General features: G+C 63.3%; 412 protein-coding genes, 2 tRNA genes, 2 other RNA genes, 4 pseudogenes and 2 riboswitches (2 of these 422 cut by a window edge). Of the genes and pseudogenes, 237 read left to right on the forward strand and 183 right to left on the reverse strand.

Annotated features, from left to right (window positions below; genetic code table 11):
- A protein-coding gene (locus tag CO664_RS03850; protein WP_176536532.1) for an alpha/beta hydrolase crosses the window boundary here: on the reverse strand, window positions 1-440 show its 5' portion. Its footprint begins 784 nt before the window's first position; only the first 440 of its 1,224 coding nucleotides appear in the window; it begins with the start codon at window positions 438-440; the stop codon falls past the left edge of the window.
- Between the two features lie 85 nt (window positions 441-525).
- A complete protein-coding gene (locus CO664_RS30100; protein ID WP_132073654.1) occupies window positions 526-765 on the reverse strand; it encodes a hypothetical protein in 240 nt (79 codons plus the stop codon).
- Window positions 766-799: 34 nt separating this feature from the next.
- Here CO664_RS30100 and CO664_RS03855 point away from each other — a divergent pair, with 34 nt between their 5' ends.
- From CO664_RS03855 to CO664_RS03880, 6 genes are read left to right on the forward strand one after another with little or no spacing between them, the layout of a single operon-like run.
- A complete protein-coding gene (locus CO664_RS03855) occupies window positions 800-1,855 on the forward strand; it encodes a dipeptidase (protein WP_097537962.1) in 1,056 nt (351 codons plus the stop codon).
- A 47-nt stretch (window positions 1,856-1,902) separates the two neighbouring features.
- Window positions 1,903-3,543: an ABC transporter substrate-binding protein gene (locus CO664_RS03860; protein ID WP_097537963.1), complete on the forward strand. Its 1,641-nt coding sequence runs from the start codon at window positions 1,903-1,905 to the stop codon at window positions 3,541-3,543.
- A 41-nt stretch (window positions 3,544-3,584) separates the two neighbouring features.
- A complete protein-coding gene (locus CO664_RS03865; RefSeq protein ID WP_097537964.1) occupies window positions 3,585-4,628 on the forward strand; it encodes an ABC transporter permease in 1,044 nt (347 codons plus the stop codon).
- Complete coding sequence (locus CO664_RS03870) at window positions 4,625-5,557, forward strand: ABC transporter permease (RefSeq protein ID WP_097537965.1); 933 nt, start codon at window positions 4,625-4,627, stop codon at window positions 5,555-5,557. The genes CO664_RS03865 and CO664_RS03870 overlap by 4 nt, the downstream gene beginning before the upstream one ends.
- Window positions 5,554-6,387 carry an ABC transporter ATP-binding protein gene (locus CO664_RS03875; protein WP_097537966.1) on the forward strand — a complete coding sequence of 278 codons (834 nt, stop codon included), beginning with the start codon at window positions 5,554-5,556 and terminating at the stop codon, window positions 6,385-6,387. The genes CO664_RS03870 and CO664_RS03875 overlap by 4 nt, the downstream gene beginning before the upstream one ends.
- Window positions 6,384-7,139: an ABC transporter ATP-binding protein gene (locus CO664_RS03880; protein ID WP_097537967.1), complete on the forward strand. Its 756-nt coding sequence runs from the start codon at window positions 6,384-6,386 to the stop codon at window positions 7,137-7,139. Before CO664_RS03875 ends, CO664_RS03880 begins: the two co-directional genes overlap by 4 nt.
- Window positions 7,140-7,432: 293 nt before the next feature.
- Here the strand turns inward: CO664_RS03880 and rfbC are convergent, their stop codons facing one another.
- The gene (rfbC, locus tag CO664_RS03890; RefSeq protein ID WP_037414716.1) at window positions 7,433-7,966 is read right to left on the reverse strand and encodes a dTDP-4-dehydrorhamnose 3,5-epimerase; all 534 of its coding nucleotides are present in this window, start codon (window positions 7,964-7,966) and stop codon (window positions 7,433-7,435) included.
- 105 nt (window positions 7,967-8,071) lie between these two features.
- Between rfbC and CO664_RS03895 the strand changes: the two genes are divergently transcribed.
- The 3 genes from CO664_RS03895 to CO664_RS03905 are packed head-to-tail and all read left to right on the forward strand — an operon-like array spanning window position 8,072 to window position 10,181.
- Window positions 8,072-8,560, forward strand: coding sequence for a DapH/DapD/GlmU-related protein (locus tag CO664_RS03895; protein ID WP_037414717.1), 489 nt, complete (start codon window positions 8,072-8,074; stop codon window positions 8,558-8,560).
- Window positions 8,560-9,390: an SDR family oxidoreductase gene (locus tag CO664_RS03900; RefSeq protein ID WP_097525179.1), complete on the forward strand. Its 831-nt coding sequence runs from the start codon at window positions 8,560-8,562 to the stop codon at window positions 9,388-9,390. The genes CO664_RS03895 and CO664_RS03900 overlap by 1 nt, the downstream gene beginning before the upstream one ends.
- A gap of 14 nt (window positions 9,391-9,404) precedes the next feature.
- Window positions 9,405-10,181, forward strand: coding sequence for a cephalosporin hydroxylase family protein (locus tag CO664_RS03905; RefSeq protein ID WP_097525180.1), 777 nt, complete (start codon window positions 9,405-9,407; stop codon window positions 10,179-10,181).
- Window positions 10,182-10,279: 98 nt separating this feature from the next.
- Here the strand turns inward: CO664_RS03905 and CO664_RS03910 are convergent, their stop codons facing one another.
- Genes CO664_RS03910 through rfbF form a run of 3 tightly spaced genes read right to left on the reverse strand, consistent with a single transcriptional unit; the run spans window position 10,280 to window position 13,346 of the window.
- Complete coding sequence (locus CO664_RS03910) at window positions 10,280-11,512, reverse strand: class I SAM-dependent methyltransferase (RefSeq protein ID WP_097537968.1); 1,233 nt, start codon at window positions 11,510-11,512, stop codon at window positions 10,280-10,282.
- Window positions 11,512-12,582: a CDP-glucose 4,6-dehydratase gene (gene rfbG, locus CO664_RS03915; RefSeq protein ID WP_097537969.1), complete on the reverse strand. Its 1,071-nt coding sequence runs from the start codon at window positions 12,580-12,582 to the stop codon at window positions 11,512-11,514. The genes CO664_RS03910 and rfbG overlap by 1 nt, the downstream gene beginning before the upstream one ends.
- Window positions 12,579-13,346, reverse strand: a complete 768-nt coding sequence (gene rfbF, locus CO664_RS03920; protein ID WP_037414727.1) for a glucose-1-phosphate cytidylyltransferase — start codon at window positions 13,344-13,346, stop codon at window positions 12,579-12,581. Before rfbF ends, rfbG begins: the two co-directional genes overlap by 4 nt.
- Window positions 13,347-13,578: 232 nt before the next feature.
- Between rfbF and CO664_RS03925 the strand changes: the two genes are divergently transcribed.
- The 4 genes from CO664_RS03925 (at window position 13,579) to CO664_RS03940 (ending at window position 17,550) form a co-directional block, all read left to right on the forward strand.
- Entirely contained in the window at window positions 13,579-15,018 is a 1,440-nt protein-coding gene (locus CO664_RS03925) for an FAD-binding oxidoreductase (protein ID WP_097537970.1), read from the forward strand.
- A 32-nt stretch (window positions 15,019-15,050) separates the two neighbouring features.
- Window positions 15,051-16,481: an aspartate aminotransferase family protein gene (locus CO664_RS03930; protein WP_037414731.1), complete on the forward strand. Its 1,431-nt coding sequence runs from the start codon at window positions 15,051-15,053 to the stop codon at window positions 16,479-16,481.
- Window positions 16,482-16,695: 214 nt separating this feature from the next.
- Entirely contained in the window at window positions 16,696-17,124 is a 429-nt protein-coding gene (locus tag CO664_RS03935; RefSeq protein WP_097537971.1) for an EF-hand domain-containing protein, read from the forward strand.
- Window positions 17,125-17,190: 66 nt separating this feature from the next.
- The gene (locus CO664_RS03940) at window positions 17,191-17,550 is read left to right on the forward strand and encodes a DUF488 domain-containing protein (RefSeq protein WP_097525186.1); all 360 of its coding nucleotides are present in this window, start codon (window positions 17,191-17,193) and stop codon (window positions 17,548-17,550) included.
- Here CO664_RS03940 and CO664_RS03945 read toward each other — a convergent pair.
- Window positions 17,544-18,470: a DMT family transporter gene (locus CO664_RS03945; protein WP_176536533.1), complete on the reverse strand. Its 927-nt coding sequence runs from the start codon at window positions 18,468-18,470 to the stop codon at window positions 17,544-17,546. The two genes, CO664_RS03940 and CO664_RS03945, sit on opposite strands and share 7 nt — an antisense overlap.
- A gap of 200 nt (window positions 18,471-18,670) precedes the next feature.
- On the opposite strand from CO664_RS03945, the gene CO664_RS03950 reads away from it, so the two are divergent.
- Window positions 18,671-19,561 (forward strand): LysR family transcriptional regulator, encoded by an 891-nt coding sequence (locus CO664_RS03950; protein WP_097538577.1) that lies wholly within the window; start codon window positions 18,671-18,673, stop codon window positions 19,559-19,561.
- A gap of 164 nt (window positions 19,562-19,725) precedes the next feature.
- Here CO664_RS03950 and CO664_RS03955 read toward each other — a convergent pair whose 3' ends face one another.
- The 5 genes from CO664_RS03955 to xylF form a co-directional block, all read right to left on the reverse strand.
- Window positions 19,726-20,022, reverse strand: a complete 297-nt coding sequence (locus CO664_RS03955; protein WP_097537973.1) for an antibiotic biosynthesis monooxygenase — start codon at window positions 20,020-20,022, stop codon at window positions 19,726-19,728.
- A gap of 507 nt (window positions 20,023-20,529) precedes the next feature.
- A tRNA-Arg gene (locus CO664_RS03960) sits at window positions 20,530-20,606 on the reverse strand.
- Window positions 20,607-20,917: 311 nt separating this feature from the next.
- Window positions 20,918-21,703 carry an ATP-binding cassette domain-containing protein gene (locus CO664_RS03965; protein ID WP_097537974.1) on the reverse strand — a complete coding sequence of 262 codons (786 nt, stop codon included), beginning with the start codon at window positions 21,701-21,703 and terminating at the stop codon, window positions 20,918-20,920.
- 15 nt (window positions 21,704-21,718) lie between these two features.
- Window positions 21,719-23,032: a sugar ABC transporter permease gene (locus CO664_RS03970; protein WP_097538578.1), complete on the reverse strand. Its 1,314-nt coding sequence runs from the start codon at window positions 23,030-23,032 to the stop codon at window positions 21,719-21,721.
- A 153-nt stretch (window positions 23,033-23,185) separates the two neighbouring features.
- Window positions 23,186-24,226: a D-xylose ABC transporter substrate-binding protein gene (xylF, locus tag CO664_RS03975; protein WP_037414744.1), complete on the reverse strand. Its 1,041-nt coding sequence runs from the start codon at window positions 24,224-24,226 to the stop codon at window positions 23,186-23,188.
- A gap of 241 nt (window positions 24,227-24,467) precedes the next feature.
- Between xylF and CO664_RS03980 the strand changes: the two genes are divergently transcribed.
- Both CO664_RS03980 and CO664_RS03985 read left to right on the forward strand, forming a co-directional pair.
- Window positions 24,468-25,679, forward strand: coding sequence for an ROK family transcriptional regulator (locus CO664_RS03980; RefSeq protein WP_097537975.1), 1,212 nt, complete (start codon window positions 24,468-24,470; stop codon window positions 25,677-25,679).
- Between the two features lie 102 nt (window positions 25,680-25,781).
- On the forward strand, window positions 25,782-28,145 hold the full coding sequence (locus tag CO664_RS03985; protein ID WP_097537976.1) for an EAL domain-containing protein: 2,364 nt from the start codon (window positions 25,782-25,784) through the stop codon (window positions 28,143-28,145).
- A gap of 297 nt (window positions 28,146-28,442) precedes the next feature.
- Here CO664_RS03985 and iolG read toward each other — a convergent pair whose 3' ends face one another.
- A complete protein-coding gene (iolG, locus tag CO664_RS03990; RefSeq protein ID WP_097537977.1) occupies window positions 28,443-29,435 on the reverse strand; it encodes an inositol 2-dehydrogenase in 993 nt (330 codons plus the stop codon).
- A 404-nt stretch (window positions 29,436-29,839) separates the two neighbouring features.
- Between iolG and CO664_RS03995 the strand changes: the two genes are divergently transcribed.
- Entirely contained in the window at window positions 29,840-30,070 is a 231-nt protein-coding gene (locus CO664_RS03995; protein ID WP_097525194.1) for a hypothetical protein, read from the forward strand.
- An 8-nt stretch (window positions 30,071-30,078) separates the two neighbouring features.
- Here the strand turns inward: CO664_RS03995 and CO664_RS04000 are convergent, their stop codons facing one another.
- Together CO664_RS04000 and CO664_RS04005 are read right to left on the reverse strand one after the other, a co-directional pair.
- Window positions 30,079-30,534 carry a hypothetical protein gene (locus tag CO664_RS04000; RefSeq protein WP_097537978.1) on the reverse strand — a complete coding sequence of 152 codons (456 nt, stop codon included), beginning with the start codon at window positions 30,532-30,534 and terminating at the stop codon, window positions 30,079-30,081.
- A 78-nt stretch (window positions 30,535-30,612) separates the two neighbouring features.
- Window positions 30,613-31,596, reverse strand: coding sequence for a LysR family transcriptional regulator (locus tag CO664_RS04005; protein WP_097537979.1), 984 nt, complete (start codon window positions 31,594-31,596; stop codon window positions 30,613-30,615).
- Window positions 31,597-31,871: 275 nt separating this feature from the next.
- Between CO664_RS04005 and chvE the strand changes: the two genes are divergently transcribed.
- The 6 genes from chvE (at window position 31,872) to araD (ending at window position 40,375) form a co-directional block, all read left to right on the forward strand.
- Complete coding sequence (gene chvE / locus CO664_RS04010) at window positions 31,872-32,939, forward strand: multiple monosaccharide ABC transporter substrate-binding protein (protein WP_095677981.1); 1,068 nt, start codon at window positions 31,872-31,874, stop codon at window positions 32,937-32,939.
- A 189-nt stretch (window positions 32,940-33,128) separates the two neighbouring features.
- Complete coding sequence (gene mmsA, locus CO664_RS04015) at window positions 33,129-34,664, forward strand: multiple monosaccharide ABC transporter ATP-binding protein (protein WP_037414762.1); 1,536 nt, start codon at window positions 33,129-33,131, stop codon at window positions 34,662-34,664.
- Window positions 34,664-35,878, forward strand: a complete 1,215-nt coding sequence (mmsB, locus tag CO664_RS04020) for a multiple monosaccharide ABC transporter permease (protein WP_037414764.1) — start codon at window positions 34,664-34,666, stop codon at window positions 35,876-35,878. Before mmsA ends, mmsB begins: the two co-directional genes overlap by 1 nt.
- A gap of 154 nt (window positions 35,879-36,032) precedes the next feature.
- Window positions 36,033-37,028 (forward strand): AraD1 family protein, encoded by a 996-nt coding sequence (gene araD1, locus CO664_RS04025; protein ID WP_097538579.1) that lies wholly within the window; start codon window positions 36,033-36,035, stop codon window positions 37,026-37,028.
- Between the two features lie 72 nt (window positions 37,029-37,100).
- Window positions 37,101-38,534, forward strand: coding sequence for an aldehyde dehydrogenase family protein (locus CO664_RS04030; protein ID WP_097525197.1), 1,434 nt, complete (start codon window positions 37,101-37,103; stop codon window positions 38,532-38,534).
- A 95-nt stretch (window positions 38,535-38,629) separates the two neighbouring features.
- Window positions 38,630-40,375 (forward strand): L-arabinonate dehydratase, encoded by a 1,746-nt coding sequence (araD, locus tag CO664_RS04035; RefSeq protein ID WP_097537980.1) that lies wholly within the window; start codon window positions 38,630-38,632, stop codon window positions 40,373-40,375.
- A gap of 226 nt (window positions 40,376-40,601) precedes the next feature.
- Here araD and CO664_RS04040 read toward each other — a convergent pair whose 3' ends face one another.
- The 3 genes from CO664_RS04040 to CO664_RS04050 are packed head-to-tail and all read right to left on the reverse strand — an operon-like array spanning window position 40,602 to window position 43,801.
- Complete coding sequence (locus CO664_RS04040) at window positions 40,602-41,444, reverse strand: transglutaminase family protein (RefSeq protein ID WP_037414772.1); 843 nt, start codon at window positions 41,442-41,444, stop codon at window positions 40,602-40,604.
- A gap of 16 nt (window positions 41,445-41,460) precedes the next feature.
- A complete protein-coding gene (locus CO664_RS04045; RefSeq protein WP_037414773.1) occupies window positions 41,461-42,402 on the reverse strand; it encodes an alpha-E domain-containing protein in 942 nt (313 codons plus the stop codon).
- Between the two features lie 4 nt (window positions 42,403-42,406).
- A complete protein-coding gene (locus CO664_RS04050; RefSeq protein WP_083853892.1) occupies window positions 42,407-43,801 on the reverse strand; it encodes a circularly permuted type 2 ATP-grasp protein in 1,395 nt (464 codons plus the stop codon).
- A 327-nt stretch (window positions 43,802-44,128) separates the two neighbouring features.
- Between CO664_RS04050 and CO664_RS04055 the strand changes: the two genes are divergently transcribed.
- The 3 genes and pseudogenes from CO664_RS04055 to CO664_RS31100 all read left to right on the forward strand — a co-directional run.
- A complete protein-coding gene (locus tag CO664_RS04055; RefSeq protein WP_097537981.1) occupies window positions 44,129-44,590 on the forward strand; it encodes a GyrI-like domain-containing protein in 462 nt (153 codons plus the stop codon).
- Between the two features lie 106 nt (window positions 44,591-44,696).
- Window positions 44,697-45,626 carry a DMT family transporter gene (locus tag CO664_RS04060; RefSeq protein ID WP_234819733.1) on the forward strand — a complete coding sequence of 310 codons (930 nt, stop codon included), beginning with the start codon at window positions 44,697-44,699 and terminating at the stop codon, window positions 45,624-45,626.
- Window positions 45,627-45,673: 47 nt separating this feature from the next.
- A pseudogene (locus CO664_RS31100) lies at window positions 45,674-45,778 on the forward strand (cysteine hydrolase); the annotation flags it as partial.
- 65 nt (window positions 45,779-45,843) lie between these two features.
- Here the strand turns inward: CO664_RS31100 and CO664_RS04065 are convergent.
- Window positions 45,844-47,379: a DEAD/DEAH box helicase gene (locus CO664_RS04065; protein WP_037414776.1), complete on the reverse strand. Its 1,536-nt coding sequence runs from the start codon at window positions 47,377-47,379 to the stop codon at window positions 45,844-45,846.
- 658 nt (window positions 47,380-48,037) lie between these two features.
- Between CO664_RS04065 and CO664_RS04070 the strand changes: the two genes are divergently transcribed.
- A complete protein-coding gene (locus CO664_RS04070; RefSeq protein ID WP_037387508.1) occupies window positions 48,038-48,490 on the forward strand; it encodes a host attachment protein in 453 nt (150 codons plus the stop codon).
- 6 nt (window positions 48,491-48,496) lie between these two features.
- On the opposite strand, the gene mnmD is transcribed toward CO664_RS04070, so the two are convergent.
- Window positions 48,497-49,213: a tRNA (5-methylaminomethyl-2-thiouridine)(34)-methyltransferase MnmD gene (gene mnmD, locus CO664_RS04075; RefSeq protein ID WP_097537982.1), complete on the reverse strand. Its 717-nt coding sequence runs from the start codon at window positions 49,211-49,213 to the stop codon at window positions 48,497-48,499.
- A gap of 39 nt (window positions 49,214-49,252) precedes the next feature.
- Between mnmD and CO664_RS04080 the strand changes: the two genes are divergently transcribed.
- From CO664_RS04080 to uraH, 6 genes are all read left to right on the forward strand, one after another.
- Window positions 49,253-50,383, forward strand: a complete 1,131-nt coding sequence (locus CO664_RS04080) for an FAD-binding oxidoreductase (RefSeq protein WP_097537983.1) — start codon at window positions 49,253-49,255, stop codon at window positions 50,381-50,383.
- 76 nt (window positions 50,384-50,459) lie between these two features.
- Window positions 50,460-51,272 (forward strand): DUF1045 domain-containing protein, encoded by an 813-nt coding sequence (locus CO664_RS04085; protein WP_176536489.1) that lies wholly within the window; start codon window positions 50,460-50,462, stop codon window positions 51,270-51,272.
- Window positions 51,273-51,349: 77 nt separating this feature from the next.
- Entirely contained in the window at window positions 51,350-52,279 is a 930-nt protein-coding gene (puuE, locus tag CO664_RS04090; RefSeq protein ID WP_037414786.1) for an allantoinase PuuE, read from the forward strand.
- Window positions 52,279-52,782 carry a 2-oxo-4-hydroxy-4-carboxy-5-ureidoimidazoline decarboxylase gene (gene uraD / locus CO664_RS04095; RefSeq protein ID WP_037414789.1) on the forward strand — a complete coding sequence of 168 codons (504 nt, stop codon included), beginning with the start codon at window positions 52,279-52,281 and terminating at the stop codon, window positions 52,780-52,782. The genes puuE and uraD overlap by 1 nt, the downstream gene beginning before the upstream one ends.
- A gap of 72 nt (window positions 52,783-52,854) precedes the next feature.
- On the forward strand, window positions 52,855-53,370 hold the full coding sequence (locus CO664_RS04100) for an ureidoglycolate lyase (RefSeq protein WP_097537985.1): 516 nt from the start codon (window positions 52,855-52,857) through the stop codon (window positions 53,368-53,370).
- Complete coding sequence (uraH, locus tag CO664_RS04105; protein ID WP_097537986.1) at window positions 53,367-53,729, forward strand: hydroxyisourate hydrolase; 363 nt, start codon at window positions 53,367-53,369, stop codon at window positions 53,727-53,729. Before CO664_RS04100 ends, uraH begins: the two co-directional genes overlap by 4 nt.
- Before the next feature lie 45 nt (window positions 53,730-53,774).
- On the opposite strand, the gene CO664_RS04110 is transcribed toward uraH, so the two are convergent.
- The 7 genes from CO664_RS04110 to CO664_RS04145 form a co-directional block, all read right to left on the reverse strand.
- Window positions 53,775-54,920, reverse strand: coding sequence for an alpha-hydroxy acid oxidase (locus CO664_RS04110; protein ID WP_037414797.1), 1,146 nt, complete (start codon window positions 54,918-54,920; stop codon window positions 53,775-53,777).
- Window positions 54,921-55,022: 102 nt separating this feature from the next.
- Window positions 55,023-56,339 carry a guanine deaminase gene (gene guaD, locus CO664_RS04115; RefSeq protein ID WP_097537987.1) on the reverse strand — a complete coding sequence of 439 codons (1,317 nt, stop codon included), beginning with the start codon at window positions 56,337-56,339 and terminating at the stop codon, window positions 55,023-55,025.
- Window positions 56,336-57,568 (reverse strand): urate hydroxylase PuuD, encoded by a 1,233-nt coding sequence (puuD, locus tag CO664_RS04120; RefSeq protein ID WP_097537988.1) that lies wholly within the window; start codon window positions 57,566-57,568, stop codon window positions 56,336-56,338. The genes guaD and puuD overlap by 4 nt, the downstream gene beginning before the upstream one ends.
- A gap of 155 nt (window positions 57,569-57,723) precedes the next feature.
- Window positions 57,724-58,632 (reverse strand): LysR substrate-binding domain-containing protein, encoded by a 909-nt coding sequence (locus CO664_RS04125; protein WP_176536490.1) that lies wholly within the window; start codon window positions 58,630-58,632, stop codon window positions 57,724-57,726.
- A gap of 460 nt (window positions 58,633-59,092) precedes the next feature.
- On the reverse strand, window positions 59,093-61,429 hold the full coding sequence (xdhB, locus tag CO664_RS04135; protein ID WP_097537990.1) for a xanthine dehydrogenase molybdopterin binding subunit: 2,337 nt from the start codon (window positions 61,427-61,429) through the stop codon (window positions 59,093-59,095).
- A gap of 212 nt (window positions 61,430-61,641) precedes the next feature.
- Window positions 61,642-63,129 (reverse strand): xanthine dehydrogenase small subunit, encoded by a 1,488-nt coding sequence (gene xdhA, locus CO664_RS04140; RefSeq protein WP_097537991.1) that lies wholly within the window; start codon window positions 63,127-63,129, stop codon window positions 61,642-61,644.
- A gap of 18 nt (window positions 63,130-63,147) precedes the next feature.
- Window positions 63,148-63,924, reverse strand: a complete 777-nt coding sequence (locus CO664_RS04145) for a 3-hydroxybutyrate dehydrogenase (protein ID WP_097537992.1) — start codon at window positions 63,922-63,924, stop codon at window positions 63,148-63,150.
- Between the two features lie 294 nt (window positions 63,925-64,218).
- Between CO664_RS04145 and glpK the strand changes: the two genes are divergently transcribed.
- The 5 genes from glpK to sbmA all read left to right on the forward strand — a co-directional run bounded on the left by glpK (window position 64,219) and on the right by sbmA (window position 70,685).
- A complete protein-coding gene (glpK, locus tag CO664_RS04150; RefSeq protein WP_097525213.1) occupies window positions 64,219-65,712 on the forward strand; it encodes a glycerol kinase GlpK in 1,494 nt (497 codons plus the stop codon).
- A 281-nt stretch (window positions 65,713-65,993) separates the two neighbouring features.
- Entirely contained in the window at window positions 65,994-67,034 is a 1,041-nt protein-coding gene (locus tag CO664_RS04155) for an LLM class flavin-dependent oxidoreductase (RefSeq protein WP_037414822.1), read from the forward strand.
- A gap of 65 nt (window positions 67,035-67,099) precedes the next feature.
- Complete coding sequence (map, locus tag CO664_RS04160) at window positions 67,100-67,849, forward strand: type I methionyl aminopeptidase (protein WP_037414825.1); 750 nt, start codon at window positions 67,100-67,102, stop codon at window positions 67,847-67,849.
- 113 nt (window positions 67,850-67,962) lie between these two features.
- Window positions 67,963-69,261 carry an MFS transporter gene (locus CO664_RS04165; RefSeq protein WP_176536491.1) on the forward strand — a complete coding sequence of 433 codons (1,299 nt, stop codon included), beginning with the start codon at window positions 67,963-67,965 and terminating at the stop codon, window positions 69,259-69,261.
- Between the two features lie 161 nt (window positions 69,262-69,422).
- Entirely contained in the window at window positions 69,423-70,685 is a 1,263-nt protein-coding gene (sbmA, locus tag CO664_RS04170; protein ID WP_097537993.1) for a peptide antibiotic transporter SbmA, read from the forward strand.
- Between the two features lie 10 nt (window positions 70,686-70,695).
- Here the strand turns inward: sbmA and CO664_RS04175 are convergent, their stop codons facing one another.
- Window positions 70,696-71,700, reverse strand: a complete 1,005-nt coding sequence (locus CO664_RS04175) for a polysaccharide deacetylase (protein ID WP_097537994.1) — start codon at window positions 71,698-71,700, stop codon at window positions 70,696-70,698.
- A 250-nt stretch (window positions 71,701-71,950) separates the two neighbouring features.
- Between CO664_RS04175 and CO664_RS04180 the strand changes: the two genes are divergently transcribed.
- The 3 genes from CO664_RS04180 (at window position 71,951) to der (ending at window position 74,844) form a co-directional block, all read left to right on the forward strand.
- Window positions 71,951-72,538, forward strand: a complete 588-nt coding sequence (locus CO664_RS04180; protein WP_097537995.1) for an NnrU family protein — start codon at window positions 71,951-71,953, stop codon at window positions 72,536-72,538.
- A 202-nt stretch (window positions 72,539-72,740) separates the two neighbouring features.
- The gene (locus tag CO664_RS04185) at window positions 72,741-73,409 is read left to right on the forward strand and encodes a tetratricopeptide repeat protein (RefSeq protein WP_097537996.1); all 669 of its coding nucleotides are present in this window, start codon (window positions 72,741-72,743) and stop codon (window positions 73,407-73,409) included.
- A 10-nt stretch (window positions 73,410-73,419) separates the two neighbouring features.
- Entirely contained in the window at window positions 73,420-74,844 is a 1,425-nt protein-coding gene (gene der / locus CO664_RS04190; protein WP_097537997.1) for a ribosome biogenesis GTPase Der, read from the forward strand.
- A 158-nt stretch (window positions 74,845-75,002) separates the two neighbouring features.
- Here der and CO664_RS04195 read toward each other — a convergent pair whose 3' ends face one another.
- Complete coding sequence (locus CO664_RS04195) at window positions 75,003-75,923, reverse strand: sugar kinase (protein WP_097537998.1); 921 nt, start codon at window positions 75,921-75,923, stop codon at window positions 75,003-75,005.
- Between the two features lie 146 nt (window positions 75,924-76,069).
- Here CO664_RS04195 and CO664_RS04200 point away from each other — a divergent pair, with 146 nt between their 5' ends.
- A complete protein-coding gene (locus tag CO664_RS04200) occupies window positions 76,070-77,716 on the forward strand; it encodes an alpha-glucosidase family protein (RefSeq protein WP_097537999.1) in 1,647 nt (548 codons plus the stop codon).
- Between the two features lie 227 nt (window positions 77,717-77,943).
- Here the strand turns inward: CO664_RS04200 and ade are convergent, their stop codons facing one another.
- The 7 genes from ade to CO664_RS04235 form a co-directional block, all read right to left on the reverse strand.
- Window positions 77,944-79,641 (reverse strand): adenine deaminase, encoded by a 1,698-nt coding sequence (gene ade / locus CO664_RS04205; protein WP_097538000.1) that lies wholly within the window; start codon window positions 79,639-79,641, stop codon window positions 77,944-77,946.
- Window positions 79,642-79,732: 91 nt separating this feature from the next.
- The gene (locus CO664_RS04210; RefSeq protein WP_097538001.1) at window positions 79,733-81,061 is read right to left on the reverse strand and encodes an aspartate aminotransferase family protein; all 1,329 of its coding nucleotides are present in this window, start codon (window positions 81,059-81,061) and stop codon (window positions 79,733-79,735) included.
- Between the two features lie 176 nt (window positions 81,062-81,237).
- Window positions 81,238-81,582 (reverse strand): metalloregulator ArsR/SmtB family transcription factor, encoded by a 345-nt coding sequence (locus CO664_RS04215; RefSeq protein ID WP_097538002.1) that lies wholly within the window; start codon window positions 81,580-81,582, stop codon window positions 81,238-81,240.
- A gap of 119 nt (window positions 81,583-81,701) precedes the next feature.
- A complete protein-coding gene (locus CO664_RS04220; protein ID WP_097538003.1) occupies window positions 81,702-82,445 on the reverse strand; it encodes a HugZ family protein in 744 nt (247 codons plus the stop codon).
- 82 nt (window positions 82,446-82,527) lie between these two features.
- A complete protein-coding gene (gene choV, locus CO664_RS04225) occupies window positions 82,528-83,577 on the reverse strand; it encodes a choline ABC transporter ATP-binding protein (protein ID WP_037414858.1) in 1,050 nt (349 codons plus the stop codon).
- Complete coding sequence (choW, locus tag CO664_RS04230; RefSeq protein ID WP_037414860.1) at window positions 83,574-84,419, reverse strand: choline ABC transporter permease subunit; 846 nt, start codon at window positions 84,417-84,419, stop codon at window positions 83,574-83,576. Before choW ends, choV begins: the two co-directional genes overlap by 4 nt.
- A 183-nt stretch (window positions 84,420-84,602) precedes the next feature.
- Window positions 84,603-85,559, reverse strand: coding sequence for a choline ABC transporter substrate-binding protein (locus CO664_RS04235; RefSeq protein ID WP_037414862.1), 957 nt, complete (start codon window positions 85,557-85,559; stop codon window positions 84,603-84,605).
- A 294-nt stretch (window positions 85,560-85,853) separates the two neighbouring features.
- Between CO664_RS04235 and CO664_RS04240 the strand changes: the two genes are divergently transcribed.
- The 7 genes from CO664_RS04240 (at window position 85,854) to CO664_RS04275 (ending at window position 95,525) form a co-directional block, all read left to right on the forward strand.
- Window positions 85,854-86,441 (forward strand): thymidine kinase, encoded by a 588-nt coding sequence (locus CO664_RS04240; protein WP_037414865.1) that lies wholly within the window; start codon window positions 85,854-85,856, stop codon window positions 86,439-86,441.
- 566 nt (window positions 86,442-87,007) lie between these two features.
- Complete coding sequence (locus tag CO664_RS04250) at window positions 87,008-88,096, forward strand: hypothetical protein (RefSeq protein WP_037414871.1); 1,089 nt, start codon at window positions 87,008-87,010, stop codon at window positions 88,094-88,096.
- Between the two features lie 61 nt (window positions 88,097-88,157).
- The gene (locus CO664_RS04255) at window positions 88,158-89,306 is read left to right on the forward strand and encodes a hypothetical protein (RefSeq protein ID WP_037414874.1); all 1,149 of its coding nucleotides are present in this window, start codon (window positions 88,158-88,160) and stop codon (window positions 89,304-89,306) included.
- Between the two features lie 3 nt (window positions 89,307-89,309).
- Window positions 89,310-91,226 carry an AAA family ATPase gene (locus tag CO664_RS04260; protein ID WP_097538004.1) on the forward strand — a complete coding sequence of 639 codons (1,917 nt, stop codon included), beginning with the start codon at window positions 89,310-89,312 and terminating at the stop codon, window positions 91,224-91,226.
- A gap of 19 nt (window positions 91,227-91,245) precedes the next feature.
- Window positions 91,246-92,535: a DUF6638 family protein gene (locus CO664_RS04265; protein WP_037414880.1), complete on the forward strand. Its 1,290-nt coding sequence runs from the start codon at window positions 91,246-91,248 to the stop codon at window positions 92,533-92,535.
- A gap of 3 nt (window positions 92,536-92,538) precedes the next feature.
- Window positions 92,539-93,759, forward strand: a complete 1,221-nt coding sequence (locus tag CO664_RS04270; protein ID WP_097538005.1) for a DUF2333 family protein — start codon at window positions 92,539-92,541, stop codon at window positions 93,757-93,759.
- 86 nt (window positions 93,760-93,845) lie between these two features.
- Complete coding sequence (locus CO664_RS04275; protein ID WP_097538006.1) at window positions 93,846-95,525, forward strand: formate--tetrahydrofolate ligase; 1,680 nt, start codon at window positions 93,846-93,848, stop codon at window positions 95,523-95,525.
- A gap of 21 nt (window positions 95,526-95,546) precedes the next feature.
- Here the strand turns inward: CO664_RS04275 and CO664_RS04280 are convergent, their stop codons facing one another.
- Complete coding sequence (locus tag CO664_RS04280) at window positions 95,547-96,056, reverse strand: DUF1993 domain-containing protein (RefSeq protein ID WP_097538007.1); 510 nt, start codon at window positions 96,054-96,056, stop codon at window positions 95,547-95,549.
- Between the two features lie 267 nt (window positions 96,057-96,323).
- On the opposite strand from CO664_RS04280, the gene CO664_RS04285 reads away from it, so the two are divergent.
- Complete coding sequence (locus CO664_RS04285) at window positions 96,324-96,794, forward strand: YiiD C-terminal domain-containing protein (protein ID WP_097538008.1); 471 nt, start codon at window positions 96,324-96,326, stop codon at window positions 96,792-96,794.
- On the opposite strand, the gene CO664_RS04290 is transcribed toward CO664_RS04285, so the two are convergent.
- A complete protein-coding gene (locus tag CO664_RS04290; RefSeq protein WP_097538009.1) occupies window positions 96,791-97,612 on the reverse strand; it encodes an extensin family protein in 822 nt (273 codons plus the stop codon). The two genes, CO664_RS04285 and CO664_RS04290, sit on opposite strands and share 4 nt — an antisense overlap.
- Window positions 97,613-97,860: 248 nt before the next feature.
- Here CO664_RS04290 and CO664_RS04295 point away from each other — a divergent pair, with 248 nt between their 5' ends.
- The 5 genes from CO664_RS04295 to queF all read left to right on the forward strand — a co-directional run bounded on the left by CO664_RS04295 (window position 97,861) and on the right by queF (window position 104,057).
- Complete coding sequence (locus CO664_RS04295) at window positions 97,861-99,972, forward strand: TonB-dependent receptor (RefSeq protein ID WP_097538010.1); 2,112 nt, start codon at window positions 97,861-97,863, stop codon at window positions 99,970-99,972.
- Between the two features lie 123 nt (window positions 99,973-100,095).
- Window positions 100,096-100,140 (forward strand): trpE operon leader peptide TrpLE, encoded by a 45-nt coding sequence (trpLE, locus tag CO664_RS30935; RefSeq protein ID WP_178385068.1) that lies wholly within the window; start codon window positions 100,096-100,098, stop codon window positions 100,138-100,140.
- 114 nt (window positions 100,141-100,254) lie between these two features.
- Window positions 100,255-102,444 (forward strand): anthranilate synthase, encoded by a 2,190-nt coding sequence (locus CO664_RS04300; protein WP_097538011.1) that lies wholly within the window; start codon window positions 100,255-100,257, stop codon window positions 102,442-102,444.
- A gap of 178 nt (window positions 102,445-102,622) precedes the next feature.
- Entirely contained in the window at window positions 102,623-103,534 is a 912-nt protein-coding gene (locus tag CO664_RS04305) for a cation diffusion facilitator family transporter (protein ID WP_097538582.1), read from the forward strand.
- 58 nt (window positions 103,535-103,592) lie between these two features.
- On the forward strand, window positions 103,593-104,057 hold the full coding sequence (gene queF / locus CO664_RS04310) for a preQ(1) synthase (protein WP_037414901.1): 465 nt from the start codon (window positions 103,593-103,595) through the stop codon (window positions 104,055-104,057).
- 36 nt (window positions 104,058-104,093) lie between these two features.
- On the opposite strand, the gene CO664_RS04315 is transcribed toward queF, so the two are convergent.
- Window positions 104,094-104,672 (reverse strand): HupE/UreJ family protein, encoded by a 579-nt coding sequence (locus CO664_RS04315; protein ID WP_097538012.1) that lies wholly within the window; start codon window positions 104,670-104,672, stop codon window positions 104,094-104,096.
- A 230-nt stretch (window positions 104,673-104,902) separates the two neighbouring features.
- Here CO664_RS04315 and CO664_RS04320 point away from each other — a divergent pair, with 230 nt between their 5' ends.
- Both CO664_RS04320 and leuA read left to right on the forward strand, forming a co-directional pair.
- Window positions 104,903-105,487, forward strand: coding sequence for an ATP-dependent Clp protease proteolytic subunit (locus CO664_RS04320; protein ID WP_037414905.1), 585 nt, complete (start codon window positions 104,903-104,905; stop codon window positions 105,485-105,487).
- 482 nt (window positions 105,488-105,969) lie between these two features.
- Window positions 105,970-107,679 carry a 2-isopropylmalate synthase gene (gene leuA / locus CO664_RS04330; RefSeq protein ID WP_097538013.1) on the forward strand — a complete coding sequence of 570 codons (1,710 nt, stop codon included), beginning with the start codon at window positions 105,970-105,972 and terminating at the stop codon, window positions 107,677-107,679.
- Window positions 107,680-107,871: 192 nt separating this feature from the next.
- On the opposite strand, the gene CO664_RS04335 is transcribed toward leuA, so the two are convergent.
- From CO664_RS04335 to CO664_RS04350, 4 genes are all read right to left on the reverse strand, one after another.
- Window positions 107,872-108,699 (reverse strand): anti-sigma factor, encoded by an 828-nt coding sequence (locus CO664_RS04335; protein WP_097538014.1) that lies wholly within the window; start codon window positions 108,697-108,699, stop codon window positions 107,872-107,874.
- A gap of 3 nt (window positions 108,700-108,702) precedes the next feature.
- Window positions 108,703-109,221 (reverse strand): RNA polymerase sigma factor, encoded by a 519-nt coding sequence (locus CO664_RS04340; protein ID WP_097525235.1) that lies wholly within the window; start codon window positions 109,219-109,221, stop codon window positions 108,703-108,705.
- 185 nt (window positions 109,222-109,406) lie between these two features.
- Complete coding sequence (locus CO664_RS04345) at window positions 109,407-109,952, reverse strand: hypothetical protein (protein ID WP_037414917.1); 546 nt, start codon at window positions 109,950-109,952, stop codon at window positions 109,407-109,409.
- A gap of 164 nt (window positions 109,953-110,116) precedes the next feature.
- Window positions 110,117-111,025 carry a metallophosphoesterase gene (locus CO664_RS04350; RefSeq protein ID WP_037414920.1) on the reverse strand — a complete coding sequence of 303 codons (909 nt, stop codon included), beginning with the start codon at window positions 111,023-111,025 and terminating at the stop codon, window positions 110,117-110,119.
- 130 nt (window positions 111,026-111,155) lie between these two features.
- On the opposite strand from CO664_RS04350, the gene CO664_RS04355 reads away from it, so the two are divergent.
- The gene (locus tag CO664_RS04355; protein WP_037414923.1) at window positions 111,156-111,644 is read left to right on the forward strand and encodes an NUDIX domain-containing protein; all 489 of its coding nucleotides are present in this window, start codon (window positions 111,156-111,158) and stop codon (window positions 111,642-111,644) included.
- 109 nt (window positions 111,645-111,753) lie between these two features.
- On the opposite strand, the gene CO664_RS04360 is transcribed toward CO664_RS04355, so the two are convergent.
- The gene (locus CO664_RS04360; protein WP_097538015.1) at window positions 111,754-112,731 is read right to left on the reverse strand and encodes a glutathione S-transferase family protein; all 978 of its coding nucleotides are present in this window, start codon (window positions 112,729-112,731) and stop codon (window positions 111,754-111,756) included.
- A 258-nt stretch (window positions 112,732-112,989) separates the two neighbouring features.
- Here CO664_RS04360 and CO664_RS04365 point away from each other — a divergent pair, with 258 nt between their 5' ends.
- Window positions 112,990-113,550 carry an N-acetyltransferase gene (locus tag CO664_RS04365; protein WP_037414930.1) on the forward strand — a complete coding sequence of 187 codons (561 nt, stop codon included), beginning with the start codon at window positions 112,990-112,992 and terminating at the stop codon, window positions 113,548-113,550.
- A gap of 268 nt (window positions 113,551-113,818) precedes the next feature.
- Here CO664_RS04365 and CO664_RS04370 read toward each other — a convergent pair whose 3' ends face one another.
- Genes CO664_RS04370 through CO664_RS04385 form a run of 4 tightly spaced genes read right to left on the reverse strand, consistent with a single transcriptional unit; the run spans window position 113,819 to window position 120,643 of the window.
- Window positions 113,819-115,888: a hypothetical protein gene (locus tag CO664_RS04370; RefSeq protein WP_097538016.1), complete on the reverse strand. Its 2,070-nt coding sequence runs from the start codon at window positions 115,886-115,888 to the stop codon at window positions 113,819-113,821.
- A 7-nt stretch (window positions 115,889-115,895) separates the two neighbouring features.
- Entirely contained in the window at window positions 115,896-118,709 is a 2,814-nt protein-coding gene (locus CO664_RS04375; RefSeq protein ID WP_097538017.1) for a DUF4159 domain-containing protein, read from the reverse strand.
- Complete coding sequence (locus tag CO664_RS04380; RefSeq protein WP_097525240.1) at window positions 118,706-119,626, reverse strand: DUF58 domain-containing protein; 921 nt, start codon at window positions 119,624-119,626, stop codon at window positions 118,706-118,708. Before CO664_RS04380 ends, CO664_RS04375 begins: the two co-directional genes overlap by 4 nt.
- Window positions 119,627-119,629: 3 nt before the next feature.
- The gene (locus CO664_RS04385; protein ID WP_097525241.1) at window positions 119,630-120,643 is read right to left on the reverse strand and encodes a MoxR family ATPase; all 1,014 of its coding nucleotides are present in this window, start codon (window positions 120,641-120,643) and stop codon (window positions 119,630-119,632) included.
- Window positions 120,644-120,909: 266 nt separating this feature from the next.
- Here CO664_RS04385 and CO664_RS04390 point away from each other — a divergent pair, with 266 nt between their 5' ends.
- Genes CO664_RS04390 through CO664_RS04400 form a run of 3 tightly spaced genes read left to right on the forward strand, consistent with a single transcriptional unit; the run spans window position 120,910 to window position 123,418 of the window.
- Window positions 120,910-121,533, forward strand: coding sequence for a DUF1285 domain-containing protein (locus tag CO664_RS04390; protein WP_097538018.1), 624 nt, complete (start codon window positions 120,910-120,912; stop codon window positions 121,531-121,533).
- Window positions 121,530-122,162: a CoA pyrophosphatase gene (locus CO664_RS04395; RefSeq protein WP_097525243.1), complete on the forward strand. Its 633-nt coding sequence runs from the start codon at window positions 121,530-121,532 to the stop codon at window positions 122,160-122,162. The genes CO664_RS04390 and CO664_RS04395 overlap by 4 nt, the downstream gene beginning before the upstream one ends.
- Window positions 122,159-123,418, forward strand: a complete 1,260-nt coding sequence (locus CO664_RS04400; RefSeq protein WP_097538019.1) for a CCA tRNA nucleotidyltransferase — start codon at window positions 122,159-122,161, stop codon at window positions 123,416-123,418. Before CO664_RS04395 ends, CO664_RS04400 begins: the two co-directional genes overlap by 4 nt.
- A 17-nt stretch (window positions 123,419-123,435) precedes the next feature.
- On the opposite strand, the gene CO664_RS04405 is transcribed toward CO664_RS04400, so the two are convergent.
- Entirely contained in the window at window positions 123,436-123,621 is a 186-nt protein-coding gene (locus tag CO664_RS04405; protein WP_037414981.1) for a DUF1059 domain-containing protein, read from the reverse strand.
- A gap of 301 nt (window positions 123,622-123,922) precedes the next feature.
- Here CO664_RS04405 and CO664_RS04410 point away from each other — a divergent pair, with 301 nt between their 5' ends.
- Window positions 123,923-124,465 (forward strand): adenine phosphoribosyltransferase, encoded by a 543-nt coding sequence (locus tag CO664_RS04410; RefSeq protein WP_037414984.1) that lies wholly within the window; start codon window positions 123,923-123,925, stop codon window positions 124,463-124,465.
- A 33-nt stretch (window positions 124,466-124,498) separates the two neighbouring features.
- Here the strand turns inward: CO664_RS04410 and CO664_RS04415 are convergent, their stop codons facing one another.
- Genes CO664_RS04415 through ychF form a run of 3 tightly spaced genes read right to left on the reverse strand, consistent with a single transcriptional unit; the run spans window position 124,499 to window position 126,551 of the window.
- The gene (locus CO664_RS04415; protein ID WP_083853895.1) at window positions 124,499-124,969 is read right to left on the reverse strand and encodes a MaoC family dehydratase; all 471 of its coding nucleotides are present in this window, start codon (window positions 124,967-124,969) and stop codon (window positions 124,499-124,501) included.
- Window positions 124,969-125,418, reverse strand: coding sequence for a MaoC family dehydratase (locus CO664_RS04420; RefSeq protein ID WP_037414987.1), 450 nt, complete (start codon window positions 125,416-125,418; stop codon window positions 124,969-124,971). The genes CO664_RS04415 and CO664_RS04420 overlap by 1 nt, the downstream gene beginning before the upstream one ends.
- A 29-nt stretch (window positions 125,419-125,447) precedes the next feature.
- Entirely contained in the window at window positions 125,448-126,551 is a 1,104-nt protein-coding gene (ychF, locus tag CO664_RS04425) for a redox-regulated ATPase YchF (RefSeq protein ID WP_097538020.1), read from the reverse strand.
- A gap of 174 nt (window positions 126,552-126,725) precedes the next feature.
- Here ychF and clpS point away from each other — a divergent pair, with 174 nt between their 5' ends.
- Complete coding sequence (clpS, locus tag CO664_RS04430) at window positions 126,726-127,037, forward strand: ATP-dependent Clp protease adapter ClpS (protein WP_037414992.1); 312 nt, start codon at window positions 126,726-126,728, stop codon at window positions 127,035-127,037.
- 15 nt (window positions 127,038-127,052) lie between these two features.
- On the opposite strand, the gene pth is transcribed toward clpS, so the two are convergent.
- From pth to CO664_RS04455, 5 genes are all read right to left on the reverse strand, one after another.
- The gene (gene pth / locus CO664_RS04435) at window positions 127,053-127,772 is read right to left on the reverse strand and encodes an aminoacyl-tRNA hydrolase (RefSeq protein WP_037414994.1); all 720 of its coding nucleotides are present in this window, start codon (window positions 127,770-127,772) and stop codon (window positions 127,053-127,055) included.
- A gap of 235 nt (window positions 127,773-128,007) precedes the next feature.
- On the reverse strand, window positions 128,008-128,742 hold the full coding sequence (locus tag CO664_RS04440; protein WP_097538021.1) for a transporter substrate-binding domain-containing protein: 735 nt from the start codon (window positions 128,740-128,742) through the stop codon (window positions 128,008-128,010).
- A 24-nt stretch (window positions 128,743-128,766) separates the two neighbouring features.
- Window positions 128,767-131,133 carry an EAL domain-containing protein gene (locus CO664_RS04445; protein WP_097538583.1) on the reverse strand — a complete coding sequence of 789 codons (2,367 nt, stop codon included), beginning with the start codon at window positions 131,131-131,133 and terminating at the stop codon, window positions 128,767-128,769.
- A gap of 258 nt (window positions 131,134-131,391) precedes the next feature.
- Complete coding sequence (locus tag CO664_RS04450; RefSeq protein ID WP_037414999.1) at window positions 131,392-132,006, reverse strand: 50S ribosomal protein L25/general stress protein Ctc; 615 nt, start codon at window positions 132,004-132,006, stop codon at window positions 131,392-131,394.
- A 154-nt stretch (window positions 132,007-132,160) separates the two neighbouring features.
- Entirely contained in the window at window positions 132,161-133,342 is a 1,182-nt protein-coding gene (locus tag CO664_RS04455; protein ID WP_097538022.1) for a benzoate/H(+) symporter BenE family transporter, read from the reverse strand.
- 230 nt (window positions 133,343-133,572) lie between these two features.
- On the opposite strand from CO664_RS04455, the gene CO664_RS04460 reads away from it, so the two are divergent.
- The 3 genes from CO664_RS04460 (at window position 133,573) to CO664_RS04470 (ending at window position 136,789) form a co-directional block, all read left to right on the forward strand.
- Window positions 133,573-134,529 (forward strand): helix-turn-helix domain-containing protein, encoded by a 957-nt coding sequence (locus CO664_RS04460; RefSeq protein WP_097538023.1) that lies wholly within the window; start codon window positions 133,573-133,575, stop codon window positions 134,527-134,529.
- 237 nt (window positions 134,530-134,766) lie between these two features.
- Entirely contained in the window at window positions 134,767-136,275 is a 1,509-nt protein-coding gene (gene adh / locus CO664_RS04465; protein WP_097538024.1) for an aldehyde dehydrogenase, read from the forward strand.
- A gap of 121 nt (window positions 136,276-136,396) precedes the next feature.
- Window positions 136,397-136,789, forward strand: a complete 393-nt coding sequence (locus tag CO664_RS04470) for a DUF779 domain-containing protein (RefSeq protein ID WP_097538584.1) — start codon at window positions 136,397-136,399, stop codon at window positions 136,787-136,789.
- A 39-nt stretch (window positions 136,790-136,828) separates the two neighbouring features.
- Here CO664_RS04470 and CO664_RS04475 read toward each other — a convergent pair whose 3' ends face one another.
- The 6 genes from CO664_RS04475 to lgt form a co-directional block, all read right to left on the reverse strand.
- Window positions 136,829-137,761: a ribose-phosphate pyrophosphokinase gene (locus CO664_RS04475; protein ID WP_037415037.1), complete on the reverse strand. Its 933-nt coding sequence runs from the start codon at window positions 137,759-137,761 to the stop codon at window positions 136,829-136,831.
- A 203-nt stretch (window positions 137,762-137,964) separates the two neighbouring features.
- The gene (locus CO664_RS04480) at window positions 137,965-138,873 is read right to left on the reverse strand and encodes a hypothetical protein (RefSeq protein ID WP_097538585.1); all 909 of its coding nucleotides are present in this window, start codon (window positions 138,871-138,873) and stop codon (window positions 137,965-137,967) included.
- Between the two features lie 99 nt (window positions 138,874-138,972).
- A complete protein-coding gene (locus CO664_RS04485; protein WP_037415040.1) occupies window positions 138,973-140,124 on the reverse strand; it encodes a Xaa-Pro peptidase family protein in 1,152 nt (383 codons plus the stop codon).
- Between the two features lies 1 nt (window position 140,125).
- Window positions 140,126-140,920, reverse strand: a complete 795-nt coding sequence (gene pgeF / locus CO664_RS04490; protein WP_037415042.1) for a peptidoglycan editing factor PgeF — start codon at window positions 140,918-140,920, stop codon at window positions 140,126-140,128.
- A 219-nt stretch (window positions 140,921-141,139) separates the two neighbouring features.
- Window positions 141,140-142,243, reverse strand: a complete 1,104-nt coding sequence (locus CO664_RS04495) for a class I SAM-dependent methyltransferase (RefSeq protein ID WP_097538025.1) — start codon at window positions 142,241-142,243, stop codon at window positions 141,140-141,142.
- A gap of 12 nt (window positions 142,244-142,255) precedes the next feature.
- A complete protein-coding gene (gene lgt, locus CO664_RS04500) occupies window positions 142,256-143,101 on the reverse strand; it encodes a prolipoprotein diacylglyceryl transferase (protein ID WP_097538026.1) in 846 nt (281 codons plus the stop codon).
- A 183-nt stretch (window positions 143,102-143,284) separates the two neighbouring features.
- On the opposite strand from lgt, the gene CO664_RS04505 reads away from it, so the two are divergent.
- From CO664_RS04505 to CO664_RS04520, 4 genes are all read left to right on the forward strand, one after another.
- Window positions 143,285-143,569: an accessory factor UbiK family protein gene (locus CO664_RS04505; RefSeq protein ID WP_037415293.1), complete on the forward strand. Its 285-nt coding sequence runs from the start codon at window positions 143,285-143,287 to the stop codon at window positions 143,567-143,569.
- A gap of 428 nt (window positions 143,570-143,997) precedes the next feature.
- The gene (locus CO664_RS04510) at window positions 143,998-144,498 is read left to right on the forward strand and encodes a YbjN domain-containing protein (protein ID WP_037415051.1); all 501 of its coding nucleotides are present in this window, start codon (window positions 143,998-144,000) and stop codon (window positions 144,496-144,498) included.
- Between the two features lies 1 nt (window position 144,499).
- Entirely contained in the window at window positions 144,500-145,318 is an 819-nt protein-coding gene (gene proC, locus CO664_RS04515; protein ID WP_037415054.1) for a pyrroline-5-carboxylate reductase, read from the forward strand.
- A gap of 30 nt (window positions 145,319-145,348) precedes the next feature.
- Window positions 145,349-145,690 (forward strand): tRNA-binding protein, encoded by a 342-nt coding sequence (locus CO664_RS04520; RefSeq protein WP_097538027.1) that lies wholly within the window; start codon window positions 145,349-145,351, stop codon window positions 145,688-145,690.
- Between the two features lie 155 nt (window positions 145,691-145,845).
- On the opposite strand, the gene CO664_RS04525 is transcribed toward CO664_RS04520, so the two are convergent.
- From CO664_RS04525 to CO664_RS04540, 4 genes are all read right to left on the reverse strand, one after another.
- Entirely contained in the window at window positions 145,846-147,225 is a 1,380-nt protein-coding gene (locus CO664_RS04525; RefSeq protein WP_037415061.1) for an ATP-binding protein, read from the reverse strand.
- 71 nt (window positions 147,226-147,296) lie between these two features.
- Entirely contained in the window at window positions 147,297-147,998 is a 702-nt protein-coding gene (locus CO664_RS04530) for a response regulator transcription factor (protein ID WP_097538028.1), read from the reverse strand.
- A gap of 200 nt (window positions 147,999-148,198) precedes the next feature.
- The gene (locus tag CO664_RS04535; protein WP_037415064.1) at window positions 148,199-148,681 is read right to left on the reverse strand and encodes a MarR family transcriptional regulator; all 483 of its coding nucleotides are present in this window, start codon (window positions 148,679-148,681) and stop codon (window positions 148,199-148,201) included.
- Window positions 148,682-149,011: 330 nt separating this feature from the next.
- On the reverse strand, window positions 149,012-149,635 hold the full coding sequence (locus CO664_RS04540) for a DUF1236 domain-containing protein (protein ID WP_037415067.1): 624 nt from the start codon (window positions 149,633-149,635) through the stop codon (window positions 149,012-149,014).
- Window positions 149,636-149,851: 216 nt separating this feature from the next.
- Here CO664_RS04540 and CO664_RS30550 point away from each other — a divergent pair, with 216 nt between their 5' ends.
- Complete coding sequence (locus CO664_RS30550; RefSeq protein ID WP_097525254.1) at window positions 149,852-150,013, forward strand: hypothetical protein; 162 nt, start codon at window positions 149,852-149,854, stop codon at window positions 150,011-150,013.
- Window positions 150,014-150,100: 87 nt separating this feature from the next.
- Window positions 150,101-150,742 (forward strand): MBL fold metallo-hydrolase, encoded by a 642-nt coding sequence (locus CO664_RS04550; RefSeq protein WP_037415069.1) that lies wholly within the window; start codon window positions 150,101-150,103, stop codon window positions 150,740-150,742.
- A 179-nt stretch (window positions 150,743-150,921) separates the two neighbouring features.
- Here CO664_RS04550 and CO664_RS04555 read toward each other — a convergent pair whose 3' ends face one another.
- The 3 genes from CO664_RS04555 to CO664_RS04565 form a co-directional block, all read right to left on the reverse strand.
- Complete coding sequence (locus CO664_RS04555) at window positions 150,922-151,335, reverse strand: BA14K family protein (protein ID WP_037415071.1); 414 nt, start codon at window positions 151,333-151,335, stop codon at window positions 150,922-150,924.
- Between the two features lie 150 nt (window positions 151,336-151,485).
- A complete protein-coding gene (locus CO664_RS04560) occupies window positions 151,486-151,701 on the reverse strand; it encodes a cold-shock protein (RefSeq protein WP_037415073.1) in 216 nt (71 codons plus the stop codon).
- Window positions 151,702-152,353: 652 nt separating this feature from the next.
- Window positions 152,354-153,256 (reverse strand): DMT family transporter, encoded by a 903-nt coding sequence (locus tag CO664_RS04565; protein WP_097538029.1) that lies wholly within the window; start codon window positions 153,254-153,256, stop codon window positions 152,354-152,356.
- Window positions 153,257-153,386: 130 nt separating this feature from the next.
- On the opposite strand from CO664_RS04565, the gene CO664_RS04570 reads away from it, so the two are divergent.
- Entirely contained in the window at window positions 153,387-153,851 is a 465-nt protein-coding gene (locus tag CO664_RS04570) for a hypothetical protein (protein ID WP_037415077.1), read from the forward strand.
- 8 nt (window positions 153,852-153,859) lie between these two features.
- On the opposite strand, the gene CO664_RS04575 is transcribed toward CO664_RS04570, so the two are convergent.
- The 3 genes from CO664_RS04575 to CO664_RS04585 form a co-directional block, all read right to left on the reverse strand.
- Complete coding sequence (locus CO664_RS04575) at window positions 153,860-155,044, reverse strand: PQQ-dependent sugar dehydrogenase (RefSeq protein WP_097538030.1); 1,185 nt, start codon at window positions 155,042-155,044, stop codon at window positions 153,860-153,862.
- Window positions 155,045-155,177: 133 nt separating this feature from the next.
- Window positions 155,178-155,417: a hypothetical protein gene (locus CO664_RS04580; protein ID WP_097525257.1), complete on the reverse strand. Its 240-nt coding sequence runs from the start codon at window positions 155,415-155,417 to the stop codon at window positions 155,178-155,180.
- Entirely contained in the window at window positions 155,407-155,742 is a 336-nt protein-coding gene (locus CO664_RS04585) for a hypothetical protein (protein ID WP_097538031.1), read from the reverse strand. The genes CO664_RS04580 and CO664_RS04585 overlap by 11 nt, the downstream gene beginning before the upstream one ends.
- 395 nt (window positions 155,743-156,137) lie before the next feature.
- On the opposite strand from CO664_RS04585, the gene CO664_RS04590 reads away from it, so the two are divergent.
- Entirely contained in the window at window positions 156,138-157,340 is a 1,203-nt protein-coding gene (locus CO664_RS04590; RefSeq protein WP_097538032.1) for a pyridoxal phosphate-dependent aminotransferase, read from the forward strand.
- Between the two features lie 369 nt (window positions 157,341-157,709).
- On the opposite strand, the gene CO664_RS04600 is transcribed toward CO664_RS04590, so the two are convergent.
- A complete protein-coding gene (locus CO664_RS04600; protein WP_037415091.1) occupies window positions 157,710-158,471 on the reverse strand; it encodes an SDR family oxidoreductase in 762 nt (253 codons plus the stop codon).
- A gap of 114 nt (window positions 158,472-158,585) precedes the next feature.
- Here CO664_RS04600 and CO664_RS04605 point away from each other — a divergent pair, with 114 nt between their 5' ends.
- Window positions 158,586-159,476, forward strand: a complete 891-nt coding sequence (locus CO664_RS04605; RefSeq protein WP_097538586.1) for a LysR substrate-binding domain-containing protein — start codon at window positions 158,586-158,588, stop codon at window positions 159,474-159,476.
- A gap of 47 nt (window positions 159,477-159,523) precedes the next feature.
- On the opposite strand, the gene carA is transcribed toward CO664_RS04605, so the two are convergent.
- Window positions 159,524-160,729, reverse strand: a complete 1,206-nt coding sequence (gene carA / locus CO664_RS04610) for a glutamine-hydrolyzing carbamoyl-phosphate synthase small subunit (RefSeq protein ID WP_097538033.1) — start codon at window positions 160,727-160,729, stop codon at window positions 159,524-159,526.
- A gap of 328 nt (window positions 160,730-161,057) precedes the next feature.
- Between carA and CO664_RS04615 the strand changes: the two genes are divergently transcribed.
- The 13 genes from CO664_RS04615 to CO664_RS04675 all read left to right on the forward strand — a co-directional run bounded on the left by CO664_RS04615 (window position 161,058) and on the right by CO664_RS04675 (window position 174,883).
- On the forward strand, window positions 161,058-161,507 hold the full coding sequence (locus CO664_RS04615) for a GatB/YqeY domain-containing protein (protein ID WP_097525261.1): 450 nt from the start codon (window positions 161,058-161,060) through the stop codon (window positions 161,505-161,507).
- A gap of 143 nt (window positions 161,508-161,650) precedes the next feature.
- A complete protein-coding gene (dnaG, locus tag CO664_RS04620; RefSeq protein WP_097538034.1) occupies window positions 161,651-163,615 on the forward strand; it encodes a DNA primase in 1,965 nt (654 codons plus the stop codon).
- Between the two features lie 237 nt (window positions 163,616-163,852).
- Window positions 163,853-165,721 carry a DNA helicase RecQ gene (gene recQ / locus CO664_RS04625; RefSeq protein WP_097538035.1) on the forward strand — a complete coding sequence of 623 codons (1,869 nt, stop codon included), beginning with the start codon at window positions 163,853-163,855 and terminating at the stop codon, window positions 165,719-165,721.
- A 283-nt stretch (window positions 165,722-166,004) separates the two neighbouring features.
- Window positions 166,005-166,310 carry a GIY-YIG nuclease family protein gene (locus CO664_RS04630; protein WP_103451133.1) on the forward strand — a complete coding sequence of 102 codons (306 nt, stop codon included), beginning with the start codon at window positions 166,005-166,007 and terminating at the stop codon, window positions 166,308-166,310.
- Window positions 166,311-166,633: 323 nt separating this feature from the next.
- Window positions 166,634-167,821 (forward strand): glycine C-acetyltransferase, encoded by a 1,188-nt coding sequence (locus tag CO664_RS04635; RefSeq protein WP_097525263.1) that lies wholly within the window; start codon window positions 166,634-166,636, stop codon window positions 167,819-167,821.
- A 43-nt stretch (window positions 167,822-167,864) separates the two neighbouring features.
- Window positions 167,865-168,902, forward strand: a complete 1,038-nt coding sequence (gene tdh / locus CO664_RS04640) for an L-threonine 3-dehydrogenase (RefSeq protein WP_037415106.1) — start codon at window positions 167,865-167,867, stop codon at window positions 168,900-168,902.
- Window positions 168,903-169,346: 444 nt separating this feature from the next.
- Window positions 169,347-171,401 carry an RNA polymerase sigma factor RpoD gene (gene rpoD, locus CO664_RS04645; protein ID WP_037415109.1) on the forward strand — a complete coding sequence of 685 codons (2,055 nt, stop codon included), beginning with the start codon at window positions 169,347-169,349 and terminating at the stop codon, window positions 171,399-171,401.
- 313 nt (window positions 171,402-171,714) lie between these two features.
- Window positions 171,715-172,008 carry a GYD domain-containing protein gene (locus tag CO664_RS04650; protein WP_097538036.1) on the forward strand — a complete coding sequence of 98 codons (294 nt, stop codon included), beginning with the start codon at window positions 171,715-171,717 and terminating at the stop codon, window positions 172,006-172,008.
- Between the two features lie 176 nt (window positions 172,009-172,184).
- Complete coding sequence (locus CO664_RS04655) at window positions 172,185-172,754, forward strand: transglycosylase SLT domain-containing protein (RefSeq protein WP_037415112.1); 570 nt, start codon at window positions 172,185-172,187, stop codon at window positions 172,752-172,754.
- A gap of 116 nt (window positions 172,755-172,870) precedes the next feature.
- Complete coding sequence (locus CO664_RS04660; RefSeq protein ID WP_097538037.1) at window positions 172,871-173,224, forward strand: DUF1428 family protein; 354 nt, start codon at window positions 172,871-172,873, stop codon at window positions 173,222-173,224.
- A gap of 137 nt (window positions 173,225-173,361) precedes the next feature.
- Window positions 173,362-173,784 (forward strand): secondary thiamine-phosphate synthase enzyme YjbQ, encoded by a 423-nt coding sequence (locus tag CO664_RS04665; RefSeq protein ID WP_037415118.1) that lies wholly within the window; start codon window positions 173,362-173,364, stop codon window positions 173,782-173,784.
- A gap of 15 nt (window positions 173,785-173,799) precedes the next feature.
- Complete coding sequence (locus CO664_RS04670; RefSeq protein ID WP_037415121.1) at window positions 173,800-174,204, forward strand: ketosteroid isomerase-related protein; 405 nt, start codon at window positions 173,800-173,802, stop codon at window positions 174,202-174,204.
- Between the two features lie 310 nt (window positions 174,205-174,514).
- Window positions 174,515-174,883: a hypothetical protein gene (locus CO664_RS04675; RefSeq protein ID WP_037387227.1), complete on the forward strand. Its 369-nt coding sequence runs from the start codon at window positions 174,515-174,517 to the stop codon at window positions 174,881-174,883.
- A 119-nt stretch (window positions 174,884-175,002) separates the two neighbouring features.
- Here CO664_RS04675 and CO664_RS04680 read toward each other — a convergent pair whose 3' ends face one another.
- Window positions 175,003-175,788: an SIMPL domain-containing protein gene (locus tag CO664_RS04680; protein WP_097538038.1), complete on the reverse strand. Its 786-nt coding sequence runs from the start codon at window positions 175,786-175,788 to the stop codon at window positions 175,003-175,005.
- A 149-nt stretch (window positions 175,789-175,937) separates the two neighbouring features.
- Here CO664_RS04680 and CO664_RS04685 point away from each other — a divergent pair.
- A tRNA-Ile gene (locus CO664_RS04685) sits at window positions 175,938-176,013 on the forward strand.
- Between the two features lie 7 nt (window positions 176,014-176,020).
- On the opposite strand, the gene CO664_RS04690 is transcribed toward CO664_RS04685, so the two are convergent.
- A complete protein-coding gene (locus CO664_RS04690) occupies window positions 176,021-176,914 on the reverse strand; it encodes a helix-turn-helix domain-containing protein (RefSeq protein WP_097538039.1) in 894 nt (297 codons plus the stop codon).
- Window positions 176,915-177,200: 286 nt separating this feature from the next.
- On the opposite strand from CO664_RS04690, the gene CO664_RS04700 reads away from it, so the two are divergent.
- The 16 genes from CO664_RS04700 to nuoG all read left to right on the forward strand — a co-directional run bounded on the left by CO664_RS04700 (window position 177,201) and on the right by nuoG (window position 194,803).
- Window positions 177,201-179,204 carry an aldo/keto reductase gene (locus tag CO664_RS04700; RefSeq protein ID WP_097538041.1) on the forward strand — a complete coding sequence of 668 codons (2,004 nt, stop codon included), beginning with the start codon at window positions 177,201-177,203 and terminating at the stop codon, window positions 179,202-179,204.
- A 138-nt stretch (window positions 179,205-179,342) separates the two neighbouring features.
- Window positions 179,343-180,227: a hypothetical protein gene (locus CO664_RS04705; RefSeq protein WP_037415138.1), complete on the forward strand. Its 885-nt coding sequence runs from the start codon at window positions 179,343-179,345 to the stop codon at window positions 180,225-180,227.
- Between the two features lie 217 nt (window positions 180,228-180,444).
- Window positions 180,445-180,945: an NADH-quinone oxidoreductase subunit J gene (locus CO664_RS04710; protein ID WP_097525268.1), complete on the forward strand. Its 501-nt coding sequence runs from the start codon at window positions 180,445-180,447 to the stop codon at window positions 180,943-180,945.
- Window positions 180,945-181,247: an NADH-quinone oxidoreductase subunit NuoK gene (gene nuoK / locus CO664_RS04715; RefSeq protein ID WP_037415142.1), complete on the forward strand. Its 303-nt coding sequence runs from the start codon at window positions 180,945-180,947 to the stop codon at window positions 181,245-181,247. The genes CO664_RS04710 and nuoK overlap by 1 nt, the downstream gene beginning before the upstream one ends.
- A 4-nt stretch (window positions 181,248-181,251) precedes the next feature.
- Window positions 181,252-182,715: a monovalent cation/H+ antiporter subunit D family protein gene (locus tag CO664_RS04720; RefSeq protein WP_037415144.1), complete on the forward strand. Its 1,464-nt coding sequence runs from the start codon at window positions 181,252-181,254 to the stop codon at window positions 182,713-182,715.
- Window positions 182,712-182,966: a hypothetical protein gene (locus CO664_RS04725; RefSeq protein WP_037415146.1), complete on the forward strand. Its 255-nt coding sequence runs from the start codon at window positions 182,712-182,714 to the stop codon at window positions 182,964-182,966. Before CO664_RS04720 ends, CO664_RS04725 begins: the two co-directional genes overlap by 4 nt.
- Window positions 182,959-184,719 carry a Na(+)/H(+) antiporter subunit D gene (locus CO664_RS04730; RefSeq protein WP_097538042.1) on the forward strand — a complete coding sequence of 587 codons (1,761 nt, stop codon included), beginning with the start codon at window positions 182,959-182,961 and terminating at the stop codon, window positions 184,717-184,719. Before CO664_RS04725 ends, CO664_RS04730 begins: the two co-directional genes overlap by 8 nt.
- A gap of 8 nt (window positions 184,720-184,727) precedes the next feature.
- Entirely contained in the window at window positions 184,728-186,203 is a 1,476-nt protein-coding gene (locus tag CO664_RS04735; protein ID WP_097525272.1) for an NADH-quinone oxidoreductase subunit M, read from the forward strand.
- Window positions 186,200-187,633 carry an NADH-quinone oxidoreductase subunit N gene (locus CO664_RS04740; RefSeq protein WP_097538043.1) on the forward strand — a complete coding sequence of 478 codons (1,434 nt, stop codon included), beginning with the start codon at window positions 186,200-186,202 and terminating at the stop codon, window positions 187,631-187,633. Before CO664_RS04735 ends, CO664_RS04740 begins: the two co-directional genes overlap by 4 nt.
- A 145-nt stretch (window positions 187,634-187,778) precedes the next feature.
- Complete coding sequence (locus CO664_RS04745; protein WP_037415296.1) at window positions 187,779-188,144, forward strand: NADH-quinone oxidoreductase subunit A; 366 nt, start codon at window positions 187,779-187,781, stop codon at window positions 188,142-188,144.
- Window positions 188,132-188,635, forward strand: coding sequence for an NADH-quinone oxidoreductase subunit NuoB (gene nuoB / locus CO664_RS04750; protein WP_037415152.1), 504 nt, complete (start codon window positions 188,132-188,134; stop codon window positions 188,633-188,635). The genes CO664_RS04745 and nuoB overlap by 13 nt, the downstream gene beginning before the upstream one ends.
- Window positions 188,632-189,195, forward strand: coding sequence for an NADH-quinone oxidoreductase subunit C (locus CO664_RS04755; RefSeq protein WP_097525274.1), 564 nt, complete (start codon window positions 188,632-188,634; stop codon window positions 189,193-189,195). Before nuoB ends, CO664_RS04755 begins: the two co-directional genes overlap by 4 nt.
- 1 nt (window position 189,196) lies before the next feature.
- Window positions 189,197-190,411: an NADH dehydrogenase (quinone) subunit D gene (nuoD, locus tag CO664_RS04760; protein ID WP_097538044.1), complete on the forward strand. Its 1,215-nt coding sequence runs from the start codon at window positions 189,197-189,199 to the stop codon at window positions 190,409-190,411.
- A 16-nt stretch (window positions 190,412-190,427) separates the two neighbouring features.
- Window positions 190,428-190,943, forward strand: a complete 516-nt coding sequence (gene nuoE, locus CO664_RS04765) for an NADH-quinone oxidoreductase subunit NuoE (protein ID WP_097525276.1) — start codon at window positions 190,428-190,430, stop codon at window positions 190,941-190,943.
- Window positions 190,944-190,947: 4 nt separating this feature from the next.
- Window positions 190,948-192,213, forward strand: a complete 1,266-nt coding sequence (gene nuoF / locus CO664_RS04770) for an NADH-quinone oxidoreductase subunit NuoF (RefSeq protein WP_097525277.1) — start codon at window positions 190,948-190,950, stop codon at window positions 192,211-192,213.
- 19 nt (window positions 192,214-192,232) lie between these two features.
- Entirely contained in the window at window positions 192,233-194,803 is a 2,571-nt protein-coding gene (nuoG, locus tag CO664_RS04775) for an NADH-quinone oxidoreductase subunit NuoG (RefSeq protein ID WP_097525278.1), read from the forward strand.
- Between the two features lie 31 nt (window positions 194,804-194,834).
- Here nuoG and CO664_RS04780 read toward each other — a convergent pair whose 3' ends face one another.
- Genes CO664_RS04780 through nuoH form a run of 3 tightly spaced genes read right to left on the reverse strand, consistent with a single transcriptional unit; the run spans window position 194,835 to window position 196,906 of the window.
- Complete coding sequence (locus CO664_RS04780; RefSeq protein WP_037415170.1) at window positions 194,835-195,275, reverse strand: CBS domain-containing protein; 441 nt, start codon at window positions 195,273-195,275, stop codon at window positions 194,835-194,837.
- Window positions 195,276-195,320: 45 nt separating this feature from the next.
- A complete protein-coding gene (locus CO664_RS04785) occupies window positions 195,321-195,887 on the reverse strand; it encodes an NADH-quinone oxidoreductase subunit I (RefSeq protein ID WP_097525279.1) in 567 nt (188 codons plus the stop codon).
- A gap of 32 nt (window positions 195,888-195,919) precedes the next feature.
- On the reverse strand, window positions 195,920-196,906 hold the full coding sequence (gene nuoH / locus CO664_RS04790; protein WP_037415175.1) for an NADH-quinone oxidoreductase subunit NuoH: 987 nt from the start codon (window positions 196,904-196,906) through the stop codon (window positions 195,920-195,922).
- A 338-nt stretch (window positions 196,907-197,244) separates the two neighbouring features.
- Between nuoH and CO664_RS04795 the strand changes: the two genes are divergently transcribed.
- The 6 genes from CO664_RS04795 (at window position 197,245) to CO664_RS04820 (ending at window position 201,703) form a co-directional block, all read left to right on the forward strand.
- The gene (locus CO664_RS04795) at window positions 197,245-197,451 is read left to right on the forward strand and encodes a CsbD family protein (protein ID WP_037387172.1); all 207 of its coding nucleotides are present in this window, start codon (window positions 197,245-197,247) and stop codon (window positions 197,449-197,451) included.
- Between the two features lie 205 nt (window positions 197,452-197,656).
- The gene (locus CO664_RS04800) at window positions 197,657-198,007 is read left to right on the forward strand and encodes a helix-turn-helix domain-containing protein (RefSeq protein ID WP_097538587.1); all 351 of its coding nucleotides are present in this window, start codon (window positions 197,657-197,659) and stop codon (window positions 198,005-198,007) included.
- A gap of 7 nt (window positions 198,008-198,014) precedes the next feature.
- Window positions 198,015-199,835 (forward strand): adenylate cyclase, encoded by a 1,821-nt coding sequence (locus CO664_RS04805; protein WP_176536492.1) that lies wholly within the window; start codon window positions 198,015-198,017, stop codon window positions 199,833-199,835.
- A gap of 20 nt (window positions 199,836-199,855) precedes the next feature.
- On the forward strand, window positions 199,856-200,080 hold the full coding sequence (locus tag CO664_RS04810) for a hypothetical protein (RefSeq protein ID WP_037415181.1): 225 nt from the start codon (window positions 199,856-199,858) through the stop codon (window positions 200,078-200,080).
- Window positions 200,043-201,281, forward strand: a complete 1,239-nt coding sequence (locus CO664_RS04815; RefSeq protein WP_097538045.1) for a YcaO-like family protein — start codon at window positions 200,043-200,045, stop codon at window positions 201,279-201,281. Before CO664_RS04810 ends, CO664_RS04815 begins: the two co-directional genes overlap by 38 nt.
- A 188-nt stretch (window positions 201,282-201,469) precedes the next feature.
- Window positions 201,470-201,703, forward strand: a complete 234-nt coding sequence (locus CO664_RS04820; protein WP_037415184.1) for a hypothetical protein — start codon at window positions 201,470-201,472, stop codon at window positions 201,701-201,703.
- Between the two features lie 116 nt (window positions 201,704-201,819).
- Here CO664_RS04820 and CO664_RS04825 read toward each other — a convergent pair whose 3' ends face one another.
- Window positions 201,820-202,614, reverse strand: coding sequence for a DUF1194 domain-containing protein (locus CO664_RS04825; RefSeq protein ID WP_037415187.1), 795 nt, complete (start codon window positions 202,612-202,614; stop codon window positions 201,820-201,822).
- A gap of 241 nt (window positions 202,615-202,855) precedes the next feature.
- Here CO664_RS04825 and CO664_RS04830 point away from each other — a divergent pair, with 241 nt between their 5' ends.
- Both CO664_RS04830 and CO664_RS04835 read left to right on the forward strand, forming a co-directional pair.
- Complete coding sequence (locus tag CO664_RS04830; protein ID WP_097538588.1) at window positions 202,856-204,184, forward strand: glucoamylase family protein; 1,329 nt, start codon at window positions 202,856-202,858, stop codon at window positions 204,182-204,184.
- Between the two features lie 50 nt (window positions 204,185-204,234).
- The gene (locus tag CO664_RS04835; protein ID WP_234820092.1) at window positions 204,235-205,032 is read left to right on the forward strand and encodes a ferric iron reductase; all 798 of its coding nucleotides are present in this window, start codon (window positions 204,235-204,237) and stop codon (window positions 205,030-205,032) included.
- A gap of 70 nt (window positions 205,033-205,102) precedes the next feature.
- Here CO664_RS04835 and CO664_RS04840 read toward each other — a convergent pair whose 3' ends face one another.
- Window positions 205,103-205,888, reverse strand: a complete 786-nt coding sequence (locus tag CO664_RS04840; protein WP_037415192.1) for a CbtA family protein — start codon at window positions 205,886-205,888, stop codon at window positions 205,103-205,105.
- A 177-nt stretch (window positions 205,889-206,065) separates the two neighbouring features.
- Entirely contained in the window at window positions 206,066-206,242 is a 177-nt protein-coding gene (locus CO664_RS04845) for a CbtB-domain containing protein (protein ID WP_097538046.1), read from the reverse strand.
- A 39-nt stretch (window positions 206,243-206,281) separates the two neighbouring features.
- Window positions 206,282-206,559, reverse strand: a riboswitch (cobalamin riboswitch).
- A 178-nt stretch (window positions 206,560-206,737) separates the two neighbouring features.
- On the opposite strand from CO664_RS04845, the gene CO664_RS04850 reads away from it, so the two are divergent.
- Window positions 206,738-207,217 carry an anthrone oxygenase family protein gene (locus CO664_RS04850; RefSeq protein ID WP_097525282.1) on the forward strand — a complete coding sequence of 160 codons (480 nt, stop codon included), beginning with the start codon at window positions 206,738-206,740 and terminating at the stop codon, window positions 207,215-207,217.
- Window positions 207,218-207,255: 38 nt separating this feature from the next.
- A complete protein-coding gene (locus CO664_RS04855) occupies window positions 207,256-207,606 on the forward strand; it encodes a VOC family protein (RefSeq protein ID WP_097538047.1) in 351 nt (116 codons plus the stop codon).
- 26 nt (window positions 207,607-207,632) lie between these two features.
- Here CO664_RS04855 and CO664_RS04860 read toward each other — a convergent pair whose 3' ends face one another.
- Window positions 207,633-208,916, reverse strand: coding sequence for a cystathionine gamma-synthase family protein (locus tag CO664_RS04860; RefSeq protein ID WP_037415202.1), 1,284 nt, complete (start codon window positions 208,914-208,916; stop codon window positions 207,633-207,635).
- Between the two features lie 127 nt (window positions 208,917-209,043).
- Between CO664_RS04860 and CO664_RS04865 the strand changes: the two genes are divergently transcribed.
- On the forward strand, window positions 209,044-209,502 hold the full coding sequence (locus CO664_RS04865; RefSeq protein WP_097525283.1) for an Lrp/AsnC family transcriptional regulator: 459 nt from the start codon (window positions 209,044-209,046) through the stop codon (window positions 209,500-209,502).
- 126 nt (window positions 209,503-209,628) lie between these two features.
- On the forward strand, window positions 209,629-211,320 hold the full coding sequence (locus tag CO664_RS04870) for an alpha/beta-hydrolase family protein (RefSeq protein WP_097538048.1): 1,692 nt from the start codon (window positions 209,629-209,631) through the stop codon (window positions 211,318-211,320).
- A 6-nt stretch (window positions 211,321-211,326) separates the two neighbouring features.
- On the opposite strand, the gene CO664_RS04875 is transcribed toward CO664_RS04870, so the two are convergent.
- Window positions 211,327-212,187 carry a LysR family transcriptional regulator gene (locus CO664_RS04875; RefSeq protein WP_037415210.1) on the reverse strand — a complete coding sequence of 287 codons (861 nt, stop codon included), beginning with the start codon at window positions 212,185-212,187 and terminating at the stop codon, window positions 211,327-211,329.
- A gap of 126 nt (window positions 212,188-212,313) precedes the next feature.
- Here CO664_RS04875 and CO664_RS04880 point away from each other — a divergent pair, with 126 nt between their 5' ends.
- From CO664_RS04880 to CO664_RS04890, 3 genes are all read left to right on the forward strand, one after another.
- On the forward strand, window positions 212,314-214,761 hold the full coding sequence (locus tag CO664_RS04880; RefSeq protein ID WP_097538049.1) for an FAD-dependent oxidoreductase: 2,448 nt from the start codon (window positions 212,314-212,316) through the stop codon (window positions 214,759-214,761).
- A complete protein-coding gene (locus CO664_RS04885) occupies window positions 214,758-217,205 on the forward strand; it encodes an FAD-dependent oxidoreductase (RefSeq protein ID WP_097538050.1) in 2,448 nt (815 codons plus the stop codon). The genes CO664_RS04880 and CO664_RS04885 overlap by 4 nt, the downstream gene beginning before the upstream one ends.
- A gap of 184 nt (window positions 217,206-217,389) precedes the next feature.
- Window positions 217,390-218,934 carry a trimethylamine methyltransferase family protein gene (locus CO664_RS04890; protein WP_176536493.1) on the forward strand — a complete coding sequence of 515 codons (1,545 nt, stop codon included), beginning with the start codon at window positions 217,390-217,392 and terminating at the stop codon, window positions 218,932-218,934.
- 7 nt (window positions 218,935-218,941) lie between these two features.
- Here CO664_RS04890 and CO664_RS04895 read toward each other — a convergent pair whose 3' ends face one another.
- Entirely contained in the window at window positions 218,942-219,385 is a 444-nt protein-coding gene (locus tag CO664_RS04895) for an Lrp/AsnC family transcriptional regulator (protein WP_234819730.1), read from the reverse strand.
- Between the two features lie 113 nt (window positions 219,386-219,498).
- On the opposite strand from CO664_RS04895, the gene CO664_RS04900 reads away from it, so the two are divergent.
- A complete protein-coding gene (locus CO664_RS04900; protein ID WP_097525288.1) occupies window positions 219,499-220,083 on the forward strand; it encodes a cysteine hydrolase family protein in 585 nt (194 codons plus the stop codon).
- On the opposite strand, the gene CO664_RS04905 is transcribed toward CO664_RS04900, so the two are convergent.
- The 8 genes from CO664_RS04905 to CO664_RS04935 all read right to left on the reverse strand — a co-directional run bounded on the left by CO664_RS04905 (window position 220,084) and on the right by CO664_RS04935 (window position 227,883).
- Complete coding sequence (locus tag CO664_RS04905) at window positions 220,084-220,602, reverse strand: hypothetical protein (protein WP_097525289.1); 519 nt, start codon at window positions 220,600-220,602, stop codon at window positions 220,084-220,086. It abuts the gene before it with no gap.
- 175 nt (window positions 220,603-220,777) lie between these two features.
- The gene (locus CO664_RS30555; RefSeq protein WP_157213155.1) at window positions 220,778-220,930 is read right to left on the reverse strand and encodes a hypothetical protein; all 153 of its coding nucleotides are present in this window, start codon (window positions 220,928-220,930) and stop codon (window positions 220,778-220,780) included.
- Between the two features lie 356 nt (window positions 220,931-221,286).
- Window positions 221,287-222,714 (reverse strand): gamma-aminobutyraldehyde dehydrogenase, encoded by a 1,428-nt coding sequence (locus CO664_RS04910; RefSeq protein WP_097525290.1) that lies wholly within the window; start codon window positions 222,712-222,714, stop codon window positions 221,287-221,289.
- 25 nt (window positions 222,715-222,739) lie between these two features.
- Window positions 222,740-223,555, reverse strand: a complete 816-nt coding sequence (locus CO664_RS04915) for an ABC transporter permease (RefSeq protein ID WP_097538051.1) — start codon at window positions 223,553-223,555, stop codon at window positions 222,740-222,742.
- Window positions 223,545-224,495 carry an ABC transporter permease gene (locus tag CO664_RS04920; RefSeq protein ID WP_037415239.1) on the reverse strand — a complete coding sequence of 317 codons (951 nt, stop codon included), beginning with the start codon at window positions 224,493-224,495 and terminating at the stop codon, window positions 223,545-223,547. The genes CO664_RS04915 and CO664_RS04920 overlap by 11 nt, the downstream gene beginning before the upstream one ends.
- Window positions 224,492-225,490: an ABC transporter ATP-binding protein gene (locus tag CO664_RS04925; RefSeq protein WP_037415242.1), complete on the reverse strand. Its 999-nt coding sequence runs from the start codon at window positions 225,488-225,490 to the stop codon at window positions 224,492-224,494. The genes CO664_RS04920 and CO664_RS04925 overlap by 4 nt, the downstream gene beginning before the upstream one ends.
- Window positions 225,491-225,692: 202 nt before the next feature.
- A complete protein-coding gene (locus CO664_RS04930) occupies window positions 225,693-226,853 on the reverse strand; it encodes an ABC transporter substrate-binding protein (protein ID WP_097525292.1) in 1,161 nt (386 codons plus the stop codon).
- A gap of 121 nt (window positions 226,854-226,974) precedes the next feature.
- Complete coding sequence (locus CO664_RS04935; RefSeq protein ID WP_037415247.1) at window positions 226,975-227,883, reverse strand: LysR family transcriptional regulator; 909 nt, start codon at window positions 227,881-227,883, stop codon at window positions 226,975-226,977.
- Window positions 227,884-228,003: 120 nt separating this feature from the next.
- Between CO664_RS04935 and CO664_RS04940 the strand changes: the two genes are divergently transcribed.
- Window positions 228,004-228,939, forward strand: a complete 936-nt coding sequence (locus CO664_RS04940) for an alpha/beta hydrolase (RefSeq protein WP_097538052.1) — start codon at window positions 228,004-228,006, stop codon at window positions 228,937-228,939.
- The gene (locus tag CO664_RS04945) at window positions 228,936-229,349 is read left to right on the forward strand and encodes an ACT domain-containing protein (protein ID WP_097525294.1); all 414 of its coding nucleotides are present in this window, start codon (window positions 228,936-228,938) and stop codon (window positions 229,347-229,349) included. The genes CO664_RS04940 and CO664_RS04945 overlap by 4 nt, the downstream gene beginning before the upstream one ends.
- 175 nt (window positions 229,350-229,524) lie before the next feature.
- Here the strand turns inward: CO664_RS04945 and CO664_RS04950 are convergent, their stop codons facing one another.
- The 10 genes from CO664_RS04950 to CO664_RS05000 all read right to left on the reverse strand — a co-directional run bounded on the left by CO664_RS04950 (window position 229,525) and on the right by CO664_RS05000 (window position 244,133).
- A complete protein-coding gene (locus CO664_RS04950; RefSeq protein WP_097538053.1) occupies window positions 229,525-231,522 on the reverse strand; it encodes a CocE/NonD family hydrolase in 1,998 nt (665 codons plus the stop codon).
- Between the two features lie 86 nt (window positions 231,523-231,608).
- On the reverse strand, window positions 231,609-233,240 hold the full coding sequence (locus tag CO664_RS04955; RefSeq protein WP_097538054.1) for an ABC transporter ATP-binding protein: 1,632 nt from the start codon (window positions 233,238-233,240) through the stop codon (window positions 231,609-231,611).
- Complete coding sequence (locus CO664_RS04960) at window positions 233,233-234,060, reverse strand: ABC transporter permease (protein WP_097538055.1); 828 nt, start codon at window positions 234,058-234,060, stop codon at window positions 233,233-233,235. Before CO664_RS04960 ends, CO664_RS04955 begins: the two co-directional genes overlap by 8 nt.
- A complete protein-coding gene (locus CO664_RS04965) occupies window positions 234,057-235,169 on the reverse strand; it encodes an ABC transporter permease (protein ID WP_037415259.1) in 1,113 nt (370 codons plus the stop codon). The genes CO664_RS04960 and CO664_RS04965 overlap by 4 nt, the downstream gene beginning before the upstream one ends.
- Before the next feature lie 2 nt (window positions 235,170-235,171).
- Window positions 235,172-236,761, reverse strand: coding sequence for an ABC transporter substrate-binding protein (locus tag CO664_RS04970; RefSeq protein ID WP_037415261.1), 1,590 nt, complete (start codon window positions 236,759-236,761; stop codon window positions 235,172-235,174).
- 211 nt (window positions 236,762-236,972) lie between these two features.
- A complete protein-coding gene (locus CO664_RS04975) occupies window positions 236,973-237,755 on the reverse strand; it encodes a carnitinyl-CoA dehydratase (protein ID WP_037415264.1) in 783 nt (260 codons plus the stop codon).
- A 5-nt stretch (window positions 237,756-237,760) separates the two neighbouring features.
- Window positions 237,761-239,824, reverse strand: coding sequence for an acetate--CoA ligase family protein (locus CO664_RS04980; RefSeq protein WP_097538056.1), 2,064 nt, complete (start codon window positions 239,822-239,824; stop codon window positions 237,761-237,763).
- Between the two features lie 279 nt (window positions 239,825-240,103).
- Window positions 240,104-241,264 (reverse strand): acyl-CoA dehydrogenase family protein, encoded by a 1,161-nt coding sequence (locus tag CO664_RS04990; RefSeq protein ID WP_097538057.1) that lies wholly within the window; start codon window positions 241,262-241,264, stop codon window positions 240,104-240,106.
- A gap of 244 nt (window positions 241,265-241,508) precedes the next feature.
- Window positions 241,509-242,999: a carnitine 3-dehydrogenase gene (locus CO664_RS04995; protein WP_097525301.1), complete on the reverse strand. Its 1,491-nt coding sequence runs from the start codon at window positions 242,997-242,999 to the stop codon at window positions 241,509-241,511.
- A gap of 231 nt (window positions 243,000-243,230) precedes the next feature.
- A complete protein-coding gene (locus CO664_RS05000; RefSeq protein WP_097538058.1) occupies window positions 243,231-244,133 on the reverse strand; it encodes a 3-keto-5-aminohexanoate cleavage protein in 903 nt (300 codons plus the stop codon).
- 109 nt (window positions 244,134-244,242) lie between these two features.
- Between CO664_RS05000 and CO664_RS05005 the strand changes: the two genes are divergently transcribed.
- Both CO664_RS05005 and CO664_RS05010 read left to right on the forward strand, forming a co-directional pair.
- Window positions 244,243-245,214: a GlxA family transcriptional regulator gene (locus CO664_RS05005; protein ID WP_097538059.1), complete on the forward strand. Its 972-nt coding sequence runs from the start codon at window positions 244,243-244,245 to the stop codon at window positions 245,212-245,214.
- A gap of 124 nt (window positions 245,215-245,338) precedes the next feature.
- Complete coding sequence (locus tag CO664_RS05010) at window positions 245,339-245,665, forward strand: TfoX/Sxy family protein (protein ID WP_097525303.1); 327 nt, start codon at window positions 245,339-245,341, stop codon at window positions 245,663-245,665.
- A gap of 50 nt (window positions 245,666-245,715) precedes the next feature.
- Here the strand turns inward: CO664_RS05010 and CO664_RS05015 are convergent, their stop codons facing one another.
- The 5 genes from CO664_RS05015 to CO664_RS05035 all read right to left on the reverse strand — a co-directional run bounded on the left by CO664_RS05015 (window position 245,716) and on the right by CO664_RS05035 (window position 250,603).
- Entirely contained in the window at window positions 245,716-246,477 is a 762-nt protein-coding gene (locus tag CO664_RS05015) for an SDR family oxidoreductase (protein ID WP_097538060.1), read from the reverse strand.
- A gap of 4 nt (window positions 246,478-246,481) precedes the next feature.
- Complete coding sequence (locus CO664_RS05020) at window positions 246,482-247,300, reverse strand: ABC transporter permease (protein WP_037415291.1); 819 nt, start codon at window positions 247,298-247,300, stop codon at window positions 246,482-246,484.
- Complete coding sequence (locus CO664_RS05025) at window positions 247,300-248,166, reverse strand: ABC transporter permease (protein ID WP_095678045.1); 867 nt, start codon at window positions 248,164-248,166, stop codon at window positions 247,300-247,302. Before CO664_RS05025 ends, CO664_RS05020 begins: the two co-directional genes overlap by 1 nt.
- 147 nt (window positions 248,167-248,313) lie before the next feature.
- Window positions 248,314-249,474, reverse strand: coding sequence for a spermidine/putrescine ABC transporter substrate-binding protein (locus CO664_RS05030; RefSeq protein WP_097538061.1), 1,161 nt, complete (start codon window positions 249,472-249,474; stop codon window positions 248,314-248,316).
- 52 nt (window positions 249,475-249,526) lie between these two features.
- Window positions 249,527-250,603, reverse strand: coding sequence for an ABC transporter ATP-binding protein (locus CO664_RS05035; protein WP_097538062.1), 1,077 nt, complete (start codon window positions 250,601-250,603; stop codon window positions 249,527-249,529).
- A gap of 202 nt (window positions 250,604-250,805) precedes the next feature.
- Between CO664_RS05035 and CO664_RS05040 the strand changes: the two genes are divergently transcribed.
- Window positions 250,806-251,609, forward strand: coding sequence for a LuxR C-terminal-related transcriptional regulator (locus CO664_RS05040; protein ID WP_037415312.1), 804 nt, complete (start codon window positions 250,806-250,808; stop codon window positions 251,607-251,609).
- An 86-nt stretch (window positions 251,610-251,695) separates the two neighbouring features.
- Here the strand turns inward: CO664_RS05040 and CO664_RS05045 are convergent, their stop codons facing one another.
- The 6 genes from CO664_RS05045 to CO664_RS05070 form a co-directional block, all read right to left on the reverse strand.
- Window positions 251,696-252,169, reverse strand: coding sequence for a 6,7-dimethyl-8-ribityllumazine synthase (locus CO664_RS05045; protein WP_097538063.1), 474 nt, complete (start codon window positions 252,167-252,169; stop codon window positions 251,696-251,698).
- A gap of 88 nt (window positions 252,170-252,257) precedes the next feature.
- Window positions 252,258-252,521: riboswitch (FMN riboswitch) on the reverse strand.
- Between the two features lie 116 nt (window positions 252,522-252,637).
- A complete protein-coding gene (locus CO664_RS05050) occupies window positions 252,638-253,699 on the reverse strand; it encodes an ABC transporter ATP-binding protein (RefSeq protein ID WP_097538064.1) in 1,062 nt (353 codons plus the stop codon).
- A gap of 4 nt (window positions 253,700-253,703) precedes the next feature.
- Window positions 253,704-254,492 (reverse strand): ABC transporter permease, encoded by a 789-nt coding sequence (locus CO664_RS05055; RefSeq protein ID WP_037415320.1) that lies wholly within the window; start codon window positions 254,490-254,492, stop codon window positions 253,704-253,706.
- On the reverse strand, window positions 254,489-255,370 hold the full coding sequence (locus CO664_RS05060; protein WP_037415323.1) for an ABC transporter permease subunit: 882 nt from the start codon (window positions 255,368-255,370) through the stop codon (window positions 254,489-254,491). The genes CO664_RS05055 and CO664_RS05060 overlap by 4 nt, the downstream gene beginning before the upstream one ends.
- A 70-nt stretch (window positions 255,371-255,440) precedes the next feature.
- Window positions 255,441-256,544, reverse strand: coding sequence for an ABC transporter substrate-binding protein (locus CO664_RS05065; RefSeq protein ID WP_097538065.1), 1,104 nt, complete (start codon window positions 256,542-256,544; stop codon window positions 255,441-255,443).
- A 192-nt stretch (window positions 256,545-256,736) separates the two neighbouring features.
- Window positions 256,737-257,615, reverse strand: a complete 879-nt coding sequence (locus CO664_RS05070; protein ID WP_037415327.1) for a MurR/RpiR family transcriptional regulator — start codon at window positions 257,613-257,615, stop codon at window positions 256,737-256,739.
- 170 nt (window positions 257,616-257,785) lie between these two features.
- Between CO664_RS05070 and CO664_RS05075 the strand changes: the two genes are divergently transcribed.
- The 6 genes from CO664_RS05075 to CO664_RS05100 all read left to right on the forward strand — a co-directional run bounded on the left by CO664_RS05075 (window position 257,786) and on the right by CO664_RS05100 (window position 265,332).
- Window positions 257,786-258,559, forward strand: a complete 774-nt coding sequence (locus tag CO664_RS05075; RefSeq protein WP_037415330.1) for an N-formylglutamate amidohydrolase — start codon at window positions 257,786-257,788, stop codon at window positions 258,557-258,559.
- Between the two features lie 106 nt (window positions 258,560-258,665).
- Window positions 258,666-260,213: an amino acid permease gene (locus tag CO664_RS05080; RefSeq protein ID WP_097538066.1), complete on the forward strand. Its 1,548-nt coding sequence runs from the start codon at window positions 258,666-258,668 to the stop codon at window positions 260,211-260,213.
- A 94-nt stretch (window positions 260,214-260,307) separates the two neighbouring features.
- Window positions 260,308-261,672, forward strand: a complete 1,365-nt coding sequence (locus CO664_RS05085) for a glutamine synthetase family protein (protein ID WP_037415336.1) — start codon at window positions 260,308-260,310, stop codon at window positions 261,670-261,672.
- Window positions 261,673-261,885: 213 nt separating this feature from the next.
- Entirely contained in the window at window positions 261,886-263,271 is a 1,386-nt protein-coding gene (locus CO664_RS05090; protein ID WP_097538067.1) for an aldehyde dehydrogenase family protein, read from the forward strand.
- Complete coding sequence (locus tag CO664_RS05095) at window positions 263,268-264,413, forward strand: iron-containing alcohol dehydrogenase (protein WP_097538068.1); 1,146 nt, start codon at window positions 263,268-263,270, stop codon at window positions 264,411-264,413. The genes CO664_RS05090 and CO664_RS05095 overlap by 4 nt, the downstream gene beginning before the upstream one ends.
- A 202-nt stretch (window positions 264,414-264,615) precedes the next feature.
- On the forward strand, window positions 264,616-265,332 hold the full coding sequence (locus tag CO664_RS05100) for a ParA family protein (protein WP_037415343.1): 717 nt from the start codon (window positions 264,616-264,618) through the stop codon (window positions 265,330-265,332).
- A gap of 174 nt (window positions 265,333-265,506) precedes the next feature.
- Here CO664_RS05100 and CO664_RS05105 read toward each other — a convergent pair whose 3' ends face one another.
- Entirely contained in the window at window positions 265,507-266,796 is a 1,290-nt protein-coding gene (locus CO664_RS05105) for an FAD-binding oxidoreductase (protein WP_097538069.1), read from the reverse strand.
- Between the two features lie 179 nt (window positions 266,797-266,975).
- A complete protein-coding gene (locus CO664_RS05110) occupies window positions 266,976-268,412 on the reverse strand; it encodes a L,D-transpeptidase family protein (protein WP_097538070.1) in 1,437 nt (478 codons plus the stop codon).
- Between the two features lie 249 nt (window positions 268,413-268,661).
- Here CO664_RS05110 and CO664_RS05115 point away from each other — a divergent pair, with 249 nt between their 5' ends.
- From CO664_RS05115 to CO664_RS05125, 3 genes are all read left to right on the forward strand, one after another.
- The gene (locus CO664_RS05115) at window positions 268,662-269,504 is read left to right on the forward strand and encodes a DUF4432 family protein (protein ID WP_037415356.1); all 843 of its coding nucleotides are present in this window, start codon (window positions 268,662-268,664) and stop codon (window positions 269,502-269,504) included.
- Between the two features lie 72 nt (window positions 269,505-269,576).
- Window positions 269,577-269,915 carry a TIGR01244 family sulfur transferase gene (locus tag CO664_RS05120; RefSeq protein WP_037415359.1) on the forward strand — a complete coding sequence of 113 codons (339 nt, stop codon included), beginning with the start codon at window positions 269,577-269,579 and terminating at the stop codon, window positions 269,913-269,915.
- 267 nt (window positions 269,916-270,182) lie between these two features.
- Window positions 270,183-270,389: a hypothetical protein gene (locus tag CO664_RS05125; protein WP_097538071.1), complete on the forward strand. Its 207-nt coding sequence runs from the start codon at window positions 270,183-270,185 to the stop codon at window positions 270,387-270,389.
- A 63-nt stretch (window positions 270,390-270,452) separates the two neighbouring features.
- Here the strand turns inward: CO664_RS05125 and CO664_RS05130 are convergent, their stop codons facing one another.
- Entirely contained in the window at window positions 270,453-272,099 is a 1,647-nt protein-coding gene (locus tag CO664_RS05130) for a thiamine pyrophosphate-binding protein (protein WP_097538072.1), read from the reverse strand.
- Window positions 272,100-272,157: 58 nt separating this feature from the next.
- Window positions 272,158-273,111, reverse strand: a complete 954-nt coding sequence (locus CO664_RS05135) for an alpha/beta hydrolase (RefSeq protein ID WP_097538073.1) — start codon at window positions 273,109-273,111, stop codon at window positions 272,158-272,160.
- 232 nt (window positions 273,112-273,343) lie between these two features.
- Here CO664_RS05135 and CO664_RS05140 point away from each other — a divergent pair, with 232 nt between their 5' ends.
- The 4 genes from CO664_RS05140 to metF all read left to right on the forward strand — a co-directional run bounded on the left by CO664_RS05140 (window position 273,344) and on the right by metF (window position 278,135).
- Window positions 273,344-274,117 (forward strand): ribonuclease, encoded by a 774-nt coding sequence (locus CO664_RS05140; RefSeq protein WP_037415372.1) that lies wholly within the window; start codon window positions 273,344-273,346, stop codon window positions 274,115-274,117.
- 119 nt (window positions 274,118-274,236) lie between these two features.
- Window positions 274,237-275,886: an energy-dependent translational throttle protein EttA gene (gene ettA / locus CO664_RS05145; RefSeq protein ID WP_037415379.1), complete on the forward strand. Its 1,650-nt coding sequence runs from the start codon at window positions 274,237-274,239 to the stop codon at window positions 275,884-275,886.
- Between the two features lie 294 nt (window positions 275,887-276,180).
- Window positions 276,181-277,200, forward strand: coding sequence for a metalloregulator ArsR/SmtB family transcription factor (locus CO664_RS05150; protein ID WP_097538074.1), 1,020 nt, complete (start codon window positions 276,181-276,183; stop codon window positions 277,198-277,200).
- A gap of 2 nt (window positions 277,201-277,202) precedes the next feature.
- Complete coding sequence (metF, locus tag CO664_RS05155; protein ID WP_097538075.1) at window positions 277,203-278,135, forward strand: methylenetetrahydrofolate reductase [NAD(P)H]; 933 nt, start codon at window positions 277,203-277,205, stop codon at window positions 278,133-278,135.
- Window positions 278,136-278,735: 600 nt separating this feature from the next.
- Here the strand turns inward: metF and CO664_RS05160 are convergent.
- The 5 genes from CO664_RS05160 to CO664_RS05180 form a co-directional block, all read right to left on the reverse strand.
- A complete protein-coding gene (locus CO664_RS05160; RefSeq protein WP_097538076.1) occupies window positions 278,736-279,674 on the reverse strand; it encodes a DMT family transporter in 939 nt (312 codons plus the stop codon).
- A 143-nt stretch (window positions 279,675-279,817) separates the two neighbouring features.
- Window positions 279,818-281,032 carry a lytic murein transglycosylase gene (locus CO664_RS05165; RefSeq protein ID WP_097538589.1) on the reverse strand — a complete coding sequence of 405 codons (1,215 nt, stop codon included), beginning with the start codon at window positions 281,030-281,032 and terminating at the stop codon, window positions 279,818-279,820.
- Between the two features lie 146 nt (window positions 281,033-281,178).
- Window positions 281,179-281,958 carry a glycoside hydrolase family 25 protein gene (locus tag CO664_RS05170; protein ID WP_097538077.1) on the reverse strand — a complete coding sequence of 260 codons (780 nt, stop codon included), beginning with the start codon at window positions 281,956-281,958 and terminating at the stop codon, window positions 281,179-281,181.
- 154 nt (window positions 281,959-282,112) lie between these two features.
- Window positions 282,113-282,790, reverse strand: a complete 678-nt coding sequence (locus tag CO664_RS05175) for a class I SAM-dependent methyltransferase (protein WP_097538078.1) — start codon at window positions 282,788-282,790, stop codon at window positions 282,113-282,115.
- Window positions 282,787-284,037 (reverse strand): DUF3419 family protein, encoded by a 1,251-nt coding sequence (locus tag CO664_RS05180; protein WP_097538079.1) that lies wholly within the window; start codon window positions 284,035-284,037, stop codon window positions 282,787-282,789. The genes CO664_RS05175 and CO664_RS05180 overlap by 4 nt, the downstream gene beginning before the upstream one ends.
- A gap of 209 nt (window positions 284,038-284,246) precedes the next feature.
- Between CO664_RS05180 and CO664_RS05185 the strand changes: the two genes are divergently transcribed.
- Window positions 284,247-285,611: a serine hydrolase gene (locus CO664_RS05185; protein WP_097538080.1), complete on the forward strand. Its 1,365-nt coding sequence runs from the start codon at window positions 284,247-284,249 to the stop codon at window positions 285,609-285,611.
- A gap of 51 nt (window positions 285,612-285,662) precedes the next feature.
- Here the strand turns inward: CO664_RS05185 and CO664_RS05190 are convergent, their stop codons facing one another.
- From CO664_RS05190 to CO664_RS05200, 3 genes are all read right to left on the reverse strand, one after another.
- Window positions 285,663-286,682 (reverse strand): lytic transglycosylase domain-containing protein, encoded by a 1,020-nt coding sequence (locus CO664_RS05190; protein ID WP_097538081.1) that lies wholly within the window; start codon window positions 286,680-286,682, stop codon window positions 285,663-285,665.
- Between the two features lie 115 nt (window positions 286,683-286,797).
- The gene (locus tag CO664_RS05195) at window positions 286,798-287,433 is read right to left on the reverse strand and encodes a LysE family translocator (RefSeq protein WP_097538082.1); all 636 of its coding nucleotides are present in this window, start codon (window positions 287,431-287,433) and stop codon (window positions 286,798-286,800) included.
- A 101-nt stretch (window positions 287,434-287,534) separates the two neighbouring features.
- Window positions 287,535-288,749: a pyrophosphate--fructose-6-phosphate 1-phosphotransferase gene (locus CO664_RS05200; protein ID WP_037415425.1), complete on the reverse strand. Its 1,215-nt coding sequence runs from the start codon at window positions 288,747-288,749 to the stop codon at window positions 287,535-287,537.
- Window positions 288,750-289,066: 317 nt separating this feature from the next.
- Between CO664_RS05200 and CO664_RS05205 the strand changes: the two genes are divergently transcribed.
- The 25 genes from CO664_RS05205 (at window position 289,067) to ligA (ending at window position 319,458) form a co-directional block, all read left to right on the forward strand.
- Entirely contained in the window at window positions 289,067-289,774 is a 708-nt protein-coding gene (locus CO664_RS05205) for a DnaJ family molecular chaperone (RefSeq protein WP_037415427.1), read from the forward strand.
- On the forward strand, window positions 289,771-290,535 hold the full coding sequence (locus tag CO664_RS05210; RefSeq protein WP_097538083.1) for an N-acetylmuramoyl-L-alanine amidase: 765 nt from the start codon (window positions 289,771-289,773) through the stop codon (window positions 290,533-290,535). The genes CO664_RS05205 and CO664_RS05210 overlap by 4 nt, the downstream gene beginning before the upstream one ends.
- Before the next feature lie 226 nt (window positions 290,536-290,761).
- Window positions 290,762-291,295: a lytic transglycosylase domain-containing protein gene (locus CO664_RS05215; protein WP_037415434.1), complete on the forward strand. Its 534-nt coding sequence runs from the start codon at window positions 290,762-290,764 to the stop codon at window positions 291,293-291,295.
- A gap of 177 nt (window positions 291,296-291,472) precedes the next feature.
- Complete coding sequence (locus CO664_RS05220; RefSeq protein WP_097538084.1) at window positions 291,473-292,660, forward strand: FAD-binding oxidoreductase; 1,188 nt, start codon at window positions 291,473-291,475, stop codon at window positions 292,658-292,660.
- A gap of 74 nt (window positions 292,661-292,734) precedes the next feature.
- An RNA gene (rnpB, locus tag CO664_RS05225) (RNase P RNA component class A) lies at window positions 292,735-293,132 on the forward strand.
- Window positions 293,133-293,516: 384 nt separating this feature from the next.
- On the forward strand, window positions 293,517-293,957 hold the full coding sequence (gene mraZ, locus CO664_RS05230; RefSeq protein ID WP_037415440.1) for a division/cell wall cluster transcriptional repressor MraZ: 441 nt from the start codon (window positions 293,517-293,519) through the stop codon (window positions 293,955-293,957).
- Window positions 293,958-293,971: 14 nt separating this feature from the next.
- A complete protein-coding gene (rsmH, locus tag CO664_RS05235) occupies window positions 293,972-294,997 on the forward strand; it encodes a 16S rRNA (cytosine(1402)-N(4))-methyltransferase RsmH (RefSeq protein ID WP_097538085.1) in 1,026 nt (341 codons plus the stop codon).
- 6 nt (window positions 294,998-295,003) lie between these two features.
- Window positions 295,004-295,405, forward strand: a complete 402-nt coding sequence (locus CO664_RS05240) for a hypothetical protein (RefSeq protein ID WP_037415446.1) — start codon at window positions 295,004-295,006, stop codon at window positions 295,403-295,405.
- The gene (locus tag CO664_RS05245; protein WP_097525329.1) at window positions 295,405-297,153 is read left to right on the forward strand and encodes a penicillin-binding protein 2; all 1,749 of its coding nucleotides are present in this window, start codon (window positions 295,405-295,407) and stop codon (window positions 297,151-297,153) included. The genes CO664_RS05240 and CO664_RS05245 overlap by 1 nt, the downstream gene beginning before the upstream one ends.
- A gap of 64 nt (window positions 297,154-297,217) precedes the next feature.
- Entirely contained in the window at window positions 297,218-298,675 is a 1,458-nt protein-coding gene (locus CO664_RS05250) for a UDP-N-acetylmuramoyl-L-alanyl-D-glutamate--2,6-diaminopimelate ligase (RefSeq protein WP_097538590.1), read from the forward strand.
- 1 nt (window position 298,676) lies between these two features.
- Window positions 298,677-300,110 (forward strand): UDP-N-acetylmuramoylalanyl-D-glutamyl-2,6-diaminopimelate--D-alanyl-D-alanine ligase, encoded by a 1,434-nt coding sequence (locus CO664_RS05255; protein WP_097538086.1) that lies wholly within the window; start codon window positions 298,677-298,679, stop codon window positions 300,108-300,110.
- Between the two features lie 139 nt (window positions 300,111-300,249).
- Window positions 300,250-301,350 (forward strand): phospho-N-acetylmuramoyl-pentapeptide-transferase, encoded by a 1,101-nt coding sequence (mraY, locus tag CO664_RS05260; protein ID WP_037415455.1) that lies wholly within the window; start codon window positions 300,250-300,252, stop codon window positions 301,348-301,350.
- 5 nt (window positions 301,351-301,355) lie between these two features.
- Entirely contained in the window at window positions 301,356-302,747 is a 1,392-nt protein-coding gene (gene murD, locus CO664_RS05265; protein WP_097538087.1) for a UDP-N-acetylmuramoyl-L-alanine--D-glutamate ligase, read from the forward strand.
- 75 nt (window positions 302,748-302,822) lie between these two features.
- Window positions 302,823-303,977, forward strand: coding sequence for a putative lipid II flippase FtsW (gene ftsW / locus CO664_RS05270; RefSeq protein ID WP_037415461.1), 1,155 nt, complete (start codon window positions 302,823-302,825; stop codon window positions 303,975-303,977).
- Window positions 303,978-303,980: 3 nt separating this feature from the next.
- Window positions 303,981-305,102, forward strand: coding sequence for an undecaprenyldiphospho-muramoylpentapeptide beta-N-acetylglucosaminyltransferase (gene murG, locus CO664_RS05275; RefSeq protein ID WP_097538088.1), 1,122 nt, complete (start codon window positions 303,981-303,983; stop codon window positions 305,100-305,102).
- The gene (gene murC, locus CO664_RS05280) at window positions 305,099-306,508 is read left to right on the forward strand and encodes a UDP-N-acetylmuramate--L-alanine ligase (RefSeq protein WP_097538089.1); all 1,410 of its coding nucleotides are present in this window, start codon (window positions 305,099-305,101) and stop codon (window positions 306,506-306,508) included. The genes murG and murC overlap by 4 nt, the downstream gene beginning before the upstream one ends.
- 3 nt (window positions 306,509-306,511) lie before the next feature.
- Window positions 306,512-307,486: a UDP-N-acetylmuramate dehydrogenase gene (gene murB / locus CO664_RS05285; RefSeq protein ID WP_097538090.1), complete on the forward strand. Its 975-nt coding sequence runs from the start codon at window positions 306,512-306,514 to the stop codon at window positions 307,484-307,486.
- Between the two features lie 332 nt (window positions 307,487-307,818).
- A complete protein-coding gene (locus CO664_RS05295) occupies window positions 307,819-308,745 on the forward strand; it encodes a D-alanine--D-alanine ligase (protein WP_037415485.1) in 927 nt (308 codons plus the stop codon).
- Window positions 308,733-309,662: a cell division protein FtsQ gene (gene ftsQ, locus CO664_RS05300; RefSeq protein ID WP_037415489.1), complete on the forward strand. Its 930-nt coding sequence runs from the start codon at window positions 308,733-308,735 to the stop codon at window positions 309,660-309,662. The genes CO664_RS05295 and ftsQ overlap by 13 nt, the downstream gene beginning before the upstream one ends.
- Window positions 309,659-310,987 carry a cell division protein FtsA gene (ftsA, locus tag CO664_RS05305; protein ID WP_095677976.1) on the forward strand — a complete coding sequence of 443 codons (1,329 nt, stop codon included), beginning with the start codon at window positions 309,659-309,661 and terminating at the stop codon, window positions 310,985-310,987. The genes ftsQ and ftsA overlap by 4 nt, the downstream gene beginning before the upstream one ends.
- A 101-nt stretch (window positions 310,988-311,088) precedes the next feature.
- Window positions 311,089-312,867 carry a cell division protein FtsZ gene (ftsZ, locus tag CO664_RS05310; RefSeq protein WP_097538091.1) on the forward strand — a complete coding sequence of 593 codons (1,779 nt, stop codon included), beginning with the start codon at window positions 311,089-311,091 and terminating at the stop codon, window positions 312,865-312,867.
- 336 nt (window positions 312,868-313,203) lie between these two features.
- Window positions 313,204-314,157 (forward strand): UDP-3-O-acyl-N-acetylglucosamine deacetylase, encoded by a 954-nt coding sequence (gene lpxC, locus CO664_RS05315; RefSeq protein WP_097525337.1) that lies wholly within the window; start codon window positions 313,204-313,206, stop codon window positions 314,155-314,157.
- Between the two features lie 338 nt (window positions 314,158-314,495).
- Window positions 314,496-315,362 carry an outer membrane protein assembly factor BamD gene (locus CO664_RS05320; RefSeq protein ID WP_037415497.1) on the forward strand — a complete coding sequence of 289 codons (867 nt, stop codon included), beginning with the start codon at window positions 314,496-314,498 and terminating at the stop codon, window positions 315,360-315,362.
- 34 nt (window positions 315,363-315,396) lie between these two features.
- Window positions 315,397-317,070, forward strand: a complete 1,674-nt coding sequence (gene recN, locus CO664_RS05325; protein ID WP_037415499.1) for a DNA repair protein RecN — start codon at window positions 315,397-315,399, stop codon at window positions 317,068-317,070.
- Between the two features lie 234 nt (window positions 317,071-317,304).
- The gene (gene ligA / locus CO664_RS05330; RefSeq protein ID WP_097538092.1) at window positions 317,305-319,458 is read left to right on the forward strand and encodes an NAD-dependent DNA ligase LigA; all 2,154 of its coding nucleotides are present in this window, start codon (window positions 317,305-317,307) and stop codon (window positions 319,456-319,458) included.
- A 104-nt stretch (window positions 319,459-319,562) separates the two neighbouring features.
- On the opposite strand, the gene CO664_RS05335 is transcribed toward ligA, so the two are convergent.
- Window positions 319,563-319,967, reverse strand: a complete 405-nt coding sequence (locus CO664_RS05335; protein WP_037386935.1) for a VOC family protein — start codon at window positions 319,965-319,967, stop codon at window positions 319,563-319,565.
- Between the two features lie 286 nt (window positions 319,968-320,253).
- Between CO664_RS05335 and panC the strand changes: the two genes are divergently transcribed.
- From panC to CO664_RS05360, 5 genes are all read left to right on the forward strand, one after another.
- Complete coding sequence (gene panC, locus CO664_RS05340) at window positions 320,254-321,129, forward strand: pantoate--beta-alanine ligase (RefSeq protein WP_037415506.1); 876 nt, start codon at window positions 320,254-320,256, stop codon at window positions 321,127-321,129.
- 1 nt (window position 321,130) lies between these two features.
- On the forward strand, window positions 321,131-321,952 hold the full coding sequence (gene panB, locus CO664_RS05345; protein WP_037415510.1) for a 3-methyl-2-oxobutanoate hydroxymethyltransferase: 822 nt from the start codon (window positions 321,131-321,133) through the stop codon (window positions 321,950-321,952).
- A 329-nt stretch (window positions 321,953-322,281) separates the two neighbouring features.
- Window positions 322,282-322,998: an AzlC family ABC transporter permease gene (locus CO664_RS05350; RefSeq protein ID WP_097525340.1), complete on the forward strand. Its 717-nt coding sequence runs from the start codon at window positions 322,282-322,284 to the stop codon at window positions 322,996-322,998.
- Window positions 322,999-323,001: 3 nt separating this feature from the next.
- Entirely contained in the window at window positions 323,002-323,310 is a 309-nt protein-coding gene (locus CO664_RS05355) for an AzlD family protein (RefSeq protein ID WP_037415515.1), read from the forward strand.
- 118 nt (window positions 323,311-323,428) lie between these two features.
- On the forward strand, window positions 323,429-323,668 hold the full coding sequence (locus tag CO664_RS05360; RefSeq protein ID WP_037415517.1) for a hypothetical protein: 240 nt from the start codon (window positions 323,429-323,431) through the stop codon (window positions 323,666-323,668).
- 236 nt (window positions 323,669-323,904) lie between these two features.
- On the opposite strand, the gene CO664_RS05365 is transcribed toward CO664_RS05360, so the two are convergent.
- The 4 genes from CO664_RS05365 to CO664_RS30560 form a co-directional block, all read right to left on the reverse strand.
- A complete protein-coding gene (locus CO664_RS05365; RefSeq protein WP_097538093.1) occupies window positions 323,905-325,740 on the reverse strand; it encodes an aminopeptidase P family protein in 1,836 nt (611 codons plus the stop codon).
- Window positions 325,741-326,246: 506 nt separating this feature from the next.
- Window positions 326,247-327,122: a 50S ribosomal protein L11 methyltransferase gene (locus CO664_RS05370; RefSeq protein ID WP_037415522.1), complete on the reverse strand. Its 876-nt coding sequence runs from the start codon at window positions 327,120-327,122 to the stop codon at window positions 326,247-326,249.
- Between the two features lie 129 nt (window positions 327,123-327,251).
- On the reverse strand, window positions 327,252-327,851 hold the full coding sequence (locus CO664_RS05375) for an SCO family protein (RefSeq protein ID WP_097525407.1): 600 nt from the start codon (window positions 327,849-327,851) through the stop codon (window positions 327,252-327,254).
- 147 nt (window positions 327,852-327,998) lie between these two features.
- Window positions 327,999-328,157, reverse strand: coding sequence for a hypothetical protein (locus tag CO664_RS30560; RefSeq protein WP_097538094.1), 159 nt, complete (start codon window positions 328,155-328,157; stop codon window positions 327,999-328,001).
- A gap of 246 nt (window positions 328,158-328,403) precedes the next feature.
- On the opposite strand from CO664_RS30560, the gene CO664_RS05385 reads away from it, so the two are divergent.
- The 4 genes from CO664_RS05385 (at window position 328,404) to CO664_RS05400 (ending at window position 332,167) form a co-directional block, all read left to right on the forward strand.
- On the forward strand, window positions 328,404-330,482 hold the full coding sequence (locus CO664_RS05385; RefSeq protein WP_097538095.1) for a methyl-accepting chemotaxis protein: 2,079 nt from the start codon (window positions 328,404-328,406) through the stop codon (window positions 330,480-330,482).
- 2 nt (window positions 330,483-330,484) lie between these two features.
- The gene (locus CO664_RS05390) at window positions 330,485-330,949 is read left to right on the forward strand and encodes a chemotaxis protein CheW (RefSeq protein WP_037415530.1); all 465 of its coding nucleotides are present in this window, start codon (window positions 330,485-330,487) and stop codon (window positions 330,947-330,949) included.
- A gap of 247 nt (window positions 330,950-331,196) precedes the next feature.
- The gene (locus CO664_RS05395) at window positions 331,197-331,571 is read left to right on the forward strand and encodes a hypothetical protein (RefSeq protein ID WP_037415532.1); all 375 of its coding nucleotides are present in this window, start codon (window positions 331,197-331,199) and stop codon (window positions 331,569-331,571) included.
- Window positions 331,572-331,864: 293 nt separating this feature from the next.
- A complete protein-coding gene (locus CO664_RS05400; RefSeq protein WP_037415569.1) occupies window positions 331,865-332,167 on the forward strand; it encodes a hypothetical protein in 303 nt (100 codons plus the stop codon).
- 67 nt (window positions 332,168-332,234) lie between these two features.
- Here CO664_RS05400 and CO664_RS05405 read toward each other — a convergent pair whose 3' ends face one another.
- Together CO664_RS05405 and CO664_RS05410 are read right to left on the reverse strand one after the other, a co-directional pair.
- Complete coding sequence (locus CO664_RS05405) at window positions 332,235-332,732, reverse strand: CreA family protein (RefSeq protein ID WP_097525345.1); 498 nt, start codon at window positions 332,730-332,732, stop codon at window positions 332,235-332,237.
- 78 nt (window positions 332,733-332,810) lie between these two features.
- Window positions 332,811-334,049, reverse strand: coding sequence for a GGDEF domain-containing protein (locus CO664_RS05410; protein ID WP_176536494.1), 1,239 nt, complete (start codon window positions 334,047-334,049; stop codon window positions 332,811-332,813).
- Between the two features lie 282 nt (window positions 334,050-334,331).
- On the opposite strand from CO664_RS05410, the gene CO664_RS05415 reads away from it, so the two are divergent.
- Window positions 334,332-335,024 (forward strand): phosphoribosyltransferase family protein, encoded by a 693-nt coding sequence (locus CO664_RS05415; protein WP_097525347.1) that lies wholly within the window; start codon window positions 334,332-334,334, stop codon window positions 335,022-335,024.
- Between the two features lie 87 nt (window positions 335,025-335,111).
- Window positions 335,112-335,573: a GNAT family N-acetyltransferase gene (locus CO664_RS05420; protein WP_037415551.1), complete on the forward strand. Its 462-nt coding sequence runs from the start codon at window positions 335,112-335,114 to the stop codon at window positions 335,571-335,573.
- Window positions 335,574-335,582: 9 nt separating this feature from the next.
- Here the strand turns inward: CO664_RS05420 and CO664_RS05425 are convergent, their stop codons facing one another.
- The 3 genes from CO664_RS05425 to CO664_RS05435 form a co-directional block, all read right to left on the reverse strand.
- Window positions 335,583-338,156, reverse strand: a complete 2,574-nt coding sequence (locus tag CO664_RS05425; protein ID WP_097538097.1) for a UvrD-helicase domain-containing protein — start codon at window positions 338,154-338,156, stop codon at window positions 335,583-335,585.
- A gap of 127 nt (window positions 338,157-338,283) precedes the next feature.
- Window positions 338,284-338,694, reverse strand: a complete 411-nt coding sequence (locus tag CO664_RS05430) for a carboxymuconolactone decarboxylase family protein (protein ID WP_037415560.1) — start codon at window positions 338,692-338,694, stop codon at window positions 338,284-338,286.
- A 19-nt stretch (window positions 338,695-338,713) separates the two neighbouring features.
- Complete coding sequence (locus tag CO664_RS05435; RefSeq protein WP_097538098.1) at window positions 338,714-339,535, reverse strand: cyclase family protein; 822 nt, start codon at window positions 339,533-339,535, stop codon at window positions 338,714-338,716.
- Between the two features lie 257 nt (window positions 339,536-339,792).
- Here CO664_RS05435 and CO664_RS05440 point away from each other — a divergent pair, with 257 nt between their 5' ends.
- Both CO664_RS05440 and CO664_RS05445 read left to right on the forward strand, forming a co-directional pair.
- Window positions 339,793-340,983, forward strand: a complete 1,191-nt coding sequence (locus CO664_RS05440) for an efflux RND transporter periplasmic adaptor subunit (RefSeq protein WP_097525350.1) — start codon at window positions 339,793-339,795, stop codon at window positions 340,981-340,983.
- Window positions 340,980-344,108 (forward strand): efflux RND transporter permease subunit, encoded by a 3,129-nt coding sequence (locus CO664_RS05445; protein ID WP_097538099.1) that lies wholly within the window; start codon window positions 340,980-340,982, stop codon window positions 344,106-344,108. The genes CO664_RS05440 and CO664_RS05445 overlap by 4 nt, the downstream gene beginning before the upstream one ends.
- A 122-nt stretch (window positions 344,109-344,230) precedes the next feature.
- Here the strand turns inward: CO664_RS05445 and CO664_RS05450 are convergent, their stop codons facing one another.
- The 8 genes from CO664_RS05450 to CO664_RS05485 form a co-directional block, all read right to left on the reverse strand.
- Window positions 344,231-344,935, reverse strand: a complete 705-nt coding sequence (locus tag CO664_RS05450; protein ID WP_037415590.1) for a GntR family transcriptional regulator — start codon at window positions 344,933-344,935, stop codon at window positions 344,231-344,233.
- A gap of 247 nt (window positions 344,936-345,182) precedes the next feature.
- Entirely contained in the window at window positions 345,183-345,932 is a 750-nt protein-coding gene (locus CO664_RS05455; protein WP_037415594.1) for an aspartate/glutamate racemase family protein, read from the reverse strand.
- An 11-nt stretch (window positions 345,933-345,943) separates the two neighbouring features.
- Window positions 345,944-346,666 carry an ABC transporter ATP-binding protein gene (locus tag CO664_RS05460; protein ID WP_037415597.1) on the reverse strand — a complete coding sequence of 241 codons (723 nt, stop codon included), beginning with the start codon at window positions 346,664-346,666 and terminating at the stop codon, window positions 345,944-345,946.
- A gap of 3 nt (window positions 346,667-346,669) precedes the next feature.
- Window positions 346,670-347,449 carry an ABC transporter ATP-binding protein gene (locus CO664_RS05465; RefSeq protein ID WP_097538100.1) on the reverse strand — a complete coding sequence of 260 codons (780 nt, stop codon included), beginning with the start codon at window positions 347,447-347,449 and terminating at the stop codon, window positions 346,670-346,672.
- Window positions 347,450-347,451: 2 nt separating this feature from the next.
- Window positions 347,452-348,438: a branched-chain amino acid ABC transporter permease gene (locus tag CO664_RS05470; RefSeq protein ID WP_097525353.1), complete on the reverse strand. Its 987-nt coding sequence runs from the start codon at window positions 348,436-348,438 to the stop codon at window positions 347,452-347,454.
- Window positions 348,439-348,442: 4 nt separating this feature from the next.
- Entirely contained in the window at window positions 348,443-349,309 is an 867-nt protein-coding gene (locus CO664_RS05475; RefSeq protein WP_037415602.1) for a branched-chain amino acid ABC transporter permease, read from the reverse strand.
- A 95-nt stretch (window positions 349,310-349,404) separates the two neighbouring features.
- A complete protein-coding gene (locus CO664_RS05480; protein WP_097538101.1) occupies window positions 349,405-350,604 on the reverse strand; it encodes an ABC transporter substrate-binding protein in 1,200 nt (399 codons plus the stop codon).
- 231 nt (window positions 350,605-350,835) lie between these two features.
- Window positions 350,836-351,270: a DUF1772 domain-containing protein gene (locus CO664_RS05485; RefSeq protein WP_037415608.1), complete on the reverse strand. Its 435-nt coding sequence runs from the start codon at window positions 351,268-351,270 to the stop codon at window positions 350,836-350,838.
- A gap of 476 nt (window positions 351,271-351,746) precedes the next feature.
- On the opposite strand from CO664_RS05485, the gene CO664_RS05490 reads away from it, so the two are divergent.
- Window positions 351,747-353,153 (forward strand): FAD-linked oxidase C-terminal domain-containing protein, encoded by a 1,407-nt coding sequence (locus tag CO664_RS05490; protein ID WP_037415611.1) that lies wholly within the window; start codon window positions 351,747-351,749, stop codon window positions 353,151-353,153.
- Between the two features lie 64 nt (window positions 353,154-353,217).
- Window positions 353,218-356,961, forward strand: a complete 3,744-nt coding sequence (locus CO664_RS05495) for an AsmA-like C-terminal region-containing protein (RefSeq protein WP_097538591.1) — start codon at window positions 353,218-353,220, stop codon at window positions 356,959-356,961.
- A 32-nt stretch (window positions 356,962-356,993) separates the two neighbouring features.
- On the opposite strand, the gene CO664_RS05500 is transcribed toward CO664_RS05495, so the two are convergent.
- The 4 genes from CO664_RS05500 to ssrA form a co-directional block, all read right to left on the reverse strand.
- On the reverse strand, window positions 356,994-357,224 hold the full coding sequence (locus CO664_RS05500) for a ribbon-helix-helix domain-containing protein (RefSeq protein ID WP_097538102.1): 231 nt from the start codon (window positions 357,222-357,224) through the stop codon (window positions 356,994-356,996).
- A gap of 93 nt (window positions 357,225-357,317) precedes the next feature.
- Window positions 357,318-357,539 carry a DUF4169 family protein gene (locus CO664_RS05505; RefSeq protein WP_097538103.1) on the reverse strand — a complete coding sequence of 74 codons (222 nt, stop codon included), beginning with the start codon at window positions 357,537-357,539 and terminating at the stop codon, window positions 357,318-357,320.
- Window positions 357,540-357,554: 15 nt separating this feature from the next.
- Window positions 357,555-358,064, reverse strand: coding sequence for an SspB family protein (locus CO664_RS05510; RefSeq protein ID WP_037415622.1), 510 nt, complete (start codon window positions 358,062-358,064; stop codon window positions 357,555-357,557).
- A 200-nt stretch (window positions 358,065-358,264) separates the two neighbouring features.
- Window positions 358,265-358,621, reverse strand: a transfer-messenger RNA (tmRNA) gene (ssrA, locus tag CO664_RS05515).
- Window positions 358,622-358,768: 147 nt separating this feature from the next.
- Here ssrA and CO664_RS05520 point away from each other — a divergent pair.
- From CO664_RS05520 to CO664_RS05535, 4 genes are all read left to right on the forward strand, one after another.
- On the forward strand, window positions 358,769-359,077 hold the full coding sequence (locus tag CO664_RS05520; protein WP_097538104.1) for a DUF2853 family protein: 309 nt from the start codon (window positions 358,769-358,771) through the stop codon (window positions 359,075-359,077).
- A gap of 244 nt (window positions 359,078-359,321) precedes the next feature.
- The gene (locus CO664_RS05525; protein WP_097538105.1) at window positions 359,322-359,528 is read left to right on the forward strand and encodes a hypothetical protein; all 207 of its coding nucleotides are present in this window, start codon (window positions 359,322-359,324) and stop codon (window positions 359,526-359,528) included.
- 19 nt (window positions 359,529-359,547) lie between these two features.
- On the forward strand, window positions 359,548-359,790 hold the full coding sequence (locus CO664_RS05530; RefSeq protein WP_097538106.1) for a hypothetical protein: 243 nt from the start codon (window positions 359,548-359,550) through the stop codon (window positions 359,788-359,790).
- A gap of 60 nt (window positions 359,791-359,850) precedes the next feature.
- Complete coding sequence (locus CO664_RS05535) at window positions 359,851-360,069, forward strand: hypothetical protein (protein ID WP_097538107.1); 219 nt, start codon at window positions 359,851-359,853, stop codon at window positions 360,067-360,069.
- A 15-nt stretch (window positions 360,070-360,084) separates the two neighbouring features.
- Here the strand turns inward: CO664_RS05535 and CO664_RS05540 are convergent, their stop codons facing one another.
- A complete protein-coding gene (locus CO664_RS05540; protein WP_176536495.1) occupies window positions 360,085-360,501 on the reverse strand; it encodes a gamma-glutamylcyclotransferase family protein in 417 nt (138 codons plus the stop codon).
- Between the two features lie 191 nt (window positions 360,502-360,692).
- On the opposite strand from CO664_RS05540, the gene CO664_RS05545 reads away from it, so the two are divergent.
- The 8 genes from CO664_RS05545 to CO664_RS05580 all read left to right on the forward strand — a co-directional run bounded on the left by CO664_RS05545 (window position 360,693) and on the right by CO664_RS05580 (window position 367,219).
- A complete protein-coding gene (locus CO664_RS05545; protein WP_097538592.1) occupies window positions 360,693-361,487 on the forward strand; it encodes a thymidylate synthase in 795 nt (264 codons plus the stop codon).
- Window positions 361,488-361,563: 76 nt separating this feature from the next.
- The gene (locus CO664_RS05550) at window positions 361,564-362,169 is read left to right on the forward strand and encodes a glutathione S-transferase (protein WP_097538109.1); all 606 of its coding nucleotides are present in this window, start codon (window positions 361,564-361,566) and stop codon (window positions 362,167-362,169) included.
- On the forward strand, window positions 362,162-362,701 hold the full coding sequence (locus tag CO664_RS05555) for a dihydrofolate reductase (protein WP_037415645.1): 540 nt from the start codon (window positions 362,162-362,164) through the stop codon (window positions 362,699-362,701). The genes CO664_RS05550 and CO664_RS05555 overlap by 8 nt, the downstream gene beginning before the upstream one ends.
- A gap of 203 nt (window positions 362,702-362,904) precedes the next feature.
- A complete protein-coding gene (gene hflK / locus CO664_RS05560) occupies window positions 362,905-363,987 on the forward strand; it encodes an FtsH protease activity modulator HflK (RefSeq protein ID WP_037415648.1) in 1,083 nt (360 codons plus the stop codon).
- Window positions 363,984-364,916, forward strand: a complete 933-nt coding sequence (locus tag CO664_RS05565) for a protease modulator HflC (RefSeq protein WP_037415651.1) — start codon at window positions 363,984-363,986, stop codon at window positions 364,914-364,916. Before hflK ends, CO664_RS05565 begins: the two co-directional genes overlap by 4 nt.
- A gap of 7 nt (window positions 364,917-364,923) precedes the next feature.
- The gene (locus CO664_RS05570; RefSeq protein WP_012708553.1) at window positions 364,924-365,109 is read left to right on the forward strand and encodes a DUF2065 domain-containing protein; all 186 of its coding nucleotides are present in this window, start codon (window positions 364,924-364,926) and stop codon (window positions 365,107-365,109) included.
- A 6-nt stretch (window positions 365,110-365,115) separates the two neighbouring features.
- Window positions 365,116-365,502: an ACT domain-containing protein gene (locus CO664_RS05575; protein ID WP_037415654.1), complete on the forward strand. Its 387-nt coding sequence runs from the start codon at window positions 365,116-365,118 to the stop codon at window positions 365,500-365,502.
- Window positions 365,503-365,710: 208 nt separating this feature from the next.
- Window positions 365,711-367,219, forward strand: coding sequence for a Do family serine endopeptidase (locus CO664_RS05580; RefSeq protein ID WP_097538593.1), 1,509 nt, complete (start codon window positions 365,711-365,713; stop codon window positions 367,217-367,219).
- Between the two features lie 41 nt (window positions 367,220-367,260).
- Here CO664_RS05580 and CO664_RS05585 read toward each other — a convergent pair whose 3' ends face one another.
- Window positions 367,261-367,833: a GNAT family N-acetyltransferase gene (locus CO664_RS05585; protein WP_097538110.1), complete on the reverse strand. Its 573-nt coding sequence runs from the start codon at window positions 367,831-367,833 to the stop codon at window positions 367,261-367,263.
- Window positions 367,830-368,717, reverse strand: a complete 888-nt coding sequence (gene serB / locus CO664_RS05590; RefSeq protein WP_097538111.1) for a phosphoserine phosphatase SerB — start codon at window positions 368,715-368,717, stop codon at window positions 367,830-367,832. Before serB ends, CO664_RS05585 begins: the two co-directional genes overlap by 4 nt.
- On the opposite strand from serB, the gene miaA reads away from it, so the two are divergent.
- Entirely contained in the window at window positions 368,716-369,627 is a 912-nt protein-coding gene (gene miaA, locus CO664_RS05595) for a tRNA (adenosine(37)-N6)-dimethylallyltransferase MiaA (protein ID WP_097538112.1), read from the forward strand. The genes serB and miaA overlap by 2 nt on opposite strands.
- 11 nt (window positions 369,628-369,638) lie before the next feature.
- On the opposite strand, the gene CO664_RS31650 is transcribed toward miaA, so the two are convergent.
- Together CO664_RS31650 and CO664_RS05605 are read right to left on the reverse strand one after the other, a co-directional pair.
- Window positions 369,639-370,070: a nuclear transport factor 2 family protein gene (locus tag CO664_RS31650; RefSeq protein ID WP_176536534.1), complete on the reverse strand. Its 432-nt coding sequence runs from the start codon at window positions 370,068-370,070 to the stop codon at window positions 369,639-369,641.
- 454 nt (window positions 370,071-370,524) lie between these two features.
- Complete coding sequence (locus CO664_RS05605) at window positions 370,525-372,495, reverse strand: ATP-binding protein (RefSeq protein WP_172900186.1); 1,971 nt, start codon at window positions 372,493-372,495, stop codon at window positions 370,525-370,527.
- Window positions 372,496-372,762: 267 nt separating this feature from the next.
- On the opposite strand from CO664_RS05605, the gene CO664_RS05610 reads away from it, so the two are divergent.
- The 3 genes from CO664_RS05610 (at window position 372,763) to ilvN (ending at window position 376,720) form a co-directional block, all read left to right on the forward strand.
- Complete coding sequence (locus CO664_RS05610; RefSeq protein WP_097538114.1) at window positions 372,763-374,103, forward strand: Ig-like domain-containing protein; 1,341 nt, start codon at window positions 372,763-372,765, stop codon at window positions 374,101-374,103.
- A 242-nt stretch (window positions 374,104-374,345) separates the two neighbouring features.
- Window positions 374,346-376,124, forward strand: a complete 1,779-nt coding sequence (locus CO664_RS05615; protein ID WP_037415689.1) for an acetolactate synthase 3 large subunit — start codon at window positions 374,346-374,348, stop codon at window positions 376,122-376,124.
- A gap of 23 nt (window positions 376,125-376,147) precedes the next feature.
- On the forward strand, window positions 376,148-376,720 hold the full coding sequence (gene ilvN / locus CO664_RS05620; protein WP_012708543.1) for an acetolactate synthase small subunit: 573 nt from the start codon (window positions 376,148-376,150) through the stop codon (window positions 376,718-376,720).
- A gap of 212 nt (window positions 376,721-376,932) precedes the next feature.
- Here ilvN and CO664_RS05625 read toward each other — a convergent pair whose 3' ends face one another.
- Window positions 376,933-377,778, reverse strand: coding sequence for an aldo/keto reductase (locus CO664_RS05625; RefSeq protein WP_097538115.1), 846 nt, complete (start codon window positions 377,776-377,778; stop codon window positions 376,933-376,935).
- Between the two features lie 516 nt (window positions 377,779-378,294).
- On the opposite strand from CO664_RS05625, the gene CO664_RS05630 reads away from it, so the two are divergent.
- The 4 genes from CO664_RS05630 (at window position 378,295) to CO664_RS05645 (ending at window position 380,632) form a co-directional block, all read left to right on the forward strand.
- Window positions 378,295-378,888 carry a LysE family translocator gene (locus tag CO664_RS05630; RefSeq protein WP_097538116.1) on the forward strand — a complete coding sequence of 198 codons (594 nt, stop codon included), beginning with the start codon at window positions 378,295-378,297 and terminating at the stop codon, window positions 378,886-378,888.
- A gap of 79 nt (window positions 378,889-378,967) precedes the next feature.
- On the forward strand, window positions 378,968-379,612 hold the full coding sequence (gene nthA, locus CO664_RS05635; protein ID WP_097525369.1) for a nitrile hydratase subunit alpha: 645 nt from the start codon (window positions 378,968-378,970) through the stop codon (window positions 379,610-379,612).
- Window positions 379,609-380,268 (forward strand): nitrile hydratase subunit beta, encoded by a 660-nt coding sequence (gene nthB, locus CO664_RS05640; RefSeq protein WP_097538117.1) that lies wholly within the window; start codon window positions 379,609-379,611, stop codon window positions 380,266-380,268. The genes nthA and nthB overlap by 4 nt, the downstream gene beginning before the upstream one ends.
- The gene (locus CO664_RS05645; protein WP_097538118.1) at window positions 380,255-380,632 is read left to right on the forward strand and encodes a nitrile hydratase accessory protein; all 378 of its coding nucleotides are present in this window, start codon (window positions 380,255-380,257) and stop codon (window positions 380,630-380,632) included. Before nthB ends, CO664_RS05645 begins: the two co-directional genes overlap by 14 nt.
- Before the next feature lie 9 nt (window positions 380,633-380,641).
- Here the strand turns inward: CO664_RS05645 and CO664_RS05650 are convergent, their stop codons facing one another.
- The 4 genes from CO664_RS05650 to CO664_RS05665 form a co-directional block, all read right to left on the reverse strand.
- On the reverse strand, window positions 380,642-381,454 hold the full coding sequence (locus tag CO664_RS05650) for an anti-sigma factor (RefSeq protein ID WP_037415713.1): 813 nt from the start codon (window positions 381,452-381,454) through the stop codon (window positions 380,642-380,644).
- A complete protein-coding gene (locus CO664_RS05655; protein ID WP_097538119.1) occupies window positions 381,451-381,999 on the reverse strand; it encodes an RNA polymerase sigma factor in 549 nt (182 codons plus the stop codon). Before CO664_RS05655 ends, CO664_RS05650 begins: the two co-directional genes overlap by 4 nt.
- Entirely contained in the window at window positions 381,983-382,357 is a 375-nt protein-coding gene (locus CO664_RS05660) for a lipoprotein (protein WP_037415719.1), read from the reverse strand. The genes CO664_RS05655 and CO664_RS05660 overlap by 17 nt, the downstream gene beginning before the upstream one ends.
- Before the next feature lie 140 nt (window positions 382,358-382,497).
- Complete coding sequence (locus CO664_RS05665; RefSeq protein ID WP_097525373.1) at window positions 382,498-383,586, reverse strand: AbrB family transcriptional regulator; 1,089 nt, start codon at window positions 383,584-383,586, stop codon at window positions 382,498-382,500.
- 145 nt (window positions 383,587-383,731) lie between these two features.
- Here CO664_RS05665 and CO664_RS31550 point away from each other — a divergent pair, with 145 nt between their 5' ends.
- From CO664_RS31550 to CO664_RS05695, 7 genes are all read left to right on the forward strand, one after another.
- Window positions 383,732-383,863, forward strand: a complete 132-nt coding sequence (locus tag CO664_RS31550) for a hypothetical protein (RefSeq protein WP_272939087.1) — start codon at window positions 383,732-383,734, stop codon at window positions 383,861-383,863.
- A gap of 11 nt (window positions 383,864-383,874) precedes the next feature.
- Window positions 383,875-385,002 (forward strand): ATP-dependent RecD-like DNA helicase, encoded by a 1,128-nt coding sequence (locus tag CO664_RS05670; protein WP_097538120.1) that lies wholly within the window; start codon window positions 383,875-383,877, stop codon window positions 385,000-385,002.
- 296 nt (window positions 385,003-385,298) lie between these two features.
- Window positions 385,299-388,373, forward strand: a complete 3,075-nt coding sequence (locus CO664_RS05675; RefSeq protein ID WP_141471679.1) for an AAA family ATPase — start codon at window positions 385,299-385,301, stop codon at window positions 388,371-388,373.
- The gene (locus CO664_RS05680) at window positions 388,357-389,595 is read left to right on the forward strand and encodes a YcaO-like family protein (RefSeq protein ID WP_234820094.1); all 1,239 of its coding nucleotides are present in this window, start codon (window positions 388,357-388,359) and stop codon (window positions 389,593-389,595) included. The genes CO664_RS05675 and CO664_RS05680 overlap by 17 nt, the downstream gene beginning before the upstream one ends.
- A gap of 4 nt (window positions 389,596-389,599) precedes the next feature.
- Entirely contained in the window at window positions 389,600-390,367 is a 768-nt protein-coding gene (locus tag CO664_RS05685) for a TfuA-like protein (protein ID WP_097538122.1), read from the forward strand.
- Window positions 390,368-390,404: 37 nt separating this feature from the next.
- Window positions 390,405-391,610, forward strand: a complete 1,206-nt coding sequence (locus tag CO664_RS05690) for a hypothetical protein (protein ID WP_097538123.1) — start codon at window positions 390,405-390,407, stop codon at window positions 391,608-391,610.
- Window positions 391,607-392,260 carry a hypothetical protein gene (locus tag CO664_RS05695; protein WP_097538594.1) on the forward strand — a complete coding sequence of 218 codons (654 nt, stop codon included), beginning with the start codon at window positions 391,607-391,609 and terminating at the stop codon, window positions 392,258-392,260. Before CO664_RS05690 ends, CO664_RS05695 begins: the two co-directional genes overlap by 4 nt.
- A gap of 120 nt (window positions 392,261-392,380) precedes the next feature.
- Here CO664_RS05695 and CO664_RS05700 read toward each other — a convergent pair whose 3' ends face one another.
- The 5 genes from CO664_RS05700 to CO664_RS05720 form a co-directional block, all read right to left on the reverse strand.
- Window positions 392,381-392,734: an EF-hand domain-containing protein gene (locus tag CO664_RS05700; RefSeq protein ID WP_097538595.1), complete on the reverse strand. Its 354-nt coding sequence runs from the start codon at window positions 392,732-392,734 to the stop codon at window positions 392,381-392,383.
- A gap of 114 nt (window positions 392,735-392,848) precedes the next feature.
- Window positions 392,849-393,094: a glycine zipper 2TM domain-containing protein gene (locus tag CO664_RS05705; protein WP_037415739.1), complete on the reverse strand. Its 246-nt coding sequence runs from the start codon at window positions 393,092-393,094 to the stop codon at window positions 392,849-392,851.
- 275 nt (window positions 393,095-393,369) lie between these two features.
- Window positions 393,370-394,044, reverse strand: coding sequence for a MerR family transcriptional regulator (locus CO664_RS05710; protein WP_097538124.1), 675 nt, complete (start codon window positions 394,042-394,044; stop codon window positions 393,370-393,372).
- 339 nt (window positions 394,045-394,383) lie between these two features.
- Window positions 394,384-395,487, reverse strand: coding sequence for a hypothetical protein (locus tag CO664_RS05715; RefSeq protein WP_097538125.1), 1,104 nt, complete (start codon window positions 395,485-395,487; stop codon window positions 394,384-394,386).
- Window positions 395,488-395,800: 313 nt separating this feature from the next.
- The gene (locus CO664_RS05720; protein ID WP_037415748.1) at window positions 395,801-396,517 is read right to left on the reverse strand and encodes a DUF899 family protein; all 717 of its coding nucleotides are present in this window, start codon (window positions 396,515-396,517) and stop codon (window positions 395,801-395,803) included.
- A 183-nt stretch (window positions 396,518-396,700) separates the two neighbouring features.
- Between CO664_RS05720 and CO664_RS05725 the strand changes: the two genes are divergently transcribed.
- From CO664_RS05725 to CO664_RS05735, 3 genes are all read left to right on the forward strand, one after another.
- Window positions 396,701-397,453, forward strand: coding sequence for a pyridoxine 5'-phosphate synthase (locus CO664_RS05725; protein ID WP_097538126.1), 753 nt, complete (start codon window positions 396,701-396,703; stop codon window positions 397,451-397,453).
- 121 nt (window positions 397,454-397,574) lie between these two features.
- The gene (locus CO664_RS05730; RefSeq protein ID WP_176536497.1) at window positions 397,575-398,972 is read left to right on the forward strand and encodes a PLP-dependent aminotransferase family protein; all 1,398 of its coding nucleotides are present in this window, start codon (window positions 397,575-397,577) and stop codon (window positions 398,970-398,972) included.
- Between the two features lie 193 nt (window positions 398,973-399,165).
- Window positions 399,166-399,591 (forward strand): DUF983 domain-containing protein, encoded by a 426-nt coding sequence (locus CO664_RS05735; RefSeq protein WP_037415801.1) that lies wholly within the window; start codon window positions 399,166-399,168, stop codon window positions 399,589-399,591.
- Window positions 399,592-399,595: 4 nt separating this feature from the next.
- Here the strand turns inward: CO664_RS05735 and CO664_RS05740 are convergent, their stop codons facing one another.
- Entirely contained in the window at window positions 399,596-400,207 is a 612-nt protein-coding gene (locus CO664_RS05740) for a 2-hydroxychromene-2-carboxylate isomerase (RefSeq protein ID WP_097538128.1), read from the reverse strand.
- 150 nt (window positions 400,208-400,357) lie between these two features.
- The gene (locus tag CO664_RS05745) at window positions 400,358-401,245 is read right to left on the reverse strand and encodes an SDR family oxidoreductase (RefSeq protein WP_097538129.1); all 888 of its coding nucleotides are present in this window, start codon (window positions 401,243-401,245) and stop codon (window positions 400,358-400,360) included.
- 154 nt (window positions 401,246-401,399) lie between these two features.
- On the opposite strand from CO664_RS05745, the gene CO664_RS05750 reads away from it, so the two are divergent.
- Window positions 401,400-401,804: a helix-turn-helix domain-containing protein gene (locus CO664_RS05750; RefSeq protein ID WP_037415781.1), complete on the forward strand. Its 405-nt coding sequence runs from the start codon at window positions 401,400-401,402 to the stop codon at window positions 401,802-401,804.
- A gap of 13 nt (window positions 401,805-401,817) precedes the next feature.
- Here the strand turns inward: CO664_RS05750 and CO664_RS05755 are convergent, their stop codons facing one another.
- Entirely contained in the window at window positions 401,818-402,537 is a 720-nt protein-coding gene (locus CO664_RS05755) for an aspartate/glutamate racemase family protein (RefSeq protein ID WP_097538130.1), read from the reverse strand.
- A 221-nt stretch (window positions 402,538-402,758) separates the two neighbouring features.
- Here CO664_RS05755 and CO664_RS05760 point away from each other — a divergent pair, with 221 nt between their 5' ends.
- The 3 genes from CO664_RS05760 (at window position 402,759) to CO664_RS05770 (ending at window position 405,534) form a co-directional block, all read left to right on the forward strand.
- A complete protein-coding gene (locus CO664_RS05760; protein ID WP_014765064.1) occupies window positions 402,759-403,223 on the forward strand; it encodes an Lrp/AsnC family transcriptional regulator in 465 nt (154 codons plus the stop codon).
- A gap of 76 nt (window positions 403,224-403,299) precedes the next feature.
- Window positions 403,300-404,568 (forward strand): NAD(P)/FAD-dependent oxidoreductase, encoded by a 1,269-nt coding sequence (locus CO664_RS05765; RefSeq protein WP_097538131.1) that lies wholly within the window; start codon window positions 403,300-403,302, stop codon window positions 404,566-404,568.
- Window positions 404,569-404,631: 63 nt separating this feature from the next.
- Window positions 404,632-405,534, forward strand: a complete 903-nt coding sequence (locus CO664_RS05770) for an aminoglycoside phosphotransferase family protein (RefSeq protein ID WP_037415795.1) — start codon at window positions 404,632-404,634, stop codon at window positions 405,532-405,534.
- A 5-nt stretch (window positions 405,535-405,539) separates the two neighbouring features.
- Here the strand turns inward: CO664_RS05770 and CO664_RS05775 are convergent, their stop codons facing one another.
- Window positions 405,540-406,250, reverse strand: a complete 711-nt coding sequence (locus tag CO664_RS05775; protein WP_037415798.1) for a thermonuclease family protein — start codon at window positions 406,248-406,250, stop codon at window positions 405,540-405,542.
- A 216-nt stretch (window positions 406,251-406,466) separates the two neighbouring features.
- Window positions 406,467-407,747: a hypothetical protein gene (locus CO664_RS31655; protein WP_097538132.1), complete on the reverse strand. Its 1,281-nt coding sequence runs from the start codon at window positions 407,745-407,747 to the stop codon at window positions 406,467-406,469.
- A gap of 405 nt (window positions 407,748-408,152) precedes the next feature.
- On the opposite strand from CO664_RS31655, the gene CO664_RS05785 reads away from it, so the two are divergent.
- Window positions 408,153-408,719 (forward strand): transglutaminase-like cysteine peptidase, encoded by a 567-nt coding sequence (locus CO664_RS05785; RefSeq protein WP_037423292.1) that lies wholly within the window; start codon window positions 408,153-408,155, stop codon window positions 408,717-408,719.
- A gap of 30 nt (window positions 408,720-408,749) precedes the next feature.
- On the opposite strand, the gene CO664_RS05790 is transcribed toward CO664_RS05785, so the two are convergent.
- Together CO664_RS05790 and macA are read right to left on the reverse strand one after the other, a co-directional pair.
- Window positions 408,750-410,693: a MacB family efflux pump subunit gene (locus CO664_RS05790; RefSeq protein WP_097538133.1), complete on the reverse strand. Its 1,944-nt coding sequence runs from the start codon at window positions 410,691-410,693 to the stop codon at window positions 408,750-408,752.
- A 9-nt stretch (window positions 410,694-410,702) separates the two neighbouring features.
- Entirely contained in the window at window positions 410,703-411,971 is a 1,269-nt protein-coding gene (macA, locus tag CO664_RS05795; RefSeq protein ID WP_097525036.1) for a macrolide transporter subunit MacA, read from the reverse strand.
- Between the two features lie 252 nt (window positions 411,972-412,223).
- On the opposite strand from macA, the gene CO664_RS05800 reads away from it, so the two are divergent.
- Window positions 412,224-412,871: a TetR/AcrR family transcriptional regulator gene (locus CO664_RS05800; RefSeq protein WP_176536498.1), complete on the forward strand. Its 648-nt coding sequence runs from the start codon at window positions 412,224-412,226 to the stop codon at window positions 412,869-412,871.
- A gap of 59 nt (window positions 412,872-412,930) precedes the next feature.
- Entirely contained in the window at window positions 412,931-413,950 is a 1,020-nt protein-coding gene (gene ilvC / locus CO664_RS05805) for a ketol-acid reductoisomerase (RefSeq protein ID WP_037386668.1), read from the forward strand.
- A gap of 200 nt (window positions 413,951-414,150) precedes the next feature.
- Here ilvC and CO664_RS30580 read toward each other — a convergent pair whose 3' ends face one another.
- The 3 genes and pseudogenes from CO664_RS30580 to CO664_RS05820 all read right to left on the reverse strand — a co-directional run bounded on the left by CO664_RS30580 (window position 414,151) and on the right by CO664_RS05820 (window position 416,127).
- On the reverse strand, window positions 414,151-414,405 hold the full coding sequence (locus tag CO664_RS30580; protein WP_037423304.1) for a hypothetical protein: 255 nt from the start codon (window positions 414,403-414,405) through the stop codon (window positions 414,151-414,153).
- Between the two features lie 216 nt (window positions 414,406-414,621).
- Window positions 414,622-415,455 (reverse strand): annotated as a pseudogene (locus CO664_RS30585) (aldo/keto reductase); the annotation flags it as partial.
- A 69-nt stretch (window positions 415,456-415,524) separates the two neighbouring features.
- A complete protein-coding gene (locus tag CO664_RS05820; protein ID WP_097538136.1) occupies window positions 415,525-416,127 on the reverse strand; it encodes a class I SAM-dependent methyltransferase in 603 nt (200 codons plus the stop codon).
- Between the two features lie 219 nt (window positions 416,128-416,346).
- On the opposite strand from CO664_RS05820, the gene CO664_RS05825 reads away from it, so the two are divergent.
- From CO664_RS05825 to CO664_RS05845, 5 genes are all read left to right on the forward strand, one after another.
- On the forward strand, window positions 416,347-417,270 hold the full coding sequence (locus CO664_RS05825) for an adenylate/guanylate cyclase domain-containing protein (protein ID WP_097538137.1): 924 nt from the start codon (window positions 416,347-416,349) through the stop codon (window positions 417,268-417,270).
- 168 nt (window positions 417,271-417,438) lie between these two features.
- A complete protein-coding gene (locus CO664_RS05830) occupies window positions 417,439-419,178 on the forward strand; it encodes an adenylate/guanylate cyclase domain-containing protein (RefSeq protein ID WP_272939090.1) in 1,740 nt (579 codons plus the stop codon).
- Window positions 419,179-419,266: 88 nt separating this feature from the next.
- On the forward strand, window positions 419,267-420,457 hold the full coding sequence (locus CO664_RS05835) for an ABC transporter substrate-binding protein (protein WP_097538138.1): 1,191 nt from the start codon (window positions 419,267-419,269) through the stop codon (window positions 420,455-420,457).
- Window positions 420,458-420,582: 125 nt separating this feature from the next.
- On the forward strand, window positions 420,583-421,809 hold the full coding sequence (locus CO664_RS05840; protein WP_097538139.1) for a PLP-dependent aminotransferase family protein: 1,227 nt from the start codon (window positions 420,583-420,585) through the stop codon (window positions 421,807-421,809).
- Between the two features lie 437 nt (window positions 421,810-422,246).
- A complete protein-coding gene (locus tag CO664_RS05845) occupies window positions 422,247-424,214 on the forward strand; it encodes an acyltransferase family protein (protein ID WP_097538140.1) in 1,968 nt (655 codons plus the stop codon).
- Between the two features lie 259 nt (window positions 424,215-424,473).
- On the opposite strand, the gene CO664_RS05855 is transcribed toward CO664_RS05845, so the two are convergent.
- From CO664_RS05855 to CO664_RS05865, 3 genes are all read right to left on the reverse strand, one after another.
- Window positions 424,474-425,523: an aldo/keto reductase gene (locus CO664_RS05855; RefSeq protein WP_097538141.1), complete on the reverse strand. Its 1,050-nt coding sequence runs from the start codon at window positions 425,521-425,523 to the stop codon at window positions 424,474-424,476.
- A gap of 80 nt (window positions 425,524-425,603) precedes the next feature.
- Window positions 425,604-426,278 (reverse strand): glutathione S-transferase family protein, encoded by a 675-nt coding sequence (locus CO664_RS05860; RefSeq protein WP_037423343.1) that lies wholly within the window; start codon window positions 426,276-426,278, stop codon window positions 425,604-425,606.
- Between the two features lie 107 nt (window positions 426,279-426,385).
- Window positions 426,386-426,961: a TetR family transcriptional regulator gene (locus CO664_RS05865; RefSeq protein WP_037423322.1), complete on the reverse strand. Its 576-nt coding sequence runs from the start codon at window positions 426,959-426,961 to the stop codon at window positions 426,386-426,388.
- A gap of 87 nt (window positions 426,962-427,048) precedes the next feature.
- On the opposite strand from CO664_RS05865, the pseudogene CO664_RS05870 reads away from it, so the two are divergent.
- Both CO664_RS05870 and CO664_RS05875 read left to right on the forward strand, forming a co-directional pair.
- Window positions 427,049-427,949, forward strand: a pseudogene (locus CO664_RS05870) (SDR family oxidoreductase).
- Between the two features lie 187 nt (window positions 427,950-428,136).
- Window positions 428,137-428,949 carry a methyltransferase domain-containing protein gene (locus CO664_RS05875; protein ID WP_097538142.1) on the forward strand — a complete coding sequence of 271 codons (813 nt, stop codon included), beginning with the start codon at window positions 428,137-428,139 and terminating at the stop codon, window positions 428,947-428,949.
- Window positions 428,950-429,028: 79 nt separating this feature from the next.
- On the opposite strand, the pseudogene CO664_RS05880 reads toward CO664_RS05875, so the two are convergent.
- Together CO664_RS05880 and CO664_RS05885 are read right to left on the reverse strand one after the other, a co-directional pair.
- Window positions 429,029-429,327, reverse strand: a pseudogene (locus CO664_RS05880) (efflux RND transporter periplasmic adaptor subunit); the annotation flags it as partial.
- 158 nt (window positions 429,328-429,485) lie between these two features.
- Window positions 429,486-430,895 carry a DUF1254 domain-containing protein gene (locus tag CO664_RS05885; protein WP_097538143.1) on the reverse strand — a complete coding sequence of 470 codons (1,410 nt, stop codon included), beginning with the start codon at window positions 430,893-430,895 and terminating at the stop codon, window positions 429,486-429,488.
- A 1,498-nt stretch (window positions 430,896-432,393) separates the two neighbouring features.
- On the opposite strand from CO664_RS05885, the gene CO664_RS05895 reads away from it, so the two are divergent.
- The 6 genes from CO664_RS05895 to CO664_RS05925 all read left to right on the forward strand — a co-directional run bounded on the left by CO664_RS05895 (window position 432,394) and on the right by CO664_RS05925 (window position 443,211).
- A complete protein-coding gene (locus CO664_RS05895; RefSeq protein WP_176536499.1) occupies window positions 432,394-435,798 on the forward strand; it encodes an adenylate/guanylate cyclase domain-containing protein in 3,405 nt (1,134 codons plus the stop codon).
- Between the two features lie 293 nt (window positions 435,799-436,091).
- Window positions 436,092-437,072 (forward strand): ABC transporter substrate-binding protein, encoded by a 981-nt coding sequence (locus CO664_RS05900; RefSeq protein ID WP_097538146.1) that lies wholly within the window; start codon window positions 436,092-436,094, stop codon window positions 437,070-437,072.
- A gap of 7 nt (window positions 437,073-437,079) precedes the next feature.
- The gene (locus tag CO664_RS05905) at window positions 437,080-439,092 is read left to right on the forward strand and encodes an iron ABC transporter permease (RefSeq protein ID WP_097538147.1); all 2,013 of its coding nucleotides are present in this window, start codon (window positions 437,080-437,082) and stop codon (window positions 439,090-439,092) included.
- Window positions 439,080-440,132: an ABC transporter ATP-binding protein gene (locus CO664_RS05910; RefSeq protein ID WP_097538148.1), complete on the forward strand. Its 1,053-nt coding sequence runs from the start codon at window positions 439,080-439,082 to the stop codon at window positions 440,130-440,132. The genes CO664_RS05905 and CO664_RS05910 overlap by 13 nt, the downstream gene beginning before the upstream one ends.
- A 627-nt stretch (window positions 440,133-440,759) precedes the next feature.
- Window positions 440,760-441,368 carry a glutathione S-transferase family protein gene (locus tag CO664_RS05920; RefSeq protein WP_097538150.1) on the forward strand — a complete coding sequence of 203 codons (609 nt, stop codon included), beginning with the start codon at window positions 440,760-440,762 and terminating at the stop codon, window positions 441,366-441,368.
- Window positions 441,369-441,498: 130 nt separating this feature from the next.
- Window positions 441,499-443,211, forward strand: a complete 1,713-nt coding sequence (locus tag CO664_RS05925; protein WP_097538151.1) for an HAD-IIB family hydrolase — start codon at window positions 441,499-441,501, stop codon at window positions 443,209-443,211.
- 15 nt (window positions 443,212-443,226) lie between these two features.
- On the opposite strand, the gene CO664_RS05930 is transcribed toward CO664_RS05925, so the two are convergent.
- Window positions 443,227-443,421, reverse strand: coding sequence for a hypothetical protein (locus CO664_RS05930; RefSeq protein ID WP_037386619.1), 195 nt, complete (start codon window positions 443,419-443,421; stop codon window positions 443,227-443,229).
- Between the two features lie 313 nt (window positions 443,422-443,734).
- On the opposite strand from CO664_RS05930, the gene ftsZ (CO664_RS05940) reads away from it, so the two are divergent.
- Entirely contained in the window at window positions 443,735-444,775 is a 1,041-nt protein-coding gene (ftsZ, locus tag CO664_RS05940) for a cell division protein FtsZ (protein ID WP_037423384.1), read from the forward strand.
- A gap of 157 nt (window positions 444,776-444,932) precedes the next feature.
- Here ftsZ (CO664_RS05940) and CO664_RS05945 read toward each other — a convergent pair whose 3' ends face one another.
- Together CO664_RS05945 and CO664_RS05950 are read right to left on the reverse strand one after the other, a co-directional pair.
- Window positions 444,933-446,705 carry a tetratricopeptide repeat protein gene (locus CO664_RS05945; protein WP_097538152.1) on the reverse strand — a complete coding sequence of 591 codons (1,773 nt, stop codon included), beginning with the start codon at window positions 446,703-446,705 and terminating at the stop codon, window positions 444,933-444,935.
- A 174-nt stretch (window positions 446,706-446,879) separates the two neighbouring features.
- Window positions 446,880-448,220 (reverse strand): sorbosone dehydrogenase family protein, encoded by a 1,341-nt coding sequence (locus CO664_RS05950; protein WP_097525081.1) that lies wholly within the window; start codon window positions 448,218-448,220, stop codon window positions 446,880-446,882.
- Between the two features lie 258 nt (window positions 448,221-448,478).
- On the opposite strand from CO664_RS05950, the gene CO664_RS05955 reads away from it, so the two are divergent.
- The 3 genes from CO664_RS05955 (at window position 448,479) to CO664_RS05965 (ending at window position 452,101) form a co-directional block, all read left to right on the forward strand.
- Window positions 448,479-449,621 carry a TRAP transporter substrate-binding protein gene (locus tag CO664_RS05955; protein ID WP_097538153.1) on the forward strand — a complete coding sequence of 381 codons (1,143 nt, stop codon included), beginning with the start codon at window positions 448,479-448,481 and terminating at the stop codon, window positions 449,619-449,621.
- A gap of 75 nt (window positions 449,622-449,696) precedes the next feature.
- Window positions 449,697-450,365, forward strand: coding sequence for a TRAP transporter small permease subunit (locus CO664_RS05960; RefSeq protein ID WP_050988330.1), 669 nt, complete (start codon window positions 449,697-449,699; stop codon window positions 450,363-450,365).
- Window positions 450,362-452,101 carry a TRAP transporter large permease subunit gene (locus CO664_RS05965; RefSeq protein ID WP_097538154.1) on the forward strand — a complete coding sequence of 580 codons (1,740 nt, stop codon included), beginning with the start codon at window positions 450,362-450,364 and terminating at the stop codon, window positions 452,099-452,101. The genes CO664_RS05960 and CO664_RS05965 overlap by 4 nt, the downstream gene beginning before the upstream one ends.
- 469 nt (window positions 452,102-452,570) lie before the next feature.
- Here the strand turns inward: CO664_RS05965 and CO664_RS05970 are convergent, their stop codons facing one another.
- Complete coding sequence (locus tag CO664_RS05970; protein WP_234820099.1) at window positions 452,571-453,923, reverse strand: hypothetical protein; 1,353 nt, start codon at window positions 453,921-453,923, stop codon at window positions 452,571-452,573.
- Between the two features lie 408 nt (window positions 453,924-454,331).
- Here CO664_RS05970 and CO664_RS05975 point away from each other — a divergent pair, with 408 nt between their 5' ends.
- Window positions 454,332-454,691 (forward strand): hypothetical protein, encoded by a 360-nt coding sequence (locus tag CO664_RS05975; RefSeq protein WP_037423405.1) that lies wholly within the window; start codon window positions 454,332-454,334, stop codon window positions 454,689-454,691.
- A gap of 176 nt (window positions 454,692-454,867) precedes the next feature.
- Window positions 454,868-454,968 carry the 5' end (the start) of a curli-like amyloid fiber formation chaperone CsgH gene (csgH, locus tag CO664_RS05985; protein WP_097538155.1) on the forward strand. It continues 202 nt past the right edge of the window, so 101 of the gene's 303 nt are visible here — the first part of the coding sequence; it begins with the start codon at window positions 454,868-454,870; the stop codon falls past the right edge of the window.

A 454,968-nucleotide genomic window follows, 5' to 3' on the forward strand; every position in this document is an offset into this window, starting at 1 on the left:
ACGATCTGGGCGTAGCGGTAGACGGCGTCCTCGAAGCGGTTGTTGAAGCCGTGGACGAAGATCAGCACGCGTCGGCTCTTCGGCAGATGGCCGTGAAGCCAGGCCTGCGTCTCCGCCCCGGGCTCCAGCGGTTTGACGCTGACGGTGGAGAAATCGCGGCTCGGATCGGCTGGCAATCTCTTCGGCCATTGGACCTGGCCGACCTTGCGGTTCTTCTCCGGGGGAATCGAGACGACGATTTCGGTCAGCGAGAGCTCCGGGGCGCGTTCGCCGGTGAAGAGGATGCCAGGATCATTCGACTGGGCGCGGGTGGTCGCCACGAGCAGGTCCACCTGCGAGGCCCCGGCGGCGGTGCCGGAGGGAGCAAGGACGCCGACCGGGCGCCCGCCACAGCCGGCAAGGCAGAATATCAGCCCCAGGAAGAGCAGGACGCGGTTCATCCGCGCAGCCAGGTTTGCATCAGCGATCGACGGCACCCTGAGCCCCCTCATGAGCACAACTCGCACCGGCCGTCATGACCGGCGACTATCGGACAGCGTCCCCTTCTTCATCGAACCAATGGCAGATTTTTGTTTGTCGCGACACCCCGCCCGACATTTTTCTGATCGCCCCGACTTGCCACCGCTCGGTTCCATTGCGGCGTTCATGCAAGTTTTCGCTACAAAGCGCGGGCAGGAAATCCCCCGGATATTCATTGAAATGGCGGATGTCTTTCAATAGCATCGAGCCTATCCTGACCGGGTGCGGCGATAGCGGATGATCCATCCGATCTCCCTGAAATACCAAAGGAATAGAGGGAATGCAGGCGGTTTTCGACGGCCATAACGATGTGCTTTTGCGCCTCTGGCAGCACGCGCGCGGCGGGAGCGACCCGGTAGCCGAATTCATCGAAGGAACCGACAAGGGCCACATCGACGTGCCGCGTGCCCGGGCCGGGGGCCTCGCCGGCGGCCTATGCGCCATCTACATTCCATCGGGCGATCTGGTGCTCAGAACCCCCGACAGGAACGGCCACTATGTGACGCCGATGTCCGTGCCGCTCGACCGAATGCCGTCGCTCGCAACGGCGATCGAGCTTGCCGACGTCGCCATGAGACTCGACCGCGCGGGCGCCTGGCGGCTCTGCCGCTCGACCGCCGAGATCCGCAAGGCAATGGCAGACGGCATCTTTGCGGCCGTCCTGCATATGGAAGGCTGCGAGGCGATCGGGCCGGATCTCGCCGCACTCGAGACCTTCCATGCGGCCGGCTTGCGGTCGCTCGGACCGGTCTGGAGCCGCCACAATGTCTTCGGCCATGGCGTGCCCTTCGCCTATCCCTCGTCGCCGGACACGGGGCCGGGTCTCACGGAGGCTGGGTTTGAGCTCATACGGTCCTGCAACCGGCTCGGCATCCTGGTCGATCTCGCCCATATCACCGAGAAAGGTTTCTGGGACGTGGCGGAGACCACCGATCAGCCGCTCGTCGCCAGCCATTCCAATGCCCACGCGCTGACGCCGGTCGCCCGCAACCTGACCGATAGGCAGTTCGATGCCATCCGCGAGAGCCGCGGCCTAGTCGGCCTCAACTATGCGACGACCATGCTGCGCGCCGACGGGCAGGAAAATGCGGCCACGCCGCTTTCCGACATGGTGCGCCACATCGACTATATGGTGGAGCGTGTCGGTATCGATTGCGTCGCGCTCGGATCGGACTTCGACGGCGCGACGATACCCGAGGAAATCGCCGATGCTGCAGGCAATCAGAAGCTCGTTGCCGCGCTCAAGAGCGCCGGATATGGTGACCGCGAGCTCGAAAAAATATGCCGCGGCAACTGGCTTAGAGTTCTGGGACAGGCTTGGCACGAGGCTGCCTGAACCCATGAAGAAGAGCCCGGAAAGGGCTAGATAGAGGGAAGCGCAAAATGATGCATAAGCTCAATGGACGTCTTCGACTTCTGACTGCTTCCGCGGGGCTTGCGCTCGCGCTGGGTGCCGCCCTGCCGGCATTTGCCGAAACGCCGAAGGACACGCTGGTCGAGGGGTTCGCCTTCGATGACATCATCACCATGGATCCGGGCGAAGCCTTCGAGCTTTCGACCGCGGAAGTGACCAGCAACACCTACAGCCTGCTCGTCCGTCTCGACCTCAACGATACGTCCAAGGTGGTCGGCGACCTTGCGGAAAGCTGGACCGTTTCCGATGACGGCCTCACCTATACGTTCAAGCTGAAGCAGGGCATGAAGTTTGCGTCGGGAAATCCGATCACCGCCGAGGATGTCGCCTATTCCTTCGAGCGAGCCGTCAAGCTCGACAAGAGCCCGGCCTTCATCCTCACCCAGTTCGGCCTCAGCGGAGACAACGTCACGGAGAAGGCCAAGGCGGCGGATGAGCATACCTTCGTCTTCACCGTCGACCAGCCCTACGCACCGAGCTTCGTCTTGAACTGCCTGACCGCGACCGTCGCCTCGGTCGTCGACAAGAAGCTGGTGCTCGAACACGTCAAGTCCGTCGAACCGACCAAGGACTACAAGTACGACAACGATTTCGGCAATGAATGGCTGAAAACCGGCTACGCGGGCTCGGGCCCCTTCAAACTGCGCGAATGGCGGGCCAACGAAGTGGTCGTGCTGGAGCGTAACGACAATTACTACGGCGAGCCGGCCAAGCTCGCCCGGGTCATCTACCGGCACATGAAGGAAAGCTCCGGCCAGCGGCTGGCGCTCGAGGCCGGCGATATCGACGTTGCCCGCAATCTGGAGCCGGGCGACTACGAGGCGGTCGGGAAGAACGCCGATCTGGCGACGACCAGCGCGCCTAAGGGCACGGTCTATTACATCAGCCTCAACGAGAAGAACGAGACGCTCGCAAAGCCCGAGGTGCAGAAGGCCTTCAAATATCTGGTCGACTACGACGCGATCGGCGCCACGCTGATCAAGGGAATCGGCGAGATCCACCAGAGCTTCCTGCCGAAAGACGTGCTCGGTGCTCTGAACGAGAACCCCTATACATTCGACGTCGCCAAGGCGAAGGAACTGCTGGCCAAAGCCGGCTATCCGGACGGCTTCACCGTCACCATGGACGTGCGCAATACCCAGCCGGTCACCGGCATTGCCGAATCCTTCCAGCAGACGCTGGGGCAGGCCGGCGTCAAGCTCGAGATCATTCCGGGTGACGGTAAGCAGACGTTGACGAAGTACCGCGCCCGCAATCACGACATGTATATCGGCCAGTGGGGCATGGATTATTTCGATCCGCATTCAAATGCCGATACGTTCACCAACAATCCGGACAATTCCGATGCGGGTACGAACAAGACGCTCGCCTGGCGCAATGCCTGGGACGTTCCGGAACTGAGCAAGAAGACCAAGGAAGCACTCCTTGAGCGCGACAGCGCCAAGCGTGCGGAGATCTACAAGGAACTGCAGAAGAGCGTTCTCGACGACAGCCCCTTCGTAATCATCTTCCAGCAGACGGAGGTCGCCGGTCTTCGGGGTAACTTGAAGGGCTTCAAGCTCGGTCCGAGCTTCGACACCAACTACGTCTGGAACGTCTCCAAGGAATAGTCGAGAGGACCATTCCCTTGAGCATGAGCGATACAGTGCGAATGAGCGGGCGCCGGCGCGCCCGTTCCCGCAAGGCCGTTGCCACGGTGCTGCAGTTTGTCGTCGTCGTGGCGACCACCTATCTCGGTCTTCTTGCCGTCACCTTCTTCATCGGCCGCGTCATCCCGATCGACCCGGCGCTGGCTGTTCTCGGCGACCGGGCGCCGCAGCACCTGGTCGAACGGACCCGCGAGGCGATGGGCCTCAACCTGCCCCTCTACCAGCAGTTCCTTCTTTACTGCCGGCAGGCGCTCTCGGGCGATTTCGGCGTGTCGGTGCTGACAACCAATCCGGTGATGACCGACATCCGCCGCGTCTTCCCGGCGACGATCGAGCTTGCGACGCTTGGAACGCTGATCGGCGCCGCGATCGGCGTTCCTCTTGGTGTCCTTGCCGCCGTCAAACGCGGCAGCATTGCCGACCAGATCGTCCGCGTCATCGGGCTTGTTGGCTATTCCGTGCCAATCTTCTGGCTGGCGCTGCTCGCACTCCTGGTCTTCTACGCGCGGCTGAAATGGGTCGCCTATCCCGGCCGTGTCGACGTGGTCTACGAATATACGTTCTCGCCGATCACCGGCCTCTATCTCGTCGATGCGCTCTGGCAGCGGCAATGGGATGTGCTGCGCGACGTCTTCCGGCACATCATCCTGCCGGCCTCGCTGCTCGGCTATTTTTCGCTCGCTTATATCAGCCGGATGACCCGCAGCTTCATGCTGAACGAGCTGCAGCAGGAGTATATTGTCGCGGCTCGGGCCAAGGGGCTTTCCGAGGCACGGATCATCTGGGGCCATGCGCTGCGCAATGCCGCCGTGCCCCTCGTCACGGTGATCGCGCTTTCCTATGCCAGCCTGCTCGAGGGGTCGGTGCTGACCGAGACCGTCTTCGCCTGGCCGGGGCTCGGCCTCTACATCACCAATTCGCTGCAGAATGCCGACATGAACGCCGTTCTCGGCGGCACGATCATCATCGGTTCGGTCTTCATCGGCATCAATCTCCTGTCCGATCTGCTTTACCGGACGCTTGACCCGAGGACGCGCGCCCGATGAGCCTTGCCACGCAAACTCGCCCGTTGATGCGCCGCGAATGGCTGCTTTCCGACCGGCCGCAGTCGCGGCTGCAGGCGCGCCTCGGCCGCGCCTACATGACCTGGCGCCGCTTCTCGGCGAACCGCCTCGCGGTGGTCGGCCTGCTCATTCTCCTGGGCCTCTGCATCGTCGCCGCATTCGCCGATCTCCTCGCGCCGCATTCCCCGGTCATCGGCAATCTCGCCGGCGCGCGGCTGCTGCCGCCGGGCAGCGAGGGTTATCTGCTTGGCACCGACGACCAGGGCCGGGACATCCTGTCGCGGCTGATCTACGGTTCGCGGCTGACGCTCGCCGTCGTGGTGCTCGTCGCGATCATCGCCGCACCGGTCGGCCTGGTCGTCGGCGCCGCCGCTGGCTATGCCGGCGGCTGGATCGATGCGATCCTGATGCGCATCACCGACATTTTCCTCGCCTTTCCGAAGCTCGTACTGGCGCTCGCATTCGTCGCGGCGCTTGGCCCCGGCATCGAAAACGCCGTCATCGCCATCGCGATCACCTCCTGGCCCCCCTATGCGCGCATTGCCCGTGCCGAGACGCTGACGCTGCGCAATTCCGACTATATCGCCGCCGTCCGGCTGATGGGCGCCTCGCCGACGCGCATCGTCTTGCGTCACGTGATGCCTATGTGCATGTCGTCGCTGATCGTCCGCGTAACCCTCGACATGGCCGGCATCATCCTGACGGCGGCGGGCCTCGGCTTCCTTGGCCTCGGCGCCCAGCCGCCGCTTCCCGAATGGGGTGCGATGATCGCTTCCGGCCGCCGCTTCATCCTCGACCAGTGGTGGGTCGCCACCATGCCGGGCATCGCCATCCTCGTCGTCAGCCTCGGCTTCAACCTTCTCGGCGACGGCCTGCGCGACGCGCTCGATCCGCGGGAGAGCGGGCAATGAGCGCCTTGCTGACTGTCGAAGACCTTCGCGTCCGGTTCCCGACCCGCACCGGTGTCGTCGAGGCGGTGCGCGGGGTCTCCTTCACGCTCGCACGCGAGCGCCTCGGCATCGTCGGCGAGAGCGGCTCCGGCAAATCGCAGACGGGCAGGGCGATCATGGGCCTTACGCCGCCGCATGCGGAAGTCACGGCGAAGCGGCTCGCCTTCGACGGTATCGACCTCCTCTCGGCGCCGCCGAAGCTTCGGCGCGATCTTCGCGGCAAGCGCATCGCCATGATCCTGCAGGATCCGAAATACTCGCTGAACCCGGTGATGAGCATCGGCCGGCAGATCGTCGAGACACTGCAACGCCACGAGAAGGTCGGCCGTGCGGAGGCGCGCAAGCGGGCACTCGACATGCTGGCGGCGGTGCAGATCCGCGATCCCGCCCGCGTCTTCGACCTTTATCCGCACGAGGTCTCTGGCGGCATGGGCCAGCGGGCGATGATCGCCATGATGCTCGTCGCCGGCCCGGAATTGCTGATTGCCGACGAGCCGACCTCGGCGCTCGACGTCACCGTGCAGCTTGAAGTGCTGTCGATTCTCGACCGGCTTGTGGCCGAGCGCGGCATGGGGCTGATCTTCGTCTCGCACGATTTGAGGCTGGTTTCGTCCTTCTGCGACCGGGTGCTCGTCATGTATGCCGGCAAAATCGTCGAGGAGATCGCCGCGTCCGACCTAGGCAACGCCAAGCATCCCTATACTCAGGGCCTTTTGAACTGCATGCCGGCGATCGGTACCGACCGCCATCCCTTGCCGGTTCTCGACCGCAAGCCGGAGTGGGCGCTATGACCGCGGCCGTCTCCGTCGAAGGCCTCAGCGTCGTCTATGACGATTTCCGAGCGCTCGACACCGCCAGCGTCGACGTGGAGGCCGGCGAATCCTTCGGGCTTGTCGGCGAGTCCGGCTCGGGAAAGTCGACGCTGCTGAGGGCAATCGCCGGGCTCGCGCCGGTCAGCGCAGGCACGATCCGCGTCGAGGGGCGCGAGCTTCGCGGCGCGCGCCGCGACAAGGCGTTCTACCGCGCCGTCCAGATGGTCTTTCAGGACCCCTACGGTTCGCTGCATCCGCGCCAGACCATCGACCGGCAGCTGGTGGAGCCGTTGGCGATCCACGGCATCGGTGACGGCGAACGCCGCATCCTGAAGGCGCTCGACGAAGTGGGCCTCGGCTCCGGCTTCCGCTTCCGCTACCCGCATCAGCTCTCCGGCGGCCAGCGCCAGCGCGTCGCCATCGCCCGGGCGCTGATCCTCGAGCCCTCGATCCTGCTGCTCGACGAGCCGACGTCGGCGCTCGATGCGTCGGTCCAGGCCGAGGTGCTGAACCTGCTCGAACAGGTGCGCCGCGACCGCAAGCTGACCTTCATCATGGTCAGCCACGACCTCGGCGTCGTCACCCATATGTGCGAGCGGCTGGCGGTGATGCAGGGCGGCCGTGTGGTCGAGCGGCTGACGTCAGCGGACCTCGTCGCCGGCCGCATTGCCGAGGACTATACGCGCAACCTGATGGTGGCGAGCAAGGGGTTTCGACGGAAGACGGCGTAAACTTCCGGTTGGCGATCCTCAGATACAGTAAAGCGGCGTCTCTGAGCTGCCGAGGCTAGAACCCCCCTCTGCCCTGCCGGGCATCTCCCCCACAAGGGTGGAGATCGGCAAGGGTCGACGCTTTCGCCGGTCGGCAACGCCGCAGATTGGGCTACGGGCTTATCGTGCCGCCTCTACTTCGCTATTAATGCTGTCGGAAAGTTGAAGCAGGGGCTTGGCGTCTTGCCAATCTCCACCCTTGTGGGGGAGATGCCCGGCAGGGCAGAGGGGGTTATCCACACCCGCTTTCCCGCTCAGAGCAAGCCAAAACCCCGATCGCGCTCCGACATTTGCGTCACCTCGAGCGGCCAGGCGATGGCGAGGCGTGGATCGAGCGGATTGAGGCCGCCTTCGGCCTCCGGCGCATAGAATTTGTCGTGCAGGTAGAGAAGCTCGCAGTCTTCGGTCAGCGTCTGGAAGCCATGCGCGAAGCCGCCGGGGATCATCATCGAGCGGGCGTTTTCGGCACTCAGGATTTCGCCGTGCCATTGGAGATAGGTCGGTGAATCCGGCCTGATGTCGACGGCCACATCGAAGACGGCGCCGGAAAGACAGGAGACGAATTTCGTCTCGTCGTGCGGCGCCCGCTGGAAATGCATGCCGCGGATCGCCCCCTTGATGCGCGTCAAAGTGTGGTTGATCTGGGCGACGCAGCCGTCTGCGCCGAAATCGCGCAGCTCGTCACGGCAGAAGAAGCGCGAGAAGAAACCACGTTCGTCACCGGCCTTCTTTCGCTCGATCACGATCAGGTCCGGCAGAGGGGTCTGGATACGGTTGAAGCGCGACATAAGGGTCCTCGCGAGGTGGTGCTATTTCGAACCGCTTCTTGCACGATCAAGCGTTGACGCGGCAAGCGGTAACTGGAAAAGAGGGCGAACGACATTGGAGCCACCATGATCGACGTGCATCCGACGGCGAGGATCAGCCCGCTCAGCGACATCGAAGATTCCGTTCGCGGGACGCGGATCGTCGTCGGCGAGGCGTCGGTCATCGACAGCTTCGTCAAGATCAAGCCGGCCGGCGGCTCGGGCGACCTCACGATCGGCCGCTTCTGCTACGTCAATAGCGGCTGCGTCTTCTATACCGGCAACGGCATTCGGATCGCCGACAACGTGCTGATCGCCGCCAATTGCACCTTCGCCCCGGTCAATCACGGCTTCAAGGACAGGGATCGCCTGATCCGCGAACAGGGGTTCCAGCCGAGCCGCGGCGGCATTGTCGTCGAGGAGGATGTCTGGATCGGCGCGAATTCGGTGATCCTCGACGGCGCCATTCTCAGGAAAGGCTGCGTCATTGCCGCCGGCTCGATCGTCCGCCGCGAGGTCGACGCTTACACGATCTGCGGCGGCAATCCGCTGCGCCGGCTCGGCGAGAGGTCGTGATGTTCACGGTTCTCGGCGGTTCCGGCTTCATCGGGCGCAACCTGGTCCGCCGGTTGCGCGCGCTCGGACATGTCGTCGATGTCCCCGCCCGGGCCGACCTGCCGCTCGCCGGCAGGGATCTCGGCCATGTCATCTATGCCATCGGCCTGACCGCCGACTTTCGTACCCGGCCGTTCGACACGATCGAGGCGCATGTGTCGCTCGCGGCCGACGTCTTGCGCCACAACGCGTTTTCCTCCTTTCTCTATCTTTCCTCGACGCGGGTTTACGCGAACGGCCAGGATACGCGCGAGACTGCCCATCTGTCGGCGTCGCCGCTCAATCCCTCGGACCTCTACAATCTGTCGAAACTGACGGGGGAGGCGATCTGCCTTGCCTCCGGACGCGAGAATGTGCGGGTGGCTCGGCTGTCGAACGTCGTCGGCCCCGAGGAGGCACAGGCGGATACGTTCCTGGGGGCGCTCTGCCGAGAGGCGAAGGCGGGCCATATCCAGCTCCAGACGGCGCTCGATTCCGCAAAGGACTATATCTGGATTGACGATGCCGTCGATCTGTTGCTCCGCATCGCTGAGCAGGGGCGTCACACGGTCTACAACGCGGCAAGCGGCGGGCAGACCAGCCACGCGGACTGGTGCGCGGCAATTCAATCCCGCACGGGATGCACCGTTGCTGTAAACGACGAGGCGCCGACCGTTTCTCTTGCGCCGATCTCCAATGAACGGGTGAAAGAGGAATTCGCTTTTGCCGCCACACCTGTGCTAGAGCGCATCTCTGAAATCCTGGGCATGAGCGGATCGGGGCCCGATACCGATCCGCGGCCTTCCACATGAAGACAGGACCTGACATGGACCCTATCGAACAATTCCGCTCCGAACGGGTGGCGACGATCGAAAGCTATCGCCGCGACGGCGATTTCCAGGCGCTCTCCGATCAGTGGCGCGAAGCCACCATGGCCAAGCGCTATGTCTATAATTTCGACTGGCTCGGCCGTCCGATCATCCAGTATCCGCAGGATATCGTGGCGATGCAGGAACTGATCTGGGCGACGCGTCCCGATCTGGTCATCGAAACCGGCATCGCCCATGGCGGCTCGCTAATCCTCAGCGCCTCGCTGCTTGCCATGCTCGACATGTGCGATGCCATCGAAGCGGGCGTTTCGTTGGATCCCAGCCAATCCAAGCGCAAGGTGATCGGCATCGACATCGACATACGCGCCCACAATCGCGAGGCGATCGAAAGCCACCCGATGGCGAGCCGCATTCAGATGTTCCAGGGTTCGGCCATCGACCCCGAGATCGTCGCACAGGTGCGCGAGGCCTCGGCTGGCTACAAGCGCGTCATGGTCTGCCTCGATTCCATGCATACCCACGCGCATGTGCTTGCTGAGCTCGAGGCCTATGCGCCCTTGGTGACGCCCGGCTGCTACTGCGTCGTGTTCGACACTTTGGTCGAGGACCTGCCGGCCGGCTTCTTCAGCGACCGTCCCTGGGACGTTGGCGACAACCCGAAGACTGCGGTGCATGAGTATCTGCAAACCCATCCGGAGTTCGAGATCGACAGGTCCGTTCAGAACAAGTTGATGGTCACGGTTGCCCCGGACGGGTTCCTGAAGCGGCTATAACCGTGCAGCGACGGGATCACCACAGCAATTGAAGAGGGGGCCGTTCGCGACAGCGACGGCCCCTTTTGCTTTCGGCCCCGCTGCGCCGAGCCGCCGGGTCAAATTACCCGCACTTCCGGGATGGCGACGACGAAGCGGCCGCCCCAGCTGCGAATATAGGCATGCGCATCGACGATCTCGTCGGTCAGGTTCCAGGGCAGGATGACCACGTAGTCGGGCTTCGCCGCCTCGAGCCTGGCCGGTTCGTAGATCGGAATATGGCTGCCCGGCGAGAGCTTGCCCTGTTTCAGGTCGTTGCGGTCGACGATGAAGTCGATATCGGCCGCGGTCACGCCGCAAACATTGAGGAAGGTATTGCCCTTGGCGGCCGCGCCATAGGCTGCCACCCGCTTGCCCTCGCTCTTCGCCTTTTCCAGAAACGTCCGAAAACCCTCGCAGACGGCGGCGATCCGTTTGCCGAAGGCGATGTAGGCCTCCATATCCGCAAGGCCGGCCTTCGCCTCGTCCGCCCGCACCTTCGCAAGCCCGTCGGTCGCGGCCCGTGTGCCGGTTGCCGGCTGGGCAAAGATGCGCAGCGAGCCTCCGTGGGTCGGCAATTCCTCGACGTCGAAGACCTTCAGGCCGCTGGCCTCGAATATGCGTTCGACGGCCACGAGCGAGAGATAGGAATAGTGCTCGTGATAGATCGTGTCGAACTGGATGCCCTCGATCAGGCGCAAGAGATGCGGGAACTCGAAGGTCGCGACGCCGTTCGGCTTCAGGAGGATCGCGAAGCCGCCGACGAAATCGGCGATATCCGGCACATGGGCGAGGACATTGTTGGCGGCCGTCAGGTCGGCGCGGATGCCGCGGCCGACGAGCTCGTTGGCGGTGTCGCGGCCGAAAAAGGCGACATGGGTCGGCACGTTGCGGCCTTCGGCGATCTTGGCGGCATTGCCGGCCGGCTCGACGCCGAGCACGGGTATCCCTTTGGCGGCGAAATATTGCAGCAGGTAGCCGTCATTCGAGGCAACCTCGACGACCTGCGACGTGCCTTCAAGGCCGAAGCGTTCGGTCATCTTTTCGGCATAGCGCCGCGCGTGGTCCAGCCAACTCGTCGAGAAGGACGAAAGATAGTGATAATCGGCGTTGAAGATCTCGTCCGCCGGCACCGTTTCGGTGGTCTGGACGAGCAGACATTCCGAACAGACCATCACCTTCAAGGGGAAGGCTTTTTCCCGCGCGATCGCTTCCTTGCTCGGCTCCAGAAACGAGTTCGACCAGGGTGTGACGCCGAGGTCGGCGACAACGGTTTCAAGCGGGCTCGAGCAGAAGCGGCAGGAGTGAGACATCAGCGGCCTTTCGTGAATGCGTCGATCTGATCAAGCGTCAGCGGCAGTGCGGCTTTGCCCTGGCGCCAGCCGTCGTACCAGCGGGCGGTCCATTCGATCGCCTGCCGCTGGGTAAACCGGGCGCGCCAGCCGAGGCTTTCGCCGGCAAGCGCCGGGTCGAGGCCGAGCGTCTGCATCTCGCGGGGTTGCTTTTGCGACGAGACGTCGTCCCATTCGGGTTCAAGCCCCATGGCCGCCTGGATGGCGTTCGCCACATCGCGCACGGGGATCTGCGGTTCGGCGGGCGAGGGGCCGAAGTTCAGGGCATCGACCGCGCTCGCGCCATTATAGATCGCTTCGGCGAAGAGGAAGTAACCGTTTAGGCAATCGAGTACGTGCTGCCAGGGGCGCGTCGCGAGCGGGCTGCGGATATTGAGCCTGGTGCCGGAAAGGGCGGCGCGGACGATATCCGGCACCAGCCGATCGGCCGAAAAATCGCCGCCGCCGATCACGTTGCCGCCCCGCGCCGTGGCGATGCGGATGCCGCGCTCTTGGAGAAAGGCGCTGCGCCAGGTCGCGACCGCCACCTCGCAGGCTGCCTTGGAGCCGGAATAGGGGTCGTGTCCGCCGAGCGTATCGCTCTCCCGGAAGTGCCTGCCGCTCTCGTCGTTGCGATAGACCTTGTCGGTGGTCACGACGAGGATCGCCTTCACCGAGGGAACGTCACGCGCCGCCTCAAGCAGCCGGATCGTGCCCATGACATTGACGGCGAAGGTCTCGGCGGGCGTCGCATAGCTCTCGCGCACCAGCGGCTGGGCCGCCATGTGCAGGATGATCTCCGGCTCGCTCTTGCGCAGGACGGCGGCAAGCGCCTCGCCGTCGCGGATGTCGCCGAACTGCCCGTTCGGCAGCCCGGCCGCATGGAGAAGCGCATGCAGCGACGGGTCGGAAGTTGGCGGCAGGGCGTAGCCGGTGACTTCGGCGCCCATCTTCTTGAGCCACAGGCCGGCCCAGCTGCCTTTGAAGCCGGTATGACCGGTCAGCAGGACGCGCTTTCCCTTCCAGAAACCCGGATCGGGCAGGCGGCTCATGACCAGAGCTTCCAGGGGGCGCGGTTCTGCTGCCAGAGCTCCTCGAGCTGGTTCTTGTCGCGCAGCGTATCCATCGGACGCCAGAAGCCGTCATGCGGGAAGGCCATCAGCTGGCCGTCGCGCGCCAGCGCCTCGAGCGGCGCGCTCTCGAACGCCACGTGATCGCCATCGATGCGGTCGAGCACGGCGCGGTTGAGCACGAAGAAGCCGCCATTGATCCGGCCGTTGTCGCCCGCCGGCTTCTCGATGAAGCTCTGCACCTTGCCGGAGTCGATCGCCAGCGCGCCGTAGCGTCCCGGCGGCACGACGCTGGTGACGGTCGCCTCGCGGCCATGCCGAAGGTGGAAATCGGTGAGCGCCCGGATGTCGATGTCGGCGACCCCGTCACCATAGGTGAGGCAGAACGTGTCGCCGAGATATTCGCCGACGCGCTTCAGGCGCCCGCCGGTCATGGATTCCGCCCCGGTATCGACGAGCGTCACCCGCCAGGGCTCGGCCTTGCTCGAATGGTAGATCGTCTCGCCCGTCGCCATGTCGAAGGTGACGTCGGACAAGTGCAGGATGTAATTGGAGAAATACTCCTTGATCATGTAGCCGCGGTAGCCGAGGCAGATCACGAAATCGGTAAAGCCGTAATGGCTATAGATCTTCATGATGTGCCAGAGGATCGGCCGACCGCCGATCTCGATCATCGGCTTGGGCCTCAGGTGACTTTCCTCGGAGATGCGGGTGCCGTATCCGCCGGCGAGAATGACGACCTTCATGCCCTAACCTGCCTCTACCCAATCTGCCGCCCTTATGGCCGGCGTTCCGGCGGTTCATTGGAGCATTTTCAGCCCGATTGCAACAATTGCGGTGCCGGAACCGGGTTGGCCGGCTCTGCCGGCTAACCCGAAATGAGTATGCCGCCCGGCGGGCGGCGTCGCTTGCCGGGTGCCCGGCAAAGGCGCAGAATGCCGCGCGCTGGGGCATGGTTCACCGAGGGAGGATCGAATCATGAATGATATGAGCCTCACCAATCTGCAGGCAGGAAAGACAAGCATCAGCGCCGCGGCCGTCGAGGTCCTTGCGGGGCGGCTGCGCGGCCGCGTGCTGGACGGGCGCAACCCGGCCTATGACGAGGCGCGCACCGTCTGGAACGCGATGATCGACCGCAGGCCCGGCCTGATCGTGCAGGCGGCCGGCGCCTCCGACGTCATCAATGCGGTTCGCTTCGCGGCGGAGAACCAGCTGCTCCTCTCCGTCCGCGGCGGCGGTCACAATATCGCCGGCAATGCGGTTTGCGACGGTGGACTGATGATCGACCTCTCGCCGATGAAATCGGTGCGCGTCGACCAGACGACGAAGCGCGCCTGGGTCGAGCCAGGCGCGACGCTTGCCGACGTCGACAAGGAAACCCAGGCCTTCCGCCTGGTGCTGCCGACCGGCATCAACTCGACCACCGGCATCGCCGGCCTGACGCTCGGGGGAGGCTTCGGCTGGACCACGCGCCAATTCGGATTGACGATCGACAATCTCGTTTCGGTCGATGTGGTGACCGCCAATGGCGAGCTGCTGCGCGCCAGCCAGACGGAACACCGCGATCTCTTCTGGGCATTGCGGGGAGGTGGCGGCAATTTCGGCGTCGTCACGGCCTTCGAATTCGCGCTCAACGAACTCGGCCCGGACGTTGTCGCGGGGCTGGTCGTGCATCCCTTCGCCGATGCCGAAAACGTCCTCAGGCAGTATCGGCAGGCCCTGGAAAACGCTCCGGACGAGCTCACCTGCTGGGTGGTGATGCGGCAGGCGCCGCCGCTGCCCTTCCTGCCCGAGGAATGGCATGGGAAGGAGATCCTCGCGCTCGCGATGTGCTATTGCGGCGATCCCGAAGCAGGCGAGAAGCCAACCGCGGAGTTACGTTCCATCGGCGAGCCGATCGCCGATGTCGTCGGTCCCGTTCCCTTCGTCGCCTGGCAGCAGGCCTTCGATCCGCTGCTTTCGCCCGGCGCCCGCAACTACTGGAAGAGCCATGACTTCATGGAGCTTTCCGACCAGACGATCGGCATCCTCACCGATGCGATCCGCCAATTGCCGGGGCCGGAATGCGAGATCTTCATCGCCCATATCGGCGGCGCCGCCGGCCGGGTTGCGGTGGAGGAGACCGCCTTTCCGCAGCGCAATTCACATTTCATCATGAACGTCCATGCCCGCTGGCGCGAACCCTCAATGGATCAGGCCTGCATCGCGTGGGCACGCCGGCTCTTCGAGGCGGCCAAGCCCCATGCAGCCGGCACGGCCTATATCAACTTCATGCCGGAGGACGAGGGCGACCGCGTCGAGGCGGCCTATGGCGGCAACTACCGTCGCCTCGTCGAGGTCAAGCGCCGCTACGATCCCCAAAACCTGTTCCGGATGAACCAGAACGTGCGGCCGAGCGAACTGGCCGGAGCGGCATGACCAAGGGTTACGCAAGCTGAAGGAGAGGCCGCATGGATGACCGATCGGTCCGTGACCTTTTTCGCCGCGCGGCCGATCACGCCGCGCGGTTTCGCGAGACGATCTCCGATCGCCGGCAAGGCCCTGAGGTCTCCTATCTCGGATCGCTTGATGCGTTCCGCGAAGCGGTTCCGGAGGAGGGGACAGCCGGCGCCGAGGTGATTGATACGCTTGCCGCCAAGGCGGAGCCCGGGCTTCACGTCATGACCGGCCCGCGCTTCTTCGGCTGGGTCATCGGCGGTTCGCATCCGGTCGGGGTCGCGGCCGACTGGTTGACCAGCGCCTGGGGCCAGAATGCCGGTAACCACCATGCCGCTCCAGCGGCCGCGGCAGCGGAAGCGGTCGCCGCGGGCTGGCTGCTCGACCTCCTCGCCCTGCCGCGGACATGTTCCGTCGGCTTCGTCACCGGGGCGACGGTGGCGAATTTCGTCTGCCTTGCCGCGGCGCGCGGCGAAGTCTTGCGGCGCGTCGGCTGGGACGCCGAGGCGCAGGGTCTCTTCGGCGCGCCGCCGATCACCGTGCTGATCGGCGACGACGCCCATGCGACGGTTTTCTCCGCACTCCAGTTTCTGGGCCTCGGAAACGACCGCGTCATTCGCCTGAAGACCGACGAATTCGGCCGGATCAGCGTATCGGATTTCGAGGACCAGTCGGCCAAGGTCACCGGCCCCGCAATCGTCATCCTCCAGGCCGGGCAGATCAACACCGGCGCCTTTGACGATTCCGCCGCTCTCATCCCCGTCGCCAGGCGAATCGGCGCCTGGGTCCATGTCGACGGCGCCTTCGGGCTCTGGGCCCGCGCCTGTCCGCCGAAGCGCGCGCTCGCTGACGGAGCCGATGAAGCCGACTCCTGGGCGACGGACGGCCATAAATGGCTGCAGACGCCCTATGATTGCGGCTACGCCATCATCCGCGACGAGGAGGCGCATCGCCGGGCGATGACGATCGCGGCGAGCTATCTGCCGCCGAGCCACGAAGGCGAACGCGACCCGAGCCATTTCGTGCCGGAATTGTCGCGCCGCGCCCGCGGCTTTGCTACCTGGGCGATGATCAGGCATCTCGGCCGAAGAGGCATCGCCGCCATGGTCGAGCGCCATTGCCGGGTCGCCCGCGCCATGGCCGAGCGGCTGAGCGGCGAAGAGGGCATCACCGTCCTGAATGAGATCGTGCTCAACCAGTTCATGCTCCGCTTCGGTGCGGGACGACCGGACGAGGAGGCCGACCGGCTGACGCAACAGACAATTGAAAGGCTGCAGGCCGACGGCGTCTGCTTTGCCGGCGGCGCCAGCTGGCGCGGACGAAAGGTGATGCGTGTCTCGGTCATCACATGGCTGACCTACGACAGCGCTGGAGACACGGCCGCGGACGCGATCATCGCCGCCTGGAGGGCTGTCAGAACGACCGGCGAACGCGCCGGCTCGTGACCGCGGCATCTAGGCATCCACATTCCCGCGCCAGCGGAAGGATCCAGCGGCGTCGAACGGATCGCGACCATAGCGGGGAACCTCTCTGCCGCGGCTGTGGTTATCAGCTTTTGGAACGGGCGCAGGACGACCGCGACGGCTTGGCCGTGCCAAGGCCGTCCAGGCCGCTTCACCCGGCCAGTTTGACTTTGATCGAACGGGAGGAGGAATTCCCATGTCACCGATGAGACCGCCAATCGCGGCCGCGCTTGCCGCGCTGATGATCGTCAGCCCTTTGAGCTTCGCCGCCGCGCAGACGCCCGCACCCCCTCCGCCGGCGGCGCAAGCGCCCGATCAGGAACCGCCCGACCAGGATCAGGACACCCAGGCGGATCAGCCGGACATGCAGCGCGACGACGGTTGGCGCGACGGCAGGCGCGGCGAGCGCATGCGCGACCGGATGCGGCACGGCAACCGGATGCGGGCCGGAATGATGCACCGGCAGATGATGAAGATCATGTTCGCCATCACCGATGCGGACAATGACGGCGCGCTCTCCTTCGAGGAGATCAGCACCATCCACAAACGGATCTTCGACAAGGTGGACGTCAACCGCGACGGCAAGGCGACGCCTGAGGAAATCCAGGCCTACTTCCACAACTAGCGACCGTCCGCTACGTTCCTTGCTGCAGGGCCGGCCGTCACCGGCCCCAGGATGTTGCGAGGGCGGATGACGTCATTCAAGTTGAAGCGCGTCTACGAGGCGCCGGAAGCGTCGGACGGCACGCGCATCCTCGTCGACCGCCTCTGGCCGCGCGGCGTCGCCAAGGACAAGGCGCGGATCGACCTCTGGCTGAAGGACATCGCGCCCAGCGACGCGCTGCGCAAGCGCTTCCACGGAAAGCCGGAGGACTGGGAGGCGTTTTGCGAAGCCTATGCCAAGGAGCTCGAAGGCGAGGCGGCGCAGGCGGCGGTGAAAGAGCTGCGCGATCAGCTCAAGAAAGGGCCGGTGACGCTGCTCTATGCGGCGCGCGACGAGAGCCATAACAATGCGGTGGCGCTGAAGGCGTGGCTGGAGAGGGATCAGTAGGAAGCACGCGTTTGCGGTGATGCCGACGAGGTGAGCCAGACACAGAACAGTGTCACTGTCAGGCCAAGGAACATCAGCATCGAAAGTGGCTCGTCGAACATCAGCCATGCCCAGAGCATCGTCACCGGTGGGCTGAGATAGAGCACGCTACTGACCTCCGCGGCGGCGTAGAGTCGAAGGCTCATATAGTAGATGCCGTAGCAGAAGAAGGTCGAAAACAGCACCAGCCAAGCGATGCCACACTCGAAACGGCCGTCGAGAGGCGGCATCAGCTCACCATTCCATCCGGCGGCAGCCGCAAAGAGGACCGCTGCCGTCAGGCACTGGATGCACAGGGCTTGGTGGATGGGCATGTTGATCCTTCCCATTCGCTTCTGTACCACCGTTGCCAGTGCGAAAACCAGCATTGAGGCAACCGTCAGGACGTAAGCCCAGATCGGCGCCGTTCCGAGACTTACGCTGTCGGCCGAGGCGATAAGCACTCCGATCGCGCCGAGAGCCGTACCCGCCCATTGTCTTCCGCTCAATCGATGCCCCAGAACCGGCTGCGACAGGGCTGCAATGGCGAGAGGGACAAGATCCGATATCAGTGCCACAAGTCCCGTCGGCACCCGCTGGCCGATGGCAAGCGCAAACCCGCCCAGATAGAGGAACATCATCGCCACGCCGAACACCACCTGCTGGACCACGGCGCGTGCGCTGATCCGTGGTCCGATCAGGAGGGCGAATGGCAGTAAGATCAGTCCCGACATAAGGGTCCGCCAGAACAGGACCAGCATCACGTCGGCGTTCTCGCTGGCATAGCGGATTCCGAGGAAGCCGGAACTCCAGCTTGCGACGAGTGCTACTGCCATGATCGGCCATAGGAGGCGATGCGGTCGGGTCTGGAAAGCGCGCACTGTCATGGGGCCTCTGTAGATTTCAAGGAGCTTGCCCGTTGCGCCGGAAGCGCGTCGTGGGCGGTATTCCCGAGAGATCTATGTAAACGGCCATGATTCCGCACATGACAAATTTCGATGAGGCCATGAACAGGGCAAGAAATTCGGCATAAGAATTTGCCTTAATGCCGACTTCTGCGTCAGAATTTGACACCTAGCTTCATTTGTGAATGGGGATCGTCATGGCTGGGGTGATGACGCGCTGTCTGGATGTCGACTCTTTGCGGGCGCTTGTCGCGATCGAGAAACACGGCGGTGTCACGCGCGCGGCCGAGGTTCTGGGCCTGTCGCAGTCTGCCGTCAGCCACAAGATCAGGCGATTGGAAACGAGCCTCGATTGCGAAATTCTGAGCCGGAAACCAAACGCGCCGATATTCACGACGGCTGGTCAGGACCTTCTGGTTTATGCGCGGCGCATTCTGGGCATCCATGATGAGGCAATTCTGAGCCTGTCGAAAAGTACCCTGCAGGGCAAGATCGCGCTTGGAATGACCGAGGATGCGACCTGTACCGACCTGTCGCGCATCCTCGGCCGGTTTCGCCGGCTCCACCCGGAGGTGACGGTCCGCACGCAAGTGCGCATGAGCCTCACCCTGCAGGCACTGCTTGCCGAAGGGGCACTCGATGCCGCCATCATCCAGGTGTTCCAGCACGAGGTCCGGCCGACCGATCTCCTGCTCTTCCGCGAGACCCTGCATTGGGTCAAATCGCCCGAGCTGACCTTGCCCAAGGGCGGGGCAATCCCGTTCCTTTCCTTCGATGACAACTGCTTCTACCGGCGCTGGGGCATCGACCTCGGGCAGGACGAGGGAACGGTGTTCGAGACGGTGTTCGAATGCTCAAGCGCGGCGGGGATCACCGCGGCCGTCACCTCGGGGCTCGGCGTCGCGCTTCTAAGTCAGCGGCACCTCAGAGCCGACATGGAGATCATCGACAAGGACTTTCCCAAGCCCCCGGATCTCGCCTACGTGGTCCGGCGCGCCCGCAAGCCGCGGAACACGGCACTGGAAACGTTGGTAAGGGAGATTGAGGCAGAAGTCAGCCGTTATGGGAGGCTGCAAATTGCGGTGTGAGAGGTTTCATGGTGTCGCCGGAGTGGGGATGGACGGCCACCCTCGGATCTCTCGCGGGGATCGGATGGCATCACTCCGGTTGAAGTGCGACAAAGAGGCGTCGGAGGCGGGGACGGGACGCGCATCTCGTCGACCGGCTATGGCCGCGCGACATCCGTCCGGCCTTATTTCAACGAAAGAACCACCGGTCCCGCGACCGGGTCGGTCACGCCCAATCCCCCGCCCAGGTCCTCGAGCGACTCGCGGAAGCTGTCGAGCGTGGCGATCATCTGAGGCCGACTGGAGGCCAACGCCTCCATGCTCTCCCACTCGACGATGATGCAGTAGCGCCCTTCACCGGTCTTGACGATGTTGGCGTGCCGCATGCCCGGCCAGCTCGCCGCGATGTTTCGGTGCGCGTCGAGGAAGCCGCCCTCCATGCCGGGCTTTACCTTGAAACGAACGACGTTGAACGCGGTCATGATTGCCTCGGTGGGTGAGTGAGACTGCAAGAGGAGCCGGTATGTACTGGGGGTGATAGTCTCGCATCGACTCCGGTGCCTGCTTCACAATAGCGTAACTCAGGGAGGCGAATAGTGCAAAAAGCGAACCAAGTGCATTTGCAGATTAAGAATGGAGGTCGCCTGATTTGGCGAAGGCTACGGTTTCAACAAGCCCCATAATCGCACTCCAGCGCAGTGTAATGCTCGGACAGTGTGGTATCGCGGTTCCGCTGTAAAGATGCGACTGGAACCTATGCCGGCGAACCGGAGCATGGGCAACACTTCTCGCTTGCGCGGGAGGAGTTGACGCCGTGGAGAGCGACTTCGGTGATGGAGGAACCCTCGATTTGTCGCCCAGCTGGGCGACGTGTGCCGGGAGTTCGCCATCTCGCGCTAGACCGGCTACGAGATCTTCAACCGCTGAAAGACTGACGGCCTGGATGATCGGTGGCGCGTGCTGGCGCACTGGGTGGGAGACAGGAAAACTGGCGCACCCGACAGGATTCGAACCTGTGACCTTTGGAATCGGAATCCAACACTCTATCCAGCTGAGCTACGGGTGCATCCGTTGGCGGCCAAGGCCGCCGAAGCAGGCTGTGAGCGGTTCTTAGCCTAGCTTGCGTGCCGCTTCAATGGTCAATTGCAAGAGAGTGCAGGGGAAATTCGATTTCCGCGCGGAAGCTGTGGTCGCGGCGCATCGCTCGGCGTGCATCGCCTGCCCAAGAAAAATGCCGCATCCCGGGGGATGCGGCATCGAGGCGTGAGCGGATTTCTCTGGCCGGAGCGGTGTTCGGGGCCGCGCTTCGGCCTGTCGGCCGCTCAATCCTCAAGTGATACGGGTATCGAGCCATTCGGGCCTCAAGCCATACGGGCCTCAAACCATCTGCATGGCGCCGGGGCCGGGGATGGCTTTGGCCGGGACCTTGCCCATGATGATCATGCCGAGCACCTCGTCCTTGGTGACGTCCTCGGTGCGGGCGTGGCCGACGACCTGGCCGTTCTTCATCACCGAGACGCGGTCGGCGAGGTCGAAGACGTCATGGATGTCGTGGCTGATCAGGAAGATGCCGATGCCCTCGCGCTTCAGCTGCTTGATGAGCTCGCCGACCTGCGCCGTCTCCTGCGGCCCAAGCGCCGCGGTCGGCTCGTCCATGATCAGGATGCGGGCGTTGAAGAGGATGGCGCGGGCGATCGCCACCGACTGCCGCTGGCCGCCGGAGAGCGCCTTCACCGGCTCCTTGAAACGCTGGAAGTTGGGGTTGAGGCGGCCCATCACCTCGCGCGCCTTCGCCTCCATCGCCACGTCGTCGAGCGTGCCCCAGGGGGTGCGCAGCTCCCGGCCGAGATAGAGGTTGGCGGCGGCATCGACATTGTCGGCGACGGCGAGCGTCTGGTAGATCGTCTCGATGCCGTATTTCTTGGCGTCGCGCGGGTTGCTGATGTCGGCCGGCTCACCGTTGATCAGGATCTCGCCGGCATCGCGCCGGTAGGCGCCGGCGAGAATCTTGATCAGCGTCGACTTGCCGGCGCCGTTATGGCCGAGAAGGGCGACGACCTCGCCGGGATAGAGGTCGACGGAGGCGTTGTCGACCGCGTGGATGCCGCCGAAGGAGATGGAAATGTTCTTCATTTCCACGAGCGGAGTGCGTTGTTCAGTCATTGTTCGAACTCCTGATTACTTGGCGCGGGCGCGGTAGACGGTGTCGAGCCAGACGGCGGTGACGAGCACAATGCCGACGACGATCCGCTGCAGCGGCGAGTCGATGCCGAGCAGCACCATGCCCGACTGCAGCGACTGCATGACGAGAGCGCCGAGCATGGCGCCGGCGATCGTGCCCATGCCGCCGGCAAGCGAGGTGCCGCCGATGACGGCCGCCGCGATCGTATAAAGCTCGTCGAGCTCGCCCTGCGCATTGGTGGCGGCGTTGAGGCGGGCCGTCGAGATCGCCGCGGCAACGGCGCAGAGCATGCCCATCAGCGCGAAAATCCGGACCGTGACCCAGCGGGTCTTGATGCCGGCGAGCTCGGCCGCTTCCGGGTTGCCGCCGAGCGCGAAAACGTAGCGGCCGAAGCGCAAGCGCGTCGAGATGAAGGTCATGATAATGCCGATCAGGATGGCGATCAGCACGGGAATGGCAATCCCGTGGGCAATGAAAAGGCCGCCGTCCGGCCAGGCGATGCCGTTGGCGTCGGCGTATTTGCGGGCGATGTTGACCGGCCAGCCGTAGTTATTGGCGATCGCCACAGCGCCGAGCACGAGGGCGCAGCCGACCGCCGACAGGAAATACTCGGCCCAGATCGGGCGACGCGGAAATCCGAAGCGTTTGCGCTGCCTGCGCGAGTGGATGATGCTGGCGACGATCGCGACGCAGGCGATGAGGCCGACGATCCAGCTCGCCGTCGCGCCGATCGAGCCCTCGGTGCCGCCGCCCATCAGGCGGAAGGTGGAATCCATCGGCGCCACGGTGCGGCCGCTCGTCACGAACCAGGTGGCGCCGCGCCAGACGAGCAGCCCGCCGAGCGTGACGATGAAGGACGGCACGCTGAGGAAGGCGATGATCACGCCGTGCAGCGCGCCGATCGCGGCGCCCAGCAACAGGCCGGCGAAGAGGGTGATGGTCCACGTGGCCGGATGGTTGAAGCCGAGGAGCTGCGGCAAGAGCTCCGCCTGCAGCACGCCCATGATCATGCCGACGAAGCCGAGAATCGAGCCGACCGAGAGATCGATGTTGCGCGTGACGATGACCAGCACCATGCCGGTCGCCATGACGGCGATCGAGGCTGTCTGCACCGACAGGTTCCAGAGGTTGCGCGACGTCAGGAACAGGCCGCCGGACAGAAAATGGAAGCCGATCCAGATGATCAGCATCGCGCCGACCATGCCGAGCAGGCGCGTATCGATTTCGGTGGCGCGGAAGAAGCGCTTCACCGGGCTTTCCTCCGCGCTGCGGGTGCGGTTGAAATGTGCGGTATGTGTCGTATCGGCCATGGCCGCCGTCCCCCACTTGTTTTCATGCATTTGCCGGTCGTTTGCGCGGCGTGCCGCTATCATAGCACCGTGCGGCCAGACCATTCCGACCTCATGCAAACGCCGCAACGGGTTCCGTTGCGGCGTTTTGAGGTCACTTCAAACGTCCGTCCGTCACTTGCAGGCGGCGACGGAGTCGGCAGCCACGCCCTGGCAGGCGGCATCCTTGGAGATCCAGCCGGCGTCGATGACGACGTTCAGATTGTCCTTGGTGATCGCCATCGGTGCCAGGAAGACGGACTTCATGGCGACGCCCTTCGGTCCGCCGTTGAAGGTCTGAACGCCTTCGATCTCGTCCATCGTTTTGCCGCCGGCGAGTGCTGCGGCGATTTCTGCCGCCTTCTTGCCGAGCTCACGGGCGTCCTTCCAGACGGAGACGGTCTGCGTGCCGAGCGCCACGCGGTTGAGCGCCGCATGGTCGCCGTCCTGGCCCGAGACCGGAACGGAGCCGGCAAGGCCCTGGGCCGAAAGCGCTGCGATCGCGCCACCGGCGGTGCCGTCGTTGGAGGCGACGACCGCATCGACCTTGTTGTCGTTGGCGGTCAGGAACTGCTCCATGTTCTTCTGCGCATTTTCCGGCTTCCAGCCGTCCGTATAGGCTTCGCCGACATTCTTGACCTTGCCGGCGTCGACGGCTTCCTTCAGCACTTCCATCTGGCCGGCGAAGAGGAAGTCGGCGTTCGGATCGGAGGATGAGCCCTTGATGAAGACGAAATTGCCTTCCGGCTTCGCCTTGAACACTTCGCGGGCCTGCATGCGGCCGACTTCCTTGTTGTCGAAGGTGATGTAGAAGGCCGCCGGGTTCTCGATCAGGCGGTCGTAGCCGACGACCGGAATGCCTTCCGCGGTGGCCTTTTCGATTGCCGGGGCAATGGCATCGGAGTCCTGCGCAAGCACGATCAGCGCGTTGGCGCCCTGGGCGATCAGCGATTCGATGTCGGTGAGCTGCTTGGCGGCAGAGGACTGCGCGTCAGCGGAAATATATTTGTCGCCGGAGGCTTCGAGCGCTGCCTTGATGGCCGCCTCGTCGGTTTTCCAGCGCTCTTCCTGGAAGTTCGACCAGGAAACGCCGACGACGAGGTCCTTGGCGACCGCTGCGGAATGCATGGACGCGATGATGGCAGCCCCTGCCATCAGCTTCAAAATGGATTTCATTCTATCCTCCCAAGTGGCAGCGCCGCGCGCACGAACCTCCCGCACGCATCCCCGACGAGCCGTGAACTGCTGTCGCAAAGAGCGCTGCCACAGGTGCAAGGCTTTTTTCTCGACAGTCGAGAAAATAATTGTCAGAGTTTTAGAAGGCTGTCAACAAGGCCCGTAACGTCTTGTTTCGCCAGTCAACAGGTGCTTTGAGAGGGCATGTGATCGCGCAATCCGCCAAGCCCAGGGACGTGCAATGCTGACCAAAACGAGCACCGAAGTCGTGCGTCAGCAAAACACTGCGCTCGTCCTTTCTGCGCTTCGGCGAAAGGGCGCGCTGTCTCATACGGAGATTGCCGAGCAGACCGGCCTTGCCTCGGCGACGATCTCCGTCATCACCGCCGAACTGGAACGGTCGGGGACGATCGCCAAGACCGAGCAGCATGTTCAAGGGGGCAGGGGGCGGCCGCGCGTTCTCTTTGCGCAGCGGCGGGACTGCGGCTACGTGATCGTCGTGCGGATCTCCTCCGACATCGTTCAATATTCGCTGGCCGACTATGGCGGCGTGCTCCTCGATCGCTTCGAGGAGGCGCGAAGCCATGACGGCGGCGACGCGGTGGCTTTCGGCCAGGTTTTCCTGGCGGCGCTCGAGCGTCTGCTGCAGCGCTCGCGCATTGAGAAAGAGCGGGTGCTTGCCGTTTCGATCAGCAGCAAGGGGCTGGTGGCGGGCGACGGGGCGCGGCTCCTCTGGTCGCCGGTCTTCGGCCGCCAAGAACTCGATTTTTCGAAACTGCTCGGGCCCGATTGGCGGGCCCGGATCATGCTCAGCAACGAGACACTGCTCGTCGCCCAGGCGCTGGCGGCCAAGGCGGAAGAGAAGGGCGACGCCTTCAAGGGGCTGGCGGCCGTCTCGCTCGGCCACAGCATCGGTCTCGGTCTTGCCCGAAGGGGGCGGTCGGGCGAACTCGACGTTTCCGCGCCGAATTTCGGGCACATGCTGCACGCCTCCTCCGCCGGCCTCTGCCGCTGCGGCTCCCATGGCTGCATCGAGGCCGCTGCCGGCTTCTACGGCATTCTGCGCGCCGCCTTCGAGGTGCCGTCCGACACGATTCCCGCGAAATTCGTGCCGCTTGCCGAAATGGACAAGATCGCCACCGGTGCGCGTCAGGGCCAGCGCATGCCCGGCTATGCCTTCCGCCAGGCCGGCATCGCGCTCGGCAACGGCATTTCGCGCATGCTGAGCCTCTACGAGCCGATGCCGATCTACGTCACGGGGCAGGGGACGCGCTATTTCGATCTGCTGCAAAAGGGGGTTGAGGAGGGGCTTGCGCAATCCTTGCAGGTTCGCCTCGATGGCCTGCCGGAGATCACCGTCGTCGGCGACGAGCAGCGGCTCGTCTTCGACGGCCATCTCGGTCGGGCGCTAGGCGCCGTCGACAGCGACATCACGGCCGCCGGGCATTCCTAGGTATTTCAGGCACAGACATTCCAGAGGCGAATTATCATACTAGTACAATTTACGGTTATTTAGCGTCTGCTTGCCAAGCTGTTTCCGGGACGGGAGACAGCCATGTTCTCAATAATCGCATGCATCAGCAATCACCATGACTGGCGCCTGGTTCTGGTTGCCGCGATCGTCTGCCTGGCTGGCAGTGCGGCGACGATACTGCTCTTGCAGCGCGCCGAGCGCAGCGAGGGACGCCAGCGGCGCCTCTGGACCGCCGCCTGCGCCTTTGCCTGCGGCGTCGGCGTCTGGTCGACGCATTTCATTGCGATGCTCGCTTATGACGGCGGCGTGCCGATTGCCTACGACGCCTGGGGTACGGCGTTTTCGGCGCTGGTCGCGGTGGCCGCCTCCGGGCTCGCCTTTACGACCGCTCTTCTCGGCACCTCCCGCTACGCCTTCCCCGGGGCCGGCATTTTCCTCGGCCTCGGCATCGCCGCGATGCATGTAACGGGTATGCGCGCCGTCGAGACGCAGGCGCGCATCGAATTCGATCCGCAGATGAGTTTCGCCGCAGTCCTCGTCGGGCCGCTGATCGCCGCCTTTGCGCTCCATGCCTTTCAGGCTCTCGGCGGCGTGCGCAAGCTGACCGTTCCGACGCTGCTGCTCGTGCTGGCGATTTGCGCCCTGCACTTCACCTCGATGAGCGGCGTCACCCTGGTGCCCGATCCGAGCGCGGCGGCAGCGGATGCTTTCGACCCCGTCTGGCTCGCCGGCGGTGTCGTCGTGGCTTCGACGACGCTGATCCTCACGGCGCTGGGCGCGCTCTTCATCGATCGGCATTTGACCGACCTGCGTGGCCTCGCCAACGCCTCGCTCGAAGGAATGGTGATCGTCTGCAACGGCAGGATCATCGATGCGAACGAGCGGTTTGTCGGCCTCTGCGGCGCAAAGGTGGCCGATCTCATCGGCAGAAGACCTGAAGAGCTCTTCGCGCCACCTCAGGGGCGCGAAGCGCGCGAGCGCCAGATCGATGACGCTCCCGCGGAGGTCGAACTCCTCCGTGCCGACGGGCGGCTTGTGCCGGTCGAGCACCTATGCCGGACGATCGAATACCGGGGCCGGCAATCCGACGTGATCTTCGTGCGCGACCTCAGCGCCCGAAAGGAGGCCGAGCGGACCATCGAGCATCTCGCCCACCATGACGCGCTGACGGATCTTTCCAACCGCAGTTCCTTCGAGAGGCGGATGAACCAGGCTCTGGCGGTCGCCGCCGCGAGAAACGAACAGCTCGCGATCTTCTGTCTCGACCTCGACCGGTTCAAGGCCGTCAACGACATATTCGGCCATGGCGAAGGCGATCGGATCCTGCGCAAGGTTGCCGATATCCTGCGTGCCGCTGCGGGCGAGGCCGATTCGATCGCGCGGCTCGGCGGCGACGAATTCGCCATCCTGCAGACCGGCGCCGCGCAGCCGGAAGCGGCGCGGCAATTGTCGGACCGCATCCTCAGGCTCTTCGCCGAGGAGATGGATACCCACCGCGATCCGATGGCGGTCGGCGTCAGCATGGGCGTGGCGATCTACCCCGGCGACGGCGCGACGGCAGAGCGGCTCTGCAACAATGCCGATACGGCGCTCTACCGGGCCAAGCAGACGGGCAAGGGCATCGCCTGCTTCTTCGATGCGGAAATGGACGAGGCGGTGCGCTCGCGCCGTCAGATGGAGAGCGACCTCCGGCACGCGATCCTCAGGCATCAGCTGTTCCTCGAATACCAGCCGCTCGTCGATGTCCGTGACGATCGGGTGGTCGGATACGAGGCGCTGCTGCGCTGGAGACATCCGGAGCGCGGGCTCGTCGGGCCGAATGTCTTCATCCCGATCGCCGAGGAAAGCGGTTCGATCATCCAGATCGGCGAATGGGTGCTGGAACAGGCCTGCGCCGAAGCGGTCCGCTGGACGGAGCCGCTGCCGGTCTCCGTCAACATCTCGCCGGTCCAGTTCCTCGTGCCGAGCCTTTTCGACCAGATCGCCGGCATCCTGCGACGCACAGGCCTCGAGCCGCGGCGGCTGGAACTGGAACTCACCGAGGCGGCGCTGCTGCACAACCGGGAAGACGTGCTGGCGGCACTCGTGCGGCTTCGGCTGCTCGGCGTGCAGATCGTCATGGACGATTTCGGTACGGGACATTCGTCGCTCGCCAACCTGCAGACCTTCCCCTTCGACAAGCTGAAGATCGATTGCAGCTTCACGGCGGCGCTCGACAAGGACCCGGCCGCCCATGCGATCATCCGAGCGATCATCGCGCTCGGCCATAGTCTCGACCTGCCGGTCGTGACCGAGGGCGTCGAAACCGAGCGGCAGATGCAGATCATCGTCGAGGAGGGGTGCCGGCAGGTTCAGGGGTTCCTCACCGGCCGGCCGGGACGTGCGCCGAGTGCCAGAGCGAATGTGTCATCGGACGCTCCGGTGCTCCGGTCGGTCGAGGCGTAGTCTGCCTGTTGCAGTCAAATGGGTTTCGACGGAGACTTTCTTTTCGCCCTCATTCCTGTGCTTGTCACAGGAATCCAGCAGCGCCGCGTCTGCGGCGCGGAGGAGTCTTACAGCCCAAGGACTTGGGCGGACTGGATTCCTGTGACAAGCACAGGAATGAGGGTGTGGAGGTGAAGCCATGCCGTACCGCAACCTCGGGGCGGCAGACGCTGTCGTGTAGTGCGCCTTCTGACACGGCGTCGCCAAAAAACAAAGGCCAGGAACGCCCGGCCTTTGTCCCTTCAGATTGCCTGAGCTTCAGGCGACGCTGATCTGGCGCTTTTCGGCGACAGAGCGGACGGCCGCATCGGCAAGGGCGAGGGCGGCAAGCCCGTCCTTGCCGGACGGGGTGATTTCCGCGCCTTTCTCGATCGCGGCGATGAAGCTTTCGATCTCGTTCGCATAGGCTTCGGTGTAGCGCGTCATGAAGAAATCGTGCAGCGGCGGGCGCGTATAGCCCTCGCCGGTGGCGATCTCGATCGAGACCGGTCGCTGGTTCTCGGCCGAAACGGCGCCCTTCGAGCCGTGCACCTCGATGCGCTGGTCGTAGCCATAGGTGGCGCGGCGCGAGTTGGAGATGACCGCCTGCTTGCCGGATGCCGTCTGCAGAATGACGGAGACGCTGTCATAGTCGCCCGCTTCGCCGATCGCCCTGTCGACGAGCACGGCGGCGGTCGCCGTCACCGAAACTGGCTCCTCGCCGAGCAGGAAGCGCGCCATGTCGAAATCATGGATGGTCATGTCGCGGAAGATGCCGCCCGAGCGCTTAATGTAATCGACGGGCGGGGCGTCCGGATCGCGCGAGGTGATCGTCACCATTTCGACGTCGCCGATCGTGCCGGCGTCGATCGCCTTGCGCACGGCCATGAAATGCGGGTCGAAGCGGCGGTTGAAGCCGACCATCAGCTTCGCCCCGGTTTCGGAGACCACCTCGAGGCAGGTCTTGACGCGATCGACGTCGAGGTCGACCGGCTTCTCGCAGAAGATCGCCTTGCCGGCCCGGGCGAAGCGCTCGATCAGGTCGGCATGGGTGTCGGTCGGCGTGCAGATGACGACGGCATCGATGTCGGAAGCGACCTCGATCGCCTCGATGGGGCGAACCTCGCAGCCATAGGCCCCGGCGATTGCCTCCGCCGCGGCCGGAAAGGCATCGGCAACCGCGACAAGGACGGCATCGGGATTGCCGCTGACGGCTTTCGCGTGAACCTTGCCGATCCGTCCGGCGCCCAGAAGACCAAATCTCACTGTCATCTTCGTCTCTCTCAAATTCCGGTTCCAGACCGGGTGGGTGCGCAATGATATTGACGCTCATCGCACAGAGGCGTTGCGGGCGCGATGGCGTCCGCGGGATTAGATCCATGAGAGGGGTAGCAGTCGTTCCTCCCACGCCGTCACGTCCGATCCAGCACCCTGCCTCGTTGCACACGGATCAAATCGGAATGAAACGGCCAACTCTTTCATTTTCAGAATGTTTATTCCATTCGCGGCGCTGGCGTCAAGCGGAGACGACGGCTGTCGATCCCGCCGTTCGTCTTCACGGCGCCCTTTTCCAACGCCGACAATTGCCGAACAATTTGTCCTTTAGTCGGTATCGATCCGAAGAATTTTGCGATAGACGGAGAGGCAAGGCGCTGAGTGTCGTCAGAGGCAATGTCATGATCAAATTCATCGATCCGGATCATCCGTTCTACCGGCCCCTGTGGATCCGCCTGCTTATCGTTGCCCTCTGTGCGGTGTGGACGGCTGTCGAGTTCTATGGCGGCCAGATGATGTGGGCGACGATCTTCCTCGTCGTGACCGCCTATGCCGGAGCGGCGCTGCTGATCTTCTACAAGCCGAAGCAGGCCGAGGAAAAAGGAACCGGCGGGGGTGAGGAGCCGAAGTAGCGGGTAGCTCACTGCTCGAGCCGTCGCGACGCTTCGTCGATCAACATGTTGGCAAGCTTCATGCGGATGGTGGCGTTCGCCCGGAACTCCGGCGGCAGCCGGTCTGGATGGTTCATGGCGGCAAATCGGCGGCGCTTGGCGGCGAGCGTCAGCCCGGTCTCCCCTTCGCCGAGATCAAGTTCGGCCGCCACATCGGCGAGGCTCGTGCGCCGCAGGTGGTCGGGCATCACCGGCGGTTCTTCGCTGCGTTCGGCCGGCGCGAGGTCCATGTAGGCCCTCTCGACGGCGGCGAACGGGGCGGTCGTCCGCGCTGGCGTCTCGACGACGAATGCCGGCGAACGGCCGAACGGCGATTGCGGGCGTTCGCGCGCCGTGTCTTCCCCGTCCGCCTCCGTGTCGCCCGGTAGCGCCTGCTCGGCCTTCAGGCGCTCGAGTACCGATTGAAACACCGACATGCCGAACATGGCGACTCCCGTGATCTGCCGCGCGAGGAGCGCGTGCGAGCCGAACGATCTTGCCGGTCGAGAATTATGCGGGGCTGATCACGTGCGGCTCTGCTTGAGGATCAGGTCGTAGAGCAGTTTCGCGCTCGGGGGGAGCGCCCGGCCCTCGGCGGTGATCAGGCCATACGGCTTGATGCGGATCGGGAACTCAGTCGACAGGATCCGGATTTCGCCGGCCTGGGTGCCGTTGCCGGCGACGAGCTTCGCCACGTCGAGCGCGACCGGGGCGATGGCGTTGGTGTTGCGGACGATCGACAGGGTGAGGATGATCGAGGATGTGTTGATGACGGTCGAAGGCAGCCGCACGCCGGCCGAGATGAAGCTGTCCTCGACGGCACGGCGCAGCAGCGTGCCCGGCGGCTGGAACACCCAATCATAACCCGGCAGGTCGTCGGCGCTGGCCGAGGCGTGGTCGAGCAGCGGGTGGCCCTGGCGGACAATCAGGCAGACCTCCTCGAAGCCGATTTCGACCAGGTTGAAGAGCCGGGGATTGAGGTCGTCCGGGATACGGCCGACGACGAAGTCGTGGCGTGCCGCAAGCAGCTCGCGCGTCAACACGTTGCTGTTGTCGATCTGTACATTGATCTCGATGCCGGGATAGGCCGTCGAAACCTGGCGGATTGCAGGCACGGCGAGGTTGAGGGCGGGGCCGGTGACGGAGCCGAGCGACACCGAGCCGCCGCTCCCCGTCTTCAATTCGGTGATTTCGCGCGCGGCTTCGCGCAATTCGAGAAAGATCGTCCGTGCCCGCCGCGCGAGCGCTTCGCCGTAGCGGGTCAATTCGACGCCGCGGGCCACCCGCGCACAGATCGGGGCCTTCACGATCGCCTCGATTTCGGCGAGCATGCGCGAGGCGGCCGGCTGGGAGACGCCGAGCGATTCGGCCGCGGCGCTGATGCGGCGATGGTCGTCGATCGCCAGGACCAGCCGCAGGTGGTTGATCTTCAGTCCCGACCGGAAAAGGCCGGTGTCGAAGGACTCGCCGGCCGGGGTCGCGACGCTCGGCTTGCTGTCGAGGGTCATTGTTCGGCCCCGCTATTCAAGAGATTCATAAATCACACTCTTTAAGAGTCGTATATCAATTTTGATATGTATGCAAAGCGATATTGTATTTGACAGTTATGGCAATTGATTCCAGTTTCCACCCATGTGCGCCAGCGCATGCGGGAGTATGCTAAGACAGGGAGGACCTTCCTTTATCTTGAAACGCCGCCGGGGACGATCTCTCCGGGCAGGCGAATCGCTGCGCATATGACGGGGGCTCCGGCCGCCGGCTTCAACACTCAGGGAGAGATCTGATGAAACTGATTACTTCGCTTCTCGCCGCCGCGGCGATGTCCGTCGCAGCGTTCGCTGCGCCGGTATTTGCCCAGGACAAGGGCACGGTCGGCATTTCCATGCCGACGAAGACGTCCACCCGCTGGATTTCCGACGGCGAAACCATGGAGAAGCTGTTCAAGGAAGCCGGCTACACGCCGGACCTGCAGTTCGCCGACGACGACATTCCGAACCAGCTCGCGCAGATCGAGAACATGGTGACGAAGGGCGCGAAGGTTCTCGTCATCGCCGCCATCGACGGCACGACGCTCTCCGACATCCTGCAGAAGGCAGCAGACGCCGGCGTCAAGGTCATCGCCTACGACCGGCTGATTCGCGACTCCGGCAACGTCGACTACTACGCCACCTTCGACAACTTCCAGGTCGGCGTGCTGCAGGCCACCTCGCTCGTCCAGGGCCTGAAGCTCGATGAAGCCAAGGAGCCGAAGAACGTCGAACTGTTCGGCGGTTCGCCGGACGACAACAACGCCTTCTTCTTCTATGACGGCGCGATGTCGGTTCTGCAGCCGCTGATCGACAGCGGCAAGATCGTCGTGAAGTCCGGCCAGATGGGCATGGACCAGGTCGGTACGTTGCGTTGGGACGGTGCTGTTGCCCAGTCGCGCATGGAAAACCTGCTCTCGTCCACTTACACCGATGCCAAGGTCGATGGCGTTCTGTCGCCCTATGACGGCCTGTCCATCGGTATCATCTCGGCCCTGAAGGGCGTTGGCTACGGCTCCGGCGACATGCCGATGCCGATCGTCACCGGCCAGGACGCGGAACTGCCGTCGGTCAAGTCGATCCTTGCCGGCGAACAGTACTCCACGGTCTTCAAGGACACCCGCGAACTCGCCAAGGTGACCGTCGGCATGGTCAATGCGATCATGGATGGCAAGGAGCCGGAAGTGAACGACACCAAGACCTATGAAAACGGCGTCAAGGTCGTTCCGTCCTACCTGCTGAAGCCGGTTTCGGTCGACAAGACCAACGCCAAGGACGTTCTCGTCGGCTCCGGCTACTACACGGAAGACCAGATCAACAACTGATCTTGCTCGAGGGGTCTGCGGCTGACCGCGGACCCTTTCGCCTGATGCGACGTGCATCCTTGCAGACGCATAATAGTCGCTGTGATAATTTGAACTGCTCATGGGGACCCCGGATCCTAACCGATCCGGGGGCCGTGCAGCGGGTGGAAGCCAGCAGTCTCTCGCAGATTGCCGCTGGAATAGCTGAATATGGACAATATCATTCTTGAAATGCGGGGCATCACGAAGACGTTCCCGGGCGTCAAGGCGCTGGACAATGTCTCGTTCAAGGTCCGCGAGGGCGAGATTCACGCCCTGGTCGGCGAAAACGGTGCCGGCAAGTCGACCCTGATGAAGGTGCTGAGCGGCGTCTATCCCGCCGGCACATATGAGGGCGAGATCCATTATGACGGCGAGGAGCGCCGCTTCAGCACGATCGCCGACAGCGAAGAACTCGGCATCATCATCATCCATCAGGAGCTGGCGCTCGTTCCGCTGCTGTCGATCGCCGAGAATATCTTCCTCGGCAACGAGATCGCCAACAAGGGCGTCATCCATTGGCCGCAGACCTTCTCCCGGACGCAGGAACTGCTCAAGAAGGTCGGCCTCACAGAATCGCCGGCGACGCTGATCACCGATATCGGCGTCGGAAAGCAGCAGCTGGTGGAGATCGCCAAGGCGCTCTCCAAGAAGGTCCGGCTGCTGATCCTCGACGAACCGACCGCATCCCTCAACGAAACCGATTCCGACGCGCTTCTGAAGCTGCTCATGGAGTTTCGCAACCAGGGCATGACGTCGATCATCATCTCGCACAAGCTGAACGAGATCAAAAAGGTCGCCGATCAGATCACCATTCTGCGCGACGGCGGTACGGTGGAGACGCTCGACTGTCACAAGGAAGACATCAGCGAGGACCGGATCATCAAGGGGATGGTCGGGCGGGCGATGGAAGACCGCTATCCGCCGCGCGAACCGAAGATCGGCGACACGCTGCTCGAGGTGAAGAACTGGAACGTTTACCACCAGCACCACCGCGACCGGCAGTTCCTGCACGATGTCAGCTTCAAGGTGCGCGCCGGCGAGGTCGTCGGCATCGCCGGCCTGATGGGCGCCGGCCGCACCGAGACGGCGATGAGCATCTTCGGCAAGTCCTGGGGCCACAAGATCACCGGCGAGGTGACGATGCGCGGCCAGCCGGTGGATGTCAGCACGATTCCGCGGGCGATCAAGGCGGGCCTTGCCTATGTAACCGAGGACCGCAAGCAGCTGGGGCTCGTGCTGATCAACAACATCAAGGAGAACACCACGCTTGCCAATCTGAGCGCGGTGGCCGCCAACGGCATCATCGACGAGCGCCAGGAGAGGAAAGTCGCCTCCGACTACCGCTCGAAGCTCCGGATCCGTTCGCATTCGATCTACCAGGAGGCGGTGAACCTTTCGGGCGGCAACCAGCAGAAAGTCGTGCTGTCCAAGTGGCTGTTCACCAACCCCGAAGTCCTCATACTCGACGAGCCGACCCGCGGTATCGACATCGGCGCGAAATATGAGATCTACACCATCATCAACCAGCTCGCAGCCGAGGGCAAAGGCATCCTGATGATCTCGTCGGAAATGCCGGAACTGCTCGGAACCTGCGATCGCATCTATGTCATGAACGAGGGCCGCATCGTGGCGGAGCTTTCCAAGGAGGAAGCAAGTCAGGAATCCATCATGCGCGCCATCATGCGTTCAGGGGAGAAACACTAATGGTCGCCGATACGAGCACCCACACCACCAAACCGTCGATCGGGGACTACCTCAGGAACAACATCCGCGAATACGGCCTTCTGGTCGCGCTCGTGATCATCATGCTGTTCTTCCAGTTCGTCACCAGCGGCGTCCTCTTCAAGCCGGTCAACATCACCAACCTGGTGCTGCAGAACTCCTTCATCGTCATCATGGCGCTGGGCATGCTGCTGATCATCGTGGCCGGTCACATCGACCTGTCGGTCGGCTCGATCGTCGCCTTCGTCGGGGCGATTTCGGCGATCATGCTGGTCAAATGGGGTCTGCCGGCCATCGTCGTCGTTCCCGCCTGTCTCGTCGTCGGCGGCATCATGGGGGCGGCCCAGGGCTACTGGGTGGCCTACCAGAAGATCCCGTCCTTCATCGTCACGCTCGCCGGCATGCTGGTTTTCCGCGGCATGACCTATGTCGTGCTCGGCGGACGTCCGATCGGTCCGTTCCCGAAGGACTTCCAGATCCTTTCGACCGGCTTCGTTCCTGATTTTCTGTACTTCCTCAACCCGAGCCCGGAGATCGTCAAGAACATGGTGGCCCTCGTGGCGGTGCTGGCTCTCGTCGGCTACGCGATCTATGCCGGCCTGCGCAACCGCCGGATCAACGAGCAGCACGGCACCGAAAACGAGCCCTTCGTGTTCTTCGCCGTTCAGATGGCGGTCATCGGTGTCGTGGCCCTGTTCATCGGCTTCCAGCTTTCGACCTATCGCGGCCTGCCGAACGTCCTCATCGTCATGGGCGTGCTGATCGCCGCCTATACCTTCATCACGACGCGCTCGACGATCGGCCGCCGGGTCTATGCCATGGGCGGCAACGAGAAGGCCACCAAGCTCTCCGGCATCAACACCGAGCGGCTGACCTTCTATGCCTTCGTCAACATGGGCGTGCTGGCGGCGCTTGCCGGCATGATCATCACGGCACGGCTGAATTCGGCGACCCCGAAGGCCGGCGTCGGCTTCGAGCTCGACGTCATCGCGGCCTGCTTCATCGGCGGCGCCTCGGCCTCGGGCGGCGTCGGCAAGATCACCGGCGCGGTGATCGGCGCTTTCATCATGGGCGTGATGAACAACGGCATGTCGATTATGGGTATCGGCATCGACTACCAGCAGCTGATCAAGGGCCTCGTGCTGCTCGCAGCCGTATTCTTTGACGTCTACAACAAGAACAAGGGCAAGGGCTGATCGGGGATCCGGGCAGCTCTCACTGACCACATCATGAACGGGCGGCCGATCATGGCCGTCATAGCTGGGTGGCGCGAGCCACTCTCGAGGCGGAGCATTGCCGTTCGCATTGACAGCAATGCCCGAAGCCAACTCGATCAGGAAGGATAGAGACGTGCTGATTTCCCAAGTCAGGAAGCAAGACGGATCGATTGCAGTCGCAGTGCGGGAGCCGGGCGAAACGGCACGCCTCGTCAAGGACGCGGAAAGCGTCTACGCATTGGCGATGAAGGCGGCGAATGGCGGCAAGAGCCTCCAGGCGGTTATCGATGCCAAGGGCCTCGGAGAGACGATCGACCTCGAGGCGGCCTATGCCGAGGGGCGGATGCTGCCGCCGATCACCCATCCCGATCCGGCGCACCTGCATCTGACCGGCACCGGGCTGACGCATCTCGGCTCCGCCGCGACGCGCGATGCGATGCATAAGAAAACCACCGAGGCGGCCGAAGAGACGCTCACCGACTCGATGAAGATGTTCCGCATGGGGCTCGAAGGCGGCAAGCCGAGGGCTGGCGAAAAGGGCGTGCAGCCGGAGTGGTTCTACAAGGGCAACGGCACCGCCGCGGTCGCCCCCGGCCAGCCGCTCACCTCCCCCTCCTTTGCCGAGGACGGCGGCGAAGAGCCGGAAATGGCCGGCATCTATGTCATCTCCGACAAGGGCATGCCCTATCGTCTCGGTTTCGCGGTCGCCAACGAGTTCTCCGACCATAAGACCGAACGGGTCAATTACCTGTGGCTGGCGCATTCGAAGCTCAGGCAGGCAAGCTTCGGCCCGGAAATCCGCATCGGTGCGGCGCCGGACGACATCCGCGGCACGTCGCGTATCCTGCGCGGCGGCAAGGTCCTGTGGGAAAAGCCGTTCCTCTCGGGCGAAACCAACATGTCGCACAGCTTCGCCAATCTTGAATATCACCACTTCAAATACGGTCTCTTCCGCGAGCCGGGCGATGTGCATGTGCACATGTTCGGGACCGCGACGCTTTCCTTCGGCGACGGCATACGCACCGAGCCAGGAGACGTCTTCGAGATCGAGGCCAAGGACTTTGGCCTTGCGCTGCGTAATCCGCTGGCGATCGCCGAAGAAGAAGACATCGCCATACATCAGCTCTGATATATCTGCTAAAGCAGCGTCGGGCCGCGACGGGCGGCCCCTTGCGACAAGAAGACAAGGAGGCTGAAGCCCATGACACTTCACCAGAATCTCATTGCCGGCGAATGGGTCGGCAGCGACGGCGTCGCCAATGTCAATCCCTCGAACACCAACGACGTCATCGGCGAATATGCCCGTGCCACCGCCGACGATGCTTCAGCCGCGATCGCCGCGGCCAAGGCGGCGTTTCCGGCCTGGTCGCGCTCCGGCATCCTCGAGCGCCACGCTATCTTGAGAAAGACCGCTGACGAAATCCTCGCCCGCAAGGACGAACTTGGCCGGCTGCTGTCGCGCGAGGAAGGCAAGACGCTCGCCGAAGGCATTGGCGAGACGGTGCGGGCCGGTCAGATCTTCGACTTCTTCGCCGGCGAAGCCTTACGTCTCGCCGGCGAGACGCTGCCCTCGGTGCGTCCGAACATCGGCGTCGAAATCACCCGCGAGGCAGTCGGCGTCGTCGGCATCATCACGCCATGGAACTTCCCGATCGCCATTCCGGCCTGGAAGATCGCCCCGGCACTTTGCTACGGCAACACCATCGTCTTCAAGCCAGCCGAACTCGTCCCGGGCTGCGCTCACGCGATCGTCGACATCCTGCATCGCGCCGGCCTGCCGAAGGGCGTGCTGAACCTCGTCATGGGCAAGGGCTCGGTCGTCGGACAGGCGATGCTCGAAAGCCCGGATGTCCAGGCGATCACCTTCACCGGATCCGTGGGCACCGGCAAGCGCGTCGCCATGGCTTCGGTCGAGCACAATCGCAAGTTCCAGCTGGAGATGGGCGGCAAGAACCCGTTTGTCGTCCTCGACGACGCCGATCTTCCGGTCGCCGTCGAGGCGGCGGTCAACTCCGCCTTCTTCTCGACCGGCCAGCGCTGCACCGCCTCGTCGCGGATCATCGTCACCGAGGGCATCCACGACAAGTTCGTCGCGGCAATGGGTGAGCGCATGCAAGGCCTCGTCGTCGACGACGCGCTGAAGGCCGGCACCCATATCGGCCCGGTCGTCGACCAGAGCCAGCTGAACCAGGACACCGACTATATCGCCATCGGCAGACAAGAAGGCGCGAAGCTCGCCTTCGGCGGCGAGGTCATTTCGCGCGACACGCCCGGCTTCTATCTGCAGCCGGCGCTGTTCACCGAGGCGACGAATGCGATGCGGATCTCGCGTGAAGAAATCTTCGGGCCGGTCGCCGCGGTCATCCGCGTCAAGGATTACGACGAGGCGCTCGCCGTCGCCAACGACACGCCGTTCGGGCTCTCCTCCGGGATTGCCACGACCAGCCTCAAGCATGCGACGCATTTCAAGCGCAATGCCGAGGCCGGCATGGTGATGGTCAACCTGCCGACCGCCGGCGTCGATTTCCACGTGCCGTTCGGCGGCCGCAAGGGCTCCTCCTATGGCCCGCGCGAACAGGGCAAATACGCCGCCGAATTCTACACAACCGTCAAGACAGCCTACACGCTGGCTTAAGCCCAAGAGCGGGATGAGGAGGCAAGTGCCATCCTCATCCCGCTGCAAAGCCATCGTGCTCCAGCCCGCACCCACGGGCCCGAAGGAAGGAAGAAATGAAGAAGAAAGCTGAGTGGCCGCGCAAGCTGCGTTCGCAGGACTGGTTCGGCGGTACGGGAAAGAATGCCATCATGCACCGCTCCTGGATGAAGAACCAGGGGCTGCCTGCCGACACCTTCGACGGCCGGCCGATCATCGGCATCTGCAACACCTGGTCGGAACTCACGCCCTGCAACGCGCATCTGCGCGACCTTGCGGAGCGGGTGAAGCGCGGTGTCTACGAGGCCGGCGGCTTTCCGGTGGAATTCCCGGTCTTCTCGACTGGCGAAAGCACGCTTCGCCCGACGGCGATGATGTTCCGCAACCTCGCGGCAATGGACGTCGAAGAGGCGATCCGCGGCAATCCGGTCGATGGCGTCGTGCTGCTCGGCGGCTGCGACAAGACGACCCCCAGCCTGCTGATGGGCGCGGCTAGCGTCGATATTCCGGCGATCGTCGTCTCCGGCGGCCCGATGCTGAACGGCAAGTGGCGCGGCAAGGACGTTGGTTCCGGCACGGCGATCTGGCAGTTCTCGGAAATGGTCAAATCCGGCGAAATGAGCCTCGAAGAATTCATGGATGCCGAGCAGGGCATGGCTCGTTCTGCGGGAAGCTGTATGACCATGGGCACGGCCTCGACGATGGCGTCGATGGCCGAAGCGCTCGGCATGACGCTCTCCGGCAATGCCGCGATCCCGGCCGTCGACGCCCGCCGCCGGGTGATTTCGCAGCTCACCGGCCGCCGCATCGTCGAGATGGTCAAGGAAGACCTGAGGCCCTCCGACATCCTCACCAAGCAAGCCTTCGAGAACGCCATCCGCGTCAACGGCGCGGTCGGCGGCTCTACCAATGCGGTGCTGCATCTGCTGGCGCTTGCCGGCCGCATCGGCGTCGATCTTTCGCTCGACGACTGGGACAGGCTCGGTCGCGACGTGCCGACCATCGTCAACCTGCAGCCCTCCGGCAAGTACCTGATGGAAGAATTCTATTATGCCGGCGGCCTGCCGGTGGTCATCAAGGCGGTCGCCGAGATGGGGCTGCTCCACAACGACGCCATCACTGTCAGCGGCGACACGATCTGGAACGACGTCAAGGGCGTAACGAACTACAACGAAGACGTGATCCTGCCCCGGGAAAAGGCACTGACGAAATCCGGCGGCATTGCGGTGCTGCGCGGCAATCTGGCGCCCCGCGGCGCCGTCCTGAAGCCCTCGGCCGCCTCGCCGCATCTGATGCAGCACAAGGGCCGCGCTGTCGTCTTCGAAAGCATCGAGGACTACCACGCCCGCATCAACCGCGATGACCTCGACATCGACGAGACCTGCGTAATGGTGCTGAAATATTGCGGTCCGAAGGGCTACCCCGGCATGGCCGAGGTCGGCAATATGGGCCTGCCGCCCAAGGTCCTGAAGAAGGGCATCACCGACATGATCCGCATTTCCGATGCGCGCATGTCGGGCACGGCCTACGGCACCGTCATTCTCCACACGGCACCGGAAGCGGCCGAGGGCGGGCCGCTGGCGCTCGTTCAGAACGGCGACCTGATCGAGGTCGACATCCCGAACCGCACGATGCACCTGCATGTCTCCGACGAGGAGCTCGCCCGCCGCCGTGCGGCCTGGGTGTCGCCGGTCAAGCCGCTCACCGGCGGCTATGGCGGCCTCTATATCAAGACCGTCATGCAGGCCGATAGCGGTGCCGATCTCGACTTCCTCGTCGGGCCGCGCGGCGATCGCATCCCGATGGACCGAGACAGCCACTGACGGGGCTGAACAGCGACCACCGTTTCGGCTTCGGGTGCCGTAGTTGCCCCTCACCCGAACCCTCTCCCCGCCTGCGGGGAGAGGGGACGTAGGGGCCGTTGTCGCTGTTCCTGCGGACTATTGGGCAAGCGTTCGCCGCGAGTCTCCTTCGCCCCGCTTGTGGGGAGAAGGTGGCCAGTAGGCCGGATGAGGGGCCGCCGCCGGCGGTGATTCCCTGATTTTCGGCTTACTGACTCTGGCGTTGGCTCTGCTCGCCGTGGCTTTGCGTCTGCCCTTGCCGTTCCACCGTTACGGTGACTTTCAACGTCTCGCTGGCGACGCCATGCACCAGCCCGGATATCGGCGCGGCATCGCGGTAGCAGAGGCCGGTGGCGACTCGGACATAGCGTTCGTCGGGGCAGATCTTGTTGGCCGGATCGAAGCCGACCCAGCCGAGACCGGGCAGGTGCACATCGGCCCAGGCATGGCTCGCGGTCTGCTCGGGATGGCCTTCGGTCAGCAGATAGCCCGAGACGTAGCGGGCCGGCAGGCCAAGCGTTCGGGCGGCCGAGACGAGGATGTGGGCGTGGTCCTGGCAGACGCCCTTGCCGCGCTCGAGCGCCTCCTCGGCGGTGGTACCGGCATGGGTCTCGCCGGGCTCGTAGGCGACCGCCTCGTGAATCGTCCCCATCAGCGCGTGCATGCGCTCGAGATCCGTTGCGCCCTCGGCCGATTTCGCCAGCTCGCGGACCAGCTTGCCCGCCTCGCTGAGCGGTGTTTCGCGGGCATAGAGCCAGAGCGGCACATAGGACTGGTGCGCTCCGAAGACGCCGGCCCGGTCTTCCGTATCCACTTCACCGCTCGCCTCGATCCGCAAGGTCGTCCGATCCGCGTCGACGTTGACGAGATGCGTGCGGTTGCCGAAATGGTCATCGTAGCTGACCTCGACCACCGCCCCTTCGACGAGCGTGCGCCAGTTCAACACCCTCTGGCCGGGCTGCGTCGTCGGCGTCAGCCGCAGCCGCTGCAGCGCATAGGGCACCGGTTCGTCGTAATGGTATTCGGTCGTGTGGCTGATTTTCAGGTGCATTCCACTCTCCCGGACCTCATTGGTAAAACCGGTAGCCGTCGGTTATTTCCTGGCCGAGACGGTTGTTGTGGCTGATGAACTCTTCCAGATATTCGTGCAGGCCCCGGTCCATGATGTCGCTGATCGACTGGCTGCGGAGCGAAGCAAGCGTTTCCTCGGCGGTCTCGTGAGCGGCATGCCTCTCGCCATATTCGCGCGACAGATAACCGAGATTGCTGACGATCTTTTCGTAGCAATAGGCGAGCGAGCGCGGCATGCGGCCGTTCGAGATCAGGAAATCGGCGATATTGGCCGGCCTCAGTTCCGCATCATAGACCCAGCCATAGGCGCGGTGCGCCGAGACGGAGCGCAGGATCGATTCCCACTGGACATTGTCCATCGACGATCCGACGGCGGAGACCGCCGGCAGCAGCACGTAATACTTCACGTCGAGGATGCGGGCGGTGTTGTCGGCCCGCTCGATGAAAGTGCCGATGCGCGAGAAGTTGAAGATCTCGTTGCGGAGCATCGTGCCGTGGAAGGCGCCGCGGATGAGGCCGGCGCGGCGTTTGATGGCGTCGATGATCTCCGGCATGTCGGCCGGCCGCGCCTTCTTGGCGAGCATCGCCTTCAGCTCGATCCAGCATTCGTTGGTGGCTTCCCAGGTCTCGCGGGTCAGCGCCGTGCGGACCATCCGGGCGTTGTGGCGGCCCGCCTCGATGCAGGACATGACGCTCGACGGATTGGCCCGGTCGCGCAGCAGGAAATCGATGGCGTCGCTGCTGGTCAGCGTGTCGTGCACCTCGTCATAGAGCTCGCGCACGCCGGCGCTCTGCAAGACGCCGTCCCAGTCGCCCTCGCTCGATTCGCTGCGGGTCAGCGACATGCGCAGGCCCGCGTCGATTAGCCGGGCGCTGTTCTCGGCGCGCTCGATATAGCGGAACATCCAGTAGAGGCCGTTTGCAGTTCTTCCCAACATGGCCTCAGTCCTCCAGTACCCAGGTATCCTTGGTGCCGCCGCCCTGGCTGGAATTCACCACTAGCGAGCCCTCCTTCAGGGCGACACGCGTCAGCCCGCCGGGAATGATTTGCACCTTGTCGGAAACGAGCACATAGGGACGCAAGTCGACGTGCCGGGGCGCGATGCCCTTGTTGACGAGGATCGGCACGGTCGAGAGCGACAATGTCGGCTGGGCGATGTAGTTGCCGGGGCGCTCCTTGAGCTTCTCGGCGAAGGCGGCACGCTCCTTCTTGGTCGCCGTCGGGCCGACGAGCATGCCGTAGCCGCCGGAGCCGTGCACTTCCTTGACGACGAGCTCTTCCAGATGTTCGAGCACGTATTTGAGGCTCTGCGGTTCCGAGCAGCGCCAGGTGGGGACGTTTTCGAGCAACGGCTTGCGGCCGGTATAGAACTCGACGATTTCCGGCATGTAGGAATAGATCGCCTTGTCGTCGGAAATGCCGGTGCCCGGCGCATTGGCGATGGTGATGTTGCCGGCGCGATAGACGTCCATGATGCCGGGAATGCCGAGCGCGGAATCCGGTCGGAAGGTCAAGGGGTCGAGAAAATCGTCATCGACGCGGCGGTAGAGCACGTCGATCGCCTCGTAACCGCGCGTCGTGCGCATCTTCACCTTGCCGTCGATGACCCTGAGGTCCGACCCTTCCACCAGTTCGACGCCCATCATGTCGGCGAGGAAGGCGTGCTCGTAGAAGGCGGAATTGTAGATGCCGGGGGTAAGCACGGCGACGCGCGGCTTGCCGGAGCATCCGGGAGGCGCCAGCGATGACAAGCTCTGGCGCAGCAGATAGGGATAGTTCTCCACCGGCCGCACGCGGTTCTGATGGAAGAGCTCCGGGAACATCTGCATCATGGTTTCCCGGTTTTCCAGCATGTAGCTGACACCGGAAGGCGTGCGGGCGTTGTCTTCGAGCACGTAGAACTGGTCTTCGCCGGTGCGCACGATGTCAGTGCCGACGATGTGGGTATAGACGCCTCCCGGCGGCCGGAAGCCGATCATCTGCGGCAGGAAGGCGTCGTTCTTCTCGATCAATTCGCGCGGGATCCGGCCGGCGCGGATGATTTCCTGCTTGTGGTAAATGTCGTCCAGAAAGGCGTTAAGCGCAATGACGCGCTGTTCGATGCCCTGGGCGAGGCGTCGCCATTCACGTCCGGATATGATGCGGGGAATGAGATCGAAGGGGATGAGCTTTTCGGATGAATCGGCGTGTCCGTAGACTGCGAAAGTAATGCCCGTCTTGCGGAAGATGTTCTCGGCTTCTCTCGATTTCGCTATGAGCCGGTTTCTGTCCTGGCTGGCATACCATTGATGATAGGTCGAATATGGCTGGCGCGGACTGCTGTCCGCATTGATCATTTCGTCAAATGCCAAAGGCGTAGATCCCCTTATTTTTGTCCATTTGAGTACAACGGTTGCCGCAATGCAAGAAGCGTGCACAGTCGCGCGCGAAGAATTTTCGGCTTGCGCCGGTCCGAAAATTGAAGGCGCTTTCGTCTCTCCGGCTTGCGATTTGTGCGTGCCGGATTTCTCCTGCTGATTTGGAAATGGGCAGATGCCTGATTATTTGGCGCCCCACCACAGGTTGCGGTCTCGGTGGAAGCCTTGTTTGCCGATCTTGTTCATCGATGCGGCAGGAATAAGATATCGGCGCTGGTCAGGTGGTGACGGCAAGGCGGTGACGGCATGGACGCAATATACGAGATCGCCGAACGGCCGGCGCAACGGGTTACCGGCCGCCTCTGGGACGGCACATTCATCGAAGCGGCCGACGGCGCCATCCACCGGCTGATAGCCGAGACGCAGGAGCATCGACGCCGCACGCATCCGCGCGATCACGCCGCCCTTATAGGCCTCTCCTGGAATGTCCGGCCGGAGGGCTTCACCTATCTGCTCGGCTATGCCGGAGAAGATCACGAGACCTTTGCAGCGCCCGACCACATGGACCTGCCGGCCATGCGCTTTGCGACGACGATGCACCACCCTGAAGGAGGAGATGTTTTCGTTCAGTACCGCAAGATGTTCGAGTGGATTGCGGCTGCGGGCCACTTCGTCGATCAGACCCATCTACACTACCGCGAAGAATACGCGCCCGGCTTCGTCTCGCCGTCTGCCTCCTCTCTGCGACTGATGGTTCCAATTCGCTGATCGCAACCATCAGAAAAATTGCTTTGACCAGGGGCGGCACGCGGTCTATCGCCGCGGCGACGGTCTCGCTCATCGAGGTCCGCCTCGATCGGGAAAAACACCTATGATGCTTGCCCGCCTGGCCCCGGCCATTTTCGTGCTGCTCTGGTCGACGGGCTGGGTGGTGGCGAAATATGCTGCATTCTTCGCCGATCCGCTGACCTTCCTGGCGCTGCGCTACAGCGTGGCGATCCTGCTCTTCGTCGGCTTCTGCGCCGCGACCGGCGCGCGCTGGCCCAGCTCCTGGAGCCTGATCGGCCACGCGATTGTGTCGGGGATCTTCCTGCACGGCCTCTATCTTGGCGCCGTATGGTGGGCGATCGGGCAGGGGGTGCCCGCGGCCATATCCGGCATCATCGCCGGGCTGCAGCCGTTGATGACGGCGGCGGTCGCGCCGTTCCTGATCGGCGAGAATCTCAGCCGGCAGCAGCGGCTCGGTTTGGTGCTCGGCTTTTGCGGCATCGCACTTGCCGTCTTGCCGAAGACGCTGGCGCTCGACACCGCCGCGACGCCCATTCATTTCCTGCCGGTGGCCATCAACGTCCTCGGCATGGCGGCGGTGACCTATGGCACGCTCTACCAGAAGCGATATCTGCAAAACGGTGACATTCGGTCGATCGCCGCCCTGCAATATGTCGGCGCCCTGTTCGTCACCGTGCCGTTGGCCCTGATGCTCGAGGATCTGCACGTCACCTGGAACCTCGAGCTCGTCGCAGCGCTTGCATGGTCGGTCCTCGGCCTGTCGATGGGGGCGATTGCGCTCCTGCTCTATCTCATCCGCCGCGGCCAGGTCTCGCGCGCCGCATCGCTCATCTATCTGGTGCCTCCGCTCGCGGCGGTCCAGGCGGCGCTCTTCTTCGGCGAAGCCCTGACCTGGCCGATGATCGTCGGAACCGTTATTGCGGTGACGGGCGTCTACCTCACCAATCGCAAGAACAATGGCGAGGCGCCGGCTGGGGAACGCGCAATCAATGTTGCGGCAGGCTCAGCGAAATAGAGCAGCGCAGCGTATGCGAGAGCTCAGACGAGCGCGGATTCGGGGCCTTGCTGTTTCCCGAGAACGTTGCGCACCACGATGAAACGCTTGGTGGTCTCGACGCAGGTCGCGCCAAGGTGGAGGTCAGGCCCGCGGCCGGAGACATGCAGTAGGAAATATCTGCAGCGACCCTCGCGTCCTTTCGGAGGCGCAAGGGTCACTGTTTATCGCAGGCGGCTCAGCCCTGGCGGCCGCCGCCATTGTCTGCGCGGCGCATGCCTTGACCGCGCCCGCGGCGATTGCCGGGCTGCCCGTCGCCCTGGCGCCGGCCGTCATGCTTCGGGCCGGGGCGGCCATGGTGCTTGCGGTTTTCGTGATTGCGGTTGCCCTCCGGCCGGCCGTCGTGGTGGCCCTGGCCGGCGGCCCGGTGATCGCGGCGCTCGCTCTTCTGCGGACGATCGTCGCGCAGCAGTTCGTCGCCTGCAAACCCGCTCGTTGCCGGCTCCCGCGCGGGACGCTGCGGGCGCTGAGCTCCGTCGCGGCGCTGGCCGCCGCCGCTGCCGCGATGTTGACCACCGCCATTGCCGCGCTGCTGGCCGTTGCCGCGACCGCCGCGACCCTTGGAGGGACGAGCCTGGTCGGCCGGCGCCTCGCCGCTGGCGACGGCGATCTGGATGCCCATCAGCTTTTCGATGTCGCGCAGCAGGCGGATTTCGTCCGGTGAGCAGAAGGCGATCGCAATGCCGTCGCGGCCATTACGGGCGGTGCGGCCGATGCGATGCACATAGGCGTCCGGCACTTCCGGCAGATCGTAGTTGTAAACATGGGTCACACCCGGAATGTCGATGCCGCGTGCGGCGACGTCGGTCGCGACGAGCACGCGGATTTCGCCGTCGCGGAACGCCTTCAGCGCGCGCTCGCGCTGGCCCTGGCTCTTATTGCCGTGGATCGAGGCGGCCTTGAAGCCGACATGGTCGAGATGCTTCATCAGCTTCTCGGCACCGTGCTTCGTGCGGCTGAAGACCAGTGACAGACCATCGGGATTGTCGGTCAGCGATTTCTTGAGGATCGTCGTCTTCAGGTCCTTGCCGGGGACAAAATGGACATATTGCTCGACCTTGTCGGCGGCCTTGCCGGGCGGCGTTACCTCGACCTTGAGCGGATCGGTCAGATACTCGCCGGCGAGTTCGGCGATCTGCTTCGGCATGGTCGCGGAGAAGAGCAGCGTCTGGCGGTTCTTCGGCACCAGCTTCGAGATCTTGCGCAGATCGTGGATGAATCCGAGGTCGAGCATCTGATCGGCCTCGTCGAGCACGAGGTAGCGCCCTTGCGTCAGCGTCACGGCCTTGCGGGCGACGAGGTCGAGCAGGCGGCCGGGCGTTGCGACGAGAATGTCAACGCCCCGGGCGAGCTGTTCGGTCTGCTTGTTGATCGAGACGCCGCCGACAACGACGCCGATCTTCAGCGGGCTCTTTCTCACGAAAAGCTTAAGGTTGGTGGCGATCTGATTGACCAGTTCGCGGGTGGGGGCCAGCACGAGCGCGCGGATGTTGCGCGGGTCGGCGCGCCCGCCATCGGCGAGAAGCTTCTCGATCATCGGCAGACCGAAGGCGGCGGTCTTGCCGGTGCCCGTCTGGGCAAGACCGATGAGATCATGACCCTTGAGAACAAGCGGGATGGCCTGCATCTGGATGGGCGTCGGCTTTTCGAAGGCATTGGCGGAGAGGGTCGCCAGGATCTGCTGCGATAGGCCGAGGTCTTTGAAAGTGGACAATGGATATACCTTTCGGGGCGCCAAACGCATGCGCCGGAATCGCCTCTTGCAATTCCGGTGTCGTCTGGCGTCAAGAACCCCGCGTGAATTGGGAACTTGTGGTTTAGAGAAAATCGTCAAGCGCCTGTGCTGCCGCCGGTTGCGGCGATGTCTCGCGCTATTCCTTCTTCACGGCTCGAAGTGTTTGCCGAGGGCGCGCTCACGCGGCGGCCGGAAGGTGACGCGCTGTCCATGTCGTTGTTTTGGCCCGAAAAGTCAAGCGGCATCTTTTGCAGGTGCGAGATTGGCCCGCCGCAGCAGCCTTCTCGAAGGCCGGCGTTCAGGAAAGTTCGTCATGGCCAGGATCGGCCAAGCATCATGGATGAAAGCTTGCAGAACAGGCGCCGGAGCGTACAATTCTGCGGCTCGGCCCCCGGCATCTCGGCTAGGCCGGGTGCGCATATTGCAGGAATTGCGTGGTCCAGTTCGGCAGGAGCGGGAGCGATACGGGCCGGCGCCGAAACCCGGTTTCGATGCTCAGCTGCGTTCGCAACCAAGCCGTGTGAAGCTGGACAAAAATTGGACGCTCGGCGATTCGGGAACCTGACGCGGCTTCAGCCGTTCCATCCCTTTAGTCTTCGCCGACCTATCTGCCAATCGAGATACAGGAGAGGAACCAGTGCGGAACCGGATTTGGATACTGGCAGCCGATGGCAACGCCGCGCGCATCGTCAAGGACGTCAACTTGCTGAAGGACGGACATCAGCAGCCGGAGGTGGAATCCTACGAGATCGAGGCGAGGCGCGCTCAGGACATCATGGCCGACAAGCCGGGCCGCAGCCATTCGTCGGTCGGACACGGCCGCTCGGCCATGGAATACAGCAGCGATCCGGTTCGCGAGGAACAGCACCGCTTCGCCGTGGAAATTGCCGGGAAGCTCGACCACTATGCGCTGGAAAACGCCTTCGAGAACCTGGTGATCTGCGCCGCGCCGAAGACCTTGGGCGACCTCAGGAAGCTGCTCTCCCATCAGGTCAAGGAAAAGACCGTCGCCGAGATCGACCGCAATTGCGTGGCGGTGCCGACCGAGCAACTGATCGCCACGGTCAAGTCGGTGGTCTTTCCCGGCTAGATCGCTTCAGGGCTTATCGCCGCGCAGCATTTCGCGTTTGCCGGCAAAGCCCGGAAGGCGCTCGACCACGAAGCCGGCCGCAGCGAGATTGCGGCGGACGAAACCTGCCGCCGCATAGGTGGCGAAGGTGCCGCCTTTGACGGTTTTGTCGAAAACCGCCTGCATGAGTTCCTGCGACCACATGTCGGGGTTCCGCGACGGGGCGAAGCCGTCGAGAAACCAGGCGTCGAAACCTTCCCGCGTTTGGGCAACGCCCTGGAGCGCCATGCCGCAGACGACGGTGAGACGCACGCCGTCGAAGTCGATGTCGATCCGGCCGGCCGGCGCATCCGGCCAAGGGGCGACAAGCGCGCGGCGCTCGGCGTCGATCTCCCGCCAATGGGCGAGTGCCCGGTCGATTTCGCCGGCGCGCATCGGGAAGCGCTCGAAGGAGACGAAGTGTAGCCGGCCATCGGGGACCTGTGCCTCTTTCCATTGCCGCCAGGTCTCGCAGAAGTTCAGGCCGGTGCCGAAGCCGAGCTCGCCGATCGTAAAGGTCCCGCCTGCGCTCCAGCGCGCGGGCAGCCTGTTGCCCGAAAGAAAGACATGGCCGCATTCCAGCCGGCCGTCAGTGCGGCAGTAAAAGTGATCGCCAAATTCCACCGAATAGGGCATATCGCCCGCATGCCATTCAAGGCTCTGGCTTGCGGTCGGCTGGTTCTGGCGGAGATCGGTCTCTGTCATGGCGATGGCGATAGACTTGCGGCGGGGTAAGGTCAATCGATGAGCGAAGTTTTGATCGTTGGTGGCGGTATCATGGGGCTCTGGGCGGCGCTCATGGCCGGCCGTGCCGGCATCGAGACGCGCCTCCTCGAGCGGAAGGGGATCGGTGCAGGCGCAAGCGGCGGCCTGCTCGGAGCGCTGATGCCGCACATGCCGGACCGCTGGAACGCGAAGAAACAGTTCCAGTTCGATGCGCTTGTTTCGCTGGAGGGCGAGATTGCCCGGCTCGAGGGCGAGACGGGTCTATCGGCGGGCTATCGCCGCTCGGGCCGGATCATGCCGCTCGGCAGACAGCATCTGCGCGATATCGCGCTCGGCCACCAGCAGGACGCGGAGCGGCACTGGGTTGCTGGCGACCAGCGGTATCATTGGCACGTCCGCGACGCCGATACCGACGGCTGGCCGGCAGCGAACGCCGCACCCTTCGGCCTCGTCCAGGACACGCTTGCCGCACGCGTGGCGCCGCGCAGGCTGCTGGCGACCTTGCGGGCGGCACTCGATGCATTTCCTCATGTCCAGATCGAAGAGGGCGCCGACGTTTTGTCGATCGACCCGCAGCACGCTCGGCTAGCACTCTTCGAGGGCCGCGAGGTCGCGTTCGGGCATTGCATCCTCGCCGCCGGTGTCGCGAGTTTTCCGCTGGTCGATCGGTTGGCGGAGCGGCCGCAGGCGGCGAGCGGCGGCCCCGTCAAGGGGCAAGCGGCGCTGCTCCGCGCCGATATTGATCCGGCCGCGCCGATCATCTTCACCGACGGGCTCTACATCGTTCCGCATGAGGACGGCCTTGTGGCCGTCGGCAGCACCAGCGAGAACCGATTCGCCGAGCCCTTCTCGACGGACGCGCAACTGGATGCGCTGATCGAACGCGCCGTTGCACTCACCCCGCTGCTGCGCGATGCACCGGTGATCGAACGCTGGGCCGGTCTGCGCCCCAAGGCCACCGGCCGGGAGCCGATGGTCGGCCGCCATCCGGAATATGAAAGGGTGTCGGTGCTGACGGGCGGCTTCAAGGTCAGTTTTGGACTGGCACATGTTCTGGCGGGCTTCGTCATCGACGAGATTGCCGGGCGCAGGACCGCCGAACTGCCGCAATCCTTCCGGTGCGAAACCCATATCGCGGCGTTGCAGTAGCCCCCATTCCACTTCGTCAATCTGTCACGCAAATCACCTAAGAGGCGGCTATCGAACCGAATTTCGGAGCCTTGCAATGCGGTACGCCATTTGTTTTACGCCGCCGATGGGCGACCCGCTGTCCGCGGCGGCGGCAAGCTGGCTTGGCCGCAGCGTCTATTCGGGCGAACCCGTCGAGCCGCCGTCGATCGCCGGCCTTCGCGTTTCCGAGATCGCCTTCCACACGGCCGTTCCGCGCCGCTTCGGCTTCCACGCGATGATCATGGCGCCCTTCCGCCTCGCGGAAGGCGCCGATGAAGCGCAGCTGCTGAGAAGTCTGATGCACTTCACCAGCGCCGAGACGCCGTTCGCGATCGAGCGGCTGGAGGTGGCGCGCCTCGGGCAATGCCTGGGGCTGACGCCGACGGTGCCGAGCCGTGCGATGCATATGCTCGCCGCGCGGGTCCTGCAGGCATTCGACCGCTTTCGGGCGCCGCTCGGCGAGGACGAAATCGAACGTTCCGATCCCGACCGGTTGACTGCCCCGCAATTTACGAATCTGCATCGGTGGGGCGATCCCTTCGTGATGGAAGAGTACCGCTTCCATATGAAGCTCACTGGTCCTTTGGGTGCTGAAGCCGGACGAGGCCTCGAGGCGCCGTTGCGCGAAGTCTTCGAACCGCATCTGACGAAGCCGCTTGCGGTCGAAAGCCTCGCCTTGTTCGTCGAAGCGGAGAAGGGCGCGCCGATGCGGGTCCATTCCCAGCATCCGCTCGGCAAGATTTCCGTCCGTCCAAGGAGCGAAAGGACGGTTCGGTCCTCGGCGCAGCCTCAGTTATCGGGTAAGTCAACGGGTGACGCCGGCGGCGCTTCGCCGCTGCTGGCCAATTCCGTTTCGGCAATCCGCTAACCTCCTTTCGCGCCGTCATTTTCATCTCGACAATCCGTTGCGCGGTGCTACCGTCTCGGAAAATCGAAGGTGATTTCATGGCCGAGACTTCCTATCCGCGCGACCTTGTTGGCTATGGACGCACGCCGCCGCAGCCGCATTGGCCGGGCGATGCGCGCATCGCCGTGCAGTTCGTCCTCAATTACGAGGAGGGCGGCGAAAGCTGCATTCTCGATGGCGATCCGGCATCCGAGTGCCTGCTGTCGGAGATCGTCGGCGCGCAGCCCTGGGCGGGTCAGCGCAACCTCAACATGGAATCAATCTACGAATACGGCGCGCGTGCCGGTTTCTGGCGCCTGTGGCGGATGTTCACGAGCCGTGGCGTGACGCTAACGGTCTATGGCGTGACGCTTGCCATGGCCCGCAACCTGGAGGCGGTTGCGGCGATGAAGGAGGCCGGCTGGGAGATCGCCAGCCACGGGCTGCGCTGGCTCGAATACAGGGATTTTCCGGAGGAGGTGGAGCGCGAGCATATTCGCGAGGTCGTGCGGCTCCATACGGAGCTGACGGGCGAGCGGCCGCTTGGCATCTACCAGGGCAAGCCTTCGGTCAACACGCTGAGGCTCGTGCTGGAGGAGGGCGGCTTCCTCTATTCCTGCGATTCCTATGCGGACGAACTTCCTTATTGGGTCCCGGGGCTGACACCCGACAAGCCGCATCTCATCATCCCCTACACGCTCGACGCCAACGACATGCGCTTTGCCACTAATCAGGGCTTCAATTCGGGAGACCAGTTCTTCACCTATCTCAAGGACACGTTCGACGTGCTTTATGAGGAGGGCAAGGAAGGCAGCCCGAAGATGATGAATGTCGGCCTGCATTGTCGTCTCGTCGGCCGGCCGGGCCGAGCGGCGGCGCTCGGCCGCTTCATCGATTACGTCCTGTCGCACGATCAGGTGTGGGTGCCGCGGCGCATCGATATCGCCCGCCACTGGTATGAACACCACAGACCGGAGGGAATGCGTTGATGTCGGAACGCGAGGATTTCGTCCGCCGTTTCGGCGGTATCTTCGAGCATTCCCCCTGGGTGGCGGAGCGTGCGTTCGACCATGCCGCCTCGTCGGGATTGACGGCCGGAAACGTCCATTCGGCCCTCTGCAACGCTTTTCGCGCGGCATCGCCCGCAGAACGTCTGGCGGTCCTGCGCGCCCATCCCGATCTAGCCGGTAAGCTCGCCGTTGCCGGCAAGCTCACGGCGGAATCGACGTCCGAACAGGCATCGGCGGGCCTCGACCGGCTCTCGCCGAAAGAGCATGCGCAGTTCACGAAGCTCAACGCCGCCTATACCAAGAAATTCGGCTTTCCCTTCATTATCGCGGTGAAGGGTTTGACGAAGGCGGAGATTCTCGCCGCCTTCGAGCAACGGATTGACAATTCCGCGGAAGAGGAATTTGAAACCGCCTGCGCGCAGGTGGAGCGGATCGCCCGGCTGCGTCTCAGTTCCATGCTTCCGGGAGATGACAATGCCTGACAAGACCGTTCCGCCTACCGGCGCCGCACTGCGCCCGGATCTCCATGGCCGGAGAGTTGGGACCCGGGCCTGATGTCGCATCTGCTTTCGATCGAGCCCCTGACGAAGGAGGCGTTCGCCCCGTTCGGCAGCGTCATCGAGGCCGACCCCGCGTCGGCGCGCCTGATCAATGGCGGCAATACAGAGCGGTTTCACGCGCTTGCCGGGGCCGACGTGATCGGGGAGGGCGCCCGGGTGATCATCAGCATCTTTCGCGGCCAGCCGCGGAGCTTTCCCTACAGCATCACCATGATGGAACGCCACCCGTTCGGCAGCCAGAGTTTTTCGCCACTTCAAGATCGGCCCTGGCTCGCGGTTGCCGCCGAGGATGAGGGCGGGCGCCCGGGCAGGCCGCGGGTTTTCCTGGCAGGGGGCCGGCAGGGGGTCAATTATGGCCGCAACGTCTGGCATCATCCGCTGATGACGGTCGATACCGTCAGCGATTTCCTCGTTGTCGATCGCGGCGGACCGGGCAACAATCTCGAGGAGTTCTTCTACGAGGAACCTTTCGTTATCCCAGATCTGCCTTCGAAGGGAACAGTCCGATGAAGAAGAGCGGCCGGCTGACAACCCATGTTCTCGACACGGCGCTCGGCAAGCCGGCAGAGAACCTGCGCATCGATCTCTATCGGCTGGAAGGCGAGGAGCGGCAATCGATCTGCACGGTCCGCACGAACAGCGACGGTCGCGTCGATGCGCCGCTTGCGGAGGGCGAAGCCTTCAAGGCGGGGCAGTACGAACTTGTGTTTCACGCCGGCGATTATCTGCGTGCGGCCGGAGTGGCGCTTGTCGAGCCGGCCTTCCTCGACCTCATCCCGTTGCGGTTCGGCGTCGCCGACGCCGCCAGCCACTACCACGTGCCGCTGCTGCTCTCGCCCTACTGCTATTCGACCTATCGCGGCAGCTGAGCCGGACGAGAAGGATGTGGGCGCACGGCGCCCGCATCTGGCGCCTCACATCGCGTAGTCGGCTATGACGTCGCGAGCCACGTCGTTGATGTTGCGCTTGCCGCAGAGCGCCATGGTGATGTCCATCTCCTTGCGGATGATGTCGAGCGCCAGGGTCACGCCGTCCTTGCCCATCGCCCCGAGGCCATAGAGGAACGGGCGGCCGATGAAGGTGCCCTTGGCTCCAAGCGCGACTGCCTTCAGCACGTCCTGTCCGGAGCGGATGCCGCCGTCGAGATGAACCTCGATCTGGTCGCCGACGGCATCGATGATTTTCGGCAGCATGCTGATCGAGGACGGCGCCCCGTCGAGCTGGCGGCCGCCGTGATTCGAGACGATGATTGCGTCGGCGCCGGTTTTCGCCGCCATTTTCGCGTCTTCCGGATCGAGGATGCCCTTCAGGATGAGCGGACCGCCCCAGCGGTCCTTGATCCATTCGACGTCCTTCCAGGAAAGCTGCGGGTCGAACTGCTCGGCGGTCCAGGCATGGAGCGAGGAGAGGTCGGTGACGCTCTTGGCATGGCCGACGATGTTGCGGAAGGTGCGTCGGTTCGTGCCGAGCATCTTCATGCACCAGCCCGGGCGCGTCGCCATCATCCAGAGATGTTTCGGAGTCATGCGGGGCGGCGCCGAGAGGCCGTTGCGGAGATCCTTGTGCCGCTGGCCGAGTATCTGCAGGTCGAGCGTCAGGACGAGGGCCGAGCATTTGGCCGCCTTGGCGCGGTCGATGAGGTTGAGCACAAATTCGCGCTCGCGCATCACATAGAGCTGAAACCAGAAGGGTTTCGTCGTCACCGAGGCGACGTCCTCAATCGAGCAGATGCTCATCGTCGACAGCGTGAAGGGAACGCCATAGGCCTCTGCCGCCTGCGCCGCCAGCATCTCGCCGTCGGCGTGCTGCATGCCCGTCAAACCCGTCGGTGCAAGCGCCACCGGCATCGAGACTTTCTGGCCGATCATCGTTGTTTCGAGCGACCGGTTGGTCATGTCGACCAGCACCCGCTGACGCAGCTTGATCTTGGCGAAATCCTCTTCGTTGGCGCGATAGGTGCCCTCCGTCCAGGCGCCGCTGTCGGCATAGTCGAAGAAGAGCTTCGGAACCCGCCGCCTGGCAAGCGCCTTGAGGTCGCTGATGTCGAGGATTTGCGTCATGGATGGCCCTCATCGAATGGAGATGACGGACGCCTTAACATCTTTTCGGAAGGGTTGTAATAGTCGCCTGAGGCAAGTGGTCAAAAAAATTGACCTCTTGCCTCAGGTGGTGCCGAGCGTGGATTTCGCCGGCTTGCCTGCCACATAGGTCTCGACGATCGAGCGATCGTCGCCCATCGTCTGCAGGAGGAAGAGCTCGTCGGCGAGCGAATTGACCACTTCGGCCCTGAGCGCCATGGCCGGTGTGGCCGCCATGTCGAGGACCGCAAGGTCGGCATCGCTGCCCGGCTCCAGCGTGCCGATGCGATCGGCAAGCGAAAGCGCCTCGGCATTGCCCCGGGTCATCATGTAGAAGCTGTCGAAGGGGTTCAGCCGTTCGCCTTGGAGCTGGACGATCTTGTAGGCCTCGTCGAGCGTCTTCAGCATCGAATAGCTGGTGCCGCCGCCGATATCGGAGGCGACCGAGACGCGCACCGGTTTCGCCCGCCGCGTCAGGGCGTGGAGCGGAAACAGGCCGGAACCGAGAAAGAGGTTGGATGTCGGGCAGAAGACGGCGACAGAACCGGTCTCGCTCATCGCATCGGCTTCGCGCTCGGAGAGATGGATGCAATGACCGAAAAGGCTCTTGCGCCCGAGCAGGTCGTAGCGGGCGTAGACGTCGGTATAATCCTTGGCTTCGGGATAGAGCTCGCAGGTAAAGGCGATTTCGTCGCGGTTTTCGGAGAGATGCGTCTGTACGTGCAGGTCAGGAAACTCGCGGACGAGCGATTTCGCCGCCTCCATCTGCTCCGGCGTCGAGGTGATGGCGAAGCGCGGGGTGATGGCGACGTGATTGCGGCCCCTGCCGTGCCAGTCGGCGATCACCGCCCGCGTCTCGTCATAGCTCATCTCAGGCGTGTCGAGCAGGCCCTGCGGCGCGTTGCGGTCCATCATCACCTTGCCGGCGACCATGCAGGTGCCGCGCCTCAGGCTCTCGGCGAAGAAAGCGTCGACGGACGCCTTGTGCACCGAACAATAGGCCGTTGCCGTCGTCGTGCCGTGGCGGACCATCTCGTCGAAGAAGTGCCGGGCGATCCGCTCCGCATGCGCGGTTTCGACGAAGCGGCATTCCTCCGGAAACGTGTAGGTGTTCAGCCATTCGAGCAGGTTGGCCGCGTAGGAGGCCATGACCTGCATCTGCGGGAAGTGCAGATGCGTGTCTATGAAGCCCGGCACGATGAGGTGCGGCCGGTGATCGATCTCCTCCACCCCTTCCGGCGCTGCCGTCTTTACAGTCGCGTAGGGGCCGCAAGCCTTGATGACGCCATCCTCGACAAGGAGCGCGCCGTCGCCTTCATAGGCATAGCCGGCGCTGTCGTCGATGCTCTCCGGCGCGCGGTTGAAGCTCAATGTGCGGCCGCGGATCAGGATGGATGTCATTCTGCCTCCCCGACGGCGCTCTCGAACCAGGCCGTCAGCAGCCTGCGTTCGTCCGCCGTCATATCGGTTATGTTGCCGGGCGGCATGGCGTGGCTGCGCCCGGCCTGGATATAGATTTCCCGCGCCAAAGCGGCAATCTCGGCGTCGCTCTCGAGCGTGACCCCCTTCGGGGCCCGGCCAATGCCTTCGTAAACAGGCTCGGCCGCATGGCACATGCTGCAGCGGGTGGCGATCGTGTCCTTGACGGCCGGGAAATGCGCGTTTTCGGCAAAGCGCTTGAACGCTGGTGCGGCCTCGGCCCGCTCTTGTCCGGTCAGCACCTTCGGCACCGTCGACAGCCACATGATCAGGATGAAGAGGATTGCTGTCGCGAGCCAGGTCCAGGTCGGCTTGCCCTTGCGCGCATGCGTGGTGTTGAACCAGTGGCGGATCGTCACGCCCATCAGGAACACCAAGGCCGCAATGATCCAGTTGAACTCCGTCGCGAAGGCAAGCGGATAGTGGTTTGACAACATGAAGAAAATGACGGGCAAGGTCAGGTAGTTGTTGTGCAGCGAACGCTGCTTTGCCTGGGCGCCGAGCCTCGGATCGGGCGTGCGGCCGGCGATCAGGTCGGCGACGACGATCTTCTGGTTGGGGATAATGATGAAGAAAACGTTGGCGGACATGATCGTCGCCGTGAAGGCGCCGAGATGCAGGAAGGCAGCGCGGCCTGTGAAGACCTGCGTGTAGCCCCAGGCCATGGCGACCAGCACCAGGTAGAGAAGGGCCATCAGGCCCCAGGTATTCTTGCCGATCGGCGATTTGCAGAGGAGATCGTAGAAGACCCAGCCGACACCGAGCGATGCAAGCGAGATCAGGATTGCCGTCGTCGCCGAGATGTCCAGCACATGCCGGTCGATCAGGAACAGATCGGCGCCGCCGTAATAGACGAGGCAGAGCATCGCGAAGCCGGAGAGCCAGGTGGAATAGGACTCCCATTTGAACCAGGTGAGATGTTCCGGCATCGTGGCGGGCGCCACCAGATATTTCTGGATGTGGTAGAAGCCGCCGCCATGCACCTGCCATTCCTCGCCATAGGCGCCGGGCGGCAGGTGGTCGCGTTTCACCAAGCCGAGGTCGAGCGCGATGAAGTAGAAGGACGAGCCGATCCAGGCAATGGCGGTCACCACATGCAGCCAGCGGACGGCAAAGGCCAGCCATTCCCAGGCAATGGCGAATTCATACATTCAGATCCCCTTTCTCTCCGTTGTCGCAGCTTGCGAGAAAAAACGGGAGCGGGGAAGGGGTGACGTGATCACTCGGTGGTATTTCACCGCCAATGCCCAGCGCGCTTGAAACCAATCTTTTCCAAAAGGTTAGAGCGGCGTTCTCCGAAACCGATTCATCGCTGGCCTGCCAGCTCGCCTGGATTTAGCTTGCCAAGGATCCAGTCGCGGAAGGCGCGGATCTTGAAGGCATTGCGGCGGGCATAGGAATAGACCAGCCAATAGTCGTGACCCTCGCTGCAGCGCAGCTTGAAAGGCTGGTAGAGCCGGCCGAGCGCCACGTCGTCGGTATAGAATTCCGGCATCAGAATGGCGACGCCCTGGCCGGCGACCGCTGCCCGCGCCTCGAAGGCTTGGGAGCCGAGCCGGATTGCCGGCCTGCCGGCCAAATCCGGGTCGTCGACGCCGGCGGCGCGGAACCATGCCGGCCACCATGGATCCCCAGGGCCGATGATGGGGAGCTTCAGAAGGTCTCGCGGCGTGCGCACGCCGCCGATCATCGCCGCAAGCGCGGGGCTGAGCATCGGGGCAAATTCCACCCGCATCAGCCGATGGCTGACAAGGCCCGGCCAATCGCCCGTTCCGGAGCGGATCGCCACGTCGACCGATTCCTTGTTGAAATCGATGATTGCGTCGTTCGCCGCCAGACGTACGGCGATATTCGGGTGTGCAAGTTGGAACGTGCCGATCTCTCGGGCAAGCCATTGCGAGGCAAAGGTCGCCGTCGAGTTGATGAGCAGCGCCGTTTCCGTGTCGCGGCGCGCCGAGGCGACCGCGTCCTGCAGCAGTTCGAATGCTTCGGTCACCTTCGGCGACAGCCGATGGCCGACTTCCGTCAGCGTCACCTGGCGCGGCTTCCTGAGGAACAGCGGCTCTCCGACGCTCTCTTCGATGAGCTTGATCTGGTAGCTGACCGCCGTCTGGGTCATGCCGAGCTCGTCCCCGGCCCTGGTGAAGCTGCCAAGCCGGGCGGCCGCCTCGAAGACCCTCAGCGCATTCAGCGGAAACTGCTTCGACATCTTCATGGATAAGTTCTCTTGATGCATGCAGGCAGATGTTCGATTGGAGTTCGAGCATCTTTGGCGGCATGCTGCAAGTCAAGTTCACAGCTTTCGAAAGGGTGCTCAGATGTCCTGCGATGTATTGGAAAATGCTGAAAGAAAGCCAGTTCGCTCAGTGCGTGGAGCAATCCGGACAGTCGCCTCTGCCTTTCGTCGGATGAGAGGCCGGAGCTTGAAACTCGACCTCGAAACGACGTCCGATTACATGAAGAGAGACTTGGGTCTCATGGACTGGGACGTGTCGCGGCGGGAGGATGAAAGGCTCCGGTAGGTCGACAAATGCCCCTCATCCCGCTGCCGCGACCTTCCCCCGCAGGCGGGGCGAAGGGACTCGCGGCACCTCCCAAGTCCGTCAGAACGGGGAGAGGGTTAGGGGCCTCCACGGTTGCTGAAAATCGTTGAGCCAAACTTGCCCCTGAACAGCTCAAATCCCTCTCAATCTCTCCACCGCCATCAAGACACGCTCCGGCGTCGCCGGCGCATCGAGCCTCGGACATTCGCGATAGTCGGCGACGCTGGCGACCGCCATCGACAGTGCTTCCAGCACCGAAATCGGCAGCATCAAGGGTGGCTCGCCCACCGCCTTGGAGCGGCCGATGGTCTTTTCGGCATTTTCCGACCATTCGGCGAGGCGCACGTTGAAGACCTTCGGCCGGTCCGAGGCGAGCGGGATCTTGTAGGTCGACGGGGCATGGGTCCTCAGCCGCCCCTTCTCGTCCCACCAGAGTTCCTCCGTCGTCAGCCAGCCCATGCCCTGCACGAAGCCGCCTTCGACCTGGCCGATGTCAATCGCCGGATTGAGCGAGCGGCCGACGTCGTGCAGCACGTCGACCCGGTCGACGAGGTATTCCCCGGTCAATGTGTCGATCGATACTTCCGAGACGGCCGCCCCATAGGCGAAGTAGTAGAAGGGCGTGCCGCGTCCGGCGGCGCGGTCCCAGTGAATCTTCGGCGTTTTGTAGAAGCCGGCGGCCGATAGTTGCACACGGGCAATGTAGGCCTGGCCGATGAATTCGGCGAAGGGCACGCGTTCTTCGCCGATCTTCACGTGGTTCTGCACGAAGCTGACATTGTCGGCGGTCGTCTGCCAGCGCTCGGCGGCGAAGGCGACGAGGCGCTCCTTGATCTGGCGGGCGGCGTCGAAGGCAGCCATGCCATTCAGATCGGAGCCCGAGGAGGCAGCGGTTGCGGAGGTGTTCGGCACCTTGCCGGTCGTCGTCGCGGTGATCTTCACCCGGTCGATATCGATCTGGAAACTGTCGGCGAGAACCTGCGCCACCTTGGTGTTGAGGCCCTGGCCCATTTCGGTGCCGCCGTGATTGAGATGGACCGAGCCATCCGTGTAGATGTGAACGAGCGCGCCGGCCTGGTTCAGATGGGTCAGGGTGAAGGAAATGCCGAACTTGACCGGCGTCAGGGCGATGCCCTTGCGGATCACCCGGCTCGATTTGTTGAAGTCGATGATCGCGGCACGCCGGCCCTGATAGTCGGCGCTCGCCTCCAGTTCCTCGACGATCTGCCGGATGATGTTGTCTTCGACCTTCTGATGGTAGGGCGTGACGTTGCGTCCCGAATCCTTGTCGCCATAGAAGTTCAGCTTGCGGATTTCGAGCGGGTCCTTGCCGAGCGCATAGGCAACTTCCTCGATGATCCGCTCGCAGCCGACCATGCCTTGCGGCCCGCCGAAACCGCGAAAGGCGGTATTGGAAACCGTATTGGTTTTCAAGGGTTGCGAGGTCAGCTTCACGTGTGGATAGAAGTAGGCGTTGTCGGCATGGAAGAGGGCTCGGTCGGTCACCGGCCCGGAAAGATCGGCGGAGAAACCGCAGCGCGCCGCATACGTCGCCTGCACTGCCAGGATGGTCCCGGCATCATCGAAGCCGACGTCGTAATCGACGAGAAAGTCATGGCGCTTGCCGGTCGCCACCATGTCGTCGTCGCGGTCGGGCCGGAACTTGACGGCACGACGCAGCTTGCGCGCGGCGACGGCGGCGAGTGCGGCGAACTGGTTGCCCTGCGTCTCCTTGCCGCCGAAGCCGCCGCCCATACGGCGGACGTTGACGGTGATGGCGTTTGAGGGGACGCCGAGCACCTGCGCGACCATATGCTGGATTTCGCTCGGATGCTGGGTCGATACCCAGACGGTCATGTCGTCATCCTCGCCCGGAATGGCGAGCGCGATGTGCCCCTCCAGGTAGAAATGCTCCTGGCCGCCGATGCGCATCTTGCCCTTGAGCCGGCGTGGCGCGCGCTCCAGTTCGCCCTCCGCGTCGCCGCGCTGAAGAGTCAATGGCGGGGTGACCAGCTCTCCGCCTCCGGCGATTGCGTCGGCCACATCGATCCTGTGGGGCAGGTCGCGATAGGTGATCTTCGCCAGCCGCGCCGCGCGGCGGGCAATGTCGCGCGTCTCGGCAATCACCGCGAATGCCGGCTGTCCATGAAACTGCACGCGGTCGTCGGCGAGCACCGGCTCGTCGTGGAGATGCGTGGAACTGATGTCGTTCGAATGCGGCATGTCCTTTGCGGTCAGCACTGAGACGACGCCGGGCAGGGCGGCAACCGCGGAGAGGTCCATTTCGAGGATTTCCGCATGGGCCCGGTCGGTGAGGCCAAGTGCGCCGTGCAAGGTGCCGGCGGGCTCCGGCATGTCGTCGATATAGTCGGCGGTCCCGGCGACGTGCTTGTGGGCGCTGTCGTGGCGCAGTTCGCTGTGCATCGGGCCGGCGATGGTGGTGCGTTCTTCGAAGGCGGATTTATCCATCGCTTAGCGCCCCCAACTGAGGGAGTTGCTGCCCCTCATCCGGCCTGCCGGCCACCTTCTCCCCGCGAACGGGGCGAAGGCACTTACCGCGCCACTTTCCTTCCTGCCACTTCCCGAGCGAAGCGGGGCGCTGCCTCCATCCCCTCTCCCCGCGCGCGGGGAGAGGGGATGGGTGAGGGGCAATTTGACGACGCAGACTTCGAGGCCACCGCTCATGCCACATCCTCGAAACGCTCAAGCTGCGCCTTTTCGCCGACGCTCTCCAGAAAGAAGCGCATCAGCAGGTTCTTTGCCGCCAGCATGCGATAGGCGCTGCTGGCGCGCCAGTCGGTTATCGGTTGATAATCCGTTTCGAAGGCCGCCTGGGCTGCACGTACCGTATCCTCTGTCCAGGGCTGGCCGGTCAGCGCGGCCTCGACGGCCTTCGGCCGCTTCGGGGTGGCCGCCATGCCGCCAAAGGCGATGCGGGCGGTTTTCACCCGTCCGCCGTCGAGCGCGATGCGGAAGGCGCCGAGCAGGGCGGAGATGTCCTCGTCGCGGCGCTTGGTCACCTTGTAGGCCGCGAAGCGGTCGCCCGCCGGCAGGGCCGGGACGAAGATGCTCTCGACGAATTCGCCGGGCCTGCGATCCTGCTTGCCATAGGCAATGAAGAAATCCTCGAGCGGCAGCGAGCGCGTGCCGTCCTTCGAGCGCAGACTGACCGTTGCGCCGAGAGCGATCAGCGGTGGCGGGCTGTCGCCGATCGGCGAGCCATTGGCGATGTTGCCGCCGATCGTTCCCATGTTGCGCACCTGCTCGCCGCCGATACGGTCGAGGAGCTGTCCGAAGCTTGGAAAGGCCAAGGAAAGGGCTTCGAAGGCGGATGAATAAGTGACGCCGGCGCCAATGGTCAGGCCGGCTCCGGAGCTATCGATCCGCTGCAGTTCGGCGATGCCGCTGATGAACACCGCCGGGCTGATCGGGCGCATCTGCTTCGTCACCCAGAGCCCGACATCGGTCGAGCCCGCGACAATCGTCGCCGTCGGGTACTCGGCGAGCGCCGTTGCGAGGCCGGCCGTATCCGCCGGCAAGACAAGGCAGTTCTCGCCATTACGGATGACGATCGTTTCCGTCGGCTGAAACGCCTTTAGCCGGGCCGCTACGGTCTCCCGTGTCCGGGTGATCGGATCGAAAATCGCCGAGGGGCGCTCTTTGGCGGCGGCTTCCGCCGCCCGCACGATCGGCTCATAGCCGGTGCAGCGACAGAGATTGCCTTGCAGCGCCTTTTCGATCGCCGCACGGCTCGGATTGTCGTTCGTCAGCCACAGGCCATAGAGTGACATGACGATGCCGGGCGTGCAGAAGCCGCATTGCGATCCGTGATAATCCACCATCGCCTGCTGCACCGGATGCAGCGCCCCGTCGCTTGCCGCCAGATGCTCGACGGTGACGACATGCGTGGCGTTGAGCGAGCCGATGAACCGGATGCAGGCATTGACAGTTTCATAGACGAGGCTTTCACGCCCTTGGGGGTCGCCGGCAAGCCGGCCAACGAGCACGGTGCAGGCGCCGCAATCGCCCTCGGCGCAGCCTTCCTTGGTGCCGGTGAGGCGGCGTTGAAGCCTGAGGAAGTCGAGCAATGTGTCTGTCGGCGCAACGTCCGAGAGTGCGATTTCCGTATCGTTCAGGATGAAGCGGATGCTGTCGGATGCCTGTGCCATCACGTCCTTCTCGATCCGTTATTGCGCCGTCCAGCCCCCGTCCATCGAGACATGGGTGCCGGTGATCTGCGCCGCGTCGTCGCTTGCAAGGTAAAGCGCCAGTGAGGCCACCTGCTCGACGGTTATGAATTTCTTGGTCGGCTGGCCCTTGAGCATAACCTCGTTGATCACCTGTTCCTCGGTGATGCCGCGTGTCCTCGCCTGGTCCGGTATCTGCTTTTCGACGAGCGGCGTCAGCACATAGCCGGGGCAGATCGAGTTCACGGTAATGCCGTTTTCCGCCACCTCGAGCGCCACGGTCTTAGTAAGACCCATGATACCATGCTTGGCCGCCACATAGGCGGACTTGAAGGGCGAGGCGACGAGGCCGTGTGCCGAGGCGATGTTGACGATGCGCCCCCAGCCCTTCTCTTTCATGGAGGGAATCGCCGCTCGGATGGTGTGGAAGGAGGAGGAGAGGTTGATGGCGATGATCCGGTCCCATTGCTCGACGGGAAAATCCTCGATCTTCTCGACGAATTGCACGCCGGCATTGTTGACGAGGATGTCGGTGCCACCGAAGCGCGCGGTGGCGGTCGCCATCAGGTCGGCGATCTCGGCCGGTTTCGTCATGTCTGCCGGGTGATGGAGGACGGTGCCGGCGCCGAGGCCGGCGACCTCGTCCGTCACCGTCCTGATCTCGTCCGCCGAACCGAAACCGTTCAGCACGATGTTGGCCCCGGTCTTCGCGAAGGCCTTGGCGATGGCCAAGCCGATGCCGCTCGTCGAACCCGTTATGACCGCTGTCTTCGTCATTCTCGATCTCTCCCTCGGCGCTGCAAACCGCCCTCGTTTCTGCAATCGAACGATGCGCCGTACTGTCACCCGCGCGCGCGCATTTTTGCGATGCAACAGCCGCAGCCTACGCGCAAAAGCGCAGCGGTGACAATTGTGTTTTTCCGTCCGGCGACGCAGAGTTCGTGTCGGGTTCGCAAGGGTGGTCGAGTTGCGTTTTGTTTTCGTTTGACATTCGTTTCAGCGTCGTATTGAAGTCTTTCGAAGACCTCCCCTAGAGGAAGGGCGGCGTCTGTGCGTGCCGAGGAGGGGCATATGGGCGGATATATTCTCGCGATCGATCAGGGTACGACGTCCACGCGCGCGATCGTTTTCGACGGCAAGCAGCAGGTCGCGGGCGTCGGCCAGAAGGAATTCAAGCAGCACTTCCCGAAATCGGGCTGGGTCGAGCACGACCCGGAAGAAATCTGGGAGACCGTTCTTTTCACCATCCGGCAGGCGATCGAGAAGGCTGGCATTGCCGCCAGCGATATTGCGGCGATCGGCATCACCAACCAGCGCGAAACGGTCGTCGTGTGGGATCGCGAGAGCGGCAAGCCGATTCACAATGCCATCGTCTGGCAGGATCGCCGCACTGCCTCCTTCTGCGACAAGCTGAAGAAGCAGGGCCTCGAAAGGACCTTCACCAAGAAGACGGGACTACTGCTCGACCCGTATTTTTCCGGTACGAAGCTCAACTGGCTGCTGACCAATGTGAAGGGAGCGCAGGCGCGCGCCGCCAAGGGCGAGCTCTGCTTCGGCACCATCGACACCTTCCTCATCTGGCGGCTCACCGGCGGCAAATCCTTTGCGACCGACGCCACCAATGCGTCGCGGACGCTGATCTACAATATCGTCGACAATGGCTGGGACGCCGAACTCACCGACATCCTCCGCATCCCGCGGACGATGCTGCCGGAGGTGAAGGATTGCGCGGCCGAGTTCGGCGTTACCGATCCTTCCCTCTTCGGTGCGGCGATTCCTATCCTCGGGGTGGCCGGCGACCAGCAGGCGGCGACGATCGGCCAGGCCTGCTTCAAGCCGGGCATGCTGAAATCCACCTACGGCACCGGCTGCTTCGCGCTGCTCAATACCGGCAAGGACATCGTCCGCTCGAAGAACCGACTGCTCACCACCATCGCCTATCGCCTCGATGGCAAGACGACCTACGCGCTCGAAGGCTCGATCTTCGTCGCGGGCGCTGCCGTCCAATGGCTGCGCGACGGGCTCAAGGTCATCAAGGCGGCGCCCGACACCGGCACGCTGGCCGAAAGCGCCGATCCGACGCAAGAGGTCTATCTGGTGCCGGCCTTCACCGGGCTCGGCGCTCCGCACTGGGACCCGGATGCCCGCGGCGCGATCTACGGGATGACGCGCAATACCGGACCCGCCGAATTCGCCCGGGCGGCGCTCGAGTCGGTCTGCTACCAGACGCGCGATCTGCTCGACGCCATGCACCGGGACTGGCGCAGCAACGGCAAGGACACGGTGCTGCGGGTCGACGGCGGCATGGTCGCCTCGGACTGGACGATGCAGAGGCTCTCCGATCTGCTCGACGCGCCGGTCGACCGGCCGGTCATCCTCGAGACGACCGCGCTCGGCGTTGCCTGGCTCGCCGGCAGCCGCGCCGGCGTCTGGCCCACCCAGGAGGAGTTCGCCAAATCGTGGGCCCGCGACCGGCGCTTCGAGCCGAAGATGGACGGGACGACCCGCAAGGGCAAACTGAAGGGCTGGCGCAGCGCGGTGAAGCGGACGCTGATGGCGGCGTAGGCAGCTCACGCCGAGAATTGCTCCTCACCTTAGCCCTCTCCCCGCAGGCGGGGCGAGGGGACATGAGTTCGAGCGTTCCCCTTACTCCATAGAAATTGCCGCATGCGGGAGCAGGGACGGGACGGGTGCGGCAGCTCCCTTCGCCCCGCTTGCGGGGAGAAGGTCGCGGCAGCGGGATGGGGCAAAATTCCTGCCTTAAGAAACAGTGTGTTTCCAAATCCCGCATTTGTGGCCGTGCCGGGCGCCGATTATCTCTGGGCGATCGACAACGGGACGTCATCATGGAACTCGGGCTTTATACCTTCGCCGACGTGGACCCCAATGCTACCGACAAGGGTGCCGAGGGGCGCCGGCGCCTTGCCAATCTCATCGAAGAGATCGAGCTTGCCGACCAGGTCGGCCTCGACGTCTTCGGCCTTGGCGAGCATCACCGGCCCGACTACGCCGCCTCCGCGCCGGCGGTGATCCTCGCCGCCGCGGCGGCGCGCACCAGCCGTATCCGGCTGACGAGCGCCGTGACGGTGCTGAGCTCCGACGATCCGGTGCGCGTCTTCCAACAATTCGCGACCCTCGATCTTCTTTCCAATGGCCGCGCCGAGGTCATGGCCGGGCGCGGCTCCTTCATCGAGTCCTTCCCGCTCTTCGGCCAGTCTCTCGACGACTACGACCAGCTCTTTGCCGAAAAGCTCGATCTCCTGCTGGCGATCCGTGACAGCGAGAAGGTCACCTGGTCGGGCGAATTGCGGCCGCCGATCGACGGTCGCGGCGTCTATCCGCGGCCGTTGCAGGACCAGCTGCCGCTCTGGATCGCCGTCGGCGGCACGCCGCAATCGGTGGCCCGCGCCGGCGCGCTCGGCTTGCCGATGGCGCTGGCGATCATCGGCGGCGAGCCGCGGCGGTTCGCGCCGCTCTTCGACCTCTACCGCGAGGCGGCGCGCCGCGCCGGCCAGGACGCATCGAAGCTGAAGACGAGCATCAACGTGCACGGTTTCATCGCCGACACGACGGATGAGGCGGCCGACCAGTTCTACGGGCCGCAGGCGGAGGTGATGAACCGCATCGGCCGCGAACGCGGCTGGGGGCCGACGAACCGTGCCCATTTCGACCAGGCGCGCAGCCCGGCCGGCAATCTCTTCCTGGGCGACCCGGAAACGGTGGCGCAAAAGATCGTCGCGCATCAAAAGCTCTTCCGCAACGATCGCTTCCTCTTGCAGATGGCGATCGGCCCGATGCCGCACGACCAGATCATGCGCGGCATCGAGCTCTACGGCACCAAGGTCGCGCCGCGGGTTCGCGAGATGCTGGCGGAAGCAAGCCGGTAGCGGACCGGCCGGCACTGGTATCCGCCGCGTCGCCACGCTACATGTGGCCGCGAAAGCGAGATACGATGACCCTCAACAATGACGAAGATCTCGAGCGGCTGAAAGAAATCGGCCGTATCTGCGCCAATGCGCTGCAGGCGATGGGCGAGGCGCTCGCGCCCGGCATCACCACGGCTGAACTCGACGCGATCGGCCGCAAGGTGCTCGAGGAAGCGGGCGCGCGCTCGGCGCCGGAGCTCTGCTACAAGTTTCCCGGCGCGACCTGCATCAGCGTCAACGAGGAAATCGCCCATGGCATTCCGGGCAGCCGGGTGATCCGCGCCGGCGATCTGGTCAACATCGACGTTTCCGCCGAGAAGGATGGCCTCTTTGCCGATACCGGCGCCTCCTTCCCCGTGCCGCCCGTCACATCGGCCATCGACCGGCTCTGCCGCGACGGCAAACGGGCCATGTGGGTGGGCTTGAAGCAGGTGCGGCCGGATCAGTCTCTGGCAGCGATCGGCAATGCCATCGGCGAATTCGCCCGCAAGAACCGCTATTCGCTGGTCACCAACCTGGCGAGCCACGGCATCGGCCGGTCGCTGCACGAGGAGCCGGCCGAGATCGCCACCTGGCCGGATCCGTCCGAACGTCGGCGGATGAAAGAGGGCATGGTCTTCACAGTCGAGCCGTTTCTGTCTATGGGCGCCCATTGGGCCGAGGGCGGCGACGACGACTGGACGCTCTACAGTGAGCCGCGTGCGCCAACGGTGCAGTACGAGCACACGGTCGTCGTGACGCGCGGCGGACCGCTGGTCGTCACGCTGCCGGGCTGAGCAGAGGTGATGCGGCCGGGCGGTGGCGCCAGGGCTGCGATCGTTCGATTCCATCAATCGAAGCTTCAATTATAATGATTTGTCGGCTTCTTGCTGCGATGCAATAAGGAGGCATGAGCACGCTTTACAGATTGCCGGATCGCGACGAGAAGCACGTCGGCACGGCCAGCGGAATCGATCCGCGTGGCATGGTTGAGGCAGAGGCGCTGCCGACTTCTGCTCCCCATGCGCTCGCACGCGGCAGCCTGGCCGCGACGGCAATCGCCGGCGCCATCGCCATGGCCGTCACCATGGGTTTCGGCCGTTTCTCCTATACGCCGATCCTGCCGGCTATGATGGCGGATGCGGGGCTCTCGCCGGCGGATGCCGGGCTGATCGCCTCGGCCAATTTCGTCGGCTATCTCGCCGGCGCCGTGCTGGCCGCCTATGGCTGGGCGCATGGCCACGAGCGGCGGATCGGCCTTGCTGCACTGGCCGCGACGACCCTGTTGCTGGCGATGATGGGGCTCACCTCGTCCGTTCTCGTCTATTCAGCCATCCGTTTCCTTGCGGGCCTCGCGAGCGCCTTCGCGATGATCTTCGTGTCCGGGATTGTTCTGGGGCAGGGGCTGCTGGCCAAGTCGGAACATGTGCCGTCGGTGCATTTCGGCGGCGTCGGCTTCGGCATCGCGCTTTCCTCGCTCTGCGTCTGGGCGGCACCGCTCGCGGGGGTCGCGGGCCTTTCCGCCTCGCAAGGAGATTGGTTCACCGGCGCGCTTGTCGCACTGGCAGGGACTGTCCTCGTTGCCGCCTTGCTGCCGGGCAGCGAGCATGTGGGAAATGGCGCCGGACGTGAGGCGCCGCTCAGCTGGACCCGGCCGCTTGCAGTCATGACGCTCACCTACGGCTTCTTCGGATTCGGCTATGTGATCACCGCGACGTTCCTCGTCGCCATGGCCCGGGACCCGGGCGGCGGCCACAGCGTCGAATTCCTCGCCTGGCTGATTACCGGCATCAGCGCTGCGCTGTCTATCTATCTGTGGCGCTTCTCCGTGCCGCGCCTCGGGCTTGCGGGCGTCTATGCAGCCGGGCTGCTGGTCGAGGCCGCGGGCCTGATGCTGACCATATCCTTGCCTTCGCCCTATGCGCCGCTCGTCGGCGGCCTGATGCTCGGCGCCACCTTCATGATGGTCACGGCCTACGGCCTGCAGATCGGCCGCCAGCTTGCGCCCGAAAGCCCGCGCCGGGCCCTCGCCTTCATGACCGCCGCCTTCGGCATCGGCCAGATCGTCGGTCCGCTCGTCGCCGGCTGGCTGGCGGAACGGACCGGGAGCTTCGCGCTGCCGACACTGGTGGCGGCCGTGGTGCTGTTCTGCTGCGGCGCGGTGGTGGTCGTCGAACTGCCGAGGATCAGGGCAGCATTGGGTCGGTGAAGCCCACGATTTCCGCGCCCGAGGCGGAATTATTCCCGGAGGAGCTTCATGAAATAACAGTAACATTCGCAATGCGGAATTGTTGCGACGGGCAATTTGCCCTAGTTTCGGCCGCATCAGGAGGCAAGTCGTTGCCCTCCAAATAGCGAGAGTGCCGTCCCTTGTTCCAATCCTTCTTCCCCAAGCCGAAGCTGTTCTTCATCTCCGTCGTTGTCTGGTCGCTGATTGCCGTTGCCTTCTGGTATGGCTGGGGTGAAAGGATTGGGGCGCTCGTTGGTTTACCGCCCGCGCCGGCCGATGCCCCGCCGATCGTCGGGATCTCGGCCTTCTGGTCGCCTGCCTTCCTCTGGTTTTATATTTACTTTGGATTGGTGGTGGCGATTTTCGCCGCCTTTTGGCAGGTTTACGCTCCGCATCGCTGGCAGAGCTGGTCTATCTGGGGATCGGCTCTCATTCTCTTTGTCACCTATTTCCAGGTGCAGGTGAGCGTGGCGATCAATAACTGGTATGGACCCTTCTGGGACCTGATTCAGGCCGCGGTCTCCAAGGCTGCTGTTGTCACGGCGGAACAGTTCTACGCACAGATCGGGACGTTCCTTGGAATCGCCATGGTCGCCGTGGCAGTCGCGGTGATGACGCGCTATTTCGTCAGCCATTACATCTTTCGTTGGCGTACGGCCATGAACGAATACTACATGACCAACTGGGGCAAGCTGCGTCACATCGAGGGGGCCTCGCAGCGCGTACAGGAAGATACGATGCGCTTCTCCTCGACGGTCGAGGGCCTTGGCGTTAGCCTTATCGACAGTGTCATGACCTTGATCGCCTTCACACCTGTCCTGATCCGGCTTTCCGAGAACGTCACCGAACTGCCAATCGTCGGCAGCATTCCCTATCCTTTGGTCACGGCAGCCGTCCTATGGTCGCTTTTCGGTACGGTGTTCCTCGCCTTGGTTGGGATCAAGTTGCCGGGACTGGAATTCCGCAACCAACGTGTGGAAGCCGCCTATCGCAAGGAGCTAGTTTACGGCGAGGATCACATCGATCGCGCTCAACCGGAAACGGTTGTCGAGCTTTTCAGCAACGTTCGCAGGAACTATTTCCGGCTCTATTTCCACTATCTGTACTTCAACATTGCACGCATTTTCTATCTGCAGATCAACAATATCTTCTCGCTGCTTATCCTCGCGCCCTCGATTATTGCGGGCAAGATTTCCCTCGGCGCGCTGAACCAGATTTCCGGTGCGTTCGGCCAAGTGAGCTCGTCCTTCCAATACCTCGTCAACTCCTGGCCGACGATCGTTGAGCTGCTTTCGATCTACAAGCGTCTCCGCGCCTTCGAATCCGTGCTCGATGAAGCGCCGCTGCCTGATATCGACCGCCAATTCATTGAGGCCGGCGGCAAGGAAGAACTTGCCCTGTAGCTCGCGCTGATCAGAAGGCGGAGCGATCCGCCTTCTCTTCTGCCGCCTCGATCTGCGGCAGAGCCTCCGCATAGCTGACGCAGGCGACGTCCGGCTTGCGGCAGGTCTCCGTCAGGAAGCGATCAAGCGCCCGCCAATAGGCGCCGCCGTTCATCTCGACGAAGTGAAAGCCGAGCTGCAGCGGAACGCGCCCGCCGTCATATTCCTTGCGGAATGCCTCTCGGTATGCCGCAAGCGTCCGCTCCTCGAAACGGGCGCTGTCCCTTCGGTTTTCGACGCCCATGGAGTGGCGGATGAAGAGATTGTAGTCCATGCCGATCACCGGCCGGTGCGAAGGGCCTTCCGGGATGAGCGGCAGGCCGAAGCGCGGCATGCCGGCCTCGGTCTTGGGCCAGCCCGGCCCCTTGGTGACGAGGCTCGCATCATAAGTGAACCTAAAGGCCTTGAGCGCCGGCAGGAGACCGTCGCTCACAGAGAGGTAGGGCGCGCGGAAACCCTTGATCCCGCTGCGGGCGAAGTCCGCCCAGCCTTCCGGCTCGGCCTCTGGTCTGCCGGCCTTCTTCCAGGCGTCGACCAGTGCCGTGCGGAAGGCCGCGAATTCGCTCTCCCAATCCGCCTCGCTCCAGCCCGTGCCGTCGAAATGGCCGCAGGCATGGCTGCCGATGTCGTGACCTTCGAGATGCGCCTGCCAGATATGGCCGGCGCGAACGGCGATCTCCTCGCGGCTCTGGGCGAAGCCGACATTGGATCGGCCGGCTTTCTGTCCCGGCGCCCTGTAGCTCTCCCTGCCGTCCGCCTTTGTCATCAGGAAGGTGCAGGAGAGGAAATAGGTGAAGTGCGCCCGGTTGCGCCTTGCCATGGTGAGGCTCTTTTCCCACAGCGCATTGTCGTGCGCGCCGTCGAAGGAGACGATCACGAGTTGCTTTCCCTTGGCGGGCAGGGGCGCCGAAGGCGGATCGGCGAACGCTACTGTGGGAAGGAGACAGAGCGAGAGCGCGAGGATCTTGCGTGGCATGGGACGGCTTCTTGGGAGAATCAGCAGATATGACGAGTTGTATTCGCCGTCCCTTCTTCAACAATGCGGCAATCCTTAGGTCCCGCCGGAAATTCGCTGGGGATTAAGCTATGCGATGGTAAATAAAGGGATAAAGCGGGATGCGGGAGGTTCGATGCAGGCTATGGCTTGCATCGCGCTCCGAATTGTTGATCGATGCGTTCACAATCCGGATTCCCCCCGGTTCGATGCAATCTAGCGTGGGTGACTTATGACTCTACTGGTCCTGGGTATCGTGATTTTTCTGGGCATGCATCTCGTTCGCGTGGTTGCGCCCGGCCTTCGCGCCGGCGTCATCGAGAGCCGCGGCAAGGGTACATGGATGGGGCTTTATACGGCCGTCAGCCTCGTCGGTCTCTGTCTCATCATCTATGGCTTCGGCCAGGCACGCGGCGAGACTGGGATGCTCTATGATCCGCCGGTATTCCTGCGCCACATCGCCCTCCTGCTGATGCTCTTCGCCTTTGTCTTCCTTGCCGCGGGTTCCCTGCCGGCCGGTCGCATCGCCGTCGCGGTCAAGCATCCGCAGGTCCTCTCGATCAAGATCTGGGCCCTGGCGCACCTGCTCTCGAACGGCGAGACCTCTTCTGTCCTGCTCTTCGCCTCGTTTCTCGCCTGGGCGGTGATCGTGCGCATCTCGCTGAAGCGACGCGAGCGCGCGGGCGAATCCGTGCTGCCGGTGTTCAAGTCGACGCGCAACGACGTGCTGGCGGTGCTCATCGGCCTCGCCGCCTATGTGCTCTTCGTCTGGAAGCTGCACGATTGGCTGATCGGCGTCCCTCCCATCGTTATGGGCTAAATGACATCATGGGCTAAATGACATGGGCCCCCTTACAAGCGACGCAAAATCGGGTAGAAGGCGCAAAATCCACAGAGAGCACGCGCGTCCGGCCGGACGCGCAACGGATGCTCGAACAGTTTGAGATTGCGCGTTTCCCTTCCGAACATCGGCGTCGAATGTCGGGGCTACGCGCCAGCGTGCAGGAAGGCCGGGGCAACAGATGGCAAACCAGGACGACAGCTTTATCCGCGAGGTGAACGAAGAACTCCGCTCGGATCAGATGAAAGCCATCTGGACGCGCTTCGGCGGCATCATCATCGGGATCGCGGCACTCATCGTCCTCGGCACCGTCGGCAAGGTCGGCTACGACTATTGGCAGGAGAGTTCCTCGTCGCAATCGGGAGACGCCTTCCTCGTAGCGCTTGATCTTGCCAAGGAAAACAAGTCGGAGGAGGCGCTTGCCGCCCTCACCAAGCTGGAGCGGGAGGGCTACGGCTCCTATCCGGTTCTCGCACGATTGCGCGCGGCGACGCTGCAGGCCCAGAAGGGCGAAACCGATGCGGCCGTTGCGGCGTTCTCCGAGATCGGCAAGGACACCCGCATTCCCGCCGCGCTCCGCGATGCGGCGCGGCTGCGCGCCGCCTACCTGCTCATCGATGCCGGCACCTATGATCAGGTCTCGGCCGAGGTCGAACAGCTGGCGGTGCCGCAGAACGCCATGCGCCATTCGGCGCGCGAGGCGCTCGGCCTTGCGGCCTACAAGGCGGGCGATTACGCCAAGGCGAAGGGCTGGTTCCAGCAGATCGCCGACGATACCGAAAGCCCGCGCGGCGTCGTCAACCGGGCGCAGATGCTGCTCGACGTGATTGCGGCGAGCGGCAAAGCTTGAGGCTTCTGATATGAGTTTCACCGTCGCCATCGTCGGGCGCCCCAATGTCGGCAAGTCGACCTTGTTCAACCGTCTGGTCGGCAAGAAGCTGGCGCTCGTCGACGACACGCCCGGGGTCACACGCGACCGGCGACCCGGCGACGCAAAACTCGTCGACCTGAAATTCCGCATTATCGATACGGCCGGTCTCGAGCAATCGGCGCCCGACAGCCTGCAGGGGCGGATGTGGGCGCAAACCGAACAGGCGATCGACGAGGCGGATCTGTCGCTGTTCGTCATCGACGCCAAGGCCGGCCTGACGCCGGCCGATGAAACGCTTGCCGAGATGCTGCGCCGGCGCGGCAAGCCGGTCATCGTCGTCGCCAACAAGTCGGAGGCACGCGGATCCGACGGCGGCTTCTACGACGCCTTCACGCTCGGCCTCGGCGAACCGTGCCCAATCTCGGCCGAGCACGGCCAGGGCATGCTCGACCTGCGGGACGCGATCGTCGCCGCCCTCGGTGAGGATAGGGTCTTCCCGCCGGCGGAGGACGTCGCCGAGACCGATGTCGATATTCGCCCGACGGGGGCAGGCGAGGACGAAGAGGCGGAGCCCGCCTATGACGAAACCAAGCCCCTGCGAGTCGCGATCGTCGGCCGGCCGAATGCCGGCAAGTCGACGCTGATCAACCGCTTTCTCGGCGAAGACCGGCTGCTGACCGGCCCCGAGGCCGGCATCACCCGCGATTCCATCTCGGTCGAATGGGACTGGCGCGGCCGCACGATCAAGATGTTCGACACGGCCGGCATGCGCCGCAAGGCGAAGGTCCAGGAAAAGCTCGAGAAGCTTTCGGTCGCCGATGCGCTGCGCGCCATCCGTTTTGCCGAGACGGTCGTCATCGTCTTCGACGCTACCATTCCCTTCGAGAAGCAGGATCTGCAGATCGTCGATCTGGTGCTGCGCGAGGGGCGTGCGGCCGTGCTCGCCTTCAACAAATGGGACCTGGTCGAGAACTGGCAGGCGGTGCTTGCAGATCTGCGCGAAAAGACCGAACGGCTGCTGCCGCAGGCCCGCGGCATCCGCGCCGTGCCGATCTCCGGCCATACGGGCTACGGTCTCGACAGGCTGATGCAGGCGATCATCGAGACGGACAAGGTCTGGAACCGGCGCATCTCGACGGCGCGCCTCAATCGTTGGCTGGAATCGCAGCAGGTGCAGCACCCGCCGCCGGCCGTCTCCGGCCGTCGCCTGAAGCTCAAATACATGACCCAGGTGAAGGCCCGCCCGCCGGGCTTCATGATCTCCTGCACGCGCCCGGAAGCGGTGCCGGAATCCTATGTCCGCTATCTGATCAACGGCCTGCGCAACGATTTCGACATGCCGGGCGTGCCGATCCGCGTCCATTTCCGGGCTGCGGATAATCCTTACGAATCGAAGGCTCGCAAGAGGCGGTGATTGAAGGAAGCATCGCCGCTCTACAATCAAGGCCTCATTCCTGTGCTTGTCACAGGAATCCAGCAGCGCCGCGTCTGCGGCGCGGGAGTCCATCCAAAGGTTATTTGGCTCATCGGTAGAAAGGCTCGGTGACATCCCGTCGATCGGTGAAAAGCCACCTACCAAACAGTCGGCAACTTCTCCCGCTCCACCAGCGCCCCGTGATGGCCGATCACCGCTGCGGCTATGCGTGCGGCGAAGGCGGCGGCATCTGCCGGGGTGTCGCCGGCGGCGAGGTGCGCGAGGAAGGAACCGTTGAAACTGTCCCCGGCGCTGGTGGTGTCGACGATGCGGGCAACGGGTGCTGCCGGGATGTGCTGGCGCGCTCCCTCGCCGAACTGCAGGGTGACGCCGTTGGCGCCGTCCTTGACGGCGATGTCGGCGACGCCGAGCGCACGGTATCGTTCGATCGTGCTGCCGACGGAGGCATCACCGAAATGCGTCGCCTCGTCGTCATAGCTCGGCAGCACCATCGTCGCCGCTCGCGCACCCGCCTCGATGGTTGCGCGCATCCGTGCCACGTCGTCCCAGAGGCGCGGACGGATATTCGGATCGAATACGACGCGCTTGCCGGTCGCCTTCGCCCGCCGCAGTTCCGACAGCAGGGTTTCGACCGCATCGGCAGCAAGGATTGCAAGCGTGATCCCGGAGAAGAAGACCACGTCCGCCGAACCGATCGCCTTTCGCAGCCGATCCAGGTCGTCGGCGAGCAGCTTCGCGGCGGAAGTTGAGCGCCAGTAGGAGAAGCTGCGCTCCCCTTCCTTGAGATGGATCATGTAGAGGCCTGGCATGCGGCCCTCGATCCTGGCGATATGCGCCGTGCCGACTCCAGTGCCTTCGATGAATGACAGCATCTCGTCGGAGACGACATCGGTGCCGACGGCGGTCAGATACTCGACGGTCCATCCGGCCGGTGCGAACAGACGCGCGTAATAGGCGGTGTTGAAGGTGTCGCCCGCATAGCCCTTGCGCAGCATGCCGCCTTCCGCCTGCATCAGTTCGACCATGCATTCGCCGATTGAAAGCATGCTGCCCGCCATCCGCTCTTCCTCCCGCCATCGGTGTCGCCGCCAATGGGTTAGCGATCTGTCGGCTTCGCAGCAAGCGAATGTTGCGCGCGCCGTTTACTCGGTGAAATCGCGGCGATACATCTTTCGTGCAGCAGCAGGAACAGCGGGGTGTGCGGATGGCGGTCGGAACGAGGTCTGGCGACGATTGGTGGCGCGGCGCGGTGGTCTATCAGGTCTATCCGCGTTCCTTCCAGGACACGGATGGCGACGGCATCGGTGATCTTCGCGGCGTGACCCGGCGGCTTTCTCATATCGCCTCGCTCGGCGTCGACGCCATCTGGCTGTCGCCCTTCTTCAGGTCGCCGCAGGCGGACATGGGCTACGACGTCTCGGACTATTGCGACGTCGACCCGATGTTCGGCTCGCTTGCCGATTTCGACGCCATGATGGCGGAGGCGCACCGGCTGGGACTGAAAGTGATCATCGACCAGGTGATCTCGCACACGTCCGACCGGCATCCCTGGTTCGTCGAGAGCCGCTCGAGCCGTAGCAATGCCAAGGCGGACTGGTTCGTCTGGGCCGATCCGAAGCCGGACGGCACGGCGCCGAACAATTGGCTTTCGATCTTCGGCGGCCCGGCCTGGGAATGGGACGGGGTGCGCAGGCAATACTACATGCACAACTTCCTGACGTCGCAGCCGGACCTCAATTTCCATCATCCCGAGGTCCAGGAGGCGCTGCTCGATACGGTGCGCTTCTGGCTGGACCGCGGCGTTGACGGCTTCCGGCTCGACACGGTCAATTATTACTTCCATGACCGGCATTTGCGGGACAACCCGCCGCTCGTTCCGGATCCCGATGCGACGAGCAGCGACGCGCCGGAGGTCAATCCCTACGGCATGCAGGATCATCTCTACGACAAGACCCAGCCGGAGAATATCGCCTTCCTGCAGCGGCTGCGGGCCTTGCTCGACAGATATGGCGGCCGCACGACGGTGGGCGAGGTCGGCGATGGCGCCCGGTCGCTGAAGACGGTTGCCGCCTATACGAGCGGTGGCGACAAGCTGCACATGTGCTACACCTTCGACCTGCTCGGCCCGGAACTCTCGGCCCGCCATATCCGGCGCTGCGTCGAGAATTTCCAGGCGATCGTCACCGATGGCTGGGTCTGCTGGGCCTTCTCCAACCACGACGTCATGCGTCATGTCAGCCGCTTTGTGCTTCGCGAGGCGGACCGCGAACGGGTGGCGAAGCTCGCTATTGCGCTGCTTGCCAGCCTGCGCGGTTCGATCTGCCTCTACCAGGGCGAAGAACTGGGCCTGCCGGAGGCGGAACTCACTTACGAGGAATTGCGCGACCCCTATGGCATCCGCTTCTGGCCGGCCTTCAAGGGTCGCGACGGCTGCCGGACGCCGATGGTCTGGGAAAGGGATGAGGCGAATGCCGGATTTTCCGCCGGTTTTCCCTGGCTGCCGGTGCGCGAGGAACAGCGCGCCTTGGCGGTGGATGCACAGGAGGGCGTCGCGGGGTCGGTGCTCGAACATTATCGCACTACGCTCGCTTTCCGTCGCGCCCACGCGCCCCTCCTAGACGGCGACATGGCGTTCCTTGCGACCAACCAGGATGTGCTGGCCTTCACCAGGGAGAAGAACGGCGAGAGGTTGCTTTTCGTCTTCAACCTGACGGGCGAGCCGCAAACGGTTCAGCTCGCCGTCGACATGGATGTCGCTGAAGTGCTGCCAGTGCCGGGATTTGCGCCCGAGTTAGCTGAGAACGCGATCGCGCTTGCCGGTTACGACGTCTTCTGCGGCAGGCTGGGGTGAGCGGAGACGCGTTCGTTACCCCTCCGTCATCCTCGGGCTTGACCCGAGGATCCCACGCACAGACATCACCGAAACTATCGAGCGTCGCGGTCAGTTTGCGTGAATTCGAGATCGCGTCGTGGTCAATGTGCCACGGGCGGCCTTGTGAATGGATCCTCGGGTCAAGCCCGAGGATGACAAGTGTGGAGAGGGCGGCATTCCGTCAGCAGGTCATCGTGTCAGTAGTCTCAGCCAATCAGCGCAAACTTGTCCACATCCACCAGCCCGCGGTCCGAAATCTTGAGGTGCGGTATCACCGGCAGCGGCAGGAAGGCGAGTTGCAGGAAAGGCTCCTCCAGCGTCGCGCCAAGCGCGAAGGCGGCCTGGCGCAGGTGGTGGAGGATGTCGCGCACCCGCTCATAGGGCTCGAGGCTCATCAGTCCGGCAATCGGCAAGGCGATCTCGCCGGTCACCCGGCCGTCTTCGACGACGACGAAACCGCCCCTGATCTCGGCGAGGCGATTGGCGGCAAGTGCCATGTCTTCGTCTCCGACGCCGACGACGCAGATATTGTGGCTGTCATGGCCGACGGTGGAGGCGATCGCGCCCTTCTTCAGGCCGAAGCCCTGAACGAAGCCGTTGGCATGGTTGCCGTTGATGCCGTGGCGCTCGATGACGGCGACCTTGATGATGTCGCGGCCGAGATCCGGCCCTGTCTGGTTGCCCTCGACCGGCAGCCGAAAACGGCGATGCTCGGTGATGATCTTTCCCGGCAGCACGCCGATCACCGAGGTCTCGCTTTCGCTGTAGGGCACGGCGAAGTCGGCCGACTTGACCTCTCGCGCCTTGACGCTGTCGAGCCCCACCGGTTCAACCGGCTTGCGGCGGGCAAAGAGCGCGTCGGTCACGCGTTTCCCGCCCGAGAAGACCATCTCGGCCTTGCAGGTCTCCAGGCTGTCGACGACGACGAGATCGGCCCGCCAGCCGGGCGCGACCAGGCCGCGGTCGCTGAGACCGAAGGCACGCGCCGCGGAGATCGAGGCGGCGCGATAGATCGCCAGCGGCGAGACGCCCGCCGCGATCGTCGTGCGGATCATGTGGTCGAGATGGCCCTGCTCGGCGATGTCGAGCGGATTGCGATCGTCGGTGCAGAGCGCCAGATAGGGCGACAGCCGTTCGGTGATGATCGGCATCAGGGCATGCAGGTCTTTCGACACCGAGCCTTCGCGAACGAGGATATGCATGCCCTTGCGGATCTTTTCGAGCGCTTCCTCGGCGCTCGTGCACTCGTGGTCGGTGCGGATTCCGGTTGCGAGGTAACCATTCAGTTCTTTGCCGCGCAACAGCGGCGCATGGCCGTCGATGTGGCCGCCCTGGAAGGCCGCGAGCTTGGCGAGGCAGACCGGATCCTTGTGGATGACGCCGGGGAAATTCATGAACTCGGCAAGGCCGATCACCTTGGGGTGATGGCGAAACGGCGTAAGCCGCTCGATCGGCAGGTCGGCACCGGCCGTCTCCAGATGCGTTGCCGGCACGCAGGAGGAAAGCTGGACGCGGATGTCCATGATCGTTTCCATCGCCGAGTCCAGGAAGAACTGGATACCCTCGGTGCCGAGCACGTTGGCGATCTCGTGCGGGTCGCAGATCGCCGTGGTGACGCCGAGCGGCAGGACGCAACGGTCGAATTCGTGCGGGGTGACGAGCGAGGACTCGATGTGCAGATGCGTGTCGATGAAGCCCGGGACGATGATGCGACCGTAGATGTCGATTTCCTCGCAGCCCTCGTAGTCGCCGCAGGTTCCGACGATCCGGTCGCCGGAGATGGCAATGTCGGAAGCGACGAGTTCGCCGGTGACGAGATCGAAGAAGCGCCCGCCCTTGAGCACGATGTCGGACGGCTTGCGGCCGACGCCCTGATCGATGAACCGTTCCAGCGCCTCGGACATGCCTGCACCTCGCCCCTTTGCTGCTTTGCCGATGACAATACCCCTCTCCCCTGAGGCGGGGAAAGGGCTTCGCAAATAACGCGGAGATGTCTCAGATATTGTTCTTCAAGACGTCGCGCAGCTTGTCGAAGAGTTCGTCGATCTGCTGCTTTTCGATGATCAGCGGCGGCGACAGCGCGATGATGTCGCCGGTCGTGCGGATCAACAGGCCTTTCTCGTAGGCCTTTAGGAAGGCGGAGAAGGCGCGCTTCGTCGGCTCGCCGGCGATCGGCTCGAGCTCGACCGCGCCGATCAGGCCGATATTGCGGATGTCGATCACATGCGGGCAGTCCTTCAGCGAATGCAGCGCCTCCTCCCAGTAGGGCGCGAGATCGGCGGCGCGCGTCAGCAGACCCTCTTCCTTGTAGGTGTCGAGCGTTCCGAGTGCCGCGGCAGACGCGATCGGGTTGCCGGAATAGGTGTAGCCGTGGAAGAACTCGATCAGATGCTCCGGGCCGGTCATGAAGGCGTCGTGGATTTCCGAGGTGACGAACACTGCGCCCATCGGGATCACGCCGTTGGTCAGGCCCTTGGCGGTGGTGATGATATCTGGCTTGACGTCGAAATATTGGGCGGCAAAAGGCGTGCCGAGACGACCATAGCCGGTGATGACCTCGTCGAAGATCAGCAGGATGCCGTGCTTGGTGCAGATCTCGCGCAGCTTCTGGAGGTAGCCCTTCGGCGGGATGAGCACGCCGGTGGAGCCGGCGACCGGCTCGACGATGACCGCGGCGACAGTCGAGGCGTCGTGGAGGGTGACGATCCGCTCCAGTTCGCTCGCAAGATCGGCCCCGTGCTCGGGCTCGCCGCGGGCAAAGGCGTTCTTCCCCGGCAGGTGCGTATGCGGCAAATGGTCGACGCCCGTCAGCAGCGTGCCGAACATCTTGCGGTTGGCGACGATGCCGCCGACCGAAATGCCGCCGAAATTGACGCCGTGATAGCCGCGCTCGCGGCCGATGAGGCGGAAGCGCGAGCCGTTGCCCTTGGCGCGGTGATAGGCGAGCGCGACTTTCAGCGCGGTGTCGACCGATTCCGAACCGGAATTGGTGTAGAGGACGTGGTTCAGACCTTCCGGTGCGATGTCGACGAGCCGGTTGGCGAGCTCGAAGGCCTTCGGATGGCCGAGCTGAAAGGCCGGCGCATAATCGAGTTCGCCCGCCTGTTCGCGGATCGCCTCGGTGATCTTCGGCCGACAGTGACCGGCATTGACGCACCAGAGACCGGCCGTGCCATCGAGCACGGTCCGCCCGTCATGGGTGGTGTAGTACATGTCCTTGGCGCCGACGAAGAGCCGCGGCTCCTTCTTGAACTGCCGATTGGCGGTGAAGGGCATCCAAAAGGCGCGGAGATCGTTCGGGGTGGTGTTCAGGCGGTTCGACATGTCTGTTCTCCTCGGGGGCGTCCAGCGCGAAAAGTCGGCTGGGGTCCGAATTCTTTTACCTGTTGGTCAAATTATCAGTGCCCCTGTGAGCGTCAAGCCTGCCGGCGCGCAAGAAATAAGCCCCGCGATTGCTCGTCGGGGCTTTGGCCTTGCAGCTCTTGTCGGCGTCTTGGGAGTTACGCCGACTTGCGCACGAAGGTCTTTTCTATGACGACGCTCGTGGGGGCTCCGTAAATCTCCGTGAGTGCGCCCAAAATCCTCATGACCGCCTCGGACGAACTCGAATAATAGATCGTCTGGGCGTCACGACGGGTGCTAACCAGATTCTGGGCACGCAACTTCGAGAGGTGCTGGGAAAGAGCCGACTGGCTCAGCCCGACCTTGTTGGCCAATGCGCCTACCGCCATTTCTTCCTTGACCAGCGAGTCGAGAATGAGCAGGCGTTTTGGATTTGCCATGGCCGAGAGGAAACCGGCTGCTATTTCCGCTTCCTCATGTTTTTCAGGCGAAAGAGGCTGCATTGCGTGCTCCATGCGAGAATTACATCACACGTAGTTATGTTTTACGAAGCACGATAATTAGACGTGATGCATAAAAGGGCAACCACCCACTGCAAGAATTGGGGGTAGCTAAGTGCCGATTAACCGTTAAGTTTTTTCAAAATCGGCCGCAACTGGGCCGTGTCCTCGAGAACGGCGTCGAATTCCAGGCGCTGCAGTGTCTCCCCGTCGGAAAGGTCGAGGCCAGCCGAGTCGATCCCGACGATCTTCCAGTCGCCATCGCCGGCGCGGCAGTGGACGGTCGCATAATGCTTCACCGCGTCCCGGTGATCGGAGTTCATATGCTCGATGGCGCTGCTCTCCATCTCGGCGAGCGCGGCGGCCGCGGGCGAAACGATGACGAGATCCTCGCCAGTCAGCACATAGGCGCGGCCGAAACCGCCATTGAGGCTGGCGCGCAGCGGCGCCAGGCGGAAAAAGCCGAAATCGGGAAAATCGACATAGAGCCGGGCCTTGGGATGGCGGCGCAGAAAACGCTCGCGGATGCGGCCATGCGAGGCGCTGTCGCGCGCAACCTCTTCGGCCTCGCACTGCAGGGTGAGGCGGGGATGGGCTAGGGGGTCGCCCTTGCCCGGCTCGCCGGTCAGCAGCGAGGCGCGTCGGTCGGCAAGGAGCGCCTGGGTATGGGTCGAAAGCCGTGAGACGAGAATGACCGGCGCGCCGTCGATATCGATGCCGATCAAGGCGCGGCTGACGAAGGGAAAGCCGCTGCCGTCGGGTTCGAGCACAGCCAGCGCGCCGCTGCGCGCGGACCGGAGCAACACCCGGGCAAGCCTGCGCGCCTCGTCGTCGGTCTCTCTCAAGACGTTCGGTTTGTCGCTCATGACGCGCTTCCTCGGGTCAGTCAAAACAAAAAAGCCCGGAGCGGCTGCTCCAGGCTTCTTTTGAACCCCGCGCTTCGTGGCGTCAATCTTTGCTGCGGTGACGCGTCAGGCCTTCGACGATGTTTTGGGCGTCGATGGTCCCGACCACAGCGCCGTTATCGACGACGCCGATGCTGCCCGGCTGGCGGGACATGGCGTCGAGGATGTCGACGAGCGGCGTCGTCGGCTTGGCGGTCGCCGTCACGCCGGTCGTGGCAGCGGTCCGCCCGACGCCGGACTGCATCACGTCCTTTGCCGTCAGCATGGTGATCGGGTTCATGTGCTGGACGAAGTCGGCCACATATTGGTTGGCGGGATTCTTGACGATCTCCTGCGGCGTACCGCACTGGATGATCCGCCCGCCTTCCATGATGGCGATGCGGTTGCCGATGCGAAAGGCCTCGTCGAGATCGTGGCTGACGAAGATGATCGTCTTCTTCAGCCGCCGCTGGAACTCTAGCAGTTCGTCCTGCAGGCGCGTGCGGATCAGCGGGTCGAGCGCCGAGAAAGGCTCGTCCATCAGCAGGATGGGAGCGCCGGTGGCGAAGGCCCGCGCAAGACCGACGCGCTGCTGCATGCCGCCCGAAAGCTCGTTGACCTTGCGGTCTGCCCACTTGGTCAGATTGACGAGCTCGAGCTGTTCGCCGACGCGCTTCTTTCGCTCCGCATCGCCGACGCCGGCCAGTTCGAGGCCGAAGCCGACATTGTCGGCCACCGTGCGCCAGGGAAGCAGGGCGAACTGCTGGAACACCATCGACACCGTGTGCATGCGGAAGTCGCGCAAGGCCTTGGCGTTGCAACGATAGGGGTTCAGCGGTGCGCTCGAAGTCTTGACCTCGACCTCGCCGCGAACGACCGGGGCAAGGCCGTTGACGGCTCTCAGCAGCGTCGACTTGCCGGAGCCGGACAGGCCCATTAGCACGAGGATCTCGCCTTCGTGGATTGCCAGCGAGGCGCCGGCCACGCCGAGCACGAGGCCGGTGGCAGCACCGATCTCGTCGCGCGTCTTGCCCTGATCGACCATTTGAAGGGCAGGCTGGGGGTTCTTGCCGAAGATGATGTCGACATTCTTGAAAACGACGGCTTCGGTCATGCGCCTTCTCCTTCATCGGACGAGCGGAAAAGACGGTCGAGGACGATCGCCAGGATGACGATACAGAGACCAGACTCGAAGCCCCTGGCGATATTGACCGTGTTCAGCGCCCGAAGGACCGGCACGCCGAGGCCGTCGGCACCGACGAGCGCGGCAATGACCACCATCGACAGCGACAGCATGATCGTCTGCGTCAGCCCGGCCATGATCTGCGGCATGGCGAAGGGAATCTCGACCTTGCGCAGCACCTGCCATGGCGTGGCGCCGAAGGACTCGGCGGCCTCGACCAGTGACGGCGGCGTCGAGATGATGCCAAGGCGCGTCAGGCGGATCGGCGCGGGAATGGCGAAAATGACCGTGGCGATCAGCCCGGGCACCATGCCGAGACCGAACAGGATCAGCGCCGGAATGAGATAGACGAAGGTCGGGATCGTCTGCATCAGGTCGAGGATCGGCCGCATGATCGAGTAGACCCAGGCACGCCGCGCAGCGACGATGCCAAGGGGCACGCCGACGGCCATGCTGACGAAGCTGGCCGCGAGCACCAGCGCCAGCGTCTCCGTGGTTTCCTGCCAGTAGCCCTGGTTGACGATCAGGAGCAGCCCAAGACAGGTGAATGCGGCGATGCCGACCGAGCGGCGAAACCACCAGGCCAGGGCGGTCACGACCGCGATGACGATGAGCGGGTGCGGTGTCTGGAGGATGTAGAGCAGGACGGCGATGATGCCTGAAAGCAGATTTGCGAGCTGGTCGAAGAACAGTTCGAAATTCGTCGTCAGCCAGTCGACGAACGCCTTGGCCCAGCCGCCGATCGGGATGCGATTATCAGTTAGAAATTCCACGAAACTGGATCCCTCTTGTCAGGGTCAAACACTGGATCGCATGAAGCGGTGGAAGGGCGGGGAGGTTCCCGCCCGACTGCATGGTTTCCTTCAATCACAGCCGATTTGAGGGCAGAGGCATGCAGCAATTTTTGAGTGCTGCAGCGACCTTTGCGCGACGGGCGGCCGCGCGGCGCCACGCAATCAGAGGCCGAGTTCGGACTTCACCGCAGCCAGTCCGTCGCCACCATCCTTGGTGGTCACGCCGGCAAGCCAGGGCTCGATGGCAGAGGGGTTGTCCTTCAGCCAGGCGGCAGCGGCCTTCTCCGGATCTTCGCCGTCGTTCAGGATTTTGCCCATGATCTCGTTTTCCATCTCAAGCGAGAAGTTCAGGTTCTTGAGCAATGCGCCGACATTCGGGCATTCGGTCGTATAGCCGGCGCGCACATTGGTGTGCACCGTGGCGCCGCCGAAGTTCGGGCCGAAGATGTCGTCACCGCCCGAGAGGTAGGTAAGCTTGAAGTTGGCGTTCATTGGATGCGGCTCCCAGCCGAGGAAGACGATCGGCTCGCCGTCCTTCTCGGCACGCGCCACCTGCGCCAGCATGCCCTGTTCGGAGGATTCGACGACCTCGAAGCCCTTGAGATCGAACGTTCCCTTCTCGACCATGTCGATGATCAGGCGGTTGCCGTCATTGCCAGGCTCGATGCCGTAGATCTTGCCCTCGAGCGCATCCTTGTGGGCGGCGATGTCCTTGAAGTCCTTGATGCCGAGCTCAGCACCCTTGGCGTTGGTCGCCAGCGTGTATTTGGCGCCTTCGAGATTTTGGCGGACGGTTTCGACCGATTTGTCGTCGCGATAGGGTTTGATGTCGGCTTCCATGGTCGGCATCCAGTTGCCGAGGAAGACATCGATATCCTTGTTCTTCAGCGACGTGTAGGTAACGGGGACCGAAAGCACCTTGACGTCAGTCTCGTAGCCGAGCGCCTCAAGGATGGTGGTTGCCGTCGCCGTCGTGGCGGTGATGTCCGTCCAGCCGACGTCGGAGAAGCGGACGGTGCCGCAGCTTTCCGCCTCGGCCGCGGCCGCATTGCCGGCGGTCAAGGCCGCCATGCAGATGGCACCTGCCAGCATGAATTTGAGCGAGAATGTCCTTGTCATCGTTGTCGTTCCCCTGCCTGTGTTCTTTTTTTAGCCAAACACCAATGCGCCCCGAATTCAAGGCCTTGGCGTCGAGGGAAGTGTATTGTCTCATTCCATTGAGGGGATGCACAAAACGACGCTGAATGTCGCAATGCCTGCGAAATGGCGCTCCACAAACATTGATAGGCTCACGAGCGGCGCGGGTGGACCAATTTCCGCCGACGGCGAAAATCTGTGGGTCGCGCCGACGCGCTCTGGTCATCAGCTCTTTGCAAGGTCATGTAGCGGAGACGACGTCTGGGAACCCTGGTCATGGCCAAACTCTATTTCAGCTACGCGACGATGAATGCGGGCAAGAGCACGCTGCTCCTGCAGGCCGCCTACAACTATCAGGAGCGCGGCATGCGCGTCGTGATGCTGATCGCCGCCTTCGACGATCGGGCAGGCACGGGGCGCATCGCATCGCGCATCGGGCTCCAATCGGAGGGGATCCCGTTCCGTGGGAAGGACGACCTCTTCAAACTCGTCGAGCGGCTGAACGGCGACGGATCCGGCCAGATCGCCTGCGTCTTCGTCGACGAGGCGCAGTTCCTCGGCGAGGACCAGGTGTGGCAGCTCGCGCGCGTCGCCGATCGCCTCGGCATTCCGGTCATGGCCTATGGCTTGAGAACGGATTTTCAGGGGAAGCTCTTTCCGGGTTCTATGGCGTTGCTGGCGATTGCCGACGAGTTGCGCGAGGTCAGGACGATCTGCCATTGCGGACGCAAGGCGACGATGGTCGTACGCCTCGACGGCAACGGCAAGGTCATGCGCGAGGGGGCGCAGGTCGATGTCGGCGGCAATGAGAAATACGTCTCCTTCTGCCGCCGCCATTGGGAAGACGAGATGCGCGCCGGCTGACGGCGGCGCCCCGATCTTCAATGGGTTCCAAGCATGCGGTCCGTCGCCTTCGCCACCTGTCTCCCCTTCGTCGCGACACCGAGCCTGGCAGATGGCGACGCCAGGGCGCGCGCCGCGGTCTTTCGGAAATGCAGTGCCTGCCCTACGGCGACGGAACCGGCGAACCGGGTGGGACCGAGCCCTGATGGGCGTTGTCGGCCGTCCCGTCGCTTCGTTCGGCGGCTACAACTATTCCGATGCAATGAAGGCGTTCGGCACTCAAGGTAAAGTGTTGGGACGAGGTTACGCTCTCCGAATATCTGTTGAGCCCACGGACTCTGGTAAGCGGCACCAGAATGAGTTTTCCGGGACTGAGGAGGCCGTCGGACATTGTCGACCTTATCGCCTATCTCAAAAAATCCCACCGCCGGCCAATGAGCGGGCCGCGCAGCCTCGCCTTACCTGCGAAAAAAGCCCGCCGGCGTCTCTTGTCCTGACCTGCTAAACACCCTTTATATAACTGCAATCAAGGGCTGAGCAGATTGGTCCGCGGGCACAGCCGCCCGGACGGACAAAGGGGATAGGACATGGCCACTCTTCAGAATTTTGACGCCGAAATCGCCAAGACGCGCAGTGTCGTCGACGAGATGCGCGGCAAGCTCGAACAGTCGGGCGTCGTGCTAGAGCAATTCGCCAAGGCGGACACCAAGCTCGGCGATGTCAATTTCGACATCGAGAACGCCCGCATTCAGGACGTCCTCAAACAACAGAAGGCGATGGAAGCCAACATCGCCGATCTGATCATCGGTCTCGAAGATGCAACGAACGTCTTCGGTGCCGAGTTCGAGAGCATGAAAAGCTATACGGGTTACGAGAAGTTCATCGGCATGTTCTCCAAGCAGTCGATGCAGCGGATGCGCACCGACCGGGTGCGCAACATGTCGCTCGCCGGAAACCTTCAGGAACTGCTCGTCAAGTCCGACACCATCGTCGGCATCCTCAAGGAGCAGAAGGCGATCCTCGATCAGCGCTACAAGACCTCCGAGCAGAGCCTCATCCAGGTGATCGAGCGCCGCAAGGGCACGATGGCTGCGCTGGTGGAGACCCAGAAGCGCATCGAGGAGCTCAACCCTCTGCTGCTCGACGTCGAGAATCGGATCGCCGCTTCCACGGACCAAACGACCCGCACCGACCTCGAGTCCGAGCGCTCGCGGCTGGCGACGGAATACAACGAGAAACAGGCCAAGGAACAGGAACTGCTCGCCGAGAGCCAGACGCTCGAGCGCTATACCGCGATGTTCCAGACCTTCGTCGATTCGCTCAACAATCAGATCGCCGCGCAGAACACGCTGATCAACAAGCTGACGATCGATACGGAGCAGCGCATCGTCCTCTACAAGTCGCTGGAAGATTCGCTGAAGACCGCGGCGCAGCAGGACGTGGCTCACAAGATCAATACGCTCGGCAGTCAGGTCGACACCGCCGCCGAGGAAACGATGGCCGGGATCGGCGCCGCCGCCCAGCGGCATATCGGCGACCTTCTCGAAATGCATGAAAAGAACATGCTCGCGACCCAGGATATCCAGCGGCGCAAGAAACTGGCCGACGACGCCTTTGCCCGTCGCTTCCAGACGGTGATGGACAAGCACAATGCCGCAAACTACGTGAAGCAGTGATCGGCAAGGCGGCAATGACCGGCTTTCCGACCGCCTTTCGGCATATGCCGGAGGGGTTTACATGAACACCGCCGTATCGCCTGCCGTCAGGCAATATTTCACCTCGATCAGGGCCGCATTGGCCGGTCTCGAGCTGTTTCTCGGCGACCGCAATTCACCGCTTTACCGCAACACGGTCGTCGGCGAGGTCATCGTTCCCTATCTCGCCCGGCTGAAGGCATCGGTTGCCTGCTGGGAGAATCGCATCGGATTCGTAGAGCATTTCCGGATTTCGCGGGCCGAGAGCGGCTTTCCGGTCTTCCAGAACGTGCTGGAGCTCGAGAACGACCGGCAGAGCGCGGAAAAGCGGCTGGCGAGCATTCCCTCCGCGGATGCGCTGCGCGAGGAAATGGTCGATTTCATCCTCAGGCAAAAGGCCTTTCCGGAGGCGCTGCAGGCGCGCATGGCCGAACGGCTCTATCTCGAGCAGATCGGCAAGGGCGACATCTTCTCGCCTTTCATCCTGCCGGAGACGATCCGGGTCGCCGTCAACCCGAAGACGATGCGGCCCTATTATGTGGTCGCCTGGGGCGCCTTCGACGGCACGCAGACGCTGCCGATGATCTATATGGCGACGGTCGAGGATTCTTCCGACAATATCGTCGAGATGCTGGTGACCGAAGACGGCAAGCTCAATCCGGAGATCGAGATCCCGCTTCCGGTCGGCGGACTGCTCAATCCGCAACTGGCGAGCCGTTTCGACGATTTCGCCTCGAAGAACAGCGCCTATTCGCTGACGCCGGTGACGATCGCCACCAATCTCGACAGGGATTTTCCGGAACTGCATCCAAAACAGCTTCGGCGCATCGTGCTCGGGCCGTTCTATTCGGCTGGAATCACGGAGAACAACGCGCGGATCAACGACATCCTCTCGAAGGTGCGCAAGACCGAGAATGCCTGGCTTTTGACCTGGACGGTGCAGGAGGTCTTCTCCAAGGCCGAGCGGCCGGCGGAGCGTGGCTTCTGGTCGACGACGCCGGCGCAGGAGGAGTTTCACATCGACACCGGCAATCTCGAAGCCGCGCGCATGGGCGTGAGCGCCTACGAGAAGCATGCGCTTGTGCCGCACGACGCCTATCAGGCGCTCTACGCGGCAGGCGAGGCGGCGCAGGTGTTCGGTGACTACAAGGTGCATGTTATCTCCGGCAACCAGGTGGTGAGCGAGGTTTGATCGATGACGCTGAACACGGGCCTGACGACGCTGCACGAGGACGACATCGCCAAGCATCAGGCGGTGGCCCAGAGCCTCGTCACCAAGCTCGTCATTCTCGAGCGGGATGAGCCATCGGCGGGCACACCCCTTGCCGGCACCGGCCGCCGTTTCGTCTCGACCGTATCGACGGGAGGCCAGCGCCGCAGCCGGGAGGTGGAACTCGCCCGGACGATCCAAGCGGTGCGCGGCGCCGATCCGCTGCTTTCGCCGGCCCAGCACGCCGCGCTTTACCGTACCCGGCGCGGCATCCAGGTGGCGCTCGCGGTTTCGGATGTTTTCGCGCGGCAGACGAATCTCGAACAATTGCAGGCGCGTAACGCGGGCACGTCGCTTTCCGGCGAAGACGCAAGTCATTTCAAGGCGCTGCTCTCGGCCGCCGCCTATATCGCCGCCTTCACCCTTGCCGCCTATCTCGGCGCGACGCTGCAGGGTGAGGGCGAGCCGGTCGACGATGCCGCCGAGCCGGATTTCCTCTTCGATACGCCCCAGGACGCACTGAAGAGCATGGTCGCCGGGCTCGATCGCAGTCTTGCCGGTGCGCCGGACGATCTGGCCTTGACGGCGCGGGCCCGCGCCTTCTCTCGCGTCGCGATCGAAGGGCTGCTTGCCCGCAAGGCGCGCTTCACCGGGCTGCAGAACTTCGAGAATGTCCACATCCGGCTCGACCAGGATGACTTCACCCTGAACGGTTTCGATGTCGCGCCCGGGCAGAAGCGCAAGCCCTTGGTGATGACCTTCAAGAAGCCGGAGGAGATCATCGGCAATCACATTGCCAAGTATCAGGCGCTGAAACTTGCCAAGATGCTGATGGCCTACGACTTCGACCGGCAGATGAATCCCTTCGTCGAACTCGGCGGCTTCCTCTTCACCTTCATCGGCGACGGCATGCCGGGTACCGGCAAGACGATCCTGATCCAGATGCTTGCCGGCATGCTCCACGACTATTGCGATGTCGCCGGCTACGCCTTCCATTACGAGAATTTCGGCGTCGACCAGATCTCCTCCTATCAGGGCAAATCGGGCCAGAACTGCAAGGAGTTCGTCAACAACGTGATGAACCCGCGGGCGATCGGCTTCGGCACGATCGACGACGTCGATCAGGTGACGGCGAAGCGCTCCGACGATCGCGCTTCCGCCGGCCAGCACGAAGTGACGGCGGTGCTGATGGAGAGCTTCGCCGGCGCCTCGACAGTGGTGCGCGGCAATTGCACCTTCGGCATGTTCTCGAACCATCCGGAGAATGTCGACGATGCCCTGCGCCAGCGCGCCGGCGCACGTTGGCTGGTCGACGGGCCGCAGACGGAGGCCGACTATATCGACATCTTCGCGCTGCTCGTCGGCAAGAACCACAAGATCCCGCTCGGGGAGCACGATCTCTATGCCGGCCAGGAGATCAAGCGCGCCGTCTCGCAATCCTATGCGGCCCATGCCCGGCCGCAGGAGGACGGGCTTGCGGCGGTTTGGGAACGCTACGAGAAAGAGAAGGGCAAGATCGCCTCGCTCGCCGATGTCGGCGCCTATCTGCACATGATCAAGGAGGCGGAGCCGCGCTTCACCGGCCGGGCGATCCGCAACATCACCGACGCGATCAAGATGCGGGCGATGGACGTCGAATTGCCGGACGACTGGTTCAAGGATGCGGGCACCTTCATGCACAAACCCTACGACGAGAAGAAGGCGATGATCGAGGACCTGCGCGGCCCGATCACCATCGACATGGTGCTGCAGGAGATCAACCGCTACGCCGATAGCGAATTCCGCTATACCGACAAGTCGGACGACGCCGCCATTGCCGAAATCATTCGCCGCGAGCGGCAACGCGAGAAGGCGATCCGCGAGATCGAGACAATGAAGCGCGAGGGCCGATGGCAGGGATGACAGAAGAGAACATCGCCCCATGAAGCGCCTTCTCGAAGCCGAGCTCATCTATGGGCGGCTGCTCGATATTTCCGAGCCGCATCTTGTGGCGCGCTATAACAAGGCGCTCGAAGGGTTGGGGCTGAAGCCGACGGCGCTCGAGCGCTTCAGCATCGATGTGACCGGCTTTTCGCCGGAAATTGCTGAGGAGCTCGGAGACCGCGATTATCTCGATCCGAACCGGGTCAACCGGCGCTTCATCATCCTGACGCCCGCCCAGGCGGACCTGCCGGTGGTCCATACGAGCTTTTCCAACACCGCGGCGCTGATGCATGAGTTCTTCAACGCCAACAGCCGGGCTATCAACGCCGTCACCATCAAGGATGCGCTCTATGGCGAGATCGAGGACTCGGTGTCGGTGGTCGAGGACATCGACGATCTGCTGTCGATCAACGAGGTCCGCTTCCGCGTGCTTTCCGCCGAGGACATGCTCGGAAAGGCGGCGGAGCTCCGGGAGCTCGTCGACCGGCTGAAGAAAGTGCCGGACGCGTGGGCGGACGACGCCATGCTGGACCGGATGGTGGAACTCGCCAAGCTGACCGGCGACATCCGCCAGAATGCTCTTGTCCCAGAGGAGCTGGTGTTTCGGCACGAGGCCTTCTGGGCCAATCATTTCGGCGGCGTCTATGTCTTCCTCGACCAGAAGACGACGACGGTGATCTGCGATCCTTCCGTGCCCGGCTTCAGGCGCTCGCGGCCCTGGCAGGTGAGCTATATCGCGATCGGCGATTACGCGCGCATCTACGACTTCCTGACGACGACGAACCGGCTGCAACTGCCGCAGGCCTCCTGGGTGCAGGAGTCGGGCCTCTTCCAGCACCGGGCCGACATGGCAATCCGCGGGCTGATCAACGAAGCCGATCCGGATGCGGATCTGCTGAATGCCGATCGAATCTGGCTACAGACCTGGATCCATCGCAACGCCGCGCTGGTGGCGCGCGATGGCACCTACCCGTTCCTGCAGGAAGTTGCGCGGGCGATCGCCGCAACGGGGACGGTGAAGATGCAGGAGATCGCCCCGGAGAACCGTTTCCTGCTGGTGCGGGCCGCTCCCGACCATCCGGACAAATGGCTGGTCAACCAACTCGTCTCGCAGCTCGTCCCGCGCGACTTCGTCTCCCGCTTCGTGTTCGACAAACAGGGCTTTTATGCTGCCTACGAACACTACGGCGAAAAGTTCCGCGAATATGTTGTGGCGACCCTGACGGGCACATATCTGAAAGACAAGACCGCCTTCCGCCACAAGCTCTACGGTCTCAAAGAGGAATAGGACATGCTCGATCCGATCGTTGTATTTTTTCAGCGCGTGTTCACGGCGATCGGCCGCGGCATAGGTCTGGCGGTCTCCTGGCTCCTCTGGCCCTTCGTGGCGCTCGGCAACTGGTATCGGGCGCGGAGCTGGATCATCAAGGGGCCGATCGGACTGGTGCTGCTCGGGCTGATCTTCTTCTACGGCTATTTCATCTGGCAGACGCAGGCCTGGACCAATTTCGATCCAGACTATGTCAATCGCTACAAGCTCGCCGAGCGCAAGGTGCCGGCGGGTTCGCCGATCAGCGGCCCGGGGGCCACGACGGGACAATCCGGTAGCGCGGCGGCTACGAGCCAGGCCGCAGCCGTGGTGCCCTCGGACGGGTCGACCACGGAAGCGCTCGACATGGTGCAGTTGCCGGCCGGCACGGTCTGCCAGACCTCGGCGACCGTCGATGTCGCGGCCGATCTCATCGACCTCAACGTCAACCAGAACGCCTGGATTTCCTCGATGCTCGCCTACAAGCTCGGCCTGTTCGGGATGGACTGGGACGACACGCCCTGGCTCGACAACAAGGCGTCGTTCCAGCGCGGCATCAACCAGGCGGTGCGCCGCACCAGCGTCGAACTGGTCGACTCGCTTGGCCGGGTGCGCGGTACCTCCGGCGTCAACAACGACCTGCAGGCCGCACGCGGCAACATTCAGTTCGACGAGGAAACCTGGTATTTCGGCATCAATCCTTTCGGTCCGAAGACCCCGACGCCAAGCTTCTACCGTGCCGCCGAGCGCGACCTTCGGAAATTCAACGTTTCGCTCGGCAAATGCGAGGCGATCTTCGACGGCCGGTCCGACAACATGGTCGAGTTCCTCGACCGCATCGCCAACGATCTCGGCAATACGTCGGCGATCATCCGCGAGCGTTCGGAATTCCACAATGGCGGCTGGTTCGATACGCGCGCTGACGACCGTTTCTGGTTCGCCTTCGGCCAGCTCTACGGTTATTACGGCATTCTCTCGGCGGCCGGTGCCGATTTCGAGAATGTCGTCGCCCAGCGCGGGCTGACGCCGATCTATACGGAGACGCTGAAGCAATTGCGCTCGGCGCTGCGTATCCAGCCGCTGATCATCTCCAACGGCCGCGAGGACGGCTGGATCATGCCGACGCATCTGGCGACGATGGGCTTCTATATTCTTCGCGTGCGGTCCAACCTGGTGGAGATGCGCGACATCCTTGCCCGCTGACGGCCGGCATGGCAGCGTAAGCACAAGGAAACGGAGCGCGCATCCGGCAGAGGAGGCGGGATGTACGCACCAAACAGGGGGAAGCCATGGGGGAGGTCAAGTCCGACATCGAAATCGCGCGTGCTGCGCGCAAGCAACCGATCATGGAGATCGGGGCTAAACTCGGCATTCCGCCGGAGCATCTGCTGCCTTACGGCCATGACAAGGCGAAGGTCAGCGCCGAGTTCATTGCCGCGCAGAAGGATAAGAGAGACGGCCGGCTGATCCTGGTGACGGCGATCAACCCGACGCCGGCCGGCGAGGGCAAGACGACGACCACCGTCGGCCTCGGCGACGGCCTCAACCGCATCGGCAAGAAGACGATCGTCTGCATTCGCGAGGCCTCGCTCGGTCCCTGCTTCGGCATCAAGGGGGGTGCTGCCGGCGGCGGCTATGCGCAAGTGGTGCCGATGGAGGATATCAACCTGCACTTCACCGGCGATTTCCACGCCATCACCTCGGCCCACAACCTGCTCGCCGCGCTGATCGACAATCACATCTATTGGGGCAACGAGCAGGCGATCGACATTCGCCGCATCGCCTGGCGGAGGGTGATGGACATGAACGATCGGGCGTTGCGCCAGATCATCGGCTCGCTCGGCGGTGTCGCCAATGGCTATCCGCGCGAGACCGGCTTCGACATTACCGTCGCTTCCGAGGTCATGGCGATCCTGTGCCTTGCCGCCAACATCAAGGATCTGGAAAAACGCCTCGGCAACATCATCATCGGCTACCGGCGCGACAAGAGCCCGGTCTATGCGCGCGACATCAAGGCGGACGGGGCGATGGCGGTGTTGCTCAGGGATGCGATGCAGCCGAACCTGGTGCAGACGCTCGAGAACAATCCGGCCTTTGTCCATGGCGGCCCCTTTGCCAATATCGCGCATGGCTGCAACTCGGTGGTGGCAACGACGACGGCGCTGAAGCTTGCCGACTACGTCGTGACCGAAGCCGGTTTCGGAGCGGATCTCGGCGCCGAGAAATTCTTCGACATCAAGTGCCGCAAGGCCGGCCTGAAGCCGGACGCCGCCGTCGTCGTCGCCACCGTCAGGGCGATCAAGATGAATGGCGGCGTGAAGAAGGACGATCTCGGCAAGGAGAATCTCGAGGCGGTCAGGAAGGGATGCGCCAACCTCGGCCGCCACGTGCAGAACGTCAAGAAATTCGGCGTGCCGGTGCTCGTCGCGATCAACCACTTCACCTCCGATACGGAGGCGGAAATCCGCGCAATCAAGGACTATGTCAGGACGCTCGGTTCCGAGGCGGTCCTGTGCCGGCACTGGGCCGAGGGATCGGCCGGCATCGAGGAACTGGCGCATAAGGTCGTCGATCTCGCCAATGCCGGCCACTCGCAGTTCTCGCCGCTCTATCCGGACGACATGCCGCTCTTCCATAAGATCGAGACGATCGCCAAGGACATCTACCACGCCAGTGAAGTGATGGCCGACAAGGTGGTGCGGGATCAGCTGAGGACCTGGGAAGACCAGGGCTATGGCCATCTGCCGATCTGCATGGCGAAGACGCAATATTCCTTCTCCACCGACCCCAACCTGCGCGGCGCTCCGAGCGGCCATGCGGTGCCGATCCGCGAAGTCCGCCTTGCGGCCGGAGCCGGCTTCGTCGTCGTCATCACCGGCGAGATCATGACGATGCCGGGCCTGCCGAAGGTGCCGTCCTCGGAGAAGATCCGCCTCAATGAGGCGGGCTACATAGAGGGGCTGTTCTGACGGTGGTGCAGTAGTGCCGGCTCAATCGAGACCGCCGATAAAGTCCGCCTTGCCGAGCGGCACGCCCTTATGGCGCAGGATGTCGTAGGCCGTGGTCAGATGGAAATAGAAGTTCGGCAGCACGAACTTCAGCAGATAGTCGTCGCCTCTGAAGGTGACCTTCAGATTCGGGAAGTTGAGGGTCACCTCGCGCTTCTCGCTGCCCTCGAGGTGTTCCGGTGTCACGGTTTCGAAGAATGCCACCGTCTTGTCGATCCGCTGACGCAGATCGGCAAAGCTCTGCTCATCGTCGGGAAACCGCGGCACTTCAAGCGTCGTCAGTCGAGCGATGGCGTTCTTGCTGGTGTCGCTCGCTCGCTGGACTTGACCCGACAGCGGCAGCATGTCCGGCGCGAGCCGCGCGCTGAAGAGTTCGTCGAGCGGCGTGCCCGATTTGGCGGCAAAGGCCTCGCCCTTGTCGAGGAGCCCGCCGAGCGCGGAAAAGCCGCGTGTGAAGACGGGGACGGAGAACGTGTAGATTGTCAAGGGCATGGGAGTGTTCCTCGTTCAAGGCGTTGTGGTCGGCACCGGAGATAGATCGTATCGCTCGTCCGCGGGTTCAATCGGTTGCGGAAATCTTTGCCAGTCCGAAAGAGAATTCGTGCTGAATCCGGCCCGATTTCCGCTGGAGCGAGATGAGCAACGTGTTTGCGGTCTTCCGCGCGCATCCACTCTATCCTACGTGTACCGCTCACGGTTTGTGATGGGTCCATTCGGCTCAAAGCATCGTGATCCAAGGTGCTCTACATTGGACGCACAATGACACCCTCGGAATTGCAGGCCTATCTTCATACGCATATTCCCCTTTCGGCCGCCATGCAGGTGGAGGTGGAATCGGTGGAGTGGGACCATGTCCTCCTCCGGGCGCCCCTGGCGCCGAACATCAACCATCGCGACACGGTTTTCGGCGGCAGCGCTTCGGCACTTTCGATCCTCGCTGCCTGGTCGCTGCTGCATGTCCGGCTTCGTGGGAGTGGCATCGCCAGCCGCCTGGTGATCCAGAGCAACCGCATGGACTATCTGAGACCGATCCTCGGTTCATTCTCGGTACTTTCGAGTCTCGAAGATGCCGACCAATGGCCAGGCTTCCTGCGTCTGCTCGAACGGCGGGGCAGGGCGCGTCTGACGGTGACGGCCGAACTCATGGCCGAGGGTGAGGTCGCCGGCACCTTCTCCGGCGAATTCGTGGCACTTGGATACGGGAACGCGAGCATTGACGGAGGCGGCTAGCGGCAATAGCGATAGCCGTTCTTTCGTTCGATGACGTCGAAATGCAGGTGTGTTTCATGGGCCGCGTCGCTGCCCGGATCGAGGACGGTCGTGAAGTAGAGGCAGCCGGAGGCGGTCACGGCGCGCTGGAAGGCGCCGGTCAGAGTGCCGTCTTCGTCGCGCGGCTGGATTTCGACGGTCTTGCCGTCTGCGAGGCTGAAAGAGGCGATGTCGACAGCGTTACCGCGTGCGTGCTCGGAGATCTTTCCCGTCTCGGCATTGTTCCTTAGCCGACAGACATAGGTGGAGGCCTGATTGAGGGCCGAAAGACGGGCGTCGGCTCCGAACGCGGCCTTTGCTGCCGGAGCGGCCGTCTCCTTCACCCATCGGGCGAGTGCCAGGGCCGTTTCGCAGCGCATCACTCCCTCGGGCTCAAGAGCGACGCCCGGCAGGACCGAACGGACTCTGATCGGCCTGTCGATGCCGCAGCCCTTGCCGTCGTCGATGCGGGCAGTCTCCGCAAAGGCGCTGCCGATCTCCTTGAGCGCGGCCAGACAGGAGGCATAGGCTTTCGGGTCTTCCTTTTCGATCGTCAGAAGCGCTTCCTCGCGGAGAGAGTCGTCTTTCCACCCAGGCGGTAGGTCTTTGCCAGCCCCGACATTTAAGTTTTTTTGATCGCTCGCTTGAGGTTTTCTCTGCGGCGCGGCAGGTTTTGGCGTGGGCGTCGGCTGTTCGCCTTGATCGGTGTCAGGCCTCGCTACGGGTAGCGGGCCTTCCTTCGGAAGCGCCGCCCCCCAGAGCACGAGGGCGGAAATCAGTACCACTCCGACAGCGCGCATGCAGGTCCTTTCCGTTTGTCACGGTCAAACGCACGAAAGGCCATCCTGTTTCAAAATGTGCTGAAACTGAGGAGGACGGACGGGATATATGTGCCCTAAAATTATATTGACTCTTTCAGTCATGTTTTTTATGTGGCCCAAATAAGGCGATGACGTGACTGGATTCGCCGATTCCGACACCTGCCCAGCCAGCCCTTGAGTTTGCCGCTCAACAGCAAGCCCGGCCAACAAACTCAAAGGACTGGTCCATGCTCAACCGGCATCATCGCCTGGCTCTTCTCGCATGCACGGCGACACTCGCATTGTCCGTCGCCTCCGGCAGCTTCGCGCAAAGCGCGACAACATCCCAGCCGACAGAGGCCGAAGAATCGGAAGCGGCAAAGAAGGGCGAGACCTATCTCTCGCCGATCGTCGCCAAGGGCGGACGCGAGGCCGATCCCTATACGAAACCCGGTCCTTCGAGCGTCGTCAGCACGGACCAAATCGAGCTTCAGGCGGGCCAGGAGACCGACGATCTGCTGCGCAGCGTGCCCGGCACGTCGACGGCCAACAACCCGCAAAATCCCGGCGTTGCCGTCAATATTCGCGGTTTCGAGGGCTCCGGCCGCGTCAACATGATGATCGACGGCGTTCGCCAGAACTTCCGCTTCACCGGCCACGAGGCCCAGGGCTTCGCCTATGTCGATCCGGCCTTCCTTTCCGAGATAGACCTGACCCGCGGCGCCGTCACTGGCATCGGAGGCGGGGCGCTGGCCGGTTCGGTCAATTTCAAGACCTATGACATCGAGGACCTGATCCAGGACGGCAAAAACTATGGCGGTCAGGCCGTCGCCACCTACGGCAGCAATGGCGCCGGCTGGTCGGAATCCTTGCTCGGCGCCTATCGCTTCAACGACGTCTTCTCTGTGCTTGGCGGGATCAGCAAGAGCGATCCGGGTAATTACGACAATGGCGACGGCATCGAAGTTCCCTTCACCGAGGAGGATCTGCTTTCCGGCCTCCTGAAGGCCGAGATCACGCCGGACAAGGACCATTCTTTCAAGTTCAGCGCAATCTCCTACGACAATGACTTCTTCGCGAACTCCTATTTCCAAAACGTCAGAAACCAGACGGTCAGCGCGAACTACGCCTACACGCCCGACAATGAACTGATCGATTTCCGCGCCAACTCCTATTGGAACCGCCTGCGGATGAAGTACGATACCAACCTCCTGGGTGCCGGCGGCGCGGCGGGGCGGCGGATCACCGACACGGGTATCGGCTTCGACATTTCGAACACCTCGACATTCGATTTGGGCGAAGTTGCCGTGCGCTCCAACTACGGCGTCGAATATTTTCAGGATGACTACGATGTGATCAACAGCACGGCGCAGCCGACCGGCGGCGTCAACGGCGGCGGCAAGAACGCGACGACGGGCATCTTCAATTCGACGACCTTCACCTATGGCATCGTCGACCTCACTGCCGGCCTGCGCTACGACCAATTCAACATCGACGGCACCGGATCGGTGAGCGCCGGTAATCCGCTCGGCATGCCGGCAGGCGCCTATAGCGTCGACGAATCGGACGGCCGCCTCAACCCGAGCGTTACGCTCGCCGTCAATGCCACCGAGTGGCTGCAGCCCTACGTGACCTATGCCGAGACCTCGCGTGCTCCGACGGTCAACGAAATCTTCGTGGGCGGTTCGCATCCGGGCGGCTTCCAGATGTTCTTCCCCAACCCGTTCCTCCAGCCAGAAATATCCAAGGGCTGGGAAATCGGCGCGAACATCAATCTGGACGACCTCATTGCTACGGGAGACAGCTTCCGCCTGAAGGCGAACTATTTCCATAACCGGGTGGACAATTACATCACTGCGGCTTTGGCCAACGGCGGGATGCAAATATTCTTTGTCAACAATCCGGGAATATCCACGGTTCAAGGCTTTGAACTGCAGGCAGCCTATGATGCCGGCTATGTCTTCGGCGACCTTGCCTACACGCATACGGAGAGCGACCTCCCGTCACAGGTCAACGGCTTTGGCGTACAGAGCTTCCTTCCCGATGACATCGTAAGTGCGACCCTCGGGGCACGCTTCCTCGAGGAACAGCGCCTCACGGTAGGCACGCGGATCCATGCCGTTTCCAATGCCTTCATCGGCGAGGAGAATGCGGGGGCAAGCGGCTCCGCCACCGTTCCCGGCTACGGACTGGTGGACCTCTTCGCGAACTACAAATTCGAGAACGGTCTCGAACTCACCGGCAGTGTGACGAACGTCTTCGACAAGACCTACACGCCGGCGTCGAGCACGATCGCCGGCAGCACGGTCGACACCGGCCGCGGTCGGACGTTCCTCGTCACCGCGAAGGCGAAGTTCTAGGCTCCGTTGCCTGACTGCATGGAGAGGCGGCTCGAAAGGGCCGCCTCTTTTCTTTCGGCGCGCGAACATTCGGTGCTGTTTTCCCGCTTGCGTGAGGCCGCAAGCCACGCTAACACTTCGCCCATGGCAAACACGCAGAACATTTCGATCTGGTGGTGGGCTCGCTGAGGCGGCCTTGACCAGTCATGCGTGATTGAGACATGAAGCCGCCCGGAGATTTCGAGGCGGCTTTTTTCGTATTCGAGCCGCGTGGAATGACCGGGCTTTTACGGAGCGAGGCGAATGGCAACGGTAATTCTGAAAGACGGCGCGGAGAGTTACACCACGAATGGCGGCATTGTCGTGACGCGCCGGCGGCGCGACGCGTCCTATGCGGATGCGATCGCCTCCTATGTGGACAGGCTGGACGAGCGCCGCGGTGCGGTGTTCTCGTCGAATTACGAATATCCGGGGCGCTATACCCGCTGGGACACTGCCGTCGTCGACCCGCCGCTCGCCATCTCCTCCTTCGGCCGCTCGCTCTGGATCGAAGCCTATAACGGGCGCGGCGAGGTGCTGCTGGCGCTGATCGCCGAGCACCTGAAAATGGTTGCCGACATCACGCTCGGGACGCTGACGGCCCGCCGTCTCGATCTCACCATCAATGAGCCCGACCGCGTCTTTACCGAGGAAGAGCGCTCGAAGACGCCGACGGTCTTCACGGTGCTTCGCGCCGTGACGAACCTCTTCCATTCGGAGGAGGATGCGAGCCTCGGCCTTTACGGCGCCTTCGGCTACGACCTTGCCTTCCAGTTCGACGCAATCGACCTGAAGCTCGCCCGGCCGGACGACCAGCGCGACATGGTCCTCTTCCTGCCGGACGAAATCCTCGTCGTCGATCACTATGCCGCCAAGGCCTGGATCGACCGCTACGATTTCGCCAGGGACGGTGTCTCGACCGAGGGCAAGGCGGCGGAGATTGCTTCCGAACCGTTCCGCACCGTCGACAGCATCCCGCCGCACGGGGATCATCGCCCGGGCGAATACGCCGAGCTCGTCGTCAAGGCGAAGGAGAGCTTCCGCCGCGGCGACCTCTTCGAAGTGGTGCCTGGGCAGAAATTCTATGAGCGCTGCGAAAGCCGCCCCTCCGAAATCTCCAACCGGCTGAAGGTGATCAACCCGTCGCCCTATTCCTTCTTCATCAATCTCGGCAACCAGGAATACCTCGTCGGCGCCTCGCCGGAGATGTTCGTGCGCGTTTCCGGGCGCCGCATCGAGACCTGCCCGATCTCCGGCACGATCAAGCGCGGCGACGATCCGATCGCCGACAGCGAGCAGATCCTCAAGCTCCTGAACTCGAAGAAGGACGAATCCGAGCTCACCATGTGCTCGGACGTCGACCGCAACGACAAGAGCCGCGTCTGCGTGCCGGGCTCGGTCAAGGTGATCGGCCGCCGCCAGATCGAGATGTATTCGCGGCTGATCCACACGGTCGACCATATCGAGGGGCGGCTGCGCGACGACATGGACGCCTTCGATGGCTTCCTCAGCCACGCCTGGGCGGTCACCGTCACCGGCGCGCCGAAGCTCTGGGCGATGCGCTTCATCGAGAGCCATGAGAAGAGCCCGCGCGCCTGGTACGGCGGGGCGATCGGCATGGTGGGCTTCAACGGCGACATGAACACCGGGCTGACCCTGCGCACGATCCGCATCAAGGACGGCATTGCCGAGGTGCGGGCGGGGGCGACGCTGCTCTATGATTCCAATCCGGAAGAGGAAGAAGCCGAAACCGAACTGAAGGCCTCCGCCATGATTGCAGCCATTCGCGACGCGAAATCCGCCAACAGCGCCAAGGCGGCGCGCGACGTCGCCCCCGTCGGCGCCGGTGTCAATATCCTGCTGGTCGATCACGAAGACAGCTTCGTCCATACGCTGGCCAATTATTTTCGCCAGACGGGTGCGACGGTGACCACCGTGCGCACGCCGGTTGCCGAGGAAATCTTCGATCGGGTGAAGCCGGACCTCGTCGTGCTTTCTCCCGGCCCCGGCAGCCCGAAGGATTTCGACTGCAAGGCGACGATCAAGAAGGCGCGGGCGCATGAACTTCCGATCTTCGGCGTCTGCCTCGGCCTGCAGGCGCTGGCCGAGGCCTATGGCGGCGATCTCAGGCAACTGGCGGTCCCGATGCACGGCAAGCCGTCGCGCATTCGCGTGCTGGAGCCGGGCATCGTCTTCTCCGGCCTCGGCAAGGAAGTGACGGTCGGGCGCTACCATTCGATCTTTGCCGATCCGTCGAGCCTGCCGCGCGACTTCATGATCACCGCCGAAAGCGAGGACGGAACGATCATGGGCATCGAGCATCTCAAGGAACCGGTGGCGGCCGTGCAGTTCCATCCGGAATCGATCATGACGCTCGGCGGAGACGCCGGCATGCGGATGATCGAGAACGTCGTGGCGCACCTGGCGAAGAGGGCGAAGATCAAGGCCGCCTGAGGCCCTCGCTGACGACCCCTTGAGAGTAATCGCGAGAGTGCGATCGCGCCTTTGACAAGCCGTTCATTATCGCCCATATGAGGCATGAAAATCCGCCTGCGCGAAAACCCGCGCGGGCGGTTTTGCGTTTCAATGGGCATGCATTTGCAACTCGTTTGCATCTGCACGAGGAATGAAGATGACCGCGTCCGACAGTCGAACGGTTCTAAGGCTCGCCTTTTGGGGCATCCCGCTTTCTCTCGGGGTCATGGGGCTGAAGCTGCTTGCCTGGTGGGTGACAGGGTCGGTCGCATTGCTGTCAGACGGCCTGGAGTCCGTAGTCAACGTCGTTGCCGCGGTGATCGCCTACGCGATGATCGGCTACGCAGCGAAGCCGGCGGACGCCGGCCACCCCTTCGGGCATCACAAGGCGGAGTATTTCTCGGCGGTCATCGAAGGTGTCCTGATCGTCGTGGCGGCGCTGTCCATCCTTTGGGAGGCCGTGCCCGAGATGATGGCGCCGTCCTTGCTGAAGGCGCCGGCGCTCGGCCTGGCAATCAACTTCGCTGCCGGTGTCGTCAACGCGATCTGGGCCTATGTCCTGATCCGCGCCGGCAGGGCGCATCGTTCGCCGGCACTCAGCGCCGACGGACATCACATCCTCTCCGACGTCGTCACGTCGGCCGGGGTGCTCGCGGGTCTTGTTCTTGCCGTTGCCACCGGCTATGCAATTCTCGATCCCTTGCTTGCCGTGGTCGTCGCCGCCAACATCCTGTTTCAGGGCTGGAAGGTCATCTCGCGCTCGATCGACGGGCTGATGGACAAGGCCGTGCCGGCGGAGGAAGAAGAGGCGATCAAGCAGGCGATCGCCGCCAATGCCGGCGGGTCGCTCGGCGTCCATGACCTGAAGACGCGGCAGGCGGGTCCGGTGACCTTCGTGGATTTTCACATGGTCGTGCCGGAGGCGATGCCGGTCGGCGACGCCCATGATATTTGCGACCGGATCGAGGATGCTATCCGCGCCGTTCATCCGGGCGCAAGGATCGCCATCCACGTCGAGCCGGAAGGCGAAAAAGCGCACGGCGTGCGCGTCAAAACCAGAACGGGATGACGAAAAAAGGGTGTGCGGTGCTTTGCCCGCATCGCTCCAAACTTAAGGAACCAGGGAAATGCCGAAGACCGACGTATCAGGACTTTCACAACTGGGGGCGAAGGTCGACCTGCCGCAGAGCCCCGAGGAGGCGGTGCTCGAACGCGTGCCGAGCGGCCATGAGGGTACGGATTTCCTCGTCCGCTTCACGGCGCCGGAATTCACCTCGCTCTGCCCCATGACCGGACAGCCGGACTTCGCCCACATCGTTATCGACTACGTACCGAACGGTTGGCTGGTCGAATCGAAGTCGCTGAAGCTGTTCCTGCATTCCTTCCGCAATCACGGCGCCTTCCACGAGGATTGCACGATCGACATCGCTAAGCGGCTGGTGTCGCTTCTTTCTCCGAAGTGGCTGAGGATCGGCGCCTACTGGTACCCGCGCGGCGGTATCCCAATCGATGTGTTCTGGCAGACCGGCAATCCGCCCGCAGGCGTCTGGCTGCCGGATCAGGGCGTGCCGACCTATCGCGGCCGCGGCTGAAGCGGCGGGAAGCCCGCCGCCCTTGCGCCGGTATGGTCAGCCGAAGATCATCGCGGCGCCGGCCAGCGCGGTGACGCCGCCGAGAAGGCGGGCAAGCGTGCCGTTGCTCGAAAGCCTCGCGAGCGCGATACCCAGGCCAAGGCCGGCGGCGTGCAGCAATGCGGTTGCGGCGATAAAGCCGAGAGCGAAGGGCCAGGCGCCGGCCAGCCCCAGTTCGCTGCCATGGGCATGGCCGTGGAAGAGGGCGAAGATGCCGACGATCGCAGCGGCCGGCGCCACGTCGAGGCGCACGGCGATCGCGACGATCAGGCCGAAGGCGACGACCGAGGCGAGGATCGCAGGCTCGGCGAAGGGCAGGGAAACGGCGGCGAGCGCCAGTCCGAAGCCGACAGTCATCATCCCGACGAAGGCAGCAGGAACAGTCCAGAGCGCGCGGCCGCCGATCTGCGCGGCCCAGAGGCCGACGGCGACCATCGCCAGAACATGGTCCGCGCCGAAAAACGGATGGGAAAGACCGGCCGCCAGCGAACCGTGCTCGACCGGGTCGAGATGCGCGAAGGCGGGCGCCGCGGAAGCGCCGAGTGCGGTGGTGGCAATGAGCATGCGTGTCTTCATTATGGTCCCCACTTGTCGGCGTGCACGGGAGGCAGCCCGTCCGCTCTGATGACGCGCTGATCTTATTGGGCTTTTTCGCGCTGTCCATACGGCATTTGACGGTGCAACCATTTACCATTGCGGCAGCGCTCGGGGTCCGAACCTTTATTCACTGGCGGTTTGCATTGTCATCGGCATCGAGTCGCATTATCTGACCTTGAGACATTTCACGAGGAGTCCGAAGAATGCGGATGAACGACGACGACCAGGAAGAAAAGAAGACCGAACTGCCGCTGGGCAAGGAAACCGAGGCGAACCTTTTCAAGTCTCGTTCGATTTTCATCTACGGTACGATCAACCAGGAACTGGCGCAGAAGGTCTGCTCGCAGCTGGTGGCGCTTGCCTCGGCCAGCGACGAAGACATTCGCATCTTCGTCAACTCGCCGGGCGGACACGTCGAATCCGGCGACAGCATTCACGACATGATCAAGTTCGTGAAGCCGAAGGTCTGGACGATCGGCACGGGTTGGGTGGCCTCCGCCGGCGCGCTCATCTTCGTCGCTCCGCCGAAGGAACGGCGCCTTTGCCTGCCGAATACCCGCTTCCTGCTGCATCAACCGTCCGGCGGCACCCGCGGCATGGCTTCGGACATCGAGATCCAGGCGCGTGAAATCATCAAGATGAACGAACGGCTTAACAAGATCTTCTCCGAAGCGACCGGCCAGCCGGTCGAGAAGATCGCCAAGGACACGGACCGCGACTACTGGCTCGGCGCCGACGAGGCGAAGTCCTATGGACTCGTCTCGCGGATCATCACATCGGTCGCGGAGATTTGACGTCGGGTCACCCCAGCGAATCGCCCCTCATCCGGCTGCTGCCACCTTCTCCCCGCAGGCGGGGAGAAGGGTTCTGCCGCACCGTTCTGCCTATTTATGTTGACTTCGACGGCTGCCCCGCAGGCTATTGGTGAAGCCTCAGCTAACACGGGCTACACCCATCAGCTCCCTTGCTCCGCTTCGCCAAGCCGTGTATAGGCACTCTTATGACCAAGGCTTACGCGCACAAGATCTCAGCGATCTCCTTTGGACACGATCACGATCGTGCCCCCTCGCGCGCCTTTGCCTCGCTTCTTCTTCTCGGCCTTACTCGCGGTTGCCGGGTCCGGTGAGGGGCGCCCGGCGGCCGAAAGCCTTGCCGGCAGATGCTCCTCGAACACCCCAGAACTGAAACAATGGCGTCGGCATCAGCCTCGCAATATGGTCCGTGATCGGCTATTGCATCCGGCAAGCCACGCTCCAGTGACGAAGAGAAGCTGCACATGACACTGAGATCGCATCCCATCAAGGCCGGCATGCCCGAGGCCGCGGTGAAATATCAGGCCTATCCGCAGGTCGCGCTGCCGGACCGCACCTGGCCGTCGAATACGATCAGCAAGGCGCCGATCTGGTGCTCGGTGGACCTGCGCGACGGCAACCAGTCGCTCGTCGATCCGATGGGGCACGACCGCAAGGCCCGCATGTTCCACCTGCTCGTCGACATGGGGTTCAAGGAAATCGAGATCGGCTTCCCGTCTGCGTCGCAGACCGATTTCGACTTTGCCCGCTGGTGCGTCGAGGAGGGCAATGTGCCGGCCGACGTGTCGCTGCAGGTGCTGGTGCAGTGCCGGCCGGAACTGATCACCCGTACCTTCGAGGCGCTTGAGGGCGCCCACCGGCCGATCGTCCACTTCTACAACTCCACGAGCGAGCTGCAGCGCCGCGTCGTGTTCGCCAAAGATGTCGCCGGCATCAAGCAGATCGCAACCGACGCCGCCAAGATGATCACCGACATGGCGGCAAAGGCTGGCGGCGGCTATCGCTTCGAATATTCGCCCGAAAGCTTCACCGGCACCGAACTGGAAGTGGCGCTGGAGATCTGCAATGCGGTCACGGAGATCGTCAGGCCGACCCCGGACAACAAGCTGATCATCAACCTGCCGTCGACCGTCGAGATGGCGACGCCGAACGTCTATGCCGACCAGATCGAATGGATGTGCCGCAATCTCGACAACCGCGAGAACCTGATCATCTCGCTGCATCCGCACAACGACCGCGGCACCGGCATCGCTGCCACCGAACTGGGCCTGATGGCCGGCGCCGATCGCGTCGAGGGCACGCTGTTCGGCAATGGCGAGCGCACCGGCAATGTCGACGTGGTGACGCTGGCGCTCAACATGTTTACGCAAGGGGTCGATCCGAAGCTGGACTGCTCGGATATCGAGCGGATCAAGGAAGTCTACGAATATTCGAACCAGATGGTCATTCCGGAACGCCATCCCTATGTCGGCGAACTGGTCTACACCGCCTTCTCCGGCTCGCATCAGGACGCCATCAACAAGGGCATGAAGGCGCTGAAGCAGGCCAACAAGCCCATCTGGGAAGTGCCGTATCTGCCGATCGACCCGCGCGATGTCGGCCGCAGCTACGAGGCCATCATCCGGATCAACTCGCAATCGGGCAAGGGCGGCATCGCCTATATCATGCAGGAAGACTACGGCATCAACCTGCCGCGCAACCTGCAGATCGAGTTCCGCGAGGACATTCAGCGGATCACCGACGAAGAAGGCAAGGAATTGCCGTCGAAGCGCATCCATCAGCGCTTCATCGAGCGCTATGTCGAGCAGCCCGGCGCACGCATCAAGTTCGTCGATCACCACACCTATCCGGTGGGCGACCACAAGGGGCTCAGAGTCGTTGCCGCCGAGATCACCGATCGCGGCGAGACGAAGCGGATCGAAGGCAAGGGCACCGGCCCGATAGACGGTTTCATCAACGCGCTGTCGATCTATCTCGGCATCGAGCTCTCGGTCGCGGACTATTCCGAGCACTCGCTGCAGCACGGCTCGAACGCCGCCGCGATCGCCTATGTGGAGGTCGAGCATCCGGGCGGCACGCTCTTCGGTGCTGGCATCAATACCAACATCGTCGCGGCCTCGCTCGAAGCGATCGTCTCGGCCGCGAATCGCGTGTTGGAGACGGTGGCGAAGTGAGCCCGTGACGATGGCCAGCGGGCTGTTCTGAAGACGGCGCTCGCCTGCGATTGCCCCTCTTCTCGGGTTTATCCCGAGGAATAGCGCTCTCCCCGCTTGCGGGGAGAGGGGACTAAGGCAACGCGGCAAACCCCTTCGCCCCGCATTGTGGGGAGAAGGTGCCGGGGGCCGAACCGCGACGTTCCAACGTGCTCAGATGGCGGCCGCCACCGTGCGCGCCAGATCCTGCAGACCGGCGGCCGATGACGGCCCGACGACGACGAAGGAGGCGCCCTCCTTTTGCCAGGAGACCAATCCCAGATCGCCGCGGATAACCTCGCTGAAGGTGTCCGCCTTGGCCCCGTCGGCGCTCCTCAAGAAGCAGATGGCGAAGATCTCGTCCTCCTGGTCACGGTAGACGAGCTGGGCGACCGGCTTGCCATTGGCGACCAGCAGCCTTGCGCCTTCGAAGGCAAGTCCCGTGCTCGTAAGATCGGGAATCTTGAAGCGGACGCCGACGCTCGCGGTCAGCCAGGTTTCTATGTGGGCCGCTTGCGAGGCCGGGACCTCGACCAGATGCTCCTTCTGGCGCGAATAGACGCGATGGTAGTCGGCAATCTCGTTGACCCACGGGCTCGCGGCGGTCTCGCCGACCGGTTCGACGAAATTGGCCGTGCTGCCGAGAATGAACCCGGCGACGCCGCCGGTCAGCAGCAGGCCGATCGCGGTGGCAACAAGGCGTGGCAAGACCCGGGCGCCTCGTGTCGGGAGGTTCGACGTCGTTACCCGCTCGAGCTTCGGGCTGATGCCGCCTCCCTGCTTTATCTGCCGCACCAGCGCCAGCGGCACCGGATCGTGAAGGAAATCCTCGAAGGCCCTGTTGCCGAATGTGCTGCCCGCCTTCAGCTTGTCAAGCAGCACCCTGGCGTCCTCATCGCGCGTAAGCAGAGCGTCGAGCTCGGATCTTTCCGCCTCGCCGAGTTCGCCGTCGATATAGGCGGACAACCGCACTGCGAGCGCCATCCCTTTCGTCTGCTGCAACGGTCAGGCCCTCCTTTCCGTATCTTCGGACAGCATGGCCGCGAGCCGCAGGCGCGCTGTCGAGAGCCTGCTCATCACCGTGCCGATCGGGATGCCGAGGATCGTCGCGGTCTCCCGGTAGCTGTGACCTTCGACGTTGACCAGCAGGAAGACGCTTGCCAGTCCCTCAGGCATGGAGAGGATCATCTTCTGCAGCTGATTGGCATAGACCGCCTTCTCGGCCGCGGCTTCGACATTCAGTTCGCGCTGGTCGAATATGTCGACCATGCTGCCGGTGCCGCGGACCTTGCGCTTGCGGACCTCGTCCACCCAGAGATTGCGGGTCATCGCATAGACCCAACTCTCCAGCCGTCCCTCGCCATTCCACAGATGGCTGCGGCTGATCGCCCGCTCGCAAACCTCCTGGACGAGGTCGTCGGCATCGTTGGCATTGCGCGTCAGCGTCATCGCGAAGCGGCGCAATTTGGGCAGCAGGCTGACCAAATCCCGTCTGAAGTCCTTCATCTCTGCCGCTGGGCGCATTTCTCTTCCAGTGAGACGTGCCGGATCATCCGTCTGTTCGCGCTGCGAACGCACGGCTCATGATATGAAACTTGATCGGAAGTCTGCAAGGGAAGACCCGGATCGCAATGAGTTTTTTGCGGTCCGGCGTACAAAGTTTGGCACGCCGGCAGCCCGGCGTTCGACGGGGAGGAAGATCCGCGCCGTCAATACTGACGAACGCCGCCGAGCGATTCGAGCAGGGCCCTGTAAGCCCATGTGCCTTCGCCGCCGCGGTCGCGGATTTCGACGAGCTGTGCTCTCCCCTCCTCAACCCGACCTTGCTCGATCAGGGCCTGGCCCATATAGGAGCGGGCGAGAATATAGTTTTCGTCGGCCTGAATGGCGCGCTTGTAATACTGCATGCCGAGCTCCATGCGCCCGGCCTTGCGGTTGCTATAGCCGAGATAGTTCAGGACGCGGGCGCTCTGCTGCTCGTTCATCGCGCCGAGGACCTTGATCGCGTTCTCGTATTGGCCGGCATAGGCGAGCTCGCGTGCCGCGTCGAACAGGACATCGTCGCCAAGATCACTCCGCTTCGCATCGACGCATCGGTTCCGCTTGGCGTCCCAGACCTTGCCGTCCCTGCATTGGGTGGTCGTCTTGGTCTTCTTGGGCGGCGCGCTGTTGTCGTCGCCGACGGCCAACGCCGCCTGGCTTGCCACGGAGGCCGCGAAGGCGGAAAGGGTGAAGAGGATGATCTTGCCGTTCATGACGCCTTTCTCCTGTGAACGATGCGGCGGCCGATGACCGGCCGACGCAGATGTCGCTCCGGCGCGTTTGACCTCCAACGCGACATAGACGCCGGAGCCTTGCCGATTATTCGGGCGGCAGTTCAAAAAAAGCGCCCCCGATACGATGCCCCCTAAGCGCTCTCTCAACCATGGAACTGGGTTGTCTCGGCGAGGCTGACGGTCTTGGCGTCCGCGCCAAGGGCAAAGCGCTCGCGGGTCAGCTTCCAATTGCCCGGCTCTCCTCCGATCGAGAAAAGGTTGTAGGCGGCGACCGGCTTGGCGCCGCCCGGCCCTTGCGAGGCGGAGGCGATGCCGACAACCGGCACCGGCGCCGCGTGTCCCCTGAGCCAGTAGACAGTGTTGAGATGCGTGTGGCCATGCAGCACCAACTCCGCGCCACCTGACGAGATGGTCGCGGCGAAGCGGCGGATGCCGATCATGCGCTTGTGCATGGATGTGGCGCCGCGGATCGGCGGATGGTGGATCATGACGACCCGAAACAGACCGGCCTCGCCGGCCGCACGCAAGAGGTTGACCGTGGCGCGGGCCTGCCGCGGGCCGAAATAGCCGCTTGCCGCAAAGGGAGGCGTGGCGACCGCCGTCGAACAGCCGATGAGGGCGACCGAGCCCCGTACGCGAAGATAGGGAAAGCAGTGATGGTCCTTCATCCAACCGGAAGGACCGTTGTCGCCGCGCATGAAAGGATACCAGGCGCGTGCCGTCTTCTCATAGGCCCCCGGCACATAGGCGTCATGATTGCCGGGCACGACGGAGATGTCCTGCGGGTCGCCGGCCTCGGCGAGCCATTCGGTGACCGCTTCGATTTCCAGAGAGGATGCAAGGTTGACTAGGTCGCCCGTGATCGCCAGATGGTCCGGGTCGCGCGTTTCGATGTCGTCCATCAGGCATTTGAGCGTGTCGGGAAAGAGATGGCGCGCCCGGTTGCGGTGCCAGTTGACGAAACCGGTAATGCGCTTGGAGGCGAGTTCGCGAAACGACAGATCGGGCAGGGGGCCGAGATGGACGTCGGAAATATGCGCAAGTTTGAACATCGCCCCGGTCTAGCGCATATTCGGCGGCAGGGGAATCACTTGAATGGGTTATCCCGCCGCAGCGGCACATGTCCGACGCAGGGCCACAGGCCCCGTTGCAGCACTTCGAATTGCCGGGAAGGAGAAGCCGATGGACCAGGACCGGCCGAAAGAGGTGCGCAACTGGCTCTGGCCCCTGACACGGCTCGCTCACATGTATTTCGCCGTCTCGCGCGGCATGACGCTCGGGGTGCGGGCCGCCTGCTTCGATGACCAAGGCCGGGTTTTCCTCGTCAGGCACTCATATCTGCCCGGATGGCACTTGCCCGGTGGCGGCGTCGACCGGCACGAGACGGCGTTTGACGGGCTGGTCCGCGAGCTCCGCGAGGAGGGCAATCTGGAGCTCACCGGGCCGCCGCGCCTCGTGCAGGTCTACTACAACCCGGGAACAAGCAAGCGCGATCATGTCGTCTTCTTCCGGTGCGACGATGTCCGCCAGGTGCGGCCGAAAGTTGCCGACCTGGAAATCGCGGCGGCCGGCTTCTTTGCGCCCGACGATCTGCCCGCCGACACCACGCCGGCAACGCGCCGCAGGCTTGCCGAACTTGCCGGAACGGCGGCGCCGGCTATGTTTTGGTAGGGACCCTAAAGCGCGTCACGTTCAAACGTATTCACGCGGCGCGCTTTCGGTCTTTGTTTTTGCGCATGTCGTCACCCCAAAACCGCTGCACACTTTTGGGCGACATGCATTACCGATCCTCGCGTCCGTGCGGCGCGTGAAGATCGAGTTCCGGCCCGACGGGCACGATACCGGTCGGATTGATCATCCTGTGGCTGCGGTAATAGTGCTCCTTGATATGGCGCATGTTGACGGTCTCGGCGACGCCCGGCACCTGATAGAGATCGCGCAGATAGCCGCTTAGGTTCGGATAGTCGGCAATGCGGCGGATGTTGCATTTGAAATGGCCGACATAGACCGGGTCGAAGCGCAGCAAGGTGGTGAACAGGCGCCAGTCCGCCTCGGTCAGGCGGTCGCCGAACAGATAGCGTCGCGAGGCAAGGCGGCTTTCCAGTTCGTCCAACATCGCGAATAGCGCCGTGACGTTCTCCGCATAGGCCTCCTGGCGCGTGGCGAAGCCGGCCTTGTAGACGCCGTTGTTGACCTTGTCGTAGATGCGCGCATTGAGCGCGTCGATCTCCTCCCTGAGGTCCTCCGGATAGAAATCCGCTGCCGAGCCGGTGAGACGGTCGAAGGCGGAATTGAACATGCGGATGATCTCGGCCGACTCGTTGGAGACGATCGTGTTCTTCTTCCTGTCCCAGAGCACCGGTACGGTGACACGGCCGGAATAGTTGGAGTCGGCGCGCGTGTAGATCTGCCAAAGCGCCTGCGAGCCGAAGAGGTGATCGACGGTGCCGCCGTTGTCGCCCTTGAATTCCCAGCCGTTTTCCAGCATCAGCGGATCAACGATCGAGACCGGGATGATCTCCTCAAGCTTCTTGAGTTTGCGGAAGATCAGCGTGCGGTGCGCCCAGGGACAGGCAAGCGAGACATAGAGATGGTACCGATCGGCCTCGGCCTCGAAGCCGCCTTCGCCCGAAGAGCCGGGTGAACCGTCGGCGGTGACCCAATTGCGGAATTGCGACACGCTTCGCTTGAAATGCCCGTTGGTTTCGACCGTATCGTACCAGACGTCCTGCCAGACGCCGTCCACAAGCCTGCCCATCAGCGCGATCCTTCCAGTTCTTCCTGTTCTCGATAGATAGCGCGGCATCGCCTCGCCGATAGGCATGAAATTCTGAACAGTGCGTTTTAGACTTTGACCGGCGGCGATTTTCTGCTATCGGCGATCCGAAGCTTTTTCTTTTTTCGGAAGCGACCGTAACGATGATCCTGTCGGGAAGCCTGCGACGACGCTGATGCTGCAAACGCCCTTGGGGCGCGCCATCCCTATTGTCTGTTCGCTTGCCGGTTCTCGACATCCATGAAAAAGCTCGATCTCGTCTATCTGACTGAAGACGCATCCCACGACGCAGCCATCGAAATCATCAATGAGGAAGCCTTCGGCCCCGGCCGGTTTGCCCGGGCGGCCGCGCGGATCCGCGAGCAGGGCCCGCACGACCGGGCGCTGTCCTTCATCTGCACCGATGACGGCGAAACGATCGCCTCCGTGCGGATGACCCCGGTGAGCGTGGGGTCCGTCAAGGGGCATCTGCTCGGTCCGCTCGCCGTCCGGCCGTCGCACAAGAACAAGGGCATCGGTCGGGAACTCGTGCGGATCGCCGTCGAGGCGGCGCGGCGGAAGGGCTCCGAAGCGGTCATCCTGGTGGGCGACCCGCCCTATTACCAGCCGCTCGGCTTCGCGAAGGTCCGGTACGGCGCGCTCGAATTCCCCGGTCCGGTCGATCCGGCCCGGGTGCTGGTCGTGCCGATCGCAGCCGACGTTCACGCGCGGCTTGAGGGTGTGATTGCCTGGCGGGATGACAGCGTAGTGCCTGCAGCGAAGGGCGTTGTGCCGCCACCCGCTGAAGGCGCCGCCGCCTGATTTGCTGGGCGCTGGGCCATTCAACGGAATGGCCGCTCCCCTTCCACTCGTCATCCTCGGGCTAGACCCGAGGATCCATTCACGAGCTCAAAAAGAAGCAATCGGCCCCGGGGTTCGCGCTACATTACTGATGACCTGGGCGTGTCCAGATGCTTGCACTTGGATCCTCGGGTCAAGCCCGAGGATGACGATCCAGGGGCTCGGCATCCAACGCGCTCGCCCAAACGTGCGGCAGCACACCGAGCCGTATAGACCTCAATGCGCCCACTCACCGCCCTTCGCGGTACCACATTGCCGAGATCAACAACAGCAGGGCGGCGAGGCCGAAGAGGCCGGCGAAGAGCGACAGCGAATTGACGCCCTTGAGCACCGTCTCGTCTGTCATTCTGAGTGACAGGCGCTGGTCGTCGGCGACGCGCACCGCACCCCGGACCGGCAGGATGGTTGGCAGGTCGACGGCACCATCGGCATCCGCAAGCCGGCGGACCATGCCCTTGGTCTTTTCGGCCCAAGGCTTCAATTTTTCCTCGGTGGAGGTCGCCGCCTTGAACTCCGGCGCATCGACATTGCCGACATGGACGAGCGTCGTCAGTTCGTCATTGGCGACTTCGAAAAGACCGATCTCGTCGGTCTTCACCTCCGCCTTGTAGAGCCCCGGCTCGCGCTCGGTGAGCCCTATCTCCTGAGTGCGGCCGGAAGGGTAGGTGAGCGTCGCCTGTCCGGGGTCGCCTTCGATCGTCTGCCGGGTGATTTCCAGCGTCCGTCCGAGGGCGCGCGCGGTCAGCGCTTCTTCCTCAAGCGCCGGCTCCTGCATCAGCCAGTGGGCGGTGCGCCGGTAGAGCGAGATATGCGGGCCGCCGCCTTCAAAGCCGCGCGCCCAGAGCCAGCCTTGGTCGGAGAGCAGCATGGCGACGCGGCCCTTGCCGACACGGTTGAGCACGAGCAGCGGCTTGCCGTCCGCTCCCTCCATGACGGTCTGGCCGAGCGGCCTATCAACGTCGACGGTGCGGAACCAGCGTCCCCAGCTTGGCGGTTCACTCGATGCGCCTTCGAGCCCGCGCGTCACCGGATGTTTTTTTCCTTCCTCCGAAAGCCGCGGGAAGAAGGCCTTCTCATTCATGACGCCTGTCGGATTTGCCGGCAGCACAGTCGAAAGCGGCGTTGCCGCGATCGAATCGTCGCCGGCATGTTCCGGCCCCGCCGCAATCAGCAGCGCGCCGCCGTTCTGCACGTACTGGGCGATGTTGTCGTAGTAGAGAATGGGCAGCACGCCGCGATGCTGGTAGCGGTCGAAGATGATCAGATCGAACTCGCTGATCTTGTCGACGAAGAGCTCGCGCGTCGGAAAGGCGATGAGCGAGAGTTCGTTGATCGGCGTGCCGTCCTGCTTTTCCGGCGGCCGCAAAATCGTGAAATGCACGAGGTCGACGGCGGCGTCGGATTTCAGGAGATTGCGCCAGGCGCGTTCGCCGGCATGCGGCTCGCCGGAGACGAGAAGGACGCGCAGGTTCTCGCGGATGCCATCCAGCACGTGAACGGCGCGATTGTTGACCTCCGTCACCTCGCCCGCGATCGGGTTGACTGCGAATTCGAGGATATTGTTGCCGCCGCGCGGAACGGTGAAGCTGAACGGCACATCCGTTCCCGGTTCCGCATGTTCCGTCGCGATCTCGTTGCCGTTGAGGCGGATCGTCACCTCGGCGCTGCCGCCGTTGGCAGCGCCATCGTCAACAACGCGGAAGGTCAGTTTCTGCTGCTCGCCGACGATGCCGAAGCGCGGTGCGTTGACGATCTCGATGCGCCGGTCGACCTCGTCCGGCCTGCCGCTAATCAGTCCATGGATCGGCGCCTCGAAACCGAGCTTCTGGTTGATATCGGGCACGTCGTGGATCTGGCCGTCGGTGATGAAGACGGCGCCGCCGACCCGGGCGGGCGGCACGTCCGCTATGGCCGTCGCGAGCGCGCCGAAGAGCTTCGTCGAGGGCGCCTCGGTCTCCTCGCCGTCCTTGGCCTCGACGACACGCGTCTCGATCTGCGGAAAACGGGCGAGTCGCTCCTTGAGGTCGGCAAGCGCCCTGTCGGTCTGTTCGCGCCGGCCGTCATTGTCCTGGCTCTGGCTGCGGTCGACGACGACGGCGACGATGGTCGAGAGGGGCTCGCGCTCTTCCTGGAACAGCACGGGATTGGCAAGCGCAAGGAAGAATGCTGCAAGGGCCGCGGCGCGGAGCCAGGCGCCGCGAACGCCTCGCCAGATGCCGAACGCCGCCAAGGCGGTCGCAACGAGCGCCAGTGCGGCAAGATAGGGCCAGGGAAGGAGCGGTGAGAAATCGATCGTCATCGCTGCCTCATTGTCCGAGCCGCTCGAGCAGGGCGGGGACGTGTACCTGGTCGGCCTTGTAGTTGCCGGTCAGCATATACATCATGATGTTGACGCCGGAGCGGAAGGCATATTCGCGCTGCATCTCGTCCGGCGGAACGGTCGGCAGCAGGGCGACGCCGTTGGCGTCCACAGCCCAGGCGCCGGCAAAATCGTTGCCGGTGATCATGATCGGCGTTACGCCGTCGCCGGAGCGGGCCGGCCGGTTGCTCGGTTCGTCGCGATTTTCGAACTGCGCCTCGATCCACAGAGGACTGCCGGTGTAGCGGCCGGGGAAATTGGTCAGGAGGTAGAAGGCCTTGGTCAACACGTGGTCGGCGGGCACCGGCTCCAGCGGCGGGATGTCCAGATTGGCCAGAATGGCCTGCAGCCGTTCCGTGTTCGGGCTGGTGCCGCTCGATGCAGCGCCAAGCGAGGAAAACTGGTCGCGCGTGTCGAAGAGCACGGTGCCGCCGGCGCGCATATAGGCGTCGATGCGGCTGACCGCCTGCGGGCTCGGCATCGGGGCGCTCGCCGAAATCGGCCAGTAGATGATCGGATAGAGGCTGAGTTCGTCCCGCATGATGTCGAGACCGACAGGCGCACCGGGCTCGAGCGTCGTGCGGTAGGTGAGGAAATCGGTCAGCCCGCGAAGCCCGCTCTCCGAAAGCCGGTCGACCTCGTCCTCACCGGTGACGACATAGGCGAGATGCGTCGTGTCCAGACGTTCGAGAATACGCTCGTCGTCCGGTCGTGCATCGTCCGCAAGGACCTGCGGCGGCGTGAAGAGAACGCCTGCGGCAAGCGCGAAGACCAGCATAGATGCAGTGCGCGCCATGCGGATCCGGGAAAAGGCGCCGCTCATGAAAAGCACGATGATGGCGTCGGCAATGAGCAGGAGCAGGGCGAACGTCAACAGAGCCGGCTTCAGCGACCAGCTCTCTGCCCGCACGAGCCGTTCCACGGTGTGGGCTCCGGCAAGGGTCATGTCGATCCGCTTGAGTTCGGCGTCGCGCGGCAAGAGGTTCAGCGCGGTGAATCCGTCCTCGGAACCGTAAAGGCCCGGCGGGTTGTCCGGCGTCGTGACGGGAGCCTTGCCCGGCTGCATATCGAGCGGCCGCGCATTGCCGGTCTCCGCGACGAGCACACCGTCGGCATTGAGGAGCCGGAAGGGCGCCAGCGTGTGCGCCTGCGCCGCCCTGCTTTCACCGGCGACGCCGCCGCTGCGTGAAAGCTGGACGCTGCGGCGAAGCATCTCGACGAAATGCCCGGAAATCGGCAGGTTCGACCAGGTTGCCTCGGCGCTGACATGGAAGAGCACGATGCGGCCGGTGCCGCGTGCGGCCGTAGTCACCAACGGCGTGCCGTCGGCGAGGTTTGCCCAGGTGCGCTCGACCAGATCTGCCGTCGGTTCGGCTAGAACCTGGCGCTTAACCAGAATGTCGCTCGGCCGCGCCATACCCGCGAAGGGGCTGTTGGCCGGATAGTCGGCGAGCGGCTGCGGTTCGGACCAGGAGAGGGCGCCGCCGAGCGCCCGCTCCCCTTGCCGGAGCGTCACGGGAACGAGGGGGTCGTCGGCCGGTGCCGCGGCAAGGCGCGGACCCGCGAAACGGATCAGCATGCCGCCGTTGTCGATCCACTTCGCAAGCAGCGGATAGGTTTCTTCCGGCAACCGGCCGATATCGGCCATGATCAGGACGGAAGGGCGCTGTTCCAGGAGCTCGGGAATGGCGACGGCGAGGTCGGTCTCGCGCGGCTCGATGAGATCGGCATAGGGGCCGAGCGCGCGATTGATATAGTAGAGCGGCGACAAAAGCGGCTGCGACAGGTCGCGCGCCTCGCCGCTCAGGAGTGCGACGCGACGGCGGCGGAAACCGTCGTCCAGGAGATGCGTGGCACCGGCGGTCGCCTCGCCCTGGATGCCGATGCGGGCGAAATCGTTGCGCAGCTCGAACGGTGCTTCGATCGTTCCCTTGGCGACAGCGGCGCCGGGGGCAAATTCGATTGCGCTATCGGCGATGGCGCGGCCGCGGCTGTCGTAAGCGACGATCGGAAGGGACCGGCGGTCGTCGGTCTTCAGGCGGGTGGCCGTCACCGACATGCCGGCAGACTCGTTGCTCGTGCCGGTCAGTGCCACGGCCTGGCTGCCGTCCGCGTCGATCACCCGGAGCTCCGCCGCGCGGATTTCGTTCAGCGCTGCCATGGTCTTGTCATCGGCCGCTTCGATGCCGTCGGTGACGAAGGCGATCGTCCCCGGCGGGGTGTCGTTGAACGCGGTCTTCAGCGCCGCCAGCGCCGGTCGGCGATCGGCGGGAAGCGGCTCCGGCGCAGCGGCCGCGAGCCGGGTGCGTGCGGCAGCGGCCGATGCCGGCGTCGCGTCGTGCTGGCGATCGCCTGTGAAAAGGACCGAAACGGCAAGATCCCTGGCCTCGGCGTCGTCGATCAATGCCGACGCAGCCTCGACCCTTCGCTCCCAGTCGGGTGCTGTTGCCCAGCTGTTGTCGATCACGAGCGCCAACGGTCCGGAAGAGGCAAGCGTATTGCTGCGGGGATTGAAGACCGGGTCGGCGATCGCGAAGATGACCGCGGCGGCCATCAGCATTCGGAGAAGCGTCAGCCACCAGGGGCTTTTCGACGGCGTCTCCTCGCGCTTGATTACGGAGGCAAGGATGCGAAGCGGCGGGAAGACCTCGGCCGCGGGCCTCGGCGGCGTCATGCGTAGCAGCCACCAGATCACCGGCAAGGCCGCGAGGGCGGCCAGTATCGCGGGGTTGGCAAAGGCGAAGGCGAGGCCGCCGATCATAGCTGCCCCCCGTGTGTCGCGCGGGTGGGCATCCCGGAAAGATACATATGGACGGCGACCAGCGCCTCCGAGGCCGGCCGGTCGGTCCGATGCGGAATGAAGGTCCATCCGAGGTGGCGGAGACCTGCGCCGAGGCCGTCGCGGCGGGCGCGGTAGGCGCGCTGGTAGTCGTCGCGCAGGATTTCGGCGCGGCCGGCCGTCAGCTTCTCGCCGCTTTCGGGATCGGTGAATTCGGTGCGGCCGGCATAGGGGAAGACCTCCTCGGCCGGGTCGGCGATTTCGACGACATGTCCGCGCAGTCCCCTGCGGGCGAGCGGGCCGAGCCGCTCCATCACCTTGTCGGCCGGGTCGAGAAAGTCGCCGATCAGCACCAGATCGCTGGCGCCGCGGATCATGCCGGTCTCGGGCAGGCCGCCGCCAAGCGGGCTTAGCATGATCGCCGCCGCCAGGCGTTCGGCGGCGTTGCGGGCCGAAACCGGCTCCATCACCCCCGGGCAGCCGATCCGTTCGCCGGACCGGGCGAGGATTTCGGCCAGCGCCAGCATCAGCACCAGTGCGCGGCTTTCCTTCGACACTGCGCCGAGGGTCGATTTGTACATCATCGAGGGCGAAAGATCGGCCCAGAGCCAGATCGTGTGCGCCGCCTCCCACTCGCGGTCGCGGACATAAGTATGATCATCGCGGGCCGAGCGGCGCCAGTCGATGCGCGACAGGCTTTCGCCCTGGCTATAGGGGCGGAACTGCCAGAAATTCTCGCCGATGCCGCGCTTGCGCCGGCCGTGCCAGCCGGCAATCACCGTATTGGCGATGCGACGCGCCTCGACAAGGCAATCGGGAACGAGCATCGCCCGCTGCTGGGCGCGCGACAAGACTTCCCCGGACGGTGTACGCGCGACTGTCTGCCCGATCGCGGCCATGCGCTATCCCTTGGCTCGCTTCACCAGGTCGGCGATGACGTCCCGCACGGTCATGCCCTCGGCGCGCGCTGCGAAGGTCAGCGCCATGCGGTGCTGCAGCACTGGCTCGGCAAGCGCGAGAATATCGTCGATCGAGGGCGCCAGCCGGCCGTCATAGAGAGCGCGAGCGCGGGCACAGAGCATCAGGGCCTGGCCGGCGCGCGGACCCGGCCCCCAGGCGACGTTCTTGTCGGTGGCCGGATTGCCGTTGCCCGGGCGGGCGGAGCGGACGAGCGACAGGATGGCATCGACCACCTTTTCGCCGACCGGCATCTGACGAATGAGATGCTGAAGCTGCTGCAGGCGTTCGGCGTTGATGACCGGGCGGGCTTCGATCTCGGTCACGCCGGTTGTCTCCAGCAGGATCTGCCGTTCGGCGGCAAGCTCCGGATAGCCGACGTCGACCTGCATCAGGAAGCGGTCAAGCTGGGCTTCCGGCAGCGGATAGGTGCCTTCCTGCTCAAGCGGGTTCTGGGTCGCGAGCACGTGGAAGGGATGCGGCAGGTCCTTTCGGGCGCCGGCAATGGTGATGTGATATTCCTGCATGGCCTGCAGCAGCGCCGATTGGGTGCGCGGAGAGGCTCGGTTGATTTCGTCGGCCATCAGGAGCTGGGTGAAGATCGGACCGGGAATGAAGCGGAAAGAGCGGTGGCCGGCCTGATCCTGGTCCATCACCTCGGAGCCCAGAATATCCGAGGGCATCAGGTCCGGCGTGAACTGGATGCGGCTGTTGGCAAGCCCCAGCACGGTGCCGAGCGTCGCGACGAGCTTGGTCTTGGCGAGACCCGGCACGCCAACGAGCAGCGCGTGGCCGCCGGAAAGCACCGCCAGCAGCGTCTGCTCGACGACGTTTTCCTGGCCGAAGATGACCTTGCCGACCTCCGTCCGGATGAGCGCTATCTCCCCGAGAGCCGCTTCCGCGGCGGCGACGATCGCCTTCTCGTCGGCCGCTTCGGCCGCGGTTTTCATCACACTCATCGCCTGTCTCCCGCTCGTGCGTGTCGAACCCGATTCGGCATCACCCGGCGTCCGGTTCCCTTTTTTCAATTTAGACCCTGGCAGACGGCTGACAAGCCGCCGCCAACGCACTATCTCGTGAGCTTCAAGAAGCCCTGAAGCATACTAAGTGCTTCTCTGCGAAGCGCGAAGTGCGGTCAAGGTGCTCGTAACCGCTGACGAACATCCCGCACGCCTTTGAACACGCGACGCCTCCGAGGAAGATTGGGGCCAAACGGGACAGAACGATGGCAGAGACCAAGATTCAGCAGACGGGAGATGCGGCGGGTCTTGCCGCGTTAATTGCCCGCGCTGCCAGCCAGACGGAAGGCGAAGCGAGAGGGCTGCCGCCGGTCGAGCGCTGGAACCCGCCATTCTGCGGCGACATCGACATGGAAATCCGCGCCGATGGAACATGGTTCTACATGGGCACGCCGATCGGCCGCCAGCCGCTGGTGAGGTTGTTTTCCACGGTGCTGCGCAAGGACGACGACGGCAGGACCTATCTGGTCACTCCGGTGGAAAAAGTCGGCATCCGCGTCGCCGATGCGCCCTTCATCGCCGTCGAGATGAGCGTCACGGCAAGGGAGGGCGAGACCGTGGTCACCTTCCGCACCAATGTCGGCGACGTGGTCGAGGCGGGGCCGGAGCATCCGCTGCGCTTCGTCATCCATGGCGACAACCGCGAGCTGAAGCCCTATCTGCACGTGCGCGGACGCCTCGAGGCGCTCGTTTCCCGTCCGGTCATGTACGAGATCGTCGAACTTGGCGAGACCGCCCTGATCGACGGCGTCGAGACGTTCTGCGTCAGATCCGCGGGGGCCGTCTTCCCGGTCATGCGGGCGGCCGAGCTGGAAGCGCTGTCGCGATGAGCCGTCCGATTTTCTCCGCCGACGAGTTCCGTCGCCGTGCGCTCAAGCAGACGGGCGGCCCGATCGAGACCGCCTGGCGCGATCACGGCGACTTTCTCCTCAATCCCGGCATCGTGCCCCATCTCGAGTCGCTGCATCTGAAGGACGCCGCGGTGCTCGTACCGGTGGTCGACGACGGTGACGATGCGAGCGTCATCTTCACGCAGCGCACCTCGCATCTGCGCAAGCACTCGGGCCAGGTGGCCTTTCCGGGAGGCGCCGTCGATCCCGAGGACCACTCGATCGAGGTGGCGGCGCTGCGGGAGGCGCAGGAGGAGATCGGGCTCGATCCGCGTTTCGTCGAGACAATCGGCCGCCTGCCGCATTACATGGCATTGTCCGGCTTCCGCATCACCCCGGTGCTGGCCGTTGTCCAGCCCGGTTTCGAGCTCGTGCCCAATCCCGAAGAGGTCGAGAGCGTCTTCGAAGTGCCGCTCTCTTTCCTCATGGATCCCGGCAATCACGGCCGCGGAAGCCGCCATTGGGAGGGTGCGGAGCGGCATTTCTACCGGATGCCCTATGGCGAGCGGAACATCTGGGGGATCACCGCCGGCATCGTCCGCATGCTCTATGAAAGGCTTTATGCATGATATCTATCGCCGCCGAGCACTGGTTTCAGGCTCCACAGCTGCGCCGCGTCTTCGAGCTTTTGAATGCCGAGGGCGGCGAGGTGCGGGTCGTCGGCGGCGCCGTCCGCAACAGCCTGCTCGGTCTGCCGGTGGGGGATGTCGATCTGGCGACAACCTGGCAGCCGGAGGATGTGGTGGCGCGGGCGGAGAGCGCCGGCATCAAGGCGGTGCCGACGGGGATCGAGCACGGCACAGTCACGCTGGTGATCGACGGAATTCCCCATGAGGTGACGACGTTGCGCCGCGACGTTGCGACGGACGGCCGCCGCGCCGAGGTCGCCTTCGGCACCGACTGGAAAGCGGATGCCGAGCGCCGCGACTTTACGATCAACGCCCTCTATGCCGACGCCGGAGGCGAGATATTCGACTATGTCGGCGGCCTGTCCGATATCGAGAGCCGCACCCTGCGTTTCATCGGCAGCGCCGCCGAGCGGGTTGCGGAGGATTATTTGCGTATCCTGCGCTTCTTCCGCTTCTTTGCCCATTACGGGCAGGGCCGCCCGGATGCGGAGGGGCTCAGGGCCTGCGCGCAGGCACGAGCAAGGATCGCGACGCTCTCGGCCGAGCGCGTCTGGGGCGAGATGAAGAAACTGCTTGCCGCGGAGGATCCTGGCCGCGCCCTTCTCTGGATGCGCCAGGCAGGCGTGCTCGGCGAGGTCCTGCCTGAAACCGAAAAATGGGGGATCGATGCAGTGCCGGGCCTGATTGCCGCCGAGAAGGTCTTTGCCTGGACGCCGGAGCCGCTTCTGCGGCTTGCCGCAATCGTTCCGCCCGATGCCGGGCGGCTCGAGGCGCTGGCGGCGCGGCTGCGCCTGTCGAAAACGGAGGCGGCCTTTCTCGCCCGCTTTGCCGAGGCGCCGGCCATTGCCGCCACGCTCGCGGACGCAGCGCTCGATCGCACGCTTTACCGGAACGGTGCCGAGGGCATCATCGCACGCCTCAAGCTTTCGCTCGCTGCAGCGCGGCGCAAATCGGAAACCGATCCGGCCTTTCTCGCCGAGACAGCTGCCTACCAGCGGCTGTTGGCACGGGCGGAGAAGTGGCAGCGTCCCGTCTTCCCTGTGAACGGGGCCGATGTCCTGAAGGCCGGCGTTCCCGCCGGACCAAAGATCGGGGAACTGCTGGCGGAACTCGAGAATTTCTGGATCGAGCGCAACTTCAATGTCGACCGGGCGACGCTCGTCGCCCGGCTGGAAGCCCAGCTGCGTTCCGGCTGAGGCGAAAGGGCGGCGCGTCAGGCGGCCTGGGTTTCGTCGACGATGCGAGCCTTGATATTGTCGATCATGTTTTCGCGGATCACCGTCTCGCCATGGGTGTCCCGCATGTGTTCGACGACACGGCGGACGATTTCCGCGTCGTTGTCGGCGCGGGTATGCCAGGGGCAACCCGGAACGAGAGAACCGCATTCGAACAGGCGCATGGTGTTCCTCCTTTCTCTGGATCGGCATGCTTTCGCATCGAGCGAAATGCAGCGTGATCTCATCCAAGAAGTTCGGAGCGGGATGCGGTCAGAAAGACGCCGAGATCGTCTCATCCCGCTCAGTCATCAATGCAACTGACAGAGCCGCCGTCGGGATCTGTCCATGGGCAAGGGTAACATCAACCGGAGGTTCGGCCAAATTGTTCCGGCCCGGCCAGTTGCGCAAAGAAACCCTGTGAACATGCGGCGCGATGGTGCTATGGCTTTGCGACCTCCAGACTTGAAAGGCCGCTTCCACACCATGCTCGCTGTCCAATCGGAACTGATTTCCGCCATCCGGAGCATTCCGGACTATCCGAAGCCCGGCATCGTCTTTCGCGATATCACGACTCTGCTCGGCAATCCGAAGACGTTCCGGCGGGCGATCGACGAACTCGTCCACCCCTATGCCGGAACCAAGGTCGACAAGATCGCCGGGATCGAAGCGCGCGGCTTCATTCTGGGCGGTGCAATTGCGCATCAGCTGTCGGCCGGCTTCGTGCCGATCCGCAAGAAGGGCAAGCTGCCGCACGAAACGGTGAGGATCGCCTACAGCCTGGAATATGGCGTGGACGAGATGGAGATGCACAAGGATGCGATCGAACCCGGCGAGAAGGTGATCCTGGTGGATGATCTTATCGCCACCGGCGGAACCGCCGAGGGCGCCACCAAGCTCCTGCAGCAGATGGGCGCCGACATCGTCGCCGCCTGCTTCATCATCGACCTGCCGGAGCTCGGCGGTCGCAAGAAGCTCGAGGCGCTCGGCGTCAAGGTCCGCACGCTGATCGAGTTCGAGGGGCACTGAGTGAGGGGGGGCGGGCGCCCGGCGCTCGCGTGCTTAGGTGAATTCTAGGACCTTGCTTTCGAAGCGGATCACCGGCTCCTCATGCTGGTTTTCGCCCTCGCACAGGATCGTGTTGATGCGCCAGCCGGGGCGGGAGGCGAGGGCGCGGGCTTGGAGGAGCGTGACGGCATAGGTAACGGTGTCGCCGGCATAGACCGGTTTCAGCCAGCGGAGCTCGCGGAAACCGGCAGCCGGGCCGAGCCGGGGAGCATGCAGCCCCTCTGCGGCCAGCCGCCGGGCTTCGCCGGCCCAGAAACGGACGAAGCACTGCATCCAGCCGGCGCTGGTGTGCCAGCCTGAGGCGCAAAGGCCGCCGAACAGCGAGCGCCTTGCCTCCTCCTCGTCGAGATGGAAGGGCTGCGGATCGAAGTCGCGTGCGAAACGGACGATGTCCTCCGCCGTGAATGCCAGGCTGCCGATCATGGTCTTGCGGCCGGCCGCATAGAGTTCTTCGAGCGTCATCATCAGCGCCCACCCGCGCGGTGCCGAAACATGATCGAACATTCGGAGACAGCAACCGGCGCCCCGCTCTGATTGCTGATTTCGTTGCGGAACTTGACGAGACCGATCTGCGGCTTCGACTTCGAAGGGCGCGCCTCCAGGACGAGGCTGAAGCCGGAAAGCACGTCTCCTGCAAGCACCGGCTTCTTCCAGTCCATGAAGTCGATGCCGGGCGAGCCCTGCGAGGACGAATGGCCGAGGAAGGCGTCGATCATCATCCGCATGCCGATAGCGCTGGTATGCCAGCCGGAGGCGGAAAGCCCGCCAAGGATGCTGCGCCTGCCGGCTTCTTCGTCCAGATGCATCGGCTGCGGGTCGAACTCGCCGGCAAAGGCGATCATGTCTGCGGCCTGCATCCGAACCGGCGCATAGTCAAAGCGCCGCCCCGGCGTGAAGTCCTCGAAATAGAGCATGCCAACCTCCGGGTCGCCTCCTGCGCACGTCACGTGTTGAAGCGGAAGTGGATGACGTCGCCGTCCTGGACGACATATTCCTTGCCTTCGTCGCGGGCCTTGCCGGCCTCCTTGGCGCCGGTCTCGCCGTTATAGGCAATGTAGTCGTCATAGGCGATCGTGTTGGCGCGAATGAAGCCGCGCTCGAAGTCCGAATGGATGACGCCGGCCGCCTGCGGCGCCTTGGTGCCGCGCGGGATCGTCCAGGCGCGCGTCTCCTTGGGGCCGACGGTGAAATAGGTGATGAGGTCGAGCAGCTTGTAGCCGGCTCGGATCAGCCGGTCGAGGCCGGCCTCCTCGAGGCCCAGAGCGCCGAGGAATTCCTTGGCCTCCTCTTCCGGCAGTTGGGCGACCTCGGATTCGATCGCGGCGGAGATGACGACGGTTTCGGCGCCCTGCGCCTTGGCCATCTCGGCAACGGCGCGGGTGTGCTCGTTGCCCGCTGCGGCATCTGCCTCCGCGACGTTGCAGACGTAGAGAACCGGGTGGGCGGTGAGGAGATTCAGCCCCTGAAGAATGCGCAGCTCCTCGGCATCGAGCTTCGGCAACAGCGTGCGCACCGGCTTGCCTTCTTGCAGGAGCTTCAGTGACGCCTCCATGATCGGAAGCTGCGCCATCGATTCCTTGTCCTTGCCGGTGGCGCGCTTGCGCGTCTGTTCGGTGCGCCGCTCCAGGCTCTCGAGGTCTGCGAGCATCAGCTCGGTCTCGATCGTCTCGGCGTCCTCGACCGGATGGATGCGGCCCTCGACATGGGTGATGTCGTCGTCCTCGAAGCAGCGCAGTACGTGCACCACCGCATCCACCTCGCGAATGTTGGCGAGGAACTGGTTGCCGAGACCTTCACCCTTGGAGGCGCCGCGCACCAGGCCGGCAATGTCGACGAAGGAGATGCGGGTCGGAATGATTTCCTTAGACTTGGCGATGTCGGCGAGTTTGCGCATGCGCGCGTCCGGCACCGCGACCTCGCCGGTATTCGGCTCGATCGTACAGAAGGGATAATTTGCCGCCTGCGCTGCCGCCGTCTTGGTCAGCGCGTTGAAGAGTGTGGACTTGCCGACATTCGGCAGCCCGACGATACCGCATTTGAAGCCCATGACCTAAACCTGTCGTTCTCGAATTTCTTGGCCGTGGCTATGGGGGAAAGGAGCGGGGCGGTCAAGCGCTTCGCGCGCATTGGGTGGACTTGGCCGGCTTCGACTTGAATGCGGGTACTGCAGGCGCGATACTGGATTTTTTCCATCGCATGTCATCGACGGGTGCAGGTTCCGATGAGTGACAATGAAGTCGCCCCAAAACGAAAAACGAAGGTGAAGCCCAAGCTCGAGCGGCCGCGGCTCTATAAGGTCATCCTCGTCAACGACGACTACACGCCGCGTGACTTCGTGGTGATGGTGTTGAAGGCCATTTTTCGCATGAGCGAGGAGACCGGCTATCGAGTGATGATGACCGCTCACAAGCTGGGCACCTCGGTCGTCGTGGTCTGCGCCCGGGATATCGCCGAGACCAAGGCGAAGGAAGCGACCGATCTCGGCAAGGAAGCCGGCTTCCCCCTGATGTTCACGACCGAGCCGGAGGAGTGAGTTCCGGCCCGTCCGTCAGTCCCCCTTGGGGCCGAACATCTTCTTCAGCATGTCGGCCATCGGTCCCGTCGCCGGCAGTTTTTTCGGCTGCGCGGCGTTGCGGGCCTGGTGGATATGGGACTGAGCGGCGACCCGCTTCTTCGCCTGCGGCTCTTGCGTGTCGGGCTTGCCGCCGGTGGCAAGGGCGATCTTGTTCATGAGCTGCGAGTCCTCGCCTTTGACGAGCATGCCGGCGTTGTCGGCGATGGTATCGAGTAGGGCCGAAAGCCAGGCCTGATCGGCCTTGGCGAAATCGCCGAGCACATGCGCATGTACCAGGTCCTTGACGCCCGGATGGCCGATGCCGAGGCGCAGGCGGCGGTACTCCTTGCCGCAATGGGCGTCGATCGATTTGATGCCGTTGTGGCCGCCATGGCCGCCGGCGGTCTTGATCCGCGCCTTGCCGGCAGGGAGATCCAGCTCGTCATAGATGACGACGATGTCCTTCGGCGCGAGCTTGTAGAAGCGCATCGCTTCGCCGACCGCTTCGCCGGAAAGGTTCATGAAGGTCTGCGGCTTGATCAGCAGGACGCGCTCGCCGCCGATCTCGCCCTCGGCGATCTCCGCCTTGAATTTCTTCGACCAGGAGGGAAAGCCTTGACGCTGCTGGATGGCATCCACCGCCATGAAGCCGATATTGTGGCGGTTGCCGGCGTATTTCGACCCCGGATTGCCAAGTCCCGCGATGATCAGCATGCGGCAAACTCCTGATGGTTCCTGCTTCACCGACGATGGTCATGCGGAGAGTGGAATGCTTGCCCCCCATCCCGCTGCCGTGACCTTCTCCCCGCTCGCGGGGAGAAGGGGTTCGCCGCGCTCTCCCAGTCCCTCTCTCCGCGCGCCGGAAGAGGACTAGTCCTCGGTTAAACCCGAGGAGAGGGGCAAAACCCGTCTCTCAACCCCAAACACCGTCGGCCGGGCAAGTCAATCTCTATTTGGCCGCCTGCTTTATTCCGTCCGGACGAAGGCCGTATTGCTCGTAGATCCGATCCTGGCTTCCCGTGGCGATCAAGCGGTTGAGTTCGACCTGCATGCGGCTGACGATCTCGTCGGGCATGTCGATGTGGCAGGCAATACCGTATTGCTTGCCTTCAAGCACCAGCGCCGCCTCGACAGGCTTGCCTTCGGCCCGCATCGTCTCGAAGGTCTTTTCGGAGGTCATCATCAGGTCGACGCGGCCGGCGATCAGCTTCCTGAGCGTCGAATCGAGGCTGGAGGCATAGTCGATCCTCTGGAAGCCATGCTCTTTCAGATAGCTGGCGGAAAAGTCCTCGCGTTGGGTGCCGACGATGAACTGTTTGGCCTCATCCAGCGTCCGTAGCTCGATCGCCGAATGCCTGTGACGCACCATGATCATCTGGTCGACGAGAAGCGGTTCGATCCATCTGAACTTCTTGTCCCGCTCGGCGTCGTGACCGGTCGTGAAAACGCAGTGGAAGGGTTCGCTTTCGGCAAGCGCAAAGGCGCGCGCCCAAGGCAGGACTTCGATCTCGTAGGGGAGCTCGACGGCCTTCATGATCAGGGCGATTTGGTCGACCGAGGCGCCGCTCGCGCCGTTCGCGGTCGAGAAATTGTAGGGCGGGTACTCCTCGGTGACGAAATGGATCGTCTCGGCGTGGGCAGCGGCGGAAAGACCGATGGAAAATGCCAAGATCAAGTGTTTCACGCCATAACTCCTTCTGGCTCCCGGCTAGAGACGAGCACTGGCCTTGGCTTCGGATTCGTTTTCCAGCATGGTCAGCATACCGTCGATCGGCATCGGCCGGCTGAAGAGATAGCCCTGGCCATAATTCACACCGAGCTTGCGCAGGAGTTGCCACTGCTCGTTCGCCTCGATGCCTTCGGCGACCACCGTGCAGCCCATCTGGTGGGAGATCGTCCGGATGCCCTTGATCAACATTCGGCTCTTGCGCCGGACGTCGGCGGCTGGCGAGCTCAAGAAGCGTGTGAAGGACTGGTCGACCTTGACGATATCGACCGGGAAGCGGTTGAGGTAGCTGAGCGACGAGTAGCCGGTGCCGAAATCGTCGAGAGCGATGCGGCAACCGAATTCATTCAGCTGCTTCAACACCGAATGGACTTCCGGATTGTCGAGCATCAGCACCGCTTCGGTGATCTCGACGACGATGCGCTGCGGCGAAATGTGATGTTTGAGCAGGAGCGCGGCGAGCTTGTGAGGCAACGTCAGCTCGAACTGCAATGGCGAGAAATTGACGGCGAGATAGGTGCCTTGGGTGCCGTCCAGTTCGGAGATGGCGGCGAGATGGCGGATCGCCTTTTCGAGCACGCGGTCGCCGATGCGGCCTATCGTGCCGGTCTCCTCGGCAATGCCGATGATCTTGCCCGGCGGAATCAGGCCCTTTTCCGGATGATTGAGCCGCACCAGCGCTTCGAAGCCGACAATCTGCCCGTCGTCGAGGCTGACGATCGGCTGCAGCCAGGCCTCGAACCAATCTTCCTTGAGACCGGCCTCGATGCACTGTTCGATCTCGTGGCGCTCGCGTGCGGCGTCGAGCATGCCGGCGTCGAAAATCTGCAGACCGTTCTTGCCGTCGCGCTTGCGGGCATACATCGCCATGTCGGCCTTGAGCAACAGGTCGGAGGCGCCGGAGGCATGGGTCGGGTATACCGAGACGCCGACACTGGCGCTGACGAAGAGCTCGTTGCCGGCAATCGGCATCGGTTCGTGCAGCGCCGCGCAGATGCTCTCGCCGATCTCGCTTGCCAGGGCTGCGACATCCGTTGCGGCAATCAAGATGGCAAACTCGTCGCCGCCGAGCCGCGCGATCACATCCTCGGGCCGAAGCGCTGCCCGAATGCGTTCCACCGTCTGGCGCAGGACCGCATCGCCGGCGGCGTGGCCGAAATTGTCGTTGATCCACTTGAAGCGATCGAGATCGATGAACAGGCAGGCAAGTTGCATGCCGGACTGGTCGGCGCTCAGGATCGCCTCGTCCAGCGCGTTTTCGAATCCTTGCCGGTTCAAGAGTCCGGTCAGGTGATCGGTGATCGCCTGGGTATGGTTGCGGCTCTCGGCCTGTTTCAAGGCGGTGACGTCGGTCATCACCGAAAGCGAAATTTCTCCGCCGCTCGTTTCCGTTTCCAGGATGAGCACCGTCATGAACTCGCCATCCGCCTTGCGGAAGGGCAGGGTCGAGTCGCTGACGTCGTGACCGTCCCGCGCTGTCGCCTTTGTGCGCTGATGGTAGGCGTCGTGCCATGAGGGATCGATGAAATCAGTGAAGCTGCGCCCGATGACCGAGTCGCGGCGATATCCGGTCGCGAGCAGCCAGTAGTCGCTGACCGCCGTCAGCCGGCCCGCGGCGTCGAGGGAAAAGAGCATGGCCGGCGTCAGGTTGTAGGTCTCCGTCGCACGGGCATGGGCGCTCTTCAGCTCCTGTTCCTCGCGCTCGAGCCGGTCCTGCATCGCGTTGAAGTTGCCGGCCAAGGCGCCCATCTCGTCATCCGCGTTCCAGTCGACCCGGTGGCGCGATCCGAGGCGCCGCGTCGCTTCGACTGCAGCGGTGAGCCGCATCAGCGGCCGGATGACGATGAAGCGGTTGCCGATCAGTGCCGCAGCGAAGACCGTCGCGACGGCAAAGAGAAGGATGCCGAGGATCGTCCACTCGTCCTTGCTGAAGCGTAGCAGCAGGCCGGAGGGCGGGACGACGACGGTCAAAGCGCCGACGGGCACCGGGCCTTTGACGCTGTCATAGGAAATGGCCGTTTCCAAGGGCTTGCCGGCTGCGGCGTCAAGCTTGCCCGGAGGCACTTGGGCAAGGACGTTTCCCGCCGTGTCGCGGATCGTGACGGCGTCGATATCGGTGGCGTTCATCAGCGAAAGAGCGATCCGCTTGATGCCGTCCTGGTCGAAGTCCCAGATCGGCTTGCCAAGGGCTTCGGCGCTGGTTTCCATCAGCAGTTCGACGTTCTGCAGGCGCTCCCGCGCAACGCGCTCGCCGGATATGGCGAGGAACAGTGCCAAGAGGGGCGCCACGAATACAAGCATCGCGCCGCAGATGATCGCAATAAACCGGTTTTCCACCGAGTGCATCATCGGATGCTCCCGCCGGCGGACGTCATCACTCTCGACATTCGGATACTCTTGCACTGCCACGCCCATGTCCCTCGCGTGCAGAACATCATCAAAACCTTAAATGTTGCTGAAATTGCACGCCGAGATTTCATAAGCCGCGGCGTCAGCCCGCGGTCCGTGTGCGGTGCATAATGAAAGCAAAAAGCCCGTCCCAGGATTAGGACGGGCTCTCGAATGTTGCGGCCGTAAGGGCCGGCCAGCCGTTGCGGCAGTCGCGGATCAAGCTTCCGCTTCGCCCTCGGCTGCTTCTTCTTCTGCTTCAACTTCCTGCGCGCGGCCGGCGATCGTGGCGATCGTGAAGTCGCGGTCGGAAATCACCGGGGTCGTACCAGCCGGAAGCTTGACGTCCGAGATGTGGACGGTGTCGCCGATCTTGAGGCCACTGAGATCGACGCTCAGGAAATCCGGAATGTTGTCGGCGGAAACGTTCAGTTCGACTTCGTGGCGAACGATGTTCAGCGTGCCACCCTGCTTGAGACCCGGGGACTTCTCTTCGTTTTCGAAGTGGACCGGAACCTGGACCGACACCTGGCTGCCCTTCGAGACACGCAGGAAGTCGACATGCATGGTGAAGTCGCGAACCGGATCCAGCTGATAGTCCTTCGGCAGGACGCGGATCTTCTCGCCGTTGACGTCGATCGTTGCGACGGTGGTCATGAAACCGCCGGCGTGGATCTTCATCGTCACTTCCTTGGTGGAAAGCGCGATGGAAAGCGGGGCTTGCTTGTCACCGTAGATGACAGCAGGGATAAGACCGTTGCGGCGAAGTTCACGGGAGGACCCCTTACCAACCCGTTCGCGCGTCTCGGCCTTGAGCTCGTAAGTCTGGCTCATGGATAGACCTTTCTGGTTATTTGGAGAGTTCGTCCGTCAAGCGGAAAAACCTGAAACCGCATGGCGGTTCCATCCGCGTTGCCTCCAAGGGTGTCTGCGCGGACGCGGGGTCCATAGCCGAGAACGGGCCGAAATGCAAGGCACGCCGCGCCTCTCAACCTTTGCGCCGGGAGAAACGTGCGAGCGCGAGCATCAGGCCACCGCCGATCAGGCCCCAGAAGGCGCCGGAGACGCCGTCAAAACTGACACCGGACGCGGTGACGAGGAAAGTGATGGCGGCGGCTTCGCGGGTCCGGGCCTCCGCGAAGGCGGTCACGGCGGAGTTCGAAAGGGCGCCGATGAGCGCTAGGCCCGCGACCGCTTCGATCAGCACCGGCGGCGCCAGGCTGACGAAGGTGGTAACGGCGCCGGCGAGCAGGCCGAAGACGATATAGGCGATGCCGGCGATGATCGCCGACCAATACCGGCGGTTGCGGTCCGGGTGGGAATCGGGCCCGGCGCACATGGCGGCGGTGATCGCCGCGAGATTGACGGCGTGGCCGCCGAAGGGTGCGCTGAACAGCGAGAAAAGCCCGGTCGCCGCAAAGAGCGGGCCGGGGTTCGGGTGATAGTCGTTGACCTTCAGCACGGCGATGCCGGGAATGTTCTGCGACGCCATGGTGACGATGAAGAGCGGCAGGGCGATGCTGATCATCGCCGCCGCATTGAGGACCGGCGGGACGAATTCAGCCTTCGGCACGAGAGCGGACGATAGTTGCGCAAAGGCAGTTTCCGGCATCTCGACGCCGAGGGCGATCACGCCGACGAAGGCGAGAAGCGCTGCGGGAACGGCATAGAGCTTGTTGACGCTGCCGACGATCGCCCAGGCGAGGACGATCGGCAGGCCGAAGAGCGGATTGAAGGCGATCGCTTTCACCGGGGCGAAGCAGAGGCTCAGGAGCACGCCGGCGAGCATGGCGTTCGCCAGAGCTGCAGGAATGGCCGACACCATGCGGCCGAGCGGCTTCCACAGCCCGGCGACGACGATCAGCAGGCCGCAAACAAGGAAGGCACCGACGGCCGCGTTGAAGCCGCCTGGAACGGAACCGGAGGTCGCCAGCAGCGCCGCGCCGGGTGTCGACCAGGCGATGCTGACGGGTAGCCGCGTGACGATGCTGACGACTATCGCGCAGACACCCATAGAAACGGAGAGCGCCATCAGACCCGAGGCCGCCTGGGCCTCGGTGGCGCCGACGCCGGCAAGGCCATGCAGGATGACGGCGAAGGAGCTGGCAAAGCCGACGAAGGCGATCAGCACGCCCATGAAGAGGCTTTGGACGGAGAAATCACGAAGCATGGGCAACCGGGGTCTCGGGCGAGTCACAAGAGTTGCCCGACGGCGTAGCACATCGCAGGCCCGCTCGGTACCGCCCAACAACGTCTTGTAGGAGGGGGTGCTTGCACGACCTTCGTCTGCCTGGACCGGCCGCGGGACCTCTGTTTATAGTGGCCGCCAACGCGGTGCACCGAACGGGGAGACGGGTGCAGGCGATCCATGGCCGGAGGACGCTTTCAGGGAGGGAGCGAATGCCAGCAGTCAGAGACCATACGGAACACGTCTACAGGATCGCGCAACAATCGGCAGCCGCCGTCAGTTCGCCGGTCGCCGCTTCGTGGCGGCGCTGCCTGACCCTGCACGGCCTCGCCCCCGAAGAGGCGCGTCTGCCCTCGCGGCTCTCCGATGGCGAGTTTCGGCAGGCGCGCGAACGCTCGGGGGTGCTGATTGCGGAAGCGGTCGGCGAACTCGACCGGCTGTTCGGCGTGGTCGTCAAGGCCGGATGCTGCCTGTTGCTCACCGACGAGAAGGGGATTGCGCTTGAACGGCGTGGGGCAGGCGGGGACGATGCGGATTTCCGCGGCGTCGGTCTCTGGTCGGGCACCGTGTGGAGCGAGGCGAGCGTCGGAACCAACGGCATCGGTACGGCGATTGCCGACGAGCGCCCAGTCGTCATACATCGCGATCAGCATTTTTTGAGCCGCAATATCGGTCTGAGCTGTGCGACCGCACCGATCCGGGACGAGGCCGGGCGGCTTGCCGCGGCGCTCGACATATCCACCTGCCGCGACGACGCTTCCGAGGCGACGCTCGCGATCCTTTCGCAGGCAGTGCGCGATGCTGCCGCTCGCATCGAGGCAAACCTCTTCCGGCGCGCCTTTGCCGAAGCGCGGATCGTGCTCGTGCCGGCCGATCGGGCAGGGCCGGCTCTGCTCGCCGTCGACCGTGACGACCTTGTGCTCGGCGCGACGCGAGCGGCCCGGCAGTGGCTCGGGCTCGACGACAAGCGCATCGCCGCCGGCATTCCGGCCACCGACCTGCTCCAGGAGCGGGCCTCCAGCGAGGCGCGCGAATTGCCCGATGCTGAAAGGGCGGCCTTGCGACGCGTCCTGTCGCGGACCAATGGCAACGTGTCGATGGCCGCCGATCTGCTCGGAATCAGCCGCGCAACGCTCTATCGGAAAATGAAGCGGCTTTCGCTTAATTGAGATGCCCCTCTCCTCGGGTTTAACCCGAGGACTAGCCCTCTCCCCGCATGCGGGGAGAAGGTCGCGGCAGCGGGATGAGGGGCAAAACTCAAATGACGTGCGATAGCGGGGGCCACCTGTCTCAATTCTGAAACACACGGCGAAGCCGCGTGCCGCGGCACCCTACCGCAAATCTCCATCCGGCTTCACTCTCCCTCCACAGCAGATTGGAGTGCTGTTTTTCCAAGGGAGGAAGCCATGCTGCATCAGAAGATTCTCGATAACCCGTTCAAGCACAAATACGGAAATTTCATCGGCGGTGAATGGCGCGAGCCGGTGGCCGGCCGCTATTTCGACAATACCACGCCCGTCACCGGCGGCACGCTCTGCCAGGTGGCCCGTTCGGATGCCGCCGATATCGAGCTGGCGCTCGATGCCGCCCATTCCGCGAAGGAGAAATGGGGCCGGACCTCGACCACCGAGCGCTCCAACATCCTGATGAGGATCGCGGCGCGGATGGAGGACAATCTGGAACTTCTGGCGCGGGCCGAGACCTGGGACAACGGCAAACCGATCCGCGAGACGATGGCCGCCGACATTCCTCTGGCGATCGACCATTTCCGCTATTTCGCCGCCTGCATCCGGGCACAGGAAGGGTCGATCGGCGAGGTCGATCACGATACCATCGCCTATCATTTCCACGAGCCGCTCGGTGTCGTCGGACAGATCATTCCCTGGAATTTCCCGATCCTGATGGCCGCCTGGAAGGTGGCGCCGGCGCTTGCGGCCGGCAACTGCGTCGTCCTGAAACCGGCCGAGCAGACGCCGGCCTCGATCCTCGTGCTCGCAGAACTGATCGCTGATCTGCTGCCGCCGGGCGTGCTCAACGTCGTCAACGGCTTCGGCCTGGAGGCGGGCAAGCCGCTGGCGACCAGCCCGCGCATCGCCAAGATCGCCTTTACCGGCGAGACGACGACCGGCCGGCTGATCATGCAGTACGCCAGCCAGAACCTCATCCCGGTTACGCTCGAACTCGGCGGCAAGTCGCCGAATATCTTCTTCGCCGACGTGCTCAATGAGGACGACGACTATTTCGACAAGGCGCTCGAAGGCTTTGCGATGTTTGCGCTCAACCAGGGCGAGGTCTGCACCTGCCCGAGCCGGGCGCTGGTCCAGGAAAGCATCTATGACCGCTTCATGGAGCGGGCGCTGAAGCGGGTCGAAGCAATAAGGCAGGGCAATCCGCTCGATAGTGCGACGATGATCGGTGCGCAGGCGTCGGGCGAGCAGCTCGAGAAGATCCTCTCCTATATCGACATCGGCAGGCAGGAGGGCGCGGAGGTTCTGGCCGGCGGCGGGCGCAACGAGCTTGGGGGCGAGCTCTCCGGCGGCTATTACGTCAAGCCGACAGTGTTCCGCGGACATAACAGGATGCGCATCTTCCAGGAGGAAATCTTTGGCCCCGTCGTGTCGGTGACGACCTTCAAGACCGAGGACGAGGCGCTTGAGATCGCCAATGACACGCTCTACGGCCTCGGGGCCGGTGTCTGGAGCCGCGATGCCAACCGCTGCTACCGTTTCGGACGCGAGATCCAGGCCGGCCGCGTCTGGACCAATTGCTACCATGCCTATCCGGCGCATGCCGCCTTCGGCGGCTACAAGCAATCGGGCATCGGCCGCGAGACGCACAAGATGATGCTTGACCATTACCAGCAGACCAAGAACATGCTGGTGAGCTACAGCCCGAAGGCGCTCGGCTTCTTCTGACGCTGGCCACAGAGTTGGAGCGGGACGGCGGCAAACCGCTCATCCCGTTCGTGCCGGTGATCCTCCCGGCATGCTCCCGGTGTCTCACCGGGAGCCGCCGGCGTTCAGGAAGGAGAGAATGATGACGGAAACAATCGGCGAGCCGCGCGTGCTCGCGTCCGACGCGGCGATCGAACTCATCCGCGAAATCCGCGCTGATCATCCGAAGATCCTGTTCCATCAGTCGGGCGGCTGCTGCGACGGCTCGTCGCCGATGTGCTACCCGGCCGACGGCTACATCGTCGGCGATAACGACGTGAAGCTCGGCGAGATCGACGGCGTGCCGGTCTATATCAGCGCCAGCCAGTACGAGGTCTGGAAGCACACCCAACTGATCATCGACGTGGTGCCGGGCAGGGGTGGGATGTTCTCGCTCGACAATGGCCGCGAGAAGCGCTTCCTCACCCGCTCGCGGCTCTTTGGAGGCGGCGAGGCCTGCGCCGTTCCGCAGCCAAAAACAAACGCCGGCAGTTAGAGCCGGCGTTGTGATTGGCTGAAGTCGGACGTTCCGCTCTCAGTCGAACAGGCTCGAAACCGATTCTTCCTGGCTGGTGCGGCTGATGGCTTCCCCGATCAGGCCGGCCGTCGAAATCACGCGGATATTGTGAGCCGATTGCACCGCCGTCGTCGGCTGGATGGAATCGGTGATCACCAGTTCCTTCAGCATCGATGAGGTGACGCGGGCGACCGCGCCGCCGGAAAGCACGCCGTGCGTGATATAGGCGGTGACGCTTGTGGCACCGTTCTTGAGCAGCGCCTCGGCGGCGTTGCAGAGCGTGCCGCCGGAATCGACGATGTCGTCGATCAGGATGCAATCCTTGCCATGGACGTCACCGATGACGTTCATGACCTCCGATTCGCCGGGGCGATCGCGACGCTTGTCGACGATCGCCAGCAGACAGTCGAGGCGCTTGGCAAGCGCCCGGGCGCGCACGACGCCGCCGACGTCCGGCGAAACGACCGTGACGTTCTTGAGGTCGTAGTGCTCCTTGACGTCGCGGGCTAGGATCGGAACCGCATAGAGGTTGTCGGTCGGGATGTCGAAAAAGCCCTGGATCTGGCCGGCGTGGAGATCGAGGGTGAGGACGCGGTCGGCGCCGGCTTCGGTGATCAGATTGGCGACCAGCTTGGCGGAGATCGGGGTGCGCGGTCCGGGCTTGCGGTCCTGGCGGGCATACCCGAAATAGGGAAGCACGGCAGTGATGCGGCGGGCGGAGGAGCGGCGGACCGCGTCGATCATGATGAGCAGTTCCATCAGATGATCGTTGGTGGGGAAGGAGGTCGACTGGACGATGAACACATCCTCGCCGCGCACGTTCTCGCCAATCTCGACGAAGATTTCCTGGTCGGCGAAGCGCCGCACGGTGGCTCTGCCGAGCGGCAGGTTGAGATAGTTGCAGATCGCTTCGGCCAGCAGCCGGTTCGAATTGCCTGCGAAAACCTTCATAGACGGTCCGCCTTGAGCTGGCGCGGCCACCGTCCGGTCCAGTCCGGGGCAGGATCGTCCGCGCAAAATCCCTGAGCCATTCCGATCGCGGGCAATCGCTGCGATGGCCGCTGTCAGAGCTGATCGGCCGCTTTTTAGCGTCCTTGAAGGTGAATGCAAGGGGATTGCTGCGGCGCAGCGCCTATTATCCTAAAATCTTTGCGTCAACCGCGCTGGGACTGACGCCATTCGAGATAGGCGTCGATCGTCTTTTCGGCGATCGCCTGCATTGTTTCCGGCGGAATGGCGCTCCAGGGTTCGGCAGCGCTGCTTTCCACCGTGTCCTGCCCCTGGATGCGGTGCAGGCGATTGCCGCCGCCGTCGAGAATGTCCCAGACATAGACAACCGTCGTCTTGCCGCTGTCGTTGAGCGCCGAGAAATAGCCCTTGAGAATATGGTCGCTCGACGTGTCGGTGGAGCTCTTGATGGTGATCCCCTGCGCCCGGGCCGAGGCGCCGAGCTGCTTCGAGAGGGGCGTGACGGCCTGAACCGGAGCGCCGATGATCGGCAGGAAGCGGATGCCGCCGGCACCGGTCGCCGCCGGAGCCGGCGAAGCGGCAGCCTGCTGCGTCTTCTCCGCTGCGGCCGCGACGTCAGGCTGCGCCGGCTGCTCTGCGCTTTCTTCCTCCGGCGGCGCCACGTTTCTCGCCTGCGCCCGCTGACTTTCGACCTGGGGCGGCGGATTTTCTGCCTGCGGCGGCAGATTTTCTGGCACCGACGGTTGGGGCTGCATGGTCTGCACCGGTGCCACGCCTTCGGCGAGGCGGCTGGCTTGCGCCTCGAGCGTGCCGGCGGGATCCGTGTAGTCGGTGTGGCTCGTCGCGTAGTGGGTCGGCGGGACGGAAATGTTCGGCTGCGCTGCGAAGGCGGCGGTGCGGCTTGGCGGCACGCTTTCGACCGGCATCACGGCGGTCTGCGTGGACATGGCTTCGAGATCGGACTGGGTCACCGGCGGCGAGCGGAAGGTTCCTCCGCCGACGTCCACTTGCGGGATCAGGGCGTCGGTGGTGTTGCAGCCGGCAATGGCTGCGGCAAGACCAAGGCTTGCGATAGGCATGATCTGCTTGCGCATCGTTCCCACCGTCTGGCTCAAACTCGGCGAGGCCGGCGGCCGGAAAGCCGACTGCCGTGCTGCCTTGCATTTCTCGCCGGAAAGCATAGGACGATTTCCTTACGCAGATATGAAGTCCAGTCCGTAGCGCGACAGCGGCCTCGGGCTCTCGGTGGTTGTCAGATAGGTCTGGCCGAGCGTCATGGCGGTGCCGCTGTCGGAATCCATGATGATCATGTGCACGAAGAGCGACATGTCCGGCTCGATCTCCTGCGGGTTTCCGACATGGAACATCTGGTGCTCCATCCAGGAGGGCGAGAAGCGGGCACCGAGCGAATAACCGCAGGCGTTCAGGCGGTGGCGGGCGAGGCCGCGCTCGTCCATGATCCTCGCATGCACGTCGAAGACGGTGCCGAAGGTATTGCCGGGCCTCAGCACCATTTCGATTGCCTGGATCGTCTCGCGGCAGGCGCTGTAAAGTTCGCGATGGCGGTTGGTGGGCTCGCCGACGACGATCGTGCGCATCATTGCCGCATGGTAGTGGGCGCTGACGCCGGCCCATTCGAGGGTCAACTGGTCACTGGCATCGAGACTGCGCCGGCCGGCCTTGTAGCGGCAGAGCAGCGCGTCGGCGCCCGAGCCGATGATGAATTCATTGGCCGGATAGTCGCCGCCGCCGGCAAAGACGGCGCCCTGCATGGCGGCGAGGATATCGGCCTCGCTGCCGCCGGGGCGGATCAGCGGCAAGGCCGCGTCGAGTGCGTCGTCGGCAAGGCTCGCGGCCTTTTCGACATGAACGATTTCGGCCGGGCTCTTGACGAGGCGCAGGCGGCTGACGAGCATCGATGCGTCGATCAGTTCGCCGAAAGTCGACAGCTGGTTGTCGACGAGACGGGCCGTCCTGCCGGTCATGCCATGCGTGTCGTATTCGACGCCGATGCGGCAGCCGAGCAGGTCGAGCTCGCTGAGCAGGTTCTTGAGGTCCATGGCGGGATCGGCATTGACGCGATCCACCCAGATCTCGATGCGCTCGATATTCGACGTGTGGCGCGCCTGGCGCAGATCGGCCGACCGGGTTAGCAGCACCATCGAGCCGTCCTGCTTGACGACCAGCGTCTGGAAGAAGCAATAGCCGAAGGTGTCGTAGCCGGTGAGCCAATACATGCTCTCCTGCGCGAAGAGAAGGACGGCATCGAGCCGCTCTTCCTGCATCTTGGCCGTGAGCCGTCTCAGGCGCGATGCATATTCCTCTTCGGCGAAGTGAAGCGCCATCTCAAGCCTCCCGTATGCAAATTGCGGATATCTGCCGCCCGTAGTCGGGCTCCTGGCGGTGCGTGGTGCGGCGATAGGAGAAGAAGCGGTCCTCGTCGGCATAGGTGCAGATATCGAGGTTTTCCGCCGTCACACCGGCCGCGACGAGCCGGCGGACCGTGAGCCCGGGCAGGTCGAACATCGCATGACCGTTGCGGCCGGACGGCCTGAAGAACGCCGCGTAGCTGTCGTCGGTGGACATGAAACGTTCGACGAATTCCGGGCCGACCTCGTAATGCTGGCGGCTGATCGACGGTCCGAGACAGGCGACGATGCGCTCCCGGCGCGCGCCGAGCGAGACCATTGCATCGATCGTGCTTTCGAGAACGCCGCCGAGCGCGCCCTTCCAACCGGCATGGGCGGCGCCGATGACGCGCGCCCTCGGGTCGGCGAAGAGCACGGGTCCGCAATCGGCCGAAAGCACGCCGAGGACGATGCCCGGCGTCGCCGTCACCAGCGCATCGGCGTCCGGACGCGCGCCGTCGTAGCTGTCGTCGACGATGATCGCATCGGGGGAATGGATCTGGTGAACCGTTGCAAGACGTCGCGGCTCGGCATCGAACCAGCTGGCGACTCGGGCCCGGTTTTCGGCGACGCGCTCGCGATCGTCATGGGAGCCGAGGCCGACATTGAGGCCGCGATAGATGCCTTCGGAAACGCCGCCCTTGCGGGTGAAGTAGCCATGGGCGATCTCTGGCCCCGCCTCGGCGCCGAAGAGCGGGCTCTGCACGGGTGAGAGCGAGGCATCGTCCTGCATTCGGTGTTCTCGCCCTCGAATCTTCGTGGTTTCGCGTTGGGGTGAGGGCGCGTCTGGCCCGATGATTTGCGGCTGATTTGCCGGGCGATGTTGGCCCGGCAGGCCAGAACTGTCAATTGCGGAACGTCGAGACGAGGTCCTGATCCCTCCCGGCCATTCCCTCTCGCGACCAGAAAGCGAAGAGCCTGCACCGGCTGGAAATGTGCGTTTTCCCGCGCGTCAGCGCGCCTTTTTGCGGAACGGCACCAGGGCGACTTCAGGGCTGCTGACGACCAGCACCTTGAACAGTTCGCCCATCTTTGCGGCACCGGCACCGGCAAGCCGCTCGACATCGTCGCGGATGCTTTCCTGAGTCGCCGCATCCTTGTCGCGGCCGAGGGCCGCCGCCCGATCGAGCAGGCCCAGACCGACCAGAAAGTCACCCTGATGCGCGAGGCCGTTTACCTGCACGCTCTCCGCCTTGGCGCGCAGCGCCAGTTGTTCGAAATCCACATGGCTGGTGAGGTCGGCAAGTCCCGGGTTGGCGAGCGGAGGATCGTACCGGTGGTTGCGGACGGCCTGCAGCGTGTCGCCGTAGCCGGTCGAGAGATGACCATAGTCGATGAGGACCGCCGTCCCGCCCTTCGCACGCAGGCGCTCGCAAAGCGCGGCCATCACCGCGTCTCGCGCCGGGGCGGCCTCGAAGATCGTGCCTTCGGCGACCGATTGCACCGGCGTCGGCAGCAGGGAGGGATCGATGCCCGCCACACCGGCGACAAAGGCCAGCTCATCGTCGGCATCAAGCCCGACCATGCGTTCGCGGAACCCCTGTGCGGTTCTCACAAACTGGCGAATCGGGATCGCATCGAAAAGCTCGTTTGCGGCGAGAAGCAGGAAGCCCGCGGGCAAGCTGTCGAAGCTTGCATGCCAATGGACTTTGCCTTCATGACCGGCGAGCGTTTCGGCCTGCACCTTGCGCAGCCTTTCGCTGGTTTCGACGAGATGAACCTCGGCGGTCTGGTAAAGCTCCGGCGCTAGGCGGCGGAGGACGCGCAGCATATCCGCCATCATCGTGCCGCGGCCCGGCCCGATCTCGGCGATGATCGGCTCGCTGGGAGAACCGTGCTCCTGCCAGGCGTGAACCAGGAATATGCCGATCATTTCCCCGAAGAGCTGGCTGATTTCCGGTGCCGTCGTGAAATCGCCCTCCCGTCCGAACGGCTCGCGAACGCGGTAGTAACCGTATTGCGGGTCCGCCAGGCAGAGGGAAAAAAAGTCGGTGACGCTGATCGGCCCATTGGTCCTGATCAGCGCCTTGATCTTGTCGGCGAGAGGATTCGTCATGCACCAGTCCAGTTATGCGGCTGCGGTTGCCGCCCTGCGCGCCCGCGCCATCGCCCAGATCCCGGCGAGAGCCAGCGGCAGCGAGAGCACCATGCCCATGGTCAGCCAGCCGCCGGCAAGATAGCCGATCTGCGCGTCCGGTTCGCGGAAGAATTCGACGAAAATGCGGCTTAAGGCGTAACCGCAGGCAAAGGCGCCGGTGACGAAGCCGGGCGTCTTCAGGGCTTTGCTGCGATAGACGAAATAGGCGAGGGCGACGAGAAGCAGGACGCCCTCGAGAAGAGCCTCGTAAAGTTGGCTCGGGTGGCGCGGGAACGGCCCTCCGGTCGGGAAGACGACCGCCCACGGCATGGACGAAAGCCGGCCCCAGAGCTCGCCGTTGATGAAATTGGCAATGCGGCCGAAGAGAAGGCCGATCGGCACGACGGCGGCGACGACGTCGAACAGGCTCCAGACGGGAATGGCGTTCCTACGGGCAAACACGATCATCGCCAGCGTCGTGCCCAGAAGACCGCCATGGAAGGACATGCCGCCGTTCCAGATTTCGACGGCCCGAATCGGGTCCTGCAGCACCGAGCCGAGATCGTAGAAGAGAATGTAGCCAAGGCGCCCGCCAAGCACGATGCCGCCGGCTGCCCAGAGCAGGAAATCATCAAGCTGCGCCAGAGTGAGAGGGGCGGTATCGTTGCGCCAGAGCGGGGCATTCTGGACCAGGCGTCGGGCATAGAACCAGCCGAGCAGGATCCCGGCGACATAGGCCAGCCCATACCAGTGGACGGCGAGGGGCCCGATCGTGAAGATGACGGGATCAATTTCGGGAAAGGGGAGAATGGCGAGGCGGGTAGCAAGTGTTTCCAAGGTCTTCTCTCATGCCGGGCCTATCGGTTGGGCGGAACATGGCGATCGAAGCAGGCGGGGTCAAGCGGCTCTCCCGTTCTTCCCGTCGCAGGCTCTGATTTTCCTTGCATCCTCGTGCGCGCGACCCTACCTGAAAATGACAGGGCTCGCCCATGGGGCGCGAGCGAAATGGAGACGAATACGATGAGCACAGGGGCCAACCGCATTCTCGATGATCTTGCGAGATTGATGACGGATGCTGCCGGTGCGGCCCAGGGCGTACGGCGGGAGGTCGAGACGGCCTTTCGCGCCCAGGCCGAAGGCTGGCTGAATTCGCTCGACGTGGTGAAGCGCGAGGAGTTCGAGGCCGTCAAGGAGATGGCTGCCAGGGCGCGCGACGAAAACGACGCCCTGCTCGCCCGGATCGCAGCGCTCGAAGCGCGCCTTGCCGCGACAGAACCGGTCGGCGACATCACCACCGGCAAGTAATTTCCGGCCAGCATACGATTGGATGCCGCCTTTGAGCTGCTTCTCCGCAGCCGAGTCACCTTTTTACGCGGCAGTCGCTGCGTCAGCTTCAGGGTTAATGAAAGCTGAAAAGTTTTCCACCTGTGGACACTGCCAAAAAACCCTTATCGCAGAGTCGTTTAAGCATCCCCGCTGAATCGAAATCCTAACGCGACGGGAGGTCTTCCCTGCAATTTTTCGGCTCAGGGGCTGGCAGGGTGACTCTGCCGTTATACACTGATTTTAAATGATGATTCGAAACGGGCCACGCAAGCTCCGGGCAGGGTAAGTAAGCCAGGATAACCGCAGGTCCAGCAATCAGAGTGTGTCGGTATCCGGTGTCGGGTTTGCAGCGTTGCGTCTTGTGAACGTGACCTCGCGCGCCTTGCGCCGTGCCTTTAGGGTGATGCATGAGCCTTTTGGAAATGGAAGTCGAGCGCCAGTCCAACCCGGTCGATATGATCGAGTTCGTCGCCGCCAACAATGACTGGTCCTTCGAGCGGTCGGGCGAGGACGAGATCGCCATGACGGTCGAGGGCCGGTGGGCGGACTATCACGTTTCCTTTTCCTGGATGGAGGAGTTCGAGGCGCTGCATCTTGCCTGCGCCTTCGACATCAAGGTTCCGGATAGCCGCGTCAACGAGGTGATCCGCCTGCTCTCCCAGATCAACGGCCAGGTCCTGATGGGACATTTCGATCTCTGGCGCCAAGAAGAGGTCATCATCTTCCGGCAATCTCTGTTGCTTGCCGGCGGCGCCGAGCCGACAAACCGGCAGGTGGAAGTGCTTTTGTCGAGCGCGCTCGACGCCTGCGAAACCTATTTCCAGGCGTTCCAATTCGTCGTCTGGTCCGGGATGGACGCGCAGCGCGCCGTCGATACTGTCCTGTTCGCGACTGTTGGGGAGGCATGAGATGAGCATCGCCGTTTCCGGTCCCATCGTCCTGGTCGGCGCCGGCAACATGGGCGGCGCCATGCTCGGCGGCTGGATCAAGAGCGGTGTCAGCGGCGGCGATGTTCTCGTCGTCGATCCGGGCCCACCCCCGGCCATGCAAAAACTCATCGCCGAAAACGGCGTGGCTCATGCGGCCGCCGTCCCGCAGGGCGTCAAGGCAAGTGTGATCTTTCTCGCCGTCAAGCCGCAAGTCATGGAAGCGGCACTCCCGCCGCTGAAGGGGCTCGTCGGATCCGGCACAGTGATCGTCTCCGTCGCGGCCGGCAAGACGCTCGCTTTCATCGAGCGCCATCTCGGCGAAGCGGCGACCGTGCGGGCGATGCCGAACACGCCGGCCATGATAGGTCGCGGCGTCACGGGCGCTTTCGCCAATGCCCGCGTGACCGAAAAGCAACGCGGGCTGGTTCATGATCTCCTGAAGGTCAGCGGGCCGGTCGAATGGGTTGCCAGCGAAGCCGACATCGATACAGTGACTGCGGTTTCCGGCAGCGGACCGGCCTACGTCTTCTATCTCGTCGAGTGCATGGCGGAGGCTGGGCGTAAGCTCGGCCTCCAGGCGGACCTTGCCATGCGGCTCGCTCGGGAAACCGTCGCGGGGGCTGGTGAACTCCTACATCAGTCCCCCGACGACGCCGCACGCCTTCGCCAGAACGTCACGTCGCCGGGCGGCACGACCGCCGCCGCACTCGCCGTCCTGATGGCGGACGACGGCATGCAGCCGCTTTTCGACAAGGCCATCGCGGCAGCGCGCAAGCGCGCCGAAGAACTGGCCGGTTAAGCGGCCGGCCGGATTTCCAAAGGTATTTTGATGGCGGACCTCATTGAATTTTCCGATTTCGAGCGCGTGGATATCCGCGTCGGCACGATCATCGAGGCCGAGGTCTTTCCCGAGGCGCGCAAGCCCGCCTACAAGCTCAGAATCGATTTCGGTGCCGAGATCGGCATAAAAAGGTCGTCTGCACAGATCACCGTGCACTACAAGCCGGAAGATCTCGTCGGCCGGCAGGTGCTGGGCGTAGTCAATTTCCCCCCGCGCCAGATCGGGCCCGTCCGCTCCGAGGTCCTGACGCTCGGCTTTGCAGACGAAGAGGGCGCGATCGTGCTGGCCGCGACCGACAAGCCCGTTCCAAACGGCAGAAAGCTGATGTGACGAGGCATGGCGTTTGAGATAGACCTTGGCGCCGTTTCAACGAACGGCGCGGTCTGACCTACAGCAATTCAAAGTGTTACAGCGACCTTTGCGCGTCTGATAAGACGCGCGGCAGTGTAGACTATTCGCGCTAATTTTAGCGGCTCCGGGAGGGTTCACGTCGGGACGCGCACTGTGGCGCGCAGCCCTCCAAGCGGGCTGTCGCCGAGGGTGACGTTGCCGCCATGGCTTCGGGCGATGTCGCGCGCAATGGCGAGGCCAAGGCCGGTGCCGGAACTGTCGAGATTGCGCGCCTCGTCCAGGCGGAAGAACGGCTTGAAGACATCCTCGCGCGAGGGCTCCGGAATGCCGGGACCGTCATCGTCGATGGTGATCGTCAGCCATTTGGCGGTATGGCGGGCGTCGATCCGAACCGTGTCGGCATAGCGGTAGGCGTTCGATACCAGGTTGGCGACGAGACGCGTGAAGGCGTTCGGCCGGACGCGAATGTTGTCCTCTCCCTCGATCGAGGTGGTCAGGGTCTTGCCGTAAAGCTCGGCCTCTGCCAAGAGCCGCGCCATCAGGTCGCTGAGCTTCAACTCGCCGACGTCTTCCTCCGCCTCGCCGCGGGCAAAGGCGAGATAGCCTTCCAGCATGTTCTGCATGTCCTCGACGTCCTGGTTGAGGCTGGGGTCCGGAGTGTCGCCGGCGAGCGCCAGTTGCAGCTTGAAGCGCGTCAGGATGGTGCGCAGATCGTGACTGACACCGGTCAGCATCGCGGTGCGCTGTTCGATCTGGCGTTCGATGCGTTCGCGCATCAGGATGAAGGCCAGGCCGGCGCGGCGAATCTCTTCGGCGCCGCGTGGGGCGAAGTCATCGATCTTCTGTCCCTTGCCGAAACTTTCGGCGGCATTGGCGAGCGCCAGGATCGGGCGGATTTGTCCACGCAGGAACAGGATTGCGATCGCCAGCAGGACGAGCGACGCGCCGACCATCCAGACGAGAAAGATATGGGTGTTCGACGCATAGGCCTGGTTGCGCCGCGCATAGACACGGAGGATACGGCCGTCTTCGAGCTTGATGCGGATCTCGACGATCTTCGAGTTGCCGACCGTATCGATCCAGAAGGGAAGGCGGATCTGGTTCGAAATCTCCTCGCTGAGGATCTGGTCGAGGATCTCGAAGAAGGGTTTGGGCCGGGGTGGCGGCAGTTCTCCGCCCGGCTCGACGGCGATGTTGAGGTCGAGCTCGTCGCGGGCGATCCGGACGATCCGATCTATGTCGCCGTCCTGCGGGAAGGTCGTGATCAGGTCGACGATAGCCGCGATGTCGTTGGTGACCGCGGCCGAGAGACGCTGCGTGACGAGCTGCCAGTGCCGCTCCATGAAGACGAAGGCGACGACCGACTGCAGCAACACCATGGGAATCACGACAATGAGCAGCGAGCGGGCGTAGAGACCCATCGGCAGGCGGCGACGCAGCCAGCGGATGAGGCGCTTCCAGGCGCTGTCGGCGCTGTTCGATCTTGTGCGCCTGAGGCTGTCGAGGCTTACCATCGTCGTCTCAGTCGTTGCCGAAGCGGTCCTTTGTTGAACAGGTGTGGCATCGCGCTCGTCTTGAACCTAGACTAGTCCACACTCAAACGATAGCCGATGCCGCGCACCGTCTGCAGCCAGACGGGATTGGAGGGATCGTCCTCGATTTTGCGCCTCAGCCGGTTGATCTGCACGTCGATTGTCCGTTCGCCGACCTCGGCGTCGTCGCCGATCAATTCGTGGCGTGGAATGGTTTCGCCGGCGCGTTGCGAAAACAGGGTCATGATCTCCTGTTCGCGGTCGGTCAGCCGGATGTGCTCGGCGCCGCGGCGAAGCTCCTTGCGCACCACCGAAAACGTATAGGGGCCGAAGATGACCTGATCGACCTTCGGCGCCTGTGTGGGCTGGTTCCGACGCAATATGTTATTGATCCTGAGCACGAGCTCACGCGGCTCGAAGGGTTTCGGCAAATAGTCGTCGGCGCCCGCCTCAAGACCTTCGATGCGGGAATTCGCTTCTGCCAGTGCCGTCAGCATGATGATCGGTACGGTCTTGATGTGTCTCAAGCTCTGGGTCAGCGAGATGCCGCTTTCGCCGGGCATCATCACGTCGATGATCAGGAGATCGAAATCGAGCCCGATGAGCTTTCGCCTCGCTTCGCCGGCATCGGCCGCCGTTGTCACGCGAAACCCCTGTTCCACCAGAAAGCGGTTCAGCAGGTCGCGAATGCGTCGGTCGTCATCCACAATCAGAAGGTGCGCCGCGTCATCGGCCACTTTCGCTTTGGCAATCATGCTTGGCAAACCCTTTTCTCGGCAGAGCCTTATTTCCCCTGCGGTGCGCGACTGCGATCGAACCGAACCGGATCACAGCCGCGTCCTCCTCCCGAATTTGAGTGACCGCGCATTGAAGCAGATGCGCCGCGGTCGCCCCATTCCCTGATTCCAGGGGTTTATCCGTTAATCCTAATAAAATCCTAGGCGGAGCCCCGGTATCAGTCCGCGGCGCTGTTCTTCATGTTGACGAGAAACCGCTTGACGATTTCCCGCGCGCCGGGACCCGTCTTCGCCAATGCATCCGCTATGCGGCGGGACTGTGGCTCGGCGAGTGCTCGCGCCAGTGCCTGGCCCTCTTTCGTCGTATAGAGCATGCGTTGGCGCCTGTCCTCCGGACCGGCCACCTGACGAATATAGCCTGAGTCGATCAGTTGCTTGAGGACACGGGCAAGGCTCTGCTTGGTGATCTTCAACGTGTCGAGAAGATCGGCCACGGTCATGCCCGGCTCTCGATTGACGAAGTGCACGACGCGGTGGTGGGCGCGCCCGAAACCGCTCTTTTCGAGAATGGCGTCCGGATCGCCGGTGAAGTCGCGATAGGCGAAAAACAGCAGCTCGATAATCTCAAAATCGATCGTGTCTTCCTCCTTGCGGGTGACATCTGTCATGTACTGGCTGTTGTCCCTAGTTTGGCCGGCCACGCGGTCACTTTCCTTTCCCGGCAGATTGCACCTCCAGCGCCGTGCGTCTTATAGGACGCGCAAAGCTCGCTGTGGCACTTTGAAGGCTGCATGCTCTTAATCCTTAAATCGACTGGGATTTAAGAAAACGTCCACTAGCGACATAATAGAAAGAAGTGTCAGCTTTGTTGACACAATTCTACCGGCGAGTCGAACCGTCTGCGGCAGAATAGGTCGATGCGCACCGTGAGGTTGGGAGATTGTTGAGGCTCGGCGGGAGACTGACACGGAAATGCGTCGCAGCGCGTTCACGACGCGCTGCGACTTAATCACGTCCACTACGATTGAACGTCAGCGATAGATGTAGACTATCCGACGTGTCGAGGGTTCAACAAGCACAGGCTGCCCGTTTACCATCACGTATTCGTAGTTGTACTCCGGGATCGGCCGGACGGCCACGGTGCTCGGCAGCGTCGCGCCGAGAACCACCTCGCCATCGAGATAGACCGGGTCCACCGGGTTGGAAGTGATGTAGGTGCCTACTGCCGGAGGCGGGGTGATGGCATCGACCTCTTCGACCGGCCCGATCAACTCAAGCGGTTCGGCCGGGGTGGCCACCGTGCTGCCGGTCGCCTCGTAGGTCACGACCGGGACGCCGAGTTCAGCGCGCCGCTCGGAAATTACCACCGTCGAGCCGCTCTGGGCCATTGCGAGATATTTGGCATAGGCCCAGCCGCTGACGCCGCCGACATTGACCCGGCACCACAGGCTGCCTTCGATGCAGCCCTCGAGCACGGTCGTGCTGCCGCGCGCCGCCAGGCCAACGACCGGATATTGCGGGCCGGGGCCGGCGCGTACGTTGAGATCGGTCACTGCCGTCGCACTCATTGCCGCAGCGGCGGCGGAGACGCCCGCAGCGAGGATCAAACCCGCTGCCGCGACCGCTTTCAACAGGTGGGGGGAGAGGGTCTTCATTGTCTTGCTCCTCTTCTATGATGCGGGCCAAACGCCCCGTACGCCTCGGATGTTCCCGGCGTGACATCAGGAAATGTGAACATGAAACATATTGCTGCCGCCGAGCGTTGCTTCGGCCGACGGTGGAGCGCTTCGACTGAGAGATCGCCGCGCCCGCTGAAGGTTGGACGAAGTCACGCCTTCTGACCAAGGGCGTTCTCACCGGGAGTCCGGACCATGCAGCATGAGACCATCGACGAGGCCGAACTCACTGCACAGCGGCTGCGTCCGCTGGTCTTTGTTGTCGTGGCGGCGAAACTTGCCGTATCCATTCTGTTGCTCACAACCGTGCAATTGCCGACCGAGTCGAACAGAACGGAAATTGTCGCGCTTCGCTGATTTGCGCTGTCTCCGGCCTCATATCCCGCTATAGGTGACCTGGCGGCGACACCGCCCACAGCTAAGGAAGAACGAGGCACGGTCGGCATGTTACAGGCGGGCATCATCCCGGTTACGCATTTTCAGCAGAACTGCACGGTGCTGTTCGACAGCGAGACGAAGGAAGGCGTGATTGTCGATCCCGGTGGCGACGTCGACGTCATCCTGCAGACGATCCGCGAAAACGGCATCGAGCTGCAGGCGATCTGGCTCACACACGGTCATATCGATCATGCCGGCGGCGCCAAGGAATTGAAGGAGGCGCTGGAGCTCAAGATCATCGGTCCGCACAAGGACGACCGGCCGCTGCTCGAACGGCTGGAGGGCCAGGCGGAGCGTTTCGGCCTGGCGATGAAGGTGCAGAACGTCCTGCCGGACCAATGGCTGGAAGACGGGGACACGGTCTCCTTCGGCAATCACGTCTTCGAAGTGCTGCACGTCCCCGGCCATGCGCCCGGCCATGTCGTCTACTTCAACCGTGCGCAGAGCTTCGCCCATGTCGGCGACGTGCTGTTCCACGGCTCGATCGGCCGCACCGACCTGCCCGGCGGCGACCATCAACAACTTCTCGATTCCATCCGCGACAAGATCCTGCCGCTCGGCGATGACGTCGGTTTCATCTGCGGCCACGGACCGGGCGGCCGGATCGGCGAGGAGCGCCGTAGCAACCCATATCTGCGCGGGCTCTGATCGGATTACAGGCTTACAGCGCCGCGCGTCTTTTCAGACGCGCAAAGGACGCTGTAACACTCTGAATCTACATATCGTGCTTTCCGAAAATCGATTCCGATTTTGGGGCCGATGCGCTAGAAAACCCCGTGACTCGTATGAGGCACGGGGTTCTCGTCTAAAATTGGGCGACGCTCTGATCAGCCGGCCGTGCAGAAATGGCTGCGGCCGTCGTAACCGACGAAGGTGCCGCTCTCCGGATCGAAGGAGCGGTAGCGCTGCGAGCAATAGCGGTACCAAGCCGGAGTCCAGGGCTCAAGATCGTAGCTGTCGACGACAACCTGACGATAGACCGGGCGGGCCCGGTAGACGGGGCGGGGCTGGTAAACCGGACGCGGCTCGTAATATTCCGGCTCCGGATCGATATAAACCGGTTCGCTGTAGCGGGGCTGTGAACCGATCGCGGTTCCGATAAGCGTGCCTGTCACCAGACCCACTGCCCCTGCTGCCCACGCATCATCGTGATCGTCGCCTGCCTGGGCCGTGCCGAACGTTGGGAGGACCATGGCGGCCGCGGCGAGCGAGAGAACGGTTGCTTTGAGGAACTTGTTCATGGGCTTCAATCCTGTGCATGGAGGAACCGGACTGAAGGCCCGGCTTTCATGATGAGCAAGACTGTATATAGCCCAAACTGAACGGAGCCTGAACGAAAAAACCCGGCAAAAATGCCGGGCTACAAATGCAATTATTGACAGAGCGCGGCGTTAGCCGACGATCTGCAGGTTGACCGCCTTCGGTCCCTTGCCGCGGCGATCCGGCTCGGTATCGAAGGAGACTTTCTGGTTCTCGCTCAGACCGCTCAGGCCCGAGGCCTGTACGGCTGAAATATGTACGAAGATATCTGCACCACCATTTTCCGGCTTGATGAAGCCAAAGCCTTTGTCGGTGTTGAAGAATTTAACAGTGCCAGTTTCGGCCATGCGTCAGGTCCTTTTCTCTCCACCCGGTCGAAGGGTGGCATTACAGTTTTGCCCAGAAGGGCGTGGGGCAGGCAGTTCTCGACAATTGAGGAAAGGGTCCTGTTATCGCGACGGACCTGGTGGGCCCAGATTCACCGCCCGGAGTGGCTTGCGTCTCCGGCTCGCATTTATTTCAAGATCTTCCCGCGTTCGCAAATTGCCCGAACACAGTAAGAGTGATCAGTTTATTTTGAATTGGCAAGCAAAACTTTTCCGGCGAGGTATTGAGTCTTCTCATTGCTCAAAAACAGATCAATTCGACCGGCGGCGGAAGATATTCGGGAGGCGCTGCAAGCCGTTGAATCCACAGCTTTTTGATGGGCCGTTGCAGGCAGTGGATTTTTTGCGCCATATCATGTCGCTTGCAAGCATGCCTCTATGTTGGGCAGTTCGTCATGGGAGTCGCAACCCTCTGATAAGGCTCATCCTTCAAGGAGAGCCGACGCTCGGGCCGGCCGACGAATAATCTTGCAGAAAAAATGCAAAGAACTTTGGCCGTTGCTCGGCTCCACCGCATGCTGATTCATTTTGGGGCAAAGTAGAGCGGTTGTGTACAGTAATAAGTAATATAGTAAGTCCAGCTTGGCTCCCAATGTAGCTAAATCTTGCTGGTCTAAGCGGCGGCCCCTGCCGCCCGGCGGCGCCGCTTCGCCAATTCCGGCACGAGTTCGACGACGAGCATCGCCGCGAAGATGACGATACAGCCGAGATAGCCGCTCGGGGTGATGACCTCGTCCAGCAGCAGCACGCCGAAAAGCGCCGCGAAAAGCGCTTCGCTGGACAGGAAGATCGCCGCTTGCGGTGCCGACGTATAGCGCTGGCCGACCACCTGGCAAATGAAGGCGATGCCGCTCGAAAACACACCCGCATAGAGAATCTGCGGCAGGGCGGCCGCGATGCGATCGAGACTCAAGGGCTCGAAGGCGGCGGCGAGCAGGATTCCTGAAACGGCACATACGGCAAATTGCGTCATCGACAGCAGCATCGGCCGCCCGGTGGCTGCGGCGAAGACGCCGATCAGCAAAACTTGAATCGCCCAGAAGAAGGCACAGACGATGGTCAGCAGATCTCCGCGGTTCAGTCCCGACAGGGTGCCGCCGCTCAAGAGAAAAATGCCGAAACTCGCCATCAGCGCCGCCGGCCAGATGATCCAGTGCGGCCGTCGGCGCAGGAAGACGACCGTCAGGACAGGCACGAAGATGACGTAGAGGCCGGTCAAGAAGCCGGAATTGGTGACGGTGGTTGTGAGCAGCCCGTATTGTTGCGTCACCGCTCCGCCGAACAGCGCCAGCCCGACAAGGATGAAGTTGCGCATGGCCGCATGCGGCAGCGGCGCCGTGGCGCGTCGGGCCTCGACCAGTGCCAGGGGCAAGGCCACCAGGGTGGCAATTGCGAAACGCAAGCCGATGAACGAGAGCGGTCCGATCGCCTGCATCGCGGTAGACTGGGCTACGAATCCTGCGCCCCAGATCGCGCCGGACAGCAACAGGAAAAGGTTGGCCTGGATGCGAGTCACGGAGGGCTCCCGGGCGAGACTGGCGGAAAGCAATAAAGGCAACTTCGCCTCTTGATTGCGCCGCCGCTCTATCAGTTGCGTTTTCCTGGCGCAAGTCTCATCCTCGACGCCCAGAGCTGGCACGACGACGATGCGACGCGACGATGCCGAACGGATTGAAACGCATATGAACGCGGCGGGCTATTCGGGCACGCCGCTTCAAAAGAAGCTCGGCCTGCGCGGCGGGCAGGCGGCGCTGCTTCTCTATGTGCCTGAGCATCTGCAGGAGATTGCCGCTTTTCCCGGGTTTGCCCATCTCGTCACCTCGATTGAGGGGACGGTCTCGCGCCGGTTCGATTACATTCACAGCTTCGATACGGAGAGGGCGGGACTCGAAGCACGGGCGACTGCCCTGGCTCGCCGGCTAAAGCCAGACGGCATGCTTTGGGTATCCTGGCCCAAGCGCGCCTCAGGCGTTGCGACGACGTTGACCGAGGATGCGCTTCGGGACATCTTCCTGCCGCTCGGCCTCGTCGACGTGAAGGTCTGCGCCGTGGACGCGGTGTGGTCGGGGCTGAAGTTTATGTTCCGAAAGGAGATCAGGGCCTCGCTCTGAAGCGCGCCTCATTGGGTCGGGGCCTTCGAGACCCTGAGGACCGCGCCATTCTGCTCGTCGGTCACCATCAGCAGGGCGCCGTCCGGCGCGACGATCACATCGCGGATGCGGCCGAACTCGCCGTCGAACAGCCGCTCCTCGGACGTGATCGCCCCGGTGTCGTCGCGCTCGAGCCGGGCCAGCAACTGGTATTTCAGCGCCGCGACCAGCAGGTCGCCGTTCCATTCCGGAAACATGGTGCCGCGATAGACCGCGAGCGCGCCGGGGGCGATCGAAGGATCCCAGTAGTAAAGCGGCTGCTCCAAGCCTTCCTTGGCGGTACCTTCGCCGATTTCTGCGCCGGAATAGTCTTTACCGTAGGTGATCACCGGCCAGCCATAGTTCTTGCCCGGCTGCGGGTTGTTCACTTCATCGCCGCCGCGCGCCCCGTGCTCGACGGTCAAGAGCTTGCCGTCGGCCGTATCGAAGGTGAGGCCCTGGGGATTGCGGTGGCCCTTCGACCAGATCTCCGGCAGGCCCTCGGTACCGCCGCGATAGGGGTTGGAGGAGGGGACGGAGCCATCGGCGTTGATGTGCAGGATGGCGCCGGCATGGTCGCGCGGGTCCTGAGCCCGCTCGCCATCGCCGCGGTCGCCGATGCCGAAGAACAGGCTGCCGCCGCGGTCGATGGCGATGCGGGAGCCGAAATGCTGGCCAGCCCGCGTGAACCGGTTCATCCGAAAGATCTCCTTGACGTCCGTCAGCCTTCGCTCGTCGTCGGAGAGCGTCGCTCGCGCCAGAGCGGTGCCATAACCGCCGTCGCCTCGGGCCGCGAAAGTGAGGTAAAGGGTGCGGTTGGCGGAAAATTGCGGGTCGAGCGCGACGTCGAGCAGGCCTCCCTGGCCATGTTCGGCGACATCAGGAAGGCCTTCGACCGCGGACGAGAGCTTGCCGTCGCGCAGGATGCGGAGCCGGCCCGGCCGCTCGGTGACGATAAGCGCCCCATCGGGCAGGACTTCGACCGCCCAGGGATGCTGGAGGCCGTGCGCGAGTGTCTCGACAAGGACGGTCCCCGTCTGTGTCTGGAATTCCCGGGCCTCTTGTGCAGCGGCAGGCAGAGCGGCGGAAAGGAACAGAGCCGCGGCCACAGGCAGGGCGGCCGAAAGGAGCGTCACGGGGATTTCGCTCGGTTTGATTTTTGCCCAGTGCCACATGCAATTCGACGCTCCCAAGCTCCTGCATGACCGCCATTACAGGTCAGGAGAGAAACTGGTGCCCAGTCGCCTTAGCTTCAAGTCAAATCCGATCAAAACGGCTTTATCGGACGTGCGCGCTGCAGCGACCCCTTTACAAGCTCTCGAAAAAGGGCTGCAGCGACCGGCTGGTGCCAATCAAGGACTGGTTTGCCATCTGCCTTTCCAAGTCAAAAAGCTCGGCGGTCGCTTTCATGTAAAAGCCCTTGCCGATCAGCATCAGGCCGGCAAGGGCAATCATGGCGATGATCGCGACGATGATCGTCTCGATCGCCGACAGCCGGGCAAGGAAGCCGGTGCGTTGCTCGGGCAGATCGTCTTCGTTATCGGCCATGGCGCCTGCTTCTCGCCCTGCTTAAGGCGGCGATCCGGTTGCTGACGACGAAAGCGGTGCCGGCCGTGAGCGCGGCGGCAAGCAGCGTTGCGCCGACGGCAATCTGCCGCTCGCCGCCCAGAACCGCCGCGGGGGCGGGTTCGGCGACGACGGGCATTGCCGATTGGTGTCCGGGCTCGACCGGGGCCGCCTGGGCCGACGTTTCAACCACGAGGCCGAAGATCATTACCATGCAGACCGCGAGAGCCGCGAGCGCCAGATAAAATCCCCAACGCGCCTCGTTGCGTCCGGTTCGCGTCGAAGCGATTTCTTCATCGAGAAACATAGCACACCCCCGCGCTGCCAATGCGTTCGCATCTCATGGAGATGACGCCCGGATCTCGGCTCTTGAAGGACGGAATTGCGGCGCTCTGCGACAGTTATTGTGGCGAAATGTGGGCTGGGTGAAAACGCGCGACGATGGCCGGTTTTCCGGGTCAGGGAGGGTCGGCGACACTGCGGCCGCCAGAGGTTCCGGATGGACCGCCATTCATTGCGTCTCGTGATCGCCTTGATGAAACTTTGTCATGGTGACGCATTTTGCGGACCTTGGCTGCCGTTTTTCTCAGCCGAACGCTTGCAAGACCGGGCGTCTTTCGACATAGACCTAACCGCTATGGAGCCCGGTCTTCCGTTCCGTAGCGTCTCACGCCCGTTTCGAAACGATCAGGACCTCACACCATGGCCTTCCTTGCTGATGCCCTTTCTCGTGTAAAGCCCTCCGCCACCATTGCCGTTTCGCAGAAAGCCCGCGAATTGAAGGCGAAAGGCCGCGACGTCATCGGCCTCGGAGCAGGGGAGCCGGATTTCGACACGCCGGACAACATCAAGAAGGCGGCGATCGATGCGATCAACCGCGGCGAGACGAAGTACACGCCGGTTTCGGGCATTCCGGAACTGCGCGAGGCGATCGCCAAGAAATTCAAGCGCGAGAACAACCTCGACTACACCGCCGCCCAGACGATCGTCGGCACCGGCGGAAAGCAGATTCTTTTCAACGCCTTCATGGCGACGCTCAACCCAGGCGACGAAGTCGTGATCCCGGCTCCCTACTGGGTCTCCTATCCGGAGATGGTGGCGCTTTGCGGCGGCACGCCGGTCTTCGTCGCGACGGCCCAGGAAAACAACTTCAAGCTCAAGGCCGAGGATCTCGACAAGTCGATCACGCCCAAGACCAAGTGGTTCGTCTTCAACTCGCCCTCGAACCCGTCGGGCGCTGCCTATTCGCATGGCGAACTGAAGGCGCTGACGGATGTGCTGATGAAACATCCGCATGTCTGGGTGCTGACGGACGACATGTACGAGCACCTGACTTATGGTGACTTCAAGTTCGCGACGCCGGTCGAGGTCGAGCCCGGCCTCTACGACCGCACCCTGACGATGAACGGCGTCTCCAAGGCCTATGCGATGACCGGCTGGCGCATCGGCTATGCCGCCGGACCCTTGCCGCTGATCAAGGCGATGGACATGATCCAGGGCCAGCAGACCTCGGGCGCCACCTCGATCGCGCAATGGGCAGCCGTCGAAGCGCTGAACGGCTCGCAGGATTTCATTCCGCGCAACAAGGAAATCTTCCAGGGCCGCCGCGACCTCGTCGTGTCGATGCTGAACCAGGCGAAGGGCATTTCCTGCCCGACGCCGGAAGGCGCCTTCTACGTCTATCCGTCCTGCGCCGGTCTCATCGGCAAGACCGCCCCGTCGGGTAAGGTCATCGAGACCGACGAGGACTTCGTCTCCGAGCTCCTCGAGGTCGAAGGCGTGGCGGTGGTGCATGGTTCGGCCTTCGGCCTCGGCCCGAACTTCCGCATCTCCTATGCGACCTCCGAGGCGCTGCTGGAAGAGGCTTGCCGGCGCATCCAGCGTTTCTGCGCCGCTTGCAAGTAAAGCCCCGGACAGAGCAACAAACATCAAGCCCGCCGGACGCGGCGGGCTTTTTCGTGCTCAGATTTCGATTCAACGACCGGACAACCCATCTCAGGCGGCAGTCCTATCTCTTTGAAATTCGATTCATTCCGCCTTCGGATCAGTTCGATCACGCCGGAGATGCGGCGCCGCTTTGGCCTCTGTCGACTCGCATGGTGGCAAGCCTTCGCATGGCATCGATGAAGTCCGGGGCGAGGTCCTGCTCGCGGCTCCCACGGACTATAGTGTCAACGGGATGGTCTGCATTGCCGTGTCGGAGACGACGTTGCGGTGGTGCTGACCGCTGTCGATCGAAAATCCTGGTGATGCTTTTTCCTTTCCTGTTTCGCTTCAACCGGCCGTTGAGAGCTTCTGCCCGAGGCCGCCGTCGACGGCGAGCTTTGCCCCCGTTGTGAAGGTGGCCTCGAAGGCGAGGAACAGCACGGCGCGGGCCACCTCGTCGGCAGTGCCGTTGCGCTTCATCGGCGTGATAGCATCGCCCAGCGCTTTGAACTCGGCGCGTTCCGCATCGGTAAGGCCGGCTGCACCCTTGGTCGGCGTGTCGACGAAGCCGGGACTCACCGTGTTGACCCGGATGCGGCGCGGCAGGAGCTCTGCCGCCAGCACCGAGGCGAAGGAGACGAGTGCGGCCTTGGTGGCGCTGTAGACGCTCATGCCCGGATGCCCACCCTCGTCTGCAACCGAGGAGGTGAAGACGATCGAGCCGCCCTCGCGGATCAGCGGCGCCAGCCGCTGGACGGTGAAGAAGGCGCCCTTGGTGTTGACCGCGAACTGGCGATCGTAGGAGGCTTCGCTGACCTGATCGAAGGGCTCAAGCTCGGAAATGCCGGCATTGACGTGGAGGAGGTCGATGGCCCCGAGCTTCTGGCCGGCGGAGGCGCCAAGGACCGCGATATCGCTGAGATCGGCGATATCCGAGCGCACGGCGTGCGCGCGCGGACCGAACTCCTCTCTGACTTTGGCGACATTCTCCTCGTTGCGTCCGGTCAGGAGCACTTCAGCGCCGCCATTGACGAGCCGCCTGACCGTTGCCAGCCCCATACCGTGGGTGCCGCCGACCACGATCGCCTTCTTACCCTGATAAATCGCCATTATGTCTTCCTCTTCGGTTCGATTGAATGATGAGAAAGAGATGCATTCGTGGACGGTCTTGTGGTAGACGGCTGGTCGTGGACATATCGTCCACAATTGCAGACAATGACGGCCATGGCGAATCTCAATGACTTCACTTTCTTTGTCCACGTCGTGGACCACGGAGGTTTTGCGCCGGCGGCGCGTGCGCTCAACGTGCCGAAATCGACGCTCAGCAAGCGGGTGGCGGTGCTCGAGAAGAACCTCGGCGTCCGCCTCATAAACCGGACCTCGCGCCGGTTCGCGGTGACTGAAACGGGGGAAGATTTCTACCGCCACGCGGCGGCGATGCTGGTGGAGGCCGAAGCGGCGGAAAATGTCGTCAAAGGCAGGCTTGCCGAACCGAGCGGCGCTGTCAGGATCACGGCCTCCGTTCCGACGGCGCAGCTTTCGCTAGCCCCGCTATTGCCCGAACTCGCTCTCGCCTATCCCAAGCTTCGCGTCGTCCTGCACGCGACTGACCGCTTCGTCGATATCGTCCAGGAAGGCTTCGATATGGCGGTGCGGGATCATTTCGCGCCCCTGCCGGACTCTGGTCTCGTGCAGCGTCGCGTCGGCTCACAGAGCAAACTTCTCGTCGCCGCGCCTGCTTATTTGCAAGAGCGCGGAGTGCCTGCACGAGCAGAGGCGTTGCAGGAGCACGATGGGCTGATGACGTCACTTACCTCGCAGGGCTGGACGGTCGAGCACCAAGACGGCACGAGCGTGCAGATCTCACTCAATCCGCGCTTTGTGGCGGACGAATCCCGGGTCCTGCTGGCGGCAGCGCTGGCAGGACTTGGGATAACCGCGCTGCCTGGCACGCTCTGTCAGGAGGAAATTGCAAGCGGTGCACTCGTCCACATCCTCCCGGAGTGGACTGCAGGCAAGGTGACGACGACGATCCTGATGCCACATCGTCGCGGCCAATTGCCTTCGGTGCGTGCGACGATCGACTTCATAGCGGAGCGGCTCGGCGACGGCTGAAGTAAAAGGCCCGCGTACGCGGGCCTTCATTCGTTCTCTTCGGCTTTCTAGCGTTCGGCGAGCGCCGGTTCTCCCTTCTTCTCACGGATCAGGTTGAGGAACCGGCGGAAGAGATAGTGGCTGTCCTGCGGGCCCGGGGAGGCTTCCGGGTGGTGCTGGACGGAGAAGACCGGCTTGCCGCTCAAGCGCAGGCCGCAATTGGTGCCGTCGAAGAGCGAAACGTGAGTCTCTTCAACACCTTCCGGCAGCGACTTGGAATCGACCGCGAAGCCGTGGTTCATCGAGACGATCTCGACCTTACCGGTCGTGTGGTCCTTGACCGGATGGTTGGCGCCGTGGTGGCCCTGATGCATCTTCTCGGTTTTCGCGCCGAGCGCCAGCGCCAGCATCTGGTGACCGAGGCAGATGCCGAAGACAGGGATGTCGCTCTGCAGCAGGCTCTTGATCACCGGCACGGCATATTCGCCGGTGGCGGCCGGGTCGCCCGGGCCGTTCGACAGGAAAATGCCGTCCGGCTTGAGCGCCAGTACTTCCTCGGCGCTTGTGTCGGCCGGGACGACCGTGACGCGGCAATCAAGACCGGCGAAGAGGCGCAGAATGTTGCGCTTCACGCCATAGTCGAGGGCGACGACATGATAGGCGGCTTCGGTCTCGCCGAGCGAGGAGTAGCCGTCGTTCCAAACCCAGGGCTTCTCGTTCCAGCGGTAGGACTGGCCGGAGGTCGCGACCTTCGCAAGGTCGAGCCCCTCGAGGCCGCTCCAGGCTTTGGCTTCCGCCTTCAGCGTCTCGACGTCGAAAACGCCGGCCGGATCATGGGCGATCACGGCGTTCGGCATGCCGTTTTCGCGGATCCAGGCGGTCAGCGCCCGGGTATCGATGCCGCAGAGCCCGATGACGCCGCGTGCCTTCAACCACGCGTCGAGGTGCTTGGCGGCGCGATAGTTTGAAGGATCGGTGATGTCGGCCTTGAAGATCACCCCGACGGCGCCGTGGCGGGCGGCGGGGGTCAGGTCCTCGATGTCCTCGTCATTGGCACCGATATTGCCGATATGCGGGAAGGTGAAGGTGACGATCTGGCCGAGATAGGAGGGGTCCGTGAGGATTTCCTGATACCCCGTCAGCGCCGTGTTGAAACAGACCTCGGCCTGAACCTTGCCGGTCGCGCCGATGCCCTTGCCTTCGATCACCGTGCCGTCGGCCAGAACGAGCAGGGCAGTGGGTTTCTGGGTTGTCCATGCGGGTGTCGCGGTCATCGTTCCTATCCCGTTGCGGCGGAAGGCGCGGCTTTAAAGCCGGTCGGTTCAGCCCCATTTCAAAATTGCATGCGGCATGGCGCGCGGAAGCCCCGCGAGAAAGAGGTTCATGCCGATGTTCGTGCAGGTGCCGGAAAATAGACAAAGGCTTTAGCCGGGTCAACCGGGCGCCCGTGAATTGTCCGGAAATAAAGTCCCTTAAAAATTCAACCGATTGCGCGAAGGGTTTGATTGTGGCTGCCGCCGTGGTTTAAGAGAACGACCATAACGAGGCAATAGCAGTCGTCCGGCGCCGTCGACGCGGGGCCGTTTCTGCATGGAGAAAGAGATGCGCGAGCAATTCGCAAACGCCCTGAAGGAAGCGCTGAAAGCCAAGGATACCCGGCGGACTTCGACCGTTCGGCTGATCCAGGCGGCGATCAAGGACCGCGACATCGCCAATCGCGGCCAGGGCAAGGACCAGGCCGGCGATGACGAGATCATGCAGATCCTCGCCAAGATGATCAAGCAGCGCGAGGAATCGGCCCGCATCTACGACGAGGGCGGCCGCCCGGAGCTCGCCGAGCAGGAGCGGCAGGAAATCACCATCATCAACGGATTTTTACCCGAGCAGTTCTCCGAGGAGAAGGTGAACGAGCTTTGCGCCGCAGTCATCGCGGAACTCGGCGCTCAGGGCCTGCGCGACATGGGCAAGGTGATGAATGCTTTGAAGGAGCGCTATCCCGGCCAGATGGATTTCGCCAAGGCTTCCAGCATCGTCAAGGAGCTGTTGAAGTAAGCCGCTGCGCCGGCGCCTGATCTCCGGCGGCGCCTCAGTTTCCCGCCTCTTTTGATGGCCGCCTGTGAAAAGCGGGCAAGACCGAGAGGAACGGTGGCTTCCTCCGGCCAGGCCGCTTATATGGAAGCTGGCCAGAGGTATCCATGCGCTTTTCACCGTCCTTCCTTGACGAGATCCGCGACCGCGTTCCGATTTCGGACGTGGTCGGCAAGCGCGTCACCTGGGACCGGCGCAAGACCAATGTGTCGCGCGGCGACTACTGGGCCTGCTGCCCCTTCCACGGCGAAAAGTCGCCGAGCTTCCACTGCGAGGACCGCAAGGGCCGCTACCATTGTTTCGGCTGCAATGTCTCCGGCGACCATTTTCGCTTTCTGACCGACCTCGAGGGCCTGAGCTTTCCCGAAGCGGTTCAGCAGATCGCCGATATGGCGGGTGTTCCCATGCCGCAGCCCGATCCGCAGGCCGAGCGGCGGGAGAAGGAGCGCACGAGCCTGCTCGACGTCATGGAACTGGCGACGCAGTTCTTTCAGGACCAGCTTCAGACCGCGTCCGGCGCCAAGGCGCGCGCCTATCTGCGCGAACGGGGCCTCACCGGCCGCACGATCGAGACCTTCCGGCTCGGCTATGCGCCGGATAGCCGAAATGCGTTGAAGGAATTTCTCGCCGGCAAGGGGGTCGGCAAGGAGCAGATCGAGGCCTGCGGCCTCGTCGTCTATGGGCCGGACGTTCCGGTCTCGTACGACCGCTTTCGCGACCGGATCATGTTTCCGATCCTCTCGGCGCGCGAAAAGGTGATCGCCTTCGGCGGCCGGGCGATGTCTGCCGATGCGCCCGCCAAATATCTGAACTCCAACGAGACCGAGCTCTTCCACAAGGGCAATGTGCTCTTCAATTTCGCGCGCGCCCGGCGCGCTTCCCAGGGCGCCGACGGCGCGGGCACGATCGTCGCCGTCGAAGGCTATATGGACGTGATCGCGCTGCATCAGGCAGGCATCGAAAATGCCGTGGCGCCGCTCGGCACGGCGCTGACCGAGAACCAGCTCGATCTCCTCTGGAAGATGACGCCCCAGCCGGTGCTTTGCTTCGACGGCGACGGGGCCGGCATCCGCGCGGCCAACCGTGCCGTCGACCTGGCGCTGCCGCATCTGAAGCCCGGCCGTTCGGTGCGCTTCGCCATGCTGCCGGACGGTAAGGACCCGGACGACCTCGTCCGTCACGATGGGCGAGAGCCTTTCGACAAGGTGCTTGCCAATGCCCGTTCGCTCGCCGAGATGGTTTGGATGCGCGAGGTGCAGGGCGGCGGCTTCGATACGCCGGAAAAGCGCGCCGAGCTTGAGGCCCGGCTGAGGCAGGTGACCTCCGTCATCGCCGACGAGAGCGTGCGCCGCCACTACGGCCAGGACATGCGCGACCGGCTGAACGCCTTTCTGCAGGTGAGCGCGCCGTTCAGGGGCGAGCGGCGGCCGTTCGAGCGCGGCGGTCCGCGAAACTATGGCGGTGCGCGCAACGCTGCCGGCCCGACCTCGATTTCCGACCGGCTGGCGCGCTCGTCGCTGGTCAGCGGTCAGCAGGCGGCGCCGATGCTGCGCGAGAGCGTCCTTGCGCTGACGATCGTCAACCACCCGCAACTGCTTTTCGACGAATATGACGAGATCTCGACGATCGAGTTCGATCATCGTGAGCTGCAGCGTTGCTGGGCAGCGGTTCTGAACGCCGCGGCGGCAAACGGCCCGCGGCTGACGCGGGAAGGGCTGGTCGAGCAATTGGAGGCTGAAGGTTTTGCCCCGTTGATCAGCGCGCTCGACCAGCAGATTCGCTATGCGCGGCTATGGACCGCGACGACGGCGGCTGCGCCAGAAGATGCGCGCGAGGGTTACCTGCAGGCCCTGGCGCTGCACAAGCGCACCAAGGCGCTCAATTGGCAGCGCCGCGAGCTCGAAAGGGAATTGGCGCATGCCACGGAAGAAGGGGATCTCGAGGTCGTGCCGCAGCTGTTGCGGACGCTTCAGGAGGTTCAGTTGGAAGTCACCCGGCTGGAGAACCAGGAAGCGATCATCGAAGGCTTCGGAGTGCTTTCCGGACGGGTCAAGGGGCCGGCGGCGCGGTGATGCCCTGCTTCTGGCGGCCCCTGATCTCGCTGCCGCGACCCTTTCCCTGCAGGCGGGGAGAAGGGAATGCCGCGCCAGCTCAGCAAACGTCCTTGCAGTTGGTGCACGACACGAGCCTCAGATGCGACGCAACCTCGCCCCGCCTGCGGGGAGAGGGCAGGGTGAGGGGCATCTCTCTACCCGCCTTCGCGTCCGATTTTCGTGAGCCGCATACTGCCCGCCGACGAAAGCGATTTCATGCCATACAATGACGACGCCTCCACCATCCTCCTCTTCGGAAACGACGGCGCCCGCAATCCCCTCGATGTCCTCAAGCGCGTCTACGGCTATTCCGCCTTCCGCGGTCAGCAGCAGGCCGTCGTCGAGCACGTCGTGGCGGGTGGCGATGCTGTGGTGCTGTTCCCGACCGGCGCTGGCAAGTCGCTCTGCTTCCAGATCCCGGCGCTTTGCCGCAAGGGCGTCGGCATCGTCGTCTCGCCGCTGATCGCGTTGATGCGCGACCAGGTGGAGGCGCTGAAGCAGGCCGGCATTCGCGCTGCGGCGCTCAACTCCTCGCTCAGCCGCGACGAGGCGATCGCCGTCCGCCGGGCTCTCTCGGCGGATACGCTCGACCTGCTCTACGTCACGCCGGAGCGCGCGGTCACCGACGGTTTCGCCGAAATGATCGGCGACATGGACATCGCCCTCTTTGCGATCGACGAGGCGCACTGCGTCTCGCAATGGGGTCACGATTTCCGGCCCGAATATCGCGGCCTCGATTGTCTTGCCTCGCGTTTCCCGGGCGTGCCGCGCATTGCTCTGACGGCCACCGCCGACCCGCACACGCGCGACGACATCATCGAGCGGCTGGCGCTTCGCGGCGCGCGGGTGTTTTCCTCCAGCTTCGACCGGCCGAACATCGCCTACGAGATCGTCGAGCGCGACCAGCCGCGCCAGCAGCTCTTGCGCTTCCTGTCGCGCTTCAAGGATTCGAGCGGCATCGTCTATTGCCTGTCGCGCGCCAAGGTCGAGGACACGGCCGAATGGCTGAACGGACAGGGCATCCGCGCTCTCCCCTATCACGCCGGAATGGACCGCGCCTTGCGCGATCGGCATCAGGACGCCTTCCTGAAGGAGGAGAACCTCTGCCTGGTGGCGACAGTCGCCTTCGGCATGGGGATCGACAAGCCGGATGTCCGTTATGTCGCGCATCTCGACCTGCCCGGTTCGGTCGAGGCCTACTATCAGGAGACTGGCAGGGCCGGTCGCGACGGATTGCCGTCGGAAGTGTGGATGGCCTATGGCATGGCCGACGTCATCCAGCGCCGGCGCATGATCGACGAGGGCGGCGCGCCGGACGAGATCAAGCGCATCGAACGGTCAAAGCTCAATTCCCTGCTGGCGATCTGCGAGACGGCAGGCTGCCGGCGGCAGGCGATCCTCGCGCATTTCGGCGAGGCGCATCCCGGCCGTTGCGGCCACTGCGACACCTGCCTGAAGCCGGTCGAGACCTGGGATGGTACGGAGGCGGCGATCAAGGCACTCGCCGCCGTCTACCGGACCGGCGAGCGGTTCGGCACCGGCCATGTCATCGATGTTTTGATCGGGGCCGTCAACGAGAAGACCGAGCGCTTCGGCCATGTCGACATGCCGGTCTTCGGCGCCGGCAAGGACCTGCCGGCGCGAACCTGGCAATCGGTTTTGCGGCAATTGCTCGCAATGGGGTTGATCACAGTCGACCACGCTGCCTACGGCGCCCTGAAACTCGAGCCGGAAGCGCGGGCGGTGTTCAAGCGCGAGCGGCAGGTGCTCTTCCGCAAGGATCGGCCGAGTTCCGGCAAGGCGGCACGCGGGCAGAAATCGGCCTCGGCCCGCGAGCGTTCGGATCTTGCCGGCTCCGATCTCGCGCTTTTCGAGAAGCTGCGGGCCGAGCGGTTTTCGATCGCCATGGAATTGAACGTCCCGCCCTATGTGGTCTTCCCGGACACGACCTTGATCGCGCTCGCCAAGCAGCGTCCGCGCGACTTTGACGATCTCATCGGCATTCCCGGCATCGGCGAGAGCAAGCGGGAGAGATATGGCGAGGCTTTCCTGGCGGTGATCGATGCATTCGAGGAGGGGGGCTGAGAAGGGCAGGTCCACAAGGTCGCGGGGGCGTCAACTTGCATTCCCTCATTCCTGTGCTTGTCACAGGAATCCGGCGCGCCCAAGTCCTTGGGCGCTGAAAGTGTCTCAATATTCGGTTGGGGTCTCCACCGCTTTCCTTCTTATCTGGCTCATTCACGGCGCGGACGCGCCGTGAATGGATCCCTGTGACGAGCACAGGGATGAGGGAGGGTGAGTGTAGGCTTTTCGCCAATTAAGCAACCTTGGTTGCATAATTGCAGCTGATCATGCACGTTGTGACTGCATGAGGGGCTATGTCTATACTCTCGCGTCCAAGCGAAACGGGACGCTCTATACCGGCGTCACCCGTGATTTGCCTCGCCGCCTCTTTGAACACCAGAACGACCTAACCCCGGGCTTCACTTCCAAATACGGCGTAAAAACGCTTGTCTGCTTCGAGGATTTCGATCTGTTGACGACCGGTATCACGCGGGAAAAGACGATCAAGAAGTGGCCGAGGCAGTGGAAGCTGAACCTCATAGAGCAGATGAACCCGGAGTGGGAGGATATTCCCACTACCTCCACGGGATATAGTGTGCATCGACAGTAAGGCCCACGCCTCCCTCATCCCTGTGCTTGTCACAGGGATCCAGCAGCGCCGTGTCCACGGCGCGGAAGAGTCTTTCACCCCAAGGACTGGGCTGACTGGCCTCTGTGACACGCACAGGAATGAGGCGGGGAGGTGAAGCCTTTGCCGAAGTAGCCGATGAGGCTGCACGCTGCCTGTGCGTACTGTGGCGACGCCGTGTGCACGGCGCGGAAGGTGCTTGAATCCCGCGCGTTTCACCTCAACAATGCGGTAAGAAATTGCTGTGCGTCGCCAGCCATCGTGTTATTTGTCTATACAAACTCCTTTGTTCGAAAGCGGCTGCCATGACCTCTGCCTTCCTCTCCCACCTGCGTTCGGAGCTTGATGGCCTGAAGCAGGCCGGGCTCTACAAGTCCGAGCGCGTCATCACCTCCAAGCAGGCGGGCGAGATCGAAGTCGCGTCCGGCGAAAGGGTCCTGAACTTCTGCGCCAACAACTATCTGGGCCTTGCCGACAACGAGGAACTTGCCGATGCCGGCAAGAAGGCGCTCGACCGTTACGGCTACGGCATGGCCTCGGTGCGTTTCATCTGCGGCACGCAGGAGGAGCACAAGCAGCTCGAGGCGCGCATTTCCTCCTTTCTCCGCATGGAGGACACGATCCTCTATTCCTCCTGCTTCGATGCCAATGGCGGTCTGTTCGAGACGCTGCTCGGCGAGGAAGATGCGATCATCTCAGACGCGCTGAACCACGCCTCGATCATCGACGGCGTCCGGCTCTCCAAGGCGAAGCGATTCCGTTACGCCAACAACGACATGGCGGCGCTGGAGGAGGAGTTGAAGAAGGCCGAGGGCAGCCGCTTCAAGCTGATTGCTACCGACGGCGTCTTCTCCATGGACGGCATCATCGCCAACCTCGAGGGCGTCTGCGACCTGGCGGAGAAATATGGTGCGATGGTCATGGTCGACGACAGCCACGCGGTCGGCTTCGTAGGCAAGCATGGCCGCGGCTCCGCCGAACATTGCGGCGTCGAGGGCCGCGTCGACATCATCACCGGCACCCTCGGCAAGGCGCTGGGCGGTGCCTCGGGGGGCTACACGTCGGCAAAGGCCGAGGTCGTCGACTGGCTGCGCCAGCGCTCGCGACCCTACCTCTTTTCCAATACGCTTGCTCCGGTGATCGCCGCGGCCTCGCTCAAGGTCTTCGAACTGATCGAGAACGGCGATGCGCTTCGCGAGCGGCTCTATGCGAACTCGGCACTCTTCCGGGCCGAGATGTCGAAGCTCGGCTTCCGGCTCGCCGGCGAGGGGCACCCGATCATTCCCGTCATGCTGGGCGATGCGGCGCTGGCGCAGGAAATGGCGGCGCGCATGCTGGAGAAAGGCGTCTACGTCATCGGCTTTTCCTTCCCCGTAGTGCCGAGAGGACAGGCACGCATCCGCACTCAGATGTCGGCGGCGCACAGCGAGAAGGATGTGCGGCGTGCGATTGCGGTGTTCGAGGAAGTGGGCCGCGAGCTGGGCGTGATTTGAGGAGCTAAGCTATGCGAGACGCGGAGGGAGTGAGGATCCTGCAATGACCAACATGATGAAGGCGCTGGTCAAGACGAAGCCCGAGGTTGGGCTGTGGATGGAACGCGTGCCGGTGCCGGAGGTCGGGCCGAACGATGTGCTGATCCGCGTCAAGAAATCGGCGATCTGCGGCACCGACGTCCATATCTGGAACTGGGACCAGTGGGCGCAGAAGACCATTCCCGTCCCGATGGTCGTCGGCCACGAGTTCATGGGCGAAATCGCCGAGGTCGGCTCGGCGGTCACCAAGCACCATGTCGGCGAGCGGGTTTCCGGCGAGGGCCATATCGTCTGCGGCAAGTGCCGCAATTGCCGGGCGGGCAGGGGACATCTCTGCCGCAATACGCTCGGCGTCGGCGTCAACCGGCCGGGCTCCTTCGCCGAGTTCGTCTGCCTGCCGGAATATAATGTCGTGACGATCCCGGACGACGTGCCGGACGAGATCGCCGCGATCTTCGATCCCTTCGGCAATGCGGTGCATACGGCGCTTTCCTTCGATCTCGTCGGTGAGGATGTGCTCGTCACCGGCGCCGGACCGATCGGCATCATGGGCGCGTTGGTCGCCAAGCGCTCAGGCGCCCGAAAGGTGGTGATCACCGACATCAATCCGGTGCGCCTCGATCTCGCCCGCAAGCTTGGGATCGACTACGTCGTCGATGCCTCGAAAGAGAATCTCGCCGATGTGATGCGCTCGATCGGGATGACCGAAGGCTTCGACGTCGGCCTCGAAATGTCGGGCGCTGCACCGGCGTTCCGCGACATGATCGACAAGATGAACAATGGCGGCAAGATCGCCATTCTCGGCATTGCGCCGGCCGGCTTCGAGATCGACTGGAACAAGGTGATCTTCAAGATGCTCAACCTGAAAGGCATCTATGGCCGTGAAATGTTCGAGACCTGGTACAAGATGATCGCCTTCGTCCAGGGCGGGCTCGACCTTTCGCCGGTCATCACCCACCGCATTCGTATCGACGAGTTCCGCGACGGTTTCGAGGCGATGCGCTCTGGCAATTCGGGCAAGGTGGTGATGGATTGGCTGTGATGTGACTGCGGGTTAAATTCCGAAATGGAACGACGCGGCGATCCCGGAAAAAGCCCGCGCCTCTTGTCTTTTAAAAGGGCGCTCCTACATCTTGAGCAACCCTGGTGAACGGCGAGATAGTCCCGTCGATATGCGTTTTTTGCCGATTTGCGCGGTTTTTCACCGGAAAAGCTTGACGGGATGAAAAATTCTGGGAATCACCATTTCAAGCAGAAATGGCGACATGGTACGGCGGATAGGAAATCATGCCAGAGACGATTCAGTGGCAGGACTGTCGAAGCTTGCCCGCTCAGCCGCGATCGCTGTCGTGGTTAATCAGGAATTAAACATCATCCCGTTACGTCAGGGGAAATGAATCGGTGGCGGGTGCGCGGCGCGCCCGAACCCCGAGCGGCATTGGGCACCGGGTGCAGGCCGGTTGCGACAAGGAAAGCGACGAAATAAATGGCAACAAAAGTCAAAGAAAACGAAGAAGCAGACGTTGAACGCGAAGGCACTCCGGACGGTCCGCTTCTCGATCTTTCCGACGACGCTGTCAAGAAGATGATCAAGGCCGCCAAGAAGCGCGGCTATGTGACGATGGACGAATTGAATTCCGTCCTGCCTTCCGAGGAAGTCACCTCCGAGCAGATCGAAGACACGATGGCGATGCTCTCCGACATGGGCATCAACGTCATCGAGGACGAGGAAGCCGAGGAGGCGGCCGGCGGCGACGACGAAGACGCTGGCGACGACGGCGAGAGCGAAGGCGGCGAACTGGCGACGGTCAGCGGGACGGCGCTTGCCACCGGCAAGAAGAAGGAGCCGACAGACCGCACCGACGACCCGGTGCGCATGTATCTGCGCGAGATGGGCTCGGTGGAGCTGCTCTCCCGCGAAGGCGAAATCGCCATCGCCAAGCGCATCGAGGCCGGCCGCGAAACGATGATCGCCGGTCTCTGCGAAAGCCCGCTGACCTTCCAGGCGCTGATCATCTGGCGCGACGAGCTGAATGAGGGCCAGACGCTGCTGCGCGAGATCATTGATCTCGAGACCACCTATTCCGGCCCCGAGGCCAAGGCTGCCCCGCAGTTCCAGAGCCCGGAAAAGATCGAGGCCGACCGCAAGGCGGCCGAGGAGAAGGAAAAGACCCGCAAGTCACGCGTTGCGGCCAATGACGACGACATCACCAATGTCGGCGGCGAGGGCCAGCCGGTCGAGGAAGAGGAAGAGGACGACGACGAGTCGAACCTCTCGCTCGCCGCGATGGAGGCGGAGCTGCGCCCGCAGGTGATGGAGACGCTCGACATCATCGCCGAGACCTACAAGAAGCTCCGTAAGCTGCAGGACCAGCAGGTGGAAGCACGGCTCGCCGCGACCGGCACGCTCTCGCCGGCGCAGGAGCGTCGCTACAAGGAGTTGAAGGACGAACTGATCAAGGCGGTGAAGTCGCTGTCGCTCAACCAGAACCGCATCGATGCGCTGGTCGAGCAACTCTACGACATTTCCAAGCGCCTCATGCAGAACGAGGGCAGGCTGCTGCGCCTTGCCGAATCCTACGGCGTCAAGCGCGACTCCTTCCTCGAGCAATATTCCGGCGCCGAGCTCGATCCGAACTGGATGAAGTCGATCAGCAATCTTGCCGGCAAGGGCTGGAAGGAATTTGCCAGGGCCGAGAACCAGACGATCCGCGACATCCGCCAGGAGATCCAGAATCTCGCGACCGAGACCGGCATTTCGATTGCCGAGTTCCGCCGCATCGTCTCGATGGTCCAGAAGGGCGAGCGCGAGGCGCGGATCGCCAAGAAGGAGATGGTCGAGGCAAACCTGCGCCTGGTGATCTCCATCGCCAAGAAGTACACGAACCGCGGCCTGCAGTTCCTGGACCTCATTCAGGAGGGCAATATTGGCCTGATGAAGGCGGTCGACAAGTTCGAATACCGCCGCGGCTACAAGTTCTCGACCTATGCGACCTGGTGGATCCGGCAGGCGATCACCCGCTCGATCGCCGACCAGGCCCGCACCATCCGCATTCCGGTGCACATGATCGAGACGATCAACAAGATCGTCCGCACTTCGCGCCAGATGCTGCACGAGATCGGCCGCGAGCCGACGCCGGAAGAACTGGCGGAAAAGCTCGCTATGCCGCTCGAGAAGGTGCGCAAGGTCCTGAAGATCGCCAAGGAACCGATCTCGCTCGAAACCCCGGTCGGCGACGAGGAAGATTCGCATCTCGGCGATTTCATCGAGGACAAGAACGCACTGCTACCGATCGACGCTGCCATCCAGGCGAATCTGCGCGAGACGACGACGCGCGTCCTCGCCTCGCTGACCCCGCGCGAGGAACGCGTCTTGCGCATGCGGTTCGGCATCGGCATGAACACCGACCACACGCTCGAGGAAGTCGGCCAGCAGTTCTCGGTCACCCGCGAGCGCATCCGCCAGATCGAGGCGAAGGCCTTGCGCAAGCTCAAGCATCCGAGCCGTTCGCGCAAGCTGCGCTCGTTCCTGGACAGCTGAGCAGAGAACAACGACCTGAACGAACTTGAAAAGCCGGGCCCAGCGTCCGGCTTTTTAGTCTTCGTCAACGCCTGCCATGCCATGGTCTTTTGGGCGCTGAACTTGTTCGGATTTCATCCCGGGATTATACTTCTAAGCTTGCAGCGAAAGGGGGCACTGGTTGCAGTGCGAGAGAAGTAGTTGCACCGCAGGCGTCCGCCCGTGCATTGGAGCGCCGGCACTTGAACCCGGAAAAAGCGCTCTGCCCCTTCTAAATTCGGAGCATCTTTAGGCGCTTTCCGTCGAAGGCGGGATGCTCTGCGGGAGGTGTGAGATGACCACTTACGTCGTGCTCCTCAATTGGACCGATCAGGGTATCAGAAGCGTGCGTGAGTCCCCCAAGCGGCTCGATGCAGCCAGGAAGGTCCTTGAAGAAATGGGTGGATCGTTCAGGGACTTCTATCTCACCATGGGCGAATACGACATGGTGGCAATCTGCGAGGCACCGGACGATGCCGTGGCCGCGCGGTTCTCGCTGACACTCGGCACCTACGGCAATGTGCGCACCCGCACGTTGAAGGCGTTCCCGGAGGCTGCCTATCGCGAACTGATCGGCACGCTCGGCTAGCAAGATTGTAACCGACTGGTTATTGCCGCGGCGCACCTTTCCAGAAGATTTGCGCTGCGCCGCGGATGGTATTGCCGCCTGAAACGCGCGGCGACGCAGAAGTCCTTCAACTTCGCTTCAAAACCGTTCCTTAACATTTACCCTTTATCAATCTCTCGCATATGAGAGGTTCCGCGATGCGTTGCGTTTTTGTCGCCGTCCTCCTGTTGCTGGCCGGCTGCGGAACGGTGCCGAGAGATACCCGGAACGCCTGCGCGGTTTTCGAGCAGCGAGATGGCCTTTTCAACAATTGGCGCCGGGCCGCCTATGCGGCCGAGCGCGAATATGGCGTGCCCGTACCGGTGCTGATGGCGACGATTTACACGGAGTCCGGCTATCGCCACAATGCACGGCCGCCGCGCACCAAGCTCTTCGGCTTCATTCCCTGGACTCGCGTCTCCACGGCTTACGGTTATTCACAAGCTCTCGATGGCACCTGGGCGCGCTACCAGGCCGAAACCGGGCGCTGGATGGCACGCCGGACCGATTTCGCCGACGCCATCCGCTTCATCGCCTGGTACCACAATCAAAGCCACCAGCAGAACGGCATCGCGCTCAACGATCCCTATCGGCTCTACATCGCCTATTACCACGGCCAGGGCGGCTATCAACGCGGCAACTGGAGCGAAACGGCGAAGACGGGCGCCAAGCGCGCCAGCAACGTTGCCGCGCTTTATGCGCGGCAACTGCAGGGCTGCGGCGGCTGAGGGCCGTTCAAGTCTCTTTCGAGGATCAGTCGCCCCGCCGTGAAAAAATTGCCTTCCGCTGTCGGAACCTTTCCGCTCCGGCCGTCCTTTGTCGACTTTCAACGGAGGAGACGGACATGGCCTATGTGGATGGTTTTCTGATTGCGCTGCCGAAGCAAAACGTCGAGGCCTACAAGGATCTGGCCCGCAAGGCCGGCGAGGTCTGGAAGGAGCACGGTGCCCTGAATTACGTCGAATGCCTGGGCGACGACGTGCCCTATGGCGAGCTCACCTCCTTTCCGCGGGCCGTGCAGGCCAAGGAAGACGAGACCGTCGTTTTCTCCTGGGTCGCATACCGGTCGCGCGAGGACCGCGACGCGATCGTCACCAAGGTGATGACCGATCCGCGTCTTCAGGGCGATGAATGGAAATCCATTTTTGACGGCAAGCGGATGATCTATGGCGGCTTCCAGGCCTTCCTGGAACTTTGACCAGCCGCTGGGTGTCGGGCCTGCTCTGCGCAAGCTGATGCTGAGCAGTTCTTTCAATTCGGACGGGCTTCGCAGTACAGTCCTTTGGAGACGGGTGCCGGCGAAGGTGCGGCGCCCGGCCATGCAGGACGACAGCCATGCCGCAGACCGTCATCACCATCACTACCAAGGGGCAGGGGCTCTACGAGTTCACTCGCGAGGCGGCGGATTTCGTGCGGGAGTGCGGGGTCTCGGAGGGGCTTCTTACCGTTTTCGTGCGCCACACCTCCGCCTCGCTCATCATTCAGGAAAACGCCGATCCGGACGTTCGACGCGATCTGCGCGAATTCTTCCATCGTCTGGTGCCCCCGTCGTCGGCGCCTTCGATGGGCTGGATCATCCATACCCAGGAAGGGCCTGACGACATGCCCGCCCATATCAAGGCGGCGTTGACCCAGGTCTCGGTCGGCGTACCGGTCATCGACGGGCGCATGGCGCTCGGCACCTGGCAGGGGATCTATCTCTTCGAGCACCGCGACCGGCCGCATCGCCGCGAAATTATCCTGCATCTCACCAGCTGACCTCAGGAGGAAACGATGACGGACGCCCAGACTATTGCCGGACGTTTCATCGAGGCCGTGAACGACCGGGATTTCGAAGCGCTTGCCGGCCTCCTCGACGACGATGTCGCCTTCGATTCGCTGACCGGACAGCGCACGCTCGGGATCGGACCGCTCAGAACCTGGGTGATGAGCTACCTGCGCCATTTCGACGAGAGCTTCGGCGACGTCGTGCTGATGCGCGATGCCTTCGGGCAGCGGGTGGCGGCGGATACGACCGCGCGCGGCACGTATCGCGAGACAATGGTCGGCTTCCCAGAGGCGTCCGGTCAGAGCTATGCCGTCCCGAGCGTCTTCATCTTCGAGGTCGAGGAGGGTGTCATCACCCGACTCAGCCACTATCGCAACTTGCGCTTGTTCGAACGGGAACTCGGCGGCTGAATGGAGCAGAATGAAACGCTTCGTGTTTCAATGCGTTAGCACTCCCCCTGCACAGCTGGAAGGAACGATTCCGTTCATTCTTCGTTTCCCCTCGAACGGGAAGAGGAAAGCGCGAGCGGTCGTCCGTTCACGTCCCCCGCTGACCACCTGCCGCAAATCCGGCCGAATCGCCTGAGATGCGCGCGGTGGGGTGGGACTCATCCTGAACGCCGCATGAACGAAGGGTTCCGGTGCCGTTCAGCTTGTCCGGTCTAGATTTGGATCATCGATGAGAGAGTGACCGCAACCCTTTCGCTAACGGAGAAATGTCATGAGGAAGTTTCTTGTCAATGCAGCCGTCGCCGCCGTTGTCGGACTGACCGGCCTTGTCGGCACCACCACCACGGCTTCGGCCGATGCGCTGGTCTTCGAATTCGGCCAGGGAGGCGGCGTACAATACCGCGAACGCGACTATGACCGCTGGGACGACCGTCGCGACTGGCGCCGCGACCGCTGGGAACGCCGTGGCCGTTGTGAACCGTGGCTCGCCGTCGACAAGGCACGTGACCGTGGTCTGCGCCGCGCCCATGTAGCCGACGTTTCGCGCCGCCAGGTCGTCGTCCAGGGCCGCCGTCATGGCGATCGCCAGGCGATCATCTTCGCCAATGTCCGCGGCTGCCCGATCATCGGTCGCTGGTAAGGACGGTTTTCCGTCTTGTCTCCCCGGCTGACGGAAAACAGCCCGGCGCCTGGCGCCGGGCTCTTCTTTTTTACGTTCAATGAGAGACCAGCCTGGGTTTTCAGGCTTGATTGTCACCGTTACGGATTGACCGCGAAGGTGACGTTGACCGTGACGCTATAGGCCTGCTCGCCGGTTGCGATCGGCACCTGATCGGCGGCGAATTCCTTGGCCATGCTGCGCATCGGCACCGGCGGCTCTGGGCGGTCCGGCTGTTCCGAAAGCTCGATCAGCCGGCCGAGCGAGACGCCGGCGGCTTCCGCCAGCACTCTTGCCTTGTTGATCGCATCGGCGACTGCGGCCTTGCGGGCCTCGGTGATCACCGTCTCCGGCTTGTCATTGGTAAATTCGATGCCGCCGCCCTGGTTGACGCCGAGCGTCACGGACTTGTCGAGGATTTCGCCGAGCTTCGCCAGATCGCGCACGCGCACGCTGACGCCGTTGACGACCTGGTAGCCGACGAGCTCCGGCGGGCGGGCGCTGCCGTCGCTGTTCTGGGGATAGTTGTATTGCGGCATGATTGAGAAGCCGCTTGTCTGCAGGTCGCGTTCGGCAATGCCGGACTGCTTGAGTGCTGCCAGCACCTCGGCCATCGCCTTGTTGTTGGCGTCGAGCGCCTCGCGAGCGGTCTTGGCATCCTTGACGACGCTCAGCTGTACGATCGCCATGTCGGGCGCCGTCGTCGCCTGTCCTTCGCCCGAAACCTTGATCAGCGCCTGGCGCCCTCTCGGGGCATCAGGGCGCCCCTTGCCCTCTGCCTTGCCGGCACCGTTTTCCTGCGCCGCCGCTGCCGCCGCAAAAGCACCGGCAAAGGCGGCGGCCATCGCCGCGGTATGGACCGAGCGGGCAATGCGTGTGGAAGTCATGGATGTTACTCTCCGGTTGTTATCCGCCAAATCCATGCTTATCGATTGTGTAGGCATTGCGGCAATGGCTTGTCGGCAAAAAGGTTTTCCGCTAGAGCCATTTGCAGCTTCGAACTGCCATTGGTTCGCGGCGGCCGGACGACCCGGCAGGGCCTGTAGCTCAATGGTTAGAGCCGGCGGCTCATAACCGCTTGGTTGGGGGTTCGAGTCCCTCCGGGCCCACCACTTAGCTCTAGCCCATCACCCTCGCCACAGCGCGAACCTCGCGGCGGAATTCCGAGGGCGGCATGCCGGCGATCTGGCGGAAGGCCTTGTTGAAGGCGCTTACCGAGCCGAAGCCGCTGTCCATCGCCACCTGCAGGATGCTGTCGGCACCGTTCATCAGCATGGCTTGCGCCCGCGAAAGGCGCAGCAGCGTCAGATATTTGATCAGCGTCATGCCCGTCGACTTGCGAAACAGGTTCATGGCGTATTTCGGGTGCAATCCGGCTGCCGCGGCGATGTCGACCGCGTCGATCTCCTCGAGAAAATTGGCGGCGATGAAATCGCACATGCGCACGACGCCGGGCGAGGGCGGGGCCGAGGCGGTTTCGGTCTGGCGTTCCTTGCCGGGTGCAACGATCGTGTAGGGTTCCATGAACATTCGCTCGACGCGCAGCAGCAGTTCTTCGACGGCGTGCTGGGCCTTCACCTCGTCGCCGGAATTTGCCCAGTTGCGCCAGCGCGGAAAGTTCCGGTCGTCCGCGCCGTCCGTCTCTGAGGTCAGCATCGTGGCCCCGCCCATGAGCATGGCCGAGATTTCCGGCGGCAGCCGCATGCGGAAAAAGTGCACGAGCGGCAGATGCGCGCCGGCATAGATGGAATCGTCGGAGGATTCGTCCATCCGGTGCGGCTGCCCGCCCCAGAAGAGGCACATCTGTCCGGGGCCGAGCCTCAGGTCATGGCCAGCCATGCGATAATGCACCGAGCCCCGCATCAAATAGTTTACCTCGACCTGCGCATGCCAGTGGGCGCGCAGCATGATCGGGGGGTGGGCGTGGAAGAAATGCAGCCGGGTCGGCATGCCCTCGATGCCGCAGGCACCGGGCCGGTAGACCGCTCGCTCGACAATCTTACTATCCGCCAAATCCGCATTCCCTTCGTACGAGACAGGTATCCGCGGGGCGTTAATGTGCCCTTGTTTGCTGAGGACTGCACTTGAAAAGGGAGGTTTTCAAGGTGTTTCAAGCATTTCAGGGCTCTGGCATTTACCTCGGTTCCATCGATCTTCCATCCGTATGGCTGTCCTGCACAATCGCCTGCGGCAAGCGCCTGATCCTCCGCCAGACACCCGCGTCCCGTTTGATGCCGAAGGCAAGCGACGGCGCTGATCAACCCATCACCCTCCAAAAGGCTGACCAAAAGGAAGTTCCATGCGCCCAGAACAGCTGATCCGTTGGGGTATCATCGGCCCCGGCACCATCGCGCGGACATTCGCCGCGGGGATTGCCCGGTCCAGGACGGGCCACCTTGTGGCTATCGGCAGCCGCGATCCGGACAGGCCTGGCCTCGCTGACGGCTTTCCCGGGGCGCGCATTGTCGAGGGTTACGAAATGCTGCTTAAGGATCCGGAGATCGACGCGGTCTATATCGCCACGCCGCATCCCGGCCATGCAGAATGGGCGATCAAGGCGGTGCGCGCCGGCAAGCATGTGCTGGTCGAAAAGCCGATGGCGCTTTCCGCCTTCGAGGCGCAGTCGATCTTCCACGAGGCGAAAAAGGCCGGCGTTTTCGCCGGCGAAGCCTATATGTACCGGTTCCATCCGCAGACGGCCCGGCTGGTCGAACTCGTGCGGGAGGGCGCGATCGGCGACGTGCGGATCATCCGCTCGAGTTTCGGCTTCGACATGGGCGGCTATCGCCCGGAGCACCGCCTCTTTGCCAATGATCTCGCCGGCGGCGGCATTCTCGATGTCGGCGGCTACCCGGTCTCTATGGTTTGCATGCTCGCCGGTGCCGCAGAGGAAAAGACCTTCCTCGAACCGCAGACGGTATCCGGTGCGGCGCGTCTGGGGCCATCCGGGGTCGACGAGTGGGCCTCGGCGGTCCTCAAGTTCCCGAACGACATTGTCGCGGAAGTGTCCTGCTCGATCATGGCACAGCAGGACAACGTGTTGCGCATCATCGGTTCGAAAGGCCGCATCGAGGTGAAGGACTTCTGGTTCGCCTCCGGCACCGAGGGCGGGATAGGGCGCATCGAGATCATCAGGGGCGACGGACAGCGGACGATCGAGGTCGAGGAGAAGCGCCATCTCTATTCGTTCGAGGTCGATGCGGTGGGCGAGGCGATCCGTGCCGGCCGCGCCGAGTTCTCTTTCCCCGGTATGAGCGCCGAAGATACCCGCGCCAATCTACGCGTTCTCGATCGCTGGCGCGCATCCGTCGGCCTCGAATATGCGATCGAGACGGCCGCCAAACGGACCACCAATCTCGCAGGTGCGGCCGTCGTCGCCGGGAGCAATGTGCCCAAACGGCAGATTCCGGGCGTCGCCAAGCCGGCCTCAAATGTTGCGCTGGGTTTCGAGTTTTTTCCGAGTTTCGCCTCCGCCTCGCTGACGCTCGACGCTTTCTACGAGGCCGGAGGAAACGTCTTTGACACTGCATTCGTCTACCGTGCCGGCAAGACCGAGAGCATTTTCGGCGACTGGCACACGAGCCGAAAGGTCGATCGTGAGGACATCATCCTGATCGGCAAGGGCGCCCATTCGCCGCTCTGCTATCCCGACGTGATTGCCAAGCAATTGGATCAGTCGCTGGAGCGGCTGAGGATCGACTATGTCGATGTCTATTTCATGCATCGCGACAATCCGGATGTCCCGGTCGGCGAATTCGTCGATGCCATGGATGCCGAGGTCCGGCGGGGCCGTATCCGGGGTATCTTCGGCGGATCAAACTGGACGCGCGAGCGCATGGAGGAGGCGATCGCCTATGCCGAGAGAAACGGCAAGGCGGCCCCGGCCGCGCTTTCCAACAATTTCTCGCTGGCGGAGATGCTCGATCCCATCTGGCCCGGCTGTGTCGCGGCGTCCGACGACGGCTGGAAAGACTGGCTGGCGAAGCGGCAGATTCCGAATTTTGCCTGGTCGAGCCAGGGGAGGGGGTTTTTCACCGACAGGGCCGGGCGCGACAAGCGGGAGGACGAGGAAATCGTCCGGGTCTGGTATTCCGAGCGCAATTTCCAACGCCGCGACCGGGCAATCGAACTCGCGAGGAAGCACGGCTGCAGCCCGATCCACATCGCGCTTGCCTATGTCATTGCCCAGCCGTTTCCCGTCATCCCGCTGATCGGCCCGCGGACCGTGGCGGAACTGGATGATAGTCTCTCGGCCCTGCAGATCACGCTTGCTCCGGAAGAGTTGCGTTGGCTGGAAGGCTGATCGCCGGGGTTTCGGGACCCGTCGGTGATCTAGAGGATGCTTATCCGGGGTTGTGTGGTTCAATACAGCCTGCAGACTAAAGTTATGGTTAACCAACAGTGGATAGGGTGACGATATTCTCTTTCTAGGAATATCGTCATGAAACAAACCCTGTTCGCAACGACTGCGATCTTGATTTCAGCAATGAGTGCTGAAGCTGCCGACATGGATGGGCCGCTGGTTGGCGATTTTGCCGACAGTGGCGCGTCCTATGAAGAAGCCTCGCCTGCTGTAGCAAGTCCCGTGGTTGGCTATGTCGAGGGCGAGCTTCATGCCGGAAAGACGTCGGACTCCGATCTGGACAGCAAGGGCTGGGCTCTGCGCGGCGCAGTCAATTTCGACGCCGGCTCCGGCCTCAACCTCCAGGCTGACGGCGGGTATGGCCAGACGGATATCGATGACGCCGATTATGACAACGCCTATGGCGCAGCGCACGTCTATTATCGCCCAACCCAGGATTATGCATTGGGCGCATTCTTTCAAAGCTCGCGGCTCGGAACTGGTTTTGCGTCGGGGCTGGCGGGAGGAAGCGACGATGTCACCGACAATTCCGGTGGCATCGAAGCTGCCTATTTCGACGCCGTGGGCACGGCCTATACTCAACTGGGCTACGGCAAGTCCGACATCGTCGGCCTCGATGCCGACCACTATTTCGGAAAGATCGGCGCTCGACTCTATCTTACCGACAACATGCGGATCGACGGCGAACTCGGGCTGCACAACTTCGACTTCGACGTCGCCGATGCGAAGCTCGATCTGACGACGGCCTCGATCATCGGCAATTACCGTCCGGAGGCCATGCCCTTCACGGTGTTCGCCGGATACCGCTACGACCGCGCGAGCCTCGAAAGCGGCGGCATCGATTTCGAACCGGAAAATAGCCACACGCTGACAACGGGATTGCGCTACAACTTCGGCTCTTCGACGCTCAAGCAGGAAGAGCGTAGCGGTCCGGCCTGGACCACTACCACCCTGCTGCCTTGATCCGCTGACCTCGCCCTCCAGGATCGAGTTCAAGAACGCAGTGACGTTCCGGGACGGCACGTCACTGCGGCGCGCGGGCTTTACTTCTCCGCCGACAATATTCTTGTGAAAAATCCGAGACTAGGGCACAATTTGTAAACGCATCTGAAGTGCGGCGCTACCCCAAATCTGGCCATCTCGCGCCGAGTGACAGTTCGCGTGTGAGGGGTCGGCGTCGATGGATCAGGGCTTCTTTCTTCTGTTCGCCACTGTAGCTGTGATCACCGCCCTGATTGTGGTGCTGGCCCGCAATCCGGTTCACAGCGCCCTGGCCCTGATGGCCTGTTTCCTGCAGATTTCGGCCGTCTTCGTGCTGCTCGAGGCACCCTTGCTCGCGGTCGTCCAGATCTTCGTCTATGTCGGCGCGATCATGGTGCTGTTCCTCTTCGTGATCATGATGATCGATGTGCGCGAGGCGGTGTTGCAGCGGTTCGTGCCGGGTGGAAACCTGCCGGCCCTGGCGCTGCTCGTGCTGCTCGGGGCCGAGATGCTCGTGCTGGTGCTGTCGAGCGACCGCTTTTCGGCCACGGAACCCGCCGCCATGGCGGAGGGCGACCAGATCCGAGCACTCAGCACGACCCTGTTTGCCGATTATCTCCTGCCGTTTGAAGCCGCCTCCGTCATCCTGCTGGCGGCGCTCGTGGGCGCGATCGTGCTGGCACGGAAGGAGTCGGGGTGATGGTTCCGCTCTGGTGGCACATTTCGCTCGGCGTGATCCTCTTCGTGATCGGGGCGGCGGGTGTGCTCCTGAGGCGCAATATCCTCGTCGTGCTGATGTCGCTGGAGCTGCTGCTCAACTCGGTCAATATCAACTTCATCGCTTTCGGGCGTTACTATGCCGATTTCCGCGGCCAGATCTTCGCGATCTTCGTCATCGCGATCACCGCCGCGGAGGTTGCCGTCGCCCTCGGTATCCTGGTTGCCCTCGTGCGGAACAAGTCGACCCTCAAGGTCGACGACGTCACCGTGATGAAAGGATAGCCGCTTGGATCCGGTGATCTCCATCCGGCCCCTGCTTGCCGTCGCCGTCGCGGGCCTGGCGGCTCTGGCAGTTCTCTTTCTCCACAAGCGTGAAAATGTCCGCGATCTCGTCTCGCCGCTCGCCGCGGTCGTCATGTTCGCGATCGTCGCTTCAATGGCGCCGACGGTGCTTTCGGGCGGCACGGTCGAGTTGCGGCTGTTCGAGATCCTGCCCGGGATCGACTTCGCGTTCCGGGTCGATGCGCTCGGCATGGTGTTTGCCACCGTCTCGTCGCTCTTATGGATCGTGGCGGCGATCTATTCCATCGGCTATATGCGGCATTTGCACGAGCACGCGCAGACCCGCTTCTTCGCCTGCTTCGCCACCAGCCTCGCGGCCGCCGTCGGCGGCGCCTTCGCCGCCAATCTGTTCACTCTGGTGATCTTCTACGAGGTGCTGAGCCTCGTCACCTATCCGCTCGTCTACCACCACGAAGACGAAGCGGGCTGGGCGGGCAGCCGCAAGTATCTCGTCTATCTGATGGGCGCCTCGAAGAGCGTGCTGCTGGCGGCGCTGGCGCTCACCTATCACATCTCCGGGTCGCTCGACTTCGCGCCCGGGGGACTGTTGGCGAAGGCCGATGCCTCGGCGGCGCTGCTGACGGTCGTCTATTTCTGCTATCTGTTCGGCTTCGCCAAGGCGGCCGTGATGCCGATGCATGCCTGGCTGCCTGCCGCAATGGTGGCGCCGACCCCGGTCAGCGCGCTCCTGCATGCGGTGGCCGTCGTCAAGATGGGCGTGTTCTGCGTGCTCAGGATAGTGTTCCACGTCTTCGGCACGGGGCTGATGGGCGGCTTGGGTCTCGGCATCGCGACCGCCTACCTGGTCTCCTTCACGATCCTGATGGCGTCGATCTATGCGCTCACGCGCGACGATCTAAAGGCGCGGCTCGCCTATTCGACGGTCAGCCAGCTCTCCTACGTGGTGCTGGGCGCGGTTCTGCTCTCGCCGGTCGCGATGGTCGGCGGGATCATCCACATCGCTGCGCACGCCTTCTCCAAGATCACCCTCTTTTTCTGCGCCGGGTCGATCTATTGCGCTTCGGGAAAACGCAACATCAGCGACATGGCCGGTATCGGCCGGAGGCTGCCCTGGACGATGGGAGCGTTCTTCGTCGCCTCGCTCAGCATGATCGGCGTGCCCCCGACCGCGGGCTTCGTCAGCAAATGGTACCTGACGCTCGGTTCCGTCCAGGCGGGGGAGATCGCGTTTCTGATCGTGCTTCTGGCAAGCTCGGTGCTGAACGCCGCCTATTTCCTGCCGGTCAGCTATGTCGCCTTTTTTGGCGGAGAGGGGCCCGAGGGGCTATCGAAGGTCCGTGAAATTCCGCTGGTGACTGTCCCTCTGGTTGCGACGGCGGTCCTGTCGGTGCTGATGGGCATCTTCCCCGGCTATTTCCTCGCCCTGGCGGAAGGAGTGGTTCGATGATCAAGAGCATCGTCGATTTCTTTGGCGATGAAGCCTATGCGCGGTACCGGCACCGGCTGTTCTATCTGGTGCTCGCGCTGATCGTCGTCGCCGACTTCGTGGTCCCGCGCGACCATGTCGAATATCTGTGGGAGCGGCTGCCTGGCTGGTCGGCCGTCTACGGCTTCGTCTCCTGCGTGCTGCTGATTTTCGTTTCCAAGTTCCTCGGCCATCAGGGCGGGCTCATGCGGCGCGAGGACTATTATGATTGAGTTCGTCCATCCCGCTCTGCTGTTCATTCTCGGTGCCGTGCCGATCCCTTTCCTTCCGCGATCGATCCGCAACGCCTATCTGTTGCTGATCCCGGTGCTGGCGATCTTCGCCGTGCTCGCTCTCCAGCCGGGAAGCTATGGCGCGGCGCAGTTTCTCGGCCAGGAGATCCTGATCGCCAAGGTCGACAAGCTGAGCATCGTCTTTGCCACGGTCTTCACCATCATGGCGCTGATCGGCATGGTCTATGCGCTGCACCTGACCGAGGCCGGCCAGCATGTGGCGGCCTTCGTCTATGTCGGCAGCGCGCTCGGCGTGGTGTTCGCCGGCGACTACCTGACGCTCTATCTCTTCTGGGAGGGCATGGCCTTTGCCTCCGCTTACCTGGTTTTCGCTCAGGGAGGCGAGAAGGCGATCCGCGCCGCGTTCCGCTACCTGATGGTCCATGTCACCGGCGGCGTCGTGCTGCTCGGCGGCGTCGTCCTCCACGCGCTTGCCAGCGGATCGCTGCTTTTCGGCCCGATCGCGGGCAATATCGGTGCCGGCGCCTATCTGATCCTTGCCGGCTTCCTGCTCAATGCGGCCGTGCCGCCGCTCAATGCGTGGCTCACCGACGCCTATCCGGAGGCGACGGTTACCGGGGCGGTTTTCATGAGCGCCTTTACCACCAAGACTGCCGTCTATGTGCTGGCGCGGGCCTTTCCGGGGACCGAACTCCTGGTCTGGCTCGGCACGGCGATGGCGCTCTACGGGGTCGTCTATGCCGTGCTGGAAAACGACTGCCGGCGCCTGCTCGCCTATCATATCGTCAGCCAGGTGGGCTACATGGTGGCCGGCGTTGGCATCGGCACCGAGGTGGCCGTGAACGGTGCGACCAGCCATGCCTTCGCGCATATCCTCTATAAGGCGCTGCTGTTCATGGGGGCAGGGGCGGTGATCTACGTCACCGGACGGCGCAAGCTCACCGAACTCGGCGGTCTCTACCGGACCATGCCGTTGACGGTGGCGCTCTACATGATCGGCGCCTTCGCGATCTCGGCCTTTCCGTTCTTCTCGGGCTTCGTCACCAAGTCGATGGTGGTGGCCGCCGCCGGAGAGGATCACCGTGCGCTGGTGATGCTGGCGCTGACGATGGCCTCGTCGGGGACGTTCCTGCATACCGGGCTCAAGCTGCCCTACTACATGTTCTTCGGCACCGACCGCGGCCTTCAGGCGCGGGAGCCGCCCGGCAACATGCTGGTGGCGATGGCCATGGCGGCGACGCTCTGCGTTGCGATCGGGGTTTTCCCAGGGCCACTCTACGCGCTTCTTCCTTATCAGGTTGCCTTCGAACCCTATACCGGCGCTCACATCACCGAGAGCCTCGGCGTGTTGATGTTCACCGCCCTGGGCTTTGTGCTGTTCCTCAGGGCGCTCGACCCGGAGAACACGATCAGCATCGACACCGACTGGTTCTACCGCAAGGGGGCGCGGGCCTTCATGTGGTTCGCCGAGCGGCCGCTGGCCCGCTACGAGAAGGCGGTCAGCGACGTCTCCGAGACGGCGGCGCTGCCCTTGCTGCACGGGACGGCACGGACCGGGCTTCGGATCGACATCCACGGCGTGGATGCCATCGTCAATGGCGTGGCGCATGCGATCCTTGACGGCGGCGGGGTGTTGCGGCGGCTGCAGACCGGCGTCGTGACGCATTATGCGCTGGCGATGATTGCCGGTCTGATCGCGGCCATTGCCGTCTTCGCCGTCGTGTGGCGATAGGGGGTGCGATGACATTCCCGCTGCTCAGCCTTATCGTCTTCCTGCCCGCTGCCGGGGCAGCGGTGTTGATGTGCCTGCGCAACGACGACGCGGTGCGCTGGACGGCGCTCGGTTTCACGGTGGCCGACCTCGCGCTCGCGGTGGCGATGCTGGCCGCTTTCGACACCACGACCCACGAGATGCAGTTCACCGAGAGGCACCCCTGGGTGCCGGCAATCGGGATCACCTATGCGCTCGGCGTCGACGGCATCAGCGCTCTCTTCGTGTTCCTGACGGCGCTACTCGGCTGGATCTGCGTCCTCGCCTCGTGGGTGGCGATCGACCGCAAGGTCAAGGAGTTCATGGTCGCCCTGCTTTCGATGCAGACGCTGATGCTGGGAGTGTTCTCGGCGCTCGACCTGTTCCTGTTCTACGTCTGCTGGGAGGCGATGCTGATCCCGATGTATCTGATCATCGGCGTCTGGGGGGGCGACGGCCGGGTCTATGCGGCGTTCAAGTTCTTCCTCTACACGCTGGCCGGCAGCCTGCTGTTCCTGATTGGCGTCATCGTGCTTTATTTCCACGGCGGCCGGACCTTCGATATTCTTGCTTTGAGCGCGCAGGATCTGCCGTTCGATGTCCAGGCCTGGCTGTTCTTCGCCTTCCTGATCGCCTTCGCGGTAAAAGTACCGATGGTTCCGGTCCACACCTGGCTGCCGGACGCGCATGTTCAGGCGCCGACGGCGGGCAGCATCATTCTCGCCGGCGTACTTCTGAAGATGGGCGCCTACGGCTTCCTGCGCTTCTCGCTGCCGATGCTGCCGGAGGCATCGGTCTATTATTCGACGCTGATGCTGGCCCTTTCGGCGCTCGCCATCGTCTATGGCGGTCTGCTTGCGCTCGCGCAGGACGATCTGAAGAAGCTGGTCGCCTATTCCAGCATCAGCCACATGGGCTTTGTAACGATGGGGATTTTCGCCCTCAATCTGCGCGGGCTCGAAGGCGGCATCCTGCAGATGTTCAATCATGGCGTGACGACGGGCGCGCTGTTCCTGTTCGTCGGCGTGATCTACGAACGGACCCATACGCGCAGCATCGCCAATTATGGCGGGCTGATGAAGGTTGCGCCAGTCTATACCGGATTTCTTGCGCTGTTCACCCTCTCGTCGATGGCGCTGCCGGGCACCAATTCGTTCGTCGGCGAGCTGCTGGTGCTGTCGGGCGGCTTTGCCGCCAACATGGCCGTCGGCACAGCCGCCGTTCTGGGGGCATTGCTGAGCGCCGCCTATCTGCTTGGAATGTATCGCAAGGTCGCACTCGGTCCGGCGAGCGTCGGTGCCCGGTATCAGATCCGCGACGTGAACGGCCGCGAGATCGCGGCGATACTGCCGCTGGCGGTTTTCGTGCTCTGGGTCGGGCTTTATCCGAAACCCTTCCTCAACGTCATCGACGCCTCGGTGAAGCATCTGCTGACCGAGGTGCACGGCCAGGAGATCGGACAATGACCGCCGCCGTGCTTTTCCAATGGATGCTGGCAAGCCTGCCGGAAATCATCGTGATCACCGGCGCTTGCATCCTGTTGATCCTGGGGCAGTTGGTACGGCGGGAACAGCTGCTCTTCTGGGCCTCCGTCGCGGTCGTACTGATCGCCGCTCTCGCGACGTTTCTGCTGGCGGGCGAGGTGCGGCCGGCCTATTCGGGCATGTTCGTTGCCGATCGCTTCGCGGTCTTCTTCAAGTTTGTCTTCTATCTGGCCACGGTCCTGACGTGCCTGCTTTCGCGGAAATATGCCGATATCGAAGGGATCGGCAGCAGCGAATACTATGTCATGCTGCTCTTCGCGCTGTCGGGCATGATGATCATGGCCTCGGCGACCGATCTCCTGTCGATTTATGTGGGCCTCGAACTGATGGTGCTCTGCACCTATGTGCTGACCGGCTTCCTCCGGCATGAGCGGCGGTCGAACGAGGCGGCGCTGAAATATGTGATCCTCGGCGCCGTTTCGACCGGCATTTTCCTTTATGGCGTTTCGCTTGTCTATGGGCTCACTGGGACGACGCAGCTGGATGCCATGGCCGCTGCGGTGAGCGGCGATCCGCTCGATCCGGGCTTGCTGCTGGCGGTGGTTTTCATCGTCGCGGGGCTGGTCTTCAAGGTCGGCGCGGTGCCGTTCCATATGTGGGTGCCGGACGTCTATGAAGGCGCGCCGACGACGGTCACCGCCTTCATGTCGGTGGGGCCGAAGGCGGCGGGGTTCGCGGTGATCCTTCGGGTGTTCCTCAATCCGCTGGTCGCAGCCTCGGACGTCTGGATCATAGTCGCGGTCATTGCGGTGGTGACGGCGGCGCTCGGCAGCTTTGTGGCGCTGGTGCAGGACAATTTCAAGCGGCTGCTCGCCTATTCGAGTATCGCCCATGCGGGGTTCGCCACGTTCGGCGTGGTGGCCGGCGGGGTGGACGGGGTCGCCAGCGTGATGCTCTATCTGCTGATCTACGCCTTCATGAATCTCGGCATTTTTGGCGCCGTTATCATGATGCGGAGCGGTGATTTTTCCGGCGAGGTCATCGAAGACTATGCCGGCTTCGCCAAGGCGCACCCGGGGCTGGCGCTTCTCATGCTCATCTATCTGTTTTCGCTTGCTGGCATCCCGCCGACTGCCGGGTTTTTCGCCAAGTTCTACGTGCTCACCGCGCTCGTCGAGCGCGGTTTCGTCTTCCTGGCGGTGGTCGCGGTGCTGTTGAGTGCCGTCGCCGCCTATTTTTACATCCGCATCGTCATGGTGATCTACATGCGCGAGCCGGAGCGGGCCTTCGAACCGGCACTGACGCCCTTTGTCCGCGCCACGCTCGCCTGCACCGCCGCCGGCACCATCGGCATCGGCCTTTTTCCGGAGTGGTTCCTGAGGCTTGCCCAACACTCGGCTTTTGGCGGCTGATGGATTGGATTTGCAATGGTCCGTTCGACGGAATAGACTGCAAGTTCAAGAAAGAATTGCTCAAATTCGCTTCCAGGGCGAGCGCTTTTTTGACCCGGCATGGGGTCGGCCCTGACGAAAGCCCTCGATGAACGGGGCATGCGAGATGACTGCGATCGAATTCCTGCCGGTTCTTGTGATGATCGCCGGAGTTGTTCTGGTGGTCGGGGCGACTTTGTTTGTCTCATCGCTGCTGCGTCCCTCCAATCCCTATCCCGAAAAGAACATGCCCTATGAGTGCGGCATGGACCCGGCCGGCGAGGCCGCCGGGGGCCGCTTCCGGGTGCAGTTCTATATTCTCGCGATCCTGCTGGTCGTCTTTGACGTCGAGACGATGTTCCTGTTTCCCTGGGCCGTCGTGCTGAAGGAGATCGGCCTGATTGGCTTTGTCGAGATGTTCGTCTTCATCGTTCTGCTTCTCGTGGGCTTCGCCTACGCCTGGTTGAAGGGGGCGCTCGAATGGGAGGCTTGAACAACGCATTCCGCGACAGCGTGCTCTTCACCACGGCCGACAGCGTCATCAGCTGGAGCCGCCGGTCGGCGCTGTGGCCCGAGACTTTCGGTATCGCCTGCTGCGCCATCGAGATGATCTCGGCAGGCTGCGCCCGCTATGATCTCGACCGGTTCGGGGTGGTGTTCCGGCCGTCGCCCCGGCAGTCCGACGTGATGATCATCGCTGGTACCGTGACGCGGAAGTTTGCGCCCGTGGTGCGCCGGCTCTATGACCAGATGCCGGAGCCCCGCTGGGTAATCGCCATGGGCACCTGCGCCATTTCCGGCGGGGTCTACAACACCTATGCGGTGGTGCAGGGGGCGGAAACTTTCGTGCCGGTGGACGTTCACGTGCCGGGCTGTCCGCCACGGCCTGAGGCGCTGATGCACGGTTTCCTGCTGCTTCAGGAGAAGATCAAGAAGACCAGGGCGCTCGCCGGGACGCCATTGGACCGGATCGCCGCATCATGAGCGTAACGACGTCCGTTATCAGCACCCTTATCGCGGAACGTTTCGGAGAGGCCATCGAGGACCTTGGCTTCTCGCTTGGGGTTCACGCTTTTGCTGCTCCGCCAGACAGGATCGTCGAGCTTTGCCGGTTGCTGAAGGAGCACCCGGAACTGCGCTTCGATTTCCTGTCAGACGTCTGCGGTGTCGACCACTATCCCGAGCAGCCGCGCTACGAGGCCGTCTATCACCTCTATTCGCTGCCGAACAAATGGCGCGTCCGGATCAAATGCCGCCTCGGCGATCCGCCGCGGGTGCCCTCGGTGACGGGCGTCTGGCGCACGGCCAACTGGCATGAGCGCGAGGCCTGGGACATGTACGGGATCACGTTCGAGGGACATCCCGACTTGCGCCGCATCTATATGTGGGAAGGCTTCGAGGGCTTCCCACAGCGCAAGGACTTTCCACTTCGAGGCTACAGGGACGAACTGAACCCGTTCGGCGCCGAAGGGCCGGCGCCAAACCAGCCGGACCTTGCCACCAGGGACATTCCATCGGGGGGCCGTACGACACCGGGAACGTGAGATGACCGAAGTCACTGAGCTCATGAGGCCTGAGGGCGAAGCGCTCGACACCAAGGAGGTGCTTCTCAATCTCGGCCCGCAGCATCCGAGCACTCACGGGGTGCTGCGGCTCGTGCTCGAGCTCGACGGCGAATATGTCGCCCGCGTCGATCCGCATATCGGCTATCTGCACCGCGGCACCGAGAAACTCGCCGAGAGCTTCACCTACACGCAGATCTTTCCGCTCACCGACCGGCTCGACTATGTCTGTCCGCCCTCGAACAACCTCGCCTTCGCGCTGGCAGTCGAGAAGCTGCTGGGCATCGAAGCGCCGATCCGCGCGCAATATATCCGCGTGCTGATGGCCGAGCTGGCGCGGATCTCCGGCCATCTGCTGATCACCGGCGCGCTGCCGATGGATCTCGGTGCCATGACCGCGCTGCTTTACGCCATGCGCGAGCGCGAAATGATCATGGACCTCCTGGAAATGGTCACCGGCGCGCGCATGCACACTTCCTTTTGCCGGGTGGGCGGCGTGCGCGAGGACCTGCCGGACGGCTTCCTCCCCAAGGTCCGGGAGTTCTGCGACATCTTCCCGCACCGGATCCGCGACTACGAACGGCTGATCGAGGACAATCGGGTGTTCCTGAAGCGGACCCAAGGCGTCGGTATAATATTGCCCGAGGACGGCATCGACCTCGGCTTGAGCGGTCCCAACTTGCGCGCGTCCGGCGTCGACTGGGACATTCGCCGCGACGAACCTTACGAGATCTACGACCGGCTCGATTTCAACGTCATTACCCGCGACGAGGGCGACTGCTATGCGCGCTGGCAGTGCCGGGTCGAGGAAATGCGGGAGAGCGTGCGGATCATCGAGCAATGTCTCGACCAGATGCCGGACGGGCCGTTCCAGGTCGACATGCCGACGATCGCCTTTCCCATGGACAAGGATCGCGTGCACTGTTCGATGGAGGCGCTGATCCAGCATTTCGACCTGTCGGCCTACGGCTTCAAGGTGCCGAAGGGCGAGGTCTATTCGGCGATCGAGGCGCCAAAGGGCGAGCTCGGCTTCTACATCGTCAGCGACGGGTCGGAAAAGCCGTTCCGCATGAAGGTGCGGGCACCGTCCTTCGTCAACCTCCAGGCGCTCTTCGGGGTCAGCAACGCCCGCTATCTGGCGGACATGATCGCCGTGCTCGGCAGCCTCGACCCCGTGATGGCGGAGGTGGACAAGTAGCAGGAGTTTGAACCCGATGAGCATGCGCGAAAAGATCGAGGAAGCGGCGGCGCGGTATCCCGACCAGCGCTCGGCAATCATGCCCGCACTGCTCATCGCGCAGCAGGAACATGGCCATCTGCCTGGTCCGATACTGGAGGAAATCGCCGACATACTCGGCGTCGAGCGGATCTGGGTCTACGAGTTGGCGACCTTTTACACGCTCTTCCATACGGAGCCCATCGGAGCCTTCCACCTGCAGCTCTGCGACAATGTCTCCTGCATGCTCTGCGGATCCGAGGCGCTTTTGAAGCATCTGGAAGCGGTGCTGGCGATCAAGACGGGCGAGACCTCTCCGGACCGCGTGTTCACGCTTTCGACCGTCGAGTGCCTCGGTGCCTGCGAGATGGCTCCGGTAATGCAGGTCGGCGACGACTATTACGGCGACCTCGATATCGGCCGGATCGATAAGCTTCTCGCCAGGCTGCGGGCCGAGGCGGGGCAAGTGATAGGCGGCGCCGATACCGCCGCCGCGGCACCGCCGGGAGAATAGAGTCATGTTCGAACCGGTTCTCCTCAAGAATATCGATGCGCCGGATGGCCATCTGCTCGCTACCTACGAGGCCGGCGGCGGCTACCAGGCTCTAGCCAAGGTGCTGCGTGAGCACACGCCCGACGAGGTCATCGAGCTCGTCAAACAGTCCAATCTGCGCGGTCGCGGCGGCGCCGGATTCCCGACGGGGATGAAGTGGGGGTTCGTGCCGAAGCGGGCCGACAAGCCGAAATATCTCTGCTGCAATGCCGACGAGGGCGAGCCGGGAACCTTCAAGGACCGGATCATCATGGAACGCGACCCGCATCAACTCGTCGAGGGGCTGGCGGTCAGCGCCTATGCGATCGGGGCGGAAACCGCCTATGTCTACGTCCGCGGCGAATATGTGAAGGCCATTCGTCGCCTGGAACAGGCGATCGCCGAGGCGCGGGAAAAGGGCTATCTCGGAGAGGGAGTCCTCGGATCGGATTTCAATTTCACGATCCACATTCACTGCGGCGCCGGCGCCTATATCTGCGGCGAGGAAACCGCGATGCTCGAATCGCTCGAGGGCAGGCGGGCGCAACCGAGATTGAAGCCGCCCTTTCCGGCAGTTGCCGGGCTCTACGCCAGCCCTACGGTGATCAACAACGTCGAAACGCTCGCCTGCGTGCCGCATATCGTGATGCGGGGGCCTCACTGGTTCCGGAGTATCGGCCCGGACAAGAGCCCCGGTCCGAAGCTCTACTGTATCAGCGGTCATGTGAAGAAACCCGGGCTCTACGAGCTGCCGATGGGCATACCGTTGCGCGAACTGGTCGAGGACCACGCAGGCGGACCGCTGCCGGGGCGCCGGATCAAGGCGGTGATCCCGGGCGGGGTCTCGGCCCCGGTTATCCCTCGGGAAGGTCTGGATGTCGGCATGGATTTCGACTCGCTGGCGGCCGCCGGCTCGATGCTCGGTTCGGCTGGGGTGATCGTGATCGACGACTCGACCTGCATGGTCAAGGTCGCCACCCGCATCATCGAATTCTTCCATCACGAATCCTGCGGCAAGTGCACGCCATGCCGCGAAGGATTGAATTGGGTCGTCAAGGTGCTGCGCCGGATCGAGGCGGGGGAGGGCGCCCCCGGCGATCTCGAGCAGTTGGACAAGCTCTGCAAGGGCATATTCGGCAACACCTTTTGTGCCTTGGGCGACGGCGCGGCGATGGGCCTGCGGGCGGCACTCGCGCATTTCCGCGATGAGTTCGTCGCCCATATCGAAGAGCGGCGGTGCCCGTTTCACTGAAGGCGGGCCGGGAGGGAATATGGTTAGGATCACGATCGATGGGCAAATGCTGGATGTGGAGCCCGGTTCCACAATACTGCAGGCCGCCCAGCGTCTGGGCACCGAAATCCCGACATTCTGCTATCTGAAGCGACTGCCGCCGCTCGCGTCATGCCGCATGTGTCTGGTGGAGATCGAGGGACTGCGGCGGCTGCAGCCCTCCTGCGCGACGGCGGTCACTGATGGCATGGTCGTGCGGACGAACACGCCGCTGATCGAGGAAACGCGGTCCTCAATGCTCGACATGCTGCTCGCCAACCATCCCCTCGACTGTCCGATCTGCGACAAGGGCGGCGAGTGTGAACTGCAGGACATGGTGATGGACTACGGGCCCCGCAGAAGCGAGTTCCGCGATCCCAAGCGCGTCTTTCACTCCCGGGACATTCGCCTCAGCCCGGTGATCATCATGAACGTCAACCGCTGCATCCAGTGCCAGCGCTGCGTGCGGATCTGCGAGGAAGTGGTTGGCGCGGTCGCCCTGGGCACCGTCGAAAAAGGCATGGATACTGCCGTCACCGGCTTTGAGGGCAGCCTCGCGAGTTGCGACCAGTGCGGCAATTGCGTCGAAGTCTGTCCGGTCGGCGCGCTGATGAGCTTCCCCTACCGCTACAAGGCGCGCCCGTGGGACCTGGCCGAGACCGATACGGTCTGCCCGCATTGCGGTACGGGCTGCCAGCTCACCGTTGGCGCGAGAAAGGGCGAGTTTATGCGGGTCCGCTCGAAGGAAGAGCACGGGGTGAACCGCGAAACGCTCTGCGTGCGGGGACGTTTCGGCCTTGACTTCGTCGAGAGCCGAGACCGGATCAGGCGACCGATGATCCGTCGTGATGGCGCCCTGGTGCCGGTTTCATGGAGTGAGGCCGGTGACTACCTGCGCCTACGCCTGTCGGCCGTCGAGAACAAGGCAGCGGGCGGGCTCGCCTCTGCGCGCCTGCCCAATGAGGTGCTCTACCAGTTCCAGAAGCTGATGCGGACGGTATTCCGGACCAACAACATCGACTGCTCGGCGCGCTGGTCCGCCCCCTTCGATGCGCTCGGCCCGCTGCTGGCAAGCTTCTACACGCGTGCCTCCCTGCACGAAGTGATCGGCAAGGACTGTGTGCTGGTGATCGGCGGCAACGTAACGGAGGAAAACCCGGTTACCGAATACCTGCTGCGCGATGCGGCGAGGCGGCGGCAGGCCGGATTGCTCATGCTCTCGGCGCGGCCCTCCCGTCTCGACGCCGATGCCCGGGCGGTGCTTCGCGTGCCGCCGGGCGGAGAAGCGGCGAGCCTTGCGGCAGTGGTGGCAGGACTCCTGCCGAGCGAGGCCTTTGCGGACATCGGCGCCACGACGGTCGGTGAAGGGCCGGACCGTTTTGTTGCCGCTCTCAAGGAAGTCCGCAGCGTCAGCGTGCTTGTCAGCGTCGGCCTCCTCAGATCATCCGAAGCGCGCGCGACGCTGCAGCAAGTCAACAACCTGCTGCAGGCTCTCCGCCTGCTCGGTAAGGACGTGGCGATGCAGTTTCTCTTCGACAGGGCCAATCAGCTGGGCGCCTGGGACATGGGGGTTCTGCCGGAGAGTCTGCCGGGACTTTCGGCCATCGACGACGATGTTGCGCGTGCAGCTCTCGGGCGGGCCTGGGGCGCCGAGATTCCGTCTGCACCGAGCGCGAGTTTCGACGCCATGCTGGAACTCTGCGATATCGGGCGAATGGGTGCGCTCTATATCGTCGGAAGCGATCCCGTGATGACCTATCCCGATCGAAGGATCGCGCAGATGGCGCTTGGCGCCGCCGATTTTTTGATCGTGCAGGACGCGTTTCTCACGGATACGGCCGGCGTTGCCGATGTGGTGCTGCCCGCTGCAAGTTATGGAGAGGAAGCGGGCACTTTTACCAACAACGAGGGCCGGATCCAGAAGCTGCGCAAGTTCCGCGAACCCGCCTTCGACGCCCGGGGCAATCTGGAGATATTCGACTTCGTCGCGCAGCTCTGTGATCATGCGCTGCAGCCATCGTCGCAAGGCGAGATTTTCGACGAGATTGCCCGGCTTGTCCCAGCCTATCACGGATTGACGCAGGACGGGCTTGGTTCCGATGGCGCGTTCACAAGTGCGATTCCGACGCCACCGTCAGGCGTGTTCTTCGCGGCGCCGCCGAGACCGAAGGTCGACGACGGGCTGATGCTGATGACTGGCGATTGCCTGTTCCACAATGGATACCATTCCGAGCGCTCGGAGATCCTGAATACGGTCGCGGATGACCCCTATGTCGAGTTGAGCGAGCAGGATGCCGTGCGACTCGGCCTTTCGGATGGCGATCAGGTCGTCGTGCGATCCGCCCGGGGCGAATTGACCGCGAAGCTCAAGGTCAACAGGCGCTTTCCGCGCGGCCTCGTCTTTGTTCCCGAGAACTACCGGGCCCTGCGCCTCAACAGTCTGATGCAGCGGGGTGAGTATCCTTGTCCGGTGGAGGTTCAAAGGGCGCCTGCGCCATTCGAGATCGGTCCCCATTCCGAACCCGCGATGAGCGCTGGGGATCTCGGCCAAGGCATTGCCGGCTCGCCCTGACCCCGTTTCTCACCCGCAGTCAATGATCTCTTTAGTGATAGTGGGTTCCGCTAATATAGTCGTACAGATCCTGCTCGGTGCGCTGCGCTTCGTCGAGCCTGTGCTTGACCACGTCGCCGATGCTGACCACGCCGACGACGTCGTCTCCCTCCATGACCAGCACGTGGCGGGTGCGCCGCTGCGTCATGATCGCCATTACAAAGGGCAGCAGATCCTCAGTCGAACAGATCGCCACGCTGCGGTTCATGATGTCGGCGACAGGCATCATGGTCGCCTCGCCGCCGTACTCGGCCATGGCATTGCAGCAATCTCGTTCCGAGAGCGTTCCGAGGAACTCCCCCGGCGACTGACTGACGACCACGAAGCCGATATTGTTATCGCGAAACAGCCGCAGGACTTCCACCATAGGTTGATCAGGGGTGACCGCGATCACTCCGACGCCTTTGTTTTTCACGATTTCGCCGACAAACATCTGAGCCTCCTTTCCAAGCACGTCGGTTTGGCAACGAGCGCGCTTTCACCGTCTCCGGATATTTCGCCACCAGTTGTAGCCCTGCGGCTCGTTCGTCTCGACCAGCACGTCTTTTTCCGTGTTCAGGCGCGCGGCGACCACGCCGCCGCCGGTCGCCGCCTTGCCGGGCTTGGCGAGCAGGTCGTCGCGTCCGATCACCAAATCGCGCGAGGAAAAACTCGAGAATTCATACTGTTGGCCGAGCGCGATTGCATCCGCCGGGCAGGCGTCCTCGCACAGGCCGCAGAACAGGCAGCGGGCAGTGTCGATCTCGAACTTGATCGGGCGCCGGTTGCCCTTCTCATCTTCGTAAGGAACGACCTCGATGCAGTAGCAGGGACAGATCCGCGCGCAGAGCTCGCAGGCCACGCACTTGATCTCGCCCTCTTCGTCACGCTTCAGGAAATGGTGGCCGCGATAACGCGAATAGGGCAGCCATTTCTCCTTATCCGGATACTGCATGGTCACGGTCTTGGAGAACATGTAGCCGAAGGTCAGCCCCAGACCCTTCGCCAGGTCGGCAAAGAACGTCCAGCCGATCCATGTTCCGATCATGTCCTGTGCGCGCGACATCGCCGCCCCGCTATGGAGCCGCCAGGGCCCCTCTAAGAGAAAGCAATCCCAGTAATAATTATGTTCGCCATCGACAAAGGAAGCAAGACTTTCCATCCGATCGCCATCAGCTGGTCGTAGCGGTAGCGGGGGAAAGTAAAGCGGAACCACATGAACAGATAGACGAAGAAAGCGACCTTGAGCGCGAACCAGAGGAGCGGCGGCAACGGGATCAGCACGCCGTTCCAGCCGCCGAAGAACAGGATCACCGTCAGGACCGACACCAAAAGCATGATGACGTATTCGCTGACCATGAAGAAGGCGAAACGGATGCCGCTATATTCGGTATGAAAGCCCGCCCCGAGATCGCCTTCCGCTTCCGCCAGGTCGAAGGGGATACGCTGAGCTTCAGCGAGCCCGGCGACGAAGAAGACGAAGAAGCCGATCGGCTGGTAAACGATGTTCCAGACATCGGCCTGGGCCCGCACGATTTCAAGCAGGCTCATGGATTGCGCCAGCATGACGACGCCGATCACCGCAAAGCCCATCGGGATTTCGTAGCTGATCATCTGCGCGCAGGTCCTGAGGCTGCCGAGGACCGCGTATTTGCTGTTCGCCGCCCAGCCGCCGATGATGACGCCATAGACCTCAAGGCCGATCACCGCGAAGACGAAGAGCAGCGCCACGTTCATGTTGGATACGTAGAGGGTGATTTCGTTGCCGAGCACCGAAACGCTCTCCCCGAAGGGGATCGCGACGAACACGACAAAGGGCGGGGCGAGCGCCAGGATCGGCGCCAGCTTGAACAGGAAGCGGTCGGCCTCGGTGGGGATGTGGTCTTCCTTGGTGAGGAGCTTGATGCCGTCCGCCACCGGCTGCAGCAGTCCGTGCCAGCCCACGCGCATCGGCCCCATTCGCTGCTGGATGTGCCCGGCAATCTTCCGCTCTACCCAGGTCAGTGGCAGGGGCAACAGCAAGAGGATCGCAATCAGCAGCGCGACCTTGAAGACGATCAAGCCAAGGGCAACGACAAGCTCCATGATCCGCAGCTACTTATCCAACAGTTGAAACACGCGACCGGACTTTCCCCTTGACTATACACTAGCCTCGCGTCGTCTGTCTCTGAGCTGGTGGGTGTACTGGCTCTTCGATGGGAGTAATGCGGAGGTCGACCCAACGACATGACGCCGGGGCCGAGGCGGCTGCCCACCCGGAGGAGGCCCGGGACTGGATGGGCGACTTCGACTTGGACCTCCGTACTTGTCCGGTAAATGCATGGAAATGCGGATTCGTTCCGCCTTCCTCCAAGCGGAAATGAACCATTGCCGCCGTCATGAGTTTTCCTGACAGGACTGTCACAAGCCAGGAGGAAAACGGCATGGATTGGAATCGAGTCGAAGGTAACTGGAAACAGGTGAAGGGCAAGATCAAGGAGCAGTGGGGCAAATTGACCGACGATGATCTTGACCAGATCAACGGCAACATGGATCAGCTGGAGGGCAAGATTCAGGAGCGGTACGGCATCGAAAAGGACCGTGTGCATCGGGATCTCGATGATTGGTACAATCGACAAACCTGGAACTGACCCCCAAAACTAGCCCCGCTTCGTGCGGGGTTTTCTTTGCGTCGGAGGAGGCACGTTCCGGTGCTGCACTGCGGTGAGGGCGTGCAGTGCATCCAAAACGCAAACGAGAACCTTGTGCATCACGCGAAGCCCCGAGTTGCATCGCTTCCGCTTTTCAAGCATCCTTGAAAATAAGCAGCTCAGCCAGCTCGCGCGGAGGCGAAAAGTGCCCGATCAGGCCAATGCAGTTGACGCTTTCGTCGGCCAACGTATCCGAATGCGCCGCGAGGGATTGAGAATGGACGAGAAGAATTTCGGCGCGGCGCTCGGTGTGTCGGTAGCGCAAGTCCGAAGCTACGAACAGGGGACAGGCCGCGTGTGCGCGACCCAGTTGCTGACGATGGCGGACGTTCTGCAGGTGCATTTTTCTTTTTTCTTCGAGGATGCGCTGGGGGCGACGGATGGAGGGAAGGACGTGAGCACATCGATGGTTTTCCGATCGCGGATCGTCAGGCGGTGGCGTATTATCCGGCCCGGTCTCTGGGGCGGCAGGACCTTGGTTCTATCGGTCGGTTGAGGTGGTCTTGACGGGGGCTGGCTATCACCTCAGGACCTTCGGCGAATTGCGGCTGAGCGATGCGGCCGGCGGCGCTGTCGCGTGTCCCGAGCGCGGCCTGTTGATCCTCGCCTATCTCTCGGCGTCCGGGCAAAAAGTCGCGACCCGCGACAAGCTCGCGACCATGGTCTGGCCGGACAGGGAAAAAAGCGTCGCGTTCAAGAACCTGCGCTCGACCTTGTGGCGCATGCAACACCTGGTGACGCCCGCCGGTGCGGTTCTGTCTGCCACGGAGACGGAGGTGGCGTTGGGGCCGATCTCCTGCGATGTCTCCGGCTTCGAGGAGTTAGACGGCTCCGAAGAGAGCTTCCGCAACGGCCTTTCGCTCTGGCGCGATACGTTCCTGTCTTCGGCGGATCTGCCGCCCGGACGCTACGCGGACTGGGCGATGGAAAAGCGACGCAGCTTCACGGAGGTACTGCGGAGCGCACTCATCGATGTGGAACGACGGTCCGCGGACCGGCCGACGTTGCGCGCCGCCTGTGCGCATCTGCTGGAGCTCGACCCCTCGGATGGAGCCGTTCGCGAGATCCTCCAGCGCGTAAGCCACGGTCAGTTTCTAAGTATCAGAACTCCGAGCGCAGCAACTTTGCAGCAAGCCGAATTCTCTGAATGGGGGACGCAAGCGGGTGGGTCGGAAACCGTGCGCTTGCCGCGTGTCGCGCTGCTTCCGCCGGCCGCCTTCGGTAGCGATCCGATGCTTCATGCGGTCAGCGTGGCGGTGATCGAGGACATAACGATCGGGCTCTGTTCGCTGAGGTCGATGACGGTCGTCGCACCCTATACCGCCGAGCGCATCCGAGAAGCGGCGGACAAGGCGGCGTTTCTCGAGCGGCACGGCGTCACCTACGCGCTCGATTGCCGCATGTCGGACCAGGGGCTCTTCACGCAGCTCATTTTCCTGCCCACCGACCAGATCGTCTGGGCCGATCGCTTTCCAATCTCGCCCGCGGGCCTCGTCAAGCAGCGGCAGGATATCGCTTACCATGTTGCCCGGGCGGTGACAGAGCAGGTGGAGACGAGACAGGCAGACCACTTCGATTTCGTGACGCATCCGGAGGCTTACTATGCCTATCTCGGGGGATTGCGACATCTTTCCGGACTCGGCCTCCCAGATGTTCGCAGGGCGCGCCGCGATTTCCGCGAGGCATTGAAGTATAGGCAGGACTTTGCACCGGCGCTGAGCGGCATTGCCCGAACCTACGTCAATGAATGGCTTCTAACCGCCCGCGGCGACAATGAGCTCCTTTCGACAGCGGAGCGCCATGTGAAGGACGCCATTGCGAGCAACGATCATCTCCCTGCGGCTCACCGCGAAGCAGGGGTCGTAAAACTCTACCAAGGCGATCTGGACGAAAGCCTTGATTCCCTCGACCGGGCAGAGCAGTTGAGCCCGCACTATGCCGACGTTCTTTACAGCCACGCGGATACGCTGGTCCACGTCGCGCGTCCGGCCGAAGCTCTTGACAAGCTCGGTAAGGCGCTGGCGCTCAATCCACTAGCACCGGATGCCTATCTGTGGAGTGCCGCGGGTGCCAGCTATTTCCTAGGACAGTACGAGGACTGCATCGGTTTCGTTCAAAGGATGAAGGACAAGACGCCGGCTGACAGAATCGTCGCTGCAAGTTGGGCGATGCTTGGCGACCGAAAGAAGGCGCGGCAGCACAGGATGCGGGCTTTGAAGGCAAACCCGTCTTTCGACTTGGACAAATGGTTGGCCGTCGTTCCGATGAAGGAGCAATGGCAGAAAGATCTTTATCGAGAAGGGCTGAAGAAGGCGGGTTTTTAACAGGGGCTTAAGGGGGAAATATGGCCAAAGTCGTTGTGATCGGGATTCCGGGGGAGTCGGGCCTTTGGGTGGCAGATCTTGGAAACCGAACAGTCACGCCGCTTAACTCGGTGACGGGCGATCTAGCGGTCGTGAACGGGTTCCGAAAGCCGGGCGCCGTCATCGCCAAGAATGTCGATCTCGCGGTCGCCGTATCGTCAGTCGATGATGTCTTTGCGGGCCACTTTGACGGCGACCGAACCTGATATCGACGGTTTGGCGAACCTTGGGGATGGCTATTCCGACAGGGTATGCACGCCGGACGAAACTTTTCATCGCGTTCGACCCTGTCTCGCCGCCTTCGGCGTGACGAGGGTCGCCCGGCACACGGGGCTCGACAAGATCGGGATCCCGGTCTGGTGCGCCTATACGCCGAACTCGCAGTCGATCGTCGTCGCGCAGGGCAAGGGGCGGACGGATGCGGAGGCGCGTGCATCCGCGGTCATGGAGGCGCTTGAGCGGGCAGTCGCCGGCGAGCCGGACGTCGAGGTGGTCGTGGAGACGCCCGACAATCTGCGTGCCTCCGGCCGGGCGTACGATAGCCTCGGCGCGCTGATCGCGGCGGGGTGGGACGATATCCGGCAGGACGAGGCGATCGAATGGGCCGGCGGCACCGATCTGATCTCCGGCCACGAGGTCCTCGTCCCGCTCGAAGCGGTGCGCCTCGATCGCACGAGGCCTTCGCGTTTCTGGATGTCGTCGGATGGGCTGGCATCGGGCAACACCATGCCGGAGGCAATCCTGCATGGCTTGCTCGAGCGGGTCGAGCGTGACGCGCATGTCTTGTGGCGCGTCTCCGGCGAGGAGGCCCGCCACCGGGCATGCGTGGCCCCGGAGGATCTTGACGACCCGGCCCTCGACGCGCTCATCGGCCGCATCGAGGCGGCGGAGCTCGAGTTGCGGCTTTTCGACATCACCAGCGACACCGGCATTCCGTGCTTGCTGGCGCTGCTCGGCCCGCGCGGCACGGCGACTGCCGGAAATCTCCGCTTCGTCGAGGTCACGAGCGGTTGCGGCGCGCATCCGTCCGCCGTCCGGGCTGCGATCCGCGCGGTGACGGAGGCAGCGCAGTCGCGGCTCACCTATATCGGCGGCGCTCGCGACGACGTTTACCCCGAGACCTTCAGCCGGCCCTTGCCGGAGTCGACGCGGCGCGCCTTTCTCGCAACGCCGCGGCCGATGACGACACCGGTCGCCCACACGGTCACGCCTGTCGAGGAATTGCTAAGCTACACGATCTCCTGTGTGAAGAAGGCGGGTGTGCGGTCTGTCATCGCGGTCACGCTCTCTCGTGACGATCTGCCCTTCGCTGTCGTCAAAGTGCTCGTGCCGGACCTTGAGAGTCCCGACGGCGAGCGGGCGCGCCGCTTCGGGTCGCGTGCGCTGTCGAGGGCGATTTCGTCGTGAGGCGGTGCGGCCGCGCCCGGAGCTTCCTGTGCCAAATGGAACTGCAAGAGGCAGGCGAGCGCGCGTAAATTACCCCGGCGCGGATTGGCGAAACTGGCGCGTAACACCACTGAAGGGTGTGCAACGCTCGTGCAACGCGCGCGAACGGGAAATTCCTTTATAGTCCCTTCGCGAGGGTAGTGCAGGCTATGGGGGTTCGGATGACTAACTCTATTTCGGCAGCGGCGGACCATGAAGCGGAACTTGCGAGCATTGCCAGAATGCTGGCCCATATCCGCGACAGCGCCCGCGCCTTGGACGCGCAGGCGCTGGAATATTGCATCGACATGGCGCTTCAGGCTGTCACCAGCGAACTGCGCGATCGGCGTGAGTTCGCAGCCGCAGGAGCCGATTTCGCCGGCGGCGTTCGCCTGCTGCAGTGAGCGCCCCGGGCTGTGCTTATAGCGCCGGTCATATTTTCGCGCCCCAATCCTTGTGCTTGTCACAGGGATCCAGCAGCGCCGCCTCCGCGGCGCGGCAGAGTCTTTCAGCCAAAGGCTTACCGGTCGAGTTCCGGATAGACCCTGTCGAGAAAGCCTGGCCGTAGCTTTTCACCGATCATGCAATCCGTTGCCGTCTCGGTCGCAGCGAAGCTGAGCCTAAGGGGAGGCGCCACCCCGCTCACCTCGAGGATCAGCTTCTGACGGATGGCGATTGCGAAATCCTCTGCCTCGTGCACCGGAAGAACGAAGGAGCCGGGCCCGCCGATCACGCATTCCGCATAATACTGATCGAGCGGACCGGTCGACACGGACGGGCGGATCAGGATCGAGAGACCGTTGATGACAATGCCTCGCGCAACCGCGTCGTTGCGGGCAGGGGCGACGGGCGGCCCGGTATTGTTGGGGCCATCGCCGGAAATGTCGATGACGCGGCGCACGCCCGAAAAGGCATTGGTATCGATCAGACTCGTGCCGAAGATGATCGCGTTCGAAATCGAGGTGCCGCGCCGCGTTCCGATCGGCCGGGCCTCGAGCTTGGCCGCGAAGGCTTCGGCATCCTCGGCACCTTCGATCACCTGCCACGTGACGACAGAAGCCTCGTTCACCATGCCCGCCCATTCGAAATAGCCGATGGCAATGCGGCCGAGATATCCCCCCTTTACCGCGTTGATGAAATCCGGATGCCTAAGCGCCTGCACATAGCCGGAACGCTGCACCCGCGCTTCCTCCATGTCCATCGAGCCGGACATGTCGACAGCGAGAACCAGCTCCACATCGACATTCGGGGGCGTGGCGGCCGTCTGCATCGGGCTGCCACTGAGCGCCATGATCAATGCCAGCATGCTCAACATCGCATCCGCCAATCGTCATGATCTACAGTCGGACTTCCGAGCCCGCGTCTCAAAACCGTCGAGCTTCAAAACAGAATGTACCACAGGATTGCAAATCGGCGACTGTCCCGGTCGGCCGCGATCTCAATATTATTTGATTGGCGTCTGAGAGAGGGAAGCGGCTCGAACGGTCACTTTGAAAAAAGGGGCCAATTCGCATCTTCCAACGCTGTCGCCGGCGCCGCTTGCACCCAATCTGGCCATGATCGTCCAACAGAACCTCGCCATGCTTCATTTCCCGCCGGAGAACATCGCCCTCGCCGATCGGCTGCAACGCGCCGCCTTTGAGTATTTCCTTGATTACACCGATGCGCGAACGGGGCTCGTCGCCGACACCTCGCGGGCGGGGTCGCCATCGAGTATCGCGGCCACCGGCTTCGGACTGTCCTGCTATCCGGTCGCCGTCGAGCGCGGTTGGATGCGGCGGGAGGATGCAGGTCACCGCGTACTCACGACCTTGCGCTTTCTTGATGGCAGCCGGCAGGGGAGCGATAGGCTCGCAACGGGATACCGCGGCTTCTACTTTCATTTTCTGGACATGCGAACGGGCGAGCGCGCCTGGAACAGCGAACTCTCGACCATCGACACGGCGCTGCTTCTGGCCGGCGCACTGACGGCCGCGGCCTATTTCTCGGGGCCAGATCCGAACGAAACGGAAATCCGCAGTCTTGCAGCGCGACTATATGAGCGGGCGGATTGGGCCTGGGCGCTCAACCGCGGCGATACTCTGACGATGGGCTGGAGGCCGCCGGGGCGTTTCCTGAAGCACCGTTGGCGCGGCTATAGCGAGGCGCTGCTCCTCTATGTCCTGGCGCTAGGCTCCACTAGCCTACCCATTGCGCCGGAGAACTACGGCGCCTATTCGGTGGCACATGAATGGCTGACGATTGGCGGGATGTCGCACCTGCACGCGGGCGCGTTGTTCATCCACCTCTTTCCCCATGCCTGGATCGACTTCCGAGGCATAGGCGATACGGGAATGCGGGCGGCAAGCAGCGACTATTTCGCGAACAGCTGCCGAGCGATCGCGCTTCAGCGGGCGCATGCGGAAGAGAATCCTCATGGCTTTTCCGGCTATTGCCGCAACCTCTGGGGCTTCAGCGCCTGCCATGCGCCGAAGGGCTGGATGCGGCTGCGTGACGGCCGGCGGCAGAGGCTTCTGGGCTATGCGGCACGAGGCGCTCCGTTCGGCGCCGATGACGGGACCCTGGTCCCTTGGGCTCCGCTTGCCGGACTGCCCTTCGCACCGGACGACTGCCTGGATAGCCTTTCGCATCTGCTCGCGCATTATCCGGCACTGCTTCGCGACGGCCGCCTTCCCGGCGGCTTCAATCCGAGCCTGCCGGGCGCAGGGCGCGAGGGCTGGGTCGACGACAGGATTGTCGGGCTTGACCAGGGGCTGTCCGTCATGATGATCGAGAACTGGAGAAGCGGCCTCATCTGGGAACTGACGCGCAGTATCCCGGACTTCAGCCGGGGGCTGAAAAGGGCTGGATTCGAAGGGGGCTGGCTGACACCCGGCGCGGCTTGATGGGACGGAGCATGGGGCAGGGGCATCGGCAGCGGGAAAGCAGAGCGGTCATGGAGGCGGCTGCCGCGATCGAATGGCTGGCGGCCTCCATTCCGGAGGTCGCCTGTTCGGTCGCGACCTCTGACGCACATTTCCAATCGCCAGACGCTTTCTGGTCGAAGCCGGCAAACCTCGAGACCTGCCTGGCCTATCAGGACCGTTTCGCGTCCGGCATGGACGATAAGATTCGAGCGGCGCACCTGGTCGCCTTCTACAGCCATCAGCTGAGCCTTGCGGCGGGCGCGATCTATCTTGTGAGCGGCCTTGTTCCGGTGGTCGCGGGCCTGCGTTTCGAAACCTATTTGCGTGCCCGCGACGGGAGGTCGCTTGTGGCCGGCCGCTTTCATTTCCTCGTCGACCTTCCGCGGAGCGAGAGTGAGATCGAGCCGGACGAGCCGACTCGACGCTTTCACGATGCCTTCGTTGCGCATCTGAAGCCGGTGATCGCGCTGCTGAAACGCCGCTGCGGCCTGTCAGCGCGCGCGCAATGGCGGTTGGCCGCGGACAGTCTCGCCGGCGCTTTCCTGGAGATCGGGCGGCGGCGGCAACGGGAGGACAGGGCGACGGGGCAGGCGCTGGCGATCGTCAAAAAGGCCCACTCGCCGCTTGCCTCGCGGCAGCTTCACTACGAAAAGATCGAAGCGGCCTCCGGCAGTGGGGGAGAGCTTCGCTCCAGGACCTACCGGATCCGCGGCGGCTGTTGCCTTTTCTATCGTGCCGAGGGCGGCAGCTTCTGCGACACCTGCGTGCTGCTCGAGCCCGAGCTTCGACGAGAGATGCTGCGGGCCCACCTGCTCGATAGCAAATGAGACCCTTGCCTTCTCCCCGCGTGCTGCCCGCAGGCGGGGAGAGGACAAGCGGCGAAGGCGCGGGGGCCGGTTAGTGCGCCCGGAGAAACCGGTCGTTGATGAAACCGGAGACGATGCCGAGCACCAGCCAGAAGGCGAGCGTCGTCGCAAGCGCGGCGACGGCGAACTCGGCGCCGAGCACAGCCGGCACGTTGCTGGAAATGTCGAGCGGCTGCGGCGCACCATAAAGATGGGGAGCGGCGACTAGGACGAGACCCGCGAGCTTGGCGACGATTTCCGGGCGGAGTGCCAGCAGATAGAGTCCCACGGCCGAGAGTAGCACCGTCGCCCCCCACCAGAGCTGCCGGTCGCCAAGCTCGGCCGCCGGAAAGCCCGGCAGTTCCGGCGGCAGGCCTACGGCCGGAAGCAGGTGCACGGCGAGCCAGCCGAAGGCGCCCCAGAGCGCGCCATTGGCAAGCGTGATCGGGTAGCCGATCATCAGGCTGATGCCTGCAAGCAGCAACGAGAAGCCGGCGCCGGTGACCAGATTGGCGGCAAGCGTGCCGGAAAAGCGGCTCATGCCGAACATGATGCCGCCTTCCTCGTGTTCTTCGCCCTCATGGGCATAGGCGGGGGTGACCGGCGAAAGTGCTGCGAGCATCTCGCCTAACATCTGGGATCCTTTCAGCGACGAATGCTGCTGATGATCCGTGGCCGGCTGCTCGCCGGCGGGCTGCCCGGTTGCAGCCGGCGCTTCGCCCTCGAATTCTTCCGCATGCAGGATAAGCGGCGTGACCCGCAATTCCTGGGCGCCGGTCATGAAGACGCCGGCGATCAGCCCGGCCACGACCGCGGCCAGAAGTGTCTTGACGATCATTGTCGATTTTCCTCAGCGGGCGTGGCCGCCTTGCGGTAAGCCGGCCCGATTCCATCGACGCAAGCCGGCGCTTGAAGGCGCGGGCGCGTGCCAGACGCACGACGCGCGCTCCGAGCACCGGAGGGTCGATTGTTGTATCGTTTGGTGTGGAACGCGGCAGGCGCTCCATGACTTCGCTTAGTGGCAGGGGAAGCCGTAGGAATGGCGCGTGTCGTGTGCCGTGTCGTGCAGCACGGCCGAATTCGCCAGGCCGGCACCGAAAACGAGGAAGCCACCGATCATGAGGGCGATGATGCCCGCGGTCAGACGGTCGCTGAGGGAGAGCGGAATGCTCGAAACTTTAGACGTAGCCATGACAACCTCCGTGATGGCAATGGGATATTCCCCTTGGGCACTATGCCCGTATCGCTTGGCAGGTTTCCTGGCTCGCAGCGTCAGGTGCCCAGGCTAGCCTAGTCACCAAGGATTTGCCTCGCCTTCCCAGAACCGAACCGCCCTCTCGCGGCTGTTCCAGTGGCTTCTTCCGGATTGCTCCGGAACGGCAAATTCACGCTGCTCTACAGTCGCGGGGTCGGCAGTGATTGAGATGCCCAGCTTGGGTCCATCCGTCACATTCCCGTTTACTCCCGAAACACGTTCGCATTCCGGGAACCAACCGATCAGCGATGATTAGGTGTGGCCGCCAATGATGTCAATCGCGCCGCGGTGGAAAGTGGAGGAGAGGGTTGCGCGCATTTCGCGTTGCCCGCCACATGGGGAACAACTCCTGATGACTATATCGCATTGGTCGGTTATCTCTTGGGCAGCGCGTGCGGCCGCAGGCCGCACGATCGACCCGGGGTCCGTGCGATGCTTGCCCTTGTTCCTGCCCTGTCCTTTGCCGCCGTCATCGGATCCGGACTTATGGCCGGGCTCTTCTTCGTCTTTTCCGTCTGCATCATGCAGGCGCTGCGGCGATTGCCGGCGGAGCAGGGCGTTGCTGCCATGAACGCGATCAACGTCGTGATCCAGAATCCGTTGTTCTTCGCCGCCTTCATGGGCACGGCGCTGCTCGGCGTGATCCTCATAGCTGCCGCTTTCATCTGGGGCGGGGAGGGGAGCTATCTCCTGGCGGCGGGCGGACTCGTCTACCTCGCCGGCACATTCGCGGTGACGATGGTCTTTAACGTTCCGCTCAACAACGCGCTGGCGAATGCCACTTCGGTCGAGGCCGCCACCGAAGTCTGGCAGCAGCGCTACTTGACCGATTGGGTCTGGTGGAACCATGTCCGCACGATCGCTTCGATAGCTTCGCTCGCCCTTTTCACGCTTGGCTTTCAACGCGGCTGAAGCCTAGGAAAGAGGACGATGAAACTGGGGAGGATCCAATGGCAGTCCGACGCATCGTGCCCAATCTTCAAGTATCCGATCCGCAACGCGCGCGCAGTTTCTATACGGATCTGCTTGGCCTCAACGTGGTGATGGATCACGGCTGGCTGGTCACCTTTGCGGCGGAAGGCGGATCGGCAATGCCGCAGGTCAGCTTTGCCATTGAAGGCGGATCGGGAACGCCGGTGCCGGCGCTCTCGATCGAGGTGGACGATGTCGACGAAGTCTATCGGCGCGCGAAGGCGGCCGGCATCGAAATCGTCTATGACATCACTGACGAACCCTCGGGTGTGCGACGCTTCTTCGTGCGCGATCCGTTCGGCAACGTAGTCAATATTCTGACGCATTGATCGGGGGACGGCCCCCGCTCAATGGATCAGACGGTCGTCAGAGCGTTCGCGACGTCGGCGACGAGGTCGTCCGGGTGCTCGATGCCGATCGACAGGCGGATAGTCGATTCGAGCACGCCGATCCGGCGCCGCACCTCGATCGGCACGCCCGAATGAGTCATCGCCGCCGGGTGGCTCGCAAGCGATTCCGTGCCCCCGAGGCTGACGGCGAGCTTGAAGATCTGCAGGGCGTTCAAGAAACGGAAGGCTGCCTCCTGGCCGCCGGCGATGTCGAAGGAGAAGGTCGAGCCGGCGCCGGTGCATTGCGCGGCAAAGGTCCTCCCGACCGGCGAGGCTTCGTCGTGGAAGGGCAGATAGTGGATCCCTTCGACCTTCGGGTGGTCGCGCAGGAACTCGGCGACGATCCGGGCATTCTCGTTCGCCTTCTCCATCCGGACCGACAGCGTTTCGAGCGACCGGCCGAGCATCCAGCAGGAATGCGGGTCGAGCTGCGTGCCGATCGAGCCGCGCAGCGCCTTCACCTGTTTGATCAGCGCCTTCGAGCCGAGCACGGCGCCGGCGATCAGGTCGGAGTGGCCGCCGACATACTTGGTGAGCGAATAGAGCGACAGGTCCGCGCCGTGGTCGATCGGGTGCTGGAAGACCGGGCCGAGCAGGGTGTTGTCGCAGGCGACGATCGGCCTTTGCCCCTGTCTTTCGCCGATCTTTTCGGCAATGCGGCGGATCATCGCGACGTCGACGAGGCTGTTGGTGGGATTGGCCGGCGTTTCGACGAGGACCGCGGCGACCCGGCCCCTGCTCATGGCCTCCTCGGCGGCGGCGCTGACGGCCGCTTCATCGACGCCGTCGGCAAAGCCGACTGCGTGGATGCCGAGATTGAGAAAGGTCTTGGCGAGCAGCGTCTCGGTGCCGCCGTATAGCGGCTGTGAATGCAGGATTGCGTCGCCGGGCCGCACGAAGGCAAGCAGGGTCGTGGCGATTGCCGACATGCCGGAGGAGAAGAGCGCGCCGGCCTCGGCGCGTTCGTATATGGCAAGCCGATCCTCGACGATCTCGCTGTTCGGGTGATTGAAACGGGAATAGACGAGCCCGGCACCGACGCCCGCCGGCGGTTCGCGCCGTCCCGAGACGAAATCGAAGAAGTCGCGGCCTTCCTCGGCGGAGTGGAACACGAAGGTGGAAGTCAGGAACACCGGGGGCTTGACGGCGCCTTCCGAGAGCTCGGGATCGTAACCGTAGTTCAGCATCAGCGTCTCGGGATGCAGTTTGTGGTTGCCGATATGGGTCTTCGACGGATGCGGCGCGGTCATGGTTTCTCTCCCTGGGCGCTAGCGGACTCCACTATCCGCCAATTTATATCAAACGCCCGGGCTGATCCTTGCTATTTGCGATCACTTCGTTTTGATGAGCGCAAGTTTTTGCCGAGGTTACAGCAAGATGACGCAGAAAATTGCCGACGAGATGGATCGCCGCATCCTGAAGGAACTGGTCGCCGATGCCCGGATCACCAACAACGAACTGGCCGAGCGCGTCGGCCTTTCTGCGTCTCCCTGCCTCAGGCGGATCAGGCGTCTGGAGGAAACCGGCGTCATCCGCGGCTATACGGCGCTCGTCGATCCGGTCATCGAAGGCTGGACGATGACGGCGATCGCCACGGTCCGCCTCAGCCGCCAGCACGAGGACGAGATCGTCATGTTCGAAGAGGCGATCCGCGACTGGGACGAGGTGCTCGAATGCCACCTCGTCACCGGCTCGCGCGACTACGTGCTGAAGGTGATGAGTTCCGGCCTCGATCACTATGAGCGCTTCATCAAGGAGAAGATCGCCCGGCTGAAATGCGTCGCCTCGATCGAGACGAGCTTCGTGATGAACACGATCAAGGAAAGGAGGATCTAGCGCGTGACTGCCGCTCATCGTCGGGTTGTGCCGATTGACTGTGCGGGAGCGGAAGGCGACATTGCCGCAATGCGTCGCTTGGCTATCGGGCGACAAAGTGACAATGCCGCAGCGTGGAGGCCCGCCATGGAACACCTTCAACAGACGGACCTGTCGACGGCGACGCGGCCTGCCCCGCGCTATCTGGCAAACCTCTTGCGGTCCTTTTCGACGAGCGGCCTGCTTGTCGGCGTGATCTTTTTCGCGGTCTCGTTGACCCCGAGCCTCATTCCTCATCCCTATCTGATTCAGGCGGTGATTTCCGGCGCTTCGCTCGCCGCCGGCTACGCAATCGGGACATTCCTGCGCTGGCTCTGGTCCTTTTTCGAACTGCCCGAGCCAACGACGCGGCGGGCGCGCACGCTGAAGATCGCTGCCGCCATCGTCTGCATAGCGGCAGCTGCCGTGTTTCTCTGGCAGGCAGCCGGGTGGCAAAATACCGTCCGTGGCATCATGGGGCTTGAGCCCATCGAAAGCGCCGAGCCCATCAAACTCGGCCTCATAGCCTCCATGGTGTTCGCCGCTCTCATCTTCCTGGCACGGCTCTTCCGGTTCACCTTCAGCGTTCTTTCTCGCTGGCTGCAAGTTTTCCTGACGCGACCGATCGCCAACGCCCTTGGTGGGCTGGTCGCCCTCGCGCTCTTTTGGTCGCTGGCAAATGGCGTGATCTTCGAGTTCGCGCTTCGTGCCGCCGACAGTTCGTTCCAGCAGCTCGATGCGCTGATCGATCCCGACGTCGCGCCCCCGACCGATCCCGCCAAGACCGGCAGCGACGCGTCGCTGGTGCGCTGGGACGAGCTTGGGCGGCAGGGGCGGCAGTTTGTCGCCTCGGGGCCGACAGGCGCCCAGATCGGCGACTTCTACGACGGCGCGGCGTCAAACCCCGTGCGCGTCTATGTCGGGCTGAACTCCGCCGACACGGCGCCGGAAAGAGCGAAGCTGGCTTTGGAAGAACTGAAGCGCGCCGGAGGCTTCGAGCGCAAGTCGCTGATCGTCGTCGTTCCGACGGGCACCGGCTGGATCGATCCGGCAGCGCTCGATCCGCTCGAATATCTGCTGCATGGTGACGTTGCGAGCGTCGCGGTGCAATATTCCTACCTCACGAGTTGGCTGTCGCTGCTCGTCGAGCCGGGCTATGGCGCCGATGCGGCGAACGCGCTCTTCGACGAGGTCTACCGCTACTGGACCACGCTGCCGAAGGACCGGCGCCCCAAGCTCTATCTGCATGGATTGAGTCTCGGGGCAATGAATTCACAAGGGTCTGTCGATCTCTTCGATGTCATCAGCGACCCGTTCCAGGGTGCGCTCTGGAGCGGCCCGCCGTTTCAGAGCGGGCTGTGGCGCTCGGTAACGGCGGACCGCGTCGCCGGTTCGCCCGCCTGGCTTCCGCGCTACCGGGACAGTTCCATCATCCGCTTCACCAACCAGGAGAACGCGCTCGATATTCCCGGTGCGCACTGGGGCGCGATGCGGATCGTCTATCTGCAATATGCCAGCGATCCGGTGACCTTCTTCGATCCGCACGCCTTGTACCGCGAGCCGGACTGGATGAAGGCGCCGCGCGGGCCGGATGTTTCTCCGGCCTTGAATTGGTTTCCCGTCGTCACCGGCCTGCAGCTCCTCGCCGACATGGCTTTGGCCACGACCTCGCCGATCGGTTACGGCCACGTCTACGCGCCGGAACATTATATCGACGCCTGGGTGGCGGTGACCGATCCGCAAGGGGTGACGGGAGAGGATGTCGCGCGGTTGAAGGCGGAGTTCAAGGGCAGGTTCTGATCTGCATTACGGCGTCGCCGAATTGGCGAGCAGCCCTTCCATCGCGCCGATGATCTTGCGGTGCTGGTGCGCGTGGCGGGTGCGAAGGCTCGTTGCCGCGTAGATGGCCTGCGGGATGACCGGCGCATCGGCGACCACGACCGCGGCCCCGTCGTTGGAAAGCCGCTCGGCTGTGGCGATTGTCAGATAGGCGGCGCCCCCGAGAGTGCGCAGCAGCCCGGTGATCGCCATGCTCTGCCCGGCGGCGAGCGAGGCAGCCGAGAGGTGCGGCAGCGCCAGCCGATGGGCACGGTCGAAGGCGGGCGAATAGCTGGAGCGGATATAGGTCTCGGGCTTCACGCCGGCCAGGTCGCCGGCCTCGGTGCTGACCAGCACGTAATGCAGTTCGCCGATCCGTTCGTAATGAAGGTCAGGCAAATAATGCGGTGTAAAGAGAAGCGCCAGGTCGAGTTCCCCGGCGGCAAGATCGCGATTCATCTGGTTCGAGTAATCCGCCTCCATATAGATTTCCGTTGCAGGCAATTCGCGCCGGATGGCCGCCACCCATTGGCCGGCAAATGCTTCCGCGAGATCGTGCTGGATGCCGAGCCGCATCGAGCGCTCCAAGGCGCCGGCGCTCGCGACTGCGCGCGTTGCCTCATGCCATTGATTCTGCAGGGCCTTCGCATAGTCGAGAAAGCGCAGGCCCGAGGCGGTCGGGACCGTGCCGCCCTTGTTGCGGGTAAAGAGCTTGCGGCTGAACTGGGCCTCGAGCGCCTTGATGCGGTGGGAAACCGTCGACTGGGTGATGTTCAGCCGCTCGGCGGTGCGGTTGAAATTCCGCGTCTCCATCAGATCCAGAAAGGTTTCGATCAGATCGACTTGCATCTTGGGGCTGCTCCTCACGCATGCTGCAATCAATCTAATCGAAAATGTCAATTAATAAAGCCGATTCTCCCTGCTTGATGGCCTCGGACTCCTCGTCAAATATCCCGTCAAAAGAGGGAATTACGCATGTCGAATTTGCCGTCTCACGCGCGTGTCGTCATTATAGGCGGAGGAGCGGTCGGCGCGTCCTCGCTCTACCATTTGGCCAGGGCGGGCTGGACCGATTGCGTGCTGCTGGAGAAGAACGAGCTCACCGCCGGCTCGACCTGGCATGCGGCCGGAAATGTTCCGACCTTCTCCTCCTCCTGGTCGATCATGAACATGCAGCGCTATTCGGCGTCGCTCTATCGCGAGCTTGGGCAGCTGATCGACTACCCGATGAACTACCACGTCACCGGGTCGATCCGTCTCGGTCATTCGAAGGAGCGGTTGCAGGAATTCAAGCGCGTCGTCGGCATGGGGCGCTACCAGGGCATGGACCTCGACATCCTGACGCCCGACGAGATGCGCAGCCGCTATCCCTTCCTCGAGACCCACCAACTGACGGGGGCGCTCTACGATCCCTATGACGGTGATATCGACCCGGCGCAGCTTACCCAGGCGCTGGCCAAGGGTGCGCGCGACATGGGCGCAAGAATCATCCGCTTCTGCCCGGTCGTGGCGGCACGGCGCGAGAACGATGAATGGGTGATCACCACGCCGCAAGGAGAAATCCGCTGCGAATATGTGGTGAACGCTGCCGGCTACTACGCGCGCGAGGTCGGCAAGATGTTCGGCCGCAACGTGCCTATGATGGTGATGAGCCATCAGTACATCCTCTTCGACGAGATCCCGGAACTTGCCGCCTGGTCGAAGGAGGCCGGGCGCAAGCTGCCGCTGCTCCGCGACGTCGACTCCTCCTACTATCTCCGGCAGGAGAAATTCGGCATGAATCTAGGGCCTTACGAGCGGAATTGCCGTGCCCACTGGACGGCGCCCGACGATCCGATGCCGGAGGATTTTTCCTTCCAGCTCTTCCCGGACGATCTGGAAAGGTTGGAATGGTATCTGAACGATGCGGTCGAGCGAGTGCCGATCCTCGGGACCGCCGGGCTTTCCCGGGTGATCAACGGACCGATCCCCTATGCGCCGGACGGAAATCCGCTGATCGGGCCCATGCCGGGCGTGCCGAACGCCTTCGAGGCCTGCGTCTTCACCTTCGGCATCTGCCAGGCGGGCGGCGCCGGCAAGGTGCTGGCCGAATGGGTGACGGAGGGCCAGACGGAATGGGACATGTGGTCCTGCGATCCGCGGCGCTACACCGACTATACCGATCAAGACTATTGCATCGCCAAGGGCAAGGAGATCTACGGCCATGAATACGCGATGCATTTCCCCAAACACTACTGGCCGGCCGGGCGTAACAAGAAGCTGTCGCCTATCCACGACCGCATCGCCGCGCTTGGCGCGCAGTTCAAGCCCTATAACGGCTGGGAGCGGGCCATGTGGTACGCGAAGCCCGGCGACGATATCTCCGACGCGGCGACGCAGACCTGGGGCCGCGAGGGCCCCTGGGCGAAGCGCATCGAGGAGGAGTGTTTGGCGGTGCGCGATGCTGCGGGTATTCTCGACCTGCCGGGTTTCTCGCGCTTTCGGCTGAAAGGTGAGGGTGCCCGCAAGTGGCTGTCCGAGCTCATCACCGGCCGCGTGCCGAAACCGGGGCGCATCGGCCTTGCCTATTTCGCCGATGAGAAGGGCCGCATCATCACGGAAATGTCGGTGATGGCGATCGAGGAGGATTTCTTCTTCCTGATCACCGCGGCGACGGCGCAGTGGCATGATTTCGAGTGGCTGCAGAAGCACCGTTCGGCCGATGCCGCCTTCGCGCTTGACGATGTGACCGCGAATTTCTCCTGCCAGATCCTCACCGGTCCGAAATCGCGCGACATCCTTGCCGAGGTTTCCGGTGCCGACCTTTCGAAGGGATGGCTGACGCATCAGACGGCTGAGATCGCCGGGCGCTATTGCCAACTCGTGCGAGTCTCCTTTGCCGGCGAGCTCGGCTGGGAAATCCACACCAAGGTCGAGGACACCGCAGCGATCTTCAATGCCGTCTGGGAGGCCGGCCAGAAACACGGCCTCAAGCCCTTCGGCATGGAGGCGCTCGACAGCCTACGCATCGAAAAGGGCTACCGCGCCTGGAAGGGCGACCTTTCGACCGACTACACCGTCCTTCAGGGCGGGCTCGAACGCTTCGTCGACTGGTCGAAGCCGAGCTTCAAGGGCAAGGCGGCGCTCGAGCGCGAGAAGCAGCGGGGTGCCATCAAGCGCTTCGTCACGCTGACGGTCGAGGCCAGCGAGTGCGATGCGCCCTATATGTCGACGCTCTGGTCGGGCGGCGAAGTGGTCGGCGAGACCACTTCCGGAAACTGGGGCTATCGCGTCAGCAAATCGATCGCGCTCGGCATGCTGCGTGCCGATCTAGCCGCGCCCGGCCAGGAAATCGAGGTCGAGATTTTCGGAGAGCGTTTCAAGGCAATCGTTCAGCCGGATCAGCCGCTCTGGGATCCCTCGAATGAAAGACTGAAAGCATGACGAAGCCCATCCCTGAAAAGGCCCGCGTGGTCATAATCGGCGGCGGCGTTTCCGGCTGTTCGGTCGCCTATCACCTGTCGAAGCTCGGCTGGACGGACGTCGTGCTGCTCGAACGCAAGCAGCTGACCTCGGGCACAACCTGGCACGCAGCCGGGCTGATCGGCCAGCTTCGCGCCTCGCAAAACATGACGCGGCTCGCGAAATATTCGGCCGACCTTTACGTCAAGCTGGAGGCAGAAACGGGCATCGCCACCGGCATGCGCCAGAACGGCTCTATCACCGTGGCGCTCACCGATGAGCGCAAGGAAGAAATCTACCGCCAGGCTTCGCTCGCCCGCGCCTTCGACGTCGATGTTCGCGAGATCACGTCCAGAGAGGTGAAGGAGATGTATCCTCACCTCAACGTTTCCGACGTCAAGGCGGCGGTGCACCTTCCGCTCGACGGGCAGTGCGACCCGGCCAACATCGCCATGGCGCTGGCCAAAGGCGCGCGGCAGCACGGCGCGACGATCATCGAAGGCGTGAAGGTCACGTCGGTGACGACGAAGGATGGCCGTGTGACCGGCGTCACCTGCGAGCAGAACGGCGAGAGCTTCACGATCGAGACGGAAACTGTCGTCAACTGCGGCGGAATGTGGGGCAGGGAACTGGCCCGCCAATTGGGCGTCACCGTTCCGCTGCACGCCTGCGAGCATTTCTACATCGTCACCGAGGCCATTCCGGGCCTCGCTCGCCTGCCGGTCCTGCGCGTCCCGGACGAGTGCACCTATTACAAGGAGGACGCCGGCAAGATGCTGGTCGGTGCCTTCGAGCTCAAGGCAAAGCCCTGGGGCATGGACGGCATCCGCGAGGACTTCTGCTTCGACCAGTTGCCGGAGGATTTCGACCATTTTGCCCCTATCCTCGAAATGGCCGTCAACCGGATGCCGATGCTGGAGACCGCGGGCATTCACACCTTCTTCAACGGTCCGGAGAGCTTTACGCCCGACGACCGCTACTATCTCGGCGAGGCGCCGGAGCTTAAAGGCTATTGGGTGGCCGCGGGCTACAACTCGATCGGCATCGTTTCGTCCGGCGGCGCCGGCATGGCGCTGGCGCAATGGATGAACGACGGCGAGCCGCCCTTTGATCTCTGGGAGGTCGATATCCGCCGCGCCCAGCCATTCCAGAAAAACCGCGCCTATCTCAAGGAGCGGGTGTCGGAGACGCTCGGGCTGCTCTATGCCGATCACTTCCCCTATCGGCAGATGGCGACGGCGCGCGGTGTCCGCCGCTCGCCGCTGCACGAGCATCTGAAGGCGCGCGGCGCCGTCTTCGGCGAGGTTGCCGGATGGGAGCGCGCCAATTGGTTTGCGAAAGACGGCCAGGAGCGCGAGTATCGCTATTCCTGGAAACGGCAGAACTGGTTCGATAACCAGCGGGCCGAGCATCTCGCCGTCCGCAATGGAGTCGGTCTCTTCGACATGACGTCGTTCGGCAAGATCCGGGTGGAGGGCCGTGATGCGCTTTCGTTCCTGCAGCGCCTCTGCGCCAATGAGCTGAATGTCGAAGCCGGTCGCATCATCTACACGCAGATGCTCAACGCCCGCGGCGGCATCGAGAGCGACCTGACCGTCACCCGGCTTTCGGAAACCGCCTTCTTGCTCGTCGTACCGGGCGCGACGCTGCAGCGCGATCTCGCCTGGCTGCGCAGGCATCTTCGCGACGAGTTCGTGGTTATTACCGATGTGACGGCTGCCGAAAGCGTGCTCTGTATCATGGGGCCGAAAGCGCGCGAACTGATGCAGAAGGTGAGCCCGAACGATTTCTCCAATCAGGCGCATCCTTTCGGAACGGCGCGCGAGATCGAGATCGGCATGGGCCTCGCCCGCGCCCACCGCGTCACCTATGTCGGCGAGCTTGGCTGGGAGCTCTACGTGTCGACCGATCAGGCGGCCCATGCCTTCGAGGCGTTGGAGGCCGCGGGGCAAGATGTCGGCCTTAAGCTCTGTGGCCTTCACACGCTCGACAGCTGCCGCATCGAGAAGGCGTTCCGTCATTTCGGCCATGACATCACCGACGAGGATCATGTGCTCGAAGCCGGTCTCGGCTTTGCCGTGAAGGCCGACAAGGGCGAATTCATCGGCCGTGAGGCGGTGCTTGCCAAGCAGGAGAAGGGCCTATCCCGCCGGCTGGTGCAATTCCGGCTCGCCGATCCGGAGCCGCTTCTCTTCCACAACGAAGCGATCGTTCGCGATGGCGAGATTGCCGGGACGATCACGTCCGGCAATTACGGCCACCACCTCGGCGGCGCGGTCGGCCTTGGTTACGTGCCCTGTAGCGGCGAGAGCGCCGCGGATGTGCTGGCGTCCAATTACGAGATCGAGATCGCTGGAACGCGGGTGAAAGCCGAGGCGTCGCTGAAGCCGATGTACGATCCGAAGGCGGAGCGGGTGCGGATGTAAGCGGCTTACTGCTAGATCAGGCGAAAAAGGATGGCCCCTCATCCGCCTGCCGGCACCTTCTCCCCGTCGTGACGGGGAGAAGGGACAAGCCGCGACGCCTCACCCTGACCCTCTCCCCGCGTGCGGGGAGAGGGTCAGGGTGAGGCGCAACGAGTAAGACGACGAACGCCATTGGGAGATGATGATGGCTGACGAATGCGCAGTTGCGGTTTCGAGACGGTCCGGCGGACGGGCGGCGCGTGTGGCGCTGCGCTCGTCACCGCTTGCGGAAAACATCCGACCGGTGCGCCCGGGTCTTTCCGGCGGCCAGTACAAACCGCTGACCGAGGCGGGTGTGAAGCGCATTCATGAGGCGGCGCTCGATGCGCTGGAGCAGATCGGCCTGGCCAATGCGCCGAAATCCGGCATCGAGATCATGACCGGCGCCGGCGCCATTCTCGGCGACGACGGGCGCATCCGCTTCCCGCGTGCGCTGGTCGAGGACATGCTGGCGATTGCCGCGCGTGACATTACGCTATACGCCCGCGATCCGAAGCAGGATCTCGAGCTCACCGGCACGCGTGTCTATTACGGCACGGCCGGGGCGGCGGTGCACGTTGTCGATGTCGAAAAGCGCGAATATCGCGAGTCGACCACCAAGGACCTCTTGAACGCCGCCCAACTCGTCCATCATCTCGACAATGTGCACTTCTTCCAGCGCGCCATGGTCTGCCGGGACATTCCCGACAATTTCCTGATGGACATCAACACGCTCTATGCCTGCTGCGCCGGCACCACCAAGCATGTCGGTACCAGCTTTTCCGATCCGTCGCATGTGGAGGGCTGCTTCGATCTGATCCACATGATCGCCGGCGGAGAGGACAAGTGGCGCGCGCGGCCCTTCGTCTCGAATTCCAACTGCTTCGTCGTGCCGCCGATGAAATTTGCGGAAGAGAGCTGCACCACGATGGAGAAGTGCATCCGCGGCGGCATGCCCATCCTACTGCTTTCGGCCGGGCAGGCGGGGGCAACCGCGCCGGCACCGCTCGCAACCGCGATCGTCCAGGCGGTCGCCGAATGCCTGGCGGGCGTCGTCTATGTCAATGCAATGTCGCCCGGTCATCCGGCCGTCTTCGGAACCTGGCCGTTCGTTTCAGACTTGAGAACGGGTGCGATGTCCGGCGGCTCCGGCGAGCAGGCGCTGCTGACGGCCGGCTGCGCCCAGATGCACCAGTTCTATCGCTTGCCGGGCGGCGCCGCCGCCGGCATTGCGGATGCGAAGCTTCCCGACATGCAGGCTGGCTGGGAACAGGCGATCTCCAACGTCATGGCGGGGCTCTCGGGCCTCAATATGGTCTATGAAGCGGTCGGCATGCATGCTTCGCTGCTCGGCTTCTGCCTGGAATCGCTGGTCCTCGGCGACGATCTGCTCGGCCAGGTGCAGCGCTGCATCCGCGGCATAGATGTGACCGAGGATTCCGTCTCGCTCGACACCATGCGTTCCGTCTGCCTCGACGGCCCAGGCCACTATCTCGGTCATTCCCAGACGCTGGGGCTGATGCAGACGGAGTACATCTATCCGGCGGTGGCCGACCGAACGAGCCCGAAGGAATGGGTGGAGATCGGCCGACCGGATCTCGTCGCCCGCGCCATCGAGAGGAAGAATCGCATTCTCGGCGAGGCCGCGCCGTCCGTCATTGCGCCCGAAATTGACCGTGCCATCCGCGAAAAATTCAGGATCTATTGCTGAAGAAGGCTCAGCCGCGCCGGTCGAAGTGCGTCCTGAGCGTCACATGTGTCTGGACGGTTGCGACACCCGGAATGATGGCGATCCGCCGCCGGATCATGTCGAGGTCATCGTTCGAATCGCATTCGACGAGCAGCATCAGGTCCGTCGCGCCGGCAAGTGACCAGCAACTGACGACGTGCGGCATGCCCGAAAGGTGCGGCACGACATGGTCGCAATTCTTACCGGGATGGAAGGCGACGGCAACAAGTGCGCGCACCATCGGGGCCTTCTGCTCTGCGCCGAGCCGGATCGTATAGGCGGCGATGGCGCCCCTGGTTTCAAGCCGGCGCAGCCGTTCATGCGTCGCACTGCGCGAAAGGCCGGCATGACGGGCAAGCGCCACCAGGCTCTGGCGAGAATCCTTGTGCAATGCCGCAAGCAGCAGGCGATCCTTCTCATCAAGTTCGGTCAATTCGTCGTCCTCGGCCGCCTGTGCCGGACAAATGTCCGGCGGGACGGCATCATGCCCAATGAAACCGCACGATAAGGCAGTTAGCGTCTCCGGACAACGAAGGAGCCGATCTCATGAACAGCTTGAAACTGCCGGAAAATGCCGTCCTGATCCCGATCGACATGCAGCGCGCCTTTGATGCGGCGCCCTGGCCGCCGCGCTGGAATGGACGCGTCGATGAAAACGGGCTGACAGTTCTCGCCGCCTGGCGCGCGGCGAAGCGGCCGATCATTCATGTGCGGCACGACAGCATCAAGGAAGGCTCGACGTTGCATCCAGAGCAGCCGGGCAACGCCTTTCGCCCAGGCTTCGGCCCGATGGGAGGGGAAAGCCTCGTCACCAAGAGCGTCAACGCGGCCTTCATCGGCACGGATCTCGATCTGAGGCTCAGGCGCCTTGGAGCCGATACCGTCGTGATGTTCGGCATCTCGACCGACATGTGTGTCTCGACCTCGGTGCGGGTCGCTGCCAATCTCGGCTATCGCGTGTTCCTCGTCGAAGACGCTTGCGATTGTTTCGATGTGGCGGATGGCGCGGGCGGCGTGATTGCGGCGCGGGAAATCCACCGTGCGCATGTGGCGACACTCAGGGCCGAGTTTGCCGACGTCGTGACGACTGGCGAATTGCTGAGCGCGCTCGGAGCTATAAAGGCGGCGTGATCATCGCGCCGTAGCACTCTTCGCCTCCACGATCCGATAGCTCCATCTGGGTGCCTTTGGGATCTCGTCCGGGCGGAAGGGAAAGGTGAGAAACGTCTCGAAGGGGCGGGTCTCGCCGCCGGGCACGCGCACCAGCACCAGCGCCGTGTCGTCGCCGACCCGCCTGCAGGCGCCTGCCGAGCAATCCTCGAGCGTGACCGTCAGGCGGAAATATTCCAGCGTGATTGCCGAGGTGTTTCTGGCCGTCCCATGCAGTCGATAGCTGCGCTCCGACTGGTTTCGCTCGAAGGCGAGGTTCTCGAGGACGATGTCTGAAGGAACGATCCCGGCCGGGGGCGGGGAGGGGGCGGGTGCAGCCGGTTCGGGTGTGCTTTCACTCAGCCAGATCAGAAAGGCGGCGGCAAGCCCCACGGCGACCGCAATGGAGAGGACGGGCTCTACCCAACTCCGAAAGCGGCCATAGCGGGCCGCGAGATACACGATCACCAGGCCCAGGAGTAACGCAATCACCCACAGCATAAAGACCCTCCTACAGCGGCGGCCGTCCACCAGGACGCGCAAGGGGTCGCTGTAGCGCTTTGAATTACTGCATGCTTTTTCCGCTAAATCGAATCCGATTTACATACTGTTCGAGCAAAGCTGGCATTGCCGCCCCGACCGAGCGGGGAAATCGCTACGACGCGCCTGCGTTCGTTCATTTCTTCAGGCTGATCCAGTAGGCCCCGTCGAAGGGAACAGCCGCAAAGCGCATCTTTTCGTTGCACCAGGCATGCGGACCGGCAAAGGCCGCCGACAGGCCCTTCGCCCCCGCGGCCTCCGGCATGCTGATGGAGCTGCCCGTCGTCACGGCGTCACCCGTCGTGGCGCCGTGAGCTTATCCATTGGGCGCTCGATGTCGCGCTTTTAGAAGCAGCGGTGGTTGGCTTGGCTGGGCATTGCAACTGCAGCCTTCTGGACAGTGAGCTTGTAAGATGAGCTATTCACTCATGATTATTGCGCGCGCAACAGGATTTTGTGAGAATCCACTCATGTTTTTGCGCTTGTGGGAAATGTGCAACAACACGCTGCGCGGGTGGCAAAGACGCTACCGCAGGGTACGGGCAATTAGCCGATCGGGGAAAACGCCCGCCGCCGGAGAGTGGCGACGGGCGGCGAGCATTTTCATCTGGTCTTGCTTGCCTACGACACGGGCGACAAGCGGCCTTATCCGTGGTTGATCATGATATGCCGAACGGCGGTGTAGTCCTCCAGCGCGTAAACCGACATGTCCTTGCCATAGCCTGACTGCTTGACGCCTCCATGCGGCATCTCGTTGGTCAGCATGAAATGCGTGTTGATCCAGGTGCAGCCATATTGCAGGCGGGAGGCGGCCCTCATCGCCTTGCTGATATCCTTCGTCCAGACGGAGGAGGCGAGGCCGTAATCGCTGTCGTTTGCCCAGGCGACGACATCGTCCGTGCCGGAGAAACGGGTGACCGACACGACCGGACCAAAAACCTCGCGGCGAACGATCTCGTCCTCCTGGGTGGCACCGGCGACGACCGTCGGCTGAAAGAAGAAACCGTCGTCGCTGCCCGTGCCGCCGCCGGTGGTGATCTCGATATGCTTCTGGTCTGATGCCCGCTCGACGAAGCTCGCGACGCGATCGCGTTGCCGCTTGGAGATCAGCGGTCCGATCTCGTTCTCGGTATCGTCGGCAAGGTTGTAGCGGATGGTCGATACGGCAGATGTCAGATCGGCGACGAGCTTGTCGTAGATACCGGCCTCCGCATAGATGCGGCAGGCGGCGGTGCAGTCCTGGCCGGCATTGTAATAGCCGAAGGTGCGGATGCCGTTCACGACCGCTTCCAGATCGGCGTCGTCATAGACGATGACCGGCGCCTTGCCGCCGAGTTCGAGATGGGTGCGCTTGACCGTCTTGGCGGCGGCGGTGAGCACCTTCTTGCCGGTGGCGATATCGCCGGTGATCGACACCATCGAGATCTTGGGATGGTTGATCAGCGCATTGCCGACCGTCTCGCCGCGGCCAGCGATGACATTGACGACACCCTCGGGAAGAATATCGGCCAGCAGCCGCGCAAGCTTCAGCGCCGTCAGCGGCGTCTGTTCCGACGGCTTGAAGACGACGGTGTTGCCACCGCCGATTGCCGGCGCCAACTTCCAGGCCATCATCATCAGCGGATAGTTCCAGGGGGCGATCGAGCCGACGATGCCGATTGGGTCGCGGCGGATCATCGAGGTATGGCCCGGAAGATATTCACCCGCCGTGGGCGCGTGCAGGTTGCGAACCGCGCCCGCGAAGAATCGCCAGCAATCGATGATCGCCGGTAGTTCGTCATTCTTCACCGCGTTGATCGGCTTGCCGCAGTTCAAGGCTTCGAGTGCTGCGAAGTCGTCGGCGTTCCTCTCGATCGCGTCGGCGATCTTCAGCAGATGGTTCGAGCGTTCCGCAGGCGTCGTCTGCGACCAGGTAACGAAGGCGCGTTCGGCCGCGTCGACGGCGGCGTCGATCTGCGCATGGGAGGCTTCGGCGAGGTCGATGATCCTGGCGCCCGTCCGCGGGTTCAGGATGTGCTCCTCGGCCTCGGTCCCGGCTTCGAAACGAGATCCGATCAGGAGTTGGGTGTCCATGTCTGTTCTCCCTTTATGTTCGATATTATTTGCCGGCGCCGGCGATCTGGTCGCCGTCGCGGGTGAGGTAATAGGCGCCGAGGATCGGCAGGAAGGTGACGATGACGACGATCATCGCGACGACGTTGGTCACCGGCCGCTGGCGCGGGCGGATCAGCTCTTCGAGCATCCAGATCGGCAGGGTTGATTGCTGGCCGGCGGTGAAGGTCGTCACGATCACCTCGTCGAAGGAAAGCGCGAAGGCGAGCATGCCGCCGGCAAGCAGCGCCGTGCCGATGTTCGGCAGGATCACGTAGCGGAACGTCTGGAAGCCGTCGGCGCCGAGATCCATCGAGGCCTCGATCAGCGAGCCGGAAATCCGCCGGAAGCGGGCGATCGCGTTGTTGTAAACGACGACGATGCAGAAGGTGGCGTGGCCGAGCACGATCGTCCAGAACGAGAACGGGATGTCCGCGATCGAGAAGGCCGAGCGCAGCGCAATGCCGGTGATGATGCCGGGAAGCGCGATCGGCAGGATGACCAGCAGCGACACGGTTTCGCGGCCGAAGAAGCGCGTCTGGCTGACCGCGGCGGCGCAAAGGGTGCCGAGGACGAGTGCCGCGGCGGTGGCGACCGCGGCGACCTTGACGGAGAGGGTGAGAGCCGCCCAGACATCCGGCCGGTGCCAGGCGACGGCAAACCATTGCGTCGTCAGCCCCGGCGGCGGGAACTGATAGGTCTTTTCTTCCGTCGTGAAGGCATAGAGGAAGATCAGCAGGATCGGCAGGTGCATGAAGGCAAGGCCGGCGGCTGCGGCAATCTTCAGGCCAAGGGGCGCGCGATTCATCTTCTCAGAGCGCATCGAAGGCCCCCATGCGTCTGGCCATCCAGAGATAGGCGCCCATGATGACGATCGGCACGACCGTGAAGGCGGCGGCGAGGGGGATGTTGCCGGCCGTGCCCTGCTGGGCGTAGACCGCCTGGCCGATGAAGAGCCGCGACGAACCGACGATCTGCGGGATGATGTAGTCGCCGAGAGTCAGCGAGAAGGTGAAGATGGAGCCGGCGACTATGCCTGGCAGTGCCAGCGGAAAGAGCACATGGCGGAAAGTCTGCGCCGGCGTACCGCCGAGGTCGGACGAGGCTTCGACTAGGTTGGCCGGCACGCGCTCCAGCGCCGCCTGGATCGGCAGGATCATGAAAGGCATCCAGACATAGACGAAGACGATGAAGGTGCCCGTGTAACTGACCGACAGCGAATTGCCGCCGACGACCGGCAGCGAAAGCCAGGCATCGAGCAGCCAGAGAAGGTTCAGCTTCTCGAAAAACCAGGTGAGGATACCTTCTTTCGCAAGGATCAGCTTCCAGGCGTAGACCTTGACGAGATAGCTCGACCAGAGCGGCAGCATGACCGCCAGATAGAAAAGCGCCTTCCATTTGCCGCGCGCGTAGCGGGCCGCATAATAGGCGATTGGAAAAGCGATGAACGCCGAGACGAGCGTCACCAGTGCCGCCATCGAAACGGTGCGCAGGATGATGTCGAGATTGGCTTCGCTGAACAGCTGCCGGTAGGTCGCAAGCGTGAACTCGTAATTGATGAGTCCGGAAAACTCGTCGATCGAGAAGAAGCTCTGGAGAAGCAGCGCGAAAAGCGAGCCGAGATAGCCGATGCCGAGCCACAGCAAAGGCGGCCCGAGCAGCACCGTCAGGAGCAGAGGCGGGTGCCGCCAGAAGAAGTCCGAGAGACGGCCGGTTGTGCTGCGGCGCTCCGGAAGGACGAAGCTTTCGGCAACAATCGTCATGCGTCCTCCATCGGGTGAAGGTCGCGGGCGGCGAAGCTGATCGTGACCGGGCTGCCCATCGCGGGCACGCTCTGCGCCGCGGGACTGGCGACGGCAATGCGGTTGCCGTCGACATCGACGACAATCCGGTTGGTCGCGCCGAGAAAGCTGCGGCCGGCGACGATGCCGGAGAGGCTGAGGGCGCCGTCCGCCGCCGGCGCGAGCGCAACCGACTCCGGCCGAAGGCTCGCGAAGGAGGATTTCAGACCGAGCCTCTGGCAGAGCTTGGCAGAGAGCACGTTCGACGAGCCGACGAAATCGGCGACGAAGCGGGTCTTCGGCTGGTTGTAGACCTCTTCCGGCCGCCCGAGCTGCTGGATCCGGCCTTCGTTGAAGACGGCGATCCGATCGGCCATCGACAATGCCTCGCCCTGGTCGTGGGTGACGAAGACGAAGGTGATGCCGAGCGATTTCTGCAGGCTCTTCAACTCCTCCTGCATCTGCTCGCGCAGCTTCAGATCGAGCGCGCCGAGCGGCTCGTCGAGAAGCAGCACCTTGGGGTTGTTGACGAGGGCGCGGGCGAGTGCCACCCGCTGGCGCTGGCCTCCGGAAAGCTGACCGGACCGGCGCGCGCCGTAGCCGGGCAGCTTGACCATGGCGAGCGCATCTTCCGCGGCTTTGCGTCTTTCCTCGCGGCCGACTCCTTTGACCATCAGCCCGTAGGCGACGTTGTCGAGAATCGAGAGATGCGGGAAGAGGGCATAGTCCTGGAAGACGGTATTGACGCTGCGGCGGTAGGGCGGCACGCCCTCGGCGGTTTCGCCGAAGATCTCGATATGGCCCGTCTTCGGCTGCTCGAAGCCGGCCATCAGTCTCAGGCAGGTCGTCTTGCCCGAGCCGGAGGGCCCCAGCATCGCGAAGAATTCGCCCTCGGCGATCGAGAGGTTGACGCAATCGACGGCGCGCACCGCACCAAAATGGCGGGAAACATTGTCGAAGAGAACGGCGGTGGTCATGGAAATGCTCCGGGATTCTGGCCCCTCATCCCGCTGCCGCGACCTTCTCCCCCGCGAGCGGGGGAGAAGGGACCTGCGGTCGGTGCGGCATGCAGGATCGACTCCCTCCCCCTTGTGGGGAGAGTTGGGGAGGGGACTTTGAGACGAACCTCTCCCGGCCCTTTGGGCCACCCTCCCCACAAGGGGGAGGGAAAGCGGCGGTTTACCGGCCGCCGATCACGCCGATATAGTCGGACACCCAGCGGTGATAGGGCACGCATTCGCTCTGGCTTGCGCACCTGGCCACGGGCGTCTTCCAGAACTTGACCTTCTCAAAGTCGTTGTAGCCGTTGGTGGCGCAGCCCTCGTCGGTCAGGAGCTCGTTGCCCTTGCAGGCGGCGCCAACGGAGGGGTTGGCGCCGAACCAGGCGGACACGTCGCCCTGGACCTTCGGCGAGAGCGTGTGCTCCATCCACATATAGGCGCAGTTCGGATGCTCGCTCTCGGCATGCAGCATGGTCGTATCCGCCCAGCCGGTTACTCCTTCTTCCGGAATGACCGAGGAGATCGGCAGCTTCTCGGCCTGCATCAGGTTGACCTGGAACGGCCAGGAGCCGGACGCGACCACGCCTTCGTTCTTGAAGTCGTCTATCTGGATCATCGCATCGTGCCAATAGCGGCCGACTAGCGTGCGCTGCACGCGAAGCAGGTCGAGGGCCGCCTTGTACTGGTCCTCATTGAGCTCATAGGGATCCTTGATGCCGAGCTCCGGCTTGTGGGCCATCAAGTAGTTGGCCGCGTCGGCGACGTGGATCGGACCGTCATAGGCCTGGATGCGGCCCTTGTTGGACTTGCCGTCAGGCAGCGTCATCTCCTCGAAGACGACATTCCAGCTTTTCGGCGGCTGACCCTTGAAGGCTTCCGTGTTGTACATCAGCACGTTCGGGCCCCAGACATAGGGCGTGCCGTAATGGACGTCGTTGACCGTGTGCCAGGGCGCGTTCTGCATGCGCTCGTCGATGGTCTTCCAGCTCGGAATGAGGCTGGTATTGATCGGCTGGACGCGCTTGCCGGCCACCAGCCGAAGCGAGGCGTCGCCGGAGGCGGTGACGAGGTCAAAGCCGCCCTCGTTCATCAGCGCCACCATTTCGTCGGAAGTGGCGGCGGTCTTGACGCTGACCTTGCAGCCGGTCTTCTTCTCGAATTCGGTGACCCAGTCGAAGTTCTTGTCGGTCTCGCCGCGCTCGATATAGCCGGGCCAGGCTACGATAGAGAGCTCGCCCTCACCCTGGCCGAGCTCCTTTTGCGGCTCCAGGGCAAGTGCCGGGGCAACGAGGCCGAGCGTAAGGGTAAGCGCCGTGCAGGATTTCAACATCTGCTTCATTGAAGTCTCCCCAGTTATGCCGCGTCCGCGGCCTTGTTCCCTGGGATGAAGCGTGCCTCTATTTCTCCGTATTCGCAAATTCATTAATCAGAATGGCGTTATCGGTTTTCCCGATATCAATTCACCGTGGACGGGCACTGCGAAGGGCTTCGGCGATGCCGACGAAATCGCGCGCCGATTGCGGCAGGCTTGACCCTTTGCGCCACACCATGCCGACCTGCACGACCGGCAAGGCGCCGGAAACGTCGCGGCTCTCGATACGGTCTCCTTCGAGCGACCAGGGGCGATAGACGAGGTCCGGCAAAAGCGCGATGCCGGCGCCGGTGGCGACCAGGCTTCTGACCGCCTCGACCGAGCGGGTGCGGAAGGCGACATGCGGCCGGGCGCCGAGCGCCGTCAGCAGCTTGCCGGTGTTTTCCTCGATTTCGTCGACCGTCAGCATGATCAGCGGCTCCCTGGCGATATCCTCGACCGAGATGATGTCGGCGCTGACGAGCGGATGGCCGATCGGCAGCCAGAGCCGGTAAGGCGAGGTTTCGAGGATTTCCGCCTGCAGCGCCATCCGGTCGCGCAGGTTGGAGATCACCATCACGGCGACATCCAGCTCGCCGCCGACCAGCAGGTGCTCGAGATAGGAGCCGTTGTCCTCGATGGCACTCACCTCGACTCCGGGGCAGGCGCGGCGATAGCGGGCCAGCAGGTCGGAGAGCACGTAGCCGGCGACGAGCGAGGTGACGCCGAGATTAAGCCTGCCGCCGCGCTCCTCGCGGCTATCGGAGAAGCTGCGCCGCGCATCGGACACATCGGCGAGAATCTTCGTCGCATGACGGAGGAACTGGTGACCGTTATGGGTGATCGACAGGCCGCGCGGATGCCGGTCGAAGAGCTCGACGCCAAGATCTGTCTCCAACTCCTTGATCGCTTCGGTGATCGATGACTGCGAGATCGACAGGTTCTGCGCTGCGCGGGTGACCGTGCCCTGTTCGGCGACAGCGACGAAATATTGCAATTGCCTGAGTGTGAATGCCATGAGCGAATTAACACCGGGCGACAAGCGGATGGCAAGCCGGCCGATGCAGCGCCACGATTTGGCGCAGCTGGTCGTGCATGGCGGCAGGCCGGTGCTAAGGTGGGCTCAAGGGAGCGCAGGATGGATTCGAGACGATCAAGACCGATGCCGACGGAGCGCGAAATCCTGGCATTCCACGAGCGCTGTGAGGCGTTCTACCCGGCCGATGCCGTGACCGCTTCGATCTCACAACAGCGACAATGGTACGACGCTCTGTGTGCGGAGTTCGACGCGCCGTCGCCGGAGGGGCTGACAAGGCGCGATGCGCTTGTAGCCAGGCGGATTCCGATCCGGCACTATCGGCCGGCGGAGGTCGCGACCGCGGTGCGCGTGCTCTATATCCATGGTGGCGGCTTTGTCGTCGGCTCGCTCGAGAGCCATGATGCGATCTGTGCCGAGCTTGCGCATGGAGTGCGGGCTGAGCTGATTTCGGTGGACTATCGGCTCGCGCCGGAGCATGTCTGGCCGGCGGCTTTCGATGACTGTTCCGCCGTGCTCGAAAGCCTGCTTGCCGATGGTCGGCCGCTCGTCGCTGTCGGCGACAGCGCCGGCGGCAATCTGGTTGCGGGCATCGTGCTCAAGGCGAGGGCCAGAGGGCTATCCGGCATTATCGGCCAGGCGCTGGTCTATCCCGGCCTCGGCGGCGATCTCGTTAGCGGTTCCTGTGCCGAGATGGCGGAGGCGCCGGGCCTGTCGACGACCGACGTGGCCTATTATCGCGAGGTACTGAAGGCCCCGGCCGACGATGTGTTCGCCTACCCGTTGAAAGCGGCCGAACTGTTCGATCTGCCGCCCACCTATATCACCGGGGCGCACTTCGATCCCTTGCGGGACGATGCGCGAGGCTATGCGGTGCGCCTTGCGCAGGCAGGCGTGGACGTCACCTATCGCGAAGAGCCGCAGATGATCCATGCCTGGCTCCGGGCACGGCACATGAGTCCAGGCGCCCGCGAAGGGTTTGACCATCTGGTTCGTGGTGTGGCACGGCTGGTTGGGGCCCCTCTGAGGCAACCATGAGCGGAGACACCGATCTGCGGCACCTGCTCGGCGGGATGAACCCGATCCTGGGCGAAGGCGAGTATGTCTACTGCACGGTCGAGGGCGATGCCGCGTTCTGGTTTGCCCTTGAACCGATCGGCACCTTCCGCGAGGTGGAGGGGTTGACGCTGATACTCGAACGCTCGAAGGCCGATGCGGCCAGACTTTCCTACGGCCCGGTGCTGCGACAGATAACGCTCAGCGTTCATTCCGCACTTGAGGCGGTGGGTTTGACGGCGGCTGTTTCAGCGGCACTCACTCGGGCCGGCATCAGTGCCAATGTCGTGGCCGCGTATTATCACGACCACATCTTCGTGCCGGCGGCGGATGCGGAGCGGGCGCTGGAGGCGTTGCAGGAATTGAGCCGCGAGACCAACGGAATTCAGTGACTTTGCCCCTCACCCGAGCCCGGTCGCGACGGGGGAGGAGACACCGTCGCGGGCGCCGCACTTTCCATCTTCACAGGCGCGGAATGGTGGTCGAGCGATCTGCGAGTCCCTTCTCTTCGCGTGCGGGGAGAAAGTCGCGGCAGCAGGATGATGGCCGCATGCGCTCAGCGGTCCCTTACATGAAATCCCGCTTAATCCGCTTCTCGAAGATCTTCTCGAAGATCTTCTCTTCGCCCTCGAAAGCCTCGACCTTGGCCGATGTGACCCACTCGCTTTCCGTGCAGCCGAGCCGGGAGGTCGAAACGGTCTTCAGCGACTGCTCGCCGCGCCTGGCGATGCAGGTCCAGGTCGAGAGGCCGGTCATCGAATGCGGATCACTGGGGGCGATCGACCAAACCTCGTCGCGGATGTCACGCGTGGCGTTGCCGGTATCGGGGTGTTCGACGAGGCCGGTGTCTTCGTAGATCAGATTATGCGTTACACCCTTGGCCATATCGCGCTCAACGCTGCGGCGGGTTTGCGCCGGCGAATGCTCGATATAGGTGGGTAGAGGGTTGGGATTGGTCGGCTGCGGCACGACGATCTCGCGGTGCTCGCCGAGGAGCGGCAGCGACAGCGAGAGGCTCGCGGTATCGATCGTCAGGCCGGGATCGGTGGGCGGCGGCAGGATCATCGGCCAGTAGGATGTCGAGAGCGACAGCCGGATGCGATGACCCGCGCGAAAGCGATAGCCGCAGGCATCGAGCACCAGCGTGATGCGTGTCTTGTGGTTCTTTTGCATCGGCATCGGCTTTGCGTTGCCGTTGCGGTGGGCCAGGTTGAGGACGCCGAAGGCGACGCGGGTTGCCGTGCCGTCCGGATGAATGTCGACGAGACGGGCGACAAGATTGGCCGTCTCCGCGCTGCAGGCGACCTCCAGAGTGAGGGCCGGTTCTCCGAGGTAGTCCTCCGCTTCGAGCAGGGGATGGCTATCGAAGGTGAGGGAACCCGCATCGTCGATACGCTGGTCGCCGGCCATCTCGGCATCCGGCTTCAAGGTGAAATATTCGCCGGCGGCCGTGCCGGTATCGAGCGGCGAGCGGAGATAGATGTCGCCGATCCCCTTCTTGGCAGCGGCCCCGGTCACGAGGCTGCCGTCGCTCGATACCGTGAAGCTGCGCGCGTCGGGGGTGTTCCAGACGTCCTTGGCAATCCAGCGGCCGGGATCTTCGTTGCGTCTCAGCGCCGGCTTCGGGCCATCGAGAATATAGGCGCGGATCTGCGGTAGCCTTTCGGCACCGTTTCTCTCATCCCGCAGCCAGCGGTTCCACCAGCGGATCGCCTCGCTGTGAAAATCCGCCCGCGGCTTCGGCCAGGCGAAATGCGGGTATTTGTGAACCCATGGTCCGATCAGCGCCTTGGCCCTGTCGCCGAGCCCCTCGATCGCCTTGATCGGCGTATTGCGGTAGCCGTCGGCCCAGCCGGCGATCACGAGAGCGGGTACCGGGAAGCCTTCGAAATCCTCGGCTATGGAGCCGTGGCGCCAAAAATCGTCGCGGCGCTGGTGCTCGAGCCATTCCTCCAGGAAGAAGGGCTCGTTCTCCAGCCGCTCCAGCCACATTTCCTTCCAGCGCTCGCCGACGAGCTCCGGATCGGGCGAGCGCGACTGGTAGGCGAGCATGGTCGCGGCCCAGGAAAGCTGCGCCGAAAGATGGCAGCCGTTCTTGTAGTGGATGTCGTCATTGTAGCGGTCGACGGTCGAGGCGATCGAGATAACGGCCTTGAGCGCCGGCGGTTTCAGAGCGGCCACCTGCAGGCAGTTGAAGCCGCCCCAGGAGATGCCCATCATGCCGACCTTGCCGTTTGACCAGGGCTGCGTCGCGATCCATTCGATGATCTCGCAGCCGTCGGAGAGTTCGCGCGGCGTATATTCGCCGTCGATCACCCCTTCGGATTCGCCGCAGCCGCGGATGTCGACGCGAACGCCGGCAATGCCGGCCGCGGCGAAGACCGGATAGGTGGATTCGTCGCGGGCGCAGGTGCCGTCGCGCTTGCGATAGGGCAGGTATTCGAGCACCGCCGGGACCGGATTCTGCTCGGTTCCCTCCGGCATCCAGATGCGCGCCGCCAGCCGGGTCCCGTCCTTGAGGGTGATCCATTCGTTTTCGATGACGGTGAAGTTGCGATCGGACACGTTTATATTCTCCCGATTTTCTGCGCGTGAGCGATCTACAGCGGATCGGAGTGAGTGTGCGGGACGGAGGCGCCCCGCTCTCCGGGTCAATTCCCCGCACTCTCCATGCGTCTGGTCTTAAGCACCCGTTCGAGCCAGCCGATTTCCATTTCCGGCACCGACTTCAGGAGGAGGTCGGTGTAGTCGTCGAAGGGCGCCGAGAGCACCTTCGACTTCGGTCCGAAGCGCACCAGCCGGCCGCGATGCATCACGGCCACGCTGTCGGCGATCGCCCGGACGATGGCGATGTCGTGGGTGATAAACAGATAGGAAACAGCGGTTTCCTCCTGAAGCTTCATAAGCAGATTCAGGATGCCTTCGGCGACCAGCGGGTCGAGCGCCGAGGTCGGCTCGTCGCAGAGGATGAGCTCCGGCCTGGCGGCGAGCGCCCGGGCAATCGCGACGCGTTGCTTCTGGCCACCGGAGAGTTCGGCCGGGTAGCGATCGAGGAAGCGTGAGCCCATCTCGATCTGATCGAGCAGTTCCCCGACGCGCTCGGTCTTCTTCGCACCGTGCATGCCGAAATAGAAGGAGAGCGGCCGGCCGACGATGTCGCGCACCGTCTGGCGCGGATTCATGGCCGTGTCCGCCATCTGGTAGATCATCTGGATACGGCGCAGTTCCTCGTTCCTGCGGCCCTTCAGCGCCTTCGGCAGTTCCTTGCCGTCGAAGGTGATGCGGCCCTCCGTCGGCGGCAACAGCCCGGTGATGACGCGGGCGAGGGTGGATTTGCCTGAGCCGGATTCGCCGACGATCGCCAGCGTCTGGCCCTTCGACAGGTGCATCGAGACGTCGTGCAGCACCTTAAAGCCGTTGCCGTAAGCGGCATGGACATGCTCGATCTTGAGCAGCGTGCCGGTCTGGTCCGGAGCTTCGTCGCGTTTTGCCTGCCGGACGCTGACGAGCGCTCTCGTATAGTCCTCCTTCGGCGCCTCGATCACCTGCTTGGTCGTGCCGTATTCGACGGTCTTGCCGTGGCGGAGCACCATGATGTCGTCGGAGATTTGGGCGACCACGGCGAGATCGTGGGTGATATAGAGCGCCGCCGTATGGGTCTCTTCGATGGCGTGCTTGATCGCCGCGAGAACGTCGATCTGGGTCGTCACGTCGAGCGCCGTCGTCGGCTCGTCGAAGACGATCAGTTCCGGATTGGGGCAGAGGGCCATGGCGGTCATGGCGCGCTGCAATTGTCCGCCCGACACCTGATGCGGGTAGCGCTCGCCGAAACTCTCGGGATTGGGAAGTCCCAGCACCCGGAAAAGATAGAGTGCGCGTTTCTTCGCGTCCTCTTTCGACATGATGCCGTGGCGGAGCGACGCCTCGATCACCTGGTCGCCGAGCTTGTGCGCCGGGTTGAAGGCAGCCGCGGCGGATTGAGCGACATAGCAGACATGGCATCCGCGAACCGAATTGATGCCGCTGCGGTCGAGCTTCAGGATATCGCGGCCATTGAGCAGCACCTCGCCGCCGGTGATCCGCACGCCGCCGCGGCCATAGGCAAGCGCCGAAAGGCCGATCGTCGATTTGCCGGCGCCGGACTCTCCGATGAGGCCCAGCACCTTGCCCTTTTCGAGATTGAAGGAGACGCCCTCGACGAGCGTCACCACCTTCGGCGGCTCGCCCGGCGGATAGCTTGTCGCCTCGATCTTCAGGTTCTTGACGGAAAGCAGATCAGGCATCGCCGCGCCCTCCTTTCAGGCTCGAGGTGCGCTTCATCAGCCAGTCGACGACGAGGTTGACGCAGATGGCGAGCGTTGCGATCGCGGCGCCCGGCACGAGAGCGGCCGAGATGCCGAAGATGATCCCGTCCTTGTTGTCCTTGACCATGCCGCCCCAGTCGGCAGCCGGCGGCTGAATGCCGAGACCCAGGAAGGAGAGGGTGGAGAGGAACAGGATCGAGAAGGCGAAGCGCAGGCCGAATTCGGCCAAGAGCGGCGACAGCGTGTTCGGCAGGATTTCCCGGAAGATGATCCACAGCGAGCCCTCCCCGCGAAGCCTGGCCGCCTCGACGAATTCCATCACCGCGACGTCGAGAGCGACGGCGCGGCCGATGCGGAAGACGCGGGTGGAATCGAGCACCGCCATTACCAGGATCAGGATCCAGAGATGCTGCGGCAGGACCGCGAGCACGACGAGGGCGAAGATCAGCGTCGGGACTGCCATCATCAGGTCGTTGAAGCGCGAGAACAGCTGGTCGACGAAGCCGCCGGTGACGGCCGCCGTGAAGCTCAGGATCATGCCGAGTGCGAAGGAGATCAGGGTCGCCGCCAGCGCCACAAAGATGGTGGTGCGGGCGCCATAGATCAGACGCGACAGCAGGTCGCGTCCGAGATTGTCGGTGCCGAGCAGGAAATCGCCGCCGGCCGGCATCCAGATCTCGCCGACAACGTCGCGTTCGCCGAAGGGGGCAAGAAGGGGGGCAAAGAGCGCGCAGACAATTGCCAGCGCAATGCCGGCGATGCCGATCCAGGCGCTGATGGGGATAGATCTGAAATTCATCGCGGGTGCCTCAGTCTCGGGTTGGCGAGAATGGCGAGGATGTCGGCCGCCATGTTGAGGAAGATATAGAAGGCCGCGAAGATCAGCCCGCAGGCCTGCACGACGGGCATGTCGCGCACCGTCACCGCGTCCACCATGTACTGCCCCATGCCGGGATAGACGAAGACGACCTCGACGACGACGACGCCGACGACCAGATAGGCGAGGTTCAGCGCGATGACGTTGATGACTGGTGCCACGGCGTTGGGTGCCGCATGGCGGGCGATGATGCGGAAAGTGCCGAGACCCTTGAGCTCGGCGGTCTCGACATAGGCCGAGGACATGACGTTGAGGATCGCCGCCCGCGTCATGCGCATCATGTGGGCGAGAACGACGAGCACGAGGGTTGCGACGGGCAGGGCGATCGCCGAGAGCCGTTCGCTGAAGGTCATGCTGTCATAGACCGTCGCCGGGAATGTGGCGACCCCCAGTTGGACCGCGAAGAACATGATCAGCAGATAGCCGATGAAGAATTCCGGCAGCGATATCGCCGCCAGCGATATCACATTGATGATCTTGTCCGGCAGTCGATTGCGGAACTGCACCGCGAGCATGCCGAGACCGACGGCGAGCGGCACGGAGATGAGAGCCGCGAAAAAGGCGAGGAAGAGCGAATTGCCGAGCCTATTGCCGATCTGCTCGCTGACCGAATTCTTGCTCGCCCAGGAGGTGCCGAAATCGCCCTTCACCGCGCCGCCGAGCCAGTTCAGATAGCGCTCGCTCCAGGGCCGGTCGAGGCCGAGATCCTTGCGGATGTTCTCGACGGCCTGCGGCGTCGCCGACTGGCCGAGATAGGTGGTGGCGAAATCGCCGGGCAGCGCCTCGATGCCGCCGAAAATCATCAGCGACACGGCAAAAAGCAGGCCGACGCTGAGGCCGAGGCGCTGAAGGATCAGCGCCGCGAGAGGGCGGCGAAACACGAAACGCCGCCAGAACGATCCACCGATCTCGCCCGTGGCGGCGGCGGGGTTGGGCTTTGCTGGCACTCCGGAAAGATCGGCGGAGCGCGGGACTGTTTCACCCGCGACCCCATCGGTCAGGACCGGACCAGTGATCGGTCCGCTCTCCATGGTCAGGCGTCCAGCCAGACCCGGGTTGCGACATAGCCGTTCGACATGTCGTTGCCGATGTCGTGGACGTAGCCCTTCACCTGTTTAGTCGATGCGTTCACGAAATCGTTGAACATCGGCAGGATAACGCCACCTTCGTCCCGCACCATCATCGCTAGGGTACGATACATGTCCTTGCGCTTGGCCTCGTCCAGTTCGGAACGCGCTTCGAGCAGGAGCTTGTCGAAGTCCTCACGCTGGAAGCGGGTGTCGTTCCAGTCGGCGTTCGACAGATAAGCCGTCGAATACATCTGATCCTGGGTCGGACGGCCGCCCCAATACGACGTGCAGAACGGTTGGGCGTTCCAGACATTGGTCCAGTAGCCGTCGCCGGGCTCGCGCTTGACCTCGATCTCGATGCCGGCCTTCTTGGCACTCTCCTGGTAGAGGACCGCCGCATCCACCGCGCCTGGGAAGGCGACGTCGGAGGTGCGCAGCAATACCGGCCCGCTGTGGCCGGACTTCTTGTAATGGAAGGCTGCCTTGTCCGGATCATAGACGCGCTGCTCGATACCCTCCGGGAAGAGCGCATAGGTGTCGTTGATCGGGAAGTCGTTGCCGATCTTGCCGTAACCGCCGAGGATGCGCTGGACCATGGTCTCGCGGTCCATGGCCAGCTTCAGCGCCATCCGAAGGTCGTTGTTGTCGAACGGCGCGGTGTTGCAATGCATGATGAAGACGTAATGGCCGCGGCCGGACGTGTTGAGGATTTCGACGGTCGGCGCGCGCTTCAAGAGGTTGACTGTCTTGGGATCGACGCGGTTGATGAAATGCACCTGACCCGAGGAGAGCGCCGCGATGCGTGCAGTCGCATCGTTCATGGCGATCAGTTCGATCGAATCCACATAACCTCTGTCCGTACGCCAGTCGTCCTGGTTCCTTTCGAAAGTGGCGCGCACGCCCGGTTCGAAGCTGGCGACTTTATAGGGGCCGGTGCCGATCATGGCGTCGGGGTTGTCCATGCCGCCGTTCGGTTGGATGACGAGGTGATAATCCGAAAGCAGCAGCGGCAGGTCGGCGTTGCCTTCCGTCAGCGTCAGCACGAGCTTGCCGCCGTCGGCCTTGATTTCCTTGATGGATTTCATCACGCCAAGGGCGCCCGACTCCGACTTATCGTCCGTGTGTCGCTGCAGCGTCTTGACGACGTCCTCTACCGTCAGTTCCTTGCCATCATGGAATTTGACGCCCTTGCGGATCGTGAAGGTCCAAGTGGCCGCGTCGGCGGAAGGCTCCCAGGACTCGGCAAGCGCCGGTACGGCCGCGCCGGTCGTCGGATGGCTCTCCACCAGCAGATCGCCCCAGGTCCGAACGACGACGAACAGAAATTGCGAGAGTGCCTTTGCCGGGTCTTTCGAATCGGTTGCGGCCGCGCCTTCGAGACCGAGTTTCAGATGGCCGCCGCGCTTCGGCTCTTGCGCCGCGGCACTCGCCGCAAACAGCGTGTTGGCCGTCGATGCGGCAATGCCGAGGGCGGCAGCGCGCCCGAGAAATTCGCGGCGGTTCATTTTGCCCAGCATGATCTGTCGTGTCAGATAATCCTTGTAATCGCTCATTCCCCTGTTCCCTTTCGTTGCCGGCATTCGCCGTTCATTGTGGTTGGTAGAGACTGCGTATCGCCATCGTGAGATGGCCCAAGGCACTGTTCCGCTTGATGTCCTTCCTCCGTCCTCCCTCACCTGGGGGCGCTATGGGCTTCAACCATAAGGCTATCCTCTCGGCCGAAGCTTGTAACGTCCTAAATCATCATTTCCTTCCGCCGGTAAGCTATCGCCCCTTCCAGATGGGATCGCGCTTTTCGGAGAAGGCGCGCGCGCCCTCCAGTTGGTCCTCGCTGGAATAGAGCACGTCGACCGTCTTGAGCTGGCGACGGGTGATCTTGTTCATCGTGGTCTGGAAGTCGCGGCCCTCGGCTTCGCGCACGACCTCCTTGATTGCCGCATAGACGAGCGGCGGGCCGCTCTCGAGAAGGCGCGCCAGTTCCCAGGCACGCTCCATCAGCCGGCCTGCGGGCAGGATCTCGTTGACGAAGCCCCAGCGATGGGCCTCCGCGGCCTCGAGCCAGCGCCCGGTCAGGAGCATGTCCATGGCAATGTGGTAGGGGATACGCTTCGGCAGCTTGATCGAGGCGGCGTCGGCAACGGTGCCCGAGCGGATCTCCGGCAGCGCGAAGGTCGCGTGTTCGGCGGCGAGGATGAGGTCGGTCGAAAGGGCGATCTCCAACCCGCCGCCGCAGCAGATGCCGTTGACGGCGGCAATGATCGGCTTGTTGAGGTCGCGAAGCTCCTGCATGCCGCCGAACCCGCCGACACCATAGTCGCCGTCGACCGGATCGCCGTCCGCCGCCGCCTTCAGGTCCCAGCCGGGACAGAAGAATTTTTCGCCGGCGCCGGTGACGAGAGCGACCCGGAGCGTCGGATCGTCGCGGAAATCGCGGAAGATCTCACCCATCAGCCGGCTGGTCTTCAGGTCGATGGCATTCGCCTTCGGCCGGTCGATCGTGACTTCGAGAATGCCACCTTCGCGGCGGGTGAGGATCGGTCCGGTCATAGGCGTCATTTCCTCCGGCGGATCAAGGCATCGGCGGCGACAACACCATGGCCGTCCGGCAATACCATAATAGGATTGATATCGAGTTCTTCGAGTTTGGAAGCGTTTGCAACGACATAGGATGCCGCGGCTGCGACAGTCCTTGTCAGCGCTGCGACATCGCCTTTCGGACCGCCGCGGTAGCCGTCGAGCAGTTTCCTGACCTTCAGGCCGTCGATCGCTGCTTCGATCATCTCTTCGGTGGCGGGTAGCGTCACGATCGCGGAATCATCGAGCATTTCCACGAGAATGCCGCCGGCGCCAATGGTCAGCACCGGACCGGCCACGGGATCGCGCATAGCGCCGATGATCACTTCGGCGACCGGCTTGGCGATCATTTTCTCCACCAGATAGCCGGAGGCGACCGAGGCCATCCCTTCCGCGGCGGCGACGACCTCTTCCCTTTTTGCGAGATTGAGCCTGACGGCACCGGCTTCGGTCTTGTGGGCAACACCGAGGCCCTTGAGCGCGACCGGGAAGCCAAGGGTTTCGGCGACTTCCGCCGCTTCTTTAGGCGTCCGGGCGGTCTTGCCGTTCGGGACCGACACGCCGGCCGCGGCGAGCTCCGCCTTTGCTTCGGCCTCCGTCAACGTCTCGGGATCTCCGCCGCCCATTGCCATCTTGACGAGCGGCGGTGGCGCCGGATTTGCCCAGACGGTGCCGATCGCGGCGGCCGTTTCGGCCGCCGCGAGGGCCTCGTCCAAGCCGAAGAAGGGCACGACGCCGGCTGCCATCAGGGAGAGAGCCGTTTCTTCCGGCATGTTCTCGCCGAGGCTGGCGACGATGCCGGCGACGGCGCCCGTCGCATTGGCGGAGTCGATGACCGCATCGCAGGTCGTTACCCAGTCGGCGGCATCGCAGCGGTCGAGGCGGGGGAAATCGAGCACGACCAGGTTCAGCGCGTAGCCGCCCTGCAGCATGGCGGTGAAGGCGGCGGTCTGCTTTTCGCGGTTGCCCCAGACGAAGGTGTGGTAGTCGAGCGGATTGGCGATCGTCACCATCTCGCCGAGGCTTTCCCTGAGCGGCTGGCGCTGCTCCTCCTTGAGCGGTCGGAAGTTCACCCTGCGCCGGACGCCGGCATCCGCCATCAGCGACGCTTCGCCGCCGGAGCAGCTCATCGACGAAATGTCGGCGCTGGGGAGGGTGCCGTGGAGATGCAGGAGCTTCAATGTTTCGAGCAGCTCCGGCAGGGTATCGACGCGGCCGATGCCGAGGCGGGCAAGCAACGCCGAAGAGACGCGGTCGTTACCGGCAAGCGAAGCGGTGTGGGAGACCGTTGCCAGACGAGCGGCCTCCGACTTGCCGACCTTCAGCGTCACGACCGGCTTACGAAGTTCGCGGGCGCGGTGTGCGAGCCGTTCCAAGGCCTCGATGCTGTCGAAGCCTTCGATATGCAGCCCGACGGCGGTGACGCGCGGATCCTCGAGAACGGCGCAGGCGATGTCCGAAAGGCCGGTCTGCGCCTGGTTGCCGGCGGTCATCACATAGGCGAGCGGCAGGCCGCGCTTCTGCATCGAGATGTTGCAGGCGATGTTCGAGGATTGGGTAAGGATCGCGACGCCGCGTTCGACGCGGAGCATGCCGTGCTGATCCGGCCAGAGCAGCGCGCCGTCCAACATGTTGATGAAGCCGTAACAATTGGGTCCGACGATCGGCATGTCGTCGGCCGCCGCGACCAGCGCCTCCTGGAGGTCGTTGCCATCGGCAAGTTCGCTCGCCGCCTCGCGGAAACCGGAGGCGTAGCAGACGGCGCCACCGGCGCCACGCGCCGCGAGATCGCGGATGATCTCTATGGTGAGCGCCCGGTTGACGCCGACGAAGGAAGCATCCGGCGCTTCCGGCAGGTCGGCGACGGAGCGGTAGCAGCGGCGGCCGAGGATTTCATCCTCGCGCGGATGGACCGGCCAGATCTTGCCGGCGAAGCCCATCCTGTCGCATTGCTCGATGACGCGCCGCGCTTCCTTGCCGCCGAAGACGGCGATGGATTGCGGGCGGATGAGGCGATCGAGAGAGCGGGGAGAGGTGGTCATGCGGCGCCCTCGTTGAACGCCTCAAGGGTGCGCGATCCGCGGAATACCCCCCTCTGCCCTGCCGGGCATCTCCCCCGCAAGGGGGGAGATTGTACGGCGCAATGTTTTCGCGAGTCAGTGGCCGTCGAGGAGTGCTTAAAGACTATCAATGGGCGGCGGGTCGCCCAGACGGTTGTCTGAAAAAGAAACGGGGTGGTCGCGTCTTGCCGATCTCCCCCCTTGTGGGGGAGATGCCCGGCAGGGCAGAGGGGGGTGACTTGCGGAAAGACGACCATTCCCTCACGCCCCCAGCGGCCGCAGCAGATCGCGGCTGATAATGTGCCGCTGAATTTCGGATGTGCCGTCCCAGATGCGCTCGACGCGGGCGTCGCGCCAGAAGCGGGCGAGCGGCAGGTCGTCCATCAGGCCCATGCCGCCATAGATCTGGATCGCCTCGTCGGTGACGCGGGCAAGCATTTCCGTCGCAAAAACCTTGGCGGAGGCGATTTCGCGGTTCGACGGCAGGCCCTGGTCGAGACGCCAGGCGGCAGACAAAGTCAGTAGGTCCGCGGCATCGATCTCGGTTATCATGTCGGCGAGCTTAAAGGAGACGCCCTGATTGGCGCCGATCGGCTTGCCGAACTGCTTGCGCTCGGCGGCGTAGGAGCGCGCGTAGTCGAAGGCGCGGCGGGCCCGGCCGACGGAGGTGGCGGCAACCGTCAGACGGGTGGCATAGAGCCAGTCATTGGCGAGATCGAAGCCCTTGTGGAGTTCGCCGAGAATCTGGGAGGAGGGCAGGCGGCAGTCGTCGAAAGTGAGGATGCAGTTCTTGTAGCCGCGATGTGAAACGGAATTGTAACCGTCGCGGATTTCGAAACCGGGCGTGCCGCGGTCGACGAGGAAGCAGGTGATCTTCTTCTTCGGCCCGCGCGGCGTCTGCTCCTCGCCGGTGGCGATGAAGACGATGACAAAATCGGCGATGTCGGCATGGCTGATGAAGTGCTTGGTGCCATTCACGATCCACTCGTCGCCGTCCTGCCGGGCGAAGCATTTCATGCCGCGCACATCGGAGCCCGCATCCGGCTCGGTCATCGCAAGCGCATCGAACTTGTCGCCGCGCACGGCGGGCAGCAGATAGCGCTGGCGCTGTTCCTCGTTGCAGGCCATCAGGATGCCGGAGGGGCGGCCAAAGAAGACGGTAAGGCCCATCGAGCCGCGGCCGAGCTCGCGCTCGACGAGCGTGAAGGTGAGGTGATCAAGACCGGCGCCGCCGACCTCTTCGGGAAAATTGCAGGCGAAGAAGCCGAGCTCCTTGCATTTGCGGGCGATCTCCTGGCCGAGCTCGCGCGGTACGGTGCCGGTACGCTCGACCTCGTTTTCATGCGGATAGATCTCGGTCTCGACGAAGCCGCGGACCGTGTCGACGATCATCTGCTGTTCTTCGGTCAGTGCGAAATTCATTGTTCTCCCTCGTCATTTTAGTCCGCCTGTCATCCGGCCGATCTCCCCATCGATCCGCAGGCTTCCCGGGTGCGGCTTTGCCCCTCACCCTAACCCTCTCCCCGCATGCGGGGAGAGGGGACTTTGGCTACCAGCATCCTCCGCCAGCAAAAAGCAGGCCGTTGCGGCATGTCCCTTCTCCCCGTCAGAACCGGGAGAAGGTGCCGGCAGGCGGATGAGGGGCAATCGTCCGCTCTCATCACCTTTACCGCTTCTGCCCCACATGCCGCCCGGCGCCCCCCGGCACCTCAAGCCTCGCATGCCCTTCCGCGATCGGCTTCAGCTTCGCCAGCACATCGGCCGGCGCCGGCGCCGACTTGCCGGCCTTGGCATCGACATGCAGCATTATCTGCTCGGCGGTGGCGATCACGTCGTCCGAGGCGGCATCGTGGATCCGCGTGAAGAAGTGGATGCGCTTTTCGTCGGAGGCGAGAATTTGCAGGGTCGTATAGAGCGCCTGGCCAAGCTTCGCCTCACCGAGATGGCGGATATGGGTCTCCACCGTGTAGTAGCTGTGGCCGGCCTCGACATAGGCGAAGTCGACGCCGATCAATCGCAGCAGCGCATCCGACGTATCGCCGAAGAGCTGCAGATAGCGGTGCTCGGTCATGTGGCCGTTATAGTCGACCCAGGCGGCGTTGACCTTGGTTTCGACGAGGCGCAGCGGGCCGGAGGCGTCATAAGACTTCGATTGATTGCCGCCCTTTGCCCAGAGGCGCGCCTCGAAATCGGCGAGCAGCTTGCCGGCACCCCAGCCTTCACCGCCATTGCCGGCTTTCAGCGCCTGCATGATGCCAACGAGGTTTTCGTCGCGGATGCGTTCCAGTTCGCGGATCGAGCGGCCGGCGGCCTGGGCGTCGGACTGCGCGCCGATCTTCTCGACCAGCGCGTCGTCGAGATCGACGACATCAGTGAACTTCGTCCAGGGCCATTTGAGGCAGGGGCCGAACTGGGCGAGGAAGTGGCGCATGCCGGCTTCGCCGCCGGCGATGCGATAGGTCTCGAAGAGACCCATCTGCGCCCAGCGCATGCCGAAGGAATAGCGCATGACATTATCGAGCGTCTCGGTATCGCAGATGTCGTCCTGGATCAGCCAGAGCGCTTCGCGCCAGAGCGCTTCGAGCAGGCGGTCGCCGACGAAGGCCTCGATCTCCTTGGCGATGACGACGCCCTTCATGCCGATCTCTGCGACGGCTTCCTCGGCGCGCCTGATCGTCTCGGGGGATGTCTTCCTGCCGCCGACGAGCTCGACCAGTGGCAGCAGGTAGACCGGGTTATAAGGGTGGGCGACGAACATGCGCTCGGGATGCTTCATCTCGGCCTGGAGGTCGGACGGCAGCAGGCCCGAGGTCGACGAGCCGATCAACGCGTCGGGGCGGGCGGCTGCGTCGATCTCGGTGATGACGCCGCGCTTCAGCGGCAGCCGTTCGGGCACGCTTTCCTGAATCCAGTCAACATCGTGGACGGCTTCCTCAATGCTCTTGCAGAAGGTGAGATTGCCGCGCGGCGGCAGCGGCGCCATGGTTAGCATGCCATAGGCGCGCTCTGCATTGGCCATGACCTCGCCGATGATGCGCTCGGCTTCTGGATGCGGATCGAAAATGTTGACGTCGATGCCGGCGAGCGCGAAACGCGCCGCCCAGGCCCCGCCGATGACGCCGCCGCCAACGCAGGCGGCCTTGGTGATGATGGTCATTGCCTCTCCATCCAAATCGTTCCGTGGGAGCCCCTCCCGGCCCTTTGGGCCACCCTCCCCACAAGGGGGAGGGGTGGGTGGCTCCGGATCCTCTGCGGCCCTCTCTCCGGCGACTAACCGCGCCGGGGGCCGGCCTTCTTGCGAACATCTCCGCGGAAACATGCGCTTCGTTCGGAGTTCGGCGCCGACGCATGTCGAGCCCTCCCCTTGTGGGGAGGGTTGGGAGGGGTCTTATCTCTTCGTCAGCTTCAGCTTCTCGCGAACCTCCTTGGGCCCGATGATCTTCGCCCCCATGCCCTCGATCACCGACACCGCCTTTTCGACGAGCTGGCCGTTGGTCGCGAGCTGGCCCTTGCCGACATAGAGGTTGTCCTCCAGTCCGACGCGGACATTGCCGCCGGCAAGGATCGCCGCCGCCGGATATGCGAGCGCGTTGCGGCCGATCGAGAAGGCCGAGAAGGTCCAGTTCGCCGGCACGTTGTTGACCATCGCCATGAAGGTGTTGAGGTCGTCGGGTGCGCCCCAGGGAATGCCCATGCAGAGCTGGATCAGCACCGGATCCTCGATCAGACCTTCCTCGACGAGCTGTTTGGCGAACCAGAGATGGCCGGTGTCGAAGGCCTCGATCTCGGGACGCACGCCGAGTGCGGTCATCTGGCGCGCCATCTCGCGCAGCATAGACGGCGTGTTGGTCATCACGTAGTCGCCGAGCGAGAAGTTCATCGTGCCGCAGTCGAGCGTGCAGATCTCCGGCAGACATTCGGCGACATGGGCGACGCGCTCGGTGGCGCCGGCCATGTCGGTGCCTTTCTCGTTGAGCGGGAGAGGGCTTTCGACATTGCCGAAGATCAGGTCTCCGCCCATGCCGGCGGTCAGGTTGAGAACGACGTCGATATCGGCGGAGCGAATGCGGTCGGTCACTTCCCTGTAGAGGTCGAGGCGGCGGGCCGGCGCGCCGGTCTCCGGGTCGCGGACATGGCAATGGACGATCGCGGCACCCGCCTTGGCCGCTTCGACTGCCGCTTCGGCGATCTGTTTCGGCGTGATCGGAACATGGCTGGATTTCGAAACGGTGTCTCCGGAGCCGGTGACGGCGCAGGTGACGAAAACCTCGCGGTTCATGCTGAGCGGCATGGCTGTCTCCCTTTTCGTTGGACCCATTACGAGCCAGAAACGGCGAGGCTGCTTTCCAAAAGTGGAACGATCCTATACATTCTCGGAGACAGCCGGGGGAAGTTTCGCGATGGACGGCAGTGTTTCGCAGGCGCAGCATATCGATTTGCTGATCCTGCCGGAGACCAATCTCATTCTGGTCGCCTCGGTTATCGAGCCGCTGCGCGCCGCCAACCGCATCGTCGGGCGAACGCTCTACAGCTGGACAATGTTCAGCCCGGACGGCGAGGCGATCGAGACGAAAAGCGGCATCCCGATTCCGGTGTCCGGCCCCTTCCGGCCGCAACGCGAAACGGCGCCGCTCTTCGTGCTGTCGAGCTACAACTGGCGGCGCAGCGCTACCTCACAGCTCAAGATGCTGCTGTCGCAGACGGCCCGGCACCGGGAGGCGATGGCCGGCATCGAATCGGGGTCCTGGCTTCTGGCGGAGACGAGCCTGCTCGACGATTTTTCCGCCACGACTCACTGGGAAGACTTCGAGGATTTCGCCAGCGCCTATCCGCAGGTGACGATGGTTCGGGAGCGCTTCGTCATCGATGGCAAGCGCATCACCACCGGCGGCTCGCTGCCCACGCTCGACCTGATGTTGGAATTGATCCGCCGCGCGCACGGCTATTCGCTGGCGCTCGAAGTCTCGCGTCTCTTCATCTACGAGCAGGAGCGCACGCGCGGCGACCTCTTACAGGTGCCGGCAATCGGCAATATGCGCATCCTTGACGAGCGGGTCGGTGCGGCGGTCAAGCTGATGGAGGAGACGGTCGAGGCGCCGTTGACGCTTGCACGGCTCGCGCGCCGGGTCGGCGTCAGCGCCCGCCACCTGCAGGACCTCTTCAAGGACACCATGGGCGTGGCGCCGCACGAACACTATCTGGCGCTGCGGCTCAATGCGGCGCGCCGCAAGGTGATCGAGACGCGGATGGAGTTCGCCGACATCGCGGCAATTTCCGGCTTCAACTCGTCGTCGTCGTTTTCGCGAAGCTATCGCGCACACTATCGCGAGAGCCCGAGCGAGACACGCCGGCGGCTGAAGCTCAAGAGTTGATTGAATCACTTCAAAGGGCGATTCAGCAGGGGCGTTTGAATCGAATCAGCGATCTATCGCCGGCTCGTGGGAAGGTGATTCAGGCACGCGCCGCCCTGCGGCACAAGAAGGAGGAAGACGACCCATGCGCGACACGGGACTGGAGGAATTGGTAAGGCAAGAACTCGGCGACCGGCCGGGGCTTTCCGAGAAACCGATGTTCGGCGGCCTGGCTTTTCTCGTGAACGGCAATCTCGTCTGCGGCGCACGCGATGACGGGATGCTGGTGCGGCTCGGCAAGGGCAGTGATGACTGGGCGCTGGCGCTGCCCGGCGTCGCCCAGATGGTGATGGGCGAGCGGAGGATGCATGGATGGGTGCGTGCCGGCGCCGAGGCCTATGGCGACGACGCGCTGCGCAAGCGCCTGCTCGATGCGGCGCTCGGCTACGTGCTCTCGCTGCCACCGAAGTGAAAGCTCGCGCAGTTTCTTCTCATCTGCTACCGGAGCAGGATGCCAGTAGCTCAGACGACTGTCTCGCCGCCGTCGACCACAAGGACCTGGCCGGTCATATAAGAGGAACGGTCGGAGACAAGGAAGAGGATCGCTTCGGCGATCTCGTCGACGCTTGCCCACCGTCCGAGCGGCACCTTCTCGCGGATATAGGCCTCGATTGCCTTCCGACCGCCCATCTGCTTGATGAAAGGTTCGTTGAACGGCGTGTCGACCCAGCCGGGGCAGAGTGCGTTTATTCGCACCCCATGTTTCGCGTAGTCGCCGGCCATCTGCCGCGTCATGGCGATGACGGCGTGCTTTGTCGTGGTGTAGGCGATCATCTCACGGTCGTAGAGGACGCCGGAAGAGGACGAGGTGTTGACGATCACGCCGCGCCCCGCCGCCCTCATCGACGGCACGACGAGGCGAGCCGCCATGAAGTGCGCGCGAACGTTCAGGTTCCACGAGCGATCGAAACCCGCCACCTCGACATGTTCCAGGTCGCCGGCCACCTGGGCGCCGGCATGGTTGTGCAGAATATCGATGCGGCCATGCCGTCGAAGGACGTCGGCAATGCCGTTCGACAGCGCTCCGTCGTCGGTGACGTCGATCGCTAGAGGTTCGGCGCTGCCGCCCTTGGCGGCGATCGATGTCACGGTCTCTTCCGAAGCCTTCGCGCTACGGTCGACGACCACCACATGGGCGCCTTCGCGCGCCATGATGGCGGCACCCGCCTGACCGATTCCGGAGCCGCCGCCGGTCACGATCGCGATCCGGTCTTTCAGGATCATGGTTTCACTCCCCGGATTTGCTTTTCGTCTCGCGCATCAGCACGCGCGCAGTCAGGATCAGGAGAAGCGACGCGACGAGAACCAAGGTTGCGATCGCATTGATCTCCGGCGTCACGCCGCGACGGATCGAGGCGAAGACATAGATAGGCAAGGTGGTCTTCGAGCCTGCGACGAAGAAGGCGATGATGAAATCGTCGAAGGAGAAGGTGAAGGCGAGCAGGAAGCCGGCAAGAATCGAGGGAAGGATCTGCGGCAGCACAATCAGTCGGAAGGTGGTGAGCGGCGTCGCGTAGAGATCGCTGGACGCCTCGACGATGTCACGGCCGAGACTGGCGATCCGCGCCTTCACGATCATGGCGACGAGTGCCATCGAGAACAGCCCATGGGCGGCGATGATAGAGCCGTAGCCAAGACCGAGTTGTGGCGGGTGATCGCCCGGCCAGATCGTCGCGAGCGCTGGATTAACGAAGGAGAAGACGGCGACCAGCGCCACGAGCGTGGCGATTCCGATGACGACACCCGGAACGACGATGGCAGCGGCGAAGAGGGCATCGAAGAAGGCTCGCATGCGCGGCCCGAGGCGCTCCATGCCAAGCGCCGCCATGGTCCCGAAGACCGCCGCAAGCGCAGCGCTCGTGAAGGCGATCATTAGGCTGTTCTGCAGTGCTGAAACCAGGAAGGTGTTGCTGAGAGCCTTGCCGTACCAGGCAGCGGAGAAGCCGGTGAACTCGCTCGCATTGCGCCCCGCATTGAAGGAGAACAGAACGACGAGCGCGATCGGCGCATAGAGGAAGAGATAGACGGAGGAGACGAGGGCACGCATCAGACGAGATCTACCTGTCTTGTTCCGGCGACCTTCCAGGCGATGCGCATCGCCACCATGAGCACGACGACGACGACGGCAACCAGCGTGACGGCGATCGCCGAGCCGAAGGGCCAGTTGCGTGATTGCAGGAAGAGATCGACCAGCGCGTTGCCGATGAAGAAGACCTTGCCGCCGCCGAGAAGCTGGGGGATCAGATATTCGCCGAGGAGCAGGATCGTCACCAGCGCGATGCCGGTCATGACGCCCGGGAGCGATAGCGGCAGGGTGACGCCGAGGAAGCTGGAAACCGGCTTGGCGCCAAGATCGGCGGAAGCCTCAAGAAGCCGCCGGTCGAGTTTCTCGAGGCTCACATAGATCGGCATGATCATCAGCGGCAGGTAGCCGTAGACGATACCGAGCAGCACGGCGCCGGGCGTGTTGAGCATGCGCACGTCCTCGATGCCGATCATCGCGAGCAGATTGGGAATGCCGCGCGAGCCGAGGATGTACATCCAGGCATAGGTGCGCACCAGAAGGCTCGTCCAGAACGGCACGACGACCAGCGATACGAGGATCAGGCGATAGCGCGGGTTTGCCCTGACGGCGAGGTAGTAGGCGACAGGATAGGCCACCAGAAGGCAGAGCAGAGCGCCGGCTGGCGCAAGCATCAGCGTGTTCCAGAAGGCTGCGGCGCGCGTCGGCAGGTTTGCGAACTGGGCGAAGGTGAAAGCCGCCTGATAGCCGCCTTCCGGCGCCCGCTCGCCGAAAGCGAAGACGAGCATGGCGATGAAGGGGAGAACGAGAAAGACACAAAGCCACGCCGCCGCCGGCGCTACCAGCGCCGCCGTCACCAGGTTCCTCTTCGTGTTCTTTGCCGCACGCATGGTCAGTCCGTTGAAACGTGTATTGAACTGGGCCCTCATCCAGCCCGCCGGCCACCTTCTCCCATTCGAACGGGGAGAGGGAACCCGCGGCGCCCGCCCCCTCTCCCGCTGGCGGGGAAGGCTAGGGTGAGGGGCGAACTTTCGACCTCACGCCGACTTGAAGCGGGCCATCAGTTCGGCGCGACCGGGATCTGTCAGCGTCACCGCGGCGCCGAATTCGAGCGGCGTCAGCGCCGCCTCGTCCGGATAGACGATCTTGTTCGACGTCACCTCCGGTGGCAGCAACTTCAAGACGCGGCTGTCGGTCGTCGGCGCGCCGTTGGCGATGTGCTCCTTGACGGCGTTTTCGGGCATCATCAGATAGTTGAGCAGCGCATAGCCGGCGGGCTTATTGGCCGCACTCTTCGGGATCGCGTAGAAATCCGACCAGATTTCGCCGCCATCCTTGCCGAGCACGAATTGGATTTCCGGCATGTCGCGATTGAGCTGGGCGCCGTCATTGGTCCAGCACATTGTCATCCAGGCGTCCGTCGCCCGCATCGCCGGCTGGTAGTCGCTGTTGATCGCGTAGAGATGCGGCTTGACCTTGATCAGCAGCTCCTCGGCCTTGGCGAGTTCCTCCGGCTTGATTGAGTTAAAGGAAAATCCAAGCGAGACGAGTGCGTTGCCGATGGTGGTGAGCTGGTAGTCATGCACCATGGCGCGACCATCGGCCTCGGCCATCGCCACCTCGAAGAACTCCTTCCAGCTCGTAACCGGCTTTTTGATCTTGTCGCTGTTCACGGCAATGCCGGTCGTGCCCCAGTTCTTCGGCACCGCATAGGTCTTGCCGTCGATGACGCCTTCATTGGTGAAGCGGGCGTTTTCCGTCGAGGCGTCGTAGTTCGGGAGCTTCGACAGGTCGAGCTCATCGATGAGGCCGAGCTTTGCATAGGTCGAAATCGTGTAATTGGTCGGGACGAAGAGGTCCCAACCGGTGCCGCCTGCCTGCAGCTTCGCAAGCATTTCCTCGTTCGAGCCGAAAACGTTGACTTCTACGGCGACGCCAGTCGCGGCCCTGAAGGCTTCGAAGGTGGCGGGATCATGATAGTTCGGCCAGGTCGCGAGCGACATCTGCGTGCCGAGGTCTTCGGCAAAAGCCGTCGCGTTGAAGAGGCCGGGCGCGCGCGCCAGGACGGCAGTGGCAAGCCCGAGGCCGGTGACGCCGAGAAAATGGCGGCGGGTCACCGAACCGCGTTTCAGGCGCATCAGCTCGTCCGCAAGCTTTTCCGCGGTGATCGGGGCATTCTCTCTGTACCACTTGGTCATGATGCTGTTCCCTTGTCGTTGGCATGCATTTGATGGCAGAGCGTCGGCCCGTTCAGGCCGGAAAGACATGCATTGCGTTCGGATCGAAGCGGAGTCCGATCCTTTCTCCAGGTTCTGCGAGGTCGGACTCATCCAGGCTGCGGCGGTCGGCGGTCACCAGAAAATCGCCAAGCCCGTCAACCTCGACGGAGTATTCGACCGATGAGCCGAGGAAGATGCGGTGGGTCACCGTGCCATGCAGCGTGGCGGTATCGTCACGCACAAGGCTTATCGATTCCGGACGGAGCGCCACCATGGCCGCACCCGCGGTTCCATTGGCACGCGCGGGCTTTGCCAAACCGACGCCATTTGCCAGCCGCACCGCATTCGCGCCGGGCTCGACCGTCGCTTCGATGCGATTGGTCTTGCCGACGAAATCGGCGACAAAAAGATTCGCCGGGCGATCGTAGATTTCCTGCGGCGGTCCGATCTGGACCACTCGCCCGGCATTCATAACGCAGACGAGATCGCTCATCGACAGCGCTTCTTCCTGGTCGTGCGTGACGAGCATGAAGGTGATGCCGAGCTCGCGCTGGAGGCTCTGGAGTTCGATCTGCATCGCTGTGCGCAGCTTCTTGTCGAGCGCGGCAAGAGGCTCATCGAGGAGCAACACCTTCGGCTTGTTGACGATGGCGCGGGCAAGCGCCACGCGCTGTTGCTGTCCGCCCGACATCTCGTGAATGCGGCGCTTGCCGAAGCCGGCAAGACGGACCATCTCCAGCGCCTCCCGGGCGCGGCGGCTGATTTCGGCCGCCGCAATGCGCGGGCGCATTTGCTTCAGCCCGTAGGCGACGTTCTGCTCGACATCAAGATGGGGGAACAGCGCGTATTGCTGGAAGACCATATTGACCGGGCGCCGATAGGCCGGCACGCCGTTCATAGGCTGGCCACCGATACAGACCATCCCCGCGCTTGGCTGTTCGAAGCCGCCGATCATTCGCAGGCAGGTGGTCTTGCCGCAGCCGGACGGGCCGAGCAGCGCGACGAAAGCCCCCTTGGGCACCCCGAGGCTGATATCCGACACCGCCGTCACGCTGCCATAGCGTTTGGCGACCGAACGGAATTCGATGTCGTTTGAATCGGATGTCACGTCTGTTCCCTGCGGCGCTATTATAGGAATTGGACGCGGTCCTTGCGCCTCCTGTTCCCACCGTCATTGCTGACAGCCTAGTCACCGGAAGCCGCGTCGGTATATACCCCGAGAGAGGTATTCCCGCCGGAATTTGCTTGTGAAAGGAGTATACCCTGGTTAAGCCGTCCAAGTGGCAGCGCAGGGGACTGGGGAGGGCGGTTTGGGCGTCGACTTCGAGAAGCTTTTCCAGGCCCTGGCGCCGTTGATGAATGGTTCGGCGATGGGCGACGAGGCCGTCGGCACTGCGTTCCGCCGGCTGATGTCGAGCCTGATAGCCTTCGACTATGTCGTCGTCTTCGCCTATCGTGGCAAGGAGCGTCCGCTTGATCTCTACAGTACTTTCGATGCCAAGGACCATGTGCTCTTCGTGAGCCTCTACCAGGCGGGTCCATACCTGCTCGATCCCTTCTATCATGCCGCCTGTGCGCCCCGACCTGGCGTGTGGCGGATGCGGGAGTTGGCGCCCGATCGCTTTTTCTCCAGCGAATATTACCGCACCTATTATGTGCAGACCGGGCTTGCGGAGGAGGTGGGTTTCTTCGTTCCGATCAGCGAACAGGTCACCGTCGTGCTATCGCTGATGCGGCGGGAGGCGACCGGCCCTTTCGGCGCCGCCGAGTTTGCCCTGCTCAAGAGGGCCGAGCCCTTGGTGGCCGCACTCGCTCGCCATCATTGGGCCGACCTCGACCACCGATTCGACGCGGCGCTCGCGAAAACCGGCCGCAGCCGCCGCAAGGCTTTGCATCCGCCCGCGGACGGGGTCTGGCAACATCTCAACCTCACCGATCGAGAAGCGGCAATCATCGAACTGGTCCTGCAGGGGCATTCATCGGAGTCGATCGGATTAAGGCTCGGCATCTCGACCGGGACCGTCAAAGTCCATCGGCGCAACGTTTATCGCAAGCTCGGAATTTCCTCGCAAACGCAGCTGCTGTCGCTCTACATCAAGAATCTCGGCCACTGACACCTGTCGGTAGCCGCATTATTGGCGAGGCAAAAAAGGGCGCGCCAGCCGGCTGCGCCCTCTCCTTTGCGTCGATTTGTAGTCCGTCAGGCGTTGACCAGCGCCAACTTGGCGCGCGCGTCGAGAATTTGTGCGCAGGCATTCGCAGCTTCTTCGCCCTTGACGACGAAATGGTCGCGGAAGAAGGCGATCAGCGGCTCGCTTTCCTGGAAGTTGTGCGGCGTCAACACTGCGGAGAGCACCGGCACGTCCGTGTCGAGCTGGACGCGCATCATGCCGTCCAGCACGATTCCGGCGACGAAGTCGTGGCGATAGATGCCGCCGTTGACGACGAAGGCGGTGCCGAGGATCGCCGAATAGCGTCCGGTCTTGGCGAGCTTCTGCGTATGCAGCGGAATTTCCAGCGCTCCCGGCACGTCGAAGATCTCGATGTCGGCCGCGTTGCCGCCGAGCTTCGACCACTGGGCGACGAAGGCGTCGACGCACTGGTCGACGATGTCGGCGTGCCAGCGGGCACGGACGATCGCGATCTTGGTGGAGGGGTGGGAAAGAATGGTCATGGTCTCAAGCCTTTCAGGGTTGGCGTTTGTTCCAATGATCCCGTCGGGCGAACATGCATGCACGACAACCCCGCAAAGGGTTCGCACTGCTTGCTCTCTTCCATCCGGACTGTGACCGTCGGCTCCGGAATCTGACCGGATCTGCTGACCTTCAGACACTGCACAGTTCCTTAAATCGAGATCGATTTAAGGACAGAATCATGCAGCAACTCAAAGTGCTACAGCGACCTTTGCGCGTCCATGGACGCGCGGAGCTGCATTGCCTGAAGCGCTCGCGGGCTTCGATCATTAGACCGCTGGTCCGCCGATCGCTACCGCCGGTGGGGAATTTCACCCCGCCCTGAGAACGCGTGCGACTATATACGGAGAGCAGCGCCCGTCAAACGCAGGCTCCGACGAAAATGCGAGAAATCACGACAGATTTTTCCGGGAAAGATCGAGGCCGGAACGAAATCGTTCCGGCCATCACTACTCGCGGATGACCAACAGGTCCTTGGCGGCGAAGCGCAGGCTGACATTCTCGCCGGCAACAGGCGGTGTAATGCCCGGATCGTTGAACATGTCGAACGAGATGACATCATCGCCAACCCGCAGCTTGGTGCGGATGACCGAGCCGAGGAAGCTCGTCGAGACGACTTCGCCGGGCAGCGCGGTATCGCCTTTGGAGCCCTCGGCGATCGAACCCGCCTCCGGCCGAAGCGCCAGCGAAATGCTGTCCCCGCCCTTGAGGCCGGCAATCGGCTCTTTCAGGGCAATCCGTTGCCCGCCGATGGTGACCGCACCGGTGGCGGGATCGACGACCTTGCCCTCGATGATATTGAGCGTTCCGACGAAGGAAGCGACGAAGCGGGTCGCCGGCGTGTTGTAGATCTCGAACGGGGTGCCGATCTGGTCGGCGCGGCCGGCATTCATCACCACGATCCGGTCGGAGATCGACAGCGCCTCCTCCTGGTCGTGGGTGACGAACACCGTGGTGATGCCGAGCTGCTGCTGGATCTGCCGGATCTCTTCGCGCAGCGAGATGCGAATCTTCGCATCGAGCGCCGAGAGCGGCTCGTCGAGCAGCAGCACTTGCGGCTTCACGGCAAGCGCGCGGGCGAGCGCCACACGCTGCTGCTGGCCGCCGGACAGTTGATAGGGGAAGCGGTCCGCCAGGTGCTCGAGCTTGATGAGCCCGAGCATCTGCTTCACCCGGATATCGATGTCCGTTTTGGTGGCGCGGGCGACCTTCAGGCCGAAGGCGACATTGTCATGGACGTTCATGTTGGGAAACAGCGCATAGGCCTGGAAGACCATGCCGATATTGCGCTGGTTCGGCTTCAGAGCGCCCTGGTCCTGGCCGTTGATGACGATCGAGCCGCCGGACGGCGTCTCGAAACCGGCGATCATGCGCAGGATCGTGGTCTTGCCGCAGCCGGACGGGCCGAGGAAGGAGACGAACTCGCCCTTTTCGATGCCCATGTTGAAATTATGAACGACCTGAACCGGGCCGAAGGATTTCTGAATATTGGTCAGTGTCAGGAAAGCCATGTGATCAAGCCTTGGGCGAAGCGGATTTCTGGAAGCGGGAGACGAGCTGGATCAGCCCCATGCTCAGCCACGTGATTGCGAAAGCGATGACGGCGAGCGCCGAAGGCTCATAGGCCTTATTGGCGCCGACGAGCTGCAGATAGGGACCGAAAGCCGGGCGGTTGAGCAGCGCCGCCATGGTGAATTCGCCCATGACGATGGCGAAGGTGATGAAGGCGCCGGAAAGCACGCCGCTCATCACATTCGGGAAGATGCAGCGGAAAAGGATCGTCGGCCATTTGGCGCCGAGGCTTTCGGCGGCCTCCGTCAAAGTCCTGACGTCGATCGCCCGCATCGCCGTGTCGACGGCGCGGTACATGTAGGGAAGCGACAGGGTCATGTAGGAGAACATCAACAGCGCGTTGGTGCCGGAGGTCGAACCGGTGAGCGGCAGGATCGACGAGGAATTGTAGAGCCTCAGATAGCCGAAGACGATAACGATAGCCGGAATGACGAGCGGCAGCAGCGTGACGAACTCGACGATCGGCCGCACCTGCGGCAGGCGTAGCCGCACCCAGTACGCCGTCGGCACGACGAGCAGCATGCCGAAGACGATCGTCAGTACGGCCATCAGCATCGAATAGCCGAAGGTCTCGCGAAACTGGATGTCGGAGAAAACCGACTGGTAGGCGTCGAAGGAATAGGCGCCGCGTCGCATCCGCAGCGAGAACTCCAGCGTGCCGAGCAGCGGAATGATGAAATAGCTGGCTCCGATGGCGATGGCGATCCAGGCGCCGAGGCGTTGTGCTTTCATTTCTGCCACCGTTCGGCGCGCATGCGCAGCCAGATATAGAGAATGTTGGAAATGCCGGTGATGACGATCATGCCGAGGGCCAGCGCATAGCCGAGATTGGGGTTGTGCAACACGTCGCCGCGGATCTGCGCGTAGAGCAGGATCGGCACGATGTTGAGCGAACTGCCGGTCAGCGCGTAAGCCGTGGCGATGGCGCCGAAGGCATTGGCGAAGAGCAGGAGAGTCGTGCCGAGCAGGCTCGGCCAGAGGATCGGCAGCGCCACCATGCGCCAATATTGCCAGGTGGAGGCGCCGAGGATTTCGGCCGCCTCGCGCCACTCCTTCTTGAGGCCGTCCAGCGCCGGGGTGAGGATCAGCACCATCAGCGGGATCTGGAAATACATATAGGTGATGGTGAGACCGAAGAAGCTCAGGAGATTGAAACCGGTTCCGTAAAGATTGAAGCCAAACCAGTCGCGTAAAAAGACGGTGACGAGCCCGGTGCGGCCGAGCGTCGAAAGAAACGCGAAAGCGAGCGGCACGCCCGCGAAATTGGAGGCGACGCCGGAGAAGGTCAGCAGGCCGGAGCGGATCCAGTTCGGAACTCCGCCGAGCACGACCGCCCAGGCGAGGAAGAAGCCGATCAGCGCGCCGCCGAGCGAGGAGGCGACCGACACGCGGATCGAGATCCAGTAGGCGCTCATGATCGTCGGCGTGAAGAGATCGGCGAGATTCTTGAAGGTGAAGGTTCCTTCGGGCGTCAGAAAGGCGCCGGTGACGAGGTAGAGCGTCGGAACGATCAGGAACATCAGCGCAAAAATCGCGAACGGGGCTATCCCGAGCCAATCGATGACCGCTCGTTTGTTGATCAGGGGTGCGGTTGCTGTTGTCGTGGTCATGAAGGCTTCGATGTTCCTCAGTCAAATGAAACAGCCTCCCCGCCGATCGAGCGGGGAGGCATGGCAATGATTACTGAACGTTGGCGCCGACCACGCTGTCCCACTTGGTGGTGATCGCTTCCTTGCCCTTGGCCTGTTCCTCGAGCGTCGGGAATACGGCCTTTTCATAGGCAGCTGCCGGCGGCAGCTTGTCCAGCATTTCCTGCGGGATCTTGCCGTTCTTGGCGAGATCGTTGAAGCGGATCGGGTGGCAATAGCCCTTCAGCCAACCGAGCTGGCCTTCGTCCGAGTAGAGATATTCCATCCACAGCTTGGCGGCGTTCGGATGCGGGGCGAAGGCTGAGATCGCCTGCACATAGACGCCGGCGACGACGCCCGACGCCGGAACGACGACTTCGACCGGCGGGTTGCCGTTCAGGCTGTCGCGCCAGGAGAGACCGTTATAGTCCCAGGCGATGATGATCGGGGTCGAGCCCTGTGCGAGCGAAGCGGACTTGCCGATGACCGGAACGAAATTGCCGGCCTTGTTGACTTCCGCGAAGAAGGCGAGGCCTGCTTCACCGGCCTTGGCCGCATCCTTTTCGCCAGCGGCGAGACCAGCGGCGTAGACGGCCTGCACGGCCTGGTTCGAGGCGCGCGGGTCGCCGGCGAGAGCGACCGCGTTCGCGTAGTCCGACTTCTTGAGGTCGGCCCAGTCCTTCGGCACTTCCTTGACGATATCGGTGTTCACGACGAAGGAGAGAACACCGTAATAGTCGCCGTACCAGAACCCTTCCGGATCCTTGGCGCTATCCGGGATCGTATCCCAGGTCGAGACCTTGTAGGGCTGGATCAGGCCTTCGGCCTTGGCAGAGGGGCCGAAGGACAGGCCGACGTCGATCACGTCGGGTGCCTGCGGGCCGGTATTGCCCTTGTTGGCCTTGATGGCTTCGATCTCGTCGCCGGAACCGGCGTCGGGGTTCAGCTCGTTGACCTCGATCCCGTACTTCGCCTTGAAACCGGCGATGAGATCGCCATAACCGCACCAGGTGTGCGGCAGCGCAATGGTGGTGAGCGTGCCTTCCTTCTTGGCGGCGGCGATGAGCTCTTCGCTCGGGTCGGCAGCGGCCACGGCCGTGGTTGCCAGCAGAATGGCGGTCGAGAGCGAGAGCAGGCGTTGAGTCTTTGAAATCACTGGCGTTCTCCTTATCGGTTTTCAGTCAATTTCGGCGATGCTGTTAAAGCGGCGCGATGAAACTTGTGTGACAGGCCATTTTCCCGTTTGCGGCGAGAACGCCGCCTCGGGAGGTGGGTGTTCCAAGCGGTGCACGGCGCGCCTTGCACCCCCATTTCTTCCTCCGGACATTCAGTCTTCGACCGGTACCTCCTAACCTGGCTTGCGAAAGATGCGGGTCGAATCGAAGAGCCCTTCGAGCGTCCTCATCCGGTCCCTGGTTTCGTCCCAATTCGAGCTCTGCACCGCTTCGATCAGCGCCTCGACGAGGAACAGCAGCATGACCGAACTATCCCAGGCCGAGGGGACTTCGATCTGAGCGCGGAAGACCTTGGAAGCCGACTTAGCGACGGGCGAACCCCATTGGTCGGTGAAAAGGATGATCTCGACGCCGCGGTTGCGGGCGGAGCGGGCGAGGGTCTCCATTTCCTGTTCATAGCGACGGATGTCGAACAGGATCAGAACGTCGCCCTGTTTCATATCGAGCACGTAGTGCGGCCACGAGCTCGGATTGGCGGCAATCTGGGTGACGCCCGTGCGGATGACCTGGAGATGGGTGAAGAGGTAATCGGCCGTCGAGCGGGTGATGCGGCCGCCGACAAGATAGAGGTTGCGCTTGCGGTCGGCGATGAGGGCGGCCGCCTGGTCGAATTCGACCGGCTCCAGCTGGGACAGTGTCTGGCGCATATTGCCCATGATGGCATCGGCAAAGCGGTTGAGGATGTGGGTGCCCGGTGCGCTGGCCGCCCAGCGATCGTGCTTGGCTATCGGATTGGAGATCGTCGCCTCCAGCTCCTGGTGGAGCCTCGCCTGGAAATCGGGAAAGCCGCGAAAGCCGAGCTTCTGCACCATGCGCGCCACGGTCGGCGTGGAAACGCCGGCGTTCTCGGCGACCGTCGTGATCGAGCCGAGGCCGGAAACCGGATAGTTGTCGAGAAGTGTCTCCGCCAAACGTTTCTCGGCGCGCGTCAGCACCGCGAAATGCGCGTTGATCACATCCGACACCGTCATGGATGCCGTGTTGCCGTTCAATGTCGTGCCCCTCAGCCGGTCTTTGCCAGCTTGAAGGAAATTAAACATCGCGGGCGTAACCGAAGTCAATGGGAAACTGAAAAGATCGTTTCAAATTTTGATTGACACCCGCCGATTCGTGAAGAATTCTTTTCAGCAACATCGTCTGACGAGGCAAAGGGGAGCCGGTTTTGACGGGGCTTTTGACCCAGGCAGAGGGCGGTCCGGTCGCCATCGAGAGTGCCGATGCGAAGGGAGATTTTCTCTTCGTCTGCGAACACGCGTCGAGCCGTCTGCCCGAGCGCCTCGGAACGCTCGGCCTTTCCGAGGAAGCGCTCGCCAGCCACATCGCCTGGGATCCGGGAGCGCTGGCGGTTTCCAAGCTTCTTGCGGGGAAGGTGGATGGTACGCTCATCTATCAGCGTTTTTCACGCCTCGTCTATGACTGCAACAGACCGCCGGAGTCCGACGCCGCAACGCCGGTCGTCAGCGAGGTCTACGAGGTTCCGGGAAACCGGGTGATGTCGGCGTCGGAGCGCCAGGCGCGCGTCGACGAGATCTATCAGCCGTTCCGCGACGCGGTGTCCGCGTTCATCGCCGGTCGCAAGGCGGCGGGGCGGCTTCCGATTCTCGTCACCATGCACAGCTTTACGCCGGTCTATTTCGGCAAACGCCGCAGCGTCGAGATCGGCATCCTGCACGATGCCGACGGCCGGCTCGCCGACCGCATGCTGGCGGTCGCGACGAGCGGGGAGGTTGCATACGACATCCGTCGCAACGAGCCCTACGGGCCGACTGACGGCGTAACCCATAGCTTGATAGAATACGGCGTCCGTTACGGGCTGCCGAACGTGATGATCGAGATCAGGAACGATCTCATTCGCACCGAAGCCGGCCAGAGGGTCATGGCCGACTATCTGGAAGGGCTGCTCGCAAAAAGCGTAGCCGCCCTTCCGAAACAATAAAAGACCCAGGGGAGCGGCAAAGCCGCGGTCCTGTTCCGGTGCCGGAACAGGTGGTGACGTGACCTTTCGCAATGGCGCGCCGGGTCAGGAGAAACAGGGGAAAGAGATGTCAGACTATACCGAAACCGATAAGAAGCAGGATATGCACATCCTGCATTCGATGGGCTATGCCCAGGAACTCGAGCGGCGAATGAGCCAGTTCTCGAATTTCGCCGTATCCTTCTCGATCATCTGCATTCTGTCGGGGGGCATCAATTCGCTGGCGCAGGCGACCGCAGGTGCGGGCGGAGCGGCGATCGGCATCGGCTGGCCGCTCGGATGCTTCATCTCGCTGGTCTTTGCCGTGGCTATGGCGCAGATCAGCTCGGCCTATCCAACCGCCGGCGGCCTCTATCATTGGGGATCGATCCTCGGGAACCGCTTCACCGGCTGGCTCACGGCCTGGTTCAACCTCCTCGGCCTGGTGACCGTTCTCGGGGCCATCAACGTCGGCACCTATTACTTCTTCATGGGCTCATTCGGGACACCCTATTTCGGCCTGGAAGATACGACGACGACCCGCATCGTGTTCCTGGCGATCATCACCGGCGGGCAGGCGCTGGTGAACCACATGGGAATCGGCCTAACCGCGAAGCTCACCGACTTTTCCGGCTATCTGATCTTCGCCACCGCGATCCTGCTGGCGATCGTCTGCCTCGCGGCGGCCGACAGCTATGAGATCGGCAGGCTGTTCACCTTCTCGAATTATTCCGGCGAGGCGGGCGGCAATGTCTGGCCTGAGACCTCCGGAACCTGGGTGTTCCTGCTCGGCCTGCTGCTGCCGATCTACACGATCACCGGCTATGACGCTTCGGCGCATACGTCGGAGGAGACCGTCAAGGCGGCGGAATCGGTGCCGCGCGGCATGGTCTCCTCCGTGCTTTGGTCGGCGCTCTTCGGCTATATCATGCTATGCGCCTTCGTGCTGATGATCCCGAACATGGACGAAGCCGCCAAGCAGGGCTGGAACGTGTTCTTCTGGGCAATGGACGCGCAGGTCCATCCGCTCATCAAGGACATTCTCTACCTTGCCATCTTCGTCAGCCAGTGGCTGTGCGGCCTGGCGACGGTGACCTCGGTTTCGCGCATGATCTTCGCCTTCTCGCGTGACGGCGGCCTGCCGGCCTCAAAGGCACTCTCGAAGGTAAGCCCCACCTATCGCTCGCCGGTTGCAGCGATCTGGACGGGCTCGATCCTTTCGGTGCTGTTCGTCTGGGGTTCGTCGCTCGTCTCGATCGGCGAAACGCCGGTCTATACGATCGTCGTCTCCTGCACGGTCATCTTCCTGTTCTTCTCCTTCGCAATCCCGATCACGCTCGGCCTGTTCGCCTGGGGAACGTCGAAGTGGGACAAGATGGGGCCGTGGAACCTCGGCGAAGGGATGTTCAAGCTGTTCGCCATCCTGTCGATCATCGCCATGGTCCTGATCTTCGTGCTCGGCATTCAGCCGCCAAACGACTGGGCGCTCTACATCACCGTCGGCTTCCTCGTCGTCACCGGCATCATCTGGTTCGGTTTCGAGAGCCGCCGCTTCCGCGGGCCGCCGATCGGTGACGAGGTCGCGCGCCGCCAGGCGGAGATCGCTGCCGCCGAGAAGGCCGTCGGCGAAGTCTGAGAAGATGGAAAGAGGGCGGAGATCGCGCTTGCGATCTCCGCTTCGTATTAGCGGCTATGGGAACGGCCGCGCCGAAACATGGGATTGTACTTTCATGAGCTACTCGTTCGAGGAACTGAAAGAGGATGTCGCCAACGGGCGTATCGACACGGTGCTCGCCTGCCAGGTGGACATGCAAGGCCGCCTAATGGGCAAGCGTTTTCACGCCCAATATTTCGTCGATAGTGCTTGGAAGGAAACGCATAGCTGCAACTACCTGCTGGCGACCGACATCGAAATGGAAACCGTGCCCGGCTACAAGGCGACGAGCTGGGAGAAGGGCTACGGCGACTACACGATGAAGCCGGATCTTGCGACGCTTCGGCGCATCCCCTGGCTGGAAGGCACGGCGCTGGTTCTCTGCGACGTGCTCGATCATCATACGCATGAGGAAGTGCCGCATTCGCCGCGTGCCATCCTCAAGAGGCAGATCGCACGGCTCGAAGCCATGGGCCTCAAGGCCTTCATGGCGAGCGAGCTCGAATTCTTCCTGTTCGATCAGTCCTACGAGGATGCGCGGCTTTCCGGATACCGCGACCTGCATCTCGCCAGCGGCTACAACGAGGACTACCACATCTTCCAGACGACCAAGGAAGAGGATGTGATGCGGGCGATCCGCAACGGCCTTCAGGGTGCGGACATTCCGGTCGAGAATTCCAAGGGCGAAGCATCCGCCGGCCAGGAGGAAATCAACGTGCGCTATGCCGATGCGCTGACCATGGCCGACCGGCACGCCATCATCAAGAATGGCTGCAAAGAAATTGCCTGGTCTCGGGGCAAGGCGATCACCTTCCTCGCCAAGTGGAACTATTCCGCCGCCGGCTCGTCGTCGCATGTCCACCAGTCTCTGTGGAGCGTCGACGGCAAGACGCCGCTGTTCTACGATAAGGAGGGGCAATACGGCATGTCCGAGCTGATGCGGCAGTACGTGGCCGGATTGCTCGCCCATGCGAGCGAGATCACTTATTTCCTGGCGCCCTACATCAATTCCTACAAGCGCTTCATGGCCGGAACCTTCGCGCCCACAAAGGCGATCTGGAGCAAGGACAACCGCACCGCCGGCTATCGCCTGTGCGGCGAAGATACCAAGGCGATCCGCATCGAATGCCGCGTCGGCGGCTCCGACCTCAACCCCTATCTCGCCTTCGCCGCCTTGGTCGCGGCCGGCATATCCGGCATCGAGAACAAGATGCAACTGGAGGCGCCCTTCGTCGGCGATGCCTATCAGGGCAAGGAGGTGCGCGAAATTCCGCATACGCTCAGGGCGGCAACCGAAGCGCTGACGGGTTCGAAAATGCTGCGGGAAGCGTTCGGCGAAGAGGTCATCGACCACTATGCCCGTGCGGCGCGGTGGGAGCAGGAGGAATATGACCGGCGGGTGACGGATTGGGAGGTCGCGCGCGGATTCGAGAGGGCGTAGGGAATCCCCTCCGTACGAGGGTCTACCCCTCCCCAACCCCTCCCCCCAAGGGGGAGGGGCTTCGCGGCGGCACCGTCTTGCCCACCCCGGCGTTTTCGCGAGTTGCGACGCTTCAGGCCAGCGAGGCGAGGGTGCGGCAGTGTAGCCCCTCCCCCTTGTGGGGAGGGGTTGGGGAGGGGTCATTATTTTGAAAGCAGAAACAGGAAAACGATCATGACGATGATCAGATGCATTTCGCCGGTGAATGGCGAGGTCTTTGCCGAGCGGCCCGCACTGCCGCTGGAGCTCGCCAGACAGGCGGTGGCGCAGGCGCGGCTCGCGCAGAAGAGCTGGGCGAAGCGGCCGCTCGACGAGCGCGTCAAATTGGTGCTCGCCGGTGTGGCCCGACTCAACGAGATGGTCGACGACGTGGTGCCCGAACTTGCCTGGCAGATGGGCCGTCCGGTCCGCTACGGCGGCGAGTTCAAGGGTTTCAACGAGCGCTCGAATTACGTGGCCTCCATCGCCGCAGATGCGCTGAGGCCGCTTGTCGTCGAGGAGAGCGACCGCTTCGAGCGGCGCATCGAGCGCGAGCCGCATGGCGTCGTCTTCGTTATCGCGCCCTGGAACTATCCCTACATGACGGCGATCAATACGGTGGCGCCGGCGCTGATGGCCGGCAATACGGTGATCCTCAAGCATGCCAGCCAGACGATCCTCGTCGGCGAGCGCATGGTGCGTGCCTTCGTCGAGGCGGGTGTGCCGGCCGATGTCTTCCAGAACCTTTTCCTCGACCACCAGACGACCGCGGCGCTGATTGCCGCGAAAACCTTCGATTTCATCAACTTCACCGGCTCGGTCGAGGGCGGGCGCTCGATCGAGCGTGCGGCCGCAGGCACCTTTACCGGACTCGGCCTTGAGCTTGGCGGCAAGGACCCCGGCTATGTGATGGAGGATGCCGATCTCGATGCCGCCGTCGACACGCTGATGGATGGCGCCACCTACAATTCCGGCCAGTGCTGCTGCGGCATCGAGCGTATCTATGTGCACGAATCGCTCTATGATGCCTTCGTCGAGAAGGCGGTCGGCTGGGTTTCCAACTACAAGCTCGGAAACCCGCTCGATCCGGAAACGACACTCGGGCCAATGGCGAATAAGCGGTTTGCGGCAACCGTCCGCAACCAGATCGCCGATGCCGTATCGAAGGGCGCCAGGGCGCTGATCGATCCGAAGCGTTTCCCTGAGGACGACGGCGGCGCCTATCTCGCGCCGCAGGTCCTCGTCGATGTCGATCACTCGATGGAGTTCATGCGCGAGGAAACCTTCGGGCCGGCGGTCGGCATCATGAAGGTGAAGAGCGACGCCGAGGCGATCGAGCTGATGAACGACAGCCAGTATGGTCTTACCGCATCGCTCTGGACTAAGGATGCCGAGCGCGCCGCAAGCATCGGCCGCGAGCTCGAGACCGGCACCGTGTTCATGAACCGCGCCGACTATCTCGACCCGGCACTTTGCTGGACCGGCGTCAAGGAGACAGGTCGCGGCGGCTCGCTGTCAATGCTCGGCTTCCACAATCTCACCCGTCCGAAATCCTTCCATCTGAAGAAAGTCACAGCATGACGATCACCGCCAACTGGAGCTATCCGACCGCCGTCAAGTTCGGAGCCGGCCGCATCAAGGAGCTTGCCGACCATTGCAAGGCCGCCGGCATGAAGAAGCCGCTGCTGATCACCGACCGCGGGCTTGCGTCGATGCCGATCACGCAGAACGCGCTTGATATTCTGGAAGCTGCTGGCCTTGGGCGTGCCCTCTTTGCCGAGGTCGACCCGAACCCGAACGACCTCAATCTCAGGGCGGGGATCAAGGCGTTCAAGGATGGCGGCCATGACGGTGTCGTCGCCTTCGGCGGCGGCTCTGGCCTGGATCTCGGCAAATGCGTGGCCTTCATGGCCGGCCAGACCCGGCCGGTCTGGGACTTCGAGGACGTCGGCGACTGGTGGACGCGCGCCAGCGTCGATGGCATCGCACCGATCGTCGCCGTGCCGACGACGGCTGGCACCGGCTCCGAAGTGGGCCGCGCCAGCGTCATCACCAATTCGGCGAGCCACGTGAAGAAGGTGATCTTCCACCCGAAATTCCTCCCGGCCGTGACGATCTGCGACCCGGAACTGACGGTCGGCATGCCGAAGGTCATCACCGCCGGCACCGGCATGGACGCCTTTGCCCATTGCCTGGAGGCCTATTCCTCGCCCTTCTATCATCCGATGTCGGCAGGCATCGCGCTCGAAGGCATGCGGCTTGTCAAGGAAAACCTGCCGCGCGCCTACAAGGACGGCACGGACATCGAGGCGCGCGCCAATATGATGAGCGCGGCGGCGATGGGCGCGGTCGCATTCCAGAAGGGGCTCGGAGCGATCCACTCGCTTTCGCACCCGGTCGGCGCGATCTACAACACCCATCATGGGATGACCAATGCCGTGGTGATGCCGCCGGTGCTGCGCTTCAATCGGCCAGCGATCGAGGAGAAGATCGCGCGGGCGGCCGCCTATCTCGGCATCGCCGGCGGCTTCGACGGCTTCTATGACTATGTGCTGCAACTGCGCGAGGAACTCGGCGTGCCGGACAAGCTCTTCGCGCTCGGCGTCGGCACTGACCGAATAGGCGAGATGGCGGAAATGGCGATCGTAGACCCGACCGCCAGCGGCAATCCGGTGAAACTGACGCTCGACGCCGCGAAGAAGCTCTTTGCCGAGTGCATCTGAGCCATCGCGTTAATTTTTCCAAGGCTCAGGGAAGCGTTGATTTCCCGGGCTTTTTTGTTGGGAAGCCGCAAGCCGTCGGCTGCGCCGGTTAATCTTTGCCAGCCAAAGTTTCCATTTTGTTAACCATCTTCTGAAAGGTTCTGTTAACCGAACCTGCACCCGAGCCCAGGCGACGGGGGCACTGAGAGAATGAGGTGACAAGATGGCGGTCATTACTTTGGCCAACGCAAAGGGCGGCGCCGGCAAGACGACGGCTGCCCTGATCCTGGCGACGGAACTGGCCCGGCAGGGCAACCGCGTGGTGATCCTGGATGCGGATCCGCAGCGATGGATCACCAGCTGGTCGGAAGCCTCCGGTCACATCGCCAATCTCGAGGTGATCTCGCACATTACGCCCGCCTCGTTGCCCTGCCATATCCGCGAACTGAAAGACGAGGCCGATTACATCGTGGTCGATCTCGCCGGTGCCAGGGACGCGATCGTCGCGCTGGCACTCGGGCTTTCAGATCAGGTGCTGATCCCGGTGCAGGGCTGTGCCATGGACGCGCGCGGCGCAGTCCAGATCCTGGAGCTCATTCGCCAGATCGAACAGAAGGCCAGGGTGTGCATCAACCACTCGGTGGTCCTGACGCGCGTCAATTCCCTGGTGACGACGCGGGCGCTGCAGGCGATCAAGGCGCTGCTCGCCTCGCGCGGCGTTTCTGTCCTCGACACGCCGATTATCGAACGCGCCGCCTATCGGGAGATCTTCGAACTGGGCGGCACCTTGGAGACCATGGACCCAAACCGCGTCAGCAATCTCGACAAAGCGCGCGAAAACGCGTTCGCGCTCGCCAGCGAGGTGCAAAGCCTGCTGCCGGTAACGCCACGCCGTGCCCTTATGTCTCGCTTGCGCTCGGCCCTGCCTCGCGCGGCCTGAAGCGGGCGGCCCCCTATTGCCTCCCAAGGCCGGCCGGAACTGGCCTACAGCGCCGCGCGTCTTATCAGACGCGCAAAGGTCGTTGTAGCACTTAGAATTGCTGCATGTCTTTGTCCTTGAATCGAGGTCGATTCAAGGAGAGATGCAGTAGGCCGTTCCGGTCGAAATCTTCCGTCAGAACCGCCTGTCGATGAAATGCTTGGCCTGGGCGCCGGCATGATAGAAGGCAGATTTGAGGTTCCGCCAGGGATCCGGCGTGATCGGGGTCTCGGCGAGCGGGATCGCCGAGACGTCGCCCGTGACATGCCGGGCAAGGGCGCGGCCGAAGACCGTGCCGGGGGCGATGCCGCGGCCGTTGTAACCGCTGACGGAAACGACATTCGGCGCCAACGCGTGCATGACCGGCAGGTGATTGGTCGTCATGCCGATCCGGCCGTCCCACCAATATTCGAAGCGGAAATCGCCGATATAGGGGAAGAGCTTGCGCACCGAGCGCGCCGCGAAGGCGCGATGCGTCCCCGCGGCCATGGCGTCGAGGCGGCCGATCGAGCCGAAGATCAGCCGGTTCTGCCGATCCATGCGGAACGACGTCATGACGAGGCCCGTGTCCCAGGCGCCCTGGCGCTCGGGGAGGATGCGGCCCGCGACATCGTCAGGCAGCGGATTGGTCGCGAATTGAAAATAGGGAAGGACCGTGAGTTCCTGCGTCTGTGTCCTCCATGGCGCGCCGTTCACGAGCGCGCCATAGGCCTCGGTGGCGACGATGACATGCCGGGCCGTCAGCGTGCCGCGGCCGGCCGAAAGCTTCCAGGCGTCGCCGCTGCGCTCGGCGGCAACCAGCGGCGTTTCCGTGAAGATCTGGGCACCTGCCTTCAGCGCCGCCCGAGCCAGGCCGCGCGCATAGGCGAGAGGCTGGATCGTGCCGGCCCGCCGGTCGAGCAATGCGCCAGTAAATCCTTCGGCGCCTGAAAGCATCTTGGCCTTTTCCGCCGAAAGCGCTTCGACCGGGGCGCCCAGCTTCTGCCATTGCGCCTCGCGCGCGGTGATCTCCTTGAGCCCCTCGGGTCCGACCGCCATGTGCAGCGTTCCGTTGCGGACCGCTTCGCAAGCGATGCCATGACGCTCGACAAGGTCATAGACAAGCGAGGGGCCGTTCCCGAGCTCGCTCAACAGGCGGCCGCCGGCCTCCGCGCCGAGCGTGGCAATGAGGTCGTCCGGCTTCACCCACATGCCGGCATTGACCAGGCCGACATTGCGGCCGGAACCGCCGAAGCCGATCATGCGCGCCTCGATCACAACGGCCTTGACGCCCATTTCGGCGAGGTGAAGGGCGGCCGAGAGCCCGGTAAAGCCTCCGCCGATAATGGCCACATCTGCAGCCATGTCACCGCTGAGGCGGCCTGTTTCGGGTGCGGCTGGAGCCGTTGCATGCCAGAGGTTGGGAAGAGGGCGCTCCGTCGCCATTGCGGGCCATTCCTTTGCGGTAATCGAGGGATTCCTTTGCCTTTGATAGAACCAACGGGGCAAAGTTCTTCATGACAATGTTTCATAAAGTCATGAAGTCCGACAATGCCGGGCAAAGCGAACAGAAACGGGCGCGGATGACCGCGCGGCTCCGCCTGACTCAGCCCATCAGACAGCTCTCAATAAGGATTCAAGACATCCTCAGAAACCGGAGCGCCCGGCTCGTCGATGAACTCGACGGTCACGCCAACGCTGACCATCTTTCCGAGTTCGGTGGCGTCCCAATTGGTGAGCCGGATGCAGCCGTGGCTCTGCGTTTTGCCGATCTTCGATGGATCCGGCGTGCCGTGAATGCCGTAGGTCGGCCTCGAAAGCGCTATCCAGACGGTGCCCACCGGGCCGTTCGGTCCCGGCTGCAGCGTCAGGATCTTGTTGTTGGCGCCCTGCTGGAAGTTGATCTTCGGATTGTAAGTGTAACCTGGATTGAAGGCGATCCGCTCGACCGAGACCGTGCCCGACGGTGAAGGCGTATCAGCCGAACCGATGGTGGCGGGGTAGGCGGCGATGAGCTTGCCGGCATCGTCATAGGCGAACACCTGCTTGCGCCCCTTGTCGGCAATGATCCGTGCCACCTTTCCGGACTTGTTCGCTCCGGGATTGATGACCTTGATCGTCGTGCCAGGGATGGAGAAGTCGACGCCCGGGTTGAGTTCGCGCAGGTAGTTCTCGTCCATATGGAATTTCTCGCCCAGCATCTCGGCCGTGGAGGTGAAGGAGAGATGCGGGAGCTGCGCCTTGTGGGCATAGTCTTCCGGGATCGCGGCGACATAGGGCCCGGCTGCGTCGGCAGCGGTGATCGTGTAAGTGGTGATAGGCAGGCCGCCATTGAAGCGCAGCCGCTCGAGAATGTCCTCGGTATTGTTCGGGTCGAGCTTTTCGCCGGTCGCCTGCTGAAAGGCCTCTATCGCCTTGGTGACGTTGGAGCCCATCTTGCCGTCGATGACGCCCGGCGAGAAGCCTTCGCGGTCGAGGAAGACCTGGAGGGCGGTGATTTCGGCCCGCGATTTGCCCTTCATCTCGATCGCCGGCGGCATCGGCTGGCCGAGTGGATCCTGATACTGCGGATCGTAGGCGGCCTGTTCTTCGCCAAGGCTCGGAAGGCTGTTCGGCAGTTCCTCGCGTTCGACCGGGGCGGGCGTCGCGTCGCGATAGTCGGGAACGGTGCCGGTGTATTCACCGGGCTCTGAATAGCCGTAGCCGCGCTCCCGCTCGTTGGAATACCCGTCATCGCCGTATTGCCGGCGGCGCACGCCGTAGCCGTCATTCGGGACGACGGTGGCGACGATATTTCCCCAGGGATCCACGAGCACCGTACGGCCGCGGCGGTCGCGCATCGCCTGTACCTCGTCCGGTCCGGGCATGTAGTCGAGAATATCGCCCTCGGGAGTGACCAGCATCACATCGCCGCCGCCCCAATAGCCGCCATAGCCATCCTGGGCGCGGGCGGGCACGAGCTCCACTGCGAGAAGGCCGAGTGCGGCGAGAAGCGAAAGGCCGGTGCGGGTCGCTGACAAGTTGGAACCTATTTTCATGGTGGCTGCTTTGCGGCGGTACATACCGATTCCGACGTTAATGTGAAAAAAATGAATTCATCATGAACGATCCCTTAAAATCTAGTTAGGCGAGCTTCCGAGCGGTTGCAACACGGGAACTCTGTCAGAGGACGGGAATGCCCTCCAACCGCGTTGAATTTATAACGTTTTTCCTCGCGGAAGGTTCAATCCAAAAGACCGGCCACTTCAGTGGGGCGACTGCGCTATCATACCCTCACGATTCGTGATTCTGAGTGCGGCCGGGAGGCGAGAATGGGGACCATCTTGAGCGCCGACAATGGCCTGGAGAGCCATCTCCTGTTCGACCGTTCCTCGGCGCTTGATATCGCCGCTTTCGTCACAGAGGGCACAGATCTCTCGCCGGGAGAGGCGATCCCCTCCGACGGCGACCCGCGGATCGACCGGGCTCTGGCCGGCTTCCTGTTCACCTGCGGTCCTGACCATATCCGCCATCCGGAGCCGATCGCGGGGCGTGACGATAAGGTACGCTACCCATTGCACGGGTCGCTTGCCGGTACGCCGGTCAGCCGGACGGAGATGTCCGCCGATGGTTCGCGCTGCTCGGCGGTTACGGAAGTCGACCTTGCCTGCGGCGGCAGGGCGGCGGTCGAGCGCGTTTGGCAGCTCCACGGGAACGGGCATGGCGTGATGCTCAAGGACCGTGTCGTCAATATCGGCGCCTCCGCCTTCGCGCCGATGATGATGTACCACATGAATATCGGCGGCCGCCTGCTTGGCGATGAAACGCGGATCGACAGTGCCTCGGTGGAGGGCGGGTCAATTGCCTGGCGGTTCGGGGAAGGCGAGAGCGCGCATTTCTGCCGGAGGGCAGTCGCCGGCGAAGACCGCTGGGCGGAGGTTACGCTGTCTGCTCTGCCCGGGCTTCAAGGGCGCGCCTTAAATGTGCAATTCCTGGCCGACACGCTGCCTTTCCTGCAGATGTGGCGCTGCCAACGCGGCGGTGCGAATGTCCTCAGCATCGAGCCGGCGTCGCACCGAATTGCCAAGCGGGTGGAACTCTCGGCCGCCGGCGAGCTCGGTCTGCTTAAGCCCGGACAGTCACGCGACTACGCGCTTACCTTCGGCGTCGTCTGAGATCGCTTCGCGATTGACGCCGCCGGGCCTGCGGCCTACACCAAGGCAACGCAGTCTTGAGGAAGCGACATCATGGACATTCGCCAGATCAACGATGAATACTCGGTCTCCGGTCAGATCACGGTCGAGGACCTCGACGAGATCAAGGCGCTCGGTTTCAAGTCCATCGTCTGCCACCGTCCGGATTTCGAGGCTCCCGACCAGCCGACCTTCGACGCGATTGCCGCGCGTGCCCAGGAACTCGGGCTGGACATCGCCCATATCCCGGTCGGCCCGATGGGCGTGACCGCCGATGCGGTGACCCGCATGGTCGACGCGCTCGACGAATTCGAGCGCCCGATGCTTGGCTATTGCCGCTCCGGCGCCCGCTCGACGGCCGTCTACCAGCAGACGCAACATATTCGCAGCTAGACCCGCGATCGTGCGTTCGGCGGCAAAGGTCGGACGGGCGAACGACCGCTTTTCACTGTTTCCAGCCGGTATTCGGTGCTATATTGGATTTGTTCGATCGAGGGTGCCGGCGCCCTTTGAAGATCGTTCGCTTGGAGCGCGCTTGGCCCAAACAAGCGCGCTTTCGCGTTTCTGACGCCGTTCCTGCTGGCCGCGAAATTGTTAGACATCGCCGTCTCGTCGGGCGCGCGAGGGTCTCGGCGGACAGCTTTAAAGAGGCGACCGGCCATGGATCCGTTCAATAGTTTCAGAGACTATCCGATTCTTCCCGGCCACGTGGCGATCCTCGAAGGCGTTTGGCACCGCGCGCTGGAAGAGCGAAACCTGTCGATCGGCAGCGAGGAGGCCGACCAACTCGCCAGGAAGATTGCCAAGCTTTATCAGGCCGGCGTGAAAGAGCCGGACCAGCTCTGGGAGATGATTCGGACAGTTTGAAAGCGCAAGGACTTGCCGACGCCCGCTCCCGGCCGGGCTCTCATTCAGGCGTCGTCTTTTCCCTCAGCCCTTGCGTATTTCGCTCAGCGTCCGTGCCGGCGTGATCGCCTCCGGGTCGAGCTTGATCTCGATGATCGCCGGCTTGCGGCTGGCACGCGCTCTGAGAAATGCATCGGCAAACTCTTCCGTCCGCTCGACCGTCTCGCCATGGCCGCCATAGGCGCGGGCAAGCGCCGCAAAATCCGGATTTGTCAAATCCGTGGCGCTGACGCGGCCGGGATATTCCCGCTCCTGATGCATGCGGATGGTGCCGTAGATGCCGTTGTTGATGACCAGCACGATAATCGGCAGGGCGTAACGAACCGCCGTGGCGAATTCCTGCCCATGCATCAGGAAACAGCCGTCGCCGGCAAAGCAGATGACCTCACGGTTTGGGTGAAGGCGTTTCGCCGCGACCGCCGCCGGCAGGCCGTAGCCCATCGAGCCTGAGGCGGGCGCGGCTTGCGTGCCGTAGCGGCGGAAGCGGTGGAAGCGGTGCAGCCAGGTGGCGTAGTTGCCGGCGCCGTTGGTGAAGATTGCGTCCGGCGCCGTGTTCGCCTCGATCCAGTTCATGATCGGTCCCATCCGCACGTCGCCCGGCCCGGTCTCCGGCGGCGTCGACCATCTGAGATAAGTCTCGTGCATGGCGGCCGTGCGCGGCGCCCAGCCAGCCGTTCCAGTGGGCTCAATCCCCGCTAGCGCGGCTACAAAGTCGCGCGGGCTCGCGGCGATCGCCAGATCCGGCCTATAGACGCGGCCGAGTTCCGACGGATCCGGATGGACATGCACCAGTCTCTGCTTCGGATAGGGGACATCGAGGAGGGTATAAGAGGAGGAGGGCATTTCCGAGAAGCGACCGCCCAGAAGCAGGACGAGATCCGCTTCCTTGATTTCCTTTGCCAACGCCGGGTTGACGCCGATGCCGACGTCGCCGGCATAGCTGGGATGCAGGTGATCGAAGAGCATTTGGCGCCGGAAGGAGCAGCCCACCGGCAGATGCCAGCGTTCGGCGAATTGCTCAAAATCGGCAACGCTTTCCGCGGACCAGCGGGTGCCGCCGAGAATGGCAATTGGGCGCTGCGCTTCCGTGAGGAGATCGGCGAGCCGAGCGATCTGGCTCGGTCCCGGATGGCTTTCGACCGGCTGGTAAGGGCGGGAGGCCGGAGCTTCCGTTCGCTCCGTCAGCATGTCTTCCGGCAGTGTCAGAACCACCGGTCCGGGACGGCCGGAGGTCGCGACGGCAAAGGCGCGGGTGACGAATTCAGCAATCCGCGCCGGATCGTCGATCTCGCCCACCCATTTGGCGACCTCGGTGAGGGCGCGGCGATATTCGATCTCCTGGAAGGCCTCGCGTTCGCGGGCGTCACGCTGCACCTGGCCGATGAAGAGGATCATCGGGATCGAATCCTGGCGGGCGACGTGAAGCCCGGCGGAGGCATTGGTGGCGCCGGGGCCGCGCGTGACCATGCAGATGCCGGGCTCGCCGGTCAGCCGGCCCCAGGCATCCGCCATCATCGCCGCACCGCCTTCCTGGCGGCAGACGACGACGTCGATGTCGGTGTCGTGGAGCGCATCCAAAACGGCCAGGTAGCTTTCGCCCGGCACGCAGGAGATGCGCTCGACGCCGTTTGCGATGAGCGCCTCGACCACCAGTTGCCCGCCCGTCTTCATGTCGGCACCTCCCAATGCTATCGTCCGTTTCGATCAGATCGCCGGCTTGCGGGATCTGTCATGTTGTTTCGTCTATGCGGTTCCTCACCCCGACGGCTTTCAGGCACCAGCGGGCGAAATCTTCCGTCGCGGTTTCGCGGCCGATTTCGTTGAGCGTCTCGTGGCGCATTCCCTCATATATCGTGATCGTCACGTCGGCCATGCCGCGCGCCTTCATGCGTCGGCCGAGCCAGTCGACGACGTCGCCGTTCAAGGTTGAGGGGTCGGCGCTGCCGCCGACCAGGTGGACCGGCAGCGTCGCCGGCAAGCGGGCGAGCCGGTCGAACCGCGCACCGGCAAAGGCAAGTTCGAAGACGTCGATCCAGAGTGAGACGCTGGTCTCGAAGCCGCAGAGCGGATCGGCGATATACTTTGCAACTTCGTCCTCGTCGCGCGACAGCCAGTCGAATTCGGTCTTCCGAGCGGCAATGGCTTTGCTCCAGGCGCCGAAGGTGAGTTGCGAAAGCAGCGGGCTCGGGACGTCCGAACCCTTCAGCATTCGTTCGATCGCGAGGATCAGTTGGCCGCCGCGGCCGGCGGGACCGGGGCGAAAATTGGAGTTCCAGACGGCGAGCGCGTCATAAAGTTCCGGATCGGTCTCGGCAGCGTTCAGGGCGATCAGCCCACCCATCGAGTGGCCGAACAGCACGACCGGCAGCCCGGGATGGTTGGCGGCGGCCATCTGCCGCACGGCGCGCAGATCGGCAATCACCTTTTCGGAGCCACCGCGCTTAGAGAAGAGACCGAGCTGCGCATCGGCCGCGCGGCTCTCGCCGTGGCCACGATGATCGTGTGCGTAGACATGGAAGCCATGCTGGGCCATGGCTTCGGCAAAGCGGGCGTAGCGGCCGGAATGTTCGGCAAGCCCGTGGCTGACCAGCAATATGCCTCGCGGCGCATCGGAAGCCGTCCGATGGCGCCATGCGAGCGTCGCACCCGTCGGGCTTTGAAGTGTCCTTACCTGCCCGAACATGCCTCACTCCAATCAAATCCAATAGCCGCAGAGCAGCTATTGCGATGGAGGCTGATCCACCATCCGCCCAACACTCCACGCGATATCAAATCGATTTGGCGGTCAAAGGCAATCGCTGCTTGTTGCTTCTTGCGCATGAGATCAGAACCGATTCGAAGAGACATATTGGGGGTTGCAACCTTCCCGCTTTTGTTGTTAGTTTGTTCTCGTTTTGTATTTACTGGAGGCCGTTATGGCAGTGCGAGCTATCGTACAGGTGGTAAGAGTTGCAGCGCTTGCTCTTGGGTTGGGGATGTCGTCTCTGGCCGCCGCAGAGGAGTCGCCGGGTGAAGAGATGAAGACGGTACCGGATGGGGCAAGGACGGAATATGTGCTGGCGGTCAGTTGGCAGCCCGGCTTTTGCGAGACGCGGCCCACGCGCAAGGAATGCGTCGACCAGACCTCGGACCGGTTCGATGCGACGCATTTCTCGCTCCACGGCCTTTGGCCCTTGAAGAAGAGCTATTGCGGCGTGGAGACGGAACTGAAGGCGCAAGACCGCAAGGGGGAGTGGCTCGAGCTGCCGAAACTCGCCATGGCAGACGAAACCGCCGCGCGTCTCATCGTCGCCATGCCGGGGGTGAAATCCGGCCTCGACCGGCACCAATGGCTGCGAAGCGGCACCTGCCAGGCCGACAACGCCGACGACTATTTCACGCTCCAGCTTCGTCTTCTCGACGAGCTGAACGCATCGGCGGTGCGTGCCCTGTTTGCCGACAGGATCGGTTCGGAGATTGGCGAAAAGCAGATCAAGGCGGCCTTCGAACAGAGTTTCGGAGCAGGGGCCGGTGATCGGGTGCGCATGCGCTGCCAGACCGTCGAGGGCCGCAGCGTAATCACCGGTCTCACCATTGGGCTTTCCGGCGATCTCTCGGGCCAAGCGGGTCTCGCGGGCCTCATAAAGGCGGCCGGGCCGACCGAGTTCAAATGCGCCAAGGGGATCGCCGACGCCGCCGGGCGGGGCTGAACTGGAAGGCTTATCGCAGCAAGGGAACGGCGCGGGCAGGGCCCTTTGGCGATTGCCCCGCCACCATAATTCGCCTACATAGCGGGCAAATTTCCCCTTCCGATGCGGAGCATTCCTTTATGGCACGTCAGTTTATCTACCACATGGCCGGGCTCAACAAGGCCTATGGCAACAAGAAGGTCCTGGAGAATATCCATCTGTCGTTCTATCCGGACGCTAAGATCGGCATTCTCGGCCCCAACGGCGCCGGCAAGTCCACGGTTCTGCGGATCATGGCCGGGCTCGACCACGAATATACCGGCGAGGCCTGGGTCGCCGAAGGCGCGACCGTCGGCTACCTGCCGCAGGAGCCGCAGCTCGATGCGCAGAAGAACGTGCTCGAGAACGTCATGGAAGGCGTGGCCGCGAAGAAGGCGATCATCGACCGCTACAACGAGCTGATGATGAACTATTCCGACGAGACGGCGGAAGAGGGCGCCAAGCTTCAGGACATCATCGATAGCCAGAACCTCTGGGATCTCGACAGCCAAGTCGAAATGGCGATGGACGCGCTCCGCTGCCCGCCGGGCGACGCCGAGGTCACCAATCTGTCCGGCGGCGAGAAGCGCCGCGTGGCACTCTGCAAGCTGCTCTTGTCGCAGCCGGACCTGCTGCTTCTCGACGAACCGACCAACCATCTCGACGCCGAGACGATCGCCTGGCTCGAAAAGCACCTGCGCGAATATCCGGGCGCCGTGCTGATGATCACCCACGACCGCTACTTCCTCGACAACGTCACCGGCTGGATTCTCGAGCTCGATCGTGGCCGCGGCATTCCCTATGAAGGCAACTATTCCGCCTATCTGCAGGCAAAGGCCAAGCGTATGGCCCAGGAAGGGCGTGAAGAGGCGACCCGCCAGAAGGCCATCAGCCGCGAGCAGGAGTGGATCGCCTCGAGCCCGAAGGCCCGCCAGGCGAAGTCGAAGGCGCGTATCCGCGCCTATGACGAGTTGGTAAAGGCGGCGGCCGACAGGCGTCCGGGCGACGCCCAGATCATCATTCCGGTCGGCGAGCGGCTCGGCCAGGTGGTCATCGAAGCGGAGAACATCTCCAAGGGCTATGACGACCAGTTGCTGATCGAGGGCCTGAGCTTCAAGCTGCCGCCGGGCGGCATCGTCGGCGTCATCGGCCCGAACGGCGCCGGTAAGACGACGCTGTTCCGGATGATCACCGGCCAGGAGCAGCCCGAAGAGGGCGCGATCCGCATCGGCGACAGCGTGCAACTCGGCTATGTCGACCAGAGCCGCGACGCGCTCGACGGCAACAAGACGGTGTGGGAGGAAATCTCCGGCGGCAACGACGTCATCAGGCTCGGCAAGCACGAGGTCAATTCGCGGGCCTATTGCTCGTCCTTCAATTTCAAGGGCGGTGACCAGCAGCAGAAGGTCGGCACGCTTTCCGGCGGCCAGCGCAACCGCGTGCACCTCGCCAAGATGCTCAAGGCCGGCGGCAACGTCATCCTGCTCGACGAGCCGACCAACGACCTCGACACCGAGACGCTTGCCGCACTCGAGGATGCGCTCGAAAACTTCGCCGGCTGCGCGGTGATCATCAGCCACGACCGCATGTTCCTCGATCGGCTGGCGACCCATATCCTCGCCTTCGAGGGCGACAGCCATGTCGAATGGTTCGAAGGCAACTTCGAGGATTACGAGAAGGACAAGATCCGCCGGCTCGGTCCCGACTCGGTCAACCCGAAGCGGGTGACGTACAAACGCCTGACGCGGTAATCAACCACTCGGGGGCGCCGCACACGCCGTCGGATGTCCCGGTGTGCTTCGGCGCATTCGCCGCGCGGATGTGGCAACTTGTGCGACGGGACGGGAGCCGCGCTTGAGCAGCCCCGCCGCTCATGTCCGCGGCTGCCGCGTCCAGAACTCGTAACATCGCTGCGCGGGCGGATCGTAAGGTCTGCCCGCTTTCATGTCCGGGAAGCGTCATCTCCTTGCCTTTCCGCGCAAATCCCGCTTGCGCGCCGTCTTCAAATCACATAAACATATCTTTATGTGTTGATGAGGATCGCGATGACGAACCGTGGAACGCTTGGCTTGGATGCCTTGGTCGACGTCCTGAAGGCGGCGGGCGAGCCGACGCGCATGCGTCTTCTGGCGCTGCTTGCGGCCGGCGATCTGACCGTGACCGATCTTACCGAAATTCTCGGCCAGTCGCAGCCTCGCATTTCCCGGCACCTGAAACTGCTTGCGGAAGTGGCGCTGATCGATCGCTACCAGGAGGGCGCCTGGGCCTATTTCCGTCTGCGGCAGGAGGGCGGGCGGGTCGCGCTTGTCCGCGAGCTTCTCGCGGCGTCGGCACCGGACGATGCGATCCTTGCCAGAGATTCCATTCGGCTCGCGACCCTGAAGAAGGCGCGCGCCGAGAAGGCCCAGGCCTATTTCAGCCGCAACGCTGCCGAGTGGGACGAATTGAGGCGCCTGCATGTCAGCGAAGGCGACGTCGAGGCAGCCTTGAAGACGATGGTCGGCGACGAACCGGTCGACAGCCTGCTCGATCTCGGAACCGGCACGGGCCGCATCCTGCAGCTCTTCGAGGGGCTCTACCGGCGCGGTATCGGCGTCGACGCCAGCCGTGACATGCTGGCGGTGGCACGTTCCAATCTCGACCGGGCCGGCATCACCAAGGCTTCGATCCGCCACGGCGACATCTTCAACCTGCCGCTGGACGGCCAGTCCTTCGATCTCGTGACGATCCATCAAGTGCTCCACTTCCTCGAAGATCCGGAAGCGGCGATCGCCGAGGCGGCACGCATGCTCGTGCCCGGAGGGCGGCTCGTGATCATCGATTTTGCCCCGCATGGCCTCGAATATCTGCGCAACGAGCACGCTCATGCCCGCCTTGGCTTTGCCCATCAGACGATGGCCGATTGGCTGCAGAAGGCCGGACTGACACTCGAGAAGACGACGGATCTTGCCCCGGAAGGCGGGGAAGAGGGAAAACTGACGGTGACGATCTGGCTGGCGCGCGACGAGCGGGCTGCCGCTGTGGCCGATATGCCGCGACAGCGCCTACAGGCAGGGGGAATCTGAGAATGAACGCACGGACGCTTTATCCCGCGGAGCGCGGCAATCTCAGACTTTCCTTCGAATACTTTCCGCCGAAGAACGAAGAGATGGAAATCCAGCTCTTCCAGACCATATCGGATCTCTCGGTCTTCGCGCCGGCATTTCAGACGGTGACCTACGGAGCCGGCGGCTCGACCAAGGCGCGTTCGCTGACCACCGTCAAGCGGATGATCAGGGAGATGGGGCTGAACAACACGGCGGCCCACCTGACCTGTGTCGGCGCACCGAAGGCCGAGGTCGATGCGGTGATCGACGAGTTCGTCGCCTGTGGCGTCCGGCATTTCGTGGCGCTGAGGGGCGACCCGCAGGGCGGTATCGGCAGTGCCTATGAGCCCTTTCCGGGCGGATATGAAAGCTCGGCGTCGCTCGTCAAGGCGCTTCGTGCCCGCGGCGATTTCGAGATTTCCGTCTCTGCCTATCCGGAAAAGCACCCGGAGAGCGCTGATGTCGCGGCCGATATCGACATGCTGAAGCGCAAGGTCGACAGCGGCGCCACGCGCGCGATCACCCAGTTCTTCTTCGACAATGACGATTTCGAACGATATCTCGAGCGGGTGCGGCGCGCCGGCGTGCAGATCCCGGTCGTCCCGGGCATCCTGCCGATCAACAATCTGACGCAGGTCATCCGCTTCGCCGGACTTTGCGGCTCGAAGGTACCGGAGGCGATCATCTCGCGGCTTGCCCATCTCGACGACCAGCCGGAGGAGCGGTTCAAGGAGGCGAGCCATATCGCTGCCGAACAGATCGTCGATCTGGCGCGTCGGGGTCTACGCGACTTCCACCTTTATACGATGAACCGGTCGCCGCTCCTCGCGTCCGTCTGTGAACTGGTCGGCTATCAGCGCCGACCGCTCAGGCCCGCCCCCGCACCCTCCTATCCGGCGGTTGCTACGGCTTAGCGCATCGGCGCGAAAATCGGAATCGATTTTCGGAAAGCACGATGCGTAGATTCAAAGCGTTACAGCGTCCTTTGCGCATCCGAAAAGACGCGCGGCGCTGTCGGCCTGAATCCGGCTCCAAGAGAAGCGAAAGCCCATGAACGGTTCGTCGTTCATGGGCTTTTCTGATGTCGCAGCTCTGGCCGGGTGCTCTCGGAGCGGCCTTCGTTACCTCTTCTGCTGCAAATTGGAGTTTCCGGAAATTTAAGTCCCTCGGTTTGGACTTTCAGCGGCCTTTCGTCAGACGAAGAGCATAACCGCCACGAATGCGAACGCTGCACTGATCATGAGGACATTCAACGAATGTGTAAGTCCCATAGGATCCTCCCTGCGTTGACGGGTAAAACATAGGGCCAAAAAGCGGCGCATAAAAGCGAAACTTGTGCTGCAGCGCGAAAACCGTGTATCCCCGCTCCGATATTCACAGCCCTAAGTGTCTGAATCGTTTTATGAATCAAATGCCACATTATTTTCACAATTGCTGCCGGAAGGTTAATGTGAACGTCTGTAACGGTCTGTGAAGCGTCTCAAAGCCGGACCCGGCAGCTGTTTTTGATTCCCTCAGGTCGACGCGCGCGGCCGCAGCATGCGCCCATCGAGGACGGCGAGGCCCGCCGCGATCAGCGCCATCCCGGCGAGGTCGGTGACCTGCAGCGTCTCGCCAAGGAAGAGATAGCCGAGAAGAATCGCGCTTGGCGGCACGAGAAGCGTGACCAGCGACGTGTTGGTGGCACCGGCCTCCGCCATGATGCGGAAGAACAGAATATAGGCATAGGCGGTCGAGACGAGCGCCAGGCCGAGGATCGCCAGCACGGCGGAGAGGGGCGGCATCGGGAGGATCCACGGGGTGTCCACGAAGGCGGCAACCGGCAGCATGACGATGGTCGAGGCCGTCAGCTGTCCGGCGGCCGTCACCGGCGGCGCCAGATTGCGGAAGCGTTTGCCGTAGGTGGCGGACAGGCCATAGCTCACGGCCGCGAGAACCGGCAGGAGGAGGGCCCAGAGCGGTACGTTCCCCGCGTCCCCGAAAAGGCCCGCAAGCGCGCTCGGCCCGATGAGCACCACGGTGCCGGCGAGCCCGAGCAGACAGCCGCTGATCTTGGCCGCGGTCAAGCGCTCGTCTTCCGTTGCGACATTGGCAATGAGCACCGTCCAGACGGGCGTCGTCGCGTTCAGAATGGCGGCCAGCCCGGCACCGATATGGGTCTGGCCGAGAAAGATGAACGCGTGTGGAATGGCGTTGTTGACGAGGCCCATGACCAGGAATTCCCGCCAACGTCCAACGAGCGCCGGGTAGAGGCCATGATTGCCGCGCAAGTAGATGTGCAGGGCGATCGCGGCGAGGCTGAGGCGCAGCAGCACGAGCGTGAAGGGCGGGACATGGGCAACCGCCACGCGGGCGAAAAAGAAAGACCCGCCCCAGATCAGGCCGAGCAGCATCAGCAGCAGCCAAAGCCGCAGGGTCATGTGGGTGGTGGCGGTTCTGCCGGATGATAGCATTTGGGCCCTGCTGCGATCGAAGCCGGATTGGATTCGCCGGGCGTATCCAATCCAGCAATTTGCGATTGCGCAAGCGATAATGCGAAGAAGCGGGCGTTGCCACCCGCTTCCTGCGAAATTGCTCAGGGGTTTCGATTTTGGCGTCAGAGCGCCTGGAGCAGATCCGGCGTCGCCCAACCGTCGGCCGGCAGGCCGAGTTTCAGCTGCTCCTTCTGCAGGGCCGTGCGTGTGCCCGAGCCGAGAATACCGTCGATCTTGCCGACGTCGTGGCCGAGCGCCTGCAGCTTCGTCTGCAGTGCCTTCATCTCCGCATCGCCGAGGCCCGGTTCCGGATTGCCGGCCTGGTAGGGCGGGGCGCCGGCGAGGCGGGTGGCGAAATAGGCGGCCGACGTCGTATAGATGAACGACTGGTTCCATTCGAGATAGATCTTGAAGTTCGGGTAGGTCAGGAACGCTACGCCCTTTCGCCCCTGGGGCAGCACCAGCGAGGCCTCAAGCGACCCATGCGAGGTATTGCCGTCGCGCGGAGTGACGCCAAGAGCGAACCAGTCACCCGCCGTCATGCCCGCCTGCAGGCCCGTCTTTTCCCAGGGCAGTTCATCCGGCACGCTGACTTCCTGGATCCAGGGCTGTCCCGCGGTGAAGCCGAGGCTCTGGATAAACTTCGCCGCGGTCAGAATTGAATCCGGCGCGCTCTTCTTCAGATTTACGTGCCCATCGCCGTCGCCATCGATGCCATAGGCGATGATGTCCTCCGGCAGCATCTGCACCTGACCGATCTCGCCGGCCCAGGCGCCCGTGGTCACCGGCGGGTCGAGATCGCCGTGCTGGACCATTTCGATGGCGGCAAGGAGCTGCGGCCGGAACATTTCCGGCCGGCGGCAGTCATGCGCCAGCGTCACCAGCGCATTGCGTGTGTTGAAATCGCCCTGAACGGCGCCGAAATCGGTTTCCATCGCCCAGAACGCCGTGATCACCGGCGCCGGCACGCCGAACTCACTCTCCGCGCGGGCGAAGACGTCGGCATATTCCCTCATCTTCTGGGCGCCGATGTCGAGCCGCGCCTTGCTGACGGTGCGCTTGGAAAACTCGGTGAAGGTCTGCTTGAACACGCCCTGGGCGCGGTCGCGACTCAATACCTTCTGGTCGATGGCCGCCCCGGCGAGCGCCCGGTCCGCGACATCGGCGGGGATGCCCTTGCCGATCGCCTCGGCCTTGACGCCCTCCAGAAAGGCAGCGAGATCGCCGCCGCAGGCAACGGGGGTCTGCGGTTGGGGCTGCGTCTGAGCCAGCGCCGAGGTGCTGGAGAGGGCGAGCAGGCCAAGGGTGAGGAACGCGTTGCGAGCCTTGCCAATCATCATAATTCCTTTCGAGGGCCCGCGTGGCCTGGCGCGGCCGTCGGGCTTGCGAAATTGCGCAGATCAATATGCCGGTGCTTTCTCAGAGCATTATGACCGAATGAAGAAATCGGTCCGCCAAGCGTCGGTGCGGGCGGCATTCTCGCCTATTGCGAAACCGCCGCCACCCATTTCTTCCAATTCTTGGCGGAGCCCGCGAAGGCGTTGATGTCGGTATGGCCTTCGATGCCCGGAATGACTCCGGTGCTGGTGTATTGCCAGAAGGCCCAGCGTCGGTCGACGTAAATGTCCTTGGGGTGCTTGGCGACGGAACGCACCCAGAAGTGATAGTCGTTGAAGGCGCCGACGAGATTGTCGCGGTGGAAATCGACGGAGGTGTAGATGATCGGCCGCTTGCCGTAATGCGCTTCCAAGCGGTCCATGAACCGCTTCATCTCGGAGCGCACGGTGTCCGGCGACGGGCGGTAGCGGCAGGTCTTCGATTCGCCGTTCCACTCGACATCGAGAACCGGCGGCAGATGGACCGCGCTCCTCGGTACATTGGCGATGAACCAGTCGGCCTGCGCGTCCGCGCTCGAGCAGAAATAGTAGAAATGGTAGGGGGCATAGGCGAGCCCGGCGGCGCGCGCGCCCGGCCAATATTCGTGGAAGCGCGAATCGACGCGGTCCTTGCCCTCGGTTGCCTTGATGAAGGCGAAGGAAACGCCGGAGTTCTTGACCCTCATCCAGTCGATGTCGCCGTTCCATTTGGAAACGTCGATGCCGTGGACGCTGTGATGGTGCGGTGTGCGATCGCCGAAATCCTGCGGATCGGTGTCCCGGAACCGCGGCGGTATGGAGGCCGTGCGCACGAGGTCGTAGTCGGTGGACGTGCAGGCGGAGAGAATGGTGGCGATGGGCAGCAAAGCCAGGAGGAGCCGGCGCATGAGGGTTCCGTTTGCAGACGAACGACGATCCTGCCTCACGCGATGGTTTCCATGATGGTGATGTCCCCCAGGGAGGCTTGACCTCCTTTTCACCATAACATCGTAAAATTTGAGTTAGCTCAAGCGGCAATTGCATTGCTGTCGCGCTGGCCGATCACGGAGCCTGCACGTCCGCCGGACGGCGGTAGACAGCGATCCATGCATAGCCTCTGCCGATCGTCCTGAGCTCCAGTGCGGCGCCGTCCCGCTCGGCCCTGGCGCGCATGACGTCGAACAGCGATTCGCGTGGCGTGACGTGAAAGCGCTTCAGCCAGCCCTGGAGGAGGCGGCGGAAGCCGCCCGGCCATCCCTCCTGCTGGCCGAAATCGGCGACATGCAGCGAGCCGCCCGGATAGAGGGCGCCGATCGCCGCGTCGACCGCCTTCTGCCAGTCGGGAATCATCGACAGCGCATAGGAGATGACGATTCGGTCAAAGCCCGCCTCACCGAAAGAGGCGGCAGTGAAGTTCGTCGCGTCGGCTATGCGCAGGTTTGCATCCGGCCGTCCGTGGCGCCGAAGCTTCGCCTTGGCGGTTGCGAGCATCTCGGCGGAGATGTCGAGACCGAAAAGACGTGCCGTTGGATAGAGATCGCCGATCATCGCCAGGTTACGCCCGGTGCCGCAGCCGATCTCGAGCACCGAACCGCCCGGCGGCGCGTCCAGTTCGCGGATCAGCGTGTCGCGGGCGAAGAGGTAATATTTCCTGGTAAAATCATAGATGTAGCGCTGGTAGCGGTACATCCGGTCCATGAGCCGGGCATGGCTGTTGCCAACGGACGGCGGGCCGCTCATGCTCTCTTCCGGTAGATGTGGAAGCCACCATAGATGGCCGAACGGTCCTCGGCACCGAGCTTCGACGAAGTCTCCGCATCGTAGTGCCACTGGTCGAGCAGGGCCTCGGAGAGACGTCCCGGCAGGATGCTCGCTTCTGCAGCGGTGCGGAAGATCACCACGGCGCCCGGCGCGGCGGTGCGGGTGATTTCGCTCCAGAGGTCGTTCAGCTGCCGGTCGGCCATCCAGTCCTGCGCATCGAGGAGCACATAGCGATCGACGGAAGAGGCCGGCTTGCGGCCGAGCAAATCGGTGAAGCTCTCGTGATGGACCGTGACCCGGTCCGTGTGGTTGCGGATAGTTTCGTAATTGGATGTCTGCAGATAGGGCGGCAACTCGCCCTCGTGCGGGAGCGGATAGCGCCGGCCGAAAGCCTGCCAGGCGAAGTAGTTCTCGCGCAGCGGAAAGTGGCACGTCAGCTTTTCGAGACGATGGCGCAGCACTTGGGCCAGCGATTTCTCCTGGCTGAGGCTGGCGAGTTCGTCGAACTGCTGCGGCGGGATGCCGAGGCCGAAAAGCGAACTCTTGCGGCCGGTGATCCAGCGGATGATCGGCCGGTCGAAGAGCGGTGCGAGCTTGTCGTCGAAGAATTGCCGCTGCTCGCGCATGGAGCGTGCCTCGACGAAATCCGCGGGATTGACGCCGTGGAGCCGCGCCAGAAGGTGGCTGGCGGCGATGAAGCGGCCGAGAAGGCCGGTGCGATAGATATTGCGGCCGAAGACGCCGATGCGGCGGCGACCCGCCATGTCGCGGCCGTTCCAGTAGGTGCGAGTGGCTTGATCGAGCTTGGGCGCTATGAAGAGATCGAAGGCCTGGATGTTCGAACGCGTGCCGGCACTGCCCAGGAACCGTACGACATCCTTGTGACTCGGCAGGTGACGGAGGGCGGCAAGCTTCAGCCGGTTCAAGGCGATATGGTGTGGATTGAGGTCGACCACGTCGATGTGCGCCGGGCCGGCGGACAGATAGGTCAGCATGTTGCAGCCGCCGGACCCGATAGTCACGATATGGTGGCCGGGCTCGATCTGCATTGCTTCCATGTCGATAATCGGATCTTCCCAGATCTGGGGGTAGACCAGGCCGGAGAAGAGCAGCCCGAACACGCGCTCCGACAGTCCGGCGAGGGAAAGGGCCCGGTGCTGGAGAAGCGCGCTCTTCAGCTTGGCGTTCTTTCCGCCAAAGCCGGCATCGTGGGCGAGTTCTGTCATTTGCCTGCCATCCAGTTGAAACTAAGGCGCTTCTAGAGCGACTCGACTACACTTTGATGACGGGATTCCCACAGGCCGGCGGCACTCCGCCGAGACCTCTAAGAGCGAAAGGCGGCCGGAACGGGCGTTCTTCAACAGAGTTCCCGATCATGGTAAATCCACTTTTCCTTTCCCTGAAAACCTGATCTCCTGTGGCCCAGGAGGCGGCTATGAAGGGTTTATTGCGGAAATCCGGTGCCTTGTTAATTGCGATCGCCGCGGCGGCCGCCGGCTGGTTGGCCCTCTTTCCACCGGAACTGCTCAAGGTCGGGGACGGCTATGCCGCCAAGATCGTCTGTTCCAACGTCTTCCTGGCGGGACGAGACCCGCAGGCGGTGCTCGCCGAAGACGTGCAGGCGCCCGGTCATCCGTTGCTCAAGTTCGTCAGCGTGTCGGTCGACCGCGATCAGCATGCGGTGACGGCAAGGATCTTCGGCTTCGCGGCCCCGGCACGGGCTGTCTATCGCCCGGGACTTGGCTGCACGGTAACCGCGGAGGGGACCATGCAGGCGCTGGCCGCGCCGGCGCTCGATAACGTCACTGGGGCTGCCGCGGCTGCAAAGAGCCCGGACCTTGCCTGGCCCGTCGGCAACAAGGCGGAGATCGACCCGGCATTCCAGAAACTGGCAGAAGATCCCGAATTGGCCGGTTCAGGCATGCGGGCCGTCCTTGTCGTCAAGGATGGGCATCTCGTCGGCGAAGCGTATGGCCAGGGTTTCGACCGCGAGACGCGTCTGCTTGGCTGGTCGATGACGAAATCGGTCACCGCGGCCCTGGTCGGCATGCGTATCGCCGAAGGGCGCATGGACCTGGAGAAGGCCAACCTTCTGCCGGAATGGAGCGGGGATGAACGAGCGCGGATCAAGCTTGCCGATCTCCTGGCGATGCAGAGCGGGCTTGCCTTCAACGAGGATTACGGCGACGTCACCGATGTCACGCGGATGCTCTTTCTCGAAAGCGACATGGCCGGGTTCGCCGCTTCGAAGCCGCTCGAAGCGGCACCGGGTGCCCGGTTCAACTATTCGACCGGAACGACGAACGTCCTGTCGCGCCTGTGGATGCAGACTTTCGACAGCCCCGCTCAGGCGCTCGCCTATCCCCGCCGGGTGCTGTTCGAGCCGCTTGGGATGACCAGCGCCGTCATGGAGACGGATGCGCAGGGCACTTTCGTCGGCTCCTCATACATGTACGCCACGGCGCAGGATTGGGCGCGGTTTGCCCAATTTCTGCTGGATGATGGCCGTTGGCAGGGCAGAGCCCTGCTGCCCGAGGGATTTGTGAAGTTCATGCGAATCCCGACTGCCGCATCCGGTGGCGACTACGGCGCCGGCCAGATCTGGCTTATCGAGAACGGCACGCGCGCCGGAACGGGTAATTTCCCGCCCGACACGTTCTGGATGCTCGGGCATGACGGGCAATCGATCATGCTCGTTCCGTCGCTCCGACTCGCCGTCGTTCGGCTTGGTCTCACCCCCGGAGGCGGCGGTTATGATGTACGGAAGCTGCAAACCGCGGTGATTGCTGCGCTCGATTGAGCGCGGCGCCGATCAGCAATGTCATAGGCTGGGAGGGACGGAAGCGGCCCGTTACTGCATGTCCAGCATGTCGAGCATGCCCTTGCGCTTGGCGTGGTAATAATAGCCGCTGGCATAGAGCTTCACCGCGCCGTCGTGCTGGTTGTCGGCGACCATCCAGGCACCACGCAGATACTTGGTCGCATATTTGAGGTTGGTTTCCGCGTCGAAGAGGCCCTCGGGCGGGCCTTCATAGCCGAGGCCCCGCGCGGTATTGTACCGGATCTGCATCAGGCCGTAATTGCCCCTGCTGTAGGCGTGCGGATTGTAGTTGCTCTCGCGCTTGACGACCCGATGCACGAGTTCCAGGGGAAGGCCGTTGAGCTCGGCGTAATGCTTGATCAGCCGGTCGAGTTCCGGCTTGGAACTGGTCGGGGCTTTCGTCAGCTTCAACGAATCGGGGATGACGCTCGCAACCGCGCCGACCGCCGAGCCGATGACGCCGGTCTTGGGCCGCTCCGTCGGAACGATCATGCGCTTGGCCACCAGGGTTTCAAGGCCGACCGGCTCCCCGGTGTCGAAATCCGACTCCCATGAGGCGGCAATCGTGAGAGAGGACGTCGCGGGCGCCTCGGCGCTTTTTTCAACGGCCGGCGTAGCCGCGGCAGCCGGGAGAGTGGCCGATGCGGGCGTTGCCATCGCCGCGTCGAAGGCCTGGCCCGGCTTGGCGGTGGGCACCGCAACCGCCTGGGGAGCCGCGAAGGCGAGCGTCGCATCCGTCGCCGGCGTCATGCTGGGCTGAGCGGCGGAGGTGGCAGCGATCGCGCCTTGCGGAGCTGGTGCCACGTCCGCCGGTGCCGAGGCCGTCTGCGTGTTCAGCGCGGCGGAGGTGCTCGACGCCACGCCGATTGGCGCCGGCAGAGCGTAAGCCGTCATTTCCGTTCCGGGCTTCGCTATGGGGGTAACCGTTTGCACGGCCGTCAGTTCTTCGAGAGAGGTGTGCTCGACCGTGGAGCAACCCGAAGCAATTGCCGATGTTAGCGCGATGGCGGTAAATGCCTGTTTCGGAAGGGAAATACGGATCTTCGCCATGCGGTCACTTTCGTGCTTCTGGGCCCCGTAGCCCCTGCAAATCAGCAGCTGCCAACCGCTGCGCTTGAATCTTCCTTAACCTATGCCGCCGGTTGCGGCAAGCGCGGGGCGAATGTCACGCCGTTGCACGCTTCAGGCTGAGCGAAAATAGCCCGGCGCCGATGAGCAAAGAGCCGCCGGTGCGGTTCACGACCCGCCGGACGCTGGGCTTGCGAATCGCGCCTCCCGCGGCGGAGGCAAGAAACCCATAGAGCATCGCGTTGGCGGCGGCGAGGGCGAGGAATGTCGCTTCGAAGATCGCCATCTGCGCAAGAAGTGGCCGCGAGAGGTCAAGGAACTGGGGCAGGAAGGCGACAAAGAAGATGATGCTTTTCGGGTTGAGCGCGGTCACGGCATAGGCGTGGAGGAATACCCGCAGCGGCCGTTGCGTTGCGGGCGCTTCACCGTCATTCGCGCCGCTGACACCCAGAGGGGTCTTCCAGAGCTTGATTCCGAGCCAGACGAGATAGGCGCCGCCGATCCATTTGAGGATCGTGAAAATCGTCGCCGAGGCGGCGAGCAACGCGCCCAGTCCAAGCATGGAGGCGGTCATCGCCGTGAAATCGCCAAGCGCCACGCCTGCGACGGTTGCGCCCGCTGCCTTGCGCCCGCGACTGATCGCATAGGAGATCACGAGCAGGATAGTCGGGCCGGGAATGGCGAGCAACACGGCCGAGGCGGCGACGAAGGCAAACCAGTGTTCGAAAGACATGAAAGAGCTCCGCGTTTGAACGGCGTCCAGCCGAGAAATCGGAGGGAGCCATTCAAACGCGGAGCCGTCAACTGCTATTGAGCGTGCGAAAGAAGCTCAGATCAGTCCGCTGCCTGCCACTTCTGGCCGATCGCATCCATGGCGTCGCCGAACCACTTGGCGGACGTATCGAAATGCTTGCCGCCCTTGATGCGGGGGAACTCGATGGTGCGCAGCCTGCCGCCCTGGTCCTCATCGTGGCCGGTGACGCCGGAGACCTTGTTGAGTGCGCTCTCCACCGCAAGGTCGACCATGCTCTGGATCAGTCGCAGGTCGTCGCCGTTCGCCGGTGCGGAGCGGGCGTAATAGCCGGACTTCTGGACCATCGAGCGCTCGGCGCCGAGCAGGGCGGCGAACTGTTTCGAGAACCAGTTGCCGACATTGATCGTGTCGATCTTCACATGGCCGAAGGCATCGCGCTTGATCGTTTCGCCGGCGGCTTCGCGCTCGGCGACGATTGCGTCGAGGCAGGCACCTTCGCTGACGAACAGGGTAACATAGCCGTTCCGGTCCATGGTCTGGCGCAGGCGTTCGGCTTCGGCTTCGAGGTCGAACTTCACCTCGGGCAAATAGAGGCCGTCGATGTTCTTCAGTTGCTCGTTCATCATGAAGCCGTCGACATAGTCCTTGCCGGCGGCCAGCTGAATGTAAGCGCGCGCTGTCGCTGCCGTCAGCCAGCCGCAGTGGCGGCCCATTACCTCGTGGACCACGAGCGTGCGCGGCGCAGCGCTCTGCTCGTTGCTGACATTGTCGAAGAAGCGTGCGCCGTATTCGGCGGCCGTCCAGGCGCCGAGGGTCTGGCGGATCGGCACCACATCGTTGTCGACGGTCTTCGGCAGGCCGACGACGGTCAGGTCATAGCCGTTGGCGCCGAGATAGGCGGCCAGGTCGGCAGCGGTCGTGTTGGTGTCGTCGCCGCCGATCGTGTGCAGGATGCTTATGCCATCGGCAGCCAATCTTTCGGCCGCGACGCGAAGCGGGTTTTCGCCTTCCTTCACTAGGCCGCGCTTGACGCAATCGGCCGTATTGGTGAGCTTCACGCGGCTGTTGCCGATCGGCGATCCGCCGTGGCGGTGAAGAATATGCGCCCGCTCGCGCATTTCCTTGGTGATCTCGATGCGGTCGGCGAGAAGCAGGCCCTGATAGCCCGAACGGTAGGCCACGAGTTCGTAGTCGGGGGCGATATCCGTATAGCGTTCGATGAGCCCGCCGACAGCGGATGAAAGACAGGGTGCGAGCCCGCCCGCCGTCAGCATTGCGACTTTCTTCTTGGCCATGTTTCCTCCTCGGATTCGGCATCAGGCGATCGTTCGAAAGATCGACCGCCCTGCACTATTGCGCAGGTCAAAGACCGGGAAGGTGGTCTAACGCAATTCCGATGGAAATAAAATGACAGGACTGTGGATGTCTGAAAAGGGCGGCATCAGCGCGGCAAAACGCAGGATCAGTGCAATTCACTTGAGATTCACGGCGAGCTGATTTATTGAGGGGCCATCACAATTCCGTCATCGGTGACGTTTGGCACAGACGGCCGCTTGCAATATGCCACCACATCGGGCCATGCTCGGTCGTGGATAGGGGAAAAATCGCGCTTATGTCATTCTGGGACAGCCTGCTGAAGATCGTAACGGCCACCGGCAATGCGCTCGCCGGTGTGGTCGAGGCGGTCCGTACACTTTTCGAAGGGGATCCGGAGACACGCCGCAAAGTGGCTTTCTCGGTGGCGATGATCGCCTTGTCTGCGAAGATGGCGAAGGCTGACGGCATCGTCAACGAAGCCGAAGTCGCGGCTTTTCGGGATATCTTCAAGTTTCCTGCGGACCAGGCGAAGAACGTCGCTCGGCTCTACAACCTCGCACGCCAGGATGTGGCGGGCTATGAGGCCTATGCGGAGAAGATGGCGTCGCTCTGCTCGTCCTGCGAGCGCAACTGCCCAATTCTCGAGGACATCGTCGACGGGCTCTTCCATATCGCGAAGTCGGACGGCGCTGTGCACGACAAGGAACTCGCCTATCTGATGCGGGTTGCGGAAATCTTCAACATGGACGAGGCGCAGTTCGAACGCATCATGGCGCGCCATGTCCATGGCGACGACCGCGATCCGTATCAGGTTCTCGGTGTTTCGCCGAAGGACGATTTCTCCGACATCCGCCGGCGCTATCGGGTGCTCGTCTCCGAGAATCACCCGGACATGCTGGTGGCGCGCGGCGTGCCGGAGGAATTTCATGCGATAGCCAATGACCGCATGGCCGCGTTGAACGCAGCCTACGAGGCGATCGAGAGAGAACGCCGCGCCGCATGACCGCCAGCACCTGCGACTTTCCGGGGGCCCGCTTCGTACCGTCACCTAATCATGGCGAACGGGCCGGCGGGCGCCGGCCGGACATGATCGTGCTGCACTATACCGGCATGGAAACGGCGCTCTCGGCGCTCGACTGGCTCTGTCGCGAGGAAAGTCAGGTTTCCAGCCACTATTTCGTTCACGAGGACGGCCGCATCGATCAGCTCGTGCCGGAGGAGCGCCGCGCCTGGCATGCCGGCAAGAGCTTCTGGAAAGGCGAGACGGACATCAATTCCTGCTCGATCGGCGTCGAGATCGCCAATGCAGGCCATCCGGCGGGACTGCCGGACTTCCCTGAAGCGCAGATCGACGCGGTCGCCGAATTATGTCGGGACTGTGGCGAACGCTGGCAAATCGCACCCGAAAGGGTGCTCGCACATAGCGACGTGGCCCCGATTCGCAAGGTCGATCCGGGAGAAAATTTTCCCTGGATTGGGCTATTTCGCCGCGGGGTTGGTCACTGGGTTGAACCGGCGCCTGTCGGGGGCGGGCGCTTTTTTCAGCGCGGCGACCGCGGACAGCCGGTCGAAGCCCTCCAGTCGATGCTGTCCCTCTACGGCTACAACATTGAAGTTACTGGAGATTTCTGCGAACGGACGGAAGGCGTGGTGGCCGCTTTCCAGCGGCATTTTCGCCAATCGCGGGTAGACGGCATCGCCGACATTTCCACCATTGATACGCTTCACCGGTTGCTCTCGGAACTACGGAATTTCGGTGCCTAGGCGGCGATTTTCGAGCGCGCTGATTTAGCGGCCTCGATGCTTTGCTGCGCGATTTTTTCGCGTTTGCCACATGTTTACCATGTTAGGCCCTTCATTTCCGGTCCATCAACGCAGGAGATGCGGCGTTTAAGTCCCGTGCTCCTGTCAAGGAAAACGATCAGGAAATCGGTCGTGACGGTGGGGTGCGCCGTCCGGCCAGTTCCCCAGACCGGAGACTTCAAACTACATGAGAATAGCGTTTGTTGCTGCGGCGGCGGCATGCTTTGGCATGTTCGTTGCCGGGATGGGTACGTCGTATGCAGGGGGTGTCGACAAGACCATCAAGACTTCCGCAATCCCCTCGGTGACGAGAACCACAGGCTATCCGGCTCCCCAATTCGACCTGACGCGCGGATCGCAATACACGATCCTCATCCAGAGCTACGCCAAGCAGTATGGCGTTCCCGTCGATCTCGCCCATGCCATCGTCCAGGTCGAAAGCAATTTCGATGCGAGTGCGCGGGGCAGCGCGGGTGAAGTTGGTCTCATGCAGATCAAGCCGGCCACGGCGCGCATGATGGGCTATTCCGGTTCGACCAAGGGCCTCTACGATCCGGCCACCAATATCAAGTTCGGCATGCTGTATCTGGCGAAGGCCCAGGAGCTTTCGGATGGGACGACCTGCGGAACCATCCTCAAATACAATGCCGGCCATGGCGCCAAGCGCATGAACCCGGTGTCCAAGCGCTATTGCGGCAAGGTCAAGAGCATCCTGAATTGACGCGAGGCACGAGCCGCCACTCCGCGAGCAGCGGTTGACGATCGATCCTTGGACCATTCGCTGATCCAGGGGGCAGCCGGATAGGTATCGCGTTCCGGCGAAATAATTCTCAGAGAGAGCTCGGTGCCATTGCCCGGGTGGCATGCTATTCCCGCAGCGAAGCGTCGAGGGATATTCATGTCGGAAAGCTTTGATTTCGTTGTCGTCGGCAAGGGCATGATGGGGGCCGCGGCGGCGCGCCACCTGAGCCTGGCAGGGGCCCGTGCCGCACTTGTCGGGCCGGACGAGCCGGAAGACCGGGTGAACCACCGGGGCGTTTTCGCCAGCCACTACGACAATGCCCGCATCACCCGCACGATCGACAACAATCCCGTTTGGGCGCGTCTCGCCCGCCGCTCGATCGAGCGCTACCGGCAAATCGCCGAGACAAGCGGGATCGAATTCTACCACGAGGTCGGCTGCCTGATTGCCGGACCGGCGCCGGGCGGCGATTTCGACTATATCGAGAGAGTTGCGCTTGCACGGGACGGACTCGGTGTCGAAGCACCCTTGATCGTCGGCGAGCAGCTCGCCGAGCGCTTTCCATGGTTCGACTTCCCACGGCACTATGCCGGCATTCATGAGGCGCGCGGCGCCGGCTATATCAATCCTCGCGCCTTGGTTCGTGCGCAGACGGTTGCGGCAGAGAGACTGGGTGCGCGGGTGATCCGCTCCGAAGTCGTTGCCGTCGACGCGGGGACCGGTTCGGTCGAGGTTTCGACCATCGACGGACACAGGCTTCGCGGCGGGCGCGTCCTCGTCGCTGCCGGCGGTTTTTCGCTCTCCGAAGCGCTGCTGCCGAGGCCACTCGACTTGACGGTGAAGGCCCGTACCGTGCTTTTTTCCGAGGTCGGCGCCGACGATCTCGCCCGATTCGGCGGCATGCCGTCGCTGATCTCTGCGGCCTCTGACCAGCACCAAAGCTATTATCTCTTGCCGCCGGTTGCCTACGCCGACGGCAAACACTACATCAAGATCGGCGGTGACCCGATCGATAGGGTCCTTGCCCACGAGGCTTCGGTTCGCGAATGGTTTCGCGGCAGCGCGAGCGCCGAGGCGGCAGCGCATATGCGTGGCTTGCTTGCCGGTGTGATGCCGGGCTTCGAGCCGAAATCGACGCATTTTTCGCCATGCGTCACCACGTTCACGCGGCACGGCTATCCTTATATCGGCTTTGCCGGCGACCGGATCGCCGTTCTCACCGGCGGCAACGGCCAGGCGGCGAAGAGTTCCGACGAGATCGGGCGGCTCGGGACGGTGCTGGCGCTGAACGGCCGCCTTGATGCCGGTGAGTACGAGACCGATTTTGCCGTCGCTTATCGATAGGCGGATGAGCATGTCGAGGTGAGGGCGCCGATTTTTTGTAGCGCTTCTCGCTCCGGTCGGTTAATGAGCCTCTGCCAGTTGGCCGGGCAGCCGCGCCTCGCAGGTGCCGAAAGGCCGCGGGGTGAGGAAAGTCCGGGCTCCACGGAAACACGGTGCCGGATAACGTCCGGCGGGGGCGACCCCAGGGAAAGTGCCACAGAAAGCAAACCGCTCCGCCTGCGGAGTAAGGGTGAAAGGGTGGGGTAAGAGCCCACCGCGGACATGGCGACATGGACGGCACGGTAAACCCCACCGGGAGCAAGACCGAATAGGGATGACACGGGCGCGCGAGCGCCCAGCCGGTTTCCAGGCCCGTCATCCGGGTGGGTTGCACGAGGCTGTGCGCAAGCGCAGTCCCAGATGAATGGCTGCCACGTTTCGCCTCTTCGGAGGTGGAGCCATACAGAACCCGGCTTACAGGCCAACTGGCGATTCTTCTCTGAATCAAATTAGCGGATGAATCCGGCGGAAGAGCCACGCCCTCAACGTGGTTGGAAAGGTGCCTATTTGCGCGATTCCAAAGCCGTTAGGGGTGCGATCGTAACCCTTCGTTAAACTTAACAACCTATCAATATTTGATCATCCGCGAGGCTGTTTCCAGGCTTCTCCCATTGACGCCCATATGGTCCCATGTTATCCCATAATGGTACTGCGCAAGGGCCGCGTCGTGGCCCATCATCGCGAAATTCCAGGGTGCCTTCCTCGGGAGGTTCAGGCGGACATGCTCGTGTCCGGCGGGGGTCTTTTGTGCGCGCAGGCGAGTGTTCTTTCGGGCCGATGACCAGGGTCCGTCAGTCGGGGGCGGCCGTTTCGCGTCATGAACCGCTTCTTGTCACATGCTACGAACCGGATCGATGCGAAGGGGCGGGTTTCCGTGCCTTCGTCGTTTCGCGCCGTGCTTACGGAGGCGGGCGCGAGGGAGTTATACTGCTTCCAGGACTTCGTCTTTCCGGCGATCAGCGTCGGCGGGCCGGAGCTTCTGGACCGGTTCGAGAGGCAGATGGCCTCCGAGGATCCGTTCTCGGATGCGGCCAACCAGATGTCGCTCCTCGTTCATGGGGGCGGCGTCTTCGTGAAGCTCGACCCGGAGGGTCGGTTGATGGTGACGGATTTCATCCGCGACTTCACCGGCATTTCGACCGACGTGACTTTCGTCGGGCGTGGCGATCATTTTCAGCTCTGGGAGCCGCAGGCGTTTGCGAGGGCGCAGGCGGAGGCCCGGGAAGGGCGCAAGCAACGGGGGCTGCGTCCGGAATAGAGGGGAGAGGCGGAATGGTGACGGATCAAGGCGGCAGAGCTTCTGAAGCCGACGGCGGACCGGTTCGTCACATTCCCGTCATGCTCGCCGAGGTCGTTGCGGCTCTCGATCCGGCGCCCGGCAAGGTCGTTCTCGATGGCACCTTCGGTGCCGGCGGCTACACGTCTGCGATCCTCGATGCCGGTGCCGAAGTGATCGCTCTCGACCGGGACCCAACGGCAATCGCTGCAGGGCAGCCGATGGTCGTCGCTGCCGGCGGAAGACTCAAGCTCATCAATTCCCGTTTTTCCGAGTTGGCGGACCATACGCCGGACGGCGGGCTCGACGGCGTCGTGCTCGACATCGGCGTTTCGTCCATGCAGATCGATGAGGCGGAGCGCGGCTTCTCCTTCCAGAAGCAGGGGCCGCTCGACATGCGCATGTCGGCAAGCGGCGTGACGGCTGCCGATGTGGTCAATCGGGCCAAGGTCTCCGATCTGATCCGCATCTTCGGCTTCCTGGGCGAGGAGAAGCAGGCGGGCCGAATCGCGCGTGCGATCGAGAAACGCCGTGCCGAGCAGCCTTTCGAGACCACCCGCGACCTTGCCGGCCTCATCGAGATCGTCACGCCCCGAAAGGCCAAGGACAAGATCCATCCGGCAACGCGCGTCTTCCAGGCGCTGCGGATTTTCGTCAACGACGAACTCGGCGAACTCGCCAATGCGCTCTTTGCTGCGGAGCGGGTGCTGAAGCCCGGGGGGCGGCTCGTCGTCGTCACCTTTCATTCTCTCGAAGACAGGGTCGTCAAGACGTTTTTCCAGGACCGCTCGGGCAAGGCCGGCGGCTCGCGTCACCTTCCGCTGGTCGCGGCACGGGACGCAACCTTCACGCCAGTCGGCAAGCCTATGATTGCGGCGAGCGAGGAAGAAGCGTCCCGCAATCCGCGCGCCCGGTCGGCGAAACTCAGGGCCGGTATCCGTACAGAGGCTCCGTCGCCGGGAAACGATCTGTCCATTTTCAACCTGCCGGAGCTGGCGAGCCTTGCCAGACTAGGGGGCTAAGAAACGATGCTCAGAACGCTGGATATCGTGCTGATTGTCATCATGACGGGGGCCGCCACGGTCACCTACACGATCAAGCACCAGGCCGAGAACAAGCTCGAGGAGGTCCGCAGGCTCGATGCCGCGATCAAGCTCGAGGAGGACACGATCGACCTGCTCAAAGCCGACTGGGCGCTCCTCACCCAGCCGAACCGGCTGGAGCGGCTCGTCGGCGCCTTCGCGGCCGACCTGCAACTCGTGCCGACGCCCTCGACGCAACTCGCTAGGCCCGAGGAACTGCCGATGCTGAAGGCGGATGTGCCGCCGCCGGAGGAAGGCAAGGATAAGAAGGGCAAAGTCAAGACGGACGACGGCATCGCCGCCGTCATCAATGCCGATAACATCGCAACAGGGTCGGTGGCGCGCTGATGTCGTTTCTCTCCCGTATCATGGTGCTGAAGAGCAAGGCGCATTTCTCTGCCGGTGGCAACAACCGCCCTGCCGAGGCGAGCGTCAACGTCACGTTTCAAGGGACGCGCAAGAAGAGCGCCAGTCAGGCGAAGAGCCGCGTTGCGATCGTCATCGCAAGCTTCGGCATCGCCTATGCGGTGATCGGAGGCCGGCTAGTGCAATACGGCATGGCGCAGCCGGAGACGGTTTCCTCGATCGGTCGCGCCGACAACCTCATGGCGTCGCGCCCCGACATTCTCGACCGCAACGGCGAGATCCTCGCGACCGACATCCGCACCGTCTCGCTCTATGCCGAGCCGCACAAGATCGTCGATGCGGACGAGGCGGTTGAGCGTCTGGCCACGGTTCTGCCCGACCTCAACGCCCGGGAGATCTACAACAAGCTCAAGTCGAACTCGCGTTTCCAGTGGCTGCGCCGGCAATTGACGCCGAAGCAGCAGAGCGAAATCCTGGCGCTCGGCATTCCGGGAATCGGCTTCCGCCCCGAGAAACGCCGCTTCTATCCCGGCGGGCCGACAGCCGCCCATATCCTTGGCCACGTGAATATCGACAACCGCGGCGTCGCCGGCATGGAGCGCTACATCGACAGCCAAGGGCTTGCCGACCTCGCGGCGATCGGCATGACCAGCGATGCGAAGCTCGAGCCGGTCAAGCTGTCGATCGACGTGCGCGTCCAGAACATCGTACGCGACGTCATCGCTTCCGGCATGAAGAACTATGAGGCGATCGCCGCCGGCGCCGTCGTCATGGACGTCCATACCGGCGAGGTGCTGGCGATGGCGTCGGTGCCGGACTACGACCCCAACAAGCCGGCCGAAGGCGCCGAAGAGGGCTGGATGAACCGCATGTCGAACGGCACGTTCGAGATGGGCTCCACCTTCAAGACCTTCACCATCGCCATGGGCCTCGATTCCGGCAAGGTGACGCTCAACGACAGCTTCGACGCGACGGCGCCGATCCGCATCGGCGGCTTCACCATCAAGGACTTCCACGGCAAGCGGCGGGTTCTGACCGTTCCGGAAATCTTCCAGTATTCGTCGAACATCGGCACGGCGAAGATCGCCGACCTCGTCGGCATACCCGGGCACAAGGAATTCCTCACCCGCCTCGGCCTGCTTTCCAAGCTGCCGACGGAACTGCCCGAGGTCAAATCGCCGTCCCAGCCGCGCGAATGGAAGAAGATCAACTCGATCACCATCTCCTTCGGCCACGGCGTCTCGACCACGCCGCTGCAGACTGCGGTCGCCGGTGCAGCACTCGTGAACGGCGGCAAGCTGATACCGCCGACCTTCCTGCCGCGCACGGAAGAGCAGGCGAACGAGCTTGCGACCGCGGTCGTCAAGAAAAGCACCAGCGAAGACATGCGGTTCCTGCTTCGCTGGAACGGCATTGCCGGTTCTGGCAAGCGAGCGCTCGTGCCGGGCTTCAACGTCGGCGGCAAGACCGGCACGGCCGACAAGGTGGTCAATGGCCGTTATTCGAACGACCTGAACTTCAACGCCTTTCTGGCGGCCTTTCCGATCGACGATCCGAAATATATTGTGCTGACCTTCATCGACGCGCCGAAGACCGGCGAAGGTGGCGGGCGCACCGCCGGCTCCAACGCGGCGCCGATGGTGCGCGACATCATCAGCCGCTCGGCGCCGCTCCTCGGCGTCGAACCGAAATTCGGAGAAGACGGTTCTGCCTTGCTTGTGTCTTATTGACCGTGAAATGAGAATGCGGGCGATTCGTCATAGCGGATCGGTATCGAAGTGAGACATGCAGTTCATGAAGATCAAGGACCTGGCGGGAGCAGATTTCCCGGAACTCTCGGCGCAATTGAACGGTGATTCCGCGAATGCGGAAATCTCCGGCCTCACGGCCGACAGCCGGCAGGTCAAACCCGGCGATCTTTTCGTGGCTGTCGCCGGGACAAAGGCGAACGGCGCCGCCTATATCGCCGATGCGATCGCGCGCGGCGCTGCGGCTATCGTGGCTGCCGATTCCCACCCGGACGCGCGTGCGCCGGTGTTCCTGCTTTCAGATCCGCGTCGCTTCCTCGCCAAGGCGGCCGCCGCCTTTTACGGGCGTCAGCCGGCGACGATGGTGGCGGTGACCGGGACCGCTGGCAAGACGTCCGTCGCCTCCTTCACGCGGCAGATCTGGGCACATTCCGGGCTTTCGGCGGCGATGATCGGCACCACCGGGATCACGGCGCCGGGCCGCAACGATTACGGCTCCCTCACCACTCCGGATCCGGTATCGCTGCACAAGCTGCTCGCCGAACTCGCCGACGAGGGCGTCACCCACGCGGCGATGGAGGCTTCCAGCCACGGTCTCGACCAGAGCCGGCTCGATGGCGTCCGATTGGCCGCTGCCGCCTTCACCAATCTCGGCCGCGATCACATGGACTACCATCCGACCGTCGAGCACTACATGGCCTCGAAGATGCGCCTCTTTGGCGCGCTTCTGCCGAAGGGCGCGCCAGCGGTGATCTTTGCCGACGACCAGTGGTCGGCCGAGGCGATCACTGCTGCCAGCAAGGCCGGACACGATGTGCGCACCGTCGGCCGCAACGGCGACTTCATCAGCTTGAAGAGGGTCGAGCACTTCCGCCACAAGCAGTCGGCCGAGGTGCATGTCGGGGACGACATATTCGAAATCCACGTGCCGCTCGCCGGCGATTTCCAAGTGGCCAATGCGCTTGTCGCGGCGGGCCTTGCCATATCCACGGGGATCGAAGCGAAAGCAGCCTTCTCGGCGCTCGATAAACTGCAGGGCGCCTCCGGCCGGCTGGAACTGGTCGGGCAGACAAAGGACGGCGCGCTCGCCTATGTGGACTATGCCCACAAGCCCGACGCGCTCGAAAACGTGCTGGAATCGGTGCGCCCGTTCACCACCGGCCGGGTGATCGTCGTCTTCGGCTGCGGCGGCGACCGCGACAAGGGCAAGCGGCCGATCATGGGTGAAGTTGCAACGCGGCTAGCCGATGTCGTGATCGTCACCGACGACAATCCCCGATCGGAAATCCCCGAAGTGATCCGCTCGGAGATCATGGCCGGTGCCAGGGGGGCCACCGAAATCGCCGATCGCGCCGACGCGATCCGGACTGCCGTCGGCATGCTGAAGGCCGGCGATACGCTGATCGTTGCCGGCAAGGGACATGAGGAGGGGCAGACGATCGGCTCCGTGACGCTGCCGTTCTCCGATCATGCGGAAATACGCAAGGCGTTGGGAGGGCTTTGACTTGAGCTGGCTCTGGACAAGCAGCGACCTGCTGGCCGCCATGAACGGCCGCCCGGTCGGCAACCTGCCCGAAGGGATCATCGGCATCTCGATCGACAGCCGCACGATTGAAAAGGGCGAGGCTTTTTTCGCCATCCGGGGCGATCGCGTCGACGGCCATGACTATGCCGGCATCGCGCTTGCCAACGGAGCCTCCCTGCTCGTCGTCAGCGAAGGAAAGCTTCCCGCACTCGGGCGATTGATCGCGCCGATGATCGTCGTCGACGACGTCCTGGAGGCGATGATCCGCCTCGGCTGCGCTGCGCGCGACCGGAGTGCCGCAAAGGTCATCGCGGTCACCGGCTCGGTCGGCAAGACGACGACGAAGGAGATGCTGAGGCATGTCCTGTCGCCGCTCGGGCGCGTCCACGCTTCCGTCGCCTCCTTCAACAATCATTGGGGTGTGCCGCTGACATTGGCGCGCATGCCGGAGACGACCGATTTCGGCATCTTCGAGATCGGCATGAACCATCCGGGCGAGATCCGGCCGCTGTCCGCCATGGTGCGCCCGCATGTGGCCGTCGTCACCAGCATCGCCGCCGCTCATCTCGGCAATTTTGCGAGCCTCGACGAGATCGCCGCGGCGAAGGCGGAGATCTTCGAAGGTGTGGTCAAGGGTGGGCATGCGGTCATCAACCGCGACAGTCCGCAGTTCGAGCTTCTTGAACGGGCTGCCGCGGCGGCGGGCATCAGCCATATCCATTCCTTCGGCGCCAATCCCAAATCGGAATATCGGCTGATCGAGTTCGCCGGCGGCGCCGATCGATCCGTGCTATGGGCCGGCATCGGCGGCAGGACGCTGGAGGTGACGATCGGGGCTCCGGGACGGCACATTGCCGAGAATGCCCTCGCGGTGATTGCCGCCGCACAGCTTGCGGGCGCGGATATCGACCGCGTCCTTGCCTCGCTCGCTACCATGCAGCCGGAAAAGGGCAGGGGCTTGCGGCACCGTCTGAAGATCGGCGGGGGTCACCTGACACTGATCGACGAAAGCTACAATGCCAACCCGGCATCAATGCGGGCGGCGATCGCCCTGTTGCGCGACGCCGAGCCGCCGGCCGGCGGGCGCCGTATCGCAATTCTCGGCGACATGCTCGAGATGGGGGAGCATGCTGCCGCCGTACATGCCGCCCTTGCAAACCCGATCGTTGAAGCGGGCATAACCGATGTCTGGCTCGCCGGCCCCGACATGGCGCATCTGCGCGACGCGCTGCCGGTCGAGGTTGCGGTTGTCCACCGCGAGGCGATCGGCGATCTCACCTCCTACGCGCTCGGCGCGGTTGCTGCCGGTGACGTGGTGATGGTCAAATCGTCGAAGGGCACCGGTTGCGCCAAGATCGTTCAGGCTCTTCTCGATGCATATCCCGAAGAGACGGCCGAAGCGGGGCAAGTATAGAGGGCAGCGCCACCAAGGCTGGTGGATAAGGCCCGGGCCAGGGGAATTGGCCTAACATGGACAAGTGCAAGTGGATATCGTTCATCAGATGATTCTGTTGGGCGATGTCCGATTCTAAACCTTTGGGGAAAGGTCCCTTATGCTCATCTGGCTCGTGGAACTGGCGGACCACTTTCAATTCTTCAATCTCTTCCGCTACATCACCTTCCGCACGGGTGCAGCTCTCTTCACCTCCGCCCTGATCGTCTTTCTGTTCGGTCCGGCGATCATCTCGTCGCTGCGCATCCGCCAGGGCAAGGGCCAGCCGATCCGCGCCGACGGGCCGCAGACGCATTTCAAGAAGGCTGGCACGCCGACCATGGGCGGGCTGATGATCCTCGCCGGCATTGTCGGCTCGGCGCTGCTCTGGGCTGATCTTTCGAGCATCTATGTCGTGTCGACGCTGTTGGTAACCCTCGGCTTCGGCGCCATCGGCTTCTACGACGACTATCTCAAGGTCACCAAGCAGTCGGACAAGGGCTTTTCCGGCAAGGCACGCCTTGGCATCGAATTCGTCATCGCCGCCATCGCGGTCTTCTTCATGATGCAGGCGGCGCTGTCTGCCGGCAGCGCTGGCTCGACCTTCGGTTCGTCGGTGACCTTTCCGTTCTTCAAGGACCTGATGCTCAATCTCGGCTATTTCTTCGTGCTGTTCGGCGGTTTCGTCATCGTCGGGGCGGGCAATGCCGTGAACCTGACCGACGGACTCGATGGTCTCGCCATCGGGCCGGTGATGATCGCCTCGGCGGCCTTCGGGCTGATCGCCTATCTCGCCGGCAACGCGGTCTTCGCCAACTACCTGCAGATCCATTTCGTGCCGGGCACCGGCGAACTCGCGGTGATCCTCGGCGCAGTGATCGGCGCCGGACTCGGCTTCCTCTGGTTCAATGCGCCGCCGGCGGCGATTTTCATGGGCGACACGGGATCGCTTGCGCTCGGCGGCCTGATCGGCACCGTTGCCGTCGCCACCAAGCATGAGATCGTCATGATCATCATCGGCGGCCTCTTCGTCATCGAAACGCTGTCGGTCATCATCCAGGTCTTCTGGTTCAAACGCACCGGCCGTCGCGTCTTCCTGATGGCGCCGATCCACCATCACTTCGAGAAAAAGGGATGGACGGAGAGCCAGGTGGTGATCCGCTTCTGGATCGTTGCGGTCATCCTGGCGATGGTCGGCCTCTCGACCCTCAAGCTGCGGTAATCGAGATGATACCGGTCACCACATTCAAGGGCAGGAAGGTCGCACTCTTCGGCCTCGGCGGTTCGGGTCTGGCGACGGCTGAGGCGCTGGTTGCGGGCGGGGCGGTGGTCACCGCCTGGGACGACAATCCGGAGAGCGTCGCGAAGGCCGACGCCGCTGGCCTCGCGACGGCGGACTTGCGCCACGTCGACTGGACTGCCTTTGCATCCTTCGTCCTCTCGCCCGGCGTGCCGCTCACTCACCCGAAGCCGCATTGGGCGGTCGATCTTGCGCATCAGGCCGGCGTCGAGATCATCGGCGATGTCGAGCTTTTCGTGCGCGAGCGCCGCGCCCATGCCCCCGAATGCCCCTTCATTGCCATCACAGGTACGAACGGCAAATCGACGACGACGGCGCTGATCGCCCACATCCTCAAGACCAGCGGGCGAGACACGCAACTCGGCGGCAACATCGGCACGGCCGTGCTGACGCTCGATCCGCCGAAAGCGGGTCGTTTCTATGTGGTCGAATGCTCGTCCTACCAGATCGACCTGGCGCCGACGCTCGACCCCACGGCCGGCATTCTCCTCAACCTGACGCCGGACCATTTGGACCGGCACGGTACGATGCAGCACTATGCCGACATCAAGGAGCGCTTGGTGGCGGGAAGCGGTACCGCCGTCGTCGGCGTCGACGACAGCTTCTCCCGCCTGATCGCGGACCGCGTGGAGCGGGCGGGAACCAGGGTCGTGCGCATCTCGCGCCGTCATGTGCTGGCGGACGGGATCTACGCCGAGGGATCATCGCTCATGCGGGCCGAGGGCGGATCGTCGTCGCTCTTTAGCGATCTCGCCGGCATCCAGACGCTGAGAGGCGGGCACAATGCCCAGAATGCGGCGGCGGCCGTTGCCGCCTGCCTTGCCGTCGGCGTCAGCGAAGATGAGATCATCAACGGGCTCAAGAGTTTTCCGGGCCTCAAGCACCGAATGCAGCCGGTCGCCAAAAAGGACGAGATCGTCTTCGTCAATGACAGCAAGGCGACCAATGCCGATGCGGCTGCCCCCGCGCTTTCGAGCTACGAGCGGATCTATTGGATTGCCGGCGGCCTGCCAAAGGAAGGCGGCATCGCCTCGCTGACGCCGTTCTTTCCGAAGATCGTCAAGGCCTATCTGATCGGCGAGGCGGCGCCCGCCTTCGCGGCTACGCTCGGTGAGGCGGTGCCCTACGAGATTTCCGGCACCTTGGAAAAGGCGGTCGCGCACGCGGCGGCGGATGCGGCGCGGGATCGCCAGGGTCCTGCCGCGGTGATGCTTTCCCCGGCTTGCGCAAGTTTCGACCAGTACAAGAATTTCGAAGTGCGGGGCGATGCCTTCGTCGGCCATGTGGCGGCCCTCGAAGGCGTGACCATGCTCATCTGATGCGTGAGTCCTGGACGCGCGGCGGAGCGGGATTCGGAAGTTGGCGTATAGTGCGCCGGAAAAGGGGACAGACAGATGGTAAGCCGAGCCGAACGTGGCCCTGTGGCCGACTGGTTCTGGACGATAGACAGGTTCTTCCTGGCGACCTTCATCCTCCTGATGGGCGTCGGCTTCATGCTTTCCTTCGCCGCAAGCCCTCCGGTCGCCGAGCGGCTCGGGCTCGACAGCTTCCACTTCGTCAAGCGTCACGCGGTCTTCCTCCTGCCGTCGCTCGTGGTGATGGTGGGCATATCCTTTCTGTCGCCGCGGCAAGTCAGGCGCGCGGCGATCATCCTGCTCGCCGCATCGCTCGGCATGATGGTTCTCGTTCTCTTCGTCGGCGAGGAGGTCAAGGGGTCGCTCCGCTGGATCTCGATCGCCGGCATTTCGATCCAGCCGTCCGAGTTCATGAAACCTGCCTTCGTCGTCGTCTGCGCCTGGCTATTCGCCGAGCACGCCAAGCAGCCGGAGATCCCCGGCAACCTGTTGTCGATCCTGCTCTTCGGCATCGTCGGCGCGTTGCTCGTCGCCCAGCCGGACCTCGGCCAGACCATCCTTACCGCCGCGGTATGGGGCGGCATGTTCTTCATGGCCGGCATGCCTTGGCTCTGGATCATCGTGCTGGCCGGGGCGGCCGCGGGTGGCTTCTTCGTCGCCTATACGATGCTGCCGCACGTCGCCGGACGTATCGACCGCTTCATGACCGGCGAGGGTGACACGTTCCAGGTGGATACGGCGCGCGACGCCATCATCCGCGGCGACTGGTTCGGCCGCGGCCCGGGCGAGGGCATCGTCAAGCGCATCATTCCCGATAGCCACACCGACTTCGTCTTCTCGGTGGCCGCAGAAGAGTTCGGCATCGTCTTCTGCATGGTGATCGTGCTGATCTTCGCCTTCCTGGTCATGCGCGGCCTTAATCACGCCTTCCGGGAGCGCAACGATTTCAACCGTTTTGCCGTCGCTGGCCTGGTGCTGCAGATCGGCATTCAGTCGATGATCAACATCGGCGTGAACCTCGAATTGCTGCCGGCCAAGGGCATGACCCTGCCGCTGATTTCCTATGGCGGCTCGTCGATGGTGGCGATCTGCGTGACCGCCGGCTTTGTCCTGGCACTCACCCGTCATCGGCCGGAGAAACGTGCGGTCGAGCGCAGCCTCTTTCGATCCGGCGTCGGCGTGCCGGCGGAGTAAGACATGGACAAGGGCATCATTTTTCTTGCCGCCGGAGGGACCGGCGGACACCTCTTTCCCGCCGAGGCGCTTGCGCACGAACTGAAGGCGTCCGGCTATGCGGTGCATCTCGTAACCGATAGCCGTGCCGAGCGCTATGCCGGAAAGTTCCCGGCCGACGAGGTGCATGTCGTGCCCTCCGCCACGATCGGGTCGAAGAACCCGATCAAGCTGGCGCAATCGGTCTGGAAACTTTGGACCGGCCTGCGCGCCGCGCGTCGCCTGATTGCCCGCTACAGGCCCAGGGCGGTGATAGGCTTTGGCGGCTACCCCACGGTGCCGCCGCTCCTCGCTGCCACCGGCATGGGGGTTCCGTCGCTCATTCACGAGCAGAATGCAGTGATGGGGCGGGCCAACAGGATGCTGGCTTCGCGGGTGCAAGCAATTGCCGGCGGCTTTCTTCCCGAGAGCGCCGGAAGCTTCGCGGCAAAGACCGTGGCGACCGGAAATCCGGTCCGCCCTGCCGTATTGGAGGCGGCCGGCGTACCCTATCGGGCGCCGGACGGCGGCCCGTTCCATCTCGTCGTCTTCGGCGGCAGCCAGGGCGCACAATTCTTCTCGAAGGCAGTGCCGCAGGCCGTTTGCCGTCTCGACGACGCTCAGCGCCAGCGGCTCAAGGTGACGCAGCAGGCGCGGCCGGAAGACAGGGAAGGCGTCATTGCCGCTTACGACAAGCTTGGGATACCGGCCGAGGTCTCGCCCTTCTTCAACGACATGGCCGCCCGCATCGCTTCGGCGCATCTGGTTATCTGCCGCTCCGGGGCCTCGACAGTATCCGAGGTCTCTGTGATCGGCCGCCCGGCCATCCTCGTTCCCTATCCTTACGCGCTCGATCACGACCAGGCGGCGAATGCCGCAGCACTTGCCGACAAGGGCGGGGCCCGTGTCATCGCCCAGGCGGAGCTCAGCGCCGAACGGCTCGCCGGCATTCTTGCCGACGCCATGAACACCCCCGAAGCGCTGGCGCAGATGGCGGCGAACGCTCGCGAAACCGGCAAACCGGATGCCGCGCGCTTGCTTGCATCCCTGGTAGAGGCTATTGCCAGCGGCTCGACAGTCGCCAAGTTCAAGGAAGCACGCTCATGAAAATGCCGAAGACGATCGGCCTCGTACATTTCATTGGGATCGGCGGCATCGGCATGAGCGGCATCGCCGAGGTGCTGCACAATCTCGGTCACCGGGTCCAGGGCTCCGACCAGTCGGACAGCGCCAATGTGCAGCGCCTGCGCGAAAAGGGCATCAAGATCTCGGTCGGCCACAAGGCCGAAAATCTCGGCGACGCCGAGGTGGTGGTCGTCTCGACGGCGATCAAGAAGGACAATCCCGAACTGATTGCAGCGCGCGAAAAATTCCTGCCGGTGGTACGCCGCGCCGAGATGCTGGCCGAACTGATGCGCTTCCGCAATGCGATCGCCATCGGCGGCACGCACGGCAAGACGACGACGACGTCGATGGTGGCGGCGCTGCTCGACGCCGGCGGCCTCGATCCGACGGTCATCAATGGCGGCATCATCAATGCCTATGGCACCAATGCCCGCATGGGCGCCGGCGAGTGGATGGTCGTCGAGGCGGACGAATCCGACGGCACCTTCCTCAAGCTCCCGGCCGATATAGCCATCGTCACCAACATAGACCCGGAGCACCTCGATCATTACGGCAATTTCGACGCCGTGCGCGCGGCCTTCCGCCAGTTCGTCGAAAACGTGCCCTTCTATGGGTTCGGCGTTCTCTGCCTCGATCATCCGGAAGTCCAGTCCATGGTCGGCAAGATCGAGGACCGCAAGGTCGTGACCTATGGCGAGAATCCGCAGGCCGACGTGCGCTACCACAATATCCGCATGGACGGCGCGACCTCTGTCTTTGATGTCGAGATTCGCCGGCGCCGCACCGGCCAGGTGATAAAGCTCAACGACCTGCGCCTGCCGATGCCCGGCCGGCACAACGTTTCGAACGCCACGGCCGCAGTCGCCGTCGCGCAGCGTCTCGGCATTGCGCCGGAGGCGATCGCCAAGGGACTCGCCTCCTTCGGCGGCGTGAAGCGCCGCTTCACGCTCACCGGCGAATGGAACGGCGCTCACATTTTCGACGACTACGGCCACCATCCGGTCGAGATCAAGGCTGTCCTGAGAGCGGCGCGCGAGGCCTGCCAGGGGCGGATCGTCGCCGTTCACCAGCCGCACCGCTATTCGCGTCTGTCGAGCCTGTTCGAGGATTTCTCCGCCTGCTTCAACGATGCGGATACTATCCTGATCGCGCCGGTCTATGCGGCAGGCGAGGACGCGATCGACGGCGTGAATTCCGAAGCGCTCGTCAACAGCATCAAGGCCGCCGGCCATCGCGATGCCCGCTACCTCGCCGGCCCGGAAGCGCTCGCCCCGGCCGTCTCGAAGATTGCGCAGCCGGGCGACTTTGTGGTTCTCTTGGGGGCTGGCAGCATCACCTATTGGGCCGCGGCGCTTCCCAAGGAACTCGCGGAAATTTCAGGAAGTTGAAGCATGAAGCAGGTTAACGGTCAGAAACTCCTGGACGCGCTCGGAAGCGGCGTCAGTGCAATCCGCGGCCGCCTCACGCCCGATGCCCCGATGGACCGGGTGACCTGGTTTCGCGCCGGCGGGCTTGCCGAGCTCATGTTCCAGCCGCACGACACCGACGATCTCGTCGCCTTCCTGAAGCTCGTGCCACAGGAAGTGCCGGTGATGGTGATCGGCGTCGGCTCGAACCTGCTGGTGCGCGACGGAGGCATCCCGGGCGTGGTCATTCGCCTCTCCGCCAAGGGCTTCGGCGATCTGGAGATCGTCGGCGAGAACCGCATCAAGGCGGGGGCGATCTGCCCGGACAAGAACATCGCGGCCATGGCGCTCGACCACGGCATCGGCGGCTTCTACTTCTACTACGGCATTCCGGGCTCGATCGGCGGGGCGCTGAGGATGAATGCCGGCGCCAATGGCGGCGAAACGCGGGAGCGCGTCGTCGAGGTCCACGCGGTCGACCGCAAGGGCGACAGGCACGTCTTGAGCAATGCTGACATGGGCTATGCCTATCGGTATACTGCCGCCGCCAAGGATCTGATCTTCACGCATGCGATCTTCGAAGGCTTTCCGGAGGACAAGGCGAAGATCCGCCACGACATGGATGCGGTCCGCCAGCATCGCGAGACGGTGCAGCCGATTCGCGAGAAGACCGGCGGCTCCACCTTCAAGAACCCGGAAGGCCATTCGGCCTGGAAGCTGATCGACGAGGCCGGTGGCCGCGGCATGATGATTGGCGGCGCCCAGATGTCGCCGCTGCACTGCAACTTCATGATCAATACGGGTCAGGCGAGCGGCTACGAGCTCGAATATCTCGGCGAGACCGTGCGGGCGCAAGTGATGGAGCATTCCGGTATCAAGCTCGAATGGGAGATCAAGCGGATCGGCAATTTCATGCCGGGCTACGAGATCAAGGAATTCCTCGGCCGCGCCACGGCCTGAGACGAGAAGAACGGAATGAACACGAGCCGCGACGGGAAACCGCCGCGGCTTTTTTCTTGTTTCTCGAACCTTCGACACAAGGCTCGCCGGACTTGCGGACCATTTCTCGCGCCCGCCTTACAAAGCGCCGATTCAGCGTGGAAGCCCTGTGTATGGTCGATTCTGGCCCGCGGCGTCTGCGGTCGCCGCAAGAAGAGTTAACCAAAGTAAACGATTCATTAACCATAATGTCGTTGTAGTGGCCCGACGCGGAGATCTCGCGACTCGGGGCTGATGGAAACAGCCAGACGCAAGCAAGCTTTGCGATAGTGGCGTACTGTTTGGGGGTCTGAATGAGCGGCAGGCATGTTGCTGTCCTGATGGGCGGATTTTCCTCGGAGAGGCCGGTGAGCCTGTCTTCCGGGGCGGCTTGCGCGGATGCCTTGGAGGCCGAGGGTTACCGCGTCACCCGCGTCGATGTCGGGCGTGAGGTCGCCGCCGTGCTCGCCGATTTGCGTCCCGACGTCGTCTTCAACGCCTTGCATGGACCCTTCGGCGAAGACGGGACCATCCAGGGCATTCTGGAATATCTCGAGATTCCCTATACCCATTCGGGCGTGCTTGCCTCGGCGCTCGCCATGGACAAGGCGCAGGCGAAGCACGTCGCTAAGGCCGCCGGAATTCCGGTTGCCGACGCCCTGATCATGGACCGGCGCGACTTCGGCAGCGTCCATCCGATGAAGCCGCCCTATGTGGTGAAGCCGGTCCGGGAAGGGTCGAGCTTCGGCGTGGTCATCGTCAAGGAAGATCAGTCGCATCCGCCGCAGGTCATTACCTCCAGCGAATGGCGCTACGGCGACCGCGTGATGGTTGAGCGCTATATTGCCGGACGCGAACTCACCTGCGGCGTTATGGGCGACGTGGCGCTCGGCGTTACCGAGATCATCCCGCAGGGGCATGCCTTCTACGACTATGATTCGAAATACGTAAAAGGTGGTTCGAGGCACGTTATTCCGGCGCAGATTTCACCAAATATTTACCAAAAAATACAATCCTTGGCGGTGAAGGCGCATCAGGCGATCGGTTGCCGCGGCGTCAGCCGATCCGACTTCCGTTTCGATGATCGTGGAGATGGCGAGGGCGAGTTGATCTGGCTGGAGATCAACACGCAGCCCGGCATGACCCCGACCTCCCTGGTTCCCGAAATGGCGCAGCATGCGGGCCTTCAGTTTGGTGAGTTTCTAAAGTGGATGGTGGAGGACGCATCGTGCTTGCGTTGAGGGGCAAAAGGGGCAGAAGGGTTCGTCACCCGCTCGGCGTCGCCGCCGAGGGTGATGATGCTTTCGTATTGCCGCGGCCGCTGCGCAAGGGCGTCCGCTTCCTGGTCAGCCTCGGCGCAGGCCGCGTCCGCTTTCCCGCCCATACCGGCACCATCTCCGCCGCCGCTTTCCTTCTGGCGACCGGCCTCTACGGCATGTCCCTCGGCGGCCACACGCAGAACTTCGCACAGGCCTCGACGACGGCTGCCGGCTTTGCCATCGAAGACGTCCGGGTCTCCGGCAACGAGCAGACCTCCGAGATCGACATTCTCCAGCAGCTCGGTCTTGACGGGACCACGTCTTTGGTCGCGCTCGATATCGGCGAGGCACGCCGCCTGATCGGCGAGTTGCCCTGGGTGGAGAGCGTGACCGTGCGCAAGATCTATCCGGCAACCATCGAGGTGAACCTGAAGGAGCGCCAGGCCTTCGGCATTTGGCAGCACGGTTCGGATCTGTCGCTCATCGAGCGCAGCGGCAGCGTGATCGCGCCTTTGCGCGACAACAAGTTTGCCGAGCTGCCGCTCTTCGTCGGGCGCGATGCCGAGACGGCGGCCGCTGCCTTCTACGACGAGTTTTCCCGCTGGCCGGAGTTCCGCTCGCGCGTCAAGGCTTTCGTGCGGGTCGCCGGACGGCGCTGGGACTTGCGCCTCGACAACGGCATCGTCGTCAAGCTTCCAGAGAAGGATGTCGCCCGGGCGATGCGGGTTCTGGCCGAGATGGAAGAAGGTCATCAGCTTCTGGAGCGCGATATCGCTGCCGTCGATCTGAGGCTTGAGGACCGCACGACCGTACAACTCACACCGGAAGCGGTTGCGCGCCGCGAAGTGGCGCTGAAGGCGAGGGAGAAGATGCTGAAGGCCCAGGAGAAGCGGATATGAGTCTATTCGGTTCCGCCAGTTTCGGCCTGCCGCGCCTGAAGCCGCTTTCCTCGAAGCGGTCGCATGTCGTTTCGGTGCTCGACATCGGTTCGACCAAGGTCGTCTGCATGATCGGCCGGCTGACGCCGCGCGCCGAGAGCCAGATCCTGCCGGGCCGCACCCACAATATCGAGATCATCGGTATCGGCCACCAGAAGTCGCGCGGCGTCAAGAATGGGGTGATCGCCGACCTGGACGCGGCGGAAAGCGTCGTGCGGCTCGCCGTCGACGCCGCCGAGCGGATGGCCGGGCTGACGATCGACAGCCTGATCGTCAACGTGTCGGCCGGCCGGCTGCAGAGCGACGTCTATACGGCGACAATCGATCTCGGCGGCCAGGAAGTCGACGCGAACGACCTCAAGAAGGTGCTTGCCGCTGCCGGCCAACAGTCGCTCAGGAGCGACCGGGCCATCCTGCATTCGCTGCCGACCGGCTTCTCGCTCGATGGAGAGCGCGGCATCCGCGACCCGTTGGCGATGTTCGGCGACGTCCTCGGCGTCGACATGCATGTGCTGACCGTCGAACGGGCGGCGCTGAAGAATCTCGAGCTTTGCGTCAATCGCGCCCATCTGTCGGTCGAAGGCATCGTCGCTACGCCCTATGCCAGCGGTCTCGCCGCGCTCGTCGACGACGAGGTCGAGCTCGGCTGTGCGGCGATCGATATGGGTGGCGGCACGACGACGATCTCCGTCTTCGCCGAAGGCAAGCTGGTGCATTCGGATGCCGTCAGCCTCGGCGGCCATCATGTGACGACCGATCTGGCGCGCGGGCTTTCGACGCGAATCGAGGATGCGGAGCGTCTGAAAGTCGTGCACGGTTCGGCGCTTCCGAACAGCGCCGACGAGCGCGACATCGTCTCGGTTCCGCCGATCGGCGAGGACGACCGTGACCAGCCGACCCATGTGCCGCGCGCGCTTGTCTCGCGCATAGTCCGGGCCCGCATCGAGGAAACGCTTGAACTCATCCGTGATCGCATCCAGCGCTCCGGCTTCAGCCCGATCGTCGGCAAGCGGATCGTGCTGACCGGCGGCGCCAGCCAGTTGACCGGCCTGCCGGAAGCAGCGCGGCGGATCCTGGCGCGCAACGTCCGCATCGGCCGGCCGCTCGGCGTCTCCGGCCTGCCGGCGGCCGCCAAGGGCCCCGCATTCTCCACGGCCGTCGGGCTGATGATCTATCCGCAGGTCGCCGATCTCGAGACGCATGCCAGCCAGGGCGGCATGTTCTCCTTCGGCGGCGGCAACAGCCGGATCGCCCGCATGGGCCAGTGGTTGAAAGAGAGTTTCTGAGTTTCACCGGCGCGGGTCTGGCGCCGGGCAAGACGGGTTTTGAGTTTTAAGGATTTGGCCGGCTCGGCAAGGCGGCCAGAAAAAAGAGAAGGAACGGTACTATGGCCATCAACTTGCAAAAGCCGGACATTACCGAGCTGAAGCCCCGCATCACGGTCTTCGGCGTCGGCGGCGGCGGCGGCAACGCCGTCAACAACATGATCACCGCGGGCCTGCAGGGCGTCGATTTCGTCGTCGCCAACACGGACGCGCAGGCGCTCACCATGACCAAGGCCGAACGGATCATCCAGATGGGTGTCGCCGTCACCGAGGGTCTCGGCGCCGGCTCGCAGCCGGAAGTCGGCCGCGCCGCTGCGGAAGAGTGCATCGATGAAATCATCGATCACCTGCAGGGCACGCATATGTGCTTCGTGACCGCCGGCATGGGCGGCGGCACCGGCACGGGCGCTGCCCCGATCGTGGCCCAGGCCGCTCGCAACAAGGGCATCCTGACCGTCGGCGTCGTCACCAAGCCCTTCCACTTCGAAGGCGGGCGCCGCATGCGCATCGCCGATCAGGGCATTGCCGATCTGCAGAAGTCGGTCGACACGCTGATCGTCATCCCGAACCAGAATCTCTTCCGGATCGCCAACGACAAGACGACCTTCGCGGACGCCTTCGCCATGGCCGACCAGGTTCTCTATTCGGGCGTTGCCTGCATCACCGACCTCATGGTCAAGGAAGGCCTCATCAACCTCGACTTCGCCGACGTCCGCTCGGTGATGCGCGAAATGGGCCGCGCCATGATGGGAACCGGCGAGGCATCCGGCGAAGGCCGCGCCATGGCCGCTGCGGAAGCGGCGATCGCCAACCCGCTGCTCGACGAAACTTCGATGAAGGGCGCGCAAGGTCTGCTGATCTCGATCACCGGCGGCCGCGACCTCACCCTCTTCGAGGTGGACGAAGCGGCAACGCGCATCCGCGAGGAAGTGGATCCGGACGCCAACATCATTCTCGGCGCCACCTTCGACGAAGACCTCGAAGGCCTGATCCGGGTTTCGGTGGTCGCAACCGGTATCGACCGTGGAGCCGCAGAGGTGCCCGGCCGCTCCGCCGACTTTCGTCCGGTAGCGCCGAAGCCGATCGTCCGCCCGTCGGCCGCCGTTCCCGCCCCGCAGCAGTCCGTCCTGCAGCAGCCGGTTCAGCAACAGCCGGTCCAGCAGATCGCGCCGCAGCCGGTCCAACAGCCGGTTCAGCAGGTCGATCAGATCGCACTTGCGATCCGCGAGGCCGAAATGGAGCGTGAACTCGACATTGCAACCCGGGCACAGGTCGCTGCACCGGCTCCGCAGGTCCAGGAAGAGGCCTTTCGCCCGCAGAGCAAGCTCTTTGCCGGCGCCGCTCCGGTGGAAGCCGCTCCCGTAGCCCGCGCGCCGCAGCCGATGCCGCGGCCCGTCGAAGCGCCGATCCAGGCTCAGGTTCAGCCGCAGGTGCAACCGCAGCCGGTCCGCCAGGAGCCGGCGCCGGTCGTCCGCCAGCATGCCGAGCCGGTGCGTATGCCGAAGGTCGAGGACTTTCCGCCCGTCGTGAAGGCCGAGATCGACCATCGCGCACAACCCGCTGCGGCGCTTCAGGAAGAGCGTGGTCCGATGGGCCTCCTCAACCGGCTCACCAGCTCGCTCGGACTGCGCGAGCGCGAGAGCCAGAATGTCTCGTCCGATATGACCTCGGCAGCGCCGAGCGCCGCTTCCCAGCAGCGCCGCCCGCTGTCGCCGGAGGCGAGCCTTTATGCTCCGCGTCGCGGCCAGCTCGACGATCAGGGCCGCGCCACGCCGCAGATGCGCTCGCACGAGGACGATCAACTCGAGATTCCGGCGTTCCTGCGCCGTCAATCTAACTGATTTCCAACGCGTTCCTTCACCTTGCCGGTGCCCGGGCGAAAGCCCGGGCATTTTCACTTTGTCAGGCATTTTCAATGGGTTGTTCGTTCGATTGCACGCATATGAATTGCGTAACAAAGCGAAACGAACAGTGATTTGGAATGGTGCCTCAGAACTCTTATTTTCAGCATCGGATAGGGACGCACGCGATTCGATCGAACGCTGTCAGTTCAAACGTGGCTTCGGCTGACAGCCGTCGGGTCACGACTGGTAGGTCTGTGCTGAAAGTCGCCCGCGTGCCGCAAGAGTATGGCTCCGGCCAATTGTCCGGCCCAATTGATTGAAAGTGACGAGAGAATGGGAATCGAACTGCTCGGGTTTCAGACGACGATCGCAAGCCCGATAACCCTCAAGGGAATTGGCGTTCACTCCGGCGCCGAGGTGGAAATCACCTTCCATCCGGCCGAGGCGGATGCCGGCATCGTCTTCCAGCGGGTTCTCGCCGGCGGACGGGTGAGCGAGTTCAGAGCCGTTTCGTCGCAGGTCGGCAATACCGATCTTTGCACCGTGCTCGGACTTTCGCCAGCAACATCGATCGCCACCATCGAGCATGTCATGGCGGCGATCTATGCGCTTGGCCTCGACAACCTGCTGATCGAAGTCAATGGCGCGGAAATGCCGATCATGGACGGCAGTTCGGAGCCTTTCATCGACGCCATCGAGCAGACGGGGATCCGCGCGCTTGCGGTGAAGCGCCGCTATATCCGTATTCTCAAGCCGGTTCGCATCGAATCGGGCGCTTCCTGGTCGGAGTTCACTCCCTATGACGGCATGCGCTTCGAAGTCGAGATCGATTTCGATTGCCCGCTGATCGGCCGTCAGTCCTGGAAGGGCGACATGACGCCGGCCGTCTTCAAGCGGGAACTGTCGCGGGCGCGGACCTTCGGCTTCATGCGTGACGTCGAGCGGCTGTGGGCTGCCGGCTTTGCGCTGGGCTCGTCGCTCGAAAACTCGGTGGTGATTTCGGACGACGACACGATCGTCAATGTCGAAGGCCTTCGTTACGCGGACGAGTTCGTCCGCCACAAGGCGCTCGACGCGGTGGGCGACCTTTCGCTCGCCGGCGCACCGTTCCTCGGCTGCTATCGTTCCTATCGCGGCGGCCACAAGATGAACGCCAATGCGCTGAAAGCCCTCCTGAGCGACCCGACCGCCTATGAGGTCGTGGAAACCGCATCCCAGCGCCAGCGCACGCGCTCCCGCGAATTGGTCGCGGTTGCCGCTCCGGGTTTTGCGCCCTGGTCGGCATAAAGAAACACAGTTCATTTTTCTCCAGTCGCCGGCCGAAAGGCCGGCGTTTTTCATGGTGGCTATGAGTAAAGCGCGGCGAAATGCGGTGGAAAAATGAAGAACATCGCGCGGATATCCGACGAATGTCACAAATTTGCATGAATCGCCGCTCATGACGTTGCGGTCTTGAGGCAACTTGCTCTAAAACGCGCAAGTCTGGCGGATGCCAACCGCTACTGCATGTCTCCTTAAATCGAGCTCGAGCTAAGGAGCAAAGACATGCAGCAATCTAGAGTGCTACAGCGACCTTTGCGCGTGTGATAAGACGCGCGGCGGTGTAAGTGAAACGGGAATATCCGATGGTCCTTGCAGTTTCTGTTGACATGAGAAAATCAGCGCGCGTCGTCGCCGTCGTCCTTGCGGCAGTCGCCGGCTCGAGCCTGATCACCGCCTGCCAGAACGATCCGGATATCGACATCACCAAGCTGACCGCGGAGACTGATCCGCCGGAAGTGCTCTACAATCAGGGCCTCGCCAATTTGAATGCCGGCAAGACGACGGAAGCGGGACGCAAGTTCGAGGCGATCGACCGGCAGCATCCGTTCTCCGAATATGCCCGCAAGGCACTGGTGATGAATGCCTTCGTCGCCTACCGCAACGGCCAGTACCAGGACGCGATCAACTCCACGAGCCGGTACCTCAATCTCTATCCGCAGTCCGAAGACGCGGCCTATGCGCAATATATCCAGGGCCTCGCCTATACGAAGCAGATCCCCTCGGTGACGCAGGACCAGAAGCCTGCCCAGAAGGCGATCGATGCGATGCAGGTGGTCGTCGACAAATATCCCGATTCGGAATACGTCGATGACGCGCAGGCAAAAATCCGCTTTGCCCGCGACCAGCTCGCCGGCAAGGAGATGCAGGTCGGGCGCTATTACCTCGAGCGTAAGGAATATCTTGCCGCGATTTCCCGTTTCCGCGTCGTCGTCGAGCAATATCCGAACACAAACCAGGTCGAGGAAGCGCTGGCGCGTCTCGTCGAGGCCTATTTCTCCATGGGCGTGACCGCGGAGGCACAGACGGCGGCGGCGGTTCTCGGGCATAACTACCCGGACAGCCAGTGGTACGCCGATTCCTACAAGCTGCTGCAGTCGGGCGGTCTCGAACCGCGCGAAAGCGGCACGTCCTGGATCGCGCGCGCGGGCAAGAAACTCATCGGCGCCTGATAACCTCGGCGCTCCAACGAAGATATGACACCGGATGCTCGCCCAGCTCTCGATCCGCGATATCGTCCTGATCGAACGGCTTGACCTCAGCTTCGACGCGGGGCTCTCGGTGCTGACCGGCGAAACCGGCGCGGGCAAATCCATCCTTCTCGACAGCCTGTCGCTGGCGCTCGGCGGCCGCGGCGATGGTTCGCTGGTGCGCCACGGCGAGGACAAGGGGCAGGTGACTGCCGTCTTCGACGTGCCGCCCGGCCATGCGGCGCGGCTTCTGCTGCACGAAAACGGCATCGACGACGACGGCGACCTGATCTTCCGCCGGGTGCAGTCGGCGGACGGCCGTACCAAGGCCTATATCAACGACCAGCCGGTAAGCGTGCAGCTGATGCGCCAGGCCGGCCAGGTGCTCGTCGAAATACACGGCCAGCACGATGATCGGGCGCTTGTCGACATCGACGCGCACCGCGCGCTGCTCGACGCCTTCGGCGGCACCACCGAGGCGGCGGAAGAGGTGGGCGCGCTCTATCGCGGCTGGCGGGACGCCGAGCGGGGGCTGAAGAAGCACCGCGAGCGCGTCGAAGCGGCAGCGCGCGAGGCGGATTATCTGCGCTCCTCCGTCGAGGAACTCGAGGCACTGGCGCCCCGGGACGGCGAGGAAGAGGAACTCGCCGAAAGCCGGGCGCGCATGATGAAAGTCGAGCGGATCGCCGGCGACATCAGCGAAGCGTCCGAATTCCTGAACGGCAATGCGTCGCCGGTGCCGCTAATCGCCTCGCTGGTGCGACGGCTCGAGCGCAAGAGCCACGAGGCGCCGGGCCTGCTGGAAGAGACGGTCGAGCTTCTGGACGGGGCGCTGAACCAGCTTTCCGACGCGCAGATGGCGGTCGAGCGGGCGCTGCGCAACACTGAGTTCGATCCGAAGGAATTGGAGCGCGTCGAGGAGCGGCTCTTCGCCCTGCGTGCCGCCAGCCGCAAATATTCGGTTCCGGTCACCGAACTGCCGGCGCTTGCCGTCCGGATGATCGCCGATCTCGCCGATCTCGACGCCGGCGAGGAGAAGCTGAAGCAGCTCGAAAAGCAGGTGGCCGAGGCGAGGGCGGCCTTCGATGCCGCGGCCCGGTCGCTATCGGAAAAGCGTCACAATACGGCCAGCGCGCTCTCGGCAGCGGTGATGGCAGAACTGCCGGCGCTGAAGCTCGAGCGCGCCCGCTTCATGGTCGAGGTCGCCACGGACCCCAATTCACCCTCGGCCGAGGGCATCGACATCGTAGAGTTCCATGTGCAGACGAACCCCGGCACGCGGCCGGGACCGATCATGAAGGTCGCCTCGGGCGGCGAGCTTTCTCGCTTCCTCCTGGCGCTGAAGGTGGCGCTTGCCGATCGCGGCTCGGCGCCGACGCTCGTCTTCGACGAAATCGACACCGGCGTCGGAGGTGCAGTGGCGGATGCCATCGGCCAGCGGCTGAAGCGGCTTTCGAAAACCGTCCAGGTGCTTTCCGTCACCCATGCGCCGCAGGTTGCGGCGCGCGCCGCAACGCATCTGCTGATCTCCAAAGGTCCATCGGCGCAGAAGGCCGAAATGATCGCCACCCGCGTCGCCCGCATGGACGACGAAGCCCGCACCGAAGAAATCGCCCGCATGCTCGCCGGCGCCTCGATCACCGAGGAGGCGAGGGCGGCGGCGGCGCGGTTGCTGGCGGGCGGCGGCTGAACGCGCCACGTTCTTTGCTGTAGGTTGCTCAACAGCACCGCGTGCAATCACACACTACACGACAGCAGTCTATTGGGGCTTGGTCTGTTGCTGTACGGCAGGCCCCTCCTCGGGCGGAAAAGCATCCGCCAAGCCTCTGAAGCACTTTGAAACGCTGAATTATTCTGTCCTCAAATCGATTCCGATTTAAAGAATCATGCAGTAAAAACGACTCCCAATCCGGAGTCGCCATCCATGCTGAACGAGAACAAGCCCGTCGAGCAACTGACCGAAAGCGAAGCGGCGGAGGAACTTGCCTTCCTCGCGGCCGAACTCGCCCGCCACGATGCGCTCTATCACGGGCAGGATGCGCCGGAGATCTCGGACGCGGATTACGACGCGCTGAAGCGTCGAAATGATCTGATCGAGCAGCGCTTTCCGGCGCTGGTCCGCGAGGATAGTCCCTCGAAGAAGGTCGGCGCGGCGCCTTCGCTGACCTTCCAGGCGGTCGTCCATGCCCGGCCGATGCTCTCGCTCGACAACACCTTTTCCGACGAGGATGCGCGCGATTTCGTGGCCGGCATCTACCGCTTCTTGGGCAAGCTCCCCGACCATTCCATCGCCTTCACCGCCGAGCCGAAGATCGACGGGCTCTCCATGTCGCTGCGCTACGAGAACCGCCGGCTGGTCACGGCAGCGACGCGCGGCGACGGCACGACGGGAGAGAACGTCACCGCCAATATCCGCACGATCCGCATGATCCCCCAGGCCTTGCCGGCCGATGCGCCGGACGTCGTCGAGGTCCGCGGCGAGATCTATATGGCGAAATCCGATTTTGCCGCTCTCAATGCCGAAATGGCGGCCCAGGGCAGGCCGCTCTACGTCAATCCACGCAACACGGCGTCCGGATCGCTGCGCCAGCTCGACGCGAAGGTGACGGCGAGCCGCAAGCTGCGCTTCTTCGCCTATGCTTGGGGCGAGATGTCGGCAATGCCCGCGGATACGCAGTTCGGGATGGTCGAGACCTTCAAGGCCTGGGGCTTCCCGGTCAATCCGCTGATGCAGCGGTTCTCCTCCGCCGACGAATTGCTGGAGCACTATCACCATATCGAGCGCGAGCGGCCGGATCTCGATTATGATATCGACGGCGTCGTCTACAAGGTCGATCGTCTCGACCTGCAGGCACGGCTCGGCTTCCGCTCACGGAGCCCGCGCTGGGCGACGGCGCACAAGTTCCCGGCCGAACAGGCCTTCACGCGGCTCAAGGGGATCGACATCCAGGTCGGCCGGACCGGCGCCTTGACCCCGGTCGCGCGGCTGGAGCCGATCACCGTCGGAGGCGTCGTCGTCACCAATGCGACGCTCCACAACGAGGACTATATCCGCGGCCTCGGCAACAGCGGTGAGCCGATCCGCGAGGGGCGCGACATCCGCATCGGCGACATGGTGATCGTCCAGCGGGCAGGCGACGTCATCCCGCAGATCGTCGACGTGGTGATGGATGAGCGGGCAGACGGGGCGGAGCCCTACAGGTTTCCGACCACATGCCCGGTCTGCGGCAGCCATGCGGTGCGCGATATCAACGAGAAGACCGGCAAGGTGGACGCCGTGCGCCGCTGCACCGGCGGCTTCGTCTGCCGGGCGCAGGCGGTCGAGCACCTGAAGCACTTCGTCTCGCGCCACGCTTTCGATATCGAGGGGCTGGGATCGAAACAGATCGAATTCTTCTTCGAAAGCGAGGATCCGACGCTGTCGATCCGGACCGCGCCCGACATCTTCACGCTGGAGCGCCGTCAGGCGGCGTCGCTCACTAAGCTCGAAAACATAGAAGGTTTCGGCAAGGTCAGCGTTCGCAAGCTCTATGAGGCGATCAACGCCCGCCGTTCGATCGCGCTGCATCGCTTCATCTACGCGCTCGGCATCCGCCATGTCGGCGAGACGACCGCCAAGCTGCTCGCGCGCTCTTACGGAACTTACGAGCACTTCGGCGCCGCAATGGTGGAGGCGGGCAGCCTCGCCGGGGATGCCTGGAATGAGCTCAACAGCATTGAGGGCATCGGCGAAGTCGTCGCGCGTGCCATCGTCGAGTTCTACAAGGAGCCGCGCAACCTGAAAGTCGTTGCCGATCTTCTCGAAGAGGTGACGCCGGAGAGCGCGGAAACACGGGTGGCGACGGACAGCCCGGTCGCCGGCAAGACCGTGGTCTTCACCGGTTCGCTCGAAAAGATGACCCGCGACGAGGCGAAGGCGAAGGCCGAAAGCCTTGGCGCTAAGGTGGCGGGTTCCGTCTCGAAGAAGACCGACATCGTGGTGGCCGGTCCCGGCGCCGGCTCGAAGCTCGATAAGGCCCACGAGCTCGGCGTCCAGACGATGGACGAGGACGAGTGGCTGGCATTGATCGGCGGGTAATGCGGAGCGGGCGCGCCGCCTCTCACTCCTCATTCCTGTGCTTGTCACAGGAATCCAGCCGCACCGCGTCGGCGGTGCGGAGAGGGTCTCTTGCACCCTGTCGATCAGGCGGGCTGCTCGGCCGACATATCCATCCACATGAATTCCCAGACATGGCCGTCGAGGTCCTGGAAGCTCACGCCATACATCGAGCCGTAGTCGATCGCCGGCTTCCAGGGCTTGCCGCCGGCGGCGATCGCCTTGTCGAACATCTCGTCGCATTCGGCCCGGCTGCCGGCGGAAAGCGCGGTGATCACCTCCGTGGCGCGCGCGGTGTCGCTGATCTCGCCGACAATAAAGCTACGGAATTTCGGCTCGGTCAGAAGCATGGCGAAGATATTGTCGTCGATGACCATGCAGGCGGCCGTATCATCGGAGAATTGCTCGTTGAATGTGAAGCCGAGGGAGGAGAAGAAGGACCGCGAGGCTTTCAGGTCCTTGACGGGAAGGTTAACGAAAATCATGCGCATGGAAGCGTTCCTCGTGATGATGTTGACGGGCCAAGGACGAAGGCGGACGTCTTCTGCCGACAGGTAGGAAAGAGATTTATCTGGCGCCGGGAAAACGGCTTTCAAGGGCTGGCTTACCTCCGTCCGCGGTAACGGGCGCACACCAATTCCATTTGTATTTTTGCGCTGCACAAGATAGACCTTGCAGCCAAAATTTGTGCAATTGCCTTTTCGCGGGGCTGGCTTCTCGCCATATCAGCGAAGCGGGGCGCGTCTTTCCCGCCCCGGCGGATTGGAGGGTCCGGAGATGAAGACGATAGCGACCATCGCCGAGCTGCGCGCAGCCCTTGCCGAGCACCGGCGCGGCGGCAAGACGATCGGGCTGGTGCCCACCATGGGCTATCTTCATGTCGGCCATATGGAGCTCGTGCGCCGCGCCCGCAGCGAGAACGACGTGGTCGTCGCCAGCATCTTCGTCAACCCGCTGCAGTTCGGTCCGCACGAAGATCTCGCGAAATATCCGCGCGATCTCGCTCGCGATCAGGAGATGCTCGAGGAAGGCGGCGTCGATTTCCTCTTCGCGCCGGGTGTTGCCGACATGTATCCGCAGCCGATGGAGACGATCGTCGACCTGCCGAAGCTCGGCTCCGAGCTCGAAGGCTCGGTGCGGCCCGGGCACTTCGCCGGCGTCGCGACGGTGGTCACCAAGCTCTTCAATATCGTCCAGCCGGATCGCGCCTATTTCGGCGAGAAGGATTTTCAGCAGTTGCAGATTATCCGTCGCATGGTCGCGGATCTCGCTCAGCCCGTCACCGTTGTCGGCGTGCCGACAGTCCGGGAAGCCGATGGGCTCGCCTGTTCGTCCCGCAATGTCTACCTGACTGCCGATGAACGCCGGGCGGCGGCGGTCGTGCCGAAAGCGCTCGACGAGGCCGAGCAGCTGATCGCGAGCGGCGTCACCGATCCGGCCGTTGTCGAGAAGGGCGTCACCGATTTCCTGTCGAGCGAGCCGTTGGCATGCCCCGAGGTGGTGGCGCTACGCGATCCCGAGACGCTCGAGCCGGTCGGCGAGATTGGCGACAAGCCGGTGCTGCTCCTGCTTTTCGTCCGCTTCGGCGCGACCAAGCTGCTCGACAATCGCGTCATCGCTCCGAAATCCGCCCGTTTTGCAAAGGTTGCCTGACATGAGCGTCCAGACCACGAAACGGCGGCTCAGCCCCGCCAGCATCGAAGCCTTGAAGGGCGAACGTCCGATCGTCAGCCTCACAGCCTATACGACGCCGATCGCGCGGCTTCTCGACCCGCATGTCGATTTCCTGCTCGTCGGCGATTCGCTCGGCATGGTGCTCTACGGCCTCGACACGACCGTCGGCGTAACCCTCGACATGATGATTGCTCATGGCCAGGCGGTGATGCGCGGCTCGGAGCGGGCCTGCATCGTCGTCGACCTGCCCTTCGGCTCCTATCAGGAATCGAAGGAGCAGGCCTTCCGCAGCGCCGCGCGGGTGCTCAAGGAAACGGGCTGCAGCGCCGTGAAGCTCGAGGGCGGCGCGGAAATGGCCGAGACGGTCGATTTCCTCGTCAGCCGCGGCATTCCGGTGCTCGGCCATGTGGGACTGATGCCTCAGCTGGTCAACACCACCGGCGGCTACCGCTCGGTGGGGCGCAACGAGAAGGAAGTGGCGAAGATCCGCCGCGACGCCAAGGCGATCGACGACGCCGGCGCCTTTGCGATCGTCGTCGAAGGCACGGTCGAGCCGGTCGCGCGCGAGATTACCGCGACATTGCGCTCGCCGACCATCGGCATTGGCGCGTCCCCGGCTTGCGACGGCCAGATCCTCGTCTCGGACGACATGCTCGGCATCTTCAACGATTTCAAGCCGCGCTTCGTCAAGCATTTCGCCGAGCTCGCCCCGGCGATCTCCAAGGCAGCGGAAGACTATGCCAATGAGGTGAAGGCGCGCTCCTTCCCGGGGATCGAGCATACGTTCCAGGCGAAGCGTTAAGCGCCACGGCAATCGCAATCTCTGCCCCTCGGCCCGCAAACGGGGAAAGGGGACTTAAGAGAGCACGGCTTTAGCCTTCTCCCCGCCAGAAGCCGGGAGAAGGTCGCGGCAGCGGGATGAGGGGGCAGAATCGCGTGACAGGACGATCCGTCCCTAAGGGCGGGCGCCCTTCACTGCCGGAAACCAGCAGGGGCCTCCTGACCAATCATCATAAAATTCAATCTGTGCATCAGTGTAATTGAATTGTAGCGGCTTCCCCGAGGGCCTATCTGTCCCGCACGAAGAGCTTGCGAGTGCCGCTCGCGCCGGGCTCCGACCGGAGGAAATCCATGGACAGAGACGAGTTCCGCGAGGGGCTGCGCGGCGGCTTCCCGATCATGATGGCGGCATCGCCTTTCGGCGCCTTGTTCGGGGCGCTCGCCGTCGACAACGGCTTTACGATCGCCGATGCGGTGTTCATGAGCGCCATGGTCTATGCCGGTGCCAGCCAGATGGTCGGCATCGAGCTGTTCGGCAACAATGTCCAGCCTTGGCTGGTGGTGCTGTCGGTCTTCGCCGTCAACTTCCGGCACGTGCTCTATTCGGCCTCGATCGCCAGGCACATCCGCCACTTCACGCTGGTTCAGAAGTTCTTCGCCTTCTTCCTGCTGATCGATCCCCAATATGCGGAAAGCGAGAGGCGGGCCGAGTGCGGGCTTCCGGTCAGCTTTTCCTGGTATCTCGGCTTCGGCCTGATCATCTATTTCCCCTGGCTCATCACCACGGCAATGGGCGCTGTTTTCGGACAGTTGATCGGCGATCCCAGGGTCATCGGCATCGACGTGCTCTTGCCGATCTATTTCCTGGGGCTGGTTCTCGGTTTCCGCAAGCGCGACCGCTTCCTGCCCGTTGTCGCGGCGAGCGCGGTCGCCTCGGTTGCGGCCATGCACTTCGTCGGTTCGCCCTGGCATGTGAGCATCGGCGCGCTTGCCGGCGTAGTGCTTGCCGCGTGCTTGCCGCAGGATCGGCAGCCAAGGGAAATGGCTGCAATCGAAAGGGAGGCCTGAGCCGTGGATGCCCAGCACCTCAACCTGCTCTACCTGATCATCGCCGCGGCGGTCGCCACGTTTGCCACGCGGGTCGGCGGCTATGTGTTGATCACGCAGTTGAAGCACATCCCCCCACGCCTCGAGGCGGCGCTGAACGCTGTTCCGGCGGCCGTGCTGACGACGCTCGTGGCACCCGCTTTCGTCTATGGCGGCTTCGACGTGGCCGCTTCGATGTTCGTCGCCTTCGCCGCGGGGCTTCGCTTCTCGACGCTGCGGATGCTGCTCGTCGGCTGGGTCGTGGTGATGGCGATCCGCCACGTGATCCTGTAGTCGTGGGCTCGCAGCATCCTTTTGGTTGCGCGACGGTGCATTGGCGCCGGCACCGTCATGGATTATCATTCATCCAATGCCGGAGAGGCATGAGCCCTCCGGCCGTGGAGGAGCGACAATGATTACCAGGATCACGTTTGCCCTTATGCTGGCCCTCGCGCCTATGGCCGCCTTCGCCAACCAGTGCCCTTCAATGATGGCCGCAATCGACGCCGCCATTCCGAACGCCTCGCTTTCCGAGGCTGACATGGCCAAGGTCAAGGAGCTGCGCGCGCAGGGCGAGCAATTGCACCAGTCCGGCGATCATGCCGGTTCGGAAGCAGCCCTCGGCGAAGCAAAGAAAATGCTCGGGATCTGAGGGAGAAGCCGGTCTCGTTCCGGCTTTTCAGCTTCCGCCCGAGGCTTGCCGAGGCGGAAAATTCGGAGATTTGCCGGCAATCCAGTAAAATTCTCGGGTTACACGCGAGCGCCGGGGTGCATATAACGGCGTTGTTGGTTGAGACATCAAACCTCCCAACGGAGGCCCGGCTGCCCCCTGTAGCCCCAGCCCACGCCGCCGGGCCTCCCTACCGACCTCTCACCTACACAGCTTACTCAACGTGAAACGGCTTCCGTTGCGGCCTTCAGCCACTGGCGCGTTTCCTCGCCGGCAATGAGCGGCATCAGCTTCTCCCGCGTCTCCGCATGATAATCGTTCATCCAGGCAAGTTCCTCGTCGCTCAAGAGGGCCGGCAGCACGAGCCGCCGATCGATCGGGCAATAGGTCAGCGTGTCGAAGCCGAGCATCGGCAGATCGCCGCCGGCGATCCGCGCGGCTTCACGCACGACGACAAGATTTTCGATGCGAATGCCAAAGGCGCCGGGGCGGTAGTAGCCGGGCTCGTTGGAAAGGATCATGCCGGGCAGGAGTTCCTGGGTGGCAAGCCGGGCGATCCGCTGCGGGCCCTCGTGAACCGAGAGGTAGGAGCCGACTCCATGGCCGGTGCCGTGCGCATAGTCGGCACCCGCCTTCCAGAGCGCGATGCGGGCGAGGGGGTCGAGATCGACACCGCGGGACCCCTTGGGAAACCGCGCCGTGCTGATTGCGATCATGCCTTTCAGCACCAGGGTGAAGAAGCGCTTCTGCTCCTCCGGCACGCTGCCGATCGCGACGGTGCGGGTGATGTCGGTCGTGCCGTTTATATATTGCGCACCCGAGTCGATCAGGAACATGGTTCCTGCCTCGATCGGCCGGTCGGTATCGGTGGTGACGCGGTAGTGCATGATCGCGGCGTGCGAGCCGGCGCCGGCAATCGTATCGAAGGAAATGTCCTTTAGCGGGTTCTGCATGCGCTCGCCGACAGCGGCCCGAACCGCCTCCAATTTCTTGGTCGCGCCGATTTCCGTAAGGCTGCCGGGCTCCGTTCCGGCGAGCCAGGCGAGGAATTCGACCATCGCCGCTCCGTCCTGCAGGTGCGCGCGCAGCGATCCGGCGATCTCTGCAGCGTTCTTGCGGGCGCGGGGCAGGCGGGCGGGATCGATGGCCTCGACGATGACACCGCCCCTCGAACGGATCAGTTCGCCAATGGCGAAGGGAGCGAGATCCGGATCGATCATGATCGCGGCGCCGCTCGCGGCGAGCGATGCAAGCCGATCGCCAAAATCGCCGGGCGGCAGCATATCCGCAAGCTGGGTCAGATAGGCTTCCTGTTCGATCCCCGTCTTCCGCTTGTCGAGAAAGAGCTCGGCGCGACCGTTCGCATGAATGACGGCGCGGGCCAGCGGATGCGGCGTGTGCGGTACGTCGCTGCCGCGGATGTTGAACGTCCAGGCGACGGAGGAGGGGTCGGTCAATACCACCGCGGCTGCCTCGGCTTTTTCCACCGTCGCGGCGATCGCGGCGATCTTGTCCTTGGCCAATTGGCCCGCATGCTCGATCGGCTGGATCGTCACGCCGCCGAGGGGAGCCGCGGGCCTGTCGGTCCAGAGCCGGTCGAGCGGATTGTGGTCGAGGAAGACGAGCGCGCCGCCGATTGCCGCAAGCGCCTTTTCGAGCCGGCGGACCTCCGCCGCGGTATGCAGCCAGGGATCGATGCCGAGACGGAACCCCTTCGGCGCATGCACCTCCAGCCAGACATGCGGCGGCTCTCCAACGAGGTCGCCGCCGGTAAAGACGCTGCCGTCGACCTGCTCCTTTAGTTGGGTCACGTAACGTCCGTCGACGAAAACGACTGCCTCCCGCTGCGTGACAAGGGCGACGCCTGCCGATCCGGTAAAGCCGGTCAGCCAGGACAGCCGCTCGGATGAGACCGGCACATATTCGCCCTGGAATTCGTCGGCACGCGGCACGAGGAAGCCGTCAATGCCGAGCGGCGCGAAAGCGGCACGCAGCGCGGTGGCCCGCTCCTTGCCGAACTGGGGCGTGGAGGTGACGTCGAAGGACTGAAACATGACAATTTCCAATTGGGTTTGGCGGAGAGCCGCAGGGAAGGTGGTGCCATGTTAGCGGAAAGGGCGCTTCGGGGGAAAGAGGCGACATTCTGCCATGCGCGACGACCGCGCACCGCCTCACTCCATTTGTCATACATATGCGCTGCCCGCATGGCTCCCATGCGCCAGTGTATCTTTCTCTATTGAAATAATGGGGTATAAGGGCGCCAACGAACACGGACGAAGGTCCGGCAGTTCAAAAGACTGCAGTTCCGAGATAATTGGTCATCTGTTCTCCTCCTCCCTCAAGGTGGCCAATTTCGGAACGGTAGAGCCCGCTTGAGCGCTCCTCCTCCTCAAGCTCGCGGGCATGGTCGGTCAAAAGCCGGCCAGCGGGCGATGCTCCGGCATCGCCTTTGTTTCGAAAAGGCCGCCCTCCATGAAGGATTGGGCGGCCTTTTCATTTTGGGCTGCCGAGCGGCAGGAAAGATGAGGCGCCGCCCGGAGCGGCGCTTTGCACGGCCAACCTATTTCGTCAGGTGGATCGTCACCCAGCCGTTTCTCCAGATCGTCCGAACATGCCTGAGCCGCTGGCCATTATAGGCGGCGAGCACCTTCCAGCGCTGTTCGGCAAGAATGCCGGAAAGGATGACCGAGCCGCCGGGGGCAAGATTCGCGACGAGCTCGGGTGCCATCTTCATCAGCGGCCGCGCCAGGATATTGGCAATGATGAGATCGAAGGGGGCATGGGCGCCGAAGGCGGTCGAATGAAATCCGGGCGCGGTCGCGAAGGTCAGGCCGGCGACGACGCCGTTGCGGCGGGCATTCTCGGTTGCGACGCGGGTAGCAATCGGATCGATATCGGTTGCGAGCCCCGGTACATGCAGGAGCTTCCAGGCGGCAATCGCCAGCACGCCGCTTCCGGTGCCGAGGTCGAGGACGTTGCGGATGCAACGTGAGTGGGCCACGGAGGCGAGCATTTCAAGGCAGCCAGCGGTCGTCCCGTGATGGCCCGTACCGAAGGCCTGCCCGGCATCGATCTCGATGGCGATCTCGCCGGTCTTCACCTTGTCGCGATCATGCGAGCCGTGGACGACGAAACGGCCGGCGCGCACCGGTGCGAGGCCTTCCAGCGACTTGGCGATCCAGTCGATCTCCGGCAGCACCTCGCGCTCGATCGGAAGATGAGAGAATTCGGCGGCGAGCGCATCGGCAAGGCGCGATCCGACGCTCTCCTCTTCGTGCGCCATCATGTAGACGGAGGCTTCCCAGACGTCGCGCTTCTCGTCGATTTCCATCGTCGCAACGGCGTAACCCTCGTCTTCGAAGATCATGCTGATGACGTCGAGAACGGCTGCCGCCTGCTTCTCGGTGGTGGTGACGAAAAGACGTATCTCGCTCAAGGTTTTTCCCTTCGGCTGCCCCAACGGCCTTTGCGCGCTTCGATTGGGCGCGCGGGCCGCCGCTAACATGATTGGCGCATAAACGCAAAGCGCCGGATGACCGGCGCTTTCGAGGCTATGCAACTGCCCTCAACCCCTTACGAGGTTTTCGAGCTTCTTGACCGCGGTTTCGGGGTTTTCGCCATAGGAGATCGTGCCGCTGAACTTTCCGTCGGCGTCGATCAGGAAGACCGAAGCGGTGTGGTCCATGGTGTAGTCGCCATCAGGCTTCGCTTCGTCAACCGGCACCTTCTTGAAGTAGACCCGATAGCCTTTGGCCATTTCGAGCACCTTGTCCGGCGGGCCGGAGATGCCGGTGATGCGCTTCGACACGTTCGAGACGTACTGGCCGAGGATCTCCGGCGTATCGCGTTCCGGATCGACCGTGATGAAATAGGCCTGCAGCCTCTTGCCTTCCGGATCGACCTTTTCAAGCCAGCCATTCAATTCGAACAGTGTGGTCGGGCAGACTTCCGGGCAATGCGTGAAGCCGAAGAAGAGGGCGGTCGGCTTGCCGGCGAACGCCTTCTCGGTGATCGGCTGGCCGTTCTGGGCCACCAGCGTGAAGGGCACGCCGAAGGGGCCGGCCGACGCCTGTTGTTTCGGCTGGGTCATGTCGTAAGTGAGCCAGCCCAGGAGGGCCACCATGACGAGGATGGCTGCCCAAAGGGCGATGCGGATTGACTTCATCATTGCCACCGGCCTGTTGCGGCCGATTGCCGGCCGTCGATGAACATGGAGGCTTTGATAGCGCTTCGTCGCAACCGGCGCAAAGGCCCAATTGCCGCAGGCGTTTCGCTCCCGTTTTGAGGGCTTACTTGCTCCGCTTGCGCTTTCCTAGAAGCACCAGGAAACGCCCGTTTCGGCGAGCGCGAGGAAAATATCCGCGCCATGGGCGAGCCAGCCCTGGAATGCGAAGAGGCAGACTAGCGCGACCCCCCCGGTGAGAAGGGTCAGCACGAGGGGAGAAAGGGATCTGTTCGTATCCGTGCGCATGAGACGATCATAGCATCACAAAACGGCAAGAAAAGAGGCCGTCCCATCCAGCTTCTTCGAGGCAGTGGGAACGGTGTATTAGCGATTGTTTAAGGTCTCTTTGACACTATCGGCTGACGCGGAGGAGTGCCACCACTTCGACATGACATGAGGTCATCCGGTTGATCGAGCCCGGCTATCCGCATCGATCGCAACGGAGGACCGCGCTCGCGTCGGGCAGGTCCATTGCCACGGACTGCCAGTCAAATGACCACGTCTCCTTCCGAAACCCGCACCCTCTCTGTCAGCCAGCGGCTGGCGACGCTCGCAGCAGCGGCCTTTCTCGGTTTCGGCTGCGTGCTTGGCGTCGGCTTTTACCAAAACAGTCGCTCTGAAGCCGCGCTCGAGAAGGCGATCATCGCTGAGAAAGGCATGAAAACCGCCGAGGATATGCGGTTTGCCAGTATCGAACTGGTACTCATTGCGATGGATACGATCATCGACCGCGAGGAGGGCAGGATCCAGCCGGAGCGGGCGACGCAGATCAAGGAGTCGCTCGCCCTGCTCGACGCGAAGATGCCCGATCTCGAAGCCTTGGCGCGGCTGCTTGGCAAATCCGGGCAGCTCGCGGGTTTCGGATCCGACCTCGCCGCACTCCGCCAGGCGATTGAAGTAGATTTGAAGAGGCTGGTGGAGGACGGCGCGCCGGCGGAGGAATTCGGCCGCCTGGACGATGCGATCGACGGCGGCGGCGAACGCATGAATGCCCTCCTGACTGAAATCACCGACGCTGCGGCCCATCTTGCCACGGCGCGTACCGAGGAAGCGCGCGTCGCTTCGAGCGACGCGCTCCTATTGCAATCCTTTGTGGGCATCCTAGCCATGGCCGGCATGCTGGGGTTGATCTGGTTCCACGGGAACGCGCTTCGCCGGGGTATCCTCGGGCTACGAGACAGCATGCAGCGCATCCACTCCGGCGATTTGACGTCGGCCGTCGCCGCCCTCGACCGCAGCGACGAAATCGGCGAGATGGCCCGCTCGGTCGATCTGTTCCGGACCGCAGCAATGGAAAAGCGCTCGCTCGAACAGCATACCGCCGCAAGCCGCAACGAGATGGAAAGGGACCGCGAAAACCAGGCTGCCGAGCGCGAGCAGGTGGTCGGCCGCATCAAGGCGGCGGTGGACGCTCTCGGCCGGGCGCTCAATCAACTTGCCGAAGGCAATCTCGCAGTATCGATCCGCGAGCCGTTCGAGGAGGGACTCGACACGCTCCGGCGTGACTTCAACAACACGGTCGACCGGCTGAGCCATGTTCTTGGCAATGTGAAGGAGAACGTGATCTCGATCGACGCCAACGGCCGGCAGATGCGCAGTGCCGCCGACGATCTGGCGCGGCGGACGGAAAGGCAGGCGGCATCGCTCGAGCAGACATCGGCGGCTCTCGAAGAGATCACGGTCACCGTCAAGACGGCGACCGACCGCGCCGAAGAGGCAAGCCGCATGGTCGGCGAGACGCGCGTCAATGCCGAGGAATCGGGTCGCATCGTCGGCGAGGCGATCTCCGCCATGGCCCGGATCGAGGGCGCATCCAACGAGATCGGCAAGATCATCAACGTCATCGACGAGATCGCCTTCCAGACGAACCTCTTGGCGCTCAATGCCGGCGTAGAGGCAGCGCGGGCCGGCGAGGCCGGCAAGGGCTTTGCGGTCGTCGCTCAGGAGGTCCGCGAACTCGCGCAACGGGCGGCGGGTGCTGCGAAGGACATCAAAGCGCTGGTCACGCGCTCGGGTACCGAGGTCGAAACCGGCGTCAAGCTGGTCCAGGCGACCGGCGATGCCCTTGGCCGCATCGGTACAAATGTCGCACGCATCAACGAACACATGAGCTCCATCGTACAGGCGGCGCGCGAGCAGTCGACCGGACTCCACGAGATAAATACCGCGGTCGGCCAACTCGATCAGATGACGCAGCAGAATGCCGCGATGGTCGAACAGACCAATGCGGCGAGCCACACGCTCGCCCAGGATGCCGAGAAGCTCAGCGAGCTCCTGAGCCAGTTCCGCAACGGGCAGGTCAGCGAAACGACGATGCGGGCCGCTGCTCCGGCAGCGGCGGCGCCGTCCATCAAGACAAGCGCGGCAGGCTCGAGCATGCAGGCCGGTGCACGCAAGGCAGTGGCCGCCAAATCCGTTGCGCTCCATCAGCCGGCAGCTGCCCAGGCATCCACCCGTCCGGCTCCATCTCCCGCCAAGGCCCTGATGGGCAAGCTGGCGGGCGCTTTCGGCAACACATCGGCCGCCGTACCCTCCGTCACGGCCTCCGGTGACAATTGGGAAGAATTCTGATCATGAGCAACGCAATCAAGCAGTCCGGCGCCTATCTCGAAATCGTCTCCTTCCACCTCGGGGACCAGGAATTCTGCATCGACATCATGGCGATCCGCGAGATTCGCGGCTGGGCGCCGGTGACACCGATGCCGCATACGCCGCCCTACGTGCTCGGCCTCATCAACCTGCGCGGCGCGGTGATCCCCGTCATCGACATGGCATGCCGGCTCGGCATGAAGATGACCGAGCCCTCGGAGCGTTCGGCGATCATCGTCACCGATATCAACGGCAAGCTCGTCGGCCTCCTGGTCGAGCAGGTTTCGGACATGATGACGATCCGCAGCGAAGACCTGCAGCCGGCGCCGGAAATCATTCCGGAGGCCCAGCGTGCCTTCTGCCGCGGCATCGTCGCGCTCGAGAAGTCGATGGTGTGCTTCCTCAACCTCGATACGGTCATTGCCGACGAGCTGGCCCAGGCCGCATAGGCCCGGATGCTCGTAGAGACACATGCAGGGGCCCGCGAGAGCGGGCCTTTTGCGTTACGGCGGGGCGTCGGTAGATCCGGCGAGGGGCAAAGGTGCAGCTAGCTGGTCGGGAGGCAGTGACGCTCGCGTGCAGGAACACCTGCACGGCATCCGAGTTATGAAAGGTGCAGCGTCGGTGAGGAGATCTTATACTGTTAGTCGCAGCGTCCGTTGAAGTCGGATGCTGAAACGGACAAGGAGCAATGCCATGAGAGTTTCTCCAAGAGCTTCATTCGCCGCATTTGTCCTCTCGTTCGCGCTTGCCGGAGCCGCCGCACCGTCCTTTGCGAACGGCTTCTATCAGGGCATCGACCCGCATCATCCGCCGGGAACGCAGAACAGAGGGTCGGTATACGTCCCGATGGTGGAGAGCCCGTATTACGTCGATCGCGGCGTCTATGTTGATCCAGCGCCGACCGGCAGCATCTACGTCGACCCCGCACCCGTGTATGTCGAGCCGGTGCCGATGGGCATCTACGGCGGATCGCCCTCTCAAGTCCGCGAGCGCTACGAGAACGAGTACCAGGGCGGCGGTCAGGGCGACTACTACCAGGGTATCATCCCACCGGCTCCTGTTCCCTGAGCGACAGGAGCCCGGCAAGCCCGCCGGCCGGCCGAGCGAGGTGAGCGCCGGCGCGGCTTTCCGGCCGTGGACAGGATCTCGCGCCATCGAGGCCCGCCACTGCGTCAAGTTAAAGTTGCTTCATCTCCATCACGGTTGCAGGAGCAATCGTGACGAAACATTGACTGTGCGGAGGAAGCCAAGGCAGCGAAAGGTGTTATGCTGGTAACAGCAGCATTCGTTAGGAGGCCGTATGCTGCCATGTTGCATCCGTCAGGAGGCGAGGATGCTGAATGGAGATAGGAGCTAAGGTCATGAGATTTTCTCTAAAAACATCATTCGCCGCATTCGTCCTCTCGTCCGCGCTTGCCGGTGTTGCCGCACCAGCCTTCGCGGATAGCTATTACCAGGGCATAGACCCGCATAACCCTCCGGGGACGCAGAACAATACGCGCGTGCTGATGCCGCGTAGCACCACGCCGTCGAACGTCGACGTCATGCCCACGGGCAGCATCGACGGACAGCGCGTTACGCCCATCGGTGGCACCACCTACAGGGAAAGATACGAGTCGGGTGAGGGCCAATACTATCGCGGCATCTTTCCGCCGACGCCCTGATGTCCTGAGCAATCGGGCCCCGAAGGGGCCAGCTTGCATACTGCCGCCGCAATTGCGGCGGCAGTGCTTATTGGGGACGGCCCTTTTCCCAAGTGACGGTCTGGCCGAAGAGCGGAACGGTGGTGATCGACATCTTGGCCGACCCGTCGGTCAATTGGCGCGAATGGGCGAGATAGATCAAAGTGTCGTTCGCCTTGTCGTAGATGCGGGTCACGAGCAGATCCTTCCAGATAAGCGACAGGCCGGACCGGAAGACTTCCTCTCCCTCGTTCGACAGATCGATATCGCCGATGCTGATCGGACCTGTCTGGCGGCAGGCGATCGAGTTGTTCGAGGGATCCTCGAACCAGTTGCCGTTCTTCAGGCGGTCGATGACGCTGCGATCGAAATAGGTGACGTGGCAGGTGACGCCGTTGACCTTCGGATCGCGAACGGCATCGATCTTGATATCGTTGCCGAGCCAGTCGACGCCGACTTTGCCCACTGTCTCGGCGCGAGCAGGGGGCGCGGCCGTGGCGGTCAATGCCAGAGCGGCGAGGAGCAGGGTGCGGGTGCGGCGAGACATGGGATCCTCCAACGAGCAGCACCGTTCACATAGGTGGCGGCGCGGGCGATGCAAGATGTCGCGGGGCCGCTGCTGCGCTCATGCGCTGTGGCGCATCTGATCCTGGTGAGGGACGTCGGCCTGTCGCAGCTGCGCCGCGGCGGCTGCAAGCACCCGGGCGCTGGCATCGATATGGCGAGGCCTGGCGATCGAGCAGCGATCACGGCCATCGGCCTTGGAATCGTAAAGTGCCAGATCCGCGCGGATCATGACGTCCATGATCGTGTCGCCGGGTGCCGCTGCGGCGATGCCGATGCTGACCGTCAGGCGGATGCGCTGATGCGCCCGACCAACCGGCGTGTCGCGCACGGCGCGGCAGATCGCTTCGGCGACTGCTGCAGCCTGCTCTTCCGAATGGTCCGGCAGCACGATGCCGAATTCCTCGCCACCAATCCGCCCGAAGATACCGCGCCTGTCGAGGAAAGCGGACACGGTCTTGACGAAATGGGCGAGCGCCATGTCGCCGCAGGCGTGACCGTATTGGTCGTTGATCTGCTTGAAATAGTCGAGGTCGAGCTGGAGGAAGGCCGCCGGACGATGATCGGCAAGACAATGGGCGATCGTTTTCTCGCCGTCTTCGATGAGCGCCCTGCGCGACAGTGCGCCCGTCAGGGGGTCACGTGCGAGCATCGTCTTGAGACCAACGATGACGCGATTCTCGATCGTCAGGATAACCGCGACGAAAAGAGTGGGGAGGAAGAATATCTGCAGAAAGGCAAGGGAGAATTCGAAGACTACCGATGAAGGGGAGGCCGAGAGTTCAGGGGAGGTCTCGGGCGCGGATCGGACAGCGTGAACGAGCCCGGCAAAGGCGACCGTCAGAAGGCCGGGGACGCCGGCGCGCAAAGCCGGCTTGTCGTTCGCCCATTCATCAACGGCCGGGAGGCCGATGACGACAAGCAGAGCCGCGCCGCAGCCGGCGATAACGATCATGCGCGCGCCGAAGCTGTCCTCGCTGCCCGCATCGACGAGAAGGCCCGCCGCCGCAGCAACAAATGCCATCGTAGCACAGAAGCCGATTGAGGCGGATTGGTCGTCGAGTCGGCGAAAACCGAGAAAGAGCGCGAAAAGGGCAAAGATCAGCACCGCATGGCCGGGCATTGCGGCGAGCGGAAACCCGAACGACGTCGCCGCCATCAGCAGCGCCGTTGCAATCGCCGATAGTGAGCAGGCGATCGCGAATTCCCGGACGCCGGCCTTTTCGGAGCTTCGCAGTCGTAGAAGGGCGGGCAGTAGGGCAAAAAGCGAAATGACCGATATGGCAGGGAAAATGCTCATTTCGAAACGGCCTGTCGTGCTAAAATGAAGCGGATGGCTTTCGGGGCAGCGGTATGCGTGAACAAATTCGTAGCGGCGCCGTGTTAACGAAGGCCGGCCAAATTCGCTGCAATTTGAGCGTTTGGTCTTTCTCGCACTGGTTGCGACAAGAATCTTCACCCGCGCCATCCAGTCGGATACGGGAGCACACGGTTCTCGGACGATTCATCCAACCTAAGGGGCCGATACCTCTCATGATATGCATCGGTTCAACCTGTCAGACGATGCTCCGGAGCGTGCTCCATGTCGGATGAGAGACCTTGCTTCGCAGACCGGATCGACGCGGGGCGAAGGCTCGCTGCTGCCATCGCAAGCGAGGGCATTGCCGAGCCCCTGGTGATGGCGCTGCCACGCGGCGGCGTGCCGGTTGCCTTCGAGGTGGCGACGGTCCTCGGTGCTCCGCTCGAACTGCTGATCGTACGGAAGATCGGCGCTCCCGGACAGGCCGAGTTCGGCCTCGGCGCGCTCGTCGATGGCGACGAACCGCAACTGGTGCTCAACGCCGAGGTCATGCGCCTGGTCAAACCCTCACAGGAATATATCGATGCCGAGGTGTCGCGTCAGCGCCTGGAACTGGAGCGCCGCCGCGAACTTTACCTCGGCGACCGGCCGCGCATTTCTCCGGCAAGGCGCAAGGTCATCCTCGTCGACGACGGGATTGCCACCGGCGGCACGGTGAGGGCCGCCGTCCAGGCGCTCCGGAAGGCGGGCGCTGCGGCACTTGTCGTGGCCGTCCCGGTGGCTCCGCCGAGTGCAATCGCCGGCCTTCGCCGTCAAGTGGACCGGGTCGTCTGCCTCGCAACGCCTCATCCCTTTCATGCGGTCAGCATCTATTACGACGATTTCGAGCAAACCACCGACGCCGAGGTGATCGCGCTGATGCGGCGCGCGAAAGGAGAAAGCGCAGCAAGGGCCCCTTCGGATGAAAATCAGTGATCGACGGCATGCGGCTGCCAGATAGACCTTGCCGAAATCAAGGGTTATGCTGGCGCCCCCGCAACGGCCTTTCCGGTGGGTTCGACGATGAGTGAAAACCTTTCCATCCGCCCGGTCGTCCGGGGCGACTACGACCAGTGGCTGCTGCTCTGGGAGGGCTACAACGCCTTTTACGGACGTTCGGGCGAAGCCGCACTCGCTCCCGACATCACCCATATGACCTGGTCGCGCTTCTTCGATGCCTATGAACCGATGCATGCCCTGGTTGCCGAGAACAAGGGCCGGTTGGTCGGGCTCACCCACTTCATCTTTCACCGCACCACCACGGCAATCCAGCCGAACTGCTATCTCCAGGACCTCTTCATCAACGAGGCAGCCCGCGGCAGAGGGGTCGGCGAGGCGCTGATCAACGGGGTCTTCGAAGCAGCGCGACGCGCCGGCACCTCGCGGGTCTACTGGCTGACCCACGAGACCAACCTCAAGGCGATGCGGCTCTACGACAAGGTGGCGGAGAAGTCGGGCTTCGTGATGTATCGGATGGTGATCTGAGGGGGCGCGTCACACTCTTTCCACAAACCCCTCCAGCACGCGCTTCTGTCCGGCGCGGTCGAAATCGATCGTCAGCTTGTTGCCTTCGACCGCGGCAATGTTGCCGTTGCCGAATTTCAGATGGAAGACGCGGTCGCCGACGCTGAAGCGGGACGGTTCCGCAGTCGTCGACTTGGCGACGAGCTCGCCCTCGATGGTGCGGGTGCGGGGACCTGACTCGCCGTAGCCGATGCGTTCGACGGCATGGCCGGAGCGGCTGCCCCAATTGTCGCGGGTGGCGTCCGAGCGGTGCTGCTGGGCGCGCTTCCAGCCGGGCGTCTGGTAGCTGTTCTCGAACGGATCGGCCTTGTCGAAGCGGGATTGGCCATAGCCGCCGCGATTGTAGCCGCCATAGGAGACGTCCTGCTCGGCGACCTCGACATGGTCGACCGGCAGTTCGTCGAGGAAGCGCGACGGCATCGTCGACTGCCAGAGGCCGTGAATGCGGCGGTTCGAGACGAACCAGATGTGACAGCGGCGCTTGGCGCGGGTGATCCCGACATAGGCGAGGCGGCGTTCCTCTTCGAGCCCGGCGCGGCCGCCCTCGTCGAGTGCCCGCTGATGCGGAAAGAGACCTTCCTCCCAGCCCGGCAGGAAGACGGTGTCGAATTCCAGGCCCTTGGCCGAGTGCAGCGTCATGATCGACACGGCATCCATGTCCTCGTTCTGCTCGGCATCCATGACGAGCGCGACATGCTCCAGGAAGCCGCGCATTGATTCGAAGGCCTCCATCGAGCGGATGAGTTCCTTGAGGTTTTCAAGCCGCCCCGGCGCTTCGGCCGACTTGTCCGCCTGCCACATCGCCGTATAGCCACTCTCATCCAAGATCTGTTCGGCAAGCTCCGTGTGCGGCGTCGTTTCGAGCAAGGTCTGCCAGCGGCGGAAATCGGTGACGACGTCGAACAGCGCCTTGCGCGCCTTCGGCTTCAACTCGTCGGTCTCGATGATCTCGGTTGCGGCGGCGAGCATCGGAATGTCGCGGGCGCGGGCATAGTCGTGCAGGGTTCGAACGGTGGTGTCGCCGAGGCCTCGTTTCGGCGTGTTGACGATGCGCTCGAAGGCGAGATCGTCGGCCGGCTGGCAGACGAGGCGGAAATATGCCATGGCGTCGCGGATTTCGAGCCGCTCGTAGAAGCGCGGGCCGCCGATGACGCGATAATTGAGGCCGAGGGTGACGAAGCGGTCTTCGAACTCGCGCATCTGGAAGGAGGCGCGCACCAGGATCGCAATGTCGTTCAGATTGTGCTTCTGGCGCTGGAGCTGTTCGATCTCCTCGCCGACGGCGCGGGCTTCCTCTTCGGAATCCCAGGCGGCGTGCACATGCACCTTCTCGTCGTCCGGGTGGCTGCGTTCGGTGAAGAGTGTCTTGCCGAGCCGGCCCTCATTGTGGGCGATCAGATGCGCGGCGGTGCCGAGGATATGCTCGGTCGAGCGGTAGTTGCGCTCGAGCTTGATGACCTTGGCGCCCGGGAAGTCCTTCTCAAAACGGAGGATATTGTCGACCTCGGCGCCGCGCCAGCCGTATATCGACTGGTCGTCGTCGCCGACGCAGCAGATGTTTATCTGCTGCTGTTTGTTTGCGCTCACGCTGTCGCCGCCTGCGCGGCTGCGCTCCGCGGGGGCGGACGAAACGTCGTCCGGCCAGCCTTGGCTGGCTCGGGCTTCGCCCGCAGGCGTTTCTCTCACGACGGCCTTGCCGCTCTGCGGCCGCTGCGCCAAGAGCCGCAGCCACATATATTGCGCCGTGTTGGTATCCTGGTACTCGTCGACGAGGATATAGCGGAACTTGTCGTGATAATCCTTGAGCACGTCCGGATTGGCGCGGAACATGCGGATCGGGTGCAGCAGCAGGTCGCCGAAGTCGCAGGCGTTTAGCGTCACCAGGCGGTTCTGGTAGGCGGCGTAGAGCTCGCGGCCCTTGCCGTTCGCGAAGGCGCGGGCGTCGCCCTCGGGGATATGCGCCGGATCGAGGCCCTTGTTCTTCCAGGTGTCGATCATGGCGGCGAATTGCTTGGCCTGCCAACGCTTGTCGTCCAGCCCTTCGGCCTGGATAAGCTGCTTGATCAGCCGCACGACGTCGTCGGTGTCGAGGATGGTGAAATCGGATCTCAGCCCCACGAGTTCGGCATGGCGGCGCAAGAGCTTGACACCGATCGAGTGGAAGGTGCCGAGCCAGGGCATGCCTTCGACCGCATGGCCGACGAGCACGCCGATGCGCTCCTTCATCTCGCGCGCCGCCTTGTTGGTGAAGGTCACGGCGAGGATCTGCGAGGGATAGGCGCGGCCGGTCGACAGGATATGGGCGATGCGGGTGGTCAGCACGCGCGTCTTGCCGGTGCCGGCGCCGGCAAGCACGAGCACCGGGCCCTCCAGCGTTTCGACGGCTTCGCGCTGTTCCGAGTTGAGACCGGAGAGATAGTCCGGCCGTTGCGCCTTGTCGCGGGCAGCCATGGCGCGCGCCGCGATGCCGCCGGCGGCAGGGGCGGGTTTGCGCGGCGCCGGCTCCTCGTCGAAGAAGGGGATGTCGTCGAAACCTTTGCTCATGCGGCCCAATGTAGTGATTCGGGACCGAAAGGCCAGAAAGGATGTTCTTCTTTTATTCCGGAGTCTCGTCGGATTTCTGCAAACCTGTGGAAAGACAGGCGTTTTCAGCGCTGGTGTTTCGATGTCGCTATCGTTCGGCCGTGGCGTCGAAGGCCGGATCGACCGGGACCTGCAGCGCGGTCGCCAGCTGGTTGGTCTTGGCGGCAAGCGAAATGACGCGCAGCAGATCGGCATGCTCGGCTTCGCTCATCCCCTTTGCCTTGGCGGCGGCGGTGTGCGAGTGGATGCAATAGCCGCAGCCATTGCTGACGGAAACTGCGATGTACAGCATCTCCTTGACCAGCGGATCGAGCGCCGAGGGCGTCGCCATCACCGCCTTGACCTCCGCCCAGGTGCGTTCCAGCAGGTCCGGATCGAAGGCGAGCCACAGCCACATATTGTTGATGAAGTCCGATTTCCGCGTGGCGCGGATGTCGTCGAAAACCGCCTTGACGCGCAGGTTCGATTCGGGGTCGGACGGCGGCGCAACGGTGCTCATGATGCTTCCTTCCGAGGTTCTAAACGAGGGCGAAAACGCGCGCCGGCCCGCCGGTGCCGCCGCGGTGCTTCGGCGCGCCGAGGACGAGCGTTGCGCCCTTGGCCGGTAGCTTGTCGAGATTGGCGGCGGCTTCCAGCCCCCAGCGACCCTCCGGCAGCCAGGCGCGGTGGGTGGCGAAGTCAGGAGATATGCCGTGATCGAGCGAGAGCGTGTCGACGGCAATGCCGGCAGCCTTCGTTTCCTGGAGCAGAAACTTGGCTGCGTCGACATGGAAGCCGGGGAAGTGCAGCTTGCCCTCGGCGTCGGCGTTGCGGAACTTCTCCGTGCCGAGATGGGCCGTCCAACCGGAAAGCATGGCGACGCAGGCATTCTCCGGAACATCGCCATTGGCGGCGATCCACGCCTTGATGTCCTCGGGTGTGACCTGCGCGTCCGGGTCGGCTGCCGCCCTCTCGCGAATGTCGACGATGCAGAGCGGCACGAGGAGTTTTTCGACCGGCAGTTCCGCGACCGAGAGGCCGTCGGCGGAGAAATGCAGCGGCGCATCGACATGGGTGCCGGTATGTTCGTTCACCCGGAGCTCGAACAGGTTGAACGTATGTTCGGCAAAGTTGAACTTCTGCTCGCGGAAGAACTGCTGCTGGCCGAAGAAGGTCGGAAACTCCTCATGGAGTTCATGGGTGAGGTCGGTGACGCTCGTATGGCCGGTGGCAAGCGCCGGCGGCGCGACCCCCATGCCGGCGGCCGCGGCGCCCGCCGATGCGACAGCGGCGGCGCGGAAGAAGCTGCGCCGCGACAACATTTGCTGCTTTACCGATTCGATCACGCATGCATCGCACATGTGCTTTCTCCCCCCTTTTTCAACGTCCGGTTTCATGAGGCAGAATAGCCGAGCCGCGGCGGCTGTAAACAGCGATCGACGAGCGCCGGCATGCGGGGGCGCCATGATGCGGACAACAAATTCTGCTTTCATTACAAATGCGTAATGATGGCGTTCCGAGATTGCCCGAAGGCGCGCAAACAATGATACTTGCGGCAACTCGGAACGTTCCGCCGGTACGCGCCGCGCTGGAGCGCGTATCTTATTCGGAGACATGCATGCGCTTTTTGAAGCAACTGGCGGTCAGCCTCCTCGTACTCGTCGTCGGGGGAGCCGCCTGGGTGCGCTTTGCCCCCGGAGCGGGTGAAACGCTGGGGGCGATTGGTGTTTCGCATCCGCTGATCGATGCGCTCTCCGGATCTGCGGGCGGCGAGGGAGCCGGTGGCCCCCGCAACGGCGGGCGCGGAGAAGGTGGGCGCGGCTTCTCGGACGCGGCGCTCGTGGTCGTCAGGCCGGCTGAGAGCGCGATCGTCAACAATAGGCTGAACGCCATCGGCAATGGCGAAGCAATCCGCTCGGTGACCGTGACGCCCGCTTCCACGGGTAATCTGACGGAAATCCTGGTAAAATCCGGCGACAGGATCGAGGAGGGCCAGGTGATCGCGCGGCTCGACAGCGACGAGCAGATGATTGCCGCCGAGCAGGCCCGGCTGACGCGCGACAGCGCCCGGGAAAAGGTCGAGCGCTATCGCAATCTCGGAACGGCCCGCGCGGTTACCGCGGTCGAGATCCGCGACGCCGAGATCGCCATGCAGGCCGCCGAACTGGCGCTGAGGACGGCTGAGCTCGATCTCAAGCGGCGCGACGTCGTGGCGCCTTCGAAGGGCATCGTCGGCATCATCACCGTCAATGTCGGCGACTACGTCACCACGTCGACGCCGATCGCCGTCGTCGATGACCGGTCGCAGATCCTGGTCGATTTCTGGGTGCCGGAACGCTTCGCCAGCAAGATTTCCGTGGGGCAGCCGGTCACCGCGAATGCGGTGGCGCAACCCGGCCGCCAGCTCACCGGCGCCATTCATGCGATCGACAACCGCCTCGATCAGGCAAGCCGCACGCTCCGGGTGCGGGCGCGGATCGAAAATCCGGACGACATGCTGCGTGCCGGCATGTCCTTCTCGGTCACGATGGCCTTTGACGGCGATCGCTATCCGACCGTCGACCCGCTGTCTATCCAGTGGAGCTCGGAAGGCTCCTATATCTGGCGCGTCAGCGGCGACAAGAGCCAGCGCGTGCCGATCAAGATCATCCAGCGCAATCCCGACAAGGTGCTGGTCGAGGCGCAGATCGCCGAGGGTGACCGCATCGTCACCGAGGGTGTGCAGCGGCTTCGCGACGGCGGCGCGGTGCGCATAGCCGGCGAGGCAAGCCCCGAACGCGAGCAGAAGGTGGCGGGGGACGCGCAATGAACATCGGCATTGGTGGTCACCCCGGCGGGCAGGGCGGCAAGACCGGCTTCACCGCGCTCTTTATCCGCCGGCCGATTTTCGCACTCGTCGTCAACATGCTGATCGTGGTCGCGGGGCTTGCCGCCTGGAACGGCATCGAGATCCGCGAGCTGCCGCAGGTCGACCAGCCGGTCATATCGGTGACGACGGAGTTCGAGGGCGCCTCGCCCGAGACCATCGATCGCGAGGTGACCTCGGTCATCGAAGGTGCGGTGTCGCGCGTCCAGGGCATCAAGGGCATTTCCTCGTCGTCGTCCTTCGGCCGCAGCCGCGTGACGCTCGAATTTTCCGACACGACCGACATCGGCCAGGCGGCGAACGACATTCGCGATGCGCTCGGCCGAATCAGCGGCCAGCTGCCGGACGACGTGGAAGAGCCGCGCATTGTCAAGGCCGATTCCGACAGCCAGCCGATCATGCGCCTGGCGCTGACCTCCGACACCATGTCGATGGAGGACATGACGCTGCTGGTCGAGAACGAGATTAGCGACCGGCTGGCGGCCGTCGAGGGCGTTGCCGATGTCACCGTCTATGGCGACCAGGAGAAGATCTTCCGCATCGACCTCAACCAGGCGAAGCTCGCCGGGCGCGGCGTCACCGTCGCCAATTTGCGCGAGGCGCTGGCGAATGCTTCCTACGACGTCCCGGCCGGCTCGCTGACGAGCGCCAGCCAGGAGATCTCGGTCCGGGCGACTGCGGACCTGCAGACGCCCGAGCAGTTCGAGAACCTGATCCTCGGCAGCAATGTCCGGCTGCGCGACGTGGCGACGGTGACGCTCGGCCCGGACACCGGGAGTTCGGCGTTGCGCTCCAATGGCCGCCAGGGCATCGGTCTCGGCATCATCCGCCAGGCGCAGTCGAACACCGTCGATATTTCCGAAGGCGTGCGCAAGGTGGTCGATACGATCTCCTCGGACATCCTGCCGGCGGGCACCGAGCTCAAGATCACCAGCGACGATGCGGTGTTCATCAATGGCGCAATCCATGAGGTGGAGATCGCGCTGGTCGTCGCCGTCTTCATCGTCACGCTCGTCATCTATCTATTCCTGCTCGACTGGCGCGCGACGCTGATCCCGACGATCAGCATGCCGATTGCGCTTGTCGGAACGGTGGCGGCGATCTATCTCGCCGGCTTCTCGATCAACATCCTGACGCTGCTTGCGATCGTGCTGGCGACCGGGCTTGTCGTCGACGACGCGATCGTGGTGCTGGAGAACATCGTGCGCCGCCGAGCGGAAGGCCTGGGTCCACGCGCGGCCGCCGTGCATGGAACGCTCGAGGTCTTCTTCGCCGTCCTGGCGACCACTGCGACGCTGGCGGCCGTCTTCGTGCCGCTCTCGTTCCTGCCGGGGCAGACAGGCGGGCTTTTCCGCGAATTCGGCTTCGTGCTCGCTTTCTCGATCCTGCTGTCCTCCTTCGTTTCGCTGACGCTTTGCCCGATGCTCGCCTCGCGCATGCTGACCAGCGAGGCGCATGCGCATCAAGGCCCGATGGCGCGCTTCGGCCAGCGTGCCGCCGGCTTCTACCGCGTGACGCTCCGCGCCTGCCTCAATGCGCCGCTCGTCGTCTTCACGGTCGCCGCCTTCTTCACAGTTGCCGGGGCGGCGGCGTTCATGACGCTGAAATCGGAGCTGACGCCGAACGAGGACCGGTCGCAGGTGATGCTCCGGATCAACGCGCCGCAAGGCGTCTCGCTCGAATATACGCAGGCCCAGATGCGCCGGATCGAGGAGGGGCTGCAGCCGCTCGTCAAATCCGGCGAAGTCACCAATGTGTTTTCGATTTCCGGCCAGGGCGGTTCGGCGAATAGCGGCTTCATGGTGCTGACGCTCGCCTCCTGGGAGCAGCGTGAGCGGTCCCAGCAGCAGATCGTCGCGGATATCAACAAGGTGACCGCCAAGGTTCCCTCGGTCCGCGCCTTCGCCATACAGCCCAACAGCCTCGGTATTCGGGGAGCCGGCAGCGGCCTCCAGGTGGCGCTGGTCGGCAACGACTATACGAAGCTCGGCGATGCTGCGGCGAAACTGGTGCGGGCCATGGAAGATACCGGCCGCTTCGAGAACGTGCGGCTGAACTACGAGGCGAACCAGGCGCAATTGTCTGTGACCATCGACCGCGAGCGCGCCTCCGACCTCGGCGTCGACATCAGTGCGCTTTCCTGGGCGATGCAGGCAATGCTCGACGGCAGCAGCGTCGTCGACATCTTTGTCGAGGGAGAGGCCTATCCGGTCAAGCTGCTCTCCTCCACCACGCCGCTCAACGATCCCACCGACCTGCAGAACATCTTCGTCAAGGCCGGCGACGGCCGGATCGTGCCGATGTCGTCGATCGCGACGATCGAGGAGAAGGCCGTGGCGCCCCAGCTTGCACGCGAATTGCAGCTCCGCGCCGTCTCGCTGTCGGCCGGCCTGAAATCCGACCTCGCACTCGGCGAGGCACTGACGATGGTGGAAGACATGGCCGAGCCGCTGCTGCCGCCGGGGTCGCGTGTCATGCCGCTCGCTGAAGCCGCGACGCTCGACGAGAACGCCAGCGGCCTCTTCATCACCTTCGGCTTCGCGATCGTCATCATCTTCCTGGTGTTGGCGGCGCAGTTCGAAAGCTTCGTCAGCGGCATCATCATCATGTCGACGGTGCCGCTCGGCCTCGCCTGCGCCGTCTTCGCGATGATCATGACCGGCAATACTCTGAACATCTACAGCCAGATCGGTCTCGTCATGCTGGTCGGCATCATGGCGAAGAACGGCATCCTGATCGTCGAGTTCGCCAACCAACTGCGTGACCGCGGCCACGACGTGCGCAGCGCCATCGAGAACGCCGCCAATATCCGTCTGAGGCCGGTGATGATGACGATGATCGCCACCATCGTCGGCGCCGTGCCCCTGGTGCTCGCGAGCGGGGCAGGGGCTGAAGCGCGCATCGCACTCGGCTGGGTGCTCGTCGGCGGCCTTGGACTTGCGGTGATCGTGACCTTGTATCTGACCCCGGTCGCCTATCTCGTCATCGCCCGCTTCACCAGTCCGCACGCGGACGAGGAGCGCAAGCTGCACGAGGAAATGGATGCGGCGGCGGCGTTCAAAGGGTGAGGGGCCGGTCTACTGCATGTCTCCTTAAATCGACCTCGATTTAAGAACAACGACATGCAGCAACTCAAAGTGCTACAGCGACCTTTGCGCGTCTGATAAGACGCGCGGCGCTGTAGGAGATCTCAGCGGAGGATGTCGGCGAGATGTTCCGGTTTCCGGCCGGTGCGCTTGAGCTCGAGGCCGGACAGCAGATCGTGTAGATGGTCCTTCATCAGTTGCGCGGCCCTATCTGAATCACGTGCCTCGATGGCGTCGACCAGCGCATGATGCGCGTGGCTCTCGCAGGTTGTATCCCGACGCTTCCAATAAAGCGCGATGATCAGTGAGGAGTGCGACACAAGATCGCGCACGAAGCCGGTCAGGACGGCTTGATCGGCGATCTCGGCAACGCCGACATGGAACATGGCGGACAGCATGATGGCATCGCTGTCGCGCCCGGCGTCCAGCGCCTCGTGCTCTCTTTCGAGATGGCCACGCAGCAAGGTTACGTCCTCGGCCCTTGCGACCTGTGCGGCGAGCGCGGCTACGCGGGGCTCGATCAGTGCGCGGGCCTCGAATACTTCGCGTGCCTCCTTTGGCGAAGGTTGCGCGACGAAGGCACCCCTATTTGGCTCCAGCCGCACCAGCCAGTCATGGGCGAGGGCCTGAAGTGCGGCGCGGATGACGGTTCGGCTTACTGAATAGATCGAGGCGAGTTCATCCTCCGGCAGTTTTGTGCCCGGCGTCAGCCGATGGCTGACGATTGCATCCCTCAGACCATGATAGATCGGTGACCAGCGCGCCGCCGGTTTCTTGCGATCTTTTTCGGGCCTGAGGGTCGTCAACATTTCATCGTCTCTGGCGAGCTTGCGTCATGCGGCGCGCTGACCAATACGTCCGCGCTTCGACTCGAAGCTCATGAATTCTCATAGGGCGTGCTCATCGGTCAATCCAACCAATCGGACAGCCCCGGAGGACGTCGCGCTTTGGAGCGCTGGTCGAGTTCCTGCCTGCTGCGTGATTCCCTACATCGGAATCGATTTAAGGACAAAATCGTGCAGCAATCTCAAAATGCTACAGCGACCTTTTGCGCGTCTAACTAGACGCGCTGCGCTGTAGTGGCGGAGACCACGGCGCGTAACGCCCCGAGAATCGTTTCGCGCGCGGTTCGGCGTAGCCGCCGATCTTCGACGTCCTGAGACCAAGAGCCGAGACTGTTTCTGCGAGCCGGACCGCGCAGGCGACCCCGTCGAGCACCGGCACACCGTGCTCGATCGAGAGAGCGTGAGCGAGATCCGCCATCCCCGCGCAACCAAGCACGATTGCTTCGGCCTTGTCCTCGGCGACGGCACGCGCAATTTCGGCGGAAATCTTGTGGCGCGCGTCGGAGCCCGGTAGCTCGAGATCGAGCACCGCCACATCCGAGGCGCGGACCTTGGCGCAGCGGGACGAGAGACCGTATTTCAGCAGATTGTGTTCGATCGCCGGCACCGAACGTGCAAGCGTGGTCACGACGCTGAACTTGCCGGCAATGAGGGTGGCGAGGTGGAAGGCCGCTTCGCCGATCCCGATGACGGGTGCTTCGGTGGCGCAGCGTGCCGCGTCGAGCCCCGTGTCATCGAAACAGGCGATCACATAGGCATCCATCGTACCTGCCTTCGCCATTTCCGCGATGATGCCTGGCACCGAGAAGACCTCGTCGAAGTAGCCCTCGATGCTCGGCGGGCCGTCCTTGGGATTGACAGCAACGACCTCCGTTGCCGGCGACGCCGCAGCTTGTGCCGCCTTGCCGATCTTGTCGGTCATCGACGTGGTCGTATTGGGGTTTATCACGAGTATGCGCATGATTGAGCTGCCTAGAATTCGCCGCCGAGATAAAGATGCTTGACCCGTTCGTCGGTTAGCAATTCAGGGGAATTGCCGCTGAGCGCGACCTTTCCGGTCGTCAATGCATAGGCGCGCTGCGAGATCCTCAGCGCCATGCGCGAGTTCTGCTCGACCAGCAGCACACTGACCTTTTCGTCGCGATTGATCGCCACGATTGACCGGGCAATGTCCTGCACCAGCTTCGGAGCGACACCGAGCGACGGCTCGTCGAGCAGGAGCAGACGCGGCCGGGCCATTAGCGCTCGGCCGATGACCAGCATCTGCTGCTCGCCGCCGCTCATCGTCCCGGCCTGCTGCGAATATCGCTCCTTGAGACGCGGGAAACGCGTCAGCACCATATCGATGCTCTGCTGAATCTCGGCCTTGTCGCTGCGGGTGAAGGCGCCCATCAGCAGATTGTCGCGCACGGTCATGAAAGGAAAGACGCGGCGCGCCTCGGGCACCATCGAGATGCCCATCCGGACGATCTCGTCCGGTGCGACACCGTCGATGCGCTTCCCGTGATAGCGGATCTCGCCCTTGCGGATTTTCCGCAAGCCGGTGATGGCGCGCAGGATGGACGACTTGCCTGCGCCATTGGCTCCGATCAGCGCAACGGTCTCGCCCTCTTGAACCTCAATGGTGACGCCTTTCAGCGCATAGACGTGGTCGTAGTAGAGTTCGACGTCATCGAATTTGAGCAGCGGCTCCATGGACTACATTCCGATCGATTCGTCTTCGGCACCGAGATAAGCCTCGATGACCTTGGGGTTCTGCTGGATTTCGGCCGGGGTGCCCTCGGCGATTTTCTGGCCGAAGTTGAGCACGACAATACGGTCGGAAATATTCATGACGGCCGGCATGTCGTGCTCGACGAGGAGCACCGTAACGCCGCGTTCACGCAGCTTGCGGACGATTTCGACAGCGCGGCGGGTCTCGTCGTGGTTCATGCCAGCGAAAGGTTCATCGAGGAGCATGATGGCGGGGTCGGTGGCAAGCGCGATCGCAATGCCGAGTGCACGCAGATGACCGTGCGGCAGGGTGCTGGCAATCTCGCTGCGCATCGCGTTCAGTCCGAGGAACACAAGGATTTCGTCCGCCGAGGCACCGAAGGCCTCGAGATCGCGCCGCGCCGCAGCGCTCCCGAAGTAGAAACCGGCAAGACTGGCGCGCGAACGCAGATGATGGGCGGTCACGACGTTGTCGCGGACCGTCATGTCCTTGAATATCGTCGTTTCCTGGAACGTCCGCACGACGCCCTTGCGGGCAGTGATGTGCGGCGCGAGACCGGAGATGCGCTCGCGATTGAAGCGGACTTCGCCGTGCGTCGGTCGGAGGAAGGATGAGATCAGCTTGAACAGTGTCGACTTGCCGGCGCCGTTCGGCCCGATCACCGAGAGGATCTCGCGCTCACGGACGGTGAAGGATACGTCGTTGACCGCGACGAGGCCGCCGAAACGTTTGGTAAGCCCGACAACTTCCAGGATGTCCGGCATCGCTAGAGGCTCCTTTTGCGCGGGAGTGCCAGGCTGAGGAGGCCGTTGGGGAGGACCAGCATCAGCACGATCAGCACTGCGGAGAAGATCAGGAGCTGGAATTCGCCGGTCTGGAACAGCAGATCCCAGCCGAAATAGAGCACGAACGTACCGAGCATCGGCCCGAGCACGTAGCCGAGCCCGCCGAGGAAGCAGTTCAGCATGAAGTTGACCGAGTCGGCGACGGTGAAGCTCGACGGATAGATCGATTGGGAGATCGAGGCGAACATCGCTCCGCCGACCCCGCCGAGGAAGGAGGAAAGCGCATAGGCGATGACGCGGAGATAGGCGATGTTGACGCCGATCGACGAAGCGAGTTCCTCGTTCTGCTGCAGTGACTGGCAGAGTTGTCCGATGCGGGAATGAGCGAGCCGGTAGAGGCCGAGAAAGCAGAGCGCCATCAAAAGCACCGCAACGATATAGAAGGCCAGACGGGGATTGGCCAGTGTGGCAAAATCCGGAACGAGCGTTAGGCCGAAAAAGCTAATGCCGGTCGGCAGCGGAATGCTGACGATGCCACTGGCACCATTGGTAATCGGCAGTGCAAGGGCGAGAAGGCGGGCAACCTCGGTCAATACCAGCGACACCATCGCGAAATAGACGCCGCGCAGCCGCAGGATGGGCAGGCCGATCAGCACGCTCGCGACGGCGCAGAAGAGACCCGCCAATGGCAGTGTCAGCCAGAAGGACATGCCATAATTCATCACCAGGATGGCGGAGACATAGCCGCCCATCAACGCATATGCGCCCTGGCCGATATTGATGCGGCCAATATAGAAGGTGATCCACACGCCCGCGCTGATGATGCTGAGCAGCGCCACCGATGTCAGCGTGTAGTAGAGGTCGCTTCGTCCCGTGGCGTTGATCAGCAGCGGCACTGCGACAAGCAGGACGAGCAGGAAAAGGACTGCCGAGGCGATCTTGAAGGTGGGAGCCGAAGTCTTGCGCATGCGATCAACCCCACGGTTTTCCCATCAGCCCGTGCGGACGGATGCTTAGGAAGATCATCAGCAGAGCAAAGATGACGAGGTAGGTGATGTCGCCATATTCGCGCAGCACGGTCAGGCCCACCGATTCCATCATGCCAAGGATGAAGCCGCCCGCAATCGCGCCGCCGACGACCCCGGCGCCGCCGATCATCACCATAAGGAAGGCTTTGATGGAGATCGGCCCGCCTATACCGGAATTCACTCCGGTGATGCTGACGAGCAATCCGCCGACGACGCCCGCAAGCATCGCCCCGAGCGCGAAGCCGATCATCGAGTAGCGCTCGACCTTGACGCCCATCAACTGTGCCGCAACGCGGTCCTGCGCCAGCGCCCGCATGGCGCGGCCGGGCTTGCTGTATTGCATGAAGAGCATGAAGGCGGCGATCATCAGGATGGCGATCACGCCGACGGCAATGCGGTCGTAGGGCAGGATTACCCTGTCGGAGACGAAGACGCCGCTGATGATCTTCGGGACGCCTCGCTGCTTCTCGCCGAACAGGAGCAGCATGACGGCATCAAGAAAGAATGCCGTCGCCGCGGCCAGCAGCATCGTGCTCTCCTCGCGCTTGCTGCGGCGGACCACCGGCCGGAAGAGGAACTTTTCCATGAGTGCGCCGATGATCGCCAGCGTCACGCCCGAGCAGATCAGCGCCACGACGAATGGCAGCTTGAGCTGGCCATAGATCGTGTAGGTCACGAAGCCACCCAGCACATACATCTGCCCGTGCGCGAAATTGAGCACGTTCATCAGGGCGAAGATCAGCGTCAGCCCCAACGCGATCAGCGCATACTGGGCGCCGAGATAGAGTCCGTTGGCAATTACCTGTTCCATGCGGCGAATCGGCCCCTGTCGAGCTTGGCGGTGCGAAGCGCTTTGAGTTTGCCGGGGGGCGCGAGCCGCGCCCTCGGCCTCTCGGTCTGCGAGCGTCAGTCCACTTCGCCGACGAACAGGGTCTGGAATTGGCCGTCCTTGAATTCGGTCACCACCATCGGAACGGAGAGCTGTCGTTTCTGGCCGAAGGAGGTAGCGCCGACATATTTCAGTGTGCTGTCCTTGGCGTAGGGATTGGGCGCCGAGAAGGTGTCCATGGTCTTCTTGAACTCTTCGACGTCATCGATCGCCTTGGGGTTCGCCTTCAGCGTCTCGATAATGTACTCGAGCGCGTAGACCTTGGTGTTCGACTCGTCATTGTATTCGCCGAACTTCTTGGTGTAGCGATCGATGAACTCCTCCATCACCGGCGTGCGGATTTCCGGCGTCGACGCGCCACCGACGGAAATGAAACCATTGGCAAGTTCGCCAGCGCCCTCTTGCAGGACGGTGGCGTCCTGCGCAGTTTCCGCCGAGATCAGGCCCTCGTAACCGAGTTCGCGGGCCGCGCGGATCAGGAGCGGCGCATTTGCCGGTGCGACACCCGAGAGCACGAGGAGGTCAGGCTTCAGTTGCACGATCGGTGTCAGCACGGGCGTGAAGTCGCGGGTGTCGTTCTGGTAGGTGTCTTTCTCCGCGACCACCTCGAGCCCGAGTTCCTTGGCCGCGGCAACGCCGCTGTCGCGCTGGCTGAGCGGATCGGATTCGTTGGCCGCGATAAAGGCAACCTTCTTCACGCCCTTGTTTTCTTTCAGATATTTGTAGATGGCCGGTCCCGACTGATAGTTGGCGACCATTCCGAGCACGGCATTCGAAGCCGGAGGCGTATAGAGGGCTTTCGGGAAGGCATAGGGGAAATAGATGATCCCCTTGGATTCCGCCACCGGGCGGACGGCGGCAGCGCCGTCATCTACATTCGGCCCGACCACATAGTGGATACCTTCCTGGGCCATTTTTTCCATGCCGGCGATGGCCCGCTTCGGGTCCTTCTGGTCGTCGAAGGTGACGATGTTGATGTTGTAGGTATCTTCGCCGATCCTCACGCCACCCGTTTCGTTGAGCCAGTCGGCCCGCGTCTGCATCGAGCGGACGTTCGATGTGCCCCAAGCTGCGGCGGGACCGCTGGTCACACCGACGAAACCGATTTTGAGCTCCTTGTTCTCGGCCTGCGCGGAAAACGCTCCTCCCGCCACGATAGCCAGAAATGAAACGGCGCCAAGCGCCAGCGATTTCAATGTCGAGCGTCTGTTGATCATCTCACTCCCCATTTTTTCATCCGGCGCGATGTGGCTGCGGATGTGTTAGGGAAAGCCTAAAGTACATTATTGTCAACATTGCTATGCGATTTTGTATACAAAACTCGAGATCCCACAGGAGATGACAGCCGGCAGCGGGTTACATCTTGTGTCGAATTAGGGGCGCCTCGCCCGGCCGGTTGCAGCCGTGATCGCCAAGCTCGATCAAGGTGTTAGCAGAAATCGTCTAGCTCACATCCGGTCAGCGGCTGCAGCAAGATAGATTGCCGTTGCAACCGCGCCGAGAGCGCTGCGACCGGCATGGAATTTGCCCCAGCGCATGATGAGCTCGCGCGTCTCCTCGCTCGCCTGGTCCGGGGGCGTCGTCTCCAGACGGTTGTTGATCGGCATGATCAGCATCAGCGTATAGGGCCAGTTCAGGATAATGACGGCGGCGCCGAGGCCCCAAAGGGGGTTGCCGCTCTGCCACCAGGCAGCAGCGCCGAGGAGACCGGATATGATCGCCAGAGAGGCCTGCATCTCGAAGCCGCGGCGATAGGCTGGACCCCACTCTGCCAGTGCGGCGCGGTGGTCGAGGCGAAGCCGGGCCGGCTGTTCTGCAATGTTGATGTAAATGGCGGCGCCGAAGAAGACGGATGACGTAATCAAAGCGAGCAGGCCGAACATCAGACGCTCTCCCGTTTTCAGACATGATACCCGAAGGGCTCGCAAACAAAAGCTGCATTATAGGCTGATGGCCGTCCTCCATTGCGCGCTTCCGCGAGGCGTGCGAGGTTTGTGACAAGCCGGTATCAGCGGCGGTGATTTGGGATGCGCGCGCCGCAAGGGATCGCGTAACTTCTGGACAAACCGATTCCGATTTGCACAGTAGCGCCTTGAAATGAAAGCGCTTCGCCATCGACGTTCTGCCTTGGCCTGTTGGAGGTCGATCGAGCGTCCTTGGCGGACGGTCAGGGCAAAGCGGTCACCGAACGGCTGGAGCGCAGCGCGATCCGATGCGAAGCGGACTGCCCGGCGGCTTTCCGCAGTTGGTGACTGTATAACTCCTTAATTCGGCGTCGAATTGAGGATAGATTGTGCGGGCGTTAAAGAACGTTGCGGCGGCTGCCTTTCGGCATGTACGTCGCAGGAGGGAAGATGTCGTGGCGTTGAAGGCGATCAGGGCGGGGTCGAGGAACGAAAGCGGCATCGCCGCAGCCAAGACGCTCCTCGGCGGACGGTTCGGTGATCGGTTTCAGACGGGAGAGGCCATCCGGTCCCAGCACGCCAACACGACGACCTACATCCCGGCACAGCTTCCGGACGCGGTCGTCTTTCCCGAAAGTGCATCCGAAGTTCGCGAGATCGTCGAGATCGCATCGGCGCATTGCGTGCCGCTCATTGCCTTCGGCGCCGGCTCTTCACTCGAGGGCCATGTGAATGCGCCGCATGGCGGCATATCGGTCGACATGATGCGGATGAACCGCATCCTTGCCGTCAATGCCGAGGACCTCGACTGCACGGTCGAGCCGGGCGTGACGCGCGAGGAATTGAACGCCTATCTGCGCGATACAGGCCTCTTCTTCCCGATCGACCCGGGCGCGAATGCCTCGATCGGTGGCATGACCTCGACGCGGGCGTCCGGCACCAATGCGGTGCGCTACGGCACCATGAGAGAGAACGTGCTTGCGGTCACCGCGGTCGTCGCCGGGGGACGAGAGGTCAGAACCGCACACCGGGCCCGCAAGTCCTCGGCCGGCTATGATCTGACGCGGCTTTTCGTCGGGGCGGAAGGGACCCTCGGCATCCTCACCTCGATCACGCTGCGCCTGCAGGGCATCCCGGAGGTGATATCGGGCGGCGTCTGCCCGTTCCCGACGATTGCCGACGCCTGCAACGCTGTCATCCTGACAATTCAGTCGGGCATTCCCGTAGCCCGCATCGAACTCCTCGACGCCGTGCAGATGCGGGCCTGCAACGCCTATTCCGGTCTGGACTATGGGGAAATGCCGACGCTCTTCGTCGAATTTCACGGCAGCACCGAGAGCGTCGAGCTGCAATCGCGCCAGTTCGCCGAAATAGCGTCGGAATTTGGTTCTACAGGATTTGTCTGGACCACCAACCCGGAAGAGCGGGCGCGCCTGTGGCGAGCGCGGCACAATGCCTACTGGGCGCAGAAGAGCCTGAAGCCCGGCGCCGCCATCCTGGCAACCGATGTCTGCGTACCGATTTCGCGGCTTGCCGATTGCGTCGCCGCGACACATGAGGATATCGCCGCACATGGGCTGATCGCCCCGATCGTCGGCCATGCGGGCGACGGCAATTTCCACGTCGGTGTGCTGTTCGACGACAAGGACCCAGCCGACGTGGCGCGGGTCGAGGCTTTCGTCGAACGGCTGAATAGCCGTGCACTGTCGATGGATGGTACTTGTACGGGAGAGCATGGCATCGGTCAGGGCAAGATGCCGTTCCTGGAAGCGGAGCTCGGCGGAACGATCGATCTGATGCGGCAGATCAAGCGTTCGCTCGATCCGGACGACATCTTCAACCCGGGCAAGATCTTCACGTGATCCCGGCGGATCGGATGAAACTCGCAAAGTGGGGCGCGAACGGAACAGATGGGAATGTGACACGGTGCTGGCGCGAATTTTCGTAATCACTGGCGGCCTGTTGGTTGTCGCGCTTTTTGCGGCGCTGATCGCACCGTTGTTCGTAAACTGGACCGATTTCCGCACCGATTTCGAGCGCGAGGCGAGCCGTATCATGGGCAAGCCGGTCGTCGTGCACGGCAGCGTCGATGCGCGGCTCATCCCCTTCCCGACGGTGACCCTCAACGACGTGCGCGTCGGCGCTGAAGGCGGCGGGGAGCCGCTGATCCAGGTCGCCCAGTTCTCGATGAGCGCCGAGCTCGCACCCTTCTTAAGCGGCGAGGCGCTGATCTTCGACATGCGCCTCGACCGGCCGCGGGCAAAACTGCGGCTGCAGCCGGACGGGACGCTCGATTGGGCGCGCGGCCCGCGCGCGGCGATCCCGGCGAACACCGTCGTGCTGGAAAACGTCGAGATCGTGGACGGCGAGATCGAATTCGTCGACGAGCAGACCGGGCGTACGCGCCGAGTGAGCGATCTTTCCGCCGACGTGTCGGCCCGTTCGCTGGCCGGTCCCTGGAAAGTCGAGGGCCGTGCCGCGCTCGATGGCGAAGCGGGCAGCTTCTCCTTCGTGAGCAATGCGGTGGACGAGGAAGGAGCGCTCAGCCTTCGCGCCCGGCTGACGCCGGACGCGCGCCCCTTCGGCGTCGAGCTCGACGGCGAGCTCAAAGTCGTCGATTTCAGGCCGGTCTATGCGGGCCGCTTCACGCTGACGGAGAATCGGCCGGCCGAGGAGGGAAGAACCGGCCGGGCGCTGCGCATCAATGGCGAGTTCCAGCTCACCAATGAGAGCATCCGCGTGCCGGAATATCATTTCGAGGTCGGTCCGCCGGACGATCCTTATGTCGTCACCGGCGAGGCAACGCTCGATACCGGCAAGGATCAGAAGTTCCTGTTGATCGCCGACGGGCAGCAGATCGACGTCAGTCGGATCGGCAATTCCGGCCGGGGCGGCAAGACCGGTCGCGACCCGGCAGTTTCCCTGCGACAGCGGGTCGAAACGATGATGGCGATTGCCGCCAACATCCCCATCCCGCAGGTGCCGGGCCGTGCGAGCCTGAAGCTTCCGGCGATCGTCATCGGCGATACCACCGTGCGCGACATACGTCTCGACGTCAGACCTGACGGCGCCGGCTGGATCGTCGACAACGCGGTGGCGCTGTTGCCCGGCCGCACGCAGCTGGAGGCCAAGGGACGGCTGAACCTCATGGGGCAGCGCGCCTTTCGCGGCGACATCGTCGTCGCCTCCAATCAACCGTCGGGGCTCGCCAATTGGCTCGCCGGATCGGTCGATCCCGCCATTCGCAAGCTTAAGACGGCGGGTTTTGCCGCGACCGTCAACCTCACCGACACGCTGCAGCAATTCGAGAAGCTCGAAGTGGCGGCCGGCCCAGCGACCCTCAAGGGAAGGCTGGAGCGCCAGTCCTTTGCCGAGCAGCAGCCGACGCTGTCGCTGCAGCTCAAGGGAAACCGCATCGACCTCGAGGCGCTGCAGGCGCTGGCCGGCCTCGTTGCCGGAGATGCTTCGACCGCAACCCTGCTCAATCACGCCATCGCTGCCGAACTGTCCGCCGAGACGTTTTCCGCTTTCGGCGAGGAGGCGCGCGACGTGCAGGCCGTCCTAACGCTCAAGAATGGCCAGTTGCAGGCCGAGCGGGTGGCAATCGGCAACCTTTCCGGCGCCCAACTCGCCTTTTCCGGCCGCGTGAGCGGCGGTTTCGAGAAGCCGGTGATTTCGGCGAAGATGAAGCTTGCCGCCGAAGAGCTGACGCCGTTTTTGGAACTTGTCGGGCGGCACACGATCACCCACCCGGCCCTGGCGCGGCTGATCAGGGCCGGACCCTATTATTCCGCCGCTGCCCTCGACATGACCTTGACGGCGGGCAGCAAGGAGGGCAACGCGCCCTTCACCTTTGGGGTGATCGGCACCGCCAATGGCGGCAAGATTGCCGCCAGCTATCAGGCGCCGGACGTTGCCCAGGCCCTTGCCGGAAAAGGCATATTGCTGGAGGCGACGCTCGAGAACCCGCAGACCCCGGTTCTTCTCGGCCAGGCCGGGCTCGATCCGCTGCCGTTCGATGCGGACGCCAACGGCATTCTCGCGGTCAAGCTGCAGAGCACGGAGGGTTCTGAGGCGAACGGCTCGCTGACCTTCACGACCGAGAAGACGCAGATCGCCGCCAAGGGGACGGTCGACCTTTCGAGGGATCACTATCTCGAGGGTCAGGGCAAGCTGACGCTGCAGACGGAGGATTTCGAGCCCTATCTGCTGCTGCAGGGCATTGCCTTGCCGCAGATGGGCAGCGGGCTGCCCGTGAAGCTGACCGCCGACATCGCAGTCGATCCTGAGAAGGTCGCGCTTTCAGCCATCGAAGGCAGCGCCGACCGGAACGGGTTTGCCGGTAGTCTGACGCTCGACCGCAAGGCGCCCGGCACGGCGCGCGGCGAACTGGCGCTCGATACGATCGACCTTGCCTGGCTCGGCGAAGGGATTCTTGGACAGGTCCACGACCCATCGGCCGGTGGATTGTCGGTGGCGCCCCTCGCGCAGCCCGCCTGGACGGGGCTCGACGTCGCTCTCGACCTCACGGCAAAGCGCTTTTGGCCGGGTGTCTATGGGGAGATTACCAGCTTCCGCGGCAAGCTTGAATGGAAGGGCGATGAACTTGCCTTGAGCGAGGCGGCGGGCGACTGGTTGGGAGGTAAGCTCGTGGGACGGCTGCAAGTCGGCAACGCAAACGGCTCGGGTTTCCTGCGCTCGCGGTTCGACCTGACGGGCGGCGATCTCGCTGCGGCGGGATGGGCGCGGCAGAACGGTCCCGTCGCGACCGGCCGGTTCGACCTTTCCGTCGCGATGGAAGCGTCCGGTGCGACGCCGAAGGCGATGGCAAGTTCGGTCAGCGGCTCGGGCTCGGCGACGTTCAATGGCGTTACGCTCAACGGCATCAACACGGCGGCGCTGCCGCAACTGATGGCGGCGGCCGATGCGATGAAGACCGAGATTTCGCCGGACGCCGTGCGCAAAGCCGCTGAAGAGCTGCTCTTCAATGGCCAATCGGTCGTCGGTACCGTCAAGGCGCCCTTCAGCATCGCCGGCGGAACCGTCAGGGCACAGAACGTCACGGCCGCGGACGGCAATGCTGCCTTCTCCGGCGAAGTCTCCTTCGATCTCCCGGCCGAACGGATAAGCGGTGCGGTCGATCTCACCTTCCGGCCGGGTGAAGAGGCGCTTGCCGGCGCTGAGCCGCGCGTGCGCTTCGGCTATGCGGGGCTGCTTGCGGCCCCCGGCGTCAGCGTCGACGTTACCGACCTCGCCAATTTCCTGTCGCTTCGCGCTTACGAAAAGGAGCGTCGGCGGGTGGAAACGCTGCAGGCGAACGTTCTTGAAAAACAGCGCCTGCGCCGAGAGGTGGCGCTTTACAGGGCGCGGGCCGCCGAGCGCGAAGTCCAGCGGCGGCGGGCGATCATCGAGGAGCGCCGGCGCCAGGCGGCCGCGGCCGAAGCGGCGCGGATGAAGGCCGAGGCGATGGCGCGGGCAGCCGAAGCTCGTCGGGCGGCCGAAGAGGAGCGCCAGCGCTTGCGCCAACTTCCGCGGCCGCCAGCGCAGCCTCAAGGCGCTCCGGTCCAAGACGTTCAGCGGAATGCGCCGCCGCCCGCCGGCGAGAACGCCGGCGCGCCGGCGGGGCAGGGGCTGAACTTCGACATGCTGCCCGACATCACCGTGCGGTAGATCAAGAAGTCAGGAAAATGAGGTTGAGCGGCTCAAAGAGATTCCGCGGCCTTTGCCTGGGCTTTTATCCAGGCAAGCACGTATAGCCGCAGCGCCGAGGAGAGGTTTACTTCCGGATCGCGCCCGTCGTCGATCTCCGCGATCAAACGCGCGAGCGGCATGTCGCGGCTCTTGGCGATCGACTTCAGCTCCTGCCAGAAGGGATCCTCAAGCGTGAAACTGGTGCGGTGTCCGTGCAGCGTCGCCGAATGCTTGGCGATCATCCCTGGCCTCACAAGTCGATTCAACGGGTTGGCAATCCGATTCCGGAATCGTTTCCAAGTCCTTGTGGGGGAATCGTTTTTTTAGAGGGCGGCTCAGGCCTCGTCCCCATCGGCAACGGGCCGATCTGGCGATGCCGAGCCTTCCAGTCGGCCCTGATCGAGCGTCTTGGTCGCCTTTTCGTTCAGGGCCGTCGTGAGGGATTTTTCCGTTTTCGTTCGGCCGAAAGAGATCCGATTCTGTTCGGCCTGCTTCTCCCGCCCGGCGCGGGCCTGTCGCTTGCGGAACTGACGCAGGTTGACGACTTCGCCGCTCATGCCACGCTCCGGCGGTCAGTTCTTCTTGCGGAAAGAATCGAGCGAGACGACCGAACCGCCGCCGCCCTTCGGGCCGTCGCCCGCCGGGCTCTTCTGCTCAGCGTCATCGGCCTCGTTGACCGGGTAAGCGGTAATCTCCGCCGATTCCGACTCGTCCTCCTCGCCGGCCGCGACATCGAACTCGAGTTCGAAATTCACCGACGGATCGTAGAAACCGCGAACAGCATTGAAGGGAATGACCAGCTTTTCCGGCGTATCGGAGAAGGAGAGGCCGATTTCAAAGCCGGTCTCGGAAACTTTCAGGTCCCAGAATTGATGTTGGACGACGATCGTCATCTGTTCCGGGTACTTCGCCTTGAGATGTTGCGAGATGCGTACGCCGGGAGCCCCCGTCAGGAAAGTGATGAAGAAATGGTGGTCACCGGGGAGATGGCCGGTAGCGGCGACTTCGGCCAGCACCTTGCGGATGACGCCGCGAAGCGCGTCCTGCGCCAGAATGTCGTAGCGGATGTGGTCCTGGCCCATATGATCCCCGTCTTTCTTCAAATTCACTTTACCGCATGATGGCTCGGATCGAAATCGCGTTTCATACAGCAATTCAATGCCCTATTCGGGGCGGTCGGCGTCAGGCCGTTCGTGACTGGCCATGTTTCGTCTCATTGCCCGTCCAAATCGGACGAGTCAATTAACAAGGCATCTATAGCCGATTTCAGCACGGGGGAGAAGGTGAAGGCTTCTGTTGCCAGGTGCCTTCGGACCCCGCCTTACGGTGCTACCCGGAAGGACTTGATTTGAAGTGCCGCACCGCCGTTAGGCAGCGAGACGTGCTTCAGCATAGTTGTCGTTTGCAACTATAAGTTTAGCCCGATAACGGTGGTACAATGCCGAGCAAAAAGTCGATCTTTACGCCCTTGTCGATCCTATTTCGCCCCCATCAAAAGCCGGTCCAGCGACCGGTTTTTGGTGGAGGCGCCGGGTACCGCCCCCGGGTCCAATGGGTTTATTGCATCGCCCGTTTATTGCCATAGCCGCCCGAAGACGGCTCCTGTCATATAGGTCTTTCAAGCAGCCAAGAAAAGGGGTGAGGAAAGGAAATCAGTCGGATAAGTCTCGGGCCTGCGCCTGCCTCCAAACGCTTGATATGCTCGAAGAGCGTGCAAAACTTTCCTTGCTGCACGCAGTTCGCGAAGAGTGCGCATTCAGCCAACAAACGTCAGGTGGCGGGAAGCATGAACGACTATCCCGCAGACGTACAGAAATACGACAGCAGTGCCGATGAGGCCGTCGTGAACAAAATCTTGCGTCGCCTCGGGATCGCACTTCGAAATCGTGATTCGGCGCTCGTCTCGGCCTCCGATCCCGACGAACTGGAGCGGGTCAAAGAGAGGTGGTGCGAGAAGAAGCTCGGCGTCGGCAGGTCGGAGGCAGATGCGGCGATCGCCGCGGCTGCAAAGGCCATGGCCGAGGACCGTTCCAAGTCCCGCGTCACCTTCTACTACCTCGTCGCGAAGGAACTCGGCAAACTGCAGACGCTCTGATCGGAGAGGCAGGGGATGGCGGATCCGTCACCATCCCCTTACCTCGGCCGACGCTGTCGGCTCTCCCCCATCCATCTCCATCCTTCGCCAGGCATCGTCGGCTGCCGCTCTCGTCGAGACGTAGAAACCGGCTCGGCCTGTAATCGCCCCCTTCTGGGAACATTCGCTGCCGGGCCCGGTTAAGACATCAAGCCGGCAGTGCCTGCTGGCGCGGCAAGATCGGCAGGAAGGGAAGGGCACTCCGATGACAACCTCCAAACAACCGAAAACACAGCGACCGAGCGACAAGGACCTCAGGCGGGATCCCGGCATCGGTCAGTCCAAGGGCATTCGCGGACCGTCGGACCGCGAAAGTCTCAAGCGAGACAACACGATCGAAGGCGATGTGGCGAATGACCCGACGCCGCAAGGCGGCGCCAATCCGGGCCATCGCGGCCGAACGAACAAATGAGCAATCAGGAGGTCCGATCATGGTCGGCAGGAAGACGCACGAACAGCAGCAACGGATAATTCAGGGCCGCGAGAACACATCGAATGCCGGCAAGGACTTCGATGCCGAAGCGGAACTTAAGCGCTCGGATGCTCTGCGCAAGGCCGAGCGGAAGGGGCAGAAGCTTGATACGGCGCATGCGGATGCGCGCGAGGAGAACGATCGCAGCATTCTGAGAGGCGAGAACCAGGAAAGCAGGCACCACAAGGACACCGGGCGGTAGGCCGCTTCATTTCGGCGATTCCAGAGCCTTGTGAAAGCTGAGCGGCAAAAGGAGATGGTCATGGCCAACGCCAGTCGTAAGAACATCGGAAAACCCGACAAGGGAAAGGGCTCGGGCAGCGGTGCCCGGACCACTATGAAAGAAGGAATGGTGGGCGAGAGCGACGTATTGTCCAACCGCGACAAGGCACAGCACTCGCAGGCCAGGGGTCTTGACCAGAACGCGACCAAGACAGAGCAATACCAGGACCATTCCGGAAACCGGCGCCCTGCGAAATGACGCCTGTGGCGGCCCTCATATTCTCCGGCGCCAGGGCGGCACGAAGCGCCTGTCTTCATAGGATCGCAGATATCCGGTGTGGACGGGCGAGGCGAGAAACCTTGCCTTGAAGTAGGCTAAAGCCTCGCAACGGCGGCCGTGCCGCCTCGGCACCACGCGAATACGCCGCCGGAAATTGCCGGGCTTGCCGATCGTGCGGTCGAGTCGTTCGAGCGTAGCGGGGTCAATCGCATAGAGTTCGCCGCTGACACGCAAGCCGCTGCCGGGCTCATGGAACATCATCGGCGCGAACCACGGTCCAGCGACAAGCATCGGATAGTTCGCTGCGGTGCGATAGGGCCCGAGATAGGCGGCATGCGCCAGGCCGCGCCGATGCAGCGGAAAGCCTTTCTTCAAGGTGCCGAAAATGAAAACGAACTGAGGTCTTTCCATCAAGCGATGGCTCCGATGCGGTGCCCCCTCCAACGTTCAAGATCACCGGCTGTTCCGGGCTCCGCGCGTTCCGCATGCGATAGAAGCGCCAAATCGCGGGAAAACGTCGCCGCGCCAGTGATTCCCCCATGGCTTACACCTTGGCTTCGTCCTATTTTCAAGGCACGAACGAATCGGCGGTGCGAAGGACCATGCGGCAGTATCTAGAGCTTCTCGACCACGTGATGAGCAACGGAACCGACCGGGGCGACCGGACAGGCACCGGCACGCGTTCCGTCTTCGGCTATCAGATGCGCTTCGATCTCGCCGAAGGCTTTCCGGTGCTGACCACCAAGAAGCTGCATCTGCGTTCGATCATCCACGAGCTCCTGTGGTTCCTGAAGGGCGAGACGAATATCGCCTACCTCAAGGAAAACGGCGTCAGCATCTGGGACGAATGGGCCGATGAAAGCGGCGAACTCGGGCCTGTCTATGGCTACCAGTGGCGGTCCTGGCCGGCGCCCGCCGGCGGCCACATCGACCAGATCGCCGGGCTGATCGAGGGCCTGAAGACCAATCCGAATTCGCGCCGGCACATCGTCTCGGCCTGGAACCCGGCGCTCGTCGACGAAATGGCGCTGCCGCCGTGCCATTGCCTCTTCCAGTTCTACGTCTCGGACGGCAAGCTCTCGTGCCAGCTCTATCAGCGCTCCGCGGACATCTTCCTGGGCGTGCCATTCAACATCGCGTCCTATGCGCTGCTGACGATGATGGTGGCGCAGGTCACCGGGCTGAAGCCGGGCGACTTCGTGCACACCCTCGGCGACGCGCATATCTACCATAACCACTTCGAGCAGGCGCGGCTGCAACTGACGCGGACGCCGAAGGCGCTGCCGAGGATGAAGATCAATCCGGCGGTCAAGGACATTTTCTCCTTCAAGTTCGAGGACTTTACGCTCGTCGGCTACGAAGCCGATTCACATATAAAGGCGCCCGTCGCGGTCTGAACGCGAATGTACTGGAGTGTCGGGCGGCCAGTCACCCGGTGACGCTCAAAAATGCCGGCGAGGACGGGAGGTTCTGATGCTGACATTGATCCATGCACCCTTGTCGCGCTCGTCGCGGATCATCTGGCTGCTCGAGGAGCTCGGCGCCGAATACGAGATTCGCTACGTCAATATTCGCCGCTCGGATGGCTCCGGCGGCCCGGACGAGAACAATCCGCATCCGCACAAGCAGGTGCCGGCGCTGCTGCACGACGGAACGCTCGTCTGGGAGTCGGCCGCCGTCGTGCAGTATCTGACCGATCTCTATCCCGACTCAAGCCTCGGTCGGCCGCCCGGCCACCCGGAACGCGGCGCCTATCTTTCCTGGCTCGTCTATTATGCCGGGGTGATCGAGCCGACGGCGCTTGCCCATATCTCCGGCGTGACAGTCAGCAACCCGATGCTGGCGCGCCTCTATGCCGACATGTGCGCGCATGTCATCGATGTCTTGACGCGCCAGCCCTATCTCATAGGCGACAGGATGAGCGCGGCCGACCTGCTGCTTGCAAGCGCGCTCCAATGGATGCGCAAGATCCTGCCGGAAAGCGACGTGATCGACCGTTACATCCACGCCGTGACCGACCGGCCGGCGCTGCTGCGCGCCCGCGAAATCGACAGCAAACCGAGTGGCTTCCATGACTGATGCAGGACCGGAGCCGAAAATCGTCATCGTCGTCGCGGTTGCGACCAACGGTGTGATCGGGCGCGAGGGCGACCTGCCGTGGCGGCTTTCGACGGACCTCAAGCGGTTCAAGGCGCTGACGATCGGCAAGCCGGTTATCATGGGGCGAAAGACCTGGGCGTCGCTCGGCCGCCCGCTGCCAAGCCGGCCGAACATCGTCATCAGCCGCGACCTGAACTTTACGGCCCCGGGAGCCGAGGTCGCCTCTTCGCTCCAGGAGGCGCTCGACAAGGCGCGAGCGCATGCGGCGGAGCTCGGTGCCGACGAGATCTGCATCATCGGCGGCGGGGAGATCTACCGGCAGTCGATCGACCTTGCCGACGTGCTGCACGTGACCGAAGTGCAGGCCGAGGTGGAGGGCGATACGCGCTTTCCGCCGATCGACCCCCAAATTTTCGAGAAGGTCTTCGAGGAGGATCTGCCGCGCGGTGAGAAGGACAGCCATGCGATGCATTTTGTCACGTGGCGTCGCCGCGAAACGCTGCCAAAATAGTCGAAGCCGACCGGTGGCGAATACTCGCTTCGTTCCTTTCCGATCGCGTCGAGAGGCCGTCAACTATTTTTAGCACTTTACGGTGAACTCGCCCGTATCGCGTTGAAAGCAATGCACATGATACCTATAACGGGATCACGTCGTGACCGGCCGCATGTCTGCGGGGCGTCCAGCGAGAGAATTTTCTTTGAAGAGAGGTTTTGATGCCCTGGAGCAATCAGAATGGCGGCGGCGGCCCTTGGGGCGGCGGCGGCAATCAAGGGCCATGGGGTCAGGGAAACAGACCGCGCGGAGGCCGGGGCGGCCCGCCGGATCTGGAAGAGATCATCCGTCGCGGCCAGGATCAGCTGAAGAACGTCGTTCCGGGCGGCTTCAACGGTGGCATCTTCGTCATCGTCGGCCTGCTGATCGTCGGCTTCCTGCTGCTGAATTCGATCTACACCGTCCAGCCGGATGAACGCGGCGTCGAGATGCGCTTCGGAAAGCCGAAGGAAGAAATCTCCATGCCCGGCCTGCATTACCATTTCTGGCCGCTCGAAACCGTCGAGATCGTCAAGGTGACGGAGCAGCAGCTGAATATCGGCAGCCGTGTTGGCGCCCAGTCGAGCGCCGGGCTGATGCTGTCCGGCGATCAGAATATCGTCAACGTGCAATTCTCGGTGCTGTTCTCGGTCACCGATCCGAAGTCCTATCTCTTCAACGTCGAAAACCCGGCCGACACGTTGCAGCAGGTGGCCGAGAGCGCCATGCGCGAGGTCGTCGGCCGGCGCCCGGCCCAGGACATCTTCCGCGACAACCGTCAGGCGATCGCCGCCGACGTCAAGAACACCATCCAGGCCACCATGGACACCTATGGCGCCGGCATTTCGGTGAACACGGTCGCGATTGAGGATGCGGCGCCGCCGCGCGAAGTGGCCGACGCCTTCGACGAGGTACAGCGCGCCGAGCAGGATGAGGACCGTTTCGTCGAGGAAGCCAACCAATATGCCAACCAGGTGCTCGGCAAGGCGCGCGGCCAGGGAGCCCAGATCCGGGAAGAGGCGGCCGCCTACAAGGACCGCGTCGTCAAGGAGGCCCAGGGTGAGGCGCAGCGCTTCATTTCGGTCTATGACGCCTATTCCAAGGCGCCGGAGGTCACCCGCAGACGGCTTTACCTCGAAACCATGCAGGATGTTCTCGGCAAGTCGAAAAAGGTCATTCTCGACGAGAAGAACGGCCAGGGCGTGCTGCCCTATCTGCCGCTCAACGAAATCGGCAGGCCCGCGCAGTCGGGAGGTACCCAATGATAAACAATCGCAGTTCCATCATCCTCATCGTCCTCGCGGCGCTGCTGGTCGTCGTCTACTCGTCGGTGTTCGTCGTCAATGAGCGCCAGCAGGCGATCGTCGTTCGCTTCGGTGAAATCCGCGACGTGAAGACCGAGCCCGGGCTTTATTTCAAGCTGCCTTTCGCCTTCATGGATGCCGACCGTGTACAATATGTCGAGGACCAGGCGCTCCGCTTCGACCTCGACAATATCCGCGTGCAGGTTTCCGGCGGCAAGTTCTACGAGGTGGACGCCTTCGTGGTCTACAGGATCGCCGATCCCCGCCGCTTCCGTGAAACGGTGTCCGGCGACCGCGAATCTGCGGAAGCGCGTCTTCGCACGCGTCTCGACGCGTCGCTGCGCCGCGTCTACGGCCTGAGGGGCTTCGAGGCGGCGCTTTCGGACGAGCGCGCGTCGATGATGCGCGAGGTTCGCGCCGATCTGCGGGGAGACGCGGAATCGCTCGGACTCAACATCGAGGACGTCCGCATCCGCCGGACGGACCTGACGCAGGAAGTCTCGCAGCAGACCTTCGACCGCATGAAGGCGGAGCGCCTGGCCGAGGCCGAACTGATCCGCGCCCGCGGCAACGAAGAGGGCCAGCGCCGTCGCGCCATTGCCGATCGCCAGGTGGTCGAGATCGTCGCCGAAGCCCAGCGCGATTCGGAAATCCTTCGAGGCGAGGGCGAAGCCGAGCGGACGGGCATCTTCGCAGACGCTTTCCAACGCGACCCCGGTTTCTTCGAATTCTATCGCTCGATGGCGGCCTATACCCAGTCGATCGGAAATCCGGACACAACCGTCGTACTGTCGCCGCACTCCGAATTCTTCCGTTATTTCAACAGCGCGGACGGGGCGGCGGCGCCGCTTTCGCCGACCGTACCGGCAGCGCCTGCGACCGGAGATTGAGCGGACGATGTCCGATCTTTTGACCGGGTTTGCATTTTTCCTGATCATCGAGGGGCTGGTGTACGCACTGGCCCCTTTGGTTCTTGTGGAATTGGCGAAGCGTTTGCCGTATGTCCCGGAGCATCAGCTGCGCCTCGCCGGGCTCACATCGGTGGCGGTTGGCGTCGGACTTGTTTGGTTGCTTCGAGGGTAGTGCGAAATGCCACATACACTGCTGATCCGGTTGGTCGATGCCGAATATGCGATTACCCGCCTGACTATCGGGTCCGCTATTCCGGAGTGGCTGCCCGGGCCAGGGTTTTGGACCGTTTCGAGTTCGCGCGAGGAGATGACGCTCGTCTGCCGTGCCGCCCGTGTCCCTTCGAGCGTCCAGAGCTCGCTTGGCTGGCGCTGCCTCCGCATCGAACAGCATTTCAGCTTCGATGTGCCGGGGGTCCTGTCTTCCGTGCTCCGCCCGCTTTCGGCGGCCGGTGTCGGCGTCTTCGCCAATTCGACCTTCAGCACCGACTATGTCTTCGTTGCCGGTTCCGATCTCGAAAAGGCGGTACAGGCGCTGAAGGAGCACGGCCACGAAATCACCAGCTGATCCGCCGAAGATCAGGAAATCGTGTCTGGACGCTCCGGAAAACCGCCGTATCTTCAACAGAAGATCGTTTGCTGCGCGAAGCAGCCGCGGCAACGCCTTGCGGCAGTGGTATAATTCGCCGAAACGAATGGGAAGGGATCACGTGGTGATCGCGGACGAGCGGAGTCCGTGGACCGTGTGGCGCAACGGAATACAGGAGCACAGCGACTTGTCGAAACGACCCAAGATCTTCCGCGGCCTGGTGTTGGCGGCTGCGACGGCACTGTTCTTTTCCAATACGGCTCTTGCCGAAACGGCGCTGCCGCGGCCGGCGGCCGGGCCGCCCTCGGTCGCCGATCTCGCCGAAAGCCTGCTCGATGCCGTGGTCAACATCTCCATCTCGCAGAACGTCAAGGCCGACGATGACAATGCGCCGATGCCGCAGGTGCCGGAGGGTTCGCCGCATCAGGAATTCTTCGACGAATTCTTCAAAGGGCAGGGCGGCGAGGGCGGGCGCCCGCGCACGGTCAACTCGCTTGGCTCCGGCTTCATCATCGATCCGTCCGGCTATATCGTCACCAACAATCACGTCATCCAAGATGCCGACGATATCGAGATCAATCTCTCCGACGGCACCCGGCTGAAGGCGAAGCTGGTCGGCAACGATACCAAGACCGATCTGGCGGTGCTGAAAGTCGAGCCGAAGAAGCCGCTAAAGGCGGTGTCCTTCGGCGATTCACGAAAGATCAGGATCGGCGATTGGGTCATGGTCGTCGGCAACCCCTTCGGCCTCGGCGTGTCCGTCTCCGTCGGCGTGGTTTCGGCGCGCGGCCGCAATATCAATGCCGGACCCTATGATAGCTTCATCCAGACCGATGCCGCCATCAACCGCGGCAATTCCGGCGGGCCGCTGTTCAACATGCAGGGCGAGGTGATCGGCATCAACACCGCGATCCTGTCGCAGACCGGCATGTCGGTCGGCATCGGCTTTGCGGTGCCGACCGAGCTTGCGATGAACGTCGTCAACCAGCTCAAGGAGTTCGGCGAGACGCGGCGCGGCTGGCTCGGCGTACGCATTCAGCCGGTCACCGACGATATCGCCGAGAGCCTGAAGATGGACGCGCCGCAAGGAGCGCTGGTTTCCGGCATCATCGAGGGAGGTCCGATTACCAAGGGCGAGATCAAGGCGGGCGACATCATCATCCGCTTCGACGGAACGGCGATCGGCGAAATGCGCGATCTCATGCGTGCCGTCGGCGAAAGCCCGGTCGGCAAGGCCGTCGAGGTCGTCATCATCCGGGACGGCAAGGAGCAGACGGTGCGCGTGACGCTTGGTCGACTCGAGGATGGCGAACACCTGGCGGCCGCCGGAGCTGGCGGGGAACTGAAAAAAGAGAGCGCCAAGCCGAGCAAGCCGCCGGCCGCCACGTTGCCGGCGACGGACGTCGTCCTTGGCATGAAGCTCGCGGTGCTCGACGCCGATCGCCGCAAGAGCTTTGGCATCGCCGAGAATGTCAGCGGCGTCGTCGTGACCGAGGTCCAGCCGAACTCGCCCGCCGCCGAGCGCCGCGTCGAGGCGGGAGACGTCATTGTCGAGGTCGGTCAGGAGGCAATGGACTCGCCGGAAGACGTCACCTCCCGCGTCGGCGAACTGAAGGCCGACGGCCGCCGCAACGCATTGCTGATGATCGCCAGCAAGACCGGCGAGCTGCGTTTCGTGACGGTGCGGATGGAGTAGCGAGGCCCAGTCTTCGAGCTTGCCGGAGAGGGCGCGGGAAATCAGTTCGGTGTCTTTGCGCCCAGCCTCCATTCGTCCGCTGTGATCGTGTAAAGCACGTGGCGCTTCAGATGCTGATGCGTCTCGGGCACGCCCGGATGATCGAAGTCGCGAGATGGGTCCGGCCGCATGCCGATGCGCCTCATCACGGCGATCGACCGCGCGTTCGTCGCCACCGCGAAGGAGGCGATTTCGCCGAGATTCCTTTCACCGAAACCGAGGTCTACAAGCGCCAGCGCTGCCTCGGTGACGTAGCCTTTGCGCCAATAGGAAACGGCAAGGCGCCAGCCGATTTCGACTGTGCCGTCGGGCAGATGCGGCTCAAGATGGGTGCGGGCCAGCCCGCAGAAGCCGATCGGCACGTCGCCGTCGCGCAGCGCAAGCGCGAAGAAGCCGAAGCCCGTCTCGGCGATGGTGCCGGCATTGCGGTCGAACAGCGCATCGGCCGCCGCCCGGTCACGTCGAAACGGAAAAAATTCCATCACCTTCGGATCGCTGTTGATCTCGGCGAAGAGATCGCGATCGCCCTCGCGCCAGTTGCGGATGATGAGGCGCTCGGTCTTGCCGATGATCACGTCACAAAATCCGTCTTGCGATAGCCCTGGAGATAGAGGAGGGCGGAGAGATCGCCATGATCGATCCGGATCTTCGCCTGTTCGGCAACGACCGCCTTGGCGTGCAGCGCCACGCCGCTGCCGGCAAGCTGCAGCATGCCGAGATCGTTGGCGCCGTCGCCGACGGCGATCGCGTCCGCCGTCGAGATGCCGAGCCGTTCCGTGATGTCGATCAGCGCGTCGACCTTGGCCTGCTTGCCGAGGATCGGCCGGGCGACCTCGCCGGTCAGTGCTCCGTTCTCTTCCAGAAGCTCGTTGGCACGGTTTTCATCGAAGCCGAGCTTTTCGGCGATCGGACCGGTAAAAACGGTGAAGCCGCCGGAAACGAGCGCCGTATAGTGGCCCTTTGCCTTCATGGTGGCGATCAGCTCGCGTCCGCCGGGCGTCAGTGTGATGCGCTTGGCGATCACTTCGGCAATGACCGTGGCGGGCAAGCCTTTCAGGAGCGCCACGCGTTCGATCAGCGCCGGTTCGAAGGCGATCTCGCCGTTCATGGCGCGGGCAGTTATCGCGGCAACCTTTTCCTTCAGCCCGACTTCCGCGGCGAGTTCGTCGATGCATTCCTGGCCAATCATGGTTGAATCCATGTCGGCGATGAGAAATTTCTTTCGGCGCGTCTCGGCATCCTGCACGGCGACGTCGACGGCGGCTCCATCCATCGTGTCCCGCAGCCGCGCTTCGGCTTCAATTGGATCCGTGCCGTCCTTTAGCGCAAGGTCGCAGGCAACGCCATCGGCCAGCCAGTAAAGCCCTGATGCCTCAACGGCTGCGGCCGCCGCCTCAGCCAGCGCGGGGGTGAGAACGGGATTTGACGGATTGGCGATAAGCGTGGCAACGAGAGCCATGATGAAAAACCTTGAACGAGATCTGGACGCGATCCTGATAACCGGGCCGACCGCCAGCGGCAAGTCCGCGCTTGCGGTGGCGCTGGCGAAGCGGCACGGCGGCGTGGTGGTCAATGCCGACAGCATGCAGGTCTACGATACCTTGAAGGTGCTGACCGCGCGTCCCGACGAGCCCGAGATGGGCGGCATCGCGCATTTTCTCTACGGCCATGTGCCGGCCGGGCGTCTCTACTCCACCGGCGCCTGGCTGCGGGACGCCGAGGTCTTGGTCGAGAGACTGCGCGGCGAGGGCAGGTTGCCCGTTTTCGTCGGCGGCACGGGCCTCTATTTCAAGGCGCTGACCGGTGGGCTGGCGGACATGCCCGACATTCCGCCGGCGATCCGGCAGCGGCTGCGACAGCGGCTGACGGTCGAAGGGGCTGCCGCACTCCACGCCGAGCTCGAGCGCAGCGACAGGCAGGCGGCGGCACAATTGCGGCCTGAAGACGGCCAACGGATCGTCCGCGCACTCGAGGTCGTCGAGGCGACCGGCAAGCCGATGGGTCACTATCAGCAGATGCGCGGCCCGGTGATTGTCGATCCGGACCGAGCCCGGAAAATCGTCGTACTGCCCGAACGGTCGCTTCTTCACAGCCGGATCGATCGGCGCTTCGAGGCGATGCTCGCTAGCGGCGCGGTCGAGGAGGTGCAGGCGCTCCTGGCGCTGAAGCTTTCGCCGGACATGCCGGTGATGAAAGCAATCGGCGTGCAGCAGATCGCCGCGATGCTGAGGGGCGAGATGAGGGAGGCGGAGGTGATCTCCACGGGCGCGGCGGCGACCCGGCAATATGCCAAGCGCCAGATGACCTGGTTCCGCAACCAGCTCGATGACAGCTGGCAGCGGATCGCGCAGCCAGACGAAGTTCTCTAGGCGCGTTTCGCTCAGCCGATGCCGTGTTCCCGGAGCACGGCCTCTTCGTCGCCGCTCACCCAGCCGAAGATCTTCGGCTCTCCATTGCGCAGCTGGACAAGATAGTGGACCTCGAAATCGATGACTACATCGGGCCGCCCATCGGCCTCATAGACGGACCGCCAGTCGACGCGGACGAGCGAATGCAGCGGGTCGATCGGCGTTGTCTTGAGGTCGCGGATCTTCAGCTCCTTCGTGCCGATTTCCCTGTAGCGGGCGTAACCCTTTTCCATCGACGCTTTGAGGCTCTGGTCGTTCTTCCCCGCCATGACGCCCGCCGGTGAGGCGGCGATGAAATCGGATGCGAAGGCGAAGGTCGTCTCGGCTACGTCCATTTCCCTGGCGAGCACGCGGTTTGCCATGCTCTCGTAGCGATTGAAAAAGCTACGAAGGAGTTCATCCATTGCGTTCTCCTGTCGCGGCGCCGTGCCCGGTTGGTTTGCCGAGGGATCGATCGGCGTCTGCTGGTGCTGAACCAGCCGCCACGCCTTCCCGGTTCGTGCATAGGTCGAGGTGCAATAGGCCGCATAGGGGGCATCGGAGTCGCGTCGGGCGTCGACCCTGTAGGCCAATACGAGGACGCTGTCATTCGGCCGAGCGCTCCTCCGCTCCGTCATCTCCACGTCCAGCCAGCGCGGTGCGCCATCGAGAGCCCGGATGATTTCCACCCCGCCGAGGATGCCCACCGGAGCAAAGGCCATCAGGCATTCGTCGTCGAGCAGTTGCTGGTACGCGCCGGCACCTTCGAGCCACAGTCCGCGTTCCCGTTGCCAGGCCTCTCGCTCGTCCATTGCAGCCTCCCGTCCTGTTGCTGCGCGTTCTATGGCAACAACGTCGGAGGTCGCGATCCGATCCCTGCTATTTGCGGATGATGCTTCCGAGAGGGCGCTTCAGCAGGCTCTCGCGCAGCGATCCCGAGGTTGCGGAGGCCGAGAAGCCGCGCTCCGGCACTGCCGGCGTGTTCAGCATTCGCGCGGCGTCTTTTTCCGCCTGCCCGGAGAGGATCTGGTCGCGGATCTGGTTGAAGCGTTCAAGCTGCGGATTGGTCGGCTCGGACCCGCGCGGCAACATTTCGGGCCGATAGGATTCAAGCGCGGACGTGGAGAAATCGTCGCGCAGATCCATCGGCTCGACTTCGTCGGGCGCATCGCCGGTACGATCCTCATAGGGAACCGCCAGGTTGCTTTGGGCGGCAAGATAGCTTTGCTGAAAGCTCGAAATGTCCGGTCCGTTCATGGCGCGCATGCGGCTGACGATCGAACGAAGGTCAACGACCGGCGGCTGATCCTCGTCGACCTTGTCGATGATGCCGTGGGCGCGGGGAAGCCTCGCCTCTTCGACCCGGCCGAAGCGCATGCGCATCGGCACTGCCACGGCCTCGCCGAATGCGATCGCCTCACCGTTGCCGATCGAGGAAATGAAGCTGGTGGTCGACATCGACGAATTGGAAATCGCCGAGCGGATGATTTCCTGGTCGCGGTCGTTGGCGAGCCGCATGGCAAAGACCGTCGAGCATTGCGACAGGATCGTCGGATCGAGCTCGCCCGGGCGCTGCGTGATGATGCCGAGCGACACGCCGTATTTGCGGCCCTCCTTGGCAATCCGGGCGATCGCCTGGCGCGTCGGCAGGAAGCCGAGCGTCGGATCGGCGGGCACGTAGCGGTGCGCCTCTTCGCAGACCACCAGCATATGGATGCCGCCATTGCTCCAGAGGCCGATTTCGAACGCCATGCGGCAGAGCACCGAGGCGACCGAATTGACGACCTCGGACGGAATGCCGGCGAGTTCGAAGGTGGCGATCGGCTTGCCTTCGCCCGGTATACGGAAGATCTTGGCGATCGTGTCCTGGATCGTGTCGGTGATCGTGTTCGACGAGAACATGAAGTGATAGCGCGGATCGTTGATCGCCGAGACGATCTTCACCTTCAGCGAGCGCAGATGCGGCTTGTCGTTGCGGCCCTCGAGCCGGCCGATGCGCTCGTCGATCATCGCCAGCAGATCGGCGATGCGGTAGGGGACCGGCGTGTCCGCGGTGATCGAGCTTTTTTCGGTCTGACGGCGCATTAGGCCGGACTCGCCGCCCTTGAAGGCCTTCTTGGCATCCGGGATCACATCGCGCAGGATATCGAGCTCTTCGGGCACGGGCGGCCGACCGCGAAAGAGGACTTCCGCGAATTCCTCGAGGCGGAAGAGCCAGAACGGCAGGTCGAGCGTATCGGTCTCGATGACCACCGCACTCTCCGGAAAGGCGGCCGCGAACTCGTTGTGAGGATCGAGAATCAGGACGCGTAGCTTCGGATCGGCGGCAATCGCCTTGTTGAGCAGCAGTGTGACGGCCGTAGACTTGCCGACGCCGGTCGTGCCGACGATGGCGAAATGCTTGGCCAGCATCGAGGGCACATGGATGGTGGCATCGAGGCTTTCGTCCTGCGTCAGCTTGCCGATGACGCAACTGTCCGCCTGCCGGGAATCATAGATCCGCGCAAGATCGGCTGCACGGATCCGGTGCGCGATGGCGCCGAGATAGGGATAGCGGCTGATGCCGGCTGAGAACTCTTCCTGTCCGTCGGGGCGCTTGAAGACTTCGCCCATCAATTCGACCTCGATGCGGAAGGTGTTGTTGGTCTCCTCGCTCCATTCTTCGGCCGCGGTCTGCATGGAGCAGACCAGAGCGACGATCCGGTTTGTGCCGACTGAGATCGAAATCAGCCGACCGACCGACCAGAGTTCGGTGAGGGAGGTCTCGCCCCCCTCGGCCACGGCTGCGATGGTTGCGCGCGAGCCGTTGCACGCGACGACCCGCCCGAGGAAACGGTTCCCCGGCTTCATGCCGTCGCGGCGGTCCTGTTCTCCGGCGCTGATCGGAGCTTGAGTTTCACTGTTGAGCAAGACACACCTCGGCTAATAGCGTTCCAGAATAACGAAACGATTTTAATAAGTGGTTGCGCACTATGGGGCGCCCTTCAGGTTCAAACGGCTCACAATGAACTTCGCTCGCATCCCTAAGCATTGAGGGATGTAGCCACGAATGGCTCGTGTTATCCACGGAATGGACCGCGCAGCCATTCATTTCTCCGCGTCGACGAGGGGGAAGCCATGCCGAGCTTGAGCAATGGGAGCGAGTTGACCGTCTGGGAGGACCTCGACAATCAAAGCCCTGATGCGGTCCTCTTCACGATAACGGCATCGAATGGGGATGTTCTCGGCCCCGTCGGCGCACGCGCAGATTACCCTTTCGGTTCGATTGAAGTGGCTTCGATCGACGTGTTCGACGGGTTCTTCACGATCACGACTTTCACCCATGACGGCAGGACCGAGGTCGCAACGACGATAGAGACCCTCGTCTTCGACAACGAGGGCAATTACATTCGCAGCTTGTCTGATCAGGCCGCTTATCTTTCGGCCCAGATCGTGTCAGTGACCGCGGAGAGTCCCGACGACATCACGGTGACCTGGATCGGCGCAAATCAATACTTTGGCGGCGAAAACACGCAATACGGCCAACACCAGATCATCCTGCGGGATGGCGCGCTGCACCTGGACAGCTTCGTCAACCATGTCCCCGTAGCGACCGATATGAACTTCACGATTCTCCCTGGCCAGTCCCTCGACGACGTGGCCTTTAGTGCGGCGGACGCCGATTTCGATCTGCTGGCCTTCATCGTCGTGGAGGGGCCGGCCCATGGCACGCTGGAACAGGAGACGCGCTACGAAAGCGGCTACTATCCATTCCCCCAGGGTGAATACGGGGGCAGCCTTCACTTTCATCAGGATTTCCTCAGTGGAAACCTGTTCGACTACACTCCCGAGGCGGGTTTTCTCGGGACCGACAGGTTCACCATCTACGTCACCGATGGTCAGGGAAACAGCAATCTGGCGACCATCACCATAACGGTCACTCCGCCCACGCAATCGATCATACTGACAGATGCCGCCGAGAAGATCAGCTATCAGGCATATGATCACCCTGTGCTGGTCGTCGCCGCGGGCGGCAACGACCGGATCGCGGGTAGCCGGTTCGACGATACACTCGAGGGCATGGCGGGCAATGACCGGCTGAATGGCGGCGCGGGCAACGACATCCTCAGCGGCGGCGTCGGTCGCGACAAGCTGATCGGGGGGGAGGGAGCCGATACCTTCCTGTTCGACGTTGCCCCGGACACGGCAAGCTGCGACCGCGTCCTCGACTTCTGCGCGGCCGATGACCTGTTCAGGCTGGACGCTGCTGTATTTGCGGCGCTCTCGGTAGGCACGCTGGACAGTGAGACCTTGGCTTTTGGCAAGGCTGCGTCCGACGAGGACGACCGGATCGTATATGACCAAGCTCGTGGGGAGCTATTTTACGATGCGGATGGCACCGGGGGCGCAGATGCCGTTCGGTTCGCCATCGTGAGCCGTGGCACTTCGCTCGCCGCAGAGGATTTCCTTGTGTTCTAAGGGTCCGGTCCGGGAAGGACGTCCGTTAAATCGGCGTTGACGGGTCACGGTTTTCTGTTTATCAAATCGACCCATGAAAAATTTCGCGGTTATTCTTGTGGTGGGACGGCGCATGGGCAGGATGGTGTAACCATCCGGCGGTAGCCACCCATGCGCTGAACGAGGCTCCTGATGGGGCCTTTTTTTATGTCCTCAAACAAGCTAATCACCCCAAGCCTTACAAAAGGGACGGAAGCAGGCCAATGAGCGGAACTGAAAACCAGATGACAGGGGCGGAGATCGTTCTCCAGGCCCTGAAGGACAATGGTGTCGAACACATCTTCGGCTACCCGGGCGGCGCCGTGCTTCCGATCTACGACGAAATTTTCCAGCAGGAAGAGATCCAGCACATTCTCGTCCGCCATGAGCAGGGCGCCGGCCACATGGCCGAGGGCTATGCCCGCTCCACCGGCAAGGTCGGCGTCATGCTGGTCACCTCCGGTCCCGGCGCCACCAATGCGGTCACGCCGCTCCAGGACGCGCTGATGGATTCGATCCCGCTCGTCTGCATCTCCGGCCAGGTTCCGACCCCGTTGATCGGCTCGGATGCCTTCCAGGAATGCGACACGGTCGGCATCACGAGGCCTTGCACCAAGCACAACTGGCTGGTCAAGGACGTCAACGATCTTGCCCGCATCATCCATGAGGCGTTCCGCATCGCTCAGTCCGGTCGTCCGGGTCCGGTCGTCGTCGACATCCCGAAGGACATCCAGTTCGCGACCGGCACCTACACGCCGCCTTCCGCCGTGCCGACGCAGAAGAGCTACCAGCCGAAGACCCAAGGGGACCTCAAGAAGATCGAGGAAGCGGTCGCGCTGATGAAGTCGGCGCGCCAACCGGTCATCTATTCCGGCGGCGGCGTCATCAACTCCGGGTTGGAGGCGGCGCATTTCCTGCGCGAGCTCGTCGACCTCACCGGCTTTCCGATCACCTCGACGCTGATGGGCCTCGGCGCCTATCCGGCCTCCGGCAAGAACTGGCTCGGCATGCTCGGCATGCACGGCACCTACGAGGCCAACATGGCGATGCATGACTGCGACGTCATGATCTGCATCGGCGCCCGATTCGACGACCGCATCACCGGCCGCCTCAACGCCTTTTCGCCGAACTCCAAGAAGATCCATATCGATATCGATCCGTCCTCGATCAACAAGAACGTCCGGGTCGACGTTCCGATCGTCGGCGATGTCGGCAACGTCCTCGAAGACATGGTCCGGCTGTGGCACGCGGCGGCAAAGACGGTCGACAAGGCACGGCTGAACGATTGGTGGGGGTCGATCGCCAAGTGGCGGGCGCGCAATTCGCTTGCCTATACGCCGAGCGACGATGTCATCATGCCGCAATATGCGATCCAGCGGCTCTATGAGCTCACCAAGGACCGCGACACCTATATCACCACCGAGGTCGGCCAGCACCAGATGTGGGCGGCGCAGTTCTTCGGCTTCGAGCAGCCGAACCGCTGGATGACGTCGGGCGGCCTCGGCACCATGGGCTACGGCTTCCCGGCCGCTGTCGGCGTCCAGGTGGCGCATCCGCAAAGCCTCGTCATCGACATCGCCGGCGATGCATCCATCCAGATGTGCATCCAGGAAATGTCCTGCGCGGTCCAGTACGGGCTGCCGGTCAAGATCTTCATCCTCAACAACCAGTACATGGGCATGGTCCGCCAATGGCAGCAACTGCTGCACGGCAACCGGCTGTCGCATTCCTATACGGAAGCGATGCCCGACTTCGTCAAGCTGGCCGAAGCCTATGGCGGCGTCGGCATCCGTTGCGAGAAGCCCGGCGAACTGGACGACGCGATCCGCCGCATGATCGACACGCCGGCGCCGGTGATCTTCGACTGCCGCGTCGCCAACCTCGCCAACTGCTTCCCGATGATCCCGTCCGGCAAGGCGCATAACGAAATGCTGCTTCCCGACGAGGCGACGGACGAGGCGGTTGCCAATGCCATCGATGCCAAGGGCCGCCAGCTCGTCTGAGGATAAGGATTAGGAACAAGAGAATGAGCGCACATCTTCAACCGACGGGCTCCGCCTATTTCATCGCCAAGGAGACGGAGCTTGCGGAGACGCACACGCTCTCCGTCCTCGTCGACAACGAGCCGGGCGTGCTGGCCCGCGTCATCGGCCTCTTTTCCGGCCGCGGCTACAACATCGAAAGCCTGACGGTCTCCGAGACCGAGCACGAGGCGCATCTGTCGCGCATCACCATCGTCACGCGCGGCACGCCGCACGTGCTGGAGCAGATCAAGAACCAGCTCGAGCGGCTCGTGCCGGTGCACCGCGTCGTCGACCTCACCGTGCGCGCCGCAGGGCTTGGCCACGACCGGCCGGTCGAGCGCGAGCTGGCGCTCGTCAAGGTGCACGGTTCGGGCGAGCACCGGGTGGAGGCGCTGAGACTTGCCGATGCCTTCCGCGCTTCGGTCATCGACGCCAATATCGATCACTTCGTCTTCGAGATCACCGGCAAGCCTTCGAAGATCGAGCAATTCATCGCAATCATGAAGCCGCTCGGTCTGATCGAGGTCTGCCGCACGGGCATTGCCGCAATGAACCGCGGCCCGCAGGGGATGTGAGGGATTGCGCACCTTTCGTGCGCGCCCCGCCCCAACCCCTCCCCACAGGTGGGAGGGGCTTGGCGCCCGCGGCGCGCTCCTGCAATTTCAGTCGCTTTGTGCTCGATGCAAAGGCCAGGAATTAATTACCGCAGAGGGCTCGGCAGGTTAAGCCCCTCCCACCTGTGGGGAGGGGCATTCTTCCTTTTGGGCAGGGCTATCTTCCTGTGTTCTCAAATCACCTCCAGCCGCATCTTCCGTCTTGGCGGCGGGAAGATGCGATCGAGTTCGGCGAGGTTTTCCGCCGTCAGGTGAATATCCATGGCGTCGCGGTTTTCGCGGGCGCGCTCGGCAGAGCCGGTCTTCGGTATGGAGATCACGCCGGCGCGGGTCTTTAGGAAGGCGAGAGCGACCTGAGCGGGGGTCGCCTGGTGCGCCTTGGCGATATGAACGAGGTCCGCATCGTGGAGCAGGCGCCCTTCGTCGAGCGGCGAATAGGCCATGATCGGCACGCTGCGGTCGCGGCACCAGGGCAGGAGGTCGTATTCGATGCCGCGGCGGCCAAGGTTATAGAGCACCTGGTTTGCCGCGACGCTGCCGCCGCCCGGGACCGATATCAATTCCTCCATGTCGTCGACATCGAAGTTCGAAACGCCCCAGGCGACGATCTTGCCGTCCCGCTTCAACTCCTCGAAAGCGGCGAGGGTTTCGGCGAGCGGATAGCCGCCGCGCCAATGCAGCAGATAGAGATCGACGCGGTCGGTGCCGAGATGGCGGAGGCTACGCTCGCAGGCGGCAATGGTGCCCGACCGGCTGGCATTGGAGGGCAGCACCTTGCTGACGATGAAGGCTTCGTCGCGACGGCCGCGGACCGCCTCGCCCACAATCCGCTCGGAGCCGCCGTTCCCGTACATTTCGGCCGTGTCGATAAGCGTCATGCCGAGATCAAGCCCAATCTGGAGGCTGCGGATTTCGTCGGCAGCCGTGGTGCGGTTCTCGCCCATCCGCCAGGTTCCCTGACCGAGGACCGGAACCTTGCGCCCATCCGGGAACGTGGTGGTCGGGATAGGATCGTGCATGACATGCGCCCTCGCTCGCTTCTGACAATGACAAAATGGCACCCGGGCGGAAAAAGTCCATGATCTGCGGGCGACAGGAGACCTGATTGAAAATTTCGTCCAATGCCTTGCGAAGACCACATTGTCTCACGACAGGCGGCTCATCGATGTTGATCGGCGACGTTCTTTATTGCGCCAAGGCACGATGTCGCTGGGTCCTCCCGAGTTTGGTTGCCTTTCGGAGACGCGAGGCGGGCCATTTCGGTGCGGGACATTCGTTCAACAGATGTCATCTCCCTGCCTTTGACCACGGATGTACTGGCATCGGCAGGTCGAGATGATGAGGAAGGTCGGGTTTTCACCCGGCCTTTTTTGTTGCCTCCTACCGACGTATCGGGCGATTCATCGCTTCCGGTTTTGTAACCATGACAAGATTTGACTGGTCTTTGGATTTAGGTCAGCTAGGCTGACCTAAATTTCCAAAATGCGGAACGTCGCTGCCGACGACCGTCTCGAACAATGCCTTGGGAGAAATGCATGCAAGCCGATACGCTTCTGGCGTTGTTCCTGTTCGCCTTCACGACATCGATCACGCCCGGCCCGAACAATATGATGCTGTTTGCCTCGGGCGTGAATTTCGGCTTCGCCCGTACGATCCCGCATATGCTCGGGATCGGTAGCGGCTTCTTCCTGCTGTTGATTGCGGTTGGCCTGGGCCTTGGCGCGCTGCTTCACTCCGTGCCGCTTCTCTACACCGGGCTGAAGTTCGCCGGTGGCGCCTATCTCGTCTGGATTGCATGGAAGATCGGATCCTCGCGCTCGCTTGGCGAGGGCAAGTCAGGGGCTGCGCCTTTGACTTTTCTCCAGGCTGCCGCCTTTCAATGGGTCAATCCGAAAGCCTGGGTGATGGCTGTCTCGGCCATGGCCACTTATACCAGTGGCGAACGCTATCTCGCGAGCGTGCTCGTCGTCGGCCTCGTCTTCGCGCTCGTCAACGTGCCGAGCGTCTCGACCTGGGCAGGCTTCGGCTCGGCGCTGAGGCAATGGCTCTCCGAGCCGGCGCGGCTCAAATGGTTCAACATCACCATGGCCGTGCTGCTCGTCGTCAGCCTCTGGCCGATGCTAAAGTAGAGTAACTCTTGAAATATCGATTCCGATTCCCGCCCTGATGCATTAGAAATGGCCGGGTTTCCGGTGGAGGAGGCACGGAATGTCCGAGCATCATCGTGGCCAGGACGGCGATCACGGCCATCACCATCACGACAATCATTTCACCGATGTGGAAGCGCGGGTGAAGGCGCTGGAAACGGTGCTGACGGAGAAGGGACTGATCGACCCGGCGGCAATCGATGCGATCGTCGACACCTACGAGACGAAGGTCGGTCCGAGGAACGGTGCGCGCGTCGTTGCCAGGGCCTGGAGCGATGCGGAGTTTGCGGACTGGCTGAAGCGCGATGCAACGGCGGCGATCGCCAGTCTCGGCTTCACCGGCCGGCAGGGCGAACACATGCGCGCCGTCTTCAACACGCCCGATACCCACAATCTCATCGTCTGCACGCTCTGCTCCTGCTATCCCTGGGCCGTGCTCGGCCTGCCGCCCGTCTGGTACAAGGCGCCACCCTATCGCTCGCGCGCCGTCATCGATCCGCGCGGCGTGCTCGCCGAATTCGGGCTGGAGCTGCCGATCGACAAGAAGATCCGCGTCTGGGATTCGACCGCGGAGCTGCGTTATCTCGTGGTGCCGGAGCGGCCCGACGGCACCGAAGACTTCAGCGAGGAGGCGCTCGCCGATCTCGTCACGCGCGATTCGATGATCGGCACCGGGCTCGCCCTTTCACCGCAGGCCAAGCCATGAACGGGCCTCACGACCCTGGCGGCCAGCATGGCCTTGGGCCGATCGCGCCGGAAAAGGACGAGCCCTATTTCCATGCGGAATGGGAAAAGCGCGCACTCGGGATCACGCTCTCCTGCGGAGCCTTCGGCGCCTGGACGATCGACGAGAGCCGGCATGCGCGCGAAAGCCTGCCCCCCGCCACTTATCTCGCGGCAAGCTATTACGAGATCTGGACTCGTGCGCTGGAAACGCTCCTGAAGCGCCACGGCTTCGTGACCCAAGCGGAGCTCGATGCCGGCCATATGCACGAGAAGGGGCGGGAGCCGAAGCGGGTGCTCAAGGCCGATATGGTGGCGGGCGTGCTCGCCAGAGGCGGGCCTTGCGACCGGCCGGTCGATACGAAGCCGCGTTTCGGCGTCGGCGACCGTGTCCGTACGAAGAACTTCCATCCGGAAACCCACACGCGCCTGCCGCGCTACGCCCGTGCCAAAGTCGGCGTGGTGGAAGCGGTGCAGGGCAGTTTTGTCTTTCCGGACGACAACGCCCACGGCAAGGGCGAGAACCCGCAATGGGTCTACACGGTCGTCTTTGATGGCGGGGAGATCTGGGGTGAGGGCGGCGATCCGTCATTGACCGTCTCGATCGATGCCTGGGAGAGCTATCTTGAGTCCGTGTAGCACCACCTCTCCACTTGTCGCCTCTGCCGAACTGCCGAAATCGGCGGACGGCGATCCAGTCTTTGCTGAGCCCTGGCAGGCTGCCGCCTTCGCCATGACCGTCCGGCTCCATGAACAGGGCGTGTTTTCCTGGAGCGAGTGGGCCGAGGCGCTTTCGGCCGAGCTCCACAAGCCCGGCCGGAAGCCGGACGGCAGCGATTACTATGATTGCTGGGTGGCGACCCTCAGCCACCTGGTCGAGAAGCTTTCCATCACCTCTGGGCCGGAGCTGGAGGCGCTCGTCCGAAGCTGGCAGCGTGCTGCCGAAGGGACGCCGCATGGCAAGCCTATCGTCCTGGAGAACGATCCGCTGCGACGAGGATGAGCCCGCGTGCTATGAGCCCTCCGACCCCTCGAACTGGCGGTAACACGCGTCGGCGACCCGCTGCAGGAGGCTGCGCGGCACCTCGCCGGTAACCGCGTAGCCGATCTCGCCGTCAATCCAGTAGAAAGTTTCGAGATCGCCCTGGCTCGCGATGCGGAAGCTCGTCTCGCGATTGTCGCTGTTGCGGCCGAGAAGTACGGTGAGCCGCTGGCGGGAGCCGTCCTCATACATCAGCAGGGCGCCCGCCGTGCCGTTGACGGGGATCAGCCGGCCGCCTACGAGCGAAAATCCGAAAGCCGACAGATCCGGAATCTTCAACCCGTAATCGAGCCGCTTGCCGAGCCAGGTGGCGAGATGCGCCTCCTGGTCGGCGCCGACCTCGACCGGATGGCGCACCTCGCTCGCATAGACGAGAAAAGCGGATTGCGCCTGGCGCGGAAGGCTGTCGGTGCTCTCGGCCGCCGCGGGCAACCGATCCCCGGAGACGATCGCAGGGGCGTAGAACCCGGTCAGGGCACCGGCCGCGAAGATCAGGAGACCGGCGGCGATCCGTAGGAGGACGGGCGCAGGGGCCGAGGCAACGCCGTGCCCCCGGCCTCGACGGGCCGAGACCAGCGCCCGATCGCCTTCATGATCACGGGCATAGGATGCGAAATGGTGTTGGAGCGCAGCCGCCTGGGCCTGCCATTCGCGGACTTCCTGAGCGCGATCCGGGTGCCTTTCGAGCCAGGCTTCGATGCGCCTGCGCTCCGGCTCGCTCAGCTGGCCATCGACATAGGCATGCAGTTCGTCTTCGGAGACGGTGTTGAATTCGTCCGTCATTTCGGTCTCCGCAGGGCGATCACGTTGTCGTCCTTCATCGCTTCGGCGAGCTGGCGGCGCGCGCGCGACAGGCGCGACATCACCGTGCCGATCGGGATAGCCATCATCTCCGCCACATCCTGATAGCGGTAGCCTTCGATCACCACGAGCATCAGCACGGAGCGGTTGTCGACCGACAGCCGCTCCAGCGCGCGCTCGAGCCGCCGGCTTTGCAGGGGGTCGGCATTCTGGTCTTCGGCGACGAGGCCAAGAGCCTCCTCATATTCGACCTCGGGATGCAAGGCGCGATGGCGGTGACGGTTGCGGTACAGGTTCGTCATGATGGTGAAGGCCCAGGCGCGCAGGTTCACGCCTCGCCATTGCTGCCGGCGCGCCAGCACCTTTTCGACGCAGTCCTGGAGAAGGTCCTCGCCGTCCGTGTCGGATCGGGCGAGGCTACGTGAATAGCGCCTGAGCGCCGGCATGAGGGTGAGGACGTCTTCCTCGAAAGCGTCGGGTGCGGAAGCATTCGCACCTGCTTCCGAATCGTCACGGCCGTGCGACATCCCATTCGCCCTTCACACCGTCACCGGTGATATCGCCCATTTTCTTGTCCTTTACCCAGAAGTAGAGCGGCATGCCGTCCTTTGCCCATTGCTTGCTGCCGTCCTTGCGTTCGACGATCGAATAGGCGCCTTCTGCCATCGCGTCGCCTTCCACCATGAAGGGCGGCCAGTTCTTTGCGCATTGATCATAGCAGGTGGAGACGCCCTTCTGATCATCCTTGTAGGTGTAGAGCGTCATGCCGTTTGCCGCGGCAAGCACCGGACCTTTTTCGCTCTCAACCGTTTTGACGGGCGGTGCCGCGAAAGCGGAAGCGCTGGTGACGAGGCAAATGGTGATGGTCAAGGGGATCGTTCTCATTGCGGGGCTCCTTCCTAGAACCGTTCCAAGCGGGTTCATGGATGAGACACGGCGGGCCAAGAATTTATTCCCTAGGCGCTCGTGATGGTTGCAAATGACGGGAAGGTGCTTCGCGTTTGCGTTGGGGTGCCGTGACGGCGTCAGGCCCGGTCGGCGACGAAGCGGGCAAGAGCCGGGCCGATCAGCGTGATGATCAGCAGGCGGGCCGTCTGCAGCGCCATGACAAAGGGAAGGTCGACATCGCTCGAGGCGGCGATCACGGCAATGGAATCGAGGCCACCGGGACTGGTGGCGAGATAGGCTGTCAACGGATCGATGCCGACCGCCTTGGTGAGGAGCAGTGCGAGCAAACCGGAAGAGGCCATCAGCACGAGGATGGAGACGACCGTCGGCACGAAGGCCCGGCGCGCATGCGCGATGATGCTGCGGGTAAAGCCCAGCCCGATGTTCCAGCCGAGCAGCGCGAAGGAGAGCGCCAGCAGCCATTGCGGCAATTCGATCGTCAGCATGCCGGAGACATTGAGAGCCGAGCCGATCGCGAAGGGGACGAGGAAAGCGCCGGCCGGCACGCGCAGCAGCTTGCCGAGGAAGCCGCCGACGATGCCGACGGCGAGCGTCGCAAGGAAGGGCAGGGCAGCGACCGGCGCAAACCAATGGGTTGCCGTCTCGGCCTCCGTGCCGCTGACCCAGAGATGCGCGACCATCGTCGCGGCGCCGGCGACGCAGACCACCCGCAAATATTGCATGAAGGCGACGAGGCGGGCATCGGCGCCATAGGCGTCGGCCATCAGCAGCATGGTCGAGGCCGCACCGGCCGAGGACCCCCAGATCGCCGTCGTTCCAGGCAGGATGCGCATCCGCGTGATCGTCCAGCCGCACAGCGTGCTGACGCCGATCACCGACAGGATGACGGCGAGGAAGAGCGGCCAATTGCTGGAGAAGGTGGCGAACAGATCGGGCCGCATCGAGCCGGCGATCATCATCGCCAGGACGAACTGGACGCAGAAAACGAACTGGCGGGGCAGGCGGATCGTGCCGCCATTCATGCCGACAAGCGCGCCGGCCACCATGGGGCCCATGAGAAGCCCGGCCGGAATGCCCGCCATTTCGAAGAGAGCAGCAAGCAGCAGGGAAAGCACGCCCAGCAGGCACCATTGCCAGATGCGCGGCAAGCGACCAAGCCGGCTGCTTTCGGGGGTCATCGGCGTTGCGGGCTGTTCCGGCTTCAACGGCATTCTCCGGCGAGGACGGCCGCTCGTGCACACAGTATGCAGCCGCCCTGTTGTTAGCAGCATCGCGCGAGCCGTTTCAAGTGCCGTGGCAAGAAACTGCCACAGGCGATCTTGATCCAGACAGGGCTTCGGCGCGCAGCGCATGAAAGTGATTGCCGGTGCTCCCGCCGCAGAAGATTTCGCGCTGAAGCCGCTCGACGGCATTGTGACCGCCGAAGCATCCACACCGACGCCAGACAGAAATCCGGGCTTGCGCCTGGCCACCGAATCCTGACACTGCAGGTCATGCAATTCGCTCCGCAACAGGACGAGGCCCTGAAGGCCGTTTCGCGTTGGCTGAAGGAAGGCCGCTCGCCGCTCTTCCGGCTGTTCGGCTATGCCGGCACCGGCAAGACGACGCTGGCACGGCATTTCGCGGAGCACGTCGACGGCGAGGTGCTCTTTGCGGCCTTCACCGGCAAGGCCGCGCAGGTGCTGCGTTCCAAGGGCGCCAGCAATGCCAAGACCATTCATTCGCTGATCTACCGGCCTCGTGGCGAGGAGGAGGTCGCGGACGAGGAGACCGGCAAGACCTCGATCGCGCCGATGTTCGCCATCAACCGCCAGAGCCCGGTCGCCAAGGCGGCGCTGATCATCATCGACGAATGCTCGATGGTCGACGAGGCGCTCGGCAAGGACCTGATGAGCTTCGGCACGCCAATCCTGGTGCTCGGCGATCCGGGTCAGTTGCCGCCCGTGTCGGGCGGCGGCTATTTCACCAATCACGAGCCGGACTATCTGCTGACCGATATCCACCGCCAGGCGCGCGACAACCCGATCATCCAGCTCGCCATGCATGTTCGCGAGGGCAAGGAGATCATGCAGGGCGACTACGGCACGGCACAGATCATCTCCAAGAGCGAGGTCACCCAGCCGCTGGTGCTGGAAGCCGACCAGGTGCTTGTCGGCACCAACCGGACGCGGCGGCGCTACAACCAACGTCTGCGCGAGCTGAAGGGCTTTTCGAGCGAGTATCCTCAATCGGGCGACAAGCTCGTCTGCCTGAGGAACGATCCTGCCAAAGGCCTGCTCAACGGTTCTCTCTGGCAGGTGATGAGCTCGTCGAAAGAGACGGTGAAGCCGGGGATCAACCTGATGATCCGTCCCGAGGACGACGATATGGATCGCGGCGCGGCGAAGATCAAGCTCTTGAAGGCAGCCTTCGAGGACGTCGAGGGCGAGATTCCCTGGTCCACCCGCAAACGCTACGACGAGTTCGACTACGGCTATGCGCTGACCGTGCACAAGGCGCAGGGCTCGCAATGGGACAATGTCGTGCTCTTCGACGAGAGCTGGGCCTTCCGCGACACGCGCGAGCGCTGGCTCTATACGGCAATCACCCGCGCGGCGGAGCGGCTGACGATCGTCCGGTGATGGTCTGTAAATCCGTCGCTTAGGACGGGCTTGTTGTTTACGCGGCCGCCATCGCAGCCGGACTGGATTTGTCCATTCAGACCCAATAGAGCATTCTCGATCGTTGCAACTCTGCGCCGATTGACATAGACCGGTTGGGTGAGCAGCCTTGGCTACGCCAAGTGGGGAGCGTGACGCATGGTCTGCAGCACGCCTCTCAAGCCAGATATTTCAGAAATTGCAAGAACCAGCTTATTTGTCTTGAACATGCGCGTATAGTCTTCGGGGGCGCGCTGCCGAACGCGGGGTGGTGGTGCATGCTGCGCGAAAACCGGACCAATACACCACGAAAAGCAGTCAGTCGCACGGCGCGCGCCGGCGGTTCGTCGGCACACGGCAGCGAGCGCCATATCGTTACCGCCCTTTGCTACGACCTCGTAGGGTCGACCGATCTCCTGCATGTCATGGACATCGAGGATTATCAGGATCTGATGTCCGCCTTCCAGCGGTCGAGCAGGCAGTCGATCGCCGCGCATTCCGGAGTGATGCAGCACGAGGCGGGCGATGGCGGCGTGGCGCTGTTTCCGATCGATCTCGATGCCAAGGACGCGGCTTCGCTCGCCATCCGGGCGGGGCTCGACATCGTCGACGCCTGCAAGCGCGTCGGCCGAGAGTGGGGACGGGATGATCTTCGCGTCCGCGTCGGCATCGCCACGTCCGCGGCGCTCATCCGCGACATGGAGCGCGAGAGCTGGCTGCAGGAGCCCGTCACCGGAGCGGCACTCGCCATGGCCGCTCGTCTGCAAGTCATCGCCGAGCCCAACAGCGTCCTGGTCTCGGAGGAGACACGAAACCTGGCAGGGCGATCGCACGCCTTCGTTTTTCAGGGCAGTAAGCCGCTCAAGGGCTTTTCAACGCCCGAGAAAGTGTGGCGGGCGCTCGGACACAAGATGGAGGTCGATCGCTTCCATGCGTACGGGCGACTGGGCGGTCCGTTCATCAACCGCGAGAGCGAGCTTAATACGATCGCTCGTACCTGGGACGGCGTTCTTGCCGGGCGGGGCGCAAGCCTGCTCATCGAGGGCGACGCCGGCATCGGCAAGTCCCGCCTTTTGCGGGAGATCCGCAGGAGAACGCGGGATCGGCGCTCGAAGCTGTTTTTCTTCCAGTGCCTCCCCGGGGGATTGCGCTCGACGCTGCATCCCCTGCTGCACAGCTTTCCCGGGTCGACGACGAGAAACGGCCAGATGGGCGTCACGGCATCCGATGTGGCGACATTGTTCGAGCGCAACGGCATCGAGGACAAGGAGGCGATCGAGGTCTTCGCCTATCTGCTCGGAGCAGAGGGACGAAACCAGCTTCTGGCGAATGACAACCCCAAGGCGATCCGTGAAAAGGCGCACCGGGCGCTTTTGCGGACGCTGGAAGCGGTCTCGCGAAGCGGCCCTGTGGTCGTCGCCGTTGAGGACATCCATTGGATAGACCCGACTTCGCGCGATCTGCTCGGCGAAGCAGCCCGGCTCATCGGTCAATTCCCGATCTTTCTCATCTTGACGTCGCGCCGCGGTGCACCGGTCGAGTGGCTGGATACGGCAAACCCGCTGCGGCTGTCGTTGCGGCCGCTCGACAGCGACGAAACGCGGCTGGCGATCAGGGCGAAGTGGCCTGAGCATCGGCTGGCGAGGCTGCCGGAGCTCTTCGAAGTGGCGGAACGGATATCCGGCGGCGTCCCGCTTTTCATCGAGGAAATCTGCCAATGGGCATCCCAAAGTGCCGAAGCGGATGAGGCGAGCCTGTCGGAGACCATGAAGCCGGTCCATCTATCCGCATTCGAATCCATACTCGACGCACGGCTGCAGCATCTGGGGCCGGCCCGGGAAGTGGCGCGTGCGGCGGCCGCCGCCGGCACGCAGGTGACCCTGCCCCTGCTGCGCGTGCTTCTGCCCGATTTCAGCAAGAAGGCGATCGCAAGTGCGGCCGATATGCTGTGCGAGACCGGCTTCCTGACGCGTGTACGCGCGCCAGGAAGCATTGCATACGGCTTTCGCCACGTGCTGATCCAGGAGACGATCTACAACGCGCTGCTGCGCAAACAGCGGCAGGTGCTGCACCGGCGGCTCTTCGGCGCCGTCAACCAGAACCGCGGCATGGCCGCCTGGATCGACACCGGCGCACTGGCCGAACATGCCGAACGGGCCGGGCTCATCGAGAATGCGGTCGAACTGCTCATCGCGGCCGGGAAGGAGAGCTCGAGCCGCTCGGCAATGATCGAGGCGCGCCAGTATCTGGAACATGCGCTGGCGCTCTGCAGCGAATTGGGTGAGGAGAGCGCCGTCGAGACTTTGCAGCTGGCGGCGTTGACGGCACTGGGGCCGATACTGATCGGCATGGTCGGGATGAGTTCACAACCGGCCCGCCAACTATACGAGGATGGGGTGGCGATTGCCCGCCGCCAGCCGATGTCGGAGCAGTCCCAGTGGTTTCCGATCTATTGGGGATGGTGGCTTACCGGGCCGGATTTTCGGGTCATGCATGACCGCGCTCTCGAGGTGCAGTCCATGCTCGCGGAGGTCGAGGATCCAGAGATCAGGTTGCAGGTCAACCATTGCATTTGGGCAATCGATTTCAACCTTGGCCACCACCGGCAAACGCAAGACGCGATCCGGGCGGGGTTGGCGCTCTATGACGAGAGGAGGGCGAAGAGCAACCGGACTCTCTATGGGGGCCACGATGCCAAGGTTTGCGGCCTCGGCCAAATGGCATTGTCACTGTGGCTGACCGGAAGGACGAGCGAATCGAATGCGGCGCTTTCGAGAATGATCACTTTCGTCGACCGCATCGCGCATGTACCGAGCAAGGCCCATTCGCTCGACACGGAAGCGGTGTCCGCATTCTACCGCGACGATTTCGAGCACCTAACGGATGTAGCGGATCGCATGGCGGACTTTGCGACGAAGCACGAAATGCAATCGCTCTCCGCGCTTTCTCTTCTCTTTAGGGGGTGGGGCGCGGCGCACCTCGAAGACCTGGAATCCGGCCACCAGACCTTTCAGAGCGGTCTGACTCTCCTGAAAGAGCTCGGCACCGTTATCGACCTGCCAATCTACCTCTATATGCATGCCACGATGCTTGGCCTTGCGGGAAAGTACGATGCGGCGATCGAAGTTGCGGATGAGGCGATCGAAAGGGCGCAAGAAACCTACCACGCCTATTGGCTCGCCGAGCTTTTCCGGTGCCGTGCGGTTCTTCGGATACGGGCCGCAGCAAACTCGGACCATGCCCTTGCTGACTTGCGCTGCGCCGTCGAGATTGCCGAGCGTCAAGGGGCAAAGGCTCTGCTGCACCGCGCCAAACGTTCAATCCGGGAGCTCGGCGTTGCCGATAAGCTTTGACCCCAAGGACGACGCGGCGGAGGGCCAGACGTTCAGCATCCAGGAACTCCCCGCATTTCACCAAGCAATCGTTTCGGGCCTTGGACGGCCTTGGACTCAGGCGACAAAACCAGAAGAGGCGGAACGGCGGCTGAGGAGGATTCGCCCCCTCTGCCACCGCGCGCGCATAACGCGGCTTGCGGATTTGACCGGTCTCGACCGCATCGGCCTTCCGGTGGTGCAGGCCATTCGCCCCGCGGCGCTGTCGGAGGTCACGTCCTTGGGGCGGGGCATGTTCATAGCAGAGGCGGCCGTGGGAGCGATCATGGAAGCGCTCGAACGCTACTACGCCGAAGCCATCCCGCCTGAGTGGACGTTTCCCGCCACGGCCGAGGAGCTAGAAGTCCCGGACGGGCTGTTCGAGGCCCTGCTGCTGCCGAGTTACCGGGAGAAATGGCAAAGACACGTCATCCCCTGGATCATGGGCGTCGACATTGTCACCGGTCGCCCACAGCCCGTCCCGTTGGAGCTGGTGCATACTTGCTACACGGAGCCGCCACCTCCGGGCGATGGTCTGTTCGTTCGCACGACTACTGGTCTCGCCTGCCATATGGATGCTTGCAGTGCTTTTCTGCACGGGCTGTTCGAGTGCATCGAGCGCGATGCAATTGCCCGTGCCTTTGTCACGCATGGATTCTTCGATAGGATGCGTATTCCTCCTACCGGGCTTGGCTCGCGCGTGGACCATATCCGCTCAGCCGCCGCAGCCTTGGGGATCTCCTGTGCCCTTTGGCATGCGCCATCGCCGACCGGCGTGCCGGTGGTTTGGTGCCAGACGATCGAGACAGGTCCCGGAGAACCGATCCTCGCCCTGCCGACCGAAGGCTATGGCGCCGGTCCAAGCTTGGAGGCAGCCGCCGCAAACGCCATGTTGGAAGCACTCTCGGCCCGGGCAGGGGCGATCTCGGGTGCTCGCGACGACCAGACGAGAGTGCACTACAGAAGAAGTGTGGACGCCGCGGTTGCAAAGGCACGCGTGCTCATTCTCGATGAGCAATTCGGGAGGCCGGTGCGAGTCCCCGCATCGCCTGCTATCGCTGATCCCGCGACGCTCGTGTCCGTTGTAGGATCTTCCGGCCTAGGCCCGATCATCGCCGTGCCGCTTGGCTACGACAGGGACACGAATGTTCATTGCGTCAGGACGGTCCTTGCCGGGGCTCACGCCTTGTTTGTCCTCAGGTGATTGAATGGCGAGCGCGAACGACGACGGTCCAATCCTGGTGTTTCTTGGCCCGACACTTCGCCTTGCCGAAGCCCAGGCGGCTCTCGACGCAATCTATCTGAAGCCCGTCGCGCAAGGCGATATCGTGCTCGCCGCGCATGCGTTTCGGCCTCGCGCCATGCTACTTATTGACGGCCTATTCGAAGACCGCCCGGCCGTCCGGCACAAGGAAATCCTCTGGGCGATGGCGCAGGGGATCACAATGATAGGTGCCGCGAGCATGGGAGCGCTGAGGGCTGCGGAGCTTTGCGACTTCGGAATGATCGGGGTCGGCCTGATTTATCGATGGTACCGGCGCTGCCAGCTTGCTGCTGATGATGCCGTCGCTGTTCATTCGGCACCTGCCGAGCTTGGCTTCCTTCCGCTCACAGATTCTCTGGTTGACCTTCAGCGAACCTTCTCCTCCTTATCGCGTCGCGGTCTAATTTCGCCAGCCGAGCGATGCACGCTTACAACAATGGCGCGAGACATGAACTTTCGAGAGCGTACGCTCGCGGCCGCGCTGGAAAGAGCCGGCTGGTCCACCGAGCAGGCGCAGGTGCTACGGCGGGCGGTGGTGAGGCAGAAAGAACTGGACGCTCTGTCAGCGCTCCACAATGCACGAGCCCTTGCGCAAAAGGCTCGGGGCGCGGGCGGAAACATGCCGTGGATTGCAACGAACACTTTCATCCGGGACCTGGAAGCCGGCGGGATTGACTCAAATTTAGTGAACACTTATAAATTGAATCCGTAATTGCCGGTATTTACCAAATCGAGGGGGCAATTGTGCGATGCGTTTGCTTCGGGACGATTCCCTCGAAGATGCCGGTGCGCGCCTGGGGACGCGCTTCTGGATATTCCCCCAGCCTCCGTTCATCCCCGGATATGAGCAGCCGGATCGCGTCTGGCTGTCGATCATGCCGGACGAAATTGGCGAGGGTCCGAGCGACGTCGGAGTGTACGTCGCAGATCCAGTTTACGACAAGCAGCCGTACAGCTTAGCGCGTCTGCCACCGTTTGACGGTGCTCGAAGACCTCCGCCGCTACCCGGTCCGGATCGCCATTTCGACAATATCGACCCGACATCACGTGCCTTTCTGGGCGTGCACGCCTATGCTTGCGTGCATTTCGTCCGGGACGTTTGGCAGAGCTACCTTGGATGTCCGGTGCATTGGTTCTTCGAGCAGACCTACCCGAAGCTCGAGATTGTTCCGTTCGTTGAGTGGGATAATGCGCATGCCGGGTACGGCTTTCTGGAACTCGGCCGAGCGCAGGTAGATGGCATCGTGCGTCCCTATGCCTTGAACTTCGACACGATTGCCCACGAGGTCGGACACTTCATCGTCCTCTCCGAGACGGGCCTGCCGAAGGGGCCGTCAAGGGACCTCGACTTCTTCCCTTTTTCAGAAGCCTTCTCGGACGCGGTATCATTGATTTCTTTTCTCCACTTCGATTCGGCCGTCGAACGGCTATTGCGCCGGACGCGAGGCAATTTGCTCCTTTACAGCGAACTCAATCGTTTCGCCGAGACAAGCCCGGAAACGCAGATTCGCATGGCGACTAACGCTCGGCGCATGTCGGAGACGACACGCGAAGTCCATGATCGCGGACTTCCGTTCCTTGGTGCCATTTTCGACACCATCGTCGAACTCTATCACCGGCAGTTGGTCGCAAACGGTTGCGCGGACAGACGGCTACTTGACGTTGACCTTCGTGAACTGGAGCAGGACGAGTTCGATCGCTTCCGGGCAATGACCGCCGAAGCCTATGCGGCCAAGCCGCTGTTCTTCAAACAGGCGCTCGCAACCGCGCGCGACGCAGTGGGATATGCATTGGGGGGATCTCTGCGAATGCAGGACCCATCCGCGCTTCGGCTCGACAGCGCTGCGCGCGCCATAATCGCGGCGGCGGACCCTGCGGCCGCACAGCAATTGGAGGAGAATTTTACGTGGCGTGAAATCATAACACCAATTAATAGGAACAGGAGATGGCGATGAGCGAATGCTTTGTCAATCCAGTTGTTGGCGATGTGCGAACCTTAACGGATAAAATCGACTATAAATACTATAAACCTGGTGATCTAAGGCTATATGGCCGTCCTGCGGATTTTGTTAAAAGAGAAAAGGACGATGAAAAACTTAATGAGGCACTGAAAGAGCTGGAAGCTAAGTTAAGGCCAATTGGTATTGGTGACGATATATTTGAGCAAATAAAAAAGACCATAGATGATCTGATTGAAGCAATTAGAAAAAAAGCAGGTGTTGTTGGAGAAGGTATAACAGTCGCTGTATTCGACGGTGATTTTTATCACTTCCTCCCGATCGCGTTGAAAGTGCAAAAAAATTATATAAAGAGCATCGGGGTTATCTACGGCTACGCTTATGAGGGGCACTGCTACAAACTCCCGAAGCCGCAGATTATGTGTCTATCCGAAAGGCCGACAACTGTCGCAAAGGGGGATTGTGGGTTTGACCCCGCATTTGGTTATGCCGTCTGGTCCATCGATAAGCTGGAGCGAGCCATAGTCCTCGATATTCGTGCCGATGACTTGAAAACTCTGGTCCTGGACGAGAACCTGCCGGGCAACCGTTCGCCGTTGGCTTACGCGCAGGCGCAATCGCTTGCCCCGCAACGGCATCGCGATTGATAAGCTTTGCAAGAACTGGCCGAAAATCGGGGAATGCTCGCTGTGAGATTCATGCGAGCCAAGCTCCGATTTATCGGCGAGCGTGGCCGCGATCGTGGCGACGATGAGCGACTTGCCTTCCTATTCCAGGTTGCCGTCGCCGCTGCGGTCGGCTGCCTGGAAATCGGCCATGACCCTGTTCAGGAATTCGGTCTGGCTCACCCTGCCGTCGCCGTTCTTGTCGGTGGCGGCAAATTGCTGGGCGGTGAGTGCCTGCGCCACCTCGTCGGAGCGCAGGCTGCCGTCCTTGTTCTTGTCCAGGCTTGCGAAGGCTATCGTCATGAACGCCTGGTATTCGGAGCGGTCAACCGCTCCGTTTCGGTCACGGTCGAGGCGATCCATCTGACCCTGGTTCATTGCCGCCGACTGAGCCTGTGCGGGCGACACGAGCTGGCAAAGCGCGAGCGCCGTGGAAAGAGCGAGTCTTGGCAGCATGGCGACCTTCCGCTTCAGCATCTTGCGGCACGGCGGAATCGCCTGACGTCGCACAAATGCGGCAAAAACAAACAATAGAACTGGCGCCGGGAATGTAGGCGAGCGCATTCCGCTTTAATAGGCGCAGGTCAGGGCGTTGCCTGCCGCGCTGCCGAGCGTGGCACCGCCGCCGACGGCCCAGAGCTGGCCGGTGCCCGAACCGATGGTCGCGCCGACCACGCCGCCGACGATCGCGCCGCCGACGGTCCCGGCAATACAGCCGAATTCGCCGACGCCTCCCCTCTGGGATGTCGCAGCGGACTGGCACCCGGATAAGGCGAGGGCGCCAAAGACAATCAAAGTTACAGTAGGCTTGCTCATCTTCTCCTCCAAAATATTCGTCCGAATGCAATACGAATCGGCGGAGGCGCCAAACTTGGCGTCGGATGCAAATAAGCTTCTGAGTATGTCTCCCGAACTACGAGAGGCTCTTGTGTTCGATCAGAAGCAGCTCATTGACGAAACATGCAGTCTGTCGACGCAGCCGTCCGGAACTGCGCGCAAATACTACCGCCACGGACGGATGATGACAACTCTTTGTGGACTGCGGCCTTTCGGAGGGCGGGTCCTGGTGGAGCGGAATCGTGCCGACGGTGCTATTCCGACGCGATCATGCCGGCGAGCACGGCCTTCGCGACCGCCTGGAAGCGATTTTGCGCATCGAATTTGCGGATAATGCCGGACTCGAGCGCGAGAGCCGCGGTGATATCCATCTCCATCAGTTGCGCGATGCGGGCGGCGGCGTGCCCCTCCGCCATCAGGCCGAGGCATTCGCTCTCGATCGGCGACAGGTGGACGCCCCCGGATGCCGGATCAGCGGACCCGCCGGAGCCGTTTTCGAGCAGCTCGGCGATGCGTTGCATCTGCCGGCGCAGGATCGATTGCTGGGCCGCAAGCTCGCGCCGGCGCGAGCGAAGCGCCGTCTCGAAGATTTGGTTGGCCTCGGACTGGCTTCCGGCCGCGTCCAGCGCCGCCATCAGGTCCTGGATCCCGGCAACCGGCATGTCGATCTCCCGGCATGCGTTGATCACGGCCATGCGGCGGATATGGCTCTCGCCATAGACCCGCATCGGGCCCAGGCGTGCGGCGTTCAGCAGTCCCTTCTCTTCGTAGAAGTGCAAGGTGCGGTGCGTCACACCGAAAGCCTCTGCCATTTCGGCAATGGCAAGCCGATCGTTCGAGCCTCTATAGGGGATAGGCAGCTTCGGCAGAAAGCCGCCGGTGCGAGGCGCCGTGCCGGCGTCGGCATTCTTCCAAGAATCCTGTGGCATTTTCGCGCCCCCCGTTTCCGCGCCGTGACGAATGCGATCCGCCAATCGCACTGGCCACTACCGGCTGCCTCTCGGGGCACATCGTGCGCGCGGCACGACTTACTACAGACCAATGTGCTTGCCCTTCACCGGCCCGGCGCTTTGGAGGCGCGGGGGCCGCAGTGGTGGGCGGGAGCTCCTTCGCGCGCTCCTCGAACGCGCAATGCCCCAACGAGCAACCAGGCATTTATTTTCTAATGCACGAATTCACGGAGGCGCGAATCGTCGAAATGAACAGCCCCAATGTTGCGGGTAAAATCTTGGCGATGGTTGCGGGCAATTATAGTCCGATCGAGCTGCTCAGTGGCTGAAAAGCTCATTCTGTTTCTTCGAGGAGAGGATGAAGAGCGGTTCATCGCCTTTGAGCGGGGCAAGTTCCTGCTGGCATGTCCAGGCCTCCTGAAAGGCATCGCGCGTCAGGAGCTTCTTGTAGCGCGCCGTCGTCACCATGCATCGCATCAATGTACTCTGCAGCCCCTCGGTGGCGGCGTGGGCGTAGATCTCGCCATTGAGAGCGAAAAACTGCGCTGCGAGCGAGGTGGTCTTGTAGAGGATGTCCGATTCATTGGCGAGCTGTTGCGCGCCGATGAACTCCTGGCGGAGCGGCACGCGCTCGCCATTGTGCGAAAGCGTGAGCCGAAGGCCGGGCTCGGGACTGTCGTGCCAGTCGACCTTGACGGAGAAGGCGAGCGCCGAATCCATGGAACCGGCCGGATGTGAAGTGCCCGCAACCTCTGCCGCGGCAAGGGTCCTGTGACGCAGCGCGGCTGCGCGCAACAGCGCGGCGAAATGTTCTGCGGTGCCATGCTCCCCGTCGATGACGAAACTTACCGACGGAAGTCCCCGGACGGCGGCCATCGGGCCGTTTGCGAGCTTGGCTTCTGCACCGAAGTCGAGCGCGACCTTCGGTGACGGCAACGGCGTGAACAAAAGAAGCGGAAGCACCGTCAGCACAGCCCAGGGGGAGGAGAAGGGCGAGGGCTGCCATGCGGGGCGGCGCCTGGAAAGGCGATCTCGGGCATTCGTGGCCGGCTCCCCAAGGCGTTCCGCCGCAGGTTCACGCAGCCGGCGGTACTCCGGCACGTAGGTCCCCTTCGGAATGCTGATCTGCCATTCCTCGCCGGCCCCTTCGGCGTCATAGAAGCCTTTCAGCAATTTGCGCAGCTTTCCGGCGTGAACGCGCACGAGCGGATCGCTATCGGCATCGAAAGCCTGGCTGCGTCCGAAGACGTCGACCGCGATCGAATAGCCTTTCAATTGCCCGGCCTCGCCGGCGATCTCCTTCTCGACGACATAGGTGAGGAAGGCACGCAGCCGCTCGGAGCGCTGAAAGCTCTTGCTGTCGAGAATCCGGCCGAGCGCGGAGCGGATCGCCGCGTCGCAGGGCCTTTCGGCTGGCGTCATCAATTGCTCCGGAAGAAGCCGTGTCGAATGAAAAGCGGGCAACAATACCCTGATTCGGAATTTAAACCGAAAGAACGATGGTTGTCAGGTTTAGTAATACGAAATTGAGGCTTTTCTGAACGGCCGAGGCCGCGCACCTCTCGCGAAGGCGCGAGCGGCGCGGCCGGATGTCCGGATTAAATCGGTCCGCCGTATGCTACTGCATGTGTCCTTAAATCGAACTCGATTTAAGGACACAGACATGCAGCAACTCAAAGTGCTACAGCGACCTTTGCGCGTCTGATAAGACGCGCGGCGCTGCAGAGTGTGCGAGTTAACCGCGCTCAGCGCCGCGATATTCAAGCTTCGGATACCAATCGGCGCCGCGGCCTTCGGGCGTCGTGTCGAGCAGGTGCCACAACGGATCGGGGTCGGGTGCATCGCGCGGGTCCTGGCCAGGATCGGCCATTTCGCCGCTCATCTCGCCGCTCCAGAAATGCCGGATCGTACCGTCCCGGCGGGTGAAGACCGTGTAGCCGGGGACGTCCGCGTCCTCGGCGCTGACATAATCGCGGGTAAAGCTCCCCTCGCTATCGGAATAGACCTTCAGCTGGGTCCAGCCGCGCGCCTTCTTGGCCTCGAGGAGCCGCTCGATCGGTGATCGGGCGACCATCGCCAGAGCGATGCGTTGTTCGATGTCCGGCACTTTTCCCTCCCAGGCGGCCATGAGTGAGGTGCACATGGGGCAGGGCTTTTCGCGCTTCGGGCCGAACATGTAGCTGTAGATGATGAGCGTGTCCTTGTCCCCGAAGAGGTCGTCGAGCGTCACAGGACCGTTCTCACTTTCGAAAACGTAGGTCCGTGGCACTTCGCCACCCGGCGGCAGTTGCCGGCGTTGCGCGGCGACGCGTTCGATATGGCGGCGGAGTTCGATTTCCTCGGCGAGCAAAGCGTTGCGTGCCCGACGATACTCCGCACTCTCGTTCGGGAAGCGGGCGCGGTTCCTTGCGGCGAGTTCCGTTGCCGGGACGAGTGGGGCCTGCGTCGTCATGGTGCTCTCCTCCTTGAATGCTGCGGTTGATAACGTTGATATCAACATATTTACGCGGTGTCAAAACTTCGCGACGAAGCCGTGCAAAGGCCGTTTCCGGTCTTGCAGAATCTGCGGTAGAACTGCGACGATCGGTTTGGTCGCCGACACCCGCCTTCCAGCTGTCGCTTTGAAAGTTTCAATATGCCCGCAAAGCTCTCCGTGAATCTCAATGCCATCGCCATGCTGCGCAACCGGCGCGATCTTCCATGGCCCTCCGTGACCGGGCTCGGCCGGATCGCGCTTCAGGCGGGGGCGAGCGGACTGACCGTGCATCCGCGTCCCGACCAGCGGCACATCCGCTTTTCCGACCTGCAGCCGATCCGCGACCTGATCGACGACGAATTCGCGGGCGCGGAGTTCAACATGGAAGGCTATCCCAACGAGGAGTTCCTGCAACTCGTCGAGCGAAACGAACCGGAACAGGTGACGCTGGTGCCTGATGATCCGGCGCAGGCGACTTCCGACCACGGCTGGGACTTTCGCGAGAACCAGGCTCTGCTCGGCAAGGTCGTCGGGCGTCTCAAGAAGAAGGGCTTCCGCGTGTCGCTGTTTGCCGATGGGGATCCGGACGCCGAAGCGCTGAAAATCGCCAAGGAGACCGGGGCGGACCGCATCGAACTCTATACGGGCCCCTACGGCGGCTGCCACGACGATCCGGAGAAGGCCGAGCGGATCGCCGGCGAGCTCGGCCGCACGGCCGCGATCGCAATCGATCTCGGCCTCGCCGTCAATGCGGGGCACGACCTGACCGTCGCCAACCTGCCGCGGCTCGCCAAGCATATCCCGGCGCTTGCCGAGGTCTCGATCGGCCACGGCCTGACGGCCGACGCGCTGCAATACGGCATGGCCGAGACCGTGCGCCGCTTCCGCCGCGCCTGCGGGGAAGCCCTGTAAGCGGTCCACCGCATCGTAACGAGTTCGAGGCCCGCGGATTTATCCGCTTGGGTGCCGGTAACCGCGTGCTTGCCCAACAAGCGCTTCCATGCAATATCCATACATTACGACGGAGGTTTGCATGGGTGGAAACCGCGAGGGCCTTTCATGGGTGCCGGTGCTCGGCAAGGCCCGGGGGCCGCTCTACCTCGACATCGCCGACCAGATCGCTGCCGACAGCGCGGCGGGGCGGCTGGCGGCCGGGACACGCTTGCCGCCGCAGCGGGCGCTCGCGGCCGCCCTTGGCATCGATTTCACGACGGTGAGCCGCGCCTATAACGAGGCAAGGCGTCGCGGTTTGATCGAAGGCCGCGTGGGGCAAGGGACCTATATGCGGGCGCGGCCGAGAGGCACAGGCCGTTCGTCTCCGGCCGGACTCGTCGACATGAGCATGAACCTGCCGCCGCTTTTCGATGATCCGGCGCTTGCGGAACGAATGTGGCGCGATATCGCCGACGTGCAGCACGAGCAGGGTGTCGCTCTGCTGATGCGCTATCAACCCGTCGGTGGTGCCCGGGAAGACCGGGCGGCGGGGACGGCTTGGCTGAAGCCGCGGCTCGGCGAGGTGTCGCCGGAGCGGGTGCTGGTTTGCCCCGGGGCGCAAGGCGCGCTGCTTGCCGTCCTTGGCCTACTGGTGGCGAAGGGCGACATGATCTGTGCCGAGGCGCTCACCTATCCAGGTCTTCGTTCCGTGGCGGCCTATCTCGGCATCGAGGTTCTGGGCGTTGACATGGACGAAGAGGGCCTCGTACCGGAGGCCTTCGAGGCCGTGTGCCGCGAGCAGCGGCCCAAGGCTCTCTATTGCAATCCGACACTGCACAATCCAACAACCGCTACGCTGCCGTTGAAAAGGCGCGAGGCGATCGTCGCCATTGCGCGCAGACACGGCGTCGCCATCGTCGAGGACGACGCCTATGGGGCATTGCCCGCAACGCCGGTGCCGCCGCTTGCGGCGCTCGCACCCGACCTCGTCTATCATGTGGCGGGGCTTGCCAAATGTCTCTCGCCGGCCCTGCGGATCGCCTATCTGGTCGTGCCGAATCCGATCGCGGCCGGTCGCCTGGAGAGCGCCATTCGGGCGACGGCCGGAATGGCCTCGCCGCTTTCTGCCGCGATCGCCACGCGTTGGATCGAGGAGGGGACGGCGAAAGCGGTGCTGTCCGCCATACGAAGCGAGGCGGGGCGGCGCCAGAAGATGGTTTCCGTCAGCCTGCCGGGCGCCGATGTTCTCAACGACCGCGAGGGCTTTCATCTGTGGCTGAGATTGCCGCCCCATTGGAGCCGCGGCGAGTTTGCCGCCCGGCTCAGGGCGGCGGGTATCGGTATCGTTGCGAGCGATGCCTTCGCGCTTTTGGAGCCACCGGAGGCGGTGCGTCTCGGCCTTGGCGCGCCGGAGACGCAGGCTGATCTGCAGCGAAGCCTCGACGTCATTTCCGAACTTCTCGCACAATCGCCCGCGGCGCTCAATCTCGTTGTCTGAGGACGCACTGAGTTTTTCTCGTGGCGTGCCTTTCGTCGTAAGCGGGCCGAATTGTCGCAGATGCGGATGCATACAATACCAGGAGTGTATGCTATGTATGCTCATGAGGGAGGCCTGTGGCAGTGCTGTGGAACGTCGGTCTCCATTCGCGGTTTGCCCACGCGCCCGAAGAGAATCTTGGAAAGGAAGAATGATGTCTTCAACCAATGAGTGGCCGCCCCTGTCGCCGCTCCATACGGGCCTCCGTGGCCGCTGCCCGCGCTGCGGGCAGGGGCATCTGTTCCAGGGATTTTTGAAGCTCCGGCCAGAATGCGAGGTCTGCGGCCTCGACTATTCCTTCGCCGACCCTGCCGACGGCCCCGCCTTCTTCGTCATTTGCTTTGCCTGCGTGCCGAGCGTGTTTCTCGGCGTCTGGCTGGAAGTGCAATACAGTGCGCCGCTTTGGGTGCATCTGCTCGTCACCGGGCCCTTCATGCTGTTGACCTGTATTCCGCCGCTAAGGCCGCTGAAAGGCTGGCTGGTCGCCAGCCAGTTCTTCTACAAGGCCGAAGAGGGCAAGCTGGTGCGCAAGCCAATTGCAACGCCCGCTGATGCGAAGGAAGGGCAGCGGGCGGCTTAAGCGTTCACCCCGGATTCCCCTGGTCCAGATTGTGCTGCCATTCGATGGCGTCTTCCAGCCGATCGTGACCCCAAAACAGCTCGCCATCCGCCACGAAGGAGGGCGTACCGAAGATGCCGATCTCCTTCGCCTCCTGAGTGGCGGCGTCTAGCGCCTCGGCGGCCGCCCGTGTGCTCGCCTCCTCCAGCACGCGAGCAGGGTCTTGCCCCGCTTCCTTGATGCTCGCCGAGAGGTTTGGCTCGCTCCCGGCCGGCTCGCGGTCGACGAACCAGCGCCGGTAGGCGGCGATGGCATAGGCGGGGCACCAGCCTTCCTGGGCGGCGAGCACCGCCACGCGGTTTGCCGCTGCGAGGTCGGCGAGCGGATAGGGGATCGGAAATCGCAGCGGCAAACCGAACTTAGCGGCCCGCCGTTCGATGTCGCGCCACATATAGGCTGCCTTGAGCGGTTTGCCGGCGAAGGGGCCGTCATTCGCCTCGGCTTGGATTTCGGAAACGTCGAAGGGCCTCCAGCGAACCTCGACGCCGGCTTTTTCGGCGACTTCTGATAGCCGCATCACTGCGAGAAATGTGTAGGGGCTTCCTATCGAGAACCAGAAGTCGACCGGCGCCGTCATTGTCCTTACTCCCAATCCAAACCGGACCTCATGATAATGCCGCGCTGCGGCGAGGGGGTGGCGGATGCGGGCTTCGAGCAAAGACTGACGACGGGCTGGGCATGGAGGGCCCGGCTCGGGACGCCGGGCCGATCGCCATCGCGGCGATTGCTACTGAACGAGCGCAGCCTTGTTTGCTGCGAGAAAGGCCGGCAGCCCGACCGGGGTTCTGCCGGTCAAGATGGCGACGTCATCGGTCACCAGGTCGAAATGACCTTCGCGCGTATTGGTGTCGAAGGAGACGAGGATCGGCACGAAGAAGTCCGGCAGCCCGGCTCCCTTGAGCCCGCCCGCCAGAGCCTCGTCGGAAACCTGGACGACCTCGAGCGGCTTGCCGGTGGCTTCGGCGACGAGGCCGGCGATCTCTGCGGTCGTCATCGCCTCTGTTCCGGTTAGCGTATAAATGCGGCTTTCCGTCGAAGCTGCTTCCAGCGCGGCGGCAGCGGCCTTGGCGAGATCGTCGCGCGCCACATGCGAGATCCGGCCTTCACCCGCCGACGAGAACCATTGGCCCGTCTGAAGCGCATGCGGCAGCGCCAGGAACAGGTTTTCCATGTACCAGGCATTGCGCAGGATCGTATAGGGAATGCCGCTTGCCTTGATGGCGTTTTCGGTGCCGAGATGGTCGGCGGCAAAGGGAATGACCGAGGTTTCAGGGTTGGGCATGGACGTGTAGAGGATGTACTTGACGCCTGCCTTCCTGGCGGCTTCGACGGCGGCGAGATGCTGCTTCAGCCGCTTGCCCGGCTCGTCAAGCGTGTCGGTCGAGATGATGAGGATCCGGTCGGCGCCGGCAAAGGCCTTTTCGAGTGAGGCCGGGTCGTCGAAATTGGCAGCGCGGGTCTCTACGCCCTTGGCGGCGTAATCGGCGAGCTTGGCGGTATCGCGGCTGGTGGCGATGATGTCGGCGGGCTTCGTCTTGCCGGAGGCGAGAAGCGCATCGAGGACGAGTTTGCCGAGCTGACCTGCAGCGCCGGTTACGAGCAATCTCTGGGACATGATCTTCCTTTCACTTTGCTTTCCAGCTCCGCAATGCCTCGACCGGCCGATGTCGAATGCTGGTCTCTTTTTGAGAGTTGCTCTTATCCCGTAATCTGCTAAGAGCTGTAAAGGAGGCAGTTTTTTCTGCGAAGGTTACGGAAAGGGTACCGCCATGAACAAGGCGACCGGCAAGGTGAAGGGGAAGCGCGTCGCCCTAGTCGGCGGCGTGCCGCTCGACATCGACGACTGCCCGGTGCGGGATGTGATGGACAATATCGGCGGCAAATGGAATTCGCTGATGATCCTGTCGCTCGCCGACGGCCCGCTGCGCTTTTCGCAACTGCGCCGGCTGATCCCGGACATTTCCCAGCGGATGCTGACGCAGACGCTGCGCGATCTACAGCGTGACGGCTATTTGAGCCGCACCGTCTATCCGACACAGCCGCCGAGCGTGGAATACGGCCTCACCGATCTCGGCCGATCGTTTCTGACGATTTTGAGGCCGTTCGTCGACTGGTCACTCGAAAATCACGAGGCGATCCGCAACGCGCGGGCGGAGTATGACGCCGCCATCTAGGCGGCACCGAGGCTCAGGCGGCGCGGCTCACATTCCGCGAGCTCAGCGAGAACTCGACGGCGGCTGCGGCGTGGATGGCTGTGGAATCGAAGCCGGGCAAGGGCAGGTTTGCCGGATCAAGGATCAGGCAGATCTCGGTGCAGCCGAGGATGACGGCGTCGGCGCCATCCGCCTTTGCCTTCTCGATCAGCGCCACCAGCGCTTGACGCGACGTGTCCAGCACCTTGCCAGCGCAGAGTTCGTCGAAAATCACTCCGTGGGTCAGCGTACGTCCGTCTGCATCCGGCACGACCACGTCGATGCCGTGCGCCTTCATCCGCTCGGCATAGAAGCCGTGCTCCATCGTGTAGCGGGTGGCGAGCAGCAGCGGCCGGCGACTCCCGGCGGCCTTGAGACGAAGTGCGGTCTCGTCGATGATGTTGATCAGCGGGATCTCGACGGAAGCGGCAACCGCGTCGGCGATCAGGTGCATGGTGTTGGTGCAGATCAGCACGCAGTCGGCTCCGCCGGATTGAAGTGCGCGCGCGACCTCGGACAGGCGCCGGGCGGCCTCGTCCCAGCGGCCGGCCTTCTGCAGGTCGACGATTTTCTGGAAGTCGACGGAATGGAGCAGCACCTCGGCCGAATGCAACGCGCCCAGCCGCTCGCGAACCGCCTCGTTGACCATCCGGTAATAGACCGCCGAACTTTCGAAGCTCATGCCGCCGATGAGGCCGATCTTGCGCATTTCCATCAACTCGCTCCCTTTTTGCATCCAATTGCTGGAACTGAAGCCGAAAGGGCGCGTTGCCACTTTCCTATCTCGATCCAGCCGTAAGATTATGGCGCGACTCGGGTTGGATTTGTTTGCTTTGAGGGCTATCTAAAAGAGAATCATCAATAGGTTTTTGCGTCATTTCTTCAGTTCATGCAATATTCAGGCGTCGTTGTGGCATAGAGTGAGGAGTAAAGGGCGTGCTGGATGAGAGGGACCGAAAGCTGCTCACGCTTCTGCAGGAAGATGCGAGCGTTGCGATGGGCGATCTCGCCGAGCGGGTAAACCTTTCCTTATCCGCTTGCTCGCGCCGCATTCAGCGGCTGGAAGAGGCCGGCTATGTGTCCAGGCGCATCGTCGTTCTCGATCGCGAGAAGATGGGCGTGCCCACGACGGTCTTCGCGCTCATCAAGACTGCGCATCACTCCGATGAGTGGATTGAGACGTTCCGGCGCGCAATCAGCGACATTCCCGAAATCGTCGAGGCGCACCGGTTGACCGGCAACTACGATTACATCGTCAAGGTTGTCCTGCCGCGGGTCGAGCAATATGACATGGTCTACAAGCAGATCGTCCGAAAGGTGGAGCTTTTCGACGTTACCGCCTCGATCTCCATGGAAGTGCTGAAAAGCGGCACGGCGGTTCCGGTCCGTTACGCTGAGTAGGATGCTGCGGCGCGGGCATGGCGTGTCGGAAGCGCCGGTGTAATTTTGGATTTACCCAGCGAACGAGGCAGCGACGATGCAGGAAAGACATCACGTGGTGGTCGTGGGCGGCGGCTTCGGCGGGTTGCAACTGGTGCATGACCTCAAGGGCGCGCCGGTCCGCATCACGCTCATCGATCGGCGCAACCACCATCTCTTTCAGCCGCTGCTCTACCAGGTCGCGACCACCATTCTTGCGACCTCCGAGATTGCCTGGCCGATCCGTCATCTCTACCGCGATCGACCGGAGGTTACGACCCTGCTCGGCGAGGTGCAGGGCATCGACAGGGCGGCGAGGGCCGTGCGGCTGTCGAGCGGCCAGGCCATCCACTACGACACGCTGGTGCTCGCGACCGGCGCGACCCACGCCTATTTCGGCCATGACGAATGGGCCGCGGTCGCACCCGGGCTGAAGACGCTCGAGGATGCGACGACCATTCGCCGACGCGTGCTGCTCGCATTCGAGCAGGCGGAAGTCGAGGACGACCCTGCGAGGCGCGATGCACTGTTGACCTTCACGATCATCGGTGCCGGTCCGACAGGCGTGGAACTTGCCGGTATCATTGCCGAAATGGCGCACCGAACCTTGCCGGACGAGTTCCGCCGCATCGATACGCGTCAGGCCCGCGTGGTCCTCGTCGAGGCGGGGCCGCGCATTTTGCCGGCCTTCGCGGAAGAGCTTTCCGCCTATGCTATGGCCGCACTCGCGAAGCTCGGCGTCGAGGTGCGCACCGGAACGCCGGTGACGGACTGTACGGCGGACGGGGTCAAGATCGGCGACAGTTTCGTGCCAAGCTGCACGCTCGTCTGGGCGGCGGGCGTTCAGGCGTCTCCAGCCGCCCAGTGGCTCGGGATCGAGGCGGATCGTGCGGGCCGGGCGATGGTTGATCCTTACCTCACCGCACCGGGCAACGCGGACGCCTTCGTGATTGGCGACACCGCCGCGGTCAAGCAGGAGAATGGTATGCCGGTGCCGGGCATTGCGCCCGCTGCCAAGCAGCAGGGCGCCTATGTGGCCCGGGTGATCCGCGCCCGTCTCACCGGCCGGCCTTCTCCGGGCCCTTTCCGCTACCGCCACCAGGGAAGCCTAGCCACGATCGGCAAGCGGGCCGCAATCATCGACTTCGGCAGGATAAAGCTCAAAGGCGGCCTTGCCTGGTGGATCTGGGGCATCGCTCACATCTACTTCCTGATCGGCACCCGCAGCCGTTTCGCCGTGGCCTGGAGCTGGTTGTGGATCTATCTGAGCGGTCAGCACAGCGCGCGCCTGATTACGCAAAAGGAAACGATGCGCGGGGAGGGATAGCCTTGGGTTGCAAATCGATCGCTGCCAATGCAACCTGACTGCCCGACGTAACAACGAGTGCCGATGGTCAACGCCTCCGAAAGCATCGAAATCGACAGCTCCCTTGTCAGGCGGCTGATCGCGGCTCAGTTTCCGCAGTGGGCGGACCTGCCGGTGCGACCGGTCCGGCATGGCGGCTGGGACAACCGGACCTTTCATCTTGGCGATGATCTCTCCGTTCGTCTGCCGAGTGCCGCGTCCTATGCGCTGCAGGTCGAGAAGGAACAGCGCTGGCTGCCGCAGCTGGCAGCGCACCTGCCGCTGCCGATTCCGGCGCCCGTCGCGATGGGGCGGCCGGGCGAAGGTTATCCCTGGCCTTGGTCCGTCTATCGATGGCGCTATGGCGAGATCGCCACGCATGCTCCGATCGCCGATCTGCCGGCCTTCGCGGCGACGCTCGGCGAATTTCTCGCCGCCCTGCAGCGGATCGACGCCGATGGAGGGCCGTCACCGGGGCAGCACAATTTCTTCCGGGGCGGTCCGCTGACCGTCTACGACCACGAAACGCGCTGGGCTCTCGATGCACTTGAAGGTCAAATCGACACAAATGCGGCGCGCTCTGTCTGGGAGGCGGCGCTTGCCGCCAGCTGGACGGGAAACCCGGTCTGGTTCCATGGCGATGTCAGTTCCGGCAACCTGCTCGTCGAAGGCGGCTGTCTCACCGCCGTCATCGATTTCGGCACGTCCGGCGTCGGCGATCCCGCCTGCGATCTCTCGATTGCCTGGACGATGTTCAGCGGCGATAGCCGCGAGGCGTTTCGTGCGGCACTTCCTCTTGACCGGGGAACCTGGGCGCGCGGCCGCGGCTGGACCCTGTGGAAGGCCATGATCGTTGCAGCCGAGATGCCGGGCACCGATCGTCTCGAAGTCGAAAAGTCGCGGCGCGTGATTGCCGAAGTGCTCGCCGATCACCTGCGGTACGGTTGATGGGTTTAGCCGGAGGCGCGCGGAGCCTGGCCGCACCAGCTTGCCGGCCGGCTGGTGCGCTTTCTCACCAGCCCCTCGGAAAGGAGGAGGTCTCCCAGCGACCTGCCGCCTCTCATGACGACGCGGGGCTTGCCCGCCTCCTCGTCGGCGAATCCGCCCGATGAAGCGACCAGTGTGAATTCCCCGGCGTTCAGTACTTCACGCAGTCGTGCCTTGGCATAGGAACCGCGCGACCGCTCCGCGTCGCACTTCGCGAGCTTCGTCTCGGGCGCGTCGATATCGGCGATAAGAATTCTTTCTCCGTTGAAGAGGAAAGTGTCGCCGTCGATCACGCAGTTATCGTGGCGAATGCCGCAGAAGAAAAAAGTGTTGCTTCCCGTTTGAACGGAGGCGAGTTGCGCCGGCGGCTGCTGCATCGGCCTGCCGACCGGTGCCGGTGGGACCAATGCCGATTTTGTCGCGACGGTGCCCGCATGCTCCTTCGGACGCGGGGCGATAACGGTCGTCTTTGATCTCTTCTCGGGCGCCTTCTCCGACTTGGAGAGGAACGCGGTCATTTCGCTTTGGTCCAGCCAGTCCCGGAGTTGTTCGCGGTTATCATAGCCAATAATGCCCCCGACAAGAACCGTAGCGGCGAGATACCAGGGCATCATACCGCCCCGGCTGCCTTTCGAGCGTGTGCTGCGTTTCCGTCGCGGGGATTTTGCCTTGGCCATCCGATTCGGTCCTCGATTGCGCGGGCATTATCCTGGCGAGGAGTTGCTGAAAGGTTTTCGCGGAGGTCGGGCGGCCTTCGTTTCTGACTTTCCTCAGCAACAAGGGGCGGGCTCCGCCGGAACCCGCCCCTTGTCGATCGTATGTCTCGGTAGCTGCGCTCTACCGGAGGCGAGCGTTGCACGACTTTGATGCGATCGCGCATTAACCGCAATGCGTTAGCGGGTGACGTCGCTTTTACCGGAATTGCCCGGGGTCCCGTCGCCACCGCCGTTCCCATTTCCATTGTTGCCGCCGCCACCGGAGCCACCGCTGCCGCCGCCGCCGGAGCCGCCACCGCCGCTGGAGCCACCGCTGCCGCCAGAGCCGCCAGAGCCGCCACCGCCGCCGCCGGAGCCGCCACCGCCACCGGAGCCACCGCCACCGCCAGAGCCGCCGCCGGAGCCGCCACCGCCACCGGAGCCACCGCCACCGCCGGAACCGCCGCTGCCGCCGGAGCCGCCGCTACCACCGGACCCGCCACCGCCGCCGGAGCCGCCACCGCCGCCGGAGCCGCCACCGCCAGAGCCGCCACCACCGCCGGAGCCGCCGCTACCACCGGAGCCACCGCCACCGCCGGAGCCGCCGCTGCCGCCAGATCCGCCACCGCCGCCACCGCCGCCGGAGCCACCGCCATCACCGGAGCCACCGCCACCGCCGGAGCCACCGCTGCCGCCGGAGCCACCGCCAGAGCTGCCACCGCCGCCGGAGCCGCCGCTGCCGCCAGAGCTGCCACCGCCGCCGGAGCCGCCGCTGCCGCCAGAGCCGTCACCGCCGCCAGAGCCGCCACCGCCGCCGGAGCCACCGCCATCACCGGAGCCACCACCGCCGGAGCCACCGGAGCCACCGCTGCCGCCGGAGCCACCGCCAGAGCTGCCACCGCCGCCGGAGCCACCGCCGCCGGAGCCACCATCGCCACCACTGGAGCCACCGCCGCCGGAGCCACCATCGCCACCACTGGAGCCGCCGCTGCCGCCGGAGCCGCCACCGCCACCGCTGGAGCCGCCGCTGCCGCCAGAGCCGCCACCGCCGCCACCGCCGCCACCGCCGCCGGAGCCACCGCCATCACCGGAGCCACCGCCACCGCTGGAGCCGCCGCTGCCGCCGGAGCCACCGTCGCCGCCGGAGCCGCCGCCGCCGGAGCCGCCGCTACCGCCGGAGCCACCGCCAGAGCTGCCACCGCCGCCGGAGCCACCGCTACCGCCGGAGCCACCGCCAGAGCCGCCGCCACCACCGGAGCTACCGCCACCACCGCCGGAGCCGCCGCCTGAGCCGCCACCGCCGGAGCCGCCGCTGCCGCCGGAACCACCGCCACCGCCGGAGCCGCCGCTACCGGAGCCACTACCGCCGGAGCCGGAGCCACCGGAGCCTCCGCTGCCGCTGCCGCGGCTGGCGGTGTCGCTGCGATCATCTCGGCGCGTGTTCTTGCCAATGGTCGCGGTTGACAGAGGCGGGCACATTTTGATTTGCGCAGGAGTAAGAATTTTCGAGCGATTTATCGCAACGCAACACGCTGCAAAGTTGTCTTCTGTCAAAGGGCTGCATTGCGCAGTAGTCATACGTCGACGCTCTACTGCATTCGCATCCGTCGTAACGACGACGGATGCTATCGCGGCCGTAGAGAGAAGGAAGAACGTTTGGAAAATCGATCTATGAATTCTTTTCATTACTTAACTCCACGCAAAATATAACTATGGAAATAAATCCAATGATTTACTTAAAGATGTTTGGGGTCAATTTACGAATTATTAGTATGTCGCCATAACATCGCCCTATTCCGGGCTAATCAACCCCGGATTAACCCGTCTGATTTAATCTCTACGTCGGACGCGGGGGACGTTACGCCTGCCGTTGGAGAACACTTCATGAATCGCTTCATCGCGAAGACCGCATTCCTTTTGCTTTTTTTTGCCCCGGCGATCGCTGATGCGGGGACGATCATGAAAACGGCCGGCAAGGCGTTTGCACCGCCGGCCTTCGCTTCGTTCTGCTCGCGCGAACCGCAGTTGTGCAGGACCGATGGTGGGCAAAAGGCTGTTGTCCTTCGCTCAGACAAGGCCAGTGAACTTCAGCAGGTCAACAGCGCCGTCAACGCTCGTATTAAGGAACGCAGCGACCGCGCGAATGTCGGCAGAGACGACGACTGGCGCGTGCCGACGACCTACGGAGATTGCGAGGATTTTGCGATTTTGAAGAAGCGCGAGCTCCTCAAGCGCGGCTGGCCGGCTTCCGCATTGTTGCTGACAGTCGCCCGTTATCACGGCGATGGCCATACGGTGCTGACTGTCCGCACCAGTGAAGGAGATCTTGTGCTCGACAATCTGACCAACTCTGTCAGGGACTGGTCGCGCACGCCCTACGATTATTTCGCCCGCCAGTCGCAATCAAACGGTAGCCGCTGGGAGCGGATCGCCGGAGCACAGCAGATCTGACGGGCACCGTCCGGTGCAGTGACACGCTCTTCAATCGGCACTCAGCGCCACGGCGGGCTGCAGGCGTGAGGCATTGCGGGCCGGCAGGAAACCGAAAAGCAGGCCCGTCAAGAAGGCGCAGGCAAAGGCCAGCGCCACCGGACCGGCGGTGAAACTGACGGGCATGCCGAAGGTGCGGGCGACGTAAGCGGTGCCGAGGCCGGCAACGATGCCGATCGCGCCGCCGATGGCGGAGACGACCAGCGCCTCGACGATGAATTGGACGAGTATGTCTCGCTGGCGGGCGCCGGTCGCCATGCGCACGCCGATTTCGCGGGTTCGCTCGCTGACGCTGACCAGCATGATGTTCATCACCCCGATGCCGCCGACGAGAAGCGAGATCGCTGCGACGGAGCCGAGGAAGAGCTTCATCGTGTTCGACGTCTCGGTGAAGGCCTCGCGCACGGAGGACATGTTGGTGATCTGCGTGTCTTCCTTCTTGTGGCGCTCGTTGAGCAGGGCCTGGATGCGTTCCTGAGTCAGGTCGATGGCCGCGGCGTCCTTCACCTTGACGGTGATGGTGCGGATGTTGCGCTGGCCGAATATGCGCATGCTGCCGGTGGTGAGCGGCACGAGGACGACGTCGTCCTGATCGTTGCCGCCGGCGCTGGCGCCCATTTCGCTCATCACGCCGATCACCTGGAAGGGGATCTTGTTGACGAGCACAAATTGACCGATCGGATCGGAGCCGTCGGGGAAGAGCGTCCTCACCACCGTTTGGCCGAGGACCGTGACTGGCGCATAGCCCTCCAGGTCGTCGCGGTTGATGAACTCGCCGCGTCCGATCGGCCAGGATTTCGCTGCCGTGAACTGCGGCACGGTTCCGTTGGCGGTCGTCTGATAGTCGATATTGCCGCGCCTGAGCGTCACGGTACTCGTCATCTCCGGAACGGCGAAGGCGACATTCGGCAGTTCGAGGATGGCGTCGGCATCCGCCGGTACGAGCGTGACGTTGCTGCCGCCGGCGCTGCCGCGGAAATTGGCCATGCTGGGGCGCACCAGCAAGAGGTCGGAGCCCATGGAGGAAATGCGGCTCAGCACCGAATCCTGCGCGCCGGTGCCGATCGCCAGCATGGCGACGACGGAGCCGACGCCGATGACGATGCCGAGCAGTGTCAGGATCGTGCGGAAGAGGTTTGCCCGCAGCGCCCGCATCGCCATCTTGACCGCTTCCGAGACGTCGGCGAGTGCGGCAAGTCCCTCGCGCGTGCGCTGAGCAAGGCTGAAAGCCGCTTCCGGATTACTCCGGCCCTTCTTGACGCGATCGGCGATGATGCGGCCGTCGCGGATCTCGATCAGCCGGTCGGCCTGTTCCGCCACCTCGCGCGAATGGGTGATGACGACGATCGTGTGGCCCTTGTCGTTCATCTCGCGCAGGAGCGCCATCACGTCGCGACCGCTCTGGCTGTCGAGCGCACCGGTGGGTTCGTCGGCGAGGATGACGCGGCCGCCGTTCATCAGGGCGCGGGCGATCGAGACGCGCTGCTGCTGCCCGCCGGAAAGCTGGCTTGGCCGGTGGTCGAGCCGCTCACCGAGGTTGAGCGATCTCAACAGCGCCTCGGCACGCTCGCGCCGGCCATGGGCCGGCACACCGGCATAGACGGCGGGCACCTCGACATTCTCCTGGGCGCTCGCGGTCGGGATCAGGTTGTAGGCCTGGAAGACGAAGCCGAAGGTGCGCCGGCGCAACGCTGCGAGCTCGTCGCCGTCGAAGCCGGAGACCCTTTCGCCTTCGATCAGGTACTCGCCCGCGGTCGGCTGGTCGAGGCATCCGAGAATATTCATCAAGGTCGATTTGCCGGAGCCGGACTGACCGATGATCGCCACGAACTCGCCCGCCTCGATGTCGAGCGAGATATCATGGAGGACCTCGACGGCGAGGTCGCCGTTGAAGTAGGTCTTGCTGACGTTCCGGAGGGAGATGAGGGGCTGCATAGGCCGTCTTCAGAACATCGGCGGCATGCGCATGCCGCGCGTGCGCGTGCTGCGCTGGCTGCTGCGGGACGAACCTGAATCCGAGTCGACGACGACGCTCTCCCCCTCCTTCAGGCCGCTGACGATCTCCGCGCTGACGCGATTGCGGATGCCGACTTCGACCGGGCGGGTTTCGGTGGCGCCCGACCGGGTAAGCACGGTCACTTCGTTCCCCGGTTTGCCTCCACCATCGCCGCGCGCCGTGCGGATGGCGGCGCTGGGCACGACAAGAACGTCCTTGGCGGCAGCCTCGACGAAGAAGACCTGGGCGCTCATCGACATCATCAGTTCGCCGGTCGGATTGGGAACGTCGAAGAGCGCGTAATAGAGGACGACGTTGTTTTCCGTGTCCGGCATCGGCTGGATCTGCCGCAGCTTGCCGGTGAAGCGCTTGCCCGGCTGGCCGAGCAGGGTGAAGTAGGCATCCATGCCGATCTTCAGCTTGCCGACGTCGGCTTCCGAGACCTGGGCCTTGACGGTCATCGTCGAGAGATCGGCTATGGTGACGATCGTCGGCGTCGTCTGGTTGGCGTTGAGGGTCTGGCCTTCCTTGGCCGGGTTGGCGACGATCGTGCCGGCCATCGGCGCATAGATTTTGGTGTAGCCGAGATCGACCTTGTCGCCGGCGAGCGTCGCCTTCTGCTTGCGGATCTGCGCCTCGATCGCCTGCACGTCGGCCTGAGCGGCGGTGTGATCGGCAATCGCCTGATCGAGTGTCGATTGCGAAACGCTCTTCGTCGCGACGAGACTGCGCTGGCGCTCGATATTCGCTTCCTTCAGCACCAGCTGCGCCTTCGTCGAGACGAGCTGGGCCTCGAGATGGGCAAGCTCCGCCTCGTCGATCTCGATCCTGTTTTCGATCGAGGCGGGATCGATCTCGGCGACGAGCTGGTTCGCCTCGACCTTGTCGCCGATCTCCACATGCAGCGATTTCAGCTGGCCAGAGACCTGCGCACCGGCATCGACCGACTTGATGGCATCGAGCGTGCCGACGGCGGTGACGCTGTCTTCAATGTCGCCGCGGGTCACGGCTTGCGTGATCATCGCGGTCTCGGGCTGCGCGCCGTATTGGCTCCAGGCATAATAGCCGGCGCCGAGCACAGCGATTAGAACCGGCACAGCGAATACCAGGCGCCAGCGTCGCTTGCGGCGGACGGGTAGGGCCGGGCTCGGCATCAGGGTGACGTTCGGCGCCGCAGCCGGCGCTTCCTGTCTGATCGTCTTCGCTGTCTTGCTCATCGGCACAATGGCTTTCCGCCGGCGGATTTTCTCCTTTTAAAATAAAGGCGAACGGGGCGAGGGAACAGCGTCGGGATCATTATATTTTCGTAATCATTGCCGCTGCCCGCGGGTGAGGCCGATGCCGTAATCCGAAAATGTTGCTTGCAGGTTCGGCTTGTTTCGCCATCAGCGGATTCGCACTTGACGTCCAGAGATCATCTCACTAAAACGGCGAACCGTACCGTACGGTACTGATGGAGTGGCAGCGAAGTGCAGGGCGTCGAAACGATCAAACGGAGCGGTAGCGGAAGCGGCCTGACGGAGCGTCAGGGTGCGGTGCTCGAACAGGCGCTGCGACTGCTTGTCGACGGCGGCGAGCGGGCGCTGACGACCGCCGGCGTTGCGCGCGCGGCGAACTGCTCCAAGGAGAGCCTCTACAAGTGGTTCGGCGACCGCGACGGGCTGCTTTCGGCGATGATCGCCTTCCAGGCAAGCAAAGTCAGGACGCTCGACGTTTCTGGCGGGGTGCTGGACGCGGCAAGCCTCAAGGCGCATCTTGTCGCCTTTGCCAAGGACCTGCTCGACGTGCTGGCAGGCGACGTGTCGCTGGCGCTCAACCGGCTGGCGATCGGCCAGGCAAGCCGCGAGGGCTCCAAGCTCGGCCGTCTGCTCGAGGAGCGCGGGCGCCGGCAGATCGGCCGCAGAGCCGGGGCACTGCTCGAGGCGGGCCGCAAGGCGGGTTTTCTTGCCTTCGGCGATGCGGAGGAGGCCTATGGCGCGCTCTATGGGCTGGTCGTCTCCGACTGGCATTTGCGCATGCTGCTCGGCGAGGATCCGGGCGGCCTGAAGAAGAATTTCGGCCTGAGGGCGGAGCGGGCGGTCGACGCCTTTCTCACCCTTTACGGCAGAAAGGTGTAACGGCGGCCGAACTGCGGACCGTCAAAGGGAAACGGACAAGCAAAGGGAAGGAAAGTTCAATGCGCGTCTATTACGATCGTGATGCCGATCTCAACCTCATCAAGTCGAAGAAGGTCGCCATCATCGGCTACGGCTCGCAGGGCCGCGCCCATGCGCTGAACCTCAAAGATTCCGGCGCACAGAACGTCGCCATCGCGCTGAAGGCCGGCTCCGCTACGGCAAAGAAGGCCGAAGCCGACGGTTTCAAGGTCATGACGGTTGCCGAGGCTGCCGCCTGGGCCGACCTGATGATGATGGCGACCCCGGACGAGCTCCAGGCCGACATCTACAAGGCCGAAATCGCCGGCAACATCCGCGACGGCGCGGCGATCGCCTTCGCCCACGGCCTCAATGTTCACTTCGGCCTGATCGAGCCGAAGGCTTCCGTCGACGTCGTCATGATCGCGCCGAAGGGCCCCGGGCACACGGTTCGCGGCGAATACCAGAAGGGTGGCGGCGTACCCTGCCTCGTCGCCGTTCACCAGAACGCTTCCGGCAATGCACTTGACCTCGCGCTCTCCTACGCCTGCGGCGTCGGCGGCGGCCGCTCCGGCATCATCGAAACCAACTTCAAGGAAGAGTGCGAAACCGACCTCTTCGGCGAGCAGGTCGTTCTCTGCGGTGGTCTGGTCGAGCTCATCCGCGCCGGCTTCGAAACGCTGGTCGAGGCCGGCTACGCACCGGAAATGGCCTATTTCGAGTGCCTGCACGAAGTGAAGCTGATCGTCGACCTGATCTATGAAGGCGGCATCGCCAACATGAACTACTCGATCTCCAACACGGCCGAGTGGGGCGAATACGTCACCGGCCCGCGCATCATCACGGAAGAGACCAAGGCCGAGATGAAGCGCGTGCTTAAGGACATCCAGACCGGCAAGTTCACCTCGGAATGGATGCAGGAATATCGTTCGGGTGCTGCCCGCTTCAAGGGTATCCGCCGCGTCAACGACGCCCACCAGATCGAGGAAGTCGGCGCCAAGCTGCGCGGCATGATGCCCTGGATCGGCAAGAACAAGCTGGTCGACAAGGCGAAGAACTAAAGCATTTTGCAGTCAGGTGGAATCACCTGACGTCGCACAAATGCGGCAAAAACGATAGAGCGGGGGGCGCGAACGAATGTGAGCGCATCTCGCTCTAAAGCCTTACCTCCCAAGGCTGGAGAAGCCGGGGCATCGTGCCTCGGCTTTCTCATTTGCGGTGACGGAACGCGACTGATGGTGCGGCACGAGGCGACGCAGAATCACATCGGATCTTTGCCCTTCATGGCGTTGGCCATATGGGTTTTGCACTTCTCCTGGTCATTAGCCGCCAAAGCTTCCTTGGCCATGGTCAGTTCTTTCTGCGCCATCTCCTTGCGGCCCGAGTCGGTGATCTGACCCACGTCCGTTTCGAGCTTGGTCATGCCCGCCTGGTCGCAGACGAGATCGGCCTGGGCGAGAGCCGGGGACACGCAGGCCGTCGAGATCGCGGCTGCAACCAACAGTTTCTTGAACATATGTAACCTCCAATGCCATCGCTTTCTGCGATACGCAGGGGCCAAACCGCCGTCGGGCGGTTCCGTTCCGGGAGCCGTCAGGCGCCGTAGAAATTGCGCGGCCATCTGTGCGCCCGCAGTTTCTCGCGTTGTGCCTGCGGCAGCCCGCCTCCGTTCGCCGATCGCGCAGTTGCGCTCGACATTGCGGACGGAGCGCATGCCGGGAATGACCGTCGATACGGCGGGGTGGCTGAGCACGAAGCGGAGTGCCGTTTCTGCGAGCCCGTCGGGTGCGATCTCCAGGTCCTCGACGATCTTTCGGACGCGCTCCTCGACGTCGCGCTTGCGCTCGCCGCGGAAGTAGTTCTGGCGAAAATCGCCTTCCGGGAAAACCGTATCGGCACGAATTTGACCGGTCAGGCCGCCCTCGTCGAGCGCGACGCGGACGATGACGCCGACCTTGTGGCGTTCGCAGGCCGGAAACAGCTGCTCTTCGGGCGCCTGCTCGAAGACGTTGTAGATCACCTGAACAGTGTCGACCACACCGCTTTAGATCAGCTTTAGGGCATTGTGCGGTTCGTAGTCGTTGATCGAGACGCCGAAAATGCGGATCTTGCCGTCGCGCTTCAGGCGCTCGACCGCCGCCAGCAAGTCGCCGCGGCCGACCCACTCGTCCGACCAGACATGGAACTGCTGTACGTCGATCGTCTCGACGCCGAGATTGCGCAGGCTTGTCTCGGTCAAGGCGATGACGTGATCGGCCGGAAAGCCGTCCTCCACCGGCGTGCCTGGTCGAGCCGGCCATATCCGGTTCTTCGGCGGAATCTTTGTCGCGACGTGGATGGTCTCCGACCGTTCGCGCAGCAGCTTGCCGACTAGTCTTTCGCTGTGGCCGTCGCCGTAGCCCAGGGCGGTGTCGATGAAGTTCAGCCCGAGGTCGATTGCGCGGTTGAGGGCTCGCGCGGACTCCTCGTCCTTAGCGCCCTGCCAGCCGCTATTGCCGATGCCCCAGGCACCGTAGCCGATTTCGGAGATGCGCAGGCCGGTGCGGCCCAGGGTTCGGTAGTGCATGGCGGTCTCGCTGGTGTTGGATCGAGAGGAGGGAGGAACGCCTGTTGGCTAGGCCTCGACCTTCCGAAGTCAAATCTCCGGCTTCTCGGCCGCCACATGCAGCCAGCGCGTCGGCCTGCCGTCATAGCCGCCGCCGTCGGCTTCGGTGATTTCGACCGCCGTCCAGCCCGTCTCCTCGAACTGCCGCAGAAGCCATTCGTGCGAGGGATAGTTGTAGTAGCGGCCGAAGTCGTCGCGACCCTCGCCATCGCCGCCCTTGAAACTTGCATGCAGCACACCACCGGCCTTGAGAGCCCGGAGGAGGCGGGTGAGTACATCTCCGAGAGTGGTACGCGGCACATGCAGCAGGCAGGCCTCCGCCCAGATGCCGTCGAAGCGCTCCCGCCAGGAGAGCTCTTCGAAGCGGATCACGTCGACTGGCCGGCCCAGCAGGCGTTCGGCCTCGGCCGCCAGTTCCGGCGATCCGTCCGTCGGCGTGACGTCGAAGCCGCGGGCGATCATATAGGCGCTGTCCTGACCACCGCCGCAGCCGATCTCCAGCACGGCGGCGCCAGGGTTCAGCCGCGCCAGGAACTTATCGAGCCGCCTCGCGGGCGTCCGGCGGGCACGGCGCGCATAGGCGGCGGCGCTGTCGCGGTAAAACCGGGCGGTGCCGTCATCGATGGTCGTCATATCGTCCTCCTGCGGGCCGGGCCTTCAACATCGTTCCGGGCATGTCGGAGGATAATGCCACGCGTTGGCGCCTTTGCGCATCCGGTGTCCTGCGGAGTCGCCGGAACAGCCTGCACTCTGTATGCTGGAGGCGAACTGGATTCGAGTGGCGAATCGTGCAACGGGTCTACAATCTACGGGTTGTGCCTTGGCGCTGTGACCGAGCGAGGATCAAGGGCCATGTCCGAAACGCGTCGCAAGCTGACAACCATCTTCTGTGCCGACGTCCAGGACTATTCGCGCCTGATGGGGGCGGATGAAGAGGGGACGCTGGCCACCCTCAAGCAATACCGCGATGCCATGGCGCGTCTTATCGCCTCGCATGGGGGCCGGGTCGTCAACACCTGGGGCGACGGGCTGATTGCCGAGTTCCCGAGCGTGGTGGAGGCGGTGAGGTCGGCCGTCGATGTCCAGAGCGAACTGGCCGGACTGAACGCCGGGCTGCCAAGCGCGGCGCGGATGTTCTTTCGCATCGGCATCAACCTCGGCGACGTGATTGCCGAAGGCAACGACATCTACGGCGACGGCGTCAACATCGCCGCCCGGCTTCAGGCATCCGCACCCGCCGGTGGCGTCGTCATTTCCAACACCGTCTATGATCAGGTGCGCAACAAGGTAGCGGTCGGATTCGACTTTCTCGGGCAGCTCGAGGTCAAGAACATCGAGGGCGGCGTTCCGAGCTATGCGGTTCGGATCGGCGCCGGGGAACATCGGGCCGCGCCGACGGCCGACCCCGTCTTCGGGCGGCAGCCGCAGCCGCTGCAGCCGGCCGCGGCTGCACCCATCCGCCGACATTCTCGGGCCTATATGGTGCTCGCCATGGTTGCCGCCGGTGTCGTCGCCATAAACCTTCTTTCGTGGCGAGGCGAATTCTGGGCGGTATGGCCGCTCTTCGGGATCGGGCTCGCCGCAGCATTGCTCTGGATCAGGACCTCACGGGTGGACCGCGGATTTGCCACGCTCGCCGTGGCCGGGCTCGCCATCGTCACGATCAACCTTCTTAGCTGGAGCGGAGAATTTTGGGCGCGCTGGCCGCTGCTCGGCCTGGCGATCGCCGCCGCCATTCGATGGGTCATGCGCGGACGAGGCAGCGTCGGTCGTTGACCGATGCCAGATCGCTTTCGCGAAGCGCCGATTGGGCCCGCCGGAACACAACCTCACCTTGGTCCAGCTGGCATTTCGCGCTTCTCCGGATTTCGTATTTAAGCTACCCTTGAAACATCCTGGCCAAGTGCCGCAGGAGCGGCTCTTCTCGTGGAACGCAAGCTCGCAGTGATCCTTGCCGCTGACGTGGCCGGCTACAGCCGGCTCGTCGCCGCGAACGAGGAAGGCGTCCTCGAGCAGCTGCGGACTTATGGGTCCATCATCGCCGACCTTGTGGGCGAGCACGGCGGGCGCATATTCGCATCCGCCGGCGACAGCGTCGTGGCAGAGTTCCAGAGCGCCGTGCAAGGGGCGCGCGCCGCCGTTGCGATCCAGCGGATATTGAGGCGCCGCAATGCCGATCTTGCGCCGGATCGGCGAATGGAGTTCCGCATCGGCCTCCATCTCGGCGACGTCGTCGTGGAAGGCACCAATCTGCTCGGCGACGGCGTCAACGTTGCGGCGCGGCTGCAGGAGGTTGCACAGCCCGGCGGTATCTGCGTTTCGGGCGCATTGCGCGATCAGATCGAGGGCAAGCTCGGCTCTCCAATGGTCCGGCTGGGCGACCGCAAGCTCAAGAACATCCCCCGGCCGGTGGCGGTCTTCGGACTCGATTGGCGTCCGGAGGACTCGGCCGAGGCGGCCGTACTGGGCGGCCCGCTTACGCTACCAGACAAGCCGTCGATTGCGGTACTTCCCTTCGTCAACATGTCGGGCGACCCGGAGCAGGAATATTTCGCCGACGGTCTGACAGAAGACATCATCACGGCGCTTTCACTTTATCGCTGGTTCTTCGTGGTCGCTCGAAACTCCTCGTTCGCCTATAAGGGGCGCGCCATCGACGCAAAGCAGATCGGTCGTGAGCTCGGCGTGCGCTACATTGTGGAGGGGAGCGTGCGCAAAGCGGGTACCCGCTTGCGCGTCTCCGGCCAACTTGTCGAGACGAACACCGGCGTGCACCTCTGGGCACAGCGCTATGACCGCGAGATCGGCGACATTTTTGCCATTCAGGACGAGCTCGCCCAGAGCATCGTCGGCGCCATCGAGCCCGAAATCCTAATTGGCGAAAGCCGCCGCGCGCTGTCGTGCGGAACGGACAATCTCGACGCCTACGAATGCCACATGCGCGGCACGTGGCTGCATAACGCGCAGGACACCGCCGAGCACTTCAAGGAAGCGATCGCCTGGCATCGTCGGGCGATTGCTCTCGATCCAGACTTCGGTCGAGCGCACATGATGCTTGCCCGCGCGCTATATGCACAATGTTTCCATGGTTTCAGCGCCGCCGTCGATCGCGATGGTGCCGAGCTCCGAGCCGCGGCCGAGCGCGCTGTGGCCCTGGATGATCGCGATCCCTATTCCCACTATGCAATGTGCCTTGCCCATTTTGTCGGGCAGCGGGCACACGCGGCGGTCGCCGAGGCGCAGCGCGCGGTCGACCTCAATCCGAATCTCGCGCTCGCTCATTTGGGCTTGGGATGGGCCCGGATCTACACTGGTCAATGCGCAGAAGCGCTCGATTCCCTTCACACGGCACTAAGGCTCAGCCCGCACGATCCGCTGACGTATCTGTTTCTCGATCGGCTCGCGCTCGCGCATTACCATCTCGCCAATTACGACGAAGCGTTGCGGTCTTCGGAACGAGGGGTTTCGCTCCGCCGGGGATACTTTAACCGGGTCGTGCTGCTGGCCATCCTAGGCCAGCTTGGCCGCAACCAGGAAGCACGTGCCCTGATTCCGGACATCATGGCGAACGTGACGACCAACCTCGCACACTACTGGCGGATGCTGACTCCGTATGCAGAACCAGCCCAGTACGAGCACTTCCTCGATGGATTGCATAAGGCAGGGCTGGCCGTCGTTCGTTGAGCCAGCGGGCGGAGGTGCGGTTTTTCGCGGTCCGCGCAGGTTTGGTAAGACTGGGTGCAATGGTGCCCGAACCGTGGAGGGCGCGGCGATGAAATGGGAGTGGAGAGCGAGAAACCTGGTGGCGCCGGCTGCGGCGCTCGCGGTCCTGACATGCGCGGCAGTGGCTTCCGCAGGCTCGATGGACGAACTGGTTACCGCCGCCAGGGAGGAAGGACAGCTCAACGTCATTGCCTTGCCCCGCGACTGGTGCGGCTACGGCGGCATCATCGATGGTTTCAAGGCGAAATACGGTTTGGCGGTCAACGAACTGAAGCCTCAGGCGGGATCGGAAGAACAGATCGAGGCGATTAAGGCGGGGATCGGGGCCGGCCGAGAGAGACCGGATGTGATCGATGTCGGCATCTCCTTCGGCCCACCCGCAAAAAAAGACGGCTTGCTGCAGCCCTACAAGGTTTCCACCTGGGACACGATCCCGGACGCCGTCAAGGATGCGGACGGTCATTGGTATGGCGACTACTACGGGGTGCTCGTTTTCGAGATCAATGCGGACCGGGTCTCGACGATGCCGCGGGATTGGGCCGATTTCGCTTCGCCTGACTACAGGAACGCAGTCGCGCTTGCCGGCGACCTCGCTTCGAACCAGGCCATCCTCGGTGTTTACGCCGCGGGCCTCTCCATAACGGACCGAAACGTCGAAGAAGCTGCGAGGCTGGGGCTGAGGTTCTTCGCCGATCTCAACAGCAAAGGCAACTTCGTTCCGCTCGTCGGTAGCACCGACACACTCGTAGACGGCCGCACACCGATCCTCATCCGCTGGGAGTATCTCGCGCTCGGTGATCGCGACCGCCTCAAGGGGAAAACCAGGATCGAGGTCGTCAGACCCAAGACGGGCAACATTGCCGGTGTCTATGTCCAGGCGATCAGTGCCTTTGCTCCGCATCCGAACGCCGCCCGGCTGTGGATGGAGCACCTCTACTCCGACGAGGCGCAACTTGCCTGGCTGGCGGGCCATTGTGAGCCGATCCGCCGCGCGGACCTGATGCGCAAAGGTGCGATACCTGTCGATTGGCGCGAGAGGCTGCGGCAAATCGAGCGTGATCGCGGCGCCTCGGACCCGGCCTTTCCGAGCATAGAGGAACAGGAAAGGGCGCGAGACGTCATCATAAAAGGATGGGACGACATCGTCGGCGTGAAGATTGAGTGTGAGCCTCCGCAGCCTGATCCCGGCCCGATCGCCTTGAATACCAACCGAACCTGCCAGGCTCCCGTTCCGCAATAGTCGCCATGCCGCGGCGGCGATTTGCCCTCTTCCTCACGACGGCGGGGATCGCAATATAGGTCAGCAATATTGACATAAATCGCGCGCTGTGATCATCTCCGGCCTTCGCAAGACGGGAGGGTCGCATGCTCAATTGGGAAAGCATTTTCGCAACGCGCTCGAGCCGGATGAAGGCTTCGGAAATCCGCGAGCTTTTGAAGCTGCTCGACCGTCCGGACATCATCTCCTTCGCCGGCGGCATTCCCGATCCCGAGCTCTTTCCGCAAGCGGAGTTCGCCCAGGCCTATGCGGAGATCTTCGGCGGGCCGGCGGTCAGCGCCGCCCTGCAATATTCCGTCAGCGAGGGATACCGGCCGCTGCGCGAATGGCTTGCCAAGCAGATGACGGCGCTCGGCATTCCCGCTACCGTCGATAACATCTTCATCACCTCCGGCTCGCAGCAGGGGCTCGACTATCTCGGCAAGCTGTTTCTCTCGCCCAAGGATACGGCGCTCGTCACCTGGCCGACCTATCTTGGCGCGCTGCAGGCCTTCAACGCCTATGAGCCGAACTACGACCAGCTGAACCCCGGCGGCAACCGCACGCCGCAAGCCTATATCCGGGCGGCAGCCGAGGCGGGCGGCCGGGTGAAGTTCGCCTATCTCTCGGCCGATTTCGCCAATCCGACCGGCGAAACGGTCGACCGCGCCGGCCGTGAGCGGGTGCTGGACCTTGCCGAGGAACTCGATATCCCGGTGATCGAGGATGCCGCCTACCAGTCGCTGCGCTATGACGGCGAGGCGATCCCGCCGATCCTGGCGCTGGAGATCGCCCGCAGGGGCGACATCAACAATGCCCGGACGATCTATTGCGGCAGCTTTTCGAAGACGCTGGCGCCGGGGCTGCGCGTCGGCTGGGTCTGCGCGGCAGAGCCGGTGATCCGCAAGCTGGTGCTCCTGAAGCAGGCGGCCGACCTTCATTCCTCGACCATCAACCAGATGGCGATCTGCACCGTCGCCGAACGCGGCTTCGACGAGCAGGTGGCGAAGGTCCACAAGGTCTACAAGCACCGCCGCGACACGATGCTCGCGGCGCTCGAAAGATACATGCCGGCCGGCATCACCTGGACCAAGCCGGAGGGTGGCATGTTCGTCTGGGTCACGCTGCCGAACGGCACGGACGGCGCCGAACTCCTGGCCAAGTCGATCCAGAGCGCGAAAGTGGCCTTCGTTCCCGGCCGCGCCTTCTTCGCCGACGGTTCCGGTGTGAACACTCTGCGCCTGAGCTTCTCCTGCGCCAACGACAGGATGATCGACGAAGGCATCCGCCGGCTGGGCGAGTTGATTCGCGGCGGGATGGCGAAAGCCGCCTGATCGGCAGTTTTCCACAAAACATGAAGGCCTTGGCCGGGCGCGCCACTCGTTTAGCTGCTACTTCAGTCGAGGGTTTCAGCTGAAGTCCTTGGCGTAACTCGATATTCTATGAGCGTGGCGGCCCTTGCGGCCTTCGGAAACGAAGCGCCGCGTCGCCTCTCTGAGGCCCCGCGTCAGCCGTTGCGCGAGCCTTTCAACCGCCGGCCCCTTATTGAGGCCATATTCTGAACCAGTATCTCGCCCCGTTCCGCCGCGCTGCAGCAAGATTGCTGCGGCGCATCAGGGAGCTTTGTTTTCCGGTTTGCTGATACCCTTCGGCCGGCCGGAACCGGAGCGGGATGCGTTTGCGACGCCGCTCCATCTGTTCATTGCCGCATTTGCGCGACGTCGGGTGACATGACCCGACTGCAAGTGCTCTAGGACGGGGCGTTGTGCGTATGAGTACACCAGCGACTTCAGGAAATTTTCGTCCGGATATCGAAGGCCTGCGCGCCTTGGCAGTTTCGGGTGTCATCGCCTTCCACTTCGGAATGACCAGCTTGCCGGGCGGATTCGTCGGCGTCGACATCTTCTTCGTCATTTCCGGCTTTCTGATCACCAGGCACCTGCAGCAGGAGATTGCGAGAAGCGGCACTGTCGATCTCTGGCGCTTCTACGCCCGCCGCGCCCGCCGGCTGCTTCCGGCCTCGCTCTTCGCCATCCTGACCACGCTGCTCGTCGGTTATTTCATCCTCGCGCCGTCCGAGCAGCAGTTCTATTCCAAGGGATCGCTGTTCGCCTCGGCCTATATGATCAACCTCTGGCTGATTAGGTGGACGGTCGACTACTTTGCCTCGGACGCCTCGAACAATCCCTTCATCCACTTCTGGTCGCTCTCGGTCGAGGAGCAGTTCTATCTCGTCTGGCCCGCGCTGCTGCTGATCCTCGCGCGGCTGCGGCCGGGGAAGGGCGGTCTTTTCTTCCTTCTCGCCCTAGTCGCCGCCGTCTCCTTCGCACTCTGCTGGCACATGACGGCCGTGTCGCAGCCTTGGGCCTTCTATTTCTCGCCCCTGCGCGCCTGGGAATTTGCCTGCGGGGGGCTTGCTTCGATGGCGCTGCCGCAGCAATGGGCGCGGCGCACTCGCTTTGCGCCTGCCCTCGGCTGGCTCGGGCTCTTTCTGATCGTCACCGCCTATCTGGCCGTGACGGAGGAAATACCTTTTCCGGGCTCGATCGCGCTCGTGCCGGTTCTCGGCACGGTGCTTCTGCTCCTGAGCGGCGCCCATGAGGGAGCGGCAGGCCCGAAGTCCGTCCTCGCGCTTAGGCCGCTGCAGGAGATCGGAAAGCTCTCCTATTCGCTCTATCTTTGGCACTGGCCGGTCATCGTCTATGCGGGCATCATCGAACCGGAGCTTTCGCTCGTCGACCGGCTTCTGTGCCTGGCGGTTACGCTCGCCCTGTCGCTCTTTAGCTATCACTTCATCGAAAATCCGATCCGCCACAACGGCTGGCTGGCAGCGAGGACCGGACGCTCGCTGGGGCTCGCCGCGTTGCTTACAGGGGCGGGCACGACGCTCGCCTATGGCAGCGCCGCCCTGGCCGGCTACAGCCTCGATGGGGAGCAGCGACAGATCCAGCAAAGCGCCGAACGCAAATCGGCGGCGCGTGAATTCGATTCGGCCTGCGTGCTCGAAAGGGAAGCGGTGCAGCCGAAGGCATGCGAATTCGGCGCCGCCAAGCCGAAGAAGACCGTCGTCCTCCTCGGCGACTCCCATGCCGACCATTGGTCGACGCCGCTGAAGAAGATCGCCGAAAGGAACGGCTGGCGGCTCGTCACCTATCTGAAGTCGTCCTGCCCGGCGGCGGATGTGCCGACCTGGAACGGCGTGCTGATGCGGAACTATGACGAATGCGACGCCTGGAAGCGCCGGGCGTTCGGCGAGATCGCGGCGCTGAAGCCGGATGTGGTGATCCTTTCGCAATATTCGTCGAGTTATGTGAAGAACGACATCAACTTCGTATCCAGCCACCAGATGGATGTGCGGGATTGGGAGAAAGGCATCAGGCGCTCGGTCGAGACGCTAGAACGCGCCGGCAGCGAAGTCGTGCTCCTGCGCGACGTGCCGGTGCACAAATCCTATCTCGACAAATGCGTGGCGCGCGCCCTGTGGCAGCAGAAGAGCCCGACCGTCTGCGACACGCCGCGCCGCGAGGCGGTGGAGGAAACCATCCCCGCCGCGGAAAGAAAGGCCGCCGTGGAGACGCATGCGTCTTATGTCGATGTGGTTGATCTGTTCTGCAACAGGACAACATGCCCCGCGGTCGTCGACGGCAAGCTCACCTTCCGCGACCGCCACCATATCGCGACTCCCTACGCTGAGTCGCTCGCGCCTCGCCTGGAGCGAGCGGTGTTCGGGGGACGCTGACAATATGGCTCGGAGGCGCACCCCCCTCTGCCCTGCCGGGCATCTCCCCCACAAGGGGGGAGATCGGCCAGAAGCGAAGACCTGCCCGAGAGTGAGCGCAATGATGCTAGGTCGGCGAATGCACCGTCAGAATTTCAGCTCTGAAAGTTGAGCGACACATTGCCGCTTGCAGATCTCCCCCCTTGTGGGGGAGATGCCCGGCAGGGCAGAGAGGGGTAATCCAACACTGCTGCAGTCGAGAAGCAATCACCGCTCCCGCTCAAACATGCGGCCCGAGCAGCGACAGATCGGCGGCGCCGAGCCGGTCCTTGGCGGTCCAGAGCTGGTGCCAATAGGGATAGATGACCGGCGGCAGGCTGACGGCGTCGAGCAGTTCGCGTTCCTCGTCGGTGAGCTTGAGGCTGGCGGCGGCGAGATTGTCGCGGAACTGCGCCTCGGTGCGGCCGCCGATGATGACCGAGGTGACCGCCTTGCGGCCGATCAGCCAGGCGAGCGCCACCTGCGCAGGCGAGACGTTGCGCTCGGCGGCGATCGCCACCAGCATGTCGACGATCTTCCAGAGCCGTTCCTCGTCGCGGATCGGCGGCTCGTTCCAGCCGGCAAACTGGCGGGTGCCTTCCGGTGACTGGCCGCGGCGGTGCTTTCCGGAAAGGAGGCCGCCGGCGAGCGGGCTCCAGACGAGGATGCCGAGGCCCTGGTCGATCGAGATTGGAACCAGCTCGTATTCGGCCTCGCGGGCCTCCAGCGTATAGTGGATCTGCTGGCTGACGAAGCGCTGGCGGCGTTCCAGCGCGCTGATGCCGAGCGCCTTCATGATGTGCCAGCCGGAATAGTTGGAGCAGCCGATGTAGCGCACCTTGCCCTGGCGCACGAGCGTGTCGAGCGCTTCCATCGTTTCCTCGAGCGGCGTCTGGCCATCCCATTCGTGGACCTGGTAAAGGTCGATGACGTCGGTCTTCAGCCGCTTGAGGCTCGCCTCGCAGGCGCTGATCAGGTGCTGGCGCGACAGGCCGCCGTCATTCGGACCCGGGCCCATGGAGAAGCGCGCCTTGGTGGCGAGAAGCACGCCGTTCTTGCGCTTGCCGCCCAGTACCTCGCCTAGGATTTCCTCGCAGGTGCCGGTCGAATAGATATCGGCGGTGTCGATCAGGTTGACGCCGGCATCGAGGCAGAGGTCGACATAGCGGCGCGCCTCCTCGACCCCGACACTGCCGACCTGTGCGAATTTGCCGCCGCCGCCGATGGTCATCGTTCCCATGGTGACGGTCGAGACTTTCAGGCCGGAGCGGCCGAGCAGACGATATTCCATTGTCTCGCTCCCTTGCGTGGTTGTCGCCGGAGAGGGTAGCCGGCATGGCCGCGAACGCAAGCGGCGTCCCGCCGAAAGGGTCAAAGAAAGCGTGCCGGCATCGCGTCCTTGTAAGGGAACATATCGAAATAGGGTCTCGCCTCGGCGAGCGTGCGCTGGAAGGAAGGGCGCTCGAGCAGCCGCTCGAAATAGGCCGAAAGATTCGGATGCGTGCCGCTGAAGGGCTCGACGATGCCGGCATAGAAGAGCGCGGGTGCGGCGGCGCAATCGGCGATGGTGAAGGCCTCGCCGACGGCAAAGCGCCGGTCGGTGAGATGGCGTTCGGCCAGATCATAGGCGGTTGCGAGCGACGCGCGGGCGTCGGCGACACCGCGACGGTCGTTCTCACCGGAAGCGCGCAGCGTGTCGGTGACGATCTTCTGCATCGGGACGTGGATGTAGAGATCGAAGAAGCGGTCCCACAGCCGCGCCTCGAGCGCCAGCGTCTCGTCGCGCGGGATCAGCGGTTCTTTGCCGGGATAATGGCGATCGAGATATTCGATGATGACCGAGGTTTCCGGCACGATCCGGTTCTCAGCGCCATCGTGCAGCACCGGGATCTTGCCGACCGGCCAGACCTCGAGGTAGCGGGCATTCTCCTGCGGGTCCATGAGATCGACGATCCGCGCCTCGAAGGGCGTTCCGGCCTCATAGAGCGCGATCAGCACCTTGTGGCAGAAGGAGGCGAGCGGGTGGAGATAGAGAGTGAGAGCCATGGGCGTGCCTATAATGATTGGTTGCGTTTCGCAATCAGTATAGCGCGCCAGCGCGAAGAGAAAAGGGGAGTCTTCGCGATTCATCCGCCGTGAAGGCCATCGTCAGCTCAATGCGTTTCCCGCTCCACCGTGAAAGCCGCGACGAAGTGCTCGAGGCTTTGCTTGACGAAATCGGTGACCGGCATGCGCGGATCGAAGCTCCACCAGAGGAGCGCGCCCTGCCATTGGGCGGCCATCATCAGGCCGATGCCGGTGGGGGCGGCCGGAACACGCGCGAAACGCTCGTCGAGCGCCGCGGAAAGCACGTCGCGCCAAGCCGCGCCGCGGGCGCGCAGCAGCGGGTCGCGCAGGTCCTCGCGGAGGATCAGGAGATCGTCCGCGTAGCTTTCGATGCCGCCGTAGTCGCCGGAGAGCCCAATGAGCAGGGCGACGGCGCCCGCCGGGGTCTTCGGCGCGGCGGCTGCCAGCTCCGCCGTCAGCCGGTCAAGCCGGTCCCAGGCCTGCAGCAAGGCCGCCTGGATGAGGCCTGATTTGGTTACGAAACGCTGCACCAGGGTCGAGGGGGAAAGGCCGCAGGCGGCCGAGAGGGCCGCGAAGGTGAGGGCATCCGGCCCCTCCTTGCGCATGAGGTTGAGGGCCGCGTCGAGCACCTCTTCGTTTGGCAGAGTTTTGGGGCGTGGCATTTTTGACCTTCATTTATAACCGAATAAGCGTTTATATATATATGTGTGTGCCGATCAAGGCCAGAGGGATTTCTCAGGGAGGATGCCATGACGCTTGAAGGCAAGGTGGCGCTGGTCGCGGGCGCAACGCGCGGTGCCGGCCGCGGCATTGCGGTGGAACTCGGCGCCGCGGGCGCGACGGTCTATGTCACGGGGCGGACGACGCGGGCGCAGCCGTCGGAATACCAGCGACCCGAGACGATCGAGGAAACGGCGGAGCTCGCGACGGCCGCGGGCGGCAAGGGGATCGCCGTCCAGGTGGACCACCTGCAGCCGACGGCGGTGCAGGCGCTCGTCGATCGCATCCGAGGGAAGGCTCGACATCCTCGTCAACGACATCTGGGGCGGCGAGAAGCTCTTCGAATGGAATAAGCCGGTCTGGGATCACAATCTCGAGAACGGCCTGAGGATCCTGCGGCTGGCGATCGACACGCATCTGATCACCGCCCATTACGCGCTGCCGCTCCTGATCGAGCGACCCGGCGGGCTGCTCGTCGAGGTGACCGACGGCACGGCGCAATACAATGCCGATCACTACCGGCTCTCGCCCTTCTACGACCTCGCCAAGATCTCGGCGAACCGCATGGCCTGGGCGCATGCCAAGGACCTCGAGCCGCACGGCGCCACGGCGGTCTCGGTCACCCCCGGCTGGCTGCGCTCGGAAATGATGCTCGAGGCCTTCAAGGTGACGGAGGAGAACTGGCACGACGCCACGGCCTATCAGCCGCATTTCGTCATTTCCGAAAGCCCGCGCTTCGTCGGCCGGGCTGTCGCGGCGCTTGCCGCCGATCCGGAGAAGTCCCGCTTCAACGGCCAGTCGCTATCAAGCGGCGGGCTCGCCCAGATCTACGGCTTCACCGACCTCGACGGCTCCCGGCCGGATTGCTGGCGCTACATGGACGAGGTGATGGAGGACGGCAAGCCGGCCGATCCGACGGGGTATCGGTGAGGCAGCTTACTCCTGACGCGGGGTGAGGCAATCTGTCGGACGATCGCAAGTGCTCGCAAGAGGCGGTAATCATGTTGCTATTCACCGTCTCGTTCGCACCGCTTCGGAAATGCGGCGCAAGGTTGTATCTTACTCTTGCGAAAGCGGCGTCATCGGAGGGCGCCACTCACCGACGCGGGAGGGGAGCATGGCGGAAGCGGACAAGGTCTTTGCGGGAGCGATACCCGACCTTTACGAGCGGCTAATGGTGCCGCTGATCTTCGAGCCCTATGCGAAAGACTTGGCCGAGCGGGTAGCGCAGCTCAAGCCCCTTGATGTACTTGAAATCGCCGCCGGCACCGGCGTTGTGACCCGGATGCTGGCGCCCAAGCTCGATGTCGAAGCGCAGTTCGTCGTGACCGATCTCAACCAGCCGATGCTGGATGTCGCGCATGCCAGGCTGGGCGATGACGAACGGATCGTCTGGCAGCAGGCGGACGCCATGGCGCTGCCCTTCGACGACGAAAGCTTCGATGTCGTGCTCTGCCAGTTCGGCGTGATGTTCTTCCCGGACCGGGTGAAAGCCTACCGAGAGGCGCGGCGCGTGCTGAAACCCGGCGGGCGCTTCCTCTTCAACGTCTGGGACAGGGTGGAGGCAAACGAGCTTGCGCATGCGGCCGTGGAGGCGCTGGCAGCGCAGTTCCAGGAGAACCCGCCGAGCTTCATGCGCCGCGTGCCGCACGGCTATGCGGACCCGAAAATCATCCGCGCCGATCTGGTGGCCGCCGGCTTTCACGACATCACGCTCGAAACGCTCGAGAAGAGGAACGGCCCCATATCCGCTTCCGATGCCGCGACCGGCTTCTGCCAGGGCACGCCCGTCCGCAGCGAGATCGAGGAACGCGACGCTTCGGCGCTGGCCGCGGTCACGGAGGAGGTGGCGGAGGCGCTGAGGAAGCGCTTCGGGAGCGGGATGATCGAACGGCGCATCCAGGCCCATATCGTGGGCGCCGTCCGTTGAGTTGCTGCTGCATGTTTCCTTCGTCTAGGGATGAAAACATGCAGCAATTCAAAGTGCTACCGCGGCCCCTGCGCGTCTACTGCTGGTCGCGCTGGATCGCCTGCTGCGGCACCGCCAGAACCTCGTGCTTGTCGGTCTGCTCGAGCGTGACCCGAACAAGCGTGCCGTCGAGCAGGAGATAGTCGGGTTTTCGAACTCGGCCCGGACGGTGATCGTGTCGGTGCCTGCCGAGACGTCGCTGGAGACGAAATTGATGGCCCCCTTCTTCGGATAGGTCGTGCCGTCCGGCAGCAGCAGCTCCACCTTGGCGTCGCGGCCGATTTCGCCGCGCAGCGCCCGCTGGCGATATTCGAGGAAGAGCGCGGTCGAGACCGGGAAGGGGCCGCAAAATTGGAGTGCTGACCTGAGGGACACTCGGCGATGACATTTCACGGCTGGCATTGGAAATAGTCGAAGAGATGGCTGCTTCCGGCCCAAAGCGGCCGCATCGTCACCAGCAATGGTGCGCTCGCTGAGTTGCCGACGAAACCGACCCTTCAGGATGTCTTCGTCAGCGGCGGCTGCTTCCACGTGCCGTCGAGCGCTTCCTCCTTCGGCCAATAGATGCGCATATAGATCGTGAAGGGACCTCTCGGCGCTGGAAGCCAATTGGCTTCCTTGTCTTTGCCGGGTGATTCATTCTGGATGTAGAGTGTCAGGCCGCCGTCGGGATCCTTGACGAACTGCGGCAACATCGGTGAGTTGACGAGGTAACGCTTGATCGGATTGTCCACGAGCAGGCTCTCCGGCAGCCCGTACATGGTGAGCGACCAGAAGGCGTTGGCGGGCGGTAGCTGGCCCGGCGCGAAACGCACGGTGTATTTATTGGCACCGTCGAGCTTGTTGCCCTCGGAATCGACGCCGTAAGGTGGGTACATTGCCTCCTGTTTCGAATTGCCGTAGATGCCCATCACCGCCCCTGCCATCCGGTAAAGGTAGTTGTTCTTGAGATATTCGCGCGTGCCAAACAGGTCGCCAACGGCGACCTTCCCGGCCTCGACCTCGTTCCTCAGGTTCTCAAAATCAATCCAGGCATCCGCCATGCCCTGCTCCATGGCCGTTTTCATCTCAGGCGACAGAGCAGTTACGTCTATGGTCTTCCCGGCCCCGACACCGATCTTGGCGAACCGCGCCATGAGGTCGGTTTCGGAAGCATGGGTCGGGGCGAACTGCAGGACGAAGTTCAGGATGTTGAAAAACTCTAGCGACTTCCGCTGCTCGTCCGGGGACAACGGCACGGGGAAATCAATCGAGGGTGCAGCCGCTGGGGCGGGCTGACCAAGAAACTTCGAGAGCGGCTCCGCTTTATAACCAGCCTGCACCTTCTTGACGTTGTCGAGGTCATCCGGGTTGAAGAGCTGCGTACGATAGCCGGCAAACACGAACTCCGTTTCGGAGCGGAATACCTTTTCCACGCCCGCGGGTGTCTCGCCTTTCCAGCTTGGCCCGGCGATCAAGTAGCTGCCGCCGTCGTTACCAGTGGTACGGCTGCCGACGTAGTCAAAGTTGTGGGTGTACCAATCGATGAGCTGGATGCTGAAATAGCGGTCCTTTTCGATCTTGGGGACCGTGAGGACAATCGGTTCAGCGCGGAGGTCTGCACCGACGAAGGAGTAGGGCGTGTCCGAGTTGGGGGTCTGAACCGCCTTGTCTGCTGGCGTATAGACACGCGGTGTGTTGACGATTGTGTTCCAGGGACCCTTGTATTCGGGGTTTTTGGTGTCGATAAAATAGGCGTGCTGGATGCGATAATTATCCACCAGCGGGAAGCCGTAAACATAGGCTTCCTTGGCAATGGTGCGGGCTTCAGCGGCGGTCACGTCCTGGGCTTGGACGCTCGTGGTAAGTGCAAAAAGGCCCGCAGCCAGCGCCGAACATTTCGTGAAGTCGCGTCTGGTCAGATTCATCGCATGTCTCCATGTGTTGAGTGCGTGGCATCAATGAGCAAAGGGCAGTCCCGAGATGCGGTCAGGTTGAATGCCCTTCGTAGGCGCGGGCAGCCAGTTTTGCGAAGTACTCTGGGCCAGTGTCGCACAACTGGGATGTTGAGCGATATGTGGCCTCACCGAACAATGGGTAGCATGCATGTAACTACCTTGCGGTGAGGAGCTCAGCCCACTTCAAATAGCTCCGCGGGGAGCGCCGCTGAATATTCGGCGCAGCGCGGGCGGCACCATTATCGGCATTCGGGACAGGCCCTCGGCGATGTCCGCTCAGGATGCGACTCCCGCCGTTTTACATCTGTCGGCTGATCAGCCGCTTGAGGCGCGAAGCCGCCGAGCGGGTCGTCCGCAGTCGACCCGAAGCCGTCAACTGAGTAGCCGATTGAAGAAGTGCCTCCATTCGCGCTCAGAGCGAAGCACATTACTCTTTTCGCCAGAGCGTAGCAATGACCGCTTCTGGCGCTTCCCGGTCGATGGCTTTCCGTCTCCTGTCGGCCCCTTGCAGCCATTGCAACGACCAGAGCACGCGCAACTATTAACCGATTATTGTCCTGTTGTCGGTCATCAATTTTCGGTGGTCCGGTTCAGCGTGAGTTCACACTAAGCGCGACGGTCACCGAATTATTCAGGTAGGCAGCTTCGATGGCACGGTTCTGGGGCACGTCTTTGTCCATCCACATGGTGATTTGGCTGACATTGACCGCCGTGGCTTACACCACTGCAGGCCCGTACACGTTCGCAAGTTGCTGGCCCATCATCCCGATCTACTTCCCCCCCTTCCAGTTCGCAATTATCGCAGTCGCTACCTGCAGTTCGATAGTTCTACTAATCGCGGCCTATCAGCCGTCGATACGCGCGGGTTCTTGCTTTCTATTGGCGTGCCACGGAATGATCGTCTCTGTCGGACTGCTAACTATCAGGGCGGCCGCCTATGCGGCGGTTGGTCAGGTAAGCTGCCTCTAGCAACAACGATCTGACAGTCGAACTGCGCTTAGTCATAGTGTGAGCTGTGACCACCCAGCAGGCGGTGCGCAACGAGGGGCGCGATCTCGCTATTGCGGCAGCCGGGCCAAAGCGGACAAGGAGCGTTTGAGCATATCCGATCCTCATGGTCGGATGCCAGCTGGCGCACCGCCGTCGCAGCAGAGTGGCCCGGGTGAGGTCGCTCGTGGATACCGACTGGAAATTCCGGTTCCGGCCCGAAGCGGACCTCGACGTCGGGATGCTGTGGTCCGGATCGGGTCGGGAGTTGCCGTTCGGCTCGTCTGCCGGAACGAACACGTTCGCCGTAAGCAGACGTTCCCGGCACCGCCTCGAACCGGACCTTCCCCTGCTACGCCGGAAGCGATCGTTCAGTGCATCCCATCGATGAAGTCCAACCGCACGCCTTGGGGTCGTGCGGCGTAGAGACTTCTGGAGTATGCTGAAGAACCTTGCACTCCGAGTAGACGGAGGAGGAGCCATGGACGTCGGTGCGTGGCTGCGCGATCAAGGGCTGGGACAGTACGAAGAAGCGTTCCGCCAAAACGACATCGATCCTGAAGTCCTAAGGGATCTTACGGCCGACGACCTGATTGGGCTCGGCGTCGCCTCGGTAGGGCACCGTCGTAAGCTGCTTGCTGCCATCGCCGCGTTGCGTGAGGTCGCTGAACAACCGAGCGGGCCAACTGGGGTTGGCGGGACACCTGTAATTTTCCCGCAGGCGGAGCGCCGCCAGCTTACCGTGATGTTCGTCGACCTTGTCGACTCGACCAGGCTTTCCTCACGACTCGATCCAGAGGAGATGGGCGAACTGCTGCGGGGCTATCAGCGTGCGGTGGCGGGCGCTATTGCGCGATTCGAGGGCCACGTTGCCAAGTTCATGGGCGATGGCGTGCTCGCTTACTTTGGCTACCCGCGCGCTCACGAGGATGAGGCAGAACGAGCGGTGCGAGCGGGGCTTTCCGCCATCGACGCAGTGCAGAACGTGCAATCAACGCATGGGGAGACGCTGCAGGCTCGCGTCGGCATCGCGACCGGCCTGGTGGTTGTCGGCGAACTGATCGGCGAAGGTGCTGCGCGTGAGGAGACGGTAATCGGCGAGACGCCCAATTTAGCGGCACGACTGCAAAGTGTCGCCGAACCGGGAACGGTGGTGGTGGCATCCACGACCCGGCAGTTGATCCGCGGCCTGTTCGATTTCGCCGAGCTCGGACTCCACTCCTTGAAGGGCTTTCCTGCTTCCGTACCCGCTTGGCGCGTGCTCGGTGAAAGCTCTGCGGAAAGCCGGTTCGAAGCTCTCCGCGGGGCGAGCCTGACCCCGCTCGTCGGTCGCGAGCACGAGATAGGCCTCCTGCTTAAGCGCTGGGAAGCAGTCAAAGAAAGCGAAGGCCGTGTGGTGTTGCTGGCGGGCGAGCCCGGCATCGGCAAGTCGCGCCTTGTTCGTGCCCTGCGTTGGCGTCTGGAAAGCGAGCCGCATACCACTGTAAGTCACTACTGCTCGCCCTATCATCAGACCAGCCCGCTTCATCCGGTTGTCCGCCTTCTGGAGCGGGCAGCCGGCTTCGCCGCGGAGGATCCCCCCGCAGTGAAACTGAGCAAGCTCGAGACGCTGCTCACGCAATCGACCGAAGACGTCGCCGACACGGCGCCGCTGCTCGCGGCGTTGCTGTCGGTCCCAGCGGACGGTCGCTATCTGCCGTTGGAGTTAAGCCCGCACCGGCAGAAGAAGCGGACGCTGGAGGTACTCGTCGATCAGCTCATCGGGCTCGCGGCACGTCGGCCCGTCCTGGCAATATACGAGGACGTGCATTGGGCAGATCCCACCTCGCTGGAACTGCTGGATCTTGTTGTTGACCGCGTGCAAGACGCGCCAGTGCTGGTGCTCATCACATACCGCTCCGACTTTCTCCCACCGTGGATGCGCTATCCCCATGTCACGGCATTGACGCTTAGTCGTTTGAGCCGCCGGCAAGGCGCAGATATGGTGGAGAGCCTGACCGGCGGCAGGGCTCTGCCTGCCGAAGTGCTCAACCAAATCGTCGGACAGACAGACGGCGTGCCGCTCTTCGTGGAGGAGCTGACGCGCGCGATATTGGAGACCAACTTGCTTAAAGACGAGGGCGATCACTACGCTCTCGCGCGTCCCCTGTCGGCGATCGCAATTCCAGCTACGCTTCAGGAATCGTTATTGGCCCGGCTTGACCGGCTTGCCCCCGCCAGGGAGGTAGCGCAGGTGGCGGCCGCAATCGGTCGAGAATTCTCGCATGAGCTGCTCGTGACCGCCGCGCCGTTGCAGCCCAGCGAAGTCGAGGAAGCACTGGACGAACTCATTGCTTCAGGATTGGTGTTCCGCCACGGGACTCCGCCGCAGGCGACCTACAGCTTCAAGCACGCGCTCGTACGCGACGCCGCCTACGCGACCCTTGTGCGCACGAAACGACAACGGTTGCACGCGGCGATAGCCACAGCGATCGAGCAACGTTTCCCCGAAACGGTCCAGACGCAGCCCGAGCTTCTGGCTCAGCACTATGCGGAGGCGGGGCGGCTGGAACCTGCGGTCAATTACTGGCTCAGGGCCGGGCAAGCAGAGATTGCGCGCTCCGCAACGGCCGAAGCGATTACTCATCTGACAAGAGGGCTGGAGCTGCTTGAAGGACTGCCTGATGATTCTGCGCGATGGCGGCAGGAACTCGAATTGCAGGTCGCTCTCAGCGTTGCCCTGATGACTGCCAAGGGTTGGGCAGCGCCAGAGGTCGGCCGGGCCAACGCGCGAGCACGGGAATTATGCGAGCGGATCGGGGATAAAGGCAGGCTCTTCCCTGTCCTCTACGGGGAGTGGGTCTTCCACGTCGTGCGCGCTGAACTGGAGGCGGGAAGAAAGGCGGGAGAGGCGCTGCTCCGGCGCGCGCAGGAAGAACGGGAGGCGTCCGGTGAGACCGTCGGCAATCGCATCGCCGGAACCGATGCCTTCCTTCGCGGCGAGATTGCGACTGCCCGTGAATATCTGGAACGGTCGCTCGCTCTTTATGACCCGCAGCAACATCGCTCCCTCGCATTCCTGTTCGCCCAGGACCCTCGGGTGGCGGGGCTGTCGGTCCTCTCCTGGACTCTCTTCACTCTTGGGTATCCCGAGCAGGCCCAGGCCAGGAGCAACGAGGCCTTGGCAGACGCAAGGGAACTTTCCCACCGCAACACGCTCGGTTACGCCCTGCTTTACGGCTGCATCCTGTCGCAGCTGCGCGGCGACTGGCGAGAAGCGCGAGATCGGGCGGATTCACTGATCACGCTCGCAAGAGCGCAGGGCTCTCCCCACTTCCTCGGTGCAGGTACAATCGTTCGAGGCTGGACGCTAGCAGAGATGGGTGAATTACCAGCGGCCATCACACAGGTTCGAGGGGGCTTGGCGTCGTGGGAGATGACTGGAGCGAGATTCCTGGTTCCATTCTTTTTGAGCTTGCTCGCGCGCGTCGAGACCCGTGCAGGGGGAGCACAGCGGGGCTTGGATTTGCTGACCGACGCGCTGAACCGAGCGGGCGCAACGGGCGAGCGGTGGTTCGAGGCGGAATTGCATCGACTGACGGGCGAGCTGATGCTGCAGCTGCCCGCGTTTGATCGTGCGGAGGCGGAAGCACGACTCCGGCACGCGGCCGAGGTAGCGCGAGGGCAAAACGCTGACTTATGGGAGTTGCGCGCGGCGACAAGCCTGGCCCGACTATGGATCGTGCAGAACCGGTTCGGCGAGGCTCATCACCTGCTTGCGCCCCTCTGCCGCAAGTTCACGGAGGGATTCGCGACAACGGATCTGCAATCGGCCGAGCGGGTGCTTCGCGAGACAGCCGGCGTCAATGGCGCGACCAAGTCATCCGAAGAGTCCAAACCGCGTTGACAGCACCGTCGGATGGCAACGGTAGCTTTGATGTGCATCAGCGAGTCAGTAGTCGTCCGGTTCCGGCGACCAATTAGAGCCTGAATGTCCGCTCCGGGGGCAAAACCTGGCCGTTCTGCTCGCTAAGCGCCGCGACCGCTGGGTCGGATAGCGACCTTCGCGATCTCCAATAGCAAGGTCCGCAATTGGCGCAAAGCTGACCCACGCTCGTCTACCCACTCCCCTGTCACACCCCTGTAAAACACTCGCTCTATCCCTCGGCGCCATCTTTCTCCCACCGAGGGCAATTCCCTATGAAAACGCTTGTCTCCGCCGTTGCCGCCACGCTTCTTGCCGGCCTTTTTTCTACCGCGGCCTATGCCGAAAACCTTATCCTCTACACCAGCCAGCCGAACGAGGATGCGCAGGCGACGGTGGATGCATTCAAGGCGGTAAATCCCGGCGTCGAGGTCGAGTGGGTGCGTGAGGGGACGACGAAGATCATGGCCAAGCTGATGGCCGAGATCGAGGCGGGCAATCCGGTGGCGGACGTGCTTTTGATCGCCGATACGGTGACGATGCAGCGGCTGAAGGAGGGGGGGCATCTGCTGCCGCATAAGTCGCCGGAGGCGGCGGGCTACAATGCGGCGCTCTATGATGCGGACGGCGCCTATTATTCGACCAAGATGATCACCACCGGTATCGTCTACAACAGCTCGGCCGGGATGAAGCCGGAAGGTTGGCAGGATCTGACCAAGCCTGAAGCGAAGGGCCTCGTCACCATGCCGAGCCCGCTCACCTCTGGCGCGGCGCTGATCCATGCCGAGACGCTCGCCGCCATTCCCGGCCTCGGCTGGCACTATTACAAGGCGCTGGCCGAAAACGGCGCGACGGCCGCCGGCGGCAATGGCAGCGTGTTGAAGGCGGTCGCGACGGGCGAGAAGGCCTATGGCATGCTCGTCGATTTCATGGCGATCCGCGAGAAGGCCAAGGGGGCGCCGGTGGAATTCGTCTTCCCGGCCGAGGGCGTTTCCGCCGTCACCGAGCCGGTCGGTATTTTGAAGACCGCGAAAAACGTCGAAGCCGCGAGGAAATTCGTCGACTTCCTGCTTTCCGAGGAAGGTCAGAAGGTGGCGGCGAAGATGGGCTATATCCCGGCCCGCGACGGCGTGGCGCTGCCGGAAGGCTATCCGGCCCGCGAGACGATCAAGGTGCTGCCGCTCGATGCCGCCGCGGCGGTCAAGAATTCCGAAGCGGACCTCAAAACCTTCTCCGGCATTTTCGGGACGAACTGATCGCCCGATGACGCGAGCGGACGAGACCGCCCGCGGCCGGAGCGCGCGCGCTCCGGCCGAAGCGCCGGACGCGGAAAGAGGCTCCGGGTCCAACACGCCGGATCCGTCGCGTCTTCTGTCGAAGGCGCGGCGCTTCGGCCGGTTGCGGTTTCTCTTTGGCGGCAAGGAGGCGGCGGAAAGCCGGCCTCCCCAGATGACGTCCGGCAAACTGCCGGCCGCTCTGACGCGGACCTTGCGCGGCGTCGAACTGCCCCCGGTGCCTCACGCCACGGAAGACGGCATCCTCCAGGCGAGGCCGCCGCGCGGCCGGGAAGGGCTCGGCTTCCGCCCGCGAAAGCGGCGGGCGCCGTCTGGCGAGCCGGCCTGGCTGCTGCCTTTCATACTTGGTGCGGTGCTCTTGCTTTCCGTGCTGCCGCTCGCCCGCCTGGCCGGGGCGGGGGTGAGCGGACTTGTCGACGGCGAGGCGGCGCGGCTGGTCTTCGAGGCGGCGACCTTTGCGGCACTCCGCAACACGCTTCTCACCGCCGCCGGCGGCATGGTCGTCTCGCTCCTCTTCGGTTCGCTCTTCGCCTTCGCGCTGGCGCTCACCGACATTCGCGGCAAGCTGGCGTTAAGCTTCGCCTTCATGCTGCCGATGATGATCCCGCCGCAGGTGACGGCGCTCGCCTGGGTGGAGATGTCGGGGCCGGCGAGCCCGCTCCTGAAGACGCTCGGGCTGGCGCCGCCGCTCGGCAGCCCGCAGCCGCTCTATTCGCTTTCCGGCATCGCGCTGATCCTCGGCGTGCAGCATGCGCCGCTCGTCTTCCTGGCGCTGAAGGCCGGGCTTGCGGCGAGCCCGCGCGACCGCATCGAGGCAGCGCGCCTTTCAGGTGCCGGGTCGTTCCGGGTGTTTCGCGACATCGTGCTGCCGCTCAGCGCTCCAGGGCTGATCGCCGGCGGTGCGATCGCCTTCGTCTCCGGCATCGGCAATTTCGGCATTCCGGCGATCCTCGGCATACCTGCCGGGATCGAGACCTTGCCGACGCTGATCTTCAGCCGCTTGGCGAGTTTCGGCGCCGCCACCTTCGGCGAGATCGCGCTGATCTCGACCTTAATCGCGGCGATCTCCGCCGCCGGGCTTCTCGTACAGCAGCGGGCGCTCGCCGGCCGCGACTATCGCCTGATCGGCCATTCCGGCGCCCACGCCGCCTTTTCGCTGGGGCGCCTCCGCATCGCTGTCGAGGCGCTGCTCCTCATTGTGCTGGCGCTGGTGCTGGTCGCGCCGCTGCTGGCGCTCGTCGCAAGTTCGCTGGTGCCGGCCTATGGCGTGCCGCTCAATTTCAACACCATGTCGCTCAGCGCCTATGCGGAAATCCTCTTCCGCCAGTCGATCACCCTGACGGCGCTCAAGAATTCGCTGTTCCTCGCCTCTGCCGCCGCCCTCGGGCTACTCCTCGTCACCGTCCCGGCCGCCTATCTCTTGACGCGGCGGAAGGGGGCGCTCGCCAATCTCGTCGCCATCCTGATCGAGATCCCTTACGCGCTGCCCGGCATCGTGCTTGCCGTCGCCTTCATCCTTACCTTCGCCGCCCCGCTGCCGGTCATCGGCGTCTCGCTCTACGGCACGATCTGGATCATTCTCGCCGCCTATTTCTCCTCCTTCCTCGCCGTCAGCCTGAAGCCGGTCATGAGCGCGTTTGCGCAGATGGACCCGGCGCTCGAGGAGGCGGCACGGCTTGCAGGCGCCGGCTTCTTCCGCCGCATGCACGACGTGCTGCTGCCGCTGATCGCCCCGGCCGCCGGCGCCTCGGTGATCCTCGTCTTCCTGATCGCGGCGAACGAGCTGACGGTTTCGGCGCTGCTCTGGTCGGCGGGCACGCAGACGCTCGGCGTCGCGATCTTCAATCTCGACGACAGCGGCTCCTCCGATCTCGCCTCGGCGCTCTCGGTGCTCGTCGTGTTGCTGGTAATCGCGCTGATGGCGGCGCTCGAGTTTTTCGCAAAATACCTGCCGGAGGGCGTGCTGCCGTGGCGCAACTGATCCTCAACCACTTGAGCAAGGATTTCGGCAGCGGCAAGTCTCCTGGGAATGACAGGCCGGCGGTCGCCGATGTTTCGCTGACGCTGCGGCGGCAGGCCTTCCTGGCGCTCCTCGGTCCATCGGGCTGCGGCAAGACGACGGTGCTGCGCATGATTGCCGGCTTCGAGCAGCCGAGCGACGGCTCGATCTCCTATGGCGAGCGGCGGCTTTCGGACGCCGGGGGCGCGCTGCCGCCGGAAAAGCGCAACATGGCGATGGTGTTCCAGTCCTATGCGCTCTGGCCGCATATGACGGTCGCGCAGAATGTCGGCTATCCCTTGAAAGTGCGCGGCATTTCCGGGGCTCAATGGCAGAAGCGGGTCGGCGAGGCACTGTCGCTGGTGAAACTCACCGAGCTTGCCGAGCGGCGGCCGGCCGCACTTTCCGGCGGCCAGCGCCAGCGGGTGGCGCTCGCCCGCTGCCTCGTCACCCAGCCGGACGTCGTGCTGCTCGACGAGCCGCTCGCCAATCTCGACCAACATCTGAGGAAGGCGATCGAGGAGACCTTCCGCACCTTTCACGAGCGCTCCGGCGCCACCATGGTCTATGTCACCCACGACCAGGCTGAGGCGATGGCGCTCGCGACCGACGTCGCGGTGATGTCGGAAGGCCGGCTTTTGCAGGTGGCGCCGCCGGCAGAGATCTATGCCCGGCCGGAAGGCCGGGTGGTCGGCGGGCTCATCGGCCGCGGCAGCATCCTGCGGCTGCCGATGGCGGAAAACGGCGAAAGGCAGCTCGGCTGGCCGGTGCTGCGGGCGGCGCTCGGGTCGCGGGATGGGATCGCGGACGGGCCGCTTGCCGACGTGCTGGTACGGCCGGAGCATGTCCACCGCGGCACCGACGGCGTGCTGATGCGGGTGCTTTCGTCCGTCTTCGAAGGCGAGCGCTTCGCCCTCGATTTGGCGCTTCCCGACGGCCAGCGGCTGAAGGCCTTCAGCAGCGCGGCGATTGCGGAGGGTACGCTCGCGGCCTTTGTCATCGGCAGTGGCTGGCGGCTTTGAGTTGGGGTCGGATACCGCCGCGGCTTTGCCGCGCATCGGCTGCCTCGAATACCCTCATCCCTGGGCTCGTCACAGGGATCTCAGCCAGGGCGCGTCGGCGCCGTGAATGACATCGCGATTGCCGCGAAACAAAGTGTCGCCGCTCTGCCTGTGGCTCCCAGTATGTAGTCATCGTTTCACAAGCACTAAGAGTTTCTCGCGCCGCAGACGCGGCGCTGCTGGATTCCTGTGACGAGCACAGGAATGAGGGCGGGTGGTGCGGCGGCCTTACGACGCGTTGGCGCGGCTGGGGCGGGATGCGTTCCGCTAACCGACGACGTTTCGGGACGCACGGCCTCCGTCCGCTACTCGTCATCCTCGGGCTTGACCCGAGGATCCATCAATAAGCGAGTTTTTCCTAAGCGTTTTGAACGGCTTTGCGCTTGGACCCTCGGGTCAAGCCCGAGGATGACGAAAGGGTGGGTGGGCCACCGAAACTTGACCGGCATGACGGAGGTCGCGGCCGGCGTTGATGAAATCAGCCCACGATGTTGGATGCGTTCCAAGAACCGGATCAATAAGATGACTGGTTGCAACATGCAATCAAGTGCGTCATACTACCTCCTTGACCATACCAGGGAGACGACGATGAAACTCTATCAGGGCATAGGGCCGAACTCCTATCGGGTGCGCATCTTCCTCAAGGAGAAGCGCATCGAGGTCCCAATGGTGGAGATCGACTTTGCCAAGGGCGAGCACAGGGCGCCGGAATTCCTGACACTCAATTCGCTTGGGCAGATCCCGGTGCTTGAGCTCGACGATGGCACGATCATCACCGAAAGCGTCGCGATCTGCCGCTATTTCGAGGAAGTCCACCCGGAGCCGCCGCTCTTCGGATCGGATGCCGTCAGCCGCGCCAAGGTGGAGATGTGGAATCGGCGGGCGGAATTGGTGATTTTCGCCACCATCGGCAATGTGGCCCTCCATTCCGATGCCTTGTTCAAGGATCGCCTCACCCAGTTTCCGGCCTTCGCGGAAACCGAGCGGCGGGCCGTGCCGAAGAAATGGGCCTGGCTCGACCGCGAGCTTGCGGATGGCCGGCCGTTCCTCGCCGGCGAGGCGTTCTCGGTCGCCGATATCACCGCCGGCGTCTGCGGCTGGCTTGCGGACGTCTTCTGCATGGAGATACCTCCAGAGCTCAAGAACGTGCAGCGCTGGAACGAGCGGGTGAGGAGCCGGCCGAGCTGGAATGCTTGAGGCCGGACTACGCTCCGCCGCGGGTGACATCGCAGACCTCGTGCCGCGCGCCGCGGGAACCAGCGCCGTGCCCGCACGTTCCCTGTCGGGACGGCAATCGGCGAGGCACACGGCAAGAGAGGCGGCGCGCATGTATTTCATGGCCCTTGCGACGGACTATGATGGCACATTGGCCGAGGATGGCATGGTTCGGGCGGAAACGCTGGAAGCGCTCAAGCGGCTGAAAGAGACGGGCCGCAAGCTGTTGCTCGTCACCGGGCGCGAGTTGCCGGACCTGAAGCGGGTCTTTCCCAACATGGATCTGTTCGACAAGGTGGTCGTCGAGAACGGCGCCTTGCTCTACACGCCCGAGACCGAAGAGGAAAAGCCGATCGCACCGGCGCCGCCGCCGGAATTCGTCGAACGGCTGCGGCAGAAGGGCGTCGACAATATCTCGGTGGGGCGCTCGATCGTCGCCACCTGGGAGCCGCATCAGACCGCCGCGCTCGAAGCCATCAATGAGCTCGGCCTCGAGCTCGAGATCATCTTCAATAAGGGCGCGGTGATGATCCTTCCGACCGGCGTCAACAAGGCGACGGGCCTGAAGGCGGCGCTGAAGGAGATGCAGCTTTCATTCCTGAATGTCGTGGCCGTCGGCGATGCGGAGAACGACCACGCGCTCTTGAGGATGTGCGGCTGCGGCGCGGCGGTTTCGAATGCTCTGCCGGCGCTGAAGGAGACTGCCGATCTTGCGCTCGAAGGCGCCCGCGGCGAAGGCGTCGAGGAGTTGATCGCCGAGATCGTCGAGCGCGACTATGCCTTCTGCACCAATCAGCGCCACCAGGTGCCGCTCGGCGAGGGCGACGACGGTCCGGTCGACATCGGGCCGCTCGACGTGCTGCTGATCGCCGGAAGTTCCGGCATCGGCAAGTCGACGCTGGCAACGGCGCTTTCCGAGGGTATGCGCGAGCGGCGCTTCCAGTTCTGCGTGTTCGATCCGGAAGGCGACTATGAGGACCTCGAGGGCGCCGTCAGCGTGGGCAACGGTTCGACCACGCCGACCGAGAGCCAGGTGCTCGAAATCCTCGCCAACCCAGACGACAATGTGGTCGTGAGCGCGCTCGGCTTCGAGCTCAAGGAGCGGCCTTCCTTCTTCGCCAAGCTGATGCCGGGCCTGTCGGCGCTTCGCGCCCGGACGGGCAGGCCGCATTGGCTGATCATCGACGAGGCTCATCACCTGATGCCGGCGGCCCGCGACAGTGCGTCGCTGGCGCTCTCGGACGACATCTCTGGAACGATCATGATCACCGTGCATCCGGACGCGGTCTCGCCAAGGGCGCTTTCGGCGGTGACGGCAGTGGTCGCCCTCGGCCCGAGCGCCCGCGAAGTGATCGAGACCTTCTGCACGGCCGTCGGCGAGGCGCCGCCCGCCGGCCTCGATCAACTCCATCAAGAGGACGAGGTGCTTTTCTGGCGACGCGCGACCGGCGCGCCGGTGCAGCGTATCCGGGCCGAAAAGCCGAAGCAGGTGCGCAAGCGGCACACCCGCAAATATGCCGAGGGACATCTCGGCGAGGACGCGAGCTTCTATTTCCGCGGTCCTGAGAACAAGATGAACCTGCGCGCCCACAATCTGATCATCTTCCTGCAGATTGCCGAAGGGATCGACGACGAGACCTGGGAACATCATCTGAGGGCCGGCGACTACTCGAAATGGTTCGGCGAGCGCATCGGCGATGCCGATTTGGCGCAGGAGGCGGCCGGTATCGAAGAGGACCGTTCCCTCTCACCTGCCGAGAGCCGGAAGAGGCTCGCGGAGGCCGTGCGCCGGCGCTACACCGCACCGGCGTCGGGGAAGGACTGAGGCGGCGACGGCGTTCTACCGTTTCGGCTTCTGCTTCGTCCCGGCACTTTTGCCGTCGGAGCTTTTGGAACGCTCTTCGAAGCGATCGGCGCCCTTGGCGAGATCGGATCCCTTTTGCGCTTCCACCTTCTTCTCTTCTTTCGCGGCGCTCTTGTGCAGGCCGCTTGCGGCTTTCTTGCCCTTTGCCGTCGGGGCTTGTTCGACACCCATTGCAGACACTCCTGCGCTGATCGGAACGTCATCCTCAACGTCCGGGAAAGTTTCCTGTTCCCTGGAAGATTCGTTCGGCAGGTTTGCCGCAGCCGAGGGAAGGGAGCTACAACTTCTGCTGTCACTCTGGATAATGGTTCGCCCGAGTTACACGTAACTGTGGACTCGCCTTGATTTCGCCCCTCTTGCCTTCTCCCTGGCCTTTTTGAATTCCTAGAATGAAGACGCGTGATTCGCGCCGCACCGCATTCGATCGCGTTTCCCGGGCACGGGCAGCTTTCGACGGCCGGGGAACTGCCCAAGGAGAAGAGCCATGACAGAGTACAAGAAGCCGATCATCACGGAGATGCGCCCGAAAATCACTGTCATCGGCGTCGGTGGCGGCGGCGGCAACGCGATCAACAACATGATCGCCGAAGACCTGCAGGGCGTCGACTTCATTGCCGCCAATACGGATGCGCAGGCGCTTGCGATGTCGAAGGCGGCGCGGCGGATCCAGCTCGGCGCGGCCATTACCGAGGGCCTTGGCGCCGGCTCGCTGCCGGATATCGGCAATGCGGCGGCGCAGGAATCGATCGACGAGATCATGGACCATCTCGGCGGCACGCATATGTGCTTCGTCACCGCCGGCATGGGCGGCGGCACCGGCACCGGCGCAGCGCCGGTGATCGCCGAGGCGGCGCGGCGCGCCGGCATCCTGACGGTCGCGGTCGTCACCAAGCCCTTCAGCTTCGAAGGCAAGCGGCGCATGCAGACGGCGGAATTCGGAATCGAGCGGCTGCGCGAGAGCGCCGACACGGTGATCGTCATCCCCAACCAGAACCTCTTCCGCATCGCCGATGCCAAGACTACCTTTGCCGACGCCTTCATGATCGCCGACCGGGTGCTCTATTCCGGCGTCAGCTGCATTACCGACCTCATCGTCAAGGAAGGCCTGATGAATCTCGACTTTGCCGACGTGAAGACGGTGATGAAGGGCATGGGCCGGGCGATGATGGGCACCGGCGAGGCGGCCGGCGAGGGCAGGGCGATGATGGCGGCGGAGGCGGCGATCGCCAATCCGCTGCTCGACGAGGTCTCGATGCGCGGCGCCAAGGGCGTGCTGGTGTCGATCTCCGGCGGCATGGACATGACGCTTTTCGAGGTGGACGAGGCGGCGACCCGCATCCGCGAGGAGGTCTATGACGAGGCCGACATCGTCGTAGGCGCGATCTTCGACCGCAGCCTCGACGGCACCTTCCGCGTCTCGGTCGTCGCCACCGGCCTCGACAGTGCCGCCCGCAGCGCCGATGCAGCGGCGCCAGAGGCGATGAACGGCCAGGCGGCGGCCGCACCGATTCGCACGCTGCAGTAGTTGGTTAGGGGATCGCCCCTCACCTGGGGTTTAACCCGAAGGACTAGCCCTCCCCGCATGCGGGGAGAGGGGACGTGAACGGTGCCGCGAGTCTCCTTCGCCCCGCTTGCGGGGAGAAGGTGCCGGCAGGCCGGATGAGGGGCGTGGCTGCGCGAAGCTAAGCCGGTAAGCCCGCCCGCCGCAGTTCTTCGACAAAACGCTCGATGAAATCCTCCGACATCGCCGGCACGCTGCCGAAATAGAATTCGGCCCGCGCCTTGTCGACGGTCATGTCCGGTCGGCGGCAGAGGAGGGCGGCGACCGCTTCGCTCGCTTCCCGGCTCCGTCCTTCGGCGCCGAGGGCAGCCGCGAGCACCATGGCCGGCCAGAAGGTGACGTTTTCCTGGCGCAGCGAGGCGCGGGCAGCGGCCGCCGATTCCGCCAGCCGGCCCGCCTGGTAGTGGGCGATCGCCAGCATGTTATAGAAAGTCCAGAGATGCGGGTCGCGCGGGCTCAATCGGAAGGCCTCGCTGATCGCGGCGATGCCTTCCTCCGGGAGATCGACATAGCAAAGCGCCTGGCCGAGCGCGAAGTGGCCCTGGGCGAAGCTCGCGTCGAGCCGGAGGGCATTGCGCAGATGGTCGATGCCGCGCTCCGGCTGGCCTCCGAGGGCCAGCGCACGGCCGAGCGCCAGGTGCGCGGCCGGCTCGCGGCTGTCGAGGGCGATCGCCCGCTCGGCGAGCCGGGTGGCATCGGCGATCCGCTCGGCCCGTTCGTCGAGCGGACCGTACCAGCCGAGCTGGATATGGACATAGGCAAGCCGCGCATGGGCCTGGGCGAAACTGGGCTCGAGTTCTACGGCCCTCTCGAAGAGCTGCTTGGCGATCTTCAGGTCGTCGAGGTTAAACTTGTAAAGGTGCCAGAGGCCCTTCAGATAGATGTTCCAGGCATCCATGTCAGCGGCGGTATGACCGCGCAGTGCCGCGAATTCGATCATCCCGAGTTCCGGCTCGATGGTGCCGGTGATCTGGCCGGCGATCTCGTCCTGGAGCACGAAGATGTCGTCGAGCGTGCGGTCGTAGCGCTCCGCCCAGAGCAGCATGCCGCTTTCCCCGCTCAGCAATTGGGCGGTTATGCGGATGCGGTCGCCGGAACGGCGAACGCTGCCCTCGATGACGTATTTGACGCCGAGATCCTCGGCCACCTTCCTGACGTCGACGGACTTGCCCTTGTAGCTGAACGATGAGTTGCGGGCGACGACCCTCAGCCAGCGGCAGCGGGCGAGCGTGGCGATCAGCTCTTCGGTGAAGCCATCGGAAAAATGCTCCTGCTCGCCGACGCTGGAGAGATTGACGAAGGGCAGGACGGCGATCGACGGGCGCTGGCGCCCTGGTACCGGCTGTTCGCCCGGCGGCGGTGCGGCGGGGGACTGTTCGGGCGCTCCGCCCGGTTGCCACCGCCAGATGCGAATGGGACCATGTGCGTCGCTGAGCTTTCGCTTGCCGCAATCGACGGCCGGGAAGTCAAGCTTAGATGCGACCTGATCATGAACCTGCCGCGAAACGCAGATGCCCCCGGGCGGAGCAATTTCCTGGAGACGCGTTGCGACGGTGACGCCATCGCCGTGAATGTCGTCGTCCTCGACAATGACATCGCCAAGATGAATGCCGATACGCAGCTCCAGACGCCGGCCGTCGATCTCCTCCTTGTGCTGCAGCATCATCTCCTGGATCGCCATTGCGCAGCCGACGGCATCGACGACGCTCGCGAACTCCGCCAGCAATCCGTCGCCCGTCTGCTTCACGATCCGGCCTCTATGCGCGGCAATCGTCGGAAGGATCAGCGAACTGCGGCAGGTCTTCAGCGCCTTGAAGGTTCCGGCCTCGTCGAGCCCCATCAAACGGCTATAGCCGACGACGTCGGCGTCCAGGATCGCCGCCAGCCGCCTCATGCGGCAACCTCCCGGATGTGCTGCGGTGATGGGCCTTGACCAATCCAACTCATGGGTACGATCGATCCCGATTGGGCGTCGGGAATGGCGAACACTGCAGTCCTTATCCCGCTGGCAAAGCCTAGCAATCGCAGGTGCGGCTGTGAAGTGATATCGCAACGCTCTGAGCAGGTGTCACTTCCCGCGGCGGCTCACCCGCCAGATGACGTTGCCGACGTCGTCGGCAACGAGCAGGGCGCCCTTCCTGTCGATAACGACGCCGACGGGCCGACCCATGGCCTTGTTGTCGCGGCCGATGAAGCCGGTGAGGACGTCCCTCGGCGGACCGTTCGGCTTGCCGTTGCGGAACGGGACGAAGACGACCTTGTAACCGCTGTAGACGCTTCGATTCCAGGAACCGTGCTGGCCGACGAAAGCGCCGTTGCGGTAGCTCGGACCCAGCGAGGCGCCTTTGGAGAATGTCAGTCCGAGCGACGCCGTATGTGAACCAAGCGCGTAATCGGGCTTGATCGCCCTGGCGACAAGGTCCGGGCGCTGCGGCTTGACCCGCTGATCGACGTTCTGGCCGAAATAGCTGTAGGGCCAGCCGTAAAAGCCGCCGGCGCGGACTGAGGTCATGTAGTCCGGGACGAGATCGTCGCCAATCTCGTCCCGCTCGTTGACGGCGACCCAGAGATCGCCGCTTTCGGGATTCCAGGAGAGCCCGTTCGGGTTGCGCAGCCCCGAGGCGAATACGCGGGTGCTGCGGCTCGTCCGGTCGACCTCGAGGACGGCGGCACGGTTCTTCTCCACTGCCATGCCGTTCTCCCCGACATTGCTGTTGGAGCCGACCGTGACGTAGAGCTTGCGACCGTCGGGGCTCGCAATCACATCCTTCGTCCAATGGTGGTTCAGATCGCCCGCGGGCAGGTCGACGACTTTCTCCGGCCTCGCGGTTATCCTCGTCCGGCCGCTCCTATAGGGGAAGGCGACCAGCGCGTCGGTGTTGGCGACGTAAAGCCTGCCGTTCGAGAGCGTCATGCCGAAGGGCGAATTGAGCCCCTCGAGGAAGGGCCGGCGCAGATCGGCGACACCGTCGCCGTCCGTGTCGCGCAGCAGCGTGATGCGATTGGCGCTTTTCGTCGCGGCACCGGCGCGCTTCATCGCGGCTCCCATGACCAGCTTGCGCAGGCTGAAGCCGCTGTTCTTCTTTTCCGGGGCGTTGCTTTCGGCGACCAGCACATCGCCGTTCGGCAGCACATGCAGCCAGCGCGGGTGGTCGAGGCCGGTCGCAAAGGCGTTCACCCTCAGCCCCTTCGCCGGCGTCGGCATCGTACCGCTCTGCCAGCCTTTCGCCTCGGCAATCCTGATCGTCGGGATCAGCGTCGGTCTCGGCTTCGGCAGAGTCGGGTTCGGGCCGTAGCCGATGCTGCCGGCGATTGCGCCGGTTCGCTGCGCGGAGACGCTGGTGCAGCCCGCGATGAGGCTGCCCAAGAGGATGATGATGAGTAAGTCGAGCGGGAGGCGGGTCTTCATCGCGATGTCCTCGGAACGCATGTGCCGCTTCGTCGTTAGACGCGCGGCCGCTTCGCAATATTCCTTGTCGGGGCATCAAACAGCATCGTTCCCGACTTGTTCCTGCAATCTTTGCGTGGGGCCGCATTCGGGAGTATTCTCGGAAACAGCTCGAAAATGACGGGGGCGCAACGCCTCGCAGTGGGCGTGCAGCCTCTTAGAACTTTGATTAGCCTGCGGAAAACTGTTCCCAACAAGCGCAGGCTCTGGGAGGAAGACATGAAGCAAGGAACCCGGACTCGGGGGAAAACGTCGCGCCGCCAATTCCTGAGCGGCGCTGCCATGGCCGGCGCAGCGGCAGTCGCGGCGCCCAGCGTCGCCAAGGCGCAAGGGCCGGTGAACATGCGCTGGCAAAGCACCTGGCCCTCAAAGGATATCTTTCACGAGTTCGCAATCGATTTCGCCAAGAAGGTCAACGACATGACCGGCGGCGACCTGAAGATCGAGGTGCTGCCGGCAGGCGCCGTCGTGCCGGCCTTCGGCCTGCTCGACGCGGTATCGCAAGGGACGCTTGACGGCGGCCATGGCGTCGTCGCCTACCACTACGGCAAGCAATCGGCGCTGGCGCTCTGGGGCTCCGGGCCGGGCTTTGCCATGGACGCTAACATGCTGCTCGCCTGGCACAAATATGGCGGCGGCAAGGACCTGCTCGCCAAGCTCTATGAATCGATCGGCGCCAACGTCGTTTCGTTCCTCTACGGACCGATGCCGACGCAGCCGCTCGGCTGGTTCAAGAAGCCGGTCGCCAAGGCCGAAGATATCCAGGGCCTCAAATTCCGTACCGTCGGCATTTCGATCGACGTCTTCACCGGGCTCGGCGCGGCGGTCAACGCCTTGCCGGGCGGCGAGATCGTCGCCGCGCTCGATCGCGGCCTGCTCGACGCGGCGGAGTTCAACAATGCCTCGTCCGACCGGGTGCTCGGTTTCCCGGACGTATCGAAGATCTGCATGCTGCAGAGCTATCACCAGAATGCCGAGCAGTTCGAAGTCCTGTTCAACAAGGCCCGTTACGATCAGTTGCCGGAACAGGTAAAGGCGATCATCACCAATGCGGCGGAAGCCGCTTCGCAGGACATGCACTGGAAAGCGATCGACCGCTATTCGCGCGACTATGTGGCGATGCAGACCACCGATCAGGTCAAGTTCTACAAGACACCGGAAGCGATCCTGAAGAGACAGCTCGAAGTTTATGACGAGGTGGTGAAGAAGAAGTCGGCGGAAAACCCGCTGTTCAAGGAGGTCATCCAGTCCCAGATCGCCTTTGCCGAGCGCGCGACGCGATGGGAACAGGACACCGTCGTCGGACGGCGGCTGGCATTCGACCATTATTTCGGAAAGGACGGGGTGGCGAAGTCGCTCTGATCTTTTCACCCTTCACGCGTCCCCGGGGCAGATGCCGGCGACGCGTGATCGGAGCAGGGGGCATTGGGGGAGCGCGTGGACGTCCAGCGTTTTCTGATCAGGATCGACGAGATCAGCGTGTGGGTCGGCAAGGCTGCCGCGTGGCTGATCATCGGGCTGATGGCGCTTGTCTGCGTCGAGGTGTTCAAGCGCTACATCCTGAACGCGCCGACCGCCTGGATCTTCGATGCGAGCAACATGCTCTACGGCAGCCTGTTCATGCTGGCGGGTGCCTATGCGCTGGCGCAGAACGCCCATGTGCGCGGTGACTTCATCTACAGTTCGCTGAAACCCCGCACGCAGGCCGCGCTGGATCTCGCGCTCTACATCCTGTTCTTTCTGCCGGGCGTCGCCGCCCTCGTCTATGCCGGATACGATTACGCCGCCCTTTCCTGGCGGATCCGCGAACACTCGACCGTGACGGCGGAAGGGCCGCCGATCTACTATTTCAAAACGGTCATTCCGGTGGCCGGCGCCCTCGTGATGCTGCAGGGGTTCGCCGAGATCGTGCGCTGCATCGCCTGTCTGAGGACCGGCGAATGGCCGCGCAGGATGGAGGACGTCGAGGAGATGGACGTGGTCGCCGAGCAGCTTGCCCATAGCGAGCATGTCGACCTGGAGGCGCGCGAGGCGGCGATCGAGCGGGCGCAGGACATCGACAGAGCGGCGCGGCAGCGCGGCCTCAAGGGAGAGGAGGAGCCGTGAGCGATCCGTTTCTCGGATTGACCATGCTGATGCTGATCGTCGTCGTGATCCTGATGGGATTTCCAACGGCGTTCACGCTGATGGGGCTCGGAATGGTCTTCGGCTTCTATGCCTTCTACAATCCCGCCGAGCACTGGATCGACAATCGCGTGTTCGATCTCATGGTCCAGCGCACCTATGGCGCGATGACCAACGACGTGCTGATCTGCATCCCGCTCTTCGTGCTGATGGGATACGTGATGGAGCGCGGCGCCCTCGTCGACAAGATGTTCTACAGCGTCCAGCTTTCCTTCCGGCGCGTGCCGGCCTCGCTCGCTGTGACGACGCTGATCATCTGCACATTCTGGGGCATCGCCAGCGGCCTGGTGGGTGCGGTGGTCGTGCTGATGGGCGTGATCGCCATGAACCCGATGCTGCGCGCCGGATACGACGTGAAACTCGCTTCCGGCGTCATCACCGCGGGCGGCACGCTCGGCATCCTAATCCCGCCGTCGGTGATGATCATCGTCTATGCGGCGGTTGCCGGGCAGTCGGTGGTCAAGCTCTATGCCGCGACGATGTTCCCCGGCTTCTTCCTGGCTCTTCTCTATCTTGCCTATGTTCTTGGCTGGGCGGCGCTCAATCCGAAGATCGCGCCGGCCCTGCCGGAAGAAGAAACACGTGTCCCCGTGCCGGTCTGGATGAGGCGTTTCGAGGCGCTCTATTCGCGCAACATGCTGGCCGGGCTTTTCACCGCCCTCGTCTCGCCGCGGCGGGCATTGGCGATCGAGACGGAGGAAGGGCGATTTACCTATTGGAAGCTCTTCAAGAATGCCTTTGCAGCGCTCGTCCCCTTTCTGTTGACTGCGGCCACGCTGGCGCTTGTGTGGTGGTACGTGGTTATTCATCCGCAGGCGGTCGAAACCGAAGCGCCGGAGGGGCTGGAGGAACTCGGAGCACCTGCGGCCGATGCCGGGCCGGCCGCCGCCGACGGACCGGCCACGAGCTTCTACCTGTGGTTCGGCTTGGCGGCAGCGGTGGCGCTGATCCTCATCGTCCGCTATTACCGCAACATGACCGCGGAGCGGCTGCAGGTGGTGAAACTCCTGGTCTCCTCGGTCATGCCGCTCGCCATCCTCACCATCGTCGTGCTCGCCGTCATCCTCTTCGGCATCACGACAGCGACGGAGTCCGCTGCGGTCGGGGCGGCCGGGGCGTTTCTGCTCGCCTTGCAGGCAGGAACGCTCAATTGGAAGCGAACCAAGGAGGCGGTGTTCCTGACGGCGAAAACGACGGCGATGGTCTGCTGGCTCTTCGTCGGTTCGGCGCTGTTCTCCGCAGTCTTCGCGATCCTCGGCGGCCAGGCGCTGGTCGAGCAATGGGTGCTTGCGCTCGATCTCACGCCGCTGCAATTCATGATCCTGTCGCAGGCGATCATCTTCATTCTGGGGTGGCCGCTGGAATGGACGGAGATCATCATCATCTTCGTGCCAATCTTCCTGCCGATGCTCCGGCACTTCGACATTGATCCGATCGTCTGGGGCGTTCTCGTCTTCGTCAATCTCCAGGCGGCCTTCCTGTCGCCGCCGGTCGCCATGTCCGCCTACTATCTCAAAGGCGTGTCCCCGCCGCATGTTACGCTCAGGCAGATCTTCGCGGGCATGATGCCCTACATGCTGATCGTCATCCTCTGCATGATCATCATGTATGCCTGGCCCGGCATGACGCTGTGGTTGCCGAACTACCTCTACGGTTGAGGGAAGTCGCAAGCGCTGTTTACCGATGCCTTGAAGAAGGGAAGGGCCCGCCGTCAGCAAGCGAGCCCTTCAAGAATGCGGTGAAATGTCCCACCTATGGCGCAGTTGTTTTGGCGGCAATGTCGCGCCCGCCCGTGAGTGCGTGGGCTACCGATCAGCACGTTTCCCCGAGAGCCGCCGCGAGCTCAACCGGTTCCCTTCTCCAATCAGAGCTCGCTTTCGCAGCGAGCTCTGATCTAAATTGCTACTGAAATCAATTCCCTGATTTGCAGGCTCATATTCGCCAGATCAGGAGATTCGGTCCAGTAACTTTTCAGGGCGAATTGTAACGATGCACGATCGAATCTTGCGCAACCTGGTGCATATATTGGCGGTGGCCATGCTATCGAAACGCGCGAAATCTGATGGTTGCGGCGCGTTGTTGCAATCACCGAAGAGCCCACCAGTTCAGCTGGCCACCACGCCCCTGTCAGAACCGATGTTCCAGCCCGACAGCCAGATAGTAGCTCTGCGTGCTCTCTGTCCCGAGCTTGCCTGACCGGTAGATCGGCATGTCCGCGAGGAAACTCGTGCCGGCTTCGAACTTCAAGGAGAAGCTTTCGCGTGACGAAAGGATCATTGCGGCGCTGGCGTTGGCGAGGAAAGTACCGCCGTGCCGTCCTTGCTCGCTTGAAGAAAAGGTGATGTCGGCGTCCGGGAAGATTGCCGTGGCGCGATTGTCGAGGCGAGCCCGGTAATGCGCGGCGCCGCCGCTGACATTGATCCGAAGCAGGAGGTTTTCGGTCACGGGCGTTTCTGCGCTGAAACCGGCGAGGACGCCGTAATAGTCGGCGGAGACGTTGACCCTCTCCTGATAGCCGATTGCCGGAATTGAGGCGCCCGACATGATGCTCTCGGCGATGTCGACTTCCGTTCGAAAGGTGGTGTCCTGCCTTGTCGACTGGTAGGTCGGGCCGAGCCTCGGCGTGACCGTCCAGCCGTTTCCAAGTTCAAGGGCAGCTCCGAGCCAGAGCGTCTGATCGAAATGGCGCGCCCGTTGCTCGACCGCCGATTTCACGACAGTTCCGTCGAGGTCGCCGAGCGCTTGGAAGAACAGACCTCGATCATCCGCAAAGGCTGCGTAAGCGGCGGCCGACGATGTATCGCCGCTGGTGACCAGAGCCAGGAAGGCGGCGCCCGTTTGTGTGCCGCTGATGGCATATTGCGTGATGGCATTGTCGCCGGCCTGCGAATGGGCGAAGGCCATGATCCGGGCGGGGTCGCCCGAACTATCCTTGAAATGGATCGTGCCGGCCGCGGTCGCGCCCCCGATATCGCCAACCGTCGCCAGAGAGATGATCCCACCGGCTGGTTCGCCCGCGGCGAGGTCGAAGCCGCTGCCCGTCGGCTGCACGACCCTGCTGGAGGAGCCGCCTGCACGCGAGAGCGCTCCATCCCATTCGAGGAAAAAGGGGCCCATCCCCGCATCCTGCAGCGGCAGCCGGAATGAGAGGTTCGTTCTGAGGCCGATGGTATCGGGGGGCTCGAGTTGCCCGGACGTGCCCGGAAAGATGACATTTGAGAATAGGTCCGGCGTGTCGACGTCTTCCCACCTGGCGCCAAAATCCCAGGAGAAAGTCGGGGCGTGTCCCGAGGTTAGCATCGCTGTTGTCGACTCGTCTGCCCGCACGTTGGTTGACTGCTGCCAACAGACGACGATGACCAAGACACCGGCGAAGCGGCCCGGCAATCGAGCAAGGAATGGGGTGACATTGCCGTGCGACTCCTCGTTCGAGGGATGCCGCTCCAGATCGTCGGCGTTCAGAACGTTTCCCCTTAGCAACTGATACTCGGTACTGCTCAGTCGTGCCGCTTGGATTTTTTCCGCGGTTGGCGGATCATCTCGAGGCGAACAAGGCGTTCGTCGACAGTATTTCAGCAATTGGTAAAGAAAGAGTGGCGTTGCTTGACTTCGTCCAACCTGAGAAGGCGCGGCCGAAGACGGCCGGGCCAAGCCTAATCCAGATTGCAAATCTCAAAGGTCGATTAACGTGGGGTTGATAAGTTGCTATGATGCCTAGGGTATTGTTTCACTATATATCTGCATGATTGAGCATATTCTTCTGTTATGAAACTCGTAATGCCTGCTGGAAGTGTATCCTCCTTCTAGTCTTATGTTCATGAGTACTAAGAAGCCCAATTCTGCGACCGTTTCCTCACGCCATGATGGCGTCCATGTGGGAGACAGGTCATGCTCAAGGCACTCGCAATATCCGCACTTCTCGCATTCTCCACCGTTTCCTCGGCTTATGCCGGGAACAACGTATCGGTCACGAGCCAATCGGGCTTCGGCAATATGTCCGCTACCGGCCAGTCGGGCTGGGGCAACTTCTCCGGCACCGGACAAGTCGGCAAGGGTAACCAGTCCGTGTCGGTCCAGAAGGGCACCGGCAACATTTCCGGAACGGCGCAGTTTGGAAAGCACCACAAGTCGATCACCTTGCAGAAGGGCAAGTACAACGCCTCCGGCACGTTCCAGTTCGGCTGGGGCAACAAGTCGCTGACCCATCAAGACGGCGAGGGGAACCTCTCCATAACGGTGCAGGACTGATCGATTTTCGATCGACCGGCCGCCTACTGCATGTCTCCTTAAATCGACCTCGCTTTAAGGACAACGACAGGCAGCATTTCAAAGGGCTACAGCGACCTTTGCGCGCCTAACGGGACGCGCGGCGCTGTAGCGCGGCCGGTCCTCCATCGTGAAATCAACGCGCGGGAGACGAGGCCATGATCAGCCTGGATACAGTTGCTTATGCCCCGATCGAATGTGTCATAGAACATTCCAGAACCAATACTCTGACCTCCTTGGTTGCGACGCTGCACAGCGA

The organism is Sinorhizobium sp. NG07B (genome assembly GCF_002532005.1).
Taxonomy (GTDB): domain Bacteria; phylum Pseudomonadota; class Alphaproteobacteria; order Rhizobiales; family Rhizobiaceae; genus Sinorhizobium; species Sinorhizobium fredii_C.

Excerpts from the sequence above, each read along its gene's own strand:
- CO664_RS05610 (WP_097538114.1), top strand. The coding sequence starts at position 372,763 with ATGCCGAGCTTGAGCAATGGGAGCGAGTTGACCGTCTGGGAGGACCTC.
- ade (WP_097538000.1), bottom strand. The coding sequence starts at position 79,641 with ATGTCCGAGGCGCTGGAACGGTTCATCGATCAGGGCGTCGGCCGCAAG.
- mraZ (WP_037415440.1), top strand. The coding sequence starts at position 293,517 with ATGAACCGCTTCTTGTCACATGCTACGAACCGGATCGATGCGAAGGGG.
- guaD (WP_097537987.1), bottom strand. The coding sequence starts at position 56,339 with ATGACATCCATCCTGATCCGCGGCCGCACATTGAGCTTCAACCGCGCG.
- CO664_RS04665 (WP_037415118.1), top strand. The coding sequence starts at position 173,362 with ATGCCGCAGACCGTCATCACCATCACTACCAAGGGGCAGGGGCTCTAC.
- CO664_RS04350 (WP_037414920.1), bottom strand. The coding sequence starts at position 111,025 with ATGTTCAAACTTGCGCATATTTCCGACGTCCATCTCGGCCCCCTGCCC.
- CO664_RS04315 (WP_097538012.1), bottom strand. The coding sequence starts at position 104,672 with ATGAAGACACGCATGCTCATTGCCACCACCGCACTCGGCGCTTCCGCG.
- CO664_RS04825 (WP_037415187.1), bottom strand. The coding sequence starts at position 202,614 with ATGTTGAGCATGCTGGCATTGATCATGGCGCTCAGTGGCAGCCCGATG.
- CO664_RS05775 (WP_037415798.1), bottom strand. The coding sequence starts at position 406,250 with ATGGCCAAGGCAAAATCCCCGCGACGGAAACGCAGCACACGCTCGAAA.
- CO664_RS05295 (WP_037415485.1), top strand. The coding sequence starts at position 307,819 with ATGAGCGGCAGGCATGTTGCTGTCCTGATGGGCGGATTTTCCTCGGAG.
- CO664_RS04110 (WP_037414797.1), bottom strand. The coding sequence starts at position 54,920 with ATGACGCAAATCCTCGACATCAGCGACCTCAAGGCGCTTGCCAGGCGG.
- CO664_RS05200 (WP_037415425.1), bottom strand. The coding sequence starts at position 288,749 with ATGGCCAAGAAGAAAGTCGCAATGCTGACGGCGGGCGGGCTCGCACCC.
- CO664_RS05455 (WP_037415594.1), bottom strand. The coding sequence starts at position 345,932 with ATGCGCATACTCGTGATAAACCCCAATACGACCACGTCGATGACCGAC.
- CO664_RS03980 (WP_097537975.1), top strand. The coding sequence starts at position 24,468 with ATGCTGACCAAAACGAGCACCGAAGTCGTGCGTCAGCAAAACACTGCG.
- CO664_RS04735 (WP_097525272.1), top strand. The coding sequence starts at position 184,728 with ATGACATTCCCGCTGCTCAGCCTTATCGTCTTCCTGCCCGCTGCCGGG.
- CO664_RS04030 (WP_097525197.1), top strand. The coding sequence starts at position 37,101 with ATGACACTTCACCAGAATCTCATTGCCGGCGAATGGGTCGGCAGCGAC.
- ftsZ (WP_037423384.1), top strand. The coding sequence starts at position 443,735 with ATGACAGAGTACAAGAAGCCGATCATCACGGAGATGCGCCCGAAAATC.
- rpoD (WP_037415109.1), top strand. The coding sequence starts at position 169,347 with ATGGCAACAAAAGTCAAAGAAAACGAAGAAGCAGACGTTGAACGCGAA.
- CO664_RS05845 (WP_097538140.1), top strand. The coding sequence starts at position 422,247 with ATGAGTACACCAGCGACTTCAGGAAATTTTCGTCCGGATATCGAAGGC.
- CO664_RS04630 (WP_103451133.1), top strand. The coding sequence starts at position 166,005 with ATGAGGGGCTATGTCTATACTCTCGCGTCCAAGCGAAACGGGACGCTC.
- CO664_RS05390 (WP_037415530.1), top strand. The coding sequence starts at position 330,485 with ATGAGCAACGCAATCAAGCAGTCCGGCGCCTATCTCGAAATCGTCTCC.
- CO664_RS04885 (WP_097538050.1), top strand. The coding sequence starts at position 214,758 with ATGACGAAGCCCATCCCTGAAAAGGCCCGCGTGGTCATAATCGGCGGC.
- CO664_RS03855 (WP_097537962.1), top strand. The coding sequence starts at position 800 with ATGCAGGCGGTTTTCGACGGCCATAACGATGTGCTTTTGCGCCTCTGG.
- CO664_RS04295 (WP_097538010.1), top strand. The coding sequence starts at position 97,861 with ATGCTCAACCGGCATCATCGCCTGGCTCTTCTCGCATGCACGGCGACA.
- CO664_RS05725 (WP_097538126.1), top strand. The coding sequence starts at position 396,701 with ATGCCCGCAAAGCTCTCCGTGAATCTCAATGCCATCGCCATGCTGCGC.
- CO664_RS04745 (WP_037415296.1), top strand. The coding sequence starts at position 187,779 with ATGACTGCGATCGAATTCCTGCCGGTTCTTGTGATGATCGCCGGAGTT.
- chvE (WP_095677981.1), top strand. The coding sequence starts at position 31,872 with ATGAAACTGATTACTTCGCTTCTCGCCGCCGCGGCGATGTCCGTCGCA.
- nthA (WP_097525369.1), top strand. The coding sequence starts at position 378,968 with ATGTCCGAGCATCATCGTGGCCAGGACGGCGATCACGGCCATCACCAT.
- CO664_RS04040 (WP_037414772.1), bottom strand. The coding sequence starts at position 41,444 with ATGCACCTGAAAATCAGCCACACGACCGAATACCATTACGACGAACCG.
- CO664_RS04505 (WP_037415293.1), top strand. The coding sequence starts at position 143,285 with ATGAGCACAGGGGCCAACCGCATTCTCGATGATCTTGCGAGATTGATG.
- CO664_RS05250 (WP_097538590.1), top strand. The coding sequence starts at position 297,218 with ATGAAGATCAAGGACCTGGCGGGAGCAGATTTCCCGGAACTCTCGGCG.
- CO664_RS03995 (WP_097525194.1), top strand. The coding sequence starts at position 29,840 with ATGATCAAATTCATCGATCCGGATCATCCGTTCTACCGGCCCCTGTGG.
- CO664_RS05095 (WP_097538068.1), top strand. The coding sequence starts at position 263,268 with ATGACGATCACCGCCAACTGGAGCTATCCGACCGCCGTCAAGTTCGGA.
- CO664_RS05395 (WP_037415532.1), top strand. The coding sequence starts at position 331,197 with ATGAGAGTTTCTCCAAGAGCTTCATTCGCCGCATTTGTCCTCTCGTTC.
- CO664_RS04005 (WP_097537979.1), bottom strand. The coding sequence starts at position 31,596 with ATGACCCTCGACAGCAAGCCGAGCGTCGCGACCCCGGCCGGCGAGTCC.
- CO664_RS05715 (WP_097538125.1), bottom strand. The coding sequence starts at position 395,487 with ATGACGCCAGCCGAAAGGCCCTGCGACGCGGCGATCCGCTCCGCGCTC.
- CO664_RS04890 (WP_176536493.1), top strand. The coding sequence starts at position 217,390 with ATGGCTGACGAATGCGCAGTTGCGGTTTCGAGACGGTCCGGCGGACGG.
- CO664_RS05720 (WP_037415748.1), bottom strand. The coding sequence starts at position 396,517 with ATGACGACGCAGGCCCCACTCGTCCCGGCAACGGAACTCGCCGCAAGG.
- CO664_RS04215 (WP_097538002.1), bottom strand. The coding sequence starts at position 81,582 with ATGCAGCCTCTTTCGCCTGAAAAACATGAGGAAGCGGAAATAGCAGCC.
- recQ (WP_097538035.1), top strand. The coding sequence starts at position 163,853 with ATGCCATACAATGACGACGCCTCCACCATCCTCCTCTTCGGAAACGAC.
- CO664_RS04410 (WP_037414984.1), top strand. The coding sequence starts at position 123,923 with ATGCTCGCTGTCCAATCGGAACTGATTTCCGCCATCCGGAGCATTCCG.
- CO664_RS03870 (WP_097537965.1), top strand. The coding sequence starts at position 4,625 with ATGAGCCTTGCCACGCAAACTCGCCCGTTGATGCGCCGCGAATGGCTG.
- CO664_RS04910 (WP_097525290.1), bottom strand. The coding sequence starts at position 222,714 with ATGGACACCCAACTCCTGATCGGATCTCGTTTCGAAGCCGGGACCGAG.
- CO664_RS05755 (WP_097538130.1), bottom strand. The coding sequence starts at position 402,537 with ATGGAAATGCGCAAGATCGGCCTCATCGGCGGCATGAGCTTCGAAAGT.
- CO664_RS04525 (WP_037415061.1), bottom strand. The coding sequence starts at position 147,225 with ATGGTAAGCCTCGACAGCCTCAGGCGCACAAGATCGAACAGCGCCGAC.
- glpK (WP_097525213.1), top strand. The coding sequence starts at position 64,219 with ATGGGCGGATATATTCTCGCGATCGATCAGGGTACGACGTCCACGCGC.
- CO664_RS30100 (WP_132073654.1), bottom strand. The coding sequence starts at position 765 with ATGGATCATCCGCTATCGCCGCACCCGGTCAGGATAGGCTCGATGCTA.
- CO664_RS05625 (WP_097538115.1), bottom strand. The coding sequence starts at position 377,778 with ATGCACGATCCTATCCCGACCACCACGTTCCCGGATGGGCGCAAGGTT.
- CO664_RS04970 (WP_037415261.1), bottom strand. The coding sequence starts at position 236,761 with ATGAGCGATTACAAGGATTATCTGACACGACAGATCATGCTGGGCAAA.
- CO664_RS05335 (WP_037386935.1), bottom strand. The coding sequence starts at position 319,967 with ATGCGCATGATTTTCGTTAACCTTCCCGTCAAGGACCTGAAAGCCTCG.
- CO664_RS05700 (WP_097538595.1), bottom strand. The coding sequence starts at position 392,734 with ATGCTGCCAAGACTCGCTCTTTCCACGGCGCTCGCGCTTTGCCAGCTC.
- CO664_RS05020 (WP_037415291.1), bottom strand. The coding sequence starts at position 247,300 with ATGCGTGCCCTCGTCTCCTCCGTCTATCTCTTCCTCTATGCGCCGATC.
- CO664_RS03905 (WP_097525180.1), top strand. The coding sequence starts at position 9,405 with ATGGACCCTATCGAACAATTCCGCTCCGAACGGGTGGCGACGATCGAA.
- CO664_RS05655 (WP_097538119.1), bottom strand. The coding sequence starts at position 381,999 with ATGTCGCACGGCCGTGACGATTCGGAAGCAGGTGCGAATGCTTCCGCA.
- CO664_RS05770 (WP_037415795.1), top strand. The coding sequence starts at position 404,632 with ATGGTCAACGCCTCCGAAAGCATCGAAATCGACAGCTCCCTTGTCAGG.
- CO664_RS05165 (WP_097538589.1), bottom strand. The coding sequence starts at position 281,032 with ATGATTGGCAAGGCTCGCAACGCGTTCCTCACCCTTGGCCTGCTCGCC.
- CO664_RS04420 (WP_037414987.1), bottom strand. The coding sequence starts at position 125,418 with ATGCTCTATTTCGAGGACTTCACGCCGGGGCGGCGCTTTGACTATGCG.
- CO664_RS05350 (WP_097525340.1), top strand. The coding sequence starts at position 322,282 with ATGGACAGAGACGAGTTCCGCGAGGGGCTGCGCGGCGGCTTCCCGATC.
- CO664_RS05920 (WP_097538150.1), top strand. The coding sequence starts at position 440,760 with ATGAAACTCTATCAGGGCATAGGGCCGAACTCCTATCGGGTGCGCATC.
- dnaG (WP_097538034.1), top strand. The coding sequence starts at position 161,651 with ATGCGCTTTTCACCGTCCTTCCTTGACGAGATCCGCGACCGCGTTCCG.
- CO664_RS04480 (WP_097538585.1), bottom strand. The coding sequence starts at position 138,873 with ATGCGCAAGCAGATCATGCCTATCGCAAGCCTTGGTCTTGCCGCAGCC.
- CO664_RS04590 (WP_097538032.1), top strand. The coding sequence starts at position 156,138 with ATGGCCTTCCTTGCTGATGCCCTTTCTCGTGTAAAGCCCTCCGCCACC.
- CO664_RS05010 (WP_097525303.1), top strand. The coding sequence starts at position 245,339 with ATGCGCGACACGGGACTGGAGGAATTGGTAAGGCAAGAACTCGGCGAC.
- CO664_RS05440 (WP_097525350.1), top strand. The coding sequence starts at position 339,793 with ATGCGCTTTTTGAAGCAACTGGCGGTCAGCCTCCTCGTACTCGTCGTC.
- CO664_RS05485 (WP_037415608.1), bottom strand. The coding sequence starts at position 351,270 with ATGTTCGGCCTGCTCGCTTTGATTACGTCATCCGTCTTCTTCGGCGCC.
- CO664_RS05045 (WP_097538063.1), bottom strand. The coding sequence starts at position 252,169 with ATGACCATTCTTTCCCACCCCTCCACCAAGATCGCGATCGTCCGTGCC.
- CO664_RS04145 (WP_097537992.1), bottom strand. The coding sequence starts at position 63,924 with ATGACGAAGACAGCGGTCATAACGGGTTCGACGAGCGGCATCGGCTTG.
- CO664_RS04080 (WP_097537983.1), top strand. The coding sequence starts at position 49,253 with ATGAGCGAAGTTTTGATCGTTGGTGGCGGTATCATGGGGCTCTGGGCG.
- mnmD (WP_097537982.1), bottom strand. The coding sequence starts at position 49,213 with ATGACAGAGACCGATCTCCGCCAGAACCAGCCGACCGCAAGCCAGAGC.
- CO664_RS03860 (WP_097537963.1), top strand. The coding sequence starts at position 1,903 with ATGATGCATAAGCTCAATGGACGTCTTCGACTTCTGACTGCTTCCGCG.
- CO664_RS05175 (WP_097538078.1), bottom strand. The coding sequence starts at position 282,790 with ATGAGCGGCCCGCCGTCCGTTGGCAACAGCCATGCCCGGCTCATGGAC.
- der (WP_097537997.1), top strand. The coding sequence starts at position 73,420 with ATGAGTTTCACCGTCGCCATCGTCGGGCGCCCCAATGTCGGCAAGTCG.
- mmsA (WP_037414762.1), top strand. The coding sequence starts at position 33,129 with ATGGACAATATCATTCTTGAAATGCGGGGCATCACGAAGACGTTCCCG.
- CO664_RS04175 (WP_097537994.1), bottom strand. The coding sequence starts at position 71,700 with ATGCCACGCAAGATCCTCGCGCTCTCGCTCTGTCTCCTTCCCACAGTA.
- CO664_RS03880 (WP_097537967.1), top strand. The coding sequence starts at position 6,384 with ATGACCGCGGCCGTCTCCGTCGAAGGCCTCAGCGTCGTCTATGACGAT.
- CO664_RS05005 (WP_097538059.1), top strand. The coding sequence starts at position 244,243 with ATGGACGGCAGTGTTTCGCAGGCGCAGCATATCGATTTGCTGATCCTG.
- CO664_RS05110 (WP_097538070.1), bottom strand. The coding sequence starts at position 268,412 with ATGTACCGCCGCAAAGCAGCCACCATGAAAATAGGTTCCAACTTGTCA.
- rfbF (WP_037414727.1), bottom strand. The coding sequence starts at position 13,346 with ATGAAGGTCGTCATTCTCGCCGGCGGATACGGCACCCGCATCTCCGAG.
- nthB (WP_097538117.1), top strand. The coding sequence starts at position 379,609 with ATGAACGGGCCTCACGACCCTGGCGGCCAGCATGGCCTTGGGCCGATC.
- nuoB (WP_037415152.1), top strand. The coding sequence starts at position 188,132 with ATGGGAGGCTTGAACAACGCATTCCGCGACAGCGTGCTCTTCACCACG.
- CO664_RS03900 (WP_097525179.1), top strand. The coding sequence starts at position 8,560 with ATGTTCACGGTTCTCGGCGGTTCCGGCTTCATCGGGCGCAACCTGGTC.
- xdhA (WP_097537991.1), bottom strand. The coding sequence starts at position 63,129 with ATGGCACAGGCATCCGACAGCATCCGCTTCATCCTGAACGATACGGAA.
- nuoK (WP_037415142.1), top strand. The coding sequence starts at position 180,945 with ATGGTTCCGCTCTGGTGGCACATTTCGCTCGGCGTGATCCTCTTCGTG.
- CO664_RS04850 (WP_097525282.1), top strand. The coding sequence starts at position 206,738 with ATGCTTGCCCTTGTTCCTGCCCTGTCCTTTGCCGCCGTCATCGGATCC.
- ilvC (WP_037386668.1), top strand. The coding sequence starts at position 412,931 with ATGCGCGTCTATTACGATCGTGATGCCGATCTCAACCTCATCAAGTCG.
- CO664_RS05130 (WP_097538072.1), bottom strand. The coding sequence starts at position 272,099 with ATGAAGACGGGCGGGCAACTGGTGGTCGAGGCGCTCATCGCAAACGGC.
- CO664_RS05050 (WP_097538064.1), bottom strand. The coding sequence starts at position 253,699 with ATGGCTTTCCTGACACTGACCAATATTCAGAAATCCTTCGGCCCGGTT.
- CO664_RS05405 (WP_097525345.1), bottom strand. The coding sequence starts at position 332,732 with ATGTCTCGCCGCACCCGCACCCTGCTCCTCGCCGCTCTGGCATTGACC.
- CO664_RS04930 (WP_097525292.1), bottom strand. The coding sequence starts at position 226,853 with ATGAAGCAGATGTTGAAATCCTGCACGGCGCTTACCCTTACGCTCGGC.
- adh (WP_097538024.1), top strand. The coding sequence starts at position 134,767 with ATGCTGCATCAGAAGATTCTCGATAACCCGTTCAAGCACAAATACGGA.
- CO664_RS05105 (WP_097538069.1), bottom strand. The coding sequence starts at position 266,796 with ATGGCGACGGAGCGCCCTCTTCCCAACCTCTGGCATGCAACGGCTCCA.
- CO664_RS05825 (WP_097538137.1), top strand. The coding sequence starts at position 416,347 with ATGTCCGAAACGCGTCGCAAGCTGACAACCATCTTCTGTGCCGACGTC.
- CO664_RS05015 (WP_097538060.1), bottom strand. The coding sequence starts at position 246,477 with ATGATCCTGAAAGACCGGATCGCGATCGTGACCGGCGGCGGCTCCGGA.
- CO664_RS04530 (WP_097538028.1), bottom strand. The coding sequence starts at position 147,998 with ATGATTGCCAAAGCGAAAGTGGCCGATGACGCGGCGCACCTTCTGATT.
- CO664_RS04370 (WP_097538016.1), bottom strand. The coding sequence starts at position 115,888 with ATGACGATCGATTTCTCACCGCTCCTTCCCTGGCCCTATCTTGCCGCA.
- CO664_RS30560 (WP_097538094.1), bottom strand. The coding sequence starts at position 328,157 with ATGCGCACGGATACGAACAGATCCCTTTCTCCCCTCGTGCTGACCCTT.
- CO664_RS05900 (WP_097538146.1), top strand. The coding sequence starts at position 436,092 with ATGAAAACGCTTGTCTCCGCCGTTGCCGCCACGCTTCTTGCCGGCCTT.
- CO664_RS05030 (WP_097538061.1), bottom strand. The coding sequence starts at position 249,474 with ATGACCAAGTGGTACAGAGAGAATGCCCCGATCACCGCGGAAAAGCTT.
- CO664_RS04615 (WP_097525261.1), top strand. The coding sequence starts at position 161,058 with ATGCGCGAGCAATTCGCAAACGCCCTGAAGGAAGCGCTGAAAGCCAAG.
- CO664_RS05170 (WP_097538077.1), bottom strand. The coding sequence starts at position 281,958 with ATGCGCCGGCTCCTCCTGGCTTTGCTGCCCATCGCCACCATTCTCTCC.
- CO664_RS03875 (WP_097537966.1), top strand. The coding sequence starts at position 5,554 with ATGAGCGCCTTGCTGACTGTCGAAGACCTTCGCGTCCGGTTCCCGACC.
- pgeF (WP_037415042.1), bottom strand. The coding sequence starts at position 140,920 with ATGCAGGACGATGCCTCGCTCTCACCCGTGCAGAGCCCGCTCTTCGGC.
- CO664_RS05500 (WP_097538102.1), bottom strand. The coding sequence starts at position 357,224 with ATGATCGCCAAGCATTCGGCGACGCTGCACGGACACCGCACCAGTTTC.
- CO664_RS04345 (WP_037414917.1), bottom strand. The coding sequence starts at position 109,952 with ATGAACGGCAAGATCATCCTCTTCACCCTTTCCGCCTTCGCGGCCTCC.
- CO664_RS04305 (WP_097538582.1), top strand. The coding sequence starts at position 102,623 with ATGACCGCGTCCGACAGTCGAACGGTTCTAAGGCTCGCCTTTTGGGGC.
- CO664_RS05630 (WP_097538116.1), top strand. The coding sequence starts at position 378,295 with ATGCAAGCCGATACGCTTCTGGCGTTGTTCCTGTTCGCCTTCACGACA.
- CO664_RS31655 (WP_097538132.1), bottom strand. The coding sequence starts at position 407,747 with ATGTGCCCGCCTCTGTCAACCGCGACCATTGGCAAGAACACGCGCCGA.
- CO664_RS03910 (WP_097537968.1), bottom strand. The coding sequence starts at position 11,512 with ATGTCTCACTCCTGCCGCTTCTGCTCGAGCCCGCTTGAAACCGTTGTC.
- serB (WP_097538111.1), bottom strand. The coding sequence starts at position 368,717 with ATGGCTCTCGTTGCCACGCTTATCGCCAATCCGTCAAATCCCGTTCTC.
- CO664_RS04455 (WP_097538022.1), bottom strand. The coding sequence starts at position 133,342 with ATGCTTCGTGATTTCTCCGTCCAAAGCCTCTTCATGGGCGTGCTGATC.
- CO664_RS04285 (WP_097538008.1), top strand. The coding sequence starts at position 96,324 with ATGACACCCTCGGAATTGCAGGCCTATCTTCATACGCATATTCCCCTT.
- CO664_RS05730 (WP_176536497.1), top strand. The coding sequence starts at position 397,575 with ATGGGTGGAAACCGCGAGGGCCTTTCATGGGTGCCGGTGCTCGGCAAG.
- CO664_RS05955 (WP_097538153.1), top strand. The coding sequence starts at position 448,479 with ATGAAGCAAGGAACCCGGACTCGGGGGAAAACGTCGCGCCGCCAATTC.
- CO664_RS31650 (WP_176536534.1), bottom strand. The coding sequence starts at position 370,070 with ATGGATGAACTCCTTCGTAGCTTTTTCAATCGCTACGAGAGCATGGCA.
- CO664_RS04475 (WP_037415037.1), bottom strand. The coding sequence starts at position 137,761 with ATGAAGGTTTTCGCAGGCAATTCGAACCGGCTGCTGGCCGAAGCGATC.
- CO664_RS05835 (WP_097538138.1), top strand. The coding sequence starts at position 419,267 with ATGAAATGGGAGTGGAGAGCGAGAAACCTGGTGGCGCCGGCTGCGGCG.
- CO664_RS05710 (WP_097538124.1), bottom strand. The coding sequence starts at position 394,044 with ATGCCACAGGATTCTTGGAAGAATGCCGACGCCGGCACGGCGCCTCGC.
- CO664_RS04290 (WP_097538009.1), bottom strand. The coding sequence starts at position 97,612 with ATGCGCGCTGTCGGAGTGGTACTGATTTCCGCCCTCGTGCTCTGGGGG.
- CO664_RS04250 (WP_037414871.1), top strand. The coding sequence starts at position 87,008 with ATGGCCACTCTTCAGAATTTTGACGCCGAAATCGCCAAGACGCGCAGT.
- CO664_RS05000 (WP_097538058.1), bottom strand. The coding sequence starts at position 244,133 with ATGCCGCTCAGCATGAACCGCGAGGTTTTCGTCACCTGCGCCGTCACC.
- CO664_RS04365 (WP_037414930.1), top strand. The coding sequence starts at position 112,990 with ATGAAAAAGCTCGATCTCGTCTATCTGACTGAAGACGCATCCCACGAC.
- CO664_RS04265 (WP_037414880.1), top strand. The coding sequence starts at position 91,246 with ATGAAGCGCCTTCTCGAAGCCGAGCTCATCTATGGGCGGCTGCTCGAT.
- CO664_RS05675 (WP_141471679.1), top strand. The coding sequence starts at position 385,299 with ATGCTGCGCGAAAACCGGACCAATACACCACGAAAAGCAGTCAGTCGC.
- CO664_RS04050 (WP_083853892.1), bottom strand. The coding sequence starts at position 43,801 with ATGATCAATGCGGACAGCAGTCCGCGCCAGCCATATTCGACCTATCAT.
- puuE (WP_037414786.1), top strand. The coding sequence starts at position 51,350 with ATGGCCGAGACTTCCTATCCGCGCGACCTTGTTGGCTATGGACGCACG.
- CO664_RS04925 (WP_037415242.1), bottom strand. The coding sequence starts at position 225,490 with ATGACCACCGCCGTTCTCTTCGACAATGTTTCCCGCCATTTTGGTGCG.
- CO664_RS04605 (WP_097538586.1), top strand. The coding sequence starts at position 158,586 with ATGGCGAATCTCAATGACTTCACTTTCTTTGTCCACGTCGTGGACCAC.
- CO664_RS04785 (WP_097525279.1), bottom strand. The coding sequence starts at position 195,887 with ATGTCGCGCGCACAGGACATGATCGGAACATGGATCGGCTGGACGTTC.
- CO664_RS05860 (WP_037423343.1), bottom strand. The coding sequence starts at position 426,278 with ATGGCTCTCACTCTCTATCTCCACCCGCTCGCCTCCTTCTGCCACAAG.
- CO664_RS05930 (WP_037386619.1), bottom strand. The coding sequence starts at position 443,421 with ATGGGTGTCGAACAAGCCCCGACGGCAAAGGGCAAGAAAGCCGCAAGC.
- CO664_RS05375 (WP_097525407.1), bottom strand. The coding sequence starts at position 327,851 with ATGAAGTCAATCCGCATCGCCCTTTGGGCAGCCATCCTCGTCATGGTG.
- iolG (WP_097537977.1), bottom strand. The coding sequence starts at position 29,435 with ATGACAGTGAGATTTGGTCTTCTGGGCGCCGGACGGATCGGCAAGGTT.
- CO664_RS05615 (WP_037415689.1), top strand. The coding sequence starts at position 374,346 with ATGAGCGGAACTGAAAACCAGATGACAGGGGCGGAGATCGTTCTCCAG.
- CO664_RS05555 (WP_037415645.1), top strand. The coding sequence starts at position 362,162 with ATGACTGATGCAGGACCGGAGCCGAAAATCGTCATCGTCGTCGCGGTT.
- CO664_RS04740 (WP_097538043.1), top strand. The coding sequence starts at position 186,200 with ATGACCGCCGCCGTGCTTTTCCAATGGATGCTGGCAAGCCTGCCGGAA.
- CO664_RS05685 (WP_097538122.1), top strand. The coding sequence starts at position 389,600 with ATGGCGAGCGCGAACGACGACGGTCCAATCCTGGTGTTTCTTGGCCCG.
- ligA (WP_097538092.1), top strand. The coding sequence starts at position 317,305 with ATGCTGAACGAGAACAAGCCCGTCGAGCAACTGACCGAAAGCGAAGCG.
- CO664_RS04360 (WP_097538015.1), bottom strand. The coding sequence starts at position 112,731 with ATGGGCAGGCTTGTGGACGGCGTCTGGCAGGACGTCTGGTACGATACG.
- CO664_RS04385 (WP_097525241.1), bottom strand. The coding sequence starts at position 120,643 with ATGAGTGTGATGAAAACCGCGGCCGAAGCGGCCGACGAGAAGGCGATC.
- macA (WP_097525036.1), bottom strand. The coding sequence starts at position 411,971 with ATGAGCAAGACAGCGAAGACGATCAGACAGGAAGCGCCGGCTGCGGCG.
- CO664_RS05425 (WP_097538097.1), bottom strand. The coding sequence starts at position 338,156 with ATGAGCAAAGGTTTCGACGACATCCCCTTCTTCGACGAGGAGCCGGCG.
- CO664_RS04185 (WP_097537996.1), top strand. The coding sequence starts at position 72,741 with ATGGCAAACCAGGACGACAGCTTTATCCGCGAGGTGAACGAAGAACTC.
- CO664_RS04560 (WP_037415073.1), bottom strand. The coding sequence starts at position 151,701 with ATGGCCGAAACTGGCACTGTTAAATTCTTCAACACCGACAAAGGCTTT.
- CO664_RS05195 (WP_097538082.1), bottom strand. The coding sequence starts at position 287,433 with ATGTCTTTCGAACACTGGTTTGCCTTCGTCGCCGCCTCGGCCGTGTTG.
- ychF (WP_097538020.1), bottom strand. The coding sequence starts at position 126,551 with ATGGGCTTCAAATGCGGTATCGTCGGGCTGCCGAATGTCGGCAAGTCC.
- CO664_RS04680 (WP_097538038.1), bottom strand. The coding sequence starts at position 175,788 with ATGACTTCCACACGCATTGCCCGCTCGGTCCATACCGCGGCGATGGCC.
- CO664_RS05480 (WP_097538101.1), bottom strand. The coding sequence starts at position 350,604 with ATGATCAACAGACGCTCGACATTGAAATCGCTGGCGCTTGGCGCCGTT.
- CO664_RS04725 (WP_037415146.1), top strand. The coding sequence starts at position 182,712 with ATGATCAAGAGCATCGTCGATTTCTTTGGCGATGAAGCCTATGCGCGG.
- mmsB (WP_037414764.1), top strand. The coding sequence starts at position 34,664 with ATGGTCGCCGATACGAGCACCCACACCACCAAACCGTCGATCGGGGAC.
- CO664_RS05840 (WP_097538139.1), top strand. The coding sequence starts at position 420,583 with ATGCTCAATTGGGAAAGCATTTTCGCAACGCGCTCGAGCCGGATGAAG.
- CO664_RS05745 (WP_097538129.1), bottom strand. The coding sequence starts at position 401,245 with ATGTCCCAGAGATTGCTCGTAACCGGCGCTGCAGGTCAGCTCGGCAAA.
- CO664_RS04210 (WP_097538001.1), bottom strand. The coding sequence starts at position 81,061 with ATGTCGAACCGCCTGAACACCACCCCGAACGATCTCCGCGCCTTTTGG.
- CO664_RS04235 (WP_037414862.1), bottom strand. The coding sequence starts at position 85,559 with ATGACAAGGACATTCTCGCTCAAATTCATGCTGGCAGGTGCCATCTGC.
- tdh (WP_037415106.1), top strand. The coding sequence starts at position 167,865 with ATGACCAACATGATGAAGGCGCTGGTCAAGACGAAGCCCGAGGTTGGG.
- CO664_RS04100 (WP_097537985.1), top strand. The coding sequence starts at position 52,855 with ATGTCGCATCTGCTTTCGATCGAGCCCCTGACGAAGGAGGCGTTCGCC.
- rsmH (WP_097538085.1), top strand. The coding sequence starts at position 293,972 with ATGGTGACGGATCAAGGCGGCAGAGCTTCTGAAGCCGACGGCGGACCG.
- choV (WP_037414858.1), bottom strand. The coding sequence starts at position 83,577 with ATGACCGAAGCCGTCGTTTTCAAGAATGTCGACATCATCTTCGGCAAG.
- CO664_RS04355 (WP_037414923.1), top strand. The coding sequence starts at position 111,156 with ATGGACCAGGACCGGCCGAAAGAGGTGCGCAACTGGCTCTGGCCCCTG.
- CO664_RS04400 (WP_097538019.1), top strand. The coding sequence starts at position 122,159 with ATGATATCTATCGCCGCCGAGCACTGGTTTCAGGCTCCACAGCTGCGC.
- CO664_RS05115 (WP_037415356.1), top strand. The coding sequence starts at position 268,662 with ATGGGGACCATCTTGAGCGCCGACAATGGCCTGGAGAGCCATCTCCTG.
- CO664_RS04975 (WP_037415264.1), bottom strand. The coding sequence starts at position 237,755 with ATGACCGGACCGATCCTCACCCGCCGCGAAGGTGGCATTCTCGAAGTC.
- CO664_RS03895 (WP_037414717.1), top strand. The coding sequence starts at position 8,072 with ATGATCGACGTGCATCCGACGGCGAGGATCAGCCCGCTCAGCGACATC.
- CO664_RS04570 (WP_037415077.1), top strand. The coding sequence starts at position 153,387 with ATGCGACGCGACGATGCCGAACGGATTGAAACGCATATGAACGCGGCG.
- CO664_RS04460 (WP_097538023.1), top strand. The coding sequence starts at position 133,573 with ATGCCAGCAGTCAGAGACCATACGGAACACGTCTACAGGATCGCGCAA.
- CO664_RS04900 (WP_097525288.1), top strand. The coding sequence starts at position 219,499 with ATGAACAGCTTGAAACTGCCGGAAAATGCCGTCCTGATCCCGATCGAC.
- CO664_RS04125 (WP_176536490.1), bottom strand. The coding sequence starts at position 58,632 with ATGAAGATGTCGAAGCAGTTTCCGCTGAATGCGCTGAGGGTCTTCGAG.
- CO664_RS05415 (WP_097525347.1), top strand. The coding sequence starts at position 334,332 with ATGTCGGATGAGAGACCTTGCTTCGCAGACCGGATCGACGCGGGGCGA.
- CO664_RS05120 (WP_037415359.1), top strand. The coding sequence starts at position 269,577 with ATGGACATTCGCCAGATCAACGATGAATACTCGGTCTCCGGTCAGATC.
- CO664_RS05135 (WP_097538073.1), bottom strand. The coding sequence starts at position 273,111 with ATGTTCGGGCAGGTAAGGACACTTCAAAGCCCGACGGGTGCGACGCTC.
- CO664_RS05865 (WP_037423322.1), bottom strand. The coding sequence starts at position 426,961 with ATGCCACGCCCCAAAACTCTGCCAAACGAAGAGGTGCTCGACGCGGCC.
- CO664_RS05220 (WP_097538084.1), top strand. The coding sequence starts at position 291,473 with ATGTCGGAAAGCTTTGATTTCGTTGTCGTCGGCAAGGGCATGATGGGG.
- CO664_RS04820 (WP_037415184.1), top strand. The coding sequence starts at position 201,470 with ATGGGGGTTCGGATGACTAACTCTATTTCGGCAGCGGCGGACCATGAA.
- CO664_RS05565 (WP_037415651.1), top strand. The coding sequence starts at position 363,984 with ATGATAAACAATCGCAGTTCCATCATCCTCATCGTCCTCGCGGCGCTG.
- CO664_RS04810 (WP_037415181.1), top strand. The coding sequence starts at position 199,856 with ATGGCCAAAGTCGTTGTGATCGGGATTCCGGGGGAGTCGGGCCTTTGG.
- CO664_RS04340 (WP_097525235.1), bottom strand. The coding sequence starts at position 109,221 with ATGCGCCCAGCGGCAGAGATGAAGGACTTCAGACGGGATTTGGTCAGC.
- CO664_RS04450 (WP_037414999.1), bottom strand. The coding sequence starts at position 132,006 with ATGAGCCAGACTTACGAGCTCAAGGCCGAGACGCGCGAACGGGTTGGT.
- CO664_RS04670 (WP_037415121.1), top strand. The coding sequence starts at position 173,800 with ATGACGGACGCCCAGACTATTGCCGGACGTTTCATCGAGGCCGTGAAC.
- CO664_RS04995 (WP_097525301.1), bottom strand. The coding sequence starts at position 242,999 with ATGACCATCATCACCAAGGCCGCCTGCGTTGGCGGCGGCGTCATCGGC.
- CO664_RS04780 (WP_037415170.1), bottom strand. The coding sequence starts at position 195,275 with ATGTTTGTCGGCGAAATCGTGAAAAACAAAGGCGTCGGAGTGATCGCG.
- xdhB (WP_097537990.1), bottom strand. The coding sequence starts at position 61,429 with ATGGATAAATCCGCCTTCGAAGAACGCACCACCATCGCCGGCCCGATG.
- CO664_RS04955 (WP_097538054.1), bottom strand. The coding sequence starts at position 233,240 with ATGCCTGATCTGCTTTCCGTCAAGAACCTGAAGATCGAGGCGACAAGC.
- CO664_RS30550 (WP_097525254.1), top strand. The coding sequence starts at position 149,852 with ATGCAGCATGAGACCATCGACGAGGCCGAACTCACTGCACAGCGGCTG.
- CO664_RS05180 (WP_097538079.1), bottom strand. The coding sequence starts at position 284,037 with ATGACAGAACTCGCCCACGATGCCGGCTTTGGCGGAAAGAACGCCAAG.
- CO664_RS04485 (WP_037415040.1), bottom strand. The coding sequence starts at position 140,124 with ATGGCGCTTCACTTCGCCGAAGAGGAATATGCATCGCGCCTGAGACGG.
- clpS (WP_037414992.1), top strand. The coding sequence starts at position 126,726 with ATGAGTGACAATGAAGTCGCCCCAAAACGAAAAACGAAGGTGAAGCCC.
- CO664_RS05690 (WP_097538123.1), top strand. The coding sequence starts at position 390,405 with ATGCGTTTGCTTCGGGACGATTCCCTCGAAGATGCCGGTGCGCGCCTG.
- CO664_RS05945 (WP_097538152.1), bottom strand. The coding sequence starts at position 446,705 with ATGAGGCGGCTGGCGGCGATCCTGGACGCCGACGTCGTCGGCTATAGC.
- CO664_RS04060 (WP_234819733.1), top strand. The coding sequence starts at position 44,697 with ATGCTTGCCCGCCTGGCCCCGGCCATTTTCGTGCTGCTCTGGTCGACG.
- CO664_RS04395 (WP_097525243.1), top strand. The coding sequence starts at position 121,530 with ATGAGCCGTCCGATTTTCTCCGCCGACGAGTTCCGTCGCCGTGCGCTC.
- murB (WP_097538090.1), top strand. The coding sequence starts at position 306,512 with ATGAAGCAGGTTAACGGTCAGAAACTCCTGGACGCGCTCGGAAGCGGC.
- uraD (WP_037414789.1), top strand. The coding sequence starts at position 52,279 with ATGTCGGAACGCGAGGATTTCGTCCGCCGTTTCGGCGGTATCTTCGAG.
- ettA (WP_037415379.1), top strand. The coding sequence starts at position 274,237 with ATGGCACGTCAGTTTATCTACCACATGGCCGGGCTCAACAAGGCCTAT.
- nuoG (WP_097525278.1), top strand. The coding sequence starts at position 192,233 with ATGGTTAGGATCACGATCGATGGGCAAATGCTGGATGTGGAGCCCGGT.
- CO664_RS05360 (WP_037415517.1), top strand. The coding sequence starts at position 323,429 with ATGATTACCAGGATCACGTTTGCCCTTATGCTGGCCCTCGCGCCTATG.
- CO664_RS04255 (WP_037414874.1), top strand. The coding sequence starts at position 88,158 with ATGAACACCGCCGTATCGCCTGCCGTCAGGCAATATTTCACCTCGATC.
- CO664_RS04870 (WP_097538048.1), top strand. The coding sequence starts at position 209,629 with ATGGAACACCTTCAACAGACGGACCTGTCGACGGCGACGCGGCCTGCC.
- CO664_RS04280 (WP_097538007.1), bottom strand. The coding sequence starts at position 96,056 with ATGCCCTTGACAATCTACACGTTCTCCGTCCCCGTCTTCACACGCGGC.
- panC (WP_037415506.1), top strand. The coding sequence starts at position 320,254 with ATGAAGACGATAGCGACCATCGCCGAGCTGCGCGCAGCCCTTGCCGAG.
- CO664_RS04405 (WP_037414981.1), bottom strand. The coding sequence starts at position 123,621 with ATGCGCCTGTTCGAATGCGGTTCTCTCGTTCCGGGTTGCCCCTGGCAT.
- CO664_RS04510 (WP_037415051.1), top strand. The coding sequence starts at position 143,998 with ATGAGCCTTTTGGAAATGGAAGTCGAGCGCCAGTCCAACCCGGTCGAT.
- CO664_RS04755 (WP_097525274.1), top strand. The coding sequence starts at position 188,632 with ATGAGCGTAACGACGTCCGTTATCAGCACCCTTATCGCGGAACGTTTC.
- CO664_RS03925 (WP_097537970.1), top strand. The coding sequence starts at position 13,579 with ATGAATGATATGAGCCTCACCAATCTGCAGGCAGGAAAGACAAGCATC.
- CO664_RS05510 (WP_037415622.1), bottom strand. The coding sequence starts at position 358,064 with ATGGGCCAGGACCACATCCGCTACGACATTCTGGCGCAGGACGCGCTT.
- CO664_RS04445 (WP_097538583.1), bottom strand. The coding sequence starts at position 131,133 with ATGATGCACTCGGTGGAAAACCGGTTTATTGCGATCATCTGCGGCGCG.
- nuoF (WP_097525277.1), top strand. The coding sequence starts at position 190,948 with ATGTTCGAACCGGTTCTCCTCAAGAATATCGATGCGCCGGATGGCCAT.
- CO664_RS05140 (WP_037415372.1), top strand. The coding sequence starts at position 273,344 with ATGGCAGTGCGAGCTATCGTACAGGTGGTAAGAGTTGCAGCGCTTGCT.
- CO664_RS04865 (WP_097525283.1), top strand. The coding sequence starts at position 209,044 with ATGACGCAGAAAATTGCCGACGAGATGGATCGCCGCATCCTGAAGGAA.
- CO664_RS04875 (WP_037415210.1), bottom strand. The coding sequence starts at position 212,187 with ATGCAAGTCGATCTGATCGAAACCTTTCTGGATCTGATGGAGACGCGG.
- proC (WP_037415054.1), top strand. The coding sequence starts at position 144,500 with ATGAGCATCGCCGTTTCCGGTCCCATCGTCCTGGTCGGCGCCGGCAAC.
- CO664_RS04845 (WP_097538046.1), bottom strand. The coding sequence starts at position 206,242 with ATGGCTACGTCTAAAGTTTCGAGCATTCCGCTCTCCCTCAGCGACCGT.
- ilvN (WP_012708543.1), top strand. The coding sequence starts at position 376,148 with ATGAGCGCACATCTTCAACCGACGGGCTCCGCCTATTTCATCGCCAAG.
- nuoE (WP_097525276.1), top strand. The coding sequence starts at position 190,428 with ATGAGCATGCGCGAAAAGATCGAGGAAGCGGCGGCGCGGTATCCCGAC.
- CO664_RS04675 (WP_037387227.1), top strand. The coding sequence starts at position 174,515 with ATGAGGAAGTTTCTTGTCAATGCAGCCGTCGCCGCCGTTGTCGGACTG.
- CO664_RS04855 (WP_097538047.1), top strand. The coding sequence starts at position 207,256 with ATGGCAGTCCGACGCATCGTGCCCAATCTTCAAGTATCCGATCCGCAA.
- CO664_RS05100 (WP_037415343.1), top strand. The coding sequence starts at position 264,616 with ATGGCGGTCATTACTTTGGCCAACGCAAAGGGCGGCGCCGGCAAGACG.
- CO664_RS04700 (WP_097538041.1), top strand. The coding sequence starts at position 177,201 with ATGCGCCCAGAACAGCTGATCCGTTGGGGTATCATCGGCCCCGGCACC.
- CO664_RS05650 (WP_037415713.1), bottom strand. The coding sequence starts at position 381,454 with ATGACGGACGAATTCAACACCGTCTCCGAAGACGAACTGCATGCCTAT.
- CO664_RS04600 (WP_037415091.1), bottom strand. The coding sequence starts at position 158,471 with ATGGCGATTTATCAGGGTAAGAAGGCGATCGTGGTCGGCGGCACCCAC.
- CO664_RS04555 (WP_037415071.1), bottom strand. The coding sequence starts at position 151,335 with ATGAACAAGTTCCTCAAAGCAACCGTTCTCTCGCTCGCCGCGGCCGCC.
- murC (WP_097538089.1), top strand. The coding sequence starts at position 305,099 with ATGAAAATGCCGAAGACGATCGGCCTCGTACATTTCATTGGGATCGGC.
- CO664_RS30580 (WP_037423304.1), bottom strand. The coding sequence starts at position 414,405 with ATGTTCAAGAAACTGTTGGTTGCAGCCGCGATCTCGACGGCCTGCGTG.
- CO664_RS04220 (WP_097538003.1), bottom strand. The coding sequence starts at position 82,445 with ATGAGCGACAAACCGAACGTCTTGAGAGAGACCGACGACGAGGCGCGC.
- CO664_RS05410 (WP_176536494.1), bottom strand. The coding sequence starts at position 334,049 with ATGAGCATTTTCCCTGCCATATCGGTCATTTCGCTTTTTGCCCTACTG.
- CO664_RS04660 (WP_097538037.1), top strand. The coding sequence starts at position 172,871 with ATGGCCTATGTGGATGGTTTTCTGATTGCGCTGCCGAAGCAAAACGTC.
- CO664_RS05060 (WP_037415323.1), bottom strand. The coding sequence starts at position 255,370 with ATGACCACGACAACAGCAACCGCACCCCTGATCAACAAACGAGCGGTC.
- CO664_RS04540 (WP_037415067.1), bottom strand. The coding sequence starts at position 149,635 with ATGAAGACCCTCTCCCCCCACCTGTTGAAAGCGGTCGCGGCAGCGGGT.
- CO664_RS05430 (WP_037415560.1), bottom strand. The coding sequence starts at position 338,694 with ATGAGCACCGTTGCGCCGCCGTCCGACCCCGAATCGAACCTGCGCGTC.
- lpxC (WP_097525337.1), top strand. The coding sequence starts at position 313,204 with ATGGGAATCGAACTGCTCGGGTTTCAGACGACGATCGCAAGCCCGATA.
- CO664_RS04920 (WP_037415239.1), bottom strand. The coding sequence starts at position 224,495 with ATGACGATTGTTGCCGAAAGCTTCGTCCTTCCGGAGCGCCGCAGCACA.
- CO664_RS04180 (WP_097537995.1), top strand. The coding sequence starts at position 71,951 with ATGACTCTACTGGTCCTGGGTATCGTGATTTTTCTGGGCATGCATCTC.
- CO664_RS05090 (WP_097538067.1), top strand. The coding sequence starts at position 261,886 with ATGACGATGATCAGATGCATTTCGCCGGTGAATGGCGAGGTCTTTGCC.
- CO664_RS05575 (WP_037415654.1), top strand. The coding sequence starts at position 365,116 with ATGCCACATACACTGCTGATCCGGTTGGTCGATGCCGAATATGCGATT.
- araD (WP_097537980.1), top strand. The coding sequence starts at position 38,630 with ATGAAGAAGAAAGCTGAGTGGCCGCGCAAGCTGCGTTCGCAGGACTGG.
- map (WP_037414825.1), top strand. The coding sequence starts at position 67,100 with ATGACCCTCAACAATGACGAAGATCTCGAGCGGCTGAAAGAAATCGGC.
- CO664_RS04905 (WP_097525289.1), bottom strand. The coding sequence starts at position 220,602 with ATGCTGTGGGTGATTGCGTTACTCCTGGGCCTGGTGATCGTGTATCTC.
- CO664_RS05670 (WP_097538120.1), top strand. The coding sequence starts at position 383,875 with ATGCAATTCGCTCCGCAACAGGACGAGGCCCTGAAGGCCGTTTCGCGT.
- xylF (WP_037414744.1), bottom strand. The coding sequence starts at position 24,226 with ATGAAATCCATTTTGAAGCTGATGGCAGGGGCTGCCATCATCGCGTCC.
- rfbC (WP_037414716.1), bottom strand. The coding sequence starts at position 7,966 with ATGTCGCGCTTCAACCGTATCCAGACCCCTCTGCCGGACCTGATCGTG.
- CO664_RS03970 (WP_097538578.1), bottom strand. The coding sequence starts at position 23,032 with ATGGCCGATACGACACATACCGCACATTTCAACCGCACCCGCAGCGCG.
- ftsA (WP_095677976.1), top strand. The coding sequence starts at position 309,659 with ATGAGTCTATTCGGTTCCGCCAGTTTCGGCCTGCCGCGCCTGAAGCCG.
- CO664_RS05705 (WP_037415739.1), bottom strand. The coding sequence starts at position 393,094 with ATGAGCAAGCCTACTGTAACTTTGATTGTCTTTGGCGCCCTCGCCTTA.
- CO664_RS05570 (WP_012708553.1), top strand. The coding sequence starts at position 364,924 with ATGTCCGATCTTTTGACCGGGTTTGCATTTTTCCTGATCATCGAGGGG.
- CO664_RS04240 (WP_037414865.1), top strand. The coding sequence starts at position 85,854 with ATGGCCAAACTCTATTTCAGCTACGCGACGATGAATGCGGGCAAGAGC.
- CO664_RS05055 (WP_037415320.1), bottom strand. The coding sequence starts at position 254,492 with ATGAAAGCACAACGCCTCGGCGCCTGGATCGCCATCGCCATCGGAGCC.
- CO664_RS05695 (WP_097538594.1), top strand. The coding sequence starts at position 391,607 with ATGAGCGAATGCTTTGTCAATCCAGTTGTTGGCGATGTGCGAACCTTA.
- panB (WP_037415510.1), top strand. The coding sequence starts at position 321,131 with ATGAGCGTCCAGACCACGAAACGGCGGCTCAGCCCCGCCAGCATCGAA.
- CO664_RS05535 (WP_097538107.1), top strand. The coding sequence starts at position 359,851 with ATGGCCAACGCCAGTCGTAAGAACATCGGAAAACCCGACAAGGGAAAG.
- CO664_RS04580 (WP_097525257.1), bottom strand. The coding sequence starts at position 155,417 with ATGGCCGATAACGAAGACGATCTGCCCGAGCAACGCACCGGCTTCCTT.
- CO664_RS04585 (WP_097538031.1), bottom strand. The coding sequence starts at position 155,742 with ATGTTTCTCGATGAAGAAATCGCTTCGACGCGAACCGGACGCAACGAG.
- mraY (WP_037415455.1), top strand. The coding sequence starts at position 300,250 with ATGCTCATCTGGCTCGTGGAACTGGCGGACCACTTTCAATTCTTCAAT.
- CO664_RS04045 (WP_037414773.1), bottom strand. The coding sequence starts at position 42,402 with ATGTTGGGAAGAACTGCAAACGGCCTCTACTGGATGTTCCGCTATATC.
- CO664_RS05320 (WP_037415497.1), top strand. The coding sequence starts at position 314,496 with ATGGTCCTTGCAGTTTCTGTTGACATGAGAAAATCAGCGCGCGTCGTC.
- CO664_RS04880 (WP_097538049.1), top strand. The coding sequence starts at position 212,314 with ATGTCGAATTTGCCGTCTCACGCGCGTGTCGTCATTATAGGCGGAGGA.
- CO664_RS04275 (WP_097538006.1), top strand. The coding sequence starts at position 93,846 with ATGGGGGAGGTCAAGTCCGACATCGAAATCGCGCGTGCTGCGCGCAAG.
- CO664_RS05365 (WP_097538093.1), bottom strand. The coding sequence starts at position 325,740 with ATGTTTCAGTCCTTCGACGTCACCTCCACGCCCCAGTTCGGCAAGGAG.
- CO664_RS05605 (WP_172900186.1), bottom strand. The coding sequence starts at position 372,495 with ATGAAGCCGGGGAACCGTTTCCTCGGGCGGGTCGTCGCGTGCAACGGC.
- CO664_RS05505 (WP_097538103.1), bottom strand. The coding sequence starts at position 357,539 with ATGAGCGGCGAAGTCGTCAACCTGCGTCAGTTCCGCAAGCGACAGGCC.
- CO664_RS04840 (WP_037415192.1), bottom strand. The coding sequence starts at position 205,888 with ATGATCGTCAAGACACTTCTGGCCGCGGTCGTGGCCGGGCTGATCGCC.
- hflK (WP_037415648.1), top strand. The coding sequence starts at position 362,905 with ATGCCCTGGAGCAATCAGAATGGCGGCGGCGGCCCTTGGGGCGGCGGC.
- CO664_RS04945 (WP_097525294.1), top strand. The coding sequence starts at position 228,936 with ATGAGCGGAGACACCGATCTGCGGCACCTGCTCGGCGGGATGAACCCG.
- CO664_RS04380 (WP_097525240.1), bottom strand. The coding sequence starts at position 119,626 with ATGGCCGCGATCGGGCAGACAGTCGCGCGTACACCGTCCGGGGAAGTC.
- puuD (WP_097537988.1), bottom strand. The coding sequence starts at position 57,568 with ATGTATGAATTCGCCATTGCCTGGGAATGGCTGGCCTTTGCCGTCCGC.
- CO664_RS04815 (WP_097538045.1), top strand. The coding sequence starts at position 200,043 with ATGTCTTTGCGGGCCACTTTGACGGCGACCGAACCTGATATCGACGGT.
- miaA (WP_097538112.1), top strand. The coding sequence starts at position 368,716 with ATGATGAAAAACCTTGAACGAGATCTGGACGCGATCCTGATAACCGGG.
- CO664_RS04575 (WP_097538030.1), bottom strand. The coding sequence starts at position 155,044 with ATGTGGCACTGGGCAAAAATCAAACCGAGCGAAATCCCCGTGACGCTC.
- CO664_RS04705 (WP_037415138.1), top strand. The coding sequence starts at position 179,343 with ATGAAACAAACCCTGTTCGCAACGACTGCGATCTTGATTTCAGCAATG.
- CO664_RS05190 (WP_097538081.1), bottom strand. The coding sequence starts at position 286,682 with ATGGCGAAGATCCGTATTTCCCTTCCGAAACAGGCATTTACCGCCATC.
- CO664_RS05185 (WP_097538080.1), top strand. The coding sequence starts at position 284,247 with ATGAAGGGTTTATTGCGGAAATCCGGTGCCTTGTTAATTGCGATCGCC.
- CO664_RS05550 (WP_097538109.1), top strand. The coding sequence starts at position 361,564 with ATGCTGACATTGATCCATGCACCCTTGTCGCGCTCGTCGCGGATCATC.
- CO664_RS05925 (WP_097538151.1), top strand. The coding sequence starts at position 441,499 with ATGTATTTCATGGCCCTTGCGACGGACTATGATGGCACATTGGCCGAG.
- CO664_RS03955 (WP_097537973.1), bottom strand. The coding sequence starts at position 20,022 with ATGACCGCGTTCAACGTCGTTCGTTTCAAGGTAAAGCCCGGCATGGAG.
- CO664_RS04165 (WP_176536491.1), top strand. The coding sequence starts at position 67,963 with ATGAGCACGCTTTACAGATTGCCGGATCGCGACGAGAAGCACGTCGGC.
- CO664_RS04830 (WP_097538588.1), top strand. The coding sequence starts at position 202,856 with ATGATCGTCCAACAGAACCTCGCCATGCTTCATTTCCCGCCGGAGAAC.
- CO664_RS05240 (WP_037415446.1), top strand. The coding sequence starts at position 295,004 with ATGCTCAGAACGCTGGATATCGTGCTGATTGTCATCATGACGGGGGCC.
- nuoD (WP_097538044.1), top strand. The coding sequence starts at position 189,197 with ATGACCGAAGTCACTGAGCTCATGAGGCCTGAGGGCGAAGCGCTCGAC.
- CO664_RS05400 (WP_037415569.1), top strand. The coding sequence starts at position 331,865 with ATGAGATTTTCTCTAAAAACATCATTCGCCGCATTCGTCCTCTCGTCC.
- CO664_RS04000 (WP_097537978.1), bottom strand. The coding sequence starts at position 30,534 with ATGTTCGGCATGTCGGTGTTTCAATCGGTACTCGAGCGCCTGAAGGCC.
- CO664_RS05445 (WP_097538099.1), top strand. The coding sequence starts at position 340,980 with ATGAACATCGGCATTGGTGGTCACCCCGGCGGGCAGGGCGGCAAGACC.
- CO664_RS05750 (WP_037415781.1), top strand. The coding sequence starts at position 401,400 with ATGAACAAGGCGACCGGCAAGGTGAAGGGGAAGCGCGTCGCCCTAGTC.
- CO664_RS04650 (WP_097538036.1), top strand. The coding sequence starts at position 171,715 with ATGACCACTTACGTCGTGCTCCTCAATTGGACCGATCAGGGTATCAGA.
- CO664_RS05080 (WP_097538066.1), top strand. The coding sequence starts at position 258,666 with ATGTCAGACTATACCGAAACCGATAAGAAGCAGGATATGCACATCCTG.
- CO664_RS04730 (WP_097538042.1), top strand. The coding sequence starts at position 182,959 with ATGATTGAGTTCGTCCATCCCGCTCTGCTGTTCATTCTCGGTGCCGTG.
- CO664_RS03965 (WP_097537974.1), bottom strand. The coding sequence starts at position 21,703 with ATGACTGAACAACGCACTCCGCTCGTGGAAATGAAGAACATTTCCATC.
- CO664_RS05210 (WP_097538083.1), top strand. The coding sequence starts at position 289,771 with ATGACCGCCAGCACCTGCGACTTTCCGGGGGCCCGCTTCGTACCGTCA.
- CO664_RS04055 (WP_097537981.1), top strand. The coding sequence starts at position 44,129 with ATGGACGCAATATACGAGATCGCCGAACGGCCGGCGCAACGGGTTACC.
- CO664_RS05385 (WP_097538095.1), top strand. The coding sequence starts at position 328,404 with ATGACCACGTCTCCTTCCGAAACCCGCACCCTCTCTGTCAGCCAGCGG.
- queF (WP_037414901.1), top strand. The coding sequence starts at position 103,593 with ATGCCGAAGACCGACGTATCAGGACTTTCACAACTGGGGGCGAAGGTC.
- CO664_RS04085 (WP_176536489.1), top strand. The coding sequence starts at position 50,460 with ATGCGGTACGCCATTTGTTTTACGCCGCCGATGGGCGACCCGCTGTCC.
- recN (WP_037415499.1), top strand. The coding sequence starts at position 315,397 with ATGCTCGCCCAGCTCTCGATCCGCGATATCGTCCTGATCGAACGGCTT.
- CO664_RS04470 (WP_097538584.1), top strand. The coding sequence starts at position 136,397 with ATGACGGAAACAATCGGCGAGCCGCGCGTGCTCGCGTCCGACGCGGCG.
- CO664_RS05790 (WP_097538133.1), bottom strand. The coding sequence starts at position 410,693 with ATGCAGCCCCTCATCTCCCTCCGGAACGTCAGCAAGACCTACTTCAAC.
- CO664_RS05465 (WP_097538100.1), bottom strand. The coding sequence starts at position 347,449 with ATGCCGGACATCCTGGAAGTTGTCGGGCTTACCAAACGTTTCGGCGGC.
- CO664_RS03985 (WP_097537976.1), top strand. The coding sequence starts at position 25,782 with ATGTTCTCAATAATCGCATGCATCAGCAATCACCATGACTGGCGCCTG.
- CO664_RS05660 (WP_037415719.1), bottom strand. The coding sequence starts at position 382,357 with ATGAGAACGATCCCCTTGACCATCACCATTTGCCTCGTCACCAGCGCT.
- rfbG (WP_097537969.1), bottom strand. The coding sequence starts at position 12,582 with ATGAGCCGCCTGCCCGATCCGGGTTTCTGGAAGGGAAAGCGCGTCCTG.
- CO664_RS05085 (WP_037415336.1), top strand. The coding sequence starts at position 260,308 with ATGAGCTACTCGTTCGAGGAACTGAAAGAGGATGTCGCCAACGGGCGT.
- CO664_RS04655 (WP_037415112.1), top strand. The coding sequence starts at position 172,185 with ATGCGTTGCGTTTTTGTCGCCGTCCTCCTGTTGCTGGCCGGCTGCGGA.
- leuA (WP_097538013.1), top strand. The coding sequence starts at position 105,970 with ATGACACTGAGATCGCATCCCATCAAGGCCGGCATGCCCGAGGCCGCG.
- CO664_RS03950 (WP_097538577.1), top strand. The coding sequence starts at position 18,671 with ATGGCTGGGGTGATGACGCGCTGTCTGGATGTCGACTCTTTGCGGGCG.
- CO664_RS05025 (WP_095678045.1), bottom strand. The coding sequence starts at position 248,166 with ATGCGTGCGGCAAAGAACACGAAGAGGAACCTGGTGACGGCGGCGCTG.
- CO664_RS04860 (WP_037415202.1), bottom strand. The coding sequence starts at position 208,916 with ATGACCGCGCCGCATCCGTCGAAGACCCATATCGGCAACCACAAACTG.
- CO664_RS04795 (WP_037387172.1), top strand. The coding sequence starts at position 197,245 with ATGGATTGGAATCGAGTCGAAGGTAACTGGAAACAGGTGAAGGGCAAG.
- pth (WP_037414994.1), bottom strand. The coding sequence starts at position 127,772 with ATGCTGATCATCGCGGGACTTGGCAATCCGGGGTCGAAATACGCCGGC.
- CO664_RS04710 (WP_097525268.1), top strand. The coding sequence starts at position 180,445 with ATGGATCAGGGCTTCTTTCTTCTGTTCGCCACTGTAGCTGTGATCACC.
- CO664_RS05785 (WP_037423292.1), top strand. The coding sequence starts at position 408,153 with ATGAATCGCTTCATCGCGAAGACCGCATTCCTTTTGCTTTTTTTTGCC.
- CO664_RS03865 (WP_097537964.1), top strand. The coding sequence starts at position 3,585 with ATGAGCGGGCGCCGGCGCGCCCGTTCCCGCAAGGCCGTTGCCACGGTG.
- CO664_RS05905 (WP_097538147.1), top strand. The coding sequence starts at position 437,080 with ATGACGCGAGCGGACGAGACCGCCCGCGGCCGGAGCGCGCGCGCTCCG.
- CO664_RS04940 (WP_097538052.1), top strand. The coding sequence starts at position 228,004 with ATGGATTCGAGACGATCAAGACCGATGCCGACGGAGCGCGAAATCCTG.
- CO664_RS05525 (WP_097538105.1), top strand. The coding sequence starts at position 359,322 with ATGACAACCTCCAAACAACCGAAAACACAGCGACCGAGCGACAAGGAC.
- CO664_RS05975 (WP_037423405.1), top strand. The coding sequence starts at position 454,332 with ATGCTCAAGGCACTCGCAATATCCGCACTTCTCGCATTCTCCACCGTT.
- CO664_RS05950 (WP_097525081.1), bottom strand. The coding sequence starts at position 448,220 with ATGAAGACCCGCCTCCCGCTCGACTTACTCATCATCATCCTCTTGGGC.
- CO664_RS05125 (WP_097538071.1), top strand. The coding sequence starts at position 270,183 with ATGGATCCGTTCAATAGTTTCAGAGACTATCCGATTCTTCCCGGCCAC.
- CO664_RS05160 (WP_097538076.1), bottom strand. The coding sequence starts at position 279,674 with ATGCTATCATCCGGCAGAACCGCCACCACCCACATGACCCTGCGGCTT.
- CO664_RS05205 (WP_037415427.1), top strand. The coding sequence starts at position 289,067 with ATGTCATTCTGGGACAGCCTGCTGAAGATCGTAACGGCCACCGGCAAT.
- murD (WP_097538087.1), top strand. The coding sequence starts at position 301,356 with ATGATACCGGTCACCACATTCAAGGGCAGGAAGGTCGCACTCTTCGGC.
- CO664_RS04415 (WP_083853895.1), bottom strand. The coding sequence starts at position 124,969 with ATGATGACGCTCGAAGAACTCTATGCGGCCGGCCGCAAGACCATGATC.
- CO664_RS05740 (WP_097538128.1), bottom strand. The coding sequence starts at position 400,207 with ATGACGGCGCCGGTCGACTTCTGGTTCTCGATAGGAAGCCCCTACACA.
- carA (WP_097538033.1), bottom strand. The coding sequence starts at position 160,729 with ATGACCGCGACACCCGCATGGACAACCCAGAAACCCACTGCCCTGCTC.
- CO664_RS31550 (WP_272939087.1), top strand. The coding sequence starts at position 383,732 with ATGAAAGTGATTGCCGGTGCTCCCGCCGCAGAAGATTTCGCGCTGAAG.
- CO664_RS04915 (WP_097538051.1), bottom strand. The coding sequence starts at position 223,555 with ATGCGCTCTGAGAAGATGAATCGCGCGCCCCTTGGCCTGAAGATTGCC.
- murG (WP_097538088.1), top strand. The coding sequence starts at position 303,981 with ATGGACAAGGGCATCATTTTTCTTGCCGCCGGAGGGACCGGCGGACAC.
- CO664_RS04155 (WP_037414822.1), top strand. The coding sequence starts at position 65,994 with ATGGAACTCGGGCTTTATACCTTCGCCGACGTGGACCCCAATGCTACC.
- CO664_RS05765 (WP_097538131.1), top strand. The coding sequence starts at position 403,300 with ATGCAGGAAAGACATCACGTGGTGGTCGTGGGCGGCGGCTTCGGCGGG.
- CO664_RS05475 (WP_037415602.1), bottom strand. The coding sequence starts at position 349,309 with ATGGAACAGGTAATTGCCAACGGACTCTATCTCGGCGCCCAGTATGCG.
- CO664_RS04200 (WP_097537999.1), top strand. The coding sequence starts at position 76,070 with ATGGCGGTCGGAACGAGGTCTGGCGACGATTGGTGGCGCGGCGCGGTG.
- CO664_RS05420 (WP_037415551.1), top strand. The coding sequence starts at position 335,112 with ATGAGTGAAAACCTTTCCATCCGCCCGGTCGTCCGGGGCGACTACGAC.
- CO664_RS04635 (WP_097525263.1), top strand. The coding sequence starts at position 166,634 with ATGACCTCTGCCTTCCTCTCCCACCTGCGTTCGGAGCTTGATGGCCTG.
- CO664_RS04270 (WP_097538005.1), top strand. The coding sequence starts at position 92,539 with ATGCTCGATCCGATCGTTGTATTTTTTCAGCGCGTGTTCACGGCGATC.
- CO664_RS05540 (WP_176536495.1), bottom strand. The coding sequence starts at position 360,501 with ATGGAAAGACCTCAGTTCGTTTTCATTTTCGGCACCTTGAAGAAAGGC.
- CO664_RS04550 (WP_037415069.1), top strand. The coding sequence starts at position 150,101 with ATGTTACAGGCGGGCATCATCCCGGTTACGCATTTTCAGCAGAACTGC.
- CO664_RS05895 (WP_176536499.1), top strand. The coding sequence starts at position 432,394 with ATGGACGTCGGTGCGTGGCTGCGCGATCAAGGGCTGGGACAGTACGAA.
- CO664_RS05470 (WP_097525353.1), bottom strand. The coding sequence starts at position 348,438 with ATGCGCAAGACTTCGGCTCCCACCTTCAAGATCGCCTCGGCAGTCCTT.
- CO664_RS05885 (WP_097538143.1), bottom strand. The coding sequence starts at position 430,895 with ATGAATCTGACCAGACGCGACTTCACGAAATGTTCGGCGCTGGCTGCG.
- CO664_RS04965 (WP_037415259.1), bottom strand. The coding sequence starts at position 235,169 with ATGGAGAGCGGACCGATCACTGGTCCGGTCCTGACCGATGGGGTCGCG.
- CO664_RS05855 (WP_097538141.1), bottom strand. The coding sequence starts at position 425,523 with ATGGAATATCGTCTGCTCGGCCGCTCCGGCCTGAAAGTCTCGACCGTC.
- CO664_RS04980 (WP_097538056.1), bottom strand. The coding sequence starts at position 239,824 with ATGACCACCTCTCCCCGCTCTCTCGATCGCCTCATCCGCCCGCAATCC.
- CO664_RS05545 (WP_097538592.1), top strand. The coding sequence starts at position 360,693 with ATGCGGCAGTATCTAGAGCTTCTCGACCACGTGATGAGCAACGGAACC.
- CO664_RS04195 (WP_097537998.1), bottom strand. The coding sequence starts at position 75,923 with ATGGCGGGCAGCATGCTTTCAATCGGCGAATGCATGGTCGAACTGATG.
- CO664_RS05735 (WP_037415801.1), top strand. The coding sequence starts at position 399,166 with ATGTCTTCAACCAATGAGTGGCCGCCCCTGTCGCCGCTCCATACGGGC.
- CO664_RS05460 (WP_037415597.1), bottom strand. The coding sequence starts at position 346,666 with ATGGAGCCGCTGCTCAAATTCGATGACGTCGAACTCTACTACGACCAC.
- ftsW (WP_037415461.1), top strand. The coding sequence starts at position 302,823 with ATGGTAAGCCGAGCCGAACGTGGCCCTGTGGCCGACTGGTTCTGGACG.
- CO664_RS03930 (WP_037414731.1), top strand. The coding sequence starts at position 15,051 with ATGGATGACCGATCGGTCCGTGACCTTTTTCGCCGCGCGGCCGATCAC.
- CO664_RS05530 (WP_097538106.1), top strand. The coding sequence starts at position 359,548 with ATGGTCGGCAGGAAGACGCACGAACAGCAGCAACGGATAATTCAGGGC.
- CO664_RS04300 (WP_097538011.1), top strand. The coding sequence starts at position 100,255 with ATGGCAACGGTAATTCTGAAAGACGGCGCGGAGAGTTACACCACGAAT.
- CO664_RS04390 (WP_097538018.1), top strand. The coding sequence starts at position 120,910 with ATGGCAGAGACCAAGATTCAGCAGACGGGAGATGCGGCGGGTCTTGCC.
- CO664_RS03935 (WP_097537971.1), top strand. The coding sequence starts at position 16,696 with ATGTCACCGATGAGACCGCCAATCGCGGCCGCGCTTGCCGCGCTGATG.
- CO664_RS05150 (WP_097538074.1), top strand. The coding sequence starts at position 276,181 with ATGACGAACCGTGGAACGCTTGGCTTGGATGCCTTGGTCGACGTCCTG.
- CO664_RS03940 (WP_097525186.1), top strand. The coding sequence starts at position 17,191 with ATGACGTCATTCAAGTTGAAGCGCGTCTACGAGGCGCCGGAAGCGTCG.
- CO664_RS05435 (WP_097538098.1), bottom strand. The coding sequence starts at position 339,535 with ATGTGCGATGCATGCGTGATCGAATCGGTAAAGCAGCAAATGTTGTCG.
- CO664_RS04260 (WP_097538004.1), top strand. The coding sequence starts at position 89,310 with ATGACGCTGAACACGGGCCTGACGACGCTGCACGAGGACGACATCGCC.
- CO664_RS05875 (WP_097538142.1), top strand. The coding sequence starts at position 428,137 with ATGGCGGAAGCGGACAAGGTCTTTGCGGGAGCGATACCCGACCTTTAC.
- CO664_RS04495 (WP_097538025.1), bottom strand. The coding sequence starts at position 142,243 with ATGACGAATCCTCTCGCCGACAAGATCAAGGCGCTGATCAGGACCAAT.
- CO664_RS04935 (WP_037415247.1), bottom strand. The coding sequence starts at position 227,883 with ATGGCATTCACACTCAGGCAATTGCAATATTTCGTCGCTGTCGCCGAA.
- CO664_RS05450 (WP_037415590.1), bottom strand. The coding sequence starts at position 344,935 with ATGTTGACGACCCTCAGGCCCGAAAAAGATCGCAAGAAACCGGCGGCG.
- CO664_RS04520 (WP_097538027.1), top strand. The coding sequence starts at position 145,349 with ATGGCGGACCTCATTGAATTTTCCGATTTCGAGCGCGTGGATATCCGC.
- CO664_RS05245 (WP_097525329.1), top strand. The coding sequence starts at position 295,405 with ATGTCGTTTCTCTCCCGTATCATGGTGCTGAAGAGCAAGGCGCATTTC.
- CO664_RS04320 (WP_037414905.1), top strand. The coding sequence starts at position 104,903 with ATGAACGACGACGACCAGGAAGAAAAGAAGACCGAACTGCCGCTGGGC.
- ftsZ (WP_097538091.1), top strand. The coding sequence starts at position 311,089 with ATGGCCATCAACTTGCAAAAGCCGGACATTACCGAGCTGAAGCCCCGC.
- uraH (WP_097537986.1), top strand. The coding sequence starts at position 53,367 with ATGAAGAAGAGCGGCCGGCTGACAACCCATGTTCTCGACACGGCGCTC.
- nuoH (WP_037415175.1), bottom strand. The coding sequence starts at position 196,906 with ATGGAGCTTGTCGTTGCCCTTGGCTTGATCGTCTTCAAGGTCGCGCTG.
- CO664_RS04960 (WP_097538055.1), bottom strand. The coding sequence starts at position 234,060 with ATGAATTTCAGATCTATCCCCATCAGCGCCTGGATCGGCATCGCCGGC.
- metF (WP_097538075.1), top strand. The coding sequence starts at position 277,203 with ATGAACGCACGGACGCTTTATCCCGCGGAGCGCGGCAATCTCAGACTT.
- CO664_RS05215 (WP_037415434.1), top strand. The coding sequence starts at position 290,762 with ATGAGAATAGCGTTTGTTGCTGCGGCGGCGGCATGCTTTGGCATGTTC.
- CO664_RS04835 (WP_234820092.1), top strand. The coding sequence starts at position 204,235 with ATGGAGGCGGCTGCCGCGATCGAATGGCTGGCGGCCTCCATTCCGGAG.
- CO664_RS04990 (WP_097538057.1), bottom strand. The coding sequence starts at position 241,264 with ATGAATTTCGCACTGACCGAAGAACAGCAGATGATCGTCGACACGGTC.
- CO664_RS05820 (WP_097538136.1), bottom strand. The coding sequence starts at position 416,127 with ATGACGACCATCGATGACGGCACCGCCCGGTTTTACCGCGACAGCGCC.
- CO664_RS05520 (WP_097538104.1), top strand. The coding sequence starts at position 358,769 with ATGAACGACTATCCCGCAGACGTACAGAAATACGACAGCAGTGCCGAT.
- CO664_RS04375 (WP_097538017.1), bottom strand. The coding sequence starts at position 118,709 with ATGATCGGCGGCCTCGCCTTCGCCTTTGCCAACCCCGCGATACTGGCC.